The sequence below is a fragment of the Paenibacillus sp. JNU01 genome (genome assembly GCF_059130585.1).
Genome location: NZ_CP169723.1, coordinates 2,422,199 through 2,883,571 on the forward strand (window position 1 = coordinate 2,422,199; position 461,373 = coordinate 2,883,571).

At 46.9% G+C, this 461,373-nt stretch carries 395 protein-coding genes, 26 tRNA genes, 5 rRNA genes, 2 riboswitches and 3 other annotated features (2 of these 431 only partly in view); of the genes, 81 read left to right on the forward strand and 345 right to left on the reverse strand.

Annotation, left to right across the window (positions count from 1 at the left end; all coding sequences use genetic code 11):
- From NLBNIHML_RS10500 to NLBNIHML_RS10545, 10 genes are all read right to left on the reverse strand, one after another.
- A protein-coding gene (locus NLBNIHML_RS10500; RefSeq protein ID WP_494354344.1) for an NCS2 family permease crosses the window boundary here: on the reverse strand, positions 1 to 861 show its 5' portion. Its footprint begins 438 nt before the window's first position; only the first 861 of its 1,299 coding nucleotides appear in the window; its start codon is at positions 859 to 861; its stop codon lies beyond the left edge, outside the window.
- 244 nt (positions 862 to 1,105) lie between these two features.
- Positions 1,106 to 1,864 (reverse strand): tRNA threonylcarbamoyladenosine dehydratase, encoded by a 759-nt coding sequence (locus tag NLBNIHML_RS10505; protein WP_091020457.1) that lies wholly within the window; start codon positions 1,862 to 1,864, stop codon positions 1,106 to 1,108.
- Between the two features lie 18 nt (positions 1,865 to 1,882).
- A complete protein-coding gene (gene aspS, locus NLBNIHML_RS10510) occupies positions 1,883 to 3,661 on the reverse strand; it encodes an aspartate--tRNA ligase (RefSeq protein ID WP_494354345.1) in 1,779 nt (592 codons plus the stop codon).
- A 212-nt stretch (positions 3,662 to 3,873) separates the two neighbouring features.
- Positions 3,874 to 5,127, reverse strand: a complete 1,254-nt coding sequence (gene hisS, locus NLBNIHML_RS10515; RefSeq protein ID WP_339257000.1) for a histidine--tRNA ligase — start codon at positions 5,125 to 5,127, stop codon at positions 3,874 to 3,876.
- 821 nt (positions 5,128 to 5,948) lie between these two features.
- Positions 5,949 to 7,217 carry an SEC-C metal-binding domain-containing protein gene (locus NLBNIHML_RS10520; RefSeq protein ID WP_339257002.1) on the reverse strand — a complete coding sequence of 423 codons (1,269 nt, stop codon included), beginning with the start codon at positions 7,215 to 7,217 and terminating at the stop codon, positions 5,949 to 5,951.
- Positions 7,218 to 7,885: 668 nt separating this feature from the next.
- Positions 7,886 to 8,332: a hypothetical protein gene (locus NLBNIHML_RS10525; RefSeq protein WP_215074538.1), complete on the reverse strand. Its 447-nt coding sequence runs from the start codon at positions 8,330 to 8,332 to the stop codon at positions 7,886 to 7,888.
- Positions 8,333 to 8,437: 105 nt separating this feature from the next.
- On the reverse strand, positions 8,438 to 8,944 hold the full coding sequence (locus NLBNIHML_RS10530; protein WP_339237008.1) for a type 1 glutamine amidotransferase domain-containing protein: 507 nt from the start codon (positions 8,942 to 8,944) through the stop codon (positions 8,438 to 8,440).
- Positions 8,945 to 9,208: 264 nt separating this feature from the next.
- Entirely contained in the window at positions 9,209 to 9,376 is a 168-nt protein-coding gene (locus NLBNIHML_RS10535) for a hypothetical protein (RefSeq protein WP_253440218.1), read from the reverse strand.
- A 91-nt stretch (positions 9,377 to 9,467) separates the two neighbouring features.
- Positions 9,468 to 9,914 (reverse strand): D-aminoacyl-tRNA deacylase, encoded by a 447-nt coding sequence (gene dtd, locus NLBNIHML_RS10540; protein ID WP_339257003.1) that lies wholly within the window; start codon positions 9,912 to 9,914, stop codon positions 9,468 to 9,470.
- A 12-nt stretch (positions 9,915 to 9,926) separates the two neighbouring features.
- The gene (locus NLBNIHML_RS10545) at positions 9,927 to 12,104 is read right to left on the reverse strand and encodes a RelA/SpoT family protein (protein ID WP_339237014.1); all 2,178 of its coding nucleotides are present in this window, start codon (positions 12,102 to 12,104) and stop codon (positions 9,927 to 9,929) included.
- Positions 12,105 to 12,477: 373 nt separating this feature from the next.
- Between NLBNIHML_RS10545 and uraA the strand changes: the two genes are divergently transcribed.
- The gene (uraA, locus tag NLBNIHML_RS10550; protein WP_494354346.1) at positions 12,478 to 13,794 is read left to right on the forward strand and encodes a uracil permease; all 1,317 of its coding nucleotides are present in this window, start codon (positions 12,478 to 12,480) and stop codon (positions 13,792 to 13,794) included.
- 161 nt (positions 13,795 to 13,955) lie between these two features.
- Here uraA and NLBNIHML_RS10555 read toward each other — a convergent pair whose 3' ends face one another.
- The 6 genes from NLBNIHML_RS10555 to NLBNIHML_RS10580 all read right to left on the reverse strand — a co-directional run bounded on the left by NLBNIHML_RS10555 (position 13,956) and on the right by NLBNIHML_RS10580 (position 20,473).
- Positions 13,956 to 14,471: an adenine phosphoribosyltransferase gene (locus NLBNIHML_RS10555; RefSeq protein ID WP_124115601.1), complete on the reverse strand. Its 516-nt coding sequence runs from the start codon at positions 14,469 to 14,471 to the stop codon at positions 13,956 to 13,958.
- 37 nt (positions 14,472 to 14,508) lie between these two features.
- Positions 14,509 to 16,917, reverse strand: coding sequence for a single-stranded-DNA-specific exonuclease RecJ (recJ, locus tag NLBNIHML_RS10560; protein ID WP_494354347.1), 2,409 nt, complete (start codon positions 16,915 to 16,917; stop codon positions 14,509 to 14,511).
- Positions 16,918 to 16,957: 40 nt separating this feature from the next.
- Positions 16,958 to 17,917, reverse strand: coding sequence for a cation diffusion facilitator family transporter (locus NLBNIHML_RS10565; protein ID WP_472476652.1), 960 nt, complete (start codon positions 17,915 to 17,917; stop codon positions 16,958 to 16,960).
- Between the two features lie 73 nt (positions 17,918 to 17,990).
- Positions 17,991 to 18,902 (reverse strand): protein translocase subunit SecF, encoded by a 912-nt coding sequence (secF, locus tag NLBNIHML_RS10570; RefSeq protein ID WP_339237024.1) that lies wholly within the window; start codon positions 18,900 to 18,902, stop codon positions 17,991 to 17,993.
- Positions 18,892 to 20,142, reverse strand: coding sequence for a protein translocase subunit SecD (gene secD / locus NLBNIHML_RS10575; protein ID WP_091020478.1), 1,251 nt, complete (start codon positions 20,140 to 20,142; stop codon positions 18,892 to 18,894). Before secD ends, secF begins: the two co-directional genes overlap by 11 nt.
- Positions 20,143 to 20,233: 91 nt before the next feature.
- Entirely contained in the window at positions 20,234 to 20,473 is a 240-nt protein-coding gene (locus NLBNIHML_RS10580) for a post-transcriptional regulator (protein ID WP_036617497.1), read from the reverse strand.
- A 227-nt stretch (positions 20,474 to 20,700) separates the two neighbouring features.
- Between NLBNIHML_RS10580 and spoVB the strand changes: the two genes are divergently transcribed.
- Entirely contained in the window at positions 20,701 to 22,335 is a 1,635-nt protein-coding gene (gene spoVB / locus NLBNIHML_RS10585; protein ID WP_339237030.1) for a stage V sporulation protein B, read from the forward strand.
- Positions 22,336 to 22,338: 3 nt separating this feature from the next.
- Here spoVB and NLBNIHML_RS10590 read toward each other — a convergent pair whose 3' ends face one another.
- The gene (locus NLBNIHML_RS10590; protein WP_445252622.1) at positions 22,339 to 23,052 is read right to left on the reverse strand and encodes a YetF domain-containing protein; all 714 of its coding nucleotides are present in this window, start codon (positions 23,050 to 23,052) and stop codon (positions 22,339 to 22,341) included.
- A gap of 227 nt (positions 23,053 to 23,279) precedes the next feature.
- Between NLBNIHML_RS10590 and NLBNIHML_RS10595 the strand changes: the two genes are divergently transcribed.
- A complete protein-coding gene (locus NLBNIHML_RS10595; protein WP_339237035.1) occupies positions 23,280 to 23,672 on the forward strand; it encodes a TIGR04086 family membrane protein in 393 nt (130 codons plus the stop codon).
- Positions 23,673 to 23,800: 128 nt separating this feature from the next.
- Here the strand turns inward: NLBNIHML_RS10595 and yajC are convergent, their stop codons facing one another.
- The 66 genes from yajC to NLBNIHML_RS10925 form a co-directional block, all read right to left on the reverse strand.
- Positions 23,801 to 24,115 (reverse strand): preprotein translocase subunit YajC, encoded by a 315-nt coding sequence (yajC, locus tag NLBNIHML_RS10600; protein WP_342570887.1) that lies wholly within the window; start codon positions 24,113 to 24,115, stop codon positions 23,801 to 23,803.
- Between the two features lie 67 nt (positions 24,116 to 24,182).
- The gene (tgt, locus tag NLBNIHML_RS10605; protein ID WP_342570888.1) at positions 24,183 to 25,319 is read right to left on the reverse strand and encodes a tRNA guanosine(34) transglycosylase Tgt; all 1,137 of its coding nucleotides are present in this window, start codon (positions 25,317 to 25,319) and stop codon (positions 24,183 to 24,185) included.
- Positions 25,320 to 25,362: 43 nt separating this feature from the next.
- Positions 25,363 to 26,391 carry a tRNA preQ1(34) S-adenosylmethionine ribosyltransferase-isomerase QueA gene (gene queA / locus NLBNIHML_RS10610; protein WP_342570889.1) on the reverse strand — a complete coding sequence of 343 codons (1,029 nt, stop codon included), beginning with the start codon at positions 26,389 to 26,391 and terminating at the stop codon, positions 25,363 to 25,365.
- A 7-nt stretch (positions 26,392 to 26,398) separates the two neighbouring features.
- Positions 26,399 to 28,483, reverse strand: coding sequence for a SpoIID/LytB domain-containing protein (locus tag NLBNIHML_RS10615; protein WP_494354348.1), 2,085 nt, complete (start codon positions 28,481 to 28,483; stop codon positions 26,399 to 26,401).
- A 122-nt stretch (positions 28,484 to 28,605) separates the two neighbouring features.
- Entirely contained in the window at positions 28,606 to 29,616 is a 1,011-nt protein-coding gene (gene ruvB / locus NLBNIHML_RS10620; RefSeq protein ID WP_091020485.1) for a Holliday junction branch migration DNA helicase RuvB, read from the reverse strand.
- Positions 29,617 to 29,671: 55 nt separating this feature from the next.
- Positions 29,672 to 30,286: a Holliday junction branch migration protein RuvA gene (gene ruvA, locus NLBNIHML_RS10625; protein WP_036616866.1), complete on the reverse strand. Its 615-nt coding sequence runs from the start codon at positions 30,284 to 30,286 to the stop codon at positions 29,672 to 29,674.
- Complete coding sequence (ruvC, locus tag NLBNIHML_RS10630; RefSeq protein WP_076252971.1) at positions 30,283 to 30,786, reverse strand: crossover junction endodeoxyribonuclease RuvC; 504 nt, start codon at positions 30,784 to 30,786, stop codon at positions 30,283 to 30,285. Before ruvC ends, ruvA begins: the two co-directional genes overlap by 4 nt.
- Before the next feature lie 306 nt (positions 30,787 to 31,092).
- The gene (locus NLBNIHML_RS10635) at positions 31,093 to 31,785 is read right to left on the reverse strand and encodes a BofC C-terminal domain-containing protein (protein ID WP_342570891.1); all 693 of its coding nucleotides are present in this window, start codon (positions 31,783 to 31,785) and stop codon (positions 31,093 to 31,095) included.
- Between the two features lie 242 nt (positions 31,786 to 32,027).
- Positions 32,028 to 32,101, reverse strand: a tRNA-Pro gene (locus tag NLBNIHML_RS10640).
- A 7-nt stretch (positions 32,102 to 32,108) separates the two neighbouring features.
- Positions 32,109 to 32,187, reverse strand: a tRNA-Leu gene (locus tag NLBNIHML_RS10645).
- 17 nt (positions 32,188 to 32,204) lie between these two features.
- A tRNA-Arg gene (locus tag NLBNIHML_RS10650) sits at positions 32,205 to 32,281 on the reverse strand.
- Positions 32,282 to 32,287: 6 nt separating this feature from the next.
- Positions 32,288 to 32,362, reverse strand: a tRNA-Gly gene (locus NLBNIHML_RS10655).
- A 23-nt stretch (positions 32,363 to 32,385) separates the two neighbouring features.
- Positions 32,386 to 32,463: transfer RNA gene (locus NLBNIHML_RS10660), tRNA-Asp, on the reverse strand.
- 27 nt (positions 32,464 to 32,490) lie between these two features.
- A tRNA-Met gene (locus NLBNIHML_RS10665) sits at positions 32,491 to 32,564 on the reverse strand.
- Between the two features lie 18 nt (positions 32,565 to 32,582).
- Positions 32,583 to 32,658: transfer RNA gene (locus NLBNIHML_RS10670), tRNA-Val, on the reverse strand.
- A gap of 6 nt (positions 32,659 to 32,664) precedes the next feature.
- Positions 32,665 to 32,736 (reverse strand) — tRNA-Glu (locus NLBNIHML_RS10675).
- Positions 32,737 to 32,740: 4 nt separating this feature from the next.
- Positions 32,741 to 32,816: transfer RNA gene (locus tag NLBNIHML_RS10680), tRNA-Asn, on the reverse strand.
- An 84-nt stretch (positions 32,817 to 32,900) separates the two neighbouring features.
- A 5S ribosomal RNA gene (gene rrf / locus NLBNIHML_RS10685) occupies positions 32,901 to 33,017 on the reverse strand.
- Positions 33,018 to 33,093: 76 nt separating this feature from the next.
- A 23S ribosomal RNA gene (locus NLBNIHML_RS10690) occupies positions 33,094 to 36,019 on the reverse strand.
- Positions 36,020 to 36,332: 313 nt separating this feature from the next.
- Positions 36,333 to 37,884 (reverse strand): 16S ribosomal RNA (locus NLBNIHML_RS10695).
- Together the 16S, 23S and 5S rRNA genes with 9 tRNA genes alongside form the textbook arrangement of a ribosomal RNA operon.
- A 544-nt stretch (positions 37,885 to 38,428) precedes the next feature.
- Positions 38,429 to 40,057, reverse strand: coding sequence for a LysM peptidoglycan-binding domain-containing protein (locus NLBNIHML_RS10700; protein WP_494354349.1), 1,629 nt, complete (start codon positions 40,055 to 40,057; stop codon positions 38,429 to 38,431).
- Between the two features lie 196 nt (positions 40,058 to 40,253).
- Positions 40,254 to 41,138 carry a branched-chain-amino-acid transaminase gene (gene ilvE / locus NLBNIHML_RS10705; protein WP_339237053.1) on the reverse strand — a complete coding sequence of 295 codons (885 nt, stop codon included), beginning with the start codon at positions 41,136 to 41,138 and terminating at the stop codon, positions 40,254 to 40,256.
- Positions 41,139 to 41,284: 146 nt separating this feature from the next.
- Positions 41,285 to 42,157 (reverse strand): prephenate dehydratase, encoded by an 873-nt coding sequence (gene pheA / locus NLBNIHML_RS10710; RefSeq protein ID WP_339237055.1) that lies wholly within the window; start codon positions 42,155 to 42,157, stop codon positions 41,285 to 41,287.
- Positions 42,154 to 43,122, reverse strand: coding sequence for a homoserine kinase (thrB, locus tag NLBNIHML_RS10715; protein ID WP_494354350.1), 969 nt, complete (start codon positions 43,120 to 43,122; stop codon positions 42,154 to 42,156). Before thrB ends, pheA begins: the two co-directional genes overlap by 4 nt.
- Positions 43,119 to 44,189, reverse strand: coding sequence for a threonine synthase (gene thrC, locus NLBNIHML_RS10720; RefSeq protein ID WP_339237058.1), 1,071 nt, complete (start codon positions 44,187 to 44,189; stop codon positions 43,119 to 43,121). Before thrC ends, thrB begins: the two co-directional genes overlap by 4 nt.
- 104 nt (positions 44,190 to 44,293) lie before the next feature.
- Positions 44,294 to 45,580: a homoserine dehydrogenase gene (locus NLBNIHML_RS10725; RefSeq protein WP_494354351.1), complete on the reverse strand. Its 1,287-nt coding sequence runs from the start codon at positions 45,578 to 45,580 to the stop codon at positions 44,294 to 44,296.
- Positions 45,581 to 45,638: 58 nt separating this feature from the next.
- Positions 45,639 to 46,076: an ACT domain-containing protein gene (locus tag NLBNIHML_RS10730; RefSeq protein ID WP_017692625.1), complete on the reverse strand. Its 438-nt coding sequence runs from the start codon at positions 46,074 to 46,076 to the stop codon at positions 45,639 to 45,641.
- A 229-nt stretch (positions 46,077 to 46,305) separates the two neighbouring features.
- On the reverse strand, positions 46,306 to 47,616 hold the full coding sequence (gene obgE / locus NLBNIHML_RS10735; protein WP_339237061.1) for a GTPase ObgE: 1,311 nt from the start codon (positions 47,614 to 47,616) through the stop codon (positions 46,306 to 46,308).
- A 17-nt stretch (positions 47,617 to 47,633) separates the two neighbouring features.
- The gene (locus tag NLBNIHML_RS10740) at positions 47,634 to 48,431 is read right to left on the reverse strand and encodes a Spo0B domain-containing protein (protein ID WP_339306014.1); all 798 of its coding nucleotides are present in this window, start codon (positions 48,429 to 48,431) and stop codon (positions 47,634 to 47,636) included.
- A 90-nt stretch (positions 48,432 to 48,521) separates the two neighbouring features.
- On the reverse strand, positions 48,522 to 48,833 hold the full coding sequence (gene rpmA / locus NLBNIHML_RS10745) for a 50S ribosomal protein L27 (protein WP_017692622.1): 312 nt from the start codon (positions 48,831 to 48,833) through the stop codon (positions 48,522 to 48,524).
- 23 nt (positions 48,834 to 48,856) lie between these two features.
- Positions 48,857 to 49,186, reverse strand: coding sequence for a ribosomal-processing cysteine protease Prp (locus NLBNIHML_RS10750; protein ID WP_036605912.1), 330 nt, complete (start codon positions 49,184 to 49,186; stop codon positions 48,857 to 48,859).
- Between the two features lie 14 nt (positions 49,187 to 49,200).
- The gene (gene rplU / locus NLBNIHML_RS10755) at positions 49,201 to 49,512 is read right to left on the reverse strand and encodes a 50S ribosomal protein L21 (RefSeq protein WP_017692620.1); all 312 of its coding nucleotides are present in this window, start codon (positions 49,510 to 49,512) and stop codon (positions 49,201 to 49,203) included.
- Between the two features lie 14 nt (positions 49,513 to 49,526).
- Positions 49,527 to 49,611, reverse strand: a sequence feature (ribosomal protein L21 leader region).
- A 56-nt stretch (positions 49,612 to 49,667) separates the two neighbouring features.
- Positions 49,668 to 50,918, reverse strand: coding sequence for an Rne/Rng family ribonuclease (locus NLBNIHML_RS10760; protein ID WP_494354352.1), 1,251 nt, complete (start codon positions 50,916 to 50,918; stop codon positions 49,668 to 49,670).
- Positions 50,919 to 51,025: 107 nt separating this feature from the next.
- On the reverse strand, positions 51,026 to 51,886 hold the full coding sequence (locus NLBNIHML_RS10765) for a M50 family metallopeptidase (RefSeq protein ID WP_339237068.1): 861 nt from the start codon (positions 51,884 to 51,886) through the stop codon (positions 51,026 to 51,028).
- Complete coding sequence (locus NLBNIHML_RS10770; RefSeq protein WP_494354353.1) at positions 51,879 to 52,727, reverse strand: peptidoglycan DD-metalloendopeptidase family protein; 849 nt, start codon at positions 52,725 to 52,727, stop codon at positions 51,879 to 51,881. Before NLBNIHML_RS10770 ends, NLBNIHML_RS10765 begins: the two co-directional genes overlap by 8 nt.
- 150 nt (positions 52,728 to 52,877) lie before the next feature.
- On the reverse strand, positions 52,878 to 53,672 hold the full coding sequence (minD, locus tag NLBNIHML_RS10775) for a septum site-determining protein MinD (RefSeq protein WP_024633965.1): 795 nt from the start codon (positions 53,670 to 53,672) through the stop codon (positions 52,878 to 52,880).
- 3 nt (positions 53,673 to 53,675) lie between these two features.
- A complete protein-coding gene (gene minC, locus NLBNIHML_RS10780) occupies positions 53,676 to 54,338 on the reverse strand; it encodes a septum site-determining protein MinC (protein WP_017692615.1) in 663 nt (220 codons plus the stop codon).
- Positions 54,339 to 54,412: 74 nt separating this feature from the next.
- Positions 54,413 to 54,946, reverse strand: a complete 534-nt coding sequence (mreD, locus tag NLBNIHML_RS10785) for a rod shape-determining protein MreD (protein WP_036605906.1) — start codon at positions 54,944 to 54,946, stop codon at positions 54,413 to 54,415.
- Positions 54,946 to 55,818 carry a rod shape-determining protein MreC gene (mreC, locus tag NLBNIHML_RS10790; RefSeq protein ID WP_339237077.1) on the reverse strand — a complete coding sequence of 291 codons (873 nt, stop codon included), beginning with the start codon at positions 55,816 to 55,818 and terminating at the stop codon, positions 54,946 to 54,948. Before mreC ends, mreD begins: the two co-directional genes overlap by 1 nt.
- Before the next feature lie 185 nt (positions 55,819 to 56,003).
- Positions 56,004 to 57,038: a rod shape-determining protein gene (locus NLBNIHML_RS10795; protein WP_024633969.1), complete on the reverse strand. Its 1,035-nt coding sequence runs from the start codon at positions 57,036 to 57,038 to the stop codon at positions 56,004 to 56,006.
- A gap of 184 nt (positions 57,039 to 57,222) precedes the next feature.
- A complete protein-coding gene (gene radC / locus NLBNIHML_RS10800; protein ID WP_339237080.1) occupies positions 57,223 to 57,912 on the reverse strand; it encodes a RadC family protein in 690 nt (229 codons plus the stop codon).
- A 37-nt stretch (positions 57,913 to 57,949) separates the two neighbouring features.
- Positions 57,950 to 58,561, reverse strand: coding sequence for a Maf family protein (locus NLBNIHML_RS10805; protein ID WP_339257032.1), 612 nt, complete (start codon positions 58,559 to 58,561; stop codon positions 57,950 to 57,952).
- Positions 58,562 to 58,654: 93 nt separating this feature from the next.
- A complete protein-coding gene (locus tag NLBNIHML_RS10810; RefSeq protein ID WP_047841183.1) occupies positions 58,655 to 58,897 on the reverse strand; it encodes a DUF4321 domain-containing protein in 243 nt (80 codons plus the stop codon).
- Between the two features lie 145 nt (positions 58,898 to 59,042).
- A complete protein-coding gene (locus NLBNIHML_RS10815) occupies positions 59,043 to 60,266 on the reverse strand; it encodes an SPOR domain-containing protein (RefSeq protein WP_494354354.1) in 1,224 nt (407 codons plus the stop codon).
- A gap of 116 nt (positions 60,267 to 60,382) precedes the next feature.
- On the reverse strand, positions 60,383 to 61,702 hold the full coding sequence (murC, locus tag NLBNIHML_RS10820; protein WP_339243187.1) for a UDP-N-acetylmuramate--L-alanine ligase: 1,320 nt from the start codon (positions 61,700 to 61,702) through the stop codon (positions 60,383 to 60,385).
- 56 nt (positions 61,703 to 61,758) lie between these two features.
- Complete coding sequence (locus tag NLBNIHML_RS10825) at positions 61,759 to 63,135, reverse strand: bifunctional folylpolyglutamate synthase/dihydrofolate synthase (RefSeq protein ID WP_339237086.1); 1,377 nt, start codon at positions 63,133 to 63,135, stop codon at positions 61,759 to 61,761.
- 78 nt (positions 63,136 to 63,213) lie between these two features.
- On the reverse strand, positions 63,214 to 65,880 hold the full coding sequence (locus NLBNIHML_RS10830; protein WP_494354355.1) for a valine--tRNA ligase: 2,667 nt from the start codon (positions 65,878 to 65,880) through the stop codon (positions 63,214 to 63,216).
- Positions 65,881 to 65,947: 67 nt separating this feature from the next.
- Positions 65,948 to 66,229 (reverse strand) — a binding site (T-box leader).
- 155 nt (positions 66,230 to 66,384) lie between these two features.
- On the reverse strand, positions 66,385 to 67,899 hold the full coding sequence (locus NLBNIHML_RS10835; RefSeq protein WP_339237092.1) for a LysM peptidoglycan-binding domain-containing protein: 1,515 nt from the start codon (positions 67,897 to 67,899) through the stop codon (positions 66,385 to 66,387).
- 307 nt (positions 67,900 to 68,206) lie between these two features.
- Positions 68,207 to 69,112 (reverse strand): RluA family pseudouridine synthase, encoded by a 906-nt coding sequence (locus NLBNIHML_RS10840; protein ID WP_472476638.1) that lies wholly within the window; start codon positions 69,110 to 69,112, stop codon positions 68,207 to 68,209.
- Positions 69,109 to 70,413 (reverse strand): glutamate-1-semialdehyde 2,1-aminomutase, encoded by a 1,305-nt coding sequence (hemL, locus tag NLBNIHML_RS10845; RefSeq protein WP_339237097.1) that lies wholly within the window; start codon positions 70,411 to 70,413, stop codon positions 69,109 to 69,111. The genes NLBNIHML_RS10840 and hemL overlap by 4 nt, the downstream gene beginning before the upstream one ends.
- A gap of 26 nt (positions 70,414 to 70,439) precedes the next feature.
- A complete protein-coding gene (gene hemB, locus NLBNIHML_RS10850; protein ID WP_017692601.1) occupies positions 70,440 to 71,441 on the reverse strand; it encodes a porphobilinogen synthase in 1,002 nt (333 codons plus the stop codon).
- A 100-nt stretch (positions 71,442 to 71,541) separates the two neighbouring features.
- Positions 71,542 to 73,104, reverse strand: coding sequence for a uroporphyrinogen-III C-methyltransferase (gene cobA, locus NLBNIHML_RS10855; protein WP_339237099.1), 1,563 nt, complete (start codon positions 73,102 to 73,104; stop codon positions 71,542 to 71,544).
- 4 nt (positions 73,105 to 73,108) lie between these two features.
- Positions 73,109 to 74,065: a hydroxymethylbilane synthase gene (gene hemC, locus NLBNIHML_RS10860; RefSeq protein ID WP_494354356.1), complete on the reverse strand. Its 957-nt coding sequence runs from the start codon at positions 74,063 to 74,065 to the stop codon at positions 73,109 to 73,111.
- 2 nt (positions 74,066 to 74,067) lie between these two features.
- Complete coding sequence (locus tag NLBNIHML_RS10865) at positions 74,068 to 74,718, reverse strand: precorrin-2 dehydrogenase/sirohydrochlorin ferrochelatase family protein (protein WP_494354357.1); 651 nt, start codon at positions 74,716 to 74,718, stop codon at positions 74,068 to 74,070.
- 5 nt (positions 74,719 to 74,723) lie between these two features.
- Positions 74,724 to 75,551 (reverse strand): cytochrome c biogenesis protein CcsA, encoded by an 828-nt coding sequence (ccsA, locus tag NLBNIHML_RS10870; RefSeq protein ID WP_445252757.1) that lies wholly within the window; start codon positions 75,549 to 75,551, stop codon positions 74,724 to 74,726.
- A gap of 14 nt (positions 75,552 to 75,565) precedes the next feature.
- Positions 75,566 to 76,951 carry a glutamyl-tRNA reductase gene (hemA, locus tag NLBNIHML_RS10875; protein WP_339237104.1) on the reverse strand — a complete coding sequence of 462 codons (1,386 nt, stop codon included), beginning with the start codon at positions 76,949 to 76,951 and terminating at the stop codon, positions 75,566 to 75,568.
- A 343-nt stretch (positions 76,952 to 77,294) separates the two neighbouring features.
- Positions 77,295 to 77,696 (reverse strand): adenosylmethionine decarboxylase, encoded by a 402-nt coding sequence (gene speD, locus NLBNIHML_RS10880; protein WP_339237107.1) that lies wholly within the window; start codon positions 77,694 to 77,696, stop codon positions 77,295 to 77,297.
- Positions 77,697 to 78,031: 335 nt separating this feature from the next.
- The gene (locus NLBNIHML_RS10885) at positions 78,032 to 78,619 is read right to left on the reverse strand and encodes a non-ribosomal peptide synthetase module (protein ID WP_339237109.1); all 588 of its coding nucleotides are present in this window, start codon (positions 78,617 to 78,619) and stop codon (positions 78,032 to 78,034) included.
- Positions 78,620 to 78,886: 267 nt separating this feature from the next.
- Positions 78,887 to 79,543, reverse strand: coding sequence for a ribosome biogenesis GTP-binding protein YihA/YsxC (yihA, locus tag NLBNIHML_RS10890; protein ID WP_339237111.1), 657 nt, complete (start codon positions 79,541 to 79,543; stop codon positions 78,887 to 78,889).
- A 156-nt stretch (positions 79,544 to 79,699) separates the two neighbouring features.
- On the reverse strand, positions 79,700 to 82,039 hold the full coding sequence (gene lon, locus NLBNIHML_RS10895; protein ID WP_339305988.1) for an endopeptidase La: 2,340 nt from the start codon (positions 82,037 to 82,039) through the stop codon (positions 79,700 to 79,702).
- A gap of 86 nt (positions 82,040 to 82,125) precedes the next feature.
- Positions 82,126 to 83,880: an ATP-dependent protease LonB gene (gene lonB / locus NLBNIHML_RS10900; RefSeq protein ID WP_494354358.1), complete on the reverse strand. Its 1,755-nt coding sequence runs from the start codon at positions 83,878 to 83,880 to the stop codon at positions 82,126 to 82,128.
- 165 nt (positions 83,881 to 84,045) lie between these two features.
- On the reverse strand, positions 84,046 to 85,143 hold the full coding sequence (ispG, locus tag NLBNIHML_RS10905; protein WP_339237119.1) for a flavodoxin-dependent (E)-4-hydroxy-3-methylbut-2-enyl-diphosphate synthase: 1,098 nt from the start codon (positions 85,141 to 85,143) through the stop codon (positions 84,046 to 84,048).
- A gap of 120 nt (positions 85,144 to 85,263) precedes the next feature.
- Positions 85,264 to 86,517 carry an ATP-dependent protease ATP-binding subunit ClpX gene (gene clpX, locus NLBNIHML_RS10910; protein ID WP_253440333.1) on the reverse strand — a complete coding sequence of 418 codons (1,254 nt, stop codon included), beginning with the start codon at positions 86,515 to 86,517 and terminating at the stop codon, positions 85,264 to 85,266.
- 12 nt (positions 86,518 to 86,529) lie between these two features.
- Positions 86,530 to 87,120: an ATP-dependent Clp endopeptidase proteolytic subunit ClpP gene (clpP, locus tag NLBNIHML_RS10915; RefSeq protein WP_036605886.1), complete on the reverse strand. Its 591-nt coding sequence runs from the start codon at positions 87,118 to 87,120 to the stop codon at positions 86,530 to 86,532.
- Between the two features lie 380 nt (positions 87,121 to 87,500).
- On the reverse strand, positions 87,501 to 88,841 hold the full coding sequence (gene tig / locus NLBNIHML_RS10920; RefSeq protein ID WP_494354359.1) for a trigger factor: 1,341 nt from the start codon (positions 88,839 to 88,841) through the stop codon (positions 87,501 to 87,503).
- Positions 88,842 to 88,979: 138 nt separating this feature from the next.
- On the reverse strand, positions 88,980 to 89,915 hold the full coding sequence (locus tag NLBNIHML_RS10925; protein WP_445252843.1) for a hypothetical protein: 936 nt from the start codon (positions 89,913 to 89,915) through the stop codon (positions 88,980 to 88,982).
- Positions 89,916 to 90,149: 234 nt separating this feature from the next.
- Here NLBNIHML_RS10925 and NLBNIHML_RS10930 point away from each other — a divergent pair.
- Positions 90,150 to 90,223 (forward strand) — tRNA-Arg (locus tag NLBNIHML_RS10930).
- 520 nt (positions 90,224 to 90,743) lie between these two features.
- Positions 90,744 to 91,973, forward strand: a complete 1,230-nt coding sequence (locus tag NLBNIHML_RS10935) for a CynX/NimT family MFS transporter (protein ID WP_494354360.1) — start codon at positions 90,744 to 90,746, stop codon at positions 91,971 to 91,973.
- A 125-nt stretch (positions 91,974 to 92,098) separates the two neighbouring features.
- Here NLBNIHML_RS10935 and NLBNIHML_RS10940 read toward each other — a convergent pair whose 3' ends face one another.
- The 3 genes from NLBNIHML_RS10940 to NLBNIHML_RS10950 all read right to left on the reverse strand — a co-directional run bounded on the left by NLBNIHML_RS10940 (position 92,099) and on the right by NLBNIHML_RS10950 (position 97,657).
- Complete coding sequence (locus tag NLBNIHML_RS10940; RefSeq protein ID WP_494354361.1) at positions 92,099 to 96,058, reverse strand: S8 family serine peptidase; 3,960 nt, start codon at positions 96,056 to 96,058, stop codon at positions 92,099 to 92,101.
- 383 nt (positions 96,059 to 96,441) lie between these two features.
- Positions 96,442 to 97,212, reverse strand: coding sequence for a class I SAM-dependent methyltransferase (locus NLBNIHML_RS10945; protein WP_494354362.1), 771 nt, complete (start codon positions 97,210 to 97,212; stop codon positions 96,442 to 96,444).
- A 371-nt stretch (positions 97,213 to 97,583) separates the two neighbouring features.
- Positions 97,584 to 97,657, reverse strand: a tRNA-Arg gene (locus NLBNIHML_RS10950).
- 337 nt (positions 97,658 to 97,994) lie between these two features.
- On the opposite strand from NLBNIHML_RS10950, the gene NLBNIHML_RS10955 reads away from it, so the two are divergent.
- Positions 97,995 to 98,288 (forward strand): magnetosome magnetite crystal formation protein family, encoded by a 294-nt coding sequence (locus NLBNIHML_RS10955; RefSeq protein ID WP_253440343.1) that lies wholly within the window; start codon positions 97,995 to 97,997, stop codon positions 98,286 to 98,288.
- 167 nt (positions 98,289 to 98,455) lie between these two features.
- Here NLBNIHML_RS10955 and NLBNIHML_RS10960 read toward each other — a convergent pair whose 3' ends face one another.
- Both NLBNIHML_RS10960 and NLBNIHML_RS10965 read right to left on the reverse strand, forming a co-directional pair.
- Positions 98,456 to 98,812 (reverse strand): hypothetical protein, encoded by a 357-nt coding sequence (locus NLBNIHML_RS10960; protein WP_494354363.1) that lies wholly within the window; start codon positions 98,810 to 98,812, stop codon positions 98,456 to 98,458.
- Between the two features lie 31 nt (positions 98,813 to 98,843).
- Positions 98,844 to 99,143: a hypothetical protein gene (locus NLBNIHML_RS10965; protein WP_339237137.1), complete on the reverse strand. Its 300-nt coding sequence runs from the start codon at positions 99,141 to 99,143 to the stop codon at positions 98,844 to 98,846.
- Between the two features lie 193 nt (positions 99,144 to 99,336).
- Here NLBNIHML_RS10965 and asnB point away from each other — a divergent pair, with 193 nt between their 5' ends.
- The gene (gene asnB, locus NLBNIHML_RS10970) at positions 99,337 to 101,181 is read left to right on the forward strand and encodes an asparagine synthase (glutamine-hydrolyzing) (RefSeq protein WP_494354696.1); all 1,845 of its coding nucleotides are present in this window, start codon (positions 99,337 to 99,339) and stop codon (positions 101,179 to 101,181) included.
- A gap of 148 nt (positions 101,182 to 101,329) precedes the next feature.
- Here asnB and NLBNIHML_RS10975 read toward each other — a convergent pair whose 3' ends face one another.
- The 9 genes from NLBNIHML_RS10975 to NLBNIHML_RS11015 all read right to left on the reverse strand — a co-directional run bounded on the left by NLBNIHML_RS10975 (position 101,330) and on the right by NLBNIHML_RS11015 (position 111,493).
- Positions 101,330 to 103,027: a methyl-accepting chemotaxis protein gene (locus tag NLBNIHML_RS10975; protein ID WP_339257059.1), complete on the reverse strand. Its 1,698-nt coding sequence runs from the start codon at positions 103,025 to 103,027 to the stop codon at positions 101,330 to 101,332.
- 348 nt (positions 103,028 to 103,375) lie between these two features.
- Positions 103,376 to 104,245: an STM4011 family radical SAM protein gene (locus NLBNIHML_RS10980; protein WP_494354364.1), complete on the reverse strand. Its 870-nt coding sequence runs from the start codon at positions 104,243 to 104,245 to the stop codon at positions 103,376 to 103,378.
- Positions 104,242 to 105,633 (reverse strand): STM4012 family radical SAM protein, encoded by a 1,392-nt coding sequence (locus NLBNIHML_RS10985; protein ID WP_472476634.1) that lies wholly within the window; start codon positions 105,631 to 105,633, stop codon positions 104,242 to 104,244. The genes NLBNIHML_RS10980 and NLBNIHML_RS10985 overlap by 4 nt, the downstream gene beginning before the upstream one ends.
- A gap of 64 nt (positions 105,634 to 105,697) precedes the next feature.
- On the reverse strand, positions 105,698 to 106,483 hold the full coding sequence (locus NLBNIHML_RS10990) for an STM4013/SEN3800 family hydrolase (RefSeq protein ID WP_494354365.1): 786 nt from the start codon (positions 106,481 to 106,483) through the stop codon (positions 105,698 to 105,700).
- Complete coding sequence (locus NLBNIHML_RS10995) at positions 106,476 to 107,741, reverse strand: STM4014 family protein (protein WP_494354366.1); 1,266 nt, start codon at positions 107,739 to 107,741, stop codon at positions 106,476 to 106,478. Before NLBNIHML_RS10995 ends, NLBNIHML_RS10990 begins: the two co-directional genes overlap by 8 nt.
- Positions 107,742 to 107,744: 3 nt before the next feature.
- Complete coding sequence (locus tag NLBNIHML_RS11000) at positions 107,745 to 108,587, reverse strand: STM4015 family protein (protein WP_494354367.1); 843 nt, start codon at positions 108,585 to 108,587, stop codon at positions 107,745 to 107,747.
- Positions 108,588 to 108,938: 351 nt separating this feature from the next.
- Positions 108,939 to 109,562, reverse strand: a complete 624-nt coding sequence (locus NLBNIHML_RS11005) for an XTP/dITP diphosphatase (RefSeq protein WP_091011846.1) — start codon at positions 109,560 to 109,562, stop codon at positions 108,939 to 108,941.
- 1 nt (position 109,563) lies between these two features.
- Positions 109,564 to 110,319, reverse strand: a complete 756-nt coding sequence (rph, locus tag NLBNIHML_RS11010) for a ribonuclease PH (RefSeq protein WP_253440370.1) — start codon at positions 110,317 to 110,319, stop codon at positions 109,564 to 109,566.
- A gap of 118 nt (positions 110,320 to 110,437) precedes the next feature.
- On the reverse strand, positions 110,438 to 111,493 hold the full coding sequence (locus tag NLBNIHML_RS11015; RefSeq protein WP_339237159.1) for a GerMN domain-containing protein: 1,056 nt from the start codon (positions 111,491 to 111,493) through the stop codon (positions 110,438 to 110,440).
- A gap of 192 nt (positions 111,494 to 111,685) precedes the next feature.
- Here NLBNIHML_RS11015 and NLBNIHML_RS11020 point away from each other — a divergent pair, with 192 nt between their 5' ends.
- Complete coding sequence (locus NLBNIHML_RS11020) at positions 111,686 to 112,252, forward strand: phosphatidylglycerophosphatase A family protein (protein ID WP_105601152.1); 567 nt, start codon at positions 111,686 to 111,688, stop codon at positions 112,250 to 112,252.
- A gap of 160 nt (positions 112,253 to 112,412) precedes the next feature.
- On the opposite strand, the gene NLBNIHML_RS11025 is transcribed toward NLBNIHML_RS11020, so the two are convergent.
- The 5 genes from NLBNIHML_RS11025 to NLBNIHML_RS11045 all read right to left on the reverse strand — a co-directional run bounded on the left by NLBNIHML_RS11025 (position 112,413) and on the right by NLBNIHML_RS11045 (position 116,537).
- Entirely contained in the window at positions 112,413 to 113,066 is a 654-nt protein-coding gene (locus tag NLBNIHML_RS11025; protein WP_494354368.1) for a ferric reductase-like transmembrane domain-containing protein, read from the reverse strand.
- 36 nt (positions 113,067 to 113,102) lie between these two features.
- Positions 113,103 to 114,146, reverse strand: a complete 1,044-nt coding sequence (locus tag NLBNIHML_RS11030) for an FAD:protein FMN transferase (RefSeq protein ID WP_494354369.1) — start codon at positions 114,144 to 114,146, stop codon at positions 113,103 to 113,105.
- The gene (locus NLBNIHML_RS11035; protein ID WP_472476628.1) at positions 114,143 to 114,559 is read right to left on the reverse strand and encodes a hypothetical protein; all 417 of its coding nucleotides are present in this window, start codon (positions 114,557 to 114,559) and stop codon (positions 114,143 to 114,145) included. Before NLBNIHML_RS11035 ends, NLBNIHML_RS11030 begins: the two co-directional genes overlap by 4 nt.
- A 214-nt stretch (positions 114,560 to 114,773) precedes the next feature.
- On the reverse strand, positions 114,774 to 115,766 hold the full coding sequence (locus NLBNIHML_RS11040) for an MBL fold metallo-hydrolase (RefSeq protein WP_494354370.1): 993 nt from the start codon (positions 115,764 to 115,766) through the stop codon (positions 114,774 to 114,776).
- 27 nt (positions 115,767 to 115,793) lie between these two features.
- The gene (locus NLBNIHML_RS11045; protein ID WP_339257075.1) at positions 115,794 to 116,537 is read right to left on the reverse strand and encodes a class I SAM-dependent methyltransferase; all 744 of its coding nucleotides are present in this window, start codon (positions 116,535 to 116,537) and stop codon (positions 115,794 to 115,796) included.
- Between the two features lie 239 nt (positions 116,538 to 116,776).
- Here NLBNIHML_RS11045 and NLBNIHML_RS11050 point away from each other — a divergent pair, with 239 nt between their 5' ends.
- Positions 116,777 to 117,652 carry a DUF72 domain-containing protein gene (locus NLBNIHML_RS11050; protein ID WP_339237186.1) on the forward strand — a complete coding sequence of 292 codons (876 nt, stop codon included), beginning with the start codon at positions 116,777 to 116,779 and terminating at the stop codon, positions 117,650 to 117,652.
- 140 nt (positions 117,653 to 117,792) lie between these two features.
- On the opposite strand, the gene NLBNIHML_RS11055 is transcribed toward NLBNIHML_RS11050, so the two are convergent.
- The 9 genes from NLBNIHML_RS11055 to NLBNIHML_RS11095 form a co-directional block, all read right to left on the reverse strand.
- Positions 117,793 to 118,875 carry a nucleotidyltransferase domain-containing protein gene (locus tag NLBNIHML_RS11055; RefSeq protein WP_494354371.1) on the reverse strand — a complete coding sequence of 361 codons (1,083 nt, stop codon included), beginning with the start codon at positions 118,873 to 118,875 and terminating at the stop codon, positions 117,793 to 117,795.
- Between the two features lie 156 nt (positions 118,876 to 119,031).
- Complete coding sequence (locus NLBNIHML_RS11060; protein WP_494354372.1) at positions 119,032 to 119,298, reverse strand: CD3324 family protein; 267 nt, start codon at positions 119,296 to 119,298, stop codon at positions 119,032 to 119,034.
- Positions 119,299 to 119,632: 334 nt separating this feature from the next.
- Entirely contained in the window at positions 119,633 to 121,792 is a 2,160-nt protein-coding gene (locus NLBNIHML_RS11065) for a glycoside hydrolase family 88/105 protein (protein WP_494354373.1), read from the reverse strand.
- A gap of 56 nt (positions 121,793 to 121,848) precedes the next feature.
- Positions 121,849 to 122,670: a polysaccharide deacetylase family protein gene (locus NLBNIHML_RS11070; protein WP_494354374.1), complete on the reverse strand. Its 822-nt coding sequence runs from the start codon at positions 122,668 to 122,670 to the stop codon at positions 121,849 to 121,851.
- A gap of 17 nt (positions 122,671 to 122,687) precedes the next feature.
- Positions 122,688 to 126,041, reverse strand: a complete 3,354-nt coding sequence (locus tag NLBNIHML_RS11075) for a glycosyl hydrolase (protein WP_494354375.1) — start codon at positions 126,039 to 126,041, stop codon at positions 122,688 to 122,690.
- 44 nt (positions 126,042 to 126,085) lie between these two features.
- A complete protein-coding gene (locus NLBNIHML_RS11080) occupies positions 126,086 to 127,591 on the reverse strand; it encodes an extracellular solute-binding protein (protein ID WP_494354376.1) in 1,506 nt (501 codons plus the stop codon).
- Between the two features lie 18 nt (positions 127,592 to 127,609).
- The gene (locus NLBNIHML_RS11085; protein WP_494354377.1) at positions 127,610 to 128,497 is read right to left on the reverse strand and encodes a carbohydrate ABC transporter permease; all 888 of its coding nucleotides are present in this window, start codon (positions 128,495 to 128,497) and stop codon (positions 127,610 to 127,612) included.
- 12 nt (positions 128,498 to 128,509) lie between these two features.
- Positions 128,510 to 129,439, reverse strand: coding sequence for an ABC transporter permease (locus NLBNIHML_RS11090; RefSeq protein ID WP_339243194.1), 930 nt, complete (start codon positions 129,437 to 129,439; stop codon positions 128,510 to 128,512).
- A 332-nt stretch (positions 129,440 to 129,771) separates the two neighbouring features.
- Complete coding sequence (locus tag NLBNIHML_RS11095; RefSeq protein ID WP_472476618.1) at positions 129,772 to 132,177, reverse strand: AraC family transcriptional regulator; 2,406 nt, start codon at positions 132,175 to 132,177, stop codon at positions 129,772 to 129,774.
- Between the two features lie 215 nt (positions 132,178 to 132,392).
- Here NLBNIHML_RS11095 and NLBNIHML_RS11100 point away from each other — a divergent pair, with 215 nt between their 5' ends.
- The 3 genes from NLBNIHML_RS11100 to NLBNIHML_RS11110 all read left to right on the forward strand — a co-directional run bounded on the left by NLBNIHML_RS11100 (position 132,393) and on the right by NLBNIHML_RS11110 (position 137,168).
- Positions 132,393 to 133,748, forward strand: coding sequence for a dipeptidase (locus NLBNIHML_RS11100; protein ID WP_339237208.1), 1,356 nt, complete (start codon positions 132,393 to 132,395; stop codon positions 133,746 to 133,748).
- Positions 133,749 to 134,852: 1,104 nt separating this feature from the next.
- Complete coding sequence (locus NLBNIHML_RS11105; RefSeq protein ID WP_494354378.1) at positions 134,853 to 135,428, forward strand: TetR-like C-terminal domain-containing protein; 576 nt, start codon at positions 134,853 to 134,855, stop codon at positions 135,426 to 135,428.
- Positions 135,429 to 135,581: 153 nt separating this feature from the next.
- A complete protein-coding gene (locus NLBNIHML_RS11110; RefSeq protein WP_494354379.1) occupies positions 135,582 to 137,168 on the forward strand; it encodes an oleate hydratase in 1,587 nt (528 codons plus the stop codon).
- Between the two features lie 606 nt (positions 137,169 to 137,774).
- Here the strand turns inward: NLBNIHML_RS11110 and NLBNIHML_RS11115 are convergent.
- The 4 genes from NLBNIHML_RS11115 to NLBNIHML_RS11130 all read right to left on the reverse strand — a co-directional run bounded on the left by NLBNIHML_RS11115 (position 137,775) and on the right by NLBNIHML_RS11130 (position 141,069).
- Entirely contained in the window at positions 137,775 to 138,146 is a 372-nt protein-coding gene (locus NLBNIHML_RS11115; RefSeq protein WP_339237218.1) for a hypothetical protein, read from the reverse strand.
- A gap of 115 nt (positions 138,147 to 138,261) precedes the next feature.
- Positions 138,262 to 139,476 carry an N-acetylglucosamine-6-phosphate deacetylase gene (gene nagA, locus NLBNIHML_RS11120; RefSeq protein ID WP_339237221.1) on the reverse strand — a complete coding sequence of 405 codons (1,215 nt, stop codon included), beginning with the start codon at positions 139,474 to 139,476 and terminating at the stop codon, positions 138,262 to 138,264.
- The gene (gene nagB / locus NLBNIHML_RS11125) at positions 139,473 to 140,201 is read right to left on the reverse strand and encodes a glucosamine-6-phosphate deaminase (RefSeq protein WP_221820902.1); all 729 of its coding nucleotides are present in this window, start codon (positions 140,199 to 140,201) and stop codon (positions 139,473 to 139,475) included. The genes nagA and nagB overlap by 4 nt, the downstream gene beginning before the upstream one ends.
- A 4-nt stretch (positions 140,202 to 140,205) precedes the next feature.
- On the reverse strand, positions 140,206 to 141,069 hold the full coding sequence (locus tag NLBNIHML_RS11130) for a MurR/RpiR family transcriptional regulator (RefSeq protein ID WP_017692537.1): 864 nt from the start codon (positions 141,067 to 141,069) through the stop codon (positions 140,206 to 140,208).
- 227 nt (positions 141,070 to 141,296) lie between these two features.
- Between NLBNIHML_RS11130 and NLBNIHML_RS11135 the strand changes: the two genes are divergently transcribed.
- Positions 141,297 to 141,647: a hypothetical protein gene (locus NLBNIHML_RS11135; RefSeq protein WP_494354380.1), complete on the forward strand. Its 351-nt coding sequence runs from the start codon at positions 141,297 to 141,299 to the stop codon at positions 141,645 to 141,647.
- A gap of 165 nt (positions 141,648 to 141,812) precedes the next feature.
- On the opposite strand, the gene NLBNIHML_RS11140 is transcribed toward NLBNIHML_RS11135, so the two are convergent.
- The 7 genes from NLBNIHML_RS11140 to NLBNIHML_RS11170 all read right to left on the reverse strand — a co-directional run bounded on the left by NLBNIHML_RS11140 (position 141,813) and on the right by NLBNIHML_RS11170 (position 148,822).
- Positions 141,813 to 142,352: a DUF4303 domain-containing protein gene (locus tag NLBNIHML_RS11140; protein ID WP_339257095.1), complete on the reverse strand. Its 540-nt coding sequence runs from the start codon at positions 142,350 to 142,352 to the stop codon at positions 141,813 to 141,815.
- Positions 142,353 to 142,839: 487 nt separating this feature from the next.
- On the reverse strand, positions 142,840 to 143,064 hold the full coding sequence (locus NLBNIHML_RS11145; protein WP_017692532.1) for a helix-turn-helix domain-containing protein: 225 nt from the start codon (positions 143,062 to 143,064) through the stop codon (positions 142,840 to 142,842).
- A gap of 258 nt (positions 143,065 to 143,322) precedes the next feature.
- Positions 143,323 to 144,312: a YhcN/YlaJ family sporulation lipoprotein gene (locus NLBNIHML_RS11150; protein WP_494354381.1), complete on the reverse strand. Its 990-nt coding sequence runs from the start codon at positions 144,310 to 144,312 to the stop codon at positions 143,323 to 143,325.
- A gap of 269 nt (positions 144,313 to 144,581) precedes the next feature.
- Positions 144,582 to 145,541 (reverse strand): DUF4340 domain-containing protein, encoded by a 960-nt coding sequence (locus tag NLBNIHML_RS11155; RefSeq protein ID WP_494354382.1) that lies wholly within the window; start codon positions 145,539 to 145,541, stop codon positions 144,582 to 144,584.
- Complete coding sequence (locus tag NLBNIHML_RS11160) at positions 145,538 to 146,932, reverse strand: GldG family protein (RefSeq protein ID WP_494354383.1); 1,395 nt, start codon at positions 146,930 to 146,932, stop codon at positions 145,538 to 145,540. Before NLBNIHML_RS11160 ends, NLBNIHML_RS11155 begins: the two co-directional genes overlap by 4 nt.
- Before the next feature lie 4 nt (positions 146,933 to 146,936).
- Entirely contained in the window at positions 146,937 to 147,653 is a 717-nt protein-coding gene (locus NLBNIHML_RS11165; RefSeq protein WP_494354384.1) for an ABC transporter permease subunit, read from the reverse strand.
- The gene (locus NLBNIHML_RS11170) at positions 147,650 to 148,822 is read right to left on the reverse strand and encodes an ABC transporter ATP-binding protein (protein ID WP_494354385.1); all 1,173 of its coding nucleotides are present in this window, start codon (positions 148,820 to 148,822) and stop codon (positions 147,650 to 147,652) included. The genes NLBNIHML_RS11165 and NLBNIHML_RS11170 overlap by 4 nt, the downstream gene beginning before the upstream one ends.
- 244 nt (positions 148,823 to 149,066) lie before the next feature.
- On the opposite strand from NLBNIHML_RS11170, the gene NLBNIHML_RS11175 reads away from it, so the two are divergent.
- A complete protein-coding gene (locus tag NLBNIHML_RS11175; RefSeq protein WP_342570936.1) occupies positions 149,067 to 150,140 on the forward strand; it encodes a glycosyltransferase family 4 protein in 1,074 nt (357 codons plus the stop codon).
- Positions 150,141 to 150,204: 64 nt separating this feature from the next.
- Here the strand turns inward: NLBNIHML_RS11175 and NLBNIHML_RS11180 are convergent, their stop codons facing one another.
- Entirely contained in the window at positions 150,205 to 151,689 is a 1,485-nt protein-coding gene (locus NLBNIHML_RS11180) for a DHA2 family efflux MFS transporter permease subunit (protein WP_494354386.1), read from the reverse strand.
- A 262-nt stretch (positions 151,690 to 151,951) separates the two neighbouring features.
- Positions 151,952 to 152,350, reverse strand: coding sequence for a hypothetical protein (locus NLBNIHML_RS11185; RefSeq protein ID WP_339237270.1), 399 nt, complete (start codon positions 152,348 to 152,350; stop codon positions 151,952 to 151,954).
- A 145-nt stretch (positions 152,351 to 152,495) separates the two neighbouring features.
- Between NLBNIHML_RS11185 and NLBNIHML_RS11190 the strand changes: the two genes are divergently transcribed.
- Both NLBNIHML_RS11190 and NLBNIHML_RS11195 read left to right on the forward strand, forming a co-directional pair.
- Positions 152,496 to 153,734: a glycosyltransferase family 4 protein gene (locus NLBNIHML_RS11190; protein WP_494354387.1), complete on the forward strand. Its 1,239-nt coding sequence runs from the start codon at positions 152,496 to 152,498 to the stop codon at positions 153,732 to 153,734.
- Positions 153,731 to 153,901: a hypothetical protein gene (locus NLBNIHML_RS11195; protein WP_253440469.1), complete on the forward strand. Its 171-nt coding sequence runs from the start codon at positions 153,731 to 153,733 to the stop codon at positions 153,899 to 153,901. The genes NLBNIHML_RS11190 and NLBNIHML_RS11195 overlap by 4 nt, the downstream gene beginning before the upstream one ends.
- A gap of 182 nt (positions 153,902 to 154,083) precedes the next feature.
- On the opposite strand, the gene NLBNIHML_RS11200 is transcribed toward NLBNIHML_RS11195, so the two are convergent.
- The 22 genes from NLBNIHML_RS11200 to modA all read right to left on the reverse strand — a co-directional run bounded on the left by NLBNIHML_RS11200 (position 154,084) and on the right by modA (position 171,842).
- Positions 154,084 to 154,617, reverse strand: a complete 534-nt coding sequence (locus tag NLBNIHML_RS11200) for a GNAT family N-acetyltransferase (protein WP_472476599.1) — start codon at positions 154,615 to 154,617, stop codon at positions 154,084 to 154,086.
- Between the two features lie 255 nt (positions 154,618 to 154,872).
- The gene (locus NLBNIHML_RS11205) at positions 154,873 to 155,589 is read right to left on the reverse strand and encodes a glycosyltransferase (protein WP_339257107.1); all 717 of its coding nucleotides are present in this window, start codon (positions 155,587 to 155,589) and stop codon (positions 154,873 to 154,875) included.
- 45 nt (positions 155,590 to 155,634) lie between these two features.
- Positions 155,635 to 155,775, reverse strand: coding sequence for a hypothetical protein (locus NLBNIHML_RS11210; protein WP_339257109.1), 141 nt, complete (start codon positions 155,773 to 155,775; stop codon positions 155,635 to 155,637).
- 16 nt (positions 155,776 to 155,791) lie between these two features.
- Positions 155,792 to 156,508 (reverse strand): glycosyltransferase, encoded by a 717-nt coding sequence (locus NLBNIHML_RS11215; protein WP_472476597.1) that lies wholly within the window; start codon positions 156,506 to 156,508, stop codon positions 155,792 to 155,794.
- Positions 156,505 to 157,446, reverse strand: a complete 942-nt coding sequence (locus NLBNIHML_RS11220) for an NAD-dependent epimerase/dehydratase family protein (RefSeq protein ID WP_494354388.1) — start codon at positions 157,444 to 157,446, stop codon at positions 156,505 to 156,507. Before NLBNIHML_RS11220 ends, NLBNIHML_RS11215 begins: the two co-directional genes overlap by 4 nt.
- Positions 157,428 to 158,255 carry a dTDP-4-dehydrorhamnose reductase family protein gene (locus NLBNIHML_RS11225; protein ID WP_253440481.1) on the reverse strand — a complete coding sequence of 276 codons (828 nt, stop codon included), beginning with the start codon at positions 158,253 to 158,255 and terminating at the stop codon, positions 157,428 to 157,430. The genes NLBNIHML_RS11220 and NLBNIHML_RS11225 overlap by 19 nt, the downstream gene beginning before the upstream one ends.
- Positions 158,252 to 159,238 carry a polysaccharide biosynthesis protein gene (locus NLBNIHML_RS11230; RefSeq protein WP_339237290.1) on the reverse strand — a complete coding sequence of 329 codons (987 nt, stop codon included), beginning with the start codon at positions 159,236 to 159,238 and terminating at the stop codon, positions 158,252 to 158,254. The genes NLBNIHML_RS11225 and NLBNIHML_RS11230 overlap by 4 nt, the downstream gene beginning before the upstream one ends.
- Positions 159,231 to 160,322, reverse strand: coding sequence for a non-hydrolyzing UDP-N-acetylglucosamine 2-epimerase (gene wecB / locus NLBNIHML_RS11235; protein ID WP_339237292.1), 1,092 nt, complete (start codon positions 160,320 to 160,322; stop codon positions 159,231 to 159,233). The genes NLBNIHML_RS11230 and wecB overlap by 8 nt, the downstream gene beginning before the upstream one ends.
- A gap of 14 nt (positions 160,323 to 160,336) precedes the next feature.
- Positions 160,337 to 161,962: a glycosyltransferase family 4 protein gene (locus NLBNIHML_RS11240; protein ID WP_342570942.1), complete on the reverse strand. Its 1,626-nt coding sequence runs from the start codon at positions 161,960 to 161,962 to the stop codon at positions 160,337 to 160,339.
- A 66-nt stretch (positions 161,963 to 162,028) separates the two neighbouring features.
- Positions 162,029 to 163,168 carry a CgeB family protein gene (locus NLBNIHML_RS11245; protein ID WP_339237296.1) on the reverse strand — a complete coding sequence of 380 codons (1,140 nt, stop codon included), beginning with the start codon at positions 163,166 to 163,168 and terminating at the stop codon, positions 162,029 to 162,031.
- 60 nt (positions 163,169 to 163,228) lie between these two features.
- A complete protein-coding gene (locus NLBNIHML_RS11250; RefSeq protein ID WP_339237298.1) occupies positions 163,229 to 164,323 on the reverse strand; it encodes a CgeB family protein in 1,095 nt (364 codons plus the stop codon).
- Positions 164,324 to 164,678: 355 nt separating this feature from the next.
- The gene (locus NLBNIHML_RS11255) at positions 164,679 to 165,020 is read right to left on the reverse strand and encodes a hypothetical protein (RefSeq protein WP_339237300.1); all 342 of its coding nucleotides are present in this window, start codon (positions 165,018 to 165,020) and stop codon (positions 164,679 to 164,681) included.
- Positions 165,021 to 165,024: 4 nt separating this feature from the next.
- The gene (locus NLBNIHML_RS11260) at positions 165,025 to 165,321 is read right to left on the reverse strand and encodes a hypothetical protein (RefSeq protein ID WP_339237302.1); all 297 of its coding nucleotides are present in this window, start codon (positions 165,319 to 165,321) and stop codon (positions 165,025 to 165,027) included.
- Positions 165,318 to 165,659 carry an alpha-helical endospore appendage domain-containing protein gene (locus NLBNIHML_RS11265; protein ID WP_017692510.1) on the reverse strand — a complete coding sequence of 114 codons (342 nt, stop codon included), beginning with the start codon at positions 165,657 to 165,659 and terminating at the stop codon, positions 165,318 to 165,320. The genes NLBNIHML_RS11260 and NLBNIHML_RS11265 overlap by 4 nt, the downstream gene beginning before the upstream one ends.
- Before the next feature lie 23 nt (positions 165,660 to 165,682).
- Positions 165,683 to 165,970, reverse strand: coding sequence for a hypothetical protein (locus NLBNIHML_RS11270; protein ID WP_017692509.1), 288 nt, complete (start codon positions 165,968 to 165,970; stop codon positions 165,683 to 165,685).
- A 121-nt stretch (positions 165,971 to 166,091) separates the two neighbouring features.
- The gene (locus NLBNIHML_RS11275) at positions 166,092 to 166,844 is read right to left on the reverse strand and encodes an amino acid ABC transporter ATP-binding protein (protein ID WP_494354389.1); all 753 of its coding nucleotides are present in this window, start codon (positions 166,842 to 166,844) and stop codon (positions 166,092 to 166,094) included.
- Complete coding sequence (locus NLBNIHML_RS11280) at positions 166,841 to 167,551, reverse strand: amino acid ABC transporter permease (protein WP_342570943.1); 711 nt, start codon at positions 167,549 to 167,551, stop codon at positions 166,841 to 166,843. The genes NLBNIHML_RS11275 and NLBNIHML_RS11280 overlap by 4 nt, the downstream gene beginning before the upstream one ends.
- Before the next feature lie 215 nt (positions 167,552 to 167,766).
- Complete coding sequence (locus NLBNIHML_RS11285; protein WP_339237309.1) at positions 167,767 to 168,522, reverse strand: amino acid ABC transporter permease; 756 nt, start codon at positions 168,520 to 168,522, stop codon at positions 167,767 to 167,769.
- 23 nt (positions 168,523 to 168,545) lie between these two features.
- Positions 168,546 to 169,385, reverse strand: a complete 840-nt coding sequence (locus NLBNIHML_RS11290; protein WP_494354390.1) for a transporter substrate-binding domain-containing protein — start codon at positions 169,383 to 169,385, stop codon at positions 168,546 to 168,548.
- A gap of 297 nt (positions 169,386 to 169,682) precedes the next feature.
- A complete protein-coding gene (locus NLBNIHML_RS11295) occupies positions 169,683 to 170,015 on the reverse strand; it encodes a hypothetical protein (RefSeq protein WP_339257123.1) in 333 nt (110 codons plus the stop codon).
- 271 nt (positions 170,016 to 170,286) lie between these two features.
- Positions 170,287 to 170,973 carry a molybdate ABC transporter permease subunit gene (gene modB, locus NLBNIHML_RS11300; RefSeq protein WP_339237316.1) on the reverse strand — a complete coding sequence of 229 codons (687 nt, stop codon included), beginning with the start codon at positions 170,971 to 170,973 and terminating at the stop codon, positions 170,287 to 170,289.
- Positions 170,970 to 171,842 (reverse strand): molybdate ABC transporter substrate-binding protein, encoded by an 873-nt coding sequence (gene modA, locus NLBNIHML_RS11305; protein ID WP_494354391.1) that lies wholly within the window; start codon positions 171,840 to 171,842, stop codon positions 170,970 to 170,972. The genes modB and modA overlap by 4 nt, the downstream gene beginning before the upstream one ends.
- A 239-nt stretch (positions 171,843 to 172,081) precedes the next feature.
- On the opposite strand from modA, the gene NLBNIHML_RS11310 reads away from it, so the two are divergent.
- On the forward strand, positions 172,082 to 173,086 hold the full coding sequence (locus NLBNIHML_RS11310) for a helix-turn-helix transcriptional regulator (protein WP_494354392.1): 1,005 nt from the start codon (positions 172,082 to 172,084) through the stop codon (positions 173,084 to 173,086).
- A 131-nt stretch (positions 173,087 to 173,217) separates the two neighbouring features.
- On the opposite strand, the gene NLBNIHML_RS11315 is transcribed toward NLBNIHML_RS11310, so the two are convergent.
- Entirely contained in the window at positions 173,218 to 175,290 is a 2,073-nt protein-coding gene (locus tag NLBNIHML_RS11315) for a beta-galactosidase (RefSeq protein ID WP_494354393.1), read from the reverse strand.
- Positions 175,291 to 175,465: 175 nt separating this feature from the next.
- Between NLBNIHML_RS11315 and NLBNIHML_RS11320 the strand changes: the two genes are divergently transcribed.
- Entirely contained in the window at positions 175,466 to 176,323 is an 858-nt protein-coding gene (locus tag NLBNIHML_RS11320; protein ID WP_339257134.1) for a helix-turn-helix transcriptional regulator, read from the forward strand.
- A gap of 116 nt (positions 176,324 to 176,439) precedes the next feature.
- Here NLBNIHML_RS11320 and NLBNIHML_RS11325 read toward each other — a convergent pair whose 3' ends face one another.
- The 29 genes from NLBNIHML_RS11325 to NLBNIHML_RS11465 all read right to left on the reverse strand — a co-directional run bounded on the left by NLBNIHML_RS11325 (position 176,440) and on the right by NLBNIHML_RS11465 (position 208,711).
- Positions 176,440 to 176,775 (reverse strand): DUF3024 domain-containing protein, encoded by a 336-nt coding sequence (locus tag NLBNIHML_RS11325; protein ID WP_339237327.1) that lies wholly within the window; start codon positions 176,773 to 176,775, stop codon positions 176,440 to 176,442.
- 112 nt (positions 176,776 to 176,887) lie between these two features.
- Positions 176,888 to 177,157, reverse strand: coding sequence for a 30S ribosomal protein S14 (gene rpsN, locus NLBNIHML_RS11330; protein ID WP_036605831.1), 270 nt, complete (start codon positions 177,155 to 177,157; stop codon positions 176,888 to 176,890).
- 81 nt (positions 177,158 to 177,238) lie between these two features.
- Complete coding sequence (locus NLBNIHML_RS11335) at positions 177,239 to 178,435, reverse strand: GTP-binding protein (RefSeq protein ID WP_494354394.1); 1,197 nt, start codon at positions 178,433 to 178,435, stop codon at positions 177,239 to 177,241.
- 336 nt (positions 178,436 to 178,771) lie between these two features.
- Positions 178,772 to 180,037, reverse strand: coding sequence for a staphylopine family metallophore export MFS transporter CntE (gene cntE / locus NLBNIHML_RS11340; RefSeq protein ID WP_494354395.1), 1,266 nt, complete (start codon positions 180,035 to 180,037; stop codon positions 178,772 to 178,774).
- Positions 180,034 to 181,227, reverse strand: a complete 1,194-nt coding sequence (gene cntE, locus NLBNIHML_RS11345; protein ID WP_339237332.1) for a staphylopine family metallophore export MFS transporter CntE — start codon at positions 181,225 to 181,227, stop codon at positions 180,034 to 180,036. The genes cntE (NLBNIHML_RS11340) and cntE (NLBNIHML_RS11345) overlap by 4 nt, the downstream gene beginning before the upstream one ends.
- Positions 181,228 to 181,241: 14 nt before the next feature.
- Positions 181,242 to 181,994 (reverse strand): ABC transporter ATP-binding protein, encoded by a 753-nt coding sequence (locus tag NLBNIHML_RS11350; protein ID WP_339257142.1) that lies wholly within the window; start codon positions 181,992 to 181,994, stop codon positions 181,242 to 181,244.
- Positions 181,995 to 182,804: a staphylopine uptake ABC transporter ATP-binding protein CntD gene (cntD, locus tag NLBNIHML_RS11355; protein WP_494354396.1), complete on the reverse strand. Its 810-nt coding sequence runs from the start codon at positions 182,802 to 182,804 to the stop codon at positions 181,995 to 181,997. It lies immediately after the preceding gene.
- On the reverse strand, positions 182,785 to 183,681 hold the full coding sequence (gene cntC, locus NLBNIHML_RS11360; protein WP_494354397.1) for a staphylopine uptake ABC transporter permease subunit CntC: 897 nt from the start codon (positions 183,679 to 183,681) through the stop codon (positions 182,785 to 182,787). Before cntC ends, cntD begins: the two co-directional genes overlap by 20 nt.
- Positions 183,681 to 184,613: a nickel/cobalt ABC transporter permease gene (gene opp1B, locus NLBNIHML_RS11365; RefSeq protein WP_494354398.1), complete on the reverse strand. Its 933-nt coding sequence runs from the start codon at positions 184,611 to 184,613 to the stop codon at positions 183,681 to 183,683. Before opp1B ends, cntC begins: the two co-directional genes overlap by 1 nt.
- 191 nt (positions 184,614 to 184,804) lie before the next feature.
- Entirely contained in the window at positions 184,805 to 186,442 is a 1,638-nt protein-coding gene (cntA, locus tag NLBNIHML_RS11370) for a staphylopine-dependent metal ABC transporter substrate-binding lipoprotein (protein ID WP_494354399.1), read from the reverse strand.
- A gap of 214 nt (positions 186,443 to 186,656) precedes the next feature.
- Complete coding sequence (locus tag NLBNIHML_RS11375; protein ID WP_494354400.1) at positions 186,657 to 187,958, reverse strand: opine metallophore biosynthesis dehydrogenase; 1,302 nt, start codon at positions 187,956 to 187,958, stop codon at positions 186,657 to 186,659.
- A gap of 77 nt (positions 187,959 to 188,035) precedes the next feature.
- Positions 188,036 to 188,992, reverse strand: a complete 957-nt coding sequence (locus tag NLBNIHML_RS11380; protein ID WP_494354401.1) for an SAM-dependent methyltransferase — start codon at positions 188,990 to 188,992, stop codon at positions 188,036 to 188,038.
- A gap of 43 nt (positions 188,993 to 189,035) precedes the next feature.
- A complete protein-coding gene (locus NLBNIHML_RS11385; RefSeq protein ID WP_494354402.1) occupies positions 189,036 to 189,896 on the reverse strand; it encodes a histidine racemase CntK family protein in 861 nt (286 codons plus the stop codon).
- A 329-nt stretch (positions 189,897 to 190,225) separates the two neighbouring features.
- Positions 190,226 to 191,452, reverse strand: a complete 1,227-nt coding sequence (locus tag NLBNIHML_RS11390) for an amidohydrolase (protein ID WP_494354403.1) — start codon at positions 191,450 to 191,452, stop codon at positions 190,226 to 190,228.
- Positions 191,453 to 191,502: 50 nt separating this feature from the next.
- The gene (locus tag NLBNIHML_RS11395) at positions 191,503 to 192,564 is read right to left on the reverse strand and encodes an LLM class flavin-dependent oxidoreductase (RefSeq protein ID WP_494354404.1); all 1,062 of its coding nucleotides are present in this window, start codon (positions 192,562 to 192,564) and stop codon (positions 191,503 to 191,505) included.
- A 239-nt stretch (positions 192,565 to 192,803) separates the two neighbouring features.
- The gene (locus tag NLBNIHML_RS11400; RefSeq protein WP_278298421.1) at positions 192,804 to 193,676 is read right to left on the reverse strand and encodes a LysR family transcriptional regulator; all 873 of its coding nucleotides are present in this window, start codon (positions 193,674 to 193,676) and stop codon (positions 192,804 to 192,806) included.
- Positions 193,677 to 193,745: 69 nt separating this feature from the next.
- Positions 193,746 to 194,294, reverse strand: coding sequence for an NADPH-dependent FMN reductase (ssuE, locus tag NLBNIHML_RS11405; protein WP_494354405.1), 549 nt, complete (start codon positions 194,292 to 194,294; stop codon positions 193,746 to 193,748).
- Between the two features lie 123 nt (positions 194,295 to 194,417).
- Positions 194,418 to 195,335 (reverse strand): ABC transporter permease, encoded by a 918-nt coding sequence (locus tag NLBNIHML_RS11410; protein WP_494354406.1) that lies wholly within the window; start codon positions 195,333 to 195,335, stop codon positions 194,418 to 194,420.
- Positions 195,336 to 195,395: 60 nt separating this feature from the next.
- Positions 195,396 to 196,328 carry an ABC transporter permease gene (locus NLBNIHML_RS11415; RefSeq protein WP_036605816.1) on the reverse strand — a complete coding sequence of 311 codons (933 nt, stop codon included), beginning with the start codon at positions 196,326 to 196,328 and terminating at the stop codon, positions 195,396 to 195,398.
- A gap of 41 nt (positions 196,329 to 196,369) precedes the next feature.
- Positions 196,370 to 198,016 (reverse strand): ABC transporter substrate-binding protein, encoded by a 1,647-nt coding sequence (locus tag NLBNIHML_RS11420; protein WP_339257164.1) that lies wholly within the window; start codon positions 198,014 to 198,016, stop codon positions 196,370 to 196,372.
- 198 nt (positions 198,017 to 198,214) lie between these two features.
- The gene (locus NLBNIHML_RS11425) at positions 198,215 to 199,558 is read right to left on the reverse strand and encodes an LLM class flavin-dependent oxidoreductase (RefSeq protein WP_339257166.1); all 1,344 of its coding nucleotides are present in this window, start codon (positions 199,556 to 199,558) and stop codon (positions 198,215 to 198,217) included.
- 342 nt (positions 199,559 to 199,900) lie between these two features.
- Positions 199,901 to 200,179 carry a glutaredoxin family protein gene (locus NLBNIHML_RS11430; protein ID WP_339257167.1) on the reverse strand — a complete coding sequence of 93 codons (279 nt, stop codon included), beginning with the start codon at positions 200,177 to 200,179 and terminating at the stop codon, positions 199,901 to 199,903.
- 200 nt (positions 200,180 to 200,379) lie between these two features.
- A complete protein-coding gene (locus tag NLBNIHML_RS11435; RefSeq protein ID WP_339257169.1) occupies positions 200,380 to 201,348 on the reverse strand; it encodes an aminoglycoside phosphotransferase family protein in 969 nt (322 codons plus the stop codon).
- A 422-nt stretch (positions 201,349 to 201,770) separates the two neighbouring features.
- On the reverse strand, positions 201,771 to 203,480 hold the full coding sequence (locus NLBNIHML_RS11440) for a glycosyltransferase family 2 protein (protein WP_339257171.1): 1,710 nt from the start codon (positions 203,478 to 203,480) through the stop codon (positions 201,771 to 201,773).
- Positions 203,481 to 203,546: 66 nt separating this feature from the next.
- Positions 203,547 to 204,386, reverse strand: a complete 840-nt coding sequence (locus NLBNIHML_RS11445) for a GT-D fold domain-containing protein (protein WP_339257173.1) — start codon at positions 204,384 to 204,386, stop codon at positions 203,547 to 203,549.
- Positions 204,387 to 205,099: 713 nt separating this feature from the next.
- Positions 205,100 to 205,831 (reverse strand): sugar phosphate nucleotidyltransferase, encoded by a 732-nt coding sequence (locus tag NLBNIHML_RS11450; protein ID WP_494354407.1) that lies wholly within the window; start codon positions 205,829 to 205,831, stop codon positions 205,100 to 205,102.
- Positions 205,828 to 206,601 (reverse strand): glycosyltransferase family 2 protein, encoded by a 774-nt coding sequence (locus NLBNIHML_RS11455; protein WP_339257177.1) that lies wholly within the window; start codon positions 206,599 to 206,601, stop codon positions 205,828 to 205,830. The genes NLBNIHML_RS11450 and NLBNIHML_RS11455 overlap by 4 nt, the downstream gene beginning before the upstream one ends.
- The gene (locus NLBNIHML_RS11460; RefSeq protein WP_494354408.1) at positions 206,598 to 207,713 is read right to left on the reverse strand and encodes a glycosyltransferase family A protein; all 1,116 of its coding nucleotides are present in this window, start codon (positions 207,711 to 207,713) and stop codon (positions 206,598 to 206,600) included. Before NLBNIHML_RS11460 ends, NLBNIHML_RS11455 begins: the two co-directional genes overlap by 4 nt.
- Before the next feature lie 41 nt (positions 207,714 to 207,754).
- Positions 207,755 to 208,711, reverse strand: a complete 957-nt coding sequence (locus NLBNIHML_RS11465; RefSeq protein ID WP_339237391.1) for a glycosyltransferase family 2 protein — start codon at positions 208,709 to 208,711, stop codon at positions 207,755 to 207,757.
- Between the two features lie 771 nt (positions 208,712 to 209,482).
- Between NLBNIHML_RS11465 and NLBNIHML_RS11470 the strand changes: the two genes are divergently transcribed.
- Positions 209,483 to 211,048: a M4 family metallopeptidase gene (locus tag NLBNIHML_RS11470; protein ID WP_339257182.1), complete on the forward strand. Its 1,566-nt coding sequence runs from the start codon at positions 209,483 to 209,485 to the stop codon at positions 211,046 to 211,048.
- Positions 211,049 to 211,221: 173 nt separating this feature from the next.
- Here NLBNIHML_RS11470 and NLBNIHML_RS11475 read toward each other — a convergent pair whose 3' ends face one another.
- A complete protein-coding gene (locus NLBNIHML_RS11475; protein ID WP_494354409.1) occupies positions 211,222 to 216,471 on the reverse strand; it encodes a WIAG-tail domain in 5,250 nt (1,749 codons plus the stop codon).
- A gap of 480 nt (positions 216,472 to 216,951) precedes the next feature.
- Here NLBNIHML_RS11475 and NLBNIHML_RS11480 point away from each other — a divergent pair, with 480 nt between their 5' ends.
- Positions 216,952 to 218,085 (forward strand): YheC/YheD family endospore coat-associated protein, encoded by a 1,134-nt coding sequence (locus NLBNIHML_RS11480; RefSeq protein WP_339237397.1) that lies wholly within the window; start codon positions 216,952 to 216,954, stop codon positions 218,083 to 218,085.
- Positions 218,086 to 218,170: 85 nt separating this feature from the next.
- Positions 218,171 to 218,962 (forward strand): archaetidylserine decarboxylase, encoded by a 792-nt coding sequence (gene asd, locus NLBNIHML_RS11485; protein WP_339237400.1) that lies wholly within the window; start codon positions 218,171 to 218,173, stop codon positions 218,960 to 218,962.
- Positions 218,963 to 219,308: 346 nt separating this feature from the next.
- Here asd and NLBNIHML_RS11490 read toward each other — a convergent pair whose 3' ends face one another.
- Together NLBNIHML_RS11490 and pdxR are read right to left on the reverse strand one after the other, a co-directional pair.
- Positions 219,309 to 220,094 carry an AraC family transcriptional regulator gene (locus tag NLBNIHML_RS11490; protein ID WP_105601246.1) on the reverse strand — a complete coding sequence of 262 codons (786 nt, stop codon included), beginning with the start codon at positions 220,092 to 220,094 and terminating at the stop codon, positions 219,309 to 219,311.
- Positions 220,095 to 220,272: 178 nt separating this feature from the next.
- The gene (gene pdxR, locus NLBNIHML_RS11495) at positions 220,273 to 221,730 is read right to left on the reverse strand and encodes a MocR-like pyridoxine biosynthesis transcription factor PdxR (RefSeq protein ID WP_472479445.1); all 1,458 of its coding nucleotides are present in this window, start codon (positions 221,728 to 221,730) and stop codon (positions 220,273 to 220,275) included.
- Between the two features lie 155 nt (positions 221,731 to 221,885).
- Between pdxR and NLBNIHML_RS11500 the strand changes: the two genes are divergently transcribed.
- The 3 genes from NLBNIHML_RS11500 to NLBNIHML_RS11510 all read left to right on the forward strand — a co-directional run bounded on the left by NLBNIHML_RS11500 (position 221,886) and on the right by NLBNIHML_RS11510 (position 224,368).
- Complete coding sequence (locus NLBNIHML_RS11500) at positions 221,886 to 222,503, forward strand: pyridoxamine 5'-phosphate oxidase family protein (RefSeq protein WP_494354410.1); 618 nt, start codon at positions 221,886 to 221,888, stop codon at positions 222,501 to 222,503.
- 178 nt (positions 222,504 to 222,681) lie between these two features.
- Complete coding sequence (locus tag NLBNIHML_RS11505; protein ID WP_339257188.1) at positions 222,682 to 223,980, forward strand: aminotransferase class I/II-fold pyridoxal phosphate-dependent enzyme; 1,299 nt, start codon at positions 222,682 to 222,684, stop codon at positions 223,978 to 223,980.
- Between the two features lie 262 nt (positions 223,981 to 224,242).
- Entirely contained in the window at positions 224,243 to 224,368 is a 126-nt protein-coding gene (locus NLBNIHML_RS11510) for a YjcZ family sporulation protein (protein ID WP_206759599.1), read from the forward strand.
- 169 nt (positions 224,369 to 224,537) lie between these two features.
- Here the strand turns inward: NLBNIHML_RS11510 and NLBNIHML_RS11515 are convergent, their stop codons facing one another.
- The 5 genes from NLBNIHML_RS11515 to NLBNIHML_RS11535 all read right to left on the reverse strand — a co-directional run bounded on the left by NLBNIHML_RS11515 (position 224,538) and on the right by NLBNIHML_RS11535 (position 229,641).
- Complete coding sequence (locus NLBNIHML_RS11515; protein WP_494354411.1) at positions 224,538 to 225,755, reverse strand: ABC transporter permease; 1,218 nt, start codon at positions 225,753 to 225,755, stop codon at positions 224,538 to 224,540.
- A 2-nt stretch (positions 225,756 to 225,757) separates the two neighbouring features.
- Entirely contained in the window at positions 225,758 to 226,510 is a 753-nt protein-coding gene (locus NLBNIHML_RS11520) for an ABC transporter ATP-binding protein (protein WP_339257191.1), read from the reverse strand.
- Positions 226,511 to 226,537: 27 nt separating this feature from the next.
- Positions 226,538 to 227,917 (reverse strand): DEAD/DEAH box helicase, encoded by a 1,380-nt coding sequence (locus tag NLBNIHML_RS11525; protein WP_494354412.1) that lies wholly within the window; start codon positions 227,915 to 227,917, stop codon positions 226,538 to 226,540.
- A 435-nt stretch (positions 227,918 to 228,352) separates the two neighbouring features.
- Entirely contained in the window at positions 228,353 to 229,126 is a 774-nt protein-coding gene (locus tag NLBNIHML_RS11530; protein WP_494354413.1) for an SDR family NAD(P)-dependent oxidoreductase, read from the reverse strand.
- 56 nt (positions 229,127 to 229,182) lie between these two features.
- Positions 229,183 to 229,641: a chemotaxis protein CheX gene (locus NLBNIHML_RS11535; RefSeq protein ID WP_062837913.1), complete on the reverse strand. Its 459-nt coding sequence runs from the start codon at positions 229,639 to 229,641 to the stop codon at positions 229,183 to 229,185.
- Positions 229,642 to 230,097: 456 nt separating this feature from the next.
- Between NLBNIHML_RS11535 and NLBNIHML_RS11540 the strand changes: the two genes are divergently transcribed.
- Together NLBNIHML_RS11540 and NLBNIHML_RS11545 are read left to right on the forward strand one after the other, a co-directional pair.
- The gene (locus NLBNIHML_RS11540) at positions 230,098 to 231,000 is read left to right on the forward strand and encodes a LysR family transcriptional regulator (RefSeq protein ID WP_036605798.1); all 903 of its coding nucleotides are present in this window, start codon (positions 230,098 to 230,100) and stop codon (positions 230,998 to 231,000) included.
- A gap of 30 nt (positions 231,001 to 231,030) precedes the next feature.
- Positions 231,031 to 231,840 (forward strand): histidinol-phosphatase, encoded by an 810-nt coding sequence (locus NLBNIHML_RS11545; RefSeq protein WP_339237417.1) that lies wholly within the window; start codon positions 231,031 to 231,033, stop codon positions 231,838 to 231,840.
- Between the two features lie 470 nt (positions 231,841 to 232,310).
- Here NLBNIHML_RS11545 and NLBNIHML_RS11550 read toward each other — a convergent pair whose 3' ends face one another.
- The 6 genes from NLBNIHML_RS11550 to NLBNIHML_RS11575 form a co-directional block, all read right to left on the reverse strand.
- Positions 232,311 to 232,943 carry a GNAT family N-acetyltransferase gene (locus tag NLBNIHML_RS11550; protein WP_339257195.1) on the reverse strand — a complete coding sequence of 211 codons (633 nt, stop codon included), beginning with the start codon at positions 232,941 to 232,943 and terminating at the stop codon, positions 232,311 to 232,313.
- Positions 232,944 to 233,110: 167 nt separating this feature from the next.
- Entirely contained in the window at positions 233,111 to 233,842 is a 732-nt protein-coding gene (locus NLBNIHML_RS11555) for a metallophosphoesterase family protein (RefSeq protein ID WP_339257196.1), read from the reverse strand.
- 264 nt (positions 233,843 to 234,106) lie between these two features.
- Entirely contained in the window at positions 234,107 to 235,081 is a 975-nt protein-coding gene (locus NLBNIHML_RS11560; RefSeq protein ID WP_494354414.1) for a metallophosphoesterase, read from the reverse strand.
- A gap of 175 nt (positions 235,082 to 235,256) precedes the next feature.
- Positions 235,257 to 236,021 (reverse strand): succinate dehydrogenase iron-sulfur subunit, encoded by a 765-nt coding sequence (sdhB, locus tag NLBNIHML_RS11565; RefSeq protein WP_339237426.1) that lies wholly within the window; start codon positions 236,019 to 236,021, stop codon positions 235,257 to 235,259.
- 538 nt (positions 236,022 to 236,559) lie between these two features.
- Positions 236,560 to 238,302 (reverse strand): succinate dehydrogenase flavoprotein subunit, encoded by a 1,743-nt coding sequence (sdhA, locus tag NLBNIHML_RS11570; protein ID WP_253440597.1) that lies wholly within the window; start codon positions 238,300 to 238,302, stop codon positions 236,560 to 236,562.
- A 44-nt stretch (positions 238,303 to 238,346) separates the two neighbouring features.
- Positions 238,347 to 239,015, reverse strand: coding sequence for a succinate dehydrogenase cytochrome b558 subunit (locus tag NLBNIHML_RS11575; protein ID WP_315937826.1), 669 nt, complete (start codon positions 239,013 to 239,015; stop codon positions 238,347 to 238,349).
- Positions 239,016 to 239,310: 295 nt separating this feature from the next.
- Here NLBNIHML_RS11575 and NLBNIHML_RS11580 point away from each other — a divergent pair, with 295 nt between their 5' ends.
- Positions 239,311 to 240,234 (forward strand): LysR family transcriptional regulator, encoded by a 924-nt coding sequence (locus NLBNIHML_RS11580; protein ID WP_339237432.1) that lies wholly within the window; start codon positions 239,311 to 239,313, stop codon positions 240,232 to 240,234.
- Positions 240,235 to 240,294: 60 nt separating this feature from the next.
- Here the strand turns inward: NLBNIHML_RS11580 and NLBNIHML_RS11585 are convergent, their stop codons facing one another.
- The gene (locus NLBNIHML_RS11585; RefSeq protein ID WP_091020848.1) at positions 240,295 to 240,966 is read right to left on the reverse strand and encodes a potassium channel family protein; all 672 of its coding nucleotides are present in this window, start codon (positions 240,964 to 240,966) and stop codon (positions 240,295 to 240,297) included.
- A gap of 49 nt (positions 240,967 to 241,015) precedes the next feature.
- Positions 241,016 to 242,356, reverse strand: coding sequence for a TrkH family potassium uptake protein (locus NLBNIHML_RS11590; RefSeq protein ID WP_494354415.1), 1,341 nt, complete (start codon positions 242,354 to 242,356; stop codon positions 241,016 to 241,018).
- 499 nt (positions 242,357 to 242,855) lie between these two features.
- On the opposite strand from NLBNIHML_RS11590, the gene NLBNIHML_RS11595 reads away from it, so the two are divergent.
- Complete coding sequence (locus NLBNIHML_RS11595) at positions 242,856 to 244,553, forward strand: CPBP family intramembrane glutamic endopeptidase (protein WP_339257199.1); 1,698 nt, start codon at positions 242,856 to 242,858, stop codon at positions 244,551 to 244,553.
- Here NLBNIHML_RS11595 and uvrC read toward each other — a convergent pair.
- Together uvrC and trxA are read right to left on the reverse strand one after the other, a co-directional pair.
- A complete protein-coding gene (gene uvrC, locus NLBNIHML_RS11600) occupies positions 244,522 to 246,600 on the reverse strand; it encodes an excinuclease ABC subunit UvrC (protein ID WP_494354416.1) in 2,079 nt (692 codons plus the stop codon). The two genes, NLBNIHML_RS11595 and uvrC, sit on opposite strands and share 32 nt — an antisense overlap.
- A gap of 410 nt (positions 246,601 to 247,010) precedes the next feature.
- Positions 247,011 to 247,328, reverse strand: a complete 318-nt coding sequence (gene trxA, locus NLBNIHML_RS11605; RefSeq protein WP_036605788.1) for a thioredoxin — start codon at positions 247,326 to 247,328, stop codon at positions 247,011 to 247,013.
- Positions 247,329 to 247,593: 265 nt separating this feature from the next.
- Here trxA and NLBNIHML_RS11610 point away from each other — a divergent pair, with 265 nt between their 5' ends.
- Positions 247,594 to 247,749: a hypothetical protein gene (locus tag NLBNIHML_RS11610; RefSeq protein ID WP_017692450.1), complete on the forward strand. Its 156-nt coding sequence runs from the start codon at positions 247,594 to 247,596 to the stop codon at positions 247,747 to 247,749.
- A 125-nt stretch (positions 247,750 to 247,874) separates the two neighbouring features.
- Here the strand turns inward: NLBNIHML_RS11610 and dnaI are convergent, their stop codons facing one another.
- The 11 genes from dnaI to NLBNIHML_RS11665 all read right to left on the reverse strand — a co-directional run bounded on the left by dnaI (position 247,875) and on the right by NLBNIHML_RS11665 (position 269,331).
- On the reverse strand, positions 247,875 to 248,825 hold the full coding sequence (gene dnaI, locus NLBNIHML_RS11615; protein ID WP_253440604.1) for a primosomal protein DnaI: 951 nt from the start codon (positions 248,823 to 248,825) through the stop codon (positions 247,875 to 247,877).
- A 251-nt stretch (positions 248,826 to 249,076) separates the two neighbouring features.
- A complete protein-coding gene (locus NLBNIHML_RS11620) occupies positions 249,077 to 251,872 on the reverse strand; it encodes an alpha-mannosidase (protein WP_494354417.1) in 2,796 nt (931 codons plus the stop codon).
- Positions 251,869 to 255,048, reverse strand: a complete 3,180-nt coding sequence (locus NLBNIHML_RS11625; protein ID WP_494354418.1) for a beta-galactosidase — start codon at positions 255,046 to 255,048, stop codon at positions 251,869 to 251,871. The genes NLBNIHML_RS11620 and NLBNIHML_RS11625 overlap by 4 nt, the downstream gene beginning before the upstream one ends.
- Positions 255,045 to 256,364, reverse strand: coding sequence for a glycoside hydrolase family 125 protein (locus NLBNIHML_RS11630; protein ID WP_339257206.1), 1,320 nt, complete (start codon positions 256,362 to 256,364; stop codon positions 255,045 to 255,047). The genes NLBNIHML_RS11625 and NLBNIHML_RS11630 overlap by 4 nt, the downstream gene beginning before the upstream one ends.
- Positions 256,365 to 256,664: 300 nt before the next feature.
- On the reverse strand, positions 256,665 to 259,880 hold the full coding sequence (locus tag NLBNIHML_RS11635; RefSeq protein ID WP_494354419.1) for an alpha-mannosidase: 3,216 nt from the start codon (positions 259,878 to 259,880) through the stop codon (positions 256,665 to 256,667).
- Between the two features lie 4 nt (positions 259,881 to 259,884).
- Positions 259,885 to 262,239, reverse strand: a complete 2,355-nt coding sequence (locus NLBNIHML_RS11640) for a glycoside hydrolase family 3 N-terminal domain-containing protein (protein WP_494354697.1) — start codon at positions 262,237 to 262,239, stop codon at positions 259,885 to 259,887.
- A 36-nt stretch (positions 262,240 to 262,275) separates the two neighbouring features.
- The gene (locus tag NLBNIHML_RS11645; RefSeq protein WP_062837930.1) at positions 262,276 to 263,196 is read right to left on the reverse strand and encodes a carbohydrate ABC transporter permease; all 921 of its coding nucleotides are present in this window, start codon (positions 263,194 to 263,196) and stop codon (positions 262,276 to 262,278) included.
- 23 nt (positions 263,197 to 263,219) lie between these two features.
- A complete protein-coding gene (locus tag NLBNIHML_RS11650; protein WP_339237455.1) occupies positions 263,220 to 264,149 on the reverse strand; it encodes an ABC transporter permease in 930 nt (309 codons plus the stop codon).
- A gap of 77 nt (positions 264,150 to 264,226) precedes the next feature.
- The gene (locus NLBNIHML_RS11655; protein WP_124117530.1) at positions 264,227 to 265,699 is read right to left on the reverse strand and encodes an ABC transporter substrate-binding protein; all 1,473 of its coding nucleotides are present in this window, start codon (positions 265,697 to 265,699) and stop codon (positions 264,227 to 264,229) included.
- A 280-nt stretch (positions 265,700 to 265,979) separates the two neighbouring features.
- Positions 265,980 to 267,500 (reverse strand): response regulator, encoded by a 1,521-nt coding sequence (locus NLBNIHML_RS11660; protein WP_494354420.1) that lies wholly within the window; start codon positions 267,498 to 267,500, stop codon positions 265,980 to 265,982.
- 1 nt (position 267,501) lies between these two features.
- A complete protein-coding gene (locus tag NLBNIHML_RS11665) occupies positions 267,502 to 269,331 on the reverse strand; it encodes a sensor histidine kinase (protein ID WP_494354421.1) in 1,830 nt (609 codons plus the stop codon).
- 439 nt (positions 269,332 to 269,770) lie between these two features.
- On the opposite strand from NLBNIHML_RS11665, the gene NLBNIHML_RS11670 reads away from it, so the two are divergent.
- Positions 269,771 to 272,575, forward strand: coding sequence for an endo-beta-N-acetylglucosaminidase (locus NLBNIHML_RS11670; protein WP_494354422.1), 2,805 nt, complete (start codon positions 269,771 to 269,773; stop codon positions 272,573 to 272,575).
- Between the two features lie 145 nt (positions 272,576 to 272,720).
- On the opposite strand, the gene NLBNIHML_RS11675 is transcribed toward NLBNIHML_RS11670, so the two are convergent.
- Complete coding sequence (locus NLBNIHML_RS11675) at positions 272,721 to 274,295, reverse strand: class I adenylate-forming enzyme family protein (RefSeq protein ID WP_494354423.1); 1,575 nt, start codon at positions 274,293 to 274,295, stop codon at positions 272,721 to 272,723.
- Positions 274,296 to 274,792: 497 nt separating this feature from the next.
- Here NLBNIHML_RS11675 and NLBNIHML_RS11680 point away from each other — a divergent pair, with 497 nt between their 5' ends.
- Positions 274,793 to 276,439, forward strand: coding sequence for an RNA polymerase sigma factor (locus tag NLBNIHML_RS11680; RefSeq protein WP_494354424.1), 1,647 nt, complete (start codon positions 274,793 to 274,795; stop codon positions 276,437 to 276,439).
- A 280-nt stretch (positions 276,440 to 276,719) separates the two neighbouring features.
- Here the strand turns inward: NLBNIHML_RS11680 and NLBNIHML_RS11685 are convergent, their stop codons facing one another.
- Together NLBNIHML_RS11685 and NLBNIHML_RS11690 are read right to left on the reverse strand one after the other, a co-directional pair.
- Positions 276,720 to 277,229, reverse strand: coding sequence for a helix-turn-helix domain-containing protein (locus NLBNIHML_RS11685; RefSeq protein ID WP_339257215.1), 510 nt, complete (start codon positions 277,227 to 277,229; stop codon positions 276,720 to 276,722).
- 396 nt (positions 277,230 to 277,625) lie between these two features.
- Complete coding sequence (locus NLBNIHML_RS11690) at positions 277,626 to 278,294, reverse strand: type 1 glutamine amidotransferase family protein (protein WP_494354425.1); 669 nt, start codon at positions 278,292 to 278,294, stop codon at positions 277,626 to 277,628.
- A gap of 559 nt (positions 278,295 to 278,853) precedes the next feature.
- Between NLBNIHML_RS11690 and NLBNIHML_RS11695 the strand changes: the two genes are divergently transcribed.
- The 3 genes from NLBNIHML_RS11695 to NLBNIHML_RS11705 all read left to right on the forward strand — a co-directional run bounded on the left by NLBNIHML_RS11695 (position 278,854) and on the right by NLBNIHML_RS11705 (position 281,851).
- The gene (locus NLBNIHML_RS11695) at positions 278,854 to 279,660 is read left to right on the forward strand and encodes a hypothetical protein (RefSeq protein ID WP_494354426.1); all 807 of its coding nucleotides are present in this window, start codon (positions 278,854 to 278,856) and stop codon (positions 279,658 to 279,660) included.
- Between the two features lie 225 nt (positions 279,661 to 279,885).
- Complete coding sequence (locus tag NLBNIHML_RS11700) at positions 279,886 to 281,274, forward strand: N-acetylmuramoyl-L-alanine amidase family protein (RefSeq protein WP_494354427.1); 1,389 nt, start codon at positions 279,886 to 279,888, stop codon at positions 281,272 to 281,274.
- Positions 281,275 to 281,305: 31 nt separating this feature from the next.
- The gene (locus tag NLBNIHML_RS11705) at positions 281,306 to 281,851 is read left to right on the forward strand and encodes a GerMN domain-containing protein (protein WP_342570998.1); all 546 of its coding nucleotides are present in this window, start codon (positions 281,306 to 281,308) and stop codon (positions 281,849 to 281,851) included.
- A 120-nt stretch (positions 281,852 to 281,971) separates the two neighbouring features.
- Here the strand turns inward: NLBNIHML_RS11705 and NLBNIHML_RS11710 are convergent, their stop codons facing one another.
- Together NLBNIHML_RS11710 and NLBNIHML_RS11715 are read right to left on the reverse strand one after the other, a co-directional pair.
- Entirely contained in the window at positions 281,972 to 283,507 is a 1,536-nt protein-coding gene (locus NLBNIHML_RS11710; protein WP_253440624.1) for a replication initiation and membrane attachment family protein, read from the reverse strand.
- Positions 283,508 to 283,892: 385 nt separating this feature from the next.
- The gene (locus NLBNIHML_RS11715) at positions 283,893 to 284,186 is read right to left on the reverse strand and encodes a YuiB family protein (RefSeq protein WP_339237474.1); all 294 of its coding nucleotides are present in this window, start codon (positions 284,184 to 284,186) and stop codon (positions 283,893 to 283,895) included.
- 283 nt (positions 284,187 to 284,469) lie between these two features.
- Here NLBNIHML_RS11715 and hemQ point away from each other — a divergent pair, with 283 nt between their 5' ends.
- Positions 284,470 to 285,216 (forward strand): hydrogen peroxide-dependent heme synthase, encoded by a 747-nt coding sequence (gene hemQ, locus NLBNIHML_RS11720; protein WP_024632647.1) that lies wholly within the window; start codon positions 284,470 to 284,472, stop codon positions 285,214 to 285,216.
- Between the two features lie 294 nt (positions 285,217 to 285,510).
- On the opposite strand, the gene NLBNIHML_RS11725 is transcribed toward hemQ, so the two are convergent.
- Together NLBNIHML_RS11725 and NLBNIHML_RS11730 are read right to left on the reverse strand one after the other, a co-directional pair.
- Positions 285,511 to 285,765, reverse strand: coding sequence for a hypothetical protein (locus NLBNIHML_RS11725; protein ID WP_339237475.1), 255 nt, complete (start codon positions 285,763 to 285,765; stop codon positions 285,511 to 285,513).
- On the reverse strand, positions 285,762 to 286,955 hold the full coding sequence (locus NLBNIHML_RS11730) for an NAD(P)/FAD-dependent oxidoreductase (protein ID WP_036605766.1): 1,194 nt from the start codon (positions 286,953 to 286,955) through the stop codon (positions 285,762 to 285,764). The genes NLBNIHML_RS11725 and NLBNIHML_RS11730 overlap by 4 nt, the downstream gene beginning before the upstream one ends.
- 566 nt (positions 286,956 to 287,521) lie before the next feature.
- Between NLBNIHML_RS11730 and NLBNIHML_RS11735 the strand changes: the two genes are divergently transcribed.
- Together NLBNIHML_RS11735 and NLBNIHML_RS11740 are read left to right on the forward strand one after the other, a co-directional pair.
- Entirely contained in the window at positions 287,522 to 288,496 is a 975-nt protein-coding gene (locus NLBNIHML_RS11735; RefSeq protein ID WP_442033498.1) for an NAD(P)/FAD-dependent oxidoreductase, read from the forward strand.
- 76 nt (positions 288,497 to 288,572) lie between these two features.
- Entirely contained in the window at positions 288,573 to 288,824 is a 252-nt protein-coding gene (locus NLBNIHML_RS11740; RefSeq protein ID WP_494354428.1) for a hypothetical protein, read from the forward strand.
- A gap of 21 nt (positions 288,825 to 288,845) precedes the next feature.
- On the opposite strand, the gene NLBNIHML_RS11745 is transcribed toward NLBNIHML_RS11740, so the two are convergent.
- Positions 288,846 to 288,989 (reverse strand): sporulation histidine kinase inhibitor Sda, encoded by a 144-nt coding sequence (locus NLBNIHML_RS11745; protein WP_017692430.1) that lies wholly within the window; start codon positions 288,987 to 288,989, stop codon positions 288,846 to 288,848.
- A 355-nt stretch (positions 288,990 to 289,344) separates the two neighbouring features.
- The gene (locus NLBNIHML_RS11750; RefSeq protein ID WP_339237480.1) at positions 289,345 to 290,004 is read right to left on the reverse strand and encodes a YheC/YheD family protein; all 660 of its coding nucleotides are present in this window, start codon (positions 290,002 to 290,004) and stop codon (positions 289,345 to 289,347) included.
- A gap of 237 nt (positions 290,005 to 290,241) precedes the next feature.
- Between NLBNIHML_RS11750 and NLBNIHML_RS11755 the strand changes: the two genes are divergently transcribed.
- Positions 290,242 to 290,496, forward strand: coding sequence for a hypothetical protein (locus NLBNIHML_RS11755; protein ID WP_494354429.1), 255 nt, complete (start codon positions 290,242 to 290,244; stop codon positions 290,494 to 290,496).
- 26 nt (positions 290,497 to 290,522) lie between these two features.
- On the forward strand, positions 290,523 to 292,052 hold the full coding sequence (locus NLBNIHML_RS11760; protein ID WP_494354430.1) for a Ppx/GppA phosphatase family protein: 1,530 nt from the start codon (positions 290,523 to 290,525) through the stop codon (positions 292,050 to 292,052).
- On the opposite strand, the gene ppk1 is transcribed toward NLBNIHML_RS11760, so the two are convergent.
- Positions 292,012 to 294,093 (reverse strand): polyphosphate kinase 1, encoded by a 2,082-nt coding sequence (gene ppk1, locus NLBNIHML_RS11765; protein WP_339237486.1) that lies wholly within the window; start codon positions 294,091 to 294,093, stop codon positions 292,012 to 292,014. The two genes, NLBNIHML_RS11760 and ppk1, sit on opposite strands and share 41 nt — an antisense overlap.
- A 248-nt stretch (positions 294,094 to 294,341) precedes the next feature.
- Between ppk1 and NLBNIHML_RS11770 the strand changes: the two genes are divergently transcribed.
- The 3 genes from NLBNIHML_RS11770 (at position 294,342) to NLBNIHML_RS11780 (ending at position 297,236) form a co-directional block, all read left to right on the forward strand.
- Positions 294,342 to 294,569, forward strand: a complete 228-nt coding sequence (locus NLBNIHML_RS11770) for a hypothetical protein (RefSeq protein ID WP_017692425.1) — start codon at positions 294,342 to 294,344, stop codon at positions 294,567 to 294,569.
- 347 nt (positions 294,570 to 294,916) lie between these two features.
- The gene (locus NLBNIHML_RS11775) at positions 294,917 to 295,966 is read left to right on the forward strand and encodes a glycoside hydrolase family 53 protein (RefSeq protein WP_445252919.1); all 1,050 of its coding nucleotides are present in this window, start codon (positions 294,917 to 294,919) and stop codon (positions 295,964 to 295,966) included.
- An 814-nt stretch (positions 295,967 to 296,780) separates the two neighbouring features.
- A complete protein-coding gene (locus NLBNIHML_RS11780; protein WP_494354431.1) occupies positions 296,781 to 297,236 on the forward strand; it encodes a hypothetical protein in 456 nt (151 codons plus the stop codon).
- A 330-nt stretch (positions 297,237 to 297,566) separates the two neighbouring features.
- On the opposite strand, the gene NLBNIHML_RS11785 is transcribed toward NLBNIHML_RS11780, so the two are convergent.
- The 10 genes from NLBNIHML_RS11785 to NLBNIHML_RS11830 all read right to left on the reverse strand — a co-directional run bounded on the left by NLBNIHML_RS11785 (position 297,567) and on the right by NLBNIHML_RS11830 (position 309,389).
- A complete protein-coding gene (locus NLBNIHML_RS11785; protein ID WP_339237492.1) occupies positions 297,567 to 298,844 on the reverse strand; it encodes an MFS transporter in 1,278 nt (425 codons plus the stop codon).
- A 76-nt stretch (positions 298,845 to 298,920) separates the two neighbouring features.
- The gene (locus NLBNIHML_RS11790; RefSeq protein ID WP_339237494.1) at positions 298,921 to 299,373 is read right to left on the reverse strand and encodes an NUDIX hydrolase; all 453 of its coding nucleotides are present in this window, start codon (positions 299,371 to 299,373) and stop codon (positions 298,921 to 298,923) included.
- Positions 299,374 to 299,598: 225 nt separating this feature from the next.
- Complete coding sequence (gene rarD / locus NLBNIHML_RS11795) at positions 299,599 to 300,477, reverse strand: EamA family transporter RarD (RefSeq protein WP_339237497.1); 879 nt, start codon at positions 300,475 to 300,477, stop codon at positions 299,599 to 299,601.
- Positions 300,478 to 300,626: 149 nt separating this feature from the next.
- Entirely contained in the window at positions 300,627 to 301,034 is a 408-nt protein-coding gene (locus tag NLBNIHML_RS11800) for a hypothetical protein (protein WP_494354432.1), read from the reverse strand.
- 343 nt (positions 301,035 to 301,377) lie between these two features.
- Positions 301,378 to 302,262: an AraC family transcriptional regulator gene (locus NLBNIHML_RS11805; protein ID WP_472476475.1), complete on the reverse strand. Its 885-nt coding sequence runs from the start codon at positions 302,260 to 302,262 to the stop codon at positions 301,378 to 301,380.
- Positions 302,263 to 302,461: 199 nt separating this feature from the next.
- Complete coding sequence (locus NLBNIHML_RS11810; protein WP_494354433.1) at positions 302,462 to 303,046, reverse strand: 2'-5' RNA ligase family protein; 585 nt, start codon at positions 303,044 to 303,046, stop codon at positions 302,462 to 302,464.
- Positions 303,030 to 303,431, reverse strand: a complete 402-nt coding sequence (locus NLBNIHML_RS11815) for a peptidase M56 BlaR1 (RefSeq protein ID WP_339237510.1) — start codon at positions 303,429 to 303,431, stop codon at positions 303,030 to 303,032. The genes NLBNIHML_RS11810 and NLBNIHML_RS11815 overlap by 17 nt, the downstream gene beginning before the upstream one ends.
- Positions 303,432 to 303,689: 258 nt before the next feature.
- Complete coding sequence (locus NLBNIHML_RS11820; protein ID WP_494354434.1) at positions 303,690 to 304,331, reverse strand: NAD(P)-dependent oxidoreductase; 642 nt, start codon at positions 304,329 to 304,331, stop codon at positions 303,690 to 303,692.
- A 310-nt stretch (positions 304,332 to 304,641) separates the two neighbouring features.
- Positions 304,642 to 308,541, reverse strand: coding sequence for a carbohydrate binding domain-containing protein (locus tag NLBNIHML_RS11825; RefSeq protein ID WP_494354435.1), 3,900 nt, complete (start codon positions 308,539 to 308,541; stop codon positions 304,642 to 304,644).
- Positions 308,542 to 309,032: 491 nt separating this feature from the next.
- Positions 309,033 to 309,389, reverse strand: coding sequence for a HesB/IscA family protein (locus NLBNIHML_RS11830; RefSeq protein WP_062837974.1), 357 nt, complete (start codon positions 309,387 to 309,389; stop codon positions 309,033 to 309,035).
- Between the two features lie 445 nt (positions 309,390 to 309,834).
- Between NLBNIHML_RS11830 and mqnE the strand changes: the two genes are divergently transcribed.
- Positions 309,835 to 310,941, forward strand: a complete 1,107-nt coding sequence (gene mqnE / locus NLBNIHML_RS11835; RefSeq protein ID WP_091020813.1) for an aminofutalosine synthase MqnE — start codon at positions 309,835 to 309,837, stop codon at positions 310,939 to 310,941.
- 236 nt (positions 310,942 to 311,177) lie between these two features.
- A complete protein-coding gene (locus NLBNIHML_RS11840) occupies positions 311,178 to 312,239 on the forward strand; it encodes an NAD(P)/FAD-dependent oxidoreductase (RefSeq protein WP_253440680.1) in 1,062 nt (353 codons plus the stop codon).
- On the opposite strand, the gene NLBNIHML_RS11845 is transcribed toward NLBNIHML_RS11840, so the two are convergent.
- Positions 312,236 to 312,490 carry a YuzB family protein gene (locus NLBNIHML_RS11845; RefSeq protein ID WP_494354436.1) on the reverse strand — a complete coding sequence of 85 codons (255 nt, stop codon included), beginning with the start codon at positions 312,488 to 312,490 and terminating at the stop codon, positions 312,236 to 312,238. The two genes, NLBNIHML_RS11840 and NLBNIHML_RS11845, sit on opposite strands and share 4 nt — an antisense overlap.
- Positions 312,491 to 312,570: 80 nt before the next feature.
- Here NLBNIHML_RS11845 and NLBNIHML_RS11850 point away from each other — a divergent pair, with 80 nt between their 5' ends.
- Entirely contained in the window at positions 312,571 to 312,816 is a 246-nt protein-coding gene (locus tag NLBNIHML_RS11850) for a NifU family protein (RefSeq protein ID WP_062837977.1), read from the forward strand.
- 145 nt (positions 312,817 to 312,961) lie between these two features.
- On the opposite strand, the gene NLBNIHML_RS11855 is transcribed toward NLBNIHML_RS11850, so the two are convergent.
- Complete coding sequence (locus NLBNIHML_RS11855; RefSeq protein WP_339237523.1) at positions 312,962 to 313,741, reverse strand: SDR family oxidoreductase; 780 nt, start codon at positions 313,739 to 313,741, stop codon at positions 312,962 to 312,964.
- Between the two features lie 173 nt (positions 313,742 to 313,914).
- On the opposite strand from NLBNIHML_RS11855, the gene NLBNIHML_RS11860 reads away from it, so the two are divergent.
- Entirely contained in the window at positions 313,915 to 314,913 is a 999-nt protein-coding gene (locus NLBNIHML_RS11860; protein WP_494354437.1) for a DUF2167 domain-containing protein, read from the forward strand.
- Between the two features lie 177 nt (positions 314,914 to 315,090).
- Here NLBNIHML_RS11860 and NLBNIHML_RS11865 read toward each other — a convergent pair whose 3' ends face one another.
- From NLBNIHML_RS11865 to NLBNIHML_RS11890, 6 genes are all read right to left on the reverse strand, one after another.
- Positions 315,091 to 315,930: a MetQ/NlpA family ABC transporter substrate-binding protein gene (locus NLBNIHML_RS11865; RefSeq protein WP_278298359.1), complete on the reverse strand. Its 840-nt coding sequence runs from the start codon at positions 315,928 to 315,930 to the stop codon at positions 315,091 to 315,093.
- Between the two features lie 74 nt (positions 315,931 to 316,004).
- Entirely contained in the window at positions 316,005 to 316,664 is a 660-nt protein-coding gene (locus NLBNIHML_RS11870; protein ID WP_494354438.1) for a methionine ABC transporter permease, read from the reverse strand.
- The gene (locus NLBNIHML_RS11875; RefSeq protein ID WP_494354439.1) at positions 316,665 to 317,699 is read right to left on the reverse strand and encodes a methionine ABC transporter ATP-binding protein; all 1,035 of its coding nucleotides are present in this window, start codon (positions 317,697 to 317,699) and stop codon (positions 316,665 to 316,667) included.
- A gap of 125 nt (positions 317,700 to 317,824) precedes the next feature.
- Positions 317,825 to 317,966, reverse strand: a riboswitch (SAM riboswitch).
- 137 nt (positions 317,967 to 318,103) lie between these two features.
- The gene (locus tag NLBNIHML_RS11880) at positions 318,104 to 318,820 is read right to left on the reverse strand and encodes a Cthe_2314 family HEPN domain-containing protein (protein ID WP_339237532.1); all 717 of its coding nucleotides are present in this window, start codon (positions 318,818 to 318,820) and stop codon (positions 318,104 to 318,106) included.
- A 191-nt stretch (positions 318,821 to 319,011) separates the two neighbouring features.
- The gene (locus NLBNIHML_RS11885; RefSeq protein WP_339237535.1) at positions 319,012 to 319,950 is read right to left on the reverse strand and encodes a COX15/CtaA family protein; all 939 of its coding nucleotides are present in this window, start codon (positions 319,948 to 319,950) and stop codon (positions 319,012 to 319,014) included.
- Positions 319,951 to 320,346: 396 nt separating this feature from the next.
- On the reverse strand, positions 320,347 to 320,691 hold the full coding sequence (locus NLBNIHML_RS11890; RefSeq protein WP_017692403.1) for a thioredoxin family protein: 345 nt from the start codon (positions 320,689 to 320,691) through the stop codon (positions 320,347 to 320,349).
- A 142-nt stretch (positions 320,692 to 320,833) separates the two neighbouring features.
- Here NLBNIHML_RS11890 and NLBNIHML_RS11895 point away from each other — a divergent pair, with 142 nt between their 5' ends.
- The gene (locus NLBNIHML_RS11895) at positions 320,834 to 322,120 is read left to right on the forward strand and encodes a DUF2515 family protein (protein WP_494354440.1); all 1,287 of its coding nucleotides are present in this window, start codon (positions 320,834 to 320,836) and stop codon (positions 322,118 to 322,120) included.
- A 222-nt stretch (positions 322,121 to 322,342) separates the two neighbouring features.
- Here the strand turns inward: NLBNIHML_RS11895 and NLBNIHML_RS11900 are convergent, their stop codons facing one another.
- From NLBNIHML_RS11900 to NLBNIHML_RS11950, 11 genes are all read right to left on the reverse strand, one after another.
- Positions 322,343 to 323,971: a putative polysaccharide biosynthesis protein gene (locus NLBNIHML_RS11900; protein ID WP_339305765.1), complete on the reverse strand. Its 1,629-nt coding sequence runs from the start codon at positions 323,969 to 323,971 to the stop codon at positions 322,343 to 322,345.
- Positions 323,972 to 324,032: 61 nt separating this feature from the next.
- Positions 324,033 to 324,473 carry a DUF456 domain-containing protein gene (locus NLBNIHML_RS11905; protein ID WP_047841365.1) on the reverse strand — a complete coding sequence of 147 codons (441 nt, stop codon included), beginning with the start codon at positions 324,471 to 324,473 and terminating at the stop codon, positions 324,033 to 324,035.
- Positions 324,474 to 324,527: 54 nt separating this feature from the next.
- On the reverse strand, positions 324,528 to 325,277 hold the full coding sequence (locus NLBNIHML_RS11910; RefSeq protein ID WP_339237542.1) for a Cof-type HAD-IIB family hydrolase: 750 nt from the start codon (positions 325,275 to 325,277) through the stop codon (positions 324,528 to 324,530).
- A 998-nt stretch (positions 325,278 to 326,275) separates the two neighbouring features.
- Positions 326,276 to 327,148 carry a metal ABC transporter permease gene (locus tag NLBNIHML_RS11915; protein WP_494354441.1) on the reverse strand — a complete coding sequence of 291 codons (873 nt, stop codon included), beginning with the start codon at positions 327,146 to 327,148 and terminating at the stop codon, positions 326,276 to 326,278.
- The gene (locus NLBNIHML_RS11920; protein WP_339237544.1) at positions 327,148 to 328,107 is read right to left on the reverse strand and encodes a metal ABC transporter permease; all 960 of its coding nucleotides are present in this window, start codon (positions 328,105 to 328,107) and stop codon (positions 327,148 to 327,150) included. Before NLBNIHML_RS11920 ends, NLBNIHML_RS11915 begins: the two co-directional genes overlap by 1 nt.
- Positions 328,108 to 328,110: 3 nt before the next feature.
- Positions 328,111 to 328,932: a metal ABC transporter ATP-binding protein gene (locus NLBNIHML_RS11925; protein WP_253440698.1), complete on the reverse strand. Its 822-nt coding sequence runs from the start codon at positions 328,930 to 328,932 to the stop codon at positions 328,111 to 328,113.
- Between the two features lie 31 nt (positions 328,933 to 328,963).
- Positions 328,964 to 329,908 (reverse strand): metal ABC transporter solute-binding protein, Zn/Mn family, encoded by a 945-nt coding sequence (locus NLBNIHML_RS11930; protein ID WP_494354698.1) that lies wholly within the window; start codon positions 329,906 to 329,908, stop codon positions 328,964 to 328,966.
- Between the two features lie 237 nt (positions 329,909 to 330,145).
- Positions 330,146 to 332,122 carry a peptidoglycan D,D-transpeptidase FtsI family protein gene (locus NLBNIHML_RS11935; protein ID WP_494354442.1) on the reverse strand — a complete coding sequence of 659 codons (1,977 nt, stop codon included), beginning with the start codon at positions 332,120 to 332,122 and terminating at the stop codon, positions 330,146 to 330,148.
- Between the two features lie 369 nt (positions 332,123 to 332,491).
- A complete protein-coding gene (locus tag NLBNIHML_RS11940) occupies positions 332,492 to 334,528 on the reverse strand; it encodes a peptidoglycan D,D-transpeptidase FtsI family protein (protein WP_472476452.1) in 2,037 nt (678 codons plus the stop codon).
- Between the two features lie 105 nt (positions 334,529 to 334,633).
- Complete coding sequence (locus NLBNIHML_RS11945) at positions 334,634 to 335,728, reverse strand: transglutaminase domain-containing protein (protein ID WP_494354699.1); 1,095 nt, start codon at positions 335,726 to 335,728, stop codon at positions 334,634 to 334,636.
- Between the two features lie 69 nt (positions 335,729 to 335,797).
- Positions 335,798 to 336,280 (reverse strand): ATPase, encoded by a 483-nt coding sequence (locus NLBNIHML_RS11950; RefSeq protein WP_339305754.1) that lies wholly within the window; start codon positions 336,278 to 336,280, stop codon positions 335,798 to 335,800.
- A 188-nt stretch (positions 336,281 to 336,468) separates the two neighbouring features.
- On the opposite strand from NLBNIHML_RS11950, the gene NLBNIHML_RS11955 reads away from it, so the two are divergent.
- Both NLBNIHML_RS11955 and NLBNIHML_RS11960 read left to right on the forward strand, forming a co-directional pair.
- Positions 336,469 to 337,644, forward strand: coding sequence for an MFS transporter (locus tag NLBNIHML_RS11955; protein WP_494354443.1), 1,176 nt, complete (start codon positions 336,469 to 336,471; stop codon positions 337,642 to 337,644).
- A gap of 569 nt (positions 337,645 to 338,213) precedes the next feature.
- On the forward strand, positions 338,214 to 338,561 hold the full coding sequence (locus tag NLBNIHML_RS11960; RefSeq protein ID WP_192135859.1) for a toprim domain-containing protein: 348 nt from the start codon (positions 338,214 to 338,216) through the stop codon (positions 338,559 to 338,561).
- A gap of 76 nt (positions 338,562 to 338,637) precedes the next feature.
- Here NLBNIHML_RS11960 and NLBNIHML_RS11965 read toward each other — a convergent pair whose 3' ends face one another.
- Positions 338,638 to 339,249 carry an SCO family protein gene (locus NLBNIHML_RS11965; RefSeq protein ID WP_339237563.1) on the reverse strand — a complete coding sequence of 204 codons (612 nt, stop codon included), beginning with the start codon at positions 339,247 to 339,249 and terminating at the stop codon, positions 338,638 to 338,640.
- 423 nt (positions 339,250 to 339,672) lie between these two features.
- Here NLBNIHML_RS11965 and NLBNIHML_RS11970 point away from each other — a divergent pair, with 423 nt between their 5' ends.
- Entirely contained in the window at positions 339,673 to 340,653 is a 981-nt protein-coding gene (locus tag NLBNIHML_RS11970) for a metal-dependent hydrolase (RefSeq protein WP_494354444.1), read from the forward strand.
- 114 nt (positions 340,654 to 340,767) lie between these two features.
- Here the strand turns inward: NLBNIHML_RS11970 and NLBNIHML_RS11975 are convergent, their stop codons facing one another.
- On the reverse strand, positions 340,768 to 340,986 hold the full coding sequence (locus NLBNIHML_RS11975) for an alpha/beta-type small acid-soluble spore protein (RefSeq protein WP_024634589.1): 219 nt from the start codon (positions 340,984 to 340,986) through the stop codon (positions 340,768 to 340,770).
- Positions 340,987 to 341,106: 120 nt separating this feature from the next.
- Here NLBNIHML_RS11975 and NLBNIHML_RS11980 point away from each other — a divergent pair, with 120 nt between their 5' ends.
- A complete protein-coding gene (locus NLBNIHML_RS11980) occupies positions 341,107 to 341,307 on the forward strand; it encodes a hypothetical protein (protein WP_253440716.1) in 201 nt (66 codons plus the stop codon).
- A gap of 115 nt (positions 341,308 to 341,422) precedes the next feature.
- Here the strand turns inward: NLBNIHML_RS11980 and trpS are convergent, their stop codons facing one another.
- Complete coding sequence (trpS, locus tag NLBNIHML_RS11985; protein ID WP_342571023.1) at positions 341,423 to 342,415, reverse strand: tryptophan--tRNA ligase; 993 nt, start codon at positions 342,413 to 342,415, stop codon at positions 341,423 to 341,425.
- A gap of 74 nt (positions 342,416 to 342,489) precedes the next feature.
- Positions 342,490 to 342,757, reverse strand: a binding site (T-box leader).
- Between the two features lie 244 nt (positions 342,758 to 343,001).
- On the opposite strand from trpS, the gene NLBNIHML_RS11990 reads away from it, so the two are divergent.
- Together NLBNIHML_RS11990 and NLBNIHML_RS11995 are read left to right on the forward strand one after the other, a co-directional pair.
- Positions 343,002 to 343,976 (forward strand): aldose 1-epimerase, encoded by a 975-nt coding sequence (locus tag NLBNIHML_RS11990; protein ID WP_494354445.1) that lies wholly within the window; start codon positions 343,002 to 343,004, stop codon positions 343,974 to 343,976.
- Positions 343,977 to 344,178: 202 nt separating this feature from the next.
- On the forward strand, positions 344,179 to 344,412 hold the full coding sequence (locus NLBNIHML_RS11995; protein ID WP_105601328.1) for an alpha/beta-type small acid-soluble spore protein: 234 nt from the start codon (positions 344,179 to 344,181) through the stop codon (positions 344,410 to 344,412).
- A gap of 78 nt (positions 344,413 to 344,490) precedes the next feature.
- Here NLBNIHML_RS11995 and NLBNIHML_RS12000 read toward each other — a convergent pair whose 3' ends face one another.
- Complete coding sequence (locus NLBNIHML_RS12000; protein ID WP_339243206.1) at positions 344,491 to 344,904, reverse strand: O-methyltransferase; 414 nt, start codon at positions 344,902 to 344,904, stop codon at positions 344,491 to 344,493.
- A 286-nt stretch (positions 344,905 to 345,190) separates the two neighbouring features.
- Complete coding sequence (locus tag NLBNIHML_RS12005) at positions 345,191 to 346,990, reverse strand: M3 family oligoendopeptidase (RefSeq protein ID WP_494354446.1); 1,800 nt, start codon at positions 346,988 to 346,990, stop codon at positions 345,191 to 345,193.
- A 118-nt stretch (positions 346,991 to 347,108) separates the two neighbouring features.
- Between NLBNIHML_RS12005 and NLBNIHML_RS12010 the strand changes: the two genes are divergently transcribed.
- Positions 347,109 to 347,279 carry a YycC family protein gene (locus tag NLBNIHML_RS12010; RefSeq protein WP_091037920.1) on the forward strand — a complete coding sequence of 57 codons (171 nt, stop codon included), beginning with the start codon at positions 347,109 to 347,111 and terminating at the stop codon, positions 347,277 to 347,279.
- Positions 347,276 to 347,509 carry a hypothetical protein gene (locus NLBNIHML_RS12015; protein WP_062324061.1) on the forward strand — a complete coding sequence of 78 codons (234 nt, stop codon included), beginning with the start codon at positions 347,276 to 347,278 and terminating at the stop codon, positions 347,507 to 347,509. The genes NLBNIHML_RS12010 and NLBNIHML_RS12015 overlap by 4 nt, the downstream gene beginning before the upstream one ends.
- 12 nt (positions 347,510 to 347,521) lie before the next feature.
- On the opposite strand, the gene NLBNIHML_RS12020 is transcribed toward NLBNIHML_RS12015, so the two are convergent.
- The 3 genes from NLBNIHML_RS12020 to NLBNIHML_RS12030 all read right to left on the reverse strand — a co-directional run bounded on the left by NLBNIHML_RS12020 (position 347,522) and on the right by NLBNIHML_RS12030 (position 349,083).
- Positions 347,522 to 348,253: a DUF2225 domain-containing protein gene (locus tag NLBNIHML_RS12020; RefSeq protein WP_339237587.1), complete on the reverse strand. Its 732-nt coding sequence runs from the start codon at positions 348,251 to 348,253 to the stop codon at positions 347,522 to 347,524.
- Between the two features lie 43 nt (positions 348,254 to 348,296).
- Positions 348,297 to 348,674 (reverse strand): globin domain-containing protein, encoded by a 378-nt coding sequence (locus NLBNIHML_RS12025; protein ID WP_036605723.1) that lies wholly within the window; start codon positions 348,672 to 348,674, stop codon positions 348,297 to 348,299.
- A 244-nt stretch (positions 348,675 to 348,918) separates the two neighbouring features.
- Positions 348,919 to 349,083: a hypothetical protein gene (locus NLBNIHML_RS12030; RefSeq protein ID WP_253440723.1), complete on the reverse strand. Its 165-nt coding sequence runs from the start codon at positions 349,081 to 349,083 to the stop codon at positions 348,919 to 348,921.
- A gap of 152 nt (positions 349,084 to 349,235) precedes the next feature.
- Between NLBNIHML_RS12030 and ylbJ the strand changes: the two genes are divergently transcribed.
- Both ylbJ and NLBNIHML_RS12040 read left to right on the forward strand, forming a co-directional pair.
- Positions 349,236 to 350,489: a sporulation integral membrane protein YlbJ gene (gene ylbJ / locus NLBNIHML_RS12035; protein ID WP_339237590.1), complete on the forward strand. Its 1,254-nt coding sequence runs from the start codon at positions 349,236 to 349,238 to the stop codon at positions 350,487 to 350,489.
- 104 nt (positions 350,490 to 350,593) lie between these two features.
- On the forward strand, positions 350,594 to 351,397 hold the full coding sequence (locus NLBNIHML_RS12040; protein WP_036673293.1) for an NAD kinase: 804 nt from the start codon (positions 350,594 to 350,596) through the stop codon (positions 351,395 to 351,397).
- Between the two features lie 28 nt (positions 351,398 to 351,425).
- On the opposite strand, the gene NLBNIHML_RS12045 is transcribed toward NLBNIHML_RS12040, so the two are convergent.
- On the reverse strand, positions 351,426 to 351,845 hold the full coding sequence (locus tag NLBNIHML_RS12045; RefSeq protein ID WP_339237593.1) for a YutD family protein: 420 nt from the start codon (positions 351,843 to 351,845) through the stop codon (positions 351,426 to 351,428).
- 14 nt (positions 351,846 to 351,859) lie between these two features.
- Complete coding sequence (gene lipA, locus NLBNIHML_RS12050) at positions 351,860 to 352,759, reverse strand: lipoyl synthase (protein ID WP_253440726.1); 900 nt, start codon at positions 352,757 to 352,759, stop codon at positions 351,860 to 351,862.
- A 241-nt stretch (positions 352,760 to 353,000) separates the two neighbouring features.
- Between lipA and NLBNIHML_RS12055 the strand changes: the two genes are divergently transcribed.
- Complete coding sequence (locus NLBNIHML_RS12055) at positions 353,001 to 354,071, forward strand: M23 family metallopeptidase (RefSeq protein WP_494354447.1); 1,071 nt, start codon at positions 353,001 to 353,003, stop codon at positions 354,069 to 354,071.
- Between the two features lie 126 nt (positions 354,072 to 354,197).
- Here the strand turns inward: NLBNIHML_RS12055 and yunB are convergent, their stop codons facing one another.
- The 4 genes from yunB to zwf (NLBNIHML_RS12075) all read right to left on the reverse strand — a co-directional run bounded on the left by yunB (position 354,198) and on the right by zwf (NLBNIHML_RS12075) (position 358,954).
- Positions 354,198 to 355,079: a sporulation protein YunB gene (yunB, locus tag NLBNIHML_RS12060; RefSeq protein WP_342571027.1), complete on the reverse strand. Its 882-nt coding sequence runs from the start codon at positions 355,077 to 355,079 to the stop codon at positions 354,198 to 354,200.
- Between the two features lie 268 nt (positions 355,080 to 355,347).
- Positions 355,348 to 355,992 (reverse strand): fructose-6-phosphate aldolase, encoded by a 645-nt coding sequence (fsa, locus tag NLBNIHML_RS12065; protein ID WP_036605718.1) that lies wholly within the window; start codon positions 355,990 to 355,992, stop codon positions 355,348 to 355,350.
- A gap of 86 nt (positions 355,993 to 356,078) precedes the next feature.
- Positions 356,079 to 356,972: a phosphogluconate dehydrogenase (NAD(+)-dependent, decarboxylating) gene (gene gnd, locus NLBNIHML_RS12070; protein WP_339237600.1), complete on the reverse strand. Its 894-nt coding sequence runs from the start codon at positions 356,970 to 356,972 to the stop codon at positions 356,079 to 356,081.
- A 527-nt stretch (positions 356,973 to 357,499) separates the two neighbouring features.
- Entirely contained in the window at positions 357,500 to 358,954 is a 1,455-nt protein-coding gene (gene zwf, locus NLBNIHML_RS12075; RefSeq protein WP_342571028.1) for a glucose-6-phosphate dehydrogenase, read from the reverse strand.
- 415 nt (positions 358,955 to 359,369) lie between these two features.
- Here zwf (NLBNIHML_RS12075) and NLBNIHML_RS12080 point away from each other — a divergent pair, with 415 nt between their 5' ends.
- Entirely contained in the window at positions 359,370 to 359,690 is a 321-nt protein-coding gene (locus tag NLBNIHML_RS12080) for a winged helix-turn-helix transcriptional regulator (RefSeq protein ID WP_036605715.1), read from the forward strand.
- A 195-nt stretch (positions 359,691 to 359,885) separates the two neighbouring features.
- On the opposite strand, the gene NLBNIHML_RS12085 is transcribed toward NLBNIHML_RS12080, so the two are convergent.
- Complete coding sequence (locus tag NLBNIHML_RS12085) at positions 359,886 to 361,043, reverse strand: Gfo/Idh/MocA family protein (RefSeq protein ID WP_494354448.1); 1,158 nt, start codon at positions 361,041 to 361,043, stop codon at positions 359,886 to 359,888.
- Between the two features lie 107 nt (positions 361,044 to 361,150).
- On the opposite strand from NLBNIHML_RS12085, the gene NLBNIHML_RS12090 reads away from it, so the two are divergent.
- Positions 361,151 to 362,029 (forward strand): helix-turn-helix domain-containing protein, encoded by an 879-nt coding sequence (locus NLBNIHML_RS12090; protein WP_494354449.1) that lies wholly within the window; start codon positions 361,151 to 361,153, stop codon positions 362,027 to 362,029.
- An 82-nt stretch (positions 362,030 to 362,111) separates the two neighbouring features.
- Here NLBNIHML_RS12090 and NLBNIHML_RS12095 read toward each other — a convergent pair whose 3' ends face one another.
- On the reverse strand, positions 362,112 to 362,861 hold the full coding sequence (locus tag NLBNIHML_RS12095) for a DUF3600 domain-containing protein (RefSeq protein WP_494354450.1): 750 nt from the start codon (positions 362,859 to 362,861) through the stop codon (positions 362,112 to 362,114).
- The gene (locus tag NLBNIHML_RS12100) at positions 362,848 to 363,435 is read right to left on the reverse strand and encodes a sigma-70 family RNA polymerase sigma factor (RefSeq protein WP_494354451.1); all 588 of its coding nucleotides are present in this window, start codon (positions 363,433 to 363,435) and stop codon (positions 362,848 to 362,850) included. Before NLBNIHML_RS12100 ends, NLBNIHML_RS12095 begins: the two co-directional genes overlap by 14 nt.
- A gap of 628 nt (positions 363,436 to 364,063) precedes the next feature.
- Between NLBNIHML_RS12100 and NLBNIHML_RS12105 the strand changes: the two genes are divergently transcribed.
- The 5 genes from NLBNIHML_RS12105 (at position 364,064) to NLBNIHML_RS12125 (ending at position 367,687) form a co-directional block, all read left to right on the forward strand.
- The gene (locus NLBNIHML_RS12105) at positions 364,064 to 364,567 is read left to right on the forward strand and encodes a DedA family protein (RefSeq protein WP_494354452.1); all 504 of its coding nucleotides are present in this window, start codon (positions 364,064 to 364,066) and stop codon (positions 364,565 to 364,567) included.
- 48 nt (positions 364,568 to 364,615) lie between these two features.
- On the forward strand, positions 364,616 to 365,182 hold the full coding sequence (locus NLBNIHML_RS12110; RefSeq protein ID WP_494354453.1) for a class I SAM-dependent methyltransferase: 567 nt from the start codon (positions 364,616 to 364,618) through the stop codon (positions 365,180 to 365,182).
- 90 nt (positions 365,183 to 365,272) lie between these two features.
- Positions 365,273 to 365,953 (forward strand): response regulator, encoded by a 681-nt coding sequence (locus NLBNIHML_RS12115; protein ID WP_472476428.1) that lies wholly within the window; start codon positions 365,273 to 365,275, stop codon positions 365,951 to 365,953.
- Positions 365,946 to 367,052: a sensor histidine kinase gene (locus NLBNIHML_RS12120; RefSeq protein WP_472476426.1), complete on the forward strand. Its 1,107-nt coding sequence runs from the start codon at positions 365,946 to 365,948 to the stop codon at positions 367,050 to 367,052. The genes NLBNIHML_RS12115 and NLBNIHML_RS12120 overlap by 8 nt, the downstream gene beginning before the upstream one ends.
- A gap of 35 nt (positions 367,053 to 367,087) precedes the next feature.
- Positions 367,088 to 367,687 carry a class I SAM-dependent methyltransferase gene (locus NLBNIHML_RS12125; RefSeq protein WP_339257352.1) on the forward strand — a complete coding sequence of 200 codons (600 nt, stop codon included), beginning with the start codon at positions 367,088 to 367,090 and terminating at the stop codon, positions 367,685 to 367,687.
- Between the two features lie 63 nt (positions 367,688 to 367,750).
- On the opposite strand, the gene NLBNIHML_RS12130 is transcribed toward NLBNIHML_RS12125, so the two are convergent.
- The 8 genes from NLBNIHML_RS12130 to NLBNIHML_RS12165 all read right to left on the reverse strand — a co-directional run bounded on the left by NLBNIHML_RS12130 (position 367,751) and on the right by NLBNIHML_RS12165 (position 374,527).
- On the reverse strand, positions 367,751 to 368,011 hold the full coding sequence (locus NLBNIHML_RS12130) for a hypothetical protein (protein WP_494354454.1): 261 nt from the start codon (positions 368,009 to 368,011) through the stop codon (positions 367,751 to 367,753).
- 85 nt (positions 368,012 to 368,096) lie between these two features.
- The gene (locus tag NLBNIHML_RS12135; protein ID WP_494354455.1) at positions 368,097 to 368,879 is read right to left on the reverse strand and encodes an SDR family NAD(P)-dependent oxidoreductase; all 783 of its coding nucleotides are present in this window, start codon (positions 368,877 to 368,879) and stop codon (positions 368,097 to 368,099) included.
- Positions 368,880 to 368,971: 92 nt separating this feature from the next.
- The gene (locus tag NLBNIHML_RS12140; protein WP_494354456.1) at positions 368,972 to 369,550 is read right to left on the reverse strand and encodes a TetR/AcrR family transcriptional regulator; all 579 of its coding nucleotides are present in this window, start codon (positions 369,548 to 369,550) and stop codon (positions 368,972 to 368,974) included.
- A gap of 63 nt (positions 369,551 to 369,613) precedes the next feature.
- A complete protein-coding gene (locus tag NLBNIHML_RS12145; protein ID WP_494354700.1) occupies positions 369,614 to 370,612 on the reverse strand; it encodes an NADP-dependent oxidoreductase in 999 nt (332 codons plus the stop codon).
- Positions 370,613 to 370,880: 268 nt separating this feature from the next.
- The gene (locus NLBNIHML_RS12150) at positions 370,881 to 371,966 is read right to left on the reverse strand and encodes an alkene reductase (protein ID WP_494354457.1); all 1,086 of its coding nucleotides are present in this window, start codon (positions 371,964 to 371,966) and stop codon (positions 370,881 to 370,883) included.
- Between the two features lie 59 nt (positions 371,967 to 372,025).
- Entirely contained in the window at positions 372,026 to 372,784 is a 759-nt protein-coding gene (locus NLBNIHML_RS12155; protein WP_494354458.1) for an SDR family NAD(P)-dependent oxidoreductase, read from the reverse strand.
- Positions 372,785 to 373,049: 265 nt separating this feature from the next.
- Positions 373,050 to 373,838, reverse strand: coding sequence for a TrmH family RNA methyltransferase (locus NLBNIHML_RS12160; protein ID WP_494354459.1), 789 nt, complete (start codon positions 373,836 to 373,838; stop codon positions 373,050 to 373,052).
- 26 nt (positions 373,839 to 373,864) lie between these two features.
- Complete coding sequence (locus NLBNIHML_RS12165; RefSeq protein ID WP_494354460.1) at positions 373,865 to 374,527, reverse strand: potassium channel family protein; 663 nt, start codon at positions 374,525 to 374,527, stop codon at positions 373,865 to 373,867.
- Between the two features lie 167 nt (positions 374,528 to 374,694).
- Between NLBNIHML_RS12165 and sspI the strand changes: the two genes are divergently transcribed.
- Positions 374,695 to 374,928: a small acid-soluble spore protein SspI gene (sspI, locus tag NLBNIHML_RS12170; RefSeq protein WP_036673259.1), complete on the forward strand. Its 234-nt coding sequence runs from the start codon at positions 374,695 to 374,697 to the stop codon at positions 374,926 to 374,928.
- 230 nt (positions 374,929 to 375,158) lie between these two features.
- Here the strand turns inward: sspI and NLBNIHML_RS12175 are convergent, their stop codons facing one another.
- The 12 genes from NLBNIHML_RS12175 to NLBNIHML_RS12230 form a co-directional block, all read right to left on the reverse strand.
- Positions 375,159 to 376,742 (reverse strand): peptide chain release factor 3, encoded by a 1,584-nt coding sequence (locus NLBNIHML_RS12175; RefSeq protein ID WP_339237639.1) that lies wholly within the window; start codon positions 376,740 to 376,742, stop codon positions 375,159 to 375,161.
- A 355-nt stretch (positions 376,743 to 377,097) separates the two neighbouring features.
- Entirely contained in the window at positions 377,098 to 377,496 is a 399-nt protein-coding gene (locus NLBNIHML_RS12180; protein ID WP_024634146.1) for a DoxX family protein, read from the reverse strand.
- Between the two features lie 355 nt (positions 377,497 to 377,851).
- The gene (gene zwf, locus NLBNIHML_RS12185) at positions 377,852 to 379,402 is read right to left on the reverse strand and encodes a glucose-6-phosphate dehydrogenase (RefSeq protein ID WP_494354461.1); all 1,551 of its coding nucleotides are present in this window, start codon (positions 379,400 to 379,402) and stop codon (positions 377,852 to 377,854) included.
- A 215-nt stretch (positions 379,403 to 379,617) separates the two neighbouring features.
- Positions 379,618 to 380,367 carry a YwmB family TATA-box binding protein gene (locus NLBNIHML_RS12190; RefSeq protein WP_339237644.1) on the reverse strand — a complete coding sequence of 250 codons (750 nt, stop codon included), beginning with the start codon at positions 380,365 to 380,367 and terminating at the stop codon, positions 379,618 to 379,620.
- Between the two features lie 407 nt (positions 380,368 to 380,774).
- Positions 380,775 to 381,443 (reverse strand): response regulator transcription factor, encoded by a 669-nt coding sequence (locus NLBNIHML_RS12195; protein WP_091020933.1) that lies wholly within the window; start codon positions 381,441 to 381,443, stop codon positions 380,775 to 380,777.
- Positions 381,385 to 382,500 carry a sensor histidine kinase gene (locus tag NLBNIHML_RS12200; RefSeq protein WP_339237647.1) on the reverse strand — a complete coding sequence of 372 codons (1,116 nt, stop codon included), beginning with the start codon at positions 382,498 to 382,500 and terminating at the stop codon, positions 381,385 to 381,387. The genes NLBNIHML_RS12195 and NLBNIHML_RS12200 overlap by 59 nt, the downstream gene beginning before the upstream one ends.
- A gap of 31 nt (positions 382,501 to 382,531) precedes the next feature.
- Entirely contained in the window at positions 382,532 to 383,179 is a 648-nt protein-coding gene (gene liaF, locus NLBNIHML_RS12205; RefSeq protein ID WP_494354462.1) for a cell wall-active antibiotics response protein LiaF, read from the reverse strand.
- 150 nt (positions 383,180 to 383,329) lie between these two features.
- Positions 383,330 to 384,037 (reverse strand): PspA/IM30 family protein, encoded by a 708-nt coding sequence (locus tag NLBNIHML_RS12210; protein ID WP_339237651.1) that lies wholly within the window; start codon positions 384,035 to 384,037, stop codon positions 383,330 to 383,332.
- 1 nt (position 384,038) lies between these two features.
- On the reverse strand, positions 384,039 to 384,542 hold the full coding sequence (locus tag NLBNIHML_RS12215) for a PspC domain-containing protein (RefSeq protein ID WP_278298326.1): 504 nt from the start codon (positions 384,540 to 384,542) through the stop codon (positions 384,039 to 384,041).
- A gap of 17 nt (positions 384,543 to 384,559) precedes the next feature.
- Positions 384,560 to 384,793 (reverse strand): PspC domain-containing protein, encoded by a 234-nt coding sequence (locus NLBNIHML_RS12220; RefSeq protein ID WP_091020938.1) that lies wholly within the window; start codon positions 384,791 to 384,793, stop codon positions 384,560 to 384,562.
- A 4-nt stretch (positions 384,794 to 384,797) separates the two neighbouring features.
- Entirely contained in the window at positions 384,798 to 385,469 is a 672-nt protein-coding gene (locus NLBNIHML_RS12225; RefSeq protein ID WP_062838036.1) for a PspA/IM30 family protein, read from the reverse strand.
- Positions 385,470 to 385,504: 35 nt separating this feature from the next.
- Entirely contained in the window at positions 385,505 to 385,813 is a 309-nt protein-coding gene (locus NLBNIHML_RS12230; protein ID WP_339237657.1) for a LiaF transmembrane domain-containing protein, read from the reverse strand.
- 558 nt (positions 385,814 to 386,371) lie between these two features.
- Here NLBNIHML_RS12230 and NLBNIHML_RS12235 point away from each other — a divergent pair.
- Positions 386,372 to 388,762: a helix-turn-helix domain-containing protein gene (locus NLBNIHML_RS12235; protein WP_494354463.1), complete on the forward strand. Its 2,391-nt coding sequence runs from the start codon at positions 386,372 to 386,374 to the stop codon at positions 388,760 to 388,762.
- Between the two features lie 352 nt (positions 388,763 to 389,114).
- Here the strand turns inward: NLBNIHML_RS12235 and NLBNIHML_RS12240 are convergent, their stop codons facing one another.
- The 19 genes from NLBNIHML_RS12240 to NLBNIHML_RS12330 form a co-directional block, all read right to left on the reverse strand.
- The gene (locus tag NLBNIHML_RS12240; RefSeq protein WP_494354464.1) at positions 389,115 to 390,041 is read right to left on the reverse strand and encodes a class I SAM-dependent methyltransferase; all 927 of its coding nucleotides are present in this window, start codon (positions 390,039 to 390,041) and stop codon (positions 389,115 to 389,117) included.
- A 164-nt stretch (positions 390,042 to 390,205) separates the two neighbouring features.
- Positions 390,206 to 390,284, reverse strand: a tRNA-Leu gene (locus NLBNIHML_RS12245).
- A gap of 6 nt (positions 390,285 to 390,290) precedes the next feature.
- Positions 390,291 to 390,364, reverse strand: a tRNA-Cys gene (locus tag NLBNIHML_RS12250).
- 6 nt (positions 390,365 to 390,370) lie between these two features.
- Positions 390,371 to 390,445 (reverse strand) — tRNA-Gly (locus tag NLBNIHML_RS12255).
- A 4-nt stretch (positions 390,446 to 390,449) separates the two neighbouring features.
- Positions 390,450 to 390,524, reverse strand: a tRNA-Gln gene (locus NLBNIHML_RS12260).
- Between the two features lie 22 nt (positions 390,525 to 390,546).
- Positions 390,547 to 390,619, reverse strand: a tRNA-His gene (locus NLBNIHML_RS12265).
- 30 nt (positions 390,620 to 390,649) lie between these two features.
- A tRNA-Trp gene (locus tag NLBNIHML_RS12270) sits at positions 390,650 to 390,723 on the reverse strand.
- Between the two features lie 6 nt (positions 390,724 to 390,729).
- Positions 390,730 to 390,815 (reverse strand) — tRNA-Tyr (locus NLBNIHML_RS12275).
- Between the two features lie 9 nt (positions 390,816 to 390,824).
- Positions 390,825 to 390,900 (reverse strand) — tRNA-Thr (locus NLBNIHML_RS12280).
- 20 nt (positions 390,901 to 390,920) lie between these two features.
- Positions 390,921 to 390,996, reverse strand: a tRNA-Phe gene (locus tag NLBNIHML_RS12285).
- Positions 390,997 to 391,091: 95 nt separating this feature from the next.
- Positions 391,092 to 391,169: transfer RNA gene (locus NLBNIHML_RS12290), tRNA-Asp, on the reverse strand.
- 25 nt (positions 391,170 to 391,194) lie between these two features.
- Positions 391,195 to 391,268: transfer RNA gene (locus NLBNIHML_RS12295), tRNA-Met, on the reverse strand.
- A gap of 17 nt (positions 391,269 to 391,285) precedes the next feature.
- Positions 391,286 to 391,361 (reverse strand) — tRNA-Val (locus NLBNIHML_RS12300).
- A gap of 67 nt (positions 391,362 to 391,428) precedes the next feature.
- Positions 391,429 to 391,500 (reverse strand) — tRNA-Glu (locus NLBNIHML_RS12305).
- Between the two features lie 9 nt (positions 391,501 to 391,509).
- Positions 391,510 to 391,601 (reverse strand) — tRNA-Ser (locus NLBNIHML_RS12310).
- Positions 391,602 to 391,604: 3 nt separating this feature from the next.
- Positions 391,605 to 391,680 (reverse strand) — tRNA-Asn (locus tag NLBNIHML_RS12315).
- A gap of 67 nt (positions 391,681 to 391,747) precedes the next feature.
- Positions 391,748 to 394,675 (reverse strand): 23S ribosomal RNA (locus NLBNIHML_RS12320).
- A gap of 306 nt (positions 394,676 to 394,981) precedes the next feature.
- Positions 394,982 to 396,533: ribosomal RNA gene (locus NLBNIHML_RS12325) — 16S ribosomal RNA — on the reverse strand.
- A gap of 457 nt (positions 396,534 to 396,990) precedes the next feature.
- Positions 396,991 to 397,869, reverse strand: a complete 879-nt coding sequence (locus NLBNIHML_RS12330) for a nucleotidyltransferase-like protein (RefSeq protein WP_339237663.1) — start codon at positions 397,867 to 397,869, stop codon at positions 396,991 to 396,993.
- Between the two features lie 122 nt (positions 397,870 to 397,991).
- On the opposite strand from NLBNIHML_RS12330, the gene NLBNIHML_RS12335 reads away from it, so the two are divergent.
- Positions 397,992 to 398,372 (forward strand): DUF2614 family zinc ribbon-containing protein, encoded by a 381-nt coding sequence (locus NLBNIHML_RS12335; RefSeq protein ID WP_339257378.1) that lies wholly within the window; start codon positions 397,992 to 397,994, stop codon positions 398,370 to 398,372.
- Positions 398,373 to 398,642: 270 nt separating this feature from the next.
- On the opposite strand, the gene NLBNIHML_RS12340 is transcribed toward NLBNIHML_RS12335, so the two are convergent.
- From NLBNIHML_RS12340 to uptA, 18 genes are all read right to left on the reverse strand, one after another.
- Positions 398,643 to 400,373, reverse strand: coding sequence for a glycosyl hydrolase family 18 protein (locus tag NLBNIHML_RS12340; protein ID WP_494354465.1), 1,731 nt, complete (start codon positions 400,371 to 400,373; stop codon positions 398,643 to 398,645).
- Positions 400,374 to 400,514: 141 nt separating this feature from the next.
- Positions 400,515 to 400,937 carry a peroxide-responsive transcriptional repressor PerR gene (gene perR, locus NLBNIHML_RS12345; protein ID WP_026081471.1) on the reverse strand — a complete coding sequence of 141 codons (423 nt, stop codon included), beginning with the start codon at positions 400,935 to 400,937 and terminating at the stop codon, positions 400,515 to 400,517.
- 167 nt (positions 400,938 to 401,104) lie between these two features.
- Positions 401,105 to 402,514, reverse strand: a complete 1,410-nt coding sequence (locus NLBNIHML_RS12350; RefSeq protein WP_494354466.1) for a DUF4097 family beta strand repeat-containing protein — start codon at positions 402,512 to 402,514, stop codon at positions 401,105 to 401,107.
- A gap of 26 nt (positions 402,515 to 402,540) precedes the next feature.
- Positions 402,541 to 403,134 (reverse strand): hypothetical protein, encoded by a 594-nt coding sequence (locus tag NLBNIHML_RS12355; RefSeq protein WP_339237670.1) that lies wholly within the window; start codon positions 403,132 to 403,134, stop codon positions 402,541 to 402,543.
- A gap of 147 nt (positions 403,135 to 403,281) precedes the next feature.
- Positions 403,282 to 403,992 (reverse strand): MgtC/SapB family protein, encoded by a 711-nt coding sequence (locus tag NLBNIHML_RS12360; protein ID WP_339237672.1) that lies wholly within the window; start codon positions 403,990 to 403,992, stop codon positions 403,282 to 403,284.
- 32 nt (positions 403,993 to 404,024) lie between these two features.
- Positions 404,025 to 404,489: a GNAT family N-acetyltransferase gene (locus NLBNIHML_RS12365; RefSeq protein WP_342571055.1), complete on the reverse strand. Its 465-nt coding sequence runs from the start codon at positions 404,487 to 404,489 to the stop codon at positions 404,025 to 404,027.
- A 96-nt stretch (positions 404,490 to 404,585) separates the two neighbouring features.
- Complete coding sequence (gatB, locus tag NLBNIHML_RS12370) at positions 404,586 to 406,025, reverse strand: Asp-tRNA(Asn)/Glu-tRNA(Gln) amidotransferase subunit GatB (RefSeq protein ID WP_494354467.1); 1,440 nt, start codon at positions 406,023 to 406,025, stop codon at positions 404,586 to 404,588.
- 26 nt (positions 406,026 to 406,051) lie between these two features.
- Positions 406,052 to 407,509: an Asp-tRNA(Asn)/Glu-tRNA(Gln) amidotransferase subunit GatA gene (gatA, locus tag NLBNIHML_RS12375; protein ID WP_036667997.1), complete on the reverse strand. Its 1,458-nt coding sequence runs from the start codon at positions 407,507 to 407,509 to the stop codon at positions 406,052 to 406,054.
- 27 nt (positions 407,510 to 407,536) lie between these two features.
- The gene (gene gatC / locus NLBNIHML_RS12380) at positions 407,537 to 407,824 is read right to left on the reverse strand and encodes an Asp-tRNA(Asn)/Glu-tRNA(Gln) amidotransferase subunit GatC (RefSeq protein WP_036607033.1); all 288 of its coding nucleotides are present in this window, start codon (positions 407,822 to 407,824) and stop codon (positions 407,537 to 407,539) included.
- Positions 407,825 to 408,098: 274 nt separating this feature from the next.
- On the reverse strand, positions 408,099 to 412,217 hold the full coding sequence (locus tag NLBNIHML_RS12385) for an S-layer homology domain-containing protein (protein WP_494354468.1): 4,119 nt from the start codon (positions 412,215 to 412,217) through the stop codon (positions 408,099 to 408,101).
- A gap of 223 nt (positions 412,218 to 412,440) precedes the next feature.
- Positions 412,441 to 412,824 (reverse strand): hypothetical protein, encoded by a 384-nt coding sequence (locus NLBNIHML_RS12390; RefSeq protein ID WP_024631336.1) that lies wholly within the window; start codon positions 412,822 to 412,824, stop codon positions 412,441 to 412,443.
- A 218-nt stretch (positions 412,825 to 413,042) separates the two neighbouring features.
- Positions 413,043 to 413,276 carry a sigmaY antisigma factor component gene (locus NLBNIHML_RS12395; RefSeq protein ID WP_339237677.1) on the reverse strand — a complete coding sequence of 78 codons (234 nt, stop codon included), beginning with the start codon at positions 413,274 to 413,276 and terminating at the stop codon, positions 413,043 to 413,045.
- Positions 413,269 to 413,604, reverse strand: a complete 336-nt coding sequence (locus NLBNIHML_RS12400; RefSeq protein ID WP_339237679.1) for a YxlC family protein — start codon at positions 413,602 to 413,604, stop codon at positions 413,269 to 413,271. Before NLBNIHML_RS12400 ends, NLBNIHML_RS12395 begins: the two co-directional genes overlap by 8 nt.
- 2 nt (positions 413,605 to 413,606) lie before the next feature.
- Positions 413,607 to 414,143: an RNA polymerase sigma factor SigY gene (gene sigY, locus NLBNIHML_RS12405; protein ID WP_494354469.1), complete on the reverse strand. Its 537-nt coding sequence runs from the start codon at positions 414,141 to 414,143 to the stop codon at positions 413,607 to 413,609.
- A 99-nt stretch (positions 414,144 to 414,242) separates the two neighbouring features.
- Complete coding sequence (locus NLBNIHML_RS12410) at positions 414,243 to 414,488, reverse strand: hypothetical protein (RefSeq protein WP_339237685.1); 246 nt, start codon at positions 414,486 to 414,488, stop codon at positions 414,243 to 414,245.
- Positions 414,489 to 415,041: 553 nt separating this feature from the next.
- Positions 415,042 to 415,674: an MBL fold metallo-hydrolase gene (locus NLBNIHML_RS12415; protein WP_036607016.1), complete on the reverse strand. Its 633-nt coding sequence runs from the start codon at positions 415,672 to 415,674 to the stop codon at positions 415,042 to 415,044.
- Positions 415,675 to 415,680: 6 nt separating this feature from the next.
- Complete coding sequence (locus NLBNIHML_RS12420; RefSeq protein ID WP_339237689.1) at positions 415,681 to 416,250, reverse strand: thioredoxin family protein; 570 nt, start codon at positions 416,248 to 416,250, stop codon at positions 415,681 to 415,683.
- A gap of 2 nt (positions 416,251 to 416,252) precedes the next feature.
- Positions 416,253 to 416,867, reverse strand: a complete 615-nt coding sequence (gene uptA / locus NLBNIHML_RS12425) for an undecaprenyl phosphate transporter UptA (protein WP_339237691.1) — start codon at positions 416,865 to 416,867, stop codon at positions 416,253 to 416,255.
- 160 nt (positions 416,868 to 417,027) lie between these two features.
- Between uptA and NLBNIHML_RS12430 the strand changes: the two genes are divergently transcribed.
- Positions 417,028 to 417,375, forward strand: coding sequence for a dehydrogenase (locus tag NLBNIHML_RS12430; RefSeq protein WP_494354470.1), 348 nt, complete (start codon positions 417,028 to 417,030; stop codon positions 417,373 to 417,375).
- A 656-nt stretch (positions 417,376 to 418,031) separates the two neighbouring features.
- On the opposite strand, the gene NLBNIHML_RS12435 is transcribed toward NLBNIHML_RS12430, so the two are convergent.
- The 5 genes from NLBNIHML_RS12435 to yyaC form a co-directional block, all read right to left on the reverse strand.
- Entirely contained in the window at positions 418,032 to 420,626 is a 2,595-nt protein-coding gene (locus NLBNIHML_RS12435) for an O-antigen ligase family protein (protein WP_494354471.1), read from the reverse strand.
- Positions 420,627 to 420,817: 191 nt separating this feature from the next.
- The gene (locus tag NLBNIHML_RS12440; RefSeq protein ID WP_339237698.1) at positions 420,818 to 422,065 is read right to left on the reverse strand and encodes a class I SAM-dependent methyltransferase; all 1,248 of its coding nucleotides are present in this window, start codon (positions 422,063 to 422,065) and stop codon (positions 420,818 to 420,820) included.
- A 96-nt stretch (positions 422,066 to 422,161) separates the two neighbouring features.
- Positions 422,162 to 422,866: a DUF6483 family protein gene (locus NLBNIHML_RS12445; RefSeq protein ID WP_494354472.1), complete on the reverse strand. Its 705-nt coding sequence runs from the start codon at positions 422,864 to 422,866 to the stop codon at positions 422,162 to 422,164.
- A gap of 267 nt (positions 422,867 to 423,133) precedes the next feature.
- Entirely contained in the window at positions 423,134 to 423,925 is a 792-nt protein-coding gene (locus NLBNIHML_RS12450) for an alpha/beta fold hydrolase (RefSeq protein WP_494354473.1), read from the reverse strand.
- Positions 423,926 to 423,985: 60 nt separating this feature from the next.
- On the reverse strand, positions 423,986 to 424,543 hold the full coding sequence (gene yyaC, locus NLBNIHML_RS12455) for a spore protease YyaC (RefSeq protein ID WP_339237705.1): 558 nt from the start codon (positions 424,541 to 424,543) through the stop codon (positions 423,986 to 423,988).
- Between the two features lie 158 nt (positions 424,544 to 424,701).
- Between yyaC and NLBNIHML_RS12460 the strand changes: the two genes are divergently transcribed.
- Positions 424,702 to 424,926, forward strand: coding sequence for a DUF1128 domain-containing protein (locus tag NLBNIHML_RS12460; protein ID WP_253440906.1), 225 nt, complete (start codon positions 424,702 to 424,704; stop codon positions 424,924 to 424,926).
- A 106-nt stretch (positions 424,927 to 425,032) separates the two neighbouring features.
- On the opposite strand, the gene NLBNIHML_RS12465 is transcribed toward NLBNIHML_RS12460, so the two are convergent.
- Entirely contained in the window at positions 425,033 to 425,758 is a 726-nt protein-coding gene (locus NLBNIHML_RS12465) for a pirin family protein (RefSeq protein ID WP_339237711.1), read from the reverse strand.
- A gap of 139 nt (positions 425,759 to 425,897) precedes the next feature.
- Entirely contained in the window at positions 425,898 to 426,917 is a 1,020-nt protein-coding gene (locus NLBNIHML_RS12470; protein WP_494354474.1) for an asparaginase, read from the reverse strand.
- A gap of 175 nt (positions 426,918 to 427,092) precedes the next feature.
- On the opposite strand from NLBNIHML_RS12470, the gene NLBNIHML_RS12475 reads away from it, so the two are divergent.
- From NLBNIHML_RS12475 to NLBNIHML_RS12490, 4 genes are all read left to right on the forward strand, one after another.
- Entirely contained in the window at positions 427,093 to 427,794 is a 702-nt protein-coding gene (locus NLBNIHML_RS12475; RefSeq protein WP_494354475.1) for a phosphatase PAP2 family protein, read from the forward strand.
- A gap of 134 nt (positions 427,795 to 427,928) precedes the next feature.
- Entirely contained in the window at positions 427,929 to 428,186 is a 258-nt protein-coding gene (locus tag NLBNIHML_RS12480) for a GlsB/YeaQ/YmgE family stress response membrane protein (protein ID WP_017692278.1), read from the forward strand.
- Between the two features lie 64 nt (positions 428,187 to 428,250).
- Positions 428,251 to 428,658, forward strand: coding sequence for a YtxH domain-containing protein (locus NLBNIHML_RS12485; RefSeq protein ID WP_074096444.1), 408 nt, complete (start codon positions 428,251 to 428,253; stop codon positions 428,656 to 428,658).
- Positions 428,659 to 428,740: 82 nt separating this feature from the next.
- Positions 428,741 to 429,106 carry a DUF5665 domain-containing protein gene (locus NLBNIHML_RS12490; RefSeq protein WP_339257403.1) on the forward strand — a complete coding sequence of 122 codons (366 nt, stop codon included), beginning with the start codon at positions 428,741 to 428,743 and terminating at the stop codon, positions 429,104 to 429,106.
- Between the two features lie 20 nt (positions 429,107 to 429,126).
- On the opposite strand, the gene NLBNIHML_RS12495 is transcribed toward NLBNIHML_RS12490, so the two are convergent.
- The 11 genes from NLBNIHML_RS12495 to NLBNIHML_RS12545 form a co-directional block, all read right to left on the reverse strand.
- Complete coding sequence (locus tag NLBNIHML_RS12495; RefSeq protein WP_494354701.1) at positions 429,127 to 430,152, reverse strand: magnesium transporter CorA family protein; 1,026 nt, start codon at positions 430,150 to 430,152, stop codon at positions 429,127 to 429,129.
- A gap of 139 nt (positions 430,153 to 430,291) precedes the next feature.
- Positions 430,292 to 431,065: a sigma-70 family RNA polymerase sigma factor gene (locus NLBNIHML_RS12500; protein ID WP_047841571.1), complete on the reverse strand. Its 774-nt coding sequence runs from the start codon at positions 431,063 to 431,065 to the stop codon at positions 430,292 to 430,294.
- Positions 431,062 to 431,514, reverse strand: coding sequence for an anti-sigma B factor RsbW (gene rsbW, locus NLBNIHML_RS12505; RefSeq protein WP_339237721.1), 453 nt, complete (start codon positions 431,512 to 431,514; stop codon positions 431,062 to 431,064). The genes NLBNIHML_RS12500 and rsbW overlap by 4 nt, the downstream gene beginning before the upstream one ends.
- An 18-nt stretch (positions 431,515 to 431,532) precedes the next feature.
- Positions 431,533 to 431,871, reverse strand: a complete 339-nt coding sequence (locus NLBNIHML_RS12510) for an STAS domain-containing protein (protein ID WP_036606989.1) — start codon at positions 431,869 to 431,871, stop codon at positions 431,533 to 431,535.
- A gap of 86 nt (positions 431,872 to 431,957) precedes the next feature.
- Positions 431,958 to 433,634: a response regulator gene (locus NLBNIHML_RS12515; RefSeq protein ID WP_494354476.1), complete on the reverse strand. Its 1,677-nt coding sequence runs from the start codon at positions 433,632 to 433,634 to the stop codon at positions 431,958 to 431,960.
- Positions 433,635 to 433,650: 16 nt separating this feature from the next.
- A complete protein-coding gene (locus NLBNIHML_RS12520; RefSeq protein WP_017692270.1) occupies positions 433,651 to 434,523 on the reverse strand; it encodes a CheR family methyltransferase in 873 nt (290 codons plus the stop codon).
- An 86-nt stretch (positions 434,524 to 434,609) separates the two neighbouring features.
- Positions 434,610 to 438,335 carry a response regulator gene (locus NLBNIHML_RS12525; RefSeq protein WP_494354477.1) on the reverse strand — a complete coding sequence of 1,242 codons (3,726 nt, stop codon included), beginning with the start codon at positions 438,333 to 438,335 and terminating at the stop codon, positions 434,610 to 434,612.
- Positions 438,332 to 439,501, reverse strand: coding sequence for a PP2C family protein-serine/threonine phosphatase (locus NLBNIHML_RS12530; protein ID WP_339257408.1), 1,170 nt, complete (start codon positions 439,499 to 439,501; stop codon positions 438,332 to 438,334). The genes NLBNIHML_RS12525 and NLBNIHML_RS12530 overlap by 4 nt, the downstream gene beginning before the upstream one ends.
- 350 nt (positions 439,502 to 439,851) lie before the next feature.
- On the reverse strand, positions 439,852 to 440,196 hold the full coding sequence (locus NLBNIHML_RS12535) for a YflT domain-containing protein (protein ID WP_124118114.1): 345 nt from the start codon (positions 440,194 to 440,196) through the stop codon (positions 439,852 to 439,854).
- A gap of 94 nt (positions 440,197 to 440,290) precedes the next feature.
- Positions 440,291 to 440,824, reverse strand: coding sequence for a hypothetical protein (locus tag NLBNIHML_RS12540; protein ID WP_339237732.1), 534 nt, complete (start codon positions 440,822 to 440,824; stop codon positions 440,291 to 440,293).
- Between the two features lie 68 nt (positions 440,825 to 440,892).
- On the reverse strand, positions 440,893 to 441,402 hold the full coding sequence (locus NLBNIHML_RS12545; protein WP_339257411.1) for a DUF948 domain-containing protein: 510 nt from the start codon (positions 441,400 to 441,402) through the stop codon (positions 440,893 to 440,895).
- 219 nt (positions 441,403 to 441,621) lie between these two features.
- On the opposite strand from NLBNIHML_RS12545, the gene NLBNIHML_RS12550 reads away from it, so the two are divergent.
- Both NLBNIHML_RS12550 and NLBNIHML_RS12555 read left to right on the forward strand, forming a co-directional pair.
- Complete coding sequence (locus tag NLBNIHML_RS12550) at positions 441,622 to 441,786, forward strand: DUF1328 domain-containing protein (RefSeq protein WP_017692264.1); 165 nt, start codon at positions 441,622 to 441,624, stop codon at positions 441,784 to 441,786.
- Between the two features lie 373 nt (positions 441,787 to 442,159).
- Positions 442,160 to 442,669, forward strand: coding sequence for a hypothetical protein (locus NLBNIHML_RS12555; RefSeq protein WP_339237736.1), 510 nt, complete (start codon positions 442,160 to 442,162; stop codon positions 442,667 to 442,669).
- A 91-nt stretch (positions 442,670 to 442,760) separates the two neighbouring features.
- Here NLBNIHML_RS12555 and NLBNIHML_RS12560 read toward each other — a convergent pair whose 3' ends face one another.
- Positions 442,761 to 443,648 carry a cation diffusion facilitator family transporter gene (locus NLBNIHML_RS12560; protein WP_494354478.1) on the reverse strand — a complete coding sequence of 296 codons (888 nt, stop codon included), beginning with the start codon at positions 443,646 to 443,648 and terminating at the stop codon, positions 442,761 to 442,763.
- Between the two features lie 289 nt (positions 443,649 to 443,937).
- Between NLBNIHML_RS12560 and NLBNIHML_RS12565 the strand changes: the two genes are divergently transcribed.
- Entirely contained in the window at positions 443,938 to 444,126 is a 189-nt protein-coding gene (locus tag NLBNIHML_RS12565; RefSeq protein ID WP_017692261.1) for a hypothetical protein, read from the forward strand.
- 114 nt (positions 444,127 to 444,240) lie between these two features.
- Here NLBNIHML_RS12565 and NLBNIHML_RS12570 read toward each other — a convergent pair whose 3' ends face one another.
- The 6 genes from NLBNIHML_RS12570 to NLBNIHML_RS12595 all read right to left on the reverse strand — a co-directional run bounded on the left by NLBNIHML_RS12570 (position 444,241) and on the right by NLBNIHML_RS12595 (position 453,017).
- Complete coding sequence (locus NLBNIHML_RS12570) at positions 444,241 to 445,866, reverse strand: ABC-F family ATP-binding cassette domain-containing protein (RefSeq protein WP_091038559.1); 1,626 nt, start codon at positions 445,864 to 445,866, stop codon at positions 444,241 to 444,243.
- 215 nt (positions 445,867 to 446,081) lie between these two features.
- Positions 446,082 to 447,131: an MBL fold metallo-hydrolase gene (locus NLBNIHML_RS12575; protein ID WP_472476360.1), complete on the reverse strand. Its 1,050-nt coding sequence runs from the start codon at positions 447,129 to 447,131 to the stop codon at positions 446,082 to 446,084.
- A gap of 71 nt (positions 447,132 to 447,202) precedes the next feature.
- Entirely contained in the window at positions 447,203 to 447,400 is a 198-nt protein-coding gene (gene cydS / locus NLBNIHML_RS12580; RefSeq protein ID WP_339237742.1) for a cytochrome bd oxidase small subunit CydS family protein, read from the reverse strand.
- 8 nt (positions 447,401 to 447,408) lie between these two features.
- On the reverse strand, positions 447,409 to 448,443 hold the full coding sequence (locus NLBNIHML_RS12585) for a cytochrome d ubiquinol oxidase subunit II (protein ID WP_339257415.1): 1,035 nt from the start codon (positions 448,441 to 448,443) through the stop codon (positions 447,409 to 447,411).
- The gene (locus NLBNIHML_RS12590; protein ID WP_339237746.1) at positions 448,440 to 449,786 is read right to left on the reverse strand and encodes a cytochrome ubiquinol oxidase subunit I; all 1,347 of its coding nucleotides are present in this window, start codon (positions 449,784 to 449,786) and stop codon (positions 448,440 to 448,442) included. The genes NLBNIHML_RS12585 and NLBNIHML_RS12590 overlap by 4 nt, the downstream gene beginning before the upstream one ends.
- 384 nt (positions 449,787 to 450,170) lie before the next feature.
- Positions 450,171 to 453,017 (reverse strand): ATP-binding protein, encoded by a 2,847-nt coding sequence (locus NLBNIHML_RS12595; RefSeq protein WP_494354479.1) that lies wholly within the window; start codon positions 453,015 to 453,017, stop codon positions 450,171 to 450,173.
- 345 nt (positions 453,018 to 453,362) lie between these two features.
- Between NLBNIHML_RS12595 and NLBNIHML_RS12600 the strand changes: the two genes are divergently transcribed.
- Positions 453,363 to 454,061, forward strand: coding sequence for a response regulator transcription factor (locus tag NLBNIHML_RS12600; RefSeq protein ID WP_339237750.1), 699 nt, complete (start codon positions 453,363 to 453,365; stop codon positions 454,059 to 454,061).
- 48 nt (positions 454,062 to 454,109) lie between these two features.
- On the opposite strand, the gene NLBNIHML_RS12605 is transcribed toward NLBNIHML_RS12600, so the two are convergent.
- Positions 454,110 to 454,529, reverse strand: a complete 420-nt coding sequence (locus NLBNIHML_RS12605) for a hypothetical protein (RefSeq protein WP_494354480.1) — start codon at positions 454,527 to 454,529, stop codon at positions 454,110 to 454,112.
- Between the two features lie 242 nt (positions 454,530 to 454,771).
- On the opposite strand from NLBNIHML_RS12605, the gene NLBNIHML_RS12610 reads away from it, so the two are divergent.
- The 3 genes from NLBNIHML_RS12610 to NLBNIHML_RS12620 all read left to right on the forward strand — a co-directional run bounded on the left by NLBNIHML_RS12610 (position 454,772) and on the right by NLBNIHML_RS12620 (position 458,755).
- Positions 454,772 to 455,914, forward strand: a complete 1,143-nt coding sequence (locus NLBNIHML_RS12610; protein ID WP_339237754.1) for a virulence factor — start codon at positions 454,772 to 454,774, stop codon at positions 455,912 to 455,914.
- Positions 455,915 to 456,061: 147 nt separating this feature from the next.
- Positions 456,062 to 456,277, forward strand: a riboswitch (Lysine riboswitch).
- A gap of 116 nt (positions 456,278 to 456,393) precedes the next feature.
- On the forward strand, positions 456,394 to 457,872 hold the full coding sequence (locus NLBNIHML_RS12615) for an amino acid permease (protein ID WP_339237756.1): 1,479 nt from the start codon (positions 456,394 to 456,396) through the stop codon (positions 457,870 to 457,872).
- 232 nt (positions 457,873 to 458,104) lie between these two features.
- Positions 458,105 to 458,755, forward strand: coding sequence for a class D sortase (locus tag NLBNIHML_RS12620; protein WP_494354481.1), 651 nt, complete (start codon positions 458,105 to 458,107; stop codon positions 458,753 to 458,755).
- 134 nt (positions 458,756 to 458,889) lie between these two features.
- On the opposite strand, the gene NLBNIHML_RS12625 is transcribed toward NLBNIHML_RS12620, so the two are convergent.
- Positions 458,890 to 461,373 carry the 3' portion of a collagen binding domain-containing protein gene (locus NLBNIHML_RS12625; protein WP_494354482.1) on the reverse strand. It continues 2,040 nt past the right edge of the window, so the window shows 2,484 of its 4,524 coding nt (coding positions 2,041-4,524); its start codon lies off the right edge, out of view; it ends in the stop codon at positions 458,890 to 458,892.

A 461,373-nucleotide genomic window follows, 5' to 3' on the forward strand; every position in this document is an offset into this window, starting at 1 on the left:
AATCGATAGTGCCCGCAGACTTCCCTTGAAGCGCTTCGGACGACCAATCATCTGTGTCTGAGCTGTAATTAAACCGATATTTTCGAACACCACAATCAGCAGCAGCAAAAATACCGCGATCCAGAATGCTACATCAGCCAGCTTCATCAAGGACAATTCACCAAACAAACCGCCATATTGACGTAGCGCATCCATCGCTGATACGGATTCACCCGGGTTCACTGCTCCAAGTACATAGGCAAGACCTGTCCCGACCAAAATACTAATTAGAAGTCCGCCTTGCACATTACGGATAAATAAAATCAAGGCCAGCACCAGCGTAACGCAGGCTGTAATGACATTCGGATCATTAAAGTGACCAATCGCGACAAATGTCGTCTGATGCGCGATAACGATTCCACTTTTTTGCAAACCAATAAACGTGAGGAACAAACCAATCCCCACCGTAATACCATGCTGCAGATTTTTGGGAATGGCTTCGCTGATCATTTTGTATAGAGAAGTAAACGCAACAATGGCAAACAATATACCTGTAACGGTTACAACGGCCAGCGCTTCTTGCCAGCTTAATTTCATGGAATGTACGAGTGTATACGTGTAAAATGCATTAATCCCCATTCCGGGTACAACGATAATCGGTGATTTTCCGCCAAATGCCATGAGTAAACAGCCTGCGATCGATGTCAGCAGGGTTCCAACCATAGCTGCCTGCAAAGGCATTCCGGCATCGGAAAGAATTGTAGCATTGACCATAACGATATAGACCACGGCAAAATAGGAAATGGCTCCCGCCACAACTTCCTTCTTCCACTGGTCTCCTGGCTCCATGCCAAGACGTCTGGCCATCCATCCGTGTTTCATTTCGTTCTATTCCCCTCTCTCTAGCCGCAAATTCTTTTATGTATGTATCATCATTTCGCGCAGCAGTGAATATCATACACGGTTTTGACGTTGAAGTACATGACGTAACTCTGACATTTCTTCAGGAATGCGGTTCGTCTATCATAGACGTTTGATGTCTCATCCGCTCTATCTTCCGGGGTATAATTATACAAAAAAGCGCAGATGCCTTAAGGGCATCTACGCTTCTTCTGTTGGCAGCAAGTTATTGCTGCTTGTTCTCTGCAATTTCTAACAAATCCTTAATCGCAACACTGACCATAATCAGTCCGGCTACCGGAGGCACGAATGAGTTACTCGCAGGTGGCTGTTTGGCCTTGCGAATTTCCGGAGCATTCTCGGGAACGATTTTTTGGGTTACGTCCTCGCGCGGTTTCATCGGCTTTTCAGTTGAGAAGACCACTTTTACACCTTTTTTAATGCCGTCTTTACGAAGTGTGGTACGCACAACACGGGCAATCGGGTCCATGGTCGTTTTCGAAATATCCGCAACCTGGAATTTCGTTGGATCCATTTTATTCGCCGCACCCATGCTGGAAATCATCGGAATTTTACGTTTCAGGCACTCTTTAATGAGATGGATTTTGTAGATAATCGTGTCGGATGCATCCAGCACATAATCCAGTTCATATTTGAACAGTTCCTCATACGTTTCTTCCGTGTAAAACATATTCAATGCAATGGCATCACATTCCGGATTGATCAGTTTCACCCGTTCCACCATCAGGTCCGCTTTTTTCTGTCCCACTGTTGTGGTCAGCGCATGAATCTGGCGGTTGATGTTGGTAATGTCCACGACATCTTTATCAATCAGAATGATGCGTCCAACGCCGCTACGGGCAAGAGCTTCTACAGCAATTCCACCCACGCCGCCAATACCGAGCACAGCGACTGTACTATTTTTCAATGCGTCCAGACCTTCAGGTCCGATCGCAAGCTCTGTTCTTGAAAATTGATGGAGCATTGAGAATCGATGCCTCCTTTATTTCTTTTCCGCTACCGGTTTACGGGCTACGCGAATATGAAGTTGTTCCAACTGCGAGTCATCCACTTCGGAAGGTGCATTCATCAGCAGATCCGTTGCACTTGCCGTTTTCGGGAAGGCAATCGTTTCACGCAAATTCGTGCGGCCCGCCAGCAACATCACCAAACGGTCAAGACCAAAAGCAATTCCGCCATGCGGTGGAGTTCCATATTCGAATGCTTCCAGCAGGTAGCCGAATTTCTCATTCGCTACTTCTGGAGAGAGTCCAAGGGCAGCAAACATTTTCTCCTGAACGTCACGTTTGTAGATACGCATCGAACCGCCACCTACTTCATAACCATTGAGAACAAGGTCATAGGCTTGAGCACGAATAGCACCCGGATCTGTGTCGAACAGATGTACATCTTCGTCTTTTGGACGTGTGAACGGATGGTGTTCTGCCACATAACGTTTGGCGTCTTCATCATATCCAAGGAGTGGGAAGTCCACAACCCAAGCAAATTTGAATTTGCTGTCATCGATCAGGCCGAGTTGACGGCCGATTTTCAGACGCAATGCGCCCAGTACGTCAGCAACCACTTTTTTCGTGTCTGCGGAGAAGAGCAACAAGTCGCCATCCTCAGCACCTGTACGTTCTTTGACAGCTTCGATCTCTTCAGGCGTGAAGAACTTCACGATTGGCCCTTTGAACTCGCCGTCTTTTACTTGAATCCAAGCCAGACCTTTCGCACCGTAACGTGCAGCAAATGGTCCGAGATCATCGATCTCTTTACGACTCCATGTGCCACAGCCTTTAGCGTTGAGCACTTTCACTTCTCCACCTTTTCCGATGACGGAAGCAAATACTTTCACACCACTGTTTGCTACGATATCGTTCATTTCAACCAGTTCCATACCGAAACGCAGATCTGGTTTGTCTGAACCGTATTTACCCATTGCATCTGCATACGTAATCCGTTGGAAAGGCAGTTCCAGCTCAATGCCTTTGGTTTCGCGCAACAATTTAGCCATCAGTTCTTCCATCATTGGCAGCAGGTCATCCTGTTGCAGGAAGGAAGTCTCGATGTCGACTTGCGTGAATTCAGGTTGACGGTCTGCACGCAGATCCTCATCTCGGAAACAGCGAGCGATCTGATAATAACGCTCAAGTCCACCCACCATCAGCAATTGTTTGTAGATTTGTGGGGATTGTGGCAAAGCGAAGAATTCACCTTCATGCACACGGCTCGGTACGAGATAATCACGCGCACCTTCCGGGGAGCTCTTCGTCAGGATTGGTGTTTCCACTTCAACGAACTCTTCTCCATCCAGATAGTCACGGAACACTTTGGATGCTTTGGAACGCAGTTTCAGTGTTTCGAACATTTCCGGACGACGCAGGTCCAGGTAACGATATTTCAAACGAAGGGATTCATCCACTTCTACACCATCTTCGATGAAGAATGGAGGTGTTTTGGCTGCGTTCAGCACTTCGATTTCAGTGATTTGAACTTCAATTTCGCCGGTAGGCAGATTTTTGTTCACTGTTTCTGCATCACGTTTAACGACTTTACCCGTTACAGCGATAACATACTCGCTACGTACACGATCTGCAATTTGCAGAGCTTCGCCGGAATAAGCCGGGTTAAAGACAACTTGTACAATCCCGCTGCGGTCACGCAGATCGATGAAGAGTACGCCCCCCAAGTCACGACGGGTTTGAACCCAACCGTTCAATGTTACTGTTTCACCGATGTGTGCGGGTGTTAATGCGCCGCAATGATGACTTCTTTTCATAACCAAACTCCTCATTATGTGAATTTCCGTTCTGTATGGACAGTTATTACCTGCTCTTCAACAGTCCGGTTACGTGTAGACCATGTATTCGAAAAGGCTTGTTACCTCTGGCTCACCAGCTCCCAATTCGTTGGAAACGTTGATGAACCTCAGTAATTTTGCCGGATCAATGTGTTAATCGAACGTTTTAATCTCCATGTTACAGTTCGTGCTTATTTACTTTCGCGAATGGCTGATACCAGATCATCAAGCTTCACGGTTTGTTGCTCTCCCGTATCCATCGACTTGAGGGCGATCTCACCACGCTCCAGCTCGTCATCACCAAGGATGGCGGTATAGCGGGATTTGAAACGATCAGCTGATTTCATCTGTGCTTTCATCTTGCGGCCCAGATAATCACGTTCCCCAGACAGTCCAGACTGACGAATTTTGAACAACAGTCGGTTCACTTCACGATCAGCGGCCTCTCCCAGAGCAACAAAGTACACATCCAGTGGAGCGAGCGTAGTCACCTCAATATTTTGGTGCTCCAGAATCAGTTGAATACGCTCCAGACCAATACCGAAGCCGATGCCCGGCTGATCAGGTCCGCCGATATCTCCAACGAGACCATTGTACCGGCCACCGCCACCAACCGTATCAATTGCTCCAATCCCTTGGGCTTTTAATTCGAACGCAGTCAGCGTGTAATAATCCAAGCCCCGTACCAGACGATTGTTCACAGCATAATCTACTCCGAAATCATCCAGGTATGCCTGCAGCTTGGCAAAGTGACTCAAAGACTCTTCATCCAGGCTGTCCAGTATGGACGGTGCCCCTACGAATTTGTCCTGATCGACTTTGCAGTCGAGTACACGCAGCGGATTACGCTCCATCCGGGACTGACAGTCCTTGCACAGGCTGTCTTTCATTGGTCTGAGGAACCCAAGCAACGTCTCCCGGTATTCTGCACGGCTGGTCGAGTTACCAACGGAGTTGATCTCCACTTTAACATCCTTCAAGCCGAGCTCTACACACAACTGGTAGCCCAGTGCGATGACTTCGGCATCAATCGCCGGGTCCAGTGCACCGATGGCTTCTACACCAAACTGGTGGAACTGACGCTGACGACCTGCCTGCGGACGCTCATACCGGAACATCGGACCGATGTAATACAACTTGCTCACATCCGGTTCGCCGTAGATTTTATTCTCTACATACGCACGGACAACACCGGCTGTTCCCTCTGGACGAAGAGTCATGCTGCGATTGCCTTTGTCATCAAAGGTATACATTTCTTTCTCAACGATATCGGTAGTCTCTCCTACACCACGTACAAATAAAGAAGTCTGTTCGAAGATCGGTGTACGAATCTCGCGGTAATTAAACCGTCGACACAGATCTCGTGCTTTTTCTTCTACGTACTGCCATTTCTCGACAACTCCAGGAAGTAAGTCCTGCGTCCCCGTCGGTTTTTGAAAAGCCATCTTGATCCCTCCAGCATTGATTTTTTTCTCTAAAAGTTAAAAAATTCTACACGTGATCACTGCGCGGGCAGAACAACCTTACAATCGCTGTTATCCTCAGATTTTTTAAATTTTCATTCTAAATGTGAAAATCCGGTGATAGCATATGCTTCCGATGCAGCTTTCTTTCAGAAAGCTTTCAGGCGAACGCTTCGCTTTTACAGGTTTTTTCTGCCCTCTCCGTTTTTGTGTATTCCTTTTAAATCAACTTATATAACAAAAAAATCCCTCGCCCTGTCGCTGTATATACAGCAAACAAAGGGACGAGAGATTGTGTAATATACATTCACCCGTGGTACCACCCACATTTCGGAAACCTGACACTTTAGCCGTTCAGGTGATCTCTGATGATTCAGGATTGCCTATTGCACCCTGATCAAGCAGATATTCCGCTCTACGTGTAACGCACGTCCTGCGCAGGCCGGCTACTGTTTAACAGATCATGTCTGCCATGTTCGCCGTCTGTTCTCGGGGAAGTCATTCGTCCGCTCATCAAGAGAATCCTTACAGCCTGGGGATTCCTCTCTGGTCATGTGGGCACGGAGTACTTGGTCCCGTCATCAAATCAGTAATATAGTTCAAAAATCGACTTGTATTGACTATAGTCAACGTATTATTTTCTGATTGTAATGAACCGCAGTGCTAAAGTCAAGGGTTAACATGAAAAGATAGCATTAAAAAAATTCTAAGCACACGCCGTACTGGATAGAGAGTACACTCCAATTATGGCGGATAGAAGCTGGATTCCTCAAACGAATTCCAACTCCAATCCCTACATAACTCTATTGTTTCAGCATCCACTTCAGCAGATCAGGCATGCTCGCCCATAGACGGGAGTGCATAATGACATATTCAATCGCTTCATTGGAATCGCCCATTCCGACAAAATCAGGGAGGTTATGCGGCAGGCGTTTCAAACCCAGCAGGTAATCCGGCACATGTTTGTTCATCCCCCGAGCCACACGGTACAGCTTTTCGAGCTGCGAGGTTATTCCATTTTTCTTATACTCCAGAATGATCTGGTCATAGGCAAAGGCCGTTGAGGCGCCACCTTTTCCATACTTCTCCATCAATTGTTCTGCATGCTTCAATTGGTTGCTGTACAAATACACAGCAGCGAGCAGATAACGTGCTCCGGTATTGTCTTCTGTATTAAGTTCCAACATACGCTCCAGGGTTTGTGCAGCTTCTTGGGTATCCCCACCAAACCAGCAAGATTCCGCGTAGCTTTTGCATACCCGGATATATGGACGAGTCTCTTGAAGCCCCCAGAAGTGCCCTTTGTTCTTCTCAAAAAACAGGTCACCCAGTTCGCGTTCTCCAGCAGCAATTCCGGCCTTGAGGTAAGCCCGTGCATCTGATTCGTTGTCCGATTCCTCAGCCAGTATAAGATATGCATCCGAGCTGTCAGGATATACCTCCAGCACCGTTTTCGCCAGTTGTATTCTGCGTTTGGCAGAACTGGCTTCCCTCGCCTTATGTAGCAGAGCCTCCGCTTTGTCCTTTGGTGTACCTGGACCGTTCAGCACCATTAGCTCGTCCGTTTCGCCGCCCATTCCGTATTCTTCAATGTAACTGAACATCTCATTGACCTTCCGGGAGATCGTACCTGTCGTTACCTCATATTTAGTGGCCATATCAGGTTTTGAGACATTGAAGCCGTATTCCTCGGACAGCAAATATTCAATTGCAGCACAGAAGGAACCTGTCTTCTTCACAGTGGGGCGCGTCTGGCGGGAATAACCGTTCCATAACATCAGAGCTTCCGAAATCAGCTCTCCCTCGTATTGGTTCCGCATGTTCTCAATCAGCTCCAGGGCCAACTGTTCGTGAGAAGGATGTTCCCATTTCAGCTCTTGCGTTACCATCCTTTTCAGTTTGGTTGGAGTCAGCTTGCTCTCAGGCTGAACTGTAGCTTCTTGGACAGGCTGCTCCGTTGATATCAGGCGCAGTATAGATTCTGCGGGTGAGGACTCCTTATTCAAACAGCACTTCTTATATTTTTTCCCACTTCCGCATGGGCATAACTCATTTCTTCCAACCTTACTCAAAACTAATTCCCCCTTAAATCTGTCACTAGCCAGTTGTATGAGAACACAGTTGCATTAACATTTAGGTGCCGTTTCTCGTACGAGGCATTCTATATGATTTGCAGTTTCCAGCGAGCAAGCAGAACGGCTACCCCGCCCTTGTATAAGGACGGGGGGCGTTTCAGCGAGTATTAGAAGGATTAGAGACAACCCGAAACTCCTTTTATACTGTTCATGTGCAATAAGGCGGTTCTCTCTGGCGATGTGTTCCTCATACACACTGTCGTTGAATTGCATTCGCCTGAGCCCAAATGCTAAATGCTTGCTTTATGCTTGATATACCATCCGATGAAGCTAAACTATGAAACAACTGGCTTTAATATATTCGAATCCATTCCTCTATTCTAGCAAAAATTATATAAAGGGGTAAGCTTTACACAAAACATATACATTTTCATTCCAAAAAAATAGCCTGCACACGGTGTGCAGGCTCAAAAGATATATAAAAAAAGGGGGTCATGTGTGTTATTATAAGCCCACTATGTTAAAGGCTTATGTAACTAATATTACAGTAATATTACAAAAATGATAGCGCTTTATTTCTTTAAAAAGTATAGACATAATTAAAAGCCCTTGCACATTACTCGACTCTGTAGTCAAGCAGTGCAAGGGCAAAAGGGATCTACACGTTAATTCAGTTCTTCCACATAGGCATGGTTGGAACGAAGCTTATGAACAATCTCGTCATAATCCTCATCCCTTACTTTGGCAGACAGAACATAGTGCAGATCATCATAATCGGCCGAAGACACGTCCGCAGCATCCAGCATGTCTCCATCCTCATTCACTCTGTCACGAGAGTCCCGTTCTGCATCACGATCCACATTGGATACCACAGGGATCACATTTTCGCTGGCTGGAACACCGGGAGCGGCACCAACACCCATTGCTCCGTTCGTGCCTACGCCACCCGCAGTATTATATGGTACCAGTGGTACCATAACCCGCGTGTCTCTACCAATCGCACTATCGAGTTGACCTACTTCCAAATGCTCTGTACGGAACGTCTGAAGTGAGGTTCTTGCTCCCTCCGCCTCGTCTTCGGTTCGAAAATACGCCTGAATATGTTTTGTCATGTCAAACCCTCCTTTTTCGGAATGAAATGCAAACGTGAAGTTTGTATAAGTCACGATGTAACGTAGTTACAATACTTCAATGTATGTCAGTTAAAACTGGTGAAGTTAAATCACTTTTAGCAGTTCACGCACAAATGCTGGCTCATCTTCAGGCGTTCGGGATGTAATATAGTTTCCATCCACAACAGCCTCATGATCCTTGAACTCTGCTCCTGCGTTTACCATGTCATCCTTGAGCGGTGGATAGGATGTAATCGTACGGCCTTTCAACAGATCGGCACTAGCCAAAATCTGCGGACCATGGCATATCGCCGCGATTGGTTTCTTCGCACTGTTGATCTCGGTGACAAACTTCAAGATGTGCGCATCACTTCGCAAATTCTCAGGGGATGATCCACCAGGAATCACGACTGCATCATACTCTGAAGCGGATGCGTCAGCAATCGCCTTATCTGTCGTATAGGAGGCTTTTCCTCCTTTACCTTTAAGGGTCTCACCAGCTTTTAAACCGATAATCTCCACTTCGTGTCCAGCTTTTTTTACTTCGTCATACGGCACCTGCATCTCCGAATCTTCAAAGTCATTCGCCAATAAAAAAGCAACTTTACTCATAATGTATGTTCTCCTTTCCGTGTTCGAACTTTCTTTATGAATCGGGCCTTGCAGTACAATGGCACTTCGTTGTGCCTCGTTTTGTTATTACCCTCACCAGAGCAATTTATAACAATCCGATGTAATTTCATTTTCTAGGAAAATCGACTAACGAGTATTTTATAAAAATCAACTCATGACAAAAAGACCTGATTCGGTGAGGAATCAGGTCTTTTTCAAAATCTGTATAATCCAAATTTCAGATGTTTATACAAGTGTGGACAATCAAGATCGCGGAAGATGACTCTGTTTCCCTTTGTCGGAATCCTCAAGTGCCCAGATCGTTGCAACACACTCAGCAGCCGCACGGGCAAGATGCAATGATTCATACAGGTTGCCAGGGAGTAACAAAGGTTCTGTACGGATACGTGTTTCTTTCGCAGATTGGCGCATAATTGGCTGGATACTCCTTTGATCATAAAATAGTCATCAACGAATTATCCTTCATTATGGCCTGAACCCGAAGAAATTATGCACGTGGTTCCTAACGAACCGGACTTTCAAGCATCAAAGTCACGGGTCCCCAGTTGGTAAATGTTACATCCATCATCGCTCCGAAACGGCCGGTTTCAACCTGAATCCCTTTATCTCGTAAAAGTTGATTAAACGTCTCATATAAACGTTCTGCCGCTTCCGGTCGGGCCGCAGCTGCAAAGCTAGGACGCTTTCCTTTGCGACAATCTCCGTACAGGGTGAACTGGGAAACGGACAGTACAGCACCGCCTACATCAAGCAGGCTGAGGTTCATCTTCTCCTGATCATCCTCAAATATCCGTAACCCGCTAATTTTGTCAGCCAGATACTGAGCATCCTTCTCCGTGTCCTCATGGGTAATACCTACGAGCAACATTAATCCGGATTCGATCTTACCCGTCAGATCGTCTCCCACAGTCACCTGAGCCTCTTTACAGCGTTGAACAAGCACCCTCATCTTACAGGCTCCTTACTGCATAATCCGATGCACCGAATAGACATCTTTCACCCGTTTGATCCGATCTACAACGGATTGCAGATGATCCGTATTACGAATCAGAATTGTGACGTGCACCAATGCTAATTTATTTTTATCTGTCCGTCCGGTAACGGCAGAAATATTGGTTTTACTTTCAGATACAGCCTGAAGTACCTCATTAAGCAAGCCATTCCGATCATGGCCTGTAATCTCAATATCCACACTGTAACTCGCTTCGATATTCTCTTCCCACTCGACCTCAATAACACGTGCTGCTTCTTCTCCGTCTGCACTTGTCGGAATATTCGGACAGTCACTACGGTGCACGGAAACGCCGCGTCCGCGTGTAACGTATCCGATAATGTCATCCCCAGGCACAGGATTACAGCATCGTGCAAATCGAACAAGCAGATTATCGATGCCCTTGACACGAATGCCGTTGGTTGGTCGATTTCTCCGTTCAGGTGCAGGTTTCAGCTCGCGCATCTCGGAATTTAATTCCAGCAAACTGGATTCTTCCTGCTCTTTACGCAGCTTTTCAGTTGCTTTGGTTACGATCTGTGCAGCAGTAATTCCACCGAAGCCAACAGCGGCAAGCATGTCCTCAATATCATTAAACGCATATTTTTTGGCAGCTTCCATCAACTTGTCATCCGTCATCCACGCAGAAGGATCAAGCCCCATGCGTTTCAGTTCACGCTCACAGCTCTCTCGACCTTTTTCAACGTTTTCTTCACGGCGTTCCTTCTTAAACCATTGTTTGATCTTCGCTCGTGCATGAGAAGATTTCGCAATTTTCAGCCAGTCTTGGCTAGGTCCGTAAGAATGTTTGGACGTCAAAATCTCGATGATATCACCTGTCTTCAGATGATAGTCCAGCGGAACAATTCGACCGTTCACTTTGGCACCGATGGTCCGATTACCAACCTCCGTATGGATTCGATAAGCAAAATCCAAAGGAACAGACCCAATTGGCAATTCAATGACTTCTCCTTTTGGTGTAAATACAAATACAAGATCCGAGAAGAAATCCATTTTGAGCGATTCTACGAATTCTGACGCGTCCTGTGCTTCATTTTGGAGTTCAAGAATTTCGCGGAAGAACGTAATTTTATCTTCAAATTGCGGACCTGCCGCTGCGCCTTCCTTATATGCCCAGTGAGCAGCGATACCAAATTCAGCAGTCCGGTGCATATCCCATGTCCGAATTTGTACCTCGGTTGGTTCGCCATTGGGACCGACTACTGTTGTATGCAGCGATTGATACATATTCGCCTTCGGCATTGCAATGTAGTCTTTAAAGCGTCCAGGCATCGGTTTCCATAACGTGTGTATAATTCCCAGGGTAGCATAACAATCCTTGATATTATCCACAATAATACGAATGGCAAGCAGATCATAAATTTCATTAAACTGCTTGTTTTTGGTCGTCATTTTCTTGAACACGCTGTAGATATGCTTCGGACGGCCAGAAAGGTCTGCCTGAATGCCCATCTCATCGAGCTTGTTCGTAATTCCGTCCATAACCGTATCGATATATTGCTCACGTTCGGCACGCTTTTTGTGCATCAGGTTCGCAATACGGTAATATTGCTGCGGATTCAAATAACGTAGGGCGATGTCCTCCATTTCCCATTTGATCGCAGAGATCCCCAGACGGTTCGCAATCGGACAGAAAATTTCCAGCGTCTCATATGAAATCCGGCGCTGGCTTTCTTCCGATTGAAACTTGAGTGTCCGCATATTATGCAGACGGTCAGCCAATTTGATCACGATGACACGGATGTCCTGCGCCATGGCGATGAACATTTTGCGGTAGTTCTCGTTCTGCTGTTCTTCCTTGGAGCGGAACTTAATACGTTCCAGCTTCGTCAAGCCGTCAACAAGCATGGCACACGTATTGCCGAAATGATTGCGGATCTCTTCAAGTGAGACCGTAGTATCCTCTACTACATCATGAAGAAGCGCTGCTATTATGGAGATGGTGTCCATCTGCATGTTCACAACAATGTCGGCAACCGCAAGCGGATGCAGAATATACGGTTCTCCCGATTTTCGCGTCTGTCCATGGTGGGCCTGATCAGCAAATTCGTAAGCTTCTCGTATGCGCACCAGATCGGGTTCTTTGATATATGCCCCGGCCTTCTCGAGTAATTGCTCTATGCCCATTCTGATCTGTTCCGTGTCCTTTCTATACCAAATGGAACCCGTGACATTGCTGCAACACAGGTTCCCCGTAAAAGTAATTTCCTATAATTATGACGCTTCGCCCGTTTCCCGTCAACTGCTGACGAATAAGAGCGCTTATCCATTTTTTATATTGGTGCTCTGTATTACTTTTAACCGGTTTCCCTATGACTCACAAGGGATTGAATGCATTTTTTATTTCTTATGTATTATTGCCGTTATTTGCTGAAATAGAAGGATAATTCATGAAAATATAAATTCCATCGCTCTGCTGCGTCAAAAATGTTATTGCTTAATTAAGAGAAACTCTGTAATCTATTGAAAGTTTGTGTTTCGGAAAAGGAGATGAAATTCATTGCAACGCGAAATTCAGGTTAATCAAAAGATGCCACTTGGCTCAGGTTCACTGCTTAGCCTTCAGCATTTGTTCGCCATGTTTGGCAGTACGGTGCTTGTACCAAACCTGTTCGGTGTCGATCCAAGTATGATCCTGCTGATGAACGGAATTGGAACACTGTTGTACATACTGATGTGTAAAGGAAAGATACCCGCATATCTTGGTTCCAGTTTTGCCTTTATCGCACCTGTCACCTCAGTATTGAAAACACATCCAGAGAACGGCTACTCCATGGCACTTGGAGCTTTTATCATTACAGGACTTGTGTTCTGCCTCGTAGCTCTTATTATCAAATATGCTGGAACAGGATGGATCAATGTTGTATTCCCACCAGCGGTTATGGGTGCTATCGTTGCCCTGATCGGTCTTGAGCTTGTACCTGTTGCAGCTGGTATGGCTGGATTGATTAATTCTGATCCCGTGGCTAACCCCAATTGGGTGCCTCAAGCCAAACCCATTATTTTATCCTTGGCTACGCTTGGCATCACGGTCATTGGTGCAGTAACGTTCCGTGGATTCCCCAAAATCATTCATATTCTAATCGGTATTGTAGTTGGTTATATTCTTGGTTACTCTATGGGTCTGGTTGATAAACAAGCTATTGGAAATGCAGATTTCATCTCACTGCCAACCGTAACCACACCTACATTTGACTGGTCCGTTATTTTCACCATTTTACCTGTAGCGCTTGTCGTTATCGTAGAGCATATCGGACATTTGCTTGTAACGAGCAGCATTGTGGGCAAGGATCTTTCGAAAGACCCGGGTCTTCATCGTTCCCTTCTTGGTAACGGGGTCTCCACCATCCTTTCCGGGTTTGTAGGATCTACTCCCAATACAACTTATGGTGAGAACATCGGTGTTATGGCACTGACTCGCGTCTACTCCACATATGTCATTGGTGGGGCAGCGGTTATTGCCATCGTGCTCTCCTTCTCAGGAACATTCTCGGCGCTTGTAGCCAACATTCCTGTACCTGTAATGGGTGGAGTATCACTACTTCTCTTCGGGGTTATTGCAGCATCGGGTCTGCGTATTTTGGTTGAACAGAAAGTCGACTTTGCCAAGCCAACCAATCTGCTGCTTACCACACTTGTACTGGTCATTGGACTGAGTGGTACTGAGGTTGTCTTCTACGGCGTTCATCTAAAAGGGATGGCACTGGCAACCATCGTCGGAATCCTGATGAGCTTATTGTTCAAACTGTTTGAAGTAATGGGTTGGTTGAATGACGATTCGCAGAAACAGCCTATCACTGAAAAAACACCTGATTAATTTCACCGTATCGTATATAAATCAAAAAAGCCTGTTCTATCCAACCTCAATGGTTGGATAGAACAGGCTTTTTTATAATCATTAATGCTGTATATTATTTCCCGGGAAAAGGGAAAAGCAATTCAGGTTTTAATCACAACACTCCAAGTGGAGATTTAAACTTAGTAGTTCATCAATGTGAATACATCGATTTTTTCAGGCAATTTAGCACGACCATTCAAATCAGTCAGCTCGATCAGGAATGCAGCACCGACAACGTTCCCACCCAATTGTTCAATCAAATTGATGGAAGTTGCAATCGTTCCCCCCGTTGCGAGCAGATCATCTGCGATAAGGACATTTTGACCTTTCTCAATCGCATCTGTGTGCATAGCGAGTGTATCCTTGCCATACTCGAGATCATAACCGACTTCAATCGTCTCTCCAGGCAGTTTTCCACTTTTGCGAATCGGAGCAAAACCGACACCAAGAGCGTACGCCAGAGGGGCGCCCACAACGAAACCACGTGCTTCAGGTCCAGCAATGACATCAATTTTGAGATCAGAAACCATCACTTTCAATTCATTGATCGCATTGCGGTACATTTCTCCATCTTTCAACAATGTCGTAATGTCCTTAAAGCTGATTCCCGGTTGTGGAAAGTCAGGAATGACACGAATATAATCTTTAAAATCCAAAATAATCTCCTCCTAAAATAAATACACAAACTTCCATCTAAGATACGCCCTTCATCCGGGATATCATCCATTGTGTCAGTTGCGGTGTGGCTGCATCCAGCATCACCTGTTCTATCTCGGCCATGTTTTCGAGCGCCTGATAGTGACGAGAAGCGGTTAGTTCACGCTTAGGCGGGTTATCCACAAACGCAATTTTGCCGTTATCACGGGTAATGAAGGAAAGCTCTTCGAATACATCCAACATCATCGTAATCATGCGCGGCGAACAACCACACTGACGACTGAGCACAGGAGTAATCTCTTGTTCCTCCACGGGTTCAGCTTTCCATTTCAACACCTGCATATAAATACGCTTAAAGAGATCTCTGGAAGGCATCTGAAGGCGATCTCGGCGGTTGCCTGATCCGTGCAGAAGGATGATATTCTCGGCTCCACTGAACAAAGCCAGCATGGCATCAAGTTGTTCCGGGGTTTCCGGCGTATCAAACACAAATAACGTCCGGACTTCTTCCTGTCCATAATGCTGTGCAGCAGCATTACACGGAAATAACCCGACCTTTCTATCATATACCCAAAGGCAAGGTTCATACAATGAATTTCCCTCGGAAACGTCTGTTTCTTTCCGAACAATAGCACCAACAGAACCTGATTTGTATCGCAGATGCACCTCAAGTGAGCTCAAGAATTGCTTCATCGCATTCAATGGCTCGGCATTACCGCGCATATCAAACACTTGAACCTGAGGAACATGAATGTCCTGAAGCATCAGTTGCGGTTTTCTCATCCCATTCCATTCATTAATGGACAGTTCTCCCATCACATCAATAACGGAACCTGGGAGAAGGAACTCCGCTAACGCCCCCTTGCCAAAAGCGACAGTTTCCAGTTGCTGACCATCCTGTTCCAGAATCAGTTTCAAATGGCGTTTCTCTCGTCCCATCGTTCTGGTTTCCTTCACAGTCACGCTTCTCAGTACGAATCTTGGCGAAGGATTGCTCATCCCGAAAGGCTGCAATCTGTCGATCTCCTGGATCACTTTCAGCGGAACATCACTGATTCTGCATTCATCATCTGCAAGACGCTGAGGTACAAAGTCCTCTTCAGTCAATACAGATGCAGCAAACTCATTCAAGCCATCCTCAAGTTCTTTCAGCTGATCCCGATGCAAGGTCATACCTGCTGCAGCAGGATGGCCCCCGTAATGGTCCAGACTGTGTTTATTAACTGTGAGCGCCTCATAGATATCCAAGCCCTCAATGGAGCGCGCAGAGCCCTTACAAACACCGCTCTCTGGATCAATTCCAAGAATAAGAGTAGGTCGGTAATAACGTTCCAGCAACTTGGAAGCCACAATACCCACCACTCCAACATTCCAGCCTTCACCAGCCAATACGATAACATCCGGAACAGCTCCTGAACGTAGCTGTATCTTTTGTTCCAGCTGCGCAGTTGCTTCTTGTAGTATTCCCTCTACGACTTGCTGCCGCTCTCTGTTCAGTAGATCAAGTTGACCCGCAAGCGTATGAGCTTCATCCAGGTTCTCCGTGGTGAGAAGTGATACCGCTCTCCCGGCATGATCCAAACGTCCACTGGCATTAATACGAGGAGCCATGGCAAAGGCAATATTAATTGAAGTCACCTGACTTTGATCCACTCCACTGATTTCCAGTAATGCCCCCACACCTGGAAGACGTGAACCACGCATCGACTCTATTCCATAACTGACGATAACCCGGTTCTCCCCTTCCAAAGGCATCAGATCGGCCACGGTACCGATGGCAGCAATCTCCATCCATTCACCGGGCACTTCCCCGATCAGTGCCTGGGCAAGTTTCAGGGCTACTCCCGCTCCGGCCAAACCTTTAAAGGGATACGGACATCCCGGAAGTTTGGGATTAATAAGGGTAAAGGCTTCTGGCAAAATTTCAGGCGGCTCGTGATGGTCTGTCACAATAACTTCGATACCCAGTGTTGCCGCATAGGCAATCTGTTCAACAGCGCTGATTCCGGTATCCACGGTAATAATCAATGAAACACCTTGTTGATGGGCCCAATCCAATGCATGGTTGTGCAATCCATACCCTTCATTCGAGCGATGAGGGATATAGATATCGTACGAGGCACCAAGATGACGCATCAAATGGATCATGAGCGATGTGCTGGATACGCCATCGGCGTCATAATCACCGTAGATCAAAATATGTTCTTCGCGCTGCAAAGCCAATTTGATGCGAGGCACAGCTTCATTCATGCCGAGTAGCAGATAGGGATCATGCATTTGATTCAGATCAGGATGCAGAAAACGTTCGGCCTCCTTCTCATTGTGCACGCCTCGACTCACAAGCAAACGTCCAACAAGTGGGGAAACGGAAAGCGCCTGCGAGAGTCCCGCAGCCGCCTCCAAATTGATATTCGGTGTATTCCACCGGTATTGCGAATAAAGCAAAGATAACGCTCCTTTCCTGATCTACTGGACCCGCGCTTCACTACTGAATTAATGTCGCTTCGTGATCGGGCAGTTCATGATTGGATTTATAGGGATAGCCTGGATCATAAGGCACCGCTTGAATCTGTACCTCTTTTACATGACTGAACCGGGTAAGCAATAGTGTCTTGGCCCGATTTGCAATTTCCTGTGCTTCCAGTATGGAGATTCTCGGATTCACACTAACGACCAACTCAATCGTAACGTCATGTTCCTGTTCCCGAGCAACCAAGTGCTCAATGGTAATAATGCCGTATACGCGCTGTACAGTCTCTTTGAAATCGGACGCATCCTCCTGCTCCAGTTCCTGAACAAGTGAACCATATACTGTGTCCACAATCATTCGGTAACCCTTATGAAGTACAAAACAGGAAGCAATCAATGCAGCCGTAGGGTCCAGGTAGAGCAGCATGCTCAAACCTGTCTCTTCACCAGCCATAGATCCTATAATGCCGATCAACACGGTGAGAGAACAATAGAGCGCACGACGATGTTGCTGTGCATAGGCTAAAGCCTGAGACTGGTTTCGTTTGCGAAAATATCTGTACTGAAATTGAAAAATCGCTTCTTTTACAGCCAGAGCTGCAACAGCCACCAAAAGTACCGACTTGCCGGGTGCTTCCGGTTCACTTCCGGAGAGACTACCCAATGCGGAGATGGCAAGCTGTAATCCACCCATGAGGATCAGCACAGATAACAATACGGAGATTCCCGGTCTGGCAACCCGTGAGTGTTCTTTAAACCGCTCCCTGCGAGCCTTATTCTTATCACGTACAGACTTGGAGGGAAAGAGACCTGCCAGGGCAGAACCAGCTTCAGAAGCAGAATACAAGCCGTCAGCGAGCAATGATTTGCTGTTTGCCATATAACCGACTCCCGCTTTGATTACCGCAAGTCCCATATTACCAGCAATACCACTCCATGTGGCAGCCTGAGCAGATGGGATATGTTCTCTGGTCATGAATATTCCCCCTTATTTCTGTACATAAAGTTGCAAAACCGCGCCTGGCAGACGCGGCTTCACAATAAGATGTTTAGTTAGATTCTTTAGCCACTGTTTTTGGCTTGTTCGTTTGTTGTTTACCTTTAAGCGTAAACCATAATGGAGCTGCAATAAAGATCGAAGAATAGGCACCAAAGAATGTCCCGATCACCATCGCCAGAGAGAACATGCGAATAGACTCTCCGCCAAAAATAAACAAACAGAGTGACGCTATAAATACAGTAAATGTTGTGTTAAGCGAGCGCGTCATCGTTTGAGATAAACTCCGGTTTACCACTTCACGCAGATCAGCTTTTGTTGATTTTTTGGCAAAACGCAGATTTTCCCTAATCCGGTCAAAGATAACGATGGTATCGTTGATAGAGAATCCGACAATGGTTAGCACTGCCGTAATAAAGGTCAGATTCACTTCAAGACGGAATATAGAAAATACACTTATAACTACGAAGGCATCATGGAATATGGAAACAACTGCTGCCAAAGCGAATCGCCATTCGAATCGAATCGCAACATAGATCATGATTCCGATACTGGCAATCAGCACCGCATAGATTGCATTACGCTCAAGCTCTTTGGCCATTTCTGGATCAACGGTATTCACTTCATAAGAAGCAGTCTCATCCAGTTTGCTAAATTCTTGCTTGAATTTGCTTTCTTGGTTTTCATCCAGTACGTTCGAGAATCGAATATTAACCCGATCAGATCCAGTTGTAATCTGGACTTCCTTTGTGTCAACACCCAGTTCATTCACGATTGGATTAATTTGCTCCGCTGTAATGGCTTTGGATACGGTAATATCCACATTTGATCCTGAACGGAAGTCAACGGCGTAGTTTAATCCAAGTGAGAGCAAACTGATAATCCCTACTACAGTCAAAATAATCGAGAATGTATAGGCAATTTTACTCCCTTTAATATAATCGAAATTCCAATTAAAGCGCACGAATTTCACTCTCCTTCACTCCGAAGTACTTAGGCTTCTTCAACACGTTAGCCCGTACGAGCAGGGTCAGCAGGAAGCGGGAGAAGAAAATATTCGTGATAATACTGGTCACAATATCAAAAATCAGCACGAGGGCAAACCCTTTAACCGCACCTGTACCCAAGAAGAACATAACAGCGGCCGCAATAATGGTTGTGACATTGGAGTCGATGATTGTTCGGAAGGAATGTTTACCACCCGCTTTAACCGAAGACAAGATCGACTTACCACTGCGCATTTCCTCTTTAATCCGTTCGTACGTAATGATATTGGCATCCACCGCCATCCCTATACCCAGGATAAACGCCGCAATACCTGGAAGGGTGAGCACGAATTCTCCTAAATAGAAGATTGCAAGTACCAGCCACGTATGTGTAATCAAGGCAAAACTCGCGATAATGCCAGGAATACGATAAAGCCCGATCATGAACACTAGAATAATAACGGAACCAATCAATCCCGCTTTAATTGTCTGATCCAGAGAGAGCTTACCAAGTGTTGCACCCACACTTTGTGAATACTTCTCTGTAAGTTTCAGTGGCAATGCACCCAGGTTAATGGTGTCACGAAGCTGATTTGCTTCATCACGAGTATAGGCACCTGAGATCTGAGCGGAACCATCTGTCAACTGTTGTCTAACGGTTGGAGCAGATAGCAACTCATCGTCCAAATAAATAGCGAGAGGTTGTCCGATCAAGCGTTTGGTAATCTCGGAAAATTTGGCTTTGTCTTTCACTTGAATGTCAATCATCGGCTCATTCAATTGAGTGAATACAACTTTGGCTGCATTCTCAACAAATTCATTTCCGCGAAGTTCAATTTTGGTGTATTCGCCTTCCTTGTCATTCTCAGCTTTACTACGGAAGGTCAGAACAGCCGGTTCTTTCATTTTGGCTCTAACTTCAGCCTCATCCGTAACCCCTGCCAACTTCAATCGAATCCGGTTGCTTCCTTCAGTGGTTACCTCCGGTTCGCTTGTTCCGAGCGCATTGGCGCGGCTTTCAAGACTTTTGGCCGTTTGCACCAAAGATGCTTTGGTGACTTGTTGTCCTGCTTCGAGCGGCTCTGCTTCATATAAGATCTCGTAGCCTCCCTTTAAATCAAGGCCCAAGCGTATATTTTTGAGCAGTTCCGGGCTTGTTCCCACCATTACCCCTGTGGTGACAAGCACGACCAGAATGAAACTGATAATTCTTTTCATGCCGTTCCTAGATCCCCTTTCGTTCTCAATATTCCTATTATAGCGATGCCGTAAAAAGCAGTCAATTTTCAACAAAAAAGATCCCTTTCGTCTAGAAAGAGGACCCCCGGTATGCAGACACGGTCATAAAGTTCATAAAGCTTGTTGCTTTCAGTGACAAAATGTCGTTCACCAGCTGGTGAAGCGGTGGAATGCCCTGTTTTTCATATTTATGACTGACGCAATTCCAGACATCTTTGCTGGTGACATATTCGTAACCGACAAGCCTTAATTCCTCCGCCTTGCTTCGGCAGAGCATCTCTATTGACTGTTCCAACTCCACATCATTCATTTCTTCCAACGGGGAGCCTCCCTTCGTACATCCAAGCCTTTATGCGGCATCAATATTACATCATTCGACTTCGCCTGATCATATTCCTTCTTGCTGGTTATGGTTCTTTTTGTTAATCGTGTCCAAGTTGTCATGAGAAGATAAAGGACTGGCATAGGATGAAGAACAACGGCTTTGTCCCGTTTATGATGATAACCTGTACTTTCAACCGGGAAAGAGGGGTAGTCTTGAAGAAACAGACATTTATCCAGGGGGCCATGATCCTGCTCGCGGCAGGCATAATTAATCGAATACTTGGTTTCATCCCGCGTATTGCGCTGCCACGAGTCATCGGTGCAGAAGGTGTTGGCATCTACCAATTGAGCTATCCCTTTTTTATCGTACTGGTGACATTAATTACGGGTGGTATTCCGCTGGCCGTAGCCAAGCTCGTAGCCGAAGCTGACACTGGCGCCAATCGTTATTCCCCCCAACGAATCCTGCAAGTAAGCTTAAGCTTTACGTTGACCCTGGGTGTGGTATTCATGTTTTTGTGCATCCTATTTGCACCCTGGGTTACCAAGTATGTGCTCACGGATGAGCGGGTGTATCATACGTTCGTCAGTATGAGCCCCATGATTGCCATTATCGCCGTATCAGCCGTCTACAGAGGGTACTTCCAAGGCAAGCAAAACATGATGCCTACTGCCATTTCATCCATTGTTGAAACGATTATTCGCATCGTCTGTGTCATTTGGTTTGCCTGGCTTCTCCTCCCCCACGGTATTGCACAAGCTGCTGCTGGTGCCATGCTCGGAGCCCTTGTTGGAGAATTTGGCGGTATGCTTGTACTCTTGTGGAAGTATAACAGGCAGAAGAAAGAGTTACCGCTCGTTATGCAACAGAACATGTCCAATCTAACAACCAAACCTTCAGCCAAAGCTTTAAACCCAATTCCTTCAGTTATGAAAGAAACCACTACTCCACAGCCCGGTTTAATCCGGCGATTGCTTGCAATCTCGATTCCCGTTACAGCAGGCCGATTGGTTGGTTCTCTATCCTATCTGGCCGAAACTATCGTTACTGCCCAGAGTCTGGCTCTGGCAGGCATATCCAAAGGAATCGCTACAGCACAATATGGTGCACTACAAGGTATGATTATTCCTTTGCTGCTGTTGCCGGGGGCACTGACTTCATCGCTTGCGACATCACTTGTGCCTTCACTGTCAGAAGCTTCTGCTCAGGGAGATCGCGCGCTGATTCACAAAAGAATGCATCAGGCATTACGTTTGGCGCTCGTGACTGGTGCTCCGTTTTCTGTGTTTATGTATGTGCTTGCCGAACCGATGTGTCTTGTTCTGTATAATGATGCATCGATCGGAAGCATGCTGAAGCTAATGGCTCCTTTTGCTTTATTCATATATATTCAAGCTCCTCTTCAAGCTGCGTTGCAAGCCCTTGATCGTCCAGGTAAAGCACTGCTAAATACATTCATCGGTGCTGTTATCAAAATCACGTTAATTTTGACGCTCGCTTCCCGTCCTGAATATGGGATTTTCGGTGCAGTCATCGCCATCTGTGTGAATTCTACTGTCGTTACCTTGTTACACGCCCAAAGCGTTCGTAGTCTGCTACAGTTCCGCTTCAAAATTATGGATTGGGTCAAAACGGGGGCCGGAATGTTTATTATGGGAGCAGCGACCCTACTCGTATACGAAGAGACTGCCATGATCTTGCCTTTCTGGCTCCGCATGATTCTCGCTCCTTTTGTCGGGCTTATTGTGTATTTCATCGTCATGGGCTGGACCAAAATGATTGACTTCCATGATCTGTCCCGTGCTCCTTTGATAGGTGCATGGTTCAAGCGTCGGTCAGGCAAATAAATTTCATTTTTTATCATCTTTTGGACTTACATAAATCTTACCATTATGGTCGATGGAGCATATAAATACATCTTTGAAATCCAGAATTCCGTTATGTTGAATTTGATTTTTCAGCCAAAATCTTGTTTTCTGGATGATTTCCAGATTCTGATCCTGAACTTTACCGTCCATAATGAGGGGCAGCGGCAGACCTTCGTATTTGATATTTGTCAGCCCATCAATCTGATTTTTCTCTGCTTTGGATTTACTGGAAGAAGTCCCTCCCGAATCAGAGCCTGAAGAATTGCTGTCGTTGGAAGCATTCTGATCCTTGGGAAAGACGGTCAACTTACCCGTAGTCTCCAAAATGGCATAATCCACCTCACCGATACTGTCAACATTCTGTTCGCGGAGTTGCTGCAATAGATCATCCAGATTATATCGTTGCTTCCGCATCTCATCTCGGTGAAGAACGCCTTTGGAGATCAAAACCGTAGGTTTGCCATCAATCATCAGGCGAAGACGCCGACTTTTAAGACCTATAAAGGCCATTCCGATCTGTACGATGATCAAGGTAAGCATGGGGGCAATCCCATGAGAGAGCGGTTTATCGATATCTTCAATGACAAAAGCAGCCATCTCGGCAAGCATAATGGACACGACAAGATCAAACATGGATAGCTTACCAATCTCACGTTTACCCATAACCCTCATTGCACAATACACCAGAAAGTACATGAGAATGGTTCGAAAGATATGTGATCCAACATCTGGGAAGTTCACAACAGGGGTCCTCCTTCGAAACTGAGTTATTAACAGTAGCTGAGTAGTGCAATCCATATTTTGACCTGAACCTTACAGGCTCATGCAGAAATAATCCGTTCATTTAATGGAAATCAGTTCATAAGTCAGAGGGCTTGACCATACACTGTATTAACTTCAAACTTGTACAAGGGGGTTGCTTCATGCAATTGATCCGCCGCTTGGTTTCGTTTCGAGTGTCCAATCCGATTCTGTCAGGCCTCTGTCAGGCTTTTGTATGGATGTTTATCGGAGCATTAATCCTCTCCTTTTTTCTCTGGGTGAGCGGAATGCGGGAACAGGACCTCTCGTTGTATACTTATGTTGTGCATGGCTTATCGTTATTGGTTGGTGGTTTTGTGGCAGGCAAACGTTCTGGTGAAAAAGGATGGTACTACGGAGGAATTACCGGAATCGTATACGGACTGCTCGTACTGTTAATTGGATTTCTCGCGTTGGATGCTTCATTTAATTGGAAAGATAGTTTGCAACTGCTCAGCGCTTTCTTCATTTCAGCTCTCGGTGGCATGTTCGGCGTTAATACACATCGCTCCTAGCAGACTGGTGAAGAACATCGACTTTCCCTCATAAAACAAAAAAAAGAGAACCGGGTCTCCAGGAGATCCGGTTCTCTGCCAGGGAATACGCCATATAAACGCACCCTCGTTATTCTATGTTACAGCAACTATTCAACAGCCGTATCACGAGTTACAGCACTGCTGATTGCATTACGATCAAACGTCAGTTTAGTTACATCGTTTACACGCAATACAACTACATCATCTGTAATCTCAGCGATCGTACCGTGAAGGCCGCCAATCGTTACAATTTTATCGCCCTTTTTCAATTGGCTCAGCATGGAATTCCGTTGCTTTTGCTTTTTGTTCTGTGGACGAATCATCAAGAAGTAGAAGATTGCAACCATGAGTACCAAAGGTACGATCAAAGATACAATTCCACCGCCTGCTGGTGTTCCTGCTAGAGTCATTCCCTGAAACATTCAAACTCCCCCTTATCGACTATACATACAGATATTGCTTGTTACGCCGGTTCCCTCAACAACTCAATCAGAAACCTTTGTCATTGTCATGAAGACCATATTGATCGAAAAATTCATCCCGGAAATCAAGCAAACGATCTTCCATAATGGCTTTACGCACGTTACGCATCAAATTCTGCAAGAAATGAAGATTATGGATCGTTGTCAAACGCAGGCCAAATGTTTCATCTGCTTTGATCAGATGACGCAGGTAAGCTCTGGAATAGTTGCGACAAGTGTAGCAATCACACTCTGGGTCAAGTGGCCCAAAATCAGTTGCAAACTTGGCATTGCGAACTACCAGACGTCCTTGGCTGGTCATCGTTGTTCCGTTACGGGCAATCCGGGTAGGCAGAACACAATCGAACATGTCCACTCCACGAATAGATCCCTCAATCAACGCATCGGGCGAACCTACCCCCATCAAATAACGTGGTTTATTGGACGGCAACAAAGGTAACGTATAATCCAATACACCATACATCAAATGTTTCGGTTCTCCAACACTCAGTCCACCAATAGCATACCCCGGGAAATCCATGGAAGTCAAATCTGCGGCGCTCTGACGGCGAAGATCTTCATGCATGCCTCCCTGTACGATGGCAAACAGACCTTGGTCATGCGGACGAGCATGACTTTCAAGACAACGTTCTGCCCAGCGACTCGTTCGTTCGAGTGATTTTTTGACATATTCATATTCAGCTGGATACGGTGGACATTCATCAAATGCCATCATAATATCGGAGCCAAGTGCATTCTGGATTTCCATGGCCACTTCAGGAGAAAGGAACTTCTTATCTCCGTTCAGGTGAGAGCGGAAGTTAACGCCTTCTTCCGTAATTTTGCGCATCTCACTGAGCGAGAACACTTGGAATCCACCGCTGTCCGTCAGAATTGGACGATCCCAGTTCATGAACTTGTGCAATCCGCCAGCTTCACGAATGATTTCATGTCCTGGTCTCAGAAACAGGTGATACGTATTACTCAAAATAATCTGAGCATCCATGGCTTTTAACTCTTCAGGGCTCATTGTTTTGACGGTCGCCTGTGTACCTACAGGCATAAAGGTCGGTGTCTCAATCACACCGTGCGGTGTATGCACACGTCCCAGACGTGCGCCGGATTGTTTGCAAGTTTTGATATGTTCATACGTAATTGCTGCCATTGGTTTTAATCATCCTCTAAAAGTTAATCGTTATACCGTTATATTAATATATCAACATGGCATCGCCGAAGCTGAAGAACCGGTATTGTTCTTGAATGGCTTCCTGATATGCCTGCATAATATGTTCCCTGCCCGCAAGTGCACTAACCAGCATAACCAATGTGGATTTTGGGAGATGAAAATTCGTAAGCATCCCATCGATCACTTTGAAGGAGTAGCCCGGATAGATAAAAATACTTGTCCATCCGCTGCTTGCTTGCAGTACTCCATCTTCAAACTTGCTGCCCACTGTTTCCAGAGTCCGGCAACTGGTTGTCCCAACCGCGAAAACACGGTGTCCATTCTCTTTGGTCTGGTTAATAAGATCTGCCGTTTCTTGTGACAAAGAGTAATACTCCTCATGCATGACATGATCTTCTACGTTGTCTACCGACATTGGTCTAAACGTCCCCAGTCCTACATGAAGCGTAATGAAAGCGACATTAACGCCCTTGCCACGAATTTGATCCAACAATTCATCCGTAAAATGCAATCCCGCTGTGGGTGCAGCCGCTGATCCTTCATGCTTGGCATACACGGTCTGATACCGTTCGCGGTCATCCAAAGTCTCTTTAATATACGGTGGCAACGGCATCTCACCCAGACGGTCCAGAATTTCCTGAAAGATTCCATCATACGTAAACGTAAGTGTACGTGCCCCCATCTCGCCTTCTTCTTCAATGATTGCCTTCAGTTCGTCTCCAAATACGATAACCGAACCGGCTTTCAGCTTTTTACCCGGCTTAACCAGTGCTTCCCACTTGTCGCCCTCCACATTTTTAAGCAATAAGACTTCCGCTTTTGCTCCGGTGTCTTCCTTTGTACCGAACAGACGGGCTGGAAGAACACGCGTATCATTCAGAATCAATGTATCCCCAGAATCCAGAAAATCGATAATATCAGGAAACGTTTGATGATTAATCTCACCACTATCTTTGTTCAAGGTAAGCAAACGGGAAGCCGTGCGATCAAGCAACGGCGTCTGTGCTATCAATTGCTCTGGTAATTCAAAATCATATAAGTTCACATTCATTTTAGTTTCATTCCTTAACAATAGTCGCATTTTGATAATAGTGTTTCAATATTGTCTGGTAATCATACCCTTCATCTGCCATGCCTTTGGCTCCCCATTGGGACAAGCCCAACCCATGACCATTGCCCTGGCCGATGAACATGAAGTTTTGACCCTGCGTTACCGCTCTTGCTTGACCATCACCACTCATCACCACAAGAGCATTACCGGATGATGAGCCTGTACCAGAGGCAGACATTACAGCGGCACCATTTGAACCGGTTTTACTGGCTGTTTTGCCGTCAGCGCCTAATACAGTATAACTTCCGGTTCCTGCAATATCAAATAGAGTACTCGGTAATCCTCCAAGCGCAGAACGGTATGTATCAGCATATTTCACCGTCATAGCCTGGCCGTTGGCAGTGACTTCAAGTGCTCTTCCAGAAGGTCCACGCTTGGTTACTTCCAAGGTTGAGATTGAAGCAGGAACAGACGCTGTCGTTTTACCCTGAAGGGATTTAACCAACTGGGCAGACGTGAAAGGTCCTCTCACCCAAGCATAGTCGTTGGATTGAGCCACTTTTGCCAGTACAACAGCTTCATTGCCTGGATTCATTTTGGCTACAGGTTCCACGGTGGACTGAATCAACGGAACAGGACGTACATTGGTGTTCTGAGCCGTTACCGTCACTTTTGCCAGACCCGCGTTGGTCTTGGTTGTTAATTCTTTGATGTTATCCTCACGAATGTACCCGCTAATGCCTGAACTGAGCAGCACATGGTACCACGTATGTAATCCTGCCTGCGCTGATGTATCCCCCGAGCTAATTACATTGGTGAACACACCTGCTCCGCCGTTCCATACCTCAGAAGGATGAGCCGTCTGACCGCCCGCATTGGAGGAGAATACAGCTTCGATGATTTTGCCACCGCTCTTAACCACTTCTCCGGCCGTTGCATCCACTGCACTGGTTACTTTATCGTTCTCCGAACCAATCCCGTTATAGGCTTGGCTGAGTGTCGTATCCACGACATTGGCAATTTTGAAACGATCTCCTTGTTGAAGCGCATAGGATCGAGCAGCTACTGCTTGAACTTTCAGAGCCTCAGCAGGCCAGGAGGAATATACCTCTGCCCCTACGACAGAGTACAGGTATTGTTCCAGTGGAACGACATTGACCAATGCCAGATCACCGCTGACGATGCTGATTTCCATATCTCCACGATACGTTCGCTGGGAACGTTCCACTACTTTGATGCCATTGCTATTCCCTTGTACCAATGCTTTGGATTCAGTACCTGCAATCGTGTAATGCGGAGCTGTTTTAAGCGCATCCGCACTTAATCCCGCATCCTGACGGATGATGAGACCTGCACTATTGTTAACAGTTGAGAGACTTATCCCTGGAATGGCCTCCACACTTTTCTTCACTGAGGATAATTCCGCATCTGTTACAGCTTCACCTACCCATACCGCATATGCTTGGCTTCCTCCACTCAGTAGGAGGACCGGATAAGCACTACTAACTCCTGCTGATAAAAGGTCCGCTTGCGTTGCCTCTGCTTCCTGAAGCGAACCATACGTTCCAGCAGACAGGCGCTTACTTCCGGTCACAGTTGGCTTTTGACCAGCCAATTGAGCTGCTGCTACCTTTTGTACCCGTGTAACAGCTTGTCCAGCCAGTGCCTCTGTTGCATAGTTACCTGTGTAGAGTTGATAGATGGCATTTCCATTCACAGACGTTGTAAACAGCAACGGCTTATCCGCGGTTGCCTGCAACAATTTGGCTGCTGCAGATGCTGCCTTGAAATCCCCTGTTTCCAACACTTTCACTCTGAATCCATCTGCACTGAAACGGACCTGTCCAACCGGAAGACCTACATTTGCGCCACTTTCCGATTGGATACTCCATTGTCCCGTTGATTCAAGTGTAATAAGTGGTGTAGTTGATTTATACGTACTGCCCAGATTCGCAAACATGGCTACACGGATTGTCTGTCCATCATTACCTGCTGCATACGCAGGCACTTGAAGACAACCTACTGTCAAAAGAGCTGCCGCCAGTACCTTCAATCGACGACTCCACTTCTTCGTTCGTATTGCTTTTCCCACATTCAGACTCCTCTCCATGCAATGCCTTCACTTTATATCGGATTAACACACGTAATATTTCAATGTTTATGGTGAACCTTCAATTGGTAAATGTTCAAATCGTGAACTTTCACAAGGTTCGATTATTTCCCGTCTCTTGGTGGAACAGGCAGACCTAAATGGTGATAGGCAAGATCTGTTACGATCCTCCCCCTTGGTGTACGCTGAATCATGCCAATCTGAAGCAGATACGGTTCATAAACATCCTCAATCGTCTGACTTTCTTCACCAATCGTAGCCGCAATGGTATCCAACCCTACGGGACCTCCCCGGAAGCTGTTGATCATCGATTTGAGCATCTTATGATCAATCTCATCTAGGCCACGCGGATCAATCTGAAGTCGTTGCAAAGCTTCTTCCGCCAGTGTCTGCGTTATAATCCCATCACCACGCACCTGTGCAAAGTCACGTACTCGTTTAAGCAAACGGTTGGCAATCCTCGGTGTTCCACGTGAGCGCAATGCAATCTCTTGCGCAGCATCTCCCACAATCTCCACACCCAAAATCTCGGTAGAACGCGAGACGATATAAGCCAGCTCATCAACCGTATAGAATTCCAAGCGGCTGATAACACCAAACCGATCTCGAAGTGGCGCAGACAGCAAGCCAGCACGTGTTGTAGCCCCAATCAGAGTGAATGGCGGCAGATCCAGCCGAACGGACCGAGCACTTGGACCTTTACCAATCATAATATCCAATGCCGAATCTTCCATGGCGGGGTACATGACTTCTTCAACCGTACGATGCAATCGATGAATCTCATCGATGAACAGCACATCGCCTTCCTGCAGATTGGTTAACAATGCTGCAAGATCACCCGGGCGTTCAATAGCCGGGCCTGACGTAGTTCGTAAATTAACGCCCAGTTCATTGGCAATAATATTGGCAAGTGTTGTCTTACCCAGTCCAGGTGGTCCATATAACAAAACGTGATCCAATGCCTCATTACGAAATTTGGCAGCTTCAATATATATCTTTAAATTTTCCTTCACCTGATTCTGTCCGATATATTCATTCAAATACCGGGGACGAAGACTCAACTCAACATTTTGGTCCTCCATCATCAGGTTCGCGGAAATAATCCGATCATCCATGTTCATCCCTACCTTTTTTTGCAGGCTACAGCTATATTATAATATGCAATTTGTATTATCCCGTAAACAGCATTTGCAGCGCTTTTTTCATCAACACATCAACGGAATCCGCTGTAGTAACATCCTTCTTCAATTTGAGCCATACTTTATCAAGTTCACTGTCAGTATACCCAAGTGCCTTGAGACCTTCACGTGCCTCATCCCAGGCTGAACCACTTCCCGACTCTTCCGATGGAGGAGCGAACAAACCTGTTGCATACGCTGCCGCGCCGAAACTATCCAGCTTATCCTTGAGATCCAGAATCATGCGTTGTGCAGTCTTCTTGCCGATGCCTGGCAATTTGGTCAAGAACGTTAAATTCTCTTGGTAAATCGCTGTAACCACATGTTCTGGTGTACCTCCAGCGAGTATGCCCAGCGCCACTTTGGGACCAATACCGGATACTTCAATCAGTTTGCGGAACAAACGCTGTTCATCCCGTGTCACAAATCCAAACAGCAGCATCGCATCCTCACGCACATGATGGTGAGTGTACACGGTAATTTCGCCTTCTTGCTTAGCGAACGCAAATGGATTCGGACAAAATACGCGATACCCCACACCATGAACGTCCAACACAATATAATCATTCTCTACATGAATGAACTGTCCTCTTAGAAAATCAATCATTTTCGCAATACCTCATTCAACTTGGAATTTAATGTATAAGAGTGCGCATGGCACACGGCTACAGCCAACGCATCCGCTACGTCATCCGGTTTAGGAATGACTTGAAGACGCAAGAACATTTTGACCATCTCCTGCACTTGCTTCTTCTCAGCCTTACCGTACCCAACAACAGCCTGCTTGATCTGCATTGGTGTATACTCTGCAATAGGCAAACCCTTCTGTGCAGCAGCAAGTACCATGACGCCCCTAGCCTGACTGACAGACATCGCTGTTGTAACGTTCCGATTGAAAAAAAGTTTCTCTAACGCTACTGCGTCCGGTTTGTACTTATCAATTAATTGCACCATACCTTCATATACATGAAGCAACCGTTCCTCTTCAGGGGTATGAGCTTCCGTCTGAATACATCCATATTGTACGGGTACCACTTTACTGCCGATTTTATCCACAAAACCAAAACCAACAATCGCAATCCCCGGGTCAATTCCCAAAAAACGCAAAACCATCTCTCCCTCACAAAAGCGAACATATGTATCGTTCATTTCATTATAACAAAAGATAGACCCTGCGGCAGGAAAAACTTTGTCTAACCCATTACTCGTCTTTATTCGTGATTTTTTTCATGTTTATTCGTATTTTCATGTATTTCGGCAAAAACGACAAAAAGGACATCTCTTCGATGTCCATCACCACATTCCACGTATATTGGATTTCTATCACTTAGTTTCGCGAAATACCAATGCCACTGGTCTCCAACTATCTAATTAGTACTTCAGCATCTTAACGTTGTAAGTTAGCACAAAAGATTACCCGCCATTGCGGATTAAATGATGATCTTCATCCACCGCATAGTCACTAAACGTTGAGATTACGCTATCATACTCATCCTTGTCCTGAATCCGGATACCCTGCTGCAATTGCTCCAGCACCCCTTCAGGCAAAGAACTCTCCAACGTCCCCACATCCAATTGAAAAAACGTACGAATAACCTTCTCTTCTGCAGGCTTACCCTCATACAAATTAAGGTTCCCCACAGCATCTATGCTAATATACGCCTGCTGTTTGCAAAGCGGTGAAAGGTCATCTACACGTTGCTTCAAATGCAACTCATCTGATGTTCTAACGGTAGCATCCCATTCCGGATGTTGAACCAGCAGCATCTTCAACTGTGGTCTAGCCATCTTGCCCAACTGTTCTGTCTCCACTCCGCAAATGTACTGTGTTTCCAAAACCACACTCGTTAAATGATCCGGATCAGTATCAAGTTGCTCTACTAACGCCTGAATCTCCTGATCAGATCTAGTCTCCGGCGTAACAGGTCCCATCACACTAGTTGCCTCACTAAAATTAGTGGTCAGCAAACGTTCAATCGCCGATGAGATAGACAATCCGCTGTAAGCCAATATCGTAACTGCAAGCAAAGCAACCGTCATCCATACTGTTCGTTTCCACCGTCGCCAGCGTCTCTTGAATTGTTTCCTGAAGTTAAACGTGTTCACATGAACCCCTTCTATCACTTTTTAAACCTATTGTGACCTAAAGAACGAGGCTTTATGCAAAACTTGTCGTCTGAAGAGTAACCCGTATATTCATGAAGCAAGGGACCATGGGCCAATAGCTGATGGCATATTGAAAGTTATGTTAAGCACACATCGTAATCGTAATCCCTTTAATATCGCAACGTAATAAAGATAAACACAAAAAAAGTACTATCTATAAGTTAGATAGTACTTTTTCGAGATCGGGATGACACGATTTGAACATGCGACCCCCTGGTCCCAAACCAGGTGCTCTACCAAGCTGAGCTACATCCCGTTATATATACCGGCGAGAGGACTCGAACCTCCACGGTTTCCCACTCGATTTTGAGTCGAGCGCGTCTGCCATTCCGCCACGCCGGCAAATTATGAAGTTATAATGGCGCGCCCTGAGAGATTCGAACTCCCGGCCTTTTGATTCGTAGTCAAACGCTCTATCCAGCTGAGCTAAGGGCGCAAATATTGGAGCGGAAGACGGGAATCGAACCCGCGACCCTCGCCTTGGCAAGGCGATGCTCTACCGCTGAGCCACTTCCGCATACGGTATTGATAGATATAAAATGGCGGAACCGACGGGATTCGAACCCGCGATCTCCTGCGTGACAGGCAGGCATGTTAGGCCAACTACACCACGGTTCCAGATCACTTTCCATTGGGAAAGTCTAATTGCGGGGGCAGGATTTGAACCTGCGGCCTTCGGGTTATGAGCCCGACGAGCTACCGGGCTGCTCCACCCCGCGTCGTTATTAAAAATCTTATGGTGGAGGCTGAGGGGATCGAACCCCCGACCCTCTGCTTGTAAGGCAGATGCTCTCCCAGCTGAGCTAAGCCTCCATAATATGACCCGTAGGGGATTCGAACCCCTGTTACCTCCGTGAAAGGGAGGTGTCTTAACCCCTTGACCAACGGGCCTTAATGGCTCCCCGAACAGGGCTCGAACCTGTGACAACTCGATTAACAGTCGAGTGCTCTACCAACTGAGCTATCAGGGAATAATATGCATTTGCAGGGCAAATGCATTCCATCGTACAATGTCCACATGCAGAGCTTGTTTTCTATGTATGATGAAAGAGTTCGCTTGGCGGCGTCCTACTCTCCCAGGACCCTGCGGTCCAAGTACCATCGGCGCTAGAGGGCTTAACGGTCGTGTTCGGGATGGGTACGTGTGGAACCCCTCCGCCATCGCCACCAAACGCATAGCTTACATTTCAGAGTTGTTGTTCTCTGAAAACTAGATTCGAAACGAAACATGCGAATTATCACTTGCTATTGGATAAGCCCTCGACCGATTAGTACTGGTCAGCTCCATGCATTGCTGCACTTCCACCCCCAGCCTATCTACCTCGTCGTCTTCAAGGGGTCTTACATACTGGGAAATCTCATCTTGAGGGGGGCTTCACGCTTAGATGCTTTCAGCGTTTATCCCGTCCGTACATAGCTACCCAGCGGTGCTCCTGGCGGAACAACTGGTACACCAGCGGTACGTCCATCCCGGTCCTCTCGTACTAAGGACAGCTCCTCTCAAATTTCCTACGCCCACGACAGATAGGGACCGAACTGTCTCACGACGTTCTGAACCCAGCTCGCGTACCGCTTTAATGGGCGAACAGCCCAACCCTTGGGACCTACTTCAGCCCCAGGATGCGATGAGCCGACATCGAGGTGCCAAACCTCCCCGTCGATGTGGACTCTTGGGGGAGATAAGCCTGTTATCCCCAGGGTAGCTTTTATCCGTTGAGCGATGGCCCTTCCATGCGGTACCACCGGATCACTAAGCCCGACTTTCGTCCCTGCTCGACTTGTAGGTCTCGCAGTCAAGCTCCCTTATGCCTTTGCACTCTTCGAATGATTTCCAACCATTCTGAGGGAACCTTTGGGCGCCTCCGTTACTCTTTAGGAGGCGACCGCCCCAGTCAAACTGCCCACCTGACACTGTCCCCGCACCGGATTACGGTACCAGGTTAGAACCTAGATACGATCAGGGTGGTATCCCAACGTTGCCTCCACGCAAGCTGGCGCTCACGTTTCAAAGGCTCCCACCTATCCTGTACAGATCGTACCCAAATTCAATATCAAGCTGCAGTAAAGCTCCATGGGGTCTTTCCGTCTTGTCGCGGGTAACCTGCATCTTCACAGGTATTAAAATTTCACCGGATCTCTCGTTGAGACAGCGCCCAAGTCGTTACGCCATTCGTGCGGGTCAGAATTTACCTGACAAGGAATTTCGCTACCTTAGGACCGTTATAGTTACGGCCGCCGTTTACTGGGGCTTCGGTTCACAGCTTCGGATTGCTCCTAACCACTCCCCTTAACCTTCCAGCACCGGGCAGGCGTCAGCCCGTATACTTCGCCTTACGGCTTCGCACAGACCTGTGTTTTTGCTAAACAGTCGCTTGGGCCTTTTCACTGCGGCCCCCTCGTGCTATTCACACTACCGGGGCACCCCTTCTCCCGAAGTTACGGGGTCATTTTGCCGAGTTCCTTAACGAGAGTTCTTCCGCGCGCCTTAGAATACTCTTCTCGCCTACCTGTGTCGGTTTGCGGTACGGGCACCTTCACCTGGCTAGAGGCTTTTCTTGGCAGTGTGAGATCATGACCTTCGCTACTACAATTTTCGCTCCCCATCACAGCTCAGCCTTATGATGTGCGGATTTGCCTACACATCAGCCTTACTGCTTAGACGGACATCCATCAGTCCGCGTCACTACCCTACTGCGTCCCCCCATTGCTCATAACGGCTTACGGTGGTACAGGAATTTCGACCTGTTGTCCTTCGACTACGCCTTTCGGCCTCGCCTTAGGTCCCGACTTACCCTGAGCGGACGAGCCTTCCTCAGGAACCCTTAGGCTTTCGGCGGATCAGATTCTCACTGATCTTTTCGTTACTCATACCGGCATTCTCACTTGTATAATGTCCAGCGCTCCTTACGGTACACCTTCAACCCTTATACAACGCTCCCCTACCCCTGATGCAAAGCATCAAGCCATAGCTTCGGTGGTGTGTTTAGCCCCGTTACATTTTCGGCGCAGAGTCACTCGACCAGTGAGCTATTACGCACTCTTTCAATGGTGGCTGCTTCTAAGCCAACATCCTGGTTGTCTGTGCAACTCCACATCCTTTCCCACTTAACACACACTTGGGGACCTTAGCTGATGGTCTGGGCTGTTTCCCTTTTGACAATGGATCTTAGCACTCACTGTCTGACTCCCGGAAGTAAGTCTATGGCATTCGGAGTTTGACTGAGCTTGGTAACCCTTGCGGGCCCCGCACCCAATCAGTGCTCTACCTCCACGACTCTGTTTTCCGAGGCTAGCCCTAAAGCTATTTCGGGGAGAACCAGCTATCTCCGAGTTCGATTGGAATTTCTCCGCTACCCCCACCTCATCCCCGCACTTTTCAACGTGCGTGGGTTCGGGCCTCCAGTGCGTGTTACCGCACCTTCACCCTGGACAGGGGTAGATCACCCGGTTTCGGGTCTACGTCCACGTACTATGTCGCCCTATTCAGACTCGCTTTCGCTGCGGCTCCGGCTCTCCACCTTAACCTTGCACGGGAACGTAACTCGCCGGTTCATTCTACAAAAGGCACGCCATCACCCCTAAAACGGGCTCTGACTTTTTGTAAGCACACGGTTTCAGGTTCTATTTCACTCCCCTTCCGGGGTGCTTTTCACCTTTCCCTCACGGTACTGCTTCACTATCGGTCGCTAGGAAGTATTTAGCCTTGGCAGATGGTCCTGCCGGATTCATACGGGGTTTCACGTGCCCCGCACTACTCGGGATCCGTCTCGGAGGGAACAGACTTTCAATTACAGGGCTTTTACCTTCTTTGGCGGGCCTTTCCAGACCTCTTCGCTTAACCGGTTCCTTTGTAACTCCATGTGAGACGTCCCACAACCCCAAAGAGCAAGCTCTCTGGTTTGGGCTTCTCCGCGTTCGCTCGCCGCTACTGACGGAATCACTATTGTTTTCTCTTCCTCAGGGTACTTAGATGTTTCAGTTCCCCTGGTATGCCTCTACACAACCTATGTATTCAGTTGTGAGTAACTGGAAATTACCCCAGCTGGGTTTCCCCATTCGGACACCCCCGGATCAAAGCTTGCTTACAGCTCCCCGAGGCAGTTTCGTTGTTCGCCACGTCCTTCATCGGCTCCTAGCGCCTAGGCATCCTCCGTGTGCTCTTAGTAGCTTAACCAAATTGCTCCGGTTTCGATTGCTCACTTCCCTTGTTTTGGACTGCGTCCAAAGCCAAAAGTCGCTCCCACTCGATACCATCGCAACAGCAATTAACTACCGTTTTTATTGAAACTTGTTATACACAAGTTCAGCTAAAAAGGAATGTTCTAATTCGCATTTACTTTCGTTTCGATATCTAGTTTTCAAAGAACAAGCTCCATGCAAAAGCAAGCTGTTTGAGAGTTTGAGCTCTCAAAACTGAGCAACGAGTGAGTAGTTTGCAGCTAAGCTGCGTATTTGAATGTTTCCACTCTGGAAACGATTCTCCATAGAAAGGAGGTGATCCAGCCGCACCTTCCGATACGGCTACCTTGTTACGACTTCACCCCAATCATCTATCCCACCTTCGGCGGCTGGCTCCTTGCGGTTACCCCACCGACTTCGGGTGTTATAAACTCTCGTGGTGTGACGGGCGGTGTGTACAAGACCCGGGAACGTATTCACCGCGGCATGCTGATCCGCGATTACTAGCAATTCCGACTTCATGCAGGCGAGTTGCAGCCTGCAATCCGAACTGAGACCGGCTTTTTAGGATTCGTTCCACCTCGCGGCTTCACAGCCCGTTGTACCGGCCATTGTAGTACGTGTGTAGCCCAGGTCATAAGGGGCATGATGATTTGACGTCATCCCCACCTTCCTCCGGTTTGTCACCGGCAGTCACCTTAGAGTGCCCATCCGAAATGCTGGCAACTAAGATCAAGGGTTGCGCTCGTTGCGGGACTTAACCCAACATCTCACGACACGAGCTGACGACAACCATGCACCACCTGTCTCCTCTGTCCCGAAGGAAAGATACATCTCTGCATCGATCAGAGGGATGTCAAGACCTGGTAAGGTTCTTCGCGTTGCTTCGAATTAAACCACATACTCCACTGCTTGTGCGGGTCCCCGTCAATTCCTTTGAGTTTCAGTCTTGCGACCGTACTCCCCAGGCGGAGTGCTTAATGTGTTAACTTCGGCACCAAGGGTATCGAAACCCCTAACACCTAGCACTCATCGTTTACGGCGTGGACTACCAGGGTATCTAATCCTGTTTGCTCCCCACGCTTTCGCGCCTCAGCGTCAGTTACAGCCCAGAGAGTCGCCTTCGCCACTGGTGTTCCTCCACATATCTACGCATTTCACCGCTACACGTGGAATTCCACTCTCCTCTTCTGCACTCAAGTCACCCAGTTTCCAGTGCGATCCGGGGTTGAGCCCCGGGATTAAACACCAGACTTAAATGACCGCCTGCGCGCGCTTTACGCCCAATAATTCCGGACAACGCTTGCCCCCTACGTATTACCGCGGCTGCTGGCACGTAGTTAGCCGGGGCTTTCTTCTCAGGTACCGTCACCTTGAGAGCAGTTACTCTCCCAAGCGTTCTTCCCTGGCAACAGAGCTTTACGATCCGAAAACCTTCATCACTCACGCGGCATTGCTCCGTCAGGCTTTCGCCCATTGCGGAAGATTCCCTACTGCTGCCTCCCGTAGGAGTCTGGGCCGTGTCTCAGTCCCAGTGTGGCCGATCACCCTCTCAGGTCGGCTACGCATCGTCGCCTTGGTGAGCCGTTACCCCACCAACTAGCTAATGCGCCGCAGGCCCATCCCCAAGTGACAGATTACTCCGTCTTTCCAGTTCCCTTCAGGCGAAGGAAACAACTATTCGGTATTAGCTACCGTTTCCGGTAGTTGTCCCAAACTTGAGGGCAGGTTGCCTACGTGTTACTCACCCGTCCGCCGCTAAGTATCAAAGAAGCAAGCTTCTTTGATACTCCGCTCGACTTGCATGTATTAGGCATGCCGCCAGCGTTCGTCCTGAGCCAGGATCAAACTCTCCAATAAAGTATTGAAAAGAGCGATAAGCTCATTTTGAATCTGACGAGATTAAACATCTCATTTGTGCTCCAGTCGATCCAAGCCAAGGCTTGTTTCAACTTTCGCGTTCATTCTGCAAGCAGAATGTTTACTCACTCGTTGTTCAGTTTTCAAAGATCAAACTTGTTTCTTCATTTATTGTGTTTCCCGTGTCAGCCGTGTGTTTCAGCGGCGACTTAAATAATATATCATACGGCTGAATCTAATGCAACAGTTTTTTTCATTTCTTTTCTTTACTAGTTTTGCATTAGCTAAAGCGATCATATCGGTTCCCTAACTTGTCCTATTATCGCGGTACGCTCATAGGGTACAACAAATATTTTAGCACATATATGAAAGGGGTTTCAATATTTCTCTACAAAATGCTCCCATTATTCCTGAAAAATTATATTTCCTTTATATGCAATTCATTGTTCATTCAGAGTTAGCGGGAAGCCAGCTCCCTATTACAGAGTTAACTTCCCGCTAATATTATAGGTAACTTACTTCTCTATCGATCGCAGTCCTCTGGTTAGTTTTGTATCCATGGATTACGACGCTTTTTATTTGATTTCCGTTGGTTGGAAGTAGCTACACCCTCTCTGGATGTTTTTCCTGACACGGATACTTTGGATTTGTTCTTCAGAGGAGCCTTGCTCGTTCTGCGTTTTGCGGCTGCTGGCTTATTTCCGGTTTGCTTGGACTTCGCCTCCGAATCTGATCCAACCTCTTCAATGCTTACCTGACTTAAGTTAGCGTCTTCACGCCCTCCCTTTTTGCCACCACTGCCTTGCCCTTGAGGAGGATACATTTCGCCAAATGCTCCAAGCGGGGACGGCGGAACCATGTTCTGTGTAGGATACGGATTCTGATATGCATACTCAATAGGCTGGTTTGGCATCGTTGATGTAGACATTTCAGGTGGCATACCATACGAAGGACCGTACATGTTCATGTTCCAAGCCGGTTCCTGGTAACCATAAGAAGGATAAGTATACTGAGGGACATGTGTATGTGATCCACATCCGCATGGAGGATACGGAAGCATAGAGTATGGAGATATGAATGGTGGCTGATGATTCATATGACTAGGTGCTGCATACGTTGGAAATGGACTATTCACTTCGCCAGCTGGTGCAATCGGAAATGAGTTGTTTTGCATTTCTGGAGACAGATTTGGCATAACGTTATTGTGGTTATAGCTCTGCTCCGCACCCGTCCACGGGCTGTTAGTCATTTCACTGCCACTGTAAGGGCTAACTTCCGAAATCCCTGGAAACGGCGCATTGTTACTCACTTCTGCCGTGTACATGTCTTGCTGAATACCATACACCTCTTGTGCAGGAACCGGAATTTGAACATAAGGATGCTCCGCTGGCGCATGATGCAACTTGTTACCACAACCACAGGGCTTTTTCGTTGCTGGTGCAACCTCAGTTGGAGGCTCGGTATTAGGCATTACAGGCAAAGGCATAATTTCAGGCGAAAGATTAGGCATTGTGTATTTCTTGGATTCCGCTACAGGTTTAACTTGAACTTCGGGTTTAACCTCTTCTTTTTTCGGCATTTCCTTTTCGGGTTTCACTTCAGGAAGTTCTGGCAACTGCGGCAGCACCTCCAGTTCAGGCTTCACATTCGGTTTTTCTGGATTAGCTGGTGGTGGAGCAGGTACTGGGACTGGAACCTCTGATACCGGAGCAGGAGGAGTTGGTGCAACTGGAGCAGGTTGTTCCGGTTCTTTGACTCCCGTGTATTCCTTACCTTCAGGCGACAATTTTTCATTTGCAGCAATGTTGCTGGCACCAGAGTTAGACATCGTGTTTCCTTGTGCATGCATCGAGGGAATGTAGACCGTTTCCCCCACCAGAAGAGCATTCGGATTTTTCAACTGTGGATTGGCATTGATCATTTCTTTTAAAGGAACTCCCCAGGCTTGTGCCAACTTCCATAACGAATCTCCTTGCTGAACCTTGTGACTGTGGAGCATACCCTCCGGCTTCGGTGTTACTGGCTCTGCAGGGATTTTGACTTTCATGCCAATATCCAGCTTATCGGGATTTGTGATTTGCGGATTAGCCGCGATCAATTTGTCCAGCGCAACATTGTATTTTTGGGACAGCAGATATAATGTGTCGCCTTTTTTCACCATGTGTATTTTCACAGGGAACTAACCTCCTAGACGTCATACTTGGGCAGTACATTCGCCCATACCGTTACTACATCCTATGCAGAAACCGGGCTAATGACATCAACTAAACAAAAAAAATCCTCCTGTCGTTAAAAATTCCCATACACCAGGTATGCTGAATTTTATCAGACAAGGAGGATTCCTGTTCCCTATGCTATACAATTCTTACTTAAGATTCCCACACTTTATAACCATCTTTGTCAACAATCTGACGGAATGCTTCCAGCAGTCTCAGCGTTACAGGACCTGCGACACCCGTACCAATTGTTCTTCCATCCACTTCACATGCAGCGATAACTTCTGCAGCTGTCCCGGTGAAAAAGACTTCGTCTGCGATATACACATCATGCAGGGTGAATGGCACTTCTTTTAATTCAAGCTCCAGTTCTCCACATAGATCGATAATGGCTTGACGTGTAATCCCTTCAAGAGCACCGAGATAACAAGGCGGCGTGTATACTACACCATTTTTGATGATGAAGATGTTATCACTTGAACCCTCGGTAACGTAACCTTGGGAATTCAACATAATCGCTTCTCCAGCACCTGAATAGTTAGACTGGATTTTAACCAGGATGTTATTCAGATAGTTCAATGATTTAATTTTCGGATTCAAAGCGTCCGGGATGTTCCGACGTTGGGATACGGACACTGCTTTTAATCCAGTCAGATACGCTTCCTCCGGATAAATCGCCAATTGCTCCACGATGATGATTACGGATGCCTTAGGGCAACGAAGCGGGTCCAAACCAAGATTACCAGGGCCACGTGATACGATAAGACGAATATACCCATTACGCATATCATTGCGGCGCACCGTTTCAGCCATCACTTCCAACATCTCATCCATGGACAGCGGGATGTTCAAACTGATGGATTTTGCCGAATCATACAAACGATCCAAGTGAGCCTTACATCTGAAAATATTTCCGTTATAGATCCGAATACCTTCGAAAATCCCGTCTCCGTACAAAAATCCATGATCATATACCGAAACGGTTGCGTTCTCTTTGGTCACATACTGACCATCCAAATAGATCCACTGCTCTGCCACCGATGACTGCACCTCCATAAAATATCCATTTCCCTAACTCCGAACGTTATAACTCGTCCATTGTACATCAAATGAAAAGCTCTTACTTGTTCATTCTATCCAGAATTATGACAACCTTCTAACATTCCAACCATCATACAGGTCGATTACCTCGAAGGATATGTATAACAAGGATAGCTACCAAGAACACGCACCTGACAATTCAACGCCTCTATCTCAGCCATGGCTGCAGTGAGCAATACCGAATCGACCGTTTCCACAACATCAATGTAGAAATAATAGCTGCCCAATCGTTTCTTCGTTGGACGAGATTCAAGACGGGTCAGATTCAGCTTCCGCCAGGCAAATGCCGACAATACCTGATGCAACGCTCCCGGTGCATCTTCTGGCAATGTCACGAGCAAGCTGGTTTTCACATGATCCGGTTCACGAGGAATAACCACAGGTTCATGGCCGATAAGCACAAAACGGGTATAGTTATTGTCATGATCTGTAACTCGTTCAGCCATAATGTCCAGACCATGCTTCTGAGCAGCAAGCTTGGTACCGATGGCTACCCAGCCCTTACCCGGATTTTTCTTCACAATCTCTACAGCTTCGGCTGTACTGTTCACACCTTCAAGATCCGCATCAGGCGAATGCAGCCGAATAAAGTTCTGACACTGCGGAATAGCCACAGGATGAGACATGATCTTGGTAATTTTACTAAAATCATACTCGCCGCTCTCCGTCCTGAATTCAACCCCATGTCCAATGACATTCTGGATGGACGGGTATATCCACTCTGCTTGCATTGGAATATCCACTTCATTCACAAGCCAGTCCATGTGAAGGCTAACGGAACCTTCAATTGTATTTTCCATCGGAATGACACTGTATTGTGTTTTTCCACTATCTGTTGCTCGAAAAACATCTGAAATCAGCTTGGAGTGAAGCAAATCTAACGGTTCACTGTTAAAAAGGAAATCAATCGCCTCATGGGAAACTGAGCCTTCAGGTAATACTGCAATTCTTTTCATGCATTAACTTCCCCTTTGATTCTGTCCAAAAAAGGACGTTCGTCTTGATCAGGCAGCACGGTTACACCGTCCAAATCCGGATCGAGCCACAGTGCAGAAGCTGATATGCCCTCCCGCTCCATGGTGTTCAGCAAATATTGTTCCAATTCCGCTTTGCGGGTGTCATGACGATCTACCAAGGTTAATACGGTCGGTCCCGCTCCGCTCAGGGCAGCTCCCAACGCTCCATGATCGACAGCATGTTCCAATATCTCAGCCATGCCTGGCACCAATGATGCCCGGTACGGTTGGTGAATTCGATCTGACATCGCCTTCTGAATCATATCCAGTCGCCCACTCGCCAAAGCGGCAACGAGCAGCGAGGATCTGCTAATGTTATGCACCACATCAGACATGCCAAATTGCTCTGGAATCACATTCCTTGCTTTTGAAGTAGACAGTTGGAATTCAGGTACAACAACCAAAGCCTGCAAATCCTGGGGTGGCTCAATACGAATATGATCTACCCGCACACCATCCCATGCAGCCGTAATAATACCCCCATAGAGTGATGCACCCACATTATCAGGATGCTTCTCGAGGGAGGTGGCTATATCCAGAAGTTTCGCATCCGATAAAGGAGTACCAATTAATGCATTCGCTGCCGCCAGTGCACCAACGATGGCTGATGCACTACTGCCGAGTCCACGCGTAAGTGGAATATCGGAATACATGGAAATCTCCAATTCAGGTACAGACACCCCAGCTTCATCGAATACCATCTGTGCGACTTCGTAAATCAAATTCGATTTATCCGTAGGCAGGCCTGTCAAATGATCGCCGTGTAGATGAAATGTCGTCTGCTCGGCAGGTTTCATCTCCAACCAGGCATACAGAGACAATGCCATGCCCAGGGTATCAAACCCCGGACCGAGATTGGCTGTGCTTGCAGGTATTTTTACGGTTACCTTTTCACGCAAACTCATACAGATTGCTGCTCCAATTGTGCAATGGCCGCCATTACTGCTTCTTCCGTATCTTCAACAACAAGCGGCTCAGTCGCTACTGTTTTGATCGCAATATTCGGATCTTTCAGGCCATTACCTGTCAGTACGCAAACTACAGTCTCTCCGCCTTTAAAGTACCCTTCGCTCTTCAGTTTGTATACACCAGCAAGGGAAGCCGCAGAAGCAGGTTCAGCAAAAATCCCTTCCCGAGATGCAAGCGTACGATACGCTGTCAGGATCTGTTCATCCGTTACATAGTTAATCTGTCCACCAGATTCCTCAGCTGCAGCTACAGCCGTTTTCCAGCTCGCCGGATTACCGATTCGAATCGCTGTGGCTACTGTTTCAGGCTCAAGAATCGGTTCACCTTTGACAATCGCCATCGCACCTTCGGCTTCGAAACCAACCATGCGTGGCAGCGTGTTGGATTTACCAGCCTCTTTGTATTCTTTGAAGCCTTTCCAATAGGCCGAGATATTCCCCGCATTACCAACTGGAATAGCCAGAACGTCAGGCGCTTCGCCCAGTTGTTCAACCACTTCAAACGCTGCTGTCTTCTGTCCTTCGATCCGGAACGGATTCACAGAGTTTACAAGCGTGATCGGATGTTTGGCTGTGATCTCACGCACAATCTCCAGTGCACGGTCAAAGTTACCATTAATCGCAATCACTTTGGCTCCATAAATCATGGCTTGGGCCAGTTTACCCAGTGCAATGTTATTATTAGGGATCAACACGATACAATTGAGGCCACCACGTGCGGCGTAGGCTGCTGCAGCTGCTGACGTGTTACCTGTAGATGCACACATGATCGTACGGCTACCCTCTTCCATCGCTTTGGCAACCGCCATAACCATACCGCGGTCTTTGAAAGATCCTGTAGGATTCAAACCTTCATACTTGAAGTATACTTTTAAGCCGAGCTCCTCAGACAGATTCTCTGCATAAATCAACGGTGTATTCCCTTCCTGAAGCGTAAGCAGTGGTGTATTTTCATTAACCGGAAGGTGCTCTCTGTACGTTTGCAAAAGTCCTTGATATCTCATTGTGGGTAAACTCCTTTATGTTTTAATAATCTGATATGATGACCTGATGATACGGGTATAATTTATAACGGAAATAATGAAGATGCAGTATGGGGTGAGGACAATTATCCTTCGACCCGGTATACACTCTTAATGCGACGAATGACGCTGAGTGATTCAAAATGTTTTAACACTTTATCCATGCTTGCCTTACTTGCATTATGCGTAACGATAATGATCTCGGCATCCGGGTTGTGCTCATTCGGCTGTTGAACAACCGACGCCAGACTGACATCATATTCAGCGAAAATTTGTGTAATTTGTGCCAATACACCGGCTTTGTCGTCCACGTGCAGTAAAATAAAGTTTTTCGACACGATCTGCTCATCGCTTTGCATTCGCTTCTGCTTATAAGGAACAATTGCTTTGAGACCGTTCACGCCAAGTTTGAGGTTTTTGGTAACCGCCACAATATCAGCTACAACCGAAGTTGCCGTTGGCAGTTCTCCCGCACCCGCACCGTAGAACATGGTCTCCCCTACAGCTTCACCGTGTACATATACTGCGTTGAACACACCATTGACTGAAGCAATGGGGTGATTCTGTCTAACCATTGTCGGCTGTACGCTAATCGTAATCTCATCGTCAATCCGGTCCGCAATACCAAGTAACTTCATCTCATAGCCCAGTCTTCTGGCATACGTTATGTCTTCACGAGTAACGGAGGATATGCCTTTAACAGTTACATCCTTCAACTCCACATTAGTGCGGAAACCCAGTGTGCTCAAGATCGCCATTTTGCGAGCTGCATCAAGTCCTTCCACATCGGAGGTTGGATCCGATTCAGCGTATCCCAGCGCCTGTGCTTCGGCCACCACTTCTTCATAGGATGCACCTTCCTGACTCATTTTGGTCAGAATAAAGTTCGTTGTTCCGTTCACTATCCCCATAATGCGAGTAATCCGGTCGGAAGAGAAACCTTCAATTAACGTACGAATGATTGGAATCCCTCCCGCAACACTCGCCTCATAGAACACATCACATTGCTTTTCCTGCGCCTTCGCCAAAATCTCTGTACCATGCAGTGCCATGAGATCTTTGTTCGCTGTTACGATATGCTTCCCACGTTCCAACGCTTCAAGAATATACTCTTTCGTCTGATCAATGCCACCCATGACTTCAACGATGACATCAATATCCGGATGACGAATGACTTCCCAAGGATCTTCAGTGAGTTTGGCACGGTCTACAGCAATAACACGTTCTTTCTCTGTATTTTTCACCGCGATCTTCTCAATGACAATCGGCGATCCAACCTGACTGCTCAGATCCTCCTGATTCCCTTCCACAATGCGAACGACTCCCGTTCCCACAGTTCCCAGACCCAACAATCCGACTTTTACTGGTTTCACTAACGATCTACCCCCTAATGTCTATTCTTGTCTGTCAGTCCTGTATATTAAAGCCTCATTAACCTTGGCCTACAATACGTGTGCGTCTTACTCCAGGCATATCTTGCATTCGATCCAGCATTTCACCAATTTCGCCATGAAGATGTGTCGTTTCCACTGAAATGACAACATTGGCTCTTCCTTGAAGCGGTATACTCTGATTAATCGTGAGCACGTTGGCTCCATAACCTGCTACATGTCCAAGCACACGAGACAAGATCCCTGACTGATGCTCCAGATCAATAGAGATCGTTACAATTCTCTCCCGTTCAAGCTGGTTGATCAGATGAATTCCATCCTTGTACTTGTAAAAGGCGCTCCGGCTTAATCCAACCTGTTCAACCGCCTCATGCACTGTTTTAACATCACCAGAAGCCAGTAGTTCTTTTACCTGCATGGTCTTCACCACAGCCTCCGGTAAAATATCTTCCCGTACCAAGTAATAGCGTTCGTTCACAGAACGTCCTCTCCTCAAAGACTCATGTATTCATATAGTGGACATTATATAGGATCTACGACAAAAGGGCAATACATGACATGCCTATTTTTTGAAATGTATTCCTCACAGTATACAAGTTTATGCCTCTCCCATGTCAGGAAAAAACAAAAAAAACGCAGAGCTGCGGGTCAACTTCCCACTTCTCTGCGTCTGTATATCAATCTGTCTCTCCACGGAAGACAGTTACTTAGTAGTAACTGCTGCCTTCCACAAATTCAAATTCAAAGTCTCCAATACGCACGATGGTGCCTTCTACAGCTCCACGCTTACGCAACTCAGCGTCCACACCCATATAACGCATTGTACGTGCGAGTTTCAATATAGCTTCATGCGAGTTCAATTGCATCCGTTTCATCATGCGATCAATCTTGGCACTTTCGACAACGAACATTTCATTCTCACGCAAGATGCGGAAACCATCGTCCTCTTTTTTGTCCAAGCTGTACACTTTACGTTCGGATACGTCTGCTACCTCTTCAACCACTGGCTCGTCCGGAATCTGATCCAGGAGATCAGCGGCACGATACAAGAGCTCTTGAATCCCTTTACGAGTCAGAGATGAAATAGGCATCACTTCAATATCCGGTTGCACCTCACGAACTTGCTGCAAAAATTGCTCCAGGTTTGCTTCAGAGTCCGGCATATCCATTTTATTGGCTGCTACAACCTGCGGTCTCTCAGCCAAAAGCGGATTGTACAGTTTCAGTTCATCATTAATTTTCTGCCAGTCTTCAAATGGATCGCGTCCTTCTGAACCCGACATGTCCACCACATGAATAATAATACGGGTACGCTCGACATGACGTAAAAACTCATGTCCCAGTCCGATTCCTTCATGTGCGCCTTCAATCAGACCAGGCAAATCGGCCATAACGAAGCTTCGGCCTTCTCCTACACCAACTACACCCAGGTTCGGTGTGATGGTTGTGAAATGATATGCACCAATCTTTGGTTTGGCTGACGAAACGACAGAAAGCAGCGTGGATTTCCCGACACTCGGGAAACCAACCAGACCAACATCTGCCATCACTTTTAGCTCTAATACGATGTAACGCTCTTGGCCTTCTTCACCATTCTCGGCAAGTTCAGGCGCAGGATTGTTCGGTGTGGCAAATCGGATGTTACCCCGACCACCCCGACCACCACGAGCAATAACAACTTGTTGACCGTGACGTGTCATATCCGCCAGTACTTCTCCACTGTCTTCATCCAGAATGACAGTTCCTGGTGGAATGCGCACAATCATGTTCTCAGCGTTTGCACCGTGCTGACTTTTATTACGTCCCTTCTCACCACGTGGGGCCTTGAAGTGACGCTGGTAACGAAAATCCATCAACGTCCGCAGACCTTCATCCACCCGGAAAATGATGTCAGCCCCTCTGCCTCCATCGCCCCCGGCGGGTCCACCGTTTGGAACATACTTCTCACGACGGAAGGAAATAATTCCGTCCCCTCCGTCTCCGGCTTTTACATAAATCTTCGCTTTATCTACAAACATTGGTTAACCCCTTCTTCCTATATTCCACACGGCATTCTGAATTGTATAAACGTATCCTCAGACGGAAACTGCTCCGTTCTGACTTTTTTTCCTTGGAGTACGGCAGTAAGCTGCCGCAATGTTTCCGGATCGGGTGTTTGATCCCCATCCAGTCGGACAACCACATCTCCATGATCCTGCCCGAAGTTCAAGGTCAGTTTGCGAACCTCTCCCCAAGAAGACCGGCCGCCGCCATATTGATAGGCTCTGATTGCATCTGCAATCGCCCCGGTAAGTGACTCGCCATCCTCGGGAGAGACCAGAGCACTAAGCTGCAACTCTTCTTCTATTTCCACATGCAATTCCAGCGGCATTCCACTGGCCCGAAAAGATTGAAGATAAAATACGAGCGAAGGAATACCCAACCTGGAGATTCGACTCTCTTCCGTAACCCGCTCTTTTATTCTTTCCACACATTGCAGGGATTTATCAAGTTTGCCCATCCGAAGATATCCATATAACACCTGAAGGTCGTTCATCCAGTCGTGTCGATGATGATTTAATGAAGCAATTGCTGTCTTTTCCATGGATTGTATGATGGTTCTGCGTTCCGCCTCCGCCTGTTTCTTCATCGCATTCACAGAAATGAACAATACTGCGACGGACCACAATGCGCATACGACGCTTGAGATCATCGCCGGATACAACATAACGAAAACCAAAGGAATCAGAAGTGAACATGCCGCAATCCACGGCACTCTTTTCCAAGATTTCATGGCTTCTCCCCGTTCTACAAAACTCGGTTGGTCTACACCCACCGTAACCAAGTATAACATGTCTTTTCTGCCAGTTCATTACCGAATAACCGTTGAATACAAAAAACCTTCGGCAAAAATGCCGAAGGCTCCTTAGGCGGAATGCCGATATTACGCTTCTACTGCTGCTGCTACAGGAGCAACATTAACAGGATAGATGCTTACTTTTTTGCGATCGCGTCCCCAACGTTCGAATTTTACAACGCCGTCGATTTTCGCGAACAAAGTGTCATCTTTACCGATGCCAACGTTAGTTCCTGGGTGAATTTTCGTTCCGCGTTGGCGAACGAGAATGCTACCACCAGTTACAGTTTGACCATCAGCACGTTTAACACCCAGACGTTGAGCATTACTGTCACGTCCGTTCTTCGTGGAACCTACACCTTTTTTCGATGCGAATAACTGAAGATTTAATTTCAACATGATTGGTTGTCCTCCTTCTTTGCTTATTTGAATTGCTGTATTTTAATATACTTCCCGTATGACTCTGCAATATTAGAGAGCATAACCACCATGGATTCGAGCAACAGTTGTACCTGGGACCAGGTTTCCCCTCTCTCCAACAAAGGTAAAGAACCACTTAAAAAGCCATTCTTCATCTTGGCATCCATTTCGACACCGGTCAATGTTTCAATTGAGTTCACCGTACCCACTGTAACAGCGGATACCCCGGCACATACGATATCTTCTCCCCGCTTGGCAAAATTGGCATGCCCTTCGATGGAAAAGCGTTCGATGTTCCCGTCCTCATCACGAAAGATTTGAACGATAATCACTTATCGCACCTTCTTTACGCTTTGATTGTTTCGATAGTTACTTTAGTGTACGGTTGACGGTGACCTTGCTTCACATGGTAGTTCTTTTTAGGTTTGTATTTGTATACGATAACCTTTTGTCCTTTGCCATGTTTCTCCACTTTAGCCGTTACAGTAGCTCCGGAAATCAATGGTGTACCTGCTGTCAAACCTTGATCGTTAGATACAGCCAGGACACGGTCGAACGTTACGCTTTCGCCATCGTTCGCAGTCAATTTCTCGATGAACAGAACATCGCCCTCTTGGACTTTGTACTGTTTGCCGCCTGTTTCAATAATTGCGTACATTTGCCTTGCACCTCCTCATGTCTCAGACTCGCCCGTTCTCAGGTGACAGCCTCCTTGCGGAACTGTTCTTATACCCGGCCAGTGCGGTTACAGCATGTGCAAGACCAATAGGCTAAACACATACTTGAAGATTATATCACGCAATATATCAAAAATCAATGCAAAGGTGAAATATATCTTTTTCCCGTTCCATGACAGGAAGAACACGGCTCAACATAGGGCAACGTACTTTCTTCCCGCACTTTCTTACGGGTAAGTTCGAGCAACCCCAGCTTGGTCCAACCCATTACAAACGCTTTGGTACGATCCTTTTTGAGTTCACCCTCCAAGGTTGACGCAACTTCATGCCGATTCGAGGCTTCCTCCATATCAATGAAGTCGACAATTATCATGCCACCGATATCCCGCAGACGCATCAGACGGGCAATCTCCACTGCTGCCTGCATGTTGGTCTCCGTTACGGTCTCTTCTAGACTGTCACCGCCAGCTCCTGTATATTTGCCTGTGTTCACATCCACTACAGTCAGAGCTTCAGTATGGTCAATGACAATATATCCGCCTCCGGGCAGCCAGACTTTTCGGGCAAAATCCTTATTCAACTGTTCCTGTACACCATAGGCAGCAAAGATGGATTCTGTACCCCGATACACCTGAACTTTGGGTTGATGACCAGGACTAATCTCTTCCAGCAATGCTTTTACCTCACGGGCTTGTCCTTCACTATCGGTGATGACCTCATCACTGCCTGGTGTGTACACATCTCTGATGATTCGCTGCACCATGCTATGATCCCGATGCAGGAGGCTTGGCGAAGGCAAACTGTCCGCTTTTTCACGAATCAGGCACCACTGCGCACGTAATGTTTCCAAGTCCGACTTGATGGCTTCATGCTGCTCTTCTCCAGATACGGTTCGAATAATAAGTCCTTCTTCATCCCGCCTCAACTGCTCCCCAAGTGCCTTAAGACGAGAACGATCCCCTTCACGGGCAATCTTCTTGGAAACCGCCACATAGTCGGCAACAGGCATGTAGACAAGCCAGCGGCCCGGAAGTGAATAATGAGTCGTCACCCGGGCTCCCTTGCCTCCTACCGGTTCTTTCAGAACCTGAACAATGACTTCCTGACCTGGACGAAGCAACTCCGAGATGGAAGGCTTCACCTTAGGTTGCTTCTCCAGATGGGGATGTAACACATCATCCACATACAGAAACGCATTCTTTTTCTGACCGATATCCACAAAAGCAGCCTGCATACCCGGTAGCACATTAACTACCCGTCCCTTGAAAAAGGAACCCAACAGTCCACGCTCGCGTGTACGCTCTGCTGTAAATTCCACAGCTTTGCCTTCTTCCAGAAGCGCCATTTGCATGAGGTTATGTTCATTATGTACGATCATTTGTTTCATGGCTTCACCTCTAGAAGACAATTCAATTCATCCACATCCATTTCAGCTCTCTTTACCATTCTCATTGTACATGTATTAACCCATTTCAGAACAGGTCCACCAGAACACTACAATTTATCGCCATTTTGTTGAAAATAGGACCCGATAATGCGTTGTTCAGGCAATACGGCCATAATTTGTCCCTGTCTGTTCATCACGTATACCATATGGTATCTTTCTCTCTTTAATAGACGCAAAATAGTGTCCAAAGGTTTCGCTGGAAATGAGATTATTGGCTGCGCCAAACTGCCAGCAGCCGCGTGACGAGTGAACGCCCCTTCTCGATTCATCAGAAAACGAATAAAGCGATAAGGTACATTTCGGTAATCCGTCAGATTGGAATAGAACAAAAAAAGACCGATTAACAGAATGTTTAACGGTAAGCCGTAGTCTCCAGTAAACCATCGGCAGATCGCATACAAAACAACTCCTACGCTAAACAGAATGCTAATTCTGTAAGTCCACATTAATGTTGTATAGTAGGGTGCCCACAGACTGACAAGCGCCTGAACAATTTTTCCTCCGTCCAGAGGAAGTACAGGCAGCAGATTAAATAGGGCGATGAGCAGGTTTCCCTGAATGATATAATTGAGAAAAACCGGATCGCCGAGATGGCCATACTGCAACAATAAAACCACACCAACCATCAGCATGTTTTGTAATGGACCTGCAAGAGCAATCATGATTTCCCGGTAGGCCGTGATCGTACCTCCATCTTCAATAACCGCTACTCCTCCAAAAGGAAGCATCTGGATTGACAAAACACGATAGCCCAGAAGGGCCGCCGCCGCAGCATGTCCACATTCATGAATGAATACGATGGCAAACAGCGTAATAAGTTCAATGAAATGTCCAGTCAGGAGGGAGGCCATCATGATAATTACAAAAAACGGATGAAACGTAATACGGACCCCCCACACCCTAATCAAGGGCAACAACTTCCGCTGGGTCTACGTACTCCTCCCCCTCTTTGACCGCAAAATAGAGCGTGGCCGGTTGCTCACCACCCGTAGCTTTGAGACTCCCCACTGGATTCCCCGCTTCCACCCAATCATTCACGTTCACTTCACTTTCGTTCAGCCGACCGTATATTGCCGTGACATTGCCTGTATGTTGAATCACAACGGTGAATCCACTTGCTGCATCTCCGATAACCTCCATGACACGTCCAGCATCCGAACTTGCGACCTGTATAAGTTCTGCACCAGCAGCATCCGGAACGATCTCAATTCCTTTCATGCTCAGCGCGAATGGCTGAACCACTGTTCCTGAGATTGGTTTACCCAGTAATTGTCGTATGCCTGAGCCATTGACAGCATCCGTCGTATGACCAAGAACAGGCAGAAACGAAGGCGTTCCTCCAAAATGGCGTTCATACCAGGCTGCTGCAGAGGCAAAATCCATATCTCGATGGAGTGCATCGGCAATGACTGTTTTGGGAGCTTTCGTCCACGATGTATCTAATTGAAACAGCCCCCATACTCCGCCGAATATCAAAGCGCTAATGACCGTTCGTTTTAAAAGTGACTTGATTAGGTTGAATCTCGAATGCCCCCCTGGAACGAAACGACCGTTCTCTTTTTTCCACAACCATTCTGGATCTCTTTCTTGTATCCCTTCACTAGGCGTAAACGGTTTCCGGAGCATGATCTCATTCTTGTCCAACAATGAACCTACTTTTTGCTCCTGTAAGACCTCCACAGTGGCTCCATCCATCAGTCGCCGAATGCGTTCTTCTCGTCTCTGCTTGATTCTGAGTTTCGTGTTCATGGAATATCCTCCCGCCGAGGCTTGTTTACTACATCCTATGAAGAGGTGGATGATAATATGAACAAGCCTGCCGGTCAGATAACAAAAAAAGCCGGGCTATGCGCCACGGCTGTCATGTATTTAAAATTATGAATAAGTTCGTTTAACGAGTTAACCCATTCCGAAGAACTTTTTGAAGCGAGAAAAAGCACCCTTTTTCTGCTCCAGCTGCATTAATGGGACCGTATCTCCCAGAATGCGGCGTGCAATATTCCGATACGCAATCGCTGCAAGTGAATCCGGATTCATGACCGTGGGTTCTCCTGAATTGGCAGCTTTGATGACTAGTTCATCATCAGGCACGATGCCAATCAGGTCAATATTAAGTACTTGTAAAATACCATCGATATCTAACATGTCACCCGATTTAACCATATTATTGCGAATTCGATTCACCACCAGTTTAGGTGATTGAATATGTGAACTCTCCAGCAGGCCGATGACACGATCCGCATCACGTACTGCAGCATTTTCCGGTGTAGTGACCACGATGGCCTGATCTGCTCCTGCTACCGCATTTTTGAACCCCTGCTCGATCCCTGCGGGGCAATCAATAATGACGTATTCAAAATCTTTTTTCAATTCAAGGATAATATCCTTCACCTGTTCTGGCGATACCGAGTTTTTGTCTCTCGTCTGCGCCGCAGGCAACATGTATAATTCTTCGAAACGCTTGTCTTTGACCAAAGCCTGATTCAGACGGCAGCGGCCGTCCGCAACGTCGCACAGATCGTAAATAATACGGTTTTCGAGTCCCATCACGACATCCAAATTACGAAGGCCGATATCGGTATCTACCAGACAAACCTTTTTGCCGAGCAGCGCCAGCGCTGTCCCGATGTTTGCCGAGGTGGTTGTTTTACCCACGCCGCCTTTACCCGAAGTGATCACGATCGCCTCTCCCATGAGCTACACTCCTTTAAACACATTAAAATCTCGGCGTAACCGAACGATATTGCTCATTTTGTCTATCTGCATCTGATTGTCCTGTAAGTAAGCAAATTCCATTCCGGTCTCTCGGCTCTCCCATTCATCGGGAGGACGACTGATGATATCCGCAATACGTAGCTGCGTCGGTGCAAATACCGATGCCGCAATGATTGCTTCCTCGTCCCCGCCAATTCCGGCATGAGCCATACCTCTGAGTGAACCCAACACATATATATCTCCGGTACACGTCACTGTGCCCCCCGGATTGATATCTCCAAGAAACAGGAGATTTCCTTCATGATGAAGCACCTGACCAGAACGCACCATACCACACATGGTTACAATCGGCGGCGGTCCTTTAACCTCCGGTTGGAGTGCAGGTGAATCGATGGATCGAATAAGCAGATTCCCTTTTTGTTTCAGTATATCGAGAATTGCTTCTTTCTGGTCCTCTGTCACTTCGCGGGCACCCAACTTGATATCCACATGAACAATCGGTCCGGTCAAAATATTTTGATGGCTGTGTTCCAGCTTATAGCGGAGCTCATAGAGCAATTCCTCGAATTCACATTGATCGTCCAACAGGAAAACCAGGCCGTCTCGGATGCCTTTAATCGTTACGTGATTCGATTTTACCGTCATAAGCCTGTCCCTCCCATCTCATTACATTTCGTGCCCGGGGCCCCAAGTTCCTGCTTTGCGCTCCATAAATGTATTTAGGAAGCTTCTTCTGTCTTGCTCCGTCTCTTGCCGATCCGCTCCAGTTGTTTCCGAAGCGGGACATATATGATCAAGGCAAACACAAAATGAATGAACAAATTAGGAATCATGTATTCAATCAACGCCCAGTCAAAGGTCACGTGGTTAAGTTGGAAGAGCTTGTACAGGAAAAATAGCATGGTGTCATTCAGCAGACTTCCCAAAATGACAACCGATACCATAACGGGCAGTGGTGCACGAGGTGCTTGAAAAATGAGTCCCATCATGTACGCCGATAATCCCATCGAAAATCCATAAGGTCCAATCATCTCGCCGTAGAATACAACGTCATGCAATAGTCCAAAAAATATACCGAGCACTAGTGCCGTGTGTCGGTGATGATATACGGCGATAAACAAAATGACGATATAGACCAGATTGGCAGAAATACGCATCTGCCAGCCAGAAGGAATGAGCAGCGGCAAAATCGTACCTTCCGCAATGAACAAAACGAATAACAACAGGAACAAAACTTGCTTGCGCGTTACCATTATTCTTTTACCTCAGGCGGGATAATGACAATCAACTCTTTCCAATCAAGGAAACTTGCATATGGCTCAATTGTAGCTGTTTTGGTTAAACCATACTCACTTTTCTCGACACTCTTCACTTTCCCAATCCGCATGTACTTCGGAAAATTGTTTATAATTCCAGAGGAGATGATCTCATCATCCTTTTGGATATTAGAATCTTCTGAAATTTTGGTCATCTTGAGCATGCCCGTCTTCGGATCATAACTCTCAATCATACCAAACACCTTCTCCTTACCTACTGCCGTTGCTGCAATGGCGTTGGATGTTGGATCATTGGCGTCCATGGACGTTAACAGATTAACTGTTGATGTATAGGAGCTGACATGACTAATCACGCCGACTAGCCCTTCTTGCGAGGTTACAGCCATCCCCGGCTTAATTCCCGCATTTTCACCAATATCAATGTTAATGGTTCTGCTATTCGGATCTGAATTGGCACTGATAACCTGAGCAATTCGTGAACCATAATTATACCGATTCTTCTGTTCTTCGGTGAAATTGAGCGCTTTCTGAAGCTGCTCATTCACTTGCTCCATATCATTGTACTTCAGCCGATCCCGGGTATAGTGACCCATCGCGATACGAAGCTCTTCATTCTCTTGATATACCGTACGCATGTTCGCTACATCTTTAAAAAAGCCCGCTACATAAGAAGCGGGCTTGTAAAATACGTATTGTACAAATCCAACTGAATCCTTCAGGAATTTCTCCGGCCAGGATAGAGTGGTTCGCGGACTGAGCGTAAAGCCCATTAACGCGATAAATGTAACAAGGCCCACCAGCAAAACAAAAAGTCTTTTGTTGCCTAGCAGTTTAAACAGTTCGAACACCCTCTAACATCCATATTCTCTTCCGAGCCATGCCCGGCGGGGAGACTGTCAGACTTGTAGTCCCTGCGAGAATATCAGCCGATCCTCCCCTGTTAAGCGGGTAATAGCTCATCCCCGGGGTTAACCGGGTCCTCTATAAAGATATCTTGCCACTTATTCGCAATGTCAAGTTAGGCAAATACCGATTAACGTTTGGAACGAACTGCCGAACTGCTTCTGCTTTTGAACAAATGAATATTCTCTAGCGCTTTACCTGTTCCGATTGCTACACAATCCAGCGGATTCTCAGCCACGATGACAGGCATTCCTGTCTCACCAGCCAGAAGCTTGTCCAGATTGCGCAGAAGCGCCCCACCACCTGTAAGAACGATTCCACGATCCATAATATCGGCCGCAAGTTCTGGTGGGCATTTCTCAAGGGTTACTTTTACCGCTTCAACAATTGCATTCACCGTATCAGCCAATGCTTCGCTGATCTCGTCCGAAGTAATCGTAATGGTCTTCGGCAGACCTGTAACGAGGTCACGTCCACGAATTTCCATCGTTTCTACTTGCTCCAATGGCATTGCTGATCCGATGTCCATCTTCAACTGCTCCGATGTACGCTCACCGATCATCAGATTGTATTGGCGTTTGATGTATTGAATAACGGATTCATCCATCTCGTCACCTGCTACGCGAACCGAACGGCTCGTTACAATCCCACCAAGAGAGATAACAGCCACTTCCGTTGTACCGCCACCAATATCGACAACCATACTACCTGTTGGCTCCCATACAGGCAGATCCGCACCAATTGCAGCTGCAAAAGGCTCTTCAATTGTATAGGCTTCGCGTGCTCCAGCCTGTTTCGTTGCATCTTCAACCGCACGTTGTTCTACAGCCGTGATCCCGGACGGTACACATACCATCACGTTTGGATGACGTTGGAACATGGAGCGTTGTTTCTGCGCCTCACGGATGAAATATTTGATCATTGTTGCCGTTGTATCAAAGTCGGCGATAACGCCATCTTTCATTGGACGAATGGCACGAATGTTACCTGGTGTACGTCCAATCATTTTTTTGGCAGCTTCACCTACTGCTTCAATGCTTTTTGTATCTGTGCGTATAGCGACTACCGAAGGTTCGCGCACCACAATTCCTTTTCCTCGTACATAAACCAACGTATTTGCTGTCCCCAAGTCAATACCCAAATCTTTCGTAAAACCACCAAACATAACATATTCTCCTTTTCTGCCTCATATAGCCGCTCTATTCAGATCCAGAGCGTGATAATTTCATTCCCACGTAACACGTGGAGCTAATATTCGCATTTGTTTTTTTTTCATTTGTAAAGTGAACCTATCTTTTACGGACAACGCCGTTAACATTCATAGGAAAACATCAACGCCAACCATTATATTATACTAAGCCCTTCTCCTTCAAACTTACGTACGTTCCATCTCCGATAATTATATGATCAAGCACGTCAATACCAACAATAGCGCCTGCTTCAATCAGTCTCTTGGTTATTTGGATATCCTCCGGACTGGGCGTAGGATCACCGCTCGGATGGTTGTGTGCGCACACAATAGATGCGCTGCTGCATTTGATGGCAGCCCGGAACACTTCACGCGGATGTACAATCGAAGCGTTAAGGCTGCCCATGGAGAGTGTTTCCTGGGCAATAATATGATTTTTGCTATTCAGAAAGAGACACACAAAATGTTCTTTTTGCAAATAACGCAATTGTTCGATCAGGATGTCAGCTGCATCACGCGGTGTACGGATTGAAGCCGACTGTGTGAGTCTGCTCTTGGCAATCCGATGCCCCAGCTCAATGCCAGCTTTCAATTGTACAGCCTTGGCATTGCCAATCCCTTTCATCGCAGTCAATTCTTCCAGACTCAGATCCATTAACGAGCGAATGCCACCCGTTTCGGTCAGAATCCGCTGTGCCATATGCACCGCGGATTCCTGTCTTGTGCCTGTTCGAAGTAAAATGGCCAGCAATTCAGCATGGCTTAAGGCGCCCGCCCCATATTCCATCATGCGTTCTCTCGGGCGTTCTTCCTGGGGGATGTCGCGCATCATGTATTGAGGCGACTCCATATGTTCCCTCTTTTCATTTCACAACATTTGGCTTCATTCATGTTCGTGGCAACACATGTACGCCGAACCCGTCCAGCATGTCACTTAGCAAGGATAGCGGCAAGCCAACCACATTAAAATAACATCCTTCAATACGGTCGACCAGTGAAGCGCCAATGCCCTGAATGGCATAAGATCCTGCCTTGTCCGAAGGCTCACCTGTCTTCACATAAGCACGGATGGTCGCATCCGACAGTTCTTTCATCGTTACATCGGTCTGGCGGTAATGAACTAACGACTGTCCATTGCCCGCATCGATACAAGCGACGCCCGTAAACACCCGATGCACACGGCCCTGCAGCTGGGATAACATACGTTCAGCATCCGCTTCATCTACGGGTTTGCCCAGAATCTCACCATCCAGAACAACAACGGTGTCACTACCAACAATAATGGCTTCCTGCTCGCGGCCTTCAAGCCCCCGATACACAGCAAGCGCCTTGCGCAAAGCAAGCTCCTGTACCGTCTGTTCAGGGGTCCACTCTGGCGGTGTATCTTCATTGGCATGACTTGGTATTACATCAAACGCTAGGTGGAGTGATGCGATCAGTTCCTTGCGCCGAGGCGATGTGGAGGCCAGAATAATAGGGCGCTGCTTTGTGTTATCCAAAATGAACGGCTCCTTATGCCACGGCAACATCCTGTCCGGATCACGATAATAGATGTCACTGGTTAATTTTTTTCGTCATAACTCGTCATTCTCCTACAGTCTGCGATATAGCCACACAGCGGCAATCATACCGATCAGACTCAGAAGGCTCATTTGAAATTGAAGTGAAATATCATAACTGATAATATCAAGATCAGCCTGCGGCGACCAACGTATGGTCGTGGCTTTCGTAAGAAAGGCTACTGCCTTAACAGGCTGCAGTGCCTTGGCGATCCACGCTCCGGCCATCCAGCCGAGCAGCAGAAACAGCAATAACATGCCGAAGTTTTTTTTCATCGGTAATCTTCCCTCGCCATTTTTTGACACCCACATTATTATACGGGGTTTTGTACGTCAATACAAACACAAATCCGGCAAGGGGAACTATTTCCAGTTCCTTGCCGGATGGGTAATTCCAAGCGTTGTTATGGGAAAGAGCATGTTACTGCTTAATCGCTTCGAGCCATTTTTTCTGCTGTAGTACATATTCCATCAGATCGGACTGCACGGACCACATGTGCACATCATCCGGATTTTTGTTGTACTCTGCAATAGCCGTTATTGCATCGTTCATTGATTTCTCCATTCCACCAACAATAGGCTGTACCTCCGCAGTCAGGCCGGGTGAGAGACTATTCAAACCGGTTAACCATGACTGGTGTTTATTCTGAATCGCGGTCATCGTTTCTGCAGAGACTGCTGTCGGTGCAGATTGTCCCAATTGCTGAATGGACAAGGTAGACAATTGTTCGACCAGTGCAGAACTGTTTGTGAAGAAAAGCTGCACATCCTCTTGCTTGCCACCGAATATAGCCGGATTGATCTCAGGGTTCACGATCTCCTTGACATACAGTTCGACTCCCTGAGCTTTTAGCCTGGAGCTAAGTAGCTTGGCCTCTTCACGGTCAGCCGAAATGCCTGCATATACTCGATTACCATCTTCAGGATCAGACCCTGCGGCTATACCTGCCTGAGCCAGTTCAAGCTTGGCCTGCTCAGCTCGTTCAGGAGAACTGAACACGCCGTATTGAAGTGCATAATACGTGCTGCCAGTCGCCGCTGTCTGCAGTTCTGTACCTGTAGCCCCCTCCTGACCAGTCACAGTGGAAACTGCCTGATTGGCGGGCAGAAGATCGTCTGGCTTGACGGCTCCTTCTTTATTAAAAAATGAGAGAATCACCATGCCAAAGAGTGCTCCGGTAACAAGTGCCCCAGTGACAGAACCAATCATTTTCCAGCCCCTTGGAGGACGATTGCGCTTATAGGAATAGTTCTCGGAATCTGCAAGCCAGTCATGGCCCTGATCCTCTTGGGCATTGGACCGATAGCGACGCTCTTCCTCCGGATCTTCTGAATAATTATCATAACCGTAACCCGAACGGTTTCCTAGATAATGGTGCTCATCCAAGTTCGAGTTCGAATCAGGGCTCACCCGCTCGTCAGGTTCAGGGACAGTAGAGCTTGTCAGCACCGTCTCTCCCCAGTCTCCGGGAATATCCTCTGGCGTCCATGATGGGGTCGTAACCATCTGCTTAGGCGTTAGCAGTTGATTATGCGGTAATTCTTCACTTAACGACACCAATGGACTGGATGCGGAACTCCTCTTGTTTTCAGGCTTGTCCGACTCATGATCCCCGAAGCGAAACGTCATTCTAGCATTGCTCACCCGTACCCTCTCCTTTGTCCATTTATATCAGCTATATGCAGAGGAGGCAGAAGACATTCCAATTAACGCAAAAAACCGCCTGCTTCATATCGAAGACAGGCGGTTTCGCAAATGATCTATTTCAAGCCTTGGGCAAGTGTATCTCCAACTTTCCAGATATCACCTGCACCCATCGTAATCACCAGGTCTCCTGGCTGCAAACGATGCTGCAGATCAGCTACAACTTCTTCTTTCGTAGGAAGGTACCGTGCAGAAGCATTACTGTTTTGAACGATTAGTTCAACCAGTTTGGCGGAGGTTACCCCTTCGATCTGTTTTTCGCCCGCAGGAGAATAAATATCCGTAATAAGCACCTCATCCGCTTCCGCGAAAGCACGACTGAACGCATCCAACAGGAAGAACGTACGCGTATAACGCTGTGGCTGGAATACCGCAATAATACGTTTGCCTGTCGCTTTGGCTGCACTAATAGTCGCTTCAATCTCCGTCGGGTGATGCGCATAATCATCGATGATCAGCATATCACGCGCCTCGCCCAATACCTGGAATCTGCGTTTGGCTCCGTGGAACTGGATGATCGCTGCCACAATCTTCTCAAATGGAATACCTGCTTCCAGACAGGTAATTACAGTAGCCATCGCATTATAAACGTTATGCTTACCTGGCACTGATAATTCCACCGTGCCCATAGGAGCACCCTGATGATTCATCGTAAAGGAGATACGGCGATCGCCCAATACAATATCCGTTGCCGTATAATCCGCAGCACGATCAATACCATAAGTTGTAATTCGTGACTTGAGTTCTGGCAAAATCGCTTGAACATTCTCGTCGTCTGAGCACACAATGGCTGTTCCTTCCGGACGAATCTGGCTCAGGAACTGCACATAAGCCTTTTTGAGTTCCTCAAAATCACTGTTGTAATTCTCCAGATGATCTGCCTCAATATTGGTTACAATACCGAGCCATGGATGGTACTGCAAAAATGAGCCATCGCTCTCGTCCGCCTCGGCAACTACCCAGTCGCCCTGGCCTGCCTTGGCGTTGGTGCCCACATTCATGATCTCTCCGCCAATGATATATGTCGGGTCCGTATCACATTTATCCATAACCAGTGCAATCATGGATGAGGTGGTGGTTTTACCGTGGGCTCCAGCCACAGCCACACCTTTACGTTCATTTAACAAACGTGCAAGCATCTGGGAACGATGCAGAATCGGAATGTTGAGCTCTGCAGCTGCTACCCGTTCCACATTATCAGCAGGCGCTGCCGTAGAGTAAACAACCAGGTCTGCTCCAGTGACGTGCTCTGCTGTATGGCCGATATATATTTTCGCTCCCTTGGCTGCCAACTTCTCGGTCAACTCCTGTGAAGCGACATCCGATCCGGTAACGGTGTATCCCATTTCCAACATAACTCTAGCGATGGCACTCATGCCATATCCGCCAATCCCTATAAAATGAACGTGTTCCGATGTATTTAACAAAACTTTCACCAACCTTTTTCAGAATCGGTTTGATGCAAAAGGGCTGCCCGCACATCCGCAATCAGGTACAGTGTGCCGGAGACCACCCCCAGATCCTCCGCTTCCGTCCGTGACTTCAATAGATCAAGAGCCTTTGCCCATTCGGGCTCGACGATGATTTCCAGTTCCTGCTTCGCAAAGGCGGGACGTACCCGTTCGACAATCTGCAGCAATTCATCTGCAGCCATTTTGCGTCGGAAGTCTGGCTCGGTCAGGATCAGCGTATCCACTAGTGGCAGTATATGCTGCAAATATGATTCGTGATGCTTATTTGCCAACATACCCATCATCAAAATTAACTTGTTGTGAGGATAGACATCCGTAATGCTCTTGGCCAGCGACTCTGCCCCTTCCGGATTATGTGCTCCATCGAGCACAATTCGGGGTTCATCGACGACTTTTTCGAATCTCCCTGCCCAGAAAGCATTCTCCAGTCCAAGTGCGATATCGTTATCATCCAGCATAAATGCCATGTATTGTCTAAGCAATTCGAGCACCATCAGTGCGGCCGCTGCATTGTCACATTGGTGTGAGCCCTGCATGCGGATGCGAACGTCCAGGTCACGAAAAGGGCCTGTAAAATGAAAAGATTGTCCGTTCTCATTACTCTCCAGTCGATGATAAGAGAATTGATTTCCAGCCAAATACAGGCTTGATTGAAGCTGCTGTGCTTTCTCCTGAATCACTTTCACAGCTTCGGGTTGCGTCGCGCAGGTTACAACGGGTACTCCCGGCTTGATAATGCCTGCCTTTTCTCCAGCGATCTGCTCAATCGTATCTCCAAGCACATCCGTATGATCCATACCAATGTTGGTGATGACGGACACAACAGGCGAAACAATATTCGTTACGTCCATCCTTCCCCCCAGCCCCGTCTCCCATACCACAACATCAGGGTAGCACTCTTCTGCATAATACAGAAGCGCGAGAGCCGTAGACACCTCAAACATCGTTGGGGAACCAAGCGGTGTAGATGCCATTTCCATAACCAGCGGTCGCAAACGGTTAGAGATCTTCAACAGTGTCTCTTCCGGAATATCCTCGCCGTTGTATTGAAAACGGTTCGTAAACTTGGTGATATAAGGCGATGTAAAGGTACCCACATCATATCCAGCCTGAAGAAGCACTGACGTCAAAAAAGCGCAAGTCGAACCTTTGCCGTTCGTTCCCGCGACGTGAATAAATTTGAGACGTTGGTGAGGATTGCCTAACATAGACATCAGACCCTCGATTCGTTCCAATCCAGGTCGGATGCCAAAAGGAATAAGGCCATTGATCCAGTCCACGGCCTCGTTATACGTAAGTAAAGGAGCTGCTGCATCTGTCCCGTCTAATTCCGTCATCTGATTCACCTTCGGTTCCGAGTTTGAGTGAAAAAAGCGGCCGGATGGCATACTGGCTCTCCATCCGACCCAAATATATTAACCTTTCAGTTCCTTGATTCGTGCGATCACTTTATCCCGTTTATCGGAATAATCTGCTTGCTTGGCGCGCTCTTCCTCAATAACTTTGGCAGGCGCTTTGGCTACAAAGCCTTCATTCGACAGCTTTTTCTCCACACGGAGTACTTCGCCCTCAAGGTTCTGCAACTCTTTCTCCAGACGAGCCACTTCCTGTTCGATATCAATAAGACCTGCCAGCGGCAAGTATAGTTCTGCCCCTGTGATGATTGCAGTCATTGCCTTATCCGGGGAGCTCAGATCCAGCCCACTATCGAACTCGGACGTGTTACAGAAACGTTTGATGTAATGACTGTTACGTTCGATGATGCTGGACGCCTCAGGGCTGTTTGCTTTCACCATCAATTCAATCTTTTTGCTCATAGGCACGTTCACTTCTGCACGGATGTTCCGAACTGCACGAATGGTATCCATGAGCAGGTTCATCTCGGCAACAGCCTCTGGATTCTCAAAAGCAGGATCATATACCGGCCATGCTGCCAACGTAATCGTCTCACCTTCATGCGGCAGATGCTGCCAGATCTCTTCGGAGATGTATGGCATAAACGGATGAATCAGGCGCATGGTCTGATCCAGCACATAAGCCAGTACGGATTGTGTTTTCTTCTTGGCAACCGGATCTTCCCCATAGAAGGACAGTTTAGCGAACTCAATGTACCAATCACACAGGTCATCCCAGATAAAGTTATACAGCACACGACCTGTTTCCCCAAATTCATACGCTTCGATTAGACGCGTAATATCGCGGGAAGTTTCGTTCAGACGGTGCAAAATCCAATAATCCGCTGTACCAAGCTCTCCGCTGATGTCACGATCCTCATAGATGAATCCTTCCAGATTCATCAATGCAAAGCGCGAAGCGTTCCAGATCTTGTTGGCAAAATTACGAGCCTGCTCCACCCGTTCCCAACGGAAACGGAGATCCTGGCCTGGCGTGCTGCTGGTTGAGATCATGTAACGCATTGCATCTGCGCCATATTTCTCGATCACATCCAGCGGATCTACACCGTTGCCCAGTGATTTGGACATTTTACGTCCATCTGCATCACGAACAAGACCATGCATCAGCACATCCTTGAACGGAATCTCATCCGTGAATTCCAGTGCAGTGAAAATCATACGTGCAACCCAGAAATATATGATGTCATACCCTGTCACAAGTACACTTGTCGGATAATAACGTTGCAGATCTTCCGTATCTTCCGGCCAGCCTAGTGTGGAGAATGGCCATAAGCCGGAGCTAAACCAAGTATCGAGTACATCTTCGTCCTGTCTAAGCTTGCGTCCTGCATTCTCTGGCAGCGTTGTCGGATCTTCAGCAGATACGATGATTTCACCCGTTTCCTCATCATACCAGGCCGGAATACGATGTCCCCACCACAGTTGACGGGAAATACACCAGTCACGAACGTTCTCGATCCAGTTCAGATATGTTTTCTCGAAACGGTCTGGAACAAAATTAACCCCTTCGCCGCTCTGTTGTTTCTTGATCGCTCTCTCTGCAAGTGGCTTCATCTCAACAAACCACTGAGTAGACAGATACGGTTCAACAACAGCGCCGGTACGTTCACTGTGTCCAACCTGATGCGTATGATCCTCGATGTTGATCAATATGCCTTGCTCTTTCATATCAGCAACAATCTGCTTGCGGCATTCACTGCGATCCAGTCCCTGATACTTACCAGCTTCTGCATTCATTGTGCCACTCTCATCCATTACCGTAATCTGTGGCAGATCATGACGAAGACCTACTTCAAAGTCATTCGGATCATGTGCAGGCGTGATTTTTACTGCACCACTTCCGAACTCTTTATCCACATAATCATCAGCGATAATTGGAATTTCGCGTCCAATGATAGGCAGTACAAGGACTTTGCCAATCATATCTGCATAGCGCTCATCCTTCGGATGAACAGCGACCGCTGTATCACCCAGCATCGTTTCAGGACGCGTTGTTGCTACTGTGACGTAGCCACTTCCGTCTTTGAGCGGGTAACGCAGATGGTACAGGTGACCCTGAACCTCTTTATATTCAACCTCAATGTCAGACAGGGCTGTCCGGTTCACCGGGTCCCAGTTAATGATGCGTTTGCCGCGGTAAATAAGGCCTTTTTCATACAGTTGAACAAATACTTTGCGAACCGCTTGGGACAGACCTTCATCCAGCGTAAAACGTTCACGTGAGTAGTCAAGGGACAAACCCATTTTGCCCCATTGCTGACGAATGGTTGTGGCATATTGATCTTTCCAATCCCATACTTTCTCCAGAAACTTCTCGCGTCCCAGATCATAACGAGTCAGACCTTCTTCACGCAGCTTCTGCTCCACTTTGGTTTGGGTAGCAATACCTGCATGGTCAGAACCCGGAAGCCACAGTGCATCATAACCCTGCATCCGTTTGGTGCGGATCAGAATATCCTGTAGTGTAAAGTCGAGCGCATGCCCGATGTGCAGCATCCCAGTCACATTTGGGGGTGGAATTACAATCGTATACGGCTCGGCATCTTTACGTTGACCGGCTTTGAAATATCCGCGCTCCATCCAGGTGGAGTACCATTTGTCTTCTGCCGCTTTAGGATCGTAAGTGGTCGGCATTTCTGTTGCAGCTGATTTTTTTTCCTCAGACATGTGTCATTCCTCCGTTACTTCATCTTCATCATCTTCGCCAAAAAAAACAAAAAAAACCTTTCATCCATCAAAGGACGAAAGGTTAGCTTTCGCGGTACCACCTTTGTTTCACGCCGACAGCAAGGTAGACTTCCCCCTCTGTACATGACGTGACACTTCAAGCAGATAACGGCTGCTACCGGCCCATCCTACCTCAGAAATAAATGACGATAAAGCTCATTCATCCCTTGAATTCAAACAGGCAACTCCCGGGCGACTTCGATCAGTTGGTTCCTGCGGAATCTCACAGCGTTGCAATTCCACTCTCTGAAAGGTCATACTGTCTACTACTCCCGTTCCACGTTGTTCTTCAAAAAACCTACACACATCATACCTTGCTCGTGCGCGATAGTCAACCTGACAACAGCGGATAAAGTGCGCTGGAATGCAGGTTTAGGGCAAATCATGCAAAAACCCGCAATCCTCAAGGGGATCACGGGTCATAACGAAGGCTTTAACTGCGGATTAAGGGATGTACAATATCTGACCTTCTTCCACAACTTGTTCAGATAATCGATTATACAACTGAAGTTCCCTCGTGCTCAATTGATATCGATCCGCAATGGCATCCAGTGTATCTTCCCGCTGGACGATACACAACTTCACTTTGCGGAATGGCGTCTGATCCACAATCGTTCCCAGAAACAGATTCTTCCATTCCACATCCTCAGGTGCATACGTTTCTTCCTGTATCACACCGGCTGGAACCTCTTCGCCTCTCTCCACTTCAGCATCGCGTGCTGATCTGCCGGAGGATAACAAGGAAGAGATCCCCACACCCTCCTCTTGTCTTGGAGCGGATTCCTTTTTACTGCCAAAAGCAACCTTCATCTCCGGCTTGTCTTCCGTCTCAGCAACAGGTTCAGGGACAAATGCTTCATTCTGCACAAACTCATCTACCTCAGTCGCTTCAAAAGACTGGCGTTCTTCCTCTGCATTGCCTGCTTCGGACGTACCGAATACACCTTGCCAGTTCTCCGCTTGTGGTTCAACCGGAACATCAACTGCCTGATTCTCCTGCTGAGGGACAGATCTCGCTGATTCGAAATGCCATACGTCCGGTCCGTCCGGTACATCTGCTGCTGCGAACTCATTAGATGATTGAGCAGCAGGTTCTTGGACTTCTTGATCTGAATTTCTAGGCTCTGTAGGCAATGCATCCACGGAAGGCTCGGACCACGCTGAAGACTCATCTTCCAGAGGAAGCAATGGTTCCGACTCTGGGTAAGAAGCTAACCGATCAGCGGTCTCAGCCATAAATGACGAGATGGGAGAAGGTTCGCTGTATGGCTCCTGGGATGCCAGTTCATCTCCATTCGCTGTCAGAGATGCAGGATCTTCGTTTGCATCAGGTTGTCTGTTTTCGTTAGCGTACTCCGCACTTTGCTCCGCCGAGGATAAGTTCGCATATTCCTGATGATATTCGGGGGCACCATAGGCAAGCTCTGCTGCATTCGCAAGTCTCTCTTCCTCACTCCGCTGGAGCAAATACTCTTGTGCAAATGTGTTAGGATCGCTATCTGTCTCTTCTGCTTCATCGGAACGGTTGGATTGCTGAGCATCCGGTGAGTGGACTACTGTAAACTCATCTGCTGACCACACTTGCGGCTCTTCAGCATGAAAGCCCTCGATGCCTCGCAGCGACAACACGCCAGTAATGTTCAGACTGCGGTTGGACAACAGATCCACGTCAAAATTTTCGATCTCAATGGAAATATCCTCAATGGATCTGACTCGGTTCAGCGGCACTGTAATCTCCACGGGAATGAAATGTTTGAGCTCTTCTGAAGCCTCATTTTCTCCTCTGTACGCACCTGTAAGTAAAAGATGCCCTCTTAAGGTGGCATGATCATCCTGCCCTATGACTTGAATGCGCGGGTATAATTCAATCTCCTCCAATTCCTCAATCGCAGGAACTCCCTCAGACAAATGAACGCGCTCATAAATATCGAACCGCAAACCATAAGGTTGATTCAACAAAGGTGGCGTCCTCCTTTCGGCATATGTTCACCATGATCCTTCTCATGGGACTGATCCATGGTCCAAATCCTTCGTTACCCCATCTATATGCCTTGAATGAGATGAGCATGCCACCTTTTGAAAAACCTTGCTATATAAAGCGAAATAGAGAATGTTGCACCTAGCCACTTCGATGACAGAATAACCTTCCGATCACTGTTATCCCCAGATTTTTTTGATTCCCTTCTTCAAAGGGAAAATCCGGGGATAGACTATACTTCCGAAGCAGCTTTCTTTCAGAAAGCTTTTAGGCGAAACAAATAGTGTATTAGTAAGCCTTTTCGCGCTCTGCCAGTTGTGTAAAATCGGACGGCCAAGGGTCATTTACTTCAATCATGGCTCCAGTTAACGGGTGGTTAAACTTCAACACTTCTCCGTGAAGCGCCTGCCTATCAATGGCATCCGCTCTTCCTCCATACAACTCATCACCGATGAGCGGATGTCCCGCATAACTCAGATGTACACGAATTTGGTGTGTGCGTCCTGTGTCCAGCTTCAATCGTACAAGAGTTGCCCGTTCCCACACTTCGACGATCTCCACATGCGTAACAGCTTCTTGACCACCTTCAGAGACACGTCTGCGCTGTTTGTGATGTCTGTCCTTGCCAATGGGAGCATCAATTTTGTGCAGTTCGCGGGATAGTTGTCCCCCTGCCATGGCTACATAATGGCGACCAATCTCTTTGCGGCGCATCGCTTCATCCAGTTTGGCGAGAGCAAAAGCATTTTTGGCATACAGGACAGGTCCGGTTGTATCCTCATCCAGTCGATGAACATGGCGTACACTTGCCTGTATTCCGTTCATCTCATAATAGGAGGCAACCACATGATCCAGCGTGATGGCCTGATCAGCGCGGCTTCCATCCGGATGCAGTTTCATGCCTGCCGGTTTGTGCATAACCAAACAGAAATCATCCTCAAACAAGACCTCCGCCTCAGCCCAGCGTGGCTCGACATCGATTGGCTGGGACGCAAAAAGGGCCAGCCGAAGCCGGTCCCCTGCGAGTTGTATTCCTCGGTTTGCTTTAAGCTGACGTAGCAGTTTCTCCGGAAATTGAAGTTCAGACAATAGCCATTGCTCCGCAGCCATCTGTTTGTCCGAGCTGCCGGTTACGGTTTTGCCTGGCATCAGCTCAAGCCATTCCCCGCGGCGTTTCCAACTTTTGATCGTCATAGCGATTGAAGAGCTTTACGATTCGCCTCGATCGTATCGTCAATATCTTGCTCCGTGTGCACACCAGAGACAAACATGCCTTCGTATTGCGAAGGCGCAACACTCACACCTTGATCAATCATGGCCGCAAAATAACGACGGAATTGATCCAGATTGCTTTCTTTGGCAATATCATAATTAGTTACCGGAACGGCACTGAAGAATGGACAAACCATGGAACCCACACGGTTAATAGTTATCGCGACACCCGCCTCAGATGCATTTTTCTCAAATCCGGCTTGCAGACGTGCAGACAGTGTCTCCAGACGGTCATAGACCTCTGGTGTTAACAATTTGAGCGTGGTATATCCTGCTGCCATAGCCAGCGGATTCCCGCTTAGTGTACCTGCTTGATAGATCGGTCCCGTAGGAGCAATCTGTTCCATCAGATCCCGGCGACCACCATAAGCACCAACCGGGAGTCCGCCACCGATAACTTTCCCCAGACAAGTCAGGTCGGGTGTAACCCCATATCGTCCCTGGGCACAGTTCAACCCTACGCGGAAACCGGTCATGACTTCGTCAAAAATAAGCAGGCTGCCATATTGCGTCGTCAAACTGCGCAAGCCTTCCAGGAAGCCAGAAGCCGGAGGTACAACCCCCATGTTACCTGCCACAGGTTCCACAATAACAGCGGCAAGTTCTTCACCATAACGTTCAAAAGCAAGTGTCACAGACTCCAGATCGTTATAAGGTACCGTAATGGTATTCACAGCTACGCCTTCAGGCACACCTGGACTATCTGGCAGACCCAATGTTGCAACACCTGAGCCAGCCTTGATCAGCAAACTGTCTGCATGTCCATGATATGATCCTTCAAACTTCAGAATTTTACTGCGTCCGGTTACCCCGCGTGCCAGTCGAATGGCACTCATGGTTGCTTCCGTACCGGAATTAACCATCCGCACAATATCGATGGAAGGTACACGCTCACAGACCAGTTTCGCCATCTCGGTCTCCAGCAAGGTAGGTGCACCAAAGCTTGTTCCTTTAAGGGCTGTCTCACGCAAAGCTTCTACAACGTCAGGGTGTGCATGTCCCATGATGAGTGGACCCCACGATCCTACATAGTCAATAAAAACATTGCCATCAATATCGTAGATTTTGGACCCTTCGCCGCGCTCCGCATAGATTGGCGTAAGTCCCACCGATTTGAATGCGCGTACAGGGCTGTTCACCCCCCCGGGTATGTACTGCTTCGCTTCCTCAAACGCGCTACGTGAGCGCTCATCATTACGACGATTACCTTGTTGTACAGTCATGTGTATCCTCCCCAATGTCGATTATTTTATTTCTCAGCCAACCAGCGAGAAGCGTCTTTTCCGTAGTAGGTAATGATCATATCTGCACCCGCGCGTTTCATACTGAGCAGGATTTCCATGGCTACTTTTTTCTCATCGATCCAGCCTTGAATCGCCGCCGCCTTAACCATGGCATACTCGCCACTTACATTATAGGCAACAAGCGGAAGATCAAATTGATCCTTGATGGTGCGCATAACATCCAGATAGGAAAGGGATGGTTTTACCATCAACATGTCCGCTCCTTCCAGCACATCCGTTTCGGCTTCACGCAGAGCTTCTCGTGCATTGGCCGGGTCCATCTGATACGACTTGCGGTCCCCGAATTGTGGCGTTGAATCTGCTGCCTCGCGGAATGGGCCATAGAATGCAGAAGCATATTTTACAGAGTAGGACATGATCGGAATGTGACTGAATCCATTCTCATCCAGCCCGGCACGGATCGCTTGTACAAATCCATCCATCATGTTGGATGGTGCAATAATGTCCGCTCCTGCTTTGGCTTGGGACACTGCCGTTTGCACGAGCAGATCAAGTGATTCGTCATTTAACACATCTCCGCAGATGTGACCGTCAATCTCCACGGTGTGTACCATACCGCAGTGACCGTGATCTGTGAATTCACACAGACAAGTATCTGCAACAACCAGCAGCTCTGGGTACCACGATTTGATCAATCTCGTCGCTTCCTGCACAATGCCATCTTCAGCGAAGCCAGATGAACCCACACTATCCTTCGTCTCAGGAATACCGAACAATAACACGGCTGGAATTCCCAACTCGGCAATTTCTGTTACTTCTTCCTGAAGACGATCCAGCGAGAAACGGAATACCCCAGGCATGGATTTGATTTCGGATTTAACATTTTCTCCATACGTTACATAGATCGGTTGAATAAAATCATCCACGGTTAGATGGGTCTCTCTGACCATATTGCGAATACCTGTGGATTGGCGTAAACGGCGATGCCGTACAATTGGAAAACTCATACGTGTAAACCTCCCTGAAAGTGTAATAGAGCAAAAAGGGAAGCGCGCTGGTATCCTATCGAATTCAGCACGCTTCGTATGTCAACATATTACTTGTGTATTAATTCCGAAGAACGCCTTCCTTGGCGCTTGTCCGTTTCCAGTCACATAGAACTGTGATCAAGCTATCCATCGTTGCTTCCTCTGCCATGAGTGTAACACGCAGTCCAGCGGCCTCTGCTGTCTTCGCTGTAACCGGTCCGATACATGCAACCTCCACATCTTTTAACAAAGGTAGCGGATCCTGCAATCCCATCCGTTTCAACATACTCATGAAGTTGGTAACCGTCGATGAACTTGTGAAGGTCACCGCATGTATACCGCCTTCTTCAAGCAGCTTGAGCAGTTCATCATCATCTTCACCAGCGAGGATCGTATCATAGATGATGGCTTCGGTGACTTGAAGTCCTCGTTCTCTCAGCTGGTCACGTAACCACGTACGAGCCAGATCACCGTGCGGAAGCAGGACTTTCTGGCCTTCCTTCAGTTCACTTTCAAAAGTCTCAAGCATGCCTTCGGCCTGGAAAGGACCTTTGACGACCTCTGCAACGATGCCATGTTTGCGCAAAGCGTCTGCTGTGGAAGGTCCTACGGCAGCAATTCTTGCCTGATGAATCGAGCGAATATCCTTGCCTTCCTGTTCCAAATGGCGGAAGAAGAACTCCACGCCGTTCACACTTGTGAAAAATACCCAGTCATAGGTATTTAAAGCACTGAACGCGTCTTTGACACTTTGCTGCGCAGATTCACTGGAAGGCATGACCGTCTCAATGACCGGAAACTCATACGGTTCGCCGCCGAGTTCCTCAATGCGATTCACGAGTTCACTCGCCTGACTGCGAGCACGGGTCACCAGAATTCGTTTGCCAAACAGCGGCAGCGCCTCTGCCCATTTCAACTGTTCCCGTTGATTCACGACATCCCCTACCACAATAACAGCAGGCGGTTGGAAATTGGCTGCGATCACTTTCGCTTCTATATCTTCAAGGGTACCTGTAATGGTATCCTGTTCCGCTCGTGTTCCCCAACGAATCAGTGCTACTGGTGTTTGTGCTGGACGACCATGACGAATCAACTGTTCGCTGATATAGCCAATCTTGGCAACACCCATCATAAATACAAGTGTGCCCGTCGCATTCGTCACTTTATCCCAATGGATGCTGCGATCGAGCTTGTCCGGACTTTCATGCCCCGTAATGATGGAGATAGAGGACGCATAGTCACGGTGTGTCACGGGAATTCCGGCATACGCTGGCACACTTATCGCAGCTGTTACCCCAGGCACAATCTCAAATGGAATGCCGTTTTTGTGCAGCAAATCCGCCTCTTCGCCCACGCGTCCAAAGATCGTCGGATCGCCACCTTTAAGCCGTACCACAACCTTGCCTTCCAGAGCCAGATCAACCAACAGTTGATTGATCTCTTCCTGTTTCATCGTATGCCGATCCGGGCGCTTGCCCACGTAAATCTTAACCGCGCCAGGTTTCATTTGTTTCAACAATCTCGGACTTGCCAAACGATCATAGACTACAGCATCGGCTTTACCGATGGATTCCCACCCTTTTACCGTAATCAGCTTTGCATCCCCAGGACCTGCTCCTACCAAAAAGACCTTCCCCACCATGTCTTCATCCCCTAACTTCTGCCAGTATCTGCTCTGCTCCCTGTTCGATCAATCTCCAAGCCACTTCTTCTCCCAGACGAACCGGGTCTTTGCCAGTCAGAGCTTCCTTAAGAATCAGTCCACCATCCGGTGTACCGACCATACCTGTTAATTGTAACGTGTTTTTGCCATTCAGGGAATCTGCATCTTGCTGAGGCACCCACACCGCATGAGCACCAATCGGAACCTGACAACCCCCATTCAATACACTGAGAAAACGGCGTTCCGCCTGTACAGGAAATGCTGTCTCGGGATCATTATACAGCTGCAACAAGTGCAACAATTCCTCATCGTCTTCACGGCATTCGATACCAAGCGCCCCCTGGCCCACAGCCGGAAGGCAAGCTGTCTCGGTCAAGTACTCGGTAATCCGGTCTTCCCAGCCCATTCGGTACAACCCAGCAGCAGCCAGAATAATCGCATCAAGGCCTTCAGTCTCCAGCTTCCGCAGACGGGAATCGATATTGCCGCGAAGCGATTCCAATTGCAAATCTGGACGATAGGCTTTTAATTGACTGGATCGGCGCAGACTGCTTGTCCCAACTCTTGCGCCTTCTGGCAATTGATCCAGCGTAAGTCCACCATTGGAAATCAGCGCATCCCGTGGATCTGCACGACGGGGAACAGCGCCATTAATTAATCCTTCGGGTAACTCGGAGGGCATATCCTTCATGCTATGCACAGCCATATCAATGGTACGATCAAGCATCGCCTGTTCAATTTCTTTGACAAACAATCCTTTGCCTCCCACTTTTGACAGCGTTACATCCAGAATGAGATCTCCCTTTGTAACAATCTTATGTACTTCAAAGTCAAAAGCTAATCCTTCCCGCTCACAAATGTCGCGTAAATCCTGAATGACATGACCTGTCTGGGTTAGCGCAAGCGCGCTCTGTCTACTTCCAACTTTAATTGTACGCATATCTATACTTCCTCCTGATTACGGGATATCCAGTCCCCGATTTCTTCTTCGGTCCACCACCGGAAATGGCCTGTACGAATATCTTCTAGTATGTTCATCTCAGTTAACTGCCGAAGCAACGTACTTCTAAGACTAGCAGAAGATACGCGTGCCTTCACCTCGGTCCTCATCTGGTGCAAAAACTCAAGATACGTCTCATACTCATCACCGAACTGTCGTTCGAGTGTGGCTCGTATCTCAGCAGCTGCTGCCGGCCCCGCCCCTGCTGTGGATATCGCTATGCTTAATCTTCCACGTCTGACTACGCTTGGCGTAATAAAGCTGCTGTGCTCCGAAGACATCGCGTCATTCACCAATATGCCCGCATTCCCAGCATCCCGAACCACAGTTGAATTGACCTCTGATCGGTCAGTCGCTGCATATACGAGAAAGGCCCCCCGCAAATCTCCATTGCGGTAGGACCGGTCTATCCATTGAATTCGGGATTCATGATGCAGTTGTTTTAATAAGGGAGTAAGCTCCGGACTGATGACCGTAATCTGAGCCTCGGCATGCAGCAATCCCTTAATTTTACGCTCGGCAACACGCCCACCACCAACCACATAGCACTTCATGCCTGAAGTATTTACAAATATTGGTGTGTAACGTTCCATCTCCTTCACTCTCCCGTCCAACGATGAAACGCTGAATACGCATTGGATAAAAAACTCACAATGACCAATCCGTATCCGATCAGTGTCCATCTTGCCATGATGATCGTAGAGAACTGTTTTCTTCTCTTGAATACGAAGTAACCTACGTAGATGGCTATAGCAAGACCTGTAGCAATTACTTTGAGGTCCAGTAGCAAGATCCATCGTCTTTCCGCCACAATAGATAATACGGCAAGCATTACAGAAACACCAAGGAGCGGTGTTCCGATCAACGTAGCACCATCCATGTACTTACCGATCACTTCCAGGCTCGGCAGCCGGCGCATCGTATCATTCCACTTTTTTTTCTTCAACTTATGGTGCAAGAAAAGATATAACAAGGCAAATACCGTAGCAACGGTTAACGCCGCAAAACCAAGATTCGCCAAGGTAATGTGCATGATGAGTAATCCATGTACTGTTTGCCAGTTATGCAGGGATATCTCTCCGGCCGTAAACCACAGGCGGTTTAATACCGTAACGGAAAAACCTACAACATTCAGCAATAAAATCACAAATTCAGAACGCTGGATACGAGTCATGACAAGAGACATCAGCACAATACTGAATGAAAATATAAACAAAAAATCAAAGGTGGTGTAGATGGGAAAATGCCCTTCAGTCCACATGCGCAAAATGACATGTGTGACCTGAAGTCCCCAAACAACGACAAGAAACCCTGTGCCTGTCCGCTTCGCCCCCGCATTGCGTCGAATGCAGTCCGAGAAATAGAACAGTAGGCTCAGGGCATACATATAGATTAAAGCTTCATAGACTTGTTCAGCAACGGTCAAGCTGCCCACCCGCCTTATACGCCTGCCGGAGCATAAGCCGGCACGGGGTCTTGCCGGTTTTCGTTAAGGTGAGCGGCTGGTTTAGCCAGAGCTGTGGCGTCACTCTGACTCACTTTTTCAGCGGCCATCTCCACTGCATTTTCCAAAGCGAAAATCTGAGTAAACATGCGCAGAGCTTCATCACCTTGCTTCGTTCCTGCCATTTCCTTAATCCGATTAATCGGATCTGTCGTCATTTGATTCACAATACTCTTGGTCAAACGACGAATGACTTTACGCTGATGTTCATCAAGCTCAGGCAGTTTATTAAACAGGCTATCCATCGTTTCTTCATGAATGGAGACACCTTTTTCCTGCAAAGCGCGAATAACGGGACGAACACCCAACGTTTTGAGCCAATGGTAATAATCTTCCATCTCAAGCTCAATCATTCTCTCAATCTTGGCAGCTTCCACCTTACGCATCTCCAGGTTGCTCTCCACGATTCCTTCCAGATCATCAATGTCATAGAGATATACGTTGGATAACTCAGCAATCGCCGGATCAATATCCCGTGGAACCGCAATATCAATCAGGAACAATGGACGGGATTGACGACGCTTCATGCTCTCCCGTACCACTGCCGCATCCATGACATAACGTTCAGCTCCAGTAGAACTAATCACAATGTCCACTTCATTAAGACGATCTAATGCTTGTTCCATCGTACAAGGTGTGCCCCGGAACTTGGCTGCCAACTCTTCGGCTCTTGCGAGCGTACGATTTGCCACGATGACTTCGGATGCCCCGTTGGCATAGAGATGTTTCACGGTTAGTTCACTCATCTTGCCGGCACCCAATATGAGCACCTTCTTATCTGTGAACATGCCAAAAATCCTCTTACCAAGCTCAACAGCAGCATAACTGACAGATACGGCGCTCTCCCCGATGGAGGTCTCCGAATGGGCCCGTTTGCCCAGTGTAACTGCCTGTTTGAACAGCATATTAAACCAGGTACCTGTTGATTTCTCTTCCTGAGCTTTAAGAAAAGCCTGTTTCACCTGTCCAAGTATCTGAGTCTCACCAATGACCATGGAATCAAGTCCGCAGATCACACGGAACAAATGGCGCATGGCTTGGTCATCTTCATATATATATAAGTGTTGCGTAAATTCTTCCCGTGGTACATTAAACCATTGTTCCATGAATGTTCGAATAAAATAACCACACATGTGAAGACGGTCCACCACAACATACAACTCGGTACGGTTACATGTGGCTACGATTACACCTTCCAATACACTCTTGGTCAGCTTGAGCTGCTGCAGCGCTTCAGACAAGTCCTTTTCTGCAAATGTGAATCGTTCCCTAACCTCTACAGGCGCCGTGCGATAATTCAAACCAACGACAACGATGTGCATTGCAAGTTCACCTGCCTAATAAATTTCCAATCAAAGTGCTTACTGCATATGTCTATCCATTTATGATTGACATGGTTAATTATATCACACATCATAGCCGTGACCGGGTCATTTTTATGAAATGTTTATGAAATCCCCATGTTCATCATCATATGCACTGTCATTTATTGTAGTGTCTCACCAAAGTTCCCCGTTATGCGTTAAAAAGTGTCGATTATGAATATTCATAATGATATGGACATTTAAAACAAATAGCCATGGAATGATTCCATGGCTATTAAAGTTTGGGAGGTTATGCGTCCATCCCGATATGTGAACATTGTGTATGCAATATACTATTTATTTAAACCCATTCTGAATGTTTGTTCATCTCTGGTGTTTCAACTTGCAATTCGCCCAATCCACGTACCAGCTTCTTTGCATACGTTTTTTCCGGCTTTAATACGGATACCAGGTAGTCAATGGCCAACTGTGGGTCAACGGTATCCCCGCAAGTGTAACAATCAATTGCTGCAAAACCTCTCTCAGGATACGTATGAATGGAGAGGTGACTCTCCGACAAGAGTACAAGAACGGTCGCTCCCTGTGGGTCAAACTGCTTGGACTGCACGGACATTACTGTCGCACCACATGCCTCCGCTGCTTCAACCATTTGGGCTTGCAAGTACTCCGCATTGTTCAGTAGATTAAAGTCGACACCCCAAGTATCAACAGCAACGTGTCTTCCGAAAGTTGAATATTCCACCCTTCGGTTCCCCCTTCCTAGGAATAAAATGTTTGAAAAATTTCATCCGCTAGGACCTACGTCATTCACTTCCCGAGGGAAAAATCTCTCGCAACATATAATGTCCTGAGTGAATCCTGGTTCCTATATTGTTTTCAACGAGATTAAAAATAACATTGAATCCGAGTGAAATCAACCCTTTTCCAGAAGATTGTAAAATAAATATTTTCATTCGGGATGATTTGACCCTACAACAAAAAATCCCCCTGAAACCTCCGCATTGGCAAGTGCCAAGACCCGGAAGATACAAGGGAATTCATTACATTTTTATACGTGTATAGACATACACTTTCAGGTTAATAAGCTTCAAGCTCAAACAACCGTTTTTGATAACGAACAAGAGTCTCATCAATCTGATGAAGCTGATCAGCAGTCGCATCTTTTCTAGTGTCCAGCAGTGAATCAATCTCGGCATACACACGGTTGATTTCGCGTTCTACATCTCTGGCCAGGAACAGATGTTGCAATTCGAGCAACGTATTTTTGTATTCATAGATCACTCGGGTATTCTCCCCGGTTTTCTCCACAATTTTACGGACAGTGCCTTGAGCATAAACATACGTCATGGTGAACCCTTTATAGATTCGATGAACGACCCCGTCACCCTTAAAAGTCATAAAGAGCTTCCGGACAACATTGGTCAGATGCAGATTCACCAGGCGGCAAGATAACTCACAGATATAAAATCCTTCTATGCGGTCAAAAGGGAAATGAACCTCTTCTCCACTTACATCCCCCAACACAACCTCCTGACATCCATTGTCCAACACCTTAACCCGATGATGGAGTCGGCCGTCTTCCGTCATGCGCAAAAACTGATGCATCTGGGGTTCTGACAATTTCATAGTGGCCTTAACATACTCTGTGGCTAACCGCTGAGCCATACAAATCTCCTCAATTCTTTCCCGATTGTTTTGCCTTCCTGCACTGTAGCAGTAATCTCAAAATTCTTCAGGCCGGCGAAGCCGGTGTTTTGGGTACTGTTGGCAACATGCACCTATGCTCATTATACACTACCTTAACGCTATATTTCTCCAGACCCAGATGATGAATTCTCACGAAATCCCATAAATAACCGGATTAATCTTGATCTCATCCAAGATTCACTTAACATGCTCACTTTCCCACACTAAAACTGTATACTATCTCGGTTATCCGTTAATTTCGTTGTTTTCTTCCTCTTCAGCAGTACCCTCTGCATCCAGCACTGGTGCATACTTATCTATGCGGGCATGGCGGGTAATGATGTCCCATAACTCCTCTTTCCCCAATCCCTCTTCGGATGAAAACGGCACAAACAAATCCCCTGAACGAAGACCCAGTGATTCCTTAATAACTTTGATATGTTTGGCTCTACGTGTTTTGGGAATCTTGTCCATCTTGGTTGCTACGACAACCAAAGGCAATCCATTGTGACGAAGCCATTCATTCATCATCTTATCTTCCTTGGATGGCTCATGTCTCATATCCACCATCTGCATAACCAGTTTCAATTCCTCGCGTCCGAGCAGGTATTTCTCCATCATTTTACCCCAGGCAAAGCGCTGCTCTTTGGAAACCTTGGCGTAACCATATCCCGGGAAATCGACGAAGTAGAGATCCTGATTAATTTTATAATAGTTCAGCTGCTGTGTTTTACCTGGTGTCGCACTCGTCCGAGCCAGATTTTTACGATTGATCAAACGGTTGATCAAGGAAGATTTTCCCACATTGGATCGACCCGCCAACGCAATCTCTGGCAGACCGTCCTCTGGGTATTGTTCAGGCCGAACGGCACTGATAATAAATTCAGATTGATTTACTTTCATATTGTATCTTTCCTCTCTTGAACGCCTTTGCTATGCATAACCTGTTGAAGTTATTATGCCATGGATTGTTCTATCATACCAAAAAAACCGTTCCAGCGGACGCCGAAGCCTCCGCAGAACGGTCTACTCTTCATACGAACCTTTCGGATACGTGGATTACAGGTGGATTCCTGCCTGCTCAACAAGCGCATGCTGCAATACCTGATCCATATGGGCGACCGGGACAAACTCCACATCTTCCTTGATGCTGTCTGGAATGTCACGCAGATCCCGTTCGTTATCCTTAGGCAATAATATTTTTTTATAACCTGCACGATGGGCTGCCAGTGATTTCTCTTTCAAACCACCAATTGGCAACACACGTCCACGCAATGTTATTTCACCAGTCATGGCGATATCCTTGGATACATGTTTGTTCGTCAGAGCTGAGATTAACGCTGTTGCCATCGTAATCCCGGCAGATGGACCATCCTTCGGAATCGCTCCTTCCGGAACGTGGATATGAATATCGTTCTTCTCATGGAAATCAGGCGCAATCCCAAGCTGCGTAGCTTTGGAACGTGTGTAACTGAATGCGGCTTGTGCCGATTCCTTCATGACATCCCCCAGTTTACCTGTAAGGGTCAATTTACCTGTTCCAGGCACAACAGTCACTTCAATGACAAGGGTATCTCCGCCAACTTCAGTCCACGCCAGACCCGTTACGGTACCAATCTGATCTTCCAGTTCGGCCATGCCATAACGGAACTTGCCAGGTCCAAGATAGTCTTTGATCTCATCTGATGTGATGTTAATCTGACCTTCTACACCAGACACGATATTTTTGGCAGCTTTCCGGCACAACGAAGCCATCTGCTGTTCCAGATTACGTACACCTGACTCCCGTGTATATTCACGAATTACACGCAACAACGCGTCATCCGGGATTTCCAGTTGCTCTTCTTCCAGACCATGGTCCTGCTTCTGTTTGGGCAACAAATAGTTTTTCGCAATTTGCAGCTTCTCCAGCTCCGTGTAACCAGGGATGTTGAGCATTTCCATCCGATCCAGCAATGGACGCGGAATATTGTGTACCGTATTGGCAGTTGTTATAAACATAACGTTGGATAAGTCAAACGGCAATTCTACAAAGTGATCACTAAACGTATTATTCTGTTCCGGATCAAGGACCTCAAGTAACGCTGCAGAAGGGTCTCCGCGGAAATCTGAAGCCATCTTATCAATCTCGTCGAGCAGGAATACCGGATTAAGTGAACCCGCCGTTTTCATTCCCTGAATGATACGACCAGGCATGGCTCCTACATAGGTGCGTCGGTGTCCACGAATCTCGGCTTCATCGCGCACGCCGCCAAGAGAGATTCTGACAAACTCCCGTCCCAGCGATCTCGCGATCGAACGGGCAAGTGATGTTTTACCGACCCCTGGAGGTCCAACCAGGCAGAGAATTGGCCCTTTAAGCTTCTTGACGAGCTTCTGGACCGCCAGATATTCAAGCACACGTTCTTTGGGCTTTTCCAATCCGTAATGATCTGCATTGAGCACATCCTCGGCTTTTTGGATATCCAGATCATCTGCTGTCATCTGGCTCCAAGGAAGGCCAAGCAGCCAATCCACATAGTTGCGGATGACTCCGCCCTCGGCTGAGCTTGCAGGCATTTTCTCCAGTCGATCAATTTCTTTCTCAACCTTTTCTTTCACCTTGTCCGGCAAGCCGAGTTCTTCCATCTGCGTGCGAAGTTCCTCAACTTCACCCGCTCGGCCTTCTTTTTCACCCAGTTCTTTCTGGATTGCTTTCATCTGCTCACGCAAATAATATTCCTTCTGCGTTTTCTCCATCTGTTTCTTCACACGTTGGCTGATCTTGCGTTCAAGCTCCAGCACTTCACGCTCATTGTTCAGGATATCCAGCAATTTCTCCAGACGTTCCCGAACGTCGATGGTCTCCAGAATTTCCTGTTTATCCTTGATCTTCAAGGACAGGTGACTCGTGATGACATCGGCCAAACGCCCTGGTTCTTCGATGTCAGACACCGCAGCAAGTGTCTCTGGCGTCACTTTTTTGGACAGATTAATATAATTCTCGAACTGGTTCAGAACGGTACGCATCAAGGCATCCGTCTCCGGATGGGTATTCTCCTCTTCAGGCAGCTCTTTTGCCAGTACTTCATAATATTCCTCGTTGTCCGTATATTCAATAATTTCAGCCCGTTCCAAGCCTTCCACGAGTACACGAATCGTACCATTCGGAAGCTTCAGCATCTGTCTGACCTTGGCCACGGTTCCGATTCTGAAAATGTCTTCTTGTGTTGGTTCTTCAATATTTACTTCGGCTTGGGAACATAGGAGAATCAGATGTTCTTCTACCATCGCTTTTTCTAAAGCCTTGACCGATTTCTCCCGGCCCACATCGAGATGCAGTACCATACTCGGGTAGACGAGAAGTCCTCTTAAAGGCAGTAAAGGAAAACGACGACCTTTCGCTTTGCTCGGTCCCATCGCTTTCGCACCTCCAATGGCTCTCAGGTTGTAGTCATTCATTATTCTATCAAATGTTCACATAAAAAACCAATGAAGGGAAGCGTTTAGCAGCTTCCCGAATCTGTAACCTGTCCTGGACGAGGCACGTCAGCACGCAAATAGGAAGCAGATGCCGGTGGAAAAATCTCCGGTGCAGGGGTAACTGTCTCCTCTGCAAGCTTCGTCTGTTCCATCTGTTGTTCCGGAACCCAGGCGAACACTTCACGGAATACGTCCTGTACCGTATCTACCGGAATAACGCGCAAGCCATCCAAGTTCTCGAAAATGGACTGCCAGTTCTCGGCGGGAATAATAACCGTCTTCGCTCCCGCCTGAAAAGCAGCCTCCACCTTGGCCAGCACGCCACCAATTGGCTTGACCCGACCATGAATACTGATCTCGCCAGTCATCGCTGTCTCATGATCCACAGGACGTCCCTGAATGGCTGATGTAATGGCAGTCGCCATAGCAATTCCGGCTGATGGACCATCAATAGGCGTCCCACCTGGGAAATTCACGTGTAAATCGTAATCATTCGGACGAATACCCATGGCTTTTAATACGGTTAACACATTTTCAACCGAGCCTTTAGCCATACTTTTCCGCCGGAGTGTACGCGAACCGCCTCCAATCTCTTCTTCATCCACAACGCCTGTAATGTTAATTCGGCCTTGATCTTTAAGAGCCGGAACAGCAGACACTTCAATTTCCAAAATGGTTCCCATATTCGGTCCGTATACCGCCAAGCCGTTAACAAACCCCACCTGAGGCTGTGAAGGGACCTTCCGGTCAGGCCGTGGCTGAATCTGACTGCTACCAGCCACCCACTCTACATCGGAAGCTTGAAGCGTCTCACGCTTCTCTGTCAGCGCAAGTCCAGCAGCCAGCTGGATGATATTGACCGCTTCACGTCCGTTGGTTGCATATCGCTTGACCACCTCAACGGCTTCCGGACACGGACTGAACCCTATTTTCTGAACAGCATCTTCTGCAATTCGTCCAATTTCTTCAGGCAACAAAGGACGGAAATAAACTTCCATGCAGCGCGAACGCAAGGCCGGTGGCAGTTCATGAGGGGAACGTGTCGTTGCTCCAACAAGGCGGAAATCGGCTGGCAGGCCATTTTGAAAAATATCGTGGATATAAGCAGGAGTATGCGTGTCTTCCGAGTTATAGTACGCACTCTCCAAAAACACCTTGCGATCCTCCAACACTTTCAACAGCTTATTCATCTGAATCGAATGCAATTCACCAATTTCATCAATAAAAAGCATTCCCCCATGCGCTTTGGTCACAGCCCCCGGTTTCGGTTGGGGAATACCTGCAACGCCCATGGCTCCTGCTCCCTGATATATCGGATCATGAACCGAACCAATTAAGGGGTCCGCAATACCACGCTCATCAAAACGGGCTGTTGTTGCATCCAGCTCGGTGAATTTCGCGTCTGGTTTGAAAGGGGAAGACGGATTCTTCTTCGCCTCTTCCAGCACAACCCTTGCGGCAGCTGTCTTCCCGACTCCGGGAGGGCCATAAATGATAACATGTTGCGGATTCGCACTGCATAATGCAGCTTTAAGGGCACGAAGCCCGTCTTTTTGCCCAACAATATCATTAATGGTAGCTGGACGCGTCTTCTCCGACAGCGGCTTGGTGAGTGAGATCGAGCGCAGCTTGCGCAGTTTCTCCAGTTCCTTGCGAGATTCACGCTCAACAGCACTGCGGTTGGTTTTCTGGCCACGCAGCAGGTTCCAGAAATACAAACCAATCACCACTCCAAAAAATAACTGAATCAACATTATGAACATTCCGAAATCACCCATGTCTCAACATCCTCCTTCTGTCCCTATTCTCATATGAGATCATGCTAATACTTGGTAGTATAGCCTTTTCAACGAGACGTAAACGGGCAATGCGGAATTTGTAGACGAGAATATAAAAAGCTCGCCATTGCTGGCGAGCTTTTGTTGTGACAGGATATGAATCAATCAGTGCGAACGACCAGGAATAACACCTGTCTCTTCGTAAGCTTCGACGATTTTGTCGATCTCTTTTTTCAATTCCTCAACCATGATTTCTTCAGGCACTTTACGGATCATCTTGCCATGACGGAACAAGAGACCTTCTCCACGAGCACCAGCAATCCCGATATCCGCTTCTTTGGCCTCACCTGGACCATTAACCGCACAACCCAATACCGATACTTTAATCGGTACCTTAAGTTTGGAGATATACTCTTCCACTTCGTTGGCGATGGAGAACAGGTCGATATCCAAACGTCCACATGTTGGGCAAGAGATCAATGTGGCTGCATTCGTAATGAGTCCAAATGTTTTGAGCAGATCACGAGCAACCTTGATTTCTTCTACCGGGTCCGCACTCAGTGAGATCCGCATCGTAGAACCAATACCCATGGACAACAAGGCTCCCATACCTGCAGAGCTTTTGATCGTACCAGAGAAGAGTGTACCTGCTTCGGTAATCCCGAGGTGCAGCGGATACGGAATAATCTGAGCTGCTTTGGTATATGCCTCAATGGCCATCGGCACATCCGATGCTTTGAGAGACACGATGATATCGTGGAAATCAAGCTCTTCCAGAATACCAATGTGATACAATGCACTTTCTACCATAGCATCAGCCGTAGGATACCCATACTTCTCAAGAAGGTGGTTTTCCAGAGACCCCGCATTTACCCCGATCCGAATTGGAATACCGCGTTCTTTACATGCTTTCACGACTTCTTCCACTTTGGAACGTTTACCGATGTTACCTGGATTAATCCGTACTTTATCAATACCGTTCTCAATCGCAAGCAAAGCCAGCTTATAGTTAAAATGAATGTCCGCTACGAGCGGTATATTAATGCGTTTTTTAATTTCCTTGATGGCTGCGGCAGCTTCCTCGTTATTCACCGTGACACGTACCACTTGACAGCCCGCTTCTTCCAGTCGCAGAATCTCTGCAACCGTTGCTTCAACATCTGCCGTTTTGGTTGTACACATACTTTGGATAATGACTTCGTTACTGCCACCGATCGTTACGTTTCCCACTTTCACGGGACGTGTATCCTGTCTTAAATACATGAGTGATTTCTCTCCCCACAACGTCAAAGCTCCACCCTGACAGAGACATGAATTCGCCTTCTGCCAAAGTGGAGAACTGACAAGTCTATATTTCAGAGTTCAACGGGATTCAGGCCTTCATTAGGCGCTTTCTTCCTGCTTATCGTCCTTCGATTGGCTTAGTTCAGGCACAACTCTTTTCTCAACCACTTCTTCGGTAATGACACAATTCGTAACATCTTCACGTGAAGGCACTTCATACATGATTTCAAGCATGATCCCTTCAATGATGGCACGTAATCCACGTGCACCTGTGTTACGTTTAATTGCTTCTTTGGCAATCGCAAGCAATGCAGCTGGTTCAAATACCAGATTCACATTATCCAGCTCAAGCAGTTTTTGGTACTGTTTGGTAAGCGCATTTTTTGGTTCGGAAAGAATCCGTACCAACGTATCTTCATCCAGCGGCTCCAAAGTGGAGATGACTGGCAGACGGCCTACAAACTCCGGAATCAGACCAAATTTCAGCAAATCTTCCGGCAATACCATGCCCAGGTATTCGCCTGGTTTCAGATCTTTTTGCTCGGAAACGGTATTGAAGCCAATGACTTTTTTACCGATACGGCGTTTGATCATTTGCTCCAGACCATCAAAGGCACCGCCGCAGATGAACAGAATGTTCGTTGTATCGATCTGAATGAATTCTTGATGAGGATGTTTGCGGCCACCTTGTGGTGGTACAGAAGCCACAGTTCCTTCAAGAATTTTCAAGAGAGCCTGTTGCACACCTTCGCCCGAGACATCACGAGTGATGGATGGGTTTTCAGATTTACGCGCTACTTTATCAATCTCATCGATATAAATAATGCCACGCTCTGCTTTTTCCACATCATAATCAGCAGCCTGGATCAGTTTGAGCAGGATGTTCTCTACATCCTCACCCACATAACCTGCTTCTGTTAATGACGTAGCATCCGCAATCGCAAAAGGTACATTCAAAATTTTTGCCATCGTTTGTGCAAGCAACGTTTTACCAGAACCCGTAGGTCCTAACAGCAAAATGTTACTCTTCGACAATTCAACGTCTTCGATCTTGCTTTGGGTATTGATCCGTTTGTAGTGATTATACACCGCAACAGACAATGATTTTTTCGCTTGTTCCTGTCCAATAACATATTGATCCAGAATATTACGAATTTCTTTTGGTTTCGGAATATCTTTCAGGTCTATTTCTTCATCATGACCGAGTTCTTCCTCAACGATTTCGGTGCAAAGTTCGATACATTCATCACAAATGTACACGCCTGGTCCGGCGACCAGCTTACGTACCTGCTCCTGAGATTTACCGCAAAAAGAGCATTTCAGTTGCCCTTTCTCATCGTTAAATTTAAACATGAAACCACCCCTTTAGGAATTGATCGGTCTACTGAGCACCTGGTCAATAATGCCGTACGTCTTAGCTTCTTCAGCGCTCATGAAGAAGTCACGGTCTGTATCCCGCTCAATTTTCTCAAGAGGTTGACCCGTACGATCGACGTATATTTGATTCAGTTTCTGACGTGTTTTAATAATCCATTCTGCGTGTATCTTAATATCCGCAGCCTGTCCTTGAATACCGCCAAGTGGCTGATGAATCATTACTTCACTGTTCGTCAGCGCATATCTCTTGCCAGGTGCACCGGCTGTTAGCAATAACGAGCCCATGCTTGCTGCCATCCCTACGCAAATGGTAGATACATCCGGCTTGATAAATTGCATCGTATCGTATATACCCATCCCTGCGGTGACAGAACCACCAGGTGAGTTAATGTACAAGCTGATATCCTTTTCAGGATCGTCGGCTGCCAAAAACAAAAGCTGTGCTATGACAAGATTGGCTACATCGTCATCAATCGCACTGGTTAGAAAGATAATGCGATCTTTCAGCAAACGTGAATATATATCGTAAGACCGCTCGCCTCGATTGGTTTGTTCTATAACCATTGGCACCAGACTCATGAGACCAACCTCTTTTCTACATGTAATTAGACATAGGCCACCTGTAAAGCAAACCCAAATTCATTCTAACACTTTCCTGTGACAATGTCATTTTTCACAAGAGGGGTCAGATATCAGTTTGATTACTTTTTTTAGCCTGATCATATTTAACCATGTTTTCTATGTATGTGCAAATTGAAGCCATCCTATGCCGTCTTGCCGTTTTTTATTTGCTTGAAGTACATAGGTATGTAAAAAGTGTACACAGATCAGTAAAATTAGTTTACATCCATATAATTACTTCATTTTCTATAAAATGGATGTAATAATTTAAAAATAAGGCACGCAATAATTCACGTGCCTTATCGTTTATTCAACTGACAAGTTGATCACAGCTTGTCTTATTTTTCGTCAGCTTCTGCAACAACTTCTTCAGCCGGAGCTTCAACTGGTTCAACAACTGTGCTGTTCTCAACAAGAACGTCAATCGTTTTACGCAGTTTCACTTCATCGCGAAGGCTGTCCAGGGAACCATTACCTTCGAGGATGCCACGGATCTCTTCAGCAGGACGCTTGTAAGATTCAGCCATTTTCTCGAGTTCTTGATTCACTTCTTCATCAGATACTTCAACGTTCTCCGCTTTACCTACAGCTTCAAGCACCAGGTTGTTGCGAACACGTTTGGAAGCATCTTCTTGCATTTGTCCTCTCAGGTCAGCTTGAGTCTGGCCAGAGAAGCTCAGGAACATTTCAAGGTTCATACCTTGGTTACGCAGACGGTTGTCGAAATCACGCATCATGTTTTGTACTTCGCTGTCAACCATTGCAGCCGGAATGTCCACTTCAGCGTTCTCAGCCACTTTTTCTACAACTGCATTTTCTTGTGCAGCTTTGGCTTCGTCTGCTTTACGGGATTCCAATTGTGTTTTCAGGTCAGCTTTGTACTCTTCAAGCGTGTCAAATTCGCTAACATCTTTAGCAAACTCATCATCCAATGCAGGAAGCTGTTTGCGCTTGATTTCGTGAATTTTCACTTTGAATACCGCTTGTTTGCCAGCAAGTTCTGCTGCATGGTAGCTCTCTGGGAAAGTCACTTCAACGTCTTTGAAGTCACCTGTGGACAGACCCACAACTTGCTCTTCAAATCCAGGAATGAATGTGTTGGAACCCAGTTCCAGGGAATAACGCTCAGCTTGTCCACCTTCGAAAGGTACGCCATCAACGGAACCGTCGAAGTCGATTACTGCAACGTCGCCGTTAGCAGCTGAACCTTCGTCAAGTACAACGAGTTCAGCGTGACGTTGTTGAAGACGCTCAAGTTCTTCAGTCACGTCTGCTTCAGTTACTTCACCTTTTGCTACAGCAACTTCGATTCCTTTGTACTCACCCAGAGTCACTTCAGGTTTCACAGTTACTTTCGCTTTGAACTTGAATGTTTGTCCTTTAGCGAATTGTTCAACATCTACGTCAGGACGATCAACCGGGAAGATATCCGTTTGGTCGATTGCTTCTGTATAAGCTTCAGGAAGCAAAATGTCGATTGCTTCTTGATAAAGACTCTCTACACCAAAACGTGCTTCGAAGATGGAACGTGGTACTTTACCTTTACGGAATCCAGGTACGTTTGCTTGTTTAACCACTTTATTAAAAGCTTTGTCGAGTGCTGCGGTTACACGATCCGCATCCACTTCAACCTCAAGAACCCCAAGGTTCTTCTCTATCTTTTCCCAAGTTGCTTTCATTGTATACTTTCCCCTCCAAAATTCACATGTTCACGTAGGCAATCACGTACAAAATAACCATTTTAGTATAAACAAGATTAGATTCTTTTTCAAGGGGAATCCCTTGATAGAGTTTAAGGAAAACGTTTCCGGCCTCGATTACCCGTCCAAACCGGCAGATACAAACTGTTTCATGGAACGATAAGCCTGCTCGAGTCGAAAGCGCATCGCCCCTGTCACAGCATACATTGAGCGTGTATTCTCCTCATCATGCGAACCACCTAGACTGTCTGCAACGGTCATATGTAGGGCTGCTGCCCATATATCTGTCATGGAATCATTTTCTTCCAGCATCGATATATAATCGCGGGTTCCATACACCGCCATGACATATTGTATCCACAGTTCCTGGGCAAAGTAAAAGAGCGTAGGTTCGTGAACCTCCGTCTGATCTGCCACTCGTTCCAGAATCTGAACAATTTGAAGCGGGAATTCCTCTGGTTTAAGAGGCACCGTATCGATCTCGACTTCAACCTGCTCTTCGCCTCTCGTAAACTGGATCATACCTTGAACACCTCGGCGACGCAAGGTTTGCAACACCCGAAATTGAAGCAAAGGGTGAAGCGTCTTGTCTTTTAACCAATGGGTAAGTGCCTCGTCAATCTTCGGTAGATCCAGATAGGCCAGCTGCTCCAAGGCCAGCATCGTCTGTTCGGATAGCGGCTCCTCCATTACAGTACGAAGCATCTTATCTGCATATCCATCATCCTGTTCAAGCTTCATTCGAGCATGATGCCGTGCCATGTCATCCTCACTGATCTCTTCTTCCTCTTCCCGTTCTTCAAGAATGGCAGGCGAGGTTTCTTCATATTGAGGGAACGCCGCCTGAAGCCATTCGAGCAGGGCCCGCCATTCATCATAATGGCGCTCTTCCTGTCCCTGACATTGCAGCAAAAAGTGAAGCAATTTCATCGCTTCACCATACCGTTCATTTTCAAGCATAACTGTCAATTGAATCTGGTAATAGTCCAGCGTCTTAGGAAACAGCACAATATTGTTGTTATGCTCGGTTTCCGGGGTCGTGGATTCCTTAATGGGAGCACCTCCTCTATATCCTGAATCTCCAGTTGGAATCAACTTAAATAGATGTATATATTAAAACGAATGTCGATCTATTTTTTGAGTTCTCCTGATATTCTAACATAACCGTAAATATAATGAAAAAAACGTTACTGCCGCCAAATATCATATACGAAAAACAGATTAAAATAAAATGCTTGATATTCCTGTATGCATATGATAAAATCAATTTTGCTTGAAAAAATCCATGTCTCAGTAGCTCAGCTGGATAGAGCAACGCCCTTCTAAGGCGTCGGTCGGGGGTTCGAATCCCTCCTGGGACGTAAAAAAGAGAACTTCCTTCGGGAAGTTTTTTTGCGTTCTGGGGATGAGAACCCCAACGGTTCGTCGGGAAGCATTCGCTTCGTTACATATCTATGTCGCTTCATCAAAATGTTTGCATTAGCTCATTCCATGGGTCACCATTTCTTAATATCGTTGTTAGTATCGAAGATCTAACGAACCTAGTACACTTTATTAGACCCAATTTCAGCATCATGGAGTTCTAACGAATTTTAGAGAGCTTATTTCACCATTCCGGCGGATTAACTCACTCAGATTGCAGTAAATTACCTGATTAACGTTGCTGAGGCTCATTAGAATCTGCGCATAGCGGTTATCCATTACTATAAGACCTCTGCGATTCGTTAGAGGTTTGTCAGCCCATGATCGTCAGAGCTCCGCATTCTTGTGGGTGCTTTTTTCATTTCATTGCTCAATATTGACACGGAATGTTATGCTTGCGAAGTGGATAATGTAACAATCCATACATATCAACTTCATAGAAAACAGGAGATTTTATCAATGTCATCTTCAATACAGCAGCACTCGTCCCTCCATGCCGAGGAAGAACATTCTTCGACATCCAAAAGATTCGGCCTGTTATTAGCAGGCATTATCGTTATCGCCGCTACCATGAGGTCACCGATCACAGCAACCGGACCTGTAGTGGAGATGATCCGCTCAGATACAGGTATCTGCCATACGATGGCCGGGCTTCTGACCTCACTACCTTTGCTCGCCTTTGCAGCAGTCTCTCCTTTTGCACCACGTCTTGCCAAACGGTTAGGACTCGAATCTGCTCTGCTATTGGCTGTTATCATTGTGACCATCGGAATGGCATTACGCTTGTTGCCTTCCGTTCTATCTTTATATACCGGAACCGCAATATTGGGATGCGGCATTGCATTAAGCAACGTGCTTTTGCCAAGTTTGATCAAACGTGATTTTCCATTGCGGGTGGGGATCGTTACCGGATTATATTCTGTATCCATGAACATTTTTGGCGCCATCGCCTCAGGCGTGAGCGTGCCCCTAGCCGGATCTACATCTATGGGTTGGCGCGCTTCGTTAGGTATGTGGGCCCTGTTGTCCATACTTGCGCTTCTCTTGTGGCTCCCCCAGATCGCAGCAGGACGCAAGCAGATGTTATATGTTACCTCCCAGAGCGAAGGGACACCCGTGCGTCTAAGGACCTCTACACTAGCCTGGTTCATTACTTTATTTATGGGTCTGCAATCTCTAATATTCTATACGACGATTACCTGGCTACCCGAAATTCTCGCCGAGCAAGGGTTCAGCCCCACTTCAGCAGGGTGGATGCTCTCCTTGATGCAGATGGTTAGTGTACCGGCTACCTTTATCGTTCCGATCCTGGCCGGCCGAACGCAGAATCAGCGTGTTCTAACCACGATAACGTGCTCTTCATTAATTGTCGGGTATGCACTATTATTAAGTGGCATCGCTTCGCTCGTTACCATCGGCGTCACATTGGCTGGAATCGGTGCCGGAGGTTCGTTTGGACTGGTAACCATGTTCTTCGTCCTTCGCTCAAAAGATGCCAGGCAAGCTGCCAGCCTGTCCGGTATGGCCCAGTCCTTCGGATATATGCTGGCGGCAGTGGGACCTCTACTGTTCGGCATGCTTCATGACTGGACAAAAGGATGGACCCTTCCGTTGCTCATTCAGGTCATTCTGGCCATTGCTTTATTAATCGCAGGGCTTCAAGCCAGTAAAAATCGGATGATCAGTTAGTCATACCATTCATTAACAAAAAATAAATTAAAACAAAACGGCCTCTATCCTCGAAAATCAGGATGGAGGCCGTTTATGCTAGAACAATTCCTTCATTAAATTACTCAGTTTCAATGAGGAAGAACTCACTTCACTTTTACCTTAATCGTGTCTGTGCTGGTAACTCCAGCTGCGTTAATTAACTCGGCCCGATACGTATACGTACCCGATGCTTTGCCGGACAGTTTAGTCACAGCACTTTGCGCAAGAGGTGATACCGCACGGAGTTCTTGCGTGTCGATCAACTTATCATTCTCATAGAGACGATACTCGGTAGCATTGGTCCCCCACCACAGGTTCATGGTCACCTTATAATTGCCATCGCCGTCCCAGTTATCCTGAGATAGCACTGCTTTGCCTGGCGCTGCGTTGGTAACCTTAACAGTCAACGTCTGACTCCGCGTTGTTCCCTTGTCGTTAGTGAGCTCAGCCACGTACGTATATGTGCCATTGGCTTTGCCTGTGATTTTCGTCTGAGCAAACTGCGCCCAAGGCGCGTTGTAAGTCAACTTCTGCGTATCAATTAGAACCCCGTCCTCATATAACTTGTAGCTAGTTCCGTTCTCGCCCCACCATAGGTTCATGGAAACGATATACGAACCCTCCGGCAGGCCGTTACCTATCCAGTTATTGTGAGACAATACAGGTGTACCCGGAGCCTTGGTAGCCGGAGTTTCAGGTTCGGTCTCCACAGCTTCCAACTTCAGTACCGTATTGGCTGTACCCGAAAGCCCTTGTTGGTCTTTTACCGTAAGTTCAACGGCATACTCACCTGCTTCTATTCCTTCCAAAGGAAGGCTAAAGGTGCCATCAGCTTGTACCTCAAAGCCTCCCTCTTTATAAACCGAACCATCCTCTTTACGCACAACATACGTTGCTTCCAGGGAAGCTGCCGCATCAAAAGCAATGTCCCATCCGCTGGCAAGCGCAGGCGCAACACGGAAGTACAAATCTTCCACGCTACCATTAAGGACAGCAGACTCGTCCGCTTTGAACTCCAATGTTTCTGGTGCAGTTACAGCCGGAGCTGTCTTTTTCACCAAAAATGGCGAAGTGTCTTCCTTATAGGTTTTGCCGTCCGTTCCAATAGTAGTGATATCAACGGTGTATAAACCATCCGGAATCTCTGTTACTTCATCGGTTGTGTAATCCGCATATGTGCCATCCCAGGCAAGATTATATCTTGCGTTAGCATTGAAATTATAATAGTTACCGAAGATGGAGCCGATATAACCATCTTGATAATATCCACCTTCCGGATTAAGACCATCAAAAATCTCAATCAGGGCGAATGTCATCGGATTGTAGAATTCCATCGCTACATTAAGCGTATCCAACGTACCATCAGCCTTCAATGGATAGTGGAAAGGATTTTTTTCAGTGCCTTTTACGGTTTCAATATATTTAACTCCACTCAACGTAACGTTGAAATGAGCAACATATGGCACAGTAAATGTATTGGTTCCGTTCGAGAACTCAATGTATCCTTGTGCTTCTGTAGTCGCAGTAACCCCTCGTGGAACGGTAATTGTCACTGCAAGTTCTTCCTCACCATTCAGTGTGAAGGAACTCTTGTCTACCGCAACGGATACACCAGCAACATTACGAGTTGGATTCACATTTACAGTGTAATCCCCTCCACTGCCATTCCGCGCTTCAACTTTAATCGTTTTGGTAATCGTCTTTTCATCTGTGCTCAGGAAATTACCGTAGTTGATGCTTCCGGTGATATTCTCCTTTTCAACAACAGCGCCACTTTCGGTATATTGAGTTACATCAAGCACTTTGACAAAAGCAGCAGGATCAATAGTATTCACTGCTTGAATACGGCCAGCACCTTGATCAAATACATCAAATTGGGTTGTATCCAACACTTTACTATTGTTCATCAGCGCAACTTTGATATCAAATGGCGTCCAGTCCGGATGCTTCTCAATCAACAGTGCAATCAATCCTGCTACATGAGGTGTAGCCATACTTGTACCTGATTTACGGTCATAAGCTTGTGCGTAATCTGCGTCTGGCTCATCCTTGCCGTAGGCAGGAATCGTAGACAGAATGCTTGTACCTGGTGCAACAATATCCGGTTTGATGTCCAGTGTTACCTTGGCAGGTCCGCGTGAACTGGATGAATTCATTTCATCACCCGGCGTTTGGCTGCGTTCAAAATCACTAAAGCTCACTTCAACGGCTTGGCCTGCGTCCAACTCAGCCTTGATAACCTCTCCATCTTCCTTGGACATGCTCAGTGTTGGAATGAGTTCAAAGTTATCGCCCAGACTTACACCGATTGGGCCCGGAATGTTGTTATATACAATAACAGCCACGGCTCCAGCCGCTTTGGCATTGGCGATTTTCTCTACAAATGCGAGTTCACCACGCTGTATTAATGCCACTTTGCCTGTAAAATCCTTACCTTCAAAATCAGTGGGCTTACCCAGTGCTGCAAATTCAAGCTCATATTTCCCAGTCAAAACAGTCTCAGGGTCTGCTGACAGGCTCCATCCCATCACATCCAAACGGTAAACCGACTCTGTAACAGCCAGTGGAGCTTCAGTTGGAGCAATTACAGGCTCTTCTTCCACAGGAGCAGCTTCAGGAGAAGCTTCAACTGGTGCAGAAGGTGATGCAGATGGCGCATTTTCTTCAGTTGCAGCCTCTTCTACATTTGAAACTCCAGCTTCGTCAGAGGCCACATCCTCCACAGCTGCTGCACTATCTTCAGTAGCAGTTGCGGGTACACCTTGCTCCGAACCTTCAGGCTCTTCTGTTCCAGATGCCGTCCCCAGTTCAGGAGATGATTCAACCTCTCGCACCGGTTGTTGCTCAGGCAGAGTCTCTTCGCCTTCCTCACCAATCCAGAAGTGAGTATCTGCTGTAATAAGCTGGCTAGGGCCTGTGGAGTTACCTACAGTGATGGCCATGGCAGATGCCCCCGGAGAACCGAGTGTATAGCGGTTGGGTCCGTCATTGCCACTGGCAACTACTGCTGTCACACCAGACAACATCGCATTATTGAGGGCTACCGAGGTAATATAACTTGGATCGTTAGCGGCATTCCCCAAAGAGAGATTAATTATATCCATGCCATCTTCAACGGAACGATCAATTCCGCCGAGCACCCACGAGGTTTGACCACTACCATACGGCCCAAGTACACGGTATGCATAGATATCTGCTTCAGGAGCAACGCCAACAATCCCGTAATCCCCTGCTTCACGAGCAGCAATGGTACCAGCTACGTGCGTACCGTGGGATGTGTAAAAGGCACTTCCCCTTTCGTTAAACTCAGGTTCCCCTGAACTTTTCCATTCCTGATATGTCGCTTCATACGGATCATTGTCGTTACCAACAAAGTCCCATCCGCCTTTGTATGCTTCCTGCAAATTAGGATGCTCATAGTCAATCCCTGTATCGATGACACCCACTTTGATGCCATTTCCTTTGTAACCTAGATCCCATACTTCAGGTGCACCAATAAAAGGCGCCGTGTCTTTCATGTACGGGTTCACTTCATCGGTCTTAGGCGCTATTGTAACTTCAAGGTCAGGATATACGCTGACCACGCCAGGTATTTGAAGCAATTGTCCCACTTGGTTTCCTTTAAGCTCAATCGCTACACCATTTAGGGCATATGCATACTCTTCCAATACTTCATGTTTGATTTTCTTCTGAGTGAGGCTATGTACAAATGACTGTTGTTGTTGCTCAACTTGAGTCACAGCCTTTGTTTCCATAGAGGAGGTAAAAGATTTTCCGGAGAGGGTTGATTCACCTTGCGCTACTGCAACAGGTTTATTGGAAAGCTCAACGATCACTCGGGTGTTCTCTCCACCCAGGCCTTCCAGGCTTTTATCCAAAAATGGATCTGCGGCAAGTTTGGCTTCCCGTCCTGCAAGAATTTCTCTCCATTGTTTGGCTTCGGCTGTACTCGGTAAGTTTTCAAGCTGAATAAATGAATCTGCGGGAGCGGCTCCAGCCGCGGGGAGAATAATGGAAAAGACCATCAGAACACTTAATAACGTGGATATCAATCGTTTACTCAAGGCTTTGCCCCTCCTTTTAAATGTGAATACCTCACCAAATGATGGGTTCCTGCTGTTTGTGCGTACTGCAATACGCACTCCAATTTCACCACCTATCTGCAAGAAGATTGACCCTTGGTAAATTATTCTATCAAAATACCACATTTTCCTTCTAAATACTTACATAAATGATATAAAAATTACTTATATGGGTCTTGAGTATGATAAAAATATCTACTTGTAATTATTTGTCGTTCGAATATTTTATTTTTAAAATAATGCATCAAAAAAAAAGACCAAGCGCCTCTTTGTCAGCAAGAGAATCTTGGTATATGGTAAAGTTATTTAGTGTACAAAGCATAAAATCAATTCGGTTAACATCGATAACTATCACAAAATCAACTTCATTCCGGCTTCACGGCTTCAATACGCAGACGCTTGTAATCTGCATACAAAGCATCACTCTCCCAAAGTTTAGGCACCACGATCTGACTGGTTTCATGGCATATTTGTTGTATCTCATCATGACTGAAACCTTCAAAATAGTCTCCTCCAAAATGAGCCAACCATCCTACTATACCCTGCTCACCATCTTCCAATCTGGTAGGACGGTCATAGTGATAGGCATGACGTACCAGAAATCCGCCTTGTTCCAAAATATAGCTATATTCTCCGATCGACGGAAAATACCAAGGATTACGTTCAGAAGCACGAATGCCCGTGTTTCGCTCGATAACCTCTTCCAAGGCATTCACGATAGTCTGCACGTTCCCTTTACCACCGAATTCTGCTACAAATCGCCCTCCGGGCTTCAAAGATTTCCATATACTGTCCGCCACTAATCTCGGACTTCGCATCCAGTGCAAGGCTGCATTGGAGAAGACGGCATCATACTGTCTATTCGTCTCAAACTGATGACCGTCTCCTTCCACGAACTCAATTCCAGAGAATTTCTCCCTCGCACGGCGAATCATGTCCGGCGATGCATCCATACCAACAACTTCAGCTTCGGCCAGAGAAATTTCGTACGTCAAATCCCCCGTACCGCAACCCAGATCAAGAATGTATTCCCCTTTTTGAGGTTGAAGCCAAGAGATCAGGTTTTTGCCATATTCGGAGACAAAAGCCAGTTTGTTGTCATAGTCATCTGCTTGCCATTGATTTATTGATTTCATGGATACCACCGTCGCTTCCGTTATTGATATCCTCATTGTGGCACAGAATTGTTTATTATTTAAATATATAAATTCTATATTGTTTATAGGTATAACCAATAAACAAATTCGGGAGGGATACTCTCCTTCCAGTCGAGACTGCGAAGTGGTGCTAACGAAGCGAATTCTCCGACGAACCATCGGGGTTCTCTTCCCCTGAACGAAAAAAAACTTCCCGAAGGAAGTTTTCTTTTTTTACGTCCCAGGAGGGATACTCTCCTTGCAGTCGAGACTGCGAAGTGGCGCTAACGAAGCGAATGCTCCGACGAACCGTTGGGGTTCTCTTCCCCTGAACGCAAAAAAAACTTCCCGAAGGAAGTTTTCTTTTTTTACGTCCCAGGAGGGATTCGAACCCCCGACCGACGCCTTAGAAGGGCGTTGCTCTATCCAGCTGAGCTACTGAGACAAATATGTATTATAAATTTTCGGCGCGGTTCTTATTATACTCTGATTTCTATATTTTTCAATAGTTTTATAAAAAAATTAATAATTATACTTCAATGCGAGTTCCACAGGCATCCTTCGTAATCAAATTCGGAATTTTTGAACAACCTTTCTAAATGTACTTTCGGTATTATTCTCATACTCCATTCCCTTTAAGAATATGATTACTTGAACCAGGTTATATTGAGGAGATGGGGACATTTAGAGCAAGATTAACATAAGACATGTTCAATGTTAGAATTGCTGGGTAATCTTTTGCATACATACATTTCAATGATGCATTGAAGGAGAGAATCGTCATGAGACAACTTTTATCAGCCCTATCCTACTTTAGTATTTTCTTTGCCCCGTTCCTGTTTCCAATCATCGTATGGATTGTTGCCAAGGATGCTTACATTGAGGGACATGCAAAACGCGCCTTATTCTCACATGTATTCCCCTTTCTTGCTGCCATCCCGCTATTTTATTTCTTCGTGACTGCACATAGTTTGGGTTCAGCCGTCGGCTTTGTCGTTCTATTCTTTGTGATCTACGGATTAAGCTTTGTATATAACGTGGTCAAAGGGATTCAAGTGCTGCGTGAGTACGCTTGATCACCTATCCGCCCGGACTGACTTGCATAACAAAACCCCGCTGTTTATTAACAGCGGGGTTTTCCAGTTGCAGCTGTGGTTAGAACAATTCGTTTACTATCGATGTATGGTCGACATGGAACTCCTATTCTGCCATCCATCAATCCAACTTATACAAACGTTCCCGGTTAAGCCTTTCCGATCAGATAACGCTGAAGCGTTGGACCAAGCAAACCAAAGGCAAATAACTCATTTTGAAACTGAGCCTTATCTTCCTCCACCGTCATACCATCGCTGTTCTCAAAAGCGGTTTCTGTCGCCTCTTCAAATGCGGTGTGCATATTATTGTTATACCAGTCGATCGCTGAATCAGAGTGATTGCGTACAATCCGAACGACTTCCAGTGAATTTCCAGGTTGAGTAGAGGCCACGTATACAAGTAATGACGGATCTCCGGCATTTCCAGGTTGTACTTCCACTTCTGCACAAGATAATCCATCTACCTCGGTTAATCTGCGTATTTTAGCATCTTGAATGGCATACATTGCTCATCGCGCTCCTTTTCTTTTGTGCTTATCATGTCGTTTGTTCAATCTGGTATCGTGTCTCCGGTGTGCCTAATCGGTAAATCTCCCGATACACCTGCTGTAATATCGTTTCATACGCCCGGTTTACGGACTCCTCCGGTGTATCTGGCCATGGGAACACCATGCCAGGAAAGGCCTCTTCCTCCTTTTCCTGCATGAGGCTCAGCAGTCCCAGTAAGTGCTCCGCTTCCTGCGGCGTTGCCTGAATGATCCATTCATACGATGTTACCGACGGATCCGGAATAACGGAGCGGCCCATGACAGACACATAATACTTCATACTGTCCATTGCACGTTCTCTCCTTCACAGGCATGTTTAGGTCGTTGTCCCTAGAACTAGTTTCCGAAGAGGACAGACATTTTATGCCTGCTTTCGGCATATATTTGTTACGACCTCTGACGAAAAAGACAACATTTGCTGGTTGCCCGTAATTAAGCAGCCCTACGGATGAATGACTCGACCAAGAAAGGATGAACAAACCATGTGCGGTATTACCGGCTTCATACAGTGGAATCGGGATCTGACCCAGGAATCAGAGCTGCTAGTCCGTATGACGGATAGCTTGTCGAACCGGGGGCCCGACGCTTCAGGTACATGGATCTCCAATCCTTGTGCCTTTGGACATCGGCGTCTTAGTGTAATGGACCCCGAGAACGGGGCACAGCCCATGCATGCGTTACAGGGAGATACCTCCTATACCGTCGTGTATAACGGAGAACTATACAATGCACCCGAGTTGAAAAAGGAATTGCTCCAGCGGGGGCATCCGTTCCGCACGCAATGTGATACGGAAGTGTTGCTCGCCTCTTATATCGAGTGGGGACCGGCATGCGTTGACCGGTTTAACGGTATTTTCGCTTTTGCCATATGGGACGGGGGACGCGAACAGGTTTTTATGGCACGAGATCGCCTTGGCGTGAAACCTCTGTTCTACAGTAATGCCAAAGACACACTCGTATTCGGCTCAGAGCCCAAAGCTCTCCTCATTCATCCAGATGTAGAAGCCGCGGTTGGCCCGGAAGGGTTGGCCGAAGTGTTTATTGTAGGACCTGCGCGGACACCAGGACACGGTGTATACTCTTCACTGAGTGAACTCAAGCCTGGGCACGCACTGATCTACAACCGAAACGGGATCCGAACCTATGCCTACTGGAAACTGGAAAGCCTGCATCACGAACATAATCTGGAAGAGACAGCAGCCGAAGTGCGAACACTCTTGCAAGATACACTGGAGCGCCAGTTGGCTTCGGATGTCCCAGTATGCTCTCTTTTATCAGGAGGACTGGACTCCAGTGCCTTGTCTGCTTTAGCCGTGGATTATTACAACCGGACCGGGCAAGGCCAAGTCAGTACGTATTCTGTCGATTATGTGGATAACGCCAAGCATTTCCAGGCACATTCCTTTCAGCCAGGTGCAGATGGCCCCTGGATTAAACGAATGGTAGATGAACTCAAGACCGATCATCACTGGATTGAGATTGAGAACGGAGAGCTGGTTCATGCCCTGACACAGGCTATGCTAGTAAGGGATTTGCCGGGCATGGCAGATGTAGACTCCTCGCTCTATCTGTTCTGTAAAGAAATCAAAAAAGGGGCCACGGTTGCCATTTCAGGCGAAGCAGCGGATGAAGTGTTTGGCGGTTACCCCTGGTTCCATCGAGAAGATATGCTGAACTCCGGTACGTTCCCGTGGTCTGTAGCACCTGACATGAGAGCAGCGCTATTATCCCCGGATATTCGGGAATGGATTCGGCCACTCGACTATTTGGCAGACCGCTATTCCGATGCAGTGGCTGAAGTGCCTCTTCTGGATGGGGAAACGGGTAAAGATGCACAAATGCGGGTGATGTCCTACCTGAACATTACACGTTTCATGCCTACACTTCTGGATCGCAAAGATCGGATGAGTATGGGGGCAGGATTGGAAGTGCGGGTTCCATACTGTGACCATCGCCTGATTCAATATGTATTCAATATCCCTTGGGAGATGAAAATAACGGGCGGGCGGGAAAAAGGTATTCTGCGCAAAGCACTCGAAGGTGTCCTGCCTGATGATGTGTTATATCGCAAAAAGAGTCCTTACCCGAAAACACATAATCCGCAATATCTGGCCGCGGTTAAACAACAGGTCCTTGACATACTGGACGATCCAACCTCGCCAATTTTGCCTTTGATCGACAAAGCCCAAATTCGCAACTTAGCTTCTTCTCCAGATGCCGCATCCAATCTCCCATGGTTCGGACAATTAATGTCTGGTCCACAACTGTTCGCCTATCTAACGCAGATCAATACCTGGTTGCGGACGTATAAAGTCGCTATTCGTTAACCTGTCTTATCTTGCAGCACATGGTTCTAGATCAAGACCAAAAAGGGTGCCCAGACAGCAGTTAGCTGTACGGACACCCTTTATTATGTGAGAGGCTACTTAAGCCTACGCCCAACCTTTCACCCACACTTTACTCTTAAGCCGGAATTTATTGAACTTTAAATTGACGGACAGTCTGTTGCAACTGCTCTGCCATGGACGAGAGATCATTGGCTGCGGAAGCGATCTCCTGCATTGCAGACAACTGTTCCTCTGAAGAAGCACTCACCTCTTCCGTTCCCGCTGCTCCACTTTCCGTCACTTCCATAATGGTTTTCATGGAAATACTAATCTGCTCTACACCTGCTGACATCTGCTCGATTGAAGCAGAAACTTCTTGTGTTTGACCCGCTACATTACCAACTGCTTCCCGAATTTCATTAAATGTAGCACCTGCCTGGTGAACAAGTTCAATTCCCTCTTGCACCTCTGCCGTCACTACACTCATGGATTGAGCAGCGTTCCGCATCCCTTTCTCCATGGAGGCTACCAAAGGCACAATCTGTTCCGCTGAACGTGCTGATTGTTCAGATAATTTACGAACCTCTGTGGCAACAACCTGGAACCCTCTCCCATGTTCACCAGCTCTAGCGGCCTCAATGGCAGCGTTAAGGGATAAAAGATTGGTCTGGGCTGATATTTCAGAGATGCTCTCCACCATTTTCACAATATCCCGAGAATGTCTGCTCAATTCTTCGATAACTGCCGACAGACCTGAGACCGTATCATGTATGGAATTCATCTGTCCTACAGCGGATTCAACGGACTCACTGCCAGATACCGTCTTCGCTGAAACTTTCGTCGCTTCCTCCGACATATTTAAGGTGTTCACCGTAACCTGCTGAAAACCTGTAGTCAACTCAGTCATCGTCTGGAATCCGTCACTGACCATCCGTACCTGGGTATCCATTCCCGTCGCAATCTCCCCCATCGTGATGGCCACTTGTTCCGTGGCGGTGGATGTCTGCTCCGTACTTGCGGTCAGTTCTTCGGAAGAAGCAGCTACGTGTTCTGCGCTATTCCCAACCTGATGAATAAGTGTACGCAGATTCCCGGACATGATGTTGAAGGCTTGGGCCAGATCACCAATCTCATCCTTGTTACGAACTGTAATAGGTTCACCAGTCAGATCCCCTTCCGCAATGCGACTTGCGGCTTGAGCAACTGCAGCGACAGGCAGGGAGATCAGTCTGCCTATGATGAACGCAACGAGTGTTCCAATGAGAATGGAAGCGACCCCAATAATAGTAATCCAACGAAGAACTTGAGCAATCTGAAGATTGGCATTCACAACGCCAGCATCCATGGAGTCTTGTTGATGTTTCTCCATATTATTGACGATGGCTTCAAACTCACCGATCAGAGCTGGAGCCGTATCCTGCATTAGTCTCGAGATCTCGCTGTTATTCCCCTGTCTTGTCAGTGTCATAATATTCTTGGCAAATTGATGATACTTACTCATCGCTTCATCTGATTGGGTGAGGTAGTCTTTCATGCTCTGACTTGTAACCGTTGATTGTAACTCCTTGCTTAACGCTATGTAGTCTTCATATGCCTTATTGAATTCATCCTCGTTAACCTCATTGTCTTCCATCACAAAATTCCTCAAAGCAATCTGCTGTGTTTTAAGATCTATCGTCATATTTTTGATGAGCAATAGTTTACTTGTTCTATTATTAATTAATTCTGTATACGTTTTCTCAATGGATACAAATTGGGTATACGCTATAACCGTTACAGCCACCAGTAATAACAGTACCGATGAGAAACCCATAAGTAACTTGCGGCTAATTGATATTCTTTTCATGTCTATTCCCCCGAGATTCAAATAACGTGCGCGCTTCCCCGACATCGGTCCCCCTTCCACAGATTAACGGAAATAAGACTTTAGACCTATAAATAGATACATATACAGATTGTATGTATAAATACTATTCGAAACAGGTCTTTTTTCCTATTTATATTAACCCAAGAAACACAGGATTTGAATCATAAACCCGGAAAATATTTCAACAAGAATAGTCAAGACCCTTTTTCATCAAAAATATTAAACAATATGTAACTGAGAATATCAAAAAAACACACTTTTCAGCGTAGCCTGTTCAAACCCAAGGTCTGATCCCGCCTACACTGAAAAATGCATTTCAGAGTTATGCTAACATATGAAATTCGGAAAGACCGGATTACGCTCCAACAGCCCACTACCAAATGTTTCTCTGAAGGGAGAATCCTCCATATGAATGTAGCCGATGTAACAGCCACATTTTTTCATGCGGCAAGGCCGATCCTCGGCCAAAGCTTGCAGACCATCGCGATAGAGATGCCCAATGATCCGGCGATCCTTGTAACACCGCTTCACATGCCCTGACCCTTGTACATAAAATACTTCCGAACCGGCAGCACAACGTTTGCCCAAACTCTCATAGTCCTGCAGATTACCTTCAAAAAGCGGATCGATCCCACGTAAAAACTGAATTTCCTCCGGCGTGTAATACTTGGGCCGATCTTTGAAGGCATTTACCCACATATACACATCATCCGGCAAAGCCTGTCTCATGGACTCAATTGCGGGGAAAGCACTACGGAGTCCGACAGTACCGACACTAAAAGCAAGTCCCATCTGACGCAAGGTCAGACATTGTTTTACAAAAGAAGACTCTTTTGTCTCACGAGGATGATACGTCGCCCAAAAAGCTGCTTTATTCGCATCCAGCTCCCTCGCCCAATCCAGCTTGACAGACAGATTGGTTTGGATCGCAACTTTATCCACATGTGGCATATGTGACAGCTCAATCATAGCTTCCCGATACCAGCGTCGTACCAACGCTTCACCATAAGGATTGAAGAAAATGGAGAAGCGGTGACCTTCGTCTTCCTGTGCCTTAACCCAATTCACAAATTGACGCAATTGTTGTTCATCCACTTCCAGCGTCTCTTTGGAATCGACGGTTTTGCTAAAAGGGCAGTATGGACAGTCATAATTGCAAGAAGACAACTTGCCGCGATAATACAAAGTCGCTCTCATGAGAAAACAAACCCTTCCATCTGTTCACGAATTTCGGCGGATATAAGCCAATCTCCAATTGCATCGGAGTAACCCAGTCCTTCTTCTGTCAGACGTAATACACGTTCGCCTTCCTCCAGTTCAACCCGCCCCATATCTTCCGTAAACAACTCGCTAAGCCAAGGATAATCAGCCATCACATCGGTACCGAAGCGCTGTTGGTAGTCAGACAACGTCAATCCCTCCCGATGCAGCAAGGCTTTCAGAATAAAGCGACGTCTCTGTTCCTCACGACTTAACACGATACCATAATCCGCCACATCGTAGCGCTCAGTCGCCACATAATCGGCAATGATGCTCTGTGTAGCCTTGTAACTCACACCGTACTTGGAAGCATAGTGTACCTCACTCGTATAAGAGCGTGCGCCGCATCCCAGACCAACCATGCCCTCCTCCTGACAGCTATAAGGCAGAAGCACTTTGGAGGACGATTGTTCCTTGGCAAATCTTCGCATCGAATACTGTACATATCCTTTACTTTTTAAAGTCTCACGTGCAGCAATATACAGCTCCATCCGAATGTCAGGTCCCTGACGACGAATATCATCAGGCTTCACGATCGTATTTTCCCGAGTATACAAAGGATAGATAAAGACTTCGCCCGGCTCGTAAGCCAAAACTCTTTCCAGTGAATAGATCCACGATTCGACCGTTTGACCTGGCAGACCATAGATCAGATCCAGATTCAACAATGGGAAATCATAACGGGTAAGCTTCTCAAGCGCTTGTTCGACCTCCTGCGGTTTTTGTGGACGATAGATGGCAGATGCTTCAGCTTCAATGAAACTCTGGATACCCATACTAATACGATCCACACTTCGCTCCTTCATAATAGCCAGCTTGGCTTCCGTAACGGTATCCGGGGACGTTTCCACCGAAATCGATGCTTGCGCAGGGTCCAGCCCCATCACATGTTCAGCAATATCAAACAGACGATTCAACTGAACCTCATTTAATAATGTAGGCGTTCCTCCACCAATCGCGAACCGCGAATACGGTCTTCGAGATGTAATGGGTGCCCACTGTTTCGCCTGGCGTTCCAGCGCATCCACATAACGTTCATGCGTATCATCCCGTCGATCCGGCAGGGTGAACAGATTACAGAATCCGCAACGTGCAGCACAGAAGGGAATATGCATATATAAAAAATACGTATCGGTATTTTCTCGTTCCCACATTGGTCCCAGCGGCAGTGGTGGGTCAAGCTCCCGATATGCGGTCTTGTGCGGGTATGAGTACAGATACGAACGATAAGGGAATGCGAGTACTTCACGAAGACCTGTAATCGTTGTATTGGATCCGGACTGATCGGAATCGCCTGTTGTCATGGGTTGTGAATGATTGTCCATCGGTCTCCTCCTGTCTCCGGTTGTTATCATCATCATAAGATTAATACGTTAAGAGCAATACGTTCTATACGAAAAATTCACGGTATGGCACCGTCCAGACGACATCATGTGCAAGCCGGTGTCCTTGATACCCGTCTTCACCGTAAGCTGTACCATGATCGGAAAAAGCTAAACAAAAGGCAGGCCGGGAACGTTTCCTCATCGCCTCGAACAATGGCCCAAGTGCCTCATCTACATATCGAAGTGCAGCTCGCTGAGTCTCCACCGAGTCCTCCCTGGCACCTTCCACAAAGTAACGATTGGGGCCATGAATGGCAGACACGTTCAAAAACATAAATATCTTTTCATCCGGCGGCGTCTGTTCAAGCAGCTTTAATGCATGCTGTACCTGATGTTCTGTCGATTTGGGGTTGGTTACCCCAAAGTTCATTCGCCAGTAGCTCTGTTGGAAATAGCCGGGCAATACTTTCGCAAGCGGTTTTTTTTTCGTAAAAAAAATGACGCCGCCAATACAGATGGTACGGTAACCTTCAGCTGCGAACCCGGACACGATATCCGGTGTATCAAACAGCCAGGTATGCGGATGAGTCTTGAGTCCGGTATTCCGGGAATGGAACAATCTTATATGCGATGCCTTATCCGTATTGGCAGGGGTCGGCATAAAACCACCAAAAAAAGCATGGTGTGCCGCATATGTAAAACTGCCTGGAGTATGACGCTTCTCCCACGGACCGGAACCACACAGATTGGGACAATTCGCCTCTTCCAGCTTGGCTACGTCATAGCGTAACGTATCCAGCGTAATCATTAACAGATCATGGGAGCCCACAATGGTGTTCATATCAGGCATGTTGAATAGGCTCCTTTCGCAAAAGTTCCATTTCCCACTCATAGGTTCCAAGGCCATGATGCTCAACCCTGTATAACAGATCTCCAAACGGATTCACATCCAGCACATAGGCACGCAGATTCGAATCACTTGTAAGCATCACATCAATCCCGGCTGACCACGAGTTGGGAAAAGCAGACATGGCTGCCTGCGCTGCCGTCCGAACCAGCGACATCCGCTGTTCATCCAGACCAGCTTCAGCAGGCAACATACGTTCATTGCGCAGATGCAGATTGGTTATAGGGGTACGACTTAGTCGCATAATCGCATGGCCTGCCTGTCCACCCGCAACCAGTTGGCGAATATCATAGGCCCGCTGATCAAACGTGGCTTTGGGCATCCACCGTTCAATCTGTGCGCCTTCTGCACATAACCAGTTCATTAACGCAGCAACCTCGCCATTACGGGAATACTTGCGTAAACGTCCTTCATTATAAAAAATTGTCTTGCCCTGCGCCTGTTCCATTCCCATCGTCGTTATGGCGATTTCGTCACCCGTACGTGGGTTAATCTGATACGCGACAACACCTGAGGCACCCGAACCACACGCAAGCTTCACAAATACACGGTTCATACCGGCCGATTGCATCGCTGTACGCAAGTCAGTGTAACTTCGAATCGGCAGTGAAGACTGGAGCGTAGGAGGTACATGAACCCCCTGAGAGTATAGATGCTGCTGACATGTTCTCTTGTCAAACATCAATTGGATGTCAGCAGGATCATTCATGAATCGAACTTCAGGCCATATTTCCCGAGTCTCACGGCCGATTCGATCCAGACATGCTTTCCAGCCGCGGAACCACTGAGCAGGGGCATAGATTCTTCCCCACTCCTGTTCCAACGCAAGTACCTGCTCTGCTGTGAATGCCTCTGCCGCCATTTCTTTTGTTAAGCATGACGTATCATTCATAACTCCAAGGAATAACAATTCACGCTCTACTTCCCAATCCTCACCAGGAGCGTCAATCCGAACGAGGGGCACAGGCAGATTGGAATCTACTATATCAACGATCGTTCCCCCCTGTCTCCAGTTCTGGAGCAATTGGGCATAAGGCAATACAACGGCAGGTTTCATCCCTAATCTATACCTGGCTTCTTGCATGCCTTGCGTTCGTCGGTTATGAGGATTTCCGATCAATAATAATGGCTGCTCCCGATCCAGATCAGGAACATCTTCTGATTGATGCAGACTTTCAACTACTTTCGTAAAACCTGACATCCTCTACTCCGTTAATGACGGGTAACGCCAGTCATCCTCATCACTTTGTTGCTGGTCGCTAACGTCTACGGATATACCCGATTGGTTCCAGCGACGGATCATTTCATCAGTCATGTAATGGTAACTTAGATCGAGGTGTTTCAGCTGCTTGATCTTGTCACTGGCAAGTAAGGCCTCTGCCCCTTCATCGGACAACGTTCCTTCCGATAGATCCAGTACTTCAAGTTGATCCAGAATAGGTGCTTCCGCTGCTGCTTTCGCAATCTCATCCTGAATTTCACTATCTTTCAGACCCAAGTAAACCAGCTTTGGAAATAATCCTTTTTCTAACAAAGGCAGTATATCTTCAATTGAACCATTGAAGCCATAATTATCGACGCCAATATATAATTCCAGTTTACGCAATTCAGGCAATTTGGCATGGGTGATCGAAGATAACACTTCTTTCGGGAGACCGCCACAGATAATAATCAATTCTTCAAGCTTGGCATGCTGGAGCGGTTCCAGACTAAGGCCGCTACTGCCCTTGAGCGAGAATGATGTTAATTCTGGAAAGGCACCCAACAAGGGGGTAAGATTCGTCTGAATAATCCACGACACTTCACATTCTTCGAATCCCATATCCCCGATGAACAGTTTCTTCAATGACGGAAAGCTTGGAGCCGACTGGATGAGTGTGCTCATGAACTCTTGAGGTGAGCTCTCATAAGCCTGTCCCCAATCTCCGATGACCAGACTTTCCAGTGAGCTGGCCTCCGGTTTAGCCGCCAAATCCTTAATTAATTTTTCCATACGAATGCCGTCCTCATAATCATCGTAGGATACAACAAGCTTCACTTCTTGCATGAGCAAATCCCTCCGTTTAAGGTTCATATATGATTCGTTAATTTGAATGTTAACCCATACCACACACAGCTTGCAACTTCTTCCAACTCCAGTCCCAATGAGGTTCCCAATCATGCAATGTTAAGCATTTCTTATGTAGGTACAGGAACATACGTTCTGGAATGAAGTCGCGGAAATAGCCCCCATCATTAGGTATATGGAAGGAGCTTACCTAACCGCGTTGGGCAACTTCAATTCATATAAAAAAAGCGTTAATGGCTGGTGAATCATTCCATCGGAATGCTCCTTTCCTTCCATTAACGCTTTTGATGTTCACATCTGATACGCTAAATCAAAAATTCTCGTTGCGACTCAGCCTTCAAGTCTGGATACGAGTGCTCTCAGCGCATGACCACGGTGGCTAATCGCCTGCTTTTGTTCCAGCGTCAGCTCTGCCATTGTCATTTCGTATTCAGGTACATAGAAGAGAGGGTCATATCCAAAACCACCAGCACCCGCAGCTTCAGCTGTAATCCAGCCTTCCGCAGTACCTTCCGATTCATATTTATCACCAGTTGTCGGATCGTACAGGACCAATGCGCAGACGAATCGAGCCGGACTGAGAAGCGGCTGCTCAGTGTCCTCACCGGATTTCAACGATTCCAGCGTCTCCAGCAACTTCGCATTGTTCTGTGCATCCGTTGCTCCTTCGCCTGCATATCTCGCTGAATAAACTCCGGGCTCCCCGTCCAACAGATCTACACAAAGTCCAGAATCGTCTGCCAGTACGGGCAAACCAAGCGCGTCGCCTACCGCCTTAGCTTTCTTCCAGGCATTTTCCGCAAACGTTACGCCATCTTCCACCACATCCGGCAGCTCCGGATAGTCAAACATGCTCTTGACCTCTTTGCCAAGCGGTGCGAAAGCATGTGCGAACTCACGGACTTTACCCGCATTGCGGGTAGCAACAATGAGGATTGGGCTGTCCAAACTCATCTTAGGCTTCTCCTAATCCACGCGCGCCAATCTTGAGCGCAATCGGTCCAAGTACTTCTTTTTGACGCTCGATCATCTCTAAAATTCCCTGCTCGCCCAGTTCCAGCATTGCGTTCAGCTCACGGCGATCAAATGGCGCTTCTTCACCTGTTCCCTGGAGCTCGACGTATTTGCCGCCGCCTGTCATTACTAGATTCATATCCACCTTGGCTTTGGAATCTTCATCATAGTTCAGATCCAGTACAGGCTGTTCACCCACAACACCTACACTTACTGCTGCTATGAAATCCGTAATTGGGAATACTTGCAGTTTGTGTTGTTGAGAAATCTTGTTCACAGCGAGTGCCAACGCTACAAACGCACCGGTAATGGACGTTGTGCGTGTGCCTCCGTCAGCTTGAATAACATCGCAGTCCAGCGTAATCGTACGCTCACCAAGCGCCTGCAAATTGACCACTGAACGCAGTGCCCGACCAATCAGACGTTGGATTTCCATGGTGCGTCCAGTCAATTTGCCGCGATTGGCTTCACGTTGGTTACGAGTATGTGTTGCACGTGGCAGCATGGAATATTCAGCCGTTACCCAGCCTTTCCCTTGCCCTTTCATAAAGGGAGGAACACGTTCCTCCACTGTAGCTGTACAGATCACCTTTGTATCTCCAACTTCAATCAGTACAGAGCCCTCGGCGTATTTATTCGTGTTCACTGTTAAATTCAGCGGGCGCAGCTGTTCGCTGTTTCGTCCGTTTGATCTCATTTTTTCTGCCTCCTACGACTTAAGCATCCTGTAATGTTGAGCTTGTTAACAATTTTACGAATCCCTTATATTTTACCAAAGAGTTCAATTAAAAGCATCCTTATGCATTCTGCGTTCATTAAATCGGAATTTCGTTGATATATTCAGGCTTGGAAACAGGCGTACTGTAATCCCGGTTATCATCACCCATGACCGTTTTTTGGCCGTTCCATTCGATCTGCACTTTGGCATCCTTGCCGGCTGTATTCTCCGCAGTGGTTAATACAACAGACTGTAACAGCTCGCTAGGTACGATATCCCCTTCGGCAAACATATCATCTTTCAAGGCAACTGTTACTGTGCCATCCTCGGCCGTTTTGACCGATTGCAGCTCTGTTCCGCCTGTCATGACTTCTTCCAGTTCACCGCCTTTGTCAGGTCCCTTGATCAGCTCATTCAATGCTGCCTGCACCCGATCTTCGCCAGGGGTAACGAGACGTGTAACTGGAACATAATATTGGATGCCTGCTGGTGAAGCTGCTGAGAAATAGACCGTGACCGGACTGCTGTTCGCCACCAAAGTATCACCCAGATCCAGATTGATTCCCACAGCCCGATTCAGCGGTTCAGGCAACGGCGTACTGTTTACCGGCATTTGTGTTAACTTTTTGCCATCCACCCAGATCTGCACATTCTCCACATCTGGTGTTCCCGTCAATGTCCAGGTAACAGCTTCTAGCATTTTCCGTTCTTCCTTCGCATCATACTTGGCAAAATTACCCGAGAACTCCACGACTGCCAGCTTGTCATCCGCGTGAATCGTTACATTCTGTACAACCGTTCCCTGCGGGAGAACGCCCTGGAATCCTTCTGGCAACATACCCGCGTAGGCCCCGCCTGTGACAAGTGTATCCAGTGCTGTCTTGGGACTGCTGGCATCTGTTCCAGAAGGAAGAGTCAGGGATACCGGAGCGAGCAGTCCCTGCTGGTCTTGCAGATATACTGTCGTTAACGGGAGCGTTGCGAGTGCCCCATTCCCTTCGGCTGCCTGGATCATGGCTGCTTCCTGAATGGGCGGTGGCGGATCAACAGCTTCGGAAGACTGGGCTCCAAACATGCCACAACCTGACAACACCATAGGAATGCTCAGCAGCGCAGCTGCCGATACCGTACGCAAAGATTGGATCTTTCTCATGATCACGTTCCCCCTCATCATTTTTACAGTTTGTACTACCATGTATACGAGCCTTTGTCCAAAAAATAACTAAAAGATAAAAGCTTCGCTGAAAAGTTATACGTTCGATGATCTTAAAGAAACGTAAAACCGGTTAATACGTATTAGGAAGCAAGAGTAGGGACATTGCTAACTTCAGAGGAGGAATCGCCCATGGAACATCCTGAGCAAGAAAAAATCCCTTACAGCCTGAATAGCCGCAAGGTCGCGGAGGCAACTAGGGAATGGCTGCATAAGCGGGGCGTCACGATCCCTGAGATCGCAGAACTGGTCATGTTATTGCAGAAAAAATATTATCCTGGTCTTACGATGGAAGAGTGTATCGAAAATGTGGAGATGGTTCTCCGCAAACGTGAGGTACAGAACGCCGTCCTGACCGGGATTCAGCTTGATATTCTGGCGGAACAGGGGCAGCTCATATCTCCTTTGCAGGAGATGATTGAGAATGACGAAGGGCTGTATGGCGTGGATGAGATTTTGGCATTCTCCATCGTCAATGTATATGGCAGTATCGGATTTACGAATTATGGCTATGTGGACAAGCTGAAGCCAGGGGTGCTTGAACGACTGAATGACAAGAGCCTGGGTCCTGTCCACACCTTTTTCGATGATATTGTCGGTGCAATTGCATCGGCAGCGAGCAGTCGGATCGCCCATCGCAAACAATCCGAGCTTGAAGAAGCACTGGGAGAAAAACCGGTCAGCGATGACACGGTATAACACGTAACTCGTTTCGTACTTGAAATCAAGTGAAAGATTGGACATGTATGTAGATGCTTAGTGCAATAACTGTTTGAAGAAATAACTGTTCATGGAAAAAGCGGCCTGATGGCCGCTTCTTTTGCATGTGTGCCATAATTTTTGGATGATCCACATGTTATTATTTGAGATGTTTAGGTCGTACCGTTCCCGCCAGACCATAACCTTCAACCCACTTCTGCTCGGCAGCTGGCTCAGCGGATGTCCATTTCGGTCCAATCGTGATCTCCGGGCCCTTGCGTTCTCGCAACATGCCACGTAATACGGTGATACCAAGTATACTGAGTCCGGTAAATACATACATCATTCGCATGATAATGTTGCCAGAATCTGATCCTGTTACCATGCCGTGAACCAGCAGACCAATGAACACGGGGTAGGACAGCATGTGGAACAAGAACCACCATTTGCGGCCCAATTTGCTCCGCAGGTCACTGGATAACAGGACGATCACTAATCCATAGAAGGATAACGTTCCCAGACCACTGCCAATCGGATGCACGGAGGCGGTAAAAGGAATCAGAAGTTCTCCCCAGCTAAATGGGCTGTAATGATCAATATATAACGTTAACGCATGCACGAGTCCAAGTCCGAAGGCGAGCCAGGTCGTTCGAGTATGCCATTTGAACATGGTTGCTTTTGGTTTGCCCTTGGCCATAGGCATCCCTTGAGCAATGCCCAGAAATACACCGACAAAGAGTAGCACATAAGGAGCAATTCCACTAATTCGAATGATATTCCACGTCGGCAGGTAATCTACAATCCATTGTGCCATAACCGGCTCCCCCATATCTGTTAGACTTGTCCTCGTTTAAATCAGACTGAAGCGATGATCCGGATCAAAACCGGGCCAGTGCTCAGCGAGCGTATCCGTATTTCCTCTAAAATAAGTGCTTCCCTCCTGTGTTATCCACAGGACGTCATGACGATCATAGTGTCGGTTTAGCCAGCCCACCGCCTCGGCACTCCCCAGAATGCAGACCGTCTTGGCAATAATCTCGCATTGCGACGCATGCTGTCCCAAAACGGTACACTGTAGCACATCCGTATCCGCCGGTTCCATTGTCCGGGGGTCAATGAGATGATGCGCAAGGCTTCCGTCTGAATTTTGCCATTGCCTATGCGAGATACCCGAAGTGGCAACAGCTCCTCGCTGTAAACGAATCGTACCTGACACATCCCCCTGTTCTTGGAAAGGATCTGTTACTTTCAAGGTCCACTGGGGATAGTCCGGTGTACCCCATACCTGAATATCTCCACCCGCGTTAATTAAACCCGCCGGGATATGCAATGTTCGCTGCAACCAGTCCGCAATGCGCTCCACTGCCCATCCCTTAACGATTCCTCCCAGATCCAACTCAGCTCCAGGGTCCAGATGAACCATCCGGCTACCTTCCCGCTGAATCCATCCCGGACGACTGTGGTCATGCCGATCTTCTATCATTCCTGAACTTTCAGGTGTTCTCGTTCGCAAAATGCGTTCAAGCAGCGGGCGCTGCAGTTGTCGTTGTTGCACTTTCTCGAAGCTTAGATCATATCCCGAAGCCTGAAGAGCCTGCGAGATACCCGGTTGGAAAATCCCTTCAGTCAGTCCAATATACCCATAGGCCAGACTCAAAACTTCATCCATCGCAGCGGAAATGGGCATCCATCCGGTTGCATGATTCAGACGATTCAGTTCACTATCTGCGACAAACCGGCTAAAGCGCTGCTCTTGCGTCTCAAACCAATTCTTCACTAAGTTTGCTGCATGTTCAACTTGTTCCTTCCCAGCAGACAGCTGTACTTCAACATCCGTGTTCATCGCACGGAATTGAAACCGGAGCGGACGAGCAACTTGCACTGTGCGGCTCATGATGCACCTGTGCGTGACTGATAGTTGCCACTGCTATATCCGGAATCTGAATCCTGATTATGTTGGCTCGGACGTTCAGAATCTGAGTACCTTCTCTCGTTATTCATGCTCTGATCAGGCCCAGCAGATTGTGTGTTATCGGTTGTTCCATTATATTGACTATCATCATTATCATTGTCCTGTGTATTCCAGTTGCTGCTGTCCGTTGTGCTGTTGAACCATTCATCCATCACATCATCCCGCGTATCCACCTGGCTTGAAGCAGTAACGCTTGTGTCTGTACCATTCGCTGCTGCGTAGGCTACATCAAAGGCATCCGAAGTTCTTACATATTGAAAGAGTGCAGCCACAGTCAACGTTGCTGCCGCTGAAGCTTGCCATTTTCTCCATTGATTTCGTTTTTTTCTGGTCATCGCTCATCCCTGCTTTCTTTAGGGTGTGTCTCATAATCTGCTTCCTTCGGAGTTCTAAGACACGCCCTAGCGAAGTTCATAGTTGTATGATAGACGCGGTGGCTTAAAAATAGATGAATGAACTGTTAAGACAGGCTAAAAAGACCCCGAACAGGTGAGTTTCCTGTCCCGAGCCTCTATATAAGATCGAATTATCATTTTCTTAACGATATCATCATTCCGTATAGATTTGAAAATAGAGCGTACCATCCGATTGCTGCACTTGCTTCACTACTTCACGTCGAATTAACTCCTGCAAATGAGCCAACGTCTCACTCATGGCAAACCGCAGTTGATGGGTACCGAGTCGATTGCCAAACATGTATAGACAGATGTCATACGCATTCGCGGGTGACTCCTGCATTCGATCCGCCAGCTTCTGAAGTCGTTCCTCATGGTGTTCGAGCAGTTGAACGGTCCGTTCGTTGAATGTGGAAAATGGATTCCGATGCCCCGGATATGCCTGCTTGACGTTCAGCTCTCCGAGACGTTGCAATCCTTCCATATAAGACAATAATGGCTGAGGGTCACTGCCGGGTTGCAGACTGATATTCGGTGAAATCTGTGGCAAAACTGCATCTCCGCACAGAATCTCCATGGACTCTGGCGCATAAAAGGATAAATGGCCTGGGGCATGTCCCCCCGTCTCGACAGCAACCCAACGTCGCCCGCCCATATCGAGCCACTCGCCATCTTCAACAGGTATGACATTCGGAAGGGGCGTGATCTGCGAAGTAAATGTCTTCATATGTTCATATATCTGTTCAGTCTTGTCTACCGGCATACCATGACGACCATAATAATCAGGTAATATTGTATTAATGTGTGAATCAGGTCCCCACATATAATCGGCTTCTTCGCGTGAGCGTGTGGACATTCGGACGGGTGCCCCCGTCATCTGTTGCATCCAACCCGACAACCCAAGATGATCGGGGTGATGGTGGGTCAGTACAATTTGACGAATATCGCCAAAGGTCAGACCGAGATCTGCCAGCGCTTCACTCCACTCCTGTTCTGTTTCCGAATTACGCGGTCCGGGATCTATAATGGTTATCTTTCCATCCGGTTCTGATAACACATAACTGTTCACCCATCGCAAGGGAAACGACATGCTGATCTTGACCCGGTATATGCCCTCTGTCATGGACATCTCTTCTGTTCGCTTCATATGATCCCCCTTCCTGACGATCTCCGTTCACTCCACAGGACGACGCCCCACAAAAATCATGCGTGGAGAAGTCTGCTCGTCATATTTCTCTTCATCATAGCCGCCGTGAACCTGATCTACCCGGAGCCCGGCTGCACTTAACATCTGACTCAGTTGATCACGAGTGTACAACTTTACACGCTCCTGATATACTCGCGGTTCATGTCCGGATGTGGTGTCGGTAATACGAATTTCCTTTTGCACAAATCCATCTTCAATCTTGCGGAATTCCTCAATTCGCTGCCCTTCATCCTCTCGGACGGAGTGCGGCACCAGATGACGAGTCACATACGCCGTATTCATAAAATCAATAATATAGCTGCCACCCGGCCGAAGCATGCGATGAATGGCTCGTAATACTTTCAGTTGTTCTCCGTCCTCCAGGAAATAACCAAACGATGTGAACAGATTAACTACGGCGTCGAAACCACCTTTCAGCGGCAGTTCACGCATATCCGCATGACACCACGATACTCGGTGTTCGGTGTCTGTTAGGCGCGCTTCGCGTAAAAGCACATCGGACAGATCAACTCCGGTCACTCGCAATCCTGCATCAGCAAGTGCCAGGGAGTGTCGCCCCATACCGCAGCATAGATCCAATACTTCAGCATTAGGCTTAAGCTTCAACCAATTGATCATTTTATGTACTTCATGATAGGCACCGTGCACATCCCGATGCTTGTATACGAGAAGATAATCTTCTCCAAAACTCTTTTCATACCATTCCGTCATTCAATCTCGCCCTCCACCTCGTCCTTGGCCCTCTATCTGTAGTGCGCTTTGTACAGGCCTGGTCATTTCCCCTAGCTTTAATGTATTGTAACGTCTTTATTCTGCAAACTCAAAAAAATCCCGGTACATTGCCTACATTGAAGAGCCAAAATGTACACGATATAATATTAATCATACGCATATCCCTGCGAATCGGGTAATTATAAGAGGTTGTTCAAAAAGCAACAGGAGGTGTTCTTATGATTCACATCGGACTTACCGGATGGGGGGATCAGGAAGATCTCTATCCGAACCGTACCAAAGCCAAAGACAAGCTCAGTCTATACGGACAATATTTCTCCACCGTGGAGGTGGATAGTTCCTTCTACGCCGTACAGCCGCGGGATCGCATGGCACGATGGGCTGCTGAGACGCCTGAATCCTTTGCTTTTATCATCAAAGCCTATCAGGGAATGACCGGACATCTTAGAGGCAAACCCTACTTCACCAGCACGTCGGAGATGTATAAAGCCTTTCGGGAATCACTGGAACCCGTCATAGAAGCGGGCAAAATGCAGGCAGCCTTATTTCAATATCCGCCCTGGTTCGAATGTAATAAGGACAATGTGAAAGAGCTTCGTGAAGTGAAGCTTCGAATGGAGGGCATTCCGTGCGCCCTGGAATTCCGCCATCGCAGCTGGTATGAAGATGACATGCGTGAGCGAACACTTGCGTTCATGAAAGAGCAAGGCTGGATTCACAGCGTCTGTGACGAACCTCAGGCGGGGTTGGGTTCCATTCCCATCGTGCCCCAGGCCACGGATTCGGATATGACACTGGTTCGCATGCATGGGCGCAATGTGTCCGGCTGGCATCAGAATGGTGCACCCAATTGGCGCGAGACCCGTTATCTGTACCGTTACAACAAGGAAGAGCTGTTGGAGTGGAAAGGTTATCTGGAGCAATTGCAGGAGCAGAGCAAGGATGTCTATGTTATTTTTAACAACAACTCCGGTGGCGATGCAGCGGCGAATGCACAGATGATGATGGATCTGCTGGATTTGCCAGTGAAGCCTTTTCCTGATCGCACTGAACCGGAGAAGGAAGAAGGACCGGAGCAGTTGGAATTATTTTGATCCCTGTTTGGGGTCAACTAAAAGCGGCAAGCCCGAGGGCATTGCCGCTTTTTTCATCTCGTTAACTATAGCCACTATATCGATTGTCTTCATTTGAATTTATCGAACTTTCGTTAATTATTCAGGGCTCTAAGGTAAGGTCAATGATTCATATAATGGGCATATAGTTGCTCGAAGGTTGTAAAACGTTCGACTTCTCTGCCGACCTTATCATATTCGTCTAGATATTCATTCATCACTTCAAGGAACTTTTCTTTCACAACTGGTAAATTGCTTGCATCAAAGTACTGCATAATATCAAATTTCTTAGTTCCTTTCTCCAGAGCCATTTCATCAAGATACCCTTGTGCTCCATAGACCGAAAGAAAGACGTAGGAAGCATCGTTCGTCATAACACTGTTCAGAATTTTATTACGGTAGTTGCACCACAATTCTTCATATGTTCCCCTCAGATTATCAAAAGTCGGAGCAGGTTTAATTATAAAGTTATCACACATCTTGCTATATAACCTCGTAACACTATTCAACATATTAAAAGAGGCTATTCGAATATCTTCAATGGTATGAGCTTCGATGATTGACATGTATAAGGAATCGAGATCATCAGGAACATAGCGAAACGTACGAATCTCTTCCAAATATCGCTTGATTCCTCGTTGTATGCACGTGTTATTCATACTAACCAAGGCATTGACTAAATTAAACAGAACGTCGGCAGATGCATGTCGCACTGAACCGATATCTTCACCTAGCATCGTATCACTGTATGCTTGCTTAGCCAGATCGATCCATTTATTTGCTCGATCAAGACACGCTTCTCCTACCGGGTTCGCAAGTGCATCAAGTGCTTTTTGCCTGAAGTCGTTCAATTTCTCCAAATCCTCAGGCTTTGCATAGTAGAGTATTTTGAGCTCAGTTAAGCTCGATACGTTGGGACTCTCCAAAGTGGATTGCTCTTGTATTCTTGAATTCCATGGCGTGCAATAGATGTCATATCCAACGTCATCTAAGATAAAGCAATCGGATATTTCCCATCCTTTTTCTGTATTATTAATGATAATTAAATCAAGATCGCTCTTCTCGTGAAAGTCTCCCGTGCTAAATGAACCCGTAAGCCCAATAATTGCGATATCGTCTATAAAATCTCTTTTTGCGCGTTCAATCACCATGTTAATGAGTCGTTCATTTTTGTCCAGTAACTTCTTCTTTATGATTTCGTCCATTCGTTGCACCCCTTCGTATGATCGGGCCGTCCTTTATCACAACAACCTTAACTTGAGTCTATCGATTTAGATGTGCGGTTACTATGTATAAGTTGATTTAATTCATCTTTGAACAAAATCCGCTAAACCGTCGATAGGACGATTTAGCGGATTTCATTAGTTCTTTGTATAGACAATTTTCTTTATGCTTTCGCAGGACAAGAAATATCGCCCCGCCAACTCCTCTATGCTGACTCCATTGTGGAATAAAGATTTAATCTCAGCGTTTCGAGCAGAGACTCTACTCTTGCTGTTCGTTTTCTCTCCCCATTTTAAATGTGCCTCTTTGGGTTTGGGGATATAAACCAATTCCCCTTGAACGTATTCTTGAATGATACGTAGCAATTCTTCCGGAAAAATAGCTTCGGCTTTTGAATATTTCACGGGCATCACTCCCTTATTTAATAAATCAATAAGGTGCAAAGCCAGTTAGCAGAATATTACGATTCTTCGTTGGCAATATGATTGTTTCTAAACTCTATGCAAAGCATTGCCATATCCTCCACTGGCTTTGCATAGAGCCGTACATGTAAGAATCCTACCCCGATTGTTTTCAATAGCCTCACCTCCATGGAAAACAGATAGTTGTTATGTGCTATTATATCAGAGCCTGTTGTTCAAGTGTTTAACGGATGAGTCGCCCTAATGCAAATTGACGGCACCAAAATTCTAAGTATTTTCTGAAATACTTATAGGTAATTATCCGATCCTTTTTTGGTTAAGCCTCAGATAGATGCCTCTGACGGAGCTGCTGGTTCATCTTATGTGCTTCAATACCTGCCAAGAGCACAATGCCAATCCCATGGGTGTCGTTCAGATTCCACCCCAGATCATCGCGATAATACAAGGCAGTAAACGAGTACCCGGAACCCCGGCATACCCCATATACATTGCCCTTATAGTCAATTGCCAAGCGCGTCATTCCCTCCCATCCTTTGCGTACCGCCTCCAGATAAGGCTCTGGCTGTTCCAGCCAGCCTTCGCGAATACCACGGGCATAAGCGTAGATGAACATGGATGTGCAGGAGGTTTCTTCATAGGAATCCGGGCGATTCAGCACCTGATGCCAAAGTCCATTTTCCCCTTGCAGCGCCAGATACCCTTGACTTAGATCACGATAGAAACGTAACAGTTCCGGCCGCTTCGCATGATCATGTGGCAAGATGGTTAACAGTTCGGTCAATGAAAAGAGCACCCACCCGTTCCCGCGTCCCCATGGAATACCTGTTGCCCGACCACGCACAAAATCATACACATGGGACATGATCTGTTGTTCGGGAAGGTATAGGTATTTGCGGAACATCAGGAATTGATTGATCGCATCATCCCAGTACGCCCTATCTCCTGTCAACTGACCATAACGCATCAGAAATGGTGTACTCATATACAAGTCATCACACCACATCGTCTCCTGACGCATCTCCCCACTGCCGCGAACCCGGTAAAAGGCGCCATCCTCCAGACGTTCCTGCTCATCCGTAATGTAGCCCGCAATCCGTTCCGCCGTATCTCTTCCTCCGTGAATATCACCCAACTCCATCGCAGCAAGCAGTGTAGAGCCAAACGAACCACAATCATCCAGACTGTCTATCGCAGACAGCTGATTATTGATTCCTGCCGCACCGTATGCTTCCCGATCCCACAGACCATAGCGGTCAAATGAAGTACTCAGTTCAATATGTTGCCGTACATACTGAATGTAATCGTCCCGTCCCAATTCCTGTCCTGTCCGGAGCAGTCCAAGCAAAGTAACACCAAGCGGATAATTCCACTTTCCGTAATGTGTGTTCTCCAGGTAAGGACGAACATGGGTATCGGGAAGATCTACCCGCCAATAGACACCTTGTGCCCCATTATCATACACGGTATCAGTTCGCACGATGTCGGCATGGGATGGTTCAGCGCCGGGAACAAACGCACCTGTGTACAGCCAGGGGTCAGAGCACCCCGCAACCGGATGAGGTGATTTTAGTCTCCAGCCTGTGGAATCCGAACTTACGTCATCTTCCAACGTGAATCCCCATGAGCCACCTTGTTCCTGGATTTCACCTTTCACGACTAGATCCCAAGAACCGTAACGGCGCGGGAGTTCAACGTGCAATTTAGCACTGCTTCCAGCAGAGTATATTTCCTTGCCATCTACATACAGAGTCAACGCACCATCATGATTGCCTTTTAAAATAATTGGCGATGATCCTGGTAAGGTTACATCCAGCCTCGTCCATGCATAGGCCACAGCAGGTTGTTCCGTACCATAGATGCGTGCAAATGAACCCTTGCTCTGTTCCTCCCCTGTCCAGTTCCTGCTTGGATACCAGATAAGACCTGTTTCTTCTTCCGCCATGCCATCACGAGGAAGAGATAATACAGGTTCATCGACAGGTTCCGAATATAACCAGCCTTCCTGACCCTGACGATCTGTCCCAGGAGTAAGGAAATGCAGCGGAAAATTTTTGAATGAGGCTGTTCCGTAGACACCGCCGAATCCCACTTCTGTTTTGACAAAACAAAGCAACACATCATTCCACCCATAGCTCACGGAGATCGGAATCTGGGTTCTTCGCTTGGTAAATAATTCCTGTAACAACTCGGACTTGAATACCTCTTCGCCGTTCACATAAATCGTCACTGGACTATAACAGTTCAGGCCTGTATTTAACGTTGCATTCTGCTCGCTCCATAATTTACCCCATACATACACGTACTGCCCTGTACGAGCCTCTGCACATTTCTCATTCAGATTCAGGTCGTAGCGATAATCCCCCAGTCTGCGAAAACCTCCCTGATGATAAGCTCTGAACAAAAAGGATTGTTGCGGGTGATCGCCAATATAACGCTGAGCCACCGTGGTCAATATATCCGGAATTGAATCGTACACCTTGCCTGCAATCGCCTCGTTCTCATGGAAATAACGAATGATCGTCAGCCCCTTCCTTATACCTTGATTCGTTCGCTTAGCCGCAATGTCTCCCCACCCTGCACTTCAACTACCTGCTGATCTGCCGTGAACCAAACCGGGATGGCAGACGGATTATGAATGATGGATCGATCGGCTGAACACTCCAGTCGTTGCACCGCTTTCCAATAGGCAATCACTTCGATGTTCGTGGCGTACCAGATGTCGTTCCTGCGACCAATCTGCTCACCAAACTGTTCGATGATCTCCCAGTTGTCGTTATCATTGAACTCATAACTGTGGCCCCAGACGTAGAGTAATAGTGGTGTACCTGTTTTGGAATTTTGGATAAAACGTTCAGCATGCCCCGCCAGATCATGGTTATGATGACAGGTCGGATGCCATTCAAGCGGCCGGTCTGGCAGTGTGTATTTGCCATGAGATTCAACGGTACGAGCATAGTCGATGCCGAGCCACGCAAGCTTTGTGCTTAACGTACGGTCGTATCCTCCATTGGGATAAGCCATGCCTCGTACCGGATAACCGACGAGCTTCTCCAACGCTTTTCGGTCCTCGATAATCTCTTCGGTCAATAGTTCATTCGGAACATAAGGCAGCGTAGGGTGAGTAACCGTGTGAACGGCCACTTCATGACCCGCATACAGTTCAGCAACTTCCCCCGCCTCAATACGTCCTGGATTACCCAGGGTACCGGAGTTCAGATTAAAGGTTCCCCGTAGACCATACCGATTACAGATCTCCACCAGTCTTCGATCATGAATCACTCCATCGTCATAACTGAGCGTTAACGCTTTCATCACACCACCTGGATAGCGGTCAAACTGAATACGATGTCCCATCCCTTACTTCCACTCCTTTATCCTAATTCTTCAACAGGTACATGACCTGCATCCTGTAATTGATGATGTTCTGAATCAAAATACGTACCTTCCAGCAGGCCGATCAATGTATTCGTAATCCGCACTTCAATGTCGTTGTCTCCCGGACGCAACCAGGAGGCCTCTCCCTTCCAGCGATACGGAGACCAGCATCTCACACCCAGACTATGTCCGTTCACCCGCACTTCCACCACATCCTGCACACGCCAATCGCTAAATTCCAGTTCAAACGAAGTAATATCTTCCCCTGGCTCATCCAGCCAGAACGTGCGTTTATAACTCATTTCCCCGGCAAAATGAGGATACAGCGGCTGAGGTTCAGGTCCGATGCGAAGGGCTGTGTCTGACTCCCGCACGAGCGAAGCGATACCTTCATGATGAAACTCCACCCCGAATCTCCCTTGCAGATACAAGGGATCAACGATACCATCCTCATCTTTGGTCACCTGCACAATCACCGTCATTTCATTGAGACCGCTGTGTAGCCATTCCGTAATATCACGAGCGATATTATTGTGGTCGGTTATTTCGATTGGATCGAATTGTTCTTTTTCAAGTGGTTGCCCATTAATCTCCATCGACCAACTGCCCGAAATCGCCGCTTTATCCAGGAATAACAGGCATGCAGGTAACGCCGTTCTTAGCTCAAATGTGGTCGTATAACGGCACTCGATCGGGTAAGCAACGGATGCCTTTTTCGGTGTGCCAAATACCTGACTAAACTGGACTGGCAGATGCTGCTGCTCCGATAATTCTGCTGCCTGATCAATAAACGGTTTCACAGCTACATGCTGGCTTTCCAGTATTATTCCGTTAGCATTGGTTGCCTGAAGATGGAACTGTCCCATTCGCAGGATGTTAGGCTGCACCGTTTCCAGTCGCCATGGTCCCTCCGCAGGAATACTGATCTTAGTGGCTTGCTTCACTTCTGCTGAAACATCCGTTTGGAATGTCGAATTTATTGGGTCTGTGACATCCACCTTCGTTGGTCCCGTCTCTACCTTCACTGGTTGTAAAGTAAGACGAACAGCATGTGCTTCATAAGGCGCCAGCGTTAGTGAAATGCACCATTCCCCGCCACTGCTCGTATACGGCAATGCCTGAAGCTGCCCCGTCTCCAGATCGAGTCGTTCCGCCACCAGACAAGCACCATCTGTCAGCTCCGCTCCATCCCACAGCTGTCGGGCAACCAACTTCAATTGCCCCTTCAACTCCTGACCCTCCTGATTAGTCAAGAAAATCATATGCTCCCCAGCCGACAATTGACGGGTGTGCATCAGCAGAGAGGCACTTTCCTCCTCCATGATCCAGCAGATGGGTTCAGGCAATACCTGATCGAGCAGGAGAGAGATTAGCTCCAGCGAAAAGTCATCTCCCTGCCCTGTTCCTGCGGGTAGAAAATAGGCATTCCCCTCACCTTGATGCCACATGGTTTCACGGTTATCGTGATCTGTTGTCACGCTACGGCCCCAGTACACCTCTTGCGGCTGCTCGCCCGCACCAAAGAACTGGGCAGCTTCATCTCCCTCCGGACTTCCCGGCTGGATAGCAATATGCGGAGGCATCCCAACAGAAATGGCGGTCCCTCCCTGCTGAACGAATCGCTTCACCTGTTCCCAGGCCGCGATCTCCAGATTCAGCATCGGTGGCAGAATCAATACGTCATAACGGGCAACGCCAATCTGAATGATACCATCCGTTAAGTCAGCTTCAGCCAGCAATTCGGGATCAAGGTGGTCATAGTCACGTCTGTTTTCGAGCAGATGGGTCGTGATTCGCATCCAGTCCTTCGTCAGACGATTCAATTGCACCCGTTCTGCTTCGTCTTCGCCGCTATACTCGAATCCATGCAGCGGATTACCCATCAGACTCCAGAATGTCGTCGTTGGGTCAAGTACAGCAATACGAATGTCTGCTGCTCCGGTGCTCATGAGATAGCTCAACCGTCCGGTGTAATCCCCCAACTGCCGGAAATGCTTCCAGTAGGGATTTTGCAAAAATTGAGACGGCGGTGCATCATGCTTCGCAAGCCCACCGATCGTATAGAAAAAGGCGTGAAAGTTATAGAAATTGGTGCCCATGGCGGCCATTCGGTCAATCATCCACTTGGCATCCTGTAGCGTCATGGACCAGCCTACACTGTGAAAACATTCAATCAGATTGCGACTTCCCCCCAGTTGTCTGGCAAGCGAACTGACCATCTTGGGATTGTCACGCATCTTTTGGCCGTAACGTTCCAGAATCCACGATAAGGATCGTCCGATTTTCTCATGTGCTGAATCACCGCCTGGCATATGGCTGAACAACTGGGTGGTCATCCGTACACCAGGTACCTCAGCCGCGTACTGGATTCCTGCTTCCTCACACCAATCATGCACCTGTTTGTGATAGGACTCCCTGAGAAGCAGATGCAGGGACTGATAGTAGTCATACCGAATCCGGTGCGCGTCCGGAACATCACCATATAACAGGGCCGGTAGCGAATCGATCAGACTATAACCACAACGCTCACTGAAATAACGGGGAAGCTGTTGGGACCAGGGGATACGGCCCAGCGGTGCAATCTCATCCGAGAACATGCCTTTGATTACGCTCTCAAATTGATCTCCAACCGCTGACTTATAACGCTCGTGCGTCAGTTCAATAAATCGGCTCATCGCTTCCTTGTGACAAGGATCAACAAAGTTGCCGTAATATTTGAAATCATCGATCTCCATCTCTTGAAATATAATCAACTCCCAATCACCCTCAGGCACATCCCACAACAATCGAAACGCTGTTCGGTAGGTGAAGAACCTCTTCCGGTTATACGAAGTGAGTCCGGTCTCCTGATACACCTGATCCGTCTGGATATTACCGATTTTGCTGCGCAGATCGATGGATTCATGCCATAACCGTTTACCCTGTGCATCCTTGGGAATCGCCTTGGCAACCAATACTCGTCCCCATGGCAGCTCCAGATTCACAGCTTCTCCTCCCTGAAGCATCAGTTGATGATGGATGAGCTGACGCTGCTTGGCTTCAGGAAAATCAAGAGTCACTTCCCCGCCAGCCATTCCACTCGGATAAGGATACTCGTCATATAACCATACCTGCATGCCGTGAGTGGCCGCCGCTTCCACTGCAATCCGCACCTTATCAAACCACGCTTCGGAGAGATACGGAATTTGCAGTCCTTGACGTGGACAGATAAAGAATCCACCCACGCCTTGCACGGCCATCTCAGCCACCTGCCGCTTCATCTGTTCTTCTTCCATATCCCCGTTCCAGAACCAAAAGGGATGAACCCGGTACTGCGCCTCGGGATTACTAAATGCATCCCCGTTCCACATGTCGCCTTCCTCCCTGCCTGTTCAAGAGTATCGTTGGTCTCCAACTACTTCAGTGCAGCGTACAGTTCATTGACTTCTTTCACATAATCGTCTCCGCCGTTGTTCTTCCAAAGGGTAACAGCATCTTCGAATCCTTTCTCATCAATCTGACCTACGATATATTTGATCCGTGCATCGTTAATGATATTGTCCAGCTGCGGCCCTTTCTGAGCATAAACATCAGAGATCAGCGGTTCACCAGGATTGGCGATGACAATCTCTTCGTTGGCTTTCTGCACCTGTGCAACTTTTTCACGGACAGGTGTCTGTTGTACACGAAGGGTTTTGTCCTCCGGCACAAACATCAATATCTGATTTAAACCCTGCAGATCGCGGAGGGCAAGCTTGTCAGTGGAAGGGATAATATAGTTTTCTTTTTTCTCATACTGCTTGCCTTCCAGTCCATTCCCAAGCAGCGCCTGCAATTCTGGTTCATTGAGTTGATCCAGGAAGCGCAGTACCTTCTTCAGTTCCTCTTCCGTTTTGACACTGCCTTTGGAGATGGCAATCATTCCGGAATATCCGGACGTTGGCATATCACGCAGCCCCTTCGGACCTTCCATGGCTTGCAGCACATCGACACGTCCTGTCGCATTCGGATCTTTATCCAGTATTTTCTGGTCCATACGCTGTGCGTTATCTGCTACATCCACCATGACACCCGCTTGCCCGTTCACAAATGGATCAGGCAGTTTCGTTGCATCCATCACGGCAAAGTCCTTGTTCACCAGACCCTCGCTGTAGATCTGACGGAAAAATTTCAGCGCTTCCATGTATTCCGGTGTCTCATGCGCAGGGATTAGCCCTCCGTTGCCATCCTCTCCCCATTTATTGGGGGCACCGAACCACACCTGCATGTTATCCCACGGTCCCGTGAATTTGCTGGCTACCAGACCGTACGTATCATCCTTTCCGTTACCGTCCGGGTCATCCTTCGTGAACGCTTTCAATACATTGTAAAATTCATCAATCGTCTTCGGCTCTTCCAGCCCCAGATTCTCCAGCCAGTCCTTACGGATAGTCACCCCATTACGTCCCAGAGGGCGTGCCCGATAAATCCCATAGGTTTTGCCATCGATAGAGGCATTGTTGGTGATGATTTCATTCATCTGGCTCAGGTTCGGATAGTCCTTCAGATAAGGACCCAGTTCCCAGAATGCCCCTGTCCGGGCTGCATTGATAAAGCTTGGGGATTTCCCCAATACGACCATAATTTGCGGAAGTTTGCCTGAAGCTAGTGTGATATTGAATTTGTCCTCATAGGAACTGCTGGGCACCCATTGCAGATTAACATCAACCTTGGTCAACTCCTCCAGCTTCTGAATCACAGGGCTGTTGTCCGGCGGATTCTCCGCTTCAAAGTTCGGCAGCATAATCGTGAGCTGATCGGTGCCACCCGCAGCGGTTCCTGAATCTGCTTTGTCCGTGGAGCATGCGCCCAGAATTGTACTAAGTACCAATGACGCTGAGAGCAGCAGTACCCCTTTTTTGAATCCCGTTTTTTGTCCCATACGTTCTCCCCCTTGGCTTTAGCCTTTGATTGAACCTAACATGACACCTTTGGCAAAATGCTTCTGCAAAAACGGATACACCAGCAAAATTGGAATCGTACCTACAACGATTACCGCCATTTTGATCGACTGCTCTGGTGGCTGGACAAAATTAGGGTCCATGTTTGCCATATCTCCGACACTGGCTTGCGAGAGCAATACGATCTGTCTCAGCATGACCTGCAGCGGCCATTTGTCACTGTCGGAAATGTACAGAAGTGCCGAGAAAAAGTTGTTCCAATGTCCCACGGCGTAAAACAAGGCAAACGTGGCAATGACCGGCTTCGATAAAGGCAGTACGATTCGCCACAGCACGCCGAGATCCGAACAGCCGTCGATGCGGGCCGCTTCCTCCAGCCCGGGCGGCATTTGCTGAAAAAAGTTTTTGACTACTATTAAGTTAAAAGCGCTGATCGCGCCAGGAAGCATAAGGGCCCAGTAAGAATCGAGCAGTCCCAGTCCACGAATGACGAGATACGTTGGGATCATGCCACCGCCGAATAACATGGAGAAGATTACCAGATTCATCATGACGTTACGGCCCCAGAAGTCACTTCTGGACAGTGGATAAGCCATCGTTAAGGTGAAGAACAAATTCACCAGTGTACCTGCCACTGTGATGAAGATGGAAACGCCAATGCTGCGAAAGATCGTGGAAGAAGAGAAAATATACTCATATGCACTGAAAGAAAATACCTTCGGAATAAGGAAAAAACTCCGTTCGGTGATCTCGGCTTCCGTTGCGAAAGAATTCCCTATAATATACAGGAAAGGAAGGACAGTTAATATGCCCAGAATCCCCAGCATGACGTAATTGAAGATATCAAATACCTTGCCGGCAGGGCTGTTGTATAGACGGCTGTTCATGGGCGCTCCTCCTTAATAAATTCCGGGGTGACCGAACTTTTTCGCAAGTTTATTACTGCCAAGTACCAAAATGATGCCCACCACAGACTTGAATAGTCCAACAGCGGTACTGTAACTGAAAGCCCCTTGCGTAATCCCCACCGTGTACACATACGTATCAAATACGTCTGCAACATCCCGGTTGAGGGAGTTGGTCATGAGATAGATCTGCTCAAATCCGGTATCCAGAAAGTTTCCCAGTCTGAGAATGAGCAAGATGACTATGGTCGTACGAATCGCGGGAAGCGTAATATGCCACATTCGCCGCAATCGTCCTGCGCCATCCACAATGGAGGCTTCATACTGTTCCGTATCCACACCTGCGAGGGCCGCCAGGAAGATAATTGTGCCCCAGCCCATCTCTTTCCACATCATCTGAACAATAATGAGTGGTCGGAACGAACCCGGACTGGAGAGCACATCAATAGGTTTGCCTGTAATCCAGGCGATCAGATCATATAAGACTCCGCCCTGCGGGGTCAGAAACACGTACGTGATACTCGCGATAATCACCATGGATACAAAGTGGGGTACATAGACCAGCGTTTGAATGGTTCTTTTGAAGAATGCGACCCGAATTTCATTTAATAACAAAGCGATAATGATGGGTGCCGGGAAAAAGAAGATCAGATCATACAGCGCAAGGACCAGCGTATTGCGTAATAGTCGGAAGAAGTCCGGGTTGGAGAAAAAGTTCGTAAAGTTCTCCAGCCCCACCCAATTACTCTCCCGAATGCCCAGGAAAGGCTGGTAGTCCTGAAAGGCAATGATGATCCCCCACATAGGCAAATATTTAAAGATGACAAAGTACAAAAAGCCGGGAAGTACAAGCACATATAACCATTTGTTTCGTTGGATCTGCCTTTTCCAGTTCGACTCTCGTCTCATGGGCCTTGTTGCCATATCCGCTTGAGCAGTGGCAGTGGCGTTGGTGTTCCAGTCTGTCTTCCCCTTCATCATGTCTCCCCTCCCTTAGTCATGTAAGCGTTATCAATAATCCTGATACTCAGACTATACAGCCCTTCTTTTTCCGGCAACCTTCATTTTTTGCATCGCTACGACATGATGGTCGTTAAGCCCGCTATAACGCCATTCTTCCTTGATATTGGACATATCGTAGCAGATAGAATTGCACATTTTTGCAGGTTTATCCTTCTTTGTATGACGGTAAAAAAAGAAAAAAACGACATCCGCTAATGCTGGATGCCGGTCAGAAATGACAGACGGATGAACGGTTATTGTCCAAACCATTGTTCGCGATACTGACTCGGGGTAATGCCCTCCTGTTTCTTGAAGATCCGATTAAAATAACTATGCTGATAGCCCACAGCCGCCGCAACATCATTGATTTTCATCGTTGTCTCCCTTAACAATTGCTTCGCCGCATCCATTCTCACACGTGTCAGATAATCAATAAAATTGATGCCTGATACCTGTTTGAATGCCTTGCTCAGTGCATAGGGTGTCATCTGCTCCGCGTCAGCGCAGTTTTCCAGCGAAATATCGCTACGATAATGGGTATCGATATACAACATTGTACGTTCCACCACCTGTTTCAGCGGTTCCTGGGATCGTGCTTCAATCTCTTGGATATACGGTGTGAATACCTCATTCATCATCCATTGTCTCATCTGAAAAGGTTCACGAATACCGGATAGCCGTTCATACATGTTGCAACCACCAAACAGCTTATAAGGTGTCACTCCCGTTTGCAGCATCATGTGCTGAATACTGCCGAGTAATTGCAGCATCATCTGCTGCACCTGAAATTCGGTACTACCCGTCCGCGTAATCTCGCTCATGAATTGTTCCAGCACACGTTCCGCTTCGTCCTGCTTGCCCAGCCTGATCGCCTGCAGCAACTCACGTTCCAGTCCAAGCGGATAGGAAGCTGCTTCGTTTCTGTGGAAACACGCCTCATCCTCCAGATCGAGTATCTGACTTCCTTCCTCCACACTGCGATATGCCACGGCCTGTTCCATCTCGACGAATCGTCCGGGCAGTTCCTGAAGTGAAGCTGCTGGGCGGCTGATCATCAAGGTCACCTTCATTTTGAGCGTTCGTCCAATCACCTCCACGAGCTCCTGTCCCCATAACATCGCTTGTGACTTCACAGGTTCGTCCTGAGGAGCGATCACAAGCATGGCGGAAGACAGGTCATGAAAGTTCATGACACTGATCTGCCTGAAATGATTTTTTGCCACTTCCTGTGTGATATTCACTGCTGCAAAGGTGACTAAACCCTTGTCCTGGCTTCCGAATCTGCCTTGCAGCTGCTCGTATCCCGTAAAATACATCTGCACCAGCAAATACTGCTGACCCTCCAACTCAAATCCGAGATGACGCATCCGCTGCTGGAGATCCTGCTCGTTATAGGCATATAAATGTCCCTGCACAAGTTGTAAGACAAAGCTGTCGCGCAGATGGGGAAGCTGCTCCTGCAACTGGCGATGTGCCGTTACACTGCGGGAGGTCAGTTCGTTCCATTGTTGCTCCAGCAGCTCAAACTCGTCCAGCTTCTCATCCGTTGGTGTAGTTTCGTTTCTGCCAGGCGTAAGCAGGTGCAGCATCCGTGCTACAGGCGAATAGATGCGGCGGGAAGCAAACCAGGATAACAACAATCCCAGGATGAGACTGCCTGCACTCGCAATGACGATGATCTTGGATACCAGCTTGACGGGCGAAGTGACTGAGGTCAAAGGTGCTGCGGAGACGTACGTCCAGTCCGAATCAATCCGACTCAACGAGCCATACGAGACAGAATAGGTCTGATCCTCATATCGGAACAGGAATGAGCGGCTATCTGCATGCAGGGCCACTTCTTTTTTTAGCTGCTGTTCAAAAGCAGAAGTCTCCCCCGCCGTTCCCGGATTCCCTGTAACCAGTGTGTTGCCTTCCTGATCCATAAGGAACGTTAAACCTTCATCATAAGGCGTAAGCGTTTTCAATAAACTGGCGACTTTCTCGTTATCCAGCGTAATAATCAGTGCACCAAATGGATTCATGCTCTCCCCTGGGATCTTATGTACGAGAACGAGTGCATTGCCTGCATCCGTATGCAGTAGACTATTGTTGGTCGAAGGGGCGGTATCTCGGTTGATGCCCGAAACCCAGTCTGTCCAGTACACGTGGTTGCCCATGGAGAGATAACGATCATACGCTTGTACTTTGGCATCATCATTCAACTCGTTATAATCCCGATTAAACAAGATCGGCTTCGGTTCCTGCAAATATAGCTGTGCTGACTTGATCAACGGGTGGGAACCTTGTAGTACATATAATGTAGTGACGATCTCCTGCGTTTCATTAAAATAATACACAAAATCCAGCGTTCGTAACGCATTGCCAAACCTCGGTTCAAAAGCCCAATGAGATAAGTTCATCTCCAGATAGGCCAGTTGATCATCCACATTGCGTGCCCGATTCTCGATCTGGTTCTGATGCATCCGATTGAATTCGGTTTCCATCCGGCCAACCACCTGTTGATACATCACGATACCTGTGATTAACCCGGGAATACTGGCAATGAGTAAAATAAGCATAAGGCTGTTTCGATAAAATCGTCCTTTATGTCTTCCTGCTTTGAAATCGGATAACCGCTTGAATCTGCCCAATATTCGATCATTCCTCGTCGGTTCCATCGCTACTCACCTGCCTGCTTGCATCGGGTCTGACTGTCATGGAAACTTCCTCAACTCCCTTGAGAATATATGGATGAAATCCTTTTCTTGTATTATACGCATAATCATCAGGTGAATGAAATGATCTGTAACCGATCATTTTTTTAACCAATGTTTTATTAACATGACAAAATGGATTACAATGAGATAAAGCAAACATCAAGGAGGCCTTTTTAATGAAAGAACAGACTTACTTTGAACAAAATAGAGAAAAACACCTGGCAGAACTGAATGAATGGTTATCCATTCCAAGTATCTCCGCCATTTCTGAGCATAAAGAGGATGTTAATCGTGCAGCACAATGGGCAGCAGATGCGCTCACACGTGCAGGCATGGAAAACGTAGAGGTCATTCCAACGGCTGGACATCCGATTGTCTATGCAGATCACCTGCATGCACCCGGCAAACCGACAGCTCTGATCTATGGTCATTATGATGTACAACCTGTAGATCCCCTTAATCTGTGGGACACGCCTCCTTTCGAACCTACCATTCGTGATGGCAAGCTGTTCGCTCGTGGTGCAACGGATGACAAAGGACAGATCTTCCTACATATCAAGGCTGTAGAAGCCATTCTCGCCGAAAACAAAGAACTTCCGGTTAACATCAAGTTCTGTATCGAAGGTGAAGAGGAAATCTCCAGTCCGAACCTGCCCATCTATCTGAATGACAATACGGACAAGCTGCGTGCAGACATGATACTGATCTCGGATACGTCCCTGCTTGAAAAAGGGAAACCGGCGATCTCCACTGGCCTGCGTGGTCTATGTTCGCTTCACGTGGATCTGAACACAGCCAATACCGACTTGCACTCCGGTTCATTTGGTGGTGGTGTACCCAACGCACTTCATGCACTCGTATCCCTGCTCGCATCGTTGCATGATGAGCAAGGCCGTGTAAGTGTAGATGGATTTTACGATGGCGTTCTGCCACTGTCTCCTGAGATGAGAGAAGAATTTGTGAAACAGGGCTTCAATGAAGAACAGCTTCGTCAAGACCTCGGACTGGAGCAATTGTACGGCGAAGAAGGTTATTCGTTCGTGGAACGTGTTGGCGCTCGTCCAACATTGGAACTGAATGGGGTATGGGGTGGTTTCCAGGGCGAAGGCAGCAAAACGGTTATTCCGAAGGAAGCTCATGCCAAAATCACCTGCCGCCTCGTAGCGGACCAAGACCCACAACATGTATTGGATCGTATCGAAGCACATCTGCGCGCTCACGTTCAACCGGGTGCAACCCTGCATGTGAAACAGATCGAGAAAGCTTTTGCTTTCAATATCGATCCTGCCAATCCCATTCTGCAAAAAGCGGCAGATGCATATGAGCATGTGTATGGCGTTCGTGCCCTCTTTACCAAAGATGGCGGTTCCATTCCAATTGTTGAGAAGCTCTCACGTGTACTCGAAATCCCTGCTGTGATGATGGGCTTTGGTTTGCCGGATGAGAATCTGCATGCACCGAACGAGCACTTCAACCTGGAGAACTTTGATAAAGGGTTGTTGACGATTGTTCAGTTCTTGAAAAGTTTGTAATCATCGCGTTTAAAACCAGTTCATGCTGAGAGCGTGCGGACGTGACGTTCCGGTGCCGAATCGTTCTTTCGATCGCTGTTATCGTCGGATTTTTTGGATTTCCCTTCTCGAAGGGTAAAATCCGACGATAAAGGCGAACGTTCCGCTTCTTCAGAATCGATTTCGTCCCCTTCACTACGTTGCAGCTCTCGCAGACTGATTTTAGGATTGATCCTAACTTTTTATATGGGTTAGGTAATAGGGACAGTAAAAGGACGGCCTTCGGGTCGTTCTTTTTGATTTGATTTCGTTTTTTTATTTGTTTTCTTGTGTTTTTGTTGCTTTGCTACTTTGGGGCTTTGAGGCTTTGGCGAATATGTAGTTTTTTTCAATGGCTGTTTTCATGATGGAGACTTGCTTTTATCGGGCACCAGTAATAGGGAAAAAAAAAAAAACATTGGCTGATGGCGACTCTTTGAATGTTGTCTCAATCGTTATGTATTAACTTGCTTTATCAGGGCTGCTTTAAAGGATTGGGTGTGAATTTGATGGGTTAGTGTAGCAGATAATCAAAACGATGGGCTTCGGGCTCTCGGGCTGTATTTTTGATTTTTTCTTCTTCACTCGTTGTAGTTCTTCCTATGACTGATTTTATAGACGGAGTCTTGGTCTGAATGGTTTAGTGTATTAGAGATAACATACGCGACGGCTTATCAGCTCTTTTAGATGGACTTGGTATTTTCACTAGGTTCCAAGTTTCCGCTTTACTTTTACTTCTGATTCTTTATGGTGAATGATTTTGATGAGGCCTGACTTTTAAAGGGTTGTGATCGTCAGATTATAAGTGAAGGACTTCGGCATTTGGTTTGGAACGGTTGATATCTGGAATATCCACTGGTGGAGTCACATGGTGCGGATCGGGTAACAAATGCCTTAATAGCTATAGGTGCCCTGCTTCACTACAAGGGTGGTCAGCCACGGGGATATCTGAATGGGAGGATCTTTCGGGATTCTTGCATTTTGACTCGCTTATACTCAGGGCTTCGCTGCGGTGACTTTTGGCCATGGGGTGTTTACTTACTGTTATGTCCGAGCAAGCTAATCCAAAATGATGAGGTGATTATTGTGTCTGCTTCTCACCTAACCAAACATGCGCTGGCTCACTCGCTCAAATCACTGATGGAGCATACTCCGCTGAACAAGATTACGGTCAAACATCTGGTGGATCATTGCGGATTGAATCGGCAAACCTTTTATTATCATTTTCAGGATATTTACGCGCTGCTTGGATGGATCTATCAGACTGAAGCGGTGGAGAGCCTTACGGAATACCGAAGCTACAGCACATGGACGGACGGATTCTATAAAATCTTTTGTTACATCGAGAACAATAAATCATTCTGCTGCAACACACTCGACTCGCTCGGTCGCACCCACCTGGATACATACCTCTATGAAGTAACGCATGATCTGATTATGGGTGTGATTGATGAGCTAGCCTGTGGGATAAAGGTCCGCAGTGAAGACAAAGAGTTTATCGCCAACTTCTATACCCTGGCCTTCACCGGGCTAATCATTCAGTGGATGAGGGGTAATATGCAAGAAGCGCCAAAACAGATTATTGAAAAGCTCAGTGAGCTGATCGAAGGTAATGTCCTGAAGGCATTGCATAGGTATGAGAATAAGCTGCCATCCGATTAGGATGCGCGGCTTTTTAGCATACAATCTAACTCTAGGTTTTAGACATTTTTCCAAAAGTGACTAAAAACCAGACATACCTATTCTTTTGAGCATACCTTACGGGACCTGCAAGGTTTACATTAGGGATGTGACTACAGTACCTTTTGGAGGCGAATGATCGTGAAGAAAGAATACGGTAATAAACAGGTCTATTTTGTAGGCGGCGGTATTGCATCATTGGCGGGTGCAGCTTATCTAGTCAGAGATTGTGACTTTCCTGGAGAACACATTCACATTATCGAAGAAATGCCGATTCTCGGTGGTAGCAATGATGGGGCTGGTAATCCCGATCAAGGATATATTATCCGCGGCGGTCGAATGCTCAATGACGAGGCTTATGAAAATCTATGGGAGTTGTTGGCGTCCATCCCTTCCATCGACCGTCCGAGCATATCTGTCCGACAGGAAATTACCGAATTTGACGATGCCAATCCCACACATTCTAATGCGCGGCTCATCAACCGTGACGGCAAGGTCGAGGATGTGCTCTCCATGGGTTTTGATATGGCGGATCGTCTGGCGATGGGCAAGCTGATTATTACTCCTGAAGACACGCTGGGTAAACTGCGAATCAACGACTGGTTTGGCCCTCACTTTTTCCAAACGAACTTCTGGTATATGTGGGCGACCACCTTTGCCTTCCAACCTTGGCACAGCGCCGTGGAATTCAAAAGATACATGCTTCGCTTTTTTCACGAATTCCCAAGAATTCAGACGCTGGAAGGTGTCACCCGCACACCGTTCAACCAATATGACTCAATTATCCTGCCACTGTATAACTATCTGGAACCGTTTGGCATAGATTTCACGCTGAAATGTACTGTCACCGATCTGGACTTCAAAGAGGGCGACGGCATTACGGTAAGTCGGATGCATGTGCTCAAGGGAGGTAAAGAGGAGGTCATTGACATCCACGAAGGCGATCTGGTCATTGTCACCAATGGCTCGATGACCGAAGGGGCCGACCTCGGCTCCATGACTTCTGCACCGAAACTGAACGGCAAGGGCAGCTCATGGAAGCTGTGGGAGAACATTGCCGCCAAGAAACCGATGCTGGGTAATCCCTCTTCATTTAATGATCATGTGCATGAGTCCAAATGGGAGTCGTTTACGGTCACCTTCCAGGATTCGGTCTTCTTTGATCTGATGGAGAAATTCACACGCAACCGGGCAGGTACCGGCGCTCTGGTTACTTTCAAGGATTCCAGTTGGTTCATGTCTGTCGTTCTGGCCTTCCAACCACATTTCCGTGGTCAGCCGGAGCATGTCAAGGTGTTCTGGGGATACGGATTATACCCGGATAATGTTGGCGACTACGTGAAGAAAAAAATGAGCGATTGTACCGGGGAAGAGATTATGCAGGAGTTGATCGGCCATCTTCATTTTCAGGAACATCAAGAGGCGATCATGGCTACCGCCAACTGCATTCCATGCATGATGCCTTACATCACTGCCCAATTTATGCCTAGACTGAACAGCGACAGACCAAAAGTTGTGCCTGAGGGCTCCACCAACCTGGCCTTTATTAGCCAATTCTGCGAGATTCCCGATGACGTGGTATTCACGGAAGAATATTCGGTCCGGGCAGCACGGATTGCCGTCTACACTCTTCTCGGAGAGAACCGACCAATTGAGCCGATTAACCAGTACCAGTATGATGTTCGGACGCTGTTCAGCAGTTTTGTGACATCGTTTAGATAACTGCTTAGGATGGGGATTCAGACATAACATAAGCTTAATTCTCGTCGAGCGAGTCAAAACGAGTTAATAAGTGAATCTTGGTGAATATGTCTGATGTTGAATTAAAAGGTCGTTTTATATAGCAAATAGAGAGTTCCGTCAGCGTGACAGGACTCTCTATTTCATGTACTCCTTTACTATCTGAGCCCGATACATAATCTCCATCAAGATTGCCAACTATCGTCTAAAGAACCTTACAGGCCTTATTGCTCGAAATTTCGCAGGTTTGAGAATCTAACGAATCGTAGGCGCCTTATTTTGAGTCTAAGCATAGTTTTGTAACGTAATATCGCTCATTTTCATTACATAGCGTGTCTGAGATTCGTTACATTTTGTATCACAGCAAAATCTTGGAAATAAGACTTCGCAGGTTCGTTAGAACTGAGCGTCCCTTCAGAGATTATTACGTATGAGAGGCACTCGTTGTCATGTCTTATTGTCGAGATCCTAGTCCGTACTTTATTGAAACCTGACTTATCATGCTTCCGTGTTGCTCATGTATACTCATGTGGTTGTTCTTATTATTCTTGGTGTTACTTTTCATTTTTTCATTGTTACCCATCGCGCTTATGTGCGGAAAGTCGTAAACTTCAGCATGTGCACAAGTTTGGAGAAATGTGCGATCTCCTGTTGGACGCCAGAAGTATCAGTCCCCGACATGGCCTGATTCGCTCGTAATGTTCTACGGGTGTTCAGCATACCTTCGATCAGTTTCATGACCGTGTTGCGGCCACGATGATCGACAATCATATACTTTTTGCGTGCATCTAGCTCTACCCACACGATGTTGCTGAATGATGTGAACAGATGCTTGCGGTACTGCTCCATATCGGTTTCATTGTAATGCTCGCCATAAAAGGCATAGTATCCGTGTATGTGCAACTTCTCCGCCAACACTGTGATGAACGGATCATGTTCGAGCATAGCGTTACGTTCCATGTTTCACGCCTCCGTTATGCGTGATCCGCAGATCCCGTCTTTTTGAGATCTATTTTAACATAATACGCAAGCTGTTGCCTCTCTTGCCTCTCCGCAAACATGTCCACGCTACAACTTACTCGCCGACCCGTCTGCCCTTCACCCACACACCCTCAATATCCAGCTCCGCATTCAGCAAAACGATATCTGCCTGTTTTCCCTGAGCCAGGGAACCTGTCCGGTGATCAATGCCCAGCAGGCGTGCGGGGGTCAGACTTGCTGCACGTGATGCAGCGTTCAGACTCAAGCCAACTTCCTGTACCAGGTAACGGAAACCGCGAATCATCGTCAGTGTGCTTCCGGCCAGTGCGCCGCCGTCCTTCAGTCTGGCCTCACCGTGCTTCACGATGACGGGCAGGTCGCCGATCTTGTATTCCCCGTCATCCAATCCCGCAGCAGACATGGCATCTGTGATCAACACGAGTTGATCATTATGTTGCTTCAATTGAGCGAGGATGGAAATCGCCGCAGGGTGCACGTGAATACCATCGGCAATCACCTCAGCACTGATACGCGGATCACTTAGCACCGCTCCGGCAGCTCCCGGTAGCCGGTGATGCAGCGGTGTCATCGCATTAAACGTATGCACCGCATGATGAAGTCCGGCTTCAACTGCTCGCTCCACCTCTTCATAGGTCGCATCGGTGTGGCCGAGTGCCGCTGTAATCCGCTGTTCACGCAGCCACGAGATGACTTCCAGTGCGCCTTCACGTTCCGGTGCCAACGTAACTTGACGGATTAGGCCGGGATATTGCTTCTCCCATGTTTCAAGCCAGGATACATCAGGTAGAATGATATGTTCGGGATTTTGCGCACCAGGCCATTTCGGACTGAAAAACGGACCTTCCAGGTGCACACCCTCAAGCTGTGCATACGGCATCTCACCGGAACGATAACGAGCTACTTCAGCAAGTACGCTGTCCAGTCGCTCTTTCGGAGCGGTCATGGAAGTCGCAAGCATCGCTGTTGTTCCCTGCGTACTATGAAAAGAAGTGATCTTGTCCAACACCTCCGGGCTTGCATCCATAAAGTCTTCTCCGTTCCCACCATGCACATGGATATCAATGAATCCAGGCACAATGAGGCCATGGTCCGGTACAGACAGCTGCAAAGCTTCTCGCCGAATCTGTTCAGGAAGACCTTCCGGTACCCCAGCATAAAGGATTTTCCCATCCCTCCAGGCTAATACGCCGTCTTCCAATATCTCATTGGAAAGGAGCAGCTTGCCCCGAAGAAGAGAAATATTTTGTTCACGCTGGCTCCCAGGTTCATGATTATTCGCTCCGGTCATCTCACCAGCCTCCCTGCTGCACGGTCCAGCAATACCACCACATTTGGATGACATTGCAATAGCGATGCAGGACAGGCCGTTGTAATTGGGCCCATGAACGCTTCGCGAATAATCTCGGCTTTTTCCTCCCCACGGGCAATGAGCAGAATCTGTTTGGCTTTCAAAATGGTACCAACACCCATCGTAATCGCCTGAGCCGGAACCTCATCGATGCTGTCGAAGAAGCGCGCGTTTGCCTTACGTGTCTCTTCTTTCAGATCCACAACATGCGTTCGTCCTGTAAGTTCAGTTCCCGGTTCATTGAAGCCAATATGACCATTATGTCCAATGCCCAGCAGTTGCAGATCCACGGGTCCACGATCATCCAAGCGCTGTTCATAAGACTTACATTCCTGTTCCAGATCGGCAGCCTGACCATCAGGTACATGCGTTCTCGCAAGATCCATATCGATATGATGAAATAATTGTTCGTTCATGAAACTGCGGTAACTTTCGCGATGCTCTGTTGGAAGTCCTACATACTCATCCAGATTGAATGAAGAAGCCTGCGAGAAACTGACCAGTCCCTTCTGGTACAACGTGATAAGCTGTTTATATATGCCTACAGGCGAACTTCCTGTTGCGAGTCCGAGGACTGCACGTGGTTTGGTCTGCAATAAACTTGCGATGACTCCTGCACCTGTGGCATTCAAATCTTCTTCATTTTCAAAAATACGTATATTCATCTGTTTAAGCACCTCCGTTGTGTTGTACGCGATAGGACTGCACGTTGTGATAGGATTGTTCCAGTCTCGGGATAAAACGGTCGAAGTCGGCACTTACCATGCCTGTGAACAAAATATCAACCACATGCAGCAGTGCAATACGTGAAGCCATATCTCCACGCCTCATGCCCTCTTCCAGAGAAGAGGTGAACAGTGGGATATCAGATACCGTTGCGAGTGTATTACTTCCATAGGAAGTCAGTGAAATCGTAGAAGCTCCGGCTTGTTTGGCACAATGCAGGGCATCAATGGTTTCGGGTGTTTCGCCTGAATAGGATACGGCCATTGCGACATCCCCCTCAGCGAGCGAAGATGCGGATGTGATCTGCATGTGGGAGTCGGAGAAAGCAGTACAACTTTTGCCAATCCTCACCAACTTCTGATAGAAATCCTGTGTCACAATCGACGAGGTCGCCACACCGTACAGATCAATACGGCGAGCCTGGCACAATAATTGCACCGCCTGCTCCAATCTGCCCAGATCCAGCAAACGGGTAGTATCAGCAATAGACGCGAGGTGGTTGGCTTCGATCGCTTCAACAATTTTGGATAGTGAATTGCCTGCTACAATGTCCTGATAAGCCGTTTCATCAGAAGCGTGGGACAATTCTGCGGCGAGCTTCATTTTGAAATCGGGAAAACCTTTGAAATGAAACGACTTGCAAAAGCGGGTCACCGTTGCCGCACTTGTACCACTCTGCTCTGCCAGATGACTAATCGTCCAGCCGGGAATGTCCGACGGAGATTGCATAATGACTTCGGCAATACGTCGCTCCTGAGACGGAAGGTTATTCAGTTCTTGCTGCAACGCACGTAATATGGCTGCCATAAGGACCTCACTTGTATGAAAATTATTTTTATATATTTTTAAATAAATAAGAAAATCATTTTTATAACTTCATTCTAATCAAGACGATCCTGCAAATCAAGAGCAATTTCTCACGACTTTCGCAATGATACTGAACTTGTATAGACACTCACCAGCTTGATACATATCATATGTATCCTTTATATTGAGAATCGAGATATGATCGTATTAAAAAAAGGAGCCATTCAATGAATCGAAGACAACGGGAAAAGTTCATTCCTTCCATCTGGATTATTGCTACCAAACCAACAGAAGGACACGCCTATTATGCCCTCTATGCCATCGACTGGAAACGCGGAGGTCGGCTCAGTTGGGAAGGCTGGAATCACTTTGAAAACCTGCTGCAATTTCATATTCCGATCAAACGAAAAGCTGGCGGGCGGAAATCTTCTTCCACGCCTGCCGCCAAAATAGCGAAAAGAGCGCTCCATCTTCATCTGAATGAAGCACAGTTCGAGGAACTGGAGCAGCTCTTTTATCAGCCATTTTCGAAGAAAAGATGGAGGACGTTTATTCGAATGAATAGGAATCAGACGTGATAAAGTGATATGAATTAGGTTATTTATTTTTCAAGCTAAAACAAAAAAGCCTCTCCCCTTCTTTAGATAAAATAAAGAATTAGGAAAGACTTTCGTGGTATTAAAATTCAATTCGTTTTCATTTGATTTGCATTTAACTCAAAACTCAACTCAAGTTAACTCGTTCTAATTCATGTCATCATATCGTTCTAGGAACGTGCTGACTAAGCCGGGTACCGTCATTTGGTGAACCGATTGATTCTCAATCTCCTCCGCCAGATCGTCATCTGTGAGGGAAACAAAGAAGGTAATGTCTGCTTTAGTTTGTCCATATCGAGCAAAAACGTCATCGGCTGTCTCATTCACGACTTTAGCGATGATTCGAATGATCTCATTCTTATACTCCCGAACCTCTTCTGTTGCATACAACAATCGGCTGATGTGGTTAAAGTGCGTATCCTCGCCATACTGATATTCGGAGCAGCCCCATCTGTAATAGATCTCGTCCTCCTCACTGTCGCATAGCCCTTGCTCTTTCATTCTCGAAATGTGCGTTGCCAGGGATTCCTCGGTATTCACCGCCATAAACAGCGTTACCCAATCACTGTCCGTTCCAAATGCACAAGCATATACTTTCTCATGTTGCACTTTAGCCAGCGTCTGTTCCAGATCGGGTAGAAACCCCGCTCTAAATTGTTTTTCAAATTCACTTAAGAAACGGTCCATTCAGCTCATCCTTTCATGTTTTATATAAGTTGAATACCGAATCGTTACACTTGCCACTTCGCTGACAGAATAACCTTCTGATCACTGTTATCCCCAGATTTCTTGTATCACTTTTTAAAAGTGGAAATCTGCGGATAAAGGCGACCGCTCCGCTTCTTCAGGTCATTTCTGCCCTCTCCGTTCTAGTGTAAATATGTAGTTTAACTTATATAGATGTAGTACAAAAAAATCTCAACCAATTTGTTCAAGCTATTGTTTCACTTCAAAGCCTTACCTACAATCTCTTATCTACTTCATATATGTAAATCATTATGGCCTAGTAAATTAATGAAAACAAGCGATGCTACGTTTCGGATATTCCCTCAAAAATATTGATAGTTCCCTGAGTCCATGGTCCATACCAGCAAAAAAGCCTTGCCCCATTCTTCATGACAAAGAATAGAGAAAGGCTTTCATGCTGCTACTTCATCCTAACTGTAATTCGCAACTAGATCTTCAGTTCTCCAAGCTTAATCAGCTCGACAACTGCCTGCGAACGACCCTTAACATTGAGTTTCTGCATCACATTCGAAATATGGTTACGCACCGTTTTCTCGCTGATGAATAACTGCCCTGCGATGTCACGCGTTGTTTTGTCTTGAACCAGTAATTCGAATACTTCGCGTTCACGGTGGGTTAACAAAAATTTGCTTTTATGATCGATACCCTTCAATGTTCACCCCTCCTTGCTCGGGTTGTGTTGGTGTAACAAGGTTAAGGGGATACAGTCAACTCATCTTATGTCAGATCAAGGGCGTTGGTTCAGTTTTATAAGAAAAATGGGCAGGAATTATGTGTTTTATTGTCCCAAGTGAACCTGTGCCGTGGCATATGTAATCCAACATTTGAATCATTGATATTAAAACAAACATGCCCTTGCAGCTGATGATATCATCCGCGCAAAGGCACACTTGTTCATTGAGCTTGGAATCTACCGATTCATTCGATTCATGACCCCACCGTCGTGATTACGGTTCATCAGGCCATCGTCAAGGATGCCATCGCGGTGATTCATTCCTGCTCCGTTGGTTGGGAAGATACGCTCCACCATCGATTGGAACGTATCGATCATGCCACTAACGGGTTTACCATTACGAATATCTGTGGCATAGTTCTCGACATGCTGCACAAATTCCGGATTGGCTGATACATATACATTCTCGATGTTCGGCGCAAACTGCTTGATTTTGGCTGAAATCTTGCCTTTAATCTCAGCTGATGTGTTATCATCCGTGCTATCTACACGTTGTCCTTCACTTTTCATTCCATAATGACCATCGTTCGTCCCACGTGCTTTGCCGCTGTTTGTGAGACCACGCATCATTCCAACCGCTCCTGTACCCATCGTGCCGTAGATGCCACGATCATTGCCCATATGGCTGCGATCCGTTGCTGAATTCGTGTTCAGCCCTGGAGCAATTCCACTTGTGCTGTACGGTGACATTGTGCCTGTACCGCCATTCACACGCATGCCTCCCATATCGTGGTTCATGTTGCCACCACGCATGGTATCACTCGCATGATTACGCATCGTTCCACCCAGCATGCTTGTACGACCGTTGGACTTGCTCTCCAACTTGCCTGCATGACCATCTGCCAAACGTACCGCAACATAAGCATTACGATCCGTTAACATGACACGGGCGGATTTCACTTCCTTCATCTCCGTAATGCGTTTAGCCAGCTCTTCACTGGATTTCAGGTCAGTAACATTATGCATGCGATAACTTTTCGCACGGATGCCATCCATGCCATTCGTTTCCACACCATAACGGTTAATGCCGCTCGCTTGCTGACGGACACTTTGCGTATGCATATTGTTGGTATCCCGATTCGTGCCACATCCTGTCAAACCGGCCATTACAAAGATTGCAGTAGACAATGATAACGTAATAGCTGTTGCCTTTTTGACTGCTGGCATGTACTCATCCTCCAATGTATGTTGGTTTTGGTCACAAAGATAGGATGCGCTTCTGTGCGTGCCGATATGCTGAAAGGATATGGTACCTTACCCTGTAGATTTGGATGCTCAATTTTTGCTCACAGCTTATTGATCTTAGGGTTTTGAACTGCAGACCATAAGGTCTTCGCTATAAAATAAAAAAAACAGTACTGCGTGTTCGCAGCACTGTCTACATGTAACTTAAATTTTATTTCAAGTCATTGATGAACTCTTACCTTTTGCGCCACTCATTTTCCTTCTGTTGATGTCTTAATTGTATCCGGGAATTTCTCGGCTTCCGTTAGACTCGTCGTCTCCAAGGCATATGCCCATTGACCATCCGGCGTAACGACCCAGATCTGATCCGGTTCGGATGGCAACGTAAGTCCTCGATACACATCTCTCACTTGTTGCCCATTGACCGTCTGCTCAACAGACAGGGTGAATCGTGGAACAGTACCTTTTAACTCAGACGCTTTGCGCACGTCATCTGCTGTTGACAGGTTTTTGATTTTGCCGATAAGGGATACGGCGTCTGTGGCTTCAATCGTTTTTCCATTCAGTGTCCAGGTCTGCTCTGCAGCACCGTTCTCCGATGTCGATGTTAACATCCAGGTAGCGGCTTCACCTTCCCACTCCAGAGACCCCACATTTGTCTCATCCATGTTGAACGGTGTAGTATCCAACAGATCACGACGTGACAAGGCTATGTTATTAATCGCCTCTGTCTGTACGGCAACTACGGGACCCTCATCTACGCGCACATATCGTGCGTCATCTGCTGGAAGCTGGCCACCAATCGCCAGTTTGATCTCCCGATGATCTTTGAGTTGGATATCCATACGTGTCGCATCTGTTCCTAATCCGTACTTATCCAGATCTGCCGGCGCTTCTTCCACCACCATTTCCTGGTTCGCACCACTCAGAGCATCTAACCAACTGCTAACACTATAACCGTTCAGAGGATAAGCTTTCGGCTCAACCATCTGCCATACGCCATGTTCAAGCGTCAAAGTTGAAGATGCTGCTGCACCGGATGTTTCTGCGGTGGAGTCATGTATTATGATGGATTGAATATCTTCGGATTGAATACCGAGCAACTTGGCTTGCACCGCTTCTTCCTCCCGAAAATAATTTTGACTAGCCGCGTACACCCATCCCACAATGAGTACGATGACCACCAGAATTGTTGGAACCCATTTTCTCATACCCGTCTGCGCCTCCACCATAAGAGTACACCGATGATCACAAAGATAAGCGGGAACGCTACAATAGCCACGAAGAAAATCGTTCTGGCCTGTTCGCCACTCAGGTATGCTGTCTCATACCCGGCTTGGACCCGTGGACGAATCGTCAATCCATTTTCTTTCTCACTTAAATAATTCACGGTATTCAGAATAAAGTCCCTGTTTCCGCCATTCGCAATATCCGAATCCTGCATAAAAATGGACGAGCCCAGAATAACTGCCTTCGGTTTGCCATCCGTCGTATCGGCTGCATACCCAAGTTCCACTGGCCCCTGAATATCCTCTTTAGCATCATTGGTTGTTTCATTTTGCAATAAGCCGCCGATATTCGTCTCCCCATAACTGTCATTGGAAGAATGGATTAACGGTGAAAGGGTGTATTTATCCTGCTCTTTGCTGGTCAACGCAATCGACAGCGACAACATCGGGTATAGCTTGCTTGCAGCAAGTTTGTCCGTAATTGCATGTGTTCCATACTCCGGTACCACCCAGAGTGGTCCCATCGTACTGGCTTGTTGATTATCCACCATCACTGCATGCTCATCAACGACACCATAGTCTGCCATGAGGGCATCGATGTTTTTCCAGCTGGATTTCATATCTTCTACGAATCCGAGGGATAATAACAGCTTGCCTCCATTACTCAGATATGTGCGAATGGCCTTCATTTCTGCATCACTGAGATCACGTTGTGGACCTATAATGGCAAGCACATCTGCATCTTCGGGAACCTTCCCGGCCTGATTTAGCTGCAATTCTTCTGTCTGCACATTATTTTGTTCCAATGAAGATTGCAGCGTAGTCATCTGATCAAGACTCAGCTCTTCATGCCCGGTCAGAAAGACCATTTTATGCATCTCGGTGGATGACATATTCATAAGCGCCTGTGTCAGCTTTTCCTCACCTGTGAACTGATAGGATCCGTCACTGCCGTCACCTGCCGCGGTGAACAAACTGGCGATATCAATCACTTTGTGTTGATCTCCCTGCTCCAGCACAATGGAGCTGCCTGTTATGCCGTATTTGGATGCAAGTGCAGGTTCTTGCGTCAGATTATACTGTTTTAGTTTCAGCTTGCTGTTCCGTTTCGTGTATTCCTCCACCATATCCGTGACTTCACGGTTCAGCACGGTGTTGTTGGCATTTTCGACGGTTAACACCAGAATGTTGACGTCATCCTTCACGTCTTTGATCGCAGTAAGGGACTGGTCAGACAACGTGTATTGTTTGTTCGAGGTCAGATCGAGCTGGAAGCCGCCAAGTGAGTTCAGGAACAGTGTTAGCAAAATAAAGATGCCAATCACCGCAACAGACAGCACGGTACTGTTGGTATGACTTAACCATTTTTTCATCTTCTCACCTCCACCGCTTCCGTTCGACAACTTGAATGCTTAACAGCAGAAACACACCTGAAAGTGTGACATAGTACAATATATCCGGTCCGCTAAGCACGCCTTTCATGAAGCTGTCAAACCGGTTAGTCAGGGCAAACGGATCGAGCCACTGCTGCAAAGCAGATCCTGTATTACCTGCGAATGAATCAAGCATCCACAAAACGAGCAAAATAATAAAACCCGCCACCGCAGACACCATCTGATGCTGGGATAACGTGGAAGCGAACAGTCCTATTGCCATCATGCTTCCGCCCAGGAACAATAAACCCAGCGCAGACATCCATACCGTCGTCATATCCAATGTTCCATAGAACGACATGATGAAGGGGTACACCAGACTGCACAGGATGAGCACGACCAGAATGGCCAGAGAAGCAAGGTATTTGCCAAAAATAATCTCTGTTACACGCGCCGGAGAAGTCAGCAGCAGTTCATCCGTTCCTTGTCTGAATTCTTCCGCAACAAGCCGCATCGTTAACAAAGGCACGACAAACAGCAACATGGATAACGTATCCCCCAGCACGAGTCGATAATCGACAATACTCGGCTGGTAATATACGAAACTGGAGTAGAACAGCAAGCTGGTCATCAGTACATATACGGCAAAAGCAAAATAGGACGTTGGAGACAGAAAATAAGCTTGCAGCTCTTTGTTACATACCGCCATCATTCGTCTCATTTGGAGTCCTCCCCTTTGCGCGAATGGGACGAAGCATCCGTTGAAGTGTTCGTTAATGTACTACTTGTTGGACTCGGTGATGTTCCCGATACACTCGACGAGTCGTTGTCGGAAGTTACATTCGCCTGATCCATCACTGCCCCAGCAACCTGATCCCCATCTGCCGAATCAGCTTTTGTATCTTTTATATCCGTTGTTGTCTCGGTTGTGGTCAGCTTCAGGAAAATCTGTTCCAGACTGAGATTCTCCTTTTTCATCTCCAGAATCGGTAATCCTGCACCGGACAAAAGGTAAAATAGCTCCTCCCGGAAATCTTCCGAGTTCTCTCCAGTAAGAAGCATTTTAACCGTATTCGCTGTATCAGAAGTAAGTGAAGTATCTCTGGTGGTATTCGCATCTGATGTTTGAATGACTTCACTCCGCACTTTCTCCCATGGTTTCAGCACATTATGTAATTGCTCCGCAGTGGCCTTCACTTCAATCGACACCTTGAACTGATCCCCCGTTGCTGATCCGAAATGCTGTGGTGAACCATCCAGCACGAGCTGCCCCTGATTAATGATCAACATTCGATTACAGAGTGTGCTCACTTCAGGCAAAATATGCGTACTGAGCAGCACCGTATGATTCTCCCCCAGTTCCCGAATCAGATCTCGGATCTCGATAATCTGATTTGGATCAAGGCCCGAGGTTGGCTCATCCAGCACCAGAAGATCCGGCTTGTGAATAATGGCTCCTGCCAGCCCTAGGCGTTGCTTGTATCCTTTGGATAACCCACGTACCATTTGTCTCTCCCGACCCTGGAGTCCCAATCTGCTTACCATCTCGCTGACTCGCAGCTTAACCTCACGTGCCGGAACATCTCTCAAATTCGCTACGAATTTAAGGTAGGACTGCACTGTCATATCCGGATACAGTGGCGGAGTTTCAGGCAGATATCCAATCTTGGAACGAACACGCTGGCCTTGGTCATGCACCGGTACCCCATCCACCAGGATGGAACCCGCGGTTGGATGCACATAGCCCGTAATCATACGCATCGTTGTTGTTTTTCCGGCACCATTGGGGCCGAGAAACCCGACAATTTCACCACGTTCCATGGTGAAATCCAATTGATGTACACCGCGCTGCCCTTCGTAAACTTTGCTGACCTGTTTCACTTCGAGCACATCATTCATCCTTTCCCGTTAAAATACCCGTGTACCATCGTTTAAGGTAGATGTGTACACGGGAAGTTCCTTGTATAATACGTGATCTATCCTAAGCCCAGCTTAATGTCACTTAAAAGAAAGCTTAAAAAAATGTGTCCAAAATGTGTACACATTAAACAACACCCACACCCTATACTTCAAGCCAACGTAACATAGAGTACAGGAGAATGTGCTCCTGACCAAAAGTCAGAGGGTGAATCGTGTGAAAGTATTATTCACGTTTTATGTTCCAAGCGGTGGCGTGGATACGTTAAACCGACTGCGCACCGCTGTTCTGAAACGCCATGGCATTGAAGCGCACCTACTTTATCTCAACACAGGCTCGGGATTGCAGAACAACAGTGATACCCCCATTTTCACCGCATCCAGTGACGAGGATATCCATCATATCATTCATACTCATCATTATGATGCCATCATCGCCACTTCAGACATCGCTATGCCCGGCCGCTTGAGAGCGCTTGGCTATACAGGAAAAATTATTTTTGAAGCGCAGGGACTCGGAACACGCGATCAGGCTCTGGAAACGATACAGATGGGTGTACCTTACCTTCAGGCCCATTGCGATGCTGCCGTTATCCCTCCCACAGACCACCTTCTGGATATGTTCATTCATATCTGTCCTTGGCTACATCGGTTTGTTATTCCCAATATGCTGGATACAGACACCTTCGCACCGGTTCTGGTGGATACTCCACCCTATCCAGTGCTGGCTTGGGTAGGACGACTTGAACACAATAAAAACTGGCGGGAATATTTAATCATTTCGAGTGAAATCATCAAAAAAAATCCGAAAGCCAGACTATGGTTATTCCATGATCCCACTTTGGCCAATCCAGAAGATGAAGTCATGTTCCGGCACATGTTGGCAGAATACGGGCTTGAGGATCGGATCGGCATCTTCGTCAATGTTCCCCATTCTCAGATGCCCACATACTATTCGATGATTGCTGCGTCAGGGGGAATCATGTTATCCACTTCCCTGCTAGAAGGATTCGGCTATGCCGTCGCTGAAGCCATTAGCTGCGGTTGCCCAGTGCTCAGCACAGATTCGGATGGTGTGCGCTCATTCATCACACATAATAAGACTGGAAAGTTTTATCCCATTGGAAATATAAAGGCTGCTGTAGACGAAGCAAGAGACCTCATGAAGAACAAGAAACTGCGGGAGTATATCCGCATTCAGGGCAGACAGCATATGAGCTTGTCTTTCTCACCTGATCGATATGCCCATTCTTTCCGTGAAATGATGACAGCACTGCGAATTTTTCATTGAGCATAACAAAAAGGCAGTTCAGCAAGATTCTCTGAACTGCCTTACTATGTCACTTTAAAAAGTCTTAGTGTCCCATCATCATCGCGGGATCAGGCTTGTCGCCATTTTGAAGTTCTTCTTCCGGCATCGGTTTTGGTTTGCGCAGAATCAGACTGAGCAGACATCCAAACAATGCAATACAAGCGGCCAGGAAGAACGTATCATTGAAACCACTCACCAGACCTTGAACTATAGCGGTCGGCTCTGCACTCGTTGTATTGTCTGCGATTCTTGAAGTAAGGAAGCCTGTGAGCCCTGCAACCGCAAAGGACACGACCACTTGCTGTGCAGCGGCCGTAAGCGGTGTAACCCGTCCAACCAGCTTACGTGGTGCAGCGTTCAATACATGCGTATTGAGTGGCATCATGGACAAGCCCATACCCAGACCCATCATGATCAGGGCCGTGATAATCAGGCCAAGACCTGTCTCTGCCGTGATGGAGGACAGAATAAACAAGGCTCCCGAGATAATTCCCAGACCCACGAAGGCCAGAGGTCTGGCACCGATTTTATCAAACAACCGACCACCAAGCGGCATACCCACGCCGGAAGCCAGAGCCTGCGGAAGCAGAATCAATCCCGTTTCCAGTGCAGTATACCCTTTGATCTGCTGCAAATAAAGCGGGATCAGGATCATCGCACCGAACAGCGCCACTTGTGACACCCATGCGAGAATAATCCCCCGTGAGAAATCAGATGATTTGAATACCCGGAGTTCGAGCAATGGATTTTGATGACGAAGTTCCACAATAATGAATAAGATGAGCGCCACGCCACCTACGATTACACCAGTCAGTGTTGTTGTAGATGTCCAGCTCGTTCCCCCCTCACTCACACCGTAAGCGAGCATTGAGAATGCGATTGGCGCCAGAATCATGCCGAGCAGATCCAGTGCAGGCGTGCGTCCACGATCTGTATCAGGCAAAAATTTGATACATAGAATGAAAGCTGCAATACCAATGGGCAAGTTAATCAGGAAGATCCAGTGCCAGCTCAGTGATTCAATAAACCAACCGGACAATACCGGGCCCAGTGCAGGGGCAAGCAGCATGGGAATTCCGAGCATGCCCATGATGGAACCTCTTCGTTCAGGAGGAGCCAGTCGAAATACCATCGCCATACCAATAGGAGCAACCATGCCTCCCCCAAGGCCTTGAATGACACGGTAAATGATTAATTGCTCAGGTGATTGGGCAATGGAGCATAACACAGAACCCAAGGTAAACATGGCAATGGTGAACAGGAATACTCTTTTGGCACCGAAACGGTCCGTTAACCAACCTGCCAGCGGAATAACTGCAGACAAAGCCAAGGTATATCCTGTAACCGTCCATTGGATGGTCTTCAGATCCGTCTCGAAATATTGAACGAGATTCGGAATGGCCACATTAACAACGGTACTGTCCAGAATAACCATGATCATGCCGACGATAATAGCCAGGAGTGGAAAAATAATGGTTTTAATCGAAAACTCTGCCGGCTCCTGTGATACTGCTGTTTGTTCTTTCACGTTCTCCACACTCTTTTCCGGCAGAAGAACACAGGCTACTGCCTGCATCTCACTAGCCTATATTCTCTCGACTGATTTCAAACTTTCGTTTTAAATCGTCGTTTTAAACTTTCGTTTAACACTGATCTAATTCTAATGAAAATACCTTTGCTGTCAAGCTATTTTTTCAGAATTTTCTACTATGGATGCAATATAAAAAAATGGAACAGGCACTTCCCTGCTCCACACGTGGGTTAATCACGACTATTCAATGATGTCCATATCAATCTGCAAGCTTCATCATCTGATATTCTGACATTATGCCCAATGTCTGACCGTGAATACTTCTGTAATACATGCGAATAACCAGATGATTCGGTGAAGAGCTGTTGCTGATAATCCTCAGCTCATAAGGATCGGAAGATACATCCAGATTATGAATGACTTGATTACCACCCGCTCCCCCCGAATTCGAACTTATATGAAAAAGATGTCGATACAGTTCTCCGTGCCTACTGGCTCCGCCAACAAATACATCTGTCCCTTCATCGCTCCCCACATAGGCCAACTCCACGTCCATGTATTTGATGGGAACAAACGTCTGTAACAAATTTTCATGGATATTTAGCACATATACAGCCACTGTAGATCCCTCCTTCGGCGTATGAGCCTTTCTATACATAGGATATGCTCCCCCTTGTCTATTGTCATTTGCATTCACCCATTTTCAACCAGATACACAAAAATGCCCGACCTTCCGGTCCTCTTTTTTCATAGGATAGAAGCATAGAAGCTCGGCCGGTGCAGGCCGTGACAAGGGGGTAGCTATGAGAGTTCTGCTCGTTACGTATTGGGAGCTTACACATATGGGAGGCATATGGACATATGTTAAACAACTGGCCGACAGGCTGATTTCACTTGGTGTAGAGGTTGATATCATGGGCACAAATGGTGCCAAAAACGAGGTATATGTTCGTAATCTGAACCGCGCTTTCTCCAAGGATACGGTGTGGCCCATGCTGCAAGCCAAACTCAATCCGACCGATCTGCCACAATTCACTGCCGATCCGCTTCTCGCTTATTATGAACTGAATAGATATGCCTTCGAGATGGCCGCCGCTTATTTGGGAGTAGACCACTATGACGTAATCCATGCGCAAGATCCCGTAGCCGCCGTAGCCATTAAACGCATCTTGAACCGCAATATCCCACTGGTCACCAGCTATCATGGGGCACTTGCCCGCGAGGCCTTTTACGATGCTCAAAACTCCAACCCGCAACTTACTCTTTCTACCTATCTGCAATCCAAACGCGGACGTTATTTTCTCTCATTGGAAGAGCGAAGTGCAGCACAGTCTGAGCTGATTCTGGTGTCCAGTCATTGGATCAAAAGTACACTTACAGAACTCGCGGTTCCAGAGTCGAAGTTCAGGCAAATCCCCTATGCTATCGACCTGCCAACCTACCGTGCCTCAGCAGCCGCGAAATTTCGCCAACGACCACCCGCGGGCAAGAAAGTCATTGCCTTTACCGGAAGGCTTGAATACATCAAGGGTGTACATGTATTAATCAAGGCTTTAGCCAGTCTGAAAAGCAAACGTACCGATTGGGTGTGCTGGATCGCAGGAGAAGGCAATCTATCCGATGAGTTGCGGGCACAGGCCACGGCAGCAGGCATTGGCGCTGATGTTGTGTTCTGGGGCAAACTCGACAATATCCCTTCCTTCCTGCGCCACGCAGACATCTATGTCCAGCCCAGCCTGCAGGATACTCAGCCGTTCTCCGTGACCGAAGCACAACTGGCGGGTATACCTGTTATCGTCAGTGGTACAGCCGGCATGCCTGAGATGGTTGAACCGGGACGTACAGGATGGGTTGTTCCTCCACAGGATGTCGACTCGCTCAGCGAATTGTTGAATGCATTACTGGAGGATAACGTTACCCGAAGAACAGTGGGGGCGGCGGCAAAAGCCTGGGCTGAACAACATCGTTCACTGGAAGAAATGGGAATGCGTACTTTTCAAGTCTACCAGGAGGCTATTTACAGAGGAGGACAACCGATATGACGTTGCTTGTACCGAGTGATCTATACAATCGCTGGTTTTCGACTCCAGTTTCCACACCTCACATCGATGTGGATTACGCTATCATGAATCAATTGATGCAGAAGCTGCCCAAGGGCTATGTATTTCCCGATCCCGTGTCGATGGAGATCATGTATTCAAAGGATTAAGTTGTCCCATTCCATGCTGTCTTCATGTAACATGCCGGAATATCAAACAAGGGGTGTACCATTTGTCATATGAATGACGGTGGACACCCCTTGTTTGCTTTTATTGTGTTGTGTTCTAGCGAATCCAGAACACGCTAATTGATTCTTTTTGCACAGATCCGACATGTAACGAATTCCAGATCTTATTCATCTGTCGCCAACTTGGAATACATATTCAGATCGTTGAACGTTTCGCCTGCCCTTTCGTATGCTCTGAGGGTACCTTCGTATGTGAAATTGAGCTTTAATAATAGCTTGATAGAATTCACATGATTGGGGTCAACCTTTGCTTCGATTCGATTCAGCTTCATCGTCGAGAAGGCATGAGCTAACAAAGAAGAGATCGCTTCTGTCGCATATCCTTTTCCCCAGTGTGATCTGGCAATGTCATACCCAATTTCTGCTTTGAGATTGTCATAATCCAGCAAGTTATAACCGCATGAACCTATAATTTCATTGGACTCTTGCGCGATGATAGAGAATCGAATAGCCTTGTTTTCCTGAGAAAGATCGTCCAGAATATTAATCATGGCTATGGCTTGACTTTCATCCGTAAAAGGAGTGATATTCATGAATCTAGTAACCTCCGGATCAGACCAAATTTCAAACAAGCTGGCCGCATCCAATACGTTCATTTTTCGCAAAAATAACCGTTCTGTGTGTAACTCTGTAATCAATACTTCACCTCCATTCGTTTATTAATGATTCGGTGTAAGATATTGATATCTGCGCATAGTCCAGTCCCTTCCGTGTATGAATCATTTCATTATACAGAGACTTCGGCATCCCTTCTACCTACCTGTCCATGGATCGTCATAGAACAAAAAAAGAGCTCCCCCACTTATAGCACATTAAACATGCTTCATAAGGGTGCTCTCATATCCATTTAACCACCTATTCCATTCAAGCCATCATCGGCACACACGTCTACTTCACTTCCAATACCCGCCGACCTGAAGCAAATTGAGCAAAATAGGTCTGTGCTTCGCCTGAACACGTTCCATCTCGGCCACCAGAGCCTTGAAGTGACGTTTGGTCCCCATTGAATCATGCAGACGATAACACATCAGAGGCTCATTGTAATAGAACAGCTCATACATCGGAAACAGTCGCAACCACATCTCGTAGTCATGAGTGTAGCGAAAATCAGTATCGAACAAGCCAAACCGCTCAAATGCATCCATCTCCAACATGACGGTACAGCCGTTGATCGGACAACCTTCAAGCAGTACCTGCAACATCTCCAGACGACTGCCCACTTCCGGATGCACCGTATCCAACCACTCACTCTTCTCATTCACATAGTGGTAGGCACCATGACAGAATGAAGCCTTGACCTCACGCATAAACTTCAACTGTTTCTCCACACGGTCCAGCAGCATCACATCATCTGAACTGAGCCAGACAAAGTAATCCCCTGTTGCCTGTTTGATACCCTCATTCAATGCCGTCGCGGTACCACCGTTTTCTTTGCGGATATAATGGATAGAATCCATGAATGGCTCTAGTCGCTCCACGTGCTCGGTTGACCCATCATCCACCACGATCACTTCAATATGCGGATAGGTCTGGTGAGTGGCACTGTGAACAGCCTGCTCGATATACGCACAATTATAAAAAGGGATGACGATCGATACTTTCGGCTCCATTCGGGGCCCCCTTCCTCCGCTTATCTCTGCATAGCGATTGCTTTCCTACATTTTATGAAGATCCATTCGATCGGCATTGGACATCCGCGGTGTTACGGAAGCACATTTCATTCTGATACCACCTTTACTGTCATCGGGTAAAATGCTGCGCAAAGAGGGCGTCACTCCGCCAACTTGTGGCTTCATAACTGCCCTCCCAACGCTAACCCCCAAGCGCCGCTATGCGCTGCAACAACGGTTCGCGATATCTCGACCATACCATGGATGCCTCTCTGCCGATGACATCCGCATGACGAACTGATCCCATTCCCCCATGCCACCGATAGGCCGTAAGCGGTTCGTTCAGGTATGGGAACCGATGACCGTTCAGTACAATCCGCATCCAGAGATCCAGATCATGCGTGTAAGGCAGAAGCTCATCGAACAGCCCTACTCCGCTGAACAGATCCTTACGAATCATGACCGTGCAGCCATTGACCGGATTGCCGTTGACAAACCGCCGCAGTAAGTCCAGATCGGACATCGGTTCTGGCCCACCATGCATTTTGGTAACGGCTGAATGCTCGTTGATATAGTGAAAATTCGTGTACGAGACGAGCACATTCTCGCGCTGCATAAACTCGAGCTGATACCGGATTTTATCTGGATACAGAAAATCGTCCGAACTAAGCCAGGCTACATAATCACCAGAGGCATGACGAATCCCATGATTAAGTGCCGAGGCCGTCCCGCCATTGCTTTTGCCAAGCACATTAATATAAGGAAGATAAGGCTGAAGCAGCTCTGCATGCCGGGTGGAACCGTCATTCACAACAACGATCTCCACATCCGAATATGTCTGGTTCAGCGCACTTTGAATCGCCTGAGGCACATAAGGGCAGTTGTAGAATGGAATGACAATGGATACTCTTGGACTCAACCTGTCGTCCTCCCTTGCTGGGCACGAACATCACTCAGGATATCCTGAAGTGATGTGGCAAATGGAATCATCGGCTGCCAGCCAAGCTTGCGCAGCAGTGATAATTCCTCCTGTTTCCCCGAACCGTCCGGACCAGAAGATGCCCCATCCCAGCGAACAGGGACTTCCGCTTCTGTCATGGACAACAGCAGATCTGCAACTTCACCAAGACTCCGCTCGGTGCCAGACACCACCGGATATACTGTACCGCTGGCCCCCTGTATCAGGAGGGTTGCATACGCTCTGACTGCATCCCGCACATCCAGAAAGTCACGGGTATTGTCCCGTCCCGACAGGCGGAACGCCTCCGTTTTGCCCGCCTGCTCACAGGCAACAACATGGCGTGCAAGCAGGGAACAGATGCCTGTGGAAGGACCCGCCCCAATCAGATTGCCCGGCTCCGCCAGCATGATCTGTTGTCCGAAGAGTGACATCCACGACAAGGACACCATCTCTTCCAGCGCTTTGCTGAGGCTATATGGATGTGGAGGCTGGGGAATCCGGCCAGGTTCCTGCGTATATTTTAACCTCGATCCTACAATAACGGTTCGTGCTGCCGGACAACTGCGAAGCGCATCCAGCAGATACAGCACAGCCATCACATTGGTCTCCAGGACCAGTAGCGGATCAGACCATGAATCAGGCACTGAATTTTTGCCAGCGAGATGCAGCACATAGTCGGGCTGCACCTTGCCGATCAGATGACGCACTTGCTGTTTATCATTCAGATCACAGACATGGACTTGGGTACCTATTCCAAACGAATGTACATCCGGTCTCCGGACTACCGCCGCAACCACTGCACCAACTTCTCGAAAATAAGATACAGCATGTCGCCCGGTAAAACCGGAAGCGCCTGTAATTAGTACTGTCTTGCCCGTCAGCTCTGCTCCATCCATAATGCCAACTCCTTCAGCATTGTAGAATAATCCGGCAGGTCTGTCTTCACATCCTCGCGAGTGGACACCAGCGTACGGTCCTGTACTACACTGTCATCACGCACAATCGTCACATCCTGCTTGTTCCAGGTCTGCTTGAACAACACAAGCAGATCATGCTTGCTGACAGGTGTTGGATGAGCTAGATGGATCAGACCACTAATGGATGAGGCCAGGTAATGGTCAACCCATTTGGCCAGTTCAAGTGTGGTCACACCATTCCAGAATACGCGGGTATACCCGCCGACTTCACCTGTGCGGGACATAAACCATTGCATCAGACCAATGCCGCCCTGCCGAATTTCGGGTCCAATGATGGACGTACGAATCGTCAGATGACCTTCATCCTGGACTTCACCAAGTGCTTTGGTAATGGCATAAGCTGAAGTCCCATCCGTAACATCATCTTCCCGGTATGCTCCCCGATCTCCGCTGAACACACAGTCTGTGCTGATATGAATCAGACGTGCACCAATCGTATCCGCAACCCGCCGCAGACGATGCGGCAGAAACCCATTGATATGATAGGCCGTAATTTTGTCCTCATCTGCAAAGCTGTTCAACACACCTACTGCATTAATAATCACATCCGGGTGCACCGCTTCTACCAATCGATCAACCATGAAGCTGTCGTTCACATCCAGGAGCAGACCATTGGGGTCCGTTACATCACGAGTTGTGTAGAAGACGCTGTGTACACCTTGACGGCGGAAATAGTCGACCAGAATATGGCCGGCCATTCCGTTTCCACCAAGTATCAGCAGTTTCATGACAAAAATCCTCCGCGCTTGAGAATTTCACGAATCTCCTCTTTTGTCATCAGTTGGTGTTCAGAACTGAAGCTGTTAAAGGAGACCGGTGGACAATTGGTATAATGTTCACGCAGACCTGGTATGCCCAGGGTAGGAAGAATTACCAGATACTGCTCATCGTAGACAACGGTGGTCATGCTCTCGAATTCACTCATCAATATTTCATGAATTTTCTCACCTGGACGAATGCCCTGTTCCACAATGGCCACATTCTCCACACCGGAATCTTCAATTAACACTTCCGCGAGATCCACGATTTTGCAGGTTGGCATCGTCATGACAAAGATCTCTCCGCCGACACTTTCCACCGAGGCTTTGAACAACAGGGTAATTGCATCCTTTAGCGTGAGAAAGAACCGAGTCATGCTCATATCCGTGATGGAGACCTGGCCTTTCTGACGAATCTGATTCTTGAACAGATGTACCACACTGCCGTTCGTTCCCAGAACATTTCCGCCCCGTACCGTAACAAACTTGGTGTCACTGTGTAACAAATTGGCATATACAATTAATTTCTCGCCGATTGCTTTGGTCATGCCGTAGAAGTTGGACGGATTGGCAGCTTTGTCAGTCGAGATATAGATTACTTTTTCCACCTTATTTTCAATGGCAGCCTCAATCACGTTTTGTGTACCAATCACATTGGTTTTGAGCGCTTCATACGGTTGGTCTTCACACACTGGGACATGCTTGAGTGCCGCCAGATGAAATACATAGTCCACATGCTGGCAAGCCGCCGTCAAGGCATCCTTGTCACGAATATCTCCAATCCGGAAATGAAGACGTGGGTCCTCAAATTCACGACTCATAGCCACTTGGCTGGACTCGTTCCGGGAATATACAATAATTTCTTTGGGCTGCTGGGGCAGCAGTTGAGCCACAAGTTCATAGCCCCATGATCCCGTACCGCCAGTCACGAGTATACGCTTATTTTCAAACATGCATTTTCCCTCCAAGCAGAAATTTAACTACTTTACCGGATACATCTGTTGCTTTGTAACCTTGCGGGCAATCCCAATCAGTGGACATCTGCGTCATGACTTTCACGCAATCAGCGATGCGTGCCGCATCCAGACCGGAGACCACATTGCTGCCGCAATCCACCGTTTCCGGACGCTCGGTAGTTCGGCGCATGGTTACGGTCGGCACGCCCATAATGCAGCACTCTTCCTGCACCGTACCACTGTCCGTGAGCGCACAACGTGCATGACGTTCGAGCATCACAAAATCGAAGAATCCAAACGGCTCGTGAAACTCTACCAGCGGGTTCATCTCCAGTTGCAGATGCTCCGCAATCCGAATTGCTGTACGCGGATGAATGCTGCAGATTACACGCAGCCCGTGTTCCTCTGCGACCTGATTAAGTCCTTTCATAATCTCCAGCAGATGAGGGGCATGATCCACATTCTCGGCTCGATGGGCAGTAACCAAAAAATATTGCCCGGACTTCAGCTTCAGCTTTTTGAGGATTTTGCTGGAGTTCACCTGTGCGTCATAGTGCTGCATCACTTCATAGATGGGATTGCCCGTGAGCACAATGCGCCTGCTTGGTACACCTTCGCTGACCAAATGTTTCTTGCTCTGTTCCGTGTAAGGCATATTAATGGTGGAGATGGCATCAATAACCTTGCGATTCTTCTCCTCAGGCACATCCAGATCAAAGCAACGATTGCCTGCTTCCATATGAATAACAGGAACACCCATGCGCTCAGCCAATACTGCACATAATGCACTATTGGTATCCCCGAGCAGCAGCAGTTTATCGGGCTTCTCCTGCAATATCAGATCTTCCATTTGCGTAAACATCGAGGACAGCTGTCGTCCCAGAGAGGCCGCTTCATCCTGAAGAACGTAATCCGGTGCGCGCAGGCCCATTTCCTTGAAAAAGAGACCACTGAGACTTTCCGTGAAGTTCTGTCCCGTGTGCACCAGAATATGTTTGGACGCATACTGGTCCAGCTTGGAGATGATCAGGCTGAGCCGTATGATCTCAGGTCTCGTACCCAGCACCGTCATGATCTTCATCGTAATCCCTGCCTTCATCTTGTATTGGAACCCTTGCGCCCTGCTCGGCTACGTCCCGCCTTGGCAGATTTGCGTCTGCGGGTAGCTGATTTGCCCATATGCGGACGCGGTCCCTTCGTTGTACGGGATCTCCCTTTACGTCGGCCAGTTCCGGAAGTACGTTTCAGCCCCTCACGGTCTCGGCGAGAATGAGATGCAAGTGACTTACGACGGCGTTTCCGCGTTTTGCCCCTCTGTTGAATCAGCTTTGCAGCTGGGCCAGTACTTGAGGCTACAGGGGCATCTTGACCCAATGCGATCGGAGGTAATGAGGAATGTGGCAACGCCTGTATGACCGTCAGCGGGAATAACAGTGCCCGAACCGTAACCGGCTCCAGAACCAGTACCGTGCGTAGTCCTCCCTCCCCATGGGTATACACAGGTCCATTCGGAGGTTGGATATAAGCAAACCATCCGGGAAAACGCAATAACCACTGTGTCACCATCGTATGCAATTTCGTTCGGTAGGTTTCAACCCCGTAGAGCCTTTCCGCTTCTGCCCGATTGCGCCATCCCGTATTCGAGGCCAGCTCCGAATCATTCAGCAAGGTTGTCGCCAAGGTGACAAGCGCTTCGGTATCCCCGGGCGGGGCCAAAAATGCACCACTGCCTACGGATTCCATTAATTCCTTCAGTCCACCCTGAGCGAAAGCGATGACCGGTTTGGCAAAATAGAGACCCTCCAGTGCGGTCATGCCAAATCCTTCTTTGACCATACTTGGGATGACCACGATATCCATGGCGCTATACGCCAGAGATACGTTCTCTTCAAACGTAGTGAAGGTAAATCGGCGTGAATACCCGGATTTTTTCACCCGTGATACACACTCGTCGTAATACTTTTTATCCGATGGTGCCCCGATGATCCAGAAGCGACAGCGCGAATGCGTTTCACAGATCCTCAAGGCCATATCCACAAAAGGTTTCAACCCTTTGGCATCATATATAAAGGAAGAAATATAACCGATACAAGTCTGTGATGCCTTAAGACCAAGTTCCTTGCGCTTGCGCTCACGCAGATGAACCCAGCGGTCCGGTGCGGGCAGAGCCGGTTCCCATGTCGGCGAAATGACGGTTAGTTTGTCACTCATGCCAGCTTGATGAAATGGAGCGACCGCTGTCTCGGATATACCAATAATCCAGTCTGCATAGCGACCAATCATCTGAATCGCCTCGGCTGTATGTTCATTCGTATGAATGATCTCGGTAATCTTCCAGATAATCGGAATCTGAAGCGACTTCGCCGCTACAGCCGGCATTACATTGACACAGGTATTCGTTAACACGAGATCGGGAGCAGTCTCCCGTATGAGGGAGACCACTTCCTGATATGCTGGTGTATGGCGAAGTTGCTCCGCATCATTTGCAATGCCCAGGTAAGGTGTGTACACACCGTGAAGCATCGGCAGATTGCATATTTTGACCTGAATGCCGAATCTTCGTGCAAGCCCTGCCAGCTTCCCATCCTGGGGAACAATGAGCACACACTCAAAGATCGTACCGATCTCTCTCATAAAATGAAGCAGCAGCTTCTCTGCACCTGTAATGCTGCGAGTATTGCACACATGTGAAAATAACATCATCTTTGGTTTCGTTGCCATGGCCGCACGGACCCTGTATGCGGATATCCGATACAGGGTACTGTGCACACCTCCTCCCGGCCAGGATTAAGGAAATATGATGGTTAACATTTCATTAATTCTTTTGCCATACGTGTGGTCTTTCAGGGTACGCTCGAGTCCACGAAGGGCAATCTCACGGCGTTCCTTTTCATGAGTAAGATAATATTCCACCTTTTCGAGTAACTCCTGCGGCGAGGAATACGTCTCAATCTCCACACCCGGTTTGTAGAAACGCGTAATGTCATCCCTTGCGTCGGTCAACTGTAGTGTTGTGGAAGCGGCAATTTCAAACGTTCTTGGGTTCGGTGAGGCTGGCGGGATTTTGAGGTGATTATTATTGACGGAATCATCTTCGTGGGATCGATGCAGGTTAATGACAATTTTGGTGCCATTGTACACATCATTGGTCTCCTGTGGACTCATCCAGCGGCCAAGTTCAATCTTCTCGCCATAGGCAGTATAGTCAGGCAGACGGTCCCACCAGATTCCGTTAAATACTGTATTGTGTGACATCAACTGAGGCATGATTGGATTAAAGAAGTATACCCGGTTCCAATAAGCCGAGCCGATAAAGCTGACATCCCGTTTTAACGGGGAAGGGGTTGTAATCGGAAAATAATGATTGGTGAACGCGGCAAAAGGGAGATAATGGACTGACGCGCAGCCGTTTTGTCGATATAGATCGATACAGTTCAGTTCCAACGTGAAGATATGGTCAAAATGTTTGACGATATCAAGCGTCATGTCTGTATAGTACGGATCATCAGTCAGCCAGATAGCCGTCTGAATGCCGGCTTGGCGGATCGCATCGATATGCTCGATGGGTATATCCATTCCATCCAACACAAGCACCAGATCAGGACGCGTCTGCAGCGCAATCTCAGAAACCGGTTGACGCGGATCCGTGAGGGTTACCTGAGCTACCATTCCCTGTAGCGTGGCCATGATGGCCTCATCCAACGGGGAGTATGGGAAACCTTTACCCGAAGATACATACAGCACGTGAACTTGTCGGAAAGGCAACGGTTCCTGTGCACAATTTACAATATAGTTGGCGCGACCGCGCAGATATCCTTCTTCTTTACCTGCGTCATATCCGGCATGTTGCCCATTTTTGCGCGCTTGATCAGCCAGGCTCAGTACCGGTGCATGAACCTTTTTGGTTTTACGGTGTTTGAGAGACATACCGCCACTCCTTTATTTTTTGGGATAGGTTACTCGTTGTGCTGTTACTTCAGACGGAGGTTACAGATGTTCCAGCAACTGACCAATACGGCGAGTGAACGTGTGCTGGTTCATCGTGGTGAGAAGTCCCCGCCATGCCATCGCCTGTCGTTCTTCTTCATGCTTCAGATAATAGTGGATCTTGCGCTGAAGTTCTGCTGCGTTGGTGAAGGTCTCGATGTCATATCCCGGCTTATAATAACGGGGCAAATCCGCACGTGCATCCGTAATCTGCATGGTGCCGCAGGCACTAATCTCATACGTGCGCGGGTTAATGGAATGACCTTCAAGATGATGTGTGTTGCGATTGTCTTCCCCATTCTCGCAAGTCCGGTGAATGTTAATGACAATCTTGGCGCCATTGTAATAATCGACTGTCTCTCCCGGAGCAATCCATCCTTCGTGGATGAAGCGGCCCAGTACATCAAAACGTGCCAGCCGGTTCCACTGACTACCTGCAATGAATACCTTTTTGTCCGCAAGAAATGGAGCCAGCTCATCAAACAAGGCAATCCGGTTCCAAAATCCGGTACCGATAAAACAAATATCATGCTGATGTTGCGGTGCCGCGCGACGCGGTTGAAACATCCCCGGATTCACTGCGAGTGGCATATAGATAACCCGGTTCGCTCCATGTCCTTGATAGAATGGTACAGCGGCCTCTTCATGTGTGAACACGACATCATAGTGTTGACACAGGGACACAGTATCCTCGGTAAAATACGGATCATCCACAAACCACACAGCTGTTCGAATACCGAGTGCACGTATGCCCTTCACCTGCTCCAGATGATCCGGGGGAAACACATGCAGACCATTCATAACGAGCACAACATCTGGCCGATGCTGACTGGCTTCCTGCAACATCGTTGCTGGCGATCCAACAACGCATTCACGTACAGACTGTTGCAGGGCCAGGGTGACACCTTCATCGATGGCATCGAACCCTTGCGGAATATACAGCACCTTCATGTCCCGCAGGGTCGGTTCAAACATCTGCACCCGCTCCATCATGGCTTGACAGCCGCCAAATCTGCGGCCTTCTGCATATCCGCCGCGGTAAGCTGTCTCCGCTTCAGTTAGCGGACGGTGTCTTCGTTTTGCCACATTCTTCACCCTGTCTTCCTTCAGGAGATCTCACTTCCAGACTCTCCCCGAGATTGGTCTTCCCTCTAAAGGATATGCCTCGGGGTCAGATGCATCATGGACGGGTGTCCTGCAAGGCGCAAAATTGGCGCTTGCCCTCCACATCCGCCTGTACGGGCATGTCCGCTTTTGCGGCGATGCAAATAACCCGGGGGGATCTGTCCCCCCGGGCTATCATCATTTGTTTGGCATCACCAGCATCGAATATGGAATACAGCCGAAATAAGCCGATGCTTACGAAGGTTGCTTCGGAAACAGTGCAGTTGCTCACGTAGTCTTCCCTACGCTCCGCTGCTCCATTTCTAGCTTCATTCCATCTTCTCAGTTACTGTGCTTTGTACGCCAGCTGATGTCCGTCCTCGAATCCCTTGGCGAAACCCGCGTTGAATCCCTCGTTGTACGCCTCGTTGTATCCCTGGCTGTACGCACCGTCCGGATTCGGATCGGTAGGGGTAGCCGGGACGATGGGTTGTACAGGCTTCGGACTCCGGTACCGCCGTACCGTCCGTTTCTTTTTTTTGAGCCACGCACTGCGTCCTTTAAGTGGGCGTTTGTGAAGAACACGTTTGGCTCTGAGCGCACGCAGCTTGCGAATTTTGCGCAGACGGGCTCCACGAGTTACCAAAGCTCTTTTGGTTCTCAGTCGTATTTTCTTCTTCTTTAACATGTCATCATTCCTCCTGTATATCCCGAACGATACGAATTGCACACTCGGGGTCTTTGAGCCACGGCAAGCCTGGCTCCCCATGCTGGATTCGAGCCAGCCTGATTCCCGTTACCATGCGAGACATCTCTTCCTGATAGCGACTCAGCAGACGAATGTTTTCGGCCAGACTGCGGGCGGATACTTCCGAATGAGCAGTTACACTGGCTACACTGTCCAGAATGCGTGCCAGCGCCTGCTGACTGTGTGCAATGGATTCAATGAGGGCCAGTTTAGCTTCCTGCTCACGCCGCATCAGACTCATTTTCCCATGTCTCCCAGATCCATGCCGCCAAACATGCCACCATCCATACCGCCGCCATCTTCGCTGTCGTTCTGTACCATCACCGCTTTGAGATTGTTGCACAGTCCGGTCTCCATCCGGGTTAAACCTTCCAGCAATTCCACCAGCTGATCATGCATTTTGAGTGGCTCGCCGACCTGATCCCCATGCGTCAGAAAAGTATCCCCATTCAAATGATTCAGCGTCCAGTTCCGTACCTTCTCGGCCTCAATCGCTTTTGCCTCCAGAATCAGGGCAATATTCCACTGCATCTTGGCTGCTGCGTCCAGCATTAGAATGAGGCTCTGTTCTCTACTCATGTTCCTTCACCCGCCTTCCGGGCTTATTCTTCCTCTTGAACCGCGATCTCCCGCATGACTTGGGTCAGCGTTTCGGCTACAGCCTCTTCCAGATCTGCAAGGCCTCCCAAGTAAGAGATAATGCTTTTGTTGATTTGCCCAGAGCTATCCAGCAGACCGTCAACGCCATCCAACTCCGGTTCGATATCTGGCAAATGATTGATGATTTCAGACATGCGCACAGCGACTTGGCGTTTGGCATCCAGCACACGTGCGATCTGCTGGTGAGAGTGTGCAATATGTGTGATGATTTCATCGATTTTGCTCTGCATGGTCCTCCTCCTTACCGTCACGGCCTGCTTCACCCATAGAAAAACCCGGCCTATCAGCATTTGCCTGTTACAGCATATGCCGGGCCGGGATCGTCAGTTACTACAGCTTGCGCCTATATCGTCAGATGACATAACTCCAGTCAGAAGAATACCGACTGAGGAATTGGCGAGTCCGTTCCTGCTTGGGACGCACAAATACCTCTTCCGGGGTTCCTTCCTCTACAATGGAACCCCCGTCCATGAAAACAACCCGATTTGCCACCTCACGGGCAAACCCCATTTCATGGGTAACGACAATCATGGTAATCCCCTCTTGAGCAATGGAGCGGATGACAGACAACACCTCCCCCACAAGCTCGGGGTCCAGTGCCGAGGTCGGTTCATCAAACAAAATCACTTCGGGATTCAGTGCCAGTGCTCTGGCGATTCCTACCCGCTGCTGTTGTCCACCGGACAACATACTTGGATATTCATTGATTTTGGCAGAGAGTCCGACTTGTTCAAGCACACGTAAGGCACGTGTACGGGCATCAGCTTTGGATATTTTCTGGGCAATAATCAAACCCTCCGTGACGTTATCAAGCACCGTCTTATGTTTGAACAGATTATAATGCTGGAAGACCATCGCCGTTTTCCGTCTCAATTGCACAATGTCATGTTTGCGTGCATGCTTGCAATCTACGGTCAATCCACTGATCTGGACCTCACCCTCATCGGCACGTTCCAGAAAATTGACGCAGCGCAGCAACGTTGTTTTACCTGATCCACTCGGTCCAAGGATCGCAACGACATCACCCTGCTCCACCGTCAGATCAATCCCCTTCAATACATCCTGCTTGCCAAATGTTTTGTGTATGTTCGTTAGTGTAATCATGACACGCCTCCTTTGCTGTACACGGCAACCCGACGCTCAAGCAAAGCAGTGATCCGCTCGGCAATGAGGGTCAGCCCCCAGTAGATGAACGCGGCGGCGATAAAGGCCTCCAGAAATTTCAGACTGACGGATGCCACCACATCCGCTTTACCGAGAATGTCCATCTGTGACACGGTAAAGGCGAGTGTTGATCCATGCAGGAACCCGACAAACATGCTGCATAGATTAGGCAATACCGCCCCGATCGCTTGAGGAATGATGATGCGCCTTAAAGCCTGGAATGTGCTCATACCCACAGCGTGTGCAGCTTCCATCTGACCGATATCAACGGCAAGAATGCCTGAACGGATAATCTCGGACATATAGGCGCCCGCAGTAAGCGAGAAGGCAATAAGTACAAATACGAGAATCGGGATCGATGAAGATTGGAAAGCCCAACCGTAACGTTCCGACAGCTTATCAATAATCATCGGAATACCATAATAGATGAGGAATAGATGCATCAGCATCGGTGTTCCACGCAGGAAAGAAACGTAGAAGTCAGCAATGCGATGAATCCACCGCACACGATAAATACGGATCAGAGCCGTAGCCAGACCAATTCCGAAGCCTGCAATCAACGGAACAATCGTAATGACGAGTGTCAGTGGCAATGCCTTCAGAATTTGAAAAAAAGAGGTATAGATAAACTGGAGATCAATCGACATATGCTCACCCCTCTATTCGTTTCAGTGCGAGTTCAAAAAGTCTGGTTTTCAGTACCGAGAAGATGGAATGAAGTTAGAAATGGAGTAGCGGAGCGTAGGGAAAACTACGTGAGCAACCGCAATGTTTCCAAAGGAAACATACATCGTAAGCCTCCCGCTTATTTCGGCTGAATTTCAACTTCGATGCTGATGATGCCGCGAGGCATGATTCGTAATCAAAAGCGGACTTTTTGAACAACCTCTCTCAGGCGTTTGGCGCGAACGGTCGATTTGTGTACAACCCTCTTGCGTTCATGACGCTGTAGTCTGCGTTCTGCAACGGCAAATCCTTTTTCCAGTACAATGACAATGACATAATAGACCACAGACAGACTGATATATACCTCAAGTGCGTGGGACGTGGCGGAGATTAACGTCTGCCCTCTGCCCACCATATCCATAACACCGATGGAGAACGCCAGTGACGTATCCTTTAGAGAACCGATTAACGTATTGGCCATGTTCGGAAAAGCAACAATCAGTGCCTGCGGAACGACAATCCGCCGAAAAGACTGGAATGTCGTCATACCCGCAGCGTAGGCTGCCTCCGTCTGACCTTTGTCCACACTGCGCACTGCTCCGCGAAAGATCTCGGCAAAGGATGCCGCATCACTAAGCGCATAGGTCACAATGACAAATAACAACGGGTCGGTTCTCGACAGGTCGATGCCAATCGGTTTGAGCAACTCGGGAAGTCCGTAATACACCAGGAACAATTTGATCAGGATCGGTGTGCCCCGCATGAATGAGACGTACAGGGTAGCCAGCTGGCTTAGTACCGGAATCCGATACAGACGGGGAACGGCCAGAAGCACGCCGCCCACCAGTCCGAGCACGATGGAGCCACCCAATACAATCAGTGTTATATGCAAATATCGTAGCAGTTCCGGGATGAAATCCAGAACCAATGACAGATCAAATGATTTTCCCATGACCGTTGCACACCTTTCTCAGACTACTCTTCAACCGTATAGTCAGCCCCAAGCCACTCTGTACTCAGCTTGCCTAATGTCCCATCTTCTTTGATTGATTTGAGCGCTTCGTCCACTTTGGTTTTGAGCTCCTGCTCATCCTTGTTCAGAATGAAATACACTTTGGAGTTGGAGAGGGCATCTCCCACCGTTTTCAACTGGGCATCCACCGCTTTATTCTGATAATCAATGGCAAACTGAGTGCTGATCGTTGCATCCACCCGGCCTGTTTTGATCTGGGTAATGGTATCCTCACCTGCTCCGGAATAGACGATATCAATGCCGTTACCGTTCGCTGCATTCCATTTCTCAGCAAGTACAGCCGCATTACTCGTAGCGCCGACAATCAGTTTTTTTCCCTTCAGATCCTCAATCGATTTGACTTCCTCATTTTTCTGACTGACGACAACTTTATTTGGGAAAATATTATAGGCTTCATCATTAAACAGGAACTTGGCCTGTCTCTCTTCATTTACTTCCATCTGGTGAGCGATCAAGTCAATTTTTTTCGTTTCCAGACTCAGCAGCAGGTTTTTGAAATCCATAGTGCTGAATTCGAATTCGTAGTCAGGCAAACGTTTGTCGATCTCCCGGATCAATTCCACATCATAACCTGTTAACTTGCCATTTTCATCAATGAAGCAGACATTCGGGAACTGTGTACCTGTTCCTACAATGATTTTTTTCACTTTGGTATCGCCTGCTGCCGAAGCAGATTCTGACTCATTACTTGCAGTACCTGTGCTGCATCCAGCCAGAACCGCCAGCATTGTAATGAACAGCAGTGCTGTCCGGAATTGTTGAATCCCCCGTTTTTTAACCATTCCCAATCTCCTCCACAGGCTGTTATCACAGCAAATATGATGTGTGCTCCTATTCCGATACTCATTAACAAACCATTCTTACTTGTATAGTCGGAATTAGGTTGAACAAAGAATATCATTACAACTTATCTTTGGGCAATAACTAAACTAATAGGACATCCTGATAAGGTTATAGAACTTCTCTATCGTACACAAAGAAGCCATCCCCAATATCATTGGTGGATGGCTTCTTGATGTATGACTCTCGTTCAATTATATTTTTTTGGCGTTACACCATATCTTGCTTTACTCTCTCATCTATCTGCGACTTGCCCATTTAATTTTACGCGCAACTTCCACTCGCTGTAATTGCAAGAGGCCGATCCGTTCCTCGAACTTCTTGCGTTCATCCATGGAATGAGCGGCATGAATCTGATGGCACAGACCAGTAAGTTTACTGTTAATATAATCGAACCTTGTCCATAATTCCTCTTCAGGTGTGCGCTGCTGGTCCGTCGCCGTCTGAAATATTTTAAGTTGGTGGATTAAGGATTGCTGCCATTCCTGATCTTGAATTTGGATGGCAAAATGCAAAAGATCCAGATAGTCATCGATTTGCAACGAAACGCCGCAATCAGGTCTAGTGTTCATCGTCGTCTCTCCTTATTTCAGTACTTGGCTGGAATCAATTACTTCTATCTTACAGGAACAAGCCCACTGAAAGCGAGTACTGAATGATTAAATTTTGGAATTTTTTTTATTTTTTTATGTTAAAACAGCTTTACATTTCCATTCGTTCCAATTCAGTTAACATTTGATATTAATGCATATGAAATATATGATAAAAACCCGCGTTAAGGAAGGAGTTTTTTCCTTAAAACGGGTTTTACGTGATGAAATATATCGTATATCTATTTAAATTTCAGTCGTTTTTACCATCTCGCTGCTGTCTGGTCATCAATAACATGATAAACGAGATGATGATAATGGAAACAGTCCATGCCCAAGCCATGGTCTGATTGCCTGAATCCACAGCGACATAGATTGCCGTGGGTACTGTTTGTGTTTTTCCCGGAATATTGCCTGCAATCATCAGTGTCGCTCCGAATTCCCCGAGTGCCCGGGCAAAGCCCAGGATGAAGGCGGTCATCAGCGCTCTGGCTGCGAGCGGCAAGGAAATGTAACGAAATACCTGCCACTCATTCGCCCCAATCGAACGACCTGCATCTTCCAGATCCCGATCGACACCACTGAATCCCGATTTCATGGTCTGATACACGAGTGGAAAAGCAACCACCACCGCAGCAATCACCGCAGCCCACCAGGTGAAAATAACCGGTGCAGAGAATATGGCTTCAATCCATTGTCCAAGCAGACTTTTACGCCCCAGTATGACAAGTAACAGAAATCCGACCACCGTTGGTGGAAGGACTAGTGGCAGCATAAATGCCGTTTCCAGCAGAATCTTTCCCCGAAATGAAGTACGTGACATCTTCCAGGCTACCGCAATTCCGAACACAGTGGCCACTACGCTGGATAACAGCGCAACCTGAAGCGACAGGCGCACCGGCGACCAGAATACGGACCAGTCTATGGCGTTCATATTCATTCCGGAATTGTGAATCCATATTTCACGAAGATATCCAGTACTTCAGGGGTTTGCAAATACGCATAGAATTGTTCGGCCTCTGTGCGGTGTTTCGTTCCTTCAATAATGCCTATCGGATAATTGGCGGGTGTGTAGCTGTTCTTGTCCACCTCAAACGCAATTTTCACCTGATCTGAAGTAAGAGCATCCGTTTTATATACAAATCCGGCATCTGCATTACCTGTCTCAACATATTGAAGGACCTGTCTAACGTCTTTCCCCTGCACTAGCTTGCTTTCCAGTTCATCCCACAGCTTGGCGTTGGTCAGAGCTTCCTTGGCATAGGTTCCCGCAGGCACACTTTCCGGAATGCCAATCGCTACCGTCTTGATGGAGTCATTGGTGAGATCCGTTTCGCCGGTTACGGTATTGGTCCCATCTGCTGGCACAATCGCCACCAGTGAATTCTGTAGCAGATTCTTCTGATCGCCTGATGCAATCAGGTTCTCATCCACCAGCGCATTCATATTTTTCGTTGCCGCCGATACAAAGATATCAACCGGGGCGCCCTGTTCAATCTGCTGTTGCAAGGCACCCGAGGCGCCAAAGTTGAAATTAAGTTCTATATAAGGATTAGCTAGCTCATAATTGGCTTCAATCTCTTTCATCGCATCGGTCAGACTGGCAGCCGCCGAGATCGTCAGATCTACCGTTTCCTGAGGATCACTGTTGCCCGCTGATGAACCTTCACCTGATGCCGCTGGCGTTGAAGTCGTTCCTTCTGCACCCGTGGATGTATCCGTAGTGATCGTGCTTGCGCCACAACCAGCCAATACTAGAGCCAGTCCCAGTGACATACTTCCCAAAATATATCCGATTCTCTTTCTCATTCAGTTCTCCCCCAACGTTATCTTTGGTTATAACTAGTTATAATTAATTATATCTAATTATACACAAGACCAAAAAAATGGGAAGGTGATTCCAATCACAATTGATTTTTGTTACCTGTCTTCTGCGTTTCTTGGGTGTTCTCAGGTTTATGGCATACCTCAATTAATGGTATAGTACAAGAAACATTCTATTACGATGAATGATCGGATCTATATCTTTGAAAGGAGGATCTTCACTTATGACGGAGGAGCAATCCTACACAACCGAAGAAATATCCAAGCTGCTCAAAATATCGAAACTGACAGTCTATGACCTGATCAAAAAGGGAGACCTTGTCGCCTACCGTGTGGGTAAACAAATGCGGATTGATGCAACGGATCTGGAGGCATATAAACGTCGATCCAAGCAACTTCAGTCCTCAGGTCAGCGTATCCCCACCCCGGTTCAGACCTCGGTATCAGGGACTCAGCCAGGTCATGGTGATGCTCAGGAAAACTCCTTACAAGCGAGTTCTACCCATACAATGACTTCTGCACCACGGCATCTGGTCATAACAGGTCAGGATGTCAGTCTGGATATCCTAATGCGCCATATGGAAAAACAAACCCGGGACATTCGTCCGCTGCGCTCGTTCATGGGCAGTCTGGACGGACTTATCTCAATGTATCGTGGTGAATCCGATCTGGTCAGCACCCATCTGCTCGACGGAGATACCGGTGAGTATAATCTGCCGTATATTCGCAAAATTCTGACAGGACGATCCTATGTTGTGGTAAACCTGCTGTCACGTCCCGCCGGGCTATATGTACAGCGTGGCAACCCGCAGAACTTGCAGCATTGGACCGATCTGAGCAAGCCTGAACTAAGACTAGCTAATCGGGAGAAGGGTTCTGGTGCGCGGGTATTGCTGGATGAGCAACTTCGGTTGCATGGTATTTCTGCCGCAGGCCTGATCGGATATGAAATGGAAGAAACCAGTCACATGGGCGTGGCTGCCAAAGTGAGTTCTGGCGAAGCCGATGTCGGAGTTGGCATTGAGAAAGCTGCACGACTTGTGGGCCAAGTTGATTTTATCCCGCTCGTTCAGGAACGCTATGATCTGGTCATGCTGAGGAAGCAGGGTAATGAAGCCTGGACAGAATCGGTGCTGCGAATTCTCCAATCCCCGGAGTTCAGGCAGGAACTGCAATCATTCGAGGGCTATGATGTATCGCGAACAGGTGAAATTTTGTATGAAGCATAGTTATACCGTCCTTAACAGTTCATGCTCAACGTGAGTTACACATCACATCATGCATATATCAAACGCCTTGCAATGGATGCAAGGCGTTTTTGGTATTTCTTTGTATATATATAAGTCATGATATGGATGGATTAATATGGCAGATCGATCTCAAAAATGAACACACCATACGCGGGCATGCTGATCTCATCCTGAAGTGTTGTACCCGACAGCAACTCTTTGGCTTGCTTTTTAAGCTGGATGGCCACTTGGTGATCCGAGTAGTTGAGTAAAAATACATAAGCTTTATCCTTACCGGAACGGATCCCAAGCTCAACTTCGGACGGCACCTCTACCAGATCATCCACAGGCGAGACTAGCCCGATTTCATCCAGAAGAGCATCGACGACCGGTTCATTGTAAGCCGCACCATAATACCATACCTGCCCCTGACCCACCGTACGTTTGGTCAATGCAGGACTACCTGCATAATATTCGGATGCATACTCGGCCACGACCTGTACGTCGGGATGCTCCACATGAAGAACTTCGTTAAATCCGGCCGTTGGCGTTCCCTCCTCAAGCCGCTTACTCGCTCCATTCCATTGCAACGTGGCTGCGGAAACGGTTCCCTTGATTAAGGTGAAGTCCTCTACGGTTACACCACACAACTCAGCGACAGCCCCCGGGAATGGTCTCATATAACAATGTCCCTTGAGGTCCTTATAACCGGTGCGTGCACCGAAAAACAGGGTGCCCCCTTGACTGACATAGGCTTGCAGCAGTTCTGCTGTATCGTCTGTCATGATGGCCGGGTGAGCATAGATGATCACCTTATATTCGGATAACGTCTCCAGTGTTGTCGTGGATTGCAGGGTCACCAGATCCGTCGGAATATGACGATACTGGAGCTGCTTATACCAGGAGCGTACACTCTGTTGCTGAAGTGGACCGTGCCACTCATCCAATTCTCCGTCCCAGATGTTATCGTAATCCTGCAGGATCGCAACATTGGCTTGATAAGTAGTGCCCACAATAACGCGCCCGATCTTGGCAAACTCTTCGCCTACTTGCGCAACCTCGCGTACCCTTCTGTTGGGTTGATTATGGTAATCATTGATGCCATGCCAGTACATCTCGGTACCGAATGTTGCCGTCCGCCAGCGGAAGTAGACAAGCAGATCTGTTCCGTGGAGAACAGATTGATATGACCATAATCTGATCTGCCCCGGTCTTGGTGTGCCCATGCCTATACTATCTACCCAGCCTCCTGGCCCAGACTGCTGTTCCATGACGCAAAAGTTCGGTGACATATTGCGTACATTGGACAGTTTCATGCTCCAGGCCCGGTCCTGTAACGAATTGTCGTCTGTCCCCGGGAAGATCGTGGCAAACTGTGGATACGAATCATAGGAGAAGAAATCCAATAAGTCCTCTGTCATTTCATGATTATCCAAGTGCCCAAACGTACCGTTTGTGGTGATCCAATGTTTCGGGTCCAGTTCCCGAATAATGTCCACCTGAACCTTGGCAAATGAAATAGTATTGGCTGAGATGAATCTCTTTTCATCCAATGCCAAATGAGGATTTGGCGATGGACTGACCATATTTCGGGTAAGGTGGACTTGCTCCCAGTCGGTATAGGTCTGACTCCAGAAAACGGTTCCCCAAGCCTGGTTCAGATTCTCTAATGATTCATAACGATCCTTAAGCCATTCACGGAAAGCGACATGATCTGCCTCAGCGTAAAACACATCCATATGGCAATTGAATTCGTTATCGATCTGCCAGCCAATGAGAGCCGGATGATCTTTATAGGCAATCACCATATTACGCACGATTTTTTCACATTGCTGTCTGTAGATGGGGCTGCTGTAGTTGGTATGGCGTCGCATGCCGTGTTGATACAATACGCCGTCTTTATTCGCATTTAATACTTCAGGGTATTTTGAGGTTAACCACGCTGGTGGAGTTGCAGTTGGTGTTCCCAAAATAACGCTCAAACCATATTGATGTGCCAGATCCATTGCCTTCTGGAAAAAACTAAAATCGAACTGGTCTTCTTCCGGTTCAAAGATGGACCATGCGAATTCAGCCATCCGAATAACAGTAATATTCATCTCTCGCATTCTGCGGAAATCGTCCTCCCACAACGCTTCCGACCAATGCTCAGGGTAATAACAGACCCCCATTTTCAATTCATCCATATGTATAGACTTTGCCATCTTCATTTGCCCCCTTAACCTGCCATATTGCCTCCATTCTATTGGAACCTTCACTTATAATAAATGACAAGATTATGCGACTTATAATAAAATATTGTCATGACTATAGATTCAGATCACAGTTGGCTGAATCTATTTGCTTTGATTACATAAAAATATTGCGTTCAAATGGAGGATGCACGTGAAAGAACACATCTTTCTCCCCAAGCCGATTTTCCCCAGACATGTATGCTTTCCCGATTTTATTGGAGGGTACAGTGACTTTCCGAAGCATCGTGTGCATCGAGAATATGGCACTACTGAAATTAACTTGGATCAATGTTACAACCTGCACCTTGTACTCAGCGGCAAAGGATTCCTTGACACCGGAACCACACGATATGAGTTAATGCAAGGGCAGGGATTCCTCTATGGCCCCGGTCTCAGACAAACCTACTACTCCGATTCGGATGATCCTTGGAGTATTCGTTGGATTCACTTCTACGGCGTTCGTCTCGAAGAATTGTTAAATGGAAAAGGCGTTGACGAACCATGGCTGTTTCAATGTTCCAACTTCCCGGTGGTTACCGCGCTCATGGATCGATTAATGGGGCTCGGAAGAGGTTATCAAGTGGAAGACGAACACAGCATGGCAGCTACGCTGTATGAGCTTCTGACCCGATTGCAATCCGCGGCGAGCCGAATCAATGTTTCGCTTAATCACACTTCAGAGCGAATTCGTGAAGCTGGGAATTATATTCGTTCCCATAGTAACGAGCACATCACGCTTGAACATGTAGCGGGAATTGCCGGATACAGCACAACCTACTTTAGCCGTAAGTTCAGTCAGACGTTTGGCATCTCCTTCCCGGAATTCCTCATGGAATCCAGATTACTCCATGCAAAGCAGCTGCTTGCGACAACCAACCTTTCCATTAAACAAATTACGCTGGAAACAGGATTTTCACAGTCGAGCTATTTCATCCGATGTTTCAGAACCCAGGAAAACGTAACACCCATGCAATTTCGCATGATGCACAATCATTCGTTGTAGGCACGGCACATATTTCTTAATCAAGCTGACGCAAAAGAAGACACTGCATACAACATACAGAGTCTTCTTCGCTCATTTTTCATAAGTGCTCATTCGTATCCTCGTCATCGTCGCCCTTACTCACGCCAGAACAGTCCGGCCTCATCCCGTTCCACCTGTTCAAGCATATCCTCAAAATCAGAACAAGGTGTAATAATATCTACCGGGTTCCAGCTGCTTTGTTCATCTCTGGCATACACTTTCCACTGATTTTCTTCCCAGTAGAATCGGGCAATGTGCATCTTATCCCATTGATACCGTTCCTCGGCGGGTCTTTCTTCGGTCAGGATCAGTTCATTGTCATTCATCTCATATGTCAACTTCACCATCGTACGCAGTGGCGCAGGTACCTTCTCATGAATATATCCGTTCATTACGGACTGAATTCTTCGTAACGTAAACAAGTCCAACATGAAGATGCACACCCTTTCAGCAAAATAACACCCTGCTCTACACACCGCATGTAGCCAAACACACAACAATCTGCCTTCATGCAAAGATGGTCAGCCACATCCCTTGATCATATTACCAGCTGGATTTAGTTACACCTGGAATCTGTCCTTGATGGGCCAGTTCTCTGAACTTGATTCGAGACACCTTGAACTTGCGTAGGTAACCCCGCGGGCGGCCCGTCACTTCGCAACGGTTCTTCAGTCTGGTCGGAGATGCATTACGCGGCAATTTCTGCAAGGCTTCGTAATCCCCTTTTTCCTTCAATTCCCGGCGCAGATCCGCATATTTCGCCACGATCGCTTGGCGTTGCTTCTCACGTACCACTTTTGATTTTTTAGCCATGAAATCCAGCTCCTTTATCCCTTGAATTTAGTTTACGTGGTGATACTGCTCTACTCCAAATACAGAACATCATCTTCCGACTTATACAGCTTCCACAGGCCATGGTAGGGGATTATCAAAATGGCCCCAGTCGGCCAGCATTTCTTCATCACTAAGCAGGCACTGGTCCAGCTCATCTTCAATACTGGCACGTTCCATGTCGATTCCAATCATGACAAGCTCCGTCTGGCGATCTCCCCACTGGGCATCCCATTTCTCCAGAACATCCGGCTCGTTACGCAAAATTTCTTCTTTATCTGCTTCCGGCAACGCCGCGACCCAATGTCCCGCAGGACCGAACTGAATGGATGGCCCTGCCTGGCTCAGGCTTGCAGCAACATCTCCTTGGGCGGCGAGCCATACCAAGCCTTTGGCACGTACCACTTCTTCCGGCCAGTAACTCATGAATTCAGCCAGACGGGAAGGGTGGAATGGCTTTCTGCGGCGATAAACGAAGGAAGCAATGCCATATTCCTCCGTTTCCGGTGTATGCGACTCCTTCTCCAGCTCCTGAATCCATCCGGCGGACATGCTCACCTTTTCAAAATCAAAACGGCCTGTATTCAGAATCTCAGACGGATTCACCTGTCCATTCTCAGTGCGAATGATTTTGGCATTAGGCTGTAACTTGCGGATGATGCCTTCCAGTTTATTCAGCTCGGTGTCATCGACCAGATCACATTTGTTCAGCAGCAGTACATCACAGGTTTCGATCTGATCAATCAACAAGTCTACGACGTCACGGGTGTCCTCATCTCCGGTCGCTTGATTACGATCCAGAAGACTCTGTCCTGATCCAAAATCATGCCAGAATCGATTGGCATCCACCACAGTTACCAGACAATCCAGTCTGGCCAGGCTAGTCAGGTCAATGCCCGACTCCTCATCCGCATATGTAAAGGTCTGTGCGACAGGTACAGGTTCACTGATACCAGTGGATTCGATCAAAATATAATCATACTTGCCTTCATTCACCATCTTCTCAATCTCCTGCATCAGATCATCCCGCAAGGTGCAGCAGATACAACCGTTCGATAACTCCACCAGCTTCTCTTCGGTTCGAGACAAGCTTGCCTCCCCCTTAACCAGCGCAGCATCGATATTCACCTCACTCATGTCGTTGACGATTACGGCAACCTTAAGCCCTTGTCTGTTGTTCAACACGTAATTTAAAACGGTTGTTTTCCCTGAACCGAGGTAACCACTTAGTACGGTTACCGGAATTTGCTTTTGTGTCATAGAAATCTACTCCTTATATGTGCAGTCTGCGTAACCCAGACTTTAATAGTAATTATTACGATTAACAACATTGACTATAATCCTGTTGCACAGTCGTTGTCAAACTATTTTTACGAAATACTCCAGAAAAATGGATAAGAAAAACATCTATCGACGTACTTTCAGAGAAGGTAGACCGTGTTCAGTTAAAGTTTTTCTTAAGATAATTGAACTGTTCAGATCCTTTGAAAACTTATAAATTTTAAGATATAAAAAAGACCCATGATCTGTCTCCTGCCGCTTGTATCCTAATGATACGTGCCGGAAAATTCAGTTCATGAGCCTTTACTTTACTATTCAGCTTGCTGCCACAGATCTAGCCTTATTGCCCGCTTCCATCCGTTGCCTGAACACCAGTACCAGAACCATCGCTGCAATAGACAGCAATGTACAGATCATGAACATGGTCGAATATGAACTCACCTGCACAATAAGCCCCATTGCCAGTCCACCCAGAGAGAATCCGAGGTCATACGAGGACATGAAGATGCCCATGAGTACATATCTGGAATCCGCAGGCAGCACAAAAGACAAGTATGTGGTTAATGTCGGGTACAACAATGCCAGAGCAAAACCGCTAAACACCGCAGAAAGATACACCAGTGGCCCGATAATCTCCATGAGACTGAGCAGCTGGGTTCCCATTGCTGCACACAGCATCAGCCCTGCCATAAGCCAGGTATTCCAGCTGCCGTCAGACGGAATTTTTTTACGCAAAACAAACCTGCACAGAATGACAACCAATCCCTGAATCGTCAGAAACACGCCTGCACTTGCCATTCCACTGGATACCATATACAAGGGAAGGAAGGTCGCTGTTGCCCCAAAAACGCAGGACGTAAATAACATCACTACACTGCTGATCAGCAGTGGTGTACTGCGCCAAATGCCGCCGAATGAACGAAACATGTCACCCAAGGTATACGATTTGTTCTGCACGGTACTCCGTGGCAGATCCACATTATATCCAATCAGAAGTGGCAGAGCAGCCAGTCCGATCATTAGCAGCGTAAACGCCAGATCACTGGCATTTTCCCAGATTTGTATGGCAAGGATCGGAATGACCAGAGAAGGAACCATCGTAAACAGGGTGTACATGGACAGCCCTTGTGCCCGGTCTTTGTCCTCCAGCTTTTCCACAATGCCTGCCTGCATCGTCATGGAGAAAAAGGCCGTAGCCACCCCTTGCAAGGCCCGCAGCCACAGATACGTCTCCACACCAAAAACAACAAATAACAGCAGCGTTCCGGCATGCAAAAGCAATAACCATTGCATCACACGAAGTGGGCCATGCTTACCCAGCAGCTGTGCTGCGAAAGGTCTCAAGAGCATACAGGTGAACATATATGCCCCCATCATCAGACCGATCTCAGCCTGATTCAATCCGGCGGCTTCACTTCGCAAAGGCAGAATAATCGTCAAAGCCGAATTCGCCGCAAAAAACAAAAAGGCCAGCATATAAAACCGGATAAACGAAAAGGATACCGGATTTAATTTTCCATTGGATGTTGCCGTCATCGAAGACTTCAAACGTTCGTCACCACTTTCTCTTCTGGCAGTCAACTCACAGATGTACCTGTCACGGGTCTACGCCGTTCATAGGCAAAAACGATCATTACCGCTCCTAGGATAGCACACATCCTGTACATAAATGAATAGGAAGAGAAGTCAGCAACGGGTCCCATAATCACACCACCCAGAGAAATACCCAGATCCGCCATCGCGATAAATAACCCGATCAGGACGTTCCGATTCAGCTTAGGCAACACAAAAGACAAATAGGTCGTAAGTGTTGGATACAGGATCGCCTGAGCAATTCCCATGAATACAGCCCCCACATAGAAAAAGACTACGCCTCCTGTCACGGCATAACTGACACATTGCGCAGCTACGACGAGCAAACACATGGTGCCCATCATGAAAGGAGAATGCCAACTGCCATCAGACGGAATCCTTTTCCTAAGCATGATTCGAGCCAGCACCACCGTCCCAGCCTGAAGCATCAGATACACACCCGCATTCCCATTTGGTACTTGACTCGCATACAGCGGAATAAAGGTGGTAATCGCACCAAATACAACGGAAGCGGCGAGCATTAACACACTGCATCGAAACAGAAACGGATTCTTCACCAACTGACCAAAGGATTCCCACATACTGACGTTCTGCTCCGAAAGATTCTCAGCAGGTTGCTCCTTGTTTGGTTCCATTTTGGCGGTGTACCCGAAGACGCCAGTACAGACGGCAATGCCGATCAGAACCACTGTAAAATAATCCATGCCTCCCGCCTGCCAGATTCCTAACGCGATAACAGGCCCCACGATTCCCGGAATATAACTGAAGAGTGAATAATATGAAATCCCCTGAGAGCGATCTTTCTCCGGAAGGGCATCAATAATGCCAATCTGCAAAGCCATGGAGAAGAACGCTGTGGAAACTCCTTGCAAAATACGAGCAACCAAATAACCGCCGAGTCCCGTAAAGGGATATAAAATCAGCGCAAATCCATTGATAATCAGAATCAGACGCAATATTTTGATCGGTCCGTACTTTTGAATCATCCGACCTGCCCATGGTCTGAAAAACATGGTTGTGAACATATAAGCGCCCATGATCAGTCCGATCATTGTACCGCTCGCGCCCAAGAACTCCCCTTGCAATGGGATGATCACGTTAAGAATGGCATTGGCACTGAAATAAAGAAGAACCAATATGTACAAGCGCAAAAAAGGCCAAGACATCGCTCCACTCACAATGGGTATTCCCCCTAAAATGGTATTAAATGATCCAATAATCTCTTCGCATAGTCGGACTGTACGTCTTTGAGTTGCTTGATTGGAACGATCTCTGCAACCTGTCCCTCTCTGAAAATGATCACCCTGTCACAGATATAGGCTGCCGCCTGTATATCATGCGTGATAAAGACATAGCTTAGCTTGTAGATTTCCTTAAGCTCTTTCAACAATTGCAGCACCTGAATCTGAACAGACACGTCCAGTGAGCTGATCGCTTCATCGAACACAATGCATTTGGGGGCGGTGGAGATGGCCCTGGCTATACACACTCTCTGTGCCTCCCCCCCGGACAGTTCGTGCGGATATTTGGATCTATAGGCGGAGTCCAATCCAACTTGGTTCAGCAGCAGATCGACCTTCGCCGAGTTGCCCTGATCCTTCCGCAACTTTTGCTGCGCTTGCATGGGTTCCATAATGGCGGCTTCCACGGTAAGAAATGGATTGATGGAAGACGTATAATTTTGAAAAACGGCGCTGATGTTACCCATCCGTGCACGTCGATCCTGTACGTCTTTACCATCCAGCGAGATCATTCCACGATCCGGCCGTTCAATGCCGAGAATCAGACGGCCCAATGTGGATTTGCCGCTTCCGCTTTCACCGATGATGCCCAGACATTCGCCATGCTGGCATTCAAAGGTAACCTGTTTCAACACTTGTTGTTGGTGCTTGGAGAACAGTCCGCCCTGGTTATATGATTTTTCGATACCTTCCACCTTTAGCATCTATGAGTCCCCCTGCATCAACGCCTTAAAATGATTGCTCAGCTCAAGCCGGGTAGAGACCAGATACTGCGTATAGGCATGCTTAGGCTGTGTCAAAACAGAATGTATGCTGCCACGCTCGACGATCTTGCCGTCTTTCATGACCATCACGTCATCTGCAATCTTCTGCACGACTCCGAGATCATGGGAGATGAACATCATGGAACAGCCCACGCGTTCGCGTAATTGAATCAATTGTTCCACCACTTCATATTGGGAGATCGTATCCAGCGCCGTTGTCGGTTCATCCGCAATAATCAGATCGGGCTCAAGCACCAATGCCAGTGCAATCATGATTCGCTGCAGCATCCCACCGGACAGCTGATGTGGATATTGATTCAGAATCTCGCGCGGATGTCTGAGCATGACGCTTTCCATGGCATGGATGATTTTCCGCTCAATCTCGCGGGTGTTCCAGCCAAAATGCTGCTGAAGTGTCTCCCTGATATGCACACCAATGACACAGGAGGGATCAAAAGCACTCATGCCATTCTGCAAAATCATACACAGATGCTTGCCCCGCTTACGCCGCATCTCCGGTTCCGAAAGCTGGTTCAGGTCTTCGCCCTGAAATAAGATCGTGCCCGATTGGCGAATCCACGGCTTGTTCAGTCGCATGATGGCCCTGCACGTGACGGACTTGCCGCTACCACTTTCCCCCACGATGGCCATACAGCTTCCCTGTTTAACTTCGAATGAACTGTTATGAATGATCACTTTGTCTGTGTTGATGTCCCATACTTTCAGATGCTCAACCTCGACTATATTCATAATCGGCCTTTCTCACCTCACTTTCGTAAGACTTGTCAGACTTACCTTGAGAGGTCATCAATTTGGGGTCCAGAGCCACTTGAAGGGCATCCGATAGAAAATTAAAAGCAGACACCACCACTACAATGGCCAGTCCCGGTGCCAACATCAATTCAGGTCTGGAGAACATGACTTCCCTCGCCTCATTGAGCATCATCCCCCACTCCGCATGCGGAGCTTGAATGCCAAGCCCCAGAAAGGAAAGGCCGGAGATCTGCAACATCATTGAACACATGGAGCCACTCGCAATGACGGCAATATCGGCAAAGGTAACCGGAACAATATGTTTGGTTATAATTCTCAGATTAGGTGTGCCGGAGGCTTTGGCGAATTTCACATAATCCATATCGGAGAATTGCATCACAGATGTGCGAATAACGCGGGCAAACCAGGCCCATTTCATGCACACAAAAGCAATCAAAATGTTCTCCAGTCCTGCACCCAAAATGCCAACCACCGCCAGTGTCATCACGTATCCGGGAAAAGACAGCATAATATCACAGACTCTCATGATCCATGCATCCACTTTTCCCTTGAAGTAACCCGCGACGAATCCAACAATGGCCCCGATCAGAACAGACAGACTAAGTGCAACCAGAACCCATAACACACTTGGACGGATGCCATAGATAAGCCGGGATAATACACATCTGCCCAGATGATCATTGCCTAGTAGATACTCCCAGGACGAGGAGGCATAACGAAGCTTCATGTTCACTTCCCCAGGGTCATGCGGCGCAATAAGAGGGGCGAGAATTCCCACCATAAGCGTTGCAATAATCACCACCAAAGAGGTCATGGCCAGCCTGTCTTTACTCAGATTTATCAGTATACGCATCAGAATTCCTTTCTCAATCGGGGATTCATCGCCGCATTCAAGATGTCGGATAACGTGTTAAACAAGACAAAGGTGACAGCCAACATCAGAACATACGCCTGAATAATCGGAAAATCCCTGCTTAAAATGGATTTCACGCTGAGCCTGCCGAGTCCCGGCCAGGCAAACACATTTTCGATGACTACCGTACTGCCCAGCACGATCGGGATCGCCATACAAAAGATGGACACGGCCACCTGTAATGAATTTCTCAGAATATGCAGGGTGACTTTCTTCTCGCTCAGACCACTTGCCCGTGCATATAACACATAGTCCTCATTCATATTACTCAACATGGAACTTCGAACCGTTCGGAAGTAAATGCCCGTATAACTCACCGTGATTACAATCACCGGTAGAATGTAGCTTCGATACGAGTCCATGCCACTGGTAGGTAACAGGTCCAGCTTGACGGAAAAATACCAGATCATCATGGCTGCAAGCCAGTAGGATGGCATGGCGGTAAGGAAAAATGATACACCTCTGACCGATCGATCCAGCAGCTTGCCTTCTCTCATCGCACAGATCACACCCAGCAGAATGGACAGCGCAATAATGAATACCGATGAGACAAGTGTTAACTTCAATGTGTTCATAAAAGCAGGCCCCATCAATGACCACACGGGTTCACCTGATACATATGAGTTGCCAAAGTCCAACTGTACAACAGCCATGATCCAGTTCACATACTGGATCATGAACGGCTGATCGAACCCCAATGCCTGGTTGGTCTGGGCAATTAATTCCTCTGTAATCTGCGGAACTTCCTGTGCCTGTAAGACAACAACCGCCGGGTCCAAGGGAGATAGATTAATCAGAACAAACGTTATAAATGAAATGATAATCAGTAAAGGGATGGTTAACAGAATCCTTTTGACGATATAACTTCCCATATCCATCTCCGCTCTATTTAAATTGAACTAAACCATATTTACACTACACTCCGATGACAGAACAACCTTCCGATCGCTGTTATCCCCAGATTTTTTTGATTCCTTTTATATAGGGAAAATCCGGGGATAAAGGCGAACGCTCCGCTTCTTGAGGTTCTTTCTGTCCTCTCCGTTTTGTGTAAATGTTTAGTTCAATTTATATATTTAAAATTCATTTGTTCGAATGGTAGTTCATATTGAGTCTGCTTGAATGAGATTCCATCAAGATTCTCGGGAGCGACAACAGTGACACGCCCGTTGGTAATCGGAATGAACACCGCTTCATCATGGACGATCTTCATAATATCGGCATACAGGGATTGGCGGGAAGCCTCATCCGTGGAGATCATGACCGCATCGATTTTCCGGTACAATTCATCTGCTTCAGCAATTCCGCTTGTCGTATGTTTGTATGCCGAATCTGACGTAAACGCAGCGATGGTACTCTGAGGATCATAGGCCAGTCCCCAGGTTTGATTAAAGAGCAGATCATATTCCCCGGTTGCTCTCCGATTCGCAATGGAAGTGGACTCTTCGCCCAAGATTTCAAGCTGAATCCCCAATTCTTTCATGGAATACTGGATCAATTCGGCCTGTATTTTCTGTGAAGACGAATTGCTGTCATAATATAATTTCATGGCTAAAAGCTGACCGTTCTTCGTTCTCACCTCTTTACCATCTGCCAATGTCCAGCCAGCTTGGTCCAGAAGCTTTTTAGCCAATTCCGGATCATACTCCCGTTTCTTAAGGTCTACCTTGGCGTAATTGACATTGGCCGAAAATAGCGTATCCGCTACAGTCTGCGTTCCGTTGAAAATATCTTTACTGATCGTTTCCCGATCAATGGCAACCCATAGCGCTTCCCGCACTGCCGTTTCCTGAACCGGACTATTCTGGCGACTGCTGTTGGCTACGATCATATTGGTGTTCATCGCTTCACTTCGGACCACTTGATAATCACCGGATTCAGCTAATTGGTCCATGGCCTCGACATCGATACTATCTGCTCCCCGGTCATCGGTGAACACAAAGTTAATCTCTCCTTTTTGCAATGCCAGAAATGTTGTTTCTCCTGCCGGAAGAACCTTGGATGTGATCTTCTTGATTGCAGGTGCACCACCCCAATAGTCTTCATTGGCTTCAAACGTGGCGTTCTCTTCGACTTTATGAGCAGTAAGCTTGTAAGGTCCTGTACCATGGAAACCACTTACTCCGTCTTTGGTTGCGCCATCCTTGAAATCCTTGGGAGATATGAAGACGTAAGGTCTTGTCATGGACAATTCCACCAGTGCCGGATAATAGGCTTCCGACAGCGTCAGCTCCACCGTATGCTCATCGATAACCTTCACATTCGTGACTTTGGTAGACAGCTTGATCCAAGCGTGTTTTTCGGCATTCGCTTGTACTGCATCGATATTTTGTTTAACCGCCTCTGCGTTGAACGGCTCTCCATCATGGAATTTCACATCTTGTCGCAGATGAAAGGTATAGATCTTGCCATCCTCGGAGATATCCCATGATTCTGCCAGCAATGGCTTGATTCCGTCAGGCGTGTTTTCCACCAGTGACTCATATACCATCCCTTGGGCAGGCATGGAACCTGTGTATAGATGGGGATTCATATCATTAATATCTTTGGCAGAAGCATAGATAAGTTCCGTTTGTACCTGGCTATGGGCAGGCTCCGTTTGGGCGCTCTCTTTCTCTTTTGTGCTCTGAGCGCATCCTGCCAGCACCGTAATGGCAGATACCAGCAATAATATAGATGTAAAAGTAAGACCCTTTTTCACAACATTTCCTCCCGATGAGCAAATAAAATTCAAACATTACACAAGACCACTACGTGGTCAGAACAACCTTCCGATCGCCGTTATCCCCAGATTTTTTGATCTCTTTTCCAAAGAGAAAATCCGGGGATAAATGCGAACGCTCCGCTTCTTCAGGTTTTTTCTGCCCACTCCGTTACTGTGTAAAACTAAATCCAACTTACTTAAATTAATATAATTAGACTCTACTACTTACAAGTCCGGTGCAGATCATGCGGATATCCTCTTCAAAGGATTGGATCACAAAGGCATCGGATAAAAGTTGATCTGGATGTGCATCAGCAACTTCCTGAATCTTCGCCTCGTATGTGGCGATAAAATGATCCATGGTTGGACAGCTCACATCCAGGTGTCTGGCAATGCCCTGAATGATTTTGATGCGGTAGTAATCTTCCTTGGGCATACGGGGGATGTCCAGTTCCCCTTCGCGGTTCATGAACGTTTGACGAAATGGCACTGCTGAAAAGTCGAAATATTTCCCTGCCGAATCGGGTTCCGAGAATGGATCAATCAACAGCGAGGTGTACCGTATATATAATAAATACTCTTGATGAATGACTTGCAGCTGATTGAAATTCTCGATATCCTGGCGTGATATACTCTCTAATCGAACCGGATAGTTGTCATCCGTCATGAATTGAAGCAGGTTCACTCCCTGGATATGGAGTCGGTCCGTAATATTCATAATCTCCTGCCACTGTGCCCGCATTTGCTGTATCAACACTTGTGTTATAGGACCTTCGGGATACATCTTGTATACATATTTCTGAATATCCGATGCTTCAAAGATAGCCTTTAATGAGAAGTCGTTCATGAACAAGGGCGGATGTACATACAACGATATATTTCTCGTTTCGGCCTCCAGTGGGGAGGGCATGACTTCCAACGAAACACCCAAACGCTTATAAGCTTGGCATAGCTTGTTAACCTGTTCAGACGGGTATTGATTGGAACCGATATAGACCTTTTTCTTGACCCCCGTTGTCATGACATGATTAGACGGATGTTCATGCATCCAACGGGTATCTCCGAGGTAGGTCGAAAAACTGATTACTTCAGGCGCTCTATTACGCTCTCTCATATAATGGGTCACCAATCGATTCGACCCAAACGTCGGAGAGACCAAAACGATACATTTCAGTTGTTTGATGAATTGTTCACTCATTTGTTCCAATACATCAATATAAGCATCCGTAGTTACAGCCAAAATGAGTGTGTCCCACTCACCCTGAATGGTGTCATATCCCTTGAACACATGATCAACGAAACATTCACCTGCAAGCGGTTGATGTTTCTCATTTTGAATGCTGACCTCAACACGCCCATTGCTCTGTTCAAGGGCCGCGAATACGGACGCTGAACGAACCGATGGTCTCCCAGCAATACCAATGCAGCAGTTGAGATAATTTTTGAATGTTACCGCAAGCTGAATGGATGCAGGGCCGGTTCCAAGTATCAGAATTCGCTGAAGATTGCTCATAATAACCTCCTATATTCAAAGTTCAACCTGGAATACATTTGGACGTACTTGAGACGTACTTGAGACGCACTTGCATCCTATGCTTTCTGGTACAACGCAATATCGAACACATCATCCGGGCGCAGGATCTGGTCTACCAGCTTCCACTTGGTACTGTCCGTCGCTCTCATCGGATAATTAAATAAGGACTTTAACTGGTCACCATATCTCATGGCTACAACCACCTGTGCATTTGTCAGAGCATGCAGTTGATCAAGCAGATCATATTTAGGGGCCACGGTAGAGCTGAAAATGATATGTGTTGCTTCCTTGGTATACTCCAGATTTTCCAGCAAGGTTGACTCCAGATGAATCTTCAAACCTGCGCCCAGCGTCTTCACCACCTTCTGCCCGAGTGTAATGGATTCTTCATCAATATCGATCCCGACAACCTGTGCACCTGTTCGCTTGGCGATGAGTAATGGTGTCATGGGGAAGGAACCGGAGCCTACCAGCAATACTTTGGAATCGGAGGTAACCTGGAAGCTGCCGAATTCTTTATCGATACACTCTTCGATGTTTCTGAAATAATCGGCAATCTGTACATCCCCCTTCTCTAGGGCGTGTCTGGAAGCTCCGAAGGAAGCAGATTTTGCCGAATTTTCGTTCCAAGCAAGGAAGTTTTCCGCAGGCGTGCCGGGGCACGTCAAGGGAAAGTGACGCAGCAGGGGGCGAAAAGGCGGTAAAAGATGCACTTCAGCGAGTTTCGAGACACGCCCTAACTTCAATGCACGATATTTCTCCATGATCGCCACACACTGGGCGGATTTATTTCTTAACTGCCATATAAGCGAATCCAGTTCTTCCAACTCCGAATGCCCCAACTGTTCCCAAGCTGCCTTATGCTCCGAATCGGTCACAAAGAGGGAGTAGTCATTGATCACAGCCTCCAGCTCTGCACTATGCTGAATCGTATGATCGTACTTGCTCGCGAGCTTATCGAATTTCTCTGCAAACTCACTCAAACATGTCTGAAAATGGACCAATGTGATCATTTCTTTTCCCCCTATATGTTGTCTCGATCATCTATCATGTACCTCATGCGTTTACAACGCTCCATTCTGCTGGAGCATCTATGAAGGCTTTGCCTTGTGCGACAATGCCAACCGATCCCTCAATCGTAATACTCTCAAGTTCCGCGCCATTCCACTGGGCCATCACTTTGATCGCACCACCAGGCTGCTTGATGTACTGCGTAATCTGCCTCTGCTGGCTCCATGCGAGATAGGCTCCCACGGAGGCTGTACCCGAACCACACCCTCTCTCCCAGATCAGACTATCAAGCTCTGGAACATAGATGAGAGGAGCCATTTCTTCCGAGTACGATCGATATAACAAGATACCGATCAGCTTATCTCCCAGGGTTACTCCCAGTAACCTTGCAAGGGTCTGTGCCCTCTTCTTCATCGGATCGTCGAAGTCATCCACTTCAATCACGATATGGATGAACTCGGCGTACCGGATGATTACCATATCCAGCTCGATGCCTTCGTACCGGATGGTTCGCTGTTCAATCTGCTTTGGAACCGGCATGGTTACCTGGCAGTCATATTCATTCTGCTGCTTCTTCACATGGCACATGATCAATTGATCGATTCCGGAAACTTCCAGCACGATGCCCATAGATTTCTCTTGTGCCAGCCCTGCTTCAGATGCGTGGTGTGCTGCAAGTGCCATGCAAGCATTGCCACAGAACTCGCCGCCGGACATTTCCAGACGGGCCACAGCTTCCGGTCTCCTCGTTGGTTCAATGAATCCCACTTGCTCGGCGTAAACGTTATCATACGACATTAGGCGGGTAGCAATATGACTGTATTGCTCGGCTGCATGATCCGTTTTAACCAGAATCGTCATGTTTTGAGTGGGACTGAACTTGATAAAATCGATCTCCTGTTTCATCGCAGCGACTACTCCTGTTCTTCTTTTTTATTTAATAGTAATAATTACGATTAAAAGGTCGAGAAAAATATAGCACATCCTTTTGGGAAGCGTCAACAAATATTTCCATTTTAAAAAGACTGCAACTCATTCGTTCCTTCATTTCCCCTCCTGCAAAAAAACCAAACAGAGCTGACGCTTCTGCGCCACCCCTGCATAAATACACCGTCTGATAAGATTAAACACATTGATGTTCCACCTCGCTCTTGCTATAAAAAGAAATACAAAAACGGTTGCCGCAGAACGGAACCGTTTTGATCTGGATAGGATCCAGAGATTCATTGTCCCTATCACTCTTGATGTGCTTGCACATTGTGCAGTGCTTGCTCAGCTAATGCAGCCAGAAGATGTGCTCCCAGCGGCAATGCCCGTTCATCCACATCAAAGCCAGGGTGATGCCACTCATGCGGGCCAGAGGTGCCCAAGAAGAGGAACAGGCCCGGAACTTCTTTTTGATAGAAAGAGAAGTCCTCCCCTGCTGGAGAAGGCAGCGGTCTAACGCGATTTAATCCAATCTCACTTGCAATTTGTTCCGCTGCAAACGCGAGAGCTTCATCGTTGACCACGGCAGGTGGTCCCTGAATCCAGCGAACCGTAGCCCGTGTGCCATAAGCTGCCGCCACACCGGCCACCACCTGATTGAAACGCTCGCGAATCCGTGCACGCACTTTCTCATCAAAGGTGCGCACTGTGCCATCGAGTATCGCTTCATCTGGAATGACGTTCCAGGCTGTACCGCTGTGGAGCTTGGTAACGCTGATGACGGCGCTCTCCTGTGCTCCTACATTACGACTCACAATCGCCTGTAGAGCCGTAACGATATGTGCGGCAACCACGATCGGATCAATGCCTGCTTCAGGCACGGCTGCATGGGTGCCTACACCTTCCACTTTGACAACAAAACCGTCTGCGGCCGCCATCAATGCGCCTTCCCGAATGCCTACCGTACCCACCTGAAGATCAGGTTTGTTATGCAAACCAAATACGGCCCTAACCTCGGACAATGCACCGCTCTGGATCACTTGCCTTGCACCTGTAGCTTTTTCCTCCGATGGCTGGAATATCAACCGTACTTTTCCCGGCAAACTGGACTCGCGCTGCTTCAACAATCGTGCAGCACCGATCAGAATCGCCGTGTGTGCGTCATGTCCACAAGCGTGCATCTTTCCATCGACCTGGGAGGCAAATTCCAGCTTTGTCTCTTCCTGAATGGGCAGCGCATCGATGTCCGCTCTTAGGGCAACAACAGGTCCGTCTCCTTGGCCTACTTCAGCGACAAGCCCTGTCCGCAGCACATATTCGTCTGCAATACGGACGCCTTCCTCTTCCAGCCAACTGCGAATGGCTGCCGTCGTCTCCTTTTCCTCGCCAGACAATTCCGGGTTGCGATGCAGGTGTCGCCGAATGGTGATTAAACGTTCCGCGAATGCTTCCTCCCGTTCACCGTGAAGCTTATGCTCAGGGCCCTGTACTTGCCCTTCAGTCTGTTGCTCGGGCTGTTCCAGATCACTTTTCATCACACGGCCTCCCATTCGTATATATTCTCTGCTATATTAACTGCCTACTTCTATCCGATTGCGGCTTCCTTCGCCTTGGATTCCAGTGCAAATTCGCTTAGTCCCTGCTCTGCCAGAATTTCACGCAACAATTCAAATGAACGAATTCGCTTGGCAAAGTCCCTTGTAGCTGTAGTCACAATGAACTCTTCCACCGCAAAATCCTGCTGAAACTTCAACAGTGCCTGACCTACGATTTCCTTCGTACCCCGGGTCACACTTGGCTCCAGAATCTCGATCCGATAGCTCTCGTTTGATTGACGTCCGAATTCTTCCGCCTGTTCCACAGAACCAACCGTCAGCACCTTTCCACTCTCCAGATGGATCTTCACCAGCATATGCTCGCTCGCAAGTCCTTCCGCTTCTTCCTCACTCTCCGCCACAATCAGGGATAAAGCCAGTGCAGCGTAAGGCACCCTTCCCTGAGAACGATCGAATTGCTCGCGATATACACGGATGGCCTCAAGCGCTACCTCAATATTACTGTTAATGAACAGTGAAAAGACATATGGGAGTCCCAGTTCCGCAGCCATGCCCGCACTATCAACACTGGCTCCAAGTACGTACAGTTCCGCTGGAATGTCGGACACAGGCGAAGCGCTGAGACCTGCAAGTGGATGGGATGGATCTTCAAACGGCTCATTGTGGATGTATCGTTTCACCTGAACAATTTTCTCTTGAAGTGATGCCGCACCCTGAATCCCTTCCTGTAACGCCTGTGTTGAACGCGGTAATCCACCTGGTGCACGACCAATTCCCAGGTCAACTCTTCCTGGTCCGAGCGCTGCGAGGATATTGAAATTTTCGGCGACTTTGTATGGACTGTAATGCTGGAGCATCACTCCGCCAGACCCCAGCCGAATCCGCTTCGTATGCGCAAGCAAGTGGGAGATGAGTACCTCCGGGGAGGAACCTGCAACATGCCCTGAATCATGGTGCTCCGATACCCAGAACCGATGGAATCCAAGCTGCTCTGCCCGCTGTGCCAGCTCAATCGTATGCCGAAAAGCATCCACCGCCGTTTCCCCTTCATAGATGGGAGTCTGATCCAAAATGCCCACACGAATACTCATATCCTTCTCCTCCTTGATTGTGCTGAACCGCTGATATTGAATCACTATTAAGTTGAACTAGAGATGTTACACGTTATCACTCCGATTGCAGTACCAGCTTCCGATCGCTCTTATCCCCAGATTTTCTGTACTCCCTTGGTGCAAGGGAAAAATCCGTTGATAAATTCGCACGCTTCGCTTCTTCAGATTGGTTCTGCACTCTCCGTTTTGGTGTAAAAGTCGGATTCAACATAGACGCTCTATAACTGTCGCAGCAGTTCCCCGAAGGGCTCTGCCAATGGCGAATATTCTTCCTTTAACGTGACAACGCTGATCTGCAATGATACACCTGCCACCTCATGTACCTGAATGGGGAACAGCTCCTGATTCTGCACTTCCTTCTTCACCGTAAGTCCCGGGAGAAAAGCAATGCCTGCCCCCTGCATAACCAGTTTCTTCGCTGTCTCCGAATTATCGACATGGTATGTAATATTCGGCGGATGTTCCAGCGAGTCGAAAGCCCGATGAATGCGAAGCCAGTCCAATGAACCACATTCGAAAAAGACCAGTTGCTCATGCCGGATCGCTTCCATGCTGACATGCCCGCTCTCTATGAATGGATGTCCTTTGTAGACATAGAGCTGAATTGGATCTTCATAAAAAGCAACCGTACGGATCGCAGGATGCATCACCTTGCGTACAAAAGCAAGATCGATCTCCTGACCAAGCAATTTGGCAATCAGCTGATCCGTCGTTGCCGTCGTCAGTTTGATATTAATTTCGGGGTAAGCTTCCTTGATCTTGGGTAGAAAATCGGGAATGACATAATTCGAGACCGATACTGTACTCCCCAGTCGAAGTGCATCCGGTGTTGTCTTGCGTTGTTGAATCTTCTGCTTGCCCTTCTGAATGACTTGCAGCACTTGCTGCGCATACGGCAGGAATTTCCGACCTTCTTCTGTCAGGACAATTTGCTTGCCAAGCCGATCAAACAACTTGCAGCCCAGCTCCCTTTCCAGTGACTGAATGCGAGCTGTGACCGAAGGTTGGGACAAGAAGAGTACTTCGGCAGCCTTATTGAAGCTTCCATAATGATTGATATATACAAATGCTTCAATATTCTCGATATTCATGAGTGCCTCCGTATCCACGTCCGCAGACGTTTGATCTTATATTGATTTATCCAATATACTTACTTGGTTTTATGATATCGTAATCCCATCCTTTTCCAGTGTCAATTTCAATTCATCCAGCGAGCGATCCAGACGTGTAGTAATATCTGCCGAGAGTACGAATTGTCCATCATTCAGTCGTTCAATTCCCTGATCCACAGCATACACACCACCCAGGATATGTCTTCCACCAAGGGCCGCCAGTACAGGCTTCAATGCATAATCAATGGCGAGCAAATGAGCAATAGAGCCACCGATAACGAGTGGAAGTGTCAACTTGCCCCGTAGACCTTCTTGCGGAATCAGATCCAGGAACAGTTTAAGCACTCCCGAGTACGATGCCTTGTATACCGGTGTAGCTACAATGACTGCATCCGCGGCTTCAACGACAGCCAGTGCATCTCGAATGAATGAGCTGTCGAACCGGGCTTGCACCAGATCCTCAGCGGGTAGATCCGCAACATGAATGACTTCAACAGTGATGCCTGCCTCCGTTAATTTTTGGCTGCTGTAATCCGTCAGACCTGTCAAACGCGAACGTTTGGATGGTGATCCGGCAATAATGACAACATGTGACATCAAAAATTCCTCCTCAAGCGTAAACGGCTGTCGCCGTCTTTTGGTGGCACAGCTACCGTTTCGCAGTGAAATATAAAAATGAATAGAGTGAAACTTATAAATTCTTATATTTTGGTATAGCGGTCAAGCCGCTCCTTTTACTTTGGGGTCCAACCGATCGCGAATATCGTCTCCAATCAGATTAACCGCCAGTACAAACAATGTGATCGCAAGCCCCGGGAACGTACAGATCCACCAGGCAACCGTCAGATAACCTCTCCCTTGGGAGAGCAATGCACCCCAATCCGGAATTTCTTTCAACACCCCAAGTCCAAGAAAACTCAGTCCGGAGCCCGTCAGGATCGATGTTCCTACGCCCAGCGTGGCCATGACCAGCAACGGTGACAACGAATGCGGCAGTACATGTTTCCAGAAAATACGTGTATTGGAACCACCCAGTGAACGTGTCGCTGTAATGAAAGGCAGACCTTTGACCGATATGACTTGCCCACGCATGACCCGTGCGTACCCCGGAATGGAGGAAACGGCAACAGCCAGTGCAATGTTCATCAGTCCTGGCCCGAGAGCAGCGGCAACAGACAATGCCAGGAGCACGCCGGGTACAGCCATCAGAATATCAACAGCTCGCATGGTAATCGTGTCCACAATGCCTCCGGCATAACCGGAGATAATACCAAGCGCACTACCGACAATACCACCCACAAGAACCGAAGCGAATCCAATGAGCAACGAATCCCTGCTTCCATGCACAACCACACTGAAGATATCCCTGCCAAAATAGTCCGTCCCGAACAGGTGCGCAGCAGAGGGAGCCTGCAGAATGGCATCCGTCATCATCTGCGTTGGATCATAGGGCGCAATCCAGCCCGGCACAATCGCACATGCCACGGTAAAGACCACCACCAGCAATGCTGCATAAAAGAATAATCGGGATACCGCGAATGAGACGCGATAACGCCAAGGGCGGCGATTCCATAGACGGATACGTCCTGCACTGCCTGCCCATGCTTTTTTGTCACTAACCAAAGGTTTCATGCTCATGAGCAACAACGCCTCCTTCCATACTCCTAGTCAGGACACTGCTGACTATTCCATCCAATATCATGTTCGGACTGCACGCCGAACCCGGGGATCAATGTACGAATACGAAATATCCACCAGCAGGTTCAGGACCACATAGATAATGGATGTAAAGAAAACAACGCCTTGTACCACGGGCAGATCCTTGGCCATTAGCGCATCCGCAATGATCCGGCCGATTCCTTGTCTGGAGAAGACGGTCTCCACCACAACGGTTCCCGCAAGCAGATCACCGATCAGCATGCCGATTACTGTTACAGCAGGGATTAGCGCATTACGAAGTGCATGACCATACATGATGGCACGTTCCGAAAGTCCTTTGGCCCGTAATGCCACGATAAACGGTTCATTGATGACTTCCAACATGCTATTCCGTACCATCCGTACAATGAATCCTGCACCTACGAGACCCAGTGTAGCCGCGGGAAGAACCAGTGAACTGAAACCGTCGGAACCCATGGCCGGGAACCAGCCAAGCTGTACCGAGAATAACAGAATGAGCAATATCCCCGTCCAGAAGGTTGGCATGGAGATGCCGAACAGCCCAACGAGCCGGGCGACAAAATCAATTACGCCATTGCGATGAATGGCAGACAATACACCAAGTGTAATTCCGATTGTGATGGCAATGATTGAGCTGAGTGCGGTCAAAGCCAGGGTGGCTGGAAAATGTTCCAGTATTTTTGGCAAAACCGGATCAGAATTGATCATGGATTTGCCAAAATCCCCACGCAGCATATCACCGAAATAGTTCGCAAACTGGATGTAAAACGGCTGATCCAATCCAAGTTGCACCCGCAGATTCTCGATCATCTCCGGGGTAGCGGAGGACGGGTCCAGCATGAGCAGCACCGGATCACCCGGCAGAAGATACATGATGCAGTACACCAGCACCGAAGCTCCGAATATAACCAGAAGCGATGTTGCAAGTCTCGACAGTATCGTTTGAACCATACCGGGATATCTCCTTCCTGAATCGGGATTGGTCGTTCCTATTAAGGCTGAATGCGGACGTCGTTAAAGAGCGGATAACCGAGTGAATCGAACTTGATGCCTTCGACCTTTTTGGATGCTGCAATAGTATACGGGAATACATAGATCGGTAGAATGACCGCTTGCTCAATCAGGTATTGTTGAATCTGATTGTAGATCTCGACACGTTTATCCGCGTCACTCTCAACAGCTCCCTGCTCCAGCAGTTCATCGATCTTTGGATCAGACAAACCGGATAAGGTTGGACGCTGCCCCTCTGCACTCGTATGATAGAAGGCGTACAAGGCATTTGGGTCGGAGTTGACCTGGCTATTGCCATAGAGATCATAATCCCAGTTCTGATAGATGACCGTTGCTACGTCTTTCGTAATCTCCACTTCAACGGCGATGCCTACCTGTTTCAGCTGTTGCTGGATAATCGCAGCAATGTCATTGCGTTTCTCCCGATTGGGTGTTCCATCAACATAACGCAGGATCAGCTTCTGGCCGTCTTTGGCACGAATGCCGTCAGCACCTTTCACCCAGCCTTGTTCATCGAGCAGCTGATTGGCTTTGTTGATGTCAGGGTTAATGCTTCCTTCCAGCGATGCATCATAACCCAGAATTCCAGGAGACAGTGCAGACCACGCTCGTTCATAGTTGCCCAGATACAATGTTTTGACAATCGATTCCACATCTACAGCGGATTGCACTGCCTGCCTTACTTTCACATCATCCCAAGGCGCTTTGCGCAGATTGAAAAAGAGTGTATATGGCAATCCAACTGTATTGGCCTGCAACAATTGTTGGTTCGGATCGTTCTTTAATGCAGCGATATTTTGCGGCGGAACGGTCTCGGCAGCGAGTACCTGACCACTCTGAACACTTCCGATGCGTGTCGCTTCTTCCGGTACGATCTTGAATGTGATCGTATCCACATGAGGTGCGGCTTTATTTTCAACCGTCTCAGGTCCCCAGTTGTAATCCTTGTTTTTGGCGACGACGATATCCGCATTTTCATCCCACTTCACAAAGGTATACGGACCTGTGCCCACCGGATTTTTACCCAGCTGATCACCATATTTTTGGGCAGCTGTAGGGGATACGATCCCCAGTAGCGCCTGACTCAGATTGCCGAGAAAAGCTTGCGATGGTGAATCCAGATTTACCTTGATGGTATATTCATCAATGACTTCGGAGGAGCTGTACGGTCTAATCAGGGCTAGAGAATTGGCAGCTTTGGTGGCCGGATCAATCACTCGGTCCAGATTGTATTTCACGGCTTCCGCATTAAACGGTGTACCATCGTGGAACTTCACACCTTCACGCAGCTTGAACGTATAACTCTTGCCGTCCTCGGATACGCTCCATTCTGTGGCAAGCCAAGGTTTGATGGAGCCATCAGGCAGCTGCACAACCAGATTGTCGTAGATCGTCCGGATGGCGCGTACCGTTACGGCAAGCCCACTGCGATGAGGGTCCAACGTATCCGGTGAAGTCGCGAGTGCAAAAGTCAGGTTGCCTCCTTCGGCTTGCTCGCCCTGTTCTCCGCCCGAAGCCTGAGCAGCACCGTTCGCACTGCCCCCCGCCGCTGCTCCGCAACCCGATAATACCATCACCAATACTGCTGCCAATGCCATATATTTCATCCATGAGATAGACCTGTTCATATCGCTTCCCCCTCTGTGTATACAGGTGTCATTATAATGATGCGTAAACCTAATACTTGATATATCCTATGAGTTAAGTCGGTTTTAAAATAGTGTTAATTGTATTAAATGTTTGCTGAAGAAGCAACACGTTCTCAGGATCGGAAATGGTACTGTCTTCGTAATGCGTTCTGCGCTAATTCAATAGGTTTAACTCCGTTATGCCAAATCAGATACTACCTGCTTTCTGGCAGCTGTATAACGGTTAACCGGAATTTGCACCCCAAGGTTACCTCGCAATGTATCGTGTTCATAGTCCGTACGATACAGGCCGCGCTCTTGCAGAATTGGAACAACCAGTTCTACGAAATCAGACAATCCACTTGGCAATTCGGAAGCAATAATGAAGCCATCTGCCGCTTCCGTCTCAAACCATTCCTGAATTTTGTCAGCGACTTGCTCTGGTGTGCCCAGGAATTTGCTGCGTGGTGTTGCTGCCCGCAGAGCCACTTCACGCAAGGTCAACCCTTGCTCCTTGGCATCCTTCTTAATCTTGTCCGTGCCACTGCGGAAACTGTTGCTTCCAATTCCGTTCAACTCCGGGAAAGGCTCATCCAATGGATATTGGGAGAAATCATGATGTTCGAAGAAACGTCCCAGGTAATCCAATGCTTTGTCTATCGTGACCAAGCTTGCGATTTCCTGATATTTCTGTTCAGCTTCCTCTTCCGTCCGTCCAACAATAGGATTGATGCCTGGCAGAATGACAATATCCTGTGAAGAACGTCCATAGGAAGCAGCCCGTGTTTTGACATCCTTATAGAATGCTTGTGCATCTTCAATGGTATCGTGTCCGGTAAAGACAGCATCCGCTTCTTGCGCAGCCAGGTTTTTGCCATCTTCTGAAGAACCTGCCTGGAAAATTACCGGCTGCCCTTGCCGTGAACGGGCAATGTTGAGCGGACCCTGTACGGAGAAGAATTCTCCTTCATGATTAAGGGTATGCAGCTTGGATGGGTCGAAGAATACACCGCTCTCTTTGTCTCTTACAAATGCATCATCTTCCCACGAGTCCCACAATCCTTTGGTTACCTGCAGATATTCCGTAGCGATGCGGTAACGTTCCGGATGCGTTGGGTGGTTGCTCTTGCTATAGTTCTTCGCTGTACCTTCCAGCGGGGAGGTCACAACGTTCCAGCCTGCACGGCCATCACTGATCTGATCCAGGGAACCGAACTGTCTGGCTACGGTGAACGGATCACTATAGGATGTCGATAGGGTACCCACCAGTCCAATCCGTGAAGTAACGGCAGCCAAAGCGGACAGGATACTGATTGGTTCGAAACGATTCAGGAAATGGGGAATGGATTTCTCGGTAATATACAGACCGTCTGCGATAAATACAAGATCGAACTTGCCTTCTTCCGCTTTCAGCGTCTGACGTTTGTAGAACTCAAAGTTAACGCTGGCATCTGCCTGAACTTCCGGGTGTCTCCATGTCGTATTGCTGCCTCCGACGCCGTGTACAATTGCTCCGAATTTCAAACTGCGTTTCGCTGTCATGTGCATTCCGCCTTCCTTGGATTAAAATCTTCAAAAGAATGTTCAAGGGTCGTTCTGAAGGGTTAACATATGCGAATCAACTAAAAGTTAACTATTCCTATGAGTTTGGTTTGTTTTAATTTCACAAATCTTATCACTGCCCCGTAAAAGGGTCAACAGCGCGACTAATAGATTTTTTCTATATGTGTATTGAAGATGTGAATGCACGTATCATGGAGTTAGATGCAGAGCATTTACATCTCCTAAAGGCCTCCGGTTCATAAACATTCCAACTGCTGCATCATGCCTATTGCATCATGCAACAGCTGGAACTGCCAGATTCAAAGTGTACATGGATCCTCGTCAGACTGCTGCTGCTTCGTCCGCTCGTGCCAGAAGTTCAGCCAGCTTTTCCAGATCAGGTTCCAGCAAGGCTTCGAACTTGCCGTCCCCTCCCACTTCAATAACGGGTACATGCCGAATGCCATATTTAGCTTCAAGCACATCACGCAGTACGTCATTACCCTGTACTTCAATGTTCTCGAAAGGCTGGTTTCGCTCTGTCAGAAATGCTTTCACTTCCCCGCAGAAATGACAGCCTGTTTTGCTCCACAGCACGACTTTTTTGGTTGTTGATGACATCGACATACCTCCTGCTAGGTTTTAAAATTAAGGTCCGGGGAATTCCTCCGAATGCTCTAGACCTTCAATTCCCATCTGTTAAATAAGAATTATGGCTATAAATGTACTCCTGCGCCCTTCATGCGTCAATGGATCTGCTAATAGAATAATCCTATAGTTAAATAGAAAGATTAAATTTTATATTTGAAAGATGAACGATTTTACAGGAAAGATTGCCTATTATTTCGCCAAACCTGTTCAAAAGCTTGTTTCGCTAATACAGTGTAAAACTTGATCTGATCCGGACTTCGATCTATAGCCCACCTTAATGTATCGAAAGCTTTCAACAGCAACACATGTCTCGCTTGATTCAGTTCATGTTCCTGCTCTTGTATACTTGTCCCATAGCCTTCTAAAAACGCTCTCAATTGTTCGTTATCAGGCCCATTCCCTTGTAGCTGGCATTGCATGAGTTGAATGATATCCCCATACGGCACGACAGTAACCTCTGCATTTCCCCAATCCAAAAGGGTTATCTCACCCGTAGAACTCACAATTGTATTCTTCAAGGAGAGGTCGCCATGGCACAAACCAAAGCGGAACTTTTGCATTTTTAATTGTTCAAACCATTGCCTTACGACCTGTGATTCCTTCATCGTAATGACACCAAGCTCGATCAGCGGGTCCTGCTCCGTCAGACTATTGATATTGTACTGAACATAACCTTGCCAACTGCCATCTGATCCTGGATGCGGGGGAGAATAAAATTGATTTTGTACCTCATCGTGCATTTCCCTTCCAAAGCCATTCACTGAGATGGATTGAAACTGTTTTGTGTACTCTCCGAGTTTTCTCCAAATCACGGTTGGAGACACTGTCGTGTCCAAACCGTTATCCCCTTCCACAACCGTTTGAATCATATAGGCATGTTCGGCGTTGACTCCAACGGACAATGTCTTTGGCCCAGGAATACCGGCACTTGCTGCCCGTTCGATACACCATTTTTCTTTCACAAAGGTGGAATATGTATCTGGATCGTTCATGCGTACAACCACTTTACGACTTGCCGTCTCCACCAGGCAGACCTGATTAACAAAACCTTTGCCGAGGATATGATGTGAGCATGTTACTTTTTCCAGCAGAAAATCACTGGCAATCTGTTCAGCTTGTCTGACTACAGAATTCTTCATCCCGCAACCTCCCTCAATCGCTTTACTTTAAGTGGTCTATATAAGTTGAACTAATCATTTATACGATAACGGAGAGGAAAGAAAAAACCTGAAAAAGCGAAGCTACAAGCTTTCTGCAAGAAAGCTACTTCGAAAGCATACACTTCGCCTACAAGCTTTCTGAAAGAAAGCTGCATCGGAAGCATACGCTATCCCTGGATTTCCCCTTAAGAAAGGGAATCGAAAGCATCTGGGGATAACAGCGATTGGAAGGTTATTCTGTCAACGTAGTGTCAGTATAAATAATCTTAAGTTCAAATTATATAGTTACCATCTCATATGTAATATTCGGATGCGGAATGAATCAGAGCGATTACACAGGATATCGCTGCATCTTCCATTCCGCATCATGCTGCTGATCCGGATATACAGATTGCCTGACATTACAGATCCGGGTTCAAGAGCTGAGGTGGGGCGATAATCGGCCATCCTTCTTCCAACGAATTCAGCTGTTCCGCAGACACACTGATAATATGCCCGGAATGTATACCCCAACGTTCTGCGGCATAGACCGATACAAATCGTCTCCGCTTGCCTCCGCTGATCTGATATCGAATCTCGGGTGCATCCACTGCGGCAACAATACTTCCTTCTGCCCAGAGATGTGGAGAATCCTGGACCGCTTTATTCTGCACCTGATGTGACTCCATCGGCCAACCTTGCACGTCACCTGCTGATATCAGTGCATCTCCGGCAGGAATGGCGAGCAGATCCGGTTTGGCCACCTGAACAGGGGATATTCCACGAGGTACAGGAATGTTCAGCTTACGCCGCCGACCGCTAGTTAACGTATAGACATCACCTTTCGCATCCGACAGGAACGCACCTTCCGGGTAGAACTCACAACTGCGTCTAAACTGTAATGCTGGATCTTGGCTACCCTGTGTTGAGATTCGCTGACGCGAATCGATTGTGCTCATGTCTCTATCCTCCTGTTGGCCGGATGAGGTACCAGAGGTGTGTTGGCTCGCCAACCGGGACGTCTCGGCAACCAGGCCATGAGGATCTCCCCACTTTTGGTTATAAAACTGCTCGTTATCCTTGTTCACTACTGCAAAATCCTGCTCACCCAATGCTTTCATGCTGACACTTCCAAAGTGATGGATAAAGGCATCCCCGGCTACCGCAAGCTGGTATCCTGCCAGCTTCACCCGAATGATCCAGTCGTCATCTTCATAATTGCCCACCGCATACCCTTCGTCCAGATAACCTACCCGTTCCAGCAGTTCCCGCGAGAATAGCCAGCAGAATCCGACCAGACGATCCGTGATTCGATGTTTGTCTGCATCCGGACGATTCTGTATGGCGGCAAAAGACCACATCTCTCCTACCTCACGATATGGGACCTCGATCTGCTGATCCCCGCCAATATAGTTGGTCACCGGACCCACCACACCAATCTTCGGATCACTGGCAAGACATGTCATCATATTATCCAGCCAACCCGGAGTAACCAGCGTATCGTTGTTCAGTACAATGATATGTCGTCCTCTCGCCATCATCAGCCCGTGATTAACACCTCCGGCAAACCCCCGGTTTTGATCCAGTGCTGCTACCCTCACCATGCCGCCTTTGCGGAGCATAGCCTTGGCAGTTCCATCCTTGGAGGCATTATCCACGACAATGATTTCGTAGGGGGCAGGTGTATGCTTTTCAATACTGGACACACATTGCAGCACATACTCCCGCTGATTGTACGTGGGAATAATGATGCTAACTCCTTCAAAAACCAGACCAAAGGAACTCTGTCCCTGGCGGACACCTTCGTCGTATCCTCTATGATAACCCTGTTTGTAGAGCCTGGCTCTGGTTGCACGGCTGCTTTTACCGTTGCGTCTGGATTTCCGCGTTGAGCGACGAACTGCTGCATGCAGGACGACCCTGGCAGGTCGCGAGACATCGCGCTGTGAGGCAGGGCGGGCCGTTTTTTTGCCGCTGCTTATACTCCCATTCCGGCTGTTTTCACTGCGAGTGCTGTTATTTGACGTGATGTTGTGATGACTGTGACCCTTTCGACGGATGTCGTTTCGAACATTAACCTTGTTGCTGCGGCCATGACGTTCTTCCCCGCGCTGTTGATCGGGTGTGCTCATATTGCTCCCTCCATTTCCACTCGTCCGTGAGGCCAATGCGCATATGACCAGCCTCCGGACGGTCCACTAGAGTTGAAGCTCTCCTTTTACCAGTTTGTCAGCCAAATGTCCAAAATCAAAAGCGACCTTGCCGAGTTCACCCGCGATTCGTCGACACAGAATGACCGCCGGAATACCCGCTGCCACCAATGCGATATCGAAGGCATGTTCTGCGGTTAGCTGCATCACCCTCGGAATGTCCATCACTCCCGTCACAGAACCAATGATGCCTGTGACATGAATCCCCCGGTTATGCAGCAGTGCTCCAAGCTCTGCGGCCTGGCTGCCTATAAGCAAAACCCGTCGCCCTTGCAGCAATGGCAGCAGCAAGCCGGACTGGTGCAGACTATAATTGATGGTAGAGCTGGTCAACTTTAGCCGGGACCAGTCGATTCCGAAGTGACGCAATACGGGGAAGAGCAGCCCCTGGAATGTGGGCGCCCGCGAGATCGGGACGCCAACCCAGTCGGCGGCCTGAATGGCTTCCGCAAGCATCGCGCGGATGTCGGGGGTTGAGCATGGCACCCCTGCATAGGGCAGAAACGGTGCCAGCTCCTGCACTTCCTGGCCGGGCAGCACCGTATCGGCTGCCAGCGTCAGCAGTTCGCCATCTCCGAGGCGAACGACAGACAAGGGGCGCTGTGCATCCAGCGCCGCCACGATGTGTCCAGCCATCTCATGCGGGCTGGACAGCCGGGTCAGGCTGGGCGCGTATTGGCGAAATCCTGCCGCGATCAAATCTGCCGCCGCCACGACAGGCAGAATGTGATCCGGCGGGATATGCTGCGCCACCAGCGCCTCCCCGCCGGCGAATACGCCGTCGCGGTAGCCCTCGGCATAGCCGCCGGGCACGGCCTGCGCCTGCACTGCATGCTCCGCGAGCTGTGCAGGCGCAGGCAAGCCCTTGGCGCTGCCCGCATGCGCGCCGGCAGCGCCATCCCGCCCAGCGGGAGCGACACCCTTCGGATGTGTCGCTTGGCGCGGGGCGGGGCCAGCACCGCTGGCAGGCATCGCCTGTGGCGTGCTGGCTTGCGGTGCTGGCATGGGCGCACGGCGCATCGCCGTGCGCTGCTTGGCGCGGGCAGCGGCACGCCCGCCCCGCGCGGGTGCAGGCTTGCGCCCAGCAGTGGCCTGGCGCGGGCCGGCTTTGCCTTTGCGGGTGCGACTGGCTCTCGCCGCTTTGCTCGCACTCGCAGGGCCAGCTTTGCCGGCGCTGCCAACAACAGTGCCTGGGCTGCTCGCATTGCCTGCACGGACCTTATGCGCTGCGCCGGCAGATGTCCCCGCTTTCGTCAGGGTACTGCGTTTCCCTGACTTCACACCTTTGACTCCAGCAGGCCCGGTACCTGCTGCTATCGGAGTGCCACTGCCCATTAATACAGCCGGGTGGATGCCCCGGGGCTTACCTGACACAGTGACCTCAGCAGGCCCGGTGCGTGTCACTACTCTCACGCCATTCCCTCCTTTGGCATTCACGAGGATGGTCGCTGCGCAAAGCGCCGGAGCATCCTTCCAGCTCCGGCGCAGGGTGTTCTGCTCCCATGGGGCACCGCACAGCGGCAGCATCAGGCGCATTCATTTTAGGGCAATTGTCCTTTCATGCGAACGGCTGCTTCCTGGAGCGAATCAAATGTACCTGCATCACTCCAGTATTTCTGCAAAATGTCGTATTCCAGTCCGCCAGCAGACGCGTAGTGATTATTCACATCCGTAATTTCGAGTTCTCCGCGCGCAGACGGCGAGATATTACGAATCAGGTCAAAAACATGATCATCATACATGTATATTCCCGTCACACAATAAGAGGTTTTCGGCTGGCTTGGCTTCTCCTCAATATACGAGATTCGCTGCGGATGCTGTGGATCAAAGACAGGCACCCCGTAACGTCGTGCATCATCCACCTCTTTGAGCAGGACTCGTGCTGTACCCGCAGGTTGCTGCATGTAGCGGTCCACATAAGGCTTCAGATCATCACTGAAGAGATTATCCCCGAGAAGCACAACGAATTTTTCGCCAGGAAGAATAAAGGATGTCGCCAGATCCAATGCTTCCGCGATCCCGCCTGCCTTTTCCTGAATACGATAAGTCAATTTGACCCCATGATCCGCTCCGCCACCAAGATACTCTGTATATAGCCCGGCGGAATGTTTGTTAATCACAATCAATATTTCATCAACACCTGCCTGGCGGAGCCTGTCAATGCCGTACATAATCATCGGATGTTTTCCGACTGGAAGCAGATGTTTGTTAATGAGCCGGGTCAGCGGATACAGTCTAGTTCCTGTTCCGCCGGCAAGAATTACACCTTTCATTCCACGTTCCCTCCTTCATCGGATATGTCCATATATTCAAGCGGATCGACATGCCATTTGTTCATAAAAATCGAACGATTACGCTCAAGCAGTTGTTTCCATGCTATCGGATCTGTCTTCTGGAAGCTGGCACTTCCCTGATGATGCACAAGAACATCTCCACATACCAGCAAGCGATAACCCTGCAATCTTGCTCTATAACAATAATCATCATCTTCATAGTGTCCCGGAGAATAGGCCTCGTCAAGCAGTCCAACCGATTCCACGACATTTCGTTTCATCAGCATGCACAGACCGACAATCCGGCGAACTTCCCTCCACCTTGAAGAATCCGCAATATTATTGGAATTGGCCAACTCCTGAAAATGTTCCATGTCACGGAACGTCAGTTCAATCTGCTGGATGCCGCTTGCATAGTTCGTAACAGGACCCGTGATCCCAATACTTGCGTCACTGTACAGAGCCATTCGCAGATTCTCCAGCCAACGGGGCGTGACCGTAACATCATTGTTCAACAGCAGCAGTTCATCCCCGCAAGCTGCTCGAAGTCCAGCGTTACACGCGGCCGGAAATCCCCGATTGTCCGGAAACCTTACAAATCGAATTCGCTCCAGCGCGCAATATTCAGCCGTTCCATCCGTCGAGCCGTTATCTACAACGATAATTTCATACGACGCAGGATCGCCTGAGTATTGACGTATGGCATCGATGCAGGGCCTGATCAGATCCAGACCGTTGTACGTTGGGATAATGATACTCGTCAGTGTCATCTGGCGTTCCTCCTGTAAGCCACTTCTGCACGGGAGAGTGTGTGAGACTGAGCTGAATTCCAACCTGTACCCAGTAATGTAGCCAGTGCCTCCAGATGATCTCCGATGATCAATCTGGCGACATCATTCCCACTTCCCGTGTTACCAGGACGCAACCGATTGGAACGAATAACATCCACCTGACTTGGTGCGGAGACGTTCATTCCATGCTGAATAGCTAGACTTTGTGCTTTAGGTGGAACGGCCAGTGATGCTGGCTTCACCGTCTGAATCATACGACGAGATAATGCATGAGGCACGGCTGTCATGGAGTTGGAACCGAGATCTGCCCGGCCTAATATTCGGTTCAGATATGCTTTGATCCGGCTTACCTCATCCTGCCCGGCAAACGCAGGAAGCAAAGACGTCAGATTATTCAACGCCACATCCTGTCCCCGATCAACGGCGAACAGAAAGGGTGCAAGCTGTTCAGCCGGGACGACCATATCTCCATCCACAAAGAGTACCGACTCCGCATCCGTCATCTTGGCTCCAAGAGCCCGCCCGACATCATGTCCTGCCCGATCCGGTTCATAGACTACTGTAAGACCAGGTTGCTTTAGCACCTGTTTCAAACTGTCATCTGTCGTTCCATTCAGTACGACAATGATATCCGTCAGAGGCAATCGCTTTAATTGCAATAGCACCTGCCCCAGTGTGTGTTCCTCATTACAGGCACAGACAACGGCAGCAGCCGAATGACGAAGGGGAACTGGCACGATCTGAAATGAATGTCCCGAGGCATGAGCATAACCCTGCATAAATGCCTTACCTGCCTTCAGCGCTAGATCGAAGTTGCTTAGTTCCGTAACGTTCGCCGCGTGTGCATTCCATACGAGACGTGCGTGTTTGTCTGATGCTGTATTGTTCGCCTTCGCCTCGTTTCCTGCAACTTGCCCCGCTTCCCACATCAAGTGCAGATCCACTTGGCCAGACGTTGATCGGCTTTTTCTTGTTTTTTGAAGCTCCACATGCATCTTGTTCCCACGACGCCTGTTAATTCCTATTCTTGCTGCTCTCGTTCGTCTATTTGTTGTCCGCCTGCGGCGGGCAATCCCTGATCGTCCCTTCATTTCCTCACCTCCAGCATGTTGCATCATCCGATGCGACATGCTTACCTCGCCAGGTTGCGAACACGTTTCAGATCGGTATACCCTCCGCGGGGGCCGAGCGTATCCGTAATCCACTTGATCGCTGCCATATGATCATTCAGCACCACTTGACTTAGCGGATCAGGTCCGCTTCGCTTTTTGATTCGTACTGCATTCATTCTACCCACAGGTACGTGGTGAACAGCGCGTACCCGAAGTCCACCGATCACAGCCTTGGCTTGTGCGAGTGGCGGAACTTCCAGTGAGGATATTCCCATGACCTCAAGTCCTTTTCGGCTTATTGCATGTGGGATAGCTGTCATGGATGCCCCCCGGAGATCGGATCTTGCGAGTATGCTGTTCAACATGTGTTTGGCCTCCACGACCGGATGAACAGGATGACGAGTAACTGGCCCATGGTAGTCGTTAAGTGCCACATCCGTTCCCTTCAGCACAGCTTTCACATAAGGTGCAAGGTGCTCTGCAGGAATGGAAATATCTGCATCAGTAAAAAGCAAAACCTGACCACAGGCCGCCTCTGCGCCTACTTTTCGTCCTCCATCATGCCCCAGTGCTTCTGCATACGTAAGCACTCGTGCTCCAGCTCGTTTGGCTGCGTTAGCCGTGCCGTCTGTTGAGCCATTCACAATGACAAGCACCTCAGCATCACGGCATATCCGCAGCGCTTCACGTACAACTGTACCAATCGTTTTCTCCTCATTCATAGCAGGGATAATCACCGACAGCAGCGGACGCTGAGAACCATCCCCATGGGCAGGTGCATCACTCATGCCATTTTCCGCTCCATTCTCTACTCCATCCCTAGCCTTTGACATCAGCTGTCTGGATGGAATAACGAACGTATAGGCCTTTGTACCCTTTTTGTGTCCAGACTTCCCTCTTCGTTTCTTCAGCACTGTTTTTCTGCGTGTCTCATTTGAGCGGGCTGCATAACGTGCTGTGGTACGGGTTTTGCGCAACAGTTTCACCTCCCGCATTCAATCATCGGCATGCCAAGGGAGTACACGTTATTCTATGTATTCGTGGAGCAGTGGAAACGGCGTATGTCCTTGCACGAAGCAGGTTCTCTCTGTGAACACGAGGGTACAGGCCTTGATTTTAGACAAAATACGTCAAAATATGTGAAAAACGCTACCTCTCCCCTACTTCAGACACAATTTTAAAAAAAATCTAAATTTGCATCTTTTCCAAAGTTTTACACTGTGATAATATACGTTCCAAGCAGTTTTATTTACAAAAATAACCTTATGGTGAACATAAGTTCCCATTTGTCTTTGCGAATCTATTTATTGACCTTAGGTTGATTAGATAATGATCTCATTCACAGAACCTGTTAAACCGATTCATTCTACTCTTGAGAGGAGTGATGCCGTTCAGAACACACTGCCTTCGTCATTTATGCAAACCCGGATTGAACACCCCAGTTTTTCGTAAACGAATCTTCTGCCCGCGCAATTGGACAACCCCCGGCTTTCTGAAAGTGGAGCACAATAGACGATTAAACCTTCGGACTGAACTGAATAAAACGGTCACCCTTTCGTTTGGTGTCGTACTTAACACCTCCCGAGCTAAGGCCCAAGCCAATTTTGTTCCAATCGTTTCTTGTCTGATTCCACGCTTCAGGTTCAGCCCCACACTCCGCGCTGCCTAAGTTGCAGACGGAATTCCAACCGAGATTGGCATGATCATTTTCCAACCAAAAAATAAGCTAAAGAATGGGAGAGTTTACTATGAAATTCGCCAAAGTTATGCCAACAATTCTTGGAGGAGCTCTTTTGCTCGCTTCCGTATCCTCTGCTACTGCAGCTCCATTGTCTGATCAATCCATTCCACTTCAGGCCCCTTATGCCTCCGAGGAGGGTATTCCATTGAACAGTGGAACAGATGACACCATCTACAATTACCTTGGACAGCAGGAACAATTCCTGAATTCCGATGTGAAATCCCAGCTCAAAATTATCAAAAGAAACACAGATACATCTGGTGTGAGGCACTTCCGCCTGAAACAGTATATTAAAGGTATCCCGGTATATGGTGCAGAACAGACGGTTCACCTGGACAAGACCGGAGCCGTGAGCTCTGCACTTGGCGATCTTCCACCGATTGAAGAGCAGGCCATTCCGAATGATGGTGTAGCCGAGATCAGCGGGGAAGACGCAATCCAGATTGCAACCGAAGAAGCAACCTCCCGGATTGGAGAGCTTGGTGCCGCGGAGATCACACCTCAGGCTGAATTGAACATCTATCATCATGAAGAAGATGGACAGACGTATCTGGTTTACATTACGGAAGTAAACGTACTGGAACCTGCCCCTTTACGGACCAAATATTTCATCAATGCAGTAGATGGCAGTATCGTATCCCAGTTTGACCTCATTAACTTTGCCACTGGAACAGGTACAGGCGTACTCGGTGATACCAAAACACTGACAACCACCCAATCCGGCAGCACCTACCAACTGAAAGACACCACTCGCGGCAATGGCATCCAAACGTACACAGCGAACAATGGCTCATCGCTTCCTGGTACCTTGCTCACGGATTCGGATAATGTATGGACCGATCGTGCTGGTGTAGATGCTCACGCCCATGCAGCTGCTACGTATGATTTCTACAAAAGCAAATTTAACCGTAACGGGATTAATGGTAACGGATTGCTGATTAGATCCACCGTACACTACGGCTCCAACTACAATAATGCCTTCTGGAACGGAGCACAGATTGTCTTTGGTGACGGAGATGGAACGACGTTCCGATCCCTGTCTGGTGATCTCGATGTTGTGGGTCATGAATTGACGCATGGTGTCATTGAATATACAGCCAATCTGGAGTACCGTAATGAACCAGGTGCACTCAACGAAGCCTTTGCCGATATTTTCGGTAATACGATTCAAAGCAAAAACTGGCTGCTCGGTGATGATGTCTACACACCTAACATTCCAGGAGATGCACTGCGCTCCCTCTCCAACCCTACATTATATGGTCAACCTGACAAATACAGCGATCGCTACACAGGCACACAGGACAACGGCGGTGTCCATATCAACAGTGGTATCATCAACAAAGCCTATTACCTTGCTGCTCAGGGCGGAACACATAATGGTGTGACTGTTACCGGAATCGGCCGGGATAAAGCGATCCAGATTTTCTACAGCACACTGGTGAACTACCTGACACCAACGTCCAAATTTGCCGCTGCCAAAACAGCTACCATTCAAGCAGCCAAAGATCTGTACGGAGCGAATTCTGCTGAAGCTACTGCCATTACCAAAGCGTATCAAGCTGTAGGCCTGTAAAATCTTACTTTATCGTGATTGAACTTATAATGTACTCATCCTAATGGTATCCAAACGTTCAGACACCCCCCACCGTCCGAACGGATTAAGCTTAGTTCAAACCAAAAGCGGTGTCCCGGACAACTCTGGACACCGCTTTTGTCATTCGTGTAATAAGGATACAACAACCTTCACTATCCTTGCGAAGGTCCCGCAGCAATCCATGACAATAACCCGTACGTATGCTTGCAATCTGCCGTACGCGACACCTCAAGCACTGCTTCGTCTTCACTTTGCGAGAGCAGGGAAATCTGGAATCCCCGATCATTGCTCATACCCACAATCACATAATGTTCTGAAGCAAATGACTCTTCAAAAACAACGGTTACCTCTGTGCTTCCTTCACTCTCTGGCAGGACAAAAGCTTCCATTCCGAATTGTTGTACAACCGGTTGCTTGCTTACGCTGCGAACGGGTTGGAAGGCCAGATGTTTGGCCTGAACTGCCCCCGATTGCAACTGGCTGCTGCCTACGGCATCATTACACAGATGCTCCTGTGTAACCGATTGTTCACTTAACACAAACTCCGTCGTTCCAGCGTTCTCCTGTGACTGTTCAAGCTGCGGTTGCTGAGCCTGATCTGCCTGTTCTGTGGTGAACAAGGCCGCCTCTGGTTCGCCAAGCTGATCACTTGGAGATAGCAACTCTTGTTGTTGCTCCGGCTCCTGATTCGATGTCTCGTGAATTTGTGTTACTTCCAGAACAGGACCGGGTATTCCTTCGACCAGGGTCTGCTGTAAAGGCTCTGCTGCTTCGCTCTCCGTTTGAATTAATCCCTCTTGTCTTCGGATCGCTGCCAGTTGCTCCAGCGTTTCTCCACTGAACTGACGAATCGCATTCCATATCTCTTCGCTCAAATGTGCCGGACCTACAATCCCTGCATTTAAGTGATTGGAAGTAATACTCTGATCACTCAGTTTGCTGCCGTTCACGCTGCCATCGGCCAATTTGGCACTAGTGACGGACCCATTTTGCAGATGAACACCGCTTACCGCTTCTTCTTCCAGATGGGTTGTGCGAATACTGTGTTCTTGAATATGTTCAGCAAGGATCGATCCATCCTGAATATGCCTAGATTGCACACTGTTGTCTGCCAAGTGGATAGCCGATACCGCACCTTCAAGCAATTTATTACCGTTAACACTGCCGTCCGCCATTTTGGCACTTGTTATGGAACCATTGTGCAGGTGAATCGCACTTACCGATTCTGCTTTGAGGTGAGAGATCCCAATGCTACGCTCCTGAATATGGTCAGCATGTATGGCTCTCTCCTGGATATGACGGGATTGTATACTTCCATTTGCAATGTGGACATCCGACACCGCATCTTCAAGCAATTTGCTGCCCGTTACACTGCCATCGGTCAGTTTGGCACCCGTTATTGACCCATCTTGCAGATGAACCGCACTTATTGCCTCTTCCTCTATATGGGACGTACCGATGCTATGCTCCTGAATATGATCAGCAAGGATTGCTCCTGCCTGGATATGGCGAGTTTGCACACTTTCGGATGCGATATGGCTCCCGCATACAGCATCATCGAGCAATTTGCTGCCGTTTATGCTACCGTCAGCCAATTTAGCACTTGTGACCGATCCATTTTGCAGATGAACGGCACTTACCGCTTCCTCTTCCAGATGGGTTGTGCCGATGCTTCGCTCCTGAATATGATCAGCATGAATGGCTCCTGCCTGAATATGCCCGGATTGTACACTGTCCGATGCGATATGAATCCCCGATACCGTGCCTTCGAGTAACTTGCTGCCCGTTATACTGTTATCCGCCAGTTTGGCACTTGTGACAGATCCATTTTGCAAATGAATAGCACTTACCGCTTCCTCTTCCAAATGTGCCGTGCCGATGCTCCGCTCTTGAATATGATCAGCATGAATGGCTCCTGCTTGAATCTGACGGGATTGCACACTATCATCTGCCATGTGGATATCCGATACCGATCCTTCAAGCAGCTTGCTGCCCGTTACACTGCCGTCGGCCAACTTGGTACTTGTGACAGACCCATTTTGCAGATGAATGGCACTTACCGCTTCCTCTTCCAAGTGATACATGCCGATGCTGTGCTCCTGAATATGGTCAGCCAGGATTGCTCCTTCCTGAATATGGCGGGATTGCACACTTTCGGATGCGATATGGATTCCCGACACCGCATCTTCGAGCAATTTGCTGCCGGTTACACTGCTGTCGGCCAGTTTGGCACTGACGACGGACCCATTTTGCAGATGAACGGCACTTACTGCTTCCTCTTCCAGATGGATTGTGCCGATGCTTCGTTCCTGGATGTGTCCAGCATGAATGGCGTCTGCCTGAATATGCTCGGATTGCACGCTTTCGGATGCAATATGCATCCCCGATACCGTACCTTCGAGTAACTTGCTGCCATTTATACTGCCGTCCGCCAGTTTGGCACTCGTAACAGATCCATTTTGCAGATGAAACTCACTCACGGACTCCTCATCCAGATGAATTGAGCCAATACTGCATTCTTGAATATGATCAGCCAGGATTGCTCCTTCCTGGATATGACGCGTTTGCACACTTTCGTTGGCAATGTGAGTAGCTGATACTGCCCCTGCAGCTAATTTGCTGCCATCAACACTACCGCTTGCTAGTTTGGAGCGTGTTACGGATTCATCCTGCAAAATAATCGTACTTACCGCCTCTTCTTCCAGATGAGACGTTCCGATGCTGCGTTCATGGATATGATGAGGAAGAATTTCACCATCCTGAATATGACGGGAATGTACAGCTCCTTGCTGCAGATGAACAGCACTTGTCGACTCTGCCTGGAGATGCAAACCACTGATCAAACCTGGCTGAAGATGAGCCGCTGTAATGGATAAAGGGGCCAGATGGTCTGTTTCGACAGATCCAGGTGCCAAGTGATGTGATGTGACCACCTGTTCAGCAATATGCTCCGCATGAATGATGTCTGCCTTCAGATGCTGTGAGCTTATTACTTGAGTTCCCAAATGTTCAGCTTTCACGCTGCCTTCAGCCAAATGCACGGATTGTACTACAGATGGCTGCAAGTGCTCGCTACCTACAGCACCCTGTTGCAGTTCTGTCCCGGATACCGAGTCTGCTGCCAAATGGTCCGCACTTACGGACCCGTGCCGAAGTTTGTTTCCCGTAATACTTCCATCAGCAAATAATTCCGGTGTGCGTATTTCCTCCGACAAATGTTCCAGGGAAACGGCATGCTGCTTCAGGTGATATCCGCGAATCGTTCCGGCTGGAATATGTTTGGCGTTAATACTTTCTGCCATAATTTTGGAAGAAGTCACGCTTCCGTCTGCCAGTTTAGCTGACGTAACTGCAAAATCCGCCAGTTTATCTGTGGCAACACTCTCTGGTGAGAGCTTCGGTGAGGTAACCGCATGATCGGTTAGATGAGGTGGAAAAATGGACCCACCAGCCAACTGGGCTGAAGTTATACTGCCAGGAGCCAATTTTTCCGTTGTGACCGCCGCCCGTGCAATAGCATCTGTTTCAACACTGCCTGGTTGAAGATGAGGTGCGCCTACGGCATGTTCTGTCAGATGATCTGATTTCACTGCATACGGCCTCAGGGCCTCGGAACCCACACTCCCTGGAGCGAGATGTGTACCTGTGACTCCACCGTTCGCAAGATGCGAGGAACTAACACTTCCCGGGGCAAGCACTCTGCTGCTCACCGATGCCGTTCCAAGCTTTTCTGTTGTCACACTTCCATCCGCGAGCTTAACATCTGTAACAGCAGCATCCTGCAATTCATACGTACCTACGGAGGACTCTGCAAGATGCCGCTCAGATACTACCCCATCTGCGAGAGCATCTCCGGATACACTTCCTGTCGACAGATGAGTTGCCTCGATGCTTCCACTAGCAATATGAATGGAATGAATTGCGGAATTATCCACATGTACTGGCGTGATTCCCCGATTTGCAATGTGTTCCGCACGAATGGAACCTTTGGCAAGATGTTTACCCTGTACGGCTTCATCCGCAATTTTGGAAGAAATGATGCTTTGATCAGCAATCTTGGAAGCCGTAATGGATTGCTCCAGCAATTTTGCTGTTCCAACAGACTGGTCTGCCAGTTTGCTGCTGGTTACTGCACCTTCCGTCAAATGCTCACTGCCCACTTCTCCATTGCCAATCTGTTCCTTGCCAACGGCATGAGCGCGAATCTGGCTTGAACCGATTGAACCGTCCAGTAGATGTCTTCCACTTAGTGAACCCTCTGCCAAATGTCTAGTTTGTATGGACCCATCCTCAATCTGGTCACTTCCAATACTGCCACTCGATAGTTGTGAACGGCCGACAGCCCCTTCTGCCAGATGAGTCTGTTTAACAGCACCTGCCTGAATATGGTGAGACTCGATGGATAGTTCTTCAATTTTGCTGCCTGTGACAGCAGCTTCACGGATTTTGGATGTAGTCACCGCATCATCAGCCAGTTTGGAAGTATGCACTGCTCCTCCGGTGAGGTGCCTTGTATCCACGCCGCTAATCGCGATCTTGTCTCCAGTTACGGCATGATTCTTGATTAACTCTTCCGTTACCAGCATGCGGCTGAGATGTCTTGTGCCGATCGAACCATCGGCAATTTTGGTCGAATCGATGACCTGATTACCAAGCTTCTGAGAAGTTATACTGCCATCTCTGATTTTCTCACCGGCGATAGAAGCATTTCGTATTTTGTGACCAGATACAGAACCGTCAATCAAGTGCTCCTCAGATACCGACGCTTCTGCAAGTTTCGCGGAAACAATGGCCCCGTCTGCAATATGAATGCTGGTCACTGCATAATCCTGCAATGCTTCACTGCCGACCGCATCCGGTTTCAGCTTGGAGGCATCCACAGAGAAAGGAGCCAGTTTGCTCTCCGTAACAGCAAATTCACTCAAATCATCCGTGTAGATGTAATGTCCGGTATGACCCGGCATCTGGTTCTGGTTCAGGATCTGCAGCCGATCCCTGTTTGTGATCTCTTGTTTATTGATGTCCTGCTTGTTAATGTCCTGCTCTTCTACCAGAGCGGGCGGAGCCACGCTGCTAACCTGAAGCTGCTTTTCGGAGACATCTTGCGTCTCAACTTCCTTACTATCAGACGCTACGTGGTCCGTCTTGATTTCGGCTTCGGCCTCTAGCTCCACCAACTCGTTCATTGTTGCAGGTAGTTCTGTTGATTCTAGCAGGAATTCTTCCGAAGCCTGAACAGCTCTCGAATCCCTTTTATTCGTACTCAATCGCTCTTCCCTATTCACAGTGAAACCTGAATTCATCTTATCTGCCCTGCGATCCGTCAGTTCCAATTCCTTGAATTTTGGGCTCACATGCCGCAGTTTCGGCGTCGGAACCTTCTTTTTGCCATTTTTACTCATGCAGCTTGCTCCTTCCTCAAACGTTCATCTCCGGCATCATATGCTTCCATATGGGCATCTGCCACTTCATTTATGACTTTTGCGAATGCCAGAGCACCAATGTATAGGCATCAAGACAGGAAGGTTCGATGAACTTCGTGGAAATAGGCGTGTTAGGATGGTAGAGGAAAGGCGGCTGTCCACGCCCCCGTCCCAATCATGTCATAGAATATTATGTCTATGTCGTGTCTGAGAACTCCTGAAGTGCATCGTTCACCGTCTTTTCTCCCCGTGCTGCGGCACTTTCCCTTGCTTGGAACGAAAATTCGGCCAAACCTGCTTCCTTCGGAGTTTTCAGTCATGACCTAAGCTAACGCTCGTGCATAGCGATGCACTTACACACCGGTCTGCGTTATCGCGATGTCTGAGCCATGCGGTGACAGGCCGGCATTCCATGAATGGACGATCCATGGTCGCGATAACATCGAAGGAGGAACGGTCATGCTCCAAGAAACGATCGGTATTATGTTCGATTCACGCATGTACCGGGGGATACCGGCCGGAAGGACCGGTCAGGAATCACTCGCGAATTATGAACAGGCAGCGGCCAGTTATGGATTAACCCCCTGCTTTTTGCGGCTGGAAGATATTGATTCGGATCAAAAAACATGTTTAGCCTATGTAAAAAAAGAAGGCAGATATGTTCGCGAACGCATGTTATTGCCCTCCGTCATTCATAACCGTTCACTTCAGCTTCGACGGACAGAACAGCATCAGATCAGCAAGCTGATGTTGCAGGGCATTCAGGTATTCAACGTTCGCAACCGGTACCGTAAAGATCATATTCATGACATGCTTCATCAGGATCTCATCTTAAGAGAACACCTGCCCCATGCCGTTAAAGCTACGCCAGAATCTCTGGCCTATATGATGGAACATTATGATGACCTGGTCATCAAACCATGCAGCGGTAGCATCGGTCATGGTATTATGCGTGTCTTTGAACGAGATGGACAGTGGAAACTAACCTGTGAGACGAAGGCTGCACGTAGAGGATGGGCAACCTTCCGATTGAGCAAAGGACAGCTTCCTTCCTCCACCCTAAGGCGGATCTTTCGTCATGCCTACCTCATTGAACAGCGTATCCCTCTGGTGCGTTATGAGGGCAGACCGGTCGATCTGAGGGTATCCGTACAGCGTGGCGGTGATGGCTTGTGGGGAATTACAGGCATGTTTGCCAAAGCGGCTCCTGCGCATACGTTTGTCACCAACATCGCCCAAGGCGGTAAAGTCATGAAACTTGCAGAGGCTCTTGGTGGGGCAGTGGAATCCGAATTTGATCTAGCCCGACTGGAGCACAGAATTGAATTCGTTGCGCTCCGAATTGCCCGTATATTAGCGGCCAGTCTTCCACATCTGGCTGATCTGGGCCTTGATCTCGGGATAACGCGCAATGGCCAGATCTATTTTATTGAATGTAATGGACGCGACCAGCGTTATGGATTTCGCAAGGCGGGAATGTCCGAACAATGGAAGACAACGTACAGCAATCCCATGGCTTATGGTCGTCTGCTGCTGGAACAGAATTCGAGAATTCCAAGACAACCGCAGACATACGATAGGAGATCATATTGATTTCGTGTGCATTCTGTGTCAATATTATGCAGAACGGCCGGTCTTGCCGGCCTTGAAGTTCGCATTAACCCTAAGGGGGATATTCATGGCAAAAACGCTGTTGCGATTAATGACCGAGCTTTCTTCGCGCAAATGGATCTCCCGGACTGTGGGAGCCTTTTCCAAAAGCCGGGGAAGTAAGGCATTTATCCCTTATTTTGTCCGGACCTACGACATCCCTGTTCAGGAGGCCGAGAAAGATTGGAAGGAATACCGTTCACTGAACGATTTCTTTACCCGCAAGTTAAAGCCGGGCATGCGCCCGTTGGAACTTTCAGAGCATGCACTGATCAGCCCGGTAGATGCCAAGATTACGGCAGCCGGTCCAATATCTGCAGGGACACTCCTGAATGTTAAGGGACAAAATTATACACTTGCTGAATTATTAAACCATTCTCCCCATTTGGAGAAGTACAAGCACGGATACGGATTCGTTCTCTATCTCAGCCCTCGCGACTATCACCGCATTCATGCACCTGTCAGCGGCCGCAAAATAGAGAGCGAACACATCAAGGGCAAAGTTTATCCCGTGAATGACTTTGGGCTGACCCATATGAAATCCGTGCTTAGTCGAAACGAGCGGCTCATTACGTATATCGCACACGATTACGGTGAAGTGGCGGTTGTCAAAGTGGGTGCAATGAACGTGAGTAGCATACAGTATGCTAACGCGGACACAAGTACCTGGGCACAAGGCGATGATCTGGCCTATTTTGAATTCGGTTCCACTGTTGTTCTGCTCACGCAGAGTGGTACATTTGAACCAAAACCAGGCCTACAGCCAGGCGATTCGGTCAAAATGGGCGCATTGCTTGGACGTTTGAAACCGAAGAATTAATGGTCCATACGCAAATAAAGAGGATGGCGCAGCACCTGTAACCAGGTATTGCGCCATCCTCTTTATGTCTTCATATCGATCCATGTATACATGCAATACGAAGCTTCGCTCCGTCATTATTGGTCTGCTGAGTTCTCCTCAAAACCACACATCTTGCAAGTCTCCTGCCGGTTTGACGCGACGCAGACGGTTCCGGAAAATATTGCATCCCTTCGTAGAGCATCCCCGGTTGCGGACCCGACGTTTTCCGTTCATCACAAGTTCCCCCTTTTGGTCATCTGGAATGCTAGATATTTACCCTTGCGTTCCAGACTTGAAACGTTGTCATGTTCTTCCCATCCGAATTTTAACGAATCTCGGACGGGCTTTTGCCTGTATACTGCTTGAACTGACGACTGAAAAAGAAAATATCCCGGTATCCCAGAGCATCTGCCACTTCGGTCACATTCATGCCGGTATGCACCAGCAGATGTTCCGCCCGTTCAATACGCATGCGGATAATATAAGATTGCACCGATGATCCGACCAGTTCCTTGAACTTGATCGAGAAGTACCGGGGTGATAAGCCCGCTCGGGCAGCCAGATCTTCCACCCGATGTGTAATCCCTGGATGCTGACGCACATAATTGGCGACCTCCTGGATAACATCGGACAACTGGTTGCTTACCTTTTTCTCCACAGGTTCTTCCGTATCGGCGCGCAGCAAATGAATCATCAACTGCTTCAGAATCAATCGACTCTCTTCATCACGTCCGTACACATCCGATAAGAACAGTCTTACATAACGTGCCAGCAAGTGCTCAAATTCCACCGTTTCCTGTACCTCACGATAGGACTGAGGCACATCAGTCACAGGTCCGTCCACATCGAAGTGAATATACGTAAGTACCAACGGTTTTTGTTTATTATGTGTTGCAGTAGGATGATCTCCTGGCCTGAATAAAAAACAACTCCCCTTGCCAACTTCATACGACTGGTCATTCAGTACAAGCGTTCCTTCACCACTCCATACATAAAATAAATCATAGTTTTGCATCGGTTTTTCCCGCTTCTGCCACTTCCAGCCCGGTTCACAGACAATTTTGGCGACAGCGGGCAAAATAACAAATGATGACGGCGATGCCTGCAGCATGTCGCCACTCCCCCTTGATAGTTAATCTCTCTGCATATGGCATCATTCTGATCTGAATCTCACATCTTCAATCAAGGCCATATGTATTTCAGCATCTAGCATCATTCAATCCAACTTGCTCATATATGATCTCTGCTCTTACAGGAGCGAAATGTCTTATCCTATTATACAGCGGAATTCACCGAAACGAAAATGTGCACTTCTCCCAGGCTATCCGCATTCGCCGGATTCCCTCTGTCATCTCTTCTTTCTCCAGATGTGCAAAAGCAAAGCAGGCCGCCGGATGACCTGAAGTCAGCCGATATCGCTCTGCATCCCGAAACAGTATGCCATCCTCCCGAGCGAACTTTTTAAACCGCTGATAACTGTCTGCATCGCCATTCCAGGTAGCGTAGATATGCAGTCCTGCATCACCAAGCTGCATCTTGAATGCTTCCGGCAACTGTAGCTCCATCTCTCGGACAAAAAAATCATGCCGTTCCCCGTATAACCGGGTTAACCGCCGTAAGTGCCTCAGGTAACCCCCTCTGGTCATAAATTTGGCCAGTGCGCGCTGCTCCAACAGCGCGGGAGGTACCGGCTCATACAGGGCCTTGGCAGCAAGGAGAGGTTCCACCAGACCAGGTGGCAATACGGCATAGCCAAGTCGGAACGAAGCAACCATCGTTTGTGAGAATGAACCGACATAGATGACACGCTGTTCACGATCAAGCACTTTGAGGGGTTCAATTGGTCTTCCGCCCCATCGGAATTCACTGTCATAATCGTCTTCGATAATGACCGCATTCCGCTTCGAGGCCCACGCAAGCAAGGCACGTCTTCTGTCCAACCCCAGCACGGCACCTGTTGGAAACTGACGAGTAGGGGTGACGAATAACGTCTGTGCCTCCCAAGGCTGCGGAATAATGCCTGCAGCATCCACATCTGCCGGGATGATGTACCCACCACAGGACTTGACGGCATGGGCGATACCCGGATAACCCGGATTCTCCAATACAACTGCTGCATTCTCCGTAATCAGCAGTTGAGACAGTAAGGTTATGCCTTGCATTGACCCACTGAACAATACAATCTGAGCTGCTTCAGCCTGGATGCCACGAGTCCATCTGAGATGGGAGGCGATGGCCTCACGCAGTTCCGGATCACCAGCTGCACCGCTCGATTCTCGCCAACCACTGCGATGAACAGCAGCGAGCGCACTCTTCCATTCCCCTAGCGGGAAATGTTCGGCAGGCATGCGCTGCATTTGAAAATCAATGACGGACGGCTTCGGTGAAGACATTGTGGTCCGCAGGACCTCATGTTGCGTATTCAACCTCTGTACCCGCTCGCCCCAGGGAGAGAGACTGAGAACGGCTTCCTGTTTCTCATTTTCCTGGGCGGATAATGTTTCGGTTACAAAGGTACCTCTTCCCCGATGCGCATGGACATAACCATCCGCAAGCAGCATGTCGTATACCTGAGCTACCGAACCACGTGACATCTCATATTGCCTTGCCAACTCACGGGTGGAAGGAAGTCTTGTGCCTCCCACCAATGTGCCTGCATGAATGGCATCACGTAACGCATGGTACAATGCCTCATACTTGTATCGATGCTGAAGTTCATAGGTATCCATCGGCAGCCACAATTCCATCATGCACCTCTCTTCATTCGTCTTCATTATGTATCCTGACCAATTGGCCTACTAAAGTGAATCTAAATTGGATCTATTTCATTGTCAATGTATGAACTATTGTTATCCATAAGATATGGCGTTCTATTATACATTTCATTGATGGGGGAATACACATGAGACGGAAAGAATTCACAGTAGATGAAGAACAAGAAATTACGGCATTTCTGGATCAGTGCTCCTTCGGGTTTCTGGGGACGGTCAGTCCGGATGCACAACCACGGGTTACGCCACTGAATTTCGTTTATATGGACGGTTGCTTTTATTTCCACGGCAGTCTGGCTGGCGAGAAGATGAAACAGATCAAACAGGATTCGTCGGTCAGTTTCACGGTAGCTGAAGAATTCTCCTTGATTCCATCCTATTTCAGTGATCCCGAGCTTGCTTGTCCGGCGACTTCATTCTTCAAAAGTGTCATGGCCTTCGGTCAGGCAGAACCGGTTAAGGATCTGGACATTAAGGCTAAGGTACTGCAACGATTCATGGAAAAACTCCAGCCGCAAGGCGGATATGTACCGATTGATGCTACTGACCCGCGTTACACAGGCAACCTCAAAGCTGTAGCCGTTGTAAGAATCATCCCCGAACGAGTCACTGCCAAATTTAAATTCGGACAAAATTGGTCCATTGAACGCTTGGATCATATACGGGGTGAACTGGAACAGCGCAATGAGGGACGAGATGCTGAAACCGCTGAGATGATGCGGAAATATTGTCCATTTCATCAGCAATAAATTTCATTTTCAGAGGATTCATCCAAGGATAAATTCAGCTAATTCCCACCTCGAAACCCTCTGCAACAACGCGGTAAAGTGATATAACTGTCATATTGCGTAATTTCCGTGACGGGGGCATGTCAAGGTGATATAATGTTAGGCAGTTGAATCACAAAGACTTGGAAGGATGAAAAGAATGAATCCACTGGCTGAACAGTTGAACGAAAGTATTCAGACAGGCAGCAGTCACGTCTACTCCATGCTGTCACAGCTTGGCAAAGAAATTTATTTTCCAAAAGAGGGGATTTTGAGTCAATCTGCTGAAGCAGCAAGCTTGGCCAAGACCCATAATGCCACGATTGGTATCGCCCTGGAGGGTGGTGTGCCGATGCATCTCCAGGTTATTCAGGAGAAGCTGTCTGCATTCCAGCCAAAGGATCTGTATCCTTACGCTCCACCTGCAGGCAAACCTGAATTGCGGACCGTCTGGAGAGACAAGATGCTGAAGGAGACACCTTCCCTGGAAGGCAAAACATTCGGCAATCCGATTGTAACCAATGCATTAACCCATGGACTAAGTATCGTAGCCGACCTGTTCACCGATGAAGGGGACGCTGTCATATATCCGGATAAAAACTGGGAAAATTACGAGCTGACCTTCGGCATCCGTCGTCATGGCCAGTTGGTTCATTATCCCCTGTTCGATGATCAATTGAACTTCAACAGTGACGGTCTGCTTCAGGCGTTGCTTGATCAAAAGGACAAAGGTAAAGCCATCGTGCTGCTCAACTTCCCGAATAACCCTACAGGTTATACGCCTGGAGCCAAAGAAGCAGATGCCATTGTAAACACGATTCATCAGGCAGCTGAAGCTGGCGTGAACGTGGTTGCTGTAACAGATGATGCGTACTTTGGGCTGTTCTTCGAAGATTCCATTCATGAATCCCTGTTTGGCAAGCTTGCCAACATTCATCCACGTGTGTTGACCGTAAAAGTGGATGGTGCAACCAAGGAAGAGTTCGTATGGGGCTTCCGCGTTGGATTCATTACGTATGCCCATGAAGATGCAGCCGTTCTGCATGCATTGGAACAAAAAACACTCGGTATTATCCGGGCAACGATCTCCAGCGGCCCGCATCCTTCCCAGACTTTTGTATTGGATGCACTCAAAGCACCGGAGTTTGAAGCACAGAAACAGGAGAAGTTCGAGATTATGAAAGGCCGCGCCAATAAAGTGAAGGCCATTCTTGATAGCGGAAAGTATGATGATGCATGGGATTATTATCCGTTCAACTCCGGTTACTTCATGTGCCTGAAGCTGAAAGAAGTTGGCGCTGAAGAACTTCGGAGCCATCTACTTCACAAATACGGCGTGGGTACAATCGCGCTTGGTGAAGCGGATCTGCGCATCGCATTCTCCTGTATTGAAGAATCCGGATTGGAAGATCTGTATGAAACCGTCTATCGTGGAGTTCAGGATCTGCGGACGACTTAGTTAAAACAGACCTGAACCCTGAATGATATAAGAACCCTCTGTATGCCGGGACGACGTTACATGTCTCCGAATATATAGAGGGTTCTTTTAGTTCTTTTTGTGTTTTACAACTCGCCAGATATCACTGCTACACCCGGACAGCTGCCCAAAAGCTCGAAATTCTGGCTTTACCGGGCATCGGCCCAATCAGCCCACCCCCAAGGCACATAGTATACGATGTACGCAAGGGCGTGCCAAACAACCACTTGAAAGGGGAATGACCATGTCTGGAGTTGAAGATACAAGAGGCGGTTATGGATGCGGCGGTTACGGAGGATTTACGAACACAGGTGCCATTCTTGTTCTGTTCATCTTGCTCGTTATTATCACGAAATCATTCCTCTGTTAGTACTGAATACACACACATGCGCGGAGAAGCAAGTGATCTGATGGCAACATGAAGAAGGGTATTCCGGGACACAGCCCGGAATACCCTTCTTTGTTGTTCTATTAATGATCACCGTCCAACTCAACCACCATCTGGGCTGGAGTGAGGTACGTTAGGTTCAATCATTCATTCACTCATCTTCCTCTTCCTTCAACCACTTGTTGCCTTGCGAACGGCGCATAATCACAATCACCAGTATGCCCAAAATAAGGGCTACTCCGGTGACAGTCAGTCCACTCGCTCCGGCAGCCAGCATAGGCAGCCACATGAACAACGCAGCCAGCGCATGCAGATGTAATATGAACCCCAACACCTGAGAACGACGACTCTCTCCCGAGATCGGATAGATCATGATCCAGAACGATTCACTATGACTGCGGCGCAGCGCACCAAGCTGTACACCTGCAAGCAACAGGAAGAACAGATACACGCCTACACCAAAGTAGCTGCCTGCTGTCCACCAGGATAGTAACATGCCCAATACAACTAGGCGCAACACGATGGAGAACACTTCGGTTCGAATAAACGTTTTGGTTATTAAGTAACGGTAAGCTTTCCCCGCGTTCCATGGAAGACCGCTCCCCCATTTGCTAAGCCAACGACGCGAACTTACTTTCTGTCCGGATGAAGGTACATCCACGAACCAGCCGAGCGTCCGCATCACCCTGCCAGCCTGCCCCTGCTCCACCTGAATCAGTCGTTCCCACGCTACCCTATGTTTCACCGGTATACGCAAGGCAACGATATAGACGACAGCCAGTAACAGCAGGAACCATATGCTGCGCTGTGGTGGTTGCCACAGCCATGCGCCAACCGCCAGCACTGACAGAGCCCAACGCAAGAGACGATATGCTCTTGATGCCCCGACCTGAACCATTCTTAGCTCTTGCCATGCTCCATAACTGGACAACCCTTTCCACAGCAGCAGGAATACGATGAACCAGCCAAATGGCCGTGCATCCAGATCTGCTCTAACATAGAGAGGCCACAGTGTAACAAACACAAGCAGCAGACCCAGACTTTTATAGATGATGCCCCGGGCAAAGCTGTTCTTCAAATATTCCTGCATCCGGTATTCCTGTGGTCGCAGGAACACAATATCTGCCGGAAGCAGATATGTACGATAACTGCTAAACAGCACCAGTGGCGCCAGCAGTAACAATGCAATCCAGCGAATCGGGAATTCTGCGGGAATGTTCTGAACAAACGATGTATACCAGGCGGAGAACGCAATGACGAGAAATAAAAAGACCATAGCTACACCGCTCTGGATGACATATCCCAGATAAGGAAGAATTCCGTTCCAGAATCCTGTGCGTCTTTGCTTCCATAGCAGCTTGAGATCCATGCTCAATCCCTGCCTTGTACTAGGGAATAGAACATGTGCTCCAGCGTGGCATCCGATTCCCCGAATTGAAGGCGCAATTCATGCAATGTCCCTTGAGCAATCACCTGTCCGCGGTGCAGAACAATAAAACGATCACAGTAATTTTCAATCGTGGACAGAATGTGTGAACTCAGAAGGATGGACGATCCCGAAGCTTTCATCTCAAGCATAAAATCAAGCAAGGAGCGAATACCCAGCGGGTCCAGCCCCAGAAAAGGCTCATCAATAATGTACAGTGGCGGTCCTGCCACAAAAGCACACATAATCATGACCTTTTGCCGCATGCCCTTGGACAGGTGAGTCGACAGACTTGTACTTTTTTCATTCATACGGAATAATTGCAGCAATTTCTCCGTACGTTGCTTGAAGTCAGCCTCCGACACATTGTACGCTCTTGCCGTAAACTCCAGGTGCTCCATTACCGTCATCTCATCATACAGTTCAGGTGATTCCGGTACGAATGCCATGGCCGATTGATAGATCTGGGCATCCTCGTCCCGCTTCTTGCCCATCACTCGTACTTCACCCTGTTGAGGTGTCATCAAGCCGAGAATATGTTTCATGGTTGTACTTTTGCCAGCACCGTTTAAGCCGATTAGTCCAACCATCTCTCCACGTCCGACTTCCAGATCGATACCGTGAAGGACCGGCCGTTTGGCACTATAACCTCCGCTTAGCCCGCTGATTTGCAGAACAGGCGATTGAACATTTTCCATCTATTCCTGCACCCCTTTCGTCAGATTCTATTCTTCGGAGCGTGGCGTTTTGTCTTTACTCCACTTGGGTGCTCCCTTGTTTTTACGATCCTGATCTCGCTCCGTGCGTCCTGTATTGCCAGCAGGTTTGCTGCCCGATGGACGCGAATTGGAAATCGTAGCTCGAGTACCGCCATTGCGGCTGCCCTGACCCTGACCTGGTTTACGATCTCTGGATTGTCCTGGTTTTCTGGAGAACGAATGTCCCTCCGGGCGCGTATCCGGACGCGGATCAGCCTCCAATACTTTACCGCCGAAGAGTACACGTTCTGACAGTTCGATTCCAAGCTCGCGAGCGAATTTGCGCATAATGAAAATCTGAGTTTCATCCACAATGGAGAGTACAATACCCGAACGTCCCATTCGGCCTGTACGACCTGCGCGGTGAACATAATGCTCCGAATCAAAGGCAGGGTCATAGTTAATGACCATTGGCAATCCTTCGATATCCAGTCCTCTGGCAGCGACTTCGCTGGCAATCAGCAATTGCAGTTTGCCATTACGGAAGGCAGACAATACGTTACTTCGGGTCACTTTGTCAGCATCCCCATACAGTGCAGCAGCGGACAAGCCCAGATGATTCATTTTTGCTTCCACTTCACCAATATCTTCGGTTGCATTCACAAATACGATTGCGCGATCCGGATTATACTGTCTAACCAGACGACGCAGCATGTCGATTTTGTTACGGTTTTCTTCTACAAAATAATAATGCTCAAGGCCCGCAGCCGTAGCACGATCCGGTTCGATTCCGATCTGAACAGGCTCTTTCATCTCACGCTTCGCGAGTCCAGCCGTATGCTCATCAATCGTTGCGGACAGGAAGATCAACTGACGGTCCCGCAATGCGCTCTTGAGTACAAAGTTTACGTCACTTACGCCGCCAAGTTGGAACACTTGGTCCGCTTCATCGATAACAATCGTAGAGACGTTGTGCATTTTCAGTTTTTTGAGTGTAATCAATTCCTTCAGTCGTCCCGGTGTGCCCACAACCAATTGTGGATGCTCACGCAGCTTCTCGATCTGACGTTTTGCCGCCGCGCCACCAATCAGACCCAATACACCAATTTTGCGTTCTTCCCCGTAGCGCTGTGCCTCACGTACAATCTGCATCGCCAGCTCTTGTGTAGGTGCAATAACGAGTTTCTGCGTACCTTTGACATCCATTTTGATGGATTGTAGCATTGGCAGGAGATATGCCAGCGTTTTCCCTGTTCCCGTCTGGGATTTGGATACAACATCCCGCCCTTCCAGAATAACTGGTATGGTCTGAGCCTGTACAGGTGAAGGTTCGTTAATGCCATGTTTCGCCAAAACGGCCTCCAGATCCTGTTCCACGCCAATTGAAGCAAATGTTTGATTCGTCATGTATGTCCATCCTTTTAAATTATTCATTTTGATGTTATATAAGTTCAACTAATCATTATTTACACTGACACTTCGAGGACAGAACAACCTTCCGATCACTGTTATCCCCAGATTTTTTTGATTCCTTTTTTAAAAGGAAAATTCCGTTGATAAAGGTGAAGCGTATGCTTCCGATGCAGCTTTCTTTCAGAAAGCTTTTAGCTTCGCTTCTTCAGGTTATTTCTGTCCTCTCCGTTATTGTGTAAATGTTAGTTGAACATATAAGTTGCTTGTACGGATATAACCGAAGCCTGTCATCACATTACCTTTCATTATATGCGAAAAAAGCCCGTGTACCAAATCTTATTCCAGGATTGTATGTAAACACGCCAAAAAAAAGAAAAGCCCCTCGGCGGAGCCTTTCTCTCATCCCGTATATGATGCCTCGTATCACATTTACTTCTGATTCATTACACCGTGCGACAATCGATCTGCAAGACGAGGAAATAGCTGGTACAGCCACATGCCAGCAGAAGCAAGTCTTGGCAGATTCACTTCTTCCTTGCGCTTTTTCATTGCCCGAATCATATGACCCGCAACATCTTCCGGTTTCAACATCATCCAACGTACATTATTCACATAGTTGCCAGATGGGTCAGCCCGTTGGAAGAATGGTGTATCAATCGGACCTGGATTAATCGTTGTCACCATGACGCCAGTCTTGCGAAGCTCTTGACGAAGCGCATTACTAAATCCGAGTACAGCATGTTTCGTTGCTGTATAGGAAGCGGATTTGGCTGTACCGATTTTGCCAGCCATCGAGGCCACATTCACAATCTGACCTTTGCCCCGTTCCAGCATTTGTGGAAGCACTGCTTTGGTGCAGCGGACAATGCCCATGTAATTCACGTCCATCATCTCATCGAATTCCTGTACAGACATCTCCGTCATTGCCGCGAATTTCCCGTAACCAGCGTTGTTCAACAAAATGTCGATTCGTCCGTATTTATGCAATATCGCCTCTACAGCTGCCTGAACCTGCTCACTATCCGTAACATCAAGTGTGAGTAATTCATGCGGCCCTTTCAGCGAAGCACCAATCTCTTCCAGCTTGTCCCGCGAACGGGCAGCCAGAATCGGGATGGCTCCTTCTTCTATCAGCATCTGCGCACACAGCGCACCGATACCACTCGATGCACCTGTAATAAACACTACCTGGTCTTTCAGCATACCCGATGTCCTCCCGTATTGAACACATATTGCCTCTTGAGGCATATGGCTCTATTCTACGAGATCATGACCTGAATATCCATCTCACCAATGCCATCCATCAGCAAAGGAATGCTCAGTGCTTTTGTTGCACTAAATGTGGTCAGATGTTCGGACTTCATCACTTGTGGAGGTGTAATATCAACTACAACACCCTGGTTCGACAGGATGGTGCTGGCATTACCACTGATCATATTACCCAGTTCCGAAATTGCACTTTTGCTCATTTCATCCATCTCTGTAATGACAAAACCGCCCATCATTGCAGATACAATTTTCAATGCAACTTGTTCATTGATTCCAAATACTATGTTTCCGCTAAGTTGTCCAGTCATTCCAATCACGATCCAGACATGGTCTGCAATGAACTCTACATTTTTCACGCCAAGACTCCCGGTGGAAGGCGAAACCTGGATGAGCTGTTCGAATACGTTCCGTGCCGATTCCAGGAAAGGATTAATCACTTCCGCTTTCACTGTCTATGTCCCCCTCACACTGGGTTATTGGTCACACACCAAAAGTCCCATATTCATTAAATTTATTATACTTTATCACGTACAAGAATTCATTAAGAATTCGTTAAATCATGTGTACTATAATTTATCGTCATCCGTGGGGCAAATGTTTATAGCTGATTCTAGCGAATAAACGGAGCTTTTCACTTCTTTTGAAGAAAGCATTTCGATCATCGTGCGTGGTAAAAGGCATTTAGGACTTTATTACTGCTTTTTCATAACTGTTAAAAAAATCAAATTCTTGTATTCACGTTTTTTTCACAGTCTCTTGAACTACTTTTACTCCCGATAATTCCCTTCATTGCTCTGCTGTCCTGAATCACCTATAATTTAAGATAACGGAACAATAACCAGTGACGGTATTTCATCGCACCACATCTACATATCGAAGATACTTTTCCTGCAAGGAGGCCACCTATGAACATAAGCCAACTGGAGACACTAATTACCATTTCCAAAACGATGAGCTTCCGCAAAGCGGGTGAACTTCTCAACTTGACTCAGCCTGCCGTCTCAGCCCAGATCAAAAGCCTCGAGGACGAATTCAGCACCGTTCTTGTGGATCGTAACCAACCCGTTACCCTCACAGACCGTGGACAGGTATTTCTGGAACATGCTGAACGGATGCTCGACATCGTTGATGAGTTGAAACAAAAATTATCCGATCTCGATGAAACGCCTCAGGGACGGATTGTGTTAGGCACAACGACTTCCATTGCTATTCAGATCTTGCCAAGGGTGTTATCCTATTTCCAAGATCAATTCCCGCTCATCAAAACCAGTATTCAATCCCTTCCTTCATCACAGATCTATACCCAGGTCGAAAATGGTCTGGTTGATATTGGTATCGGTTATCTTACGGAGCGTAATCCCAACCTGAATACGTCTGTGCTGTACTATGACACATTTGAACTCGTGGTATCTCCTTCCCACCCGTTGGCGAAGAAAAAACATGCTGCAGTGGATGTACTCCGGAGCACTCCATTGATTCTGCTGTCTCCTGATACCGTAGGGCGACGATTTACGGAAACCATTTTCAAGAAACATAATATTGAACCCAATATTGTAATGGAGTTGTCCAGCAGCGAAGAAGTGAAACGGATGGTCGAAATTGATCTCGGGGCAGCTGTCATCTCCAAACAATCTGTTGCGCATGAGTTGCGTCAAGGTACATTGCGTATGATACCCTTAAGTGAGCTGGAGGTCAGTCATCCTGTTGGTGTCATCTATAAGTCCAGCCGGTACCTCAACTCCGCGATGCAGCAATTCATAAGTGACCTCAAAGGCATGCCGGAAACCCAATTCATCAGTTCAGAATGACAATGAGCCATGAGAAAGGAAGGATTCCATATGAAATTTGATCTTCATACCCATCATTTTCGTTGTGGTCACGCAGACGGCAACATCCGCGATTATATAGAGGCAGGTATTAAGGCAGGGCTTCAGGCCATCGGGATCTCGGATCATACGCCATACTTTGGCAGTGAGCTTGAGCAGGCATTTCCACGGATCGCAATGGGCAAGTCTGAATTGCAGCATTATGTGAAAGAAGTCCTTGCTCTGAAAGAAGAGTACGCTGGTAAAATCGATGTGTTACTCGGCATTGAATCGGATTACTTCCCTGTTCATGCAGAATTGTACCGTACCACACTGGGACAGTATCCTTTTGACTATATTATTGGTTCCGTTCATCATACCGAGGATGTAAGCATCTTCAACAAAACGCGGTGGAACGGACTGAGCGATGCTCGCAAAGTTGAAGTGAAAGAAAGCTATTATTCATTAATCCGGCAATCGGCACGCAGCGGCATGTTCCAGATTCTTGGACACATTGACGCGATGAAAGGAAATTATCCACCGTTCTCCGAAATTATCGCGGATCAGGCCATTGATGAAACGTTGCAGGTCATTGCAGAATCCAATGTAGCGATCGAAATTAACACATCTGGCAAAACCAAACTCAGCGGTGGCTGGTACCCTTCAGATGCCATTCTGGAACGTGCCCATCATTATGGGGTGAAGGTGACTTTTGGATCGGACGCTCATAAACCACAGCGGGTTGCAGATGAGCTGGATGATGTTCGTACACGTCTGCTGGAGATCGGATTCACTGAATGGGTGTATTTTAAGCAAAAACAGATGCAGGTTGTATCACTGTAAAAAATATAGAACCACAGGTAACCCCCACAGCGCGCTTGTTTACGCCGTGGGGGTTTTGTATTGCCCTATATAAGGAAATATAATTAAATTTTACACGATAACGGAGAGGACAAAAATAACGTGAAGAAGCGAAGCGGGCGCCTAAAAGCTTTCTGAAAGAAAGCTGCATTGGAAGCATACGCTATCAACAGATTTACCCTTTTCAAAAGGGAATCAAAAAATCTGGGGATAACAGTGATCGGAAAGGTATTCTGTCATCGGAGTAGCCAGTGTATATACCATAGTTAACTTATATGGACAAAAAAAATGAACCCGCTCGCGCGGGTCCCAACAGCATTATCTATTATCAAAAAGGGGGTCATGAGATAAGTTTACCCCCTGTCTGTTAGAGTTCAATTGCAGCTATATTTCAATTGTGTAACAAATGATTGAAGTTCGATTCTTTCACGTTTTACTACTCTTACTCTATGTTATTGCGGCTTGTCAGATACCAGTGTGTGCAAGTCTTTCTCCTGAAGCGGGCGTACGTATTGTTCCCGATACATGCTATACACTTTAACATCCATCAAAGATTCTGATCCTTCGTCATCCTCATCATGCAATCCAAATGAGGGAAGACTCCGTTCGTAAGTCATTCCTATTTTGCTTAGCACCCGTTGTGACGAAACATTGGCCTCATAACAACGTGCCTCCACCCTCCACAGATGAAGATCGTCAAATCCAAAATGCAGCAGCCGCTGTACCGCCTCGGTAGCCACACCTCTGCCCCAACAGGACCTGTTCAGGATATAACCAATCTGTGCGGTACCATTCTGATCATTCCAGTGCTGGAACGAGGTAATCCCAATGACCTGTTCCTTACCTCTCCAGCAGATCCCATAATGTAACGAATCCAGCTTGGCACTGCTGCTTCGTATCTGGTTTAATAACCGTCTCGCCCTGATCGGTGTGGGCTGGCTTCCCCGATTCACATATCGTATGACTTGAGGATCGGAAAAAAGTTCCGATAATGTGCTGTAATCACTTTGACGCAATGCTCGCAGGACAAGACGCTCTGTCCACAAAGCCGGCAGACCTTGAACCAGCATTTTTCGGGTAAGCATGACAATCGCTCCTTTTGCCTAACGGGCTTGAGTCCGGTAAGACAAGCATGCTCTGAAGGTGATCCGGCGTAATATCATATAAACGAGTCCACGAACTTTAGTATTCGCATTATAGTATTAACATATTGTATCATTCAATTCCTAACGCTAAAGAGCCTAGGTGTTGACTACTCCTGCAACCCGCGGTAGATGCCCGTACGAATCTCACGGATATAGAAATCCAGTGCAGGAACATTCGCGGACTGTGCAATCTGTACTTCTCGCTCAATATCATAAGGTACCCGCACAAATTGAACATTGAACGGGGTATTGCTATCGTTGCTCTCTTCACCCTCCAGAATACAGTAGGAAGCCTGGGGAAGATCGAGCGGATTACCGACACTGCCTGCATTAAACAGTAATTTTCCATTCATATACTGCAAATATGCATTATGCACATCCCCATAACCTACAACATCTGCAACACCTTGCGCAGACTCATCAGTCGGAGAATCAAACATCGCCAATCTCTTTTCCATTGCGTCCCAAGGCTGCACACGATGGTACACACTTTGAGGTGATGCGTGGACCAGACGGATGGTGCGACCGCTCAGTTGAAATTGATGACTGAAGGGCAGGCTCGCCAAATACGCCAATCGTTCCTCACCCAACCGTTCTGCTTGCCACGTAAAGTTCTCGTTGTCCTGGTTAACCGCAACCAGTTCATCCCAGTTACCGCGGATGACAATTTCACACGCCGCTCTAATCCCATCCACAACCTGCACCGGTTCTGGTCCCTTGCCCACGAGGTCACCAAGACAAAAGATTCGCTTTACGCCGCGACTTTTGATATCTTCCAGCACTGCTTCCCAGGCAGTCATGTTGCCATGAATGTCGGATACAATCGCAATTCGTTCCATCTGGATAACCTCCATTCATGTTGAATCGTTCACTGTTGTACGTTTACACTTGCCACTCCGATGACAGAATAACTTTCCGATCACTGTTATCCCCAGATTTTTTGATTCCCTACTTCAAAGGGAAAATACGGAGATAGCGTATGCTTCCGATGTAGCTTTCTTTCAGAAAGCTTTTAGGCGAACAGTTCGCTTCTTCACGTTATTTCTGTCCTCTCTGTTCTCATGTAAAAAGTTTAGTTGAACTAATATGATTTCATATTCCTTTTATGTGGTTAATCCTTTAAGCTCAAAAACTGTTAATTCCGGTCTGCACAAAAAACGAATGGGCAGTTGGGTCATGCCAAAACCACGATTCACATACACGGGCATCTGTGTCTGAGTGGAGTAATATACCCCCTGGACATTCGTGTAATACAGCCCCTGAACATACTTGTGTGAACCTCGGGGAGTTGTCAGTGCCCCTACCCATGGAAATCGTACCTGTCCACCATGGCTATGACCGGAAAGCTGCAATCCGAAACCATAGGGCGTGGCAATGTCGGCATAATCCGGTTCATGCATAAGCAGCAATTTCCACACATCTTGATTCAATCCCTTGATGGCTTGGGCAGGATCAGGCCTGCCTGTAAGTGCGTCATCCAAACCAGCTATGGCCAGACGTTCGCCCCCTTGTTCAATCACCACATGTTCGTTCCTTAACAACTTGAACCCTGCTTCATGGAACATGGCAGCCACTTCATTCTGCTGTCCGCCCCGATAATCATGATTCCCCAAAACAGCAAATTTGCCATACTTGGCTTGCATGGAGGCGAGTACCGGAATACATTCACGCATCGGCTCTGATTCCCTCTCGACTATGTCTCCGGTAAAACAAATCAAGTCCGGTTGCTGCTCCTCAATCGTTGCCGCCAGCTTTCTCATCTCTTTCACTCCGGTATGAAAACCAAGATGGGCATCACTGAACTGAACTACACGCAATCCGTCAAACGCCTTTGGGAACTTCGGAAGTTTCAGTTCCACTTGCTTGATTTCCAGACGACGCGGCTCCCAAAGCCAGGCATAACCCCCGGTGAGCAAGCTCGCACCCGCCGTCATCAAAATCATGCGAAATAAGAAACTTCGGCGAGAGGGATCATGATCCTTTTCCTCTCCAGGAAACACAGACTCTTCTGAACCCGGTGCCTTGTACGAGCGCTGGGACGGCGAGTTTTTGCTACCCTGACGCGGTGTCTCTGCCATATCTCCCCCTCCTTCTACGCTCCATATCCATCCCCTTAGTATATCATATTCTTCATGGGTAGCCCGGTTCCTCTGCTTCAGCACAAAAAGAAGCCGGGATCTCCGGCATATTGCTGCACGGGATCACGACTTCTACTATGTTGCAGATTACACTTCTGCACCTGTTATGACGAGATTATACACCCAACCAGCGTTTGAACATATGCTTGGTTGTTTGTTTGTTCATTTCCGCAATGGAGGTTGTCAATGGAATGCCTTTTGGACAGGATTGCACGCAGTTCTGTGAGTTACCACAGCCCTCAATGCCTCCGTCTTCCATCAACGCTTCCAGACGATCGTCGGCGTTCATCTCCCCTGTTGGGTGAGCATTGAACAGGCGCACTTGGGACAGTGCTGCTGGACCGATAAAGTCTGTTTTCTCATTAACGTTCGGGCATGCCTCAAGACATACACCACATGTCATGCATTTGGACAGCTCGTATGCCCACTGACGCTTCTTCTCTGGCATCCGTGGACCTGGACCGAGGTCATAGGTACCATCGATTGGAATCCATGCTTTTACGCGTTTCAGGGCGCCAAACATCCGGCTACGGTCAATGACCAGGTCACGAACCACCGGGAAGGTCTTCATCGGTTCGATACGAACAGGCTGTTCGAGCTTGTCGATCAGGGCTGCACATGCTTGACGTGGCTTGCCGTTGATAACCATGGAGCAGGCACCACAGACTTCTTCGAGACAGTTGGAATCCCAGCATACAGGAGCAATGGATTTGCCATCTGTATTTACCGGATTACGCTGAATCTCCATCAGGGCGCTGATCACATTCATGTTGGGACGGTACGGTAGCTCAAATTCTTCGTTGTACGAAGATGACTCCGGGCTGTCTTGACGGGTGATGATAAACTTGACGGTTTTGTTGGCTGTAGCTTGTTCCGCCATATCGTTGTCCCCTCCTCTGGTGACGATGATTGTATTGCTGATGCGCAAAGTTACTGGTTTGGTGCACGGGAGACGCTTCGTCAGCGGAATGCCCCTCTGATCGCTGTTATCCCCGGATTTTTTTGATCACCCCTTCACAGGGTTAAAATCCGGTGATAAAGGCGAGCGCTTCGCTTCTTCTGGGCATTTCCGCTTCCTCCGCTACGTCGTGCACTGAGTCACTTTGCTGGAAACTGCACTCCATTCATGCTGGATGGGCAGTATTGAAGTGCTGAAGCATTGCTAGGCGCTATGCTTCTTCTGAGCATTTCTGCTTCCTCCGCTACGTCGTGCACTGAGTCACTTTGCTGGAAACTGCATTCCACTCATGCTGGATGGGCAGTATTGAAGTGCTGAAGCATTGCTAGGCGCTTGCTTCTTCTGGGTATTTCCCTCACGTTGATGGCAGTAACTTTGAAGAAGGCTCTGCTTCTCCAAAGTTCTCCTGCCTCTCCGTTCAGGTGCTTAATATTTAACCATATAAATAAATCCGTGATATTTAATCCTTGGAGTAATCCCGGATACGTGGTGGGATCAGGGATACGTCTACTGGCTCGTACGAGATTTTCGGGCCTTCCTTCGACCAGCTTGCGATGGTCGTTTTCAGGAACTCTTCGTCATTACGTTCCGTGAATTCCGGTTTGTAATGCGCGCCGCGGCTTTCGTTACGGAGCAGAGCGCCGAGGGTCATTGCTTCTGCCAGTTCAATCATGTTCCACAGTTGACGGGTAAACGCTGCACCCGGATTGTTCCAACCAGAGCTATCGTACATGTTGATTTTGCCATAACGCTCTTTCAATTCCTTGATCTTGCCAATCGTGGCTTCAAGCTTGTCGTTGTAGCGTACAACCGTCATGTTGGCTGTCATCCACTCGCCAAGCTCTTTATGAATAACATAGGCATTTTCTGTACCCTGCATTTTCATGATGCCTTCGTATTTATCACTTTGTTGTTTGGTGTGTTTCTCAAATACGGAAGAAGGGATATCCGCGGACGATTTTTTGAGTCCTTTGATATATTCAGCCGCTTTTGGTCCAGCCACCATACCACCATAGATCGCGGATACCAATGAGTTGGCACCCAGACGGTTTGCACCATGGTATTGATATTCACATTCACCAGCTGCGAACAGCCCTGGAATGTTGGTCATTTGGTTGTAATCTACCCACATGCCGCCCATGGAATAATGGACTGCCGGGAAGATTTTCATTGGGATTTTACGCGGGTCATCGCCCATGAACTTCTCATAGATCTCAATGATTCCGCCCAGTTTAACGTCCAGTTCCTTCGGATCTTTATGAGACAAGTCGAGATAAACCATGTTCTCGCCGTTCACGCCCAGCCCCATATCCACGCAGACGCTGAAGATCTCACGTGTTGCAATATCACGCGGAACCAGGTTTCCGTAGGAAGGATACTTTTCTTCGAGGAAGTACCAAGGCTTGCCGTCTTTGTACGTCCAGATCCGTCCACCTTCACCACGCGCGGATTCGGACATGAGACGCAGCTTGTCATCCCCTGGAATGGCTGTTGGGTGAATCTGAATGAACTCCCCGTTAGCGTAATTTACCCCTTGCTGATACACCGCACTTGCCGCTGTACCTGTGTTAATGACTGAGTTAGTCGTTTTACCGAAGATGATACCCGGACCACCACTCGCCAGAATAACCGCTTCTGCCGGGAAGGTCTGTACCTTCATCGTTTTCAGATCCTGAGCTACAATCCCGCGACATACGCCTTCATCATCCAAAACCGCCTGCAGGAACTCCCAGTTCTCATATTTCGTAACCAGGCCCGCTGCTTCCCAGCGACGTACCTGCTCGTCTAATGCATAGAGCAATTGTTGTCCTGTTGTCGCTCCGGCAAATGCCGTACGGTGATGCTTCGTGCCCCCGAAACGACGGAAATCAAGCAAACCTTCCGGTGTCCGGTTGAACATTACGCCCATACGGTCCATCAGGTGAATGATACCAGGTGCTGCTTCGCACATCGCTTTAACCGGAGGTTGGTTCGCAAGGAAGTCACCGCCGTATACCGTATCGTCAAAGTGTACCCATGGGGAGTCACCCTCACCCTTGGTATTTACCGCTCCGTTAATGCCGCCTTGTGCGCATACAGAGTGGGATCGTTTAACAGGAACCAGTGAAAATAAATGAACATGGACTCCGGCTTCAGCCGATTTGATCGCCGCCATCAAGCCCGCGAGACCGCCGCCCACAATAATTACATTCGTTGATGCCATTGATGTTCACTCCCTTATAAGTCAGCATTTAACTCGATAAATGCTTAGATTAGAACTGTTTTTACTACGTCAACCATTGAAGTTACTGCTTGGAAATCCATGCTCCGGAAAGCGAACAAGGAAGCAATAAACATAATGGAGATAATACCGAACAAGCTCATACATACATAAGAGGACACACGCTGCGCACGCGGACCCACGGTAATTCCCCAGCTAACAAGAAACGACCACAGACCGTTGGCAAAGTGGTAGGATGCCGCAACTACACTGATCAGATATAGAATAAATGTTACCGGGTTCATCACGATATCGTGAATAACACCGCCTAGCTGTTCGTGGGTGACTGTACCCAACGCAACCTGCACCCGCGTCTCCCATACATGCCAGATAACGAATACAAACGTAATGACACCACTGACACGCTGCAACGTATAACGCCAGTTGCGCTCATTGCCATAACGTCCCACGTTAGGCTTGGCCTGATAAGCAATATACAGACCGTATACACCGTGATAGAACAACGGTAACCAGATAAGGAGCGTTTCCAAAACAATAACCAGTGGCAGACTGTTCAAGAATGCAACAGCACCGTCAAAAGCTTCTTTGCCGCCTTCAACTGCCGAGAAGTTCGTCACCAAATGCTCAACAAAAAACAAACTGAGCGGAATGACGCCAAGCAAGGAGTGCAGCTTTCTGGAGTAAAACCCTTTCATAAAATGTCGATCCCCTTTCGCTAAATACAACGTTTTCATAAATAATTTTACTTATCATGACACGAATCCTTTTCCATGAAAAGGTTCGACAAATTGTTCCGTTTTCCCCAGGTGTGAACAACTTGTGTCACGCTTCATGTTACTCCTTTTTTTCTTATAAGGGAATTGCAATATAATTATTAAATGTTATAACCTATAGGTATAAGTAGTGAAACATTGGGTTTACAGGCCATACAACATGGAAAACGATTAATCAAGGGCAAGAATCACACTCATGGAAAAGAGGTCATTGTTCATGTTCGAGGAGTTAAATGCATTTGCAGCGGTTGTGGAGCAGTCCAGCTTGAACCGTGCATCCAAGTTACTGAACTTGTCCCAACCCGCACTCTCACGCAAAATATCCAAATTGGAGGATGAACTCGGGGTCGCTCTCTTCCACCGCCGCGGCAAACGACTGGAGTTAACCAGTGTGGGCCAGTTCGCCTATACCTTCGCGGTTGAACAGAAGCAGCAGCAACAGAAATTCCTCACCATGCTCGCCCAGTATAAAGACGAAGAACAGAGCACCATTACACTCGGAGCCAGTCTGACGACGCTTCAAACCACGTTGCCACCTCTCGTCAATGCCTTTATGGAGAAACATCCAAATGCCGAACTAAAACTGTTGACGGGAAAAACACATGAGATTGTCTCGTTTGTGCGTGACAAAAAAGCCGATGTGGGCATTGTCGCCTCCTCCATCAGTGAAGTGGGGCTTAACTGTGTGCCGCTCTTTGATGATCACCTGGAACTGGTTGTGCCGCTCACACACCCCCTGTCAGGTAAGGAAGCGGGGATGGAACACTTGCAGGATCTGCCAATGATCACGTTCTCCAAAGGTACCTGGTATCGCAAATTAACGGACGACCTCTTTCAGCGCTGTGCCGTAATGCCGGATATTCGCATGGAGATTGATTCCTTCGAAGCGATCATCCGACTTCTGCCTTCCGCCAAAGCTGCTGCGCTATTGCCCAAGTCATATCTTCGTCCGCAATTGCTCGCGGACAATGATCTTGTTTCTGTTCATTTGCCACAATTACAGCAGACCCGAAGAACAACCTGCATGATCTATGGGGATAAAGAGGGCCTCAGCGAGACCTCCAGACAATGGGTCAAGGAGACGGTTGCACTCTTTACAGCAAAGGCGCCATTGCCCTCACGGAGGACTACGACGCCTTAGCTTTGATCTGAATGAGCCAGGCTCCAACGTCTGGCTTTCATTTTTAACTCATGATGATTATCAGCTCTCCTGGCTAATAACCTCTTCTTCAAATCGGTCGATATCTGCATTATTACCAATAATGACCATGATATCCCCCATCTGAAGCGAGTCTAGTGCTGTCGGAGCAATAATGACCCCGGCTTCTTTCTGTAGCGCCACAATGCTGCAACCAAAGCGTACACGTGCATTCAGGGTTGATAATGTTTTGTTGTGCAGACAGGCGGGAACCTTCATCTCGACAATACTATAATCATTGGATAATTCAATGTAATCCAGCAAGTTCGGGGTAACCAGCTGATGGGCAACACGAATACCCATATCCCGCTCGGGATAAACCACACGATCAATCCCCAGCTTATCCAGTGCTCTTCCGTGAAGAACGGATATGGCCTTGGCTACGACCGTCTTGACGCCCAGCTCTTTTAACAGGATCGCGGTGAGAATGCTCGTCTGAATATCATCCCCGATAGCTACGATACCACAATCAAAATTGCGAATACCCAGAGAGCGCAACACTTCCTCATCAGTCGCATCGGCTACAACGGCATGGGTAACCAATTCACTCATGTCTTCGACGACTTCTTCATTTTTATCGATACCGAGTACCTCGTAGCCGAGTTCCATTAATTCCTGTGCCAAACTGGAGCCAAAACGCCCAAGCCCAATCACCGCAAACTGCTGTGTTTTCATTGTTCTTCACGAACCCCTTATCCAAATCAAATTCATAACTCACCAAATTTTATCCAATAATCATTTTGCCTTCCGGATACCTGTATAATTCCTTACCCTTTTTCTGCCCAAGTGCATACGCTAATGTAATAGGTCCAAGCCTTCCTGCAAACATCGTAAAACAGATCAGGAGCTTGCCCAGAGTGGTCAGCTTCAGCGTCAGTCCGAGCGATAATCCCACGGTGCCAAAGGCTGAAGTTGTCTCAAATAGGATCATCATAAAACTGGCTTCTTCTGTGGTGCTCAGCACCATTGTTACGGCTATGATGAACAAGAGCGCCAGTAATGTAATGGTAAGCGCCTTGAAAATCCGTTCCTGTACGAGACGATAGCGGAAAAACACGATATCTTCACGTCCACGCATCATCGCAATGACCGCTCCAGCCATAATCATAAATGTCGTTGTTTTGATCCCGCCTCCGGTAGAGCCCGGTGATGCCCCAATGAACATCAGGATGATCATAAAGAACTGCGTTGCCTGTCGGAGCCCGGCAATATCTACCGTATTGGCTCCTGCTGTTCGCGGCGTAACGGACTGGAAGAATGAACCGAGAATTTTGCCACCCCAGTTCAGGCCACCGAGTGTCCGCGGATTGCTGAATTCGAATACGAAAATGACAAGTGCACCAAAAACAATCAACAATCCAGTCATTAACAGGACAACTTTGGAGTGCAGAGACAGCTTTCGCGTTTTGCGGTAATCCACCAGATCTGACAACACCACAAAACCGATACCGCCAGACACAATCAGGAACATCGCTGTAAAATTCACCAGCGGGTCATATACAAACCCAGTGAAACTGCGAAAATCCCCAAACATATCGAATCCGGCATTGTTGAACATAGAGATGGCATGCCAATATCCATAATAGATCGCCTGTCCGACCGGCATGTCAAATGACCAGCGAATCGCAAACAACGTGCCACATATGCCTTCGATAATAAGCGAGTAGATCACAACTTTGCGAATTAGCCGGACAATGCCCTCCATCGTGCTCTGATTCATCGCTTCCTGCAGAATCAGCCGTTCTCTAAGCGAAATCCGCCGTTTGAACGCAATGGCAACCAATGTAGACATCGTCATGAAGCCCAGTCCACCAATCTGAATCAGAATCGCAATGACAACCTGACCCAGCACTGAGAAATGAGTGCCTGTATCAACCACAACCAAACCCGTGACACAAACGGCCGAAGTTGCTGTAAATAGCGCATCAATAAACGCAAGACTGTGGCCGCTACGGCTGGATGCCGGAAGCATTAAAAGCAGTGTGCCTACCAATATGATGCCAGCAAACCCTAACACAAGAATACGGGGTGGCGATAATCGTATCCATTGAACATTCAGTTTCACTTGAGTATCTTCCACCTCTTCTACAATGAAAATAACTCCACACTCGTGGAGCCTTCTTCATATGAAATGCTGTTGCCAAACGTTAAACATGTATGATTCAGATTAAAACGACATATATAATGAAGTTGGAATATATTCTATTCGTTCCCTTGTTGGGCGAAAGACATGCGAATCGTTGCACATTTGCTTCAAAATTATAAGCGCTGCGGCGTTTGTAGACAAAACGTTTTTTGTGTAAATAGCATCGAATTCAGCCAAAAAGGGAAAAACTCAGATATGGCGACGAATGAATCAGATTCTTTCGGTCCTTTTCATTCATTTTCAAGGATTTACACTTGTTTTCGTTACATCATTGGCATTCGGTGCTTGGCCTGTGCTATGTTAACTTAATATCCATATTAGTGCGTGTTCAAAAAGGGCGGTTTTCAGTACCAAGAAGATGGGATGAAGCTAGAAACTTTTTGAACAACCTCTATTAAATAAGGAGGAACAACATTACATGAATCCCTTAGGGCAGCCTTTGCTACTCAAGGCTAACTTCAAGCGTCTAGGGTTGCTTGCGGCGATTGGCCTGATTCTATTTTTTGTATTTCAGATCTTTCCTGCTACCTCATCGCAAACAACCGAAATTTCGTCCACGTCCTTCATAAGCAAGGAGCAGGCGACGCAAGCCGCACGATCATTCGCAGCTTCTGTGGATGACTATACTTTGCCAAATGATGGTGGAAAACCCTTGGTAACCTACCAGACACATTCCGATATCTACGGGTATATGGCCAAAACCAAACAACTTGATACCTATAACCAGAAATGGGAAACAAGCTATCCTTACGATGTATACCGCGTTCGTTTGCCTGACATAGACAGAGGCGGTTATCTTCATGTTGACGTACATATGAAAACAGGAAAAGTGGTCGGCTTCAAACGGGAACTGCCTTCTTCCCTCTACACCGCCATTGAGGCGGAGCAAAGCACCGGGAAAGTGACCACATCGCAAGTACTTGCCGAAGGCAATATGTCACTGGACGAGAAAGAACAGTTGGCGGCTGGCGTTCTGACCGAATTCGGTTATGAAGTGCCCACACTTCAACTGGATACTCGCGATGGTGAAGCGGGACTGAAGTATACAGATCCTGCAAAAGTCATTGGAGATTCCAAGCTTGAACTGAATTTTACGTTTGAAGATGGAGCCGTACGATCATTCGATCCTGGCTTCTCGGTCCCTGAATCCCATACCGACTATGTAAAAGCTCAAACGCGCCAAGCCAATTGGATGACGTATGGTGGCTATGCATTCCTGACCTTTGTTCTGGGCGTGCTCGCCATCATCTATAGCATTCTGACCCGAGCACATACGTCCTTTAAACGCGGGATCATTCTCTCGCTGGTGTATTTCGCAGCATCGGTTATTGGTACGCTGAACATGATTCCACTCTTTCAGGCACAAGGGCTCTCCAGCTTCATGTTAGCGTTCCTGATGTTATTGCAGACAGGTATTACGCTGGTCATGAGTGCAACCATCTATCTGTCCCTCGTTGCCGGTGACGGCATGTGGCGTAAAATAGGTCTGAATCCTTGGCCTCGTGCCAAAGAACCGGGATACGGAAAATATGTACTTCACAGTATGTTTGCCGGTTACCTGTGGGCATTCATTCTGTTGGGTGTTCAATCCATCCTGTTTTTCATTCTAGAGCGAAGCATCGGCACATGGTCAACGACGTCAGCAGATCAATCTACATTTAACATGACCTATGCCTGGCTCTTCCCGATCATGGCCTGGATGGCCGGTATCGGTGAAGAAGCCGTCTATCGACTGTTCGGCATTCGCATGATGCAGAAGATTGTGCGTAACACGTTTATTGCCTGTCTGATCCCAACGATCATTTGGGCACTTGGACATACGTTATATCCGATCTACCCGGTCATAACCCGGCCCATTGAGCTGATGGTCATTGGATTGCTGTTCAGTCTGATCATGCTGCGTCACGGCTTCATTGCCGTTGTATTCGCCCATGTGATCTTCGACAGCTTACTGATGGGACTCAGCCTGGTCTTTATGGGAGATGCCCTGAATATGGCTGCCGGACTCTTCTGGATTGTACTCCCGGCCATCGTTGGATATCTTGTCTACAAATTCAATCCAAAACAAAAAGAGAAGCCGTATGTTACGACTCCTCATCCCGAAGTGCTGCAATAATCTGATTTGCCAACTTGTCACCAATAGATAGAGGCCGGAAGTCTTCGACGCTGGCCTCTTTTATTTTGCGCAAAGAGCCAAAATGCTTCAACAGCAGTTTACGCCGCTTCTCTCCGATCCCCGGAATGGCATCCAAACGTGATGTTACCATCGACTTGCCACGCTGTTCCCGGTGGAACGAGATCGCAAAACGGTGGACCTCTTCCTGTATCCGCTGCAACAGGTAGAATTCCTGACTATCCCGAGGCAGGGAGATGACTTCCGGTGGATTACCGATCATCAACTGTGAAGTCTTATGCTTCGCATCCTTCACCAGTCCGCATACCGGAATAAACAGCCCCAGCTCATTTTCCAAAATATCGACCGCAGCCGAGATCTGCCCTTTACCACCATCGACCACAATCAGGTCAGGCTGAGTCAGGTTTTCTTTTAATACCCGCTCGTAACGGCGACGAATAACTTCCCGCATGGTTTCATAATCATCCGGTCCTTCAACTGAACGGACCTTGTATTTCCGATATTCCTTCTTATCCGGTTTACCATCGGTAAATACGATCATGGCAGATACCGGGTTTGTACCCTGGATGTTCGAGTTATCAAACGCTTCGATACGGTGAAGCTGATCCAGTCCAATAAAACGTCCCAGTCCTTCAGCAGCTTTGGATGTCCGTTCTTCATTTCGCTCAATCAGGCGGAACTTCTCTTCCAATGCTACACGTGCGTTATCCACAGCCATGGTGATCATCTGGCGTTTCAATCCACGTTGCGGGATGAGCACTTTGACCTCCAACCACTCCTGTAAAGCAGCAGCAACCTGAGTCGGGTCTTCCAGACCTGCTGGGAGCTTTTCAGTTGAAGCGGTTGTATCCGTTGTAAGAGCATCCTCTTGCATACTGTCAGGCTGTTCACCTTCTGACTCCGCGGAACTTCCATAAGCTGCACGGGTCTCAGCAACCAGTGGCTGGTTAGCGGTACTTTGCTCCGCTTGTTGCGCCTCTACCGTAACTGCGGCAGGCACCGATCCATCAGCACCAGAACTCGTATCCGTACTGTCATCACCGGTCGGCATATCTTTGGGCATTTCCGGCAACAAAATTTCTTGTGGCAATGCCGGATTATCACTGTAATATTGCGTAACGTAGGACATGAAGTCACTATACGCCTCACCGTAAAACGGGAAAGTGGATACGTGACGTTCAATCATTTTACCCTGACGCATATATAGAATCTGGACACACATCCAGCCTTTATCAATGGCAAACCCAAATACATCCCGGTCTCTGGCATCGGCCATCGTAATTTTCTGTTTTTCCATCATCGCATCGATGGCGATCACCTGGTCGCGCAGTTCCTTGGCCCGTTCAAAATAAAGATCCTCCGCGGCCTCCTGCATCTTGCGCTGCAAGTCCTTCTTGATCTCTTCGTGACCACCGCTTAGAAATGAACCAATCTCTTGTGAAATCTGGTCATACTGCTCCTTCTCCACTTCCTTCACACAAGGGGCAAGACATTGTCCCATGTGATAGTACAGGCACACTTCTTTGGGCATTACACCACATTTGCGCAGTGGATACATACGATCAAGCAATTTTTTCGTTTGGTGTGCCGCATACGAGTTCGGATAAGGTCCGAAGTATTTGGCTTTATCTTTCAGCACACGCCGGGTTACTTCCAGACGGGGGTGCTTTTCATTCGTAATTTTAAGATACGGGAAAGTCTTGTCATCCTTAAGCAACACGTTATAACGCGGCATATGTTTCTTGATCAGGTTACACTCCAGAATGAGTGCTTCCATATTGCTGCCCGTCACGATATATTCGAAATCACGGATTTCGGATACCAGACGCTGAGTCTTTCCGTTATGACTGCCGATAAAATAAGAGCGTACACGGTTCTTCAGCACTTTGGCCTTACCGACATAGATAATCGTGCCTTCACTGTTCTTCATCAGGTAACATCCAGACATATCTGGCAACAAAGCGAGCTTGTGACGAATCTGCTCCAATGCCTTCTCCTGATCCTGCAAATCATTCATGAATTGATCCATAATTCGGTGAATCCTCCTTCCCGAAAAAGCTGAAATCCTCACCTTACAAATAATTCACACAAACGCTACGATAACAGAACAACCTTCCAATCGCTGTTATCCCCAGATTTTTTTAATTCCCTTTTACAAGGGGAAAATCCGGTGATAAAGGCGAACGCTTCGCTTCTTCAGGTTATTTCTGTTCTCTCCGCTAAAGTGTAAATAATTAGTCTAATACATATTACAACTGAAATTCGGATGAAACTTGCAATGGCTATGCTTTGCCGAGATCATTTCTGTCTTCTCCGTTAACATGTAAATTTCCAGTTTCATTTTATATAAATAGTATACTTTATATTGTCCTATATAAAGGTATTCGACGCAAAACGCCCCCGGTATGTAAACCGGAGGCGTATGTTTAAGCCTGTAACTTATTGGTGTTTTTCAATAATTCCTTTGAGCGCATCTTTCGAGTTCAGACCAACCACTTTATCTACCGGTTGACCATCTTTGAAGAAAATCAACGTTGGAATGCTCATTACGCCAAAGCGGGAAGCAGATTCCGGATTTTCATCCACGTTAACTTTAGCAATTTTCACTGCATCGCCAACTTCTGTGGACAGCTCTTCCAGGATTGGAGCGAGCATTTTACAAGGACCACACCAAGGCGCCCAGAAATCAACAAGAACCGTTCCTTCGCCTTCTACTTCAGCGTTGAAGGATTGATCGGATACGTTAACAATAGCCATGAAATTGTCCTCCTTATATATACTTACGGTTTTATTTTAACCTGTAACGTCGTGAACGACACTTCCAGTATAACACAGGTACATTAAACTTGTGAATTGAACGCTGCAATGTTCATCTTCCCAACATCAAATCTTCACAATTACAGGATGTGGCATACCCACTGCAAAATCTTTACAAACGCTTTCTTTTCCAAGTATACTAAAATTACTCCGGGTTTGCGGCCGCTTCAGGCCAAGCTGTCATTCCCCATAAGGAGGCAATAACATGGATGCAAATGTGCGGATCAGCGACCCGCGTGAACATGTGAACGAGGAACCCCGCAACGATCTATTTGATCTGATCGCGGGTGTTGCCGGCATGGCCGGCCTGATGACAGTAATCTTTTTCGGTATGGTCATCTTCAAATTCCTCACCGAATAGGTTGCTCAGGCTCACGCAGGACAAAAAAAGCCCGGTTTTCGCGACAATGCGAAAGCCAGGCTTTTTTTGGGACTACTTATAATGTAAAAAGTACATTTTGCCGATCAGACCAAAAGAATTACCGGTTAACGTTTGCCGCGCTGATTCTCACCCCGAACGGAGATGACATCCACGAATGGACGAATCCGGTCCATGAGACGCTGGCCTTTATTCATTTCCTCGCCGTCCCGATTGGTGAAGCTAAGATGTTTTTCAAGCCCATCCAGATTGTAATTGGACGTATAGAACGTTGGTTTGCGATTCATCCGATAGTTCAGAATAGACCCCATCACATGATCCCGAACCCAAGGGTTCAGATTCTCTGCCCCGATATCATCAAAGATGAGCAGATCACAACTTTTCAGAACATCCGTCATTTCCTTCAGCTTCTGCCCTTCACTGATCATGGATTTCAGATCCTCCACAAAGTCAGGCATGTAGATAATGACACCCGTGTGGCCTGCCACCGCCAGTTCATGCAGCAGATAACACATCAAAAACGTCTTGCCTGTCCCGAATGTCCCTTCCAGGAACAGTCCTTGCGGAGATAATCCGTTCTCCTTGGTCTCCCTAATATAACGAAGCACCTGATTCACTGCCGGAGCACGCATCCGATCCTTGCCCATGATCTCCACGTCGTTATATCCAGCACTTAGCGCACGCTCATCCACATAGAAACTGCGAATACGTTGCTTAATGATATGTTCATTTTGCCGGGCGACATGTTTGGAACAAGGTGCTTTTATATCTATAATTTCGGGTTTACCGTTAAAATGTTCTACTTCCAGTTTGCAAAAGTGGCCCTGAAAATCGTTAGGACAGTTGTCGAGTCCCGGACAATTCGCACAGTTCTTTGAGTCTTTGGCGTACTGAAACAGCTTGCTCAGATCGGTCATGAGCTGTGCATCTTGCAGTTCAGGATGACCTGCACGGAATTCGCGTACGTACGGATTTTCCATCAATTCCGCCGCAATCCGCCGCGATTGCTCACGAAAGGCAGGGTTCAGCTGCTGAAGCAGTCCTCCCAAGGATTCCATGGCTTCAAGCCCCCTTAATGTTTCAATATAGAATGAACAATTGAAGTGCTCCCTAGCCATGTTGATGGCATAGGAACTTTCGATCGTTTGCAATTCTACTGTTCATTCTATAGAAAAACAACCAATAACTCAACAGATACATCTGGTAAATAGCGTACCCCTTCCATCACCATACGTAATACCTGATTCATCGCATACTAGTAGTCCTGTACCTTTTAGTGCATGTCCAAAAATCTGTTTTTCAACCTCGTTTAGCGGCGCAAGCCGACAGTGATGATCTCACATGAATCAGCCTGTATGTTCCATTCCTTACTGGCAAATGATAATGTTGATGCCTCTTCTATGCTGTGGGTATGGAGCCTTTCGCCCTCTTCTTCCAATATGTTGCTCTTATACGCCAATTCGAATGGTTGCGGATTTGCTTGCGATGCAGCAAGCTTCAAGTTAACGGACTCGGTGGTCATATTGTACCAACGGAGCATCACATCACCGGAGTCTTCATTCACCTTGAGTGAAGAAAAAGCCAAGCCGTCTCCTTGCCATGCCAATGGTGTGCTGCTAGGTGTCAGATAACCCGGATGTACTTCCGTCTGTGCCAATGTCCATGGAACTTGGAACTGGTAGGCCTCCTTATACGCACCTGACGCTGCACCATTGCCATCGTGAGGAATAACCTCGATCTGAAATGTATGTTCACCAAGGCATTGTGCTTCCGGTGTAGGGAACAATCCCCAGTCTCCAAGTTCGCCCACAGCACGAAGCAACGTAACGGCGATGGTGTTTCGTCCATCCTGAAGAACTTCATACTCGTTCAGACCCAGATTGGCTACGACCAATCCCGCATCTTTTTCACTCACATCCACAAAACTCTGTTGATGTTGTGTATTGCTTGGATTTTGCCACTCCGGTGCAGGTGTGTTATCACGTGTCGCAATTTCAAACATGGAGTCCACATGATGAACAGCAGATACAAGATCTGTTGGGAAGAGTGCGCGCACCCGATGATCCTTCGCCTGATTGTTGAAGGTGGTTTCCATTTGCACTCCTTTTCCACTACGGCTTAATGATATAACCGTACGGATCTGGAGGGGAATCATTTTAGTTGAACGCTGGGCTTTGCGATGTGGATAATAAATCAGTTCTCTCTGTTCCTGATCCAGCGTTTCATCCGCTGACTCCGGTATTTCCCAATGATGAATCACTTCGAACGAGGCCGAATATGATGTATCCTCAAGAATCCGAATCTCTGCCTGAAGCGCTTCTGTGGTCAACGCTACTTCGTTCTCTGGCTGTTTGAACATGTATTCATTGCCGATATCGCCCACATTTTCGTACACGCCAAGGTCTTTGTAAGTCCGGCCTGTCCTTTTATCCGTGAGAGTGAATGAACCATTGTCTGCAATGGTGACGATCATATGTTGATTTTCCATGCCACGTTCACCACGCAACAAGGTAGTCGTTTGTGATGGAATACCACTCGTTGCGGCATCCGTAAAGTTGACCAATGCATAGGTCTTCAGGCCAAATGCAGCTACATTCTCTGTTTCAAAACGAATACGAACACGCCGACAGCTATACGGCTGGCGGAAGCGATCATCCGGCAGATCATAGCCAAATTGCAGACCCAGATCTTCCACCGTACATGGAATCTGCGTACCTTCTTCATCTACAAGGATACGATCTGACAGGTCAACAGCGTTCATCTGCACCGCCATCTCTTCCAGCGTATATCCTTCCCGGAAATACAACCGAGCCGCGTCCAGTTCCATCTGAACCACACCGCTACGTTCCCAGCCCGTTGTATTAAACACCACAACAGGTCGGGCATGCTCGCCATAGCGTGCAAAGATGGAGGTATCCACGGCTGTGGCAATCTGATTGGTGCTGTCCTCAATTAATGCTTCTGCCACATGGCGGCTCTTATCAAATCGCGTCACCATCTCGCGATGCACCTCATCCACACTGCATCCACAGATGCTGTCATGCGGGTGATTCTGCATAAGCGTTTTCCAGGCATATGTCAGCTGATCATGTGGATAGGCATGCCCAAGCAGATAGGCATAGGATGCCAGGGGTTCAGCCACCTTTTCCAGCATGGTCTGGCCCAGCTGGTTCATCTGTTTCAGATACACACGAGCCGAGGCAGTGTTCACCAGAGTTCCCCAGCCATCGGTACGTTGGCTGCGCAGTTCACCTTTGACCGTGGACAGCTCATGTTCAGCCGATGCTCTCAGGGCAGTCAGATAATCTGGAAAGTTCGAGTGAATGAACTCGATATCAGGATATACTTGCTCAGCCATACGAATCGCTTCTGGCAGGTCTCGCTGAATCGGCTGGTGATCACATCCGTTCATGTATAACAACTCATTCGTGGATGCATATTTCTCCGCGTCGGCAAGCTTGGTTTCCCAGAACTTTCGGGCCGAAGCCTCGTCTACCGGAACTTCATTCCCGTTGGAGTACCAGTTGGCGAACAATACGCCGAGCACTTTCGATCCGTCTGGCCCTTCCCACATCAGCTCCGAGAAGCTCGATTCATATCCGGCATCCGATACCGTATTGTTGAATCCCGTAGGCTTCACACCGCGTCCAAAGAACACATTATCAATGCCGGATTGCTGCATCAGCTGCGGAGTCTGTCCAACCAATCCGAATGTATCGGGAAAATAACCGATTTTCGAAGGGTTACCGTAACGCTTGGCGTCCTTATGTCCAACCTGCATGTTGCGCACATTGGCTTCTCCACTCGTCAGAAAGGCATCCTGCAAAATGTACCATGGTCCAATCACAATACGTCCATTGCGGATATGCTTCTCCAGTCGTTCCTTCTGCTCCGGGCGAACCTGAAGATAGTCATCGATGATTATCGTTTGTCCATCCAAATAAAAGCTTTTGTACTCTGATCCCTCATCAAGCTGATCCAATAGTGAATCCACGAGCTGAATGAGACGCATATGGTGCTTCTCATACGGCAAGTACCATTCCCGATCCCAGTGGGTATGCGAAATAATATGTGCTCTTTTCGACTTGTTTGTCCGGTTGATCATCGTGTTACGCCACCTCTTTCCTCTTGTTGTACAATCTCAACCTCATCCGGGCGATATACGGCATTCAGCTCTCCGGCAGCATCTGTGGCAAACAGCACCGAACGATTTTTCTCCAATTGGAACGAGTACGATACACCCGTACGTTGATCCCTCACATGAACTTCATGGTTCAAGGCAAACTCCGATACAAATACATACAGATTTCCTTTTGGAAAACTCAGCTTCCGGCCGTAGATTCCAGCGATATCCCCACCGGATATCCATTCCAGCTCCTGTTCGACGCCCGAAATTTCAGTGGCATAACGATACAAGTCAGCAAGTGGTTCATCCCGTCCGTTTAACTCGAGCGGCAGTGGGGTCCAGATCAATTTTCCTTTACCCAAAGGCAAAACGGTTACTTCATCTGGTGTACTCTTATTCCCATGAAGTAAAGTCTCCTTCGCCACCTCGGCGATCCGACGTCGTCCATAGGTCACCCGGTGATTCACGCCATTAATATTCAGCAGCTCTTCCCGCTGCACGTTACCCAGACTGCGTTGGCCGACGATATGATCTGCCCGGTCACTTGCCTTCCAGTACGCATCCAGCCCCAGTGGTCCAGTGATGAGCAGAGTTGTGCCTTCCCCCTCCGCGAACGCGAATAATTGTTGCAGTGCGTCGCTGTCCATATTATGCGGACTTGGCACGATAATCAGCTTGGGTAATTGCTGCTCCAACGCTTCCAGATGATATTCGGATAACGCACGGAACGGCAGTTTCAGATCATAGGACATTACACGGGTCAGCTTTGTTGTAGCATCATAGGCGAGGGCACGGTTGGAGAAGTCATTGGAATACGGGAACACCACTGCAATATCCTCCAGCTCGCGGTCTTCAAAGAGATCACGAATGCCATGCATGAATGTGCCAAAATCATAAGACACATCCGCCTCTGGCTTCTCCGTGCCATCTGCACGCAACGCTCCGATATGAGACTCATTGGCATTATCCATATAGAAGTTGGTGTTCCAGATCCACTGCACTGCTCCTGCACCGCCTGTCGAGAAAGCATAGGCGTACTTGCGTTCGAGAATGCCGCGAAGCTCCTCTTCCGTACGTTTGGCTCGTCCATCCGGGGTTTCCACATACATGATGCCCGTCTCCTGAATGAGATTGGGCTTATGTGGCGTTTTGGCGAAAATGCCGTCCCAGATCAGATCATCGTTTAACCACCATGAATGCACCGTTGTATAATCCACTTCACGTTCATAGAAGAACGGCGAAGGACGCTGTGCACCAAGGGCCTCGTCCTGTCCCACAGTGACCAGATGGTTGGGTACCAGATCCTTGATCGTACCTACAAGCTCTCTTGCCCAAACATTGTGCATCTCCATGGAGAAGAGACAATAGTCGAGCCAGCGCGTTCCTTTTTTGGCCTTGTGCATATCCTGTACATCAAAATTAATCTCTTCCGGCTCAGGGATGACCGCGGCTGCAAAGTTGGGAAGCTGCTTCGGTGACATGTTCCATGCCTCCTGCAACGTTTCTATCGTCTCATGACGCTGCTGAAGCCACTCGACAAAGGCTTTCTGTTCATACGTATCCCTCGCCGAGCGTGGGCCAGCCGAGAAGATGCGCACCGGATCAAACATCGATGGCTCATTAATCAGATCCCAATCCACATGTGTTGTATGTGTGTGACGACTAACGATGCTGCGGATGAAACGTTTCTGTGCTTCGACACTTTGCGGGTCCAAATACGGATTCGTCCCTTCCCATGTCTCCGGTGTAAAGGAGAAGAAGGTAAACGTGACCTGCAAACCATGCCGCTTCGCTGTTAACAGGAAAGCATCAATGGCACGCAGCACGTCCTCAGCCATGTGACCGTCCACCTGCATCATATTGCGATAAGCGGTCCAGATTCCCGTCCGAATCCAGTTGATCCCGGCTTTCGCCATCTGTGCCATGTCGCGATCCCAGACATCCGCGTTCGGCAGAAACAGAAATTTCCGTGCCACATCCGAGGTCATGTAGGTCATACCCACAACAGGGAGAGGTCGTCCATCTTTCACAAAATAATCTCTGCTGCGGGTGATTACTTCCCCTTCTGCCAGCAATGCGGCATCCTGTCCCCAGAAGCCTTGCCGAAGGATTCGAACTTCCCCATCAGGTGCCTGTGCACGGCTCACAATCCGATACAATCCACTTTCAATGGAAACCGGGAGAAGTATGCGTTCGAAACGCTGTTCACCGGAAAGTTCCATCTCCAGTCGATGGATCCATACCTTTTCTGCCATGCCATTAGCGCGATTCTCATGCTCCACTGTTATGTCGAATGTCCACCGCTCAGACGCTGTACATCTGTTGCCTGCTCGCTGTAAAATCTGACCTTGAAGTGTGAGAACTGCCCGCTCATCTGGCTCATACGAAGCATAATTCGTTTTCAGGGTTAGCTCGGTGACACCTTGCGCACAGAATTGTGCCCACTTCACCATCTCGCCTGCGCCATCCTGCTCCCAGAATGAAGGAGTCAACGGCAGATGTACAAACATCCAGCGCGAACCAACGAAAGTCCCGCGGGAATTCTCCCATAGGACGATTGGGGCAGCAATGCTTCGATCATCTTTGTTGATTCCGCGAAGCAAAGAGTGAATCTGTGTACTCATCGTGCCTGCTGAACCCATCTGGTGTGGCAAATCACTGTTTTTGGTCGTATGCGGAACTAGATTCCATGTATCTGAAATCTCGAAAAGTCCTTCTTTTCCGGCCAGAAGCGGGATCTGTTCAGATGAAGTGAATGATTGGACACCGTCAGCAGATACGTTTAACGCCTCATGAATATAGAGCTCCTGGTGATAGGCGGTCTGCTCGGACTCTACAACCCATGCCCCATTCTCATATCGAACCGGACGTTTGAAAGGCGCACCACCAACACTGATCAGACTCCCTCCCTGATGCAGATAAGCTGCAATCTCCGTCCAGGCGGACTTGGGGAAATAGGGTGCATGCAGATTGATGAAACATCCTTCACCAGCCGTCGCTTTCAACGCCTCTGCAAGTTCATCAGCGTTTACAACACGAATCTCTCCGACTGCTTCCCATGTATTCAGAGCCTGCTCAGTTGGAAAAGCTCCCTCCACTGGAAACGCTGGGTCAGAGAAGATAATCAGCTTTTGATTTTTAGGTTGGATACTCATAATAGGCCATCCTTCATGGATGTATAGACCAACTGGGAGAACAGGCTGTTGGACCATGCAAACCATTTTCGTGTAAAGATCGTTGGATCATCGGCGTGGAAGCCTTCATGCATATATCCGGTATCTGCATCTGTCGCTTCGAGCATGCGGATAATCTCCAGTTTCTCCTCGGCAGACTGCGCAGTCAGTCCTTGCATGGACAATCCCATATGCCAGATATAATTCGGCGGGGTGTGCGGGCTACCGATTCCTTTGGCAACCTTGCCCTCATAGTAGAATGGATTCTCTTTGCTCAGAGCAAAGCGGCGCGTATTCTGGTAGATTGGATCATCCGCTGTGACGTAGCCCAGATAGGGGATGGACATGAGTCCCGGTGTACCGGCATCGTCCATGAGACAGTGGTTGCCATAACCGTCCGTCTCGTACGCATAGATCGGTCCAAATTCCGGATGACGATATATTCCATACAGCTGAATGCCGTGATCTACGTCCTGCTCCAGATCCTTCAATTCCTGCAAAAGTTCCATATCCCGGAACACCCACTCGGCAAACTCCTGCATTTGGCGCAGAGCTACAACCGCGAACATGTTGCCAGGTATATTGTAGTGGAAATCACACGCATCATCACTGGAACGGAAACCGGACCAGATCATACCTGTGTAGTTGACTGGCATGCCTTTTCCGTGATTGCGCAAGGAATCTGTCGGGATACCGTTATTGCGAGTGAAGCGATACGGAGATTGTTCCATATGATGCTGTTCGACTTTGAACAGATCCACAATTTTACGCATCGCTGCCTTGAAACTGGAATCAAAAATGTCAGTCAGCTCGGTTTCCTTCCAATATAGATAGGCCAGGCGCACAACGAAACATAATGAGTCAATCTCAAATTTGCGTTCCCACACCCAAGGTGACATGTCGGTCTCGTCCGTGGTGTTCCAGTGCCAGTCATTGGCCGTCTCATTGAAGGCATTGGCATATGGATCGATATGAACATACTGGATATGACGTTTGATCAGCCCGCCGATGATGCGTTGCAGGTCCTCGTCTTCTTTTGCAAACGGAATGTAGTGTACGACCTGCTCCACCGAATCACGCAGCCAGGAAGCCGGAATATCTCCTGTGATGACAAAAGTGGTACCGTCCTCCATCAACTTGGTTGTTGTTTCAATGGTATTGGGGAAGCAGTTTTTGAATAATTGTAGCAGCTTTGGCCTATGAGCCAGTTTCTGTTCTGCTTCTTCGAGCACGGCCTGAATGGATTGTGGCAAAGCAACAGGCGGCATGGGTATTTTGGGTAATCTAAACTGTTCCATGGATGAGTGCAACTCCTTAAACAAATTGAATGGTGTAGCTATAGAAGATCAAGCTGAGAACATTCACACTAGACCACTACGATGACAGAATAACCTTCCAATCGCTGTTATCCCCAGATTTTTTTGTTTCCCTTTTCTAAAGGGTAAAATCTGGGGATAGCGTATGCTTCCGATGTAGCTTTCTTTCAGAAAGCTTTGAGGTGAACGCTTCGCTTCTTCTGGTTATTTCTGTCCTCTCCGTTAACGTGTGAATAAAGAGCTCCGACGCGACATATATAGCTCGAAATATTTCAAAAAGGTTTACCGCAGCAGCACGGTTTTTATTTCGTAAGGCTTAAAAGATAATGTCATCTGGCCGTTCGTGTGGGCCAGTGGTTTGATTGGTTGTTCCAGTGCGTTGGAGTGATAGGCTTGCTCGAAAGCATGTGGCCATTGCAATGTGATGTTTTCGCGTTTGCCTGACGACTCATAAAAACGCAGCACGGTGCCGTGTCCATCCTCTGCCAGTTTGACGGTATCCAGAATGACATGCTGGCTTTCGAAGTTAATCCATGATCCAGTTGCTGGACGTGGGTGTGCAACAGTTACTGTTGCATCTGCCGTTGGATATACTTCAGCCCCTGTGCTTTGTTGTGATTGATCCATCTGCTGCACCTGTTCCATCGATTGCACTTGTTGTGGCTGTTGTGTTTGCTCTACTTGTTGCACGACCACTTCCGTGTTCAGTTCAGCTGCATGACGTACGGTGTGTGCGTTTCTCCAGTCTCCGTTGTGCGGGTACAGGGAATATGTGAATTCATGTTCCCCCAGATCAGCCGTGCGGTCAGGCCATTTTGGGGCACGCAACAAGGACAAACGAATCGTACTGCCTTGCACGTCATAACCGTATTTGCAATCATTGAGCAAGCTGACGCCGTATCCATATTCGGCTACATCCGCGAAGCGATGTCCGCAGACCTCATACTGGGCTTGTTCCCAGCTTGTGTTACGATGCGTTGGACGTTCCAATGCGCCAAATGGAATCTCAAATGTCGCTTTGGAGGTCACCACATCAATAGGGAAGCCGACTTTCAGAAGTTTGTGATCTTCATTCCAGTTCACGTGTGTCTGGAAGTCGATTCGCCGTGAGTCATGATAAAAGACGATATCTTGTGTGATCATCGATTGATGAAGTTTCCAGCGGAAATGCAGGACATCCTTCGTTGTACCCGCCAACACGAGCTTTTTCTCCAACAGCTCCACTTCACCAGCAACCTGTTCCTCATAACGATTGTCGATATCCCATGCATCCCAGAGCGTTGGACGGTCGTGGAAGAAGTGAAGTTGATTGCCACGTTCACCTGGCTTCAGCATCTCGCGCTCTGCGGTCTTATCCCACAGACGGGTGATCTCTCCGCGTTCGTTGAACTGTATATGATAAAGAGCGGTATCCCATGTATCATTAAAGGTTGGTTGTGCGGCAAGGTTGGTCATTTCCCGTACATTCGTTTCCCTTGTGTTTTCCGGTACCAGCCAGATCGTTTTATATCCAAACGCCGGAATGTCTGTCACGAGAATAGACATGCTGCCATCCTCCCGATCCATCCGCAGGCGTTGGCCTTCTTCATCGACGCCATAGCGATCCAAGCCATCCTGCACAGAAAGTTGAACGACTGCACTCCGTTTCCAGCCCAGGCTGTTGAATACAACATAGGCTAGTGAACCTTCTGGTCCCTTGGTGTTGATAGCCGTTGTCAATGCTGCAATGCCTTGATGCAGTCCGGTTCTACCTAATTCAAATACCTGTACATATTCCTCATTCGAAGTCACGTAGGACTCTGTAATCGCCGATCCCGGTATAATATCGTGGAATTGATTCAGCAAAATCAATTTCCAGCCGTCATGCAGTGCTGAACGCACTTCAGCTTCGGTATTCGCCTCCATATCCGGTTGAGCGAGTGTATTCCACAACTCAGCTTCTCGATACAGAACCTCCGCTTTCCGATTGTTGCGCTTATTGCGAGCATGTGTCGTGTAGGTTCCCCGATGTAACTCCAGATACAGATCACCATGCCACTTCGGAAGTACAGGTTGTTCCTTTTCAATTCCGGCAAAGAAAGCTCCGGCTGTGCTGTATCGACTTGCAGGCTGTCCAACCATCAGGTCTGCACGATCGACATACTCCAGCATCTCGCGTGTTACCCCGCCGCCACCATCTCCGTGTCCATATAGAAGCATATGCTCCGGATGGGCTGCTTTCTCACGGTAGGACTGCCAGTGATCGTGAATATCTTTTGGCAGGGTATTCTCATTAACACCATGATTGAGGTAAGACAGAATGGGTGTGCCGTCAATCCCCACCCAGTGAAACAGGTCATATGGAAACACATTGGTGTCATTCCAGCCGAGCTTCGTGGTCATGAAATACTCCACATTGCCATGCTTCAAAATCTGCGGCAGTGAGGCACAGTACCCGAATGTATCCGGCAGCCATTCAATCTGTGATGTTTTCCCGAATTCCTCCATATAAAAACGCTGACCGTATAACATCTGGCGAATCAGAGACTCGCCGCTTGGGATGTTCAGATCCGGCTCAACCCACATGCCGCCAACGAGCTCCCAACGTCCTTCTGCAATCCGCTGCTTCACGCGTGCGTACAATTCGGGATCATGTTCCTTCAGGAATGCATATAACAAGGGTTGACTCTGGGAATACACATAGTCTGGATATTCATTCATGAGTGCGTCCACGGTGGAGAAGGTTCGGCTCGTTTTGCGTACCGTCTCACGTACAGGCCACAGCCACGCAATATCAATATGGGACTGTCCCACCATATGCTCCAGACCTTCCGCGTTACCGCCAATCTCACGTACATGATGCTTCAGATTATGCTCAATCCGACGAATACCTTCCCCCTGCTTGATCTCTTCTGCTGACATGCCTACAAATTGGTCCATCGCACGATAGATGGCTTCCAGCAGACGAATCCGCCTGAAGTCACTTTCTGGCAGCAGCACAGCCGAATCACGCACAATAATGACGGTGTACATGAGACTGCGAACGGCTTCATTTGGTCTCACCAGCAAGCTGGTAACCGATGTGATCGGCGGCTGAATAACCGCCTGTTGATTCAAAGGGTCCACAGGTTCAGGTACTGGATCGAACATCTCAATCTCAAGTTCTGGGTTGGTCCCGACTTTGGACGGATCAAGTGTGACGTAGGTATGATTGCGGTCCAATCCCTGGTAGGAGTGTCCATTCACCCGCAGTAAACCTTCTCCCCCCGTTTCAAATACAAGCCCATAAGGCGCTTGCTGCCATGTAGAAGGGATCTCTAAACGTGTTCTGAAGAAATACGTCGTTCCCTGTTTGCTCGGAAAACGCTCATAATCTTGCCCTTCCGGGTACTCACCCTGATCCTCATACTGTCCTGGCACATTGTAATAAGCACGAGTAATGTCCCAACTGCGCAGCTGCAATTGCTCCAGCCACTGATGTTCGGACAACTCGCGAATCAATCGTCTGATACGTTCCACAGTCTTACGCCTCCCTTACGGTCAGTTCGGTCATATGCGTATCGTTTACGCTGCCGCCGATATGAATATGAAACAGGCCCGGTTCAACGACAGGCTTCAAATCACGACCAATATACTGCAACTGCTCCGCTCCGATTCGGAATTCCACGGTCTGTGTCTCTCCAGGCTCCAGGTTCACTTTCGCAAACCCCTTCAGTTCCTTGGCAGGACGAGTCAGTGAGCTAACCACGTCCGAGATGTACATCTGTACAACTTCTGCACCTGCATAAGGGCCGGTGTTGGTCACATTCACAGACACCGTGACTGAATCCCCCGCTGTCATGGATGCATCACTCAGCTGCGGTTCACTGTACTCAAATGTGGTATAACACAGTCCGTACCCAAATGCATAACGTGGCTCCAAATCCTCTTCGAGGTAACGCTTGCCTCGGGAACGTTTGCCGTTGTAATAGATCGGTAATTGGCCGACATGCTTCGGAATGGAGATCGTCAATTTGCCTGACGGATTCACATCACCGAATAGAATATCTGCAATGGCATGCCCGCCCTCTTGACCCGGATACCACGCCTCCAGAATTGCATCGGCATGTTCATCCACCCAAGGTTCCGTGATGGGACGACCATTAATGTAGACAACGACAAGCTTTTTGCCGAGCTTGTGAATCTCCTGAATGAGTTCCAACTGTACTCCGGCAAGACCCAGCGTCATTCGGTCGATCCCTTCACCGCACTCCATATCGTTCCATGAGTGATCCGATACATTGGAAGCGCCCGTCTTCAGATCGATTGTTCCTTCTCCAAAGTCACGCGCACTGGAGCCGCCAACCACCATAATGACGGTATCTGCCTGACTGGCAACTTCGATAGCCCGCTCAAATCCTTCTTTTGAATCACCTTTAATCCGGCATCCTGGTGCATAGAGAACCTGATCTACACTGCTGCCATCAGTCACAAAACCAACAGAACTCTTCTCCGTTTGCACATCCATACGATTAGCCAGCTTACTGCGAATGCCATCCAGTACCGTTGCCACTTTCGACTTCGGTTGCGGAGACGTGTAATCACCCAGCTGATTGTAGGCCTGATCGGCATTGGGGCCAATGACGGCAATCCGGCCCAAATTTCCTATCGATAAAGGTAGCGTGTCAGCCTCATTTTTGAGAAGCACAACACCTTCCGCCGCCAACTGGCGTGCGAGCTGAATATGCTGTTCACTTCCAATCACTTCTGCTGCCCGATCAGCATCCACATAAGGCTGTTCGAATAAGCCCAGTCTGAACTTCAACGCCAGCACGCGAGAGACAGCCTGATCCAGAACCTGCACATCAAGCTTGCCTTCTGCCACCGCCTGCACCAGATATTGCCCGAACATCTCACCGGACATTTCCATATCGATGCCTGCCTCAATCGCCTGCACCGATGCATCCAGTCCATCCGTCGCGACATCATGCCCACTAGCCAACATGTTGATCGCGCCACAATCCGTAATAACCAGACCATCAAAGCCCCAATCTTTACGCAAAACATCTTCCAGCAGTTCGGTATTTACCGTACAAGGTGTGCCATCAATTTCGTTATACGCCGGCATGATGGAAGCTGCACCTGCTTCTACAGCTTTACGGAATGGATACAGATCCACTTCCAGCAGTTCACGCCAGCCCATATGTACAGGCCCTGCATTGCGTCCACCTTCTGAGCTGCCGTAACCGACAAAATGTTTTAGCGTAGCAGCAACTGTATCGTCCCGATCCAGATTTTCACCCTGAAGTCCCTCCACGGAAGCAACTGCCAGTTCTCCAATGAGATACGGATCTTCACCGAAACATTCCTCCGTACGCCCCCAGCGCGGATCACGCACAACATCCAGTACCGGAGAATAGGTGACCGCACCGCCTTGAGCACGTGTCTCCCGCGCTACTGCCTGACACATCTCCCGATATAGATCCACATTCCATGTGCTCCCCAGTAAAAGGGGAACGGGATAGACCGTCCCGTCAATGGCCATATGACCATGTGAGCACTCCTCCCCAATCAGGATGGGAATGCCCAGTCTGGAATGCTCTACCGCATAACGTTGAATCAGGTTAACCGCCTCAGCGCCTTCTCTGGCAGATAGTCCATTTTCCAGTGTAACGCCAGTCCAGGGATCTGCCCGAAGTGCACCATAGAGGGAGCCAATGCCGCTATTCTCCACTTGCTGCTTAAAGGATTCATTTAATGTGATGTTCCCCTGATCATTCGTATAGGTCTGCCAGCCAAATGGCTGCGTAAGTTGGCCTACCTTTTCTTCCGTAGTCATCAGGCTCAGCAGGTGTTGTACCCGTTCCTCTACGGATTTGCTTTGGTCCTTGTAAGTCATCAATCTGCATCTCTCCAATCCTATAGCAAGATCCGTTTATTCTTTGACCGCGCCCACCGTCAGACCCTGTACAAAATAACGCTGGAAGAACGGATAAGCGAATATAATTGGCAACGTGGCAAGCACAACCATCGCCATTCGGGACGTATCCTGCGGAATGGACTGCATGGCTGCCAGACTCATCGAACTGTTAGCAGAGTTCTGCTGGATGAACTGGATGCTCGACTCAATCCGCATCAGCATGGATTGCAGCGGCACCAGATTGGGATTATCGATGTACAACAGCGCATTGAACCAATCATTCCAGTAACCAAGTGTACTGAACAACCCGATGGTTGCCAGTCCCGGCAAGGAGAGTGGAATTACGATTTTCATAAAGGTATAGAATTCTCCGGCACCATCAATTTTCGCCGATTCAATGACTGCATCCGGCACACTGGTGGAGTAGAATGTACGCAGGATCATGATGTAGAAGGCATTCATCGCCAGGGGCAGAATCAGTGCCCATAACGTATCTTTCAGTCCAAGCAGCTGGGATACAACCATATAGGTTGGAATCATCCCGCCGTTAAACAACATGGTCAGAATCGCAAAGATGGAGAAAAATCTCCGATATCTGAAGCTCTTGCGTGAAATCGCATACGCATATAGCGACATGAGAATCAGACTGATGATGGTACCAAGTACCGTCACCAAAATGGTAACTCCATACGCCCGCAGCAGCGTATCCCCGCTCTGCCAGACAAATTGATATGCCGCCAGACTCCATTCTGCCGGAATCAGACGATATCCATCACGGGCCAGTGCTTTCTCGTCCGTAAACGAGATGATGACTACAAATATAAAAGGAAATACACAGATCAGAGCGAATAGACCGGCGATGATGTTCATGATTACGTTCCAGCCGCTGGATACGTGGTGGAAGTCGCGTTTTTTAACAAGCCCTGCTTGAGCCATGGTGGTTCACTCCTTTCCCTGTCCTAGAATAGGCTGCTGTCTTTATCTACTTTGCGCACAACATAGTTGGAAATTATAACGAGTACAAAGCCCACGACGGATTGATACAATCCCGCAGCTGTGCTCATGCCAATTTCACCACTTGTTTTCAATCCACGATATACGTACGTATCAATAACATTGGTAACGGAATAGAGCGTACCCGAATCCCTTGGCACCTGATAGAACAGTCCAAAGTCGGCATAGAAAATGCGGCCTACGGCCAGCAAAGTCATGATTGTAATGATGGGTGATAATAACGGAATCGTAATATTACGAATCTGCTGCCACTTGCTTGCTCCATCGATCATGGCTGCTTCGTAGAGCGATTTATCAATCCCCAGAATGGAAGCCAGATAGACAACGCTGCTATAACCAATCGTTTTCCATAACGCTACGAATACGAGAATATACGGCCAATATTTTGCCTCGGAGTACCACTGAATCGGTTCCATCCCGAACCAGCCAATAATCTGATTCAACATCCCGCGGTCCATGCTCAAGAAGCTGAAAGCGAAGTAACCAACGATAACCCAGGATAGAAAATACGGCAGAAACATGCCGGTTTGATACAGTTTGGCGAGTCGTTTATTAACCAGTTCCGAGAGCAGGATTGCCAATGCCACAGCGAATACCAGTCCCAGGAAGATAATGGCGATGTTATAAAAGAGGGTGTTGCGTGTAATAAGCCATGCGTCACTTGTGCTGAACAGGAATTTGAAATTGTCCCAGCCTACCCATTCGCTCTTCATCAGACTTGCCCAGAACCCTTCACGGCTGAACCGATATTCCTTAAAGGCAGCCACTGTACCCACAAGAGGCAAGTAGGAGAAGAAGAAGAACCAGATGGCGCCTGGCAGCACCATGAACAGCATGACCCGGTTTCTAATCAGGTTTTTCAAAAATGTAGTCATTGTGGAGTTCCTCCTTCAGGCTTGAATGAAAAAGGACCGGACGCGATAAGCAGCCGCCCGATCCTTACGATGTACTCTTACTTGTTTTCCGCTCTCCAGGCATCCAGCTGGCTTTGGGCTTCCGCCATTACTTTCTCCAGTCCGGCTTGATTGAACTTCTCAATCACTTGATCCAGATTGGCTGCCGGGTCCAGTGTACCTGTCATCAGTGCTGCCCAATACTGCTCTTTCACGTTCTGTACCGCCGTCAGTTCGGCAGATACATTGCTTGAATCAAAGTTAAAGCTGAGGATCGGGGAATTGGTACCTTCAGCGTTAAACTTCTTGAACTCATCCCATTTGTTGTCCGGGTCATTGCTGTTCAGATAGAGCAGCATGTTATTCCCAAGGGAGTATGAAGGCATATCGTAGTTTTTCGATTCAGGCAGATTTTCCATATGCGTGTCATCCACTTTTTTGTAGTGTGTGCCCTCGATACCGGAGTCCACCATATTGCGCAGCACAGGATCTGTATTCAGCAGGTTCAGGAACTCCATCGCTTTTTCTGGATATTCCGAGTTAGCCGAGATCGCCATAATGGAGCCTTGTACAGATGTATTCGTTATAATCGCTTCACTTGCAGGTGTTGAAACAACTTGATAACCGTAACTTGCAGACCATTGGTTGTCCGCGAGCGGCTGTGTCTGTGCACGATCCAGGAACCAATTGCCCGATGTTGTCAGGTCGTTCGTGGAACCTGTTGTAGCTGCTTCTGCCGATACATAACCGGCTTTGTAATATTTGTGCATCGTCGTAAGTGCTTCTTTCATTTCAGGTGTTTCCAATATGTTCACGAGCTTATAGTCCGTTGTATCCAGCTTGATTGCCATCGGCAGATTCTGAATGACATAGTCATACGGCACGTAAGGAACATAGTTTTTATCCATGGCAAAAGGTGTTACACTTGCCTCGTTTTCCTTGATCGTTTTCAGCAAAGGCTCCAGACTGTCTAACGTACGGACACCAGAGGTGTCCAGCTTGTATTTATCAACCAGCATTTGGTTAAAGCGCCATACCTCTTGTTGAGGCAGCTCTTTGTTGGCTGGAATTCCGTAATTGTGTCCGTCTACCTTCGAACCGCTGAGGAATGCAGGATCAATGGTCTTGGTGAGATCCTGACCGTATTCAGCAAGCAGGTCATCCAGTTCAAGGAATGCACCTTTTCTGGCATTTTGTACATAATCGAATCCACCGGAAGAGGTGAACAGAATGTCCATTGGCTCACCGGATGCTACGTTAACCTGCATCTTCTGTGGGTAGTCACCCCAGTCAACCATCTTCATCGTTACCGTGGCATTAATTTTCTCTTTGGTATACTTGCTCACTTCTTCCATCACTTTGTTGACGTCTTTCTGAGGGGTACCGATGGTATACCAGATCAACTCTACCGCGTCGTCTCCAGCTCCCCCGGATTCCGAAGCATCTTTGCTTCCTCCACAGGCACTAAGAACAAGTGTAACGGCCATTAACAATGCAAGAACGAGTGAGAAGCGTTTTCTTTGTTTACTCATTTCTTTGATCCTCCCTTTTCGTGTTCCCTTAGGCACTACTTACTAACTGCTTTAACCTTATCGAATGAAAGCATTTACAAAAAGAAGATAAACTTAAGTTTTCGAGGTACAAATTAAAGAGAAATCGTCCTTGGACAACTATTTTGTACCTGTTTAAATAAATCGCTTACATGAAAGAGACATGCCGGGTAACGTATGGCATGATCTTCATGCTGCCATTCCTGTTCCCGATATGTCTCTTGGATCTCTGTCCGTACAGTTGAATCTACCGGTCACCAAATTAACCAAACACCTTGAAATCCGTCGGTGAAATTCCCACATATTTGCGGAACTGTTTATAGAAATACCCTGTCTCCCAATACCCCACATTTCGGGCGATCTCATGTACCTTCAGATTGGTATTCCGCAGCTGTTCCTTCGCACGTTCAATCCGGTATTTATTGATGTATTCGGCAAACGTTTCTCCAGTCTCCTTATGAAACAACTGTCCCAAATACACCGGATGCAGATGATAGTGGGCACCCAGCAGCTTCAGGGAAAGTTCTTCTGCGTAGTGTTTGTCGATATGCTGAAGGACTTGGTTCACAATTGGATTCTTCATATCCTGCAATAGGGATTGAATCGTCTGCGCCGCAACTTGCTGAAGCGCCCGCACGAGTTCATCAAAAGTGCCACTGTCCAGCACAAGTTGAAGCCCTTGTTGGTATATGGCAGACTCATCCGAGTGTTTGATGCTCTCCAGTTCCATTTTGAAGCGAATCACCACTTCCAATGCGGTATTCTGTAACTCCCCAGGCGTAAGTCCATTGCGATGCTGTTCAAAATCCATACGAATCCGCTCCGCAAGTTGTTCTGTATTCCGGGACAGAATCAGTTTCGTGTAATCCCTCCAGTCAATAAAGAAGGACGCTGCCGAGTTGCCGCAACGATCCAGGATGGCATGGTCGATGACTTTCAGATCGGGATAGATCATCACGTATTGGAGCGCCTTTTTTGCCTCTTCATAACTGGCCGGCGCATGGTATATCCCCTTCATCAACCTGCCCGCCCCAATACGTACCGCAGGATGTGTTACTGAGATGGCATCGGATAAAGCCCGAAGACCATCCATTAACTTCTGTTCCTCATCCTCGTTACCCTCGACATTGGCAACAATGACGAGATCACCATCGATGTCATGAAAGACATTCAGATGGGACTTGTCCTTCAGCATCTCCTCCACACGTTCAAACATGCCGAATGTTTGCCCTTTGTCTTTGTCACGCAATATAGCGACAGCCACGTCCGAGGCTTCTAGAGAAAGGTTCATAAACCGGGCACGTTCCTCAAATTCGGTAGCTGCAATCTGTCCCGTAAGCCATCGATGAAGAATGTTATCTTTCAGAATCTGAATGCCATACGCATCATCCGCTTGAGGTGTCACTGTATGATCCAGCTTGGACGCTGTATTCCTAAGCGTGGATTCCAATTCCTCCACATTAATCGGTTTGAGCAAATAGTTTTCGATCCCCAGCTGCATGCCTTCCTTCAGATATTCGAACTCATTGAAACCACTCAGGATAATGACTTTCATCTCAGGTTGCACTCGCCTTGCTTCCCGAATCAGGTCAAGACCATTCATGAGTGGCATGGATATATCCGTGATCAGGATGTCCACAGGCTGAGAGGAGAGCGCTTGTAACGCTGCCTGCCCATTACCTGCATGGCTCACAATTTCCATACCAAATGAAGACCAATCCACAATATCGTATAACCCTTCAATGATGAACGGCTCATCGTCTACAATAAACACCTTGTACATGTTAAACTCCCGTCCCTTCTGTATGTGGATAACGCACCCTGATCCGTGTTCCCTCACCGAGGGTGCTCTCTATGGTGATACCGAACTCCGGCCCATACAGGAAGCGCAATCGACTATGAACACTGCGCAGTCCGAACATCTGACCCGACTCTTCTGGACGTTCCAGTTCTTCAAGGATTTCCGTCAGGCGTGCAGGATCAATGCCTTTGCCATTATCTTTGATCTCCACCTGCATCACATTATCCGTCTCTTCCACAACAATCGATAATCGGTTATCCGAACGTTCCGTCTGAATGCCGTGCACGACATAATTTTCAATAATAGGTTGCAGCGAAAGTTTGACCACAGGGTGTTGATAATAAGCAGCATCGATCTGGATCGTATATATGAAAATATCCTTGTAGCGGATTCGGAATAACTCCAGATACAAGCGGCAAGCTTCCATCTCATCTTTCAGCGTGTAATTATTCTTCTGCTGTACCAGGCTCTTGAACAATACGGATAGGCTATAGATCATCTCGCCGACATCTCTCGCCCCCTGGGATATGGCCCTCATTCGAATCACTTCAAGCGTATTGTAGAGAAAGTGAGGATTGATACGCGCCTGTAACGCGACCAGTTCGGTCTCCTTCTGTTTGATCTCGGCTTTGTAGACGCGTTCAATGTACAGATTCAGCTCATCCAGCATGTCATTGAAGCTATGCGAGATCTGCCCCAGTTCATCATCACGCGCATCGTCGATGCGAGCCGTCAGGTTGCCGTATTTTACTTTTTGGGTAAAGCGAATGATTCGACGGGTTCGTTTGGCAAAGTTAATAATGAAAAACGCCGGAACCAACACGGCAAACAGAATACACACGATACTGATGGAGATGATGGTATTGCGAATCCCCGCATAGGTCTCAGCCATCTCTTCCACCGGAACAGTACCAATAACCACATAACCCTGATCCGCGGAGACAAACTTGTTCACATACATGTTCTGCTCCTTTTTCATCGAATCCATATCCGTCTGATCAAACAGGGAATCGGCCACATTCACGTAAGGGTACTTTTTCCCGTAATACTGATTGTTGGAGTCGAACAGGACTGTTCCTTTGGCCGATAACACCACGATTTCTCCCTTCAGGTTACTCTCGTAGTTATCCAGTGCATTCCCGATTCCCTCCGAGTCAAAAAACACCAGAAACTGCCCCAGATTTCGAAGCGTCTGTGTATTGTTAATCGGTACACGGATCGAATAGAGCGCAGGGTCCCATTGATTGATCTCTTTGCGAATCCAGTAATTGGGTGCACTGATATTGGGCGTTTCCATCGCCATCACGTCCGGAATATAGGAATGAGCTACATTGGTGTCCAGCTTGCGGAACTGCTTGTGTTGATTAAAGGTAGACAGATCCTGCTGCTCAGCGCTATACAACATGAGTTGGTTAATCTGCGAATTACGATCCATAATGTTCTGAAAATGTTTTAACACATCGGCCGAATAGTCGTCCTGATTGGCGTAATATCCATTCGTCATGTGCTGAACATATTCAGCGTAGGAGTGGTTCATCAGATACGTAATGTTGGCGGAGAGTGCCTCATTCTGATGCATGTCCCTCACCATGTTTTGTACTGATTCATACTGCTGATGAATATAACGATCCACATGTTCCATCGCTGCTTTCTGGATCGCCAGTTCCCGGCGAATCGTGGAGTCGGACACCGTTAGAAAGATGATATAAGATAATGTAATGATCGTGACAATCGATATCATCGAGAAGGTCAGGAGCATTTTCATAAACATATTATTTTTGAAGAAATTATTGTAAACGCTAACAATTTTCAAGTCGCATGTTCCCTCCGATGCTGTTTTCCTGACTATATAAGTTGAACTAAAGATATTTACACTGACACTACGATGACAGAATAACCTTCCAATCGCTGTTATCCCCAGATTTTTTGATTCCTTTTTCCCAAGGGAAAATCCGGTGATAAAGGCGAAGCTTATGCTTCCGAAGTAGCTTTCTTGCAGAAAGCTTTTAGCTTCGCTTTTTCAGGTTTCTTCTGTCCTCTCCGTTATCGTGTAAAAAATTAGTTTAACTTATATAGAATTATATCACCAGGCTTCTGACATTAACTTGTCACCTGTAACTTTTCTTTAGTTTGTACTCGCGTTTCTTTAATTTCACCCTATTTAAAAACGCTTTCATCCACTATCGTTAACCATAAGTTTAGCTTTGTGTAAAAGAATGCCAACCATTCATTCCACTTGAAGGAGGAACATCATGACACGCAAACTCAAACCGAAAGGCATCATTCCCAAGGTCACTGCCATGGTATTGACTACGGCATTGCTTGGACAAGTTGTTGCATCATCCGTTTATGCAGGAGACACGCTCCCTTACACAGGTGAAAGCGCCAAAGGGGTGAATCAGCCCTATCAGCACGGGTATACCTCAGCCCAGATTCTGAACTGGACACCTGAAAGTGACATCCATGGTGATCTGCTTCGTGCCCATGTCCCCCTGCAGCCCCGTAATGAACCGTTCGCTGCCACGCAAGCTTATCCTGAGCTTAGTCCAGACACCCAGCTATTTACGATGAGTGGCGATTACGGCAATGCATTCTTCGATAGCACACCTTATACCAATGAATTCAGCCAATATCTCTTTAATTATTGGCAGTATACAGACTACTACAGCTATTGGCATGGCATGGCTTCTGCCGGAGTGCCGGAGGAATTATACGATCCCAGTAAGGAGTGGACGGAGAAATACTTCGAGTTTGGCATTTTGAATATCCCGAATCCGGCCTATACCAACGCAGCTCACAAAAATGGCGTCAAATCCATTGCCAACATCTTTTTCTCGGACAATGACCGTGGGCCACAAACCTATAAACAAATGCTGATTCAGGATGAAAACGGCAATTTCCCTGTAGCCGAGAAACTTGCCGAGATGGCAGAATACTACAACTACGATGGATACTTCTTCAATCAGGAAGAGGTTGCCCGGGGTGTAGCCCATGAGGATATCGCTTCCTACAAGAAATTCATGAAATATCTAAGAGATAAAGGCCTGTACGTTCAGTGGTATGATTCCACCATCAATACAACAGGCAAGATTCAATACCAGAACCAATTTAACGGCCTTAATAGCCCCTTTGTAGAGGATTCCGTTCTCGGCAGAGTCTCGGATTCCATCTTCCTGAACTACGTATGGAACCACAAGATGCTACGCGATTCCCGCGACCATGCCCTCAGTCTGGGACTTGATCCACTGGAAACCGTATTTGCAGGTGTTGAAGGTGGTCATGACAGATTCGGCCGCTGGAAGCAATCCTACGACCTGCGCCACAATCTGGATGAGAACGGTCAGCCCATGAATAGTATCGCGACGCTGGGTGCAGATTTCACCCACAATGCCCTGGATGAAGAGATGGGCGATGGGAGTACGAATCATCGTGCGGAGGATCAGTATCAATGGATGACCTTTGTGCGCGATCGTGCTTGGTGGTCTGGTCCAAATCAGGACCCTACGGATGCGCGTCGTAACGCTTCTGCCAATCTGTCGGATGTGTATGCTTCCGGCGCAAACTGGGATGGGATTGCTGCATATCTTACCGAGCGATCCGTCATCAATGGCTCGAATTTTGCGACAAGCTTCAATACAGGTCACGGTTTGAAATATTATGAAGACGGCACTGTCTCGAACGACAAGGAATGGTCCAATATCAACATTCAGGATATCCCCGTCACTTGGCAATGGTGGATGGATAGCGAAGGCGACAAACTGAGTGTCGATTTTGATTATGGCCCATCTTATGAGAAAGGCGCAAGGTACAACTACGATTCCATTGGCGCATTCCAGGGCGGCAGCTCACTCGTGGTAAACGGTACACTGAACGCGGAGAACTTCCTGCGCCTGTACAAGACCGACCTGTCCGTCAACGGACAATCCACACTGGAGCTGACGTACAACAAACCGTCCACCAGCGATGCTTCCTCCCTGCATGTTGGTTTAATCTTCGAAGATGACCCGTCCAACGTGGTCAACGTAAATGTGCCTAATTCAGGCCATCATACGGAAGGCTGGAAGACAGCTACATTGGATCTGAGTGCATATCAAGGCAAGACCATTGCCGCTATGGGATTATCCTTTGACCCGAACGGTAAGACCATTGAGAACTATCAGATGAATATTGGCGAGATCCGCATTTCCGACGGTTCAGCGGCTGTACCGGATGCACCAACCGGTTTCCATATTGCCAAAGCACTGACCAATACCAATGAACTGGTTGTTGCCTGGGACATGAAGGACTATTCAGAGGTCAAACAATACAATTTATATGAAAATGGGGCCTATGTTGGCGGTGTGTATGATTCCACTTTTTATATTAAATCGCTAAAACAGCCTTCTGGTGAACTGTCCATACGTGCTGTTGGTGCAGATGGTACCGAAAGTAAAGCAACCGTCTTGGCTTATGATCTGAATGCAGCCGTTCAGAATATTGATGTGAAATTCAAAAAGAATGGCGATGCCATCGTAAGCTGGAACAACCCGAGGAAAGCAAAAGAAACAGGCAAGAATAAAGATGAGAATATGGATAAGGACAAAGGTAAAGGCAACGAGTCCATTCAGCTCACCCTAGAAACCGAATATACCAATGAACCCTTCACCAAGTCGCTTCAGGTCAAAAAAGGAAAATCATCTGCCGTTCTGACCGGACTTCCAACTAACGGTGAACATTATGTACTGAATATCGCCATTGGCGGGCAGAATCCGGTTACCCATACCGGACAACTCGCAGATCTTCAGATTACACCATACGCCAAGGATAAGGTCACGGTAAAAGATGGGAAATACACGCTTGCCCTGCCGGATCTGGAGGACTGGTATAAGATCTATGTTTATGAAAATGGGGTAGCACGTGAATTCGGCGTCACTTACGTTTCGCAGAAATTCCCGTATATCATTCGGGGAAGAACGAAGCTGAGTGAACTGACCTTCACACCAGCGTCCAGCAGCAGCTCTTTGAAGCTGATCATTGAGGATTATGCGGGCAATCAGGCCACGACAATCTTGAGGTAAATATAATTTTCGTGCACGCCTGTATGCTAGTTGAGATACGTACAGCCCTTCACTTCCCAAAGGAAGTTGAAGGGCTGTTTGTTCCTATAAGAACGCATCCACCTGCTGAACATTCAGTGCTTTTTGAACTAACGTATTTCTTTGATTACACCCCGTTTGACAACATTGAGGATAGATACTTCCGCAACTGCTTTTTGTCTATTTTATCCACAGCTGTTCTGGGCAAACTATCCACAATGAACAGTTGAGTCGGCCATTTGTACGGAGCAAGATATGGCTCACAAAACGCTCTCATCCGTGTCAGATCCAGACTATCACCGTTCCGTAACACTATGAAAGCAACGAGTTCCTCTCCTTCGTCAGGAAGAGAAAGTCCGATTACGGCCGCCTCGCTTACTGCCTCATGAGTCATAAGGACATGCTCCACTTCGGCACAGAACACATTGGAACCGCCCACAATGACCATATCCTTCAAGCGATCAAACACATACAGGTAACCTTCTTCATCCAGGCAACCGACATCCCCAGTTCGAATCCAACCATCGGGCATGGTCTCGGCAGAAGCCTCCAATTGACGCCAATATCCCATCATGATCTGTGCACCTCGAACAACGATTTCTCCAGCCTCACCCGTCATTGTCTCACTTCCGTCCGGATTTAATATCCGAACTTCGAAGGCCTGCTCACCCTGAACAGCCAGGTCGGCTGGACGACCTACGGATCGAAGGCGATGAGAATTCCCCATATGCTGAGCAGGAAAAAGACGGCTTATGGACATCCCGCATTCTGCTTGTGAGTAGTTATTCACAATAGTAGCATCAGGAAATTGCGATACAACCTCCTGTAGTGTATCCGGGGAAACAATGGACCCTCCGCAGCCAATAAGCGTTAGGCTCTTCAAGTTTCTCACTCCTACGGCTGCCTCGCGGGTAAAATCCCGAAGCAGTTGGCCTACTGTACTGAGTTGCGTAATCTGATCACGTTCAACAGTTTCCATAATGCGGTGTACATCCGCCGGGTATTCATCTAGGAATACAAGACAGCCCCCAGCAGCCATGGTCGCCCACAACTGGAACTGACCCACCAGATGGGATAAGTTAAGCACCAACACACGACGGCTGAGATCATGACCGAAGCCTACAGAAGGCGTAAGTTGATTCCAAGCAGCCATACCACGATGCGAATGCATGACCCCTTTGGGTCGGCCGGTTGTCCCACCCGTATAAATCAGGACTGCCGTATCGTCTACACTTGGTTTGAATTGGTCTTTTGGAGAGAACGCAGGTTCATGCTGCAAAAGAGCAGCGAGCGAACTGTTATTCGTCCCTTCTTCGTCTGTCGTGAACAGTTTTGGACAATACCCAAGAAGCTTTACCGTGGCGATCGCTGCGTTAGCATGTTGGTCATCATGTATAATCATATGTGGTTCTGCATCCTGTAATATGGCAGCGAGTTCAGGCACTGTTAGCATAGGAGACGGTACGAGCGGTATAGCACCGATCCCAACTGCTGCATAAAACGCAACAACGAGCTGGGGATCTGGATCACCTAAAAGGGCAAAGCGATCACCAGCCCGGAGTCCTTCAACATATAGAGCATAGCTCAGTCTTTCAACTTGACCGTTAAGCTCCCCATAACTCATCGTTTGCCCATGTCGCATTAACGCAGGTTGCTCAGGGTACAGACTTGCTGCAATTGGCAATCGTTCGGATAGAAGCAAGCAATTACCCCCAACATTTATATTTCCATTTTCTCCGTTAAGAAAACTATGGAATAAAAAGAGAGTAGCATATATCTGGAATAATAAGTAATCACTATCCCCTATTAAAATCATAAATTCTTCTGATATTACATTTCTATCAACCCTGGTTAAGTACGGAACGAAGGCGTACCCCAAGTACCCGAAGAAGAACTTTGGCTCGTGCTCCTAGTTTGTATCCTCCCATAGTTGGACGGAAAAAAGTATCTTTATATACTAAAAGTGAGAACTTTATATCTAAAGTAATTTCAACTTTTTTAACTCTTTTCCAATATACTTAACAAAAGTTCATAACGTCTCTTTAACCATTGAAATGACCTACTTATGATGTTTGTAATTATACTTGTATGAGTGATCCGGTAGGACGTCCAAATTTTTAAAAAAATAATCCCAACCTTTATTTCGCCTGGCACACTATATAATTGTCAGGAATTACAGATGCAACTATGGAGGAAACAATGGATTCAATTAGTACAAACGGAAAAGAAGCCGCTGAAGCGATTCGGAGCTATGTGAAACCGATTTTCGGTTTTGCGTTAAACCGGGTCAAGCACCGGGCCGAAGCGGAGGATCTGGCTCAGGAGATTATGCTGCAGTTGTTAAAATCCTTCTCTGGGCTGCGGGACATTAGAAGCCTTGACGCTTACGTCTGGACGGTTGCTCGATACACTTGGGTGAATTGGTTGAAAAAGCGCGAGCACGCTCCCCAAGTAATCGAAATCAACGGTATGTCTGAACTGTCTGCCGCCCCTTCCCGGGAGCCGCTTGACCGGTTGCTGGCAACCGAAGCTTCACGCGAGCTGCGCCGAGAAGTCGCGTTTCTGTCCGATATTCATCGCCGGATCGTGGTCATGCATTACTATGAAGAGCTTAAAATCAGCGATATCGCGATTGCTCTGGACATTCCTGCAGGCACGGTGAAGTGGCATTTGAGCGAAGCTAAAAAGGAGTTACGGAAAGGGATGAAACGTATGCGTGCAACAGGAACTTTAAGTGTCAATCCAATCAGCATGGGGGAAATGGGTCATTCCGGTTCGGCCGGCAAAATGGGCGAAACCAACGATTTTCTTGGGCGCGCCTTGGCGCAAAATATCGTTTACGCGGCTTATCACAAGGCGCGTACCGTGCATCAAATCGCGGAGGAGCTCGGAATGCCGCCATCTTTGTTAGAAGGCGAAGTCCAGCATTTGGCCGATTACAATTTTCTCATCCAAACCTCCCCCGGCAAATATCAAAGCAATACCATCGTCTGGGACCTCTTCGAGTTGGCCGTAGCCGGTCATCAATTCTGGCAAGATTGCGCCGCCGAAGTGGCCGATGTTCATTTCGACGCGTTAATGGAAGTTCGCAGGCAAGTCGAGGATAGCGGAGTGTACGTTCCAGACGGCGACTATAACTTCCTGCTCTGGACCTTGCTGCCCAAGAACATCGAGGAGCAATCTTGGCGGAGCATGCCGGCTGGTGAAAACTTCGATGCGGTCGCACCAATACGAAAGGACGGAGGTCAATATATTGCCTATGCGGCGTTAAATCGGAGCCACTATGCCGATCCGGGTTTTGATATGAGTAGTTACGTCACCTTCGGTCCGTCGCTTCGCTACGTCGAAGACTCTCCTTTATACTTGTGGCAATTCAATACGTACTGGAGCGACCGCCAGATGGATTGGCGTTTCCTGGAATATCGGAATGTCGAGATTTGTCATGCGTTCCAACAAGGGGAACTGCCCGACAACGAAGAGAACGCTGAGCAATATTCGTTCCTGCTGGAGAAGGGGTACATCCGCAAGACGAAGGAGGGGTACAAGTTCAATGCGATTTGGATGGACTCCCCGCAAACGTTGGATCGGTTGAACAAGGCAATGCCGGATTTGTCCGCTCTGTATGCGCCTGCTGTCGGCAAGCTCTACGATAAAATGCTCAACCTGTTCCTGCAAAATCAGCCGAAGCATTTGGAGCCGCAGCTTGCTTACATGGTGAGAGGCAACACCGGCGGAGGCCGGCTTGTCGCTTATATTTTGAAGCATTTGATCGATAACGGGAAGCTGAAACCGCCGTTGCCGCACCAGCAGAAGACGATTTCAACCTGGATGGGGCCTGTCAAGTAAGTCGGTTCGGAAATGTATACGAAGAATAGTCGTTCCCGGGCAGTGGCCATTTTTACACAAAACTCTGTCTGTCCAACGAAGTGATTAGGACATCTCTATTTCACAAGGCCCCCCCCCCCTGAACGTATGGAAATGATTAAAAACTACCCATGACGCATGTGCGTCATGGGTAGTTTTTAATCGCAATCGTATCTGCCAGAATTATCCTCTACCTTACGATTTTTTATCTTTCTTGTTGTCATTGAGCTAACGTTTCCCGTTGATTAAGAAGAGTCAAACTTTATGGTTCTGTATTTTCAGTACCTTCAGAAAAAAGAAAAGTTACCTCTAAATCATTATCGCCTCTAATTTCATCTATAGTTTTTGAAATCATATGGGAGTACCTCTGATATAACCAGTCTGTGGCAAACGGATCTTGACCTGAAATAATGAGAGTGTTGTCAATTTGAATTGCTGTAGTACTTGTAAACCACCTATCAAAGCTTGGCTGAGAGATTTGGTCTTTTATTTTTTCTAGAACTGATTTCCAAAGGTCATCCTTGTTATTAAGTATATTCGTTTTACTTGTATGAGCATCATTCTCTTCTGGAGTTAGGAAATAATCGACTGTATTATTAAATATCTTAGCTAATCGAACTAATATATCAATATCAGGTAAACTTACACCTCTCTCCCACTTTGAAACAGCCTGATGACTAACTTTTAAAACCTCACCAAGTTGTGTTTGCGTCATGGATAACTCTTTACGGTTTCTTGCTATAATCTCCCCGACCCGCTTAATATTTATCATTGGTTCACCTCCTAAAATGAATAGTAATTCAGGAACTTATTTATGTATATCAAATTGTGGTTGAAAAATACTCTTCAAATTGCAACTTATAGTTTCATTAAACTAGCCTGCCCGTTAGCTTAATGAGGAACTCATCATCCTAACATAATTTTCGTCTTCTCTACTTTCTGTAAAGGTATACCAATAAGGATCGTTAGCACTTGTGCAACCATCCCTATTGTCAGTCCGTTAGTTGAAATAAGCAATTGATCCCTTTGATACCCTGCTGACTATAAGTCCTAGGGATATTAAGATTGCATCTTTTTACAAACAGTATTCCAATTATAGAAGGGAGACCTGTCTTGATTTTATACATCAAAAGGAATCACTTATGTAACTCACAGCCACTCTCCCTAATTAGAGCGTCTCAACCAACTTCTGAATCTTGGAGTGGGAAATTAAATATACAGGACCTATTATTTCTATTTTGCCGTCCTTTACACGTATAGCACTCTCCTGTAATCCCGCATAAACATCAATATCCTCGGACAAGGGGAGCAGGTAGCCTTGAACCAGCGCATCGTAGTCGAGTCTGGCATGAGATTCGTAGGCAAAATGTCCAAAGCCTATACCATCATAAATTGTATTTGTTTCAACCTTATGGCCAGCATTTTTCGAGGATAACCATTTTGCAGCCATGTTTAACGCACCAGCGCTGGCACCAATGATAACGGCATGGCTGTTCTTAATCGCATTCGATAATTCATAATCCAACAAAAAATCGTTCTGCAATACAGGATCTCCACCGCATAAAAAAATGACAGAAGCGTTCTGAATGAATCGCTGAGCATCTTCTTTCTGCATGCGGTAATCAATGAAATGATATTCATCAAAAATAATGTTAGCCTGATTCAACCAAGTCCATTCAGTAATCTCATCCATGTTAATTGGCTCATCATTATAACCTGACGGATCAGCACTAATCATAACAAGCGATTTTCTGTCTTGTATATCCTCCTGCAAACAATGGACCAGTTTCTCTGGGAAAAAATGATTAAACCAACTTAAATAGTAATGAGTTTTCAAACTTAATACCTCCATATGTATTTTTACATTCATCCATTCTTAACTCGCTCCCATCAACAGACCGGTCTTCATTCCTAATAACCCCTGACATATCAAATCTCAATCTTTCAAACTTCCCAATCAACACTTCTGTAATCCTCTTTTTATATGCAGTATACAAAATAATCCAATTTATTAATAGAGTACTTTACCATAGCTATAATCACGTTAAAAAAGCCGGTCCTTCCCCCGGGCAACATACACTTTTGTATGGGTTACTTGCTTATAAATTCCACCATCTTCTGATGCAATTCCTTCTCGGAATATTGAAAGGTACATTAAAGTCTTGAGGGTTACGTTACGGATCAATGTGTTTAGAAACGAAACTGAGAACCGTTCATCGTTACTAATATGTTTTTTAAAACCTCACTTCAAATCATCTCTAAAATTTCATATCTTTACAAATTAATCATGATAAGCAAAGATTGGAGTAGTCTTCGAGCCATTTGTTTTCATCTGTCACAACGATCTGGAGGGAATCACATCACGTAACCGCCTCCCAACTGAAGGAGTGATAATCATGAAATACACCCATGCTTTATTATCAAGCGTCGTTGCTTTAGGTAACTTAGGCACGTTATCCACTGCACCAATTCCATTTCATGATTCTGATAAAGTAGCACACATTGCTACTAAAACAACTTCTGTGAACGCTTCGACATACCAGAATATACCTAAGTTCCATAAAACGATAGCCTCAAACAAAATGGTCTGGAAAGGTGACAACACCACTATAACTGCAAATACTGTAAAGCAGGATGCTGCTGCCGACTTTGAGCACAACATGATTGACACGATCACAGTTGCTCATGGTAAAGAAAAACACATCCTGCATACGGAAGACTTTGGAGTGAAATTAATCGATATCACAAGTGTTGCTGAATCTCCATCTAATAGCTGGATTGCTATCCGAGCAGAAAAAAGTGCCGGCAGCAATCTTATTCTTGTGAACGTTAAAACAGGAAAGTACATCATCTTAAACGAACGTCTTGAAAACGCAGGTAAACAAGATGTCGAAACCATTACATCTTATAATTGGTCACCAAAAGAAGACATCATTGCATTTGCTTATGGAAATACGGAGAAGAGCATTTTAGCCATATACGATACAAAGAAAGACCGTTTAGTTCATCTCCCTCGGGCAACCAACTATATTAGCACAGGTTTAATTTTATGGCATAAAAACGGAAAAAATATGGATTACATTAGTGAGTATCCTTCAGATCAATGGATTCTTTTCAGATACGATACCACAAGCAAAAAAGTTAAACCTGTAAAAAAGATGACTCGGAAAGAATCTCAGCAGTGGTTTAAATTAGATAAATAACATCATTATTTAACTCCCTTCCCTTGTCCCCTGCCTACTGACAACAGTTCTCTTGTCCATATTTTGTAGTAAACCGTTTTTCTTTACGACTTTCATGTCCTTTGTAGCGTTCATATTAGTGAACAGAATATTATAGTAAATTTGGGTTTCATCAAAGAAACAGGAGGTGATTGGTTTTTCCCCGTTAGAAGTCTAGTACTACGCAAATTAAAACCGAGGTGTAAAATGAAGAAATCTATCATCCTGTTACTATTCAGTACGCTGCTACTCTTGCTAATCCCCATGCACACCCATGCAGCTACGAATCAAACTAAAATTATTTTAGATGGCCAGGAGCTAGTTTTACCTCATGATATTGAAGTCGTTAATGTACGAAACAATATTATGATTCCGATTCGGGTAGTCGCTGAGAATTTAAAATTCAACGTGAAGTGGGACCAAAAAACACAAAATGTAAATATCGAACAAGCTTCCAATGCAATCTCCTTGACCGTTGGAAAGGATCAAGCTACAGTCCAGAACAACACCGTCCAACTTAATATCGCTCCACAAATGATCAAGAATACGGTTGTTGTTCCCCTACGTTTTGTTAGTGAAGAGATGGGTCTGAGAGTGGGCTGGAATAACAAAGACAAGATTGTTACGCTAACTAGCAATAATGTATCACAACCAGCTTCACCCTCTCATGGAAATGATGCAGGCACTAACCTGGTTCATGATATAACGTATGCCAATAATCAACTCGTCGTCTCATTGGACCGTGAAGTTGCTCCAGTCATATCTACACTTAAAAATCCCGAACGAATTATTTTGGATTTCCCATCCACCAATTTCGGAAATATGGGACAGGTCCCCTCTGGAGGATCCATGGGAAGACTGAATGTTAACGAATTCCCAAGTGTTACTGATATACGTTATTCTCTTTTCAAAAATGATCCTCCTCAGGTTCGAATCGTAATCGAATTAAACAATATAAATTCGGTGAATTACACACAACAGACAATCGCCGGCAAATTTATCTTTGATCTAAGTATGGCTAATGAACCTGCACCTGCAACTCCTGTGAACAGCGGCAAAAAAATCGTCATTATTGATCCGGGACATGGAGGAAGTGATCCAGGTACAATAAGTTACACTAAGCAACCCGAGAAACATTTTGCCCTTGCTTTAGGGCTAAAAGTGCAGGCTCTTTTGAAAAAGGAACCTGACATAGAACTAATAATGACTCGGGAAACAGATATCTACCCTACACGACCGGAACGTGTCAAACTTGCCAACGATCTCAACGCAGATGTGTTTGTATCTATACACGGTAACAGCGTCCCTGCTGCTCCTCAGATATCGGGAACGGAAACGTATTATTACCAACGGGAGAGCAGTAAAGCACTAGCGACCCTCATTCATAAAAATCTGATCGATGCCTTGGGATTTAAAGATCGTGGTGTTAAGAACGGAAACTACCAGGTGATCCGAGAAACTACAATGTCTGCCGTTCTTCTAGAAATCGGATTCTTAAGCAACCAGATGGAAGAAGAGGCCATGATGTCAGAAAGCAATCAAAATAAAGCAGCACAGGCCATTGTGGATGGGATAAAAGAGTATTTGAAGCTATAGGGCAGTGAATAATTCAAGAGGATGTGCTTCTATGAAAAAAAGAATCTATGTGGCTATCGCAATATGTGCAATAAGCATACTAGTGATAGGGTGCGGTAGCAAACCTACTTCTACTGGTCCAGTGCAGGGTTCCGATCCTGTAAATACGACACCAGCGCCAACAGCTAACCCAAGCGAAGAAAATGGAGAATCTCAAGAAATTGAGGTTTTTTACGCAGATGATCAATTATTACAAGTAGAGCAACGTAAGAAGGAAATTACATTCAAAGATGACTCCGAAAAATACAGTAAGACTTATGCAGCACTTCAAAGTAGTGATCAAACCGAACTAATTCCATTGTGGAGAAATATTGAACTGCTTTCTGCTACTTTTGATCAAGGGAAATTAACGCTGGATGTGCATATTCCGGATGAAGCAAGATTAGGGTCTGGCGGAGAACTCTTAGCGATCGATGCTTTGAAAGGAACCTTTTTTCAGTTTGATGAAGTAACCCGTATTGATTTGCTTGTTGATGGAGATGCAACTGACAGTTTAATGGGTCATGCAGAATTAGAACATCCACTAACCCGTGAATAGATCCATTCGATGGAAAATACAAAGCATGATTTAAAAATAAGAGCCATTCGCATTAATACGTTGCGAATGGCTCTTATTCCTTCGGTAAAAGTGGATTTGCACTTCTTCTTGGTCAGGGAGTTATGAAGTTCCTTTTTGTTTACTCGCCTGCATCTGCTGGGCAAATCTCATCATCTCTTCGAACTCTTCCTCAGATACGGCATCCCCATCGTTGCTTATGTCTTGTACAATCGGAATTTCGGGCTTAGCTTTGGTTCCTTTGCCGTATGTACGGGTACGGGTTCCAGCTGCACCAGCAGCCTGTTTGCCTTTGACCTTGGCCTGATCACGAATATATTGCACAGCTTTCTCATATGAGTTCACCTGTTTGAGCAACATGTTAGAGGCAATGGCCTCAACGAAGTTACGGTTAATCCGCTGCTCTCCGCCAGATACAAGTAATGCCATCAGATAATGAATCAATACATTGATGACTTCACCAGGCAACTTGTAGCTCAGATCAATTTTCTCAAATATATCGATCAGATTGTCCGGTACTGCACCTGGGAAGAACGTCTGCAACAGGCGGGTATACGGCTCGTTACGCAACATCATATTGTATTGATGAATATCACACTTCGTCATGAATTGCGGAGGTACTTCAACGTAATATTCCATCTGTACCCCATGCTCAACAGGTGGTTCACCGGAGTCTTCTTTCCGCTCTGGCTCCTCCATATGCTGCCTCAGTGCCACAACCTTGGCTGCCTGTACAGTCTGTTGCTCATGGCGCTTCTTCGTCTGTCTGAACTGCATGCTCGCTTTATGCTGAAGGTCATCCAGAATCAGCTGGCCCTGTGGAGTGAAGATATCATCTTCATCCAGCAAACGGCATACATCCTGCACACTAAGGTTGAACTTGTTCACTACATAATTGACAATGCCCAGTTGTTCATGATCGAACCGCAACTGCTCTACATGACGGCGATTGACCGACTCGCGCGGGAAACGCAAAATAATGTCGGCATAGTTCAAACTGTTTTCTTCCGCTGCATCGTTCGTGCCTGTCCGCTGGGCCGTCGTTGATACTTCCGACAAAGCCTGCTCCAACTCGTAATCAATCACATGGGTATTCAATTCAAATATATCGTAAAAGGGAACAGAAATATTCTCTTTGTTGGCTGCCGGATATGGCGCGTCCCCATTTTCCACTGCAGAGAAACCCGAACGCAGAGAAAGGACGGCGAATTTGCCTATCTTGTCACGAAGCAGCAGTGTCAAATGCTGTGTCCGGAAAAACTCTGCCGGAGAGAGCGGCGGTTGCAGCTCATATTCGTAGATGTAATCATCATTCTCCGGTATATATAGCCGTGAAGTCTGAAGTAGTCCCACCGCTTCAAGCTTGGATGCCTGCTCTACCAGATATTTACGCCCTTTCTCGCTTGGCTCCAGGCCAAGCGTCATGAACAGCCTCCGTTGCTGCTCCAGCGGCGAATAACCGACCTGTTCACCGGGAAGATGCTGAAACAACAGCCGATACAAGCCAACCGCAAAAGCACCTACCATGGGCTGATATGCTCCTGTAAGCATACGGTCATCCAGGGCGCTAAGTCCAAACTCCCTGTATACGCAGTAGCGATGATGTTCAGTATAATGGTGCAGATTCTTCATGCGCATAGCCTGATCTCCTTCTCCCCAAATGTGTGTTTATCTATTCTATCATAAATGTCTGATCCTCAAATGTTCAAAAACAGGTAAAAAGAGGGCCTGTTCTCGCTCCGTTTCGTCCTAGGTCGACATCATTCACGTTTTCGCCGAATTCAGCAAATTTCTAAAATAAAAATGTCGAGTGCCGCTAGAATACTATAAAAGCTGTAGCCGCAGAATACAAGGGATTCTCTAAAGAGAATGTTCTCCAAATGTATATGAAGTACAAGTGTACAATAAACCTTCTAATATAAGTGAACAGCAAAAAAGCCTTCCCTTTGTACTCGTAAGCGTTTACGACAAAGACAAGACTTTTACGCGATTACAGTGGCATGTGTTACCTCGTTCCAACGATCTAAAACATTTTGTACCCACCCAAACGTAACTTCTGGATCGTCCAACCACTGATTACCGCACCAGCCAGTCCAGCGATGCCCGTCATATAGTCCACAAGCTGGAAAGAACTCAGATGTGACATCAGAGACGACGAATGATCCCATAGAGAGTATACAACAACAGGCAGAATTACAATGATGAACAGATAGGAAGGAAACCAGGTGGTCTTCATCAGCATGTTCAGAATGAAACCGATACCAAACATCATAACGAAAAATAATACCATTAATACCAACACAGGTATAAATTGCATCGGGCGACATTCACCTCTTCTTTCACACTTTCGGGTTTCACTTCTGGATAGTAGTTAGTGTACCGCAAAAAATGTGGCGAAGCAACGAACTTTCTGGACAAATTTCCCTATATTCATGTACTGTTCATTTGCCCTTCTCCTTCATGTTGGGATACAATGTAAACGATAAAGCACTCACCCGTCCCTTATAGTGCGTGTTCAAAAAGACCGGTTTTCAGTGCGGACTTTTTAAATAACCCCTTATAGGGATTTGGAAATATACCTTGCAGGAGGAACACAACCAATGAACGAAGCAGCATCAACACTGGAGGGCTGGTATGCCCTGCATGATTTTCGCTCGATTAACTGGGCCGCCTGGAAAGCAGCAGATGATGAAGAACGTGCTGTAGCACTGGACGAGCTGGAGGAATTCTGGAAGGAATGGAAAGAAGTCGAGAATTCTTCCCAAGGAAGTACGGTCGTGTATACGGTTGTAGGTCAAAAAGCAGATCTTGTCATGATGCACCTGCGTGAAACGCTGGAAGATCTGAAGGCTGTTGAGAACGCATTTAACAAAACGATGTTTGCTCAATATACAACCAAATCGTATTCCTACGTCAGTGTAGTGGAACTGAGCAACTATCTTGGCAAAGAAGGCGAAGACCCGATGCAGAATCCGGAGATTATCGCCCGCCTAAAACCTGTTCTGCCACAACGGCAATACATCTGCTTCTATCCGATGAACAAAAAACGTGAGCTGAATGACAACTGGTACATGCTGTCCATGGACGAGCGTCGTACGATGATGCGCAGTCACGGCATGATTGGTCGCAGCTATGCGGGTAAAGTGAAACAGATTATTACCGGCTCTGTCGGTTTCGACGATTGGGAATGGGGCGTTACGCTGTTTGCAGATGATGCACTCCAGTTCAAGAAACTCGTCTATGAGATGCGTTTTGATGAAGTTAGCGCCCGTTATGGCGAATTTGGCTCCTTCTATGTGGGAAGTCTGTTGAATGAAGAAACGTTGGAAGACATGCTTAAGCTGTAAAAATAGTGCACTGTACAAAAAAGCACCGCGACATCTCCTGTAAAGGATATTGTCAGCGGTGCTTTATTATCTATGAATATTCTACTACCTCAAGCTTGATTTAGATCTATATTGTTTGAACTATTTATTTACACAAAAACGGAAAGGACAGAAAAAACCTGAAAAAGCGAAGCGTTCGCCTAAAAGCTTTCTGAAAGAAAGCTGCATCGGAAGCATACGCTATCACCGGATTTTCCCTTTAACAAAAGGGAATCAAAAAAATCTGGGGATAACAGCGATTGGAAGGTTATGTCTCTAATCCTCGTCCTCTTCATCAACAGCTTTCAGTGATTCGAGGAATTCGGCAGTGGCCCGGTCACGGTCGCGACCTTTCTCTTTAAGTCGCTCAATCGCGGGCATAATGAGAATATCCACTTCTTTCTGCACGATGTAGGCCAGATCATATTGATCCTGTTCCTCCAGATAACCACCGACCTGCATCAGGGCGTTGTACCGATCCAGTTCGTCACGCGTCAATAACCCCCGGACCTGAACACTGCAATGTCTCATCCAAAAAACCGCCCTTTCTTCAGGACTAGCGGAATACCACCAATGATGAACAGATAACGCAGATCAACCAGCTTCTTCAACTGAGCCGCTTTCCAACCCTTGTACTTCTTGCCGCCTACAACAGCAATCGCTTCACCTTTACCCAATGAAGCAACCGTACCTTTGCTCGTAAATACAAAAGGCTGTGGCTGTTTCTTGCGAATGGATGCCACGACGTTCTTCGCGCAATTCACACCCTGCTGCATCGCAATCTGGGCTGTTGGCGGGTAAGGCCGTCCTTCCGCGTTGAACACAAGTGAATTATCACCAATCACATAAACATGCTCATGTCCCGGGGCACGCAGATAGTCATCCACTTTTACCCGGCCACGCATCACTTCAAGACCGGCCTGTTCCAGCAGTGAGTTACCACGAATACCACCGGTCCACACCACTGTGGCAGCATCGAGCTTTTCACCCTCACCCACAATAACCCCATCGGGGAGACACTGTTTGATCGGAACACCAATTTTGAAGGTAACGCCCTTCTTCTTCAGCACGTTCATCGCATGTTCTACCAGTTCCGGGTCAAATCCAGGCAAGGCCGAAGGCGCTGCCTCTACATTATAGATATGCACATGTTTAGGATTCACGTCGAACTCCTTGCACAGCTGTGGAATACGATCTGCAAGTTCAGCTACGAATTCAACGCCACTGAAACCTGCTCCACCTACAACAAAACGAATACGATTTCGTTTGTTATCGTTTTTGTACATCGCAAATTGATATTCGATGTGTTCTCGGATCAGTCTAACCGAGTTAATGCTGCGGATTGTCATGGCGTGATCGAGCATACCCGGAATACCGAAGGTCTCAGGCTCACCGCCTAGTCCAATAATCAGATAATCATAGGATAACGTGCCGTCCTCCAGAATAATCTTCCGATCCTGCAGTCGAATCTCCTTGACAGAAGATTTAACCAGATCAATCTTGAACTCATCAATCAGCTTCGAAATAGGGACTCTTGCATGCTCAATGGTATCCGTGCCGGCTGCCGGCATATGTAGATGTGTAGTAATATAATGATAATCATGCCGGTTCACCAATGTGACGTCGGCCTCGTTATAGTTCAATTCCTTCTGCAGCCGCTGGGCTGTCAGAATCCCGCCATAGCCCGCGCCGAGGATGACGATTTTGGGAATACTGCTCATGTCTATACCCCTTCCGGTTTCACTTGCATCAGCCCAATCTTGGTTGAGATGCAAAATGCACATACTTACAAATATTGATGAGGTCTTGCCCATTATGACGACAAATGTTAACTTCGCGAATTTATTTAAACGTTTGCATCAATTTCATAGCTTATTCCATTGATTCGTTTGCACGCAAGTTAGCGATTCAAGTTGTGAAATTAACCACAAGATTCTACAAAACACGGGATCTGTGCTCATATTACATATTGACTCTAAATTAGACAAAAAAACACATAGTACAGGTCAAGGATATCTGTATTTGTAGCAAAGATCAAGGTTTTTTTTGTTATTTTTCATAACCTTTCATTTCCAATTTCATCCTATTCTCATCTGATCTTCATCAATTATTCTCAGATTCGTGATACAGCTAACTTTGCAACCCTGAATACACCGTTTATAATAGGAAAGACAGTTCAGCACCCATGCCGGTTATGATCCGTAGCCTGCACATTTTTCCTGTTAACTACCTATTAAAATATGAAAGGTGTTGTTGATTCTTGACTGCACAGAATTCCAGTCATGATATGACTGATTTACTTATTATCGGTGGAGGCCCTGCGGGTCTGTTCGCCGCATTTTACGGTGGGATGCGTCAGGCATCCGTTACACTGGTTGAAAGCATGCCACAGCTTGGCGGACAACTTGCCGCTCTTTACCCGGAGAAATACATCTATGATGTCGCCGGATTCCCGAAAGTTACAGCTCAGGAACTGGTGAATAACCTGGTTGAGCAAATGAGTCATTTTAACCCGAACATCCGCCTTGAAGAAAAGGTTGTATCAGTGGAGAAAAAGGATGAGCAACATTTCATCGTGAAGACGGATGAGAATGAATATCATGCCAAAGCTGTCATTATTACAGCTGGTGTAGGTGCATTCGAACCACGTCGCCTGGAGCTTGAAGGTGCTGCCAAGTTCGAGAAGAGCAACCTGCACTACTTTATCAGTGATCTGAATGCCTTCGCGGGCAAAAAAGTACTGATCAGTGGCGGCGGTGACTCCGCGGTAGACTGGGCACTCATGCTCGAACCCATCGCTGAGCAAGTGACGCTGATCCACCGCCGGGACAAGTTCCGTGCGCATGAGCACAGTGTCGAAAATCTGATGAATTCCAAGGTGAATGTCGTTACACCGACCGAAATCACGGAACTTCATGGGGATGACACCATTACCAAGGTAACCCTTGCCCATGTAAAAACCAAAGAAACTCAGGAAATTGAAGTGGATGACGTAATTGTTAACTTCGGATTTGTCTCTTCTCTCGGACCCATTGCCGAGTGGGGCATCGAAATTGACAGCAACTCCATCGTTGTGGATTCCCGCATGGAAACATCCATTCCAGGGATCTTCGCTGCCGGGGATATCACCACATACCCGGGTAAATTGAAGCTGATCGCTGTCGGATTTGGCGAAGCTCCAACAGCCGTCAACAATGCGAAAGTATACTTCGATCCAGACGCCAAGTTGTCCCCAGGACACAGCAGTAACATGAAACGCTAGTTTCGCTGAATGAACATATATTGATACAAAAAAGGGTATCTTACTCCTGAATGAATCCAGATCAGGAGGGATACCCTTGTCTTATATATGCCCGCTGTGTAACGGTCTGGTTGTACCGGAGCAGGCTTGCCCCCACTGCCTTCAGGGACTGTTAGAATGCGGCAAATTGGACGACTACACCGGACCATACAGCCCCTACGTATTCCAATCTTCCTCTGACACGGTAGACGAAGTCGAAAACGTTTGCAATCATGTGTTGTACTGTCCACATTGTCAGACGAGCACGCCATGGCCTGTCTCACTATGGGACTTGTCCGGAAACCTGTAACATTGCCTGCAATGAGGATCTCTAGTGAAGAATGGCAGATACGTCGGTACCCAGTTTGCGCTTATGGATTTCTGCCAACAGCAGTGCGATGAAATCTCGTTCGAGATTCAACTCAATCGCTTTATGGTAGGAATCCAACAACATCTCATCGGATAACATAGCCATTTCCCGCCACAACCTTTCCTTTTTTTTCCTCAAAACTATCATATCAGAGTTTCATATAGAGAACAAGCGTTCTTGTTATCCACAACGTTATGTGGAAATCCTGTGCATAGTTTGTTGATAAATGGAAAAAATGTAGAGTAATCAACGTGTATAGTGTGGACAATATTTATGCACAGGCATGTTGTACTACGGTCAGAACGTTTATCTGCGTATTTTTTTTGGAATAAATTCATAGTTTCAAGACTTGTTGCGAGTAAATTACCCGGTAATGTAAAATTTCAAACCTTTTTCATACTGTTTTCTTCTATATATTATCGGTTTTTCTTGGATTTTCTTGAGCTTTCCCATTCATTTTCTATTGGGGTCTGGTATTCACTTCCAGAATCCAGATCTTGCCTGAATAATCCAGTCCATAATCGAATCCAAGCTGACCAACACCAGGGAACTGACGTTCCATAATGTATGTGCATGTCAGTGTAAGTGAACGCATCTCCCTGCGTTTGTGTCGACCAGATATGTGGGGCAGGGATAAACCGAGAGCTTGCCTTCCTGATAACATGGTGCCACCCTTGCTCAGATTCGTTACACAAAGTCCGGGACGAGCGAGTCGTCCAACCAAGGAACGGAATACCCAGCCTCGGTCTGTTTTAACAACTTTGACTCTGTAATCAACAGGTCTCCCTTGAATCGTTGCCAAATGAATGCCTTGCTGGATCAAGTACCTGCGTCTAGCCTTTACACGCACCAGAGAGCGATACATCTGGCTGAAACTGGCGAAAGAACGTGTCGTTTTCATATGGGTGTATCGATAAGCCCCACCGCTCGCCGATACCCGAATAACACCATAACCTCCGCCACCTACAATAGGTTTGACGTACACCATTCCATAACGACTGAGCATGTGCAGCAGATTCCCTGAGTTGAACGCCTTGGTCTGTGGAATATGGACAGCAGCTACGGGGTATTTCATCAGTGCCGCTGTCTTCCGCCACTTGCTTGCAAGCTGTCTCGACATGGGTTGATCTCCTTCCCTAGAACAATAGTCCTTCCTTATACATACTCAACAGTAGCCTTGCTTTCTTGGATGTCTGTCCACGGCAGGGGCCCCTTTTCCATGAAACTTGTCCCAAGGTGATGGCGGAAACCGGAACAAGCGCCCGGTTTGCTTTTCAAACAAGTCAATCTGTCGTATGCTACTAAGGAACGGCTTGGAAGGGCTTAAATACGAGGATCTAAGGAGCGTTTAGAACAAATGGAAGCATTTTTCAAATCACTTTATGGCGTAGCCTATTTTGCAATGTCGATCGTTCTGGTAGCCGTTACGGTACTTCTCTTTGTCACAGGTATTCGACTGTTTATTCAAAAGCGCAATCGCGGCTTTGCCGTGAGTTGTCTTATATTTGCCTGTTTCATCGTCTTTATCATTGTTGTTATGTTAACCACGCCCTTCTCTGCCACACCGCCGGGTTCACCGGAAGCCATGGCTACCCTTCTTCACTTCGGGTAGTTGAACCTCTGTAGAAGGAGATGCTTATGACACGTACTAATGAAACCATAGGAATTATTGATATCGGCTCGAACTCCATTCGCCTGGTTATCTATGAACTGGATCAGGATGCAGCCTATCGCATCATTCATGAAGACAAATACGCTGCTCGTCTGAGCAGCGTTGTTGAGTCGGATGGTACCATCCTTCGCCATTCTCTGGATAAAGCCATCACCATCTTGCGTCAATTCAAAGCGACCTGTGAAGCGTATCAGACCAAACTGATCCGTGCAGCAGCTACGGCAGCCATTCGTAATGCAAGCAATGTTCTGCAGATTATCGAATGGCTGGAGACAGAGACGGGGCTTACCATCGAATGTGTATCCGGAGATCGGGAGGCCTATTACGGTTTCCTTGGTGTTACTCAGTCCATTGATCTGGCAGACGGGTTCGTCGTAGATATTGGAGGCGGCAGTACGGAGATCACAGTCTTTCGGGATCGGAAGAGGTTAAATAGCATTTCCCTTCCCATTGGTGCAGTGAATTCACATGCCCGTTATGGGGAGGAAGATCAGTGGACCGAGGAGAATGTGAATGCGCTGTGCAATGAAGTCATTCAAGCTCTCCGTGGACAGGATTGGATTCATGAGCATCCTGGCCTGCCACTCATCGGACTTGGCGGCACGATGCGTACACTCGCCAAAGTGGAGCAGAAGCGTACCCAGTACTCGCTGCCTGTCACCCATCATTATGAGATCAGCGAGCAAGCAATGGAGAACATCGCTCGCTCCCTGCCACATCTCACTTCGGCACAGCGCAAAAAGGTGCCAGGGCTCGCTAAAGATCGCGCAGACATCATCGTGCCCGGCGTATTGATCCTGCGAACCGTCTTCCAGTTAATACAGGGAGATCGTTATGTGGTTAGTGGTGCAGGTCTGCGAGACGGGTTGCTGCGTGATTACTTGGCTGGAGGTCAGCCGGTCGTTCCGGACGCGCTGAAGGACAGCATCCGTAATTTTATCCATTTTGGTCCGCCTATTCCAGAGAAACGTCTGCAACGGATTCATCAGGATGCGGTTACCCTGTATACTGCACTAGAAGGTACTGCTCCTGATGAGGCAGATGCCCGAATCCTGTATGCGTCCTCCATGCTGCACATGGCAGGCAAGCAGATTAACTATTTCCGTTATGCGCAGCACTCGGCTTATTGGATTATGAATGCAAGCATCTATGGACTTTCTCACCGGGAGACGATCCTTAGTGCCTGCGCAGCCGATTATCATCCCAAAAAAAGAACGCCCCAACTGCTGAATAAGCATCGGGACATTCTGAAAAACTCGGATGAGCGACATGCTCATCGTATAGGCTCACTTCTGCGCGTAGCCGAAGCGATTAATCGGTCCGAGAGCATCGCTGCGATTGAAGCAACCAAAGAAAACGACTCGCTGCAGGTGCAGTTCACCTGTACAGCAGAGCCGTTACTGGAACTTGATGGTCTCGAAGAGGCCGTCAAGGATCTGAAGGAAGCCTGGGGAATTACGTTATCGTACTCCATTCAGCAGGTTTCCAAGGGATAATTCCCATAGCCTCCGTCTGACTTCTCAGCGGGGGCTTTTCATTTTTCACAAATACATAATTGCCACCAGGCATAAGCTCTCTGGCTTTGACATTATCATTAAGGGACAGATTAAGAATATCGACCAGCATCTTCTTCAGCTCTGGATCGAAAACGGGACACATCAGTTCAATTCTTCGATTGAGGTTACGTGTCATCCAGTCTGCACTGGAGATGAATACATCCGGGTTGCCGCTATTTTCAAAATAAAACAACCGTGAATGCTCCAGAAAACGATCCACAATGCTAATGACCCGAATATTCTCACTGAGCCCCTCGACCCCTGGACGCAGACAACATACGCCACGTACGATCAGATCAATCTGCACACCGGCCTGAGAAGCCTCGTACAACTCATCAATCATATCCTGATGGGATAAGGAATTGATCTTGGCTATGATTCTGGAAGGTTTGCCTTTCAGCGCGTGTTCCGTTTCTCGACGAATCAGTGAGAACAGCTCATCCTTCATACCATCTGGAGCTACACGGAACGCTTGCAATGCCTTCGGACCGGAATATCCGGTAATCTCATTGAACAACTCGGAGGCATCTTCCCCAATAATCGGATTGGAGGTGAACAGACCTACGTCCGTATACACTTTGGCTGTACTCTCATTGTAGTTACCGGTTCCTACATGAACATATCGTCTCAATCCCTGCTGTTCCCGGCGTACGACAAGAATGATTTTGGCATGTGTCTTGAGTCCAACCAGCCCATAAACCACGTGACAACCGGCTTTCTCCAGCTTACGCGCCCAAGCAATGTTACGCTCCTCATCAAACCGGGCTTTCAGTTCCACTACCACCGTAACCTGCTTACCACTCTCAGCCGCAAGTGCAAGTGCCGGAATAAGGCGTGAATCGCCATTGACCCGATATAATGTCATCTTGATGGCCAGCACTCTTGGATCTTCCGAAGCCTCCAATATAAAATCAGTGACCGGTTCAAACGATTCATACGGATGATGCACCAGTACATCGCGTTTGCGCAGCAGCTCAAAATGACTTTCTCTTGGCAGAAACTCCGGTGGATAGACTGGCTTTACCGGACTGTACTTCAGATGTGAGAAACTTTCCAGACTGTCCACGAATCCAGCCAGAAAACTCAGATCGAGTGGTCCATCAATCTCGTACACCGGGTCTTGGATTTCGAATTCCTCCTGCAATTCCAATAAAGCATCCGGACGAAAATCTTTGCAGACCTCCAGTCGAACAGGAGCACCTCTGCGTCTGCGCCGTAATTCTTTTTCAATCGCTTCAAGCAGATCTTCCGCTTCCTCTTCATTAATGAACAGATCCGCATTGCGGGTCACCCGGAATTCCTGTGCAGCAAGCGAGATATAACCGCTGAAGAGTGTATGAATATGATGTTTGATGAGGTCTTCAATCAGGATGAACGTTTTCTTTTTGCTATTCGCCCGAATGGGAGCCTGCACTACCCGCGGAAGATTGGAAGGTACCTGGACAATGGCCATAAACGGCTCGCCCTCTTGCTCCCCTTCCTTCTGCAGCATTACGGACAGATAGACCGACTTGTTGTGCACCAATGGGAACGGACGACTCTGGTCAATCGCCATCGGTGTGAGTACCGGGAAAATAATATCATGAAAGTACTGGTCCATTGCGCGCTGTTGTGTCACATTAAGATCTGTATATTCCTGAATGTTTACGCCTTTCTTGGCGAGTAGACGAATGAGTTCACGATACGTTTTATATTGTTCGGCGACCATGCCCCCGGTTCGTTTGATCAATCTGCGGTACAATCCCGAAGGCGTGTATCCTGTAAAATCCTTTTGCGTGAATCCGGCCTTGATCTTCTCTTTCGTCTCTGCCACCCTTACACTGACGAACTCGTCCAGATTACTAGCGACAATACCGAGAAATCTCATGCGTTCCAGCAGAGGCGTTGTTGGATCCTGGGCCTCCTGAAGTACGCGCCGATTAAATTCAACCCAACTCAAATCACGATTAACGTAGTTACCTGTTTTGACGTCTCTATGCATGTATGGCCTCCGAATGTGTTGCATATCTATTCTTCGTTAGAAGTTCTCCTATAATTGTACTATTCGTAATCAACATCAAGCGTCAGCGCAGTGTAAACGCTACGTAAAATTTATGTAAATGATACCTCATGGCCGCAACTTTTTCCATCCCTTTACAAAGGTCAATAGACAGAGTAAAGTGAAGTACAGTGTGATTTGGTCCGGTTGCTAGTTCTCATTCCAAATATATCTGATTAAAGGAGTATATAATGAAATCCAACAAACCTAGAACGTTACAAAAAAATATAGAGTTTTTCACGGCGGCACTATCGCAATGTATGGTAAGCGCATGGCAGGAAGACCCGGCTGGCGTCTATTGTGAGGTCGGTTGTGGCATTGTAGAGCGGATCAGTGAAGACAGTGTACGCATCCGAAACAATGACGGAACGAAGAGTCATTATGCACGAGATATCACGATGTTCCAGACTGAAAAATAATTTTGCATAAATACGTAAAAAAGACTAGCTTTCCGAAACAAGGTGTTGTATACTCTTGCCACAAGGAAAGGAGGTGCGTCAACATTTCTAATCACATGTTGAACGTGTCCCTTACCCGATCCACTAGCTCAAATTAAATGAGTCTGGTGGAGGCGCGGGATACGGATCAATGTTTCAAAAAGCGCCACGGGTAGAAAAGCCGTCTCCGGACGGCTTTTTGTTTTGTCTTTTTCTGTAGAGAGGTTGAGAAAACACCCAAAATATTGGAAATAGACCCTTTAGTAGCGTAAACCAGGATGGCTATAATGAAGATGCAACTCAACCCAAATCCGAGGAGGCATCTTGTAATGTTCAAAAATGTAAGGGGTTTCAAGACATCCATCATGTTGGCTTTTGTTTTGTTATTCACCTCCATCCTGTTACCCGCAGGTCAGCATGCCAGCGCAGCACCAAGTTTCGCCAAAGGAGCAGACATCAGTTGGGTTCCCGGCATGGAAGCCCAAGGCTACAAATGGAAAGATAAAAACGGGGTACAGCGCGACATCATTGATATTTTGAAAAACGACTATCAAATCAACTCCGTTCGCATTCGAGTATTCGTTAATCCGTCGAATGATTATGGGAACGGTTACATGAATAAGGATCGTGCAGCTGCACTCGCACAACGTGCCAAGAATGCTGGCATGAGCGTAATGCTCACTCTGCACTACAGTGACTCTTGGGCAGACCCTGGTCAACAAACCAAACCTGCCGCATGGAAAAATTACACATTCCAACAGCTCATGGATGCGGTATGGAACCACACTCGTGATGTCATGACGGCGATGCAAAGCAAAGGCGTTACCCCGGACTGGGTACAGATCGGGAATGAAACAAGCAACGGCATGTTATGGGAAGATGGCAAAGCATCCACCAACATGAAAAACTATGCGTGGCTGGTAAACACAGGCCATAACGCAGTGAAATCCCTGAGCAGTGGCACCAAAACCATTGTGCATCTGGCAGGTGGAGATGATAACGCCCTCTATGTATGGAATATTGGTGGTCTGATTAATAACGGAGCCAACTTTGACATGATCGCCATGTCCCTCTATCCTTCCGCTTCCGGCTGGAACACCGCTGTGACCAATACGGTAAACAATGCCAAAGATCTGATCAACCGTTATGGCAAAGAGATCATCATCTCTGAAATTGGCATGGACAATAACCAGGCTGCGGCTGGTAAAAGTTTTGTTGCCGCGATGAAAAACCAAATTCGCAATCTGCCGAATGGCAAAGGTAAAGGTGTCTTCTACTGGGAGCCTCAGGCTACACCAGGATACAACGGCGGCTATGGCAAAGGCGCATGGCAGTCCAACATGATGCCAACGGCGGTCATGGAAGGATTCATTGACTAGTTACGGTGGGTAGAAGTTTGGATGGGAGCAGTGGTGGCGTTCCGGTGGCGGATCGTTCTTATGATCGCTGTTATCCATTTTTATGAATTCCCCTGATTGGGGGAAAATCCGGGGATAAAGGCGCAGTGTATGCTTACGATGTAGCTTTCTTGCAGAAAGCTTTTAGCTCCGCTTCTTCAGAATCGATTCCGCCCCCTCCACTACGTTGCTGCTTCTATGAGACACTTCTGAAACCGTGTGTAGTCAAATGGATCAAGTAGTAAGGTAAAGCAAGGGCTGAAGGTGCTATTCCTGTGGGAGTGGCGCCTTTTTGTGATGAAGTGCGTTAAGGGGGCAGCGTGGTGGCGTTCCGGGGTCGGATCGTTCTTATGATCGCTGTTGTATCCTAATTTCTTGAACAACTTTTCATAAGTTGAAATTAGGATACAAAGGCGCAGTATATGCTTACGATGTAGCTTTCTTGCAGAAAGCTTTTAGCTTCGCTTCTTCAGAATCGATTCCGCCCCCTCCACTACGTTGCTGCTCCTTGAGAAACTTCTAAAACCGTGTGTCGTCAAGTTATTAAGTAGTAAGGTAAAACAAGGGCTGAAGGCGCTATTCCCGGTGGGAGTGGCGCCTTTTTGTGATGAATTGCGTTAAGGGGGCAGCGTGTGGCGTTCCGGGGGCGGATCGGGCACTTCTCAAGCATGTTGCGGTCAATCGAGGGGTGCACACTCAGGCTGGAGACTGATGTTCTTTTGGCCTACATATGAATATAATAAGTTTATTGAGATAACACATAGGATCAACTTCTTATTGGAGCGGGGGAAGATGGATGAGTTTTTTAAAAGGAATAGGTCAATTGGCTGGGGAAGTTACCGGGAAAGTATTGGGCGGCAGTGTGCGGGTTGTGGGTGAACTTGCAAGCAGTCCTTTTATCAAAGAAATTGGGAACGGCGTAGAGAAAGCTACGATCAATACAGGAAAAACCGTTGGGCAACTGGCTAGCGGGACATATGATCTGGCCAGTGGTGCCATTCGAAAGGACGATACCGCCATAGATGCAGGGCTTGCCGATATTGGAGGTGCCGTAACCAATACTGCAAAAGGTGTAGCGATATCAGCCAAGTATGTATATAACAGTGGTAAAGATGTTGTTGTGGGCATGAAAGAGGAAGATAAGGACAGAGTCAAGCTTGGTGCCAAGAATCTTTTAGCTGCTGCTGCGGTAACAACACTCGCTGTCGGTGTCATTGATGCAGTTGATGGGCCTGAAGGTATAGATACGTAGGAATCCGGAGTCTGTGGTTTCCACGGATATCAGCTAAACCTTTCTTACTGGCCCCGAGATATAAGCGGCATACCAGCCGCTGTCTTAAATACGACCATGGCCCACCGTTTAGAAACAAAAAAGCATATTGTTTGGCTACATACTAAAAAGCTGATTCCAAATATCAATATCTTAGAATCAGCTTTTTACGACATTCCGTATTATTCTCGAAAATTCATACATGTCGAATCCGCTGGACCTGGATTCCATTTATCAAATAATCTCATAATTCATACTAGTTACTTATTTATAAAATTTCGTTTATAGAAAAGTTTTATCTAATCCCCTCAACTAATCCACCGTAGCTTCAGAAGTGGCCTTGTGCCGAAAAGCCTGGTAATTCAGCAACCCCACAACGATGGCTAATATAGTCAATCCGGACGCAAACAGGTAGAGGTTCACAATGCCTATATATTCGGCGAGCACAGCCATACCGAGCAAGGAAATGCAAAATATCAAATGCATAAGAGATGCCTGGGCAGACAATACCTTGGGCAGCAAATGTTTGGTCACTCCACTCTGAATCAAGGCACGGCGATTAATCATGGAAAGCTCTGCGAACGGCCCCATCAGCATAACGAATATGAGAGCAATGAAAGGCTCTGTGTTCAGTGCATAAAATGCAGTCAGTACGCCATAACCGGCCATACCGATCATCATCACGGCGAAATAACGGTTGCCAATCCTTCGTGCCAGAGCAATCACCAGCAAGCCTCCAGCTATGGTTCCAGCAAAATAAGCAGCATTGATGAATCCCCACCATTGCTCCCCTTGTCCCAGTGCGACTTGAACAAAAGCCAAGGTAAAGGCACCTACCCAGATTGAACCGCCAAGCATATCGATCATATCCATAAACGTAAGCACTCGTAGACGAGGAACATTCCATATTATTTTCCAGCCTTCGGTTAAGGTATGCCACCTGCTTGTTTTAAGTATAGGCAAGACATCAGAAGATATGTGCAACTCCTTTGCTCCAGTTTGCTTCTCCGTTGGTTCATAGACCCCAAGCGTAAATGCCGCAGCCAAACCATAAATAACTGCTGTTAACAGTAGCGTCGGGCTAGCCCCAATCAAGGCGACCACAACACCGCTTAGACCCCAACCTGCAAACTGTACAACCTGATCACTGACACTCATAAGTCCGTTCGCCTTAAGAAGACCTTGCTCGTGTGTCACGAGACGTGGAATAAGGGCATTCCGAGCCGGCGTTGTCCAGCCGTCGAGAAAGGACATGACAAATACAAGTGAAAATACGAACACCAGGGATGCTGCCTCTCCGGTGAGCTTCAAATAAATAGCCAGCCAAGCGAACAGCAGAAATTGCCCTGTTTGTGACAGCAGAAGAAGCCTCGACAACTTGAAACGTTGAATCAGCAAAGGGGCAATCAGACTGCTGAGCATCTGTGCCCCGCTGCGCATCAGCGGCAAAAGTGCCGCTGATATAAGCGAATCGGTCCGGTTAAGCACCATTACCGTAAGTGCCATAATATATAGTACATCGGCTGCATTCGCAGCCGTTTGCGTGGTCCAGAGGAAATAGAAAGGACGCGTTAAATAGGATGATTTCATGAACAATCGCCCACCGTTTCATAGCAAGTAAGGAAACAAAATTACAGTCTATCGAAAACCATTTCTATAAGCCATGTTACAGCTGGTCGTGGAATAGATTTAAGGAATATTCTTTTTGGGAGACTACATGTTCCATAATTTGTCGCATGACTCCCGGATCTCGTAACTTTAGCAAGTTCGGATTCAACAAATCCTCAGGAGCTACCCACATCGAATCCATGATCTCCGTTGTATCTAATCGAAGAGAACTACCAACAATTGTACCCTTGAAGTGGAATAAAACAACTTGACGATTGGTACTGCTAATAAAATTGTAAACCCCTGTAGTAGCTGTAAGTCTAACATCAAAACCTGTTTCTTCCTTGACTTCTCTTCGTGCTGCTTCCAAAATATCTTCACCATGTTCGACTCTACCTGAAGGGAAATTCCATGTATGTCTAACCGATTCCTTGTTTTCCTTAATTATAAGTATCTTATCGTTATGTATTATAGAAACACTCACAACCATTACAATCCCGTTTTGTGTCATTAGTTCGGACCCCCATAGCTGAAAATAGTCACTGCATCAATTAGAACATACGTTCCTGTTTTTGTAAATAAATAATTCATATCTCATTACACTGAGCTGCACTAAACCAAAGCACAAAAGCAGCCGACCTCATTGATCGACCGCCTTCTTGTGTGTTCGAATTCCTTTCCATCCTTTGGAGTGAACGCCATTAGAACTTCATATGTTACAAGGATAGCTACGCCTTCAGCTTACCTTAGCAAGTCGCGTGGCACGCATCGATGCGGTTGCATATACGATAAGCGCAATCCAGATGAGCGCGAAACCAACGAGCAGAACTGGCGAGACCGTTTCCTTAAACACAAACACGCTTAGGATCAGCATGATTGTCGGCCCAATATACTGTACAAATCCGAGTGTGGACAACGACATCCGAGCTGCCGCCCGTGCAAAGAACAACAGCGGCAGCGCCGTCACCACGCCGGCTAGAAGTAATTCGATGAACATGGGTGCAGGCAGCGTCCATGCCGTTGCTTTTCCCACTATGGCCAAGTAGATCCAGTAGCCGAGTGCGATGGGCAGAACTACAGCGGTCTCCGAAAATAAGCCTACAGAAGGATCTTGCTTGATTTTTTTCTTCGCTAGACCGTACAAGCCAAATGACGCAGCCAACGAGATCGCGACCCATGGGAAACGCCCGTAGTCGATGGCAATGATAAGCACCGCGACACCAGCGATGGCAATCGCGAGCCATTGCCCACGGTTTGGCTTTTCATGAAGAAAGACAACCGCCAGCAGCACATTCAGTAACGGGTTCAAATAATAGCCCAGACTTGTCTCAACAACATGACCGTTGTTAACTGCCCAGATGAAGATCAGCCAGTTAATAGCAATTAGCAGCCCACTCGCGGTAAGGGACAGCAGGGTCGAACGACTGGTCAAGATGCGCTTCATGTCACCCCAACGACGTTGGACGGCAACGAAAATCCCCATAAAGACAAATGACCAGACGACCCTGTGCGATAAAATCTCACCTGCCGGTACATTTTCAAACAACTTCCAATACAGCGGGAGAACCCCCCACATGATATACGCAATGATTGCGTTGATTAATCCATTATTCATAACGATGTCCCCTCTTATTGCTCTAATGTCTCAACGGATTATACGCCTCCATCCTCGTTTTAGTAAAGGGGTAATAGGTCCTGCAAGCTGCCACACTCTCGTTCAACAGACTATTCTTTGAGCAAAAGTTTCACTTTAATACAACGAGATTATACTTTGCCCTTTTTCTTTCTTACAATCATAAAGAGGATAAAAATCGCTGCTAATACGACTATACCTAAGATATACATATCAATATCTTGCTCAAACATAAACCACATTTTGTGTTCTAAGTTTACTTGTTGTTTGGGTGAATATCCTTCCCCGAATAGTTCAGTTGCTTGATTAATATTGTTCATTTCGATGGTCGAACTGCACGGACTACTGCTTAACTCGCCATTCGCCTCACTAAAGTAGATTAAGTATTTGTTGCCTTCCTTGAAATCAAACCCCCAAGTATAGTTTGTTCCGATAATTAGTTGAGAGCTAACTTCAGTATTCCAACTCCTCTCAGCTTCCACTAAAATATATCTAATTTTCTCTTTTGTGCCCGTAACCCCCTTTTGCTTTAAGTCCACCTTTATTTGCTTTACTTCTCCCTAAACAGCACCTGTATTTCTTTCTAACTCTTCTTGGGGACTTCCCGATTCGGCACATGACAAAGCGTTAACATCTTGTACATTAGAACCAAAAAACACGGTAGAGATTAAAAACATCAACGTGATTATACGTAGCTTCAGTTTTTCCACCTTCTTCTCAAGACGTTTTTTGTGCATCTTTATTGACCTGTTTAACAGGAGAAATGTTGCATCTTCTTTTGCCGTTAGGTGGATCAACAAAGAAGCAACCAATCGGACAGAGTTGGTCGCTCCACTTTTCTTTATTAAGTTACCATTCAAGAATAATCTAAAAGAAATGAAACTAGGATATTTTTCTTACAGCAAACCATAACTCAACAAAATTCAGTCCATCCTTACCACCAGTAATTTCAAATTCCATTCCGTCGACCTGTTCATATCCTGTCGTAGGAAGCCATTCAGAAAAGAATCTTCGATATAAAGCTTCAATGGTTTCATCGAATTTATCCCATGGAAAGGGATCAGACGAAAAGATCGCCCACGTATGTGCTGGTATTGTTATACTTGTGTAACCATCGGCTTTACTTGTCTCACCTTTAAATGCACACAACATGTATGGGAAAGTATTCTCCCCAGTTTTTTTGTAGCTACATACAGCATGCACTTTATGATAATTCGAATTCAAAGAGTTCGGTAGATTACCGGCAGTTGCAGCAAGTCTTTCAACCTCACCGTTTTCGTGGCTTTGTTTCCATAGTTCTGCCGGTGTTTCTGCACCGTTTAATTCAAACACTTTCTCGATTCCAAATATTTCGAAAGATTCTTTTGTTTCGATACGATAGTTCATCGGCTCTTCCCCTTTAATTGAAATAAGGAAGGAAAGCCGAGGATAGGCTTTGAGGGCAATGCCTTCTTCACGAGCCATCGCTGGATTAACTCCATGCAACGATTGAAAAGCTCTTGCGAATGATACCGGTGATTCATACCCATACTTCAAGGCAATGTCGACAACTCTCCTGTCACTATTCTGCAATTCAATTGCAGCCAGAGTCAGCCGTCTTCTTCGTATATATTCCGCAAGTGAGACATTGGTAATGAACGAGAACATTCTCTGAAACTGATGTGAAGAACAATACGCACACTGAGCAATTTCCTTCAATTCGATCTCACCAACTAAGTTCATTTCAATATAATCCAATGCCCGATTCATCCTCATAAGCCAATCCATGTCATCCCTCCTCTCAATAAAAGTATAGTTTCCTCGGGTTTTCGTATCGCAACTATTTGTGCGCAATTAAGTTTCCTATCCGTCGAAGGATATATGTTGTAAATATTCTTTCGTCCGTTAGCTTGGACTTTTAGGTACCATGCGGCTAATGTTCCTGTTAATTGAATCACTTTACTTTTCAGTTCCCAATTGGATGTCTTCAAAATGGTACGTATTTATTTGGATCAACTTCTTTATATACGCGTACATATTTGACATCAAAGGTTGGAAAAGGAGCCAATTCTTTAATTGTTAGGAGCTTCATTTCTTCAATCTGCGTCTCGCTCAACCCCCAATAGATTTGCCCCAAGGTTAAATGAGGATGATATTTATCCATTTCAAAGTAACGGTCTATAAGTTCTTGTGATGGATAAATCACTTTTACCAACTTTCGATGTAACTCAATGACCTTGCTCGTTTCAACACTAAGAAATGTGACAGCATTTCCGAATGATCCTGGTTCTGATAAGGATAATTGAAAACTTGGCATTAAAGAGCATGTCTGTCTCACGCTTTCTAACCAATGAAGATCAACGGTAAGACCCCCCTGCGCTTTTACAGTGATATGAGGCTCGACTACATCATTAAGACGATTACTTGACCAACGATTACGAAATGCCACAATTTTTTCTTTATAATCATCTGGAGGGGTAATTCCAATGAAGTATTTCATATTCATTTCATTAACGTTTCTTGGTAACGTCACCTTGGATCTATGTTGGTTATTTTCACTCTCCTCCAACATGAAACACACCAATGACGGTTTCACCATCCTTGTCATACAGTGGGATATCATAACCATCTGGTGATCTGTTGTTTTGCATTTCGATAGCTTCTTCAGGTGTATTAGGTAGCTCGCCTTCCATGTCTTTTTTCAGCAGGTATCCTTCTGTACCATCCACACCAAAAGCCAAGATCAAATCAGGTTCAGTTTCAGGAGATGTCGCATATACGGCAGAACCATATGTCTGTCCGTTCTGATTTTTTGGATAAAAAGAAGTGATGTGCATTTGATTCAACGTATTTTTAACATTTGCATACTGGGGTAACCCTAACCCTGAACCACTTGATACACTCATCATAAAAACCGCAATCATCAATAGTATAATTCCTTTAGAATACATCTTCACAACTGTTCACTCCCTTATACTTTTAGGCTCGCAGAAATTCTGATTAAGAAAAAGTAGTCCTCCATATAATCGTATTCCAATTCCATATTTAGAATAATATAACATAGATTCAAAGGCGTAGTTGGACATTGAACGAGAATAATCTAAACCTGCCTAACCTTTATTGCAGAACATCCCTCTTCGATAACCTAAAAAAACAGACACCGATCTGTGAAGATCAGCGTCCGTTTATATGTTCCATATTATCAATTAAAACTGTTATTTCAATTCCCCAACAACGGTAAAGCGCTCGTTTTGGTGTTGTGGATTCTCGATCTCATCCACCAAAGCAATCGCATAGTCAGCATAGCTGATGTAGCTGTTTCCTTCACTGTTCACGAGAATAACGTCGTTACCTGCTTGATATTTGCCTGTGCGTACACCTTCTGGATTAAAGAATCCAGCCGGGCTCAGGAATGTCCATTGGATACCTGAGGATGCTTGCAGATCCAGCAAGTTTTTGCCTTGGTTCGTTGCAGTTGCTTTGTAAGCATCAGGGAATCCAGGGGATTCAAAAACACGCAATGTTTTGGACTCGTCTGTGAACAGGCTTCCGGCTCCACCCACGACGATCAAACGAGTGTTTGGGGCATCCTTCAGGATGTTGATCAACGCTTGTCCTACTTCCACATGCAGGTTCTCTTTCCCCGCTGGAGCACCAAATGCATTTACAACCACATCAAACGCTTTAAGATCTTCAGCTGTAAGATCGAATACATCTTTCTCCAGCGTATTCAGGCTTTTATCTTCCAGTTTGGATGCATTACGAACGATTGCCGTCACTTTATGCCCTCTGTCTGCTGCTTCTTTCAAAATCACACTTCCTGCTTTGCCTGTTGCACCAATGATTGCAATGTTCATCGTAATCTCTCCTTTAAATTATCAATATTGTTTATGTTTGAACTTCATATTGTAACTATAGTTGTTACAACTAAACTTGTCAACCCGTATTCTTTTCTCTCTTTTAAACCTCGTAAAATGAAAAGATTTGTAGTTGGATTTCTATCTTTTATCGTCCTTCAATCCGAATTAGAAAGGCCCTGTCCATCCATAGATGTACAAGGCCTCCTAACTATAAAATGTATCAGCAATGAGCTATCGATGTAGCATGAATAGGTGGTCGTTACACATCATATTGCTTAGATTTTATGCATCCATGAATATTTTTACGTCATGCGATTAGTTGTTCCCTTTTTAAAGACAGTCCATTCGCTCCAACAGATAGGAAAGCTGATGGGTTCTCAATAAGATTCGTACTCGTTACATTTCCAGGTATTCCTGGAGTTATAACACCTGCATTGTATGTGCTTACCCCGAGAGGAAAGAGATAGTTCCTTCCCGCATTGTTATCCCATGTACCGCTACCGTTGTTAAATACCGCTTCCAGTCCCGTAGCAGTCCCTACATCAATGGTAAATTTGTTATATCCGGTGAGCTCGGATGCCGGAATGGCAACGCCTGGCGGTGTCGTCCAATTCCCTCCTGCAGGGCGGTAATGAATATTGGGCTGGGCAAACCCCTGCTTGTAGTAGATGGTTACACTGTTACTTTTCGGAGCATCATCGGTCGTTACGCTTAGCTCAGCACTTGCATCCGATTTGTTCTGTGCTGCATCAAAGGCCCTGACTGTATAAACGTAACTCGTTGATGCCTTCAGGCTATTATCCGTATATGCAGTTGTCGTACTCGTGCCGATTTTGACACCATCACGCAACACTTCATACCCGGTTACGCCTACATGATCGGTTGACGGATTCCAAGCCAATGTTACACGATCAGCCGCTTTTGCAGTCACGGTCAGACCGGTTGGTACGCTTGGAGGTGTTATATCCACTTGAGGCGCTCCTTGTGTAATGACTCCGGAATTATAGGTGCTAACCCCTAATGGAAACTGATAATTTTTTCCTCCATTATTATCCCATGTGCCACTACCATTGTTAAACACAGCCTCCAGCCCCGTCGCTGTACCCACATTGACTGTCATCTTGGTGTATCCGGGCATCTCGGCTGCCATCATTTTCACACCCGGAGCAGTCGTCCATGTCCCCCCTGTTGGACGATAGTGAATATACGGGTTTGGATAGCCCAGTTTATAATATATGGTTACCGCATTACCTTCTTTGGTACGTACCGAAAGAGCCACACTAGCAGGTGAAACGTTGCCTGCTGCATCTATCGCTTTAACCGTATATACGTATTCTGTTGCCGGTGCAAGGGACTCATCCGTATAGTTTAGTTTGGTTGATTCCCCTACCTTTGAACCGTCTCGATAGATTTCATATTTTGCTACTCCGTAATTATCCTCGCTGGCTGACCAGTCAATTGTCACAGCGGATGAGGTAGCATTCTGTACAGCTACATTTGCAGGCGCTGTTGGCGGCTCTGTATCTGCTGCCAACGTTTGGATCTGTACAGTTGAACTGGCGGAAGAGACATTATTCGCCTTGTCTCTCGCCTTTATACTGTATGCATATGATTTCTTAGGCTCAAGACCGATATCCGTATATTCCGTTGTCAGCGAACTTCCAACTTTGACCCCATCCCGATAAATATCATAGCCCTCAACACCCACATTATCAGTGGATGCTTCCCATTGCAGTGTAATGCTGCGATCTGTCACACGTTTTGCATTGACTTCTGTTGGCACTGAAGGCGGTGTCCGATCGACCACCAGGAACGGATGTGTGCCCTGGATTGTTCCATTCGCATCTTCCACAATTTTGCCCGATGTGTCTTTTTTATATTTCCCCATACCCACATATACCGTCTGTATCTCACTGCGCGTAACATTGCCTTTCGCATCGACAGCTTCAATATAATAATCGACCAGTTGATCCTGGAAATCGTTGAAATACGTGTAATACATATCCCCGATCTCCTGAGCAGGTACACGCTTAAACATATCTGTGCTGCTTGGCTGCCAGGCCACACCGTTCATATCCGATTTAAGATCACGTTTCGTCATCGGATATTCTTGCCAGCTACTCACTTTCGTCGGATCGATGTTGGATACCCCTTTGGCCTTGAGCCCAGCAGGATCGTACACACGGAAGGTGTTGTCCTTGGCATCTGCCAGCTTATCCCGATGTGTCCGTACCTTCACCTTAATATCATTCACACCGTTAACATCATAAGCATAGGTATAAATGCCGAACGTATTGTCAAAATAATGAAGTGTCCACCCTTCTGCCTTGCTGACATTGGCGCTTCCAGGATTATATGGATAACGCTGCGGCCACCATATCGATGGTCCGGTACGGTCCTTCGCGAGTTGACTACTTACATAAGGCTTGGAAAAGAAGAGCGACTGATTGAAAGATAACGTCGGCTTTACCCCATCATCCACATTTTCATCATAATAACCAAACCCGGAATCCAGTGCAGGCAGGAGGAAATACCAGCTTAACTCTGCCGGGTTCGCACCTCCCTTATAATTATTAGCAGGATCTCCTTTTACCGGGTAAGCCATCATCCAAGGATTAAGCTGATTGCCCTCATAAGTGATCTCACGGTCTAGTGCCGTCGTTGGCTTCCAATGGTTCGGATTGCTGTCCAGCCAAATCTGTTCAGCTGTCTTGGCATAATTCAGTGCAGCTTGCTCAAGCGCAAAATTACGCTCCAGATAATGGTATCCATATTCAAACGATACGGTCATCCCTTCCTGTACACCATCCAAATTTTTCTTCGGCTCCAGATTAAGGCCTGTAGCCTTGTTGAACGCTTCAAACTGCCCTTTCCAGATTCCAAATGGAAGACGCCAATGATACCATGTCGGATCTGATGAGGAGTCCCGCGTATCGATCCACGAACCGTCTTGAACATGCACTACATCGTCGGCTTTTGGTGTGTTAGTCCGCAAGTATTCATTGATACTCTCTCCCTTCACACCCGGCTGAGCATAAGTCACATTTCCCGCATTGCGCCAAGTATCCTCTGATCCTGCACGTCCTGAAGAATTATCCCCATCATGAGCAATCACGAAGAACTGCTTCTGATCAACCATTCCTTCAAAAGGCTTCAGCGCATCTGCCTTGACTGAACCCTGATACCCTTCTTCCCACGACTCTGCCTGGGCCACAGGGATACCAACAATCTTTTTCTCAGCACCAGTTTCAGGATTCACATGACGCACCCAATGAGGCGTAGAAGCAAATGGATATTTGTTATGAACCACCTGTTTCTCATTGAACATGGGAGAAGATACCCACGAACCCACATTGCTCGTATTCTGCAAATCCGCTCGGTTTGGCGGTGACACCATCGTATCTTTGCCCGGATCGTTCAGTAGCGGATAGTCCTGGAGAGTTCGCGAAAAATGATTATTTCCAATTACGGACCACTCAATGCCGAGTTGATCCAAGACCGGGATAATCCGTTCCGAGAAACCCAGCTCGGTGGGGAAAAAACCTTTGGACGATTTAAAGCTGTCTCCCAGAAAAAAAGGTTGTGCCAGCACAGCATTCTGGTAGATCAAATCCTTTAGCAGATATTCGTTGCCAGCCAATGGCCCCATGGAATGGTGTCCGGAGAAGTGAATGAGATCCATCGTCCGTTCTCCATTCGTTGTTTTGAGGTTATTGTAAGCATTCTTCCATGGTGCACCCCAATCTTTATTGTTGTAACCGTTTACATTATTGGTATACATAAAACTGTTCACATTGTTCAATACCGAACCTGACATGGTTACCTGCATCCCTGCAGCAGGGTGATTGTTCCTCAGGTCACCAGCAACTTGCCACGGCCAGTTCAGATAAGCACCTGTCTTTGCATGGTGACTATAATACGCCACGAGATCATCATGTGGCATAGGCATTCCCCCGGGTAAAAAGTATGGATAACCTGCCGGTGGGTTATTTTTCAGATCGATGACTTGCCCATCATATGTGTAGCGGATTGGGGACCCCACAGGTGCAGAAGCATACTTAGATGTGTCGTAGTAGGCCCAGAAATTGGGCATATGGTTATGATACACATGAGAAGCCGAAATTTCGGCATAAGCCGCTGTATTTTGGGTAGAAATAATCATCGATAATACCAACAGGAATGCGCCGAGCTTGCGCTTAAGATCCATGTTCTTCCTCCCTTATTTGCTCCCCTATGGGAAACAAGAATTCTCGTTATTTGCCTAAGCTCTCTAACCCATTTAACGTTTTAGCATGGTCTGGCTCAAGACACTTTCTAATTTGTATCTATACAACTCCTCCTCCTTCCCTCTACCCTGTTGTTTCGTGTTCTTCTGTGCTGTTTAAATTTAGTGGATTTCGTGCAAACGTTTGTACAAAAGGGGATATCCTAGAGATTTTATTAGGTTACCTGAACTGTAAAACCGCTTTTTTAGCAGGAATAATGTGCCTTTATTATTGCAAACGTTTGCACAAATAATATACTTTCTATTGGAACAAAATGTCAACACTGAAGGTACATGATTTTATACCATCTATATCTTGGAATCGGTAAATTAGAGAACGCAGCTCCCCCTGCCATAATGTCAAAAAAAAAAACACAATCCCAAGCGAATGTCCTTCGCTGGAACTGTGCCTTATCATTGCAATCAATTTTATATTAACAATCCTTATCCGGCACACCCGCATCTTCCTTCGTACGGAAAGAAGATCCACAGCCACAAGTGGCTACCGCGTTCGGATTATGGATGGTGAACCCACCCGTCATACCGGATTCTTCAAAATCAATTTCAAGTCCATTCAGATATTTCAGGTTTTCCTTCTCGACTACAACCTTCATGTTCTGAATATCCATATACAGGTCCTCATCGGACTCTTTATCATCAAAGCCCATGGCGTACGAAAATCCGGTGCAACCGCCCGGTGCTACGCCAAGACGCAGGAACATACCAGGTGTCTCTTGCTGTGCAAGCATCTCTTTCAATCTGTCAGCAGCCGTTTCGCTGATGTTAATCATGCCAGGTCACTCTCCTTTTCATTAACTCTTCTTTAAATTATACTCCACCCCGTCAAGGGTCTCAAGTCATGTTTGCCTCTTTCCGCGTTCCCCCTGTACTCCTTTTTCTTCCCAGTGTATTGAACCCCCGGGACACGAGGTTTATAATGAATAGGTGGTCGCACTGAAATGTCGTTATTTTGTCATGACTTATTCAGACGATGGTCATAATTGGAGTTGTAATTTTTTTCACATTTCGAGACTGCAACGCAGTCCCCAATGCATATATGAGTCAACAGACTCCATTTTTTGAAAAAATTTAGCTTTCATATGCAGCACACGCTGCACCGGGTAAATAAGAGTTAGTCCAACTAAGAAGGCGGCAGTTGACCGCATCTTTTCTATGTAGTTCTGTATGCAGATCCTACACACAACTCAAATCCGGTTAAGAACAGGAGGAAACAATATGTCTACATTGGTAACACCGTTCACAGACAAAAGAATGGCTGAAATCGTCGAGAAAGTGCAGAACGGCGTAAGGCTGAGCGTAGAAGACGGCGTATATCTGTATGAAACAGATGATCTGCTGACTTTGGGCCAGCTGGCCAATGAGGCCAACCTGCGGAAGAATGGCAAGAAAGTATATTTCATCGAGAACATGAGTCTTTACTTTACGAACGTATGCGAAGCCCATTGCGCTTTTTGTAATTTCCGCAAAGACCAGGGTGAAGAAGGCTCTTATACATTATCCGGTCAGGAAATGATCGATTATGTGGAACAGCATATTCATCCGGGCGTACGTGAGTTCCATATCGTAGGCGGACATAACAACCATGTTCCTTTTCAATATTATGTCGATTCCCTGCGCGCTTTAAACGAGAAATATCCGGATGTTACACTGAAAGCTTACACGGCAGCCGAGATTGATTTCTTCACCCGGATTAGCGGACTCAGCATCAGAGAAGTTCTGCAAGAGCTGCAAAAAGCAGGTTTGAAAACATTGACTGGTGGCGGCGCTGAGATTCTGTCCGATGAATATCGCAAAAAAATGCGTGTAGACAAAGCTAACGTGGACCGTTATCTTGAGGTGCACCGCACAGCTCATGAGCTCGGCATGCGTACACATACGACGATGTTGTATGGATCGATCGAATCCTATGAGGATCGCGTTAACCATATGGTGCAGATTCGTGAATTGCAAGACGAGACCAACGGATTTATGGTCTTTATCCCTCTTTCCATGCAGCCAAAAAGTAAAAACGCGAGCATTATGCGTCGTAACTCGGCTTATGAGGATCTCAAAACAATTGCGATTAGCCGTCTGATGCTGGATAACATCGATCATATCAAAGCATACTTCATTAACATCGGCCCACAGCTGACTCAAGTCGCTCTTGGTTTCGGTGCTTCGGATGCACACGGTACGATCGTTCGGGAACGGATTAGTCATGCGGCAGGTGCACTCACACCTGAAGGCCTTACACGTAAAGAGCTTATATGGCTCATTAAGGGTGCAGGGCGTATTCCGGTAGAACGTGATACGTTCTACAATGAAATTCAAGTGTACGAATAAGATATAAATACAAAATACAATCAATATTGCACCCGCACCACTCCAGAACGCAGCTTTCATGATAGGGAGACGTTTGAATTCGAGTGGTGCAAACTGCTGAATAATATCTTTAATTTTCAATGCCTACTTTTCAACTAATCAAATCCTAACAAAAGGAGCAGCTATGTTTTTTGCATAGCTGCTCCACAGTTTACAGCCCCATTTCAGTGGGACTGATGCAGAAAGGAAGCCGAGTCATGAAAAATTTTGTCATTCTTGGAGGCGGTTATGGCGGCCTCACCATCATCAAGGAACTTCTGGAAGGTAAGATTCCATCCGATACACAGATTATTTTGGTGGACCGCAGCCCCTTTCAGGGATTAAAGACCGAATATTACGCACTCGCAGCAGGAACCGTATCCGATTATGACCTGCGTATCCAATTTCCAGTGAACGATAAAGTCACTTACCGTTATGGAGAAGTTACTTCAATTGACTTGGAACAGCGTCAGATTGAATTTGAAGGCCAAGACCCGCTTGAATACGATAAACTTGTTATTGGACTGGGTTGTACAGACCGTTTTCACAACACACCAGGCGCTGAAGACTACAGCTGTACCATTCAGAGCTTTAGCAAAACACGCGAGACTTACCTGCGACTTAATGAAGTCAAAGCCTATGGCAATGTGCACATTGTAGGCGGTGGATTAAGTGGTGTCGAGATGGCAGCCGAACTTCGTGAGAGCAGACCGGATCTGAACATCAGCATTCTGGATCGTGGTGAACGTGTATTATCCGCTTTCCCGCAACGTCTGTCCGTGTATGTACATGAATGGTTTAACGAACATCAGGTAGAGACACGTGGACATATCGCCATTTCGCGTGTTGAGCCCAATGCCATCTATAACCGGGATGAACAGATTCTAACGGATGCTGTCGTCTGGACGGCAGGCATTCAGCCTGTAAAAGTGGTACAGGATCTGGACGTGACCAAAGACCCTCAAGGTCGTGTCGTCCTGAATGAATACTACCAAATCCCGGAATATACCGATGTATATGTGGTTGGTGACTGTGCCAGTGTACCTTATGCACCTAGCGGTCAAGCTGCGGAAGTACAGGGTGAGCAGATCGCCCATATTCAGCATGCCCTCTGGAAAGGCGAAAAGCCCAATCCACATCCACTCAAGCTTCGTGGCACACTGGGTGCACTCGGCAAGAAGTCCGGGTTTGGGCTAATGGGCAAAACGTCCATGATGGGACGTGTACCTCGTATTTTGAAAAGTGGTGTGCTCTGGATGTCCAAGCGCCATCTCGGTTAGTCGAGATCGAGCTCATCCCAGACATCGGATTCGGCAATTTTGGCCAGAATGGCGTTATATAGATCTTCCACTTTGTCCGTGATGACTACCTCACCATTCACCAGTGCAAATGGAGTCATAGAACATTGGCCACAGTTGGTGAGGCAGCCGTATTCAATCACGTCATAGTCTGGATTTTCTTCCAGTTGATCCATGACTTCATCTGTGCCAAAATGCATATTGTTGGCACAAAATTCAATAATCGGTCTCATGTAGGTTCACCTGCTTTGTTTGACCATTTTAATTTATGGCCATTTGTAATATAATATAATAAGGAAAGGAGTTGAAAAATATGAGCGAAAACGCACAAGACACCATGTATGATGAGGTATCTGATGTTCTTGACAAGCTTCGTCCGTTCCTGCAACGCGATGGCGGTGACGTGGAACTGGTTGACGTGGAAGACGGCATCATTAAGCTGAAACTGGTCGGTGCCTGCGGCAGTTGCCCAAGCTCCACCATTACCTTAAAAGCCGGGATTGAACGTGCCCTTCTCGAAGAAGTTGAAGGTGTACAAGAAGTCGTACAAGTATTCTAATCAATCCTTCACGAAATAAACCTCAAGAGCCTTTCGCTTCGCATGAAGCGGAGGGCTCTTTTTTTGTGCGCATATTCAGCCTGTCCATTTCATCTGTCCCCTAGACCAGCACCAACGTCTTCAACGTCCAGTCCTATAACTCACCTTAAGTATCCTCACGCTGTATGGTCGGACGAATCGGATCAAGCCCTCCAGATACATCCATAATGTTACCTGTTATAAAATCGGAATGATCAAGGCATAGATACGTAATTACTCGCGCGATATCTTCACCGCTGCCAGGACGTCCTCTTGGCGTTTCCTCGTCGGTGATACCCGCCATTTCATCAATCGTTTTCTCTTTGTTGGCACCGCGAATATCTCCCGGGCATACCATGTTGACCGTAATTCCATAAGGAGCTTCCTCAACGGCGAGTGTCTTTGTAAAAGAGACCAGACCCACCTTGGCAGCCGCATATACGGCGCGATGTGGCCAAGATCTCGCTTCTCCAGCATGACTGAAGCCAAAATGGATAATACGTCCCCATTGCTTGCGTCTCATCTCTGGCAATACACGCTGATCCAGCAACATCGGTCCCAGCAGATTTCCCTGCACGAGCATCTGGACCTCGGCTTCAGAATAATCCGCAAATAATCGTCGTTCACGGACAAATGGACCCGCGTTATTCACCAAAATATCAATGCTGCCCAGGTTGTCTTCCACCTGTTCAACCAATGAAGAGATATCTTCTACCTTCGATATATCCGCCTGGATAGCAATGCACCGCACACCCTTGGCTGTAATCTGAGCCCTTAAAGCCTCAGCTTCTGCTCTGCTGTGTACATAGTTGAGGGCAATATGACACCCCTGATCTGCCAGACTGAGGGCCGTCATTTTACCAAGACCTTTGGCACTTCCCGTTATGAGGGCAATCTTTCCCTTCACGTTCATCCCCCTCTTCAAAGAGCAGTCACTATCCAGTATAAAAGATTTATCGTCCTCCTACAACTCGCTTATCCACAAGGGATTATCCACCTTTAATTCCAAATATATCTTGATCGGAATCGAATACCTATGGTACTGTCGAGGATATAACCCGAAAGGACCTCTACTTGAATATGAAGAACAAACGATGGATATCATTTCTTACACTTTTAATGGTGAGTGTATTCACAGTCTCTAGTGTCTTACAGGTATCAGCAGAAAGTGAGACGTATCAATCACCCGATGAGTATGATTGGATTATTGGCCCTGCATCTGTAACGCTCGATGGCAAAGCCACACTGAAAGTCCCTGAAAGTCATTCCTTTCTGGATAAGGCCAATACCCAACGCTCAATACTTAACAGCGGTGGAAAGCCTAACGGGAATGAAATCGGAAGCCTAACCAGCAATAGTGAATACGGCTCGTGGTATGTTGTATTTGAATACGTGAAGACAGGTCATATTCATGATGATGATCAAAATTTGAATGGCGAAGAACTGTTAAGCAGTTATATCCGAGGCACAGAAGAAGAGAACAGAGAGCTCGATCCCGAATACAGAACGTACATAACAGGTTGGGAAATCGAACCGGCATACGATAAGACCAAACATCAGTTGGTCTACTCCCTAGGTTTCAAGAATGCTGATCAGCAAGCCATGGTGAATTACAATGTAAAACTCCTGACACGCGAAGGGTACATCACAGCCATTCTGGTTATCGATACGGCCAACTTTCAACAGAGCAGCCAGGCATTCGAGGAAACCGTCCTTAATCAACTTCACATCAATGCAGGACATACCTACGAGGAATATAATGCATCGACTGACAAAACTTCGACCATAGGGCTCAACAGCCTTCTGATGGGCGGAATCGGGTATACGGCGTCCCAAAAATTTAGCGCTTTTCTTTTGCTCAAAAAAGGATGGGCCTTAATCTTGGTTGTCGTTCTTGGACTAATCGGCTGGATCAGATACAAAATCAAAAGTTCACACGGAGATGAAGAAAAACTCTCTCCCTCCGAGCGGACGTACCTGCAAGAAGCAGATGAACAGCAGCATGCTGATCAGAATGAATTATCCTACTACCGCCAATCTGGACATCACTCCAATGCTGATACATCAGAGAAACTTTGACCTATGTTGTGACTTATGTTGATCCATGCTTCAGCACAGACTTGAGGAGTGGCTGTTCAAAAATTGCACCTCGCTACAAGCGCTAATAAGCAAAAAGAGGATGTCCTTCCGTCATATTCATGACTTATGGGACATCCTCTTCTTATCAGCTCACGTCAACTCATACATATCGTTAAATTATTCAGTTGCTGGTTCAACTGCACCTTTATAACGCTCTTTGATGAATGTTTTTACTTCTTCGGAGTGCAGTGCAGCAGCTAATTTCTGAATTGCATCTGAATCCTTGTTGTCTTCACGGGCAACGAGGATATTTGCATATGGGTTACCTTGCAGATCTTCGATCAGCAATGCATCATTTGCCGGATTCAGGTTCGCTTCAAGCGCATAGTTGGCGTTGATGAATACCAGATCCGCTTCATCCAATTGGCGAGGCATCATGGCTGCATCCAGCTCGATGATATCCAGGTTCTTCGGATTGGCTGTGATATCCTGAATCGTAGATGTGATATTTGTATTGTCTTTCAGCGTAATAATGCCTTCCTTCGCGAGCAACAACAGTGCACGTCCACCATTGGATGGGTCATTTGGAATGGCTACTTTTGCGCCATCAGCTAATTCATCCAAAGATTTAATCTTTTTGGAATATCCGCCAAAAGGTTCAACATGAACAGGTGTTACAGCAACGAGGTTGAATCCACGTTCTTTATTCTCTGTGTCCAAGTAAGGCTGGTGCTGGAAGAAGTTTGCATCCAATTTTTTATCAGCAAGCTGCTGGTTGGGTTGTACATAGTCATTGAACGTAACGACTTGCAGACGAATGCCTTGTGCTTCCAGTTCAGGTTTGATGCTTTCCAGAATCTCTGCGTGTGGTGTAGGTGAAGCTCCCACTTTCAATTCAACCGTGCGTGGTGCACCTGCTGAATTGTCTGCGCCGCTATCGGCATCCTTGTTGTTTCCGCAAGCTGCGAGAACCGCAATCAGCATAAGACTAAGTAGAGCGAATGACCATTTTTTCATGTGTAAAACCCCTTCTCTAATCATTTTTTCATGTGGCGTTTGAATGACTGCACAGCCAACATGTTATCTATGTGTTATTTCCTGGTGAAAAATGTAACTAAGCGATCTCCAGCCATCTGGAGAATTTGCACGAGAATAATCATCGACACTACGGATATGATCATGATTTCATTTTGATAACGGAAATATCCGTAGTTAATAGCCAGTGTTCCCAGACCACCACCACCAACCATGCCCGCCATCGCCGTATAGGAGACAAGCGTAACGATGGTAATGGTTATCCCAGCAACCAGACCAGGTAACGCCTCAGGCAGCAATACCCGTCTTACAATCTGTCCGGTGGATGCCCCCATTGACTGCGCCGCTTCAATTACACCACGGTCAACTTCTCGCAACGTTGTCTCCACCAATCGAGCAAAGTAAGGCGCTGCTGAAATAACCAAAGGAGGTATGACGCCAAGAACCCCCGTAGCTGTACCGACGAGTATACGAGTGAATGGAATAAGAGCAACAATCAATATGATAAATGGGACCGAGCGCAAAATATTAACAATCAGGGATAGTATAGTGTAGACTGTCCGTGACTTCATTGAAGCAGATCGGGCTGTCATGAACAGCAGAACTCCGAGCGGTAAACCCAAGATAACGGTGAACAGGCCTGATACACCCAAAATCTGCAGTGTCTCTATGGAAGCTTTACCAACCTCTTCCCAACGAACTGTTGAAAAATCCATCTAACGAAGCACCTCCACATCAAGTCCCTCAGCGGTCAATTCGGATATCGTTCGATCAATCGCATTGGAATCACCTTCGAACCGAACGGTCAGTTGTCCATAAGGAACCTGTTTGATCGTAGAGATCGTTCCTTGCAGGATGGCAAAATCCACACCCGTCTTACGAACCGTTCTGGACAAAATCGCTTCATATGTTTTGTTCCCCAGAAAGGATATCTTCACAAGTTTCGAAGCAACACCTGCCTGCAATTCAATGCCTGCATTCGCCAGAGCGGTCTCTTCCAGAGCCAGTCCAGCTTCATGGTCACGCATCATGAAGTCCCGCGTAATCGCATGTTGCGGCTTCAGGAACACCTCGGTTACAGGTCCCTGTTCCACAATGCCACCTTGATGAATGACAGCCACCTTATCACAGATGTTCTGAATGACATGCATCTCATGTGTAATCAGCACAATGGTAAGGTTGTACTTTTCGTTAATGTCGAGCAATAACTTCAGAATTGAATTTGTCGTCTGCGGATCAAGCGCTGAAGTAGCCTCATCACAGAGAAGTACATTCGGATCACTCGCAAGTGCTCTCGCAATCCCCACACGTTGTTTCTGTCCACCTGATAATTGAGCTGGATATTTGTTGCTATGGTTCTCCAGACCAACGAGATTGAGCATTTCCTTCACTTTGCGATCAACGGCATCCTTGGGTGTATTCACAAGCTTTAGTGGAAAAGCCACATTATCATATACCGTTGCAGAGGATAACAGATTGAAGTGTTGGAAAATCATCCCGATCTTGCGTCTCTGTTGCTGCAATTCGGTTTTGCTCAGTTCAGTCAGATTGATCCCGTCAACCCATACTTCACCCTCCGTAGGCCGCTCTAGCAAATTAATACAGCGAATCAGTGTACTTTTACCCGCTCCGGAATGGCCAATAACGCCGTAGATTTCACCCTTTTGGATGTTCAAATTCAGCTCGGATAACGCTGTTGTAGACTTTTTTCCTTTGCCGTACGTTTTGGTTAAACCTTTTAATTCAATCAATCGCACTTGCCCCTTTCCAACCACCTACATGTATCTTTACCCGATCTAAAGGAAAACTCCCCTTAAAATACAAAAAAGAGCCCTTTGCAGAAACAAAGAGGGCTCTTCACGTGAAAGAATGTACCTTCTCATCTGCCAAAATCGTGCCTTGCACCATTTTGTAGGAATTAGCACCTAACATCTATAACGAATGATACATGTATCATGTCATTACAAATCGGTTGCCGGGCTTCATCGGGCCTGTCCCTCCGCCGCTCTCGATAAGAAATATGTTATTGTAGGATTTTATAAGTTCATGTAGTTCATACTTTATAATGTGAATGTAAATTTTGAGATGATCTGTTCATTCTCTGTCATTGCAACACTCTAATTGAAACTCAGTATATTCCAAGTATTCCGATTTGTCAAAGGGAATTATTTCTTTGCCATATTTTATTGATATAACGATAAGAGGCTGTTAACGTTTCACAGACCATATCCACGCCCTGACGCATTTCCTGCACATGCTGATTCAGATCCTCCAGCTTCACCTTACCTTGCAAGGTCTGGTGTAACTGCCACAAGTCATCGTGCATTTCCGAGTTCATGTAGTGAATTTCCATATTACGTCGTTTGCGCAGCTTGCTCATCGGCTCCCGATATGAGTCCTTGATCTGAATTAATTTCAATGCAAGATCATGATGTTCCCTCGCAAAATCGAACTGCCTTAACACCGTAAAATAAGAAAAATGCGCTTTTGTATTTGAAGTATTCAGCTGGAATATTTCATTCAATACGGTCCCGACTTTATCCAAAATGGCAAAGCAGCGGATGAAGCCATCTTTGTAGAAATACACATATCGGGCATACTCGGCTTTTTCAGTCGGTGTCATGTCGTCCGTTGAGCCTGCAACGACCTTTTTGCGAAAATGAGCTGCAGCGAAGCTGCTTTGCTCCAGTTCATCCAGTGAGGAGATGAGTCCCTGAGTCCACACATACAGTTTCCGATAGTCATGCGTGGGATCATGATCCACATGCATTTGCCGCTGAAAGAGCTCAAGTGTATGCGCCATGGAGTCCATCGCTTCCTTCAATTTACCTTCGTTTATACGCGGTTTTTCCCCCAACAACGTTCGCAGCATATTTAACCTCCTCTTTTCCGAATCAACATTTCATCACCGTAACACTTCATCCATTCCGTGTAATTGCTGCTTGCCATAGGTTGCCCTGATCCCCCTCACATCAAACAAAGTCCACCTGTCCAATGATGTACATCACTGGATGGTGGACTTTCATATTAGGCCGAGTACCTTCAAGAGAACTGTATCTGTATCTAGAACCGATTAACCGGTCGATGCAGCTTGTACACCAGGAAACTCATATACGTTAAAACTCCGAACAATATGGCGATATCCAGCATATGAGCGAGAGCTACGAACATGTATACTTCCGGACGGTTCATTGTCACCATCATGAAAATACCAATCACGACTTGCATCAGGATGAGAACAACGGATACCACGCCAAGGGTACGCATTTCCTTGTTGTCCGGATGATTACGGTAAGCGAAATGACCCAGAATTGCAATAACAATAACGAGCGACGCTGCTGCTGCACGGTGAGCAAAAGCAACCGCTACCCCTCCTGAAAGCTCAGGGATAATCTGCCCGTTACAGAGCGGAAATCCGGAACATCCGCCAGCAGAATTCGTGTGGCTCACAAATGCACCCGTGTATACCACGAGATATGTGTAAATGGTGGAGAACCAGACCAGATTCCTGAATTTTTTGCTCACCCGAGGGTATTTATTCAGGCGCTCCAATCCGCCATCTTTTGCCTCCTGCCTTATGCCCAGCGCCATCATCAGGGAACTGGCAAAAGCAATCAGTGCAAAGCCGAAATGCAGTGCCATGACTGCTGAAGATTGGGAAAAGACAACGGCAAAAGCCCCCATGATCCCCTGCACGATAACAAATACCAGGGTTAAGAAAGAGAACAATTGCAGGTCACGACGTGACTTGCCAAACAGCAGAAAAGCAACAAACGAGGCAATGGACAACAATCCAGCCAGTGCGCTTACAGCGCGATGGGAATATTCAATAAGTGAAGCCACAGTATGTGCCGGAACGAGTTTCCCGTTACATAAAGGCCATTCCGTTCCGCAGCCAAGGCCCGATTCCGTTTTGGTTACGATGCCTCCACCAAAAGTGGCCAGAAACATGACAAGACAGGTTAATACGGTTAACCATTTAAATAAAGTTAAGTGTTTCAATTTTTTCTCACCCGCTGTTGGTTTAAGATGGCGAAGAATATCCTTCGCTTGTTTCGATACTTTGACACTTATTTCACAACTAAATTCATTATACCGGATAAAATGTTCATTGACGTCCGCGCTTTGTGACAAAATGTTAACGTCTGATGAAATAATGACCCATAGGTCACTGGGGATATGTACATCAAATTTCTAACATAGAAACATGTCGAACACACAAACGCCATTTCCCTATTTCAAGAGAAATGGCGTTTCATCTAGTATACCCTTTTACAGCATGAACCTGTCATACTTTTATATAAGTTCAATGAAACATTTACACAATAACAGCGATCAAAAGGTTATTCTGTCATCGGAGTGTTTGTGTAGATATTCATCATTTGAACGTATATAACATTATTTATGGATCGTGTTGTACACTTCAACTGCGCGATCCAGGAACTGCTCAATCTCTTCTCTCGACTTGCGCAGCTTGTTCACGTACCGTACGAGTTCGCGCCCATCTGTATACGCCACAAAGCTCGGAATGCCAAGAATATTCTGCTCTTCACTAACCGTCCCAACCTGATCCACGTCGACCTCAATCAATGTCAGTTCACGTGCATATTTCTCTTCAACCTCAGGCATAAACGGATCGATGTATTTGCAGTCACCACACCAGTCTGCCTTGAATACGGCAATTGTCAAACGTGGGGATTGGATAGCTACATCAAAAGCCGGTTTGGAAGTAATCTGTTCCATTCGGTTCATCTCCCTTTCTGTACCTTGTCTTATCCTAAGTGAAGCAAATTGGCGAGTGGAAGTCAAATAATCAGTGCATACTTAGAATAAACCACATGGTCTGTGAATTTAAACCCAGAACATCATGAAAGGATGTCACATCATGACTTCCACCAGAACCGATTCTTCCAGCGAACAGCATCACGGATCCCTCTTGCAGATGGTCCGTTCCATTCCGGGTGCTGCCCGGGAAATCTGGCGTGGCAAACAGGCTGCATGGCAAGCCTCAGCACAGCTTCGTCATCCATTGCGTGACATCGAGTGGGATACCGATACGGCAGCTGCCCTACAGTCTGAGGTAGAGCGTCTGTTACCTGCCAGCAGCAAGTCTTTTGCACGCACGGACCAGGTTCAAAGCGCACTCGTCTGTGAAGAAGATTGCATCATTCTGGAAGAGATAAAGACACTGACCCAGGAGCATAACCGAAGTAATGTTACCCGCACGTCAGCCTATCTGGAATGTTATGAGCAATACCCTGAACTGCATTGGGCTCTGCTGGCCCATATGGTCTCTCGCAACGGTGGATATCATATGACAGATCTTCAGAGTGACTTAATGCATAATCTGCAGAATCAGAGCGATCGCGAGCATATGTATCGGCTGCTGGAGCGATGCAATGCACTCATTTTCCAGGATGCATATCCCCAGCTACAGCTGTATATGAACAGTCGCCGGATTGGACGAAGCTGTTTCCATCTCTTGTCACACTTTCACGTATCTGCGTTTATGATGCCGTTTTGGGAACGCTTTTGGCTGGAACGGTGCAGTTCACTGCTTAGTGTGGCATTAATTATTAATGAGCAGAACTATATCGAGAGCCGTGTGGTGCAGCATCCTTATTTTCAAAAAGAAGTACTCTCCAAACCTGCATTCCATCTGCATAATTTGGCGGGGCTTAATCATATTATCTTTCCTCTTGGTCGGGGAGCAGGCCTCGCAGGACGCGTCATTGAACATTTTGGCAAGTTGGATGAGCGGATCATGTTTGGCAAAGGCCTATATGCTCTGTTATTTGGGGTGGAGCAAGTCCACACACAAGTGTTGGCGTTCGCACGTTCGGTTCCCCATCGTGGATCACGGGCCGAATATTGGCCTGGCCTGTTTACCCATCGTGAAGAAGAGGCAGGTGATCATACATTATACGCGCAAGCGCTACTTGATGAAGAATGGCTTCCAGAAGGGCAACGATTATATAGTCCGGAACTGCTATCCGTATGGGGCGACACGCCTTATGAACCGATTACCAGACAAGACTGGCTTCAGACTCGGGATTGTCTCGGTTATCTAACAGCACCGCGCCGGCCATGGCTGTTTGAGATGAGTCACGAACATCGGTATGGGATGTTGAAAACAGCACTGGCTCATGATGCGAAAGCCATCACACACTAATGCTGAAGATCATATGGAGCAGGTAAAGCCGGATGATGTGAATTTCCCAATGTATCGCTAATTCTCGCTTGCTGGGCTAATATTCAACGCAGTCACGCAGCTCGCCTTTGCGATACAAAAAGCCCTGTCCGCTTAACAGCAGACAGAGCTTTTATCCATGAACTTTTATCATTTATCCGATGTTCACAACATATTGGAGCTTGAATGATGCTCCGTGTATTCTTAACCTCTTTGCCCGGCTCCACGTTGAAGACGCATAAGTGGACGGAGAATTTTTTGCAGAATACGGGGGTAACTGCCCAGCTCGTCCTTGCGTAATACACGCAGCACAACCATGAGAACCAGATACACCACCACAACAAGCACACCAACCACAAGGCAGGTAAGCAAGAAGGATACACGCGCTGGCAGGAACAGTCCAAAGATCGTATTCCCAATCCAGTTCGTTGCAAATCCTACACCTGCTGCAAGCAACACTGTAATGATAAAACCTTTCCAACGATCTCCCATGATGGAGAAATCAACGATTTTGCGAAGGACCCGCAGATTCAGGTACGTGATTACCAGGAAACAAAGGGCCGTTGCAATAATGATGCCGTAAATGCCAAAGATCGGCGCCAGAATCAGACTTGCGATCAGTTTGACTACAACACCTGCTGCCACACTAATCATCGTAATCCGCGGTTTCCCTACCCCAAGCAAAATGGAGTTGGTGGTCATCATCGTAATCTGGAAAATAGTACCGAATGTCAGCAAGGCAATAATCGGCGTTCCATCCAGATTGGTAAACAGCAATCCGTTGACCGAATACGCTGCTGCACAAAGTGCAATGACAATCGGCATACCTGTTAGAATCGAAATACGCATCGCAAGTGTAACCTGACTCTTCAGATGCGCTTCATCCTTGCGGGCAAATGCTGCCGAGATAACAGGCACCAACGATTGACTTAAAGCGATCGCCAGAATCGGAGGGATACCCGCAATACTTTGGGCCTTAGCTCCCAAGATCGCCAGAACGCCTGTCGCTTCTTCTAGTCCAATCTGGCCACTGAGCAGCGGAACCACAAGGGATGAATCGATGAAGTTAATGGCTGGAACTGCAAGTGAGGACAGCACAATGGGTATAGACAGCTTGAAGATATCGCTGTAGATACCTCGCATCGGTAGCTGCTTTGCAGGCTCGTAATTCAATTGGGCCGCACGGTCGCTACGACGCAGCTTCAAGGTGAAGTACAGCATGACACCAAAGGCACCCACACTTCCTAATACCCCACCAAATGAGGCACCCGCAGCAATCGTTTGATCATCATAATTCCATTGCAGCATGACATAAGCCACGATAATAGCTGTACCTACACGGGCGAACTGTTCCACAATCTGCGAAATACCACCCGCTGTCATGTTCCCTCTTCCCTGGAAATATCCACGCATCATTGCAATGGCCGGGAACAGCAGCAAGGCTGGAGCCAAGGCGCGAATGGCGCTGACCGATGCCGGTACTTTGGAGACATACGTGGCATAATAAGGTGCAGCGAACCACAATAAAGCAGACATGACTACCCCGGCGACAGCCGCAAAGATCAGGGCTGCACGGTAGATCTGTTGGGCTTCACCCGCGCGTCCGAGTGCATAGCGTTCCGATACCATTTTGCTAAGTGTACTCGGTATGCCCGCCGTTGCTACAGTTAACAGCATTAAATATACCGTATTGGAGATGGTGAACGATGCGTTACCGACATCTCCGAGGATATGCTCCAGCGGCACCCGTTGAACCAACCCGAGTACTCTCGCGATTAGCGCAGCGGCTGCCAGTATGAGCGTACCCCTAATGAATGTTTCTTTCTTAGACAAACGAATTCCCCTTCTTTCCTCCACACCGGACGTGCATCCCGTTGAAGCTAATCCTGAACGTTTAGGCGAATCTTACCACCCAGATAATAAAGAGAACAATCATGACGATTTGCAAAATAATTTTCATCACAGTACTCGTAAATAGTCCCACGACGGAACCAAATCCAACTTTCGATGCTTTGGAAGGTGAAGACCCACCGATCAATTCCCCAATAAAAGCCCCGATAAATGGTCCCAACACCAGTCCGAATGCCGGAATGACAAATGGGCCAATGATAACACCAATGGTACTCAGCGTGGTCGATAACTTGGAGCCACCGAACTTCTTCACACCCCATGCGCTGACGACATAATCAGCCACAAACAACACAACCACAATCAGAATCTGGATGATCCAGAACCATACACCGAACGGATCAAAACTGAAGAACCAGCCGTAGACCAGAAACGCGAAGAAAATCGCTACAGCACCAGGCAGTATGGGATATACCGTTCCAGCCATCCCCACTGCAAACAGCAGCACAATTAAAATCCAGGCAATGGTTGCGAGCAAAGGTTACTCCCCCTTCAAAATATGTTCACGAATCACTTCGACGATGCCGTCTTCATTGTTACTCGCTACGATCAGATCAGCCGCTTCCTTCACCTGCTCTTGCGCATTACCCATAGCTACACCCAAACCTACCGCCTCAATGACAGCCAGATCGTTCAAGCTGTCTCCGACAGCAACAACTTCGGACATCTCGATGCCCAGCAGCTTGCAGACTTCCGCTACACCACTAGCTTTGGATATACCTGCAGGGTTGATCTCAATATTAACGGGTGAGGAATTGGTCATTTGCAGACCACCCATTTGTTGCAGTTCCATCATGATCTGGTGACGAACTTCATCCACTTCGGTATTGAAGCCGAATTTCAACCATTCCAGACCTTCAATATTGTCCGTCCAACGGTCACGATTGAACAGCTCTTCCACGGAGTATGCCCAGTACCAGCTGTTATATTTCTCACCGATCTCCTGCATTCTGCGAATCAATGCCGGGTCCATCAGATGACGCATATGCAGATCATGCGGAGCTTTCCAGACCTCACTGCCGTTAACGGTAACCATCGGTGTCTCCAGCCCAAGCTGCACCGCATAAGGCATCGCGTGGAATACCGCTCTTCCCGTGGATAGGCACACATGTACCCCCCGACGAATCGCAATCTGAATCCACTTGGCGGTCTCCTGCGTAATTTCATGATTATCATTAAGCAATGTTCCATCCATATCCAATGCAAGCAATTTGTATTTCAGTTCACTCATACAGTAGTTCCTCCCTAGGTTGTCTCTCTCTCCAAGTTGAACTCATGGATATCCATTCAGGCACTACGCGGGCAGAAAACCTTTCGAGTCGTAGTATCTTTGTTTTAGAATTACCTTTTTCTTTAGTGTATTGAGATTATACGAGGTAACCGTTACGTGTACGGATCGTCTTCCGATCGCTTTGTCTCCAAATTTTCTAGATTCTCTCTTCTTAAGGGTTAGAAATTCGGAGACAGCGTATGCTTTCGAAGCAGCTTTCATGCAGAAAGCTTTCAGGCGCACGCTATCGCTTCTTCAGATTGATTCCGCCCCCTTCACTACATCACCTTTGTATTTAGAGCTCATAACACCTACCATCAAGAAGGAAAACAAATTTCCCTTCTCTAGGTTCTTTCTGCCATCTCCGTTCCACATTGGTTCTCCAGTTCAACTTGAAGGTTCTCTTTATCTATTGGTAAACATTCTTTCACAACAAGATCGCCCGGCACCCGTAAAAACGGACGTTCCGGACGTCACAGCTAACGACATTTTACCACAGATCATCTGTATGCAACAAAATAACCCGTAATCGGCAGGATGACGCTACAATATCATTTTATATTGTATTTCTTATATCCGGTTGCCCTTTTCGAAGTCATACGTCCAGACACGTAGAAAGGGGCTGTCTCAGAAGGAACGCCGCCTCGCTCCAAGTGCTAACGAACCTACCGCACCTTAAAAGGCGCATCATCAACGGTTGCAAGATTTAACGAACCTCACTAACGCTATTTCGTCATAACAGGGCTTCCCAACCTATAAAAACCAGTAAATCGACGAAATAGCTTCTCTATAGTTCGTTAGTTCTCAGATCTGGGCAAATGGGAGCGAATAGCGTGTATCAGGTTCATTAAAACAAAATAACACTAAATGAGGATGTCCCTCGTCATATTCATGACTTATGGGACACCCTCATTTAGTGTTATTTTGTTTATTCATTTATAATTCAATTTAAACTTTAATTACCGTGCTGCGAATTTGCGACGAGCGTAACGGAATACGATGCCATGTTTCGGGGACAGCAGCAGTGCGAGAACAAACAAAATCCCAGCTACTGCCACCATGCAGCCCGCGATGGAAGCATCCAGGGCGTATGCCATGATGTAACCTCCAACCGAGGAAGCTGCTCCGATCAAGACGGCATACAGAATCATTTTGCCCAGACGATCTGTGAGCAGGTACGCCGTCGCCGCAGGTACAATCAGCATGCCCACCACGAGAATTGAACCCACACTTTCAAATGAAGCTACGGATGTCATGGAAACGAGTCCCATGAGCAGATAGTGGAACAGCACTACTGGAATGCCACAGGCAGCAGCCAGCGCCGGATCGAAGGCACATAGCTTGAACTGTTTGTAGAACAGCCCAATGACGACGAGGATAACGAGTAACGTGATACCAAGCATCCAGACTGCCCTCGGCCCCACATCTGTGCCCTCAAGGGTTAGCGTATCCCACTGCACATAAGCGATCTCGCCGAACAAGACACAGTCCAGATCCAGATCGATGTGCTGAGCGTTTAGACTAATCAGAATGACGCCTACTGCGAAGAGTGCTGTGAACACAATTCCGATGGAGGCATCTGACGAGAGTCCACCCGCCTGCAAACTCTGTATGAAGAATACCGTCAGTAGACCAAACACGGTGGCACCGAGCAGCATCCATAACGAATCTCTGGAACCGCTCCACAGGAAAGCAATCGCAATACCAGGGAGAACCGCATGGCTGATCGCATCACCGACCAGAGCCATTCGCCGCAGGATCAGAAAACAACCGAGGATGGCGCAGGCAGAAGAAACCAGTACGGCCGTCAAGATAATCCAAAACGTTGCCATTACATCTCCCCCCGTTCCTGCTGATTCCGCTGTGTGGCGAGAGTCTGAAGTGTAGCCCGCTCTTCACGCATATATGCGGACTTCGCCTGAATACTGCGTAACCGCCTGGCTAATAATCCACGACGCGGTGCGAGCAAGGCTGATCCGGCAAACAACACCGTAGCCGCAAGAACAGTTACAGGACCTGTCGGCAGATTAGGAACAAGCGTGCTGAAGATGGTTCCTGTCGCTCCACTCAATGCACCAAATATGCCTGCCAACACCACCATCAGTGCGAGTGAGTCGGTCCAGCAACGTGCCGCTGCTGCCGGAGTTACCAGCAAGGCTGCAACAAGCACCACACCAACCGCCTGAATCCCGGCCACCACCGCGATTACCGTCAAGAGCAGAATAAGCTGCTCCAACATGGCAACTGGCAGTCCCATACCTCGTGCAAATCCCGGGTCAAAGCTGACCAGTTTGAATTCCTTGAACCAAGCCAGACAGGCAATCAGTAGTACGAGACATACGCCCCCCATGACATACACATCCGTCATGACCATGGATGCCGCCTGCCCAAACAAATATTTATCAAGTCCGCTTTGACTTCCGCTCGCTCCATGCTGGATGCGCGTCAGCATCACTACACCAATCCCGAAAAATACGGTCAACACAATGCCCATCGCCGCATCCTGTTTGATCCGGGAGTAGCGTGTAATCCACGAAATTCCGAAGGTAGCAACGATACCGGCCACCAGAGCACCGAACAGGAATAATCCTACAGACTTCGTTTCCGTTAACATAAATGCAATACAGATCCCAGGCAGAGCAGCATGAGCAAGGGTGTCCCCCATCAGACTCTGCTTACGAAGGAAGGTGAAGGAGCCAATAATTCCACTGCTGAATCCAAGCAGCAGACAGCCAAGCAATATCCAACGGGTATTGGGGTCGGACAAGATGGCAATGATCCAGTTCCACATGTACTACACCTGACCTTTCTCCGTCCGGCTTCCGATCATGGCAATCCGGCCTCCGTACGTCTCTTGCAGTGTATCTGGTACAAATACTTCACTTGTCGGTCCGCCAGCCACCAGTCGTCCATTGAGCAGTAGCACATGGTCGAAGTATTCCTCGACTGTCGCCAGATCATGGTGAACGACAAGTACCGTCTTGCCTTGTTTCTTCAACTGCTCCAACAGGGAAATGATCGCTTTCTCCGTGGTAGCATCCACACCTGCAAACGGCTCATCCATGAAATACAGATCTGCGTCTTGCACGAGTGCCCGCGCCAGAAAGACACGTTGCTGCTGTCCACCCGACAGCTGGCTGATCTGCCGGTACATGTAATCGCCCATGCCGACTTGTTCCAGGCAGTGTGCTGCCAGGTCCCGCTCCTTTTTCCCCGGACGACGGAACCAGCCCAGATGACCATACCGTCCCATCATCACTACATCGAGTGCATGCGTAGGGAAATCCCAGTCGACCGATTCCCGTTGGGGTACATAACCGATGCGGCGACGTTGTTCCCGGTACGATTGTCCGAAGATCCGTACCTCACCATGCATCTTCGGTACCAGTCCCAGAACGGCTTTGATCAGGGTTGATTTTCCGGCACCATTCGGTCCGAGTATTCCGATGAGCTGTCCTTCCGGGATATCGAAGGATACACTGCTAAGCACCGGCTTTTTGTGATAGGCCACGGCCAGATCCCTCACACTAAGAGGAGCCGACGTAGGCAGCGTTCCCTGCAAGTGGCTGTTGTTCAGATTCGTAGGAGTTTGTTCCGATAAAGTTGTATCATTCATAATCCTGTAACTCCTCTCTTCATAGGATTCATTATTTCAGGGCTTCTACTATCGTCTCAACATTGTGGCGAATCATACCGATGTATGTGCCTTCTTCCGTTCCTTCAGCCCCCATGGCATCCGAGAACAGTTCTCCACCAATGTTCACCGTATGCCCTTTTTGAGCTGCTCCGGCAATAATGGCTTCCATCGCTTTGGCAGGCACACTTGATTCAACAAAAACGGCTTTGATATGGTTATCCACGAGATAATCCCTCAGTTCGCTAACATCTTTTGCACCGTATTCGGCTGCTGTACTAATGCCCTGAAGCCCCATCACTTTCATGCCATAAGCTTGACCGAAATACCCAAATGCATCATGTGCCGTGACCAATACCCGGCTTGCTTCCGGAATCTCCAGAATCTTCTCACGTACCTCGGCATCCAGATCTTTGAGCTTCGCCAGGTATGCCTCTGCCTGAGCCTTGTATTCTTCCGCATGATCCGGGTCCGCCTCCACGAGCGTATCGCGTACAGCTTCTGTCGCATGCATCCAGTGGCTGACGTTAAACCAGACGTGTGGGTCATATTCGGTGCCGCCTGTATCTTTGCCTGAGTGTAACTCCTCGACTGGAATGGTCTCTGTAACGGCTGTAACCAGCTTGCTTGAGGACATTTTCTCCAAAATGTCTGTCATTTTGCCTTCGAGATGCAGTCCATTATAAAAAATGACTTTTGCTTGTTCCAGCTTGCGAATATCACCTTGGGATGCCTTGTACAAGTGGGGGTCAACGCCCGGGCCCATGAGCCCGGTAACCTCAGCATATGCTCCGCCTACCTCACGTGCTACGTCAGCGATCATGCCCGTTGTAGCGGTTACTTGCAGCTTGCCGTCGTTGCTCGTCTCCGCATCACTTGAACATGCTGAAAGTACGACAACCAGCACCAGAACCGCTAGCGTGATGACTCCCCTCTGAATACTCCTCATCTTCACCATTAACAATTCAATCGTCCCCTTTCCCTCTCCTAAAAGTATTGTCCACATCTAATTTTGTTGTACAAGGTATTAAGTTTTAATCAAGACTAATAATGTTTCCCATGTGCAAATTTTATCCGAAGCCAAAAAAAAAGGCAAGGGATTATTTCCCCTGCCTGTCCTCATATACATTTAATTCATTTCATGAACCTTTTGGTTACAATGCTAAAAGAGCTGATTCCCGCGATGTTCTTTGCGTTACTCTTTGTCTTTTACTTCGTCTTTTTTCCCTTTTGGTGTTCCGTCAAGACCGTACACTTCATCGTATGCATCGAAGATTTTCCGTGCAATCGGCGACGCACTGACTGACCCGAACCCACCTTCAGGTACAACAACAGCTACAGCAAGCTTTGGATTATCTCGTGGTGCAAAGGCGATAAATACACCATTCTCTTTTTTGTTCGGTCCGGTCCCCTGCTCTGATGTTCCTGTTTTTCGTGCATAATCGTATGGGAAACCGTCAAATGAACTTACTTTGGTAACCATACCTTTATGAACTTCATTCCAGTGCGCATCGGCAAAATCAACTTCATTAAGAACCTTAGGTTTGATTTCCTTCACCACATTGCCGTCCGCGTCACGGATTTCCTTCACTAAGTGAGGCTCCATCCGTTTCCCTTTATTGGCAAGCATCGTCGTGTATTGTGCGAGTTGCATAGTAGTGTACTTCGCTTGTTGTCCAAACGATGCAAATGCCAAACGTGTTAGAGCTGATTCGTCTTTATTATTATATTCTAGCCTACCCAGAAATTCATTAGGCAGATCTACACCAGTGGACACACCCAAGCCAAATTCCTTCATGTGTTTGTCCCAGATATCAATTCCTTTATCCGAGCCATATTTACTTAACAAACGTTTACCTACCATATCGATCATAAACGCATTGGAGGATTTCTCGATCGCTCTTCTCGCCGTAATAGAACCATTATAAGCAGAATGCGAGTTCTTTACTTGTCGTCCATCTTTCCCCAGAATGGCATATCCCTGATCATGATAGGTCTGTCCTGCTGTAAATAATCCCTCTTTTAATCCAATCAGCACACTTAGCGGTTTGATTACCGATCCAAGAAGTACTACGGATTCCGCACGACTAGGCTTGGCATCATTCGGTGGGAACGACTCGGTGGTTCCGTTTCGAAACACATATTTGATTTTGTCATAATCCCAATCGTTCGGATCATAATCCGGCATACTCGCCATCGCTACCACATTTCCCGTATCCACTTCCATGGCTACTGCATATCCCGTAATCGCCTTCGGGAGTCTGCGCAGTTCGTCCGTAATCGCCTCTTGTGCAGCCATCTGAATTTCCTTGTTGATGGTGGAAACCAGACTGTAGCCTTTCTCCGGTGGAGTCTGTAGCATCGTTCCATCCGGCAGATTACGTGCGTCAATATCAATGGACTGATATCCGCTTCGTCCACGGAGTTCTTCCTGATATTGCAGCTCGAGCCCATCAAAGCCAACCTTCTCCTCCTCATGGTACACAAGACCAGGATCACGCTGGGTACTTGCCCCCTCGCGGATGGCCTTATATTTGGCAAGGCTGTCTGGTGCTCGCTTGAACTCTCTTGTATAACCGACAACCTGAACGGCTACACCATCCGGGTCATATTTCCGTATGTTTTCTTCCAGCACCATCACGCCCGGATACTCCGCTTTTTTCTCCATGAAAAAGGCAATCTCTTTGGTCGATAGATCAGACTTCACCAGCCTCGGCACATATCCAAACGTTTTCTGGTAGTCCAGATCCAATCGTTTGATGATCTCTTCCGCGTCCGGCTGCTCTTTGTCCCCTGGATTAAACTGCTTAAACACAGCCGCCAGATCATGAGCCAGTTCCTCTGCTTCCTGTCTACGTTCATCATTCCGATAATCCTCATATAACAGCACATACAGGGACTGTACAGGTTCGGAATAAGCGAGCGCGACTTCCCCTGTCGCATCATAGATGGGACCGCGAACAGGTGCGAGTGGAATGTCTTTGGTATTACGACTCGTTTCCATATATGTCAGTTCAGGACCCTCCACAAACTGCACAAAGGCTAATCTGAAAATAAGGATACTGAATATGACAAATGCCGCGAAAAAAAACAGATTCAGCCTTGCGGTGGAAGGCTTGTTGACGGGTGTATCTTCCTCAGTCATGGGTTTCTTCCTCAATCGGTTAAACATGTTTTAAGCCTCTCCCGTTCCTCTATAAAAATAAAATATTTAATCTGTCTTGTGAACGTGTTCAATCCCCTATTTAATCCTATCTCATACAAGTCTACCAAAGGTTAGCTGTTACGTCTTTCAAATTTTGGTTACATTTTCGTAAACAGAAACGTACACTACCCAATCTATTGATTTCAATGTAAACACTGACATATCAACGTTTGTCCCCTTCTCCGGATCGCGTTTACCCTTCCCTTATATAAACGTGGTACAGCTCATATGGTTACATATTAATGCAACTAAATAGTTCACTCTTACAATCCATTCTCCTTGTAAAAACAAAAAAGAGGACCCTCTAAGGGTCCTCTCTGTAACCAGCGCCGCACATCACTGTGTGCCTGATTCCGATTCTGAATCTTTATTTTTGTCCTTTTTCGGTACACCATCAAGACCGAATTCCTCGTCATAGGCATCGAAGATCGCACGTGCAACCGGAGCCGCACTGCTCGAACCAAAGCCCCCTTCGGGGATAACCACAGCGACAGCAAGCTTCGGATTATTACGTGGTGCATAGGCGATAAATACCCCGTTATCCACCAGTTTACCGCCGACGAGTTGCGTCGATGTACCTGTTTTTCTGGCAAAATCATACGGGAAGCCACTAAATGCCGAAACTTCGGTGGCCATGCCTCGTTGCACCTCGTTCCAGTAGGCGTCGTTAAAATCTACCGTGCTGAGTACCTTCGGTTTAACTTTCTCAACCACATTACCTTCCGAATCCCGGAACTCGTTAACCAATTGCGGTTCCATCCGTTTTCCTTTGTTCGCAAGCATCGTGGTGTACTGTGCCAACTGCATGGTTGTATATTTTCCTTGCTGACCAAAGGAGGCATACACAAGTTTAGTGAGGGAGCTCTCTTCACTTCGGATATACTCCAAATAACCAGGATATTCATTCGGCAGATCAACTTCCGTCTTCACGCCAAGCCCAAACTGCTTCATGTATTTATCCCATACGTTGATACCTTCTGCACCATACTGCGAATACAGCTTCTTTCCGATCTCGTCGATCATGAACACGTTCGAGGAATGACGAATCGCATCATGCGGACGCATCGCACCGTACACATGCCCTGATGAGTTCTGCACTCTACGGTTGTCTCCACCAAAGGTCGTTGAACCTCTATCCTGATAAACGGTATTGGTCGTAAAGAAACCCTCTTTCAAACCAATCAATACACTCAGCGGTTTGATCGTGGAACCGAGCAAGACTACAGACTCAGCCCGCTTGCCTGTATCATCTGGCGGGAAGCCTCGGATCGTACCATTTTGATAGATATATTTTATTTTATCGTAATCTTCATTGCTTATACCGCCAGTTCTCCATACGTTAGTATCATAATCCGGCATACTGGCCGCAGAAACAATTTTCCCAGTATCCACTTCCATAGCAACCGCAAAGCCTGTTTTGGCGTTCGGGTGTAATTTACCCGACACTGGGTTCCGATGAAGCCAACTCAACTGATCCAGAATGGCCTGTTCTGTTTTCACCTGAACGTTCTTGTTAATGCTGGAAATCAGGTCGTAACCTTTCTCCGGCGGGGTAGAACCAGCCACACCTTCAGGCAAGTTACGCAAGTCCACATCAACGGATGTATATCCACTTTTGCCGCGGAGAGCATCCTGATATTGCAGCTCAAGTCCATCAAAACCTACAAATTCATTTTCCGTATAAACCAAGCCCGGGTCCGTTTGCGTTTTGTTGGCCTCGTCCACTTCTTTGTATTTATTCAAAGTTTTCGAACTTTTAAATTTCTTCAGATAACCGATCGTCTGAACTGCTACCGTATCCGGATCATAGAACCGTACACTCTCCTCGACGATCTGAATACCTTTGAACTCGTCCTTGTGCTGAAGGAAATAAGCGACTTCTCCCTCGGACAGATCACTCTTGATCAGGCGTGGCATAAAACCGTTCGCTTTGCGGGAGTTCAAGTCCATCTCTTCAATGATCTGTTCCACTGTAAGTGACTCTGAATCCTTCGATTTGTACTGTTCAAACACATCATGCAATCGGGTTGCAATATCCTGTACTTCCCCTATGTTAGGACTCGGTTTCCCATCAACATCCCCATAATTCTTATACAGCGTCAGGTATAGAGACTGAATGGGCTTGGAGTAAGCCAATTTCACCTCACCAGTAGAATCATAGATCGTACCTCTCACAGGAGGAAGCGGTACATCCTTCGTAATATTACTTGCTTCTTCCTGACTGAGTTCAGGCCCTTCGACAAATTGCAAAAATGCCAAACGTACAATAATAACGCTAAAAATAACAAAGGAAGCGAAGAAAAATACGTTCATTCGGTAACTGAATCGCCGTTTGTCTGTAAGTTCATCCTTCTCATTGGAATGCTTTTTCATCCATCCTACCTCTTTCATGACTTGATGCATACCGCTCAAACTGATTCTTTCCGGCATGATAACCTGGCAACGTCGTCATATTCCGGACCCATGTCCGTAGTAATGTTAAGCTGATTGATCCTTCAGATGGGTGTCGGCAAAATTAGGAGGATTGAACCAGTCTCCACTGATCGCCCATGTCGGGTCAAGCGGAACCCAGCTCTCGGAATCGCTCAAATATACTTCATTCCATGCATGCGGACCGTATCCGCCCTGACCGTTATACCCAAGTCCTGTAACCACTTTGACTTCAAGCCCTTGTGAACGGGCCATCACAGCATAGAGACGGGCATAATCAATACATACACCTTTGCGTGTATCAAATGTATTCTGCGGATTCTGTTCATGCCATATGCCCTTTTGTTCATAGTCATCCACTTTACCATAGTCATACTGAATACGTGAACCTACCCACTCGTATAACGCTTTTGCTTTGGCTTTATCCGTCGATTGGCCTTTGACAATTTCTTTCGCGGCAGATTCAATATCCGTCGGGATATTATGGTCAATAACTTCATATTTGCGTTGCAGGATGCCGCCCAGTTCCTTCTGCACAGCCTGCGTGAATACGGGCAGCTTGTCCTTGATAAACGTACCAGACAACGGTTCAATTACCGATTTGGCCCCTTGCATATAGATTGGAGATGCCTCCACATATCGGCTGAACATGCTCCCGGGGTAAAGACTGACAATCATGAACAAGACCGCAATGACAATCATTCCACGGACGGAGCCTATGATGGTGCCAATGATTGCACCCGTCAGCCGACTAAGCATACCTTTCGGCGCACTTTCCTCGGCTGACCCCTGCCTGCTGCTGAAAATAAATGAAGAGAGCAATCCGAGAACCAATCGGATGAGTCCATAACTCAGTACAAATAATACAGCGAACCGCATCAGTGGAAAATCTGCGATCGCCGTAACCAACGTATAATACATCTGTTCCCACCGGTTCAACTCACGGTTAGGCATGGCTGAAGCATACTCAGACAACCACTGCTGTACATATGGTGCAAGCCATAACGTTAAACCGATCGATAACAGAATACCAATAACCGCCATAATGCCATCCATCAGGAACCCAAAGAGTCTGCCTGCTGAACGAGAAGCCCCTCTGGACCAACCCTGCAATAAAGAAGCAGCCACAATCAGCAGCAGCATAATCGTGATGCCATTCAATTCCTTCAGGCTGTCCAGCCAATTCTGCAGCACGTACCGATTCCCCCTTTACTACGATGCTGGTGCTGTTTTGTTCTCCCGTGCCTGTTCGACAAACGTACGTATCGTTTCATTGTCGAGTTTCCATTCGCCAAGTGAAATGCCGCGGAAGGTCACATCGACTTTATCCGATTGTGTTCTGCCTTTAATCTCCACATTGGGACTTGTGATAGTGAACGCTCCATCCTGTCCTTTGACGTATGTCGCTTTGGAAGCTTCCTTAAGCATCATGCTGGTTGCTTCTTTCTTCAATGTGTCCATCGTACTGGATTGCACGTCTGTCACTGTTTGTTTGATCTGATCAATGGAGATGCCACTGTATATCAGTAGAGCCGCAATAATGATGATGGCAATCAACCATTTCAATACGGTTTTGACCACATTCAGAACAAAGAACAATATGATCAATGCAACCACGATCACCAACCAGTTCTGCATCAAAAACTCTTTGATTACTTCTATGTTCATGATTACACCTTCCGTATTTGAATTCATTCATAACACTCCCGAATATTATACATGATTTCCGAAGCTGCTGTCAGCTAAGCCCTCCCCCTTGAAAATAAACGGTCTAAGTTCGTCCCGCCAGGCGTACAAGTAGTACCATAAGGTTCTGCTGGCGAACGGGAACACGTTCAAGACCTGTAATTTGCACATGCATCGCTTAACAAGGAGGGGCTTATGTGAAAACGGCCATCTGGCTATACCTGTTTTTGTTCCTTGCTGTATTTGATCTGCACGCCCAGTATCCCATTCTGACCCCTTTTGCCATCTCGCTGGGAGCTGCCCCTACTTTCATTGGCTGGATGATGGGTATCTATTCCTTAACGCATCTTCCTGGCAATCTCATTGCCGGAACACAAATCGATAAACATGGCAGTCGCCGCTACATTGTATTCAGTCTGCTTGGGGCAGGAGTCATCCTGCTCCTGCAAGCCTATGTCCATACCCCTTGGCAACTGCTGGCACTGCGTTCCATCAGCGGTTTTGTGCTGGCATTCCTGTCTCCTGCATGTCTCGCCCTGCTTGCCCAGTTATCCAGTGATCCGGTGAAGCAGGGGAAGTATATGTCAGGACACGGGGTAGTACATACCCTCGCGTCTGTGGTATCTCCCGCAGCCGGGGCGATCATTGTGGGTTCCATGGGATTCTCTGCTACATTCTCAGGCTTGGGTTACTTGCTCATTCTCACAGGTGTGATTGCTTTCATGACCATGCCTCGTGGCATCGTCAAGCAGCATGAGAGAGTGACTGAACCTGCCAAACCTGACGTTTCACCAGTAGATGCCAAAAGTGCATTCCTTCCGGTGTCCTGGCGCTATTTTGCCCTGCCTCTGGTTATTGCTTGTGCTCAAGGGATTCTCTTCTTCGAGCTGCCCCTGCGGGGAGGAGGGCAATCGTCCATCATGTCTACCGGGTTGTTATTTTCCATTATCAGTATTGGAGCGCTCTTCACACTGAGCATGTTATTTCTTAACCGGTATTCCCCCAAGCTGCGTCTGGTTGCGGGTGTGCTGCTGATGTCCTTGTGCTTTTTTGCAATGGCCGCCATTCCGCAAATTCCGTTGTCTACCGTATTATTTGTACTCGGAATGTCCAAAGGCATTATCTTTCCAGCTATGGCTACCCTATTTATCCGTCTGAGCGGTGGAAGCAGGTTAGGCCGCATTTTCTCGTTGCAATCCATCGCCACTTCTATCGGCTCATTTATCGGCCCCATCACGGCTGGACAACTCCGTGTCGGGTTATCGCCCTATTTCATCGCTTTTGTTTTGTTAATGATAGGTATGCTGCTGCTTCCATACTATACATCCAGACGCGAAGCTTCCCTTGCCGATCCGAAAAGTATATTCAATTAAATTTCAATCAGTCTCTCTCTCCTTACGTTATGACAGCAGTTAGGCCTGTATTTTCATTAGCTTTGCATCATTCCCCCATTTACAGCTAAACTATATAAAATGGACTAACGTTTTACACGTTAAGAATGCTAACTGGGAAATGTACCTTTCACAATCACCGAAGGTTCTATCTTATTAAGATCATCATTAAGGTTGAACGATTAGTCAAAAGTAGTGAAGGGGACGGAATCGATTCTGAAGAAGCGATAGCGTTCGCCTCAAAGCTTTCTGCAAGAAAGCTACTTCGAAAGCATACGCTGTCTCCAAATATTAACTTTTCAAAAGTAAATCAAAAATAGTTGGAGACAACAGCGATCGGAAGAACGATCCGTAACCGGAACGGCCACTGCCAGCTATTACTGACCTATTGATGCACATGAAATAAGATTTCAGAGAATTGTCTTAATGGGTTGTTCTTCCAGTTAGCAATCATGTAAAGAAGAGGAGTCCATTTTATATAATCCGTCGATTTTCGCTGTAACATTTCCCGGGGAATGTCGACATAAGCTCTCGAACAAGAGGTGAATATCATGCCTATTCATGTCATTGTGGAAGGTAAGAATGATCGAAGCAAACTGAAACGTCTGGTTGGACCCGAAATCAACATTTTATGCACGTTTGGGACGCTTAATTCACTTAAGCTGGAGACATTGCGTAAACAAGTCGGGTATGATGAAGTTTATTTGTTTATGGATAATGACAGTTCCGGCAAAAAAATTAGAGGTGTGCTTCGGGATGCATTCCCGGATGCAGTACAGATGTATACACGACGAGGATATGCGGGTGTGGAAGGAACACCTGATGAGTATATCATTGCCCAGCTGGAGAAAGCCGGGTTAGAGACATACATCCAATACCCTGAGCATCCTTCCTTTTAAAAGAATTACCAAAAGGCTGCCTTAGGTTGATATTCAACCTGAAGGCAGCCTTTACAATAGGAGTAGTATCCAGTGATTATTCCTTGATCAGATTGCGAATATCCTCGGCAATGACAGCAGGCACAACGTCCTCTGTATTAAACGCATTATATACCTTGCGCAGCTGGTTATTCTGATCCACCAAGCCAATCATGTTCATATGGGCAAAATCGTCTTTATTCTCGCCTTCAATCAGGATCTGGAATGAATCCCTGGCGAACTGTTTTGTTTTGTCCATGTCCCCTCGCAAGAAGTACCATCCGGAATAATCCGCATGGAAGCGATCCGCAAACGTCTTAATCTTCTCTCTCGTATCGACTTTCGGGTCGAATGAAATGGATACAAACGAGACATCTTTACCGAAGGTGTCGTCCTCTTTCAACAGATCCTGCACTTGGGATAACGTGAACGTCGTAATAGGGCAGACATCCGGACAACTGGTGAAATAAAAGTAGAACAAACGGACTTTCCCTTGAGTATCCTCCAGTGATACCGTACTGCCATCTACATTTTCCATGGAAAAGGATTGGATCTCGCGAATCTCGGGTAATTTCTCCTTACTGACAAATAATGTGCCCCACATCAGATACACAACCATAATCAGTGCGAGCCCGAGTAGTATCCAGGTCCATATGTACTTTTTCAGCATCTTCCTCGTCCCTTCTGTATCTTCTCTTATGAATACGCATACATAAGTAAATCCAAAATCACAATTGTTTCGCTTCATCCATCTACTGTGACATATGTACTCCAAGAAACCTACTTTTTATGAGATTCTATATTATTGTAACGGTTTGTCGTAACAATGCCCATACATATTTATGGAACAAGCTGACCTCGTATACTCTGATGAAATTTCTCTCTGTTTCCGATATAAATTTTATCATAAGAAATGCCAAAATAGTTTGACAAACTACGTACATTTATTGGGTATGGACCAAGTTATTATCATAACTTTGAAATTAGGGATGTTTTGCATCCGGACAGACGGATATTATACACTATATATGGGTATCACCTAGATAGAGAAGTAATATGCCTTAGAACGATACACCACACAAAGGAGACGTTTATGGATACCTCTACACATTTTGTCATGGGGATTGGTCTAGCTGGTCTGGCTTATGTCGATCCTGTTGTCGCAACGAGTCCAATGCTTGCAGCTGCGGTAATGGTTGGCACGATTGCTGGCTCCCAGGCCCCTGACATCGATACTGCGTTACGTCTCAAAAGCAACTCACTTTACATTCGGAATCATCGGGGCTTGTCACACTCTCTGCCATTTCTCCTGTTATGGATTCTGCTCATCACCGGCGTCATTGCCCTGATATTCCCTGGTGTCCCCATTGGACACGTTGCCATCTGGACCGCTGTAGCCGTAGGCTTTCACGTATTCACCGATCTGTTCAACACCTATGGAACCCAAGCCGCCCGGCCTTTTACGGAACGCTGGATCGCCTGGAACATCATTCATATTTTTGATCCGTTTCTATTCACTACGCATGTCGTAGCTATCCTGTTATGGGCCTTTGATCTGATCGCCCCTGCACCACTCTTCGTTACGCTGTATAGTTTGACCGGTATATATTATATATGGCGAACGATTGCTCGTGCACAAGCGGTCAGAAAAGTCAGACGTTTAGATAATAGCCCAGAACAGGCTAAATACATCGTCATTCCAACAATATCCTGGAATCGCTGGCATGTGGTTAAGCGAGTCGAGGACGGCAGTTATGTGATTGGTAAAATGGATGGTTCTAATCTGGTATGGAGTCTGCACGCCTCATCTTCTACTCATGCGGCCGTTGCTGCTTCACGCAAATCACCGGAAGTCAGTGCTTTCCTCTACTTCACCTCTTATGCGGTGGCAGAAGTGGAAGAACTGCCTGCCGGTTACAAGGTCCGCTGGGCAGATGTACGTTATCGACACCGAAAACAATATCCATTTGTCGCTGTAATTGTGATGGACCGCAATTTTGAAACGATTGATACGTATGTAGGCTGGTTAAGCGATGAGAAGATGGATAAAAAACTTTTATCCGCACGCCCTTGACGAAGTGAGCATGGCAAGGCACAATCAGTAATAGGAACTGATACGCGAGAAAGCCCGGAGCGTTTCCGCCCCGGGCTTTCTGTTTATTCTTTTATTGCTGTTGGTTAAGATAAATTATTTGCCAGACCCAGCCAGAGACTGCTCAGCGATTTGTACCAGACGTTTGGTGATATATCCACCCAAAGATCCTGTTTCACGGGAAGTGTAGTTACCATAGTAACCATCTTGCGGGATAGTTACACCCAGTTCCTGTGCAGCCTCCATTTTCAATTGTTGCAATGCAGAATTTGCTTGAGGTACCACCAAGTTGTTAGAACGAGATCCTTGAGCCATATTTATAATCTCCCTTCAATCTGTGTCTGTAATGTCATTGCAAGCTTGCAAGATTATTATGGCTCGTAGGCTTCAGGTTATACGGAATTTTACTAAATTTGTAGATGGAGGTTTTTCCCAATGAGCAAAGGTTTATCCTTATGGTTCGCGTTTTCATCCATTATCTTGTTAACGGTTACAGCAATCACAATCTCGTACTCCGGTTGGCTTGCTACGCTCCTGTTCGTCCTATCCATTGCCAACATTGGCTGGGGCTTTGTCATTCGTGCCAAAAAAGAACGGCAGGAAGTTCGCTCGGCTACTTCAGAGCCCACTTCTTGAGCAGGTCATATTCTAACGCAAGTTTGAACGTATTAATAAAGAGGAGCCCCTAATAGGACTCCTCTTTATTTATGTTAACTATTCATTTCTTTAACTATAATTTTGTTCAGCAGCACTACAGTTTACGTCTAGGAACAAACCCCATACGTTCTTTCACGGCACTCAACGTTTGAGAAGCAACTTCTTCTGCACGACGAGCTGACGTCTCCAGAACATCGGCCAATTCGCCAGACTCGCGAATCTCATTATATCGTTGTTGCAGCGGTTCGATAACAGACACAACCACTTCAGCCAGTTCTTTTTTGAACGGACCGTACATCTTGCCTTCATAACGCTCAGCTACTTCCTTAAGCGTCATACCCGCACATTCCGCGTAGATACTCATCAGGTTACTAACTTCCGGTTTGTTTGCCGGATCATAGACGACTTCACGTCCCGAATCTGTAGTGGCACGGCTGATCTTTTTGCGAATGACATCCGGCGGATCCAGCAAGGCAATATAGCTGCCGGCATTAGGGTTACTTTTACTCATCTTCGAAGAGGCATCGTCAAGTGACATTACCCGTGCACCTACCTGTGGGATATACGGATCTGGAATGGTGAAGTACTCCCCATAACGGTGGTTAAAACGCCCAGCCAGATCACGTGTCAGCTCCAGATGCTGCTTCTGGTCTTCACCTACAGGTACAAGATCAGCATTGTATAACAAAATATCAGCCGCCATTAATGATGGATACACGAACAGTCCGGCACCAACGGAATCTTTCCCGGATGATTTATCCTTAAACTGAGTCATGCGTTCAAGCTCACCCATGGAGGTCAGCGTCGTCATCAACCAGCCCAATTCGGCGTGCTGCGGTACATGGGATTGCAGAAATACGTTAGATTTCGAAGGATCAATACCTGCTGCAAGAAACAGCGCAGCTACCGCTTCCGATTGTTCACGCAATGCTGCTGGCTCTTGAGCCACGGTAATGGCATGAAGATCTACCACCATGAAATGACATTGATAGTCATGCTGGAGTTTTACAAAATTTTTGATTGCACCAATATAGTTGCCCAATGTGAGCTTACCACTTGGTTGAATACCTGAAAGTACTGTTTTCATTGCACATAACGCCTCCCTGATTGTATATAAAAAGCTCCTGCCATTCTCTGCGAACGCAAAAAGGCCCCACATCCGCAAGGGACGTGAGACCGTGGTGCCACCCTTATTCGCTTTTCTTCCATTGCCCCTAACCCTCAATCAAGTCAAGCTGAAGAAACGCCTTCATTGTTCCGTAACGTGGATTATACGGCAGACTCTAGTGAGGCAAGCCCGTCTCTGGCTTAACCTGTTCAAATCCACACTCAAGGGTCCATTCAGTAAAGAGTTCACACCGGTTCGCATCAACCACCGGCTTTCTGAAGAGAATTCTCTTGGCCTACTTATCCCTGTCATCGATTTATATCATTCAATTTGAATACGTACCTTTAGAGTTCCATCTTAATGCGCACAGGCGCGAATGTCAAAATGAGTTGAACTTTTTTACCCGAGACACTGAAATCTGTTATGATGGAATTGCTTATTAACATGCCTGCTTCACAAGAAGCAGCGCAGGAAATAGCTGGCATGTACACAATGACACGCCTGCAGCAGTCCAATCATTACAACTGCTCGCAGACAGATTTCAAGTGGGAAAAGGAGCATCGATATGAAACAAGTGACCAAAGGCCAATGGAATGGTTACGACACGTATATCCTACATAGCCGTGAATTGGAAATCACCCTGCTGCCACGTCTTGGAAATAACATTATTTCTATTCGGGATTTAGTGCAGGACAGGGATATCGTCCGCCGTCCGGATGAAGACGATCTTGCCTTTTATCTGCAGAAGCCGTACCATTTTGGCGTTCCTCTCCTGATTCCACCAGGACGCATTCATCGGGGACAATTCGAATATGAAGGTGTCCGTTACCAGTTCGATCAGAACACGGCAAATGACAACCATATTCACGGTCTCCACCGTACCCAATCCTGGTGTGTCAGTGATATCGAGGAAGATGAAGACGGATGTGCAATTACGACCGAATTATTGACTGAAAATGAAGAACACTGGATGGCTCAATTCCCGATTCCTCTGAAACTTGAGATGACGTTCAGTCTGCAAAACGCTGTATTTAGCCAGCGTCTGCGAGTCACCAATCTGAGCTCAACGCCTGCTCCTTTTGGGATGGGCTATCATACATGGTTTTTGTTAGACGGCAAACCTGCCGATTGGACACTGCAACTTCCTGTTTCCGGAATATACGGTCAGAATGAAGAACAACTACCAACAGGTGAGCTGGAATCCTTGGGTGAATGGTCTGCTCTTAACGAAGGCATCAACTTGCAGGGACGTAACTGGGATACGCTGTTGAAAGCTACCAAAGGTGAACCGGCTGCGGCTTACTTACGGAGGCAAGATGGATATACGCTGAAATATTCAGCAGATGAAACATTTTTCAAACACTGGGTTCTCTTCACCAAAGGGGAATCCGATCAGTTTTTGTGCATTGAACCGTACACTTGGCTTCCGGATGCACCTAATTTGGATTTATCGGATGAACAGACGGGATTGATTCGCCTGGAACCGGAACAGCCTGTTGAGCTATTTACACGTATTGAGGTTATACCTCCTACAGACTAAGTGAGCTAATCATCATCTATACTGTTTACGCTGATCAACATATATTTCGATACCATGTACAACTTGCCGACCCACATTGGGTCGGCTTTTTTATGTGATCCGCGCACCAATAATTAACCATATATTTCCTTACGCCATATCATGTATATTTCCTTATTCTCTAACCATACTAACATCACCAACCCATAAGGAGGTGACACATATGTACGGAGGTCAAAACCAAGGTAGCGGTAGCCGCTCCAACAACCTGGTCGTTCCCCAAGCAACTGCAGCATTGCAACAATTGAAAATGGAAGCTGCACAAGAGCTGGGTGTAACTATTCCACAAGATGGTTACTACGGTAACTATACTTCCCGTGAGACAGGTTCTCTGGGTGGATACATCACTAAACGTCTGGTGCAAATCGCTGAGCAGCAATTATCGGGTCGTTCGTAAGCTCGTAATTATTGCTTGAGCTAAGCAGAATCCAAAAGCGGCCTTCTTCGGAAGTGCCGCTTTCTCTTGTGTAACGAATTATGAGGTCGACTCCATATCAGAATCCTTGTATGTATTGGTTCTAGGGTAACGAATCATGAGACTCGCCATATTGTAATTGGACTCCATTGTTGCATCTACCAGAATCATACCTTGTCTTACTGTGAAGTCGTACGATATTTCGCCATGTGTCCAATTGCGTTTGAATTTCAAAGTTTCCAGTGCCATCGCCCGGAAAGAAGTTCTCTGGGTTTCGTTTAGTCCCTTCTCTTCCAAATCCATCTGCCCATCCCGTCCAGTTATCGGATTATGTCGAATACCGAACTTCCCAATTACGTTGTTTCGTATTTGCACAAAAACTACTCCTGAATCTAACCCTGACAACTCATGATCAAGCTCTTTAAATACTAAATCTAACTGACGTGCTAATGAAAGCTGGTCGATTTTCATAATAACACTCCTCCTACATGCTTATAGTCCTATGTAACAAGGACTTACGACTCATTATATGACATCATTTGCGCATGTTCAACAAACAACGGCAAACTTGGGTATTTTTAACTATAAATTGCGCAATTAATTGCCATTCCCCTTCCTTAAAGTGAGTTTTTTCGTTCATTTGCGACAAAATATTTGAGAATCAAAAATAAGGATTCTGTACAAAAAAAGGCTGCAATCCTGTGTTTGTTAACACGGAATTGCAGCCTTTCATATATATATTCAACCTATTACATTCAACCTATTTTTGGGGTGCTGTCATCTGCAAAAACTGCTCAATATCGGCAATAACCAAGTCCGCAGCATTTTGCCAGAATTCCGGTTGTGTCAGGTCTGTACCCAGATGTTTCTGCGCAAGTTCTTCGACCGTCATACGCCCTGTATCTCGTAACAAATCATCATATTTATCTGCAAATGCTGTGCCTTCTTGCTGTGCTCTCGCATAGATTCCCGCACTGAACATGTACCCAAACGTGTATGGGAAGTTATAGAATGGCACACCTGTCAGATAGAAATGCAGCTTGGATGCCCAGAAATGTGGATGATCTGATGCAAGTACACCACAGAATGCTTCCTGCTGTGCATCCACCATTAATTTGGATAGTTCATCCGCGTTAACCAGGCCTTTTTTGCGTTGTTCATAGAAACGATTCTCAAACAGGAACCGGGCATGGATATTCATAAAGAAAGCCACACTTCGCTGTATCTTGTCTTCCAACAAAGCCAGCTTCTCTTGTTCATCTGTTGCCGCCTGCACAAGGGCATCTGCTACAATCAATTCAGCAAACGTGGACGCTGTCTCAGCCACATTCATCGCGTAACGTTGATTCAACGCAGGCAACTCTTCCATAATGTGTTGATGATATCCATGACCAAGTTCATGCGCAAGAGTCGACACATTGGATGGTGTCCCGGAGAAGGTCATGAAAATGCGGGTTGCTTTGCTAAGTGGCAAAGATGTACAGAATCCACCTGGACGTTTGCCTGGGCGGTCTTCTGCTTCGATCCAGCGTTTCTCAAAAGCCATCTCTGCAAACGAGGAGAGCTTAGGACTGAACTTGGCAAACTGTTCAACGATATTGATAGCTGCCTCATCGTAAGTGATTTTGCCACTCGACTTACCTACAGGGGCGTCTACATCGCTCCAACTGAGCTTGTCTACCCCGAGCAGTTCTGCCTTGCGCTCCAGATATTGAACAAGTGCAGGTTTGGCACCATTAATTACATTCCACATCGTATCCAGTGTCTGACGGGACATCCGGTTGATGGCCAGAGGTTCCTTGAGGATATCATGCCAGCCACGTTTCTCATATAACTTCAGACGGAATCCCGCGAGGTGGTTCAGTGTGTCTGCGCAGAAATCTTCGACATCCGTCCAAGCCTGTTCCCAGTTTGCAAATACCGTCTCGCGTACATTCCGATCACTATCGCTCAGCTTGTTGGCAGCTTGTCCTGCCGACAGCATGACCGTTTCCCCATTTTGCTCAAATGGAATGTTCACCTTGCTGACAATCGTGTTATAGAATTTGCCCCAACCATGGTAACCATCCACACCCAGATCCAGTGCAAGACCTTCAAGTTCCGGCGACAGCTTCTCACGAGCCAGCGTGCGACTCTCGTTCAGTACAAATGCAAGTGGCTGAATATCCTCCCGAGCAATCCAGGCGTCCCACACCGAATCTGACGTCTGACTGAGTGTATTATCGAACTTCGATTTGCTGCCGTTCAGCATCGCAGCAATAGAACTGATGGCCCCCTGAAGCTGGGTTGCCTTCTTGTCCTTCTGGTTTTGCGATGAGAGGCAGGATACAAACGCAGAACCTTCCGATATGCGGACATAACAGCTTTGCAGCAGTTCCAAAATGGGATCAAAAGCTGTCGTCTTTTCTAATGAAGTCGGTGCAGGTGTTTCGTTCAATAGTTGTTGCAGTTTACGTACATCCTCTTCCAGTTCAATCAGATACGCAGCGAATGTCTCGGAGGAAGAACCTCCACTAAAAATGGACTCCAGATCCCATACGGGGTGTAATGGCGTTTTCATTTAATAAGGCACCTCTCTCTATAAATTGGATGGTTAGGATTGAATTAAAAACTGGTTTTCTGTTCACTGTATCTCTATACTAGAGAAATACTTATAGTAACTTTCAGGAGGTAAACGTATGAAACCTTTACAAGTATCGGCTGATACAGCCGTCAAATTAGCAGAATCCTTGGGCGTACCTTTGGAACATCTGATGCACATGCCCCAACATATCCTAATGCAGAAGATTGCGGAACTCGCCAAACAAGAATCCTCCAAACCTTCCGCACCAGAAGGCGAACAAGAATGATTCCCTTTGAGAACAGCTGGCCTTACGATATTGTGATGGGAGACATCTATGTACAGCAATGTCCCTACTGTCATGCAAGCAACGTGCTGCTCCCCCTCAAACCGAAAGAGCTTGTGCGCATCCGCGAAGGCAAAAAGAAATTACTCGTCTTTCCCTGCTGTAATACCAGCATGACCGTGATCGACAATGACAGTGACTATTTGTTATCCAGCCGTCCTGTCCGTAACTAATGTAAGATCAATCTAGAGGGGGCTGCGCTTCGCAGCCTCTTTGTCTGCTTCAAGCATCTCTTCAGGCAGCTCCATCTTACCGGAGATCATCTGTTCACGCAGCACGGCCCATTGTTCCCTTGAAGCACGAATCATGGCCGCATCGGTGATCCGCTTGTCATGAATGACCTTGCTGAACCATTGCACTGCTTCATTAAACCGTCCTACCCTGCGGTTCAATTCCCCGAGCAAATACAACAGTTTTGCTTCATTGCCACCCGTTCCCTCCCGTTCGAACACCTTCACATAAGCTTCAAGGCTAAATTCGAGAAAGCGATGTTCCTGTGCATGGTCCTCCATATAACGATACAACCAAGCTATATGATGTAACAGACCAGCGACGACACGGTCTTTCTCCTGGATAACCTGTGCGCACAGCAAGGCAAGCTTGTACGTAGCCAGCGCCTGGTCCAGTGTCCGAGCTCCGCTATAGTCACGTTTTACCCAGCGATTACCGATCTGTTCCTTAAAAGCCTTGCGTTGAGCATCATTCAAATGCTCCGTTGCGTTCTCCGTGGAAGCAAACCCGCACTGTGGACAGATGCGAACCACATAAAAATCCGGATTCTCCAGCTTGTAGTAAGCACAAAAATCTGAATCTGTCCGGTAGGGCCTTTTCAAACTCGGTCTTACCCGTGAAGTGTCATACTCGGTTTCGCAATAATGACAAGTCACTTTCACCTTATATAGCGGCTCTAATTCCAATCTATTCCATCCCTCTCCCGTACGCTTATAATCATATTCGGAACTACGGTGTATTCACAAAATGATGTGCAGGCCCGGATAAACGCTGCAGGATAAACGAGTGCAAAGGCTCCTCCACACCGATCTGTGTTAAGGCTTGATCCATGCATGCAAGCCAAGCCTCAGCCCGTTCAACGGTCACTTCAAAATGCATATGACGGGCACGCATCATCGGATGTCCGAACGCCTCGGAAAACAGCCCTGGTCCTCCAAAAAACTGAGACAAAAACATATACTGCTTGTCGATAACCGGCTGAATATCTTCCGGGAAAAGCGGAGCCAGTTGCTCGTTCTGCTGAACGATTGGATAGAAGGCCTCAACCAGTGCGCGAACACCTTTTTCACCGCCAAGATTGTCATAAATACTCAAACTGGGATTCATTCGTCTGATTCCCCTTTCTGATGTCGAATTTTGCCATATATTACACGTTCCGTGAACATTGTGAAAACAGTAACAATATCCAGGCCACAGAAGCCTTTATCTCCATTCTATCAAAAAAAACCAAAAAGTCCTATATAACATGAAATCATCAGGACGTATCCCCTGCCATCTGTATATAGGACCTTCTTCGGAACCTAACACAAAAAAAGCGCCAACCACATAGGTTGGCGCACTAGATATTCCATTAGTAACTCCGCCAGTCCTCTTCCTCAGAGCGTACTAGCGAGGCACGTATCACATATACAAAAGCACAGACCAGGATTCCGGTGACAAGACTCATGATCATCACTCCATCCGATTTGAATTCCACCTTGGAGACAATTAGGTGACGTTCAGGCGTTTTTCTCATTTTAGCACACATCACTCAAAAACACAGCCACTTTTGCAAGCGCTTTCTACGTATAATTTTGTACTGTTTGTCCACTTTTTTTCATATATTGATGGCAATAGCATCACAGATTTCCGCACACCGACCATTCCAAAAGTAAAGGAGAAGAATTCATGGCTGCTTCACAACGACTCACCCATGTCCTGGTCACACTCGCTCTCCTGATCCTTTGTGTGTTAATGGTCTTGTATCCAGCGGAAACCTGGCATGCAGGTGTACGCGGACTGTCCATCTGGTGGGACGTATTGTTTCCCTCCCTTTTTCCTTTTTTGGTGCTGTCCGAGCTGCTGCTCGGCTTTGGCATTGTTCATTTTCTGGGTACCTTGCTGAATCCACTGATGCGTCCATTGTTTCGTGTTCCCGGAAGCGGTGGTTTTGTATTTGCCGTGAGCTGTGCATCCGGTTATCCTACAGGGGCGAAACTGACCGCACAGTTATGGGAACAAAAGCTGGTTACCCGGGAAGAAGGAGAACGGCTCGTTGCCTTCACCACATCCTCCGATCCGATCTTCATGATTGGAGCCGTATCGGTTGGGTTCTTCCATAATGTCGCCATTGCTCCGCTATTAGTTGCAAGTCATTACGCTGCAGCTTTTCTGGTGGGTATGCTCATGCGTTTTCACGGGGGTACAGCGAAAGGCTCACAGCCAGACATCTCTTCTGCATCTCCATCGGAGCAAATACCTAGAAACAGACTGGTCCGGGCCATCTATGCAATGCATGAGGCAAGAAAGGCTGACGGACGGGTATTCGGTGAACTGCTGCGCCACGCCGTCTCCTCATCCCTTCGCCTTATTATTATCGTAGGAGGGCTGGTTGTATTCTTCTCGGTCATAATGGAGTTGCTTGTACAGACCGGTTGGCTTGGCGGATTATACGGCATAACCGAGCAACTGCTTCGATATAGCGGACTTCCTCCATCCTTGTCTCCTAGCTTGGTCGGGGGGCTATTTGAAGTCACACTGGGGGCCAAAGAGGCCGGAGGTGTCAGCACTTCCATTCCACTGATATATAAAGTGGCGGCAGCAGCCTTTGTTCTCTCCTGGGGCGGATTATCCGTCCATGCACAGATTATGAGTATTCTTAGCAACACCCCCATGAGATATGGTCCCTTTTTATTTGCCAGAGCGATTCATGCGCTAATCGCACCTGTGCTGGTCCTGCTATTGTGGACCCCCATGATGGGGCGTTCCGCTTCACCCGTTCTCATGGAGCCTGGTGTAATCCCATCGTTATCGACGTATACACCGGACTGGGGACTGATCGTCCTGACGGGGGTCATTGTTTTTGCGAGTATCATTATGTTGTTGTTATTGCTTACGATATTAAGTTATATCTTCAAGCCAAGACGACATGTCAAAAAATAAGTCGCTCATTCATCTATATTTAACTGAATATGCTTCCAAACGTTGTGTTCTTCCGCGGAATTGATTATCATCGGTAGTATAATGACCACAAAGGAGCTTTCATCTTGAGATACTATGTTCAAGACCGCGGAGACCAGTTATCGATTGATCTCAGTCAGCAGTTTCATGCGCTGGCGAAGGAAGAAGGGTTCAAGCTGGATGCAGAATCGCCGGAGATTGTCATCTCCATCGGGGGCGATGGTACGATGCTGCAGGCATTTCACAATTTCATCGACCGTATTCCGGATATTGCTTTTGTTGGGGTTCATACAGGCCATCTCGGCTTTTATGCCGATTGGAAGAAGGAAGAATTACGGGAATTAGTCAGGCTGATGAGTGGCAAGGGAGATCCGGAGCGTCTCAAACCACGCATTGTCCAATATCCGCTGTTGGAGCTTGAGATTCGGAAAAAGTCGGGGAATTCCTCTTACATCGCTCTTAATGAATTTACGTTAAAAGGTGTAGACGGTACCGTCGTGGCCCAGGTCGATATTAACGACGTGACATTCGAGATGTTCCGTGGCGATGGAATCTGTGTATCCACGCCTTCAGGCAGCACGGCATACAACAAGGCCCTTGGCGGTGCAATGGTTCATCCGACCATCGAGGCTATTCAGATTGCGGAGATTGCTTCAATTAATAACCGGGTCTATCGGACACTTGGTTCACCGGTCATTTTGCCCAAGCATCATCATTGTGATATTTTCTCCCGCAAGGATCAGCGGTTATTGATGACGATTGATCATGTGAATGTGATGGTGGAGGATCTGATATCCGTCCGTTGTCAGGTATCCAGTCACAAGGTCAGTTTCGCGCGTTTCCGTCCTTATCCATTCTGGAACCGGGTTCGCACGGCATTTCTTGACTAAAATAAAGACACCAAAAAAGCGGTCCTTCTCAGGAACCGCTTTTTGTTTTGGCTTGAGGCTGATCTTTGCTCTTCTGGAGCACAAAATACGCACAGCCAAAGTTGCAATATTCATTGATATAGTCCACCATACTGGCGATCGTGGAATCCTTCGTCGCTTTCGGATGGTTATCACGGTAAAAACCTTTTAATCTTAACTGGCTATAACCCCAGTCTCCGATAATATAATCATAACGCTCCAGCACCTCACTGTAACGATCACGGAAGACCTCTGGATTCCAGCCCTCTTTGTGGTTCTGGACGATTTCATAGTTTTTGCCGCCGATCTGTACAATGACCGGTTCTTTGGGCTTTTCTTCAACAGATTCAACAACAGATTCTTGAACTGGCTCCTGGATCTGCTCCTGGAGTTGGTCCTGAATCTGTTCTGTGCTTTTTTCTTCTTCCAATCCGGTATCCTCCATCACGCGTGTGTTGCCGCCTGTTCAGCATGTTTGGTGGCCGATTTCACCTGTTCATGCGCATGGTAGGAGCTGCGTACCATCGGGCCGGACTCGACGTGGCTGAACCCACGTTTTAATCCTTCCTGTTTCAATGCAGCGAACTCCTCTGGCGGATAATACTTTTCAACATACAGATGTTTCTCGGATGGCTGCAAATATTGACCAATCGTCATAATATCACAGTCTACCGCACGAAGATCATCCATGGTTGATAAAATTTCATTATATTCCTCACCTACACCAAGCATAATGCTTGATTTCGTTGGGATGTTAGGTTGCATTTCTTTGGCACGAGCAAGCAATTCCAGTGAACGTTTATATTTTGCCTTGGCACGCACTTTGTCTGACAACCGCTCAACCGTCTCAATATTGTGATTCAGAATGTCCGGTTTGGCATCCATTACAATCTGCAAAGATTCCCGATCGCCCAGAAAGTCTGGAATGAGCACTTCAACGCTGCACAATGGCAACCGCCGCCGTACGGCCTTAACTGTCTCTGCAAAAATTGTAGCTCCTCCATCCTTCAAATCATCACGGGCTACACTTGTAATGACGCAGTGTTGCAGATTCATCTGCTCTGCTGCTTCCGCCACACGTTCTGGTTCCTGCAAATCAAGCTCCGTTGGCAAGCCTGTATTCACCGCGCAAAAACGGCATGCCCTTGTGCAAATATCGCCCAATATCATAAAAGTGGCCGTTCGATTGGCCCAGCATTCATAAATATTCGGACACCGCGCTTCCTCACATACCGTATGCAGCGTTTTGGAACGCATCATCGTTTTCATTTCCTGATAGTTATCGCCGGTTGTCAATTTGATCCGAATCCAATCCGGCTTCGGTTCTTTAACACGTTTTGCCAATGCATAAACCTTCTTTCTAACTGAAGTTAGGCTGTTGCTCGGAACATATTATACCATGAAAGCGTTGGAAAAACCCCCATTTGTCACATCTTGTGCATTCATACCCGATATGGACAATTTGGTTCATTCGATTCATCCCAAGTGCTTACATGGATAAAACGAGAACTTTTGAAGAACGCTAACCTTTAGCTTGGTTCATCGGGTACCTTGTATCATTCTATTGGAAAGGGGCTGCTTCCCAGTGCAACAACGCTTGACCTCCAGGCATACGTACCGATTTTGGATCAAAACCTTACTTGCAGGTACGCTGCTTCTCCCATGTTTATCTGTTGACGTCTACAGTGAACCTGTCGGGGCTACTCCGAAACCACAGGCCACCGAGTTAAAACCCGCAGAAATTTTCGCTGCACGTCGCCATTTATATGAGACCATCGGTCAGATGACTCAGATTCCCTGGTATAGGCTAGCCGCAATTGATCAGTATGAACGAACAATTACTCGCGCACATCCAAAGGATCGCAAGCATTCGGAGCGACTTACAGGTATTTTCATGACTCCTCCGGCCTGGAGAGGATGGCTAAATCCTGATGAGACGGATCAACATCCGGAATCCATTCTTTTTTTCAAAGGATATGGACGTGACGGTTCAGGAGACGGTATAGCGGATGCTAACAATGATCAGGATGTGCTGTACAGCATGGCTTCGGTCATTCAGGGTTACGGAAACAAGCAAGAGGACTTCAACATCGCCCTGTGGGAATATTATCACAACTCCCGTGCTGTGCAACGGATACAGCAATTCGCGAAGTTATATGAGCATTTTGACAATCTGGATCTGTTTGGACACGCCTTCCCGGTTCCGCTCGGAACCAATTACTCCTATCGCAGCACCTGGGGGACAAAACGAAGCTGGGGCGGTTATCGCATTCATGAGGGAACGGATATCTTCGCTCCACATGGTCTGCCAGTGCGCAGCACCTGTTATGGGGTCGTGGAGATTAAAGGCTGGAATCCGTTTGGAGGCTGGCGCATCGGTATCCGGGATTTGAACAATCATTATCACTATTACGCCCATCTCTCGGGTTTTGACAAAAGTGCACGTATCGGTGAAGTTGTTATACCTGGTCAGGTTGTGGGTTGGGTTGGCAGTTCGGGTTACGGTAAACCTGGGACACAGGGCAAATTCCCTCCACATCTGCACTATGGGATCTATCGCGACAGTGGACTGCATGAATGGTCGTTCGACCCTTATCCACAGCTCAAACATTGGGAACAGGAAGAACGCAAACAAAAGAACAAGAAAAGCAAGTGAGACGAGCATATGTCAATATAAGCATTTCCGCTCGGAGTACGATGAACATTCGAAATAGGGACCTCTTCAATAGAGGCCCCTTTTCTCATTTTGTACTTAAAGTCTTTTTACAAGGAATTGTCTGTATTACGGGTGCGCGCTCTTGTTAGACTGTACGCCCCCATTCACATCAGGCAGATCATCCGGTTCAAATTGTTCAAGTTCGTTCCCTTGCAAAGGGTCTGACGGTGTCTGTTGCTGGTTCTGGCTAGGGGGATTCGCAGTCACTCCATTACCGCTTGATACACCCGTATGGCCTGATGGCAGCGCAATAGCTGGGGCATTACTTCCGTTACTGCCTACAGGCTTGCCCTGATTATCGTAATAATACATCGGCACATCCCCGACAACCAGAAGGTAGGAGATCGGGATTTCCGTATCGACCGTTTCGGGCTCCATGTCGAAGGGCACCACGACGGCGACCTCAGCAATGATGTGAATGTACACTTCCACCAAAATCATGTTAATCCCCGCATTTTGCTGACGGGTGTTGAGGTCCACTTTGACAGCGCCTTGGGGCTCAATACGAACCGGTATACTCGGGCCAAATGAAGCCATCACCGGACTTCCCAACGCCTGCCCCAGCGGAATTTTCTCTTTTAACATGTGTACATTCTGCAGCGTGGATTGCACAATATTCATTGTACTTGCGGTGATTCGCATATGCTCATTGTAGTTCAGCATGAAACCGGACACTTTCCCGGCGGTATCCGTCTTCCAGTCAATCAATCCTTCGTTGGTTTTGCCATCTGCAACCTGTGCTGTAATCGCCTTGTTGATCGCTTCGGTCGCAATCTGCTTCACTCTGATCTTGGCCAAGTGCATGATGGGGGGCTTCATTTTCTTATCCACATAAGCAAAGCCCTGCATCAAACAAAACGCAGTGACCAATAAAATGATCAACCACATTTTGCGCTTGCCGCTTGGCGGCTTACGGCGTTTCCGGCTTCGCCATTTTCTTCTCATCATCGAAGTGTCCCTCCCCTGCGGGATGAGCTATAGGCTATAGTTAACCTTATGCACCGTTGTCCTGAAAAAGAAGGACAGTACGTGGACACTGGACAGAAAGTAACAACGACATTAATGAGACAAGTACTGTACTTCTTATTGGCTAAATCTAACCGGAAATCGGAAACTACGTAAACCGAGTTAAAAAAAACCTTTCGCCCGCAGATTCCTCTGCAAAGCGAAAGGTTTTATGTTCAGACCGCCCAAAGACTTGGGCACTGGTAGCCATTTATTTCGGTACAGATTCCCAGTCTTTCAGGAAACGTTCAATCCCGCTGTCCGTCAGTGGGTGCTTCCAAAGTGTCGGCAGAAGCGAACCTGGAATGGTGGCAATGTGCGCACCGGAAAGGGCTGCATCTTCGACGTGTTTGATATTGCGAATGCTTGCTGCGATAATCTCGGAAGGCAGATCATACATGTCCAGAATAAGACGCAGATCACGAATCAGTTTCATGCCATCCACCGCAATATCATCCAGACGCCCAACGAATGGACTGATGTAGGTTGCACCAGCTTTCGCTGCCATCAGACCCTGTGCTGCGGAGAAGATCAGCGTTACATTGGTTTTAATCCCTTTTTGCGTTAACTCATGACAAGCATACAGCCCATCTTCGGTCATCGGCAGTTTAATAACTACATTCGGTGCCCATTCTGCAATTTCATAAGCTTCCTTCAACATATCCTCGGCTTTGAGACCGATAACTTCAGCACTGACCGGGCCTTTAACAACGCCACAGATCTCCTGAATGACTTCTTTAAATACGCGACCTTCTTTGGCAATCAAAGACGGGTTAGTCGTGACTCCATCCACCAGACCCAGACGCTCGATCCGTTTGATTTCTTCCACATTCCCTGTATCCAAGAAAAATTTCATGATATGTTCCCTCCACTTGATGAATTCGTAAACACGATATAAGTTATTACCCGATGTCCATCATATGTTAACAGTTATATATAAAATTATTTTTTCTCTACAGCGTGACCGCCAAATTCATTACGCAATGCCGCTACCACTTTACCTGTAAATGTGTCTGTCTCCAGGGAACGATAACGCATCAGCAAGGACAAAGCGATAACCGGTGTAGCGGTTTGAAGGTCAAATGCCGTTTCTACCGTCCAACGTCCTTCACCGGAAGAGTGCATTACGCCTTTAATTTCATCAAGGTTTGCATCTTTGGAGAAGGCACGTTCTGTCAGCTCCATCAACCAAGAGCGGATAACAGAACCGTTGTTCCATACGCGTGCTACTTGTTCGAAGTCGAAATCAAATCCACTTTTCTCCAATACGTCAAAACCTTCACCGATGGATGCCATCATACCGTACTCGATACCATTGTGGACCATTTTCAGGAAGTGACCGCTGCCCGCTTTACCAGCATACAGGTAGCCGTTCTCTACGGAAGTATCTTTGAATGCCGGCTCAACGATAGCCCAAGCTTCAGGATCTCCACCGATCATATAACATGCGCCATTACGTGCGCCTTCCATACCGCCAGATGTACCTGCATCCATGTAGTGAATGCCTTTGGTTTTCATCTCTTCGTAGCGACGGATGGATTCTTTGTAGTGTGAGTTACCCGCTTCAATAATGATGTCGCCTTTGGACAACAACGGGCTAACTTCAGCCAATACAGCATCTACGACGTTGTGAGGAACCATGATCCACAATACACGTGGGGATTCGAGCGAAGCCACCATCTCTGCGTATGAAGATACGCCTGTAGCGCCGTATTCTTTCATTTCATTTACTGCTTCAGCGTTCAGGTCAAAAGCAACCACTTCATGTTTGTGATCAATCAGGTTTCTACCCAGGTTCAATCCCATTTTTCCTAATCCGACTAGTCCAAGTTTCATTTTAAAATCCTCCTGTTATGAACAATGTTTAAATTTCATCTTTGTTGCAGAGCGCCAGACTACATTCCCGTTTCGCAGCAATCGTTCCGGTTACGGATCGTTCTTTCGATCGCTGTTGTATTCAAATTTCTTTTCATCAAGCTTTAAATTGATGAAATTTGGATACAAAGGCGAACGCTTTGCTTCTACAGAATCGATTCCGTCCCCTACACCGTCGCTACTTAGGCAAAAAAATTCAGTGCGTCCGCTAATCTATATTTAAAAATTTTCACGGCCTTCCGGTCACATAACCGGAAGGGCTTATGCAAAATTGGAACGATATAATTCATAATAAATACTTCATATATATCAGCATTTTGCTTCATCAATCAGTTCGCTCCAAGCACAAACGCTCTAGGCGCATAGAAGCTTGTCGTTCTACATTATGTTAACTTGGAAGACGCATTTGGATTGTGCAAAATATATGTTCATTCGTGAGCAGAGCGGATTATACCGCCCCTATCTCTGTGCTCACTTCTTCGTTTCACTTACCACCAACGGAAGCCATCTGCTGCTGTCAGGCGATCTGCTGACTCTGGTCCATGCGAACCTGCACTGTACGTATCCAGTGGCACGCTGCCGGCTTCGAATGCTTCTTGAATCGGTTGAACCCACTGCCATGCCAGCTCCACTTCGTTCCAGTGAGCGAAGAAGGTGGAATCACCACGCATAGCGTCAAAGATCAGATTCTCATACGCTTCAGGGATGTTACGTTTGCCGGAGTTGAAGGTCATATGCATCGGCTCCACTTCACCATGGTTCAATGGATTCTTCGCATTTAATTGAAGGGAAATACTTTCTCCCGGACCAATTTCAATCGTAAGCAGGTTAGGTTCCGTTGTGTTCTCGGATTCATGACCTGTTTTGAGTGGCGATTTGAATTCAACAACGATTCTCGTGGATTTCTCAGCCAGGCGTTTACCTGTACGGATATAAAATGGAACCTCGCTCCAGAATGGATCATCGATCCACAATCTTGCGGCAACATAGGTCTCGTTCTGAGATCCGGCAGGAATGCCAGGCTCGTCCAGATATCCAACTACCGATGTGCCTTGCAGCTCGCCTGCTGCATATTGCGCTCGAACAACTTCAGAGGCAATATTTTCTTTCGTCAAAGGACGAAGTGCTTCAGCAATTTTTTGCTTTTTGAATTGAATTTCTTCCGGTGTGCAACGTTTTGGCAGATGCAAACCAATCATCATCAGCAACTGGAGCATATGGTTTTGGAACATGTCACGAAGCGCACCACTTTGGTCGTAATACGCGGCACGTTCTTCAACGCCCACCGTCTCACTTGCCGTGATCTGTACATTGGCAATATAACGGTTGGACCACAATGCCTGAATTACAGGATTCGCGTATGTGAGCGTCTCAATATTTTGAACCATCGGTTTCCCAAGGAAATGGTCAATGCGATAGATTTCTTCTTCCGCAAAGGTATTGCTCAATTTCTCGTTCAGATCACGAGCCGATTGCAGATCGTGTCCGAAAGGTTTTTCGATAATCAGTTTCTTCCAGCCTTTGGTGTTACCCAAGCCACTTTCTTGAATATTCAATGCGATCGGCTCAAAGAATTCCGGTGCCACCGACATGTAGAACATGCGATTTTCGGGAATGTTAAGCTCTTGTTCACGCTGTTGAACGAGTTCCAACAATTTGGTGTAATCTTCAAGCTTCGTATTATTTAAAGAACAATAACGGAAAGCGCCAATGAAATCACGAACCTGAGATGCTTCTTCAGGGGTCTGACGAGAGAATTCATGAAGTGACTTTTCTACATTTGCCTGAAAGTCCGCATCCGACAATTCACGCCGTCCCAATCCGATAACGGAGAAGGATTTCGGCATTTTCTGATCCATGTACAAGTTATATAATGCAGGGTAAATCTTACGTTTGGCTAAATCGCCTGTTGCCCCGAACAGGACAAATGTCATTGCATCCATTGGAGTGCCTCCTGTGATCTGTGCAGTATAGTATATGATGTTGCAAAATGTTCAAATCCAAGCATGACAAAAGACGGAATAAGTGGGTGTCGTCCCCGCCTTGCCTCCGTTTATATAACACACCTGAATTTAACCATGGAACATTCCTTCTCTCCACAACCTGTATTTAGGTTATAAATTGTAACCTTTTGAATTAACGTTACCCATATTACACCTGTCGTCACAATTCGTCAATAATCGTGTCGAAACTGTGAACTCCAGTGTTTATAGGCTTTTTATTTGATGATAACGCTTTATGTGGTAAGATTAATAACAATTGGTATGTGACATTTTACACATATGGCCTGTGGACAAGTGGGTTACAATAAGTATACTAATGATATTACAGGCAATACTAAATCAAAGGAGTACAATCATGAGCGATGATGAGAATGCCAAGCAAATATGCACAAAAGTGGAACAATCTTATCAGATCATTGGTCGAAAATGGGTAGCCCTCATTATTCATGCATTGATGGAGGAGCCCAAACGCTTCAGTGAGATTCACGCTTATATCCCTGACTTGAGCAAACGTGTGTTAAATGAGCGAATGAAGGAATTGGAGGAAGAAGGACTTGTGGTTCGCCATGTGGTCACTGAACGTCCAGTTCGGACTGAATATATGTTGTCACGAAAAGGCACGGAACTAGGGAGAGCACTAAGCGCTGTGGAACGTTGGGCTGATAAGTGGCTATAACCTTTTGAGAAATCCTTATCATATTAATTTAAATTTCTAATAATAATTGTGAACAGTAAGATAACGTAATAACGTCATTTCACAAATGTGAATGGATACAATTATTGTATTTTTAGAGCAAGAAGGTGTCTCAGACCTAAAAAAGATGCCCATTCTCACTTTTTTTGTGAGAAGGCATCTTTTTCACATAAAATACTACGAATCCATCTTGCTACCCAGCGTAATACTCGAATCCTCGAAGTTCTCCACCGTCGTCTTTTTTTCATAAAAGTGTACTGCATGTTGCATAATTCCTTCTCTTGTGTAAAATGCGTCTTCCGCCCCTAGTGGAAAAACAACCTTTTCTCCCGTACTAGCCGATTTGTAGATGCCTACAATCAGTTCAAGTGTATTCCGACCACTTTGACCATCCACCAGAAGGGGTGATCCTGTCTCAATCGCGTTTAACACATTCTCCACTTGCCCAGCGTGACCGACATGAGTCACATCCGGCAATTCGTCAACAAGCTTCTGAATCTGTTGTTCCAACTCTCGATTGGGTTCCGGAAATCCGTTATTCCGTGCGGTAGAAGCAACCACTTTCCAAGGTGCCGATACACGGGCTTCTTTACCCTGAAAAATTAACTGCTGTTCCTCTCCGTGATGTACAACGGAACTGGTAATCATGCCAAGCGCCCCTTCCTGAAAGCGCAGCATCGCCATGGATATATCCTCAACTTCGGCATTGTCATGTGCCGTATTCGCCATCATGGCCTGCAATTCCACCGGAGGTCCCATCATCCATAACATCGCATCAATATGATGTACCGCATGATTAAGGGTACAGCCTCCGCCTTCTTTTTCCCATGTCCCGCGCCACCACAGATCATAGTAATTGTGGCCCCGCCACCAGAATGAATCAACCTGCACATGTACAATAGGCCCCATCCGTTTACTGTCCAGCACACCTTTTAACTTCATCATCGGTGTCGTAAATCGATTCTGTGCTACTACGGATAGTAATTTGCCACTTTCTTGCGCTACTTTCAGCATCAGATCCGCTTCCTCCAGGGAAGAAGCCATCGGTTTTTCGACCAATGCATGTGCACCTGCTTGCATGAAATCACACGCAATTGAAGCATGCGTATACGGCGGCGTACAGACGGATACCAGATCAATATTTTGCGCAAGTAGCTCTGTGTAATCCGTAAAAGCTTGTGCTCCTTCCAGTCCATATTCGTTCATTCGCTTCTGTGCCTTATCCACGTACATGTCCACCACAGCAACAATCTGACACCGCTCGGGGAATGCCAAGTATGCTGATATATGTGCTCCACTAATTGCACCTGCTCCGATAATCGCCACTCTTAACATCGTTATATACCTCCCTTGTTCCCTTCACAATACACAATAATAAAGCGCTTTTATGTGTTCATCTTGTGGTAAAATATAACTATCTTGCGCATGATAGGGAGGTATTCATGATGTCCATCATTCTGGGAAACCAATTTGATCTGGCCTGTCGTCGTCTTACATCTAACACTACGTTTCGCGAAGTGTTCCATGCTCATTCCCAGATGGAGATAACCTATATCCACGAAGGTTACGGGCAGTTAATAACCGAAGGTCAGGTTTTTCCCCTTGAACCCGGTATGCTTTTGATTTTTCGACCTTTTCAATTGCACCACTTTCAGATTCAAATATCCAGTCAGCAGCCTTTCATCAGAAACGTGCTTATGTTTGAGCTTGAAATATTAAAGACACATTGGTCGCATTTTATGACGACTCAGCGTTTCATACATGACCTGCTAGGAGAGCAATCTCCGATTCAGCCGATCCGACTTCCTGCCACTTCCCCACTCATTCAACGAATGGAACAATTTGATAAGACCTATCCAGAACTAATGCCTCATGAAGCTGTGGAGGATACTTGTCTCTTTATACTTGATTCACTTACGCAACTTCGTTACTTATGGAAAGATGTTGTCATTCAGGATCTAAAGGCACATTCTGCATCCAGTTCAGTAATGCTTCATCCTCATGCCGAAGCCATCATGCAGTGGATTGAACAGTATTACCACGAGCCTTTTCGTTTGGATCATATCGCAGATACACTTCACTTATCCCCCTATCATCTATCTCATGTATTCAAAAAAGCGACTGGCACCACAATCGTTGCTTATGCCCAAGCTACCCGCATTCGTCATGCGTGTGTGCTGCTCACCCGTTCCTCACTCACCGTTCCCGAAATCGGTCACCGTGTTGGTATGACGAGTCCGTCTTACTTTTGTAAAGTATTCCGTTCCGTCATAGGGTCCACACCGCATCAATATCGGCTGAAGGTACAAGGGAGGAAGTAATGGATCACTGGATAACGAAAAGAAGCAAAGAATTCAAAAAATTCACTTCTCGGCCTCTCTCCTCTTTCACAGTTCGCGCGACTCAACGCACATTGAGCTCCAACCGTTTCAGATATGGAATTAGTCGTCTCTCAAGCTGCCTCAAATCATCTTTTTGCTCCGCTGACAATCGTTCCTCATGTATACTTCCATCCTTGTCCATCACCATAACTTCATACTTCTTCATTTGTTCATAAACAGACTTAAACTCTCCATATTGTTCCTTGGTAAATGTCTTCTCAGCCCGTTCAAACTGTTCTGTCCAGAATTGCTGCTCATCCATCAGTTTTTTGGAGGACCCCACACTTACAGCTTCCAGCTTCTCAAAAAACGGTTCCAACTCAGCTACAAGAATGTTATACCGTTCCTGCTCCACTGTACTCCACTGCTCTGGATACAGGTTGCCCTGAGAATCAGCATGATTCACGGCCATTTGCCCCATTTGCTTCAGCAAGTTCATATATTGAACAAATTCTTCTTCACTGAAATGCGCCTTGGCCGTCTGTAATTTCGCTTCCAACCTCATATAATTCTCAGCTGTTCCGCCCATAGCAGCGATATTTTCCTGTGAACCATATATTCCGTCTGCGAGATAGGTGTACCCTGCATAGGCTCCGGTGGGAATAATGAGTACAACAGCCAATAGCCCAGTGACCAGCCATCTTTTTCGATATCTTCTAATGTGAGAATCACTTCGAATACCATCCAACATTTTATGTTTAATTCTTGCAGGAACGGACCACTCTTTAGTCTCTTCCTGGTAGGCTATTCGCAACTCTTCATCGAGTCTCATGCAGATCCTCCACCTTTCCCCGCAACCTTGGATTCATCTTCTCTTTTTGTCTCAACTTCGCCAGCGCCGCATGTATGCGCGATTTCACGGTTCCAAGCGGAATCTCCAATATGCCAGCAATCTCCTCTTGCGTATATTCATTTAAATAATGAAGTGTGATCACCTGCTGCAGCTTGTACGGCAAACGACGTACCTGTTCCAGCAGAGGACGATTTGCCAGTTTGTTGACCAGATCAGTGGAAAAATCATATTCCAATCCCACGTCAGATTTTTCGATTCGCTTGCCAAACCGAAACTGCATCAACCTTTTGCGTCGATAACTCTGGACATGTCGCATCGTCACACCCATTAACCAGGGACGAAACGCACGCTCCGCATCATATCGCGCCAATGATCGATACGCCTGAATGTAAATTTCCTGTACGACATCCTCCGTGTCAGACTCGTCCTTGATGAGAAATCGTACAGTCCGATATACTCCCGTCACTGTTTTCTCATATAGTTCTCCGTATGCTTCTTCATGCCCCGCACGTATTAACGTTACAAGTTGTATGTACTCATCTTGATCACTCATTATCCATCCCCTTCCTCCTTACACTATATATTGGCATGCCCGCATCATATCGTTCGATTTATTTGCTTATTTCTAAATCCCACGAACTTATTGGTGTTTATCATGATATAATATACCTATTTTTGATATAAATGGATGTTAAGCATCTGCATTATAAGATTATTTTTAGATCTTTAATATGATTTAGAGACTAACCTAGCGGAGGATAGTACTATGATGAATTTTTTCACCAAGTTGTACTCAGAATATTTACTGATTCCACGACCTTTACGTTTACTGTTTCTATGGGGATGGATAGCTTTGTTTGTTGTTGCAAGCATAAAATTTAGCTGGTTCTATTTCCTACAATAAATGGATTCCGAATATAGTCGCATTCATGGGACATACAGAAGAGCCGGGACGTCATTATGACGTCTCGGCTCTTCATTTATGCGCATCTATTCCGTGCTGATGCTCCTGAATATCCACCTATTCAAGTCTTGCCAGTACATGGGCAAGGCTTTTTTCTCTTGCACGTCGTTGTTTGGCTTTACTTATGTATTCTTTAGATTTTCTTCAGATTTATACTCATTAATTCCTTAGTTTTTTTCATTATGCTTGCAATATCAACAAGAGAGGAGGCAAAACAATGATCAGTAATACGATCTTAGAGCTGCTTCATCAGTATGGATATCTGATTTTTTATTTTGCCTTCTCATTAGGGCCTTTCGGCATTCCCATTCCGAATGAGATCACAATTATTAGTGGTGCCATTTTAGGCCACACCGGAGTTATCAACTCATGGATCACATACTTCTGTATTTTATCAGGACTACTAACGGCCATTACCTTTGCTTATTTTGCAGGGAGATTATTTGGAACCAAGATAAAACACAGATTTCAACATCATAAACACTTCGTCAAGGCCGAACTGATTCTGAATAAGAGTGGCCAATGGGCGATGTGCATCGGTTTGTTCATTCCAATTGTGCGATATGTTCTCCCTTTACTTATTGGAATGAGCGGCGTTCAGTATCGGAAGTTCGCTCTCATCTCATATTCCAGCGCTCTGTTATGGACCATAACGTATTTTACAGCGGGAATCTACTTTGGCGGTCCTATTTTATCCACACTTCAATTATTACATTTCTAACTGGTTTTGCTAAAAACACACCATCACATATACGGAGGAACGACACACATGAATTCCAATCAACCACTATTATTTCTGAAAAGCTTTCTTCAAAGCCCCAAACATGTTGGCAGCATCATTCCCAGTTCCCGGTTTCTCGCCAACAAAATGGTGAATCAAGCCTCTTGGCTGGAGGCAAAAGCAGTTGCCGAACTCGGATCGGGTACAGGGCCGATCACTCGTTATATTCAACAACAGGTGCAGGACTCCACCAAAGTCCTATTGTTTGAGATGAACGACACAATGAGGAATAATCTTCAGACAGCATACCCGGAGTTCTCCTGTTATCCAGACGCCGCTCGATTGGTAGAATCCATAATTCAAGAGGGCGTTCAGCAATTGGATTACATCTTTAGCGGGTTGCCCTTCTTCAACTTTGAGCCTGAATTAAGAAATACGTTGGTAGAGCAGATCCATAAGGCACTCAAACCCGGAGGATTTTTCATCGCCTTTCAATATTCACTTCAAATGAAAAAATTATTATCCGAACACTTTATCATCGAAAAAATAGAATTAGTGCCTTTGAATGTGCCACCTGCGTTCGTTTATGTCTGTCGCAAAAAGGAAACAATTTAAACATTCCTGACTATCGCTTACACTGATGTTATCCTCTTGATAAGAAGTTAAAATGTTATCTAGATTAGAGCAAAAAAGGAGTGTTGAATCATGAGTACCATTCTTGTTGTTGATGATGAACCCGATATCCGTGATGTCATTCATGTCTATTTACGTAACGAAGGATATCAGGTCATTGAAGCAGCCAACGGCGAAGAAGCGCTAAATATTATCAATACAACATCAGTCCAACTCGTCATATTAGATGTTATGATGCCCATTATGGACGGAATCAAAGCCTGCTTCAAAATAAGAGAAGTATCAACCACTCCGATCATTATGTTATCTGCCAAGGAAGAAGACATTGATAAAATTACAGGCCTGACTACCGGGGCCGACGATTACATGGTCAAACCCTTTAATCCATTAGAATTACTGGCTCGTGTTAAAGCTCAGCTCCGACGTCAAACATTGATCGGGAAACCGGAATCGAGTTCACTGATCCTCATTAAAGACCTTGTCATTGATACAAGCAAGCATTCAGTAAAGTTAAAAGAGAATGATATTTCACTAACCCCTCTGGAGTTCTCCATTCTGGTGTTACTTGCGAGTCATCCCGGACAAGTATTCAGCTCCGAGAAGATTTACGAAACCGTATGGAAAGAACCTTACGGGTATTCGGATAATACGGTGATGGTTCATATTCGTAATCTGCGAGAAAAGCTGGAATCGACTCCACGAGAACCTCAGTATATTAAAACGGTATGGGGAGTAGGTTATAAAATTGATTAAACGATTACAGCAATCCAAGCAGACGAAAAAAATACAGATCCATATCCTCAATCGAATGGTGATCAGTTTTGTAATTTCAATTGTCGGATCAGTGATTATCAATAATATCCTTATTACGATTGTGGCAAAAATCAGTGAAGGTTCGGAGTGGAACTGGATTCTCAACTACTTCCCTTATATTCTGACACCTATATTTATCTTAATTTTTACGCTTACTTTTTTGGGTTCCACACGAAAAATTGTAAGAGACATCATTTCACTGGAGCAAGGGCTTCATATCATATCTGAAGGTAATTTAAACTACAGGGTTCCTGTAGTTCGAGAAGATGAACTGGGCCGGGTTGCTTCCAACATTAATCATATGACTGAACAGTTGCAGATACAGATGAGCAGGGAGCGCGAGTTGGAAAAATCCAAGATGGACATGATCACAGGCATCTCACATGACCTGCGTACACCGCTTACCAGCATAATTGGTTATATTGAACTTCTCAAATCAGAATCTTTTCAAGACAAAGCTGAGTATGACCGCTTCATTCAAAACACCTATAACAAAGCAACGCATTTGAAGAAGTTACTCGATGATCTATTTGAATACACACGTCTTAACGCAGTGAACACCCAATTGGATTTAAAAAAGGTTGACCTATGTCAGCTATTGGATCAATTGTTGTTTGAATTCGAGCCTTTAGCTCAGGAGAATGGGGTTCATATTGAGAAAAAACTCGGTGACGCTCCAATCATGGTCTCCCTGGATAGTGATAAAATTGCACGAGCCATCGACAATCTTCTCATGAATGCATTGAAGTATTCCTTTAAACCAGGTACGATTCATGTTCGAATGAGTATGCGGCATAATCACGTTACCATTGAAGTAGAGAATAAAGGCATGCCCCTAACGATAGAACAAAAAAACAGACTGTTTGATCGCTTTTATAAAGTGGATTATTCGAGGAATAGCGAAGGCATTCAATCAGGATCGGGTCTGGGTCTTTCTATTGCGAGGAACATTGCGGAGTTACACCAGGGGACTTTAACACTACAACATACACTTAACGTATTCGTCTTCCAGCTAAGCTTGCCTTCCAACATCAAGTGAACCATTCAATGAATTCAACCATGGAGGATACCACAATGAAAACACCCGAACCATTTCTTTTCCTGCAAGGATTTCTGAGGAATCCCAAACGAGTAGGCAGTGTCCTGCCCAGTTCCAAATTTCTAGCTCGTAAAATCGTGCAATCTGTACGATGGGATGAGGTTAGAAGCATTGCTGAGCTGGGGCCAGGAACAGGCGCTGTTACACGTCTCATGAGAGCACATTTACCGCAATCTGCAACTGTGTTTTTATTTGAAAGAGACCCCAAAATGAGAAGTAATCTAAAGAGAACATATCCTGAATTCATGTTTCATTCGAATGCATCCTATCTATTGAAAAGAATCAATCAAGAACATGTGCAACAATTGGATAGTATCATTTGCGGACTACCCTTTTTTAATTTCTCCAGAGAAATGAGACAAAATATCCTGTCACAGATCCATACAGCGCTGCGACCTGGAGGCATATTAGTTTTGTACCAGTACTCACTTCATATGAAGAAACGTTTAGCTAAGTTATTTGAGATCGAGAAAATTCAATTTGGACCCCTCAGCTTCCCGCCTGCTTTTGTGTATGTTTGTCGTAAAAGACAAGATGAAGGAGCCAGTAAAACAAGCGAATTGGAGGAAAGCTGATTTATCCTCGCCATAGTAACTAGTAACCGTATTAAATTATGCAAATGATGTTTTGCTATCTTCTCATTTTACGGTTGCCAGCCAATGATATGCCTCATCTATGTCATGAAACTCTTGAGATGGATTGGATATGTCCATTCCTGAGAGCATTCGGTTTGCACTCGATTTAGCTATTGCTTTATGGGGAACAAGCAGTGCTGAATACTTTAGTCCTGCTTCGAGTGATCTCAGATACCACTCTTGTGCAACCCACTCTTGGTCATCTGGCGAAATAACAGCCAAGTGACGGCTATCGTATAACGCCTTATTCGAGCGTTTTAGCACCGCTAACTCCATTTTCCTCATTCCATGAAACGGTTGCTTGGGGGGAATCATAAAAGATCAAATCGACCAGCTCCTTTTTAGATGTTTAATGTCCTGTCTTATCCTGTGAGGATCTAATCATGCGAGTCATCATCTTACGCGGCAACAACCGCGGCATAAACGCGATGAATCGGTTCCGAGCACCAGGCATAATTAACGTCTTGCCACGCAAGAAACCTTGGTACCCTTCTTCAGCCACCTGCCCCGCTTCCATGATAGGGCCCTGCAGCATCTTCGAGACACCCATACCCGAACGATCAACAAAGCCGGTGGATGTCAGGCCTGGACACAGTGCCGTTACCGTAACACCCGTTCCGCTTACTTCATTCTCCAAAGCTTCGGTGAACGATAACACGTATGCCTTTGTTGCATAATATACCGACATCATCGGTCCAGGGAAAAAGCCTACCAACGAAGCCACATTCATCACACCGCCGTGGCCACGTTGGATCATATCCGGTAAGAACAGCTTGGTCATGATGGTTAAAGCCTTGATATTCACGTCAATCATATTGACTTCCTGTTCCAGTTCCGTTTCCATAAACGTCCCGAACAGACCGAAGCCTGCATTGTTGACAAGATAATCAACAACAATCCCCTTTTCCTTCAGCTCATGATAAATCTCCTGTGGTACCCCAGGTGCTGCCACATCTTTGGCGATAACCGTCGCCTGAATGCCATACTTTTTCTGATACTCCTGAGCTAGATCCTGTATCTTACCCTCGCTTCGTGCTACCAGCACAATATGATATCCACCTTTGGCAAATCGATCTGCTAACTCTTTACCGATCCCACCTGAGACCCCTGTGATGAGAATTGTCTTTCTCATGTCGTTACCTGCCTCTCTTTTCTTTTCTATAACATATGTTCATCTGAAACACCCATATTAGAACGAACATTCTTTAAAAGGCAGAAAAAAGACTACCTTAGTATGAGATCCATAGATAGCGTCCCTATACGAAGAAGTTTTTCCTCGGTTATTGAAGTCTTGGCCATCACCCTTAGCCCAACGCCTACATTATGCAAATATTCCGCCAATAGCTCGGCGTTGTACTCCATTGTGAATTCACCTTCTTGCTGTCCCCACACAATCATGTCCTTGATGAGTTTCTCCGTATTTGCAAACATCTCCGTCGATCGGTTGTTCATGTCGTCATCGCGTGCCGCCAATTCTACCGTCGAATTGACAATCAAGCAGCCTGATGAAGGATGCTCCTCTTCATGAATTAAAGAGGAAAATATAAACTGAAGTGCTTCCGTTGCCGTTGTAGAACGCTTTACACCTGCCGCAAGAGCTGAGCTGATTTTGTGATCATACAGATCTACTGCCTTCAGAAACAAGGTATGTTTGTCACCAAATGTGTCATACAGGCTTCTACGATGAATTCCCATATGATGGACCAGATCTGTCATAGACGTCTTCTCATAACCTTGTTCCCAAAAAAGTCTCATCGCTTTATCCAGAACAACAGACTCTTCGAACTCTTTGTTTCTCGCCACTGGCTTCCCTCCTGTTCAGAAAACGAACATTGAATATAGCATGAGCATCATCTTAACGAGCCTTTAAAAGGTAACAATGACTTTGCCCTGAGAGTGACCCGTGGATACTTTAATCAATGCCTTTTCAATGTCAGCAAATGTATAAGTAGAATCGATCGAGGGCTTGATATCTTCTTTTTCTACAAGAGCTGTGATTTCTTGCAATTGAATCCCACTGGATTGTACAAATATAAAGCGATATTCATTTTGATTTTTACGTGCTAACGAATCCAGGCGTGCACCCACAAGACCAAACAAAGCTCTTTTCCACAACGGGAATTGACTGTCTACTGCAAAGCGATAATTGGGTCCCGCTTTCAAAGAAACTAATTTACCCTGTGGTTTCAAAATGCTCAATTCAGCTTTGATCTCGTCAGCACCCAAAGTGTCAATGACATAATCGATGTCGGACAGGATGTCAGCATAATGCTCGGTCTTATAATTAATGAATTGATCTGCTCCAATGGATAGAGTACGTGCTCTTCCTCTTTCGCTTCCACTTGTGATAACCGTTAATCCCATAGACTTGGCAATCGGGATAGCCATCGCACCGAAACCACCAGTTCCTCCGGGTATAAACAGCTTTTTATTCGGTTCAGCTCGAAGTACATCATGCAATGCTTGATAAGCGGTCAAGGCTGTAAGAGGTACCGCAGCAGCTTCGATAAAAGACAGATTTTCAGGCATAACGGATAAAGCATCCTCATGTACAGCTGCATATTCAGCAAAAGCACCAATTTTATTCAGAGACAATCTGGCATAGACTGAATCCCCCACTTTAAATTTCAGTACATCATCACCGACAGCTTCAATGACACCAGAGAGTTCATTCCCTAAAGTTAGAGGGAACGAATAGTCGGCAATCATCCGAACACTGCCATTCATATTTAAGATATCCAGCGGATTTACACCTGCAGCTTTTACTCTGACGAGGACCTCATGGCTATGGATCTGCGGTATATCAATATTATTAATCTCCACTTGGATTTCTTTGGAGTATTTCTGTATTTGAGCTGCTCTCATCATTGATCCTCTTCCTTTGCTTATAGGCTATATAAGTTGAACTAAAGATTATTTACACTGACACTACGATGACAGAACAACCCTCCAATCGCTGTTATCCCCAGATTTTTTTGATCCCCTTTCTAAAGGGAAAATCCGGTGATAAAGGCGAACGCTTCGCTTTTTCAGGTTCTTTCTGTCCTCTACGTTATCGTGTAAATGATTCGTTCAACTTATGTAGGAACATGGCGCACAATGTTCAGTTGTACACCATGTTCCATGGTTTGTGCTAGTGTTGCCCCTCTTGTGACTTCAATTCATCCAACGTAGGATAATCCGTGTACCCTTTACTTCCTGAACCAAAGAAGGTTGCAGGATCTGCTTCATTTAGTGATGCACCTTGTTGAAGACGTTCCACCAAATCCGGATTAGCTAAAGACCATACACCTACCGGTACCAGATCGGCGAGACCACGATCCAAATCTACGCTGAGATCATCCAATGTTCTTCCAGCCCGATTAACCAACAATGGGTTTTTCCAGATCGAACGGATGTCTTGCAGCAGGTTCTCGTCTCCAAGATGCATGATGTGAAGGTACGCCAGATCCAATTGAGCCAATTCTTTTACAAGGTAGCGATAGAGTTCAGGACCTTGTTCACCATCCTGAATACCGCCCAGTGGTGTCCCAGGCGAAATTCGGAAGCCAGTTCGTTCTGCACCTATTTCCTCCACGATGGCTTTCGTTACTTCAATTGCGAAGCGAGCACGATTTTTAATGGACCCGCCATACTCATCTGTCCGCGTATTCGAATTCTCTCCGAGAAATTGATTGATCAAATAGCCATTGGCTCCATGAATTTCGACGCCATCCGCCCCTGCTTCGATCGCTGCGGCTGCTGCCTTACGGAAATCGGCGATGGTCGTTTGAATATCCTCCTGACTCAATTCCCGGGGAACGGGGATATCCTGCATCCCTGTAGCCGTAAACATTTCTACACCCGGTGCGATGGCAGATGGAGCAACCGGTTGGCGATGATGCGGGGTATTGTCCGGATGTGACATGCGACCCGCATGCATTAATTGGATGTATACATATCCGCCAGCTTCATGCACCGCATCCGTTACCTTTTTCCATCCATCAATATGCTTGTCGGTATAGATGCCAGGTGACCACAAGTACCCCTGTCCATCATCCGAGGGTTGTGTACCTTCCGTAATCAGGAGTCCCATGGTCGCACGCTGAGCATAATAAAGTGCAGCCAACTCTCCAGGTGTACCATCTTCTTGCGCCCGACTGCGTGTCATGGGTGCCATCGCTAGTCTATGAGGCAATTCCATGTTGCCAATCTTTGTTTTACTCCATATCTTTTCCAATGGGATGTACTCCTCTTCTTATTTGAGATTTGGTTAAAAGATGCATGGATGCTTCTGAATTAACTTAGTTCTGAGATCACTGGGTAAATCGGAGCCGTCAGTTGGAAATCATAGTTCTGGTCTACAATCCCCACAACCACATCGTTGCGAGCATACAAATCTAACATGAAGCCCGCCATTTCTTTAGCTGTATGGTATTTGGACATATTGGCTTTGTAATCAAATCCTTCAGCATCGATTGATTTTTGTACAAACTCTGTTTCCGTGATCGCTGGTGCAAGCACCTTCGCTTTCAGTTTTGCACCTTTCAGTTCCAGTTCTTTGGCAAGACCTTCGGTGAAGGCACTAACGTAGTATTTCGATGCAGAGTAAGCAACACTGCCTACAGCAATGGCATATCCAAGTGCGGATGAGACGTTAATCAATTGAGTACCTTCGACATTCGCATAATCTCGTACATACAGTGTAGATAGGATGGTCAACGATTCGATGTTAACACGCAGCATGGTTTCTACTTTATCCAGATTCTGTTCAGCAACGAACGAACCTTCTCCAAGCCCAGCATTATTAATCCAAGTCTCGATTTCATATTCCTTCAAATCGTTATACAGTGCGTAAGCCTCTGCCGTAACAGACAGGTCACTTGTGTGAACAATAACACTCACTTTAGGATTGATACTCTGAATGGTGGATTTAAGCTCTTCCAACTTATCCAATCTTCTAGCTACCAAAATCAAGTTTTTCCCTCGTGCTGCAAACGCCAATGCCGTCTCATATCCAATCCCTGAACTTGCTCCTGTGATTACGGTATATTTCATCTTATTCTCTCCCTCGTATTCTTTAGATTAGTATGATTCCAGTTTCGAGAACGATCATTCTCAAACGTGTAAAAAAACAGTTAGATCTAACTTGCTGTTAGCATATCATTTCTAGAACGAACAGTAAAGAATTAATTTTTATAAAGAAGATGCTTGGAACGAACTTAAATAAGAATAAAAAAAGACTGGAAATTGGATTGCATCAATCTCCAATCCGTATCCAGCCTCTTGTACGTTCAGCTCATCAAGATATTTCCTTTACTACCTACACCATCCGCTGCCTCATCGCCTCAAACAACAAAATCGTTGCCGCCATTGCCGCGTTAAGCGACTCTGCCTGCCCCTGCATCGGAATCGTAATCGCATCATCCACCAAGCGTGCCGTAGCATCCGAGATGCCTTTGCCTTCGTTGCCAATCACAAGCCATACCGATTGCGTAAAATCATAACTATAGCAAGAATGCTCTGCCTGCAAAGAAGTACTTACCAGCTTCACACCCGCAGCCTTCGCTTCGGGAAGCAAGGACTCCAACTGGCCCTCCACAATAGGCAAATGAAACAATGATCCCATCGTCGAACGAATCGTCTTCGGGTTATATACATCCGCACAGCCCGCACCAAGTATGACTCCCGCCGCTCCAGCTGCATCCGCACTACGGATGATCGTCCCCACATTTCCTGGGTCCTGCACTCCATCCAACACCACAACAAGCCCGCGCACTCCGTCAATGAGGCTTTCCAGTGGCTCACTGCCTTTACGCACAATTGCGAATACAGGCTGTGGTGTCATCGTATCCGTACATTTGGCGATAACCGCAGGAGATACACTGACCCATTCTACACGCTGTAACGGGTTCTCAAGCCCGGCCAGTTCGCTAGGTACGCCTTGCTCTCCGTCGTACACAATACACTCCAGATCTGCTCCGGCGCGCAACGCTTCCTGTACCAGATGAATGCCTTCAATGATATATTTATGTTGACGGGTACGATGCTTTTTCTCCAGCAGCTGTGCCCATTCTTTTACACGTGTATTTTGCGGTGATACAATATCCATCTTTCCATCCTTCCCATCTGCATCCATCACTTCGGATATGCAAGTTCCATTTTCGTCAAATGATCCTTGTGACCCACAATGACCAGCACATCTCCAGCTTCGATCCGGTCCTCCGCGTACGGAGAGATGTTCATCGAGTTCCCACTACGAATCGCCATGACGTTGCATCCAAAACGTGCACGGATGTTTAATTCCATCAGGTTTTTGCCGATCATTTGCTCGGAAGCTCTCATCTCCAGAATGCTGTAATCCTCAGATAACTCAATGTAATCCAGTATGTTAGGCGAGGTCAGATGATGGGCCACACGTAATCCCATATCCCGCTCAGGATAGATGACTTTGTCTGCTCCAATCTTCTGCAGCACCTTACCATGAAGCTCATTTTGAGCTTTTACGATCAGGACCGGTACACCCATATCTTTCAATATCAGGGTTGTCAGAATACTCGCCTGAATATCTTCACCAATTGCCACAACGACAACGTCGAAATTCCGTATGCCCAGCGCACGCAGCGCTTCTTCATCTGTTGAATCTGCCGATACCGCATGAGTCACCACATTGGACATTTCCTGTGTCCGCTGCTCGTCCGCATCAATTGCCAGCACGTCGAATCCCATACCGCTCAGTGCACTGGCAACACTTGATCCGAACCGTCCCATGCCAATTACGGCATACTGTTTCTTGGCCATTAGGGTCTTAACCTCCCGCTGCACTTCAGCATAACGCATCATTACGGATACCCATGCTAACGTAAATAATCCTTCGTAGTATACCACAAAGCCCGATAAACTTGAATGCGCTCGCGCTTCCCAGGGAACAGTATTAGAGCAGCCGAATATACGAGGAGGGAATTGCGATGCCCATTACATTAAGCCTGCGTGAAGCGATTGTTCATAAAGTTCATGACAAGAGTGATGATCAGCTCCGGGAGATGATTGAAGGTTCAGTAGATGGACCGGAAGCTGCATTACCTGGACTTGGCGCCATTTTCGAGATGATCTGGAAGAACACAGAACCTGCCAAGCAGGAAGAACTCATTCAAATCGCGCAGGAGCATCTGCACACCATTCCCGTTCAACCGCTTCGCTAATCGAAGCATTGAAGGGTAGGGTAACCATCAAACCGTTTGTTCTGTCTGCAAAAGAAAGCTTTCCCTTATTCGGCTGGATCATACCCGCCTCGAAGTAAGGTGTATAGCAATAGATCCCTCCGCCAATCGGCGGAGGGATCTTATTTTGTACGAGCGTTACCTCATGATGGCAGCTTGTTATTCCAACCAACCCTTCAATGATTAGCCGGATTACGTCTGTCTGCTTGCACTTAAGGTGCAGTCTCCAAGAACTTGGCTGTAGGATTTTTATCCATAGCCGTTCTCATGGCGTACTCATTTTCGAAGAGCACGACATAATTTCCTTTTTTATCTTTTACAAGCGCAGAGTTAATCCGGAATTTGCTTGCGTCCAGATTCTCGTCCACGATCCAGCGAGCGAACTGATAAGGCATGCGCTGCAATTGCACGTCTACCCCATACTCACCTTTCATCCGGTATTCAAATACCTCAAACTGAAGTTGACCAATTACGCCGAGAATCGTCTCGTCGAAACTTGCCGTCTGGAACACCTGAATGGTTCCTTCCTCCGTCAACTGGTCAATCCCTTTTTGGTACTGTTTATGTTTCAACGCATTTTTTACGGTAACTTTGGCGAAAATCTCTGGCGAGAACGTTGGCAACTCCTCAAAGACAACCTCGCTGCCTTGGCTCAGTGAATCGCCAATCCGGAAGATACCCGGATCGAACAAACCAATAATATCGCCGGCATATGCCTCTTCAACAATATCCCGGTCTTGTGCCAAGAATTGCTGTGGCTGTGACAGCTTGATCTCTTTACCTACACGAGTATGCTTCACACTCATTCCACGTTGGAACTTGCCTGATACAATACGCAGGAACGCAATACGATCCCGGTGTGCCGGGTTCATGTTCGCTTGAATCTTGAATACATACCCGCTGAATTTCTCATTCGTTGGCTGGATTTCTCCTGCCGTACTGCGACGTGGTTCAGGCTTCGGTGCCAGTTCCAGGAAGTTCTCCAGGAAGGTTTGCACACCAAAATTATTAATCGCACTACCGAAGAAAATAGGTGTCAATTCGCCGCGTTGAACTTTCTCCATATCAAACGGATCTCCCGCAACGTCCAAAAGCTCCAGATCCTGAATTAACTGATCATGCAGATATTCCCCTGCCATCTCACGGATAATTGGATCTGTATAACCGTCTACTTTCTGAACTTTGATTGTCGAGTGATCGTCCCCTTGGAACAACTCCACCTGATTTTTCATCCGGTCATATACACCGCATAGTTCGCGACCTGTACCAATAGGCCAGTTCATTGGAACGGAACGAATACCCAGTACATTTTCAAGTTCTTCCATCAGATCAAATGGACTTTTACCCTCACGGTCGAGTTTGTTGATAAACGTAAAGATTGGAATACCACGCTTCGCACATACCTGGAACAATTTAATGGTTTGTGCCTCGACACCCTTCGCTACGTCAATCAACATGACCGCACTGTCAGCAGCCGTCAGTGTACGATACGTATCTTCACTGAAATCCTGGTGACCCGGTGTATCCAGAATGTTAACGCGATGGTTCAGGTAATCAAATTGCATTACGGAAGAAGTAACCGAGATCCCCCGTTGTTTCTCAATTTCCATCCAGTCACTTGTTGCGTGTTTGCTGGCTTTCCGAGCTTTTACCGTTCCCGCAAGGCGAATCGCGCCCCCGAACAGCAACAGTTTCTCGGTTAATGTCGTTTTACCCGCATCCGGGTGAGAGATAATGGCAAACGTCCGGCGCTTGTCCACTTCCTGTTGAAGAATATCATTTGCAGCTTTGCTCATAGGTTTAATCCCTTTCGTCCGTTCATTCACGTTAATCCGGCATGGCCGGTCGATCATTCAATCTTTATGCAATCCGGCGAGGCCGGTTGATTGTACACTGGTCATTTTGCATATGAGGTATTCATACACTAGATTAATTTTACACATTTACAATGGAGTTCATCCTCCTCAAAATCTGTGCTTTCATCGTTACCGTGAACTGCTTCTTAACCCAACTCTCCTATTGTACCATAATCTGTACCGAAAATAACCGATTACTACCGCAGATTCTTCTCTTTTCAATTGCAAAAAAAAGCACCCTTCAGCCATAATCATGGCATCCAGGCACTCCTCATTTATTTCATGTTATTGTGTTTTAGAAAATCAATGCATCCAGCGCGTATTGTCCGCCACCTGTCAGGGCCAGCGCTACACCAATCACCAGAATTGCGAGATTATATTCGAATCCGTTCTGCGTGGACCAGTAACCGTTCGCACCATGGACTTTCACAATCGCAATGACCATCGTCAATGCAATCAGAATGCCGCCTACCGGTGTAAGCAGACCCAGAGCCAGCAGCAAACCGCCACCGAATTCCGCGAGTCCAGCCAGTAAAGCCACCAATGCACCTGGCTTCATGCCCATCGACTCAAACCAGCCGCCTGTACCCTTGATTCCGTAACCTCCGAACCAACCAAACAGCTTTTGAGCCCCGTGCGCCATGAACGACAATCCAATCACCAAACGAATCAACAACAACCCTACATCCAACATCATTTTCTTTTTCCTCCATTCGATATATACAAAATAGTATTCTCAGATTAAAGATATTATGCACATTTTTTTCATGATTCTCTGTGACGCAAACCCCTTCAACTGGTTTACATTTTATCTCATGAATGATCACTTATCCGAAACGTTGGCCCGGATGAAGTTTGTCATTGGCGTAACTCTTTAACTCATGTGTTGAGTATAAGTTACATACTTACTTTTTGTCAACAACTTAATTTATATTACTTATTTCCTTTTGATGGATGCCTTCCTTTTCCCCGCTAAAAAGCCTGAGTACACCGCAAAATTTGCGATACCCAGGCTCAGTCATGTTGTCTATGCTGTTAATGTCCTTACCCTACCCATTTACTTGCCAGATCACGCTGTCCTCATCCTGACCATTCACCGGCCACCAGTGGAATCCGTCCTGCTCCAGCAGCTTATCTGTCGCTTCTGGTCCCCAAGTTCCAGCAGGGTACGTATGAAGCTCTCCCTGATTCTGTCCCCAGGCTGCTGCGATCCGATCCACAAAAGACCAGGCTGTTGCCACTTCATCCCAACGGGTAAAGTACGTAGAATCCCCCTCTGCCGCATCGTGCAGCAGACGTTCATACGCTTCAGGCGAGTTGATTCCAATCATGCAGCTCTGGCAGAAATCCATCGCGAGCGGCTGAATCTCGGAATCCGAGCCTGGTTTTTTGGCGTTGATCTTGATATATATGCCTTCCATCGGATTCACCCGAATCACGAGCAGATTCGGTTCCAATTTATACTTTTTCCCAAGATACACGTTGTTCGGCATCGACTTGAACTCTACTACGATCTCGGTCGTTTTCACCGGAAGACGCTTGCCTGTCCGAATGTAGAATGGAACACCCGCCCAGCGGAAATTATCCACGAATACACGTGCTGCAAAATAAGTCTCCGTATTCGACTGCGGATCAACCTTGTCTTCCTGACGATACCCCGGAAGCTGCTTGCCACGGTACTCACCTTCGGCATACTGTGCCCGCACAACGTTGTTGCTGACTTCCTCATCCGAAGTAAAGGCGCGCAATGAGCGCAATACCTTCACCTTCTCATCCCGAATGTCTTCCGGGAAGAGGCGACTCGGCGGTTCCATCGCAATCATCGTCAACATCTGAAGCATATGATTCTGCCCCATATCACGCAGTGCGCCAGAGTGATCATAATAACCGCCACGTTCTTCCACGCCTACTGTCTCACCGAGCGTAATCTGAACGTTGGCAATATGTTTGTTATTCCAGAGCGGTTCAAAAAAAGCATTTCCGAACCGAATGACTTCGATATTTTGCACCATTTCCTTGCCCAGATAATGATCAATCCGGTAGATTTCCTCTTCACGGAATACCTCACGAATCTGCTCATTCAGATGTTCAGCCGATTGCAGATCATAACCAAATGGTTTTTCGATCACCAAACGGTTCCACCCCCGACTTTCCAGCATACCGCCGTCCCGCAAACTGTACGAGACACTGCCAAACAGCTCAGGTGCCAGTGCCAGATAGAACAGCCGGTTCCCCGGCGTGTTAAACTTCGATTCCAGATGCTCCGTTTGCGCACGCAGCTCTTTGAATCCGTCCACATTATTGATATCCAGTGCTTTGTATTCAAAATGATCGACAAAAGCGCTCCACTCATCAGGTTCCCCCGCCGGATAGCGGCAGAACTCTTTAATGGATTCATAGATGTCTTCCCGGAATTCTTCTGGGGACCTCGGACGACGTGCTACGCCAATAACCGCAAAGTCCTCGGCAAGCTTGCCTTCACGGTAAAGACTGTAGATAGCCGGAAACAGCTTCCGGCGGGCCAAATCACCCGTTGCTCCAAAAATGAAAAATACTGCGCCTGGTGTCTGTACTTCATCTTGCGATTGTTTTTCAACCATGGGCTCCTCTTTCTTCCGGGAAGATAACCTATATGCTCTCCCCGAGCTATGTAATGGTGTTATATATGCACGACATACAACCGTCAATTACCAGCAAGTTCCTTCTTGGATGTGATGCCATTTTAGCATATCAACTGAACGGATGCACTATTTCCAACTGATTTTTCTAGTAAAGATTCTCACTTCACTGTCTGAATAACCAGAAAATTCCAGCCTCAATACTCAATCGTAATCACCGGAAACCCCACTGTAATTCGATTGTGCATCTCATCACCAATCTGGTGAACTGCGAGCTGCATATTCAACATATGCGATCCACTCCTAATTGACAATGGCAGTTCAGCCGCCTCATAAGAGACACTTGCGCTGGCTACATCCGTATAACGTTCAACGGAGGTGATATCCACCTTTGTGGACAGCTGTTCTTCGATCAGTTCCAGTTGCTGACTCGCATCATGTTCAGTAGCAGTACCTGCTGTACCTTGCACAGACATATTCCAGGTTGCCTTCATCCCTGAGTCTACAAGCAGCTGACCAATCTGTTCATGTGCTGTCATGAATGTGTTCCGATCCGTGTGCGCATCCCCTGACAGTTGTACGATGGCGTAATAACCGTTGTCTCCTGACTCAACGACATTGACCAGTACACCTGCTTCTCCAGTAGCTTCATTGACAACCCCCTCACTGCGATACACACTATGGCCCGTCTGGCGAACCCGTACTGGTTGTTCCAGCCCCAAGTGATTAGCCAATAATACAGCCTGCGCTTGTGCATCTCCCCGGCCTTCTCCTTGCCATTTAATAACCAGACGATCCACATTATCAATCACGCTGTCAGCAGTATAGATTAACTGTTCCAGTTGGGCTGCTTGGGATTCGTTCTTCTCTGCATATACCTGTGTCACACTGATAAGAATAATGATAGCCATTGCCAATATACCTGCTGTCATCCAACGATTTAACATTTGAATCCCCCGTTCCTTCTTGCATTCTATGAATCTATCAACAGCATGCCCCTTTCCCACATCAGCTATACTTCGTCCAAACACATCAAAAAAAGCCCCACCCACCACTTACATGGCAGATCAGAGCTTTCCATTCAAACTTTTCTATCTAAATTGAACTCATCAATATTTACACTAGCCACTCCGATGACAGAACACCCTTCCAATCGCTGTTATCCCCAGATTTTTTGATTCCATTTATAAATATTAAATCCGGGGATAAAGGCAAGTGTATGCTTTCGAAGTAGCTTTCTTTCAGAAAGCTTTTGCTTCGCTTCTTCAGGTTCTTTCTGTCCTCTTATCTATTACTTCCGTACATTACTGCACGGTTCTTTGGCTTAATTATGTGATTGCATATATTCTTGTTATTACTCTGCAAGTCCGTTTTTATAAGCATAGATCGCGGCCTGTGTACGGTCGTCTACGCCCAATTTGGCCAGTAAATTCGTGACGTGAAACTTGACTGTCTTAATGCCGATGATCAGGTCATCTGCGATGTCCTGATTCGACTTGCCTTTGGCCAGCAACCGGAGCACATCCATCTCACGGTCCGTCAATTCATCATGCAAAGGAGCTGCTGCCTGTGGCTGTCGGAATCGATTCATCATTTTGGAAGCCACCTGTGACTCCAGAACGGATTGCCCGCGTGCTGCTGCGCGAATTGCATCTGCCACTTCATTGGCTCTTGATGTTTTTAACAGATAACTGAATGCGCCTGCTTCAATGACAGGATACATTTTTTCATCATCCAGGTAACTCGTCAAGACGATGACTTTGCACTCCGGATACATTTTAAGTACCTGACGTGTAGCCTCGATGCCATCCATACCTTCCATCACCAGGTCCATCAGAACAACATCAGGCTTATATTCCTGCGCAAGCCGAATACCTTCTTCTCCACTGCCTGCTTCACCAACAACTTCAATTCCATCTTCGGTATCCAGTACCGCTGCCAGACCAATACGTACCATCTCATGATCATCCACGAGCAATACTTTGATCGACGTTTCCGTCTCCGTTTCGACTTCCGGTTCCATTGACATGTTCTTCCTCGCTTTCATCGTTCATCAAAGGTATCGTAATCTCAATCCGCGTTCCCTTACCAGGCGCTGTTACAAATTGTATGGCTCCACCAATCTCCGTAACACGTTCACGCATGTTAGCCAGACCGTAGGAGGCTTGTTTATTCTCATCCAGATCAAAGCCTTGCCCATCATCACGAATCAGTACCCGAATCGCATCTGTGCGGCGCTGGAGCCGTATCTCCATTTTTTCCGCTTTTGCATGCCGTAACGTATTGGACATAGCCTCTTGAACGATCCGAAACAGATGATTCTCGATGCCTTTGATGAGATCGATGTCTTCATCTATTTCGAGCACAATATCCATGGGGACTTTCGTTTTCAGTTCCATCACCAGATCACGCAGACCTTGTTCGAGTTGTTTGCCCTCCAGATAGACTGGCCGCAGATGTAACAATAACGCACGCATCTCGGATTGTGCTACCGAAGCCATCTCTTCAATCAAAGCCACCTGGCGCTGAGCACGTTCAAAATCCTTCTCCATCTTTCGTCCAACGGCCGTTGCTGTCATAGATATCGCGAACAATTGCTGCGATACCGCATCATGCAGTTCCCGTGCCAGTCGCTGCCGCTCTTCCACAATAGCCGTAATTCTGGCTTGTTCAGCAAGCTGTGCATTATGAGTAGACAATCGCTGGAGCGAAGATACCTGATCTTCCCACTTTTTGCCGATTCGTCCGAGTTGCTCACTTAAACGGCCCACATCATCATCGCCCAGATCAGGTACAGTGCGTGATAGAGAGCCCTTCTCCCACAGTAGAAGAGTTTCCCGTAGTAGTTCTAGCCGGCGTTTAACCCGATAACTCTGATAGAACCCAAAGACCGCTCCGATCCCAATCAAAAGCAGCAATAAGGCAAGACCCGATTGAATCAGATGACTCCAGCCTTTAAACGGAGCAAGATAACCATATGTATACAATACATACAAAATAACAGCAAGGACAATGAAAACCAGGAGGATCCCTTCACCCATACTTCGGGTTACCATGTCGGTATGTCGTTTTGTCTTCATCGGGGTCTCCTCCTTCTCTTCATCTATTTTACTACGGATTACTTATGCTTAGGTCGCCAACAATATAAGAAATGACAAATTTTGCTTTATGTTCACTGGATTCATAACCAGGAGTTCTCCATACTAATTTGTTCATCATGCCGCTATCTTGTTCACCATGAAGATTAATTCGGCCGAAAAGAACCGATGCTTCAATCTCCACACCATAATCTTCTGGCAGCGTAAGGCGAACATTCCCCATAACGCCTTGCAGCAGCACAATTGTTTGTTTCTCCTCCGGAATCGAAAGAGACAGATCGGCGTTAACTTCACCCATAGCATGCCACAGACTCATACTCCGTAACGTCCAGGATGATTGATCCCAGTAGTACCGGGCCATGAAATTCTGTTTTTTCATAACTGCTTCGTCCAGATGAATCTTTTTGTTTTTTGAATAAAAATAAGCTAAAGAAGCCAGTACAATCAAGAATACAATCATTAAATTATCCAGCAATAACAGTGCCGCACCAATGCCAAGATACCGATAACCTCTCCGAGTATCTCCTTTGCGGACCTGAAGCATTCCAACCGTTAACAGAATTAGTGCGGCAGCGGTCAGCAAGTTAATATTCTGATTTAATAACATCATTGTGCCAATAATAATAATGACAACTGCTAGCCATTTACTCTTCTTATTCATCCCCGCCGCACCTCCTCTGTAAGTTTATCTTTCTTTATTCAACGGAAAAGCCATACCAGGCAATGAAGTCCTGTATGGCTTAACTTTTGTTCTACCAACCGTACATTATACACGATTTATAGAATATCATATTGTCCACGGGGCGAACAGTTATTCTTTTGAAGTTCCGTTCGCTTCATTCTTGGAACCACTGCCCATTTTGTTTTTGAGGGCTTGTAATTGCTGATCCACTTTGAACTGTTTTTCCACATCTACAGGGTTCGTGTACGTGGATGATGTGTTGCGATAAGGTGCACGAGCTACGTCCGCTTCAGCTTCCAGCTGCATGATTTTCTCTTCCATGCGGTGGAATCCTAGTGATGCGCCACCACTTTCAATGGAATGCAGGCTGTTAATGGAAGACATTTGTTTTTTGGCTTTTGCCATTTGTGCACGGGATACGAGTTCATTACGTTTGTTACGCATTTTGTAGAACTCATCTTTCATGTCATGCAACTGTTGCAACAGGTCTTTTGCTTGTGCTTCGGACTGTGCATGCAGTTCATTATACTCCGTAATTTTTTGATCAAAGTAGATTTTCTCTTCAAGCAATTTGCGTGCCACTTCTTCCTGACCGTTGGCCAGAGCAGCTTCTGCTTGGGACTCACGTTGTACCGAAGTACGCTCTGCTTCGTCCAGACGTTGTTTCATGCGACGCTCATTCGCCATTTGTTTGGCAACTGTTACCTCTGCCTCATGAATCTCAGCCTCCATATCACGCAAGTACTGGTTCAACATTACAATCGGGTCCTCTACCTTATCCAACATATCATTTACCGATGCTTTCGTCATATCCTTAATCCGTTTAAATACTCCCATTTTACTTTTCTCCCTTCTCGTAACGAGATAATTTTTGGCGAAGCTCTTCAACTTCTTTTTTCAGTGCTTTTTTCTCGATATCTTTCATCATGGAATCAAGTTCACTTTCTTGTGGTGCACCTGCTCCGTAGGCATTGTTGTCATAAGAACGCGGACCGGATTGAGGTCTGCTGTTGTATCCAGGGCCGGGACCGAAGTTACCAGGACCTTGTTGATTGTGATTATTTTGAAAAGGACCTCTTGGCGGCTGATGATCATAGTTGTTGTATCCTCTGCCAGGACCAGGGCCCGGGCCGTAACCATACGGATCATAAGGCGGATACGGTTCCTTTGGCACCACCAGTGCTGCAATAAAGTATATTAACAACGACGTGCCGCCAGTTACGAAGATACTGATGACGAAGATGATACGCAGCAGGGTGGAATCCATTCCAATACTTTCGGAAATTCCGCCGCACAAGCCGGTTAACATCCGGTCACGCGTTGAGCGGTATAATTTGCTCATGTTCTTGCTCCTTTCGTTTACTTGTACCCTCTTACGTTGGGATCATAAGCATATGGATCAACGTGGTTGGATTCCTTTGGTACCACCAATGCAGCGATGAAGTAGATCAACAATGAAGTACCTCCCGTAGCAAAAATACTGATGAAGAAAATGATACGCAGCAGCGTGGTGCTCAATCCGAGATTTTCAGAAATGCCGCCGATCAAACCTGTTAGCATTCGATTACGCGCCGAGCGGTATAATTTATTCATGTGACTACTCCTTTCTGTCATTGTTCAATTTCTGTCTTAAGCGCTCCAGTTCCTTATCCAGTGTGGAGGATGACATGCTGCCAGTTACTCCTGAACCATCTTGGCCCATTCGCCGGATATCCCGGAGACTTTGTGCTTCATATTCGAGATCAGAGACTTGGTCATCCAGTCGGTTAAACATACGGGGTACATTCTGACCGTTGTGATTGCCTCTCTGGTTCATACGTTGTTGTAACTGAATCGTCTGCATACGAGCGTAGTAATATTGGCGTTTGCTGTATACATTCTGATATTCAACTTTGAGCTGGTCGATCTGTTCATCTAGCTCCTGTAATGCCGCATAACTTTGTGCATACAATTCATTGTACTGTTCCATTTTTTCCTCGTGGAGAATTTTCTCCTGCAAGGCCAGCTTAGCGAGATGCTCTTCTCCTGCTTTTAGAGCCATGGACGCTTGTTCTTCCCGTTTGTTCACCATACCTGCTGCCTGATCGGCTTGTTGTTTCATTTGTCTGGTATGACTTGCATATTGATGACGAAGTTTCTCGGCTTCACCGATGTCTTGGCGGGTCGAGACCAGGAACTGATCAATCAGTTTGACTGGATCCTGACTTTGCTCCAAATGTTCGTTTAGATTGGCTACGGTAATATCCCGCATTCGACGAAATACACTCATTATGTTCTGTCCCTCCTTTTCATAATCGTGAAAGCTTAGTACCGGCGATGACGACCGCGGTTATTGCTTAGCATTGAGATACCGAAGATGATTAACCCGATCGCGATGATCGGTCCGATCAACCATGCCAGTTTTCCCATCAGTGAGATGATACCGATGATAAGAACGATCCATCCGAGCATCACATTTCCTCGCTTGACTCCGTAGTACCCCAGTGCAATCATCAGGACCGGAATCAGATAACCCATTAAGTGTCCAAGAAGTGGAGTTAACTTTCCGAAGAGGAGTAGTGCACCCAGTGCAATCAATACAATCGCCCAGCCATTTCCCTTATTCAATCTCATAATTGTTGTTCACCGCCCTTTCCATTCATTCATTTTAATGTGTTGAGTCATTTGTTCGTTTGTTTCTTGTTTTTTTGTTTCCGTGTTTCTTGTTTAACCTTATGTCCTTATTCTAGGGGAATTTGAGACTTTTCAAAACAGACCGTGGACGGTTTTTCATCCTAGACTCAGGTCGGGGATCTAGTTGGACCTTTGACTGTCCCTATATAAGACCAACGTTCCGCCCATGCTGAACAGCACTCAGGATACCTTCTATATCTCCGTATTCAGGCTACCTTTTACCCGAAATGAACCTGTAGAGAGAATGATGTCCATGTTTCTATTTACGTTCTCACTGCTATTACGTTTCTTATGATTCCGTTTAGAAGAGTCGGACCAAGCCGTTCCTATAGTCTTTTCTGCAAGATCATCCATCAGCAATCCCTTAACTCTGTTTCTATGCCCCTTTAAAAAATTACTTTTTTATCCAAATAAACAAATTTTAGATTGTTCTATATGTAAGCGTTTACTAAAATAGAAAGTGTTACTATTACTTATGTCAGGAGTGGAACTGGAACTGTGCGACCAATCAGCTATCTCCACAAAATGATTATCTTCGGAATCCTGTTAAGCACCCTGCCCATTTTATTAACGGGAATTGCTGCATTTATCTATTCATCGAACCAATCTGAACTGCATCGTACGCAGGCCAACAGACAGTTGCTGGAACAAATGCAAGCCAACGTAGAGCACAAACTCGCTACAGTCAGTTATATGCTTGATCAGGCCGTCCGCTCTCCAGTAACTCTCAGGTCCCTGTCTGCTTCTTCTTCACTACAAGGGAAAGGACCTTTACTTGCCGACAAGCTGCAGAGCGAGTTTCAACATATGAGGTCATGGGAACCTCTGCTGGATATTAGCCTGGTGAACCAATCTCAGAATTGGCTTATTGATCACGCCGGATTATATCGTAATACGGGTTTTCCACTCGCTCTTCCCATGAAGGAATTGATATCGGATACGCTCACCTCTGGGTGGCAGCTCTCCCCGTCATCGGTGTTCAGTAATGACGAGCGTTCACCCGGTACAGGCTGTATTTATCATATTGCCCTTGCGAGAACTATTCCGAATCTGAATACGTCTTCTGATGCTGCCCTCATAGCGGGAATTCCTGCATGCTCTTTGCAAAATACATTTGGAGAAGTCTCCTTAGGCAATACTGCCTCAGGACTGATCATTTTGAATCGGGAACAACGTATCTTGGTCCATCCCGATCCTGTATACATTGGACAACCGTTGTCTGCCATTGGATTACAGGATCGAGATACCGAAGCCAACATAGCCAAACTATCACCCATTCCATTTTCAACAGGCTTTGAAAAACGAGAAGTTAAGATCGCGGGTACACCTTATTCCCTGACGTATAGCCCTACTACCTTAAAAGGATGGACTTATGTTCTAATCTCGCCTACGAACGTTCTGACACAAGAATATATCGATATTGGATTACACACTTTGTATATCAGTCTCTTCCTGCTTTTACTTTCATTATTGCTTGCCTGGCTCGGTTCCAAACGAATGCTTGTCCCGATTCGGAAGCTCTTAACCCAACTTGGTGACAACAGGCTGTCCAAAGACGGAGGCACCTTCACTCAGCAACCAACTGAGCTGTCTGATGAGTTCGAACAGATTAGAGCAGGTGTGTCACAATTATCTGCATCTCGCTCCCAACTGGAGAACACACTCAATAGGCATCTTTTACAGATTCGCACTCATCTTATGATGAATCTGTTCCAGGGTAAAATCTCTGTTCATACTCTTCATGACACCCTGCATGAATATGGCTTCACGCGTCAGCTTCGGGAATGGCAACAAATTGCTGTTATCACACTACAGGCCGATCTCGTTAATCATACAAAATATAGTGCGAATGATCGTGACCTCCTGTTATTCGCTACTCAAAATATATTAGAGGAAACGGTGGTGCATGACCAACAATTGCTTCCCATTGTTATGGAACAAACGGTAGTCACGGTGATTGGCACCGTTGAAGAGGATCAGTTTGTTTTTTCACAGCAGCTATATGTATTAACAGACCAGTTACAACAACAAATTAATAAAATTCTAGCTCTCCAAGTTAGCATAGGCTTCAGCCAGCCGCATAACTCCTTATACCACATTCCTCAGGCTTATTTAGAGGCAATGGAGGCACTGAAGCATCGGATGAAGCTGGGCCCAGGTATTATCTTTCAGTATGAGAACATTGATCATTATGCTTCCACTTGGTCCATGACCTACCCAGAATCATTGGAATATTTGTTGATCCAAGCTATTCAAAGTGCGGATGAAGTCCAGGCACCTACTCTTCTGCAACAAATTCTTGAAGTGATCTTTGGTATGGAGTGTTCCCCAGAAGAATATCAGGTGGCTCTTACGAGGCTGCTCACGCATATTTTGCAGATGACTCAGGATTCCGGCATACGTCTCGGGCAGATCTCACAAGGCCGTGGATCGATGTTTCATGGACTTCATCGTTTGCAGTACGCCGCTGAAGTTGAGGAATGGTTTAACCATCAAGTCATCTTGCCCGTAATTCAGGTTTTTAAAGCGAGACAGGTTGCCCAATATCAGCATATATCAGAGAAAATGATTGCCATGATTCATCAAGATTATGATAAGGATCTGACGCTTGAGCAGTGTGCCTTGAAGCTTCACTACAATGCCAACTACTTAAGTAGTGTTTTTCGTAAAGAGACAGGCTGTTCATTTAGTGAATATTTAACCAAGTACCGATTTAACATCGCTAAAAAATGGCTGGACGAAAGTGATCTAACCGTTAAAGATATCGCAGCGCGACTTAGGTACAACAATCCGCAAAATTTCATTCGGTCATTTCGTAAATATGAAGGAATTACCCCCGGTCAGTATCGTGAGCGTAAGCAGAATGCAGAACTATGCAGCAGGAAGTAAACTACGTGTTTCGTTTCGTGTCTCGTGTCGAGTTTCAGGCTTAGTTTTTACCGTGGTCTCGATATTGGATTTAAGTATTCCTTTAGCCCATATGTAGTTCATTGATTAAGCTCTATAGGCTCAAGGAATCGAGGACTTGGATCAATGCACTTTAAGTTTTAATGAAATTAAAAAAAAGAGGGAGCAACGATCCTGCTCTCTCTTGTAATAACTTACCTTCAAACTTCATCTGTTTCACATATACATCTTCTTGTGTGCCAGCGTGAGGCTTCCTAGCGTCATCTCAGACGTTAGACCACGTTGTTTCTCCCGATTGCTGATTCTCCTTGTACACATAACAAGCCTATACGATTTATCGCTTATCCTTAATATGAACTGTTTTCATGTTTGGCTGCTCAAGTTGGATCAGAATCTTCCCGAACCTTGCTCCACGTGAGAAGGTCACCGTACGATCCTTGTATGTATCTTGGATGTATTTCTCAGCCAGACTAAGAGAATCTTCATCCGATGGTAACTCATACGTATTAAGCAATTCTGGCAGCTTGTCGATAATCTCTTCCACTGGTACTTCAAATAAGTTAACTTCTCTCGTAATGATCATAGTGTATGAATAACCCTTTAAATACAGTAACTGTTGAATATATCCCATATCACCAGCCTTGTATGTAGAAGTTACCCCCAGTACATCCTTAAGTTCATCCATTAATGTGTGTTCCTTCTGTCCAGCCATAGTGCTTATATACACATACTTCCGGGCACAGTTGATCGCCTGCTCGATCGTTTTCCAATCTGACATTGCCGGACACATGGATGCAAATGCAAAGTCATATTTCTTCTCCCAGCCTTTATCCTGAATGGAGATTTCCTCATACCGTTCTTTAACGATTTCGATATTAGATTCAAGAGCTGTAGGTATCGTCTCTTTCATCAGGGAGACAAGCAACTCAGATGGTTCAACTGCAGTCACAATTGCTCCCTTCTCTGCAAAAGGAATGGTGAATATGCCCGAAGCAGCTCCAATGTCCAAAATGGATAACCCCTCGAACTCCACACCTTGATTCTCAATCCAATTCATAATACGCTCAGAACGTTGCTTCCCTTCTTCAGAGAACGACTGTACATGATAATCCCTAGCCCATCGTTCAAATGCTTCTTCTGTATTAAATGGGGCGCTTTTCTTTTTATATTTTGGACTTCTCGGACGATTTTTCCATGCCTCTTCCCATACAGAAAGATTAAATAACAGATCGGTATCCGATACATTTTTTTCATTATTCACTTTGCTTCACTCCCTCTAAATTAAAGACTTTACTTATCTACAATATACTGAATATAATCATACGTCAATGTTTATTAAAGTCCAATATTCTTTACTGTACAAAAATCTGCATAAAATAAAATAGCCCTACACATTGCATAAGCAACATGTAGGGCTATTCAATATACCGGCGAGAGGACTCGAACCTCCACGGTTTCCCACTCGATTTTGAGTCGAGCGCGTCTGCCATTCCGCCACGCCGGCATATACTGGAGGCGCCACCCAGATTCGAACTGGGGATAAAGCTTTTGCAGAGCTGTGCCTTACCACTTGGCTATGGCGCCATATTTTGGAGCGGACGACGGGAATCGAACCCGCGACCCTCGCCTTGGCAAGGCGATGCTCTACCGCTGAGCCACGTCCGCATAATGGCTGGGGATATAGGATTTGAACCTATGCATGACGGAGTCAAAGTCCGTTGCCTTACCGCTTGGCTAATCCCCAATAAAAAATGAAAAAACAAAGGGGCGATCGAGGGGAATTGAACCCCCGAATGCCGGATCCACAAACCGGTGCGTTAACCACTTCGCCACGATCGCCACAAAAGGTTAAATTTCTTAAAAGTTAATTGGCAGGGGCAGCAGGAATTGAACCCACACCAACGGTTTTGGAGACCGTTGTTCTACCTTTAAACTATGCCCCTAAAAACTGGTGGAGGATGATGGATTCGAACCACCGAACCCGTACGGGAGCAGATTTACAGTCTGATGCGTTTGGCCACTTCGCTAATCCTCCAGGATTACATGGTGCCGGCGAGAGGACTTGAACCCCCAACCTACTGATTACAAGTCAGTTGCTCTACCAGTTGAGCTACACCGGCATATTAAATTGTTTTGAAAATGGTGGCTCGGGACGGAATCGAACCGCCGACACGAGGATTTTCAGTCCTCTGCTCTACCGACTGAGCTACCGAGCCATAATAAAGTCTAATCTTAATTCCTTACACTTTATATAGGGCATCAGTGCCATACAGCAGATGTAGTGAACAGTTTGCCTCATGTAAAGATTAAATGGCGGAACCGACGGGATTCGAACCCGCGATCTCCTGCGTGACAGGCAGGCATGTTAGGCCAACTACACCACGGTTCCATAGTACTTTCACAAGGAAAGTTAATTGCGGGGGCAGGATTTGAACCTGCGGCCTTCGGGTTATGAGCCCGACGAGCTACCGGGCTGCTCCACCCCGCGTCGTTATAAAAAGTATATGGTGGAGGCTGAGGGGATCGAACCCCCGACCCTCTGCTTGTAAGGCAGATGCTCTCCCAGCTGAGCTAAGCCTCCGAACAACACATTTATGATCATATCATAATCTTGTTGTAAAAATCAACTTCTTTTTTTGAAGTTAATATGACCCGTAGGGGATTCGAACCCCTGTTACCTCCGTGAAAGGGAGGTGTCTTAACCCCTTGACCAACGGGCCTTGTTATTATGGCGGAGAGAGAGGGATTCGAACCCTCGAGACGCTTGTGACGCCTACACGATTTCCAATCGTGCTCCTTCGGCCAGCTCGGACACCTCTCCATATGGCTCCCCGAACAGGGCTCGAACCTGTGACAACTCGATTAACAGTCGAGTGCTCTACCAACTGAGCTATCAGGGAATATGCTTCAGAGATCGTTCTCTGAAAACTAGATTCGAAACGAAAGTGTGCGAATTACAACTTGCTATTGGATAAGCCCTCGACCGATTAGTACTGGTCAGCTCCATGCATTGCTGCACTTCCACCCCCAGCCTATCTACCTCGTCGTCTTCAAGGGGTCTTACATACTGGGAAATCTCATCTTGAGGGGGGCTTCACGCTTAGATGCTTTCAGCGTTTATCCCGTCCGTACATAGCTACCCAGCGGTGCTCCTGGCGGAACAACTGGTACACCAGCGGTACGTCCATCCCGGTCCTCTCGTACTAAGGACAGCTCCTCTCAAATTTCCTACGCCCACGACAGATAGGGACCGAACTGTCTCACGACGTTCTGAACCCAGCTCGCGTACCGCTTTAATGGGCGAACAGCCCAACCCTTGGGACCTACTTCAGCCCCAGGATGCGATGAGCCGACATCGAGGTGCCAAACCTCCCCGTCGATGTGGACTCTTGGGGGAGATAAGCCTGTTATCCCCAGGGTAGCTTTTATCCGTTGAGCGATGGCCCTTCCATGCGGTACCACCGGATCACTAAGCCCGACTTTCGTCCCTGCTCGACTTGTAGGTCTCGCAGTCAAGCTCCCTTATGCCTTTGCACTCTTCGAATGATTTCCAACCATTCTGAGGGAACCTTTGGGCGCCTCCGTTACTCTTTAGGAGGCGACCGCCCCAGTCAAACTGCCCACCTGACACTGTCCCCGCACCGGATTACGGTACCAGGTTAGAACCTAGATACGATCAGGGTGGTATCCCAACGTTGCCTCCACGCAAGCTGGCGCTCACACTTCAAAGGCTCCCACCTATCCTGTACAGATCGTACCCAAATTCAATATCAAGCTGCAGTAAAGCTCCATGGGGTCTTTCCGTCTTGTCGCGGGTAACCTGCATCTTCACAGGTATTAAAATTTCACCGGATCTCTCGTTGAGACAGCGCCCAAGTCGTTACGCCATTCGTGCGGGTCAGAATTTACCTGACAAGGAATTTCGCTACCTTAGGACCGTTATAGTTACGGCCGCCGTTTACTGGGGCTTCGGTTCACAGCTTCGGGATTGCTCCCTAACCACTCCCCTTAACCTTCCAGCACCGGGCAGGCGTCAGCCCGTATACTTCGCCTTACGGCTTCGCACAGACCTGTGTTTTTGCTAAACAGTCGCTTGGGCCTTTTCACTGCGGCCCCCTCGTGCTATTCACACTACCGGGGCACCCCTTCTCCCGAAGTTACGGGGTCATTTTGCCGAGTTCCTTAACGAGAGTTCTTCCGCGCGCCTTAGAATACTCTTCTCGCCTACCTGTGTCGGTTTGCGGTACGGGCACCTTCACCTGGCTAGAGGCTTTTCTTGGCAGTGTGAGATCATGACCTTCGCTACTACAATTTTCGCTCCCCATCACAGCTCAGCCTTATGATGTGCGGATTTGCCTACACATCAACCTCACTGCTTAGACGGACATCCATCAGTCCGCGTCACTACCCTACTGCGTCCCCCCATTGCTCATAACGGCTTACGGTGGTACAGGAATTTCGACCTGTTGTCCTTCGACTACGCCTTTCGGCCTCGCCTTAGGTCCCGACTTACCCTGAGCGGACGAGCCTTCCTCAGGAACCCTTAGGCTTTCGGCGGATCAGATTCTCACTGATCTTTTCGTTACTCATACCGGCATTCTCACTTGTATAATGTCCAGCGCTCCTTACGGTACACCTTCAACCCTTATACAACGCTCCCCTACCCCTGATGCAAAGCATCAAGCCATAGCTTCGGTGGTGTGTTTAGCCCCGTTACATTTTCGGCGCAGAGTCACTCGACCAGTGAGCTATTACGCACTCTTTCAATGGTGGCTGCTTCTAAGCCAACATCCTGGTTGTCTGTGCAACTCCACATCCTTTCCCACTTAACACACACTTGGGGACCTTAGCTGATGGTCTGGGCTGTTTCCCTTTTGACAATGGATCTTAGCACTCACTGTCTGACTCCCGGAAGTAAGTCTATGGCATTCGGAGTTTGACTGAGCTTGGTAACCCTTGCGGGCCCCGCACCCAATCAGTGCTCTACCTCCACGACTCTGTTTTCCGAGGCTAGCCCTAAAGCTATTTCGGGGAGAACCAGCTATCTCCGAGTTCGATTGGAATTTCTCCGCTACCCCCACCTCATCCCCGCACTTTTCAACGTGCGTGGGTTCGGGCCTCCAGTGCGTGTTACCGCACCTTCACCCTGGACAGGGGTAGATCACCCGGTTTCGGGTCTACGTCCACGTACTACATCGCCCTATTCAGACTCGCTTTCGCTGCGGCTCCGGCTCTTCACCTTAACCTTGCACGGGAACGTAACTCGCCGGTTCATTCTACAAAAGGCACGCCATCACCCCTAAAACGGGCTCTGACTTTTTGTAAGCACACGGTTTCAGGTTCTATTTCACTCCCCTTCCGGGGTGCTTTTCACCTTTCCCTCACGGTACTGCTTCACTATCGGTCGCTAGGAAGTATTTAGCCTTGGCAGATGGTCCTGCCGGATTCATACGGGGTTTCACGTGCCCCGCACTACTCGGGATCCGTCTCGGAGGGAACAGACTTTCAATTACAGGGCTTTTACCTTCTTTGGCGGGCCTTTCCAGACCTCTTCGCTTAACCGGTTCCTTTGTAACTCCATGTGAGACGTCCCACAACCCCAAAGAGCAAGCTCTTTGGTTTGGGCTTCTCCGCGTTCGCTCGCCGCTACTGACGGAATCACTATTGTTTTCTCTTCCTCAGGGTACTTAGATGTTTCAGTTCCCCTGGTATGCCTCTACATAACCTATGTATTCAGTTATGAGTAACTGGAAATTACCCCAGCTGGGTTTCCCCATTCGGACACCCCCGGATCAAAGCTTGCTTACAGCTCCCCGAGGCAGTTTCGTTGTTCGCCACGTCCTTCATCGGCTCCTAGCGCCTAGGCATCCTCCGTGTGCTCTTAGTAGCTTAACCATTGCGCTCGTGTTCGAGCTGTCGCTCCGCTTGGTTTGCTTGCGCAAATCCAAAAGTCGCTCCATTTCGATCACTCGCTCCAGCAATCTACCGTTTTTATTGAAACTTGTTATACACAAGTTCAGCTAAAAAGGAATGTTCTAATTCGCATTTACTTTCGTTTCGATATCTAGTTTTCAAAGAACAAGCTCCATACAAAAGCAAGCTGTTTGAGAGTTTGAGCTCTCAAAACTGAGCAACGAGTGAGTAGTTTGCAGCTAAGCTGCATATTTGAATGTTTCCGTTACAGGAAACGATTCTCCATAGAAAGGAGGTGATCCAGCCGCACCTTCCGATACGGCTACCTTGTTACGACTTCACCCCAATCATCTATCCCACCTTCGGCGGCTGGCTCCTTGCGGTTACCCCACCGACTTCGGGTGTTATAAACTCTCGTGGTGTGACGGGCGGTGTGTACAAGACCCGGGAACGTATTCACCGCGGCATGCTGATCCGCGATTACTAGCAATTCCGACTTCATGCAGGCGAGTTGCAGCCTGCAATCCGAACTGAGACCGGCTTTTTAGGATTCGTTCCACCTCGCGGCTTCACAGCCCGTTGTACCGGCCATTGTAGTACGTGTGTAGCCCAGGTCATAAGGGGCATGATGATTTGACGTCATCCCCACCTTCCTCCGGTTTGTCACCGGCAGTCACCTTAGAGTGCCCATCCGAAATGCTGGCAACTAAGATCAAGGGTTGCGCTCGTTGCGGGACTTAACCCAACATCTCACGACACGAGCTGACGACAACCATGCACCACCTGTCTCCTCTGTCCCGAAGGAAAGGTACATCTCTGTACCGGTCAGAGGGATGTCAAGACCTGGTAAGGTTCTTCGCGTTGCTTCGAATTAAACCACATACTCCACTGCTTGTGCGGGTCCCCGTCAATTCCTTTGAGTTTCAGTCTTGCGACCGTACTCCCCAGGCGGAGTGCTTAATGTGTTAACTTCGGCACCAAGGGTATCGAAACCCCTAACACCTAGCACTCATCGTTTACGGCGTGGACTACCAGGGTATCTAATCCTGTTTGCTCCCCACGCTTTCGCGCCTCAGCGTCAGTTACAGCCCAGAGAGTCGCCTTCGCCACTGGTGTTCCTCCACATATCTACGCATTTCACCGCTACACGTGGAATTCCACTCTCCTCTTCTGCACTCAAGTCACCCAGTTTCCAGTGCGATCCGGGGTTGAGCCCCGGGATTAAACACCAGACTTAAATGACCGCCTGCGCGCGCTTTACGCCCAATAATTCCGGACAACGCTTGCCCCCTACGTATTACCGCGGCTGCTGGCACGTAGTTAGCCGGGGCTTTCTTCTCAGGTACCGTCACCTTGAGAGCAGTTACTCTCCCAAGCGTTCTCCCCTGGCAACAGAGCTTTACGATCCGAAAACCTTCATCACTCACGCGGCATTGCTCCGTCAGGCTTTCGCCCATTGCGGAAGATTCCCTACTGCTGCCTCCCGTAGGAGTCTGGGCCGTGTCTCAGTCCCAGTGTGGCCGATCACCCTCTCAGGTCGGCTACGCATCGTCGCCTTGGTGAGCCGTTACCCCACCAACTAGCTAATGCGCCGCAGGCCCATCCCCAAGTGACAGATTGCTCCGTCTTTCCAGTTTCCTTCAGGCGAAGGAAACAACTATTCGGTATTAGCTACCGTTTCCGGTAGTTGTCCCAAACTTGAGGGCAGGTTGCCTACGTGTTACTCACCCGTCCGCCGCTAAGCATCAAAGAAGCAAGCTTCTTATCAACTCCGCTCGACTTGCATGTATTAGGCATGCCGCCAGCGTTCGTCCTGAGCCAGGATCAAACTCTCCAATAAAGTATTGAAAAGAGCGATAAGCTCATTTTGAATCTGACGAGATTAAAAAATCTCATTTGTGCTCCAGTCGATCCAAGCCAAGGCTTGTTTCCAACTTTCGCGTTCATTCTGCAAGCAGAATGTTTACTCACTCGTTGTTCAGTTTTCAAAGATCAAACACGATTTGTTTCACTTCTTTTTCGTCTCAACCAAGTTTCGGCGGCGACTTAAATAATGTATCACATTTCGTTTGTTTTCGTCAAGAACTTTTTTAATTTCTTTTTTTGATGCGTTAGTTCTTCACTTTTCCTCTGAAGAATTTATCGTTTGTTGGCGATAATCTCGTTTGAGGAACGAAATATAATGTATCATATATCGTGAATCAGAGTCAACATTTTTTTATAAATTATTAAACAAACAAAAAAGGAAGGTTTCCCCTCCCTTATGCGATCAATTATTGCCAGACTTTTGAAGAAGGTTATGTCTCAATCCAATACCGAATTTCCCGACCCTCTCCTTCGATAGATGGCCACCCTGGCGATTCTTTTACTATAGAACGAAAGACCAACTTGCGTATAACCAGAGGTAGATCTTCTCGAACGAATCTTAACTGCGGATGATGAACAAGTTCATTGATGCTCCAAGGCTCCTTGCGACTTCTTAACACACGTAGCAGCAGCTCTGAGCATTCACTCATTTTGGACATTACCGAAAACTCACAGGCAAGCAGTACAAGCTCTACTCTCTGCTCCAGTGTCTCCGAGCTTACCGTAAGCTCTTGGTATAGTTTCCACAAAGCACGATCCAGATTCTGCACATGTGTCCAGACGGCATGATCCGGGTATATCCCCTGTTCAATCAATACAATTCTTGCCCAGTTGCCCAGAGCTTCTAATACATTGTAGTAGGCATCTACAACATGACCTTCCTGGATATGACGTTTCGCCTCCACATACATCCTCAAGAAACTGGTGAATTCATGCAGGAGCTTCTGCTCACGTAATTCTGTACCAAAGGCAGACAGTTCTTGTCGCAAGTCGCTTAAGGCGCTGTCCTCTTCCCATATAATCTCACCTTCAATCAGACACTCGGTAAGATTATTGTGATTCCCGGTAACTATACTACTCTTTAATTCATGACGGCTTGCATAGATCATTTGATAACGAAGATCACCATATCTGTAATGTCCCACCGCCGATTTTAATTGATCATCATTATGAACAACAAGTACCAATAATTCGAAATCTTGAATTAGGGAGCCGTGGAATCGCTCTCCCGGGTGGGAATAAGCGATAGCCCCAACTGCCCCTGTCTCTTCCGACTGTTCGGACAAAAAAGCAAGGTTCTTTAATTCCACGATTCCCTCCATACATTTCATGGCAGATAAGCGCCAAGTCAGTTATAATGTAATTCTACATCCAGACTAAAGTTTCCTTCTTTTCCAGGTCCGATACTACTCATACGATAGGAGCATTTTTCATGATTTTTAAATCAGCAAAAATTAATGCTTTTCGCACTTGGGGATTACTACTGACCATGCTAGGGATGGGCCTAATGATACTGGGAACAGCAGGAATTGTTTTCTGGGGACATGCTGGCAAGGTATTCGCAGCTGTAGGACTTGTCATCGGATTGATCGCCATGATGGCCAGTCTAGCCATTTATTTCTGGGCGGGTATGCTCTCCACCAGCGCAGTACAAGTCGACTGTCCGGAATGCGGGAAGTTAACCAAAATGCTGGGCAAAACGGATCGATGTATGTTCTGTCATACCATCCTCACCCTGGATCCTAATAAGGCCAATATGACCAGTCAACAACTGAATGCGCCTTCCACAACAGTTCCCCCCACCGATGGTTAGCACGAAATGATCTCCAACCACTAAATGTCTTTGCCCTAATTTCATTGAAGAACAAAAAAAAGGCCCGGTATGTCTACCGGACCTTTTTGGACGTTTCTTATCAGTAAGTCCTTGTTGCTGTTATCAATAGCTAAGATATGAAATTAAGTTATGATTCCTTATAGCTATAAAATGCTAGATTACATGTAAGATGGTATCAAGCGAGAGCGACTTCTGGCTTAGCAGAGAAAAACAAGAGAAGCCATTCGTCGAACACCGAGCATGAGCCTATTATTTCTGGTAACCGGCCTGCTTCAATACCTCCCATACAGAGGCATTAGCAAAACTCCGATTCCATGCCGCTACTCCGCCTAGCTTCAAGGAAGCGATCAAATCCACGCGCGCCTGAAGGGACACGGCATCTTCGATCCATATTTTCTTGGTAGCTCCTTCTTCCTCATATTCCACATAGTTTTGTCCACTTGCCTGATCCAGTTCGGGTTTGAGTTTCTTTTCTTGGATCAGTTCCACGATGGTATTCATGCCTATCGCTTTGGAAGACACTTTAACCTCCCCTTGATCATTCTTCTCTTCCGTCCAGATTCTTGTATAGAGCGGAACCGCCATGATCAATTTGCTAGAAGGCACTTCATCCTCCTCAAGTATGCGTCTCATGGAAGCCTCAGTCCATGGGAGAGACGCTACCGACCCAGCCTTGGGACTGGCCGCCCAATGTTCATCATAAGCCATCACAATGACATAGTCTGCAAAAGAACCTAATGCACGGCGATCCAGAAAGGCGGACCACATTTCACTGTTCGATTTTGGTGTTACATCGATCGATAACATCAATCCATGTATGCGTGCCATCGCCTTGATCTCGCGCACAAACTGCGTAATATTCGGCCCGTCATCGGTATACACGTTCTCAAAGTCGATATTGATCCCATCCAATTGATACGTCTGTGCATACTCCAACATCTGCTCAATAATATGAGTACGTGTCTCGTAAGAAGCGACAGCTTCTTTGGTAACGTCCGGGTCAAAGCTGTTATCCATAAGTCCCCATACTTCCATACCCGAACGGTGAGCCCAGTTCACATAAGCTTGGTTTCCCTTGCTTTTCACCGTGCCCTGTCCATCCGTAATGTGAAACCATGTGGGGCTGACCACATTCACACCAGGCATTTTACCGATAGAGCCCACATCAGGCTGACGGTTGTACACGGCTTCCCAAACCAGATTTACCGGTTTATTCTGCCACTTCTTCTCTGCTGCAGTCAGCGTATACTTGGGCGTGTCCACCCTCTTTTTCTCCGTGAGTGCAATATGATCATTATCTACATATCCGGCATATCCATTATCGAGTTGGACAAAACTCTGTTCATCACCTGTCTGCCATACACGTACCCTTGCATCCTTTTCCATATCGGCAATGATTGGTGAGGATTCTCCCCCACGTTTATATAACGGCACCGTCTTATCTGCTTTGGATGACAGCGTATCAATCTCTGCATATTGTATCGTGTCTCCTCCGCGCATCAGCAGTACAGCACCTGTTACCGAATCTTCCTGTATGGCGATGCCGTACACTTCCTTCAATGGTTTGAGCGGAATGTATGCTTCTCCATCCTTCACCTCAGGTTTTACGGTCATAGGATAATCTTTGTGATTAAGTTCTGCTTGTGTGCTGTCCTCTTTCATATGAAGAACTCGCTGAGGGGAGGCAATAATGATATCGCCTGAATCTGGTTCGTAACGTATGCCCGCATCAACTGCTTCTTGCAGCACCTTTACAGGCAACTTGAGTTGATCTCCTGTATCCAAGGCGTCTCCATCCATCAGTTGCCCATCTACAAAAATAGGCTGGCTTCTCCCTACCCAATCGGGGTCTTCATGGATCTGGTTCAACCATACATTTGTTATAAGCCAGTAAGCCCCTCCAGCGATCAGACAAGCCCCGAGAAAACCGGGCCAAAATGAACGTCGCTTCTGACGTGTATATCTGCTTTTTCTACCCAAACGTCTACCTCCGTTAATTATGCTGAATCATAAGGATGTGCGCATAAGTTGTTTTAAAAATGAATGTTTTGCATAAATGCTAAAAAAAAACGTGAAGAATCCATACTGAATTCTGCACGTTAATATTGTAATTCAACTCTCTTAATCCCTGCAACTTTTGCAAACGCCATACACTTCCAATCGGTGGCCGTGTACTTCAAATCCTGTACTAGACTCCGCCTGAAGCTCTACACTTTTCAGTGAAGGATAGCTAAAGTCTTCAATCTTGCCGCATTGATCACAGATAACATGATAATGATCCGTCACATTGGCATCGAAGCGGCTTGAATTATCTCCGTATGTCAATTCCCGGACCATGCCAGCTTCCAGAAACATCTTCAAATTGTTATATACCGTTGCCACGCTCATACTGGGAAATTGGGGTTCAAGGGCTCGGTAAATTTCATCGGCTGTCGGATGCCCCATGGATTCCATCAGATAGTTCAATATGGCATGACGCTGGGGTGTAATACGGACACCGGTCGTTTTCAGATGCTCCAACGCATGTTGGACACGTGTTGCCATAAAACCCACCGCCTTACCTTTCATTCTCTGGTGAAGAGTCATTAACTGTCTCCTCGCACAGAGTTGATTCCCGGCCATGAAGAACGACAATCCATCTTTCATGCCGTGTAATCTTGCCAGTGTATATTTATTGTACGGCGATTACAAGTTTATTGTCAACGCGGCAGTCAAGGAACCTCTGTAGAATCATCCTGGGAATTTAGTCCGTCCTCGGTAGTCTGTTCCAGATTTTCAGCCGTATCTTCAGAATCAGGTGGGACTGTTTCAGGCGTAGATACAGCCGGGTTCCGCTGAATGGTAAGATCGCTATTTCCTTCGATTTTCACCCTATACTCACCTTCGCCCAGCTGCCCTTCTATGGTTTTGTTCTGTACTTTGAAAGGCAGATCGGTACTTAGATCTCCATAACTGCTGGAACCCGCAAGACTGTAGTCTCCGCGATCAGGAAGTAATACGTTAATGGCTCCCACAGCACTGTACACATCCCAGTCTCCCCCGACTTTGGAAGATACAATGTTAATACTGCCATTAAGCGATTGAGCTTTGATACCCAGATTGGCTCCATCCAGCGTAATATTACCGTTACGTGTCTCTGCGGTGAATTCGCCTACGGAGTCTGCAATACTGATACTTCCCACTTGTGTGGTTAGATCGACATCACCGGATACCCCTCGAGCCTTCATGTCTCCACGGTTACTGTCCAGATCTACATTACCAATGGCGTTGGCTACAATGACATCTCCGTTCAAGGTTTTCCCTGAGATATCTCCAACAGCATTGGTAATCCGGATACGTCCGTTACCCGTTTCGGCCAGTATGGTACTAATCGCTTCCGGACGGTTTAATAATATGGCTCCATTAGAAGTTCGAATATCCAGATTAAAACGACGATCATCTGGGATTGTGATAGTAAGATTCATACGTGGCTGCGTTTTTTCATTATCTCCATACGTCTTGCCTGTAGCCTTGATATGAATGACTTTTGTACCATCGGTCTCTACAAAAGAGGCTGCTGCAACCGCCTTTGCCTGTACTTCCGTCGTCTGATCTACCCAGACAACCGTTCGTACCTCAATCTCCTCCGTATCACCCCGTTGCACCGAGATATCTCCGTTGACACCTTCGACTACAAGATCCGACGTATCCATGCGAACAGGTACACGAATCGTGCCCTTATCCTCCATATATCCTGCCGCTTGACTGTAGTCCATGGATGCCGCTCCGAGATTTAGACTTACTCTATTCCATAAGTGCATGTAGTGATCCTGCTCGGTGACGATAAATACGGAAGCCGCCAAAATCAGTGAGGCCAGAATGCCTTTGGCATCGGGTCTGAAACGTACTTTGACTTGTTCATCAGGATTGCTCGGCTTATCCGATTGCACTTTTTTCCTTCTGCGCGTCCAGAGGAACAGCACAATATATTCAACACCTAGAACAACGAGCAAAAATGGCCACCAGTCCACCATCTCATATACATAGTCAGTTCCCCACCGTTTATCCATAATCAACAGCACACCGACCGCTACGATTAAGGCGGCAGCCGTATAGCGGCCAACCCGGACTTTACGGTTCATCACGTTCCCTCCTTGTATCGCTTCGACTACAATTTTTTCTTGTTCAACATGACCCAGAACTCACGCCCAAACAGAAGCAAACCTCCTGCGATCATGAGAACCGCAAACGAATATCCGCCGTACATGGCAAGGATCTCTTGGAACCAGCGCGGTTTGCGGAAAAACAGCACCATCAATGATCCTCCCACAATTAAAAGTAATCCAAACGATATTCCTCTCTCCCAGACCATCATTGCATCTCGTATAGAACGTTCGTTGGATAATGGCTTGTCCGCGGTTGCCTGGGTTACGGCTCTACGTCTGCGCATCATGACCCAATCCGCAGATTGCAGTACATCATATACATTGTAAAAGTAAATAACCGGGATACACAAAGCCAGCAGGATAAGCAGTGGCACATTGATCTGTATACCAATGGATGAGAAGTAAAGCACTGCTGACAAGTCAAGCAAAACAAGCAGCATAAAGGTCAAACCTCTCATGTACAATCTCAGATAAATATGACCCAAGCCAGGTATAATGGCACTCAGTAATCCCGCAATAAACTTGTGAGTCCGATTCCTGATCGGTTTGCTCTGACCCGTGCTGTTCTTTCTGTTTGATTGACGTCTCCGTTTCATAACATACTCCTCTCTTCTGAACTGACCTTCCGCTCTTCATGCATTTGGTTAGATAGTACCCTAAAGAGCAAGGAGAGTAACTGGAAGAAATATGGATATGACCAAAAACCCTCCGGCACTACTGGCCTGGGGAGGGTTGTAATTCATTTATTCGACCGATACCTTGGTAACGTGTTCCCACTGTCTTAACTTGGATACCAAGCCTACCGTTTTGAAATCATGTGGTACCTGAACATGTAACACAATCTCAATTTTACGTTCAACTGACACCATCTCGGCATATGCCAGGTCTTGTTCATTCACGGTGATTTTACGAATTTTGATCTTCTCCTGTTCCATGCATGAGGACAGTTGCTCTAGAAAACCGGGTTCTGACAAAGTATGAAGTGTAACCACATGCAGTTTGTTCCCTCGTAAATACCTCAACTCTAACTTATTGAAGACCCATAGATTAAGCAATACCAGGACCGTTGATACGATGGAGGCAAAAAAGAATCCCGCACCTGCTGCAAGCCCAATGGCTGCAACAACCCAGATTGAAGCAGCTGTCGTCAGTCCGGTAATGGATTTACCAGTGAAGAGAATTGTTCCTGCTCCCAGGAATCCAACACCCGTAATTACAGCAGTGGCCAGACGTGCTGGATCGATCCTTACATTTAATTCATTAGCAAAATCTTTAAAACCATAAACAGACAACATCATAATTAATGCAGAACCAAGACATACCAGAATATGGGTACGCAAACCGGCCGCATGATTGGACCGTTCCCGCTCCAGGCCTACGAGCCCTCCAAGCAGCATAGCCAGCAATAATCGTAATAAAATGTGCCACTCATCAATGAACCAGGGATCGCCCAAAGTCGGTATTCCTCCTCAAGTTGTTCATATTATTAAAGTTTATTCTTGTGAAAAGTCGTTAATTCCACTCCAGGTGCAATCTGTGTGACTTCCACGGGATGAAAACCAAATCTGGTGTACAGATTGACAGCGGGTTGATTCAGCGTTCCTGTGGAGACGATATAACGCGGTAGATCCGCATGCTGTTCCAACACGTACGTCATCAAAGATGCTGCGATTCCCTTGCGAAAGTGATCCGGGTGCACCATCATACGTGTAATGGTCAGTGTATTCTCCTCTTCTTCCGCTACAGCGACAGCCCCGATAAGCTCTCCGTCATCATGGATACAGCCGTAAAAGCTCTCTCCACAATCCCGAAGTGTCTCCATCGTATCCATCAAAGGAGGAATCTCTTGAAATCCGATGATTTCGGCTTCCAATCGATAGGCCACATGTTGTAGTCTCCATAACTGCCCCAACATCTCCACATCACTCAATGACAATGGTTGAATGTTCATATCCGATCCCCCGTCCGAAATACATTTGTATCTATTAATACCAAAAAGAGGCTGTCACAGGGACGAGCCTCTTTCTGTCCGGCCTCACCGGAAGGATTAGCGGTTCAGTACATCTGCAAGCAGTTGGTTGGCTAAAGCAGGATTCGCCTTGCCTTTACTTTCTTTCATAACCTGACCAACAAGGAAGCCAATGGCTTTTTGTTTACCGGCTTTATAGTCTTCTACGGATTGAGGGTTATTCGCTACAACCTGCTCAACGATGGCAAGAATGGCTCCTTCATCACTAATCTGCACAAGACCTTTCTCTTCAACGATCTGCTGTGGAAGCTTACCGCTCTCCAGCATTTCCTTGAATACGGTTTTGGCGATTTTGCTGTTAATGGTGCCCTTCTCCAGCAGTCCGATCATCTCGCCCAAACCTTGACCTGTCAGTGGAACCTGAGTCACCTCAAGATTGCTCGTATTCAGGTAACCCAGCAAGTCACCCATAATCCAGTTGGATACGGATTTGGCATCCTGAGTGAATTTCAAACTATCTTCGAAAAGATCAGCGATAGCCTTGGAAGAAGTAATCACCTCTGCATCATAGCTAGGCAATCCGTAATCAGCCGTGTAACGAGCTTTACGTTCGTCTGGAAGCTCAGGTATGGTAGCCTTGATGCGCTCTTTCCAGGCTGCATCAATATGTAGCTTCACGAGATCCGGGTCCGGGAAATAACGGTAGTCATGCGCCTGTTCCTTACCACGCATCGACAGTGTTTTTCCTTGAGCTTCGTCCCAACGACGCGTCTCCTGAACCACTTCACCGCCATCGTCCAGAATTTCAGCCTGACGATATTGTTCATATTCGAGACCACGTTGAACACCACGGAAGGAGTTCATGTTTTTCAGCTCGGCTCTTGTTCCCAGCTTCTCCTGTCCATGTGGGCGCAAACTGATGTTGGCGTCACAACGCAGTGAACCTTCTTCCATCTTCACGTCCGATACATCACAGTACTGCATGATTGCGCGCAATTTTTCAAGATATGCACGTGCTTCTTCCGGAGAAGCAATCTCAGGTTCGGATACAATCTCTACCAGTGGAGTACCAACACGGTTGAAGTCCACCAAAGACGCGTATCCGCCATCGACATGTGTAAGCTTCCCTGCATCTTCCTCCAAGTGAAGACGCGTGATACCGATTCGTTTCGTCTCGCCGTTCACTTCGATATCAATCCAGCCGTTCTCACCGATCGGCTGATCAAATTGAGAGATTTGATAGGCTTTTGGTGAGTCAGGGTAAAAGTAATTTTTACGGTCAAACTTGCTGACATCAGCAATCGTACAATTAAGGGCCATCGCTGCCTTCATGGCGTAGTCTACCGCCTGACGATTCAGTACAGGCAGTACGCCCGGATGTCCGAGACAGACCGGGCAGGTATGGGTGTTCGGCGGAGCTCCAAATGCTGTGGAGCAGCCACAGAAAATTTTGGAGTTTGTATGCAACTCCACGTGGACTTCAAGTCCAACGACCGTTTCATATTTAGATGCGGACATTTCTATATTCCTCCGTTCCGGGCAGTCTACAGCTGCGGACGCTGCTTGTGGAATTCTGTATTTTGTTCAAACGCATGCGCTACACGCAATACGGTTGTTTCATCAAAGGCTTTACCGATAATTTGCAGGCCGACAGGCAATCCATCCGAGAATCCACATGGAATACTCACGGCAGGTACACCAGCCAGATTGACCGGAATCGTCAAAATATCGTTCAGATACATCGTAAGCGGATCATCCACCTGTGAACCGAGTTTGAACGCCGTAGTTGGCGCCGTTGGTCCGATAATCACATCATATTTGGCAAATACATTGTCGAAATCCTGCTTGATCAATGTACGTACTTTCTGTGCTTTCAGATAATAGGCATCATAGTAACCCGAGCTGAGTGCATACGTTCCAAGCATAATACGTCGTTTCACTTCGGGACCAAAGCCTTGACTGCGGGACTGATGATACAGATCCAGCAGGTTATCCGGATTGTCTGCACGCACTCCATAACGCACGCCATCAAATCGAGCCAGGTTCGAAGAAGCCTCTGAAGATGCGAGCAGGTAATACGTAGCGACCGCATATTCGGTATGCGGAAGGGATACTTCTTCCCATGTTGCCCCAAGTCCTTCGAGAACTTTCAATGCAGACAGAACGGTCTCTTTCACTTGTGGATCGACGCCTTCACCGATGTATTCCTTCGGAACAGCAATACGAAGTCCTTTAACATCACCTGTCAGTCCGCTCAAATAATCCGGAATCTCTACTTTTGCAGATGTCGAATCTTTCGCGTCATAACCGGCAATGGCTTGCAATACATAAGCAGAATCTTCAACATTTTTCGTCAAAGGTCCAATCTGATCCAAGGATGAGGCAAATGCAACTAAACCAAAGCGGGAAACAAGTCCGTATGTCGGCTTCAATCCAACAACACCACAATACGAAGCAGGCTGTCTGATGGAGCCGCCTGTGTCTGATCCGAGCGTGAAGTATGCTTCTCCCGCAGCCACAGCTGCTGCAGAACCACCGCTGGAGCCTCCTGGAACACGATCAAGTGCCCATGGATTACGTACAGGGGAGAAACTTGAGTTCTCATTGGAGCCACCCATGGCGAATTCGTCCATGTTGAGTTTACCAATAGTCACGGTGTCCGCAGCTTTCAATTTTTCGACAACTGTTGCATCATACACCGGGTCGAAATTACGTAGAAATTGGCTGCCGCACGTCGTACGCAGTCCGTTCGTCACGATGTTATCCTTAATTCCTACAGGCAGGCCGAAAAGCAACCCCTTCTCCTCACCGCTAACCAGACGGTCATCCAGTTGACGTGCACGAGCGCGTGCTTGTTCTTCATCCAGTGCCAAATACGCCTTAACCTTATCGTCATGCGCACCAATATTCTGATATGCCTGATCCACCAGATCGCTGACCGACAGCTCTTTGGCATGCAGCTTGTTATGTAACTCAGGCAACGATTGTTCAAATAAACTCACAGTGTTTGTCCTCCTTCCGGTTGTCCGTTATTCCATTACAGCAGGCACTTTAAACTGCCCGTCTTCTTCTTCCGGTGCATTGCGCATCACCTGTTCAATCGACAGGCTTTCTTTGGTCTCATCTTCACGCATGACATTGCTTACGTGCAGAACGTGAGTGGTGGGTTCGATGTCTTCCGTATCCAGCTCATTCAGCTTTTCTGCATATTTTAAAATCGCGTTCAGCTGACCTGTCAGGGTCTGTTCTTCTTCAGCAGTCAAGTTGAGTCGGGCCAGCTTGGCCACATGCTGAACGTCATTATTCGAAATACTCATTAGCGGATGCCTCCTTCATTCGTTCTGATTCCCGAAACGACCTGAAACGAATCGCTCGTTTAACGGGCTAAAGTCTCAAGATAACTTTTTTCATTATAGGTGAGATAGTTCGACAATTCAATGCAAATGACCTGTCCTCCATACTATCCAATATTCGTTCTTGTTCATGACTGCCAAAAAGGCAGCGCTAAACGCACTGCCCTTGGTTACCAACCTGATTAGAATTAATACTAGTGCGTGTTCAAAAAAAGGGTGGACTTTTGGAATTACTTTATTAAATTAGACCTGATAACTGCAATAGCCGTCGAACAAGCACAGCCGTCTCTGCCCGAGTAATCATAAATTTCGGAGATATGTTCTCGTTACTTCGACCAGATACAACTCCAGCTTGCAGACTGATGTTCACCGCTTCTTTGGCCCAATCGGATACTTGATTCATATCGGTAAACCGTGAAAGATCTTGGCTCGCATTTATATCCAGCTTACGATCCAAGCCAGTGATTTTCATCGTCCGATGAATTATCATCATCGCTTCCTCACGAGTGATATCCTGTGCAGGATGGAACGCACCGTCTGTATAACCATCGATGAGACCATAATCAGTCGCAGCGCTAACTACACCTGCATACCAATCACTTGGACTCACATCGCTAAACTCGTTATTAGCTGTATTGCTTTGCAGCCCCAACGCTCTTACCAGAACAGCCGTGAATTCAGCACGTGTAATACGCTCATCTGGGTTAAATATTGTATCTGTTACTCCACGAACAACCATACGTGAGCCCATATCGTTTACTTCTGCTTCTGCCCAGTGCCCCGAAACATCCGTGAAAGTTCGTGGATTCCAGACCAGGCCATATACACTATTGGTCAAACTATTGATCTTCGCATAGTTCACACCGTTAATATTCGAAATCTTGGTCGGTACATGACGCATGCTGCCATCCTTCTCAACAACTACTCCTGTCGTCACCTTCATGGAATCACTCTCATTAGGCAGTATTATTGCTCGTTCCACATACTCGTTAAATCGGTCTACACTCACAGATTTACCCTCATATGTGGCTGTGATATTGAATTCTAACAGCGAACCAATCAAGCTAAAGCCGTTTACACGGCCTGCTTCCTCCACTTCGGATACGCGATCTGCAGAAGCAGGAGAAATTTGCAAATGAAGAATCATATCTTCAAGGTGGCTATTCGCGCCAAGTTGTTGGGCTAGCATACTAACATCCACCAAGCGGGAAGGCAAGGAATACGTAGCCGCATCTGTCTGCAGCACAAGTACAGCTTCTTGATCTGCCATGAACTTCACTAATCTTCCGGTCAATTCACCATTAACCCGGGCCTTATCGCCGCTTTGCACAGGAAGGGTCACTACGGCACTCTTGCCTTCAACCTGCAATTTTTGCATGACAGCCTGCTCGTCGACGGTCAAAGTCAACACATTCTGCCCATTCAATTGAGTTTTACTCAAGGTTCCAACTGTTTCTGGCTTTCCATTCACCAAGATCGTGACACCCGAGTTGGTTGTTCCTCCGCCTGATGGTGATGCACCTGTCGCTCCACCTCCCGAACTTCCAGAACCGCCAGATCCACCTGAACCCCCAGATCCATCAGAACCTCCGGAACCTCCTGACCCATCAGATCCACCATGATTTGAAGCAGTCCACTTCGCATACAAGGTTACATTAGATTTTCCTACGAGCAGAACATCCCCTGCACCATAGCTATGTCCACTACCATCCGCAGCCGTATTCCATCCTGCAAATGCATATCCTGTCTTCACTAGATTACCTGTGTTACCGAGAATGGTAACCTGCGATTGTGACTTATACATCTGGTCATCTAAAGGTACATTTCCTGATGAAGCCCCGTTACTGTCATATCGAATTTGATAACTCTTAGATGGAACATAGGACATCACTGTAGATTTGGGTGCACTAATTCCATCTCTAAAAGAAAGGTAAAGGGCCCCATCTTTGTTAATCGCCAGTCTGGTATCCATTGCAATTCCTTCTGATACTCCAGCTCCCCCTAATGGTTCCCAGCCATTCACCTCGTCATATTTCATAACGGTTGCTTTATTACCAGTGGCAAAGTCCATATACGCCACATACGGACTTCCTTCTTGGTCAACCACCATGGAAAGAAAAGTGGCTTGGTTTTCAGAGAAATGGGGCTCTCCAACCGCTGTCCATGCTCCCGAGCCCGTGTATTTTACTACGGTTGGCTTAAGTCCATCGTAGCCACCTGTATATGTAGCATACACCGTTTCGTTCTGATCCACAGCGAGTGCAATTTCAGCCACATTTTGTTCAGTAAACGCACGATCGCCAACCAATGACCAAGAATCATCCGCTTCGTTATATCGAGTAACAGATAATTTGAAGCCTGCATTAGTGTCACTGTATGCAGCATACAGAATACCGTTTGGACTCATTGCCAGTACGCCGCCCGCCGCGCCTGCCAGATTGTAACCCGTGTTACCGATGTAGTCCCATTGATCTGACTCGCCATTATACTTCATCACCTTAAGTTCATAACCCGTATTAGGTGCAACATAAGGCTCACCGTTAAGATCGAGTTTCAAATCAAGACTCCTTAAACTATTTTGAGTGAAACCTGGCGAGCCTACAATATTCCAGCCCTCCTGCTCCGTGTACTTCATAACGGTGGCACTGCCAATATGATTTCCATCACTAAAGGCAACATATATTGTTCCATTCTGGTCAATTGCTATTTTATTTTTGGATGCAGGACTCTGGGTAAAGCCAGGTTGTCCTACAGGCACCCATCCACTATCTTTGCTATATTTCATTACAGTCGCTCTAAAGCTATTAGCACTATCCGTAAATACAACATATGGCGTCCCATTCACATCTACTGTAATATCCTGATCAAAAGCCATTTCCTCCGAGAAGCCTGCTTGACCAAGAATATTCCATTTGTCTTCATCTAGTTCCGGGTCTGTACCTCCAGAAGAAGAAGGTGTCCAAACCGCATATAGTGTTACGTTAGAAGAACCCATTATTAACGTATCGCCAGCACCATAGCTCGTTCCGCTTCCATCACTTGCTGTGTTCCAACCAGCAAATAGATAACCCGCTTTTCCCAAAGCCCCTAAGTTATCTTGAACGGTTACGTCTGCTTGTTTATTGTATTGCTGATTATCAATTGGTGCACTACCTGCCTGAGCTCCATTCCCATCGTACGTGACTGTGTACGCAGGTTTCGATCCAAATTTCATTACGGTCGCTTTGGATTGGTTAGATGCATCCTGATAAACCACATAGGGTTTTCCATATTGAGGATCTAGTGCCAGGGCAGGCGTAGATACTACTCCCGCTGAGAAACCCGCTTGTCCCACATACTGCCAACCTTCTTGCAAACTATAACTCATAACGGTTGCTTTATAACCGTTTGCATTATCCTTAAAGGCAACATAAATTACACCCATTTGATCCACAACAATTGACGGTGAAGAAATCAAATCTGGAGAGAACCCCCGGTCACCAACGGTTTCCCAGCTTTCTGTCTCACTCTTGAATGTCATTACAGTCAATTTAGATGTTTCGTCACTAAATGCGATAAACGGCCTGCCTGAGGGGCTTAGTGCGAGCACGGGAGAGGATGTAGATCCGGGCGATATCCCTGCTTGTCCTAGCACTTCCCACGTATCAGAGCTATATCTCATCACTGTCGTATTGGATGAACTGTCCTGAAAAGCTACATATGGTATACCTGCTTGATCAAGAACTAACGATACCGCGTTTTCAACTTCCGGGGAATCATCGTTAATTCCTACCAAACCCCATCCTGTTGATTCGTTGTATGCCATTACTGTTGCCTTACCACTGGCTCCGTCCTTAAAAGCAACATACGGATTGCCTGCCTGGTCTAACGCTAGTGAAGGGTAGTTTGCCCTGTCTGAGGTGAATCCTGCTTGTCCAACCAATTCCCAACCATTTGTTGCACCATATTTCATGACTGTCGCTTTACCATCAGCACCGTTGTCCTGATAACCGATATATGGAGTACCCTGTTGGTCCAGCACGAGTGTAATTCCACTTGCTGATCCGATCGATAAACCTCTCTCACCAACAAGCTGCCAGCCATCGGAGACACTATACTTCATCACCGTCGCTTTGTAATCTGCACCTATATCCGTATAAGCAATATATGTATTACCTGATTGATCAACCGCCAACTTGGGAGCAGAGGCTTCTCCTTCAGAAAAACCAGCATTTCCAAGCGCTGCCCATTCTTCATCAACAGAAGCATAGGCCTGATCTGCAACCCATGTCGGAAAGATTGGAACCCCTCCCAACATGACTAAACAGGCTAACAACATCACAATAAATTTTTTCCCATTTTGATGAATCCTTTTCATTTTAATATCTACCTTCCTCTCCTAAGTATGATTGATAGGGATTCCCCCTCTGCAATACAAGATATTCTAGCAATTGTCTCTGAACCGATTCTGAACATCATGTAAACGGCCTTAATAATATTGATTTTTCTCTGTTATCGTATTATGTAAGTAAAGAACCTTAGTGATTTACCTATTATTGTAGAAATAAAAAAGAGCCGGCATCAGCCGACTCCTCAAAATTCTAAATCCATGCACGCAGATTAACCTGCTTTATAAAATCCGCCTGAGACATAACATCGTTCGCGGTTTCCTCTTCCTCTTCCACAGCTTGAAAATCTCCGTTCATCAAATGATGAAACAGCTTCTCATTGTGTGTCGCAAGGGCGTAATCTATCAACGCTTCTCGCTCGACCCGCTCAGCTTCCTGCTTCAGCAGAACCTCTTCCAGATCGACGTCGCCGGATGGAACAAAAAAGTTCCGATTCACCTGCGGCACTCGAAGCACGTAATCGAACGCATTGTCCGGATTCCGGTCATAAGCGATGATGAAACCATATTCCCCCACAGGAAGATTCTGCTCAAACGCATCCGCGACGATGACAACCTTCTCTCCTAATCGCAGCATCGTCTAACCTCCTGGTAGTCTATCTTAATATTTATTTGTATAGTCTACTAGAAAAGAATAACGATGTCTAGGAATACTAGAATTAAACAACATATTTGTGCAAAATCTTTTTCCTCTCTATTAATACGTGTTCAAAAAGAACAGTACACAGTACCGAAAAGATGGATAAAGCTAGAAATGGAGTAGCGATTTTTTCTAAATAACCTCTATTAAAACAATCATGTTTTCTTTGTGGATCCACCTGGCTTGCGTTGTGATCGAATCACGACAAACCAATATATGATGAGCGGCGTGGGAAATCCGGTGATCCCCCATAATCCCCATAACCAAGGGAAACGTCCACGTCTACGTGCGTCCTGAAAGATCCATGTGCCTTGAACCAAGAGAAAAATGCCAAGCAGTATAAGCCACAATGGAGAAATTTCATCCAATGAATAATGCATTTTATTCATGACGAACCTCCTTCCGGCGCCGTCCTGCCCAGATCACAACTAAAATCACGGCAACAACTGTACCAAAAGCTTGGATACCCAAATATAGAGCTGGAGCAGATACGAGGAATAATGCCCCGAACGTAATGGCTAGCAATCCCACCAACCAGAAACAGATCATCTCGATCCAATGGGCTCGTCGTCTGATCTGTCTTCGTTCTCTGACTTGGGCTTCAAGTGAACCTAATGAAGGTATGTTTGCCGGCTCAAACGCATCATCAAGTACTCTCATGTGTTGCTGCAATCGCTCTACAACCTCTTGTTCCTGTTCATCATCTGATCTGCTCATCCTTATTCCAGCTCCTTTCTTAACTGACGGAGACCGTAGGCTGTTCGTGACTTCACCGTTCCGGAGGGAATACCCAACATTTCGCCAATTTCGTCATATCCGTATCCATAATAATGCTTCAACAGTACTGCCACACGATGTTCAGGTGTCAGCCTTGTCATCGCATCCATGACATCTGTCCATTCTTCATTCCGACTCTCGAGCTGCCAGCGGAATCGACGTACAGCCTGATCACGGATAAGACTAAGCCAGCTCTGCTCTCTCTTCTTGCGTCTTGTCTTGTCGATATAGATTCGGGTCGCAATGGTAATCATCCATGATGAAAAGGCAGACGTGCCATCATATCGATGGATATTCTCCATACAACGAACCATCGTATCCTGCACGGTCTCTTCCGCAAGATTCGCGTCCATTGTAACTTTGACAAGATACTTATACACAAACGTGTAGTTACGTTGTAACAAAGCTGCGAGTGCACTATCATCTCCCGATACCGCTCTGCGTACTTCTTCAAGTTCAGCTGCCTTGATCATGGTCATCACCTGCTTCCCGTTCAATCTGGAGTTAATACGACAGGCTCTGCGGAAACGTTCAATGAAATTTTAAAAAAAAATCTAACCCGACAATTTCCCGGGCAATCAGACTTGATTCCGGTAATCTTGCAGCTTGTCGAACCACGGTTGCTTGTGGGCTCCATTTCTTAACACACGGCTTGTCCATATATTCTGCTCAGACTTCATCACTTCACCGGTCACGCTAGGGTTATGTATTAAAGTTCGCTTGGTACTAGTTTCTCTTTTCACACTTTCCAATATGCGACGGTTTTCATCCATAATCGAATGCTCGACACGCTGTCCCAACGGGATAACTCTTATTTTCTCCACTTTGATATTCCCCACTCTCTCATGATCTATATAAGTCGAACTAAAGATTATTTACACTGACACTACGATGACAGAATAACCTTCCAATCGCTGTTATCCCCAGATTTTTTGATTCCCTTTTCTTAAAGGGAAAATCCGGGGAAAGCGTATGCTTACGATGCAGCTTTCTTCCAGAAAGCTTTTAGGCGAACGCTTCGCTTTTTCAGTTTTTTTCTGTCCTCTCCGTTATCTTGTAAATGATTAGTTCAACTTATATACTGTTTTTTTAATTTATATTTCTAAATCAATCTCTACTTGCTATTGGTCTCAAACTGGCTTGATGAAGCGCATCTTACATCTCTGTGTAGCGTAAAAAAGGCTAATTCTGTGATAAAAAGGTCTGAAAACAAAAAAAGAACGCAAACCGGGTATAGACCACAGTCTGCGTGCTTCGCGAGGTTGGGTGTTTCTTGGTAATGCTTCAGTTAGATGACCTTAACGCTTGTAACAACTAATTGCTATTCTAATGAAAAAGTTGTCACTTGTCCAGACTTTCTTCACATATCATGTCGGATTATCTTGCGGACACGTAAGGATTGTTCTGTTTCTCATAACCAATAGTCGTTTTGGGACCATGTCCTGGATACACTTTAACCTCATCAGCAAAGGTATACAGCTTGTTCTGAATCGAATCAATCAGATCCCGTTCACGTCCTCCTGTGAGGTCCGTTCTGCCTACACCCATGCGGAACAGTACATCACCGGCAAAGAGATCGTTATCACAAAGCAAACTTACACTGCCTGGTGAATGTCCAGGTGTATGGAACACTTTAAACGTATGTCCAATCAGATTCAGCTTCTGCCCTTCATCCATGGCATATTCAGCAGGATCTGTCGAAAGTGGTGGTGTCGCCTGCGGCCAATTCAAAGATCCATTTAATTTTGGGGTCGTGAGCCAGTCACTCTCCAAGTCATGAAGATAAACGGGACAGCCCTTCAATTTACGGATCTCATCTACCCCGCCCATATGATCAAAGTGAGCATGTGTCAAGAGAATAGCTTCGATCTCCAAATCTTGAATCGCCTTAAGTAGCGGCCCTGGATTCATGCCCGGATCGATAATGACAGCTTTGCCCGGATCATCTCCTTGTAAGAGATACGCATTGGTCTGAAGCGGGCCGAGTGTAAACGTGCGAATGTTAAGCATATCGGCTTAGTAACCCGAAATCAGTTCACGCAGCTCACGGATAATGGCCGCATGTGACTCCGTTCCTTCCCCATAACGTTTACCAATCTCTTGACGCGCTACAGCCAAATTCTCTTGATAATCTGCTGCTTCACGATCCGGATTAAGGCGTTTGAATTCAACCATGACTTCCTGTACATGCTGCGGACGAGGTCCCCACTGACCAAGCACATGACCACCTGTATCTGCAAAAATAACGACTGGCACGGAACGGCCACCCATCGTCAGGAACTCATCCATCACTTCAGGATGGTGCTCCATAATCAGAACTTCAGTTGGAATTCCTGAGATTTCAAGCGCCTGGAATACAACCGGAATATTACGGACAACATCCCCGCACCAGTCAGCAGCCAGAATTAACACACGCAGGTCGTCGCGATGGTTCAGGCTTTCAAAGAACTCACGATCCTCTTCGTTCGACCAAGTAAAGCTATCATAGTTGGCCTGGAATTCACTTTGGTTCTTGGTCATACTTTCGATAAATTCCTTCGGTGGCAGACCTTTACCGAATTTGTGAGACAAGTTGGGTTTACCCATAACTAGACACTTCCTTTCTTTTTGCGAGCATTCATCCATTTAATAAGTACATAAACGATCATAAGGGCGAGAGCGACAAGCAAAATAGGCATAACATATGGCGCCGCTTTCTCATCAATATGCTTCCATTGATCTCCAAGGATCATCCCTAAATATATAAACAATGCAGTCCAAGGTATAACAGCGAGTGTAGTAAGCAAAATGAATTTACCTACGTGCATTTTTGTGATGCCAGCCGGGATGGAGATGGCATGCCTTACCACCGGAACAAAACGCGCCGTGAAAATGACACCTGCACCATACTTGCGAAACCACTCCTCGGAATGGTCGATGTGTTTTTTCTGGATGAGTATGTATTTACCGAAGCGTTCCAGTACAGGTCTGCCGCCATAACGGCCAATCCAGTAAATAAATAACTGGGCAACCACACCGCCCACCGTACCAAAAATCATAGCACCGAAGAAGTTGATATTACCTTGTGAAACGAGAAACCCTCCATACGCCAGCACAATTTCGCTCGGAATAACTTCTAACATTAATCCAAGCATGATTCCAAAGTACCCGAGACTTTGAATCCAATCGAACAATTGGCCGACAAGGTTATGAATAAAGTCCATCTCAACCCTCTTTCTCCATCCTGATTGGCGGTGCCCCTCCGCACCATGGATGTTCGTCCCTATTTTATCACAGGCCTGTATACGTTGCTACTTCAAGAGGTTGGGATAGTGTCCCGTTCGCAGCACTCCGCATATGGTATGGGGAGAGGAGCGTGAGAAGATGTCACACAAGTCAATACCCGGTTCTCCGCCGGTCAAACATACGCAATCCGGTCAAAATCTTCCTTCCGCCAGGGGAATTCGCAGGGCATGCAGCAAGGAATTGTACCGGACAGCCAAAAGGCTAAAGGTATATGTCTCTCCCGAACGGATGAAGCAGGCGGAAGAATATTATTACAGTAAGGTAATTGCGAATCTGATCTGGATTGGGGAAAATCGCGACAACCGCAAGAAATTATGTGAGTGGTGGAACTCGGATGTCAGTGCAGAAATTGCCGCGCTGTGGGAAGTAGAGGTCGAACCATTAAAAGATGCGTTTCAGCATGCATTTGGCGGATATCGCCTGTAGAAATGCAGGAATAAAAAACTTCTCTTATAGGTGGAGTCAGGAGATGTCTACTGGGTTAGGGGTACGGTTACGGTTGGAACGGAGCATGGAGCCAATGAACACCACGGAGTGTGAACAACCTTGGAGTATGAGCCTTAACAGGGAGTGCAACAAAGCTGAGAATATGAGCCTAATAGAGAGTGCGAACATAAATAGTGGGTTTGAACAACGCTGGGAGTTTGAACAACGCTTAGTGCATGAACAGGAACAGCGAGTGTGAACATAAACGATGCTGTGAAAAAAGCTGGCAGTATCTTTACATGTTCATGCTCATGCTTATGCTCAAGCCCACGAGCGATAACGAATCTGAGGCGACTTATTCAAGGATTTGAAACACTCTCAGAAATTTAAGGAATCTGAAACATGTTATATCGGAATTTTCGGCCTATTATAGGGTATCTGTCAGGAGATTTGTGGAAATAGCGTGTCTGAAGTTCCTTACAAATTAAAAGGAGCAGCTAAAGGCCAAATAAGACATCCTGTGTTCCTTAGAAAAACGTATACCATCCCCGCGAGGCAGCCAGTTTAGATTTCAGAATTTACAGATTTTAGAGACTTTAGAGACGCTGACATCCATTGTTATATCGCTCGGGTCAGCGTCACTATTCACCAGTGAGTCAAGGGCTACGCTTGGTCAACTCTGGAGAAAATGGAGGAGAAGAAGCCCCCGCAAGCCTGCGCAGGTTCTCTCCATAGCCTGGAGCATGTTCTTCCAGTAAAAAATGGCGATCATTGCGATCCCCCCCTGCTTTCACTTCCTCAGCCAGCAGTTGATACCGTTCATACATCTGTACACCAGCGGCGGCAGTCTCTCGGGCTCGTTCTCTATATCCTGCCTTCCATTCCCGCCGCGCTGCCTGTTCCATCCAATACAAAGCGACGGATTGACCATTGCCATCATACCGGTTCAATGCGATCGCTTGTTCAAAATATGTTCCAGCCTGCTGCCCTTTGCCGAATTGGGCAGCCAATCGTCCCAATTCGATGTAACTCTGAGGCTGCATCGGGGAAAGGGACAAGCTGTTCAGAAGTAGTGATGTTGCTTCTTGCCCCGGGAGAGATCGTGCAAGCGTTATTATGATGTCGGTTCGATTCGGATTTGATTGAAAAGCAGCCATAAGATGCATCTTGTGTGCTGAAGTTCCCTCCGGTTCAGTCATCGCCTGACGGTACTGCAATTCTGCTACGGCGAAGCGGGAGGTCAGCCACATTGTTCCACCTAGCCAGAAAAGGATGATCATCACTGCGGATGCCCTTATTAACCGAGCAATCACTCGCTGAAGTATACGAAAGAAGGTACGCATCGGGATAGTTGATAGGCTGAATTGAGTTGATAAAGATTGAAAAAAAACAGTTCTGGCTCTGGATCTGAATTTGGATATGGATTTGGATATGGATTCAGATCTGAAAGGTGTGTATTCCGCAGTTCCACCCAATTGCTTGCCTTTCACTGCTTCGGTCTTCAATGCGGATGCCCAAGAACCAAGCCAAATAAAAAGCATCCAGAATAAGGTGAAGCTCCAGTCAAAGTCCATCGCCCCATGCAGGCCAAAAACAAGCACTGCTGGCATAAGCTGCGGTGCAAAATAAAAGGTGCTTCGCAGGGTGAGGAGAAACCACCCTGCGACAAGCAGGATGCCGATCATGCCCGTGTCCAGGGCGAGATCAAGCAAGCCGTTGTGGACCTCGCCTCCGACATATGGCGAGGATTGAATGGCGCGGAACATGTTGCGCCATGTGTCTCCCCCGTGGCCAAGCCATGCGGCCTCGGTCCACAGCTGGAGGGCATCCCGCCACATCTGCAGGCGGGATACCCCCGTGCTGACACCTGCCGCTAGGCGATCGGCGGTGGAGGCCACGGCCATCAGGGCGGCGGTGGCTTCCGCCAGCACGATGGCCGTCAGGGCAGCGGCGCCGCTGTGCCATAGGCGGCACAGCAGCAGCGTGCCGAGCAGCGCAGCTGCCCATGCCCCGGCCAGTGCCAGCAGGCCGGGCACGGGTGCAGGCGCCAGCTGGGCAGCAGCCAGCTGGCGGTACAGCCAGGCCGCGCACGCTAGTGGCGCGGCCATGGCCAGCAGCAGCGGCAGGCGGGCACCGCGCCGCTGCACAGCAAAGGCGGCGACCGCGGCGCAGCCGGTCGCCAGCCAAGCGCCGCGCGACTCGCTCAGCAGGAGCGCGGCTTGCGCGGGCATGAGCGGCAGCACTGCCGCGATGAGTCGCCCGGCCGGCACAGGCCGGGCCAAGACTCGCGCGGCGGCGGACAGCCGCTCCAATACGTACATGCCAACAAGGGCACCGTACGCATTAGGGTACTGCAATAATCCGCCGAGCCGTGCTCCGGCGGAGCTGATCTCGGGGTCAGCAGTCCGCATTACCCCGAAGGGCAGCGGCAATACTCCGCACACGGCAAGAATGCCGCTTAGCACAAGCAAGCCGCCGGCCATCTGCCAACCGCAAGCCAACCAACGCGCACCATCCGTGCGCGCAGCCAGTATTGCGGTGAGCAGCGTAAACAGCGCAAGCAGGCTCCAACGCAGCATCTCATCCATACTGCCCTGTCTACTCACCGAGCCTGTCCATGCGTGTAGCCCAAAACATGTCATCATCACTAGCGGCAACAATACCCGCCAAATCTCCTGCAATCGAAATACTTTCTCAACCATTCGTCCCATGTTCCTCTGCCGATGTACCAATGACATGGGTATCCGTTCACTCGCCTTCTGCAGACGAAAGACTGTAAGAAATAGCACTATCACAATCATAATCAAACTGCTTCCTGCTGCGATCAGAATAACAGGGTACAGTTCCACTGAATAATACAGTCCTCGACTCAGACATGCTGCGAGCAGCAAGACAATGGAGAGTATGCCCACTGACCAAGTCCATCCCGACCCTGAATAATGTTCACATCTCAAACTTCGAGAAGAACTGCCTGACCCCTCCGTTTGCATAACTCTATTTGTACGGTATGTAGCATCTTTTTTATACATATCATCTTCGTTGTATGTCTCTTCCCTATTATATGTACTGTCTCTACAGATCCTACTGCCTCTACCGTCCCTACTGCCCCCATTATCTATATCCTTGTTATCTACATATTCTTTATCATTTGCGTGGTGAATCCCCTCAAACGCCCGTTCCATAAGTTCCTCTCTCGCCGCATACCCTCGTTTATACCTTACAACTCCCTTATCTATCGCCCTATTCTTCATCCTTATCCACCCTCCTTCCTTCCAGCGCTCGATACGCATAACAAAAAGACAGAAGATCCCGATAAGGGGTCCTTCTGTCTGATACATAACTGACAGTTATGGTGTTGCCTGCTACAACGTATGTGCATAATATTGAACTTTACATTCAAGGACCCTAATTGCAGTATGTCCCTGGATTGGCATCGGCACACTTAGCAAATGTCACAATTCGTGGAATCCTGGACGGTTTCTTTGTTCGATTTTGATTTCCCAATAACCTGCTTGCCATCATCAGGGAGCAAATCCGAACAAGCCCGCTCCAAATATGGATCGGCATGAATGAAATCACGGAAAGCCGTATATTCGTTCCACATCTCTGACACTTCACCCGCCTGACCGCGAACAGCACGTATCAATATGTTTTTAGGTGTATTCTCCATATCGATGAATTCAAGTAATTGTGTCTTGTATCCCATTAGATCAAGCAATTTGGCGCGAATTCCATCCGTAGCCAGTGCGGAGAAACGTTCCTTGAGGATGCCATGGGACAACAACGGATTCATCACGGAAGCCTCTACTTGGTCGAACAGTTCATGCTGACAGCAAGGAACAGACAGAATAACAGAAGCCCCCCATCGAACCGCTTTCTCCAAAGCAGCATCGGTAGCTGTATCACAGGCATGCAGTGTTACAACCATATCCACTTCATTCAATTCATCGTAGTCCGCGATGTCTCCAACCAGAAACTTCAGATCACCATAATGCAATCGATTAGCTAGATCATTACAGTGTTCAATGACATCTGCCTTCAAGTCCAACCCAATAATTTGTAGTGAACGCCGTTGTTGTACAGACAGATAGTGATATAACGCAAAAGTCAGATAAGACTTGCCACAACCAAAATCAACAATGGTAAGTGGACGTCCCTCCGGCAGATGCGGAATGACATCCTGCACCATTTCGAGGAAACGGTTAATCTGTCTGAACTTGTCATACTTGCGGGCCAGCACACGACCTTCTTCGTTCATAATGCCAAGTTCAACAAGGAACGATACGGGTACTCCCTCTTCCAATACATATTGCTTCTTGCGATTATGCGACAGATCCACCGCAGTTTTGGAAGCCGATTTAGTCAGAATCGATACTTTATATTTTTTGCTGATCAAAATTTGATAGTCTGCATCGGTAGTACAGAGCAGGCCTTGACGAAACGTCTCTTCGCATAGCAAAGTCATGCGCTCTGCCGCTTCAGCCGGAGTCAAATTCTCGTGCAGCACTTTGTTGTTATAATGAAATGCAAATTGATAATGCAGCTGATTCTTCAGTGTCACCGGCTTGACTTGCACTTTGGTATACGAGACATTGTCCCGTCTGCGCAGCTGGCTCCAGGTCGCTGTAATCAGCGAATTCTGTTCAAAGATGTCTTGTATAAGCTTTCGCAATGAATCCACGGGGTACATCTCACTTTCGGTTTGGTTTGGTCAACCGTTACCATACCACACTTCCGTTCCCTCTCCAAGTGAAGGCAGGTAACAAGCCTTGATGCAATCCATATTTTATGAGTTCATCTCTTGACGACTTAGTTCGGTTAGTCCCTCTTCAACTTCGTTCCGTGGCAGACCGCCCTGCTCCAGCTGTTCATCCGTGAGTTGGCTCAACCTTTCATAGAATGCCTGTACATCATCTCGGTAGCTCACCGGGAATTCAGCACCAAGCTGGAGCAGCCTGTACCAACTGTTCTCTGCCTGGTCGTAACGCCCTTGTTGCTCACGATAGATGGCAAGCTGTCTTTCGGTCCGGGCAGGAAGTTCATATTCTTTGGTAAGCTCCAATACACCCGCCACCCGTTCCGGTGCATTTAATAACCGGGGATTAGCGCCATGATTCAATGCATACAGGTAAAAATGAAGTGATCTCATCAATCGGATGACAGCCTCATCCTCTGCGTCCATTCTCTCCTGATCCTCTATACCTTCCACTTTGGCCTTCTCTTGATAAATATAGGCTTCTTCTTCAATCAGCCTGGCGGCGTGCTGCAGATTGTCCACTTCAATCATTCCACGAAAACGGAACATTTCAATAACATCCTCAGCTGGCAACGAGTTCAGCAAAGACAAGTTTAGCCCAAACTGCCTGCGCATCAGCTCATCCAGTTCAGACAATGCCTCGGTGTGCTTACGTTGCTGTTTGAGCGTGAACACTTTACCTATTGCTTCAGTCATTTCCTCCATCATGCGGAGCAGATAATCTTTTCTGAACATGCTGTATGCCCCCTCATCATTCGACCTTATCCATTCAATCGCTCTCATAACGTCCTATTGTAGTTATTTTAATTCATGCCATGACAAAAAGCCAAAAACAAGACACATGTCTTTACTCTGGCCATGGAATAGACAAAAACCCCTGCTTATCCCAAAAGGACGTTGCAGGGGTTCGAATGATATGGGAACCGGTAATTCTCCAAAAGGAATTAAGACTATCCAGTACCCAACTATATTTAATGAAATTAACATAAATCACTTCATTGATTACTTCGATAATCCAGCCATAAATTGCTTAATGACCTGAATTAATTCTTCAGGAGCTTCATACATGCTCATATGACCCGCACCCGGGATAACAGCTTGCACGATATGCGGCTTGTCACTTGTAAATGTACGTTCTGGCGGAATAACAGCATCCTTCTCTCCTGCTACCAGCAATACAGGTAAAGGAGTGGCGGATAGTACATCGCGGCGATCCGGGCGTTCACGCATAGCAAGAGCAGCACCAACAGCACCTTGAGGCGCGGTCTGATAACCAATTTCCTTCACGCGTGTTACGTGCGTGGATAACGACTCAACATGTTCCGGTGCAAATAAGCCAGGAACCAGTCCATCTACAAAATTCACGATACCTTCCGTTTGGATGGTGGAGACGGCACGAAGGCGTTTCTCTTTGGCTTCTTCACTGTCCGGGTAGGCTGTGGAATGAATCAGGCCAAATGCATTCAAACGCTCAGGGTGACGTTGTGCGATCGAGAGCGCAATATATCCCCCCATCGAGTGTCCCAGAAGGACAGCCTTTTCCACATTCAACTCATCCATTAACTGTAATACATCGTTGCCCATCTGTTCGATGGTATAACTTCCTACAGGTGCATCTGTTTTCCCGTGTCCACGCAGATCAGGTACGATACAGCGATAGCTGCGTGCCAGTTCAGGTACGACCTCATCCCAATACGATGAACTGCCACAGTATCCGTGGAGCAAAATGAGTGCTTCTCCCTTACCTTGTTCGGCATAACAAATCGTCGTTCCATCACACATCACTTTTTCCATATGAATCCCTCTCTCTGCGCGAATTAAATAATTCAGGTTGTATATTATTAAGCCTACATCTCATGAATGAAACGTTTGTCTCCATTTCCATGCTTCAATTGCGGCGTCTGCAATCGTTCGGGACATCTCCATGACCGAGTGAAGCGAGGTCATCTGCAATATGGAATAAGGCCTTGGTCCATTGGCATTAACCACAGCTGCCAGACTGTATTGTCCGACAGGAGGGAGCTTCCCTCCAACCGATTGAGCTGGAATGAGTGGGTTGTTCGAGAGATAATATGTACCTACGGCATGCTTGGGACCCAGACACGCATCGATCGCTATGATGGCATGGTGTGCAGGAATGAGTGCTAATTTCCTCTCCAGCGTGTCTGCATCACAAGGGGAAGACAGCGTGCCTATCACGTTACCTATTCCATTCTCTTGCAGGATACTCCCTGTCAGCGGGCCCAGGGCATCCCCGGTGGAACGATCGGTTCCGATGCAGACAAACGTGATTTCATCTAGAGCGTGAAGTTTGAGGATATTTTCGAAAAATAAAATCAGATTCTCTGCAGGCACGCCTTTGCGGACTTCCCTTCCTTGATGGCGAACCATTTCTCGCTTATACGCTGCCAAGCTGTATTCCCTCCAGTACACTCTGTTTTCCATGAAAACCGGTTGTTGTATCCATCATTGTAACCGATGCTTGGTTTCCCCGCAAAAGCATTGGCCTGTGCACTTCCAATCATGATACAATAACAAGAGTTTCCGATACGGAAGGGATGAATTTAACGATGGATTTAACACAAGCAACAGCAGCCAATATGGAATATATGATTGAAGCGATCAAAACCAAACTGCGTATGGCAAGCGGTGCTGCCATGCAAGCTTCGTCATTCCCACTTGAGAAATATGAAGATCTGTTTGACCTGTATGAAATGATTTTGGGCAAGGAACATCTCAGTATCTCCGAAGTGGAAGCTGTCGCTTCTGAACTGGGTAAGCTTCGTAAATCCTAGTCCAAGCAAGCAAAAAAAGGACCTGTCTTCCACATCAACGTGGCAACAGGTCCTTTTCCCCTATTTTTGTTTCAAGACTATCGTTATTAGGAAGTACATCTGATCCTTAAGGCAGATCAACCAGAACAAATTCGGCAGGTTCACTGTCTGTACTCGTAATTTGCAGATCGCAGCTTTTACGAATTCGTGCAGCATCCCCCGGCTTCAGGCTGAAGTTACCGTCCGAGCAAAGAATCTCCACATGTCCACTGATCAGGAAAAGATGTGTCCGTCGCTCTTCATGTTGCGGGTACATCAACTTCTTCCCAGACTCCAAATGGGACAGGTAACAGGTTACATCCTGGGAAATAGGCAATGCGCCTTCGGTTCCCTCGCCCCCTTGCCCGGATACAATCGGACATAAACGATTCAAAGGCTCCTGTGGCTCTATTTTCCGATTCGTATAGGATGGTTTCAGCATACGCTCCGATGGCAAAAACCACATCTGAAGAAATCGTACCGGTTCATCCGCTGACGGATTGGTCTCGGAATGTTCCACTCCCGTACCTGCACTCATCACCTGGACTGTACCCGGTTCAAGCAATTGTTCTGTTCCCATACTATCCGTATGTTTGAGTGTACCTGATATGACATAACTGACAAGCTCAAGATCATGATGTGGATGTTTCTTAAAGCCTTCTTGCGGCATCAGCGTGTTTTCATTATGAGCCAGCAGACAGCCAAAATGGGCGTTGCTTGGATCATCATAATCCGCAAAGGAAAAGCTGAATTCACTGTGTATCCAACCTCGATCCGACGTGTGCCTTTCTTCCGATGTCACCACTTTAATCATGTTCATCCACCTCCAGGGGTTTAGAGCTGCCACATTACTGCGGCAGTCCATGCGTGTATATGAATTGTTTAGATAAATACCAGTTGGTATGTCATCTTTACCCGGGGTCCGGCAACTCTAATCACGCCCCTTCTTAAGGTTATACGCTATCTTCAAGTGAGTGGAGAATGAACTCGCTATCTGCATGACCTACAAGGGTACCCTCATCATTACGGATGTCGGAAGGGAACACTTCAGCCAATCGTGCAAGGGTTCTCTCATTGGAATAACCGATCTGTTTCAGGATGGATTGGGTAATGAAGGCCCACTCTTCCTCGGAACCATCAAGTACCTTGAAGGTGATTCCCAATCGTTCTTTTTTCAGACCAAAACCGAATACCCCTTTGAATCCACCTTTTGCGACAATGTTATCGTCTTCCAGCAGTACTGAATCTACACGCTCTGTGCCCCCTACCATTAACGGATGTTCATTCATGGCTGATGTAATCGTCTCTACAGCTGTTCTTGTAGAAGGATCGGCGATAAGATCCGGACAAGCGAGCTTCAGATAGGCGTTCGACAATGCTGATAACGGCAAAGAAAATACCGGAAAGCCGCAGCCATCCGTCCCAAGCTTAATCTCTTTTTCCTCAATACCTGCCAGGTCGGCAAACGTTTCGAGAATTTCACGTTGTACGGGGTGATCCGATTCAGCGTAACTGCCCAAATCAACCTGCTTCATCTGACTGTACCCCAGAATTCCCAGATGTTTTCCGGAGCAGTTATGCAAGATGCGGCGTTTCTCTCCTTGTCCACGTATCCATTGATTACGGCTTTCTTCATTAAGCGGGTAGCTTGGTGCACAGATCAGGCACTCTTCACCCAGTCCGATTTTACCGGATAACTGCTCCAGCACCCGAATGTGTTCCGGCTCCGAACGATGCGAAGAGGACATAATGGCAATCTCCTGTGCAGATAGGCCATAGTGACTGACGATCCCTGCCCGGATTCCTGGAATAGCTTGAAAAGGTTTGGCAGATGAGCGAGTGAACGCTCTAAAATGAGGGTCGCCAGCCGAGTATACGATTCGGCCATTCTCATCCGTAATACTTATGTGTCCGTAATGGGCGCATTCCATGACGCCTGCACGGTATTCTTTAATTAACAAGGCACTCTCCATGCGAGTTCTCTCCTTTGTGCTCCCGATTTCATCTCTGCTTTGCGTCACGACGCCGCATGGGATATCTTAAATAGTATAGTACAAAAGCGACGTTTTTACAGTTTTTTCGACATGCATTTCGGGTATAGCTTAATCATCTATGTTCATGACTACCATAATGAAGGAGAAACTCACTATGCCACGCAAAATGTCTACACCATTCTCATCAGGTTCGACCTCTGGCATGTCGTTACGCCCCCTCTTCAATTGGAGTTTGGCTGGTATGGCTATCAGTGCTTCGGTCGTATTCATCATGGCAGGTCTGGGTGCCTGGTTGGGCGATGATTCTATTATTCGTCTGGATGCTGAAATTCAGCAATTATTTTATCTGAATTCGGATTCACGTCTGTATCTATTGCCTTACACTGCATTCATAACCGCGCTGGGCTCATTCAAAATCTCTGCTGTAGCCGCAGGAGGGTTCGCCCTTCTTTTCTTCATACAACGCAGCCCAAGGTTTGTTATATATGGATATGCGATCACGGGAAGTTTTGCCATGATGTGGATCCTGAACACGTTATTGAAAGAATTTTTCAGACGAAGCAGACCTGAACTGGATCATCTGCTGGTCGTTCATGGGTACAGCTTTCCCAGCGGACATGCCATGATCTCCATGGGCTTCTACGGCATGCTCTTTGTAATCTGGGCCATTGAGCAACAGCGACACAACTCTTCTAGTATGTGGCTTCCTGTTCTATGCGGCATCATTTTTATTTTCTTGATTGGCCTGAGCCGCATCATGCTCGGCGTACATTATCCTACGGATGTATTTACGGGATTTGCCGCTGGATTGGCATGGATCTTCTGCATTATTAAAGGTATTAAACAAAGTCACTAAAGAAGGAATTCCTCTGATTTCCAGTTCATTCATCCTCACCTTTATTGTTTCACAGGGTTGCACGGCGTTTATATACGAAGTAAGCAAACGCGAACAGACAACATCCTACATCAAGTTTAAAGGAGGCGGTTGTTATGTGGGGCATCATTATCAGCATTGTGATGGCTGTCATCATCGGTTTGATCGGAGATGCACTTGCCGGTCACAACATGCCTGGAGGCATAATCGGTGCAATGATTGCCGGATTTGCCGGAGCCTGGCTGGGAGCACTTTTGCTTGGTAACTGGGGACCCGTTATCGGTAACTTTGCCATCATCCCTGCCATCATTGGTACAGCGCTCTTTGTTTTCTTGCTGGGGCTTGTGTCCAGACTGCTAAGACAGGCTGCCTGATTCGGGCAACAAGGTGTTCGTTGTTTCGTATTTGTTTCTTAATTTGAAGAAGGAGTGATTAGACATGAATAAAGCAGAAGAGCAATATCCTGTACAGACGGGTTCGACTTTCGCCAAAGGGATTTTCATCGGAGGTTTGCTGGGAGCGGCTGCGGCCCTACTCTTTGCGCCTAAACCGGGACGAGAATTGCGTGGTGACCTTTCCGAGAAAGTAGGCATGGTTACTGACCGCACGAAAGAAGTTGCAACGGTTGTAGGTGATAGAGCATCCGAACTGGCTAAAACGGTCTCATCCAAAACTTCCGACATTGCAAAAACAGTAAACCAAGGACGCAATGATGTCATGGAATCTGTGAGAAAAGCATCCGCGGATGTGGCTAACGAAGCATCCCGTGCATCTGAAGAAGTGGCTGCCGCTTCCGTAGAAGCGAAGGAAGATGCACGTAAAGAACTTAACTCGACTAGCCTGTAAGGCGATATAGATCGAGTGACCAATAGCCAGCTGCACTCCAGCTGGCTATTTTTTATCCAATGCGAGTTGAGGGGGAATAATTATGAGTAAAGTTACAATTAACGGTAATACTCCAATTACGGGGGGAACACCGGCACAGCAGTACGATACAAGCGATCATCCTTTTGAATTGCGACACGAGGTAAAGCGATTGAACACACGTCTGGACCAGATTGCGGACAGTCTGGAGAGAGCACAGATCAAAGATATTATTGAGAATTACAGCAGTCCCAAAAAGCGGATTATTACCAACTTCACAGCAGGTATGGCACGAGGGCTCGGTCTGACCGTAGGTACCTTTGTTGTTCTGGGTCTGCTCGCATTCATTCTCAGCCAATTCGTCAATATGCCGATTGTCGGTCAATATATTGCTGACTTGCTTGGCTATATTGAAGATTACAAGAAATAAGGAGACTAACCGACCGCAAGCTATCCCTTACGTTTTTCCGTTTCTCCTTTTTTCTCAATCTCTTCAGCTGAAGGCTGTGAGGATTTCACTTTGAGCAGATCCCCTGTCCATCCTTTCATCATCAGCCATACGTACATGCCAATCATGCTTAGGATAATGGCAACAAGGACCAGAACAACTCCCCATGATTTATCGATAAAGGGCAGGTTCTCAAAGTTCATTCCCCATATCGCGCCGGCAGCCGTGGCGGGTATGAACACAGCGGTGACAATGGTCAGTGTTTTCATGATCTCATTCCCACGCACACCGGAGATCGCATTATCAATAGAGATTAATGTATCGATCTCTTTCTCGTAGTGTCTAAACAATCGTTCCATTCGCTCTACGCGATGTTGGAGCTGTTGGAAGTATCGATTTTCATTGATTTCATCAAGGTAAGCCTCATGTGAAGCGGCCATCAGTTCCGAGTAAGGGATGAACAGATTACTCCAATACAATAATTCAAATCGAGCGGCGAGAATCTGGTCCATCAAGGTGCGAGCATTGCGGGATTCCATCTTCCGTTCCAGATCACGCAGGTTCATCTCAAAATGATCCATTCCCACATGGTAGTAATGCAGTATAGCTCGAAAAAGTACAAACATCCCATCCCTGGCCTCGCTACATTGCTGTAACATATGAGCACGTTCATCTGTCTTCATAATCCCTCGTGTGTTGTCATCCATATTCAAAGTAACCAGATGATTGCGATCGACGTAGAAAAACATCTTATTATCTTGACGTTGGTCATCTCTCTCATTCTTGATCGCATATAACAAGGAACCAAATATGACCGGCTCTGTACCGTTCACAAAACGGACGGACAAATAATTCGATTCCACTTCCGGAATTTTGTGAAGCCAATACTGCATGTCCGGAAATGCCTCTGACAGTTCCTCCAATGCATCGTTCATGCTGTTGTTGTCGGGTGCAACCCAATCCCACCATTGCCAATGGTCCGAACAAGATAACTTGTCACGGCGACGTTCCAACTTGATTTGGTTCACAATCACTTTATCCACTCCTGCACTTATGTTCGTTCATTGCACAATTACCTTTTTTGATCCCAAAAAGGACACGTATGCATTTCAGTGCAATGACGTGTCCTTATTTATGCCGTACTCAACAACATTAGGGTTCCATTTTTCATAACATTGAAGCATTCGACATGATCTGTTTCAATTTCTCTGTAGCTCGCTTCTGAATACGAGATACGCTCATCTGTGAAACACCAAGCTTCTGGGCAATTGCCCGCTGAGATTGGCCATCCTGAAAGGCTAGAATAAGTACCTGCTGCTCTTGTTCCTTTAATTGTCCCAATGCCTGTTGCAAGTCCATCCGTTTTTCGACCGAATCATAGTCATTAACATCCGCACTGATCAGTTCACCTAATGTTGCTGCACTGTCATCCTGAGATAGAGGAGAATCCAGTGACACATAGTGATAACATTCCCGACCAGCCAGAACTTCAATCGTCTCTTCTGCAGTCAAATCAAGGTATTCAGCAATTTCGTTCACACCGGGTGAGCGCTCCAGCTTCACGGTTAACTCATCAATGGCATGTTGCACAAGTGCTCCCTTTTCCTTAATTCTCCGGGGCACCTGAATATACCAGGATTTGTCTCGCAAATAGTTCTTCATATGACCAATCATGCTTTTCATGGCATATGGTTCAAACGGAATACCCAGGTTGATATCGTATTGCTTAAGCAAACGAATCAAGGCCATCTGCCCGGTCTGATACAGATCTTCGTATAGATCGGGGCGATTCCGAGCAATTTTACCTGCTGCCATCTTAACCATCGGTTCATATTTACGGATGAGAACTGTTGCAATTTCATTATCTTGGGTCTGCTGGTATTCCCAGATCAAACCAATAGCTTCAGACATGGACTCTGGGGGAGTCACTTTTTCATTCATACTTTCTCCTCACTTCTTGCAAGACGTTTTACGAGTACTACTTTCGTACCTTTGCCCGTCTCACTTTCCACACTGACATCGTCCATCAAGGCTTGCATCAGGTAGAACCCGAGTCCGCCAATCTGTGCTTCTGTCAATTCTTTGTCGTGAAGACCAGCACGTGACACAGCAGGGTTCATGTTCTCGAAGCTTGCACCTTCGTCCTTGACAGTAATGGACAATGTATCGCCATCCACTTCGAATACAACTTCAACCATGCCGCCTTCGTGTGAGTAGGCATACAGTACAGAGTTGTTACAGGCCTCGGATACAGCAACTTTCATATCCTCAATGTCTTCATAAGAAAATCCCATTTTTGATGCTACTCCATAGAGATTGAGTCTAACAATATCAACGTAATCAGCTGTCGCCGGTAAATTAAGGGTGACTCTTTGAACTTCTGCATTCATTCCTTTTTCGATCCTTTCCTATTGGGAATTCTTCTGAGTGACAAAGAATTTGGCGATGCCCGTCATGTCAAAAAGTTTCTGAATTTGCGCAGGAACTTCCTGTACTTCGAAGCGAGCTTCCATTCCATGTCTTGCCTTCAAAACAGATAACAGGATACCAATCCCTGTACTATCGATATACTTCAGTTCTTTCATGTTGATCACGAGATCCTGTTCCTTGTTATCCACCAGCGGCTCCATCACCAAGCGGAAGTCAGGAGCAACCGACAAATCCAGTTCGCCAGTCAGATACACCGTGCACACGCCGTCCTGTGTTTCGGTTCTTGCATTAAATTTTTCATTTTTGTTTGTATTCATTAGACATCTCTCTCCTGATCAATGGTTTCCTTACCTAATAACCCAACTTCAGCACGAGTGAAACAAAAAGGAGTTTGGAAATTGTTTCAATTGGCCTGATTCATAGCAGAAGGGCCTGAATTTAGCCTTTGTCGTTGTTTCTGAAACTGGGATATTTTCTGTTTTACATTGCCCATTTTGACTGGTTTACTAATATAATCATCCATACCTGCAGCCATACAGCGTTGCTGAATACCTTCCATCACGTTCGCAGTCATAGCTATAATGACCGGCTGATCGGACGGGGACAGGCTTTCTCGAATCCGCCGTGTACATTCCAAACCGTCCATAACAGGCATCTGCAGATCCATGAACACATAGTCATAGGGAGATGGGCTACCCTTCACCATATCGAGTGCGCTCTGCCCATCTTCAGCAATGTCTGAGAGCAACCCAAGTTTACCGAGCATAATCGACATCAACTTCTGGTTAATCGGATGATCATCCACAATTAATACCGTTGGATATTTATTCTCATTCTTTACATCCGTTAGATTCTCTTCCCCACTCCTCTGGACCAGTTCAGTTTCGACATAGCGTTTTGCCTGAATGGTAAATACAAACGTCGCTCCCCGTTGCTCTGTTGTATCCAGATAGATCTGTCCACCCATCATTTCAACCAGAGTCTTGCAGATTGCCAATCCCAAGCCAGTTCCACCGTATTTACGTGTCATTGATGTATCCAGCTGGGAAAACGGCTGAAACAGGCGGTCAACTTTGTCTGAAGCGATACCTATCCCGGTGTCTTTAACAGCAAACTCCAATGCCAGGTGTCCATCCTTTTCTTCCTTAACAGACACGATCAGATACACTCCACCGTGATCAGTAAATTTAATCGCATTGGCAATAAGATTCAACAGAACCTGACGCAACCTCGCCATGTCTCCGTAAATTAATTCAGGAACAGAATCTTCCAGGAAATAATCCAGTTCCAGATTCTTTTTGCCTGTTTCAGCAGCGAATAATCCCAGCACTTCACGGATACAGGAGACGATTTCAAAAGGATGCTCTTCCAGTTCCATTTTGCCGGATTCCATTTTGGTGAAGTCGAGAATGTCGTTGATGACCGTGACGAGTGCATCTGCACTGCGACGAACGATGTCTGCGTATTCTTTCTGATCGTCCTTCAGTTCCGTCTCCATCAGCAGATCCACCATACCGATGACACCGTTCATCGGGGTACGAATCTCATGGCTCATCATCGCCAGGAATTCGGTCTTCGCATTCGCTGCAATCTCCGCTTCTTCCTTGGCCTGAATGAGTTGTTGATTCATCTTCTCCAATTCCTGTGTCTTCTGGTGAAGCAGCATCGTCTGAGTCTTCAGTCGTTTATTGGTGATAAACATCTCTACAAATCCCTCGATTTTGGATTTCAAAATCTGAGGAATAAATGGTTTAACCATGTAATCAATAGCCCCGGCTGAATATCCGGCAAACAAATGCTCCGCTTCTCTGCTATTCGCAGAGATGAATATAATCGGCACATCCTTGGACTTGTCCCGTGCCTTAATTAATTTTGCTGTCTCAATTCCGTCCATTCCAGGCATCTGCACATCGAGAACGATAACCGCAAATTCGTCTTTTAGCAGACAGCGGAGTGCCTCTTCTCCAGAAGTTGCCTTAACGAGTTTATATTGTTCCGATTCCAGAACTGCTTCAAGAGCAAGCAAGTTCTCAGGGCGGTCATCTACCAATAATATGTGGATTGGTTCATTGAGCCCCATGGCTAACCCTAACCCCCTATTTGATCTTCCGGTATATTTTTTCGGTCCGGTCTAACGGCTCATAGGTATCACTGAACTCTGTAAAATGTATCGATTCTTTCGACCCTAGAACCAAAATACCAAAGTGGCTCAAGCTCTCATGAAACAGCCCATGCACATGGTTCCGCAGTTCATCATTAAAATAAATCATGACATTTCGGCAAAAGATAACATTAAACTCGTTAAATGACCGGTCTGTTGCCAGATTATGCTCGGCGAAAATGATGTTCTTCCTTAAAAAAGGATGAAATATCACCGAATTGTATTTCGCTGTATAGTACTCGGAGAAGGCTCTGGTACCCCCTGCCTCCAAATAATTTGTAGTAAATAGTTTCATCTTCTCAATACCGTATACGCCTTCTTTGGCCTGTTGCAAAGAGCGATCATTCATATCCGTTGCGTAGATTCTCGCCTTGTCATACAGTCCTTCCTCATGCAACATGATGGCCATGGAATAGACTTCCTCTCCGGTAGAGCAACCCGCATGCCATATTCGGATATACGGGTAGGTTCTCAGGATAGGAATAATCTTTTCCCGAAACATTCGGAAAAGCGAAGGATCTCGAAACATTTCCGTTACAGGGATGGATAAGTTCTGTACAAAACGGTCAAATGCGGAACGGTCATGAAGAACGCGCTCCTGCAAGCCGGATATGCTCTTAACACCTTCAGCATGTGCATGATGCCAGATTCTTCGTTTCAGGGACGGCAGTGCATAGTTTCTAAAATCATATCCATATAAACGGTGCATGCCTTCCAACAGCAACTCAATCTCGATCAGCTCGCGCTCTTCATCTTGCGGCATACGGACCAAATCTGCCCCCGTCTCGGTAGGTTCCCACGGTGTCATAAATTCTCTCCACTTCTTCATTTGTTACTTGCGTATTCGTCGTATTGTCTTTCATTACCCAAACAATGAACATACGAATAATGAACTTACGAATACAGCCATACGCGCATTAAGGATAACAATTGATCTGTCTGGATCGGTTTTTTCACATAATCAGATGCTCCGGCCTCAATACATTTGCCGCGATCCTCTTTCATGGCTTTCGCCGTGAGCGCAATAATAGGCAACTTTTCAAACTGCGGGATCTGTCTGATTCGTGTCATCGCTTCATAACCATCCATTTCTGGCATCATCATATCCATCAGTACCAGATCAAATTCCGGATTTTTCTCTAAAATCTCCAGAGCCTCACGGCCATTTTCTGCAAATGTTACATCCATTCGATAGCCTTCAAGGACACTTGAAAGAGCAAATACATTACGGATATCGTCATCTACAAGCAATATCTTTTTGCCTTCAAACAACGTTTCCTTGTTGTGTAACTTCTGCAAGATGCGACGCTTGTCTTCCGGCAGATTGGCTTCAACCCGGTGCAGGAACAATGTGGTTTCGTCCAGCAGACGTTCCGGAGACTTCACATCCTTGATAATGATGGATTCCGCATATTTGCGCAGCTTCATTTCTTCCTTGGAATCCAGTTCTTTGCCTGTATAAATTATAATCGGCAGATCGTTCAGATATTCATCATCCCGAATCTGGTCGAGCAACTCAAAACCGGTCATATCCGTTAACATCAGATCCAGTACCATGCAGTCATAACGCTGGCTGTGTAATTCATTCAATGCCTCGCTACCTGTGGATACTGCCGTAATTGCAACATCGTCATGACCAATCAATTCAATAATGGCTTTACGCTGAATTTCATCATCTTCCACAATCAACAGTCGTTTCAACTGATTCTCGGTATAGGATTTGATATGCGAGAAAGCCTTATCCAGTGAATCCTTGCTTGAAGGTTTTTTCAGATACGCAATGGCGCCCATCATCAAACCTTGCTTCATATCATCAATGACTGAGATGACATGTACCGGGATGTGACGTGTTGCCGAACTGCTCTTCAGTTCACCCAGAATGGTCCAACCGTCCATAACAGGCAGTTGAATATCAAGGATGATGGCATCCGGCAGATACTGACGGGCCATGTCCAGACCTTTATCCCCTTGAAGGGCAACAAGTGCTTTGAATCCTCTTCCTCTCGCCATATCCATCAAAATATGTGCAAAGTTCACATCATCCTCAATGATAAGAAGGATTTTGTCACCTTCCATGAGATTCTCCCGATCATCTTCGATCTGCGTGACATCCGGAGTATGGCTAGGAGACAGATCTGTACCCACGCTTCGCTCTGGATCAGGAGATAGGATGGACTGATGACTTGAGAGCATGGTCCGTGTTTCGAAGGATTGTTCATAAAGCTCCTCTGAGGATACAGCTGCTTCTTTTGAAGCCCCTTCCTCCGCCAGTGCTTCCTCTTCATGATTATCCGGCAGGTACAAGGTAAAGCAGCTACCCTCGCCTTCGGAAGATTCCACCTGTATTGCGCCACCAAGCAAACGTGCCAGCTCCCTGCTAATGGACAATCCCAGGCCAGTTCCACCGTATTTGCGACTTGTGGTCCCATCTACCTGCTGGAATGCTTCAAAGATCAGATCCGTCTTGTCCGAAGGAATGCCAATGCCCGTATCTTTCACACTGAATCCGAGATATTCCTGATTGGTGTTCATATATCCCGGGAGTTCTTCCGGTTTCATCCGTCGTCCAATCAGACTAACCGAACCACGATTGGTAAACTTAAATGCGTTTGATAACAAGTTCCGCAAAATCTGTTTGACACGATGACTGTCTGTGTACACCCATTCCGGTAAGTCGCTGTCGAATTCGATGTTCAAGTTCAGCTCTTTTTTATTTGCCATCGGTCCAAAGTTTTGCTGAACAAAGCTGGTCAGCTCTTCCATTCGAACCGTCTCATAATTGATATCCATCTTACCAGCATCCACTTTGGACAGGTCCAGAATCTCATCAATCATCTTCAGCAGATCCGCACCCGACATGTAGATGGTTTGGGCATATTCCTGCTGTTTATCAGTCAGGTTTCCACCCTTGTTCTCCGACAATAGCTGAGACAAAATGAGCAGACTATTCAGTGGTGTACGAAGTTCATGTGACATATTCGCCAAAAATTCGGACTTATACTTGCTTGTCATCGACAGTTGCGTAGCTTGTTGTTCCAACTGTGTCTTTGTTTTCTCAATTTCGTCATTTTTCTCTTCAACTTCACGTACCTGCTCTTCAAGTGCCCGCGTTTTGGCAATAAGCTCCGTGTTGTAATGCTCCAGTTCTTCTTGCTGACGCTGCAACAATTCCTCCGAGCGTTTAAGTGCTTCTGTCTGCTCCTCCAGATTCTCATTGGAGCGACGCAGTTCTTCCTGTTGTGTCTGCAGTTCTTCCGATTGAACTTGTAGTTCCTCTGTAAGTGCCTGGGATTCACGAAGCAGTTCCTCAACACGTAAACGACGACGAACGTTGTTCAAAATAACACCCAAGTTCATGATCAGTTGGGCAAACAATTGTTTATGCTGTTCAGTGAACCCTTCAAAGGAAGCCAGTTCAACAACACCAATCAGTTCATCTTCAAACACGACAGGATAGATCATGATACCTGCAGCACGTGTTGAACCTGAAGCTGATCCAATATGCACATAATCCTCTGGTGTATTCTCCAGAATAATAGGCGTCATATCCAGTGCGGCCTGACCAATCAGACCTTCACCGATTCGGTACATTTCCTTTCCAACGTCTTCGTTCTCTTCGAATGCGTATGCACCGTAACGTCTCAATTCGTCGGGATGTTTCTCCTCATCAATCAGATAGACGACCCCCAATTGAGCGCCAAGGACCGGTGTGAACTCGCTGATAAACATTTGTGAGATTTGACGAATGGAGCCAATTCCACGAAGTAGCTCAGGAACTCTTGCGATGTTGGAGTTCATCCAGTTTTGATCCTGCTGAGCCTGTACGTAAGCCTTCTCAACTTCCAGTTTTTCTTCCAGATCACTGGACACATCTTTGAAAACACTGGCAATCTGACCAATTTCGTCAGTGGATTTGACCTGAATACGCCGGATGGTACGGTAACGACCTTTACCGAAACTGGTAATCATCATGGATACCGTATTCAAACCTCGAGTGATGCTTGGCAGTACCCACATGATCACTCCCAGAGCAAGCAACAATCCCGCAATCATGATGCTTATCGTAATCTGCACCGCTCTTGTATAGGCAGCGTTAGCGCTCTTGATCTCGGCATCAATCTCTTGATCCTGGTATCGGGAGAGGGCATTCAAACTATCTACGGCTTCTTTCTGCACCGCGAGCCCTGTTGAATTGCGGTAGTTATTTGCATCTTCTACCCTTCCTTGAGACATCAGGCTAATCTGTCTCGTGGCATAGTCTGTATACGCGCCCCATGCAGTATTCACACGATCCACCAACTGATGTTCAGGTGCACTGTCCGCACGGTTTCTTACCTCTGCGAGGTAACCCTCCCCCCGATCTTTCATGTCTTTCAGGTCACCGTCCGCAGCAGCAGTCGAATTATTAGGATTCAACAACAAGTTAGCCAGCACTTTAGCAATGTCATTAACCTCTCCGCGCGCTGCTGAAGTGAACCGTACTTTGAGATAACGTTCCTGATACATCTGATCAATCTGTTGATTACTGCTGTTTAGCCGTTCATAACTCACAAACGTGAGCACGATCAAAATAGCCATCAGAGCGGTAAATCCAACCAGCAGTTTATTTCTGATCTTCATTCAGTATCCGCTCCTTTTTCCAGCGTAATCCAGACCAGACACTTGTCATCATCACGTTCCTGTGAAATCTCGTCGTCAAAAAACAGTGCCTGCATGGCATCTTCATTCCATTGATGTGAACCGCTCAGTTTTTCGACCAGGAATTCATGTTGTTCCTCCTGTCCACCCTGAACAGTTTCCAATAATCCATCTGTATAAAGCGCAATATGTCCATCGCCCTGATAATGGATCGTTTGTGGCTCAATATCCATTTTGTCAAATAAACCAACAGGACAGCAGACGCTGTCAAAAGTAGTGACACTGCCGTCATCTTGGAAGAATAACGCAGGCGGATGCCCTGCGTTGACATAATCAATACGCTTCATCCGTGTATCCACAACCAGGTAAATTGCGGTGAAATAGTACTGTACCAATTGTTTCCCTAAATGGAGCTGATTGAAGCGACGGTTCAACTCCTGAATAACCTTCTCTGGATCGACGTAGGTGGTCACTGTATCTTTCAAGACAGAAGCGATAAACATCGTAAACAGGGATGAAGATATCCCATGTCCCATCATATCGAGCAACAATACACCATAACGCCCTTCCCCGAGCGGATACCATGAATACAAGTCACCTGCAAGCTCAAAAGAAGGTTTATAGATGGCATGCACTTGGAACAACGGGTCCCTAATTGCCGGACTTAATACAGCATTTTGAACCATTGCTGCCAACTTGAGTTCATCCTGAATACGTTGATCTCGCTCTTTATGCCAATCCTTCTCCTGTTTCAAACGAAGTGCGAGTCGAATTCTGGCCATCAGTTCGACTTTATTAATCGGTTTGGTCACATAGTCAGATGCACCTGCATCCAATGCTTCGGCAAGTTTCTTGGAGTCTCCGATGGCAGTCACCATAATAATCGGTATATCCTTCAAATTTTCAAATTTTTGCACAATACTGCAGGCTTCGATACCGTCCATCTCGGGCATCATCATATCTAACAAAATCAGGTCAATATCCGACGGTCTTGGACGAAGTTCGTTGCTTTCCTCCCCAATTCCCAACACTTCGAACATTTCCATGGCGGAACTCGCCGTTACAATGTCACGATAGTTCTCTTTTTTCAGAATTTCTCGAATGATAATGACATTCGTCGGATTGTCGTCAACAATAAGTATTCTCATTGATATCTCCTTATCTGTGGCGTCCGGGTTTGTCGATTCTTATTAGGTAAAAACGAACGTTAATTATACAAATTTTTCATACAAAACGGCAGTAGACATAATAATTCCTAGTATAACTATAATCGTAAAAACAAAAAAACTCTATCAGTAAATGGCACCATCACGGGTAATCTTCACCGCTTTTCGCCCTGTTTTTGCAGCGTCCTGATCCCGCTTCCAAACTTGCAAAAACATAGATAAGGAATGGGGAAAGCCCCATTCCTTATCTATGTTTTTGATTAAGCATTTTACCTAAGTGATTCAGAAGCTTGTCCATGTTCAGCAAACTTCAACTTGTACCGCTATATGGATCAATCTTTCTTTTTAGCAATGACGAGTACTTTACCTTTGTCCAACTCACTCTCGTAAAAGTCAGCTTCGGCTTCAGTAAAGCCCATCGAAACAATTTTGGCCCGGAGTTCATCACCGCGTGAGCGGAACAGATTCGCCATGGAATCAAATACGCCTTCTTCCTTTATGCCAATTTCTTTGGCATCTGCTGTATCGGCAATTCGATCTGTACGATCCTTCTCATGGGCGAGAACAAAGATATGATCAGCAAGGTATCCGGTAATCTGCAATTCTTTCACCGCTTCTACCGCTTGGACTCCGTTTTCTACCACTTTTGCATAAGCTTGCTCATTGGTTGAATTCATCGTTTCCACTCTCCTCTGATTTAATCTTCTGTATCGAGCTAATTAGTATATAACCATACAATTTGGAATTGAAACGATTTCGTATTAACCAATATCAGGATACGGTATCATCAAAAAGATCAATGCCATCAATCTGGCTAGAGCCTGACTTCATATATACCTTTAGCGCCTGATCTCCACGGAGAAATACTTCTCCGTCCTCGGCCACATAGTATGGTTTCCCAAGAGCATGATGGATCGCTTCAATCTTCATCTCGATCCTCTCTCCGTTTAACATGATGTGATCTTCAGATGCATCGATATGCACATATTGAATGACATCTGTATCTTCACACAAGCCAACCTTCACATCACGAAAGTGATATTCAGGACATCCCAGATAAGGATCTTCCTGTTTATACACCGCCTGGCCCTTCTTGGCCGACAAGTCATCTATGGTGTCATCCAAAGAAATGCCATTCAGAGTCCGAAAATGCTGGAAAGTCTCGGATCGATCAACAGCCAGAGTTACCTCTGACGCCTTCTCCTCCATTGCCGTCCATTGCATATCGTGAGCAGCGGGTACCGCTGCCGGTTGAACGGAAAAGGGAGAAATTACGCTAAACATCACAAGCAGTAGTTTCATCATGATTCTCACCCTTTCATCAGGTTCATCACCGCTCTGAAGGTTTCTTCATGGATTACAAAGCGATCATGTTATTTACGCATTCGTTGCCATACATTCGCGGCAACATCGACATACTTCATCCAGTTCTTCCCGCCCTTAGCATCACCATTATATGTAGCTTCATAGGATTGCAAGGTACGATCCGTTGATGTAGCAGGTGGTGCCGTTACATGAGACGGTTCAGCGTGCGTTTTATCTTCGGCATGGTTTCGTTTCGTCTGAAATCTGGCCATCAGCGTCGTGGAGACTTGTTTGGCTGCCGCCGTCACTTCATTCAACACTTCACCAAGATTCTCAACAGATTCCATCACAGGATCAATTTTTTTCATTTTGTGCTGGACATCCACCGTAATATCATTGGCGTGTCTTACCGTTTGCTTCACTTCATAACTAAGTTCATCAATGGTCTTCTGTACCTCCTGCAATGTCTGTGAGACATTGTCCAAGGAACCCTGAGCGGATTTCAAGGTACGAATTAAAAAGAAAACAAGGACTGCAAATGCCACTGCAATCAGGGCCACGCTAATTTGATAGATCATAGAAGAACCTCACTTTCCATATGTGCATCAGTTTGTTATTGCTATAGTTACCCGGCGTTTTCCCGGACGAAACAAAATTTCATGTTACTTCAAATATGCTCACGCTTGGAAAAAAAACCAATGTTTCAACTGGATATGCCTCGGTTAAAGTTAGACTACACAGGGCGGTGAGGTGAACACAACTCACTCCACAATCAAGTAACGAAAGGATGAAACCTTATGTTGAAATGGTCTGTATTATTTCTAATTATTGCACTGGTCGCAGGTATTTTTGGATTCTTCGGTATTGTTGAAGCAGCTGCTTCAATCGCGAAAGTACTCTTCTTCATCTTTGTTGTACTGTTCGTCATCTCCCTCATTACGGGACGCAGCCGAATGCGATAAACTCAGCTCTAATTGGACTGAGTCATATTAACGAATACATACAAAAGCCGATCGTGCTACCAAGCCGATTGGCTTTTGTGCGTTTTTTAGGCATAGGTCAACTTTTCTATATTATGTATTGCACTCCCTCCTGCTTTATTCCAAACTTCACTCCCATGAATTCCATAAAATTAGGACTTATTTGAGATAGCCAACCCGGTTTTATCCCACCGAAGTATGATATTTACAGGCTTGCTATATACCCACATATGCGCCAGTTGACACTGGAGAATGCAAGAAAATATTGTTATAATTTGTGATTCATAAGGTAGCTCGCTTGGTTACTTTTAACACAGGACAACAAATTACATACCTAACCGAGGAGGAAAAACAAATGAAAAAAATCGTAAGTTTTGCCGCTGCTTTAACGTTGATGGGTTCGATGGCTGCCGCTGCTGGTGCTGAGGAAGCGGTTACCGGAACGGTGACTCCCGAAAATGGAACAGAAGCTACAACAACGACAACAACTCCGGCTGTTGAAGTGAACAAACCTGCTGTAGACACCGTAGAAGGTACTGCTGAGACAGTAACCGGTACAACAACAGACACTACAGGTGCAACAGGTACTTCGACAACAACTGAAACTCCAGCTACAACTACAGATGATAAAATGTTTGAAGAGCCACTTGTAAAACCAGGCGATGAAGTTCTGGCACCTACAATGTTGCTGAACCTTCTGGAGCGCACTTGGTTCTATGATGCACCTAACGGTAAACCAATCGGTGCATTGAGCTCCCAAGTCATCGATACAACAGGTGAAGTGGTTGACGGATTCGACGGTGGCGAGTGGGTGCAAGTGTACACTTGGAAAGGCAAAGCGTGGATCCACGTTGCCATCCAGTAACATCGTATAATCGTTCTAACGATAAGTAAAGAGGACAGCCCGCACAATCGCGGCTGTCCTCTTTTGATTTTCCAGGATGTTCACTCCCTGTTCAAGGGTTCCCTGTGACTTCTTCAGTCTTTGGTTCAACATGTACATGTACATGCATGATGTTATGCGATCGCTTCAGACGCTCTTCCACTCTGTCACAGATTTGATGGCCTTCAATCAAGGTTAGGCCTCCATCCACTTCGATAACCACATCCACAAGTACATGACTTCCATGCACACGTGCCTTGACATCCTTGATTTTCTCAACACCGGGAACACGAGCTACGGAGGATCTGAGATCCGTCAGCTCTTTTTGATCAAATCCATCGGTAAGACGATGGGTAGAATCCCGAAAAATCTCCCAAGCCGTCTTGCAGATTAACAGACTTACAGCAATGGCAGCTACTTTATCCAACCACGGGAGTCCGAACTGCGCACCTATAATTCCCACGGCAGCGCCTATGCTGACCCAGGCATCCGAACGATTATCTTTTGCCGCGGCCATCAGGGCCTGACTATTAATCTGTTTAGCCAGACGGTGATTGTAACGATACACGCCTAACATCACCACAGCACAGACTACAGCCACAGCTGCCGCCCAGAGGTTTGGAGCAACAAAGGCTCCCTCATACCAGGAGCGAACCGCTTCAACCAATACTTGCAGCCCAACCATAGCCATAATAAATGAAGCCACCAAAGCAGCAACAGTCTCCGCTCTAAAATGACCATAGGCATGATCCGAATCAGGTGGTTTCTGGGAGATCCGAAGCCCGATCAATACAGCAACAGATGCCACAATATCCGTAAGGTTATTAAAACCATCGGCCAACAAGGCGCTGGAAGCAAATACATATCCACAGATCAGCTTAAAGGCGGACAAGACGAGATAGGCTACAATACTAACCCAAGCCCCTCGCTCCCCTTTTCGAATTTCTTCATAAGCGTTCAACCGGGCGACACTCCTTTAACGTTTCGTATTACGGTTTTTTCATGTTACCAAATGCGGAGCGTGTGGGTCTACAGAAACAGTGTTGCCAGGCTGCATTGCTGTAGGCAAGCCGAAACAAAGTTGCCAGACGGCAGGGCTGTAGTTAATGAGAAAGAATGTTGGCCTGGGTAAAACCAAAGGTTTTGAGCATTTTATCAGGTTGCCCTTGTGGGGCTTTTATAAAACGTATAAAATAGGTACATCCCGTCCAATCTGGACGGCTTACTGTAAGACCGGGAGGGAAATAACGATGAGCGAAAATAACGAACCGAAAAAGGTCAGTTTGCAGGATGCTATACGCCAAAAGCTGGCGCAAAAGAAAGAACAAGCAAATTCCGGTAACCAATCCAGCGCCTACTTTGAAGGCGGACCCAAAGCGATGAAGAGTCAAAACAACAAGAAGCCTAACAACCAACGTCGCCGTACTGGTGGATCTTAGGTCTTAAGGCCGCAGAGAAACCCATTAGATTACAAAAAGAACCGCAAGCCCTCTTCACAGAGGCTTGCGGTTCTTTCGTGTTCCTATGAAAATGCGCCGTAGATGATGCTTCGTTTAAGCTTCTACCGGATACATTTTATTGCGCAGTTCTTTGATTTCATCACTTTCCAGATACTCGTCATAGCTCATTTGGCGATCAATGATGCCATTCGGCGTAATTTCGATAATCCGGTTAGCAATGGTTTGAATGAACTGATGGTCATGGGATGTGAACAGCATAGTGCCGTCAAAATCAATCATACCATTGTTCAGCGCTGTGATGGATTCGAGATCCAAGTGGTTCGTAGGCTCATCCAGAATCAATGCGTTAGCACCCGTCTGCATCATTTTCGCCAGCATACAGCGAACTTTCTCTCCCCCGGAGAGTACACTTGCCTTTTTCAGGGATTCCTCACCAGAGAACAGCATACGTCCCAAGAATCCACGCAAATACGTTTCATCCTGATCTTTGGAATATTGACGGAGCCAATCCACGAGCGTCATGTCTACACCATCAAAATATTTGGAGTTGTCTTTCGGGAAATAAGCTTGAGTTGTGGTTACACCCCAAGTGTATTCGCCGCTATCCAATTCCGTTTCACCCATCAGAATATCAAACAGTAGTGACTTGGCATTCCCGTTTGGTCCAACAAATGCAATTTTATCCCCTTTGTTCACGACAAAGCTGATATCATTCAGCATTTTTACACCATCAATGGATTTGCTGATGCGATCTACGGTCAACAATTGTTTACCGGCTTCACGCTCAGGCTTGAAGTTGATAAACGGATATTTACGGTTCGAAGGACGAAGGTCATCCAGCGTGATTTTGTCGAGTTGTTTCTTCCGGGAAGTTGCCTGTTTCGATTTCGAAGCATTCGCGGAGAAACGTTGAATAAAGGCTTGAAGCTCTTTAATCTTCTCTTCTTTTTTCTTGTTGGCATCACGTTGCAACGCAAGTGCCAATTGGCTGGACTCGTACCAGAAGTCATAGTTACCTACGTACAGCTGGATTTTACCAAAGTCGATATCCGCAATGTGCGTACATACTTTGTTCAGGAAGTGACGGTCATGGGATACCACAATAACAGTACCTTCATAGTCCATCAAGAAGTTCTCAAGCCATTGAATGGATTCGAGATCCAAGTGGTTGGTAGGCTCATCGAGCAACAGGTTGTTTGGACGACCAAACAATGCTTGTGCAAGCAGGACACGAACTTTTTCGTTACCACTTAGTTCATTCATTTTCTTATCGTGCATGTCACGGTCGATACCCAGACCGATCAGGAGTGCCGCTGCATCCGGCTCAGCATCCCAGCCATTAAGCTCTGCAAATTCACCTTCAAGCTCACCTGCACGCAGTCCGTCTTCTTCTGTGAAGTCTGCTTTGGCATACAGTGTATCTTTTTCTTTCATAATGGCATAGAGGCGACTATGGCCCATAATTACCGTTTCGAGAACCGGATACTCATCATATTCAAAGTGGTTTTGCTTCAAAACGGCCATACGTTCGCCCGGGGTGATGTGCACCTCTCCCGAGTTTGACTCAATTTCACCGGACAAAATTTTCAAAAATGTTGATTTGCCGGCTCCATTGGCGCCGATGAGGCCGTAACAGTTTCCTGGTGTGAATTTGATATTTACATCTTCAAAAAGTGCACGTTTTCCGTAGCGGAGCGTGATGCCGCTTGTACTGATCATTAAGCATACCATCCTTTATTGGTTAATCTGCATACTGCATGAATAGCAAGTTGCGTAAATCCTGGATTCAATATCCCGATGCCTATTCTGGCACCATATTATAACACAAAAAAGCGGCAAATTCGAAAATTGGCCGCTTTTTACTGATTAAAGACTTGGTAAAAATACTGTTCATGCGGGTATACCCCTACATTAACATATTTGGCTCCCTTTTGTTAGTCCTGTTTACCTTCTTCATGCCGAATGCGAAGCGTTTCGCCATGACCAAGCACCCGAATCCGCTCTTTACCAATGCCTAGCCGTTCACGTTCAACTTCCAGACGATCCAGTGCTTCCTTAGGCGTATCATCTGCCAGCTTGAATGTGCCGTAGTGCATGGGCACCATAAGCTGGGAGCCGGTTTCAACGAACCCCTGTAGTGCTTCTTCAGGTGTCACATGCTGAGAAGTCATGAACCATTCTGGATCGTAAGCACCGATGGGCATCAGGGTAATACCAATGTCAAAGCGCTCTCCAATCGTCTTAAACCCCTGGAAGTAACCTGTATCCCCTACAAAATACAACACAGGCGGGCCACCCGAATCTTTGGGTGATTTGTTCTTCCCTGATTCCGCCGTGGATGAATGATCCTGATCTCTCTTTGTTGCAGCACTTTCCGCTGCAGAGGTCGTCGCTAGATGATGCTGTTCCAACACATAACCGCCCCAGTGGGACGTATTGGTATCGAACAGCGTCCGGCGCGTCCAGTGCTGTGCAGGGACAAAGGTTATTTTGACTCCGCCGAGTGTAATATGTTCCCACCACTTCATCTCATGGCACCGATGGAAACCTTTGCGAATCATCTTGCGCTTCAGACCATCAGGTACGATCAGCAATGTCTTGGCGGTAATCAGCTTCCGTAGGGAAGCCAGATGCAGATGATCATAGTGAGAATGGGATATCAGAATGACATCCAATGGTGGAATATCCTGAATCGGAATCCCCGGGGCACCGAGTCTTCGTTGAAATCCCATTTTTTCGGCCCACACCGGGTCAGTCACGATGTTCAATCCATAATATTGAATGAAAAACGTGGAGTGACCAATCCAGGTAATACTCGTGTCCTCCCGATTGGCATGCAGATAATCCAGTTCAGGCGGGTGTTTGGGCACGGTGTAGGAGTAGTCCTTCACTTTATTGCGCCGCTGCTCCCTCCATTGCTTGAATTCCTTCAGCGTTTTGTCCGTACTTACATTATCAATGTTGTTATAACGGATTTTAGGCATGAAAGGGTCATCCTCCCTTCCTGATTTCTTAACAACAGATTACCCCAAACGGGAATGCACGTACCAGTTAATCAATCCTTCGGATTTTTGCATACGGCCAGATATATGAACAGAAAGACAATCGCAGCCATAATGATAAGTGGCGGGGCATACATAATCGTGAATGTCTCAAAAAAACTCAACCCGGTTATACCGGGTATCCCCGTGACACCCTCAGAAGATAGTGGATACAGCAAGGGAGTCATAAGTAGGAACATGTTCAGCAGCATGAACAGACTCATCCTTTCTTTTTACCAGAATTACCACGTACATAATTGGCATCGAACAGGAACAGCTTCATAATCAGCACAAGCGACGGAATCAGCACGAGCAGCCCCAGGCTGAACGCCGTAATCAGTGCAATCCCCATCGTACGATTAGTAAAGCTGTCATAGATATTAATGTAGGGATACAGGATATACGGAAGGTGGGATCGCCCGTAACCATACCAGGCAAAGGCAAACTGAAGCATGACAGCGATAAAACACCAGCCCAGATATTTGCGTTTCCACACCAGCGACACCGCAATGACAAAGCAGATAAACGAAGCAATGAACATCCATGAGATATTCACCATCTGCTCAAAATGTGCGGGATTCTGTTTGTTAATCTGCAGAAATGCCAGAAAACTCGCAAAAATGGTGGGCAAGCTCCACAGCAATGCATACTCTCGAAGCACCTCAAATGCCGGCTCATCCCCTGCCCGTTTTGCATAATAGGAAAGAAACATCGCCGAGATGTACAGCACACTGACCAGTGCAAGCAAAACAACCGACCAGGTATAGGGATTCGTCAAAAATTCACGCCAGCGAAAAAACACCTCTTCGCCCACCTGCTCAATGATTCCACCCTCGGATATCGCCAAAATGGTGGAGAATACCGCCGGAATAAGCAAGCCCGTCGCTCCGTACAATGCCATGTAGATCCGGCTGTTCTGCCCATGGTTGCCATAAGTATTGTAGGCGTAATACACCCCCCGGATGGCAAGCAGTACAATGGCCAAAGAACCCGGCACCAGCAAGGCAGTCCCATAGTAGAAGGCGCTGTCCGGATAAAACCCGACCAGTCCGACCACAAAAAAGATCAGAAACACATTCGTCACTTCCCACACGGGAGACAGGTAGCGCTGAATGATGTTATGAATTTTGTTCTCGTGCCCGGTCAAAATGCTGTAAAAGCTGAAGAACCCAGCACCAAAATCAATTGAAGCGACAATCAGGTAACCGAACAAAAACGTCCACAATATCGCAATGCCTGCAATTTCGAAACTCAATGCACGATCCCTCCTTCAAGCCCCAGAGACGCCAGTTCCTTCTCTGCTTCCTTGTTGCGGAACAGCTTGCTGAGCACTCGAATGCACGAGAAACATAGAATCAGATACAGTAAAATAAACAACACCAGCATCCATCCTACCGAAGTCGACGTCGTGGCTGCTTCCGACACCTTCATATACCCGCGTAAAATCCAAGGCTGTCTGCCAACTTCAGCGAACATCCACCCCAGCTCGATTGCAATCATGGCCAGAGGACCCAGCAAGACAATGCCGAGCAACAGCCATTTGGGATATGGCTTGCGCCCTGGCAACCACCGACGCAGTACATATAACACAGGAATCATCAGGATGATCACTCCGGTTGTGACCTTCAGGTCGAACATATAATGAATGGACAGTGGTGGCCTCAGATCCGCTGGATATTCTTCGAGACCTTTCACTTCCGTATCAGGACGATTCCCCGCCAAAATGCTGAGTGCATAAGGAATCTCAATGGCGTATTTTACTTCATTGTTCTCATCCAAAATGCCCCCATAGACAAGCGGTGCCTCTTTCATCGTCTTGAAATGCCATTCTGCGGCAGCCAGCTTCTCCGGCTGATATTTCGCCAGGAATTTACCGGAAGAGTCCCCGATCATGACGGTACTGATGGCAAAGACAAGCGCAGATACCGTCGTGAGTTTTAGTGCTTTTTTGTAATACACATGATCCCGTCCCCGAAGCAAACTGAAGGCGGCTATCCCCGCCAGGATACCTGCACTTAGAGTGTAGGATGAGGCGAGTACATGGGACACCTTGGTTGGTGTTGCCGGATTCAACATGGCAGCAATCGGATGAATGTCCTTCATGATGCCATTAATCAGGGTGAACCCCTGAGGCTGATTCATGAAGGAGTTCACCGTCGTAATGAAAATCGCAGAGGCAGATGAACCAAGAGCTACCGGAATCAACAACAGCATATGCGTGTATTTTTTTTTGAAACGATCCCATGTATAGAGGTAAATTCCCAGAAATATCGCCTCGATAAAAAAGGCAAACGTCTCCATAAAAAGTGGCAGGGCAATGGCCTGACCTGCTACCCGCATAAACATCGGCCACAGCAGACTAAGCTGTAATCCGATCGAGGTGCCTGTAACGACACCAACGGCAACGGTGATGACAAAACCTCGTGCCCACCGACGTGCCAGCAAGGTGTAATGCATATCATTGGTTCGTAGTCCTCGCCACTCGGCCAAAGCAATCATAAGGGGAACGCCTACACCGATAGAGGCAAAAATAATGTGTACGAACAGGGTCAGACCGGTTAGTATCCGGCTGAGCAAAACAGGGTCCAGGGATGACATGGTTACACTCCTCTTTCACATAATCGTTATGTACGACAGCAGTTACTCTGCTTGAACGTGTATCTCAATAACTCATGATTCGGATGATGCTTTTCACAACGGCATACAGCACAATCACAGCGGCAACCAGACAGACGATGATGAGTGTTTTCTCTTGTTTACGGAACATATTCCTGCCGTCCTCCTTTTGCATGGGATGCAAATTATGGCTCTATAGACAGTTTGCAAAAGAAGTTGTTTTTTTATCCGGGAAAATTGAAAAACAAAAAAAGCCTTTCCCTTTATCACGCTTACGCGCTCAAGGGCAAAGGCTCTATTCCTAGGAATCATAATTAAATATGGATCATTAAGAAGTGAGACACATCTCTTCATCCATCATTGCATTCAAACCAATACATCCTGCTTGGGCAGTCTTACCTTGAATGTACTTCCCTTGCCCGGTGCAGATATAAAGGTCAGTGTTCCTTTGTGATCCTCTACAATTTTACGGGAAATGTACAACCCGATTCCTGTTCCACCAATCTGCCGATGGTCCGAATTATCCACTCGATAAAATTTGTTGAATAACATGTCCTTCTCTTGCTCCGCAATCCCTATTCCATAATCACGGACATCAAGACATAGCCACTCCTCTTCTTCCCATAACGTAACATCGATGCGATCGGCTCCTGGAGAATACTTGACTGCGTTGCCCACCAGATTATGCAGAACCTGAACCATCCTGTTCTGGTCCGCGTAAGCAAAAAAGTCTCCATTAAACGTATGCACGTAGATTCGTTGGGCAGACTTCATATTCCACTGTTCAGCAACCCCTTCTACCAACTCAACCAGCGGTACATACGTCATATGGTAAGTCATGCCCTCATTATCGAGGCGCTGAATATCGAGTACATCATCGAGCAGACTGCTGAGCCGCTTGCCCTCGGAAGCGATCGTCTGCATGAATTCCTGCTGCTGAGCTGCTGGAAGGTCGTACATCATCATGAGTTCCACATACCCCATAATGGTGGCTACAGGCGTTCGAAGCTCATGAGATACCACGCTGATCAGTTCATTCTTCATCCGATCCAGCCGTTCTTCTCCCGTCCGGTCCCGGAAGACCAGCAGAAAGCCATGGTTTTTCCCCGGTACATCCATCTGCTTCATATATAACGAGAATACACTTTTCTCCGCATTGTTAAATATAAATTCAGTCTCAATAAATGCTGTTTCACCATCCAGAAATGCTTTGGTCTGTTCTAGCAGATTGAAATTATCCGTTAATACCATCGTATCAATCGCCTGCGCCAAATCTTCAATAGATCTGCCCAGAAAATCACCCAAACCAAACATCTCTTCGATCCTGCGGTTGACGATGGTTATGGTCCCTGATCGATCTGACATCACGAGCCCTTCCCGTACGGATTCAATAAATTGCTCACTGATATCTCGCTGTTCCTGAATGGCAATCTTTTCATTGAACAACTCCAGGTTCAGCTTCTCCAGCGCAAGAGCATGACGCACACGATCTTCTTCTGCTCTGGTCCGCTCCGTAATATCCTTGATAAACAAATTATATAACGTCTCATTCTTGCCAAGCTGAATTTCTACAATTTTGTACTCAATCGGAAAGACCGAACCATCCCGGCGAATCCCTGAAATTTCATCTACGATCGTATATCTCTTACCTTCAACATAATCGAATCGCTCCAACAATTTCTTGATCTCGATGCAGCTTGCCCCCTGGAAAAGAGACGGTGCTTCCTTCTGTTGGATCACTTCTTCCCGACGTAACCCAAACATTCTTTCAGCCTCTGGATTAAACTCAACGATCTGTCCATTGGAGTCCACAGCGATAATGGCATCAATAGAGGATTCAATGATTGCACGTTTGACCTCTTCACTATTCTTGAGTTCCTTGGTGCGTTCTACGACCCTGTCCTCCAGCGTTAACTTGTCATGACGAATCTGTTCGAATTGTTCCAGCAGCACATCGGCCATTTTACGCAAATTACCAATCAGGATCTGTACTTCGGTTACATGGCTGGTGGGCCACTCCAGCTTCCCGTTTCGAAACAATATTCTGGGCAGAGAACCCGTCATTCTGGTCAGTCTTAACAGTGGGCTAACGACTTTTCTACTGAGAGGAGCCGCTACAATCATAGAAGCCACAATGATGATGAACAGGGATTGCAGCGTGGTCAGATATATCGATTCAATTCGGGGGTAATACTTGGACGAGTCAGTCACAATAAATACCCGATAAGGTGTTATATTTTTCATTTTTGCTTCGTAGATAAAGATGGCTTGTCTCCAATGATTCAATACATCGCTGTAATGGATATTAGCAGAACTTTTCAGCATGAGGTTATCCTTCGACTTCAGAATATTGAACCTGTCCATGTCCAGGTACCCACCAGGCTGAAGTGTATCTAAACCAGAAGCGATGACTGTATCATTCCGATCAAGCAGTATCACATTCACACCCAATAGATGATGATAACGCGCCATATTTTGTTCCATATTCTCGGATGTAACATACTCTTCATCAAGATCCTGTACAACCGCACTCGATGCGTATTTCATCTCACGTAATATGGCATCATTCATTTGACTCAACTGTCTTTGGCTATCGGCGGATAACAATACGAGAGAAACAAATACCACGAAGGCGACTACGTATTTAAACGCAATCCTTGTGAGTGGAATGGTTCCCGTGCGTTTTAATCTTTGCTCACCCATAGTGATCCAGAAATCCACCACAATACCTGCAATTAGAGCATTCACCATGCCAATCACGGCAATATACATATACTCATACTTCAAATCTTCTATATCCAAGCCCAACACATAATGCCCGCAATAGATAACCGGAAGTAACATCACTACCCAGAAGACAGCATTTGCCTTGATTAGGCTTCCGTTCTTCCAACGAATCTGCCAACCTAGCATCCAGAGCAATTCAATGAAATGCGCCATCATTACGGTTAAATTCCGTGGCTCGAAGCCGGCAATGATGTTATTCAGCAGATGGATGACTGTAAAGGTGACCAATCCATAGATAGCCCCATGCAAACGAAGAGCAATGAGTACTGCTGCGCTGCCCACCATAATTTGCACACCATAGAATAACGTCAGTGGAAAAATAGTGCTTAGTGAGCCCAGCATAATTAGTATGCAGGTCCCAGTCCAGGGAATCTGCAGCTTCGAGATCACCCAATCCAGCATCTGTATCTTCTTTATATGATCCATTAGCAGTTAACCTCATGAATCATTTTTTCTTCTGTTTTCAACAACAACGTTGGTTCCCCCTATAAACTTAAGCGGATACAATCTACATTTTTTCCCCTTAACTCGTTCTGATCTATTATACTGTAATTAGTAGTTGGTGTAGATTTGGGAAATTCTGAGTCATCGGCAACCTAATTGCATTCATGCTAAGATATTGAAGCTCAATAAAAAAAGTTTATTCCTTCTCTACATATACATCCTATATTTTGGAATACAAACATTAAAAAATTTGCGGCATTTATTCGCAATTCACCTCGTTTTTTTAGTAGTTTCTTAACATATTATTTTCACCAGGAGTGTGACCCTATGACGATCAAAGTACTTCTTATAGAGGATGAGAAAAATCTGGCCGACATGATTGCTTTCTTTCTGGAGGAGGAAGGATACATCACTGAACGGGTTCAACATGCCCGCGAGGCTCTTCAACTGTTTCCACAATTCCAACCGGATATTGTTGTAACGGATCTCATGCTTCCTGAAATGGATGGAAATGATCTCGTAGAAGCCTTTCGCCAGCACTCCACTGTGCCTATTCTGATGATCTCGGCAAGCACCATGCTGAACGATCGACTGCGCGCATTACATAATGGTGCGGATGACTTTCTGTGCAAACCATTTAGTTTGAAAGAGTTGGATGCACGGATTAAAGCACTGCTGCGAAGATCAATCATTTCCTATCAGGATAAACCGGCAAAGGAAGACAAGCAGGCAGAGGTTACTGGGCATGTGAATGTGAATGAGTACAGAAGAACCCTGTTTGTGGATGGTGTTGAAATCGAGGTCACTCATATTGAGTTTGAGATTATGAAGGAATTGTACCGAAATCCGGGTAAAGTGTTCACCCGCAATGAACTGATGGATCGAATCAAAGGCTCCGAACGCGCCTATCTGGATCGTACCATCGATGTTCATATCTCAAGTCTGCGTAAAAAAATTGAGCCTGACCCCAAGAACCCACGTTATATTAAGACGGTTTGGGGAACAGGCTATAAATATGTGATCTAATCACGATCGTAACAATTGAAGTTAAAAATCTATAGCCACATCCCTCTTTTATCTCATGGATAAGATGGGCGGTATGGCTATTTCTGATTTGTGGACAGACGATGAATGAAACCAATTCTCCATATCTTTGATAAGATGATCCGGGTCTTGCTCGTTCCAGAGAAACATCTTCATCTCACCTGTACCTGTAATCTGTTGCAGGTGTCGCTTCCGAATGAGAGATTTGAAATCAGTAATGACCAGTAACGGAAGTTGTGGCATAAAAGCCCGAATGGCATTTGCTGCTGACACCGCTTCTTCGGCAATCTGATAATCAACAATACAATACCGGGCATTTTCCCAACTTCCCCGATGTGTTTCTATCGCAGAACCAGATGTTGAGTCCTCCATCCAGTTCCTGAACAATTGAATAATATTCGCATATGCAATACGACGTTTACCATCCGAGAGCACAGTAATGGGTTCCATAAGTATAACCTCCAGTTGTTTCTTCCTATTATTGTGCCAATTTTCGTTTAAAAATGTTTGTGAGTGAACATGAAAGAAGTGTTAACAAATTTCGCACTTCTTCACACTAAGTGTCAGATATGCCCATATCGCTTCTGGATAATTTCGCAGATTCCACACATTGATGTAAAATAGAGAAATACCCGTGTGATTTAATTAACGGGAGGTTAAGGATGAATTTGGTATTATAGGAGGTTACACTGATGAATATTGTTTCCATTGAACCAACACCGAGTCCAAATACGATGATGCTGCATCTCGATGAACGTCTGGAGGACGGAATTCGCAGAACATATACACTGGACAACGAACGATCCGCCCCGGCGTTCATTCGCCAGATGCTTCATATTCCCGGCGTGAAGAGTGTATTTCACACGACCGACTTCGTGGCGCTTGATCGCAAAGGAAACGCAGACTGGTCTGTCATTCTGGGCGAAGTCCAGAATCGTCTCGGACAGGAAGGCATCAACCTGGACTGGATTGAGTCTGAGGACGGATCTGGCGAACACTTCGGAGAAGCACAGGTATTCGTTCAGTTCTTTAGAGGGGTACCCATGCAAATCAGGGTTAAGGCCGGAGCCAAAGAAGAACGAATCTCGCTGTCAGATCGTTTTGTCAAAGCCGTTACCGAAGTTGCCAGTGCAACCATGATCAAAGAACGTAAACTGAGTGATTACGGCGTTCGTTACGGCGAATTGCCGGACATCGCACGCGAAGTTGAGCAAGAGCTGGAAGCGGCCTATCCGCCAGAACGACTGGAGCAGGTCATCCAACAGGCGATTGAACATGGTACCAACTCCGAAGAATTTATTGAGCGTCGTCGCGAACTGGATGGTGCCGAACTCGAAGAGGCCTTGCGTAACAGTGACTGGAATGTTCGCTATGCTGCCTTGGACGGCATGGAGCCTACAGCAGAAAGATTGCCGCTTGTAGCTCAAGCTCTGCATGATGACAAAATGCAGATCCGGCGTTTGGCCGTGGTATACCTGGGTGACATTCGTACACCGGAAGCAATGGAACTGCTGTATGAAGCGCTCCAGGACAGTTCACCTGCGGTACGCCGTACGGCCGGGGATACCTTGTCTGATATCGGCGATCCTGCCGCCACACCAGCCATGACAGCAACATTATCGGATAAAAGTAAACTTGTCCGCTGGCGTGCTGCACGTTTTCTATATGAGGTGGGTACAGAAGAAGCAGAGCAAGCGTTGCGAGTTGCAGCCGATGATCCCGAATTTGAAGTCAGCCTGCAAGCCAAGATGGCTCTGGAACGAATCGAATCCGGCGAACAAGCTGCCGGAACGGTATGGCAACAGATGGCCGGCCGCAACAAAAAAGAGGAATAGTCGTCCCTCAAACCTCACATCCAACAATTGTTATTGCACTGGAAAAGCACGCGCGTTATACTGGTTGTCTGTTTACTAAACTGAACACACCGTGTTAAGTTGTGTTGTTCATAATTTCATAGACAATAGATACACCTCATCCATGAATGGTGAGGTAGAGGTCGCGGGTGCGATCAGTACGCTGAAGGAGGCGCTAAGGAGCCGCTTATGAGATCAGCCGAAAGGTGCACCCGCCGAAGCTTACTGGACGTTCCTTATACGGTCCGGTGGGCTGGGGCTGCTGTCGAAAGGCGCAGAACTGTCACGGAAGTACATTTCCTTTGTATAAAGGTATGAATTCTTCTGTGTTGAGCTATCTTAATCATCTGGGACATGGTGCGGACATTGAAATATTAAAGACCGCAGGCTGATGCCTGTGGTCTTTTTGTTTAGGAAGCAATTATCGCAAACATCAGTATATCGAATGAAGGAGTGTTTCCATGCAAGACCGCAGTAACCCAACAACAACTAGACCTTCCCTGAAAAAAGGATTACGCGCACGCCATATGACGATGATCGCCCTCGGTGGCTCAATTGGGACCGGGCTGTTTCTCGCAAGTGGTACCGCCATCTCAACCGCAGGCCCTGGCGGGGCATTAATTGCCTACGCGGCCGTTGGCATCATGGTCTATTTCCTCATGACCAGCCTTGGTGAGCTTGCTACCTTTATGCCGGACTCCGGTTCATTTAATACGTATGCCGCACGTTTTGTCGATCCCGCCCTCGGGTTCGCCATGGGCTGGAACTTCTGGTACAACTGGGCGGTAACCATCGCAGCAGAGCTTGCTGCCGCAACAGTGCTCATTAAATACTGGTTCCCCGACAGTTCGTCCATGTTATGGAGCTTACTGTTCCTCGTGCTGATCTTTGCCTTGAATGTCCTGTCCGTCAAAGGATACGGGGAGTCCGAGTACTGGTTCGCCATTATCAAGGTAGCTACCGTTATTATCTTCCTGGCCGTTGGTGTGCTTATGATCTTTGGTATTATGGGCGGAGAAGCCGTTGGTTTCAGCAACTTCACCATCGGTGATGCACCCATTCATGGCGGATTCTTCGCCGTGTTAGGCGTATTCATGGCTGCGGGATTCTCATTCCAGGGTACCGAGCTTATCGGAGTAGCCGCCGGGGAAAGTGAGAATCCGCGCGAAAATGTACCTCGTGCCATTCGGCAGGTATTCTGGCGCATTCTGATTTTTTACATTTTGGCGATTACCGTGATCAGTCTGATCATCCCGTATACTCATCCGAATCTGCTCAAAGGAGATCTGGAAAATATCGGGGTCAGCCCGTTCACACTGGTGTTTGAAAAAGCAGGACTCGCCATTGCGGCTTCCGTCATGAATGCCGTTATTCTAACTTCCGTACTCTCTGCCGGAAACTCAGGCATGTATGCTTCAAGCCGGGTTCTCTATGCCCTTGCCCGAGACGGTAAAGCGCCTCGGTTCCTCGGTAAGCTGAACAAAAAAGGCATTCCCATGAATGCCTTGCTGCTTACCACAGCCGTTGGCATGTTGGCATTTCTTGCCTCCCTATTCGGCGATGGCATTGTGTATACCTGGTTGCTGAATGCATCCGGTATGTGTGGTTTTATTACTTGGCTAGGTATCGCTATCAGTCATTATCGCTTCCGTCGTGCATACGTTGCACAAGGCAGGGACCTAAGCGATCTGCCTTACCGGGCACGTTGGTTCCCGTTTGGGCCGATCTTTGCCTTTGTCCTGTGTATTATCGTGATTATTGGACAGAACTATCAGGCATTTACGGGTGACGAGATCGACTGGAGTGGAGCCATCGTTGCCTATCTGAGCGTCCCCCTGTTCCTCGTGTTGTGGCTTGGTTACAAATGGATCAAAAAAACCAAAGTGGTGCCGCTGAAGGAATGTGATTTCACACCTACCGATGCACCAAGTAACAAATAGTAGCTCCAACGTACTATCATCTACAGATACAATTGACTTTATATCATAAAACCTCCCCGTGGCGTTGCAGTTTTCATTCTGTAGCGATACGGGGAGGTTTTTTGGTGACGGCCCCTTCGAACCTTCCTGTACCTCTTCGTCCTTTCGTCTCCTGTCCATATTTTGTATAGGTCTGTAAGTAAAAATAGATAAAGGTATACTATTTTTCTTGAACAACGGGAGTTGATGCATAATGAAAAAATTCTCTATCCTGCTCATTCTGCTGGGCATGCTGATCATCAGCTTTCCTTTCCTACGGGACACGTATTATGACTGGCAGCAAACCCGTGTGATGAACGATCTGGAGCAACTGCAAGACGGCTTGTCCAAGCTGAATCACGCCTTCGAACAAGGCATACAGGATGCAGCTTCCGCCGAGCCAACTACTGACAATACAGATATAGTGCAAGACGAATCTTCGGATACGTTGGGGGTACTCTCCATTGACAAGATTGATGTCCGCTTGCCGATTTTGGAGGGTGCCACGGAAGCAAACATGAAGGTAGCTGCAACCCACCTTGTCGAAACCAATAGAATCGGTAACAAAGGTAATGCCGCCATTGCCGCTCATCGCGCCCACAAAAAAGGACGATTGTTCAATCGCCTGGGAGAACTCCAGATTGGCGATTCAATGGAAGTCACTCTGGCAGATCGAACGATCATCCATTATAAGATAGATCGGATATCCGTTGTGGAGCCTAATGACTTGTCCGTGCTGGGAGACCCCGGACTTGGACAGGTCCTTACCTTGATTACCTGTGATCCACTCGTCAATCCAACACATCGGTTAATTGTAAGAGCCATTAAAGTAAATCCTGACGTCGCTGGATTTGATATTCCTTAAGGTTCAACCGAAATAAAATAAAACACCCTCTAGTATATTCACACCGTGACTCTGGGTCACTTGTGAAGCTAGAGGGTGTTTTTATCTGTTTTATCTGAAAATGATCTATTCCTGCATTACGTGCTGCGTGCGATTTAACGCTGAAGCAGTTGTCTACGTCGGAAGTAAACGTATCCCACACTACCCAATGCCATCAGCATCATGCCTGCCACAGTGAAAGCCCATGTGCTCTCTTCGCCTGTCTTCGGCAGCATTCCCTGTGATGCAGAGTTTCCGTTCTGCTGTGATGCAGAATTCCCAGTCCCCTGCGATCCATCTGTATCCGTTCCCGCAGAAGGTGCCAATGCGCTATCCCCATCCGTTGTTTCTGTATCCCCCGCTGGAGGTGCAGTGTCGTCACCGTTGGAGACGCCAGGCGAAGGAGGAGTTACTCCGTTATCTTCATCTGTTGGAAGCTCGGTTCCGTCTCCAGGTTCAGTAGGTCCAGTAACCACTGTACCTGGGACAGACGTTCCTGGTTTTTCTGGTCCCGGTGTTACTGGTTTCTCCGGATCTGGTGTTACACCCGTAGTAGGTGTCCCCGGATTATAAGGTCCACTCGATCCACCGCCCGATACCGGGATAGCCTGATTTGTTTTTTCTACAACTATGGCTTCGGTTTGTATGTTCGTAATTTCAAATGGTACAGGTGTTGTGTCCAAGATATATCCGTTAGGTGCTTTTATTTCGACCAACTGATATTTATTGACATCCAGGTCTTTAAGTACAATTTCACCTTGCTGATTGGTTGTCAGTGTGGCTTCATCCAGACCTGTTACCTTGTGGAACTCCCAATTCCCATTTGCATCCATCAATGCAGTTTGAGCCCGTAATTCAAACACTGCACCTTGTAGATGCTGAGTTCGACCCGCATTGGTTTTAATCAATTTCACGGAACGAATATTTTCTTTATTTTCAATAGTCAATTGCGTTTCCGGTTTGATAATAGATACAAGCGTCTCCGGCTGTTCAATGACAAAACCTTCTGCCTTGGTCTCTACCAATGTATATGAACCATAGGTTAATCCATCGAATTCAATGACCCCGTTCAGATCCGTTACTTTCGTATCGATGATCGCATTGGAGTGATCACGCAATTCGAATTCAATTCCACTTAATACGGACTGATCCTTCGCATTGACTTTGGTAACGACAAGTTTGCCACCTGCCCCTATGGCATTCGACTTCGTCAGTGTAATAATCTGAGTCTGATTCTCTACGATGGTGAAGGGAATCGGGGTAGCATCCAACTGATAAAACTCGGGTGCCACAACCTCTACCAATTCATAATCCCCAGGTAAGAGATCACCTTTGGCGATTTTCCCATCTTCCCCTGTCGTCAACTCGTCTATTTTCTCTCGGGTTGCGCCATTGTTCAAGTACAATTCAAAGGTTGCACCCTGGAGCTTCTTGGATGATTCAATGGCATCTACCTTAGTTAATTCGAAGCCTTGTCGAATCTTTTTATTTTCAATGTCAAAGGCAATATCCGCATCCTTGAATTCAATCGTTTTACCTGAGGCAGAGCCATACTCTGGATCAACCATGTATCCTGCCGGTGCAGATAATTCTTTTAACTTATAAGGTATACCGTTGGTTAGATTGTTTAATCGATAGTTTCTGGAGCTTTCAACCACACCATTCTCGTCCGTTGGTTTCAATGTTTCCAGGAGCGTAGTTCCAGACGCATTATAGATTGCGAATATGGCTCCTTCCAGTGGAAGCCCAGTATCACTGACTTTGTGGATTCTAATCTTGCCCAGACCAGTAGAGGCTCCTCCACCCGCTCCAGCCAATGAAACTTTGATACCCACCTGATTGCCTTCTCCCACCACTGAGGAGGACTGACCTGCAAATTCAACTTTATTCTCAATTCGAGCGCCATGATCGGCATTAATATAGGACTGATATTCTAGAATGAATGCCGTATGGATATCTTTATTGAAGGTGAGGGTAAATGTATTACCTTCAACGGTCAATTCATAATCTGCCGGATCAACCAGTCCAGCTTTGTTGGATACATTGCCTGAATTGTTGGCAGGCAGGTTCGTTGCATATAATTTTAAGGAGTCCGCCAATAAAATTTGATTCTCCGACAAGGTATCTGTTAATGATGTACCCGCTGGAACATAAGATTGACTTGGATTGATATTTACCGTCCATGATGCTTTATCCGTTGTACCGATCTGTTGACCTGTTTTTTGTACATACACACCACCGTGAGCTGGCGTGACGCTCGCTGATCTGTTAAAGCGCTCTTCACCGCCCTCACCATCGGTTAGTACAGCCTGGTTGGCATACGTGCCTTCGACGGAATAAGGTCCATCCAGGCTCGTTTGATACTGAATGCGATAAGCTGCTTTGCCGATGTTACCCAGATCCAATGTAAAACCTTTACCGTCCGGGTTCAGCTGGAATTGACCAGGTGTGAGCGGAACCTCGCTACCTACAGCAGTAACATTATTGGCTCCCTGTAACTCTAACTCATGAACTTTTAATGAACCGTCTACAAAAGATTGGTTACCCGTGTAGGCATCCTTAAGGATAGCCTCCTGAATATCAAACAAGTTGTAGTTTAC

Coding starts and splice junctions, on each gene's coding strand:
- hemQ (WP_024632647.1), top strand. CDS start 284,470: ATGAACGAAGCAGCATCAACACTGGAGGGCTGGTATGCCCTGCATGAT.
- NLBNIHML_RS11725 (WP_339237475.1), bottom strand. CDS start 285,765: ATGAGACATTGCAGTGTTCAGGTCCGGGGGTTATTGACGCGTGACGAA.
- NLBNIHML_RS11395 (WP_494354404.1), bottom strand. CDS start 192,564: ATGAGTATTCGTGTGGGCATTTTGGATCAGACTCCCATCTATGAAGGG.
- NLBNIHML_RS11040 (WP_494354370.1), bottom strand. CDS start 115,766: ATGAAGCGAACAGAAGAGATGTCCATGACAGAGGGCATATACCGGGTC.
- opp1B (WP_494354398.1), bottom strand. CDS start 184,613: ATGGGAAGTTATATCGTCAAAAGGATTCTGTTAACCATCCCTTTACTG.
- hemB (WP_017692601.1), bottom strand. CDS start 71,441: ATGAGTTTTCCAATTGTACGGCATCGCCGTTTACGCCAATCCACAGGT.
- NLBNIHML_RS12085 (WP_494354448.1), bottom strand. CDS start 361,043: ATGTTAAGAGTGGCGATTATCGGAGCAGGTGCAATTAGTGGAGCACAT.
- NLBNIHML_RS12590 (WP_339237746.1), bottom strand. CDS start 449,786: ATGTCATCCCTGGACCCTGTTTTGCTCAGCCGGATACTAACCGGTCTG.
- NLBNIHML_RS11400 (WP_278298421.1), bottom strand. CDS start 193,676: ATGAATATCGAGAATATTGAAGCATTTGTATATATCAATCATTATGGA.
- NLBNIHML_RS11945 (WP_494354699.1), bottom strand. CDS start 335,728: ATGCTGCTGCTGATTGTGGCTGCTTCTTTATTGCAGGGTTGGTCCAGA.
- thrB (WP_494354350.1), bottom strand. CDS start 43,122: ATGAGTTTGCGTGAAAAGGTAACCGTAAAAATACCTGCAAGCACAGCC.
- NLBNIHML_RS12115 (WP_472476428.1), top strand. CDS start 365,273: ATGAGTACCATTCTTGTTGTTGATGATGAACCCGATATCCGTGATGTC.
- NLBNIHML_RS11995 (WP_105601328.1), top strand. CDS start 344,179: ATGTACGGAGGTCAAAACCAAGGTAGCGGTAGCCGCTCCAACAACCTG.
- NLBNIHML_RS12220 (WP_091020938.1), bottom strand. CDS start 384,793: ATGAATAAATTATACCGCTCGGCGCGTAATCGAATGCTAACAGGTTTG.
- NLBNIHML_RS11280 (WP_342570943.1), bottom strand. CDS start 167,551: ATGTCGATTGATCTCCAGTTTATCTATACCTCTTTTTTTCAAATTCTG.
- NLBNIHML_RS12440 (WP_339237698.1), bottom strand. CDS start 422,065: ATGTACCCCGTGGATTCATTGCGAAAGCTTATACAAGACATCTTTGAA.
- NLBNIHML_RS12555 (WP_339237736.1), top strand. CDS start 442,160: ATGAAAAAAATCGTAAGTTTTGCCGCTGCTTTAACGTTGATGGGTTCG.
- NLBNIHML_RS11750 (WP_339237480.1), bottom strand. CDS start 290,004: ATGTCGAGACAGCTTGCAAGCAAGTGGCGGAAGACAGCGGCACTGATG.
- aspS (WP_494354345.1), bottom strand. CDS start 3,661: ATGAAAAGAAGTCATCATTGCGGCGCATTAACACCCGCACACATCGGT.
- NLBNIHML_RS11730 (WP_036605766.1), bottom strand. CDS start 286,955: ATGAGCAGTATTCCCAAAATCGTCATCCTCGGCGCGGGCTATGGCGGG.
- NLBNIHML_RS11810 (WP_494354433.1), bottom strand. CDS start 303,046: ATGTTGGAGGAGAGTGAAAATAACCAACATAGATCCAAGGTGACGTTA.
- NLBNIHML_RS12365 (WP_342571055.1), bottom strand. CDS start 404,489: ATGAACATTCAACCATTGTCATTGAGTGATGTGGAGATGTTGGGGCAG.
- NLBNIHML_RS11610 (WP_017692450.1), top strand. CDS start 247,594: ATGGATGCAAATGTGCGGATCAGCGACCCGCGTGAACATGTGAACGAG.
- NLBNIHML_RS10505 (WP_091020457.1), bottom strand. CDS start 1,864: ATGCTCCATCAATTTTCAAGAACAGAGCTTGCGATCGGACCTGAAGGT.
- rsbW (WP_339237721.1), bottom strand. CDS start 431,514: ATGAATGCAGAAGTTCAAAGAGTCACCCTTAATTTACCGGCGACAGCT.
- NLBNIHML_RS11710 (WP_253440624.1), bottom strand. CDS start 283,507: ATGCGCATGAAGAATCTGCACCATTATACTGAACATCATCGCTACTGC.
- rpsN (WP_036605831.1), bottom strand. CDS start 177,157: ATGGCTAAAAAATCAAAAGTGGTACGTGAGAAGCAACGCCAAGCGATC.
- NLBNIHML_RS12605 (WP_494354480.1), bottom strand. CDS start 454,529: ATGGAACCCATTACTGTGCTCTCGGATGGTAAACGTCGTATTGCATAT.
- NLBNIHML_RS11230 (WP_339237290.1), bottom strand. CDS start 159,238: ATGTTTGAAAATAAGCGTATACTCGTGACTGGCGGTACGGGATCATGG.
- NLBNIHML_RS12595 (WP_494354479.1), bottom strand. CDS start 453,017: ATGGATCATATAAAGAAGATACAGATGCTGGATTGGGTGATCTCGAAG.
- NLBNIHML_RS11860 (WP_494354437.1), top strand. CDS start 313,915: ATGAAGAACAAACGATGGATATCATTTCTTACACTTTTAATGGTGAGT.
- NLBNIHML_RS12195 (WP_091020933.1), bottom strand. CDS start 381,443: ATGGAACCGGAAGTCGAAACGGAGACGGAAACGTCGATCAAAGTATTG.
- NLBNIHML_RS11045 (WP_339257075.1), bottom strand. CDS start 116,537: ATGACGGAATGGTATGAAAAGAGTTTTGGAGAAGATTATCTTCTCGTA.
- NLBNIHML_RS12135 (WP_494354455.1), bottom strand. CDS start 368,879: ATGAGAAAGACAATTCTCATCACAGGGGTCTCAGGTGGGATCGGTAAA.
- NLBNIHML_RS10565 (WP_472476652.1), bottom strand. CDS start 17,917: ATGACCAGAGAACATATCCCATCTGCTCAGGCTGCCACATGGAGTGGT.
- NLBNIHML_RS12450 (WP_494354473.1), bottom strand. CDS start 423,925: ATGGAAAAAGTGATGTGTGATGGAACGACGATTTGTTATGCCGAACAA.
- lonB (WP_494354358.1), bottom strand. CDS start 83,880: ATGGGTGATTTCGGAATGTTCATAATGTTGATTCAGTTATTTTTTGGA.
- NLBNIHML_RS12515 (WP_494354476.1), bottom strand. CDS start 433,634: ATGGGGCTCAATGAACCAATCCACATATTATTGGTAGATGACCGCCCT.
- NLBNIHML_RS12540 (WP_339237732.1), bottom strand. CDS start 440,824: ATGATGAAACTACTGCTTGTGATGTTTAGCGTAATTTCTCCCTTTTCC.
- yihA (WP_339237111.1), bottom strand. CDS start 79,543: ATGAAAGTAAATCAATCTGAATTTATTATCAGTGCCGTTCGGCCTGAA.
- NLBNIHML_RS11505 (WP_339257188.1), top strand. CDS start 222,682: ATGAATCCACTGGCTGAACAGTTGAACGAAAGTATTCAGACAGGCAGC.
- NLBNIHML_RS11295 (WP_339257123.1), bottom strand. CDS start 170,015: ATGAACACTAGACCTGATTGCGGCGTTTCGTTGCAAATCGATGACTAT.
- NLBNIHML_RS11540 (WP_036605798.1), top strand. CDS start 230,098: ATGAACATAAGCCAACTGGAGACACTAATTACCATTTCCAAAACGATG.
- NLBNIHML_RS11645 (WP_062837930.1), bottom strand. CDS start 263,196: ATGGCTCAAGCAGGGCTTGTTAAAAAACGCGACTTCCACCACGTATCC.
- NLBNIHML_RS11630 (WP_339257206.1), bottom strand. CDS start 256,364: ATGGAACAGTTTAGATTACCCAAAATACCCATGCCGCCTGTTGCTTTG.
- NLBNIHML_RS11450 (WP_494354407.1), bottom strand. CDS start 205,831: ATGAAAGGTGTAATTCTTGCCGGCGGAACAGGAACTAGACTGTATCCG.
- sigY (WP_494354469.1), bottom strand. CDS start 414,143: ATGACCATGATCAAGGCAGCTGAACTTGAAGAAGTACGCAGAGCGGTA.
- NLBNIHML_RS11550 (WP_339257195.1), bottom strand. CDS start 232,943: ATGCTTACCCGAAAAATGCTGGTTCAAGGTCTGCCGGCTTTGTGGACA.
- ylbJ (WP_339237590.1), top strand. CDS start 349,236: ATGGCTGCTTCACAACGACTCACCCATGTCCTGGTCACACTCGCTCTC.
- gatB (WP_494354467.1), bottom strand. CDS start 406,025: ATGTCCGCATCTAAATATGAAACGGTCGTTGGACTTGAAGTCCACGTG.
- yajC (WP_342570887.1), bottom strand. CDS start 24,115: ATGTTTCAGGGAATGACTCTAGCAGGAACACCAGCAGGCGGTGGAATT.
- NLBNIHML_RS10580 (WP_036617497.1), bottom strand. CDS start 20,473: ATGAATGATGTGGAGTTGGAACAGTCAATAGAGATGCTCTGCCGAAGC.
- NLBNIHML_RS11975 (WP_024634589.1), bottom strand. CDS start 340,986: ATGGCTCAAGGATCTCGTTCTAACAACTTGGTGGTACCTCAAGCAAAT.
- NLBNIHML_RS10590 (WP_445252622.1), bottom strand. CDS start 23,052: ATGTACTTTCTGGTGTATTGTGCAATGAGGGTTATGGGTAAACGTGAG.
- NLBNIHML_RS11035 (WP_472476628.1), bottom strand. CDS start 114,559: ATGACCAGAAAAAAACGAAATCAATGGAGAAAATGGCAAGCTTCAGCG.
- NLBNIHML_RS11130 (WP_017692537.1), bottom strand. CDS start 141,069: ATGGCAGCCATATTACGTGCGTTGCAGCAAGAACTGAATAACCTTCCG.
- NLBNIHML_RS12105 (WP_494354452.1), top strand. CDS start 364,064: ATGATCAGTAATACGATCTTAGAGCTGCTTCATCAGTATGGATATCTG.
- NLBNIHML_RS11015 (WP_339237159.1), bottom strand. CDS start 111,493: ATGAGAAAGATCCAATCTTTGCGTACGGTATCGGCAGCTGCGCTGCTG.
- NLBNIHML_RS10960 (WP_494354363.1), bottom strand. CDS start 98,812: ATGTATGCCATTCAAGATGCTAAAATACGCAGATTAACCGAGGTAGAT.
- NLBNIHML_RS11500 (WP_494354410.1), top strand. CDS start 221,886: ATGAGACGGAAAGAATTCACAGTAGATGAAGAACAAGAAATTACGGCA.
- hemC (WP_494354356.1), bottom strand. CDS start 74,065: ATGCGTACAATTAAAGTTGGAAGTAGACAGAGCGCGCTTGCGCTAACC.
- NLBNIHML_RS11135 (WP_494354380.1), top strand. CDS start 141,297: ATGAATCGAAGACAACGGGAAAAGTTCATTCCTTCCATCTGGATTATT.
- NLBNIHML_RS12490 (WP_339257403.1), top strand. CDS start 428,741: ATGAGTAAAGTTACAATTAACGGTAATACTCCAATTACGGGGGGAACA.
- NLBNIHML_RS12180 (WP_024634146.1), bottom strand. CDS start 377,496: ATGTTGGATGTAGGGTTGTTGTTGATTCGTTTGGTGATTGGATTGTCG.
- NLBNIHML_RS12485 (WP_074096444.1), top strand. CDS start 428,251: ATGAATAAAGCAGAAGAGCAATATCCTGTACAGACGGGTTCGACTTTC.
- NLBNIHML_RS12600 (WP_339237750.1), top strand. CDS start 453,363: ATGACGATCAAAGTACTTCTTATAGAGGATGAGAAAAATCTGGCCGAC.
- NLBNIHML_RS11440 (WP_339257171.1), bottom strand. CDS start 203,480: ATGAGCACACCCGATCAACAGCGCGGGGAAGAACGTCATGGCCGCAGC.
- NLBNIHML_RS12355 (WP_339237670.1), bottom strand. CDS start 403,134: ATGAAACGGAGACGTCAATCAAACAGAAAGAACAGCACGGGTCAGAGC.
- trpS (WP_342571023.1), bottom strand. CDS start 342,415: ATGAAAACAGTACTTTCAGGTATTCAACCAAGTGGTAAGCTCACATTG.
- thrC (WP_339237058.1), bottom strand. CDS start 44,189: ATGAGATATCAAGGACTTTTGCAAACGTACAGAGAGCACCTTCCGGTT.
- NLBNIHML_RS11185 (WP_339237270.1), bottom strand. CDS start 152,350: ATGTATAGAAAGGCTCATACGCCGAAGGAGGGATCTACAGTGGCTGTA.
- NLBNIHML_RS11020 (WP_105601152.1), top strand. CDS start 111,686: ATGGAACATCCTGAGCAAGAAAAAATCCCTTACAGCCTGAATAGCCGC.
- NLBNIHML_RS11890 (WP_017692403.1), bottom strand. CDS start 320,691: ATGGAACAGATTACTTCCAAACCGGCTTTTGATGTAGCTATCCAATCC.
- modA (WP_494354391.1), bottom strand. CDS start 171,842: ATGAGAAAGAGAATCGGATATATTTTGGGAAGTATGTCACTGGGACTG.
- NLBNIHML_RS11525 (WP_494354412.1), bottom strand. CDS start 227,917: ATGACGAATCAAACATTTGCTTCAATTGGCGTGGAACAGGATCTGGAG.
- cntC (WP_494354397.1), bottom strand. CDS start 183,681: ATGCGTATACTGATAAATCTGAGTAAAGACAGGCTGGCCATGACCTCT.
- NLBNIHML_RS11480 (WP_339237397.1), top strand. CDS start 216,952: ATGCTCCAAGAAACGATCGGTATTATGTTCGATTCACGCATGTACCGG.
- NLBNIHML_RS10795 (WP_024633969.1), bottom strand. CDS start 57,038: ATGTTTGGTGGTTTTACGAAAGATTTGGGTATTGACTTGGGGACAGCA.
- NLBNIHML_RS12420 (WP_339237689.1), bottom strand. CDS start 416,250: ATGGGTAAACCCAACTTGTCTCACAAATTCGGTAAAGGTCTGCCACCG.
- radC (WP_339237080.1), bottom strand. CDS start 57,912: ATGGAGTCGCCTCAATACATGATGCGCGACATCCCCCAGGAAGAACGC.
- uvrC (WP_494354416.1), bottom strand. CDS start 246,600: ATGGATCAATTCATGAATGATTTGCAGGATCAGGAGAAGGCATTGGAG.
- murC (WP_339243187.1), bottom strand. CDS start 61,702: ATGAGTGCCATCGCTAGAGTTATGTTGGAAATGGGATACACCGTTACC.
- lon (WP_339305988.1), bottom strand. CDS start 82,039: ATGGGACCGAGCAAAGCGAAAGGTCGTCGTTTTCCTTTACTGCCTTTA.
- NLBNIHML_RS11575 (WP_315937826.1), bottom strand. CDS start 239,015: ATGAAAGGGTTTTACTCCAGAAAGCTGCACTCCTTGCTTGGCGTCATT.
- NLBNIHML_RS12095 (WP_494354450.1), bottom strand. CDS start 362,861: ATGAGACTCGATGAAGAGTTGCGAATAGCCTACCAGGAAGAGACTAAA.
- NLBNIHML_RS11585 (WP_091020848.1), bottom strand. CDS start 240,966: ATGAAAACACAGCAGTTTGCGGTGATTGGGCTTGGGCGTTTTGGCTCC.
- NLBNIHML_RS12610 (WP_339237754.1), top strand. CDS start 454,772: ATGAATATTGTTTCCATTGAACCAACACCGAGTCCAAATACGATGATG.
- NLBNIHML_RS11980 (WP_253440716.1), top strand. CDS start 341,107: ATGAGCAAAGGTTTATCCTTATGGTTCGCGTTTTCATCCATTATCTTG.
- NLBNIHML_RS12010 (WP_091037920.1), top strand. CDS start 347,109: ATGAAACCTTTACAAGTATCGGCTGATACAGCCGTCAAATTAGCAGAA.
- NLBNIHML_RS11240 (WP_342570942.1), bottom strand. CDS start 161,962: ATGGCAACGAAACCAAAGATGATGTTATTTTCACATGTGTGCAATACT.
- NLBNIHML_RS11350 (WP_339257142.1), bottom strand. CDS start 181,994: ATGCTAAAGGTGGAAGGTATCGAAAAATCATATAACCAGGGCGGACTG.
- NLBNIHML_RS11745 (WP_017692430.1), bottom strand. CDS start 288,989: ATGGCTATGTTATCCGATGAGATGTTGTTGGATTCCTACCATAAAGCG.
- NLBNIHML_RS11285 (WP_339237309.1), bottom strand. CDS start 168,522: ATGGGAAAATCATTTGATCTGTCATTGGTTCTGGATTTCATCCCGGAA.
- NLBNIHML_RS11895 (WP_494354440.1), top strand. CDS start 320,834: ATGACTTCCACCAGAACCGATTCTTCCAGCGAACAGCATCACGGATCC.
- NLBNIHML_RS11160 (WP_494354383.1), bottom strand. CDS start 146,932: ATGAAAAAATGGTTAAGTCATACCAACAGTACCGTGCTGTCTGTTGCG.
- NLBNIHML_RS11195 (WP_253440469.1), top strand. CDS start 153,731: ATGACGTTGCTTGTACCGAGTGATCTATACAATCGCTGGTTTTCGACT.
- NLBNIHML_RS12430 (WP_494354470.1), top strand. CDS start 417,028: ATGTCACACAAGTCAATACCCGGTTCTCCGCCGGTCAAACATACGCAA.
- NLBNIHML_RS11555 (WP_339257196.1), bottom strand. CDS start 233,842: ATGGAACGAATTGCGATTGTATCCGACATTCATGGCAACATGACTGCC.
- NLBNIHML_RS11315 (WP_494354393.1), bottom strand. CDS start 175,290: ATGGCAAAGTCTATACATATGGATGAATTGAAAATGGGGGTCTGTTAT.
- NLBNIHML_RS11415 (WP_036605816.1), bottom strand. CDS start 196,328: ATGGTTCAAACGATACTGTCGAGACTTGCAACATCGCTTCTGGTTATA.
- NLBNIHML_RS11680 (WP_494354424.1), top strand. CDS start 274,793: ATGGATTCAATTAGTACAAACGGAAAAGAAGCCGCTGAAGCGATTCGG.
- NLBNIHML_RS11085 (WP_494354377.1), bottom strand. CDS start 128,497: ATGAACAGCCGTCTATACAACAGCCCTGCCGGCAAGGTATTTGATATC.
- NLBNIHML_RS11260 (WP_339237302.1), bottom strand. CDS start 165,321: ATGAGTCTGATGCGGCGTGAGCAGGAAGCTAAACTGGCCCTCATTGAA.
- wecB (WP_339237292.1), bottom strand. CDS start 160,322: ATGAAGATCATGACGGTGCTGGGTACGAGACCTGAGATCATACGGCTC.
- NLBNIHML_RS11640 (WP_494354697.1), bottom strand. CDS start 262,239: ATGACTTACAAGGACCAAAGCAAATCCGTAGAGGAACGGGTACAACAC.
- sspI (WP_036673259.1), top strand. CDS start 374,695: ATGCCCATTACATTAAGCCTGCGTGAAGCGATTGTTCATAAAGTTCAT.
- NLBNIHML_RS11110 (WP_494354379.1), top strand. CDS start 135,582: ATGATCGTGAAGAAAGAATACGGTAATAAACAGGTCTATTTTGTAGGC.
- NLBNIHML_RS11845 (WP_494354436.1), bottom strand. CDS start 312,490: ATGAGACCGATTATTGAATTTTGTGCCAACAATATGCATTTTGGCACA.
- NLBNIHML_RS12445 (WP_494354472.1), bottom strand. CDS start 422,866: ATGTTCAGAAAAGATTATCTGCTCCGCATGATGGAGGAAATGACTGAA.
- NLBNIHML_RS11950 (WP_339305754.1), bottom strand. CDS start 336,280: ATGAATTCAAATACGGAAGGTGTAATCATGAACATAGAAGTAATCAAA.
- NLBNIHML_RS12525 (WP_494354477.1), bottom strand. CDS start 438,335: ATGAAGATCAGAAATAAACTGCTGGTTGGATTTACCGCTCTGATGGCT.
- NLBNIHML_RS11100 (WP_339237208.1), top strand. CDS start 132,393: ATGAAAGAACAGACTTACTTTGAACAAAATAGAGAAAAACACCTGGCA.
- NLBNIHML_RS11930 (WP_494354698.1), bottom strand. CDS start 329,908: ATGGTGAAGATGAGGAGTATTCAGAGGGGAGTCATCACGCTAGCGGTT.
- NLBNIHML_RS12190 (WP_339237644.1), bottom strand. CDS start 380,367: ATGTTAAATCGTTGGATGACAGCAGGTATATTGGCAATGGCTATCATT.
- NLBNIHML_RS11075 (WP_494354375.1), bottom strand. CDS start 126,041: ATGTGGAACGGGGATGCATTTAGTAATCCCGAGGCGCAGTACCGGGTT.
- queA (WP_342570889.1), bottom strand. CDS start 26,391: ATGAATGTGAACTTATATGATTTTGAATTACCAGAGCAATTGATAGCA.
- NLBNIHML_RS11490 (WP_105601246.1), bottom strand. CDS start 220,094: ATGCTGCAGGCATCGCCGTCATCATTTGTTATTTTGCCCGCTGTCGCC.
- NLBNIHML_RS11030 (WP_494354369.1), bottom strand. CDS start 114,146: ATGAGCCGCACAGTGCAAGTTGCTCGTCCGCTCCGGTTTCAATTCCGT.
- NLBNIHML_RS11470 (WP_339257182.1), top strand. CDS start 209,483: ATGAAATTCGCCAAAGTTATGCCAACAATTCTTGGAGGAGCTCTTTTG.
- NLBNIHML_RS11560 (WP_494354414.1), bottom strand. CDS start 235,081: ATGGCAGAGACACCGCGTCAGGGTAGCAAAAACTCGCCGTCCCAGCGC.
- NLBNIHML_RS11780 (WP_494354431.1), top strand. CDS start 296,781: ATGAGTTTTTTAAAAGGAATAGGTCAATTGGCTGGGGAAGTTACCGGG.
- secD (WP_091020478.1), bottom strand. CDS start 20,142: ATGAAAAGAATTATCAGTTTCATTCTGGTCGTGCTTGTCACCACAGGG.
- NLBNIHML_RS12575 (WP_472476360.1), bottom strand. CDS start 447,131: ATGCCTAAAATCCGTTATAACAACATTGATAATGTAAGTACGGACAAA.
- NLBNIHML_RS11905 (WP_047841365.1), bottom strand. CDS start 324,473: ATGGCTGGAACGGTATATCCCATACTGCCTGGTGCTGTAGCGATTTTC.
- minC (WP_017692615.1), bottom strand. CDS start 54,338: ATGACGGTAAAATCGAATCACGTAACGATTAAAGGCATCCGAGACGGC.
- NLBNIHML_RS10545 (WP_339237014.1), bottom strand. CDS start 12,104: ATGGGCATAGAGCAATTACTCGAGAAGGCCGGGGCATATATCAAAGAA.
- NLBNIHML_RS11320 (WP_339257134.1), top strand. CDS start 175,466: ATGCACGTGAAAGAACACATCTTTCTCCCCAAGCCGATTTTCCCCAGA.
- asnB (WP_494354696.1), top strand. CDS start 99,337: ATGTGCGGTATTACCGGCTTCATACAGTGGAATCGGGATCTGACCCAG.
- rplU (WP_017692620.1), bottom strand. CDS start 49,512: ATGTACGCAATTATTGAAACAGGCGGCAAACAGTACAAAGTCCAAGAG.
- NLBNIHML_RS12465 (WP_339237711.1), bottom strand. CDS start 425,758: ATGATTAAAGTGGTGACATCGGAAGAAAGGCACACGTCGGATCGAGGT.
- NLBNIHML_RS10885 (WP_339237109.1), bottom strand. CDS start 78,619: ATGGCTCAGCGGTTAGCCACAGAGTATGTTAAGGCCACTATGAAATTG.
- NLBNIHML_RS12460 (WP_253440906.1), top strand. CDS start 424,702: ATGGATTTAACACAAGCAACAGCAGCCAATATGGAATATATGATTGAA.
- NLBNIHML_RS12545 (WP_339257411.1), bottom strand. CDS start 441,402: ATGATCTATCAAATTAGCGTGGCCCTGATTGCAGTGGCATTTGCAGTC.
- NLBNIHML_RS12390 (WP_024631336.1), bottom strand. CDS start 412,824: ATGCTGCGATTAGGAGAGAAGGTTGTCATCGTCGCGGATGCGTTTGAG.
- NLBNIHML_RS10525 (WP_215074538.1), bottom strand. CDS start 8,332: ATGACAAAACATATTCAGGCGTATTTTCGAACCGAAGACGAGGCGGAG.
- NLBNIHML_RS10535 (WP_253440218.1), bottom strand. CDS start 9,376: ATGCGCCAATCTGCGAAAGAAACACGTATCCGTACAGAACCTTTGTTA.
- NLBNIHML_RS11115 (WP_339237218.1), bottom strand. CDS start 138,146: ATGGAACGTAACGCTATGCTCGAACATGATCCGTTCATCACAGTGTTG.
- NLBNIHML_RS11820 (WP_494354434.1), bottom strand. CDS start 304,331: ATGAACATTGCAATCATTGGTGCAACAGGCAAAGCAGGAAGTGTGATT.
- NLBNIHML_RS12565 (WP_017692261.1), top strand. CDS start 443,938: ATGAGCGAAAATAACGAACCGAAAAAGGTCAGTTTGCAGGATGCTATA.
- cntD (WP_494354396.1), bottom strand. CDS start 182,804: ATGAATATAGTCGAGGTTGAGCATCTGAAAGTATGGGACATCAACACA.
- ppk1 (WP_339237486.1), bottom strand. CDS start 294,093: ATGCATAGAGACGTCAAAACAGGTAACTACGTTAATCGTGATTTGAGT.
- NLBNIHML_RS12350 (WP_494354466.1), bottom strand. CDS start 402,514: ATGAACCGTAAAGTCCGGGTTGGCCGCTATACGGCTGCCGCCTTAATC.
- NLBNIHML_RS11770 (WP_017692425.1), top strand. CDS start 294,342: ATGAAATCCAACAAACCTAGAACGTTACAAAAAAATATAGAGTTTTTC.
- NLBNIHML_RS10980 (WP_494354364.1), bottom strand. CDS start 104,245: ATGAGAGCGACTTTGTATTATCGCGGCAAGTTGTCTTCTTGCAATTAT.
- NLBNIHML_RS12500 (WP_047841571.1), bottom strand. CDS start 431,065: ATGAATGAAAAAGTGACTCCCCCAGAGTCCATGTCTGAAGCTATTGGT.
- NLBNIHML_RS11545 (WP_339237417.1), top strand. CDS start 231,031: ATGAAATTTGATCTTCATACCCATCATTTTCGTTGTGGTCACGCAGAC.
- NLBNIHML_RS11390 (WP_494354403.1), bottom strand. CDS start 191,452: ATGAAAAGTGATCTGGAACAGCCCGAGCAACAGACTGAAGGGCAAGTA.
- NLBNIHML_RS11880 (WP_339237532.1), bottom strand. CDS start 318,820: ATGCTGCGAACGTTGTTGGGGGAAAAACCGCGTATAAACGAAGGTAAA.
- NLBNIHML_RS12520 (WP_017692270.1), bottom strand. CDS start 434,523: ATGACACCGTGGGAACCTACCGAGACGGGGGCAGATTTGGTCCGTATG.
- NLBNIHML_RS12475 (WP_494354475.1), top strand. CDS start 427,093: ATGCCACGCAAAATGTCTACACCATTCTCATCAGGTTCGACCTCTGGC.
- NLBNIHML_RS12535 (WP_124118114.1), bottom strand. CDS start 440,196: ATGAATTCAACCAATGAGCAAGCTTATGCAAAAGTGGTAGAAAACGGA.
- NLBNIHML_RS11510 (WP_206759599.1), top strand. CDS start 224,243: ATGTCTGGAGTTGAAGATACAAGAGGCGGTTATGGATGCGGCGGTTAC.
- NLBNIHML_RS12385 (WP_494354468.1), bottom strand. CDS start 412,217: ATGAAAAGGATTCATCAAAATGGGAAAAAATTTATTGTGATGTTGTTA.
- NLBNIHML_RS10995 (WP_494354366.1), bottom strand. CDS start 107,741: ATGTCAGGTTTTACGAAAGTAGTTGAAAGTCTGCATCAATCAGAAGAT.
- NLBNIHML_RS11080 (WP_494354376.1), bottom strand. CDS start 127,591: ATGGGACAAAAAACGGGATTCAAAAAAGGGGTACTGCTGCTCTCAGCG.
- NLBNIHML_RS10955 (WP_253440343.1), top strand. CDS start 97,995: ATGAGACAACTTTTATCAGCCCTATCCTACTTTAGTATTTTCTTTGCC.
- NLBNIHML_RS11210 (WP_339257109.1), bottom strand. CDS start 155,775: ATGAAGCCACAAGTTGGCGGAGTGACGCCCTCTTTGCGCAGCATTTTA.
- NLBNIHML_RS11620 (WP_494354417.1), bottom strand. CDS start 251,872: ATGATCAACCGGACAAACAAGTCGAAAAGAGCACATATTATTTCGCAT.
- NLBNIHML_RS12335 (WP_339257378.1), top strand. CDS start 397,992: ATGATTTTTAAATCAGCAAAAATTAATGCTTTTCGCACTTGGGGATTA.
- NLBNIHML_RS11960 (WP_192135859.1), top strand. CDS start 338,214: ATGCCTATTCATGTCATTGTGGAAGGTAAGAATGATCGAAGCAAACTG.
- NLBNIHML_RS11225 (WP_253440481.1), bottom strand. CDS start 158,255: ATGAAACTGCTGATACTTGGTGGAAACGGAATGGCCGGCCATATTCTG.
- NLBNIHML_RS11625 (WP_494354418.1), bottom strand. CDS start 255,048: ATGAGTATCCAACCTAAAAATCAAAAGCTGATTATCTTCTCTGACCCA.
- NLBNIHML_RS11165 (WP_494354384.1), bottom strand. CDS start 147,653: ATGAGACGAATGATGGCGGTATGTAACAAAGAGCTGCAAGCTTATTTT.
- NLBNIHML_RS10740 (WP_339306014.1), bottom strand. CDS start 48,431: ATGTTATACTTGGTTACGGTGGGTGTAGACCAACCGAGTTTTGTAGAA.
- nagB (WP_221820902.1), bottom strand. CDS start 140,201: ATGAATATACGTATTTTTGAAAATGAAGAAGATTTGAATGCCACAGGT.
- NLBNIHML_RS11940 (WP_472476452.1), bottom strand. CDS start 334,528: ATGAAAAAGCATTCCAATGAGAAGGATGAACTTACAGACAAACGGCGA.
- NLBNIHML_RS12480 (WP_017692278.1), top strand. CDS start 427,929: ATGTGGGGCATCATTATCAGCATTGTGATGGCTGTCATCATCGGTTTG.
- dtd (WP_339257003.1), bottom strand. CDS start 9,914: ATGAGGGTGCTTGTTCAACGCTGTAAAGAGGCTCAGGTGACTGTGGGA.
- NLBNIHML_RS11410 (WP_494354406.1), bottom strand. CDS start 195,335: ATGAGCATGAAACCTTTGGTTAGTGACAAAAAAGCATGGGCAGGCAGT.
- NLBNIHML_RS11150 (WP_494354381.1), bottom strand. CDS start 144,312: ATGCCAGCAGTCAAAAAGGCAACAGCTATTACGTTATCATTGTCTACT.
- NLBNIHML_RS11025 (WP_494354368.1), bottom strand. CDS start 113,066: ATGGCACAATGGATTGTAGATTACCTGCCGACGTGGAATATCATTCGA.
- NLBNIHML_RS11090 (WP_339243194.1), bottom strand. CDS start 129,439: ATGGCAACAAGGCCCATGAGACGAGAGTCGAACTGGAAAAGGCAGATC.
- sdhB (WP_339237426.1), bottom strand. CDS start 236,021: ATGGCGGAACAAGCTACAGCCAACAAAACCGTCAAGTTTATCATCACC.
- NLBNIHML_RS11825 (WP_494354435.1), bottom strand. CDS start 308,541: ATGGATCTTAAGCGCAAGCTCGGCGCATTCCTGTTGGTATTATCGATG.
- obgE (WP_339237061.1), bottom strand. CDS start 47,616: ATGTTTGTAGATAAAGCGAAGATTTATGTAAAAGCCGGAGACGGAGGG.
- NLBNIHML_RS12175 (WP_339237639.1), bottom strand. CDS start 376,742: ATGAGCAAAGCTGCAAATGATATTCTTCAACAGGAAGTGGACAAGCGC.
- gnd (WP_339237600.1), bottom strand. CDS start 356,972: ATGAAACTTGGACTAGTCGGATTAGGAAAAATGGGATTGAACCTGGGT.
- NLBNIHML_RS12110 (WP_494354453.1), top strand. CDS start 364,616: ATGAATTCCAATCAACCACTATTATTTCTGAAAAGCTTTCTTCAAAGC.
- NLBNIHML_RS11700 (WP_494354427.1), top strand. CDS start 279,886: ATGAAGAAATCTATCATCCTGTTACTATTCAGTACGCTGCTACTCTTG.
- cobA (WP_339237099.1), bottom strand. CDS start 73,104: ATGGTGGGGAAGGTCTTTTTGGTAGGAGCAGGTCCTGGGGATGCAAAG.
- NLBNIHML_RS11190 (WP_494354387.1), top strand. CDS start 152,496: ATGAGAGTTCTGCTCGTTACGTATTGGGAGCTTACACATATGGGAGGC.
- NLBNIHML_RS12210 (WP_339237651.1), bottom strand. CDS start 384,037: ATGGGAGTATTTAAACGGATTAAGGATATGACGAAAGCATCGGTAAAT.
- NLBNIHML_RS11220 (WP_494354388.1), bottom strand. CDS start 157,446: ATGGATGGAGCAGAGCTGACGGGCAAGACAGTACTAATTACAGGCGCT.
- pheA (WP_339237055.1), bottom strand. CDS start 42,157: ATGAAAAGAATTGCAGTATTACCTGAAGGCTCAGTTTCCCATGAGGCG.
- NLBNIHML_RS11865 (WP_278298359.1), bottom strand. CDS start 315,930: ATGAAAAAATGGTCATTCGCTCTACTTAGTCTTATGCTGATTGCGGTT.
- mreD (WP_036605906.1), bottom strand. CDS start 54,946: ATGGTAACGCGCAAGCAAGTTTTGTTCCTGTTGTTATTCGTTTTGTTC.
- NLBNIHML_RS11530 (WP_494354413.1), bottom strand. CDS start 229,126: ATGCTGAAAGACCAGGTAGTGTTTATTACAGGTGCATCGAGTGGTATC.
- NLBNIHML_RS11935 (WP_494354442.1), bottom strand. CDS start 332,122: ATGTTTAACCGATTGAGGAAGAAACCCATGACTGAGGAAGATACACCC.
- NLBNIHML_RS12395 (WP_339237677.1), bottom strand. CDS start 413,276: ATGAATAAAATGCATTATTCATTGGATGAAATTTCTCCATTGTGGCTT.
- NLBNIHML_RS12415 (WP_036607016.1), bottom strand. CDS start 415,674: ATGCTTAACATTCGCACGTTTACACTCGGCCCGCTTCAGACCAATGCG.
- NLBNIHML_RS10760 (WP_494354352.1), bottom strand. CDS start 50,918: ATGAAACAAATGATCGTACATAATGAACATAACCTCATGCAAATGGCG.
- NLBNIHML_RS12015 (WP_062324061.1), top strand. CDS start 347,276: ATGATTCCCTTTGAGAACAGCTGGCCTTACGATATTGTGATGGGAGAC.
- NLBNIHML_RS11520 (WP_339257191.1), bottom strand. CDS start 226,510: ATGGAAAATGTTCAATCGCCTGTTCTGCAAATCAGCGGGCTAAGCGGA.
- NLBNIHML_RS10840 (WP_472476638.1), bottom strand. CDS start 69,112: ATGACGATCAAAAGTTGGAAACGCCGCGGGGAATGGCTTGAGCTGATG.
- NLBNIHML_RS11255 (WP_339237300.1), bottom strand. CDS start 165,020: ATGTTAAAGAAGAAGAAAATACGACTGAGAACCAAAAGAGCTTTGGTA.
- NLBNIHML_RS12090 (WP_494354449.1), top strand. CDS start 361,151: ATGATGTCCATCATTCTGGGAAACCAATTTGATCTGGCCTGTCGTCGT.
- zwf (WP_342571028.1), bottom strand. CDS start 358,954: ATGGATGCAATGACATTTGTCCTGTTCGGGGCAACAGGCGATTTAGCC.
- NLBNIHML_RS11385 (WP_494354402.1), bottom strand. CDS start 189,896: ATGAAACAGGAGATCGATTTTATCAAGTTCAGTCCCACTCAAAACATG.
- NLBNIHML_RS12470 (WP_494354474.1), bottom strand. CDS start 426,917: ATGGAGAGTGCCTTGTTAATTAAAGAATACCGTGCAGGCGTCATGGAA.
- hemL (WP_339237097.1), bottom strand. CDS start 70,413: ATGACTGTACAACAAGGTAATCGTCGTAATGATGAGCGCTCACGTAGC.
- NLBNIHML_RS12155 (WP_494354458.1), bottom strand. CDS start 372,784: ATGAAATATACCGTAATCACAGGAGCAAGTTCAGGGATTGGATATGAG.
- rph (WP_253440370.1), bottom strand. CDS start 110,319: ATGAGATCAAACGGACGAAACAGCGAACAGCTGCGCCCGCTGAATTTA.
- perR (WP_026081471.1), bottom strand. CDS start 400,937: ATGGCAACACGTGTCCAACATGCGTTGGAGCATCTGAAAACGACCGGT.
- NLBNIHML_RS11460 (WP_494354408.1), bottom strand. CDS start 207,713: ATGAAGGGACGATCAGGGATTGCCCGCCGCAGGCGGACAACAAATAGA.
- NLBNIHML_RS12615 (WP_339237756.1), top strand. CDS start 456,394: ATGCAAGACCGCAGTAACCCAACAACAACTAGACCTTCCCTGAAAAAA.
- sdhA (WP_253440597.1), bottom strand. CDS start 238,302: ATGGCATCAACGAATGTAATTATTGTGGGCGGCGGTCTCGCGGGCTTG.
- NLBNIHML_RS12620 (WP_494354481.1), top strand. CDS start 458,105: ATGAAAAAATTCTCTATCCTGCTCATTCTGCTGGGCATGCTGATCATC.
- NLBNIHML_RS11670 (WP_494354422.1), top strand. CDS start 269,771: ATGACACGCAAACTCAAACCGAAAGGCATCATTCCCAAGGTCACTGCC.
- NLBNIHML_RS10865 (WP_494354357.1), bottom strand. CDS start 74,718: ATGGAACGTTACACACCAATATTTGTAAATACTTCAGGCATGAAGTGC.
- NLBNIHML_RS11705 (WP_342570998.1), top strand. CDS start 281,306: ATGAAAAAAAGAATCTATGTGGCTATCGCAATATGTGCAATAAGCATA.
- NLBNIHML_RS11005 (WP_091011846.1), bottom strand. CDS start 109,562: ATGAGTTTGGACAGCCCAATCCTCATTGTTGCTACCCGCAATGCGGGT.
- NLBNIHML_RS12160 (WP_494354459.1), bottom strand. CDS start 373,838: ATGGATATTGTATCACCGCAAAATACACGTGTAAAAGAATGGGCACAG.
- pdxR (WP_472479445.1), bottom strand. CDS start 221,730: ATGGAATTGTGGCTGCCGATGGATACCTATGAACTTCAGCATCGATAC.
- NLBNIHML_RS11580 (WP_339237432.1), top strand. CDS start 239,311: ATGTTCGAGGAGTTAAATGCATTTGCAGCGGTTGTGGAGCAGTCCAGC.
- NLBNIHML_RS11070 (WP_494354374.1), bottom strand. CDS start 122,670: ATGGGACATCGTATTCAGTTTGACCGCTATCCAGGTGGTGTGATGAAA.
- cydS (WP_339237742.1), bottom strand. CDS start 447,400: ATGCTGCTGAACATGTTCCTACTTATGACTCCCTTGCTGTATCCACTA.
- tig (WP_494354359.1), bottom strand. CDS start 88,841: ATGAAAGCAACTTGGGAAAAGATAGAGAAGAACCTTGGGGTTCTTGAG.
- tgt (WP_342570888.1), bottom strand. CDS start 25,319: ATGGCAGCAATTACGTATGAACATATCAAAACTTGCAAACAATCCGGC.
- NLBNIHML_RS11055 (WP_494354371.1), bottom strand. CDS start 118,875: ATGGACGAAATCATAAAGAAGAAGTTACTGGACAAAAATGAACGACTC.
- uptA (WP_339237691.1), bottom strand. CDS start 416,867: ATGGACTTTATTCATAACCTTGTCGGCCAATTGTTCGATTGGATTCAA.
- NLBNIHML_RS11925 (WP_253440698.1), bottom strand. CDS start 328,932: ATGAATGATACAACTTTATCGGAACAAACTCCTACGAATCTGAACAAC.
- NLBNIHML_RS11735 (WP_442033498.1), top strand. CDS start 287,522: ATGACTGATTTACTTATTATCGGTGGAGGCCCTGCGGGTCTGTTCGCC.
- NLBNIHML_RS10945 (WP_494354362.1), bottom strand. CDS start 97,212: ATGAAATCAATAAATCAATGGCAAGCAGATGACTATGACAACAAACTG.
- NLBNIHML_RS11970 (WP_494354444.1), top strand. CDS start 339,673: ATGGATACCTCTACACATTTTGTCATGGGGATTGGTCTAGCTGGTCTG.
- ssuE (WP_494354405.1), bottom strand. CDS start 194,294: ATGTCACATGTTGTCATTATTGCCGGATCACCATCCAAACGTTCGCGT.
- NLBNIHML_RS12215 (WP_278298326.1), bottom strand. CDS start 384,542: ATGAGCAAATTATACCGCTCAACGCGTGACCGGATGTTAACCGGCTTG.
- zwf (WP_494354461.1), bottom strand. CDS start 379,402: ATGGTTGAAAAACAATCGCAAGATGAAGTACAGACACCAGGCGCAGTA.
- NLBNIHML_RS12225 (WP_062838036.1), bottom strand. CDS start 385,469: ATGAGTGTATTTCGTCGAATGCGGGATATTACCGTAGCCAATCTAAAC.
- hisS (WP_339257000.1), bottom strand. CDS start 5,127: ATGGCTTTTCAAAAACCGACGGGGACGCAGGACTTACTTCCTGGAGTT.
- NLBNIHML_RS11775 (WP_445252919.1), top strand. CDS start 294,917: ATGTTCAAAAATGTAAGGGGTTTCAAGACATCCATCATGTTGGCTTTT.
- NLBNIHML_RS10975 (WP_339257059.1), bottom strand. CDS start 103,027: ATGAAAAGAATATCAATTAGCCGCAAGTTACTTATGGGTTTCTCATCG.
- ruvA (WP_036616866.1), bottom strand. CDS start 30,286: ATGATTGATTTTCTAAGAGGACAGTTCATTCATGTAGAGAATGATTAT.
- NLBNIHML_RS11095 (WP_472476618.1), bottom strand. CDS start 132,177: ATGGAACCGACGAGGAATGATCGAATATTGGGCAGATTCAAGCGGTTA.
- NLBNIHML_RS11760 (WP_494354430.1), top strand. CDS start 290,523: ATGACACGTACTAATGAAACCATAGGAATTATTGATATCGGCTCGAAC.
- NLBNIHML_RS12570 (WP_091038559.1), bottom strand. CDS start 445,866: ATGATCAGTACAAGCGGCATCACGCTCCGCTACGGAAAACGTGCACTT.
- NLBNIHML_RS12025 (WP_036605723.1), bottom strand. CDS start 348,674: ATGAATCCCAGTTTGAGTATTTATGACAATCTTGGCGGTGAAAAAGGT.
- clpX (WP_253440333.1), bottom strand. CDS start 86,517: ATGTTTAAATTTAACGATGAGAAAGGGCAACTGAAATGCTCTTTTTGC.
- NLBNIHML_RS11685 (WP_339257215.1), bottom strand. CDS start 277,229: ATGATAAATATTAAGCGGGTCGGGGAGATTATAGCAAGAAACCGTAAA.
- NLBNIHML_RS11840 (WP_253440680.1), top strand. CDS start 311,178: ATGAAAAATTTTGTCATTCTTGGAGGCGGTTATGGCGGCCTCACCATC.
- NLBNIHML_RS11420 (WP_339257164.1), bottom strand. CDS start 198,016: ATGAACAGGTCTATCTCATGGATGAAATATATGGCATTGGCAGCAGTA.
- NLBNIHML_RS11715 (WP_339237474.1), bottom strand. CDS start 284,186: ATGCAATTTATACCTGTGTTGGTATTAATGGTATTATTTTTCGTTATG.
- NLBNIHML_RS12230 (WP_339237657.1), bottom strand. CDS start 385,813: ATGAGATTGAATAAGGGAAATGGCTGGGCGATTGTATTGATTGCACTG.
- NLBNIHML_RS11455 (WP_339257177.1), bottom strand. CDS start 206,601: ATGACACTGACGAGTATCATTATCCCAACGTACAACGGTCTGGATCTG.
- NLBNIHML_RS10985 (WP_472476634.1), bottom strand. CDS start 105,633: ATGGACAATCATTCACAACCCATGACAACAGGCGATTCCGATCAGTCC.
- NLBNIHML_RS11000 (WP_494354367.1), bottom strand. CDS start 108,587: ATGCAAGAAGTGAAGCTTGTTGTATCCTACGATGATTATGAGGACGGC.
- NLBNIHML_RS11380 (WP_494354401.1), bottom strand. CDS start 188,992: ATGATCACATTGGTCCATTTTCAGACATGTTTGAGTGAGTTTGCAGAG.
- NLBNIHML_RS11290 (WP_494354390.1), bottom strand. CDS start 169,385: ATGGTTAAAAAACGGGGGATTCAACAATTCCGGACAGCACTGCTGTTC.
- NLBNIHML_RS10825 (WP_339237086.1), bottom strand. CDS start 63,135: ATGACGGAATTAGACGGGACAGATGCAGCAGCTCCTTTACTTACGTAT.
- dnaI (WP_253440604.1), bottom strand. CDS start 248,825: ATGGAATCCTTGGGAGGACTGCTTCAGCAGCTGAACCCTGCCTTTCGT.
- NLBNIHML_RS12510 (WP_036606989.1), bottom strand. CDS start 431,871: ATGAATACAAACAAAAATGAAAAATTTAATGCAAGAACCGAAACACAG.
- nagA (WP_339237221.1), bottom strand. CDS start 139,476: ATGACCGGAGCGAATAATCATGAACCTGGGAGCCAGCGTGAACAAAAT.
- NLBNIHML_RS12200 (WP_339237647.1), bottom strand. CDS start 382,500: ATGAAGACAAAACGACATACCGACATGGTAACCCGAAGTATGGGTGAA.
- NLBNIHML_RS10990 (WP_494354365.1), bottom strand. CDS start 106,483: ATGCCTGATATGAACACCATTGTGGGCTCCCATGATCTGTTAATGATT.
- NLBNIHML_RS11425 (WP_339257166.1), bottom strand. CDS start 199,558: ATGACAGCGAAACGCAGTTTGAAATTCGGAGCAATTGTACACGGCGTC.
- rpmA (WP_017692622.1), bottom strand. CDS start 48,833: ATGTTGAAATTAAATCTTCAGTTATTCGCATCGAAAAAAGGTGTAGGT.
- NLBNIHML_RS12080 (WP_036605715.1), top strand. CDS start 359,370: ATGAGCGATGATGAGAATGCCAAGCAAATATGCACAAAAGTGGAACAA.
- trxA (WP_036605788.1), bottom strand. CDS start 247,328: ATGGCTATTGTTAACGTATCCGATCAATCCTTCAACGCTGAAGTAGAA.
- NLBNIHML_RS12530 (WP_339257408.1), bottom strand. CDS start 439,501: ATGAGAATACTTATTGTTGACGACAATCCGACGAATGTCATTATCATT.
- NLBNIHML_RS10770 (WP_494354353.1), bottom strand. CDS start 52,727: ATGAACACGAAACTCAGAATCAAGCAGAGACGAGAAGAACGCATTCGG.
- NLBNIHML_RS11275 (WP_494354389.1), bottom strand. CDS start 166,844: ATGATTACACTAACGAACATACACAAAACATTTGGCAAGCAGGATGTA.
- ispG (WP_339237119.1), bottom strand. CDS start 85,143: ATGTATTTAAGACAGGATACACGTCCCGTGAAAGTGGGAAACGTAACG.
- NLBNIHML_RS11870 (WP_494354438.1), bottom strand. CDS start 316,664: ATGGATTTTTCAACAGTTCGTTGGGAAGAGGTTGGTAAAGCTTCCATA.
- liaF (WP_494354462.1), bottom strand. CDS start 383,179: ATGAATAAGAAGAGTAAATGGCTAGCAGTTGTCATTATTATTATTGGC.
- asd (WP_339237400.1), top strand. CDS start 218,171: ATGGCAAAAACGCTGTTGCGATTAATGACCGAGCTTTCTTCGCGCAAA.
- NLBNIHML_RS12125 (WP_339257352.1), top strand. CDS start 367,088: ATGAAAACACCCGAACCATTTCTTTTCCTGCAAGGATTTCTGAGGAAT.
- NLBNIHML_RS12030 (WP_253440723.1), bottom strand. CDS start 349,083: ATGAGAAAAACGCCTGAACGTCACCTAATTGTCTCCAAGGTGGAATTC.
- NLBNIHML_RS12100 (WP_494354451.1), bottom strand. CDS start 363,435: ATGAGTGATCAAGATGAGTACATACAACTTGTAACGTTAATACGTGCG.
- yunB (WP_342571027.1), bottom strand. CDS start 355,079: ATGATGAGAAGAAAATGGCGAAGCCGGAAACGCCGTAAGCCGCCAAGC.
- NLBNIHML_RS11910 (WP_339237542.1), bottom strand. CDS start 325,277: ATGAGTGAACTGAAATACAAATTGCTTGCATTGGATATGGATGGAACA.
- NLBNIHML_RS11430 (WP_339257167.1), bottom strand. CDS start 200,179: ATGTCATCAACAACCAAAAAAGTCGTGCTGTGGAGCAAAACAGGCTGT.
- NLBNIHML_RS11695 (WP_494354426.1), top strand. CDS start 278,854: ATGAAATACACCCATGCTTTATTATCAAGCGTCGTTGCTTTAGGTAAC.
- NLBNIHML_RS11655 (WP_124117530.1), bottom strand. CDS start 265,699: ATGAGTAAACAAAGAAAACGCTTCTCACTCGTTCTTGCATTGTTAATG.
- NLBNIHML_RS11850 (WP_062837977.1), top strand. CDS start 312,571: ATGAGCGAAAACGCACAAGACACCATGTATGATGAGGTATCTGATGTT.
- rarD (WP_339237497.1), bottom strand. CDS start 300,477: ATGAATAATGGATTAATCAACGCAATCATTGCGTATATCATGTGGGGG.
- NLBNIHML_RS10810 (WP_047841183.1), bottom strand. CDS start 58,897: ATGAAAAAAAACTTCGGCATGTTATTGCTGTTTCTGCTGCTCGGCTGG.
- NLBNIHML_RS10595 (WP_339237035.1), top strand. CDS start 23,280: ATGCAATTGATCCGCCGCTTGGTTTCGTTTCGAGTGTCCAATCCGATT.
- NLBNIHML_RS12165 (WP_494354460.1), bottom strand. CDS start 374,527: ATGGCCAAGAAACAGTATGCCGTAATTGGCATGGGACGGTTCGGATCA.
- NLBNIHML_RS11475 (WP_494354409.1), bottom strand. CDS start 216,471: ATGAGTAAAAATGGCAAAAAGAAGGTTCCGACGCCGAAACTGCGGCAT.
- NLBNIHML_RS11335 (WP_494354394.1), bottom strand. CDS start 178,435: ATGACACAAAAGCAAATTCCGGTAACCGTACTAAGTGGTTACCTCGGT.
- clpP (WP_036605886.1), bottom strand. CDS start 87,120: ATGAGTCTGGTGCCAATGGTTATAGAACAAACCAATCGAGGCGAGCGG.
- fsa (WP_036605718.1), bottom strand. CDS start 355,992: ATGAAATTTTTCTTGGATACAGGGAATGTGGAAGAAATCAAACGGATC.
- NLBNIHML_RS11155 (WP_494354382.1), bottom strand. CDS start 145,541: ATGAGAAAATGGGTTCCAACAATTCTGGTGGTCATCGTACTCATTGTG.
- NLBNIHML_RS11785 (WP_339237492.1), bottom strand. CDS start 298,844: ATGAAATCATCCTATTTAACGCGTCCTTTCTATTTCCTCTGGACCACG.
- NLBNIHML_RS11375 (WP_494354400.1), bottom strand. CDS start 187,958: ATGAGCAATCTTCAGCGAATTCTGATACTTGGAACCGGCCCTGCATCC.
- NLBNIHML_RS11965 (WP_339237563.1), bottom strand. CDS start 339,249: ATGCTGAAAAAGTACATATGGACCTGGATACTACTCGGGCTCGCACTG.
- NLBNIHML_RS12145 (WP_494354700.1), bottom strand. CDS start 370,612: ATGAGAGCAGCTCAAATACAGAAATACTCCAAAGAAATCCAAGTGGAG.
- NLBNIHML_RS11515 (WP_494354411.1), bottom strand. CDS start 225,755: ATGGATCTCAAGCTGCTATGGAAGCAAAGACGCACAGGATTCTGGAAC.
- NLBNIHML_RS11050 (WP_339237186.1), top strand. CDS start 116,777: ATGATTCACATCGGACTTACCGGATGGGGGGATCAGGAAGATCTCTAT.
- NLBNIHML_RS11265 (WP_017692510.1), bottom strand. CDS start 165,659: ATGAGTAGAGAACAGAGCCTCATTCTAATGCTGGACGCAGCAGCCAAG.
- NLBNIHML_RS11270 (WP_017692509.1), bottom strand. CDS start 165,970: ATGCAGAGCAAAATCGATGAAATCATCACACATATTGCACACTCTCAC.
- NLBNIHML_RS11660 (WP_494354420.1), bottom strand. CDS start 267,500: ATGTACAAGGTGTTTATTGTAGACGATGAGCCGTTCATCATTGAAGGG.
- NLBNIHML_RS11915 (WP_494354441.1), bottom strand. CDS start 327,148: ATGGCAACGTTTTGGATTATCTTGACGGCCGTACTGGTTTCTTCTGCC.
- NLBNIHML_RS11920 (WP_339237544.1), bottom strand. CDS start 328,107: ATGTGGAACTGGATCATTGCCATCTTGTCCGACCCCAATACCCGTTGG.
- NLBNIHML_RS12400 (WP_339237679.1), bottom strand. CDS start 413,604: ATGAGCAGATCAGATGATGAACAGGAACAAGAGGTTGTAGAGCGATTG.
- NLBNIHML_RS11310 (WP_494354392.1), top strand. CDS start 172,082: ATGACGGAGGAGCAATCCTACACAACCGAAGAAATATCCAAGCTGCTC.
- gatC (WP_036607033.1), bottom strand. CDS start 407,824: ATGAGTATTTCGAATAATGACGTTCAGCATGTGGCCAAGCTGGCCCGA.
- minD (WP_024633965.1), bottom strand. CDS start 53,672: ATGGGAGAGGCGATCGTGATCACTTCGGGTAAAGGCGGCGTGGGTAAA.
- NLBNIHML_RS10965 (WP_339237137.1), bottom strand. CDS start 99,143: ATGGACAGTATGAAGTATTATGTGTCTGTCATGGGCCGCTCCGTTATT.
- NLBNIHML_RS11755 (WP_494354429.1), top strand. CDS start 290,242: ATGGAAGCATTTTTCAAATCACTTTATGGCGTAGCCTATTTTGCAATG.
- NLBNIHML_RS11830 (WP_062837974.1), bottom strand. CDS start 309,389: ATGATTAACATCAGCGAAACGGCTGCTGACAGATTGAAAGAGATGCTT.
- NLBNIHML_RS11990 (WP_494354445.1), top strand. CDS start 343,002: ATGAAACAAGTGACCAAAGGCCAATGGAATGGTTACGACACGTATATC.
- NLBNIHML_RS12550 (WP_017692264.1), top strand. CDS start 441,622: ATGTTGAAATGGTCTGTATTATTTCTAATTATTGCACTGGTCGCAGGT.
- mqnE (WP_091020813.1), top strand. CDS start 309,835: ATGTCTACATTGGTAACACCGTTCACAGACAAAAGAATGGCTGAAATC.
- hemA (WP_339237104.1), bottom strand. CDS start 76,951: ATGCACATCGTTGTCGTTGGTTTGAATTATCGCACGGCGCCTGTAGAG.
- NLBNIHML_RS11790 (WP_339237494.1), bottom strand. CDS start 299,373: ATGACACAAAACGGGATTGTAATGGTTGTGAGTGTTTCTATAATACAT.
- NLBNIHML_RS11205 (WP_339257107.1), bottom strand. CDS start 155,589: ATGGAGCCGAAAGTATCGATCGTCATCCCTTTTTATAATTGTGCGTAT.
- NLBNIHML_RS10935 (WP_494354360.1), top strand. CDS start 90,744: ATGTCATCTTCAATACAGCAGCACTCGTCCCTCCATGCCGAGGAAGAA.
- NLBNIHML_RS11650 (WP_339237455.1), bottom strand. CDS start 264,149: ATGACTACATTTTTGAAAAACCTGATTAGAAACCGGGTCATGCTGTTC.
- NLBNIHML_RS11325 (WP_339237327.1), bottom strand. CDS start 176,775: ATGTTGGACTTGTTTACGTTACGAAGAATTCAGTCCGTAATGAACGGA.
- NLBNIHML_RS10530 (WP_339237008.1), bottom strand. CDS start 8,944: ATGAGTAAAGTTGCTTTTTTATTGGCGAATGACTTTGAAGATTCGGAG.
- NLBNIHML_RS11595 (WP_339257199.1), top strand. CDS start 242,856: ATGAATCCCTTAGGGCAGCCTTTGCTACTCAAGGCTAACTTCAAGCGT.
- NLBNIHML_RS11245 (WP_339237296.1), bottom strand. CDS start 163,168: ATGTCTCTCAAACACCGTAAAACCAAAAAGGTTCATGCACCGGTACTG.
- NLBNIHML_RS11140 (WP_339257095.1), bottom strand. CDS start 142,352: ATGGACCGTTTCTTAAGTGAATTTGAAAAACAATTTAGAGCGGGGTTT.
- NLBNIHML_RS10830 (WP_494354355.1), bottom strand. CDS start 65,880: ATGTCTGAGGAAAAAAAATCAGCTGCAACAGAAATGCCGACCACTTAC.
- NLBNIHML_RS12435 (WP_494354471.1), bottom strand. CDS start 420,626: ATGAAGAATAGGGCGATAGATAAGGGAGTTGTAAGGTATAAACGAGGG.
- NLBNIHML_RS12005 (WP_494354446.1), bottom strand. CDS start 346,990: ATGAAAACGCCATTACACCCCGTATGGGATCTGGAGTCCATTTTTAGT.
- NLBNIHML_RS11805 (WP_472476475.1), bottom strand. CDS start 302,262: ATGGATTGGCTTATGAGGATGAATCGGGCATTGGATTATATTGAAATG.
- ruvB (WP_091020485.1), bottom strand. CDS start 29,616: ATGGATGATCGGATTATTTCCGCGAACCTGATGATGGAGGACCAAAAT.
- modB (WP_339237316.1), bottom strand. CDS start 170,973: ATGAATATGAACGCCATAGACTGGTCCGTATTCTGGTCGCCGGTGCGC.
- NLBNIHML_RS11435 (WP_339257169.1), bottom strand. CDS start 201,348: ATGAAGAATTCTGTAGTCAGACAAGCTGAACAGATTGCCAGTGATTTT.